Source organism: Paraburkholderia sp. WC7.3g (assembly GCF_050436345.1).
Taxonomy (GTDB): domain Bacteria; phylum Pseudomonadota; class Gammaproteobacteria; order Burkholderiales; family Burkholderiaceae; genus Paraburkholderia; species Paraburkholderia podalyriae.
Genome location: NZ_JBNDMA010000004.1, coordinates 1 through 461,373, shown reverse-complemented (window position 1 = coordinate 461,373; position 461,373 = coordinate 1). Strand labels below are relative to the sequence as shown.

The following is a 461,373-nucleotide window of genomic DNA, read 5'->3' as shown; positions in this document are numbered from 1 at the left end:
CGACGACACGTGCAGCACGTCTTCCGGATTGCAATCCAGTTGCGAGAACATGTACTCGAAGGCTTTTTGCAGCGGCTTGTATGCCTGCGCCTGCTGCGCGGTGTAGACCTTGTGAAACGGCGCGCCGAGCTTGTCGACGTTGCTGTGGATCTGGTCGTCCGATGCGTTCGACAGGATCACGAGCTTGTACTTCGAGGCCAGTCGCGACAGCCCTTCCGGCACGTCCGCGTGCGGGCCCCAGCTCGGCACGGCTTCGTAGATTTTTTGCGCGGTCGCTGCTTCGAACGGCACGCCAGTGCGTTCGCAGGTGCGGCGCACCGAGTTCTCGACCACGTCGCGGTAGGGTTTCCATGCGCCCAGTACTTCGTCGAGGCGATAGCCACGGAAGAACTCGACGAACTCATCCATCTTCGCTTTGTCCAGCTTGTCGCCGTAAAGCTGGCGCGCGGTCAGGCCCATCTGGAAGTTGGTCAGCGTGCCATAGCAGTCGAAAGTGATGTACTTCGGCTCGAAATCGATCATGGTCAACATCCTGTCGTCGTGGCGAACCTGTTCGCAGGCTCGGGTTCAGTTTCGGATTGAATCAGTGCGGTTGATGCTGGCGTAAAGCCGGTGTAAGGCGGTACTTCACAGCGCTTCGAAATCGATCAGCACGCTCTTGTGCCGCATGCTCGCCACCATCGCCTCGCGGCCGAGATCCTTGCCGATGCCGGATTGGCCGAAGCCGCCCGTCGGAATGATCATGTCGCCGCTGCGGCCGTAGCGGTTGATCCAGATCGTGCCCGCCGCGATGCGGCGCATCGCCCGCAGCGCCTGGCCGATGTCGCTGCTATGAACTCCGGCCGCGAGACCGTAGATCGGATGCGCGGCGAGCGCGATGCCCTCTTCCTCGTCTTTGAATGTCTGTACCGTCAGGACCGGGCCGAACAGCTCCTCGCGCACGGCGGGCGTCTCGGCGGTCACATTGGCGAGCAGTGTGGGGCGGTGGAAATAGCCTTCACCGGTGCCTTCGAAAAAGCCGCCGCCGAAGATCACTTCCGCACCGCTGTCGCGGCTTTGCTCGATCAGCGCTTCGATGCGCCGCGCCTGGCCGGCACTGATGATCGGCGAATAGGCGGTGCGACTGTCCCACAGCGGACCGGGCTTGATCGGCTGCAGTTGCCGCTGGATGGCGTCGATCAGCGGCTCGGCCATGCGCTCGTGCACGATCAGCCGCGTACCGGCCACGCAGGCCTGGCCGCCGTTGGCCGTAAAGCCGCGTGCAATGCAGCGCGCCGTATGGTCGAGGTCCCGCACGTGCTCGAACACCAGTTGCGGGCTCTTGCCGCCGAGTTCTAGCGTGACGGGCTTGGTGCCGTGCATCGCGGCGTCGCTCATGATCGCGGCGCCCGTGCGGGTCGAACCCGTGAAGCTCATTTTGGAAATGCCAGGGTGACGCGTCAGCGCGGCGCCCGCCGTCGCGCCACGGCCGTTCACCACGTTGAAGATACCGGGCGGCATGCCTGCCTCGATGGCGAGTTCCGCGATGCGCAGCGTCGAGAAAGGCGTCATTTCCGACGGTTTCATCACGACCGCGTTGCCCGCCGCGAGCGCGGGGCCGCACTTCCATGAACACATCGACAGCGGGAAATTCCACGGTGTGATCGCCCCGATCACGCCGTACGGTTCCGATGCGATAAAACCGAGACTATCGCGGCGCGTGGCCGCGATATCACCGCCGAGCTTGTCGGCCAGCTCCGCGAAAAAGCGGATCGCCTCGGCGGTGAACGGCACATCGGACGTGTAGCTTTCCGTCACCGGACGCGTCGAGCTGACCGTTTCGAGTTGCGCGAGGCTCACCGCATCGCGATCGATCAGCTCGGCCCAGCGGCTCAGCACCTTCGCACGTTCGCGCGGAGAACGCGTGCCCCAGCCGCTCGCCCTCCATGCAGCCAACGCATTGCTCACCGCGTGATCGACGGTAGCGTCCGACGCGTCCGGCACATGGCCAAGCAGCGCGCCATCCGACGGCCGATGAACGGCGAGCTGCGCTTCGCCGGCCGAATAGTACGCACCGCCAACGAAATGCCCCTGCGGCAACGGCACGGCTGAAGGATCGAAATCGAGTGACGGAGTGGACATGCCCGGCCTGATCAGTAAGTTCAAGTATGTGGTGCCGCGTGCGCTAACGCACCGATGACTCCGGGCACCACTCGGCACTGCTGTTCGCCCATCACGACCACCGAATGAACGAACATCGGATGAAGTTCATTTTAATGAACATCGAATGAAATACTAGTGGTCAAAAATAAACTCTGCGAAAAATTCGTTGTGCGCTGCGATACATTGCCGGCCGCGCAGCAGGCGCTGCCGCAGTGGCGCGCGCAAGCAACAAGCCCGCGCGGCTGTGGCGCACGAGCGAGGCCACGCGACACGTTCACCCGCTCGTGCAGCGCAAAAATGAAAGAGGCAAAAAAGAGAAAGAAAGGCGTAGACGTCAGCCGCCGTCCGCGTGACCAGGACACGACGCATCAGAACGACGCGACGCAAAGAGAGGGAGGACAGAGCCGCCTGCCACACACGACAACACGACACGCGGCTCGCGTTACAGACAGATCAGAGGTGAATGACGGGCGGCTGCGTATTCATGATCCATAGCAAGCGCGCGGTCTTCCTGCTTTCGTTGCGCACGCTGTGCGGCACCGTGCTCTTGAACTGGAAACTGTCGCCCTCGCGCAGCTCGGAGCGCCGGTCGCCGACATTCAGCACGACCGTGCCTTCCAGCACCAATCCCGCCTTCTCGCCGATGCCGACCAGGACTTCTTCCGAACCGGCGCCGGCCGGCAGCATAATGATCATCATCTGCAAATCGTGATCGCCGTGCGGCGACAACAATTCTTTCTGCATGCCGTTCTTGCCGACTTCGAACAGCGGTCTCTCGGCCGCCTTGCGCACGAAATCGCCGGTGATCGGGTCCGAGACCGCGTCGTCTTCTTCGAGGAGCGCGGTGAGCGGAACCTCCAACGCCTGGCGCAGGCGCTCGAGAATGCGCACCGACGGATTGGCCTTGTTGCGCTCGACCTGGCTGACCGTGCCTACCGATACGCCCGCGCGCATCGCCAGCTCGTTGATCGACAGACCCTGCGCGACGCGCAGCGCGCGCAGACGAGTGCCGACGTCGCCGTGACCCGGGTCGGCCGCGCGCTTCTTGATGATCTGTGTTCGCTGCATGGGTTTCCTGTCGATGACGTTGCGGTTGTCGTGCCGGGCACGGCCCGTGGCATGCGAAGAGGCACGCCCGTCGCTACAATGAACGGCCGTGCAATTTTCATCATTATATTGAATATAGCACCGTCGGAGTGAACGACAAAAATACCTGCGCCGTTGCGCTGCGCGTGGCTGGCCGAAGCGAATCGGGTGCGACCATGCGTGCGCGCCAATAACAAAAAGATCGTCCTATGAAGCGGGCACAGGGAATGCGAAAGTCTAGACTGTCCAGACTGATTACGCCGCCAGCAGGAGTTTGCAGTGTCCGAACCAACCATGAAGAAACCACCCCGCTACCGCCGTCTCACGTCCGCTGACATCGCCGCCGCGCACGGCCTCTCCGTTGCGGTGCGCTGGCCGCACCGCGCCGAGGACTGGCGCTTCATGTGCGACGCCGGCACCGGCTTCGTCGCCGAAGACATTGGTGCTGTGATCGGCACCGCGCTGTGCTGGAAGTTCGGCGCGGACCGGGGCACGCTGGGCCTCGTGATCGTGTCGCCGGACGAACAGGGACGCGGCATCGGCCGCAAGCTGATGGAACTGGTGCTCGAAGAACTCGGCAACCGCGTGACCTTCCTGCATGCAACGGTCGCCGGCAAGCCGCTTTACGAAAAGCTGGGCTTCGTCGCCTGCGGCGGACTCACCCAGCATCAGGGTCCGCTCGGCAACGTGGCCGCCGTCGCGCCGCCGCCCGGCGAGCATCTGCGTGCAGCGACGTCCGCGGACACGCCCCGGCTGATCGAACTCGCATCGCGTGCGAGCGGCCTCGACCGCAGCGCGACGATCCCGTCGCTGCTCGAATTCGCGCAAGGCGTGGTGCTCGAACGCGCCGGCGAAGTGCTCGGTTTCTCGCTGTTCCGACCGTTCGGACGCGGCTACTCGATCGGACCGGTGGTCGCGCAACGCTCATCCGACGATCTGCGCGCCCGCGCGCTGATCTCGTACTGGCTCGCACAGCATGCCGGCGATTTCGTGCGGATCGACGTGCCGGGCGATGCTGGCATCCACGACTGGCTGACGAGCGTCGGCATGACGCGCGTCGATTCCGTCGAAAAGATGGTGCGCAACGCTTGCGCCGACGCCCGCGAGGCGGCCCCCGACGCGACCTGGCGCGCGTACGGCATCATCAACCAGGCAATGGCATAAACGGCGATGGCCGTCCTCTACAAAGCCGATCCGGTGCGCGGCGCGCTATGGGCCGAGCGGTTTGCGCGGCATGCGCCCGAGATCCCGTTCCGCGTGTGGCCGGACATCGGCGATACCGAGGCCGTGCGCTATCTGGTCGCGTGGCAACCCGGCGACCTCGCGGTCACGCTGCCGAATCTCGAAGTCGTGTTCTCGGTCGGCGCAGGCGTCGATCAACTGGATCTGTCGCAGATTCCGGCGCATCTGCCGGTGGTGCGCATGCTCGAACCGGGAATCGTCGAGGGCATGGTCGAGTACGTCACCGAGGCGGTGCTGGCGATTCACCGCGATCTGTTCGATTACGCGTTGCAACAGCAGGCGCGCGTATGGCAGCCGCTGCGGCTACGCGCTGCGGCGTCGCGTCGGATCGGAGTGCTTGGCCTCGGCATGCTCGGCACGGCGGTACTGCGGCGTTTGCGGCTATTCGGCTTTGCGTGCGCGGGCTGGAGCCGCTCGCCGCACGAGATCGACGGTATCGCCTGCTATGCGGGCGACGCCGGGCTCGATGCGTTGCTGGCCCGCACCGACGTGCTGATCTGCCTGCTGCCGCTGACAGACGCGACGCGCGGGCTGCTGTGCCGCCGGCTATTCGACACGCTGCCCCGGGGCGCGTCGCTGGTGCACGTTGGGCGCGGAGCGCAACTCGTCGGCGGCGATCTGCTCGACGCGCTGCAAGGCGGGCAGCTTCACAGCGCGGTGCTCGACGTCACCGACCCCGAGCCGCTGCCCGCGGACCATCCGCTATGGGCGCAACCGCGCGTGCGCATCACGCCGCATATCGCGAGCGCGACGCGGCCCGAATCGGCTGTCGATGCGGTGCTGGAAAACCTTCGTCTTCATCGCGCGGGCGAGCGCATGAACGGCCTGATCGACCGGACCCGCGGGTACTGATACCCATGCGCGGCCCGACACCCGAACGCAACCCCAATTGGCGAAACCCGCGGTGTCGGCAGACAGCGCGCGATTACCGCAAGGAGAGAAACGTATGACCCGCAAATACCGGATTGCCGTCATTCCCGGCGACGGCATCGGCACCGAAGTGATGCCCGAATGCCTGCGCGTGCTGGATGCCGTCTGCAAGCGCTTCGACCTCGGCATCGACTACCGGCAGATCGAATGGGCGTCGTGCGACTACTATGCGCAACACGGTCGGATGATGCCCGACAACTGGAAGGAGCAGTTGCAGGACTGCGATGCAATTCTGTTCGGCGCGGTCGGCTGGCCCGACAAGGTGCCCGACCATATTTCGCTGTGGGGGTCGCTGCTCAGGTTCCGCCGCGAATTCGACCAGTACGTGAACCTGCGCCCCGCCCGCCTGTTCGAAGGCGTGCCCTGCCCGCTCGCGAACCGCAAACCGGGCGATATCGACTTCATGATCGTGCGCGAAAACACCGAAGGCGAGTATTCGTCGGTGGGCGGCACGATGTTCGAGGGTACCGACCGCGAAGTCGTGATGCAGCAGTCGATCTTCACCCGTCACGGCACCGAGCGCGTGATGAAGTTCGCGTTCGATCTCGCGCAGCGCCGCGCGAAGAAGATCACGGTGGCGACGAAGAGCAACGGTATCGCGATCAGCATGCCGTGGTGGGATGCGCGCGCCGATGAAATGGCCGCCCGCTACCCGGACGTGAAGATGGACCGTCAGCACATCGACATTCTGTGCGCGCGCTTCGTGCTGAACCCCGATCGCTTCGACGTGGTGGTCGCGTCGAACCTGTTCGGCGACATCCTCTCCGACCTCGGTCCCGCGTGCACGGGGACGATCGGCATCGCGCCGTCAGGCAACCTGAATCCCGACCGGCGCTTTCCGTCGCTGTTCGAGCCGGTCCACGGTTCGGCGCCCGACATCGCCGGCAAGGGCATCGCCAATCCGGTCGCGATGATCTGGTCGGCCGCGATGATGCTCGACTTCCTCGGCAACGGCGCGGGTGTCGAGCGCGAGGCGCACGACACGATCGTCGCCGCGATCACGCAGGTGCTGAAGGACGGCCCGCGCACCGGCGACCTGGGCGGCAGCGCATCGACCGCGGAAGTCGGCGCGGCAATCGCGGCGCGGGTCGCCAGCGCGGGTCGTCAATAGACACTGCTCACGCAGCGCGGATAGCATGACTGCCCGGCGCGTGCCGGGCGCTCTGCCCCGCACCCCAACCGCACTGGAGACATCACATGAGCACGAATCTCGAACAGCAGGCCCGTGCGCTGATCCGCACGGACAACTTCATCGACGGCAAGTGGATCGCAGCTGCGAACGGCCGCCGGTTCGCGGTCACTGATCCGGCAACCGGCAAGCTGATCGCGGAGGTGGCCGACAGCGGCCCCAGCGACGCGCGAGCCGCCACCGACGCCGCCGCCAAAGCGCTGCCCGCATGGCGTGCGAGCCTCGCGAGCGAACGCGCGGCCGTGCTGCACCGCTGGCACGCGCTGATCATCGCGAATCGCGACGCGCTCGGCGCGTTGATTTCGCTCGAACAAGGCAAGCCGCTCGCCGAAGGGCGCGCCGAGGTCAGCTATGGCGCGTCGTACGTCGCGTGGTTCGCCGACGAAGCTACCCGCATCTACGGCGATCTGATTCCGCAGCAGCAGCGCGGCAAACGGATGAGCGCGATCAAGGAACCGATCGGGGTCGTCGCCGCGATCACGCCGTGGAATTTTCCGCTCGCGATGATCGCGCGCAAGATCGCGCCGGCGCTCGCGGCAGGCTGCACGGTAGTCGCGAAACCCGCGGAAGATACGCCGCTCACCGCAATCGCGCTCGCGATGCTGGCGCACGAGGCGGGCGTGCCGCATGGCGTGCTGAACCTGATCTCGGCCTCGCGCGCCGCGGCGGCGAAGACGGTCGGTGAATGGCTCGCCGACAGCCGCGTGCGCAAGATCACGTTCACCGGCTCGACGCCCGTCGGCAAACACCTCGCGCGCGAATCGGCGAGCACGCTGAAGAAGCTGTCGCTGGAACTCGGCGGCAATGCGCCTTTCATCGTGTTCGACGACGCCGACCTCGATGCCGCAGTCAATGGCCTGCTCGTTGCGAAATTTCGCAATGGCGGACAGACCTGCGTGTGCCCGAACCGCGTCTACGTGCAACGCGGCGTCTACGAGCAGTTCTCCGCGCTGCTGTGCGCGAAAGTGGCCGAGCTGCGGGTCGGGCCCGCGAGCGATCCGGCTTCGCAGATCGGCCCGATGATCAACGAACGGGCGGTGGAAAAGATCGCGCGTCATGTCGACGACGCGCTCGAGAACGGCGCGGTCGTGCTGACCGGCGGACGTCGGCTCACCGAGTTGGGGCCGCGCTACTACGCGCCCACGGTGCTAGGCAACGCCACCGCGTCGATGGCATTGTGCGGCGAGGAAACCTTCGGCCCGGTCGTGCCGCTGTTCCCGTTCGACAGCGAGCAGGAAGCGGTGCTGGCCGCGAACGACACGCCATTCGGGTTGGCGTCGTATTTCTATAGCGAGAACATGCGCCGTATCGAGCGCGTATCGCGCGCGCTGGAAGCGGGCATCGTCGGCATCAACGAAGGTGCGCTCGCTTCGGAGGCGGCGCCGTTCGGCGGCGTGAAGGAATCCGGCTACGGTCGCGAAGGATCGAAGTACGGACTGGATGACTATCTGTCGATCAAGTATCTGTGTCAGGGAGGACTGGAGTGAACATGCAAGCCTATCCGATCGAAGTCGAATTTCCGGACCTCTCGGCGCACGCCGCCGGCAATACCGGCATTGCTTACCTGCACACGTTCGACTCCGGCCAACCCGGACCGCACGTGATGATCAATGCGCTGACGCACGGCAACGAAGTGTGCGGCGCGATCACCGTCGACGCGTTGTTGCGCAGCGCCCTGCGGCCGCGCCGCGGCAAGCTCACGCTGTCGTTCGCGAACGTCGCCGCTTACGCGCGGTTCGACCGGGCGACACCCGACAAAGCGCGTTTCGTCGATCAGGACTTCAACCGCGTATGGACCGCCGCGAAGCTCGACGACGTTGCGACGCGCTCGTCCGAGCTCGATCGTGCGCGCGCGATGCGGCCGGTGATCGACACAGTGGACCTGCTGCTCGACTTGCACTCGATGCATGAAAAAAGCGCGCCGCTGATCGTTGCGGGCCCGCTGCGCAAAGGCGCCGAACTGGCCGAGCGGCTCGGCGCGCCCGCCACCGTGATCCAGGACGAAGGCCATCCCGAAGGCCGCCGGATGCGCGACTACGAGGGCTTCGGCGACGACGCGAGTCCGAAGAATGCGCTGTTGATTGAATGCGGCCAGCACTGGGAAGCCAGCGCGGTGACGGTCGCGCGCGACTGCACCGCACGTTTTCTGTTGCTGTCGGGCATCGTCGACGCAGCCGACCTGCCGTCCAGATGGATCGCGCCGTTGCCCGACGAAATGCTGATCGTGCGCGTGACCGAACCGGTCGTCGCGAAGAGCATGGATTTCCGCTTCGCGGGTCCCTACACCGGGCTCGAAACTTTCGACAAAGCCGGCACCGTGATCGCATGGTCCGACGGCCAGCCGGTCTCGACTCCGTACGACGACTGCATGCTGGTGATGCCCTCGCTGCGCCAGTTGCGCGCCGGCGTCACCGTGGTCCGGCTAGGCCGCATCGAACGACGTATCGACCTGCGCTCACGACAACAGGAACAAGCCACATGAAAGTTCAGCAGATCAGTCAAGCGGCGCACGTCACCGCGCTCGATGATTGGGGAACCGCCGGTCTGCCCGGCACCGAACCGTCGCGCGTATCGGGACGCCAGTACGTGATTGCCGGTCATGAAGCGGTCGATACCGGCGTGTTCGAGTGCTCGCCCGGCACCTACAGGCGTTCCGTCAAGCAGGCGGAGGTCATGCATTTCATCAAGGGCAGCGGCACCTTCACGCCCGACGGAGAAGACACGATCCGCTTCGCCGCCGGCGACACGCTGTTTTTCGAAGCAAACACGGAAGGGCTTTGGAACATCGACGAAACGCTGCGCAAGATCTACGTGATCTTCTGACTGCGCCACAGGCACCCGGCATTCGCCGGTCATGTCAATCCACGGTTGCTCGAACATGCTAAGAATCGACGAAGTCTCGAATAGCGAGGGATTCCCCGATCGCTGCGACGTCGCAGTGATCGGCGGCGGCATCATCGGCGTCAGCACCGCTTACGAGCTTGCGCGGCGCGGCGTATCGGTCGCGCTGCTCGAGAAAGGCATCATTGGCGCGGAACAGTCGGGACGCAACTGGGGTTGGGTGCGCCAGCAGAACCGCGACCTGCACGAGTTGCCGCTCGCGATGCAGAGCCTCGCGCGCTGGGGCGAGTTGAGCGACGAACTCGGCGAAGACATCGGCTTTCGGCGAACCGGCATTCTGTACGGAAGCGAGCAGTCCGCGGACGTCGCGCAATGGGAAACCTGGCTCGGCAAGGCGCGTGCGCTTGGCTTCGACAGTCAGTTGCTGTCGGCTCGCGAACTGGCAGCGCGCGTTCCGAATGGTCAGGCGAAGTGGGTGGGCGGCGTGTGGTCGCATTCCGATGGACGTGCGGAGCCGTCCATCGCTGCGCCCGCCATTGCAAGAGGCGCGCAACGACTCGGCGCGCGCGTGCATCAGACCTGCGCGGTTCGCGGACTCGACATCAGCGCGGGCCGGGTCGCCGGTGTATGGACCGAGCGCGGCCTGATCGGCGCGAGCAGCGTCGTGCTGGCCGGCGGCGCGTGGAGTGCTCTGTTCTGCCGGCATCATGGCATCGATCTGCCGGCGCTCAACGTGATCGGCACCGCGCTGCGCACGGCCGAAGCGCCGGCCGTGATAGACGGGTGCTTCTCGGGCCCGAACTTCGCGATGAGGCGGCGGCTCGACGGCGGTTATACGATCGCGGTCCCCGGCTACGGACGAATGGAAATCGCGCCACAGAACCTGCGGCACGCGGTCAAGTTTCGCAAGATGTTCCGCAGCAAAATCAACAAGAAGCTCAAGTTCCGGATGGCGCAGCCCTTTTTCGGCGGCCCCGAAGGGAGTGCGAACTGGCGTAACGACGACATTTCTCCGTTCGAGCTGACGCGGGTTCTCGATCCTGCACCCGATGCCGAGTGGCCGGCCCGTGCTCTGAAAAACGTCGCGACGGTGTTTCCCGAACTGTCAGGATTGCGGATCGCTGATGCGTGGGCGGGCGCGATCGACACGACGCCCGATCTGGTGCCGGTGATGTCACGCGTGCATAGCACCCCCGGCCTCGTGATCGCGTCCGGGTTCAGCGGCCATGGATTCGGACTGGGACCGGGCGCCGGCATGCTAGTGAGCCGCATCGTGACGAATGACGCGACCGGGATCGACATACAGCCGTACCGATTGACGCGCTTTACCGATGGAACCCGGCTGGCGAGACCGGAAATGATGTAACGGCGATGGCGGGAATACTTGCCAACCGCGATCGCATTCGCACGCGTCGCGGCGCGCACTTTGCGCCCGGCTAGTTGACTAGCGAAAACTTCACCGGAATGTCTGCACGATCGGTCAGTTCGTCAAGGCAGTCGACAAGCAGGTCTAGCGCCAGGAACGTGCCGGCATCGAATCCTTCCGCATGATAGCGGCGCAGTTCCTTCAACGTCTGCTGCAAACGGCGTATCGCGGCAGGATGACTGTCGCGCAACGGCCAGCAACACAGCAGGTATGCCAATGGCGTCAGGCTGCGCGCCTCGCACCACGTGTCGAACAGGCGCAGGCAGATTCTATCGATCTCTTGCAAGCGCCTGCGTCGGTCCAGAAAGTCCGCAATCATTTTGCACGTCGCCTTTCGATCTTCGCAACAGTTAGCGATGGTGAATCAACGGTCGATAGCGCGCAGTCGTCAGCGGCTGCAAATGATTACGGCAATGCCTGATCCAGACGTCAGAAAATCCTGAGTCGGGTTTTTCCCACGCTGAACGGTTCGAGCGAGGGGCTCGACAGCTCACTGATCGCCGGGCACGCCGTAGCTCGGCGCCGCGGTCGGATTCAACGCGCGCGCGATGTAGTCCAGCATCTGCGGCCGATACGCTTGCCATAGCGCGTCGAGTTTGCCGATCGGATCGTCATCCGCCCAATCGACCCGCAGATCGACGACCGGCCACACGTGCGTATCGACGATCTTCAGAACCGCCGAATGCACGGGGCCTGCTTCTCCGCCAGCTTCTACGGCCGCATGCATCGCGTGTAGCAGACGATCGGCGAGCGCGCCTTGTGCGCCCTCGAACGCTTTCACCATCGCGTCGATCACCGGCTTGCCGGCGAGCAGATTACCCGCTGCCACACACTGATTTCCCGCGACGGCGTGATGCACGCCGAGTGCTTCCTTGCCGGTGAAAAGCGCGGTTCGCCCTTCGCTGTCGACCACCGTCACCTGCCGGTACTCGCTCCATTCGCTCGCGCCTAGCGCCCGTTCGAGCGCCACATCCGCCGCGATACGTTCGCTGTCCAGCAGATCGAGAATCTGCGGCCCGAGCGCGGGCAACGTCACGTTCTGCGTCGCCACCGCACCGACGCCAGCGCGCGCCCACGGACACCTCGCACCGACCGCAATGCTCGATGAACTGATCGCGATACCGAGCTGACCGGTCTTTCCACAACGTCCGACGATCGAGAATGTCATGAGCGGCTCCTTAGGCCTCAGCGGGCTTCCAGTTGTCAGGAATCACGGCGATCACGTCGATTTCCATCAGCCATTGCGGCTGGCCGAGCGCGCTGACGCAGAGCCCGGTCGAAATCGGATATACGCCCTTCAGCCACTTGCCGACTTCCTGATACACCGGATCGCGATAACGCGGATCGGTGATATAAGTCGTCGTCTTGACGATATGCGACAGATCGCTGCCCGCTTCTTCGAGAAGCTGCCTGACGTTCTTCATCGCCTGCTCGGCCTGCGCGCGTGGATCGCCGAGACCGATCAGGTTGCCGTCGAAATCGGTACCGACCTGGCCGCGCACATAGACCGTATTGCCCGCGCGAACCGCCTGGCAAAGATCGTTGTCCAGCGACTGGTTCGGGTACGTCTCCTTCGTATTGAACATGCGGATGCGAGTATGCGTAGGCATCAGTTCACTCCCACTTCTTTGGCCTTCGGAGCGTGCGATGCGTCGCACGCCGTATCGGTTGGATTCGCGCTTGCATTCGCGGTTGTATTCGCGTCAGGCATAGCGCGCGCGTCCTGCTGACGCTGCGACGCGTCGCGATACGCGAGGTATTTTCGCTGTGTGACGATGTGATCGGCAATGTGCCTGGCGTCGTGCCAAACGCCCCAGATAAACGACGACGCGCGCCGCGACAGCCACGGCAGGCCGAGGAAATACACGCCGGGCTCCTTCGATACACCGCGCTGATGCTGCGGCTTGCCGTTATCGTCGAACGCGTTCACGTGCAGCCAGCTGAAATCGACGGCATAGCCAGTGGCCCAGATGATCGTGCTCACCTCCGCCTTCTTCAGATCCAGTTCCGGCAGCGGATGCGTCACGCAGGCCGGATCGGGTGGAATAACGCGAGCGTCGGGGTCTTCCGGCAGGTCGACGCCGTTGCGCTCGACGTAGTCGTCGGCGGCATCAAGCAGTGACATCAGGTTTTCGTCGCCACGCTTCAGATTGGCGGCGAGGTCCTGTTCGAAGGTCGCCACGCCATTCGCGAACGATTTCGTCGTGCCGACGAGCGTCATACCCCGATGCGCGAGCCTGCGAAAATCGATGGTCTGGCCGCCGTATGCGCCGCTGACGGCGATGGTTACATGCTCGCGTCCCGGAACGGCGACTTCCTTGTCCCATTCGCCGAGCACACCCAGCCACCAGCAGAAATCGCGACCGCGATAAGCGCGCGGCGGACGGTCATGCGCACCGACGGACAGATAAACCGTGCGGCCCGCACGTTGCAGTTCATCCGCGATCTGCACGCCGGACGACCCCGCGCCGACCACGAGCACCGCGCCTTCGGGCAGTTGCACCGGTTTGCGATAGTCGGCCGAATGAAGCTGCGTGAGGTCGACGTCCTGTGGCGCGATGGGGGGAATGACGGGACGCTGGAACGGCCCTGTCGCAACCACCACGCGACTGGCTTCGATCGCGCCATCGGACGTTGCGATCGTAAATCCTGGCTGGCCCTTCTTACGCTCGACGCTCGTGACCTCGACCCCTGTGCGGATCGGCGCATTGAACTTGCGCGCATAGGCTTCGAAGTAATCGGCGACCTGATCCTTGGCTGCGAACGCATCGGGATCGAGTCCTTCGAACTCCATATTAGGGAAGCGGTCGTGCCAGGCGGGACCATTGGCGACCAGCGAATCCCAGCGGCATGTACGCCAGCGTTCGGCGATGCGGTCGCGCTCCAGCACAAGATGGGGCACGCCGAGTTTGCTCAGGTGTTCACTGATTGCCACGCCAGCCTGACCCGCGCCTATGACCAGCGTGTCGATCGACAATGTTTCAGCCGCCATGGCCTTCTCCTTCTGAAAAGCGGTCGGACAGAATCTACGCCGCGTCGCGGACAACAAAAACTATATTTTAAAAATGCTTTGCATCGTTTTTCGCTATGCAAGCGACAATTAGCGCGCGACAATCGGTTCGACCGATCATGGAGCAACTGATGGACGGCAACTCGATACGCTACTCGTTGCGTCAGCTCAGGTACTTTGTCGTCACGGCCGAGACGCTTTCGTTCACCGCCGCGGCAAAGCGGCTGCACATTTCGCAGCCGTCCATCTCGACGTCGCTCGCGGATCTGGAGGAATCGTTCGGCGTCCAGCTGTTCATCCGCCATCACGCCAGCGGCCTGTCCCTCACGCAACCGGGCCGCGATCTGCTCGGCCACGCTCGCAATCTGCTTCAGAACGCCGAGGAATTGCAGTTGACCGCGACGGAAATCGACGGCGGGATGTCGGGCTCCATCTCGCTGGGCTGCATGGTGTCGCTGGCCCCGCCGCTGATGCCCGGCATCATCAGCCGCTTCGTGCAGGATTACTCCGCGATCACCTTTCGTACGACGGAAGCGCATCAGGACACGCTTTTGAGCGGCCTGCACGACGGCTCGCTCGATATCGCGCTGACCTACAGCCTCGATATCACCGATGGAATCGCGTTTACCCCGCTGCTTTCGCTGCCGCCGTATGTCATCCTGCCCAAGACACACCGGCTTGCACGGGCACGCAAGGTATCGCTGGCCGATCTGCTGCCTGAGCCCTATGTGATGCTGGACCTTCCGCATAGCCGCGAGTACTTTTCCGCGCTGTTCGACGCAGTGGGCAGCCGCCCTACCGCGGCTTTCCGGTCGTCACAGCCTGAAGTGGTGCGTGGCATGGTCGCCAACGGCTTGGGTTACAGCATACTCAACTTCCCGCTGAAGTCGACCCGGACAGTGGACGGCGAAGACTTCGTGATTAAACGTTTCAAGGAAAACGTCAATGCGACAACGCTCGGCATTGCACTGTCGAGCACCGTCAAGGCGCGTGAGGTGGTCAAACGCTTCTCGGCATTTTGTGAAACGTATATTCGGCGCCTACACATCCATTAACAGCCCGGAAAGCGTGACGACATAGGCTAAAACTATGCACTGCATCCAAAAACAATATTTTACCTAGCAATTTGGATTGTTAGATTGATGCTCATCGGATGTACACACTGACGGGAGGCGCACATGGCAGCCATTCTTCAGTCGGCGGACACTGAGCTCGACATCGTTCGCGCGCTGCGCGAGAACTGCGAGCGTCCGTTCGAGGATGCACACGCAATGCCGCCTGCGGTCTATACGTCGGAGGCGTTTCTCGCACTTGAACAACGTAATGTGTTTCACAACGAGTGGTTGTGCGTGGGCCGCGCGAGCGCCCTCGCCACGAGCGGCGACTACCTGAGCGCACAAATCGACGATCAGCCGGTGTTCGTGCTGCGTGATGCGAGTGGTGCGTTGCGCGCATTCTCGAATGTTTGCCTGCACCGGATGTCGATACTGCTCGAAGGGCGCGGCAATGTGCGCCGGATCGTGTGTCCCTATCACGCATGGAACTACACGCTCGATGGCTCGCTCGCGGGCGCGCCGCTGATGGATCAGCAGCCGGGCTTTTGCAAGGAGCAATACAGGCTGCCCGAGTTGCGCTGCGAGACGTGGCAAGGCTGGATCTACGTCACGCTCGACGAGCACACGCCTGCGGTGGAATCTCACCTGTCCGAACTGACGAAGCTGATCGAGCCGTACGGTATGAGCGACTACGTCGAGACCTTCCACGAAGAGCATGTGTGGGACACCAACTGGAAGATCCTCGCGGAAAATTTCATGGAGAGCTATCACCTGCCGATGCTGCATCGCGCAACGGTCGGACCGCACTCGAAGCTCGAAGAAATGGAATGTCCGCCGGGTTCGCCTGCGTTCAACTATCACTGGATCACCAAGGAAGCATCGCTGCCGATTGGCAATGCGCATCCGTCCAATACGCGTCTGCAAGGGCATTGGCGCCGTACCACCGCGTTGCTGGCGATCTACCCGACACATCTGATTACGCTGACGCCTGGCTACTTCTGGTATCTGATCCTGCAACCGCGGGGCGTCGGCCGCGTGCATATCCGCTTCGGCGGCGGTCTCGCACCGGAATTCGTCGACGATCCGCAAGGCGCCGATTACATGGCCACGCTGAAGACGCTGCTCGACGAAGTGAACGCCGAGGACCGGCGCGGCGTCGAGGCGGTGTTTCGCGGCGTGCACGCGCCACTCGCGAAGCCCGGCCATCTGAGCCCGCTTGAACGGCCGAATTACGACTTCGCCCGCTATCTGGCGGGACGCCTGGGGGGGACGTGATTTGCCGCGTCATTTGCCGCGTCACGTGGACTGCCAACACTCTGCCGAGTTACCCATGTCAAGCCAACCATTTATTTCGTTCGCAGGCGTCAGCAAGTCCTACGACGGCGTGCATAGCGTCGTCGAGGGACTCGATCTCGACGTTGCGCACGGTGAATTCGTTTCGCTGCTCGGTCCGTCCGGTTCCGGCAAGACCACGACACTGATGATGCTCGCGGGATTCGAAGCTCCGACGCGCGGCGAGATTCGCCTCGCCGGCAAGCGTCTGGACGACAAGCCGCCGCATCGGCGCGATATCGGCCTGGTGTTTCAGAACTATGCGCTGTTCCCGCACATGACGATTGCCGAGAACGTCGCGTTTCCGCTGTCCGTGCGCAGGCTGAGCCGGAGCGAACAGAAAACGCGGGTGATGCGCGTGCTCGACATGGTGGAGTTATCGCATCTGGCGGCGCGGCGTCCGTCGCAACTGTCCGGTGGCCAGCAGCAGCGCGTCGCGCTCGCCCGCGCGCTGGTTTTCGAGCCGAGCGTGGTGCTGATGGACGAGCCGCTTGGCGCGCTCGACAAGCGTCTGCGTGAAACCATGCAATACGAAATCATGCGGCTCCATCGCGAACTGTCCCTGACGATCGTCTACGTGACGCACGACCAGAACGAAGCATTGACGATGTCGGACCGCGTCGCCGTCTTTTCCGATGGACGCATCCAGCAGGCCGCCGCACCCACCGAACTCTACGAAAACGCGGCGAATGCGTTCGTTGCCAATTTCGTCGGCGAAAACAACGGACTGACCGGTCGCGTCAATTCCGACGGGGGGGAATGGGCTGCGATGCAGCTCGCCGACGGCAGCACGGTGTGCGGACGCCCGGGCGTCGGGCTCGCGTCAGGCGACACGGCGGTGCTGGCGCTACGTCCCGAGCGCGCGCACATCGCGGCGACGCCAGATGCTGTGCAGGAAGCGACACGGCAGAACATGAACGTCGTGCACGCGCTGGTCGAGGAACTCGTGTACTGCGGCGATCATCATCGCGTGCATCTGAAGCTCGGCCATGGCGAAAGCATGGTCGTCAAGGTGCCGAACACACAGCACCATGATCTACCCGCGCTCGGCCGTCAGACCGCCGTGACCTGGCGACGCGACGACTGCAAGGTGCTGCCCGCGGCGGCAGCCGCGCCGCCATCGGCAGCCGTGTCCGGCGGCGCCGACTATTCCACTGTTTCCGTTCCCTCGTCCGCCTCGCCACTTATCGCAGGAGCCAACTAGAAATGAAGACCACACGATCGTTATTCAGGACCACCGTCGCGGCGTGCGCGCTCGGGGTGGCTGCCACCGCCACGGTTCATGCGGCCGACACGATTTCCGTCGTCACGTTTGGCGGTGCGTACGAAGCTGCCGCGAAAAAAGCGTGGTTCGAACCGTTCACCGCGAAAACCGGCAACCAGTTCTCCACCGAGTCCTACGATGGCGGCCTCGCCAAACTTCAGGCGATGGAGCAGGCGAAGAACCCGACCTGGGACCTGATCGACCTCGAAACCAACGACGCGATCACCGCGTGCGACGAAGGCCTCATCGCGAAGTTCGACAAGAAGGCGCTCGGCAACACCAGTGACTTCCTGCCGGGCTCGATCAGCGATTGCGCCGTCGCGGCGATGGTGTGGTCCACCGTCTATGCGTACGACACCAGCAAGCTGAAATCCGCGCCGACCACCATCAACGATTTCTTCGACCTCAACAAGTATCCCGGCAAGCGCGGCATGCGCAAGTCGCCGAAGGTCGCGATGGAATGGGCGTTGATCGCCGATGGTGTTGCACCCAAGGACGTGTACAAGACGCTCTCCACGCCTGCTGGCGTCGACCGCGCGTTCAAGAAGCTCGACACGATCAAGTCGAGCATCGTCTGGTGGGAAGCGGGTGCGCAGGCGCCGCAGCTCCTCGCCGACGGCGCGGTCGTGATGACGCAGGCGTACAACGGCCGCATCGACGACGCCGTGCACAAGGACAAGAAGCCCTTCAAGGTCGTCTGGGACGCGCAGGTGTACGACTACGAATGGTGGGCCGTGGTCAACGGCGCGAAGCATGCCGACGCGGCGCAGAAGTTCATCGTGTCGGCCTCGACGCCGCAGGCCTATGCGGACCTGTCGAAGTACATCGCCTATGCGCCGCCGCGCAAGGACGCCATTGCGCTGATCGACAAAGCGCGTCTGAACGATCTGCCGACGGCACCGGCGAACTTCAAGCGTCCGCTGCAAATCAACGCGACGTTCTGGGCCGACAACGCGGATGCGATCAACAAGCGGTTCCAGAACTGGCTGACGCAGTAGCGCCAGATCGAACGAACGTCACCCGAGAGATCGAGCACGATGAACACGCCGCTGCCATCCACCGCCCCTTTTGGCCGCGGCCCGCAGGCCGCGAACCGCGAGTCGTTTCGCGCTGCGCGCCGCAAGGCCGCGATGCGCGCGCTGCTGCTGGCTTTGCCGTTACTGATCTTTCTGCTGGTGACGTTCGTTGCACCGATCGCGAGCCTGCTCGTGCGCAGCGTGCGGAACCCTGAAGTGCACGCCGGCATGCCGCGGTTGAGCGCGGCGCTGGCCGGATGGGACGGCGCGGGCGTACCCGGCGAACCGGCATTTGCCGCACTCGCGCACGACCTGAAGGACGCCGGCGATCACGGCCAGCTCGGCAATATCGCGCGGCGCATGAACTTCTATCAACCGGAGTTCCGCAGCCTGCTCTTCAAGACGGCGCGCGCGATACGTTCGCAAACGCCCGCGCAATGGAAGCCTGCCCTGATCGATCTGGACGAACGCTGGAGCGCGCCGGAAACCTGGCGTCTGCTCACGCGCGCGTCGATCTCGCCCACACCCGACTATTTGCTGAACGCCGTCGACGCGCAAGTCGCGCCTGATGGTTCGGTGACGTCTGTCGCGGCAGACAGTGCGGTCTACCGCGCGGCCTTCGAACGCACCGTCACGATCAGCGCGACGGTCACGCTGCTGTGTCTGGTGTTGGGCTATCCGGTCGCGTATCTGCTCGCGACACTACCGCAGAACCAGAGCAACCGGCTGATTCTGTTCGTGATCGTACCGTTCTGGACCTCGCTGCTGGTGCGTACCACCGCGTGGTATGTGCTGCTGCAACCAGGTGGTGTAATCAACAGCGCGTTGTCCCGCTTCGGGCTCATCGATCATCCGTTACCGCTTATTTTCAATCGCACGGGTGTGTTGATCGGCATGACACATATTCTGCTGCCGTACATGATCCTCGCAATCTTTTCGGTGATGAAAGGTGTATCGCCCGTGTATATGCGCGCGGCGCAATCCCTCGGCGCGCATCCGGCTGTGGCCTTCGTGCGCGTGTATATTCCGCAGACGCTGCCGGGCGTCGGCGCGGGATGTTTTCTCGTGTTCGTGCTCGCGCTCGGTTATTACATCACCCCCGCGCTGCTAGGCGGTGCCGGCGACGAGATGATCAGCCAGCTGATCGCGTCGCAGACCAACGATCGGCTCAACTGGGGACTCGCGGGCGCGCTGTCGTGCTATCTGATCGCATTCACAGCGGTGTTCTATTTCATCTTCAACCGGCTGGTTGGTATCGACCGCTTGCGCTTCGGTTAATGCGCCGCGGAACTGGCGCTCATTCGTGTCTCATTCGTATAGTTGATCAACAGGCAGACCCAGATGAAAGACGGACGAACCCGGCTACTGTCGGAACGCATCGCGGGCGCGGGAATACGCGTGCATTGCGCGCTCGTTTTCTTTTTCCTCGTCGCGCCGATCCTCGCGATCGTGCCGCTGTCGTTCAACTCCGGCTCGTTCTTCTCGTACCCGATGCAAGGCTTCTCGCTGCGCTGGTACGCGCAGGCGCTGAGTTCGCCCGACTGGCAACGCGCGTTCGCGAACAGCATCGGCATCGGCGCGGCGTCGACGCTGATCGCGACGGTTCTCGGCACGCTTGCCGCGCTCGGCTTGAGCCGCGCGCAGTTTCCTTACCGCTCGATCATCATGCCCATCATCGTGTCGCCGATGATCGTGCCTATCGTTGTCGTCGCGGCAGGTTTTTATCTGGTCTTTTCGCCGCTCGGGCTGGTGAATTCGTATGTTGGCGTCGTGCTTGCGCATGCGGCACTCGGTACGCCCTTCGTGGTAATCACCGTGACGGCTTCGCTGCTGTCGTTCGATCAAAGTCTGCTTCGCGCAGCCTCGGGTCTGGGCGCGCAGCCGTGGGTCGCATTTCGTCGCGTCACGCTGCCGCTGATCACGCCCGCCGTCGCGACTGGCAGTGTGTTCGCATTCGCGACATCGTTCGACGAAGTGATCGTCATTCTGTTCATTGGCGGCCCCGCGCAGCGCACCGTGCCGCGGCAGATGTGGAGCGGCATCCGGGACCAGATCGACCCGTCGATCCTTGCCGTGGCCACCCTGCTGATGGTGTTCGCCGTTGCGCTGTTCGCGTGCATGAACTGGTTGCGCAAGCGCGCAGCGGCGGCCAGCCGCTCACTTGCCTGACCCGTTCGTGACACCGGCGTGATGCCCGTTACCGTTGCCAGCCTGACAGCGTGGCGATATGCTTCGCATCGCCGATAAACCACATGCAACGACCGAGGGTCGCGAAGGAAACCACATCATGCGATTACGACGCATCAGCGCACGCCGCTCACCCGTGCACGGCATGGGACTGTTCGCGCTGCAGCCGATCGCCGCGGGCGAACGGGTCATCGAGTACAAGGGGGAAGTGACCAGCTGGCGGCGCGCCGCCGCCCGTCAGCGAGTCGACGCTGGCCACACGTTCGTGTTTGGACTGTCCAATGGTCGTGTGATCGACGGCAGCCGTGGTGGCAACAGCGCCCGCTTTCTGAACCATGCGTGCGCGCCCAACTGCGAGGCAATCGAGATGGGCGAACGGGTATTCATTCATGCGCTCGTCACTATCGCACCGGGCGATGAGCTTTTCATCAATTACGGTCTGACAGTAGACGGCGCGGTCACCGACGACATTCGCGCCCAGTACCGGTGTCATTGTGGTGCGCCGGCATGTCGTCGAACCATGCTGGGTAACGACGTGCAGTGATCGTAGTCGTGCCGTTCGATCGTGTTTCCTCCGGATCAGGCAGCCTGGCGCGCAACCTCGGCCTCCGCCGCACGGGCGAGGTCGATGTCGTTCAGCGCGTAGATCGCCGAATGTTTCGGGTCGTATCGGGCCGGCCAGATCACTTTGTCAATCATGTCGGTACTCCTTGTGTGCGTTTCAGGCGACACCACTATTTGAACTTGACGAGATCCTCGAAGATCAGTCGAGCCCAGCTATTACCCCTCGCCTGAACGAGCGAACCGCCCTCCTCGAGTGGTCCTAGCGAGATCGGCGCGAAACCAAGCCGTTCGGCCAAAGCCGCGACCGGCACCACCGCGCTGTCGTCGTCGCTCGACAGAAACACGACGCGGCGACCGCCCTTCACATTCGGGTCGGCAGCCAGAACGGCTGCCGGCAGATGGTTGAAGCCCTTGACGAAGCTGGCGCCGGTAAACGCTTTGGCGACGACGGCGGAGGACGGCTGGCCTCCCAGGTCTTCGACGGCAACACCGAACGCATTTGTCGCGTCGATGATCGTCTTGCCCTGCCAACTTGCAAGCTGCTTCGCAACCTCGCGGTGCTCCCAAAACGGTACGGCCAGAATGATGGTGTCGGACGTGATCGCATCCCGCAGCGTTGCGGGCGCCACAGTCGGGCCGATCGCTCGTGCCGGCTGCATCAACGTCTCAGGGGGGCGACGGCTGGCGACGGTCACGTCGATGTTCTTTCTTGCAAACGCGCGGGCGAGCGCCTGGCCTACCGCGCCAAAGCCAATGATCGAATAGCTCATGGAGACTCTCCTTTCGGGGATGATTTGTTCAGCCACGAACCCATGGTATTGGGAGAGCAGACGATTGATAATCAGCCGGTTTTTCATAAGACCGATTCTGTAGCGGAATAGATCGAAGACCCGAAATCGCCGACAATGACGCCATTTCGGTGTTGATTCACTTCCCGGCGGAATAGGATGGATCGGTTCTACGAACTCGACGCGTTTATCGCCGTGGTCGAAGCGGGCGGATTTTCGGCGGCGGCGCGCAGAATGGCCGCATCGCAATCCGCGATTAGCAAGGCTGTGGGCGCGCTGGAGCGGCGCCTGGGCGTCGTGCTGTTCAATCGAAGCACCCGTAGCGTGACACTGACCGATCAAGGGCAAACCTATTACGACCGGATCAAGCCGCTGATCGGCGAAATCGATGAGGCTAACAGCGAGCTCACCAGCCATTCACTGCAGGTGTCGGGCCCTATCCGGATCGCGACCGCGTCGACGTTCGGGCGTCTTCATGTGCTTCCGCTGATTCCCATGCTGTTGTCGCTGAACCCCGGTCTCGAGGTGGATCTCGTGTTGTCGGATTTCGTGCGAGATATGGTGGAGGATCGAATCGATCTCGCGATTCGAGTAGGCCCGGTCAACGATCCCGATTCGGTCGTGAAGCGAATCGCGAGCACCCCGCTGGTCTGCGTTGGATCGCGTCGCTATTTCGAGCAGCACGGCATACCCGAAGATCCAGCGGAACTCGCCCATCACAATTGCCTGCTCTACGGCGGTCTGACCGAATCGGCGAACTGGCCATTTCATGGGCCGCAAGGCCGGTTCAGCGTCGCCGTGCGAGGCAACCTGTCGTCGAACAGCGTCGAGACGATACGATCGGCCGTGCTCGCGGGTGTGGGAATCGGACTCTTCGCGAAGCTCTCGCTCGCCGAAGAACTCAAGGATCCCGACATCGTGACCGTGCTGAACGACTTCCTCCGGGACGCCCGTGATGTGAGCATCGTCTGGCCGCGGCGTCGTTTCGTGCCTGCGCGCGTGCGCCGGGTCACCGACTTTTTTGCGGCTGCGTTGCCGCAGCGCTTATGAAGCTGGAAACAGTCGACGAAGACGTTGATGGCGATTTCAAGGCAAATTTGAAATATCGCTATGACGGCTGGTTATTAAACGAGCGGCTTTAACTGCCGTCGATTCCCGTAAAGCCCCGTGTGGCCGGCCTTCCAGGCTCGCTGCACGGCGCGCGCCCCGGATTGGCCATTCAAGGGCGTAAGCCTTGGCAGGCAGCGGCGCATTGCGACATTTCGGTATACTCGCGAGCTTTCCCTAGACGATCTTTCGCGGTCTTCTCCCGCGCAGCGACGGCCATCTCACCGACGTGCCGCCCTCGCGCGACAAGCGCGTCCGCCCCGCTCATCATGTCCGATCTTTCCACCTCGTTCGGCGCACCGCGCCGTCTCGTCAACATCAATCCGAAGCCGCTCGGCGTCGCGCTCGCGCTCGTCGTGCTCGGCGCGATCTATCTCGCGCAGACCGTCAGCGCGAAGCAGGCCGCACTGTATGTCCTCGGCGCGCTGCTCGGCATCACGCTCTATCACGCCGCGTTCGGCTTCACGTCCGCATGGCGCGTGTTCATCGCCGATGGCCGCGGCGCCGGCCTGCGCGCTCAGATGCTGATGCTCGCGGTCGGCGTGCTGCTGTTCTTCCCAGCGCTTTCCGCCGGCACGTTGTTCGGTCATCCGGTCGTCGGCGAAGTGTCGCCCGTCAGCACGTCGGTCCTGATCGGCGCGTTCATGTTCGGCATTGGCATGCAGCTCGGCGGCGGCTGCGCGTCCGGCACGCTGTACACGGTCGGCGGCGGCAGCACGCGGATGATCGTCACGCTGATCGCGTTCATCGTCGGCTCGGTGGTCGGCACCGCGCATATGCCGTTCTGGTCCGCGCTGCCGCATCTGCCGCCGATCTCGCTCGTGCAGACGCTCGGCGTCGGCCCGGCGATCGCGCTGAACCTCGCGGTGTTCGCGGCGATCGCCGCGCTGACGGTGCTGATCGAAAAGCGCCGTCACGGCCGTCTCGTCAGCGACGTGGATCGCGCACCGAACGCATCGCCGTGGCTGCATGGCCCGTGGCCGCTCCTCGCCGGCGGCGTCGTGCTCGCGATCCTCAACTTCGTGACGCTCGCGCTGTCGGGCCATCCGTGGGGCATTACGTCGGCGTTCGCGCTGTGGGGCGCCAAAGCGTTCTCCGCGATGGGCATCGACGTCGCGAGCTGGCATGTGTGGAGCACCGGCCCGAACGCGGCCGCCCTCGCCGCACCGATCAGCCACGACGTGAAGTCGGTGATGGACATCGGCATCGTGATCGGCGCGATGGTTGCCGCTTCGCTCGCCGGCCGCTACGCGCCGGTGTGGCGTCTGCCGCTGCGCTCGCTGATCGCGGCAATCATCGGCGGACTGATTCTCGGCTATGGCGCGCGCCTCGCCTACGGCTGCAATATCGGCGCGTACTTCAGCGGCATCGTGTCGGGCAGCGTGCACGGCTGGCTGTGGCTCGTCGCGGCATTTGTCGGCAACGTGATCGGCACGAAGCTGCGACCGATGTTCGGCCTCGCGGTCGAGCGCGTAAAGCAGACGGGTTGCTGATCGGACCGAGACTTCGCCAGACCGGCCGTCGTGGACCGGCAACAAGCCGTCCTTGACAACGCGTGAGTGCAGCATCGCGACCTGAAAATCCTATACTGGGTCCGTGCGGTTGCTGACTTCGCGCGTTGTCTGCGCATGCCTTTGCGCGAGTCCAATCGTCGGACATGACGCCTCTGAATTCCGGTGGACCGTGCGTTACGTCACCTGCCTGACAGGACGGAGGACGAAGCCATGCTGACGATCGACGACATCCGCGCTGTGCCGCTGTTCTCGACTCTCCCCGACAGCGAACTGGAGGACCTCGCGCACATATGCGCCGACCTGCATTTGTGCGCGGGCGAGTTCGCCGTCCATGAAGGCGGCGAGCGAGCGCTATACGCCGTGCTGTCGGGCAAGATGGAAGTCATCAAGTCTTTCGACGGCATCGAGCGAACCTTGGGCTGGCGTCTGCCCGGCACGATCTTCGGCGAAGTGCCGCTTGCGCTGAGTTCGCCGTTTCCTGGCGCGTATCGCGCGGCCGAGCCTTCGCGCGTGATGCGCGTCGATGCGCCGCAATACTATGCGCTCGCGGCGGCATCGCCGGACGTGGCGTTCAAGATGGGCGCGCTGGCGCGCGAACGCATCGGCGGGCTGCAAAGCCTTTCCGCCGAGCCGCCGAAGGTGCGCGTGACCATCGTCGGCAGCCGTTGGGACAATAGGTGCACGCTTCTGCGTCAGTTCCTCGCCCGCAATCAGATCAGCGCCGACTGGATGGCGCCGGATGCGCCCGAACTTGCCGCGCGCTGGCCTGGCACGTGTCCGACGGAAAGCGAATGCCCCGCTTTGCGCCTCGTCGACGGCACGGTGCTGAGCCGACCCGCGACACGCGAGCTGGCAGGACTGCTCGGCCTTCAGACCCAGCCGCGTCATGCCGGATACGACACCGCGATCATCGGCGGCGGACCCGCGGGGCTCGCGGCCGCGGTGTACGGCGCGTCGGAAGGTCTGCGCACGCTGGTGCTGGAGCGCGAGGCGCCGGGCGGACAGGCGGGCACGTCCTCGCGCATCGAAAATTACCTCGGCTTTCCCAACGGTGTTTCCGGCGATGAACTCGCGAGCCGCGCGCTGCAACAGGCACGGCGGCTCGGCGCGGAGATTCTGGTGACGCGCTCGGTCGAGCGCATCGATGTGCAAGCGCGGCAGATTCATCTCGATGACGGCGACGCCGTGCACGCTCGAACGATCATTCTCGCGACGGGCGTCACGTGGCGGCGGCTTGCAATCGACGGCTTCGACCGCTTTATCGGCAAGGGTATTTACTACGGCGCGGCGCGCAGCGAAGCGAGCGCGACGCACGGGCTCGATGTCCATCTGATCGGCGGCGGCAATTCGGCCGGCCAGGCCGCGTTGTACTTCGCCAATCATGCGCGCAGCGTGACGCTCGTCGTGCGCGGCGACTCGCTCGAAAAGGGTATGTCGCGCTATCTCGTCGAACAGCTTGCGGGTAAGTCCAATGTCGCGGTGCGGTTGCACTCGGAGGTCGTCGCCGCGCACGGTGAAACGCATCTGACGGCCATCGACATTCGCGACTCGACGAGCGACGAAGTCCGCCGGCACGACTGCGGCGGTCTGTTCGTCTTCATCGGAGCGGATGCGCAGACGGAATGGCTGCCGCCCGAAATCGCGCGCGATGTGCGCGGCTATGTTCTAACCGGCGACGACGTCGTCAAGGCGGGACGCTGGTCGCATCAGCGCGATCCTTACCTGCTTGAATCGAGCGTCGCTGGCGTGTTCGCGTGCGGCGATGTAAGGCTGAGCCCTGTGAAGCGCGTCGCGTCAGCCGTCGGCGAGGGCAGCATGGCGATTGCTTTCGCGCACAGGTACTTGCAGTCGGACCGCGTGTGAGTCTGCCGCTCGATCGTGTCGCGCGGCGCTATATATTGGCAGGCAGCGCGACGCGTTCCAATACCGTCATCGGACCGAGCCTTTCGATCACCTCCCGCTGCGCCGCATCACGCACGAAGAGCGCACCGGCAAAGCCGAGCGCGTTCACCGAGACCCCTTCGACACGCTCTTGCGATCTCGGCACCAGCAGCATCCAGCGCCGCGTGACGAGCAGGTTGTAGGGCGTCGCGTGGCAGGATGCACGGTCGATTTCGACCGCGCCGACACCCGCCGCGTCGAGCAGCGCGCGATAACGGGAAAGCGCCCGTTTGGCCGCATCCGCGCGCGGCCATTCATCCGCGTCGAAGCGTGCGAACGCATGCCGAAACGGCAGACCCGACAAGCGCTTGCGCGCACTGAGCAAGGGCTCGATAGGCACGGGCGGATCGGTTTCCCCGAGCGGCAGCGGTACGATCTGCAGATGCTTGTGCGGCTGGCTCGCGCCCGCTTGCGTGCCCGCGTTGTAAAAACCGATGCCGTCGAACTCAGCCATGCACGTCAGCAGCGCTTCGAAATCGGCAAGATCGAGCAGCGCTTCCTGCCGTTCGAATTCGCGCGTGACGATCAGCAGATGATGATCGATCACGTTGAACTTGTTCAGCAACGCGACATGCGTGTCGGAGATATCGGCGACGAACAGATCGGGCTCGTAGGGAAGAAATGGATTCGCGTGAGGGCGCTGTTGCGTCTGAAGCTTTCGCGCTTGCTCGCGCTGCTGCTCCTTGCGCGTCAGGCTCGACACCTGACGCACGACAAAGCGGATGCCGCCGCTGCCGATCCCGGACTGTTGCGTGTGAATCGGTTGCAGTGCACCGCAGCTCAGTGCATGTTCGGTCTGTCGCAGAACGGCGGGCCACAGCGTACCCGGAATCAGGCGTCGTTGTTGTTCCATAGGATGTCGGCAGGCGCGGCGGCGCGCGAGAAGCGAGCGAAAGCGCAGCCGCTACAGCTTGTACCCTATCGTGCGCAAAAGATCCTTGCGCCATTGAACGTCTTCCGCGCTTTCGATGCCGACCGGCGAAAAACCATCGATCACGCCGACGATGCCGCGGCCCTGATCGGTTTCAGCGATCAGCACTTCGACGGGATTCGCTGTGGCGCAGAAGATGCGGCAGACCTCGGGCACAGCCTTGATCGTGTTCAGTACGTTGACGGGGAAAAAGCCGTCGCCCAGAAACACGAAGAAGCCATGGCCCGCGCCGACGTTGGTTGCGTTCTGGCATGCCATCTCGACGAGGCTTTCGTCCGTGCCGGAGCGGCGCACGAGGCGCTTGCCCGAGGCCTCGCAGAACGCGAGGCCGAACTTGATGCCGGGCACCGTCCCGACCATCGCCTCGTGAATATCCTCGACGGATTTGATGAAGTGGCTTTGCCCGAGAATGAAGTTGGTCGCTTCGGGCTTGACGACCTTGACGGCGGACAATTGCATAGTGGACCTCGCTCGATCGCGGCAAAACGCCGATCCGGCTTCTAGCCTAGTACTAACTGCGCGTGAGCGAAACCTCGACCGGCCACGAGCCGCCTTCGCACCGCACGTTCATCATCATCAGTCAGCAGCCGTCCGGGTTGGGCGGCGCTTTCACGTTTTGACCCGCTTTAAAACCCGTCGGGCCGCGGCGGGCTCTTCGAGTCAACAAGGTCAACCGCCGGTTTACGCCCCTCACCGAGTGTGCAAGTATCTTTACCAACGCGTATCCCGCACACTCTTGCGAGGCTCACGATGGCCTGGAAACTGTGGAAAACCGAGAAGCGGTACGACGAGACGCGAAGCTGGCCGAGCGATACGCATCAGTCGTTGAAGCAGTTGCTGGATATGTACATGGGCAGCGACTCGCCACCGTTTGCGAACTGGGCCGCGCCTGGGATCACCTTCACGCCCGATGTCGAAACGCTCGGCCGAAATGGAGTCCGGGGATATCAGCTGGCCCTCTGGTTGTGGCTTTTTGCCGAGAAGCACGGCACTATCGCGGCGAAAATGGTGCGTGAATCCTTGTGTCTGCTCGCCGACGCGATGCAACCGTCGTCCGGTGACAAGATCGACTCGCTCCTCGACCTCGCAAACCGGCTGGCGCATTCTGTCGAGGCCCTGTCCGCTCGACAGCGCACCTTCAGGCTGGAGGATCTGTCCGTAGAGCTACCGACGGAGTTTTTCCTCGCTACAGCCTTCCTCCGGCTCGCACCGGACTCTCCTTATGCGGGAACCGAAGGCGCCAACCTGCAAGGCAATGACTACAAGCTGGCCGACTGTTTTCGCCATGCAACGGAGGAAGGGCTGGCGGTATTCCGGCCCATGATAGACGCGGTCGACTTCGACGCGAAATCGCTGCCCGACTGGAGATGGAGCGCTCATCCCGGCGCTGCCGAGCGACACCTGCAACGACGCCACAACAATCCGCTTTTCGCGCTTCATCGTCAGATGGTGACCGCTCACAACGTCTATGAGGCAAGGCTTGCCGATGCTCAGGCCATTCAGGACATCAGAAGCGAGCTTAATGAGCGTGGCCGCTCATTCTCCGAGACGACCGAATTGCCGTTGAACTGGCAGCCCTTCCTCGAAGCATACCGGGACCACGTCGACCGGCTCGAGGAACGCCGGCTCGTTGTCGGCGGACAGAGTACGTCCCTCGGCAATGCAATCGCAGCGTTGCGCGCCGACATACTCACAACCTGGCGCGCTTCGCTTCACAACAACCGGCACAGTCTCGCGACGCTGGAGCAGGAAGAAGCGAAACGGGCTGAGCGACGGACGCTGCTGTATGGATGCGAGTGGACCGCTCAGCTTTTGAGCCACGGGTCCCTGATTCCGCCAGAAGAGGTCGTGCCCGCCCTGCTAAGCGAGCCTCCCTCCGAATTGGAAAAGGCGGTGACAGGCCTGCGGGGCGAACCACGGCTGCATCAGACGCTTGCGCAGTGTTGTGCAACTGCGCATCGGCTTGTGAACGAGCTTCGCGCGGCTGGCCGTCAGCTTCCCGATATCGACGACAAGCTGCGCATTCTGGATAGTGCGCCCGGGCAGTCGCCGGACTGATAATCTTCCCCGCGTTCTGTGTTTTGTTACCTTTGGGTCCAGCGCGGATTGCCGGCGACCCTCATGCCACGCACGACCACAAAGGCCACTTATGAATTCTTCCTCTCGCGACCCGCTCGATGTAGCGACAGAGGCGGTAGCTACGCTCTCCAAATACCTGGAACTTTCGCTCGACAAAGGAAAGAGCCTGATTTTAGTGCTTTCGCAACGCGAAAATTGCCAGGTCTATCTTGGTGATCCTGGCGAGCCAGACGCCGACTGGACAAGCTGCGCGGCCATTCAGAACACCGTGGTCCGCGCGCTTCTGGAGGCCACCCGGTCGGGACTCAATCAATTGATCATTGAAGGGCAGTCCTACCGCTTCGTTCGGACCTTCGCGCAAGTTGCCGAGCATGGAGCTGTCGTCTTCACACCTGCGTAGACCTTGTAGCCAATCACGTCATCATGGATGATCGTAGCGATTTCCTTGTGCGCAACATGTCGTCCAGCGAGGTCGATCTGGCGATCGAATGGGCTGCGGCGGAGGGGTGGAACCCAGGCCGGCACGACGCGCGATGCTTCAGGAATGCGGACCCCAATGGCTTTTTCGTCGGTACCTGGCGCGCAGAACCAGTGGCCTGCATCTCGGCAGTCGCCTACGATGAGCGCTTCGGTTTCATTGGCCTCTATATCGTCAAGCCGGCGTATCGCTCGAGGGGTTTCGGTCTGCGCATCTGGCAGCACGCCATGCGCTATCTGGGCGATCGTACGATTGGCCTGGACGGTGTCGTTGCACAGCAGCAGAACTATAAAAAATCCGGCTTCCAGCTCGCGTATCGCAACATCCGCTTCCAGGGTGTGGTGCGAGCCGCGGCGACGCCAAACCTGACGAACGCGCGGGATGTACCCTTCGCGCAACTGGTCGCCTACGACAGCGCATGTTTTTCGACCGGCCGTTCCCGGTTCCTTGCGGACTGGATTGCGCAACCACAGGCGTTGGCTCTCGCGGATGTGCGGGACGCCCGGATAAGAGGATACGGCGTGCTGCGCCGTTGCAGAACCGGCTACAAGATCGGTCCGCTTTTTGCCGACGACGCACAGATTGCCAACGATCTGTTCGACGGACTGGCCGCGAACGTCGCAGGCGAAGTCATCACGTTGGACGTCCCGGAGATCAACGCCGCCGCCGTAGCGCTCGCTGAACGCAATGGCATGGTTAGCGCGTTCGAAACGGCGCGAATGTACACTCGCGCCGCGCCGGCGATTCCCGTGCAACGTGTGTTCGGGGTGAGTTCGTTCGAACTAGGTTGACTGCAAAGTTCAAGGTGCTGAAAAAAATGGTCGGAACGCGATTGACCGTCTCGTCGTTCACTTTGCCCTCTTCTTCCTCTCCGAAACTTCGACGGTAGCGTCGACCGGTGTGAACGGCGCCTGAAAATGATCGACGAGAAAATCGATGAAGGCTCGCGCCCGCGCCGTCTGATTGCGCTGCCTGGGGTAATAGACGAATAGATCCGCCGACGGGAGCACGGTATTCGGCAGCACCAGCTTAAGGCGCCCGCTCTGCACATACTTGGCCAGATCCCATTCAGAGCGAATCAGAATCCCATGACCGTCGAGCGCCCACCGAAGGGCAATGTCGCCATCATTGCTCGATAGCGCGCCCTTGACCTTGATCGCCTCGATGTGGTCGTTCACGATGTAGCGCCACACGCCATAGGCATCATCGTTCTGCCGATGAATGATGCAGCGATGCTGATGCAGATCCTCCACGCGCTCGGGCGTGCCAAACCGTTCCAGATATTTCGGGGATGCGCAAAGAAAACGGCGATTGCTCATGATGCGCCTCGCGCTCAGGCGACTGTCGGGTAGCTCGCCGAATCGTATCGCCATGTCGAAAGCGCCTTCGACCAGATCGACCGGCCGGTCTGTCACCTCGAACTGAACTTCGACATTCGGAAAACGCTTCGCGAAGTCAGAGACGAGCGGTGCAATGGTCGTCCTGCCAAAGCCTAGCGTCGCGTTGATGCGCAACGGCCCATGCGGATCGCGTCCAGCGCCGGATATGGCCTCCTCCATCTCGCGGACCTGCCCGACGATCTGGGACGCATAGCGCAGATAAGTCTCTCCCTCGGGCGTCAGGCTGACGCTACGCGTGGTCCGGTTGACCAGACGCGCGCCGAGCCGCTGCTCGATGATCCCCAGCCGCTTGGTCGCCGCGGGCGGACTGAGATCCAGCGCCCGTGCGGCGCCGGACATGCTTCTGAGTTTTGCAAGGAGAATGAAAAATTCAAAGTCGGAGGCGGGAGCATTACTCACTTGGAGTGAAATATGTAGTGAACGTAGGTGAATTCTAACAAGCTCTATCGCGACTAAGCTAGGCACCACATTGAAGCCGGGGTGGCTCAATAACTGTTCAAATCTCTGGAGACAGTGGCGTGAGAATCGTTGAAATCCGCGAAAAAACCGTTCCGATCAGTTCCCCGATCCGGAACGCCTATATCGACTTCAGCAAAATGACCCTGAGTCTTGTCGCCGTCGTGACGGACGTGATCCGCGACGGCAAGCCGGTGATCGGCTACGGCTTCAACTCGAACGGCCGTTACGGCCAGGGCAAGCTGATGCGCGAGCGTTTCGTCCCGCGCCTGCTCGAGGCCGACCCTGCCTCGCTCGTCGATGACGCCGGCGGCAACCTGGATCCCCACAAGATCTGGGCGACGATGTTCATCAACGAGAAGCCCGGTGGCCATGGTGAGCGGTCCGTCGCCATCGGCACGATCGACATGGCCGTCTGGGACGCGGTGGCGAAAATCGCCGGCAAACCGCTGTTCCAGCTCCTCGCGGACCGGTACGGCAATGGTCAGGCCAACCGCAAGATCTTCGTCTACGCGGCGGGTGGTTACTACTATCCGGGCCAGGACCACGAAAAGCTCAAGGATGAAATGCGCAGTTACATCGACCGGGGCTACACGGTCGTGAAGAAGAAAATCGGCGGCGCCTCGCTCGACGAAGACCTACGGCGCATCGACTCCATCCTGAGCGTGCTGCAGGACGGCCAGAAGCTCGCGGTCGATGCCAATGGCCGCTTCGATCTCGATACGGCGATCAGGTACGCGAAGGCCCTGTCGCAGTACGACCTGTTCTGGTACGAAGAGGCGGGCGACCCGCTCGATTTCGAGTTGCAGGCAACGCTGCGCAACTACTATGACAAGCCGATGGCAACCGGCGAAAACCTGTTCTCGATGCAGGATGCCCGCAACCTGATCCGCTACGGCGGTATGCGCGCCGATCGTGACTGGCTGCAATTCGATTGCGCGTTGAGCTATGGGCTCGTCGAATATCTGCGAACGCTCGACATGCTGCATCAGCATGGCTGGTCGAGGAGCCGTTGCATTCCCCACGGCGGGCACCAGATGTCGCTCAACATCGCGGCGGGCCTCGGACTGGGTGGCAACGAATCGTACCCGGACCTGTTCCAGCCATATGGCGGCTTCCCGGACGGCGTTCGCGTCGATAACGGATATATCACGATGCCGGAGCTGCCCGGCATCGGCTTCGAAGGCAAATCCGACCTGATTGCCGAGATGCGCAAGTTGGCCGAATAACGCCCGCCCCTCAACCGCACCGACAAACGTTTTCGGTCGAATGGTTCATAACAGGACGGAACAAAGCCGGCGCAATGCGGCCTTCCCACGCTCGTGCGCGGGAAGGCCGCATTTTTCCCTTTGAAGACGCCACGCACAGGAGACAGACATGCCAGTATCGAAAGCAGCAAGAGCACTTTCCAAGCTGTACGTTCAGGTCCTTATCGGGATCGTGGCCGGTGTCCTGCTGGGCCACTTCTACCCCGATATCGCCTCACAGATGAAGCCGCTGGGCGACCTGTTCATCAAGCTGATCCGGATGCTGCTTGCACCGATCATTTTCGCGTCGGTCGTGGTCGGGATTGCGCGCATGAACGACCTCCACCTGGCCGGGCGGGTGGGCGTGAAAGCCCTGTTGTATTTCGAACTGGCATCGACGGTCGCGCTGATAGCGGGCATGGTAGTCGTGAATGTCATCAAACCTGGCAGCGGAATGAACATCGATCCCTCGCAAATCGATGCCGCTGCGATTTCGGCCTATACGCACGCGGCGCAGCAACACGGAATGCTCGACTTCTTCATGAGCATCGTTCCGAATAGCATCGTCGGCGCATTCGCCAATGGCGAGATGCTTCCCATCATTTTCTTTTCCGTGCTGCTTGCGATCTCGCTGGCAAAGCTCGGACCCCGTGCCGCCCCATTCGTCGACATGCTCGACATGTTCCTTCAAGGCATGTTCGGCATCGTGCGGATCGTGATGTACGTTGCTCCGATCGGCGCGTTCGGGGGCATGGCCTTCACCATTGGCAAATACGGCATTGGTACGTTGGCATCGTTCGGCGAGTTGATGCTTTGTCTGTATCTGACTTCGTTCTTCTTCGTGTTCGTCGTGCTTGGCCTCGTGATGAAATTGTGCGGGCTATCGCTGTGGAAGTTTCTCCGCTACATCAGGGACGAGATTCTCATTACGCTCGGCACTGCGTCGACCGAAGCGGTGTTGCCGCAGATGCTGATCAAGATGGAGGCGATGGGCTGCCCTCGCCCCGTCGTCGGCATGGTGTTGCCCACCGGCTACACGTTCAATGCCGATGGAACGGCGATTTATCTGACGATGGCGGCCTTGTTCATCGCTCAGGCGATGAACGTCCACCTGAGCCTGTGGGACCAGTTTCTCGTGCTCGGCGTGCTTCTGCTCACATCGAAGGGCTCTGCCGGCGTGGCCGGGGCGGGATTCGTTGCACTGGCCGCGACGCTAGCCTCGATGCACAAGATTCCCGTGGAAGGCCTCGTGCTGCTGCTCGGCGTCGACCGCTTTCTCAACGAGGCGCGCGCAGTGACGAACCTGATCGGCAATGGCGTTGCGACCGTCGTCGTCGCTCGCTGGGAGGGGCAACTCGACAGGGACATGGCGCGCGCGGTGCTGAATCGCGAGAGCCCGGCTTACTTGCATACCCCCGGTGCAGCCGCGCAACCGGCAGTCACGTCGGCAACGGCGACCGAATCGGCCGTGCGTTCCAGCGCGCATTAGCCGAATCATCATCGATAGAGCTGCACTTTTCGGGCTGGATGCCGTTAATGCAACGGTATCTCACTCCACCGGATTCAGCATGAAACTCACCATCAAGTTCCGTCTTCTCGCCACACTCACATTGCTCGGGTTCCTGCTGACGGTGATCGGCGCGCTGGGTATCGCCGGCATGCGTGGTTCCAACCAGGCAGTTGCGCAGGCGTACACCAACGACGTGGCTGCCGCGACCGCGCTCGGCAGGTCCAATCTGAACCTGACCATAGTGCGCACCACGCTCGACCGCGTGCTGTTGCACCCGGAAGCATCGGATAGAGCCGCACTCATCGATAAGGCGCGCAACTATCTCGCGGTCTCTGAGATGGCCTGGAAAGAGTACCGCGCACTGTCCGTCTCCGACGAAGAGGCTGCCTTGTCGAAGGCTGTGGCCGACGCCCGCCAAGCGATGCTGCATGGTGCACTCGAACCGATGATGGATGCGATGAGCCGTGGCGATCATGAAGCCGCCGATCACGATGCGATGGTCGTGATGCCACCGCTGTCGGCGGCTCTCACGCAGAAATCCGCGAATCTGGACAAGTTTCGCAACGAGCAGGGCAACGCGCGTTACACGGCGGCACAGGACCGGTACGACATGCTTGCGACCATTACCGGAATCGCGATCGCCGTCGGTCTTCTAACCTGCGTCACATGCGGCTTCACGCTGCTTCGCGCAATCTCGCGCCCGATCGACATGACGGTGCGCCATGTCGAGCGACTCGCTCAGGGTGACATGTCGCAGGAACTGCGCTTCGACAGTGCCGATGAAATGGGTCGCCTCGTCACAAGCGTCGGGCAGATGCAGAAGGACATCGGCACGATGATCGAACAGATCGCACGCGGCAGCGAATCGATCGCGTCCGCGACCCAGCAGATCTCGGCTGGCAACGCGGACCTGTCGTCGCGCACCGAGACGCAGGCCGCGTCGATCGAGGAAACAGCCGCGAGCATGGAACAGCTCACCAATGCTGTCACGGAGAACGCGGCGCACGCGCGTGAAGCGCGCGAACTGGCCGACGCGACGAATGCGACGGCCGGCGCGGGCGCGCAGGTGGTGCGTCAGGTCATCGCCGCGATGAGCGACATTCAGGACGGCGCGAAGAGGATGGGCGAGATCATTGGCGTAATCGAAGGCATCGCGTTTCAGACCAACATCCTGGCCTTGAATGCTGCTGTCGAAGCCGCTCGCGCCGGAGAGCAAGGGCGTGGTTTTGCCGTGGTGGCTGGCGAAGTACGCAATCTCGCCCAGCGCTCAGCGACAGCGGCAAAAGAAATCAAGGAACTGATCGACGCGTCGACGGCGCGAGTCGCCGACGGTTCGCGGCTGGTCGGTCGCGCCGGTGAGGCCATGGGCGAAGTACAGACGGCCGTCAGCCGCGTCACGTCGATCATGAGCGACATCGCGACGGCTTCGGCCGAACAGAGCGATGGCATCGAGGAAGTCAATCGCGCGATTACGCAGATGGACCAGATGTCTCAGCAAAATGCCGCACTCGTGGAGCAGGCAGCCGCCGCGGCCGCGTCGCTAACCGAGCAGACGGGTCTGTTGACGAAGGCGGCTGGCCGATTCCGCTTTGCGTCGATGTCCGACCGTTAGAGTCGGCGTGCAAAGCGGAAAGAAGTCTGTCGCCCGCGCCGCCCAGCTACGGCTTTTTCGCCGTCAGGTATGCGATGCGCGCCGCGCCGAGCTGCTTCCCGCTTTCGAAAATCGCCCGCATTCGACCTTCGAGGTACTCTCGCTCGTCGCGCGTGAATTGCTTGTCGAAGATCTCTTCCAGGGTCGGCGCCAATGGGTGAGGCGAAGTACGAACAAACGTTTCCCAACGCAGACAGTCCTCGGTTCGCACATCGATGTGCAATTCCAGATGAATGTCGGTGAATCCCGCATCGATGGCGAATCGGACAAGGTCGCGCTCACCATAGTTCGTGATGGGCAGCGTGCGCGCCTTTTCCTCGGTGTCAGGAAACTGGGCCGCGCGGCATCGGAGCAGCAGAGGAAAGAATGGGTCATCGGTCTGGATCGCGCGAGTATCGACCAACCGCTTGAGCATGCAAACCTCGAGTGCTTCGTCACGCAGGATGGGCTCTGCGATGGCGAAGCGGCCACCTGGTTTGAGTATGCGGTAAAGCTCGCGCATGGCCGCGGGCTTGTCTTCCACATACGCCAGAACCGCGCGCATCGTGGCTGCATCGACGGCTTCGTCGGCAATACCCGCAAGGTTCTCAGCGGAGCCGTGTATGTACGTACACTGCCCGCTCACACCCAGGGTGCCGGCGGTCTGTTGGGTGTGCCGGAGCAACGGCGCGGAAATATCCGTCATCACCACCCGGATCGAGGCGCCGGCTCGTTCGATCGCCCGGAATCCCACGAGACCATCGCCCGTCCCGATGTCCGCCAAGGTCATGCCGGAACGAAGGCGAACGAAATCCAGCACGCGGTCCGCGTATCTGGTGATCTCAACGCGGACGCTGTCCTCATGCGCGCGATCGTCGCCATGGCGCAGGCTCAGAATCCATTTCGACCAGTTGTCGTGAGTTACGTCGTTCGTGGGTGGCGTCAAAATAGCGTTTCCGGGCAATCGTGAAAAATACGGCGGATGATAGCTTCAGAACCTGAAGACGTCCTTAACGAATGGAATTCGGAACGTCCAGGTAAGCGCATGACGCCCGCGTGCGGGTTCGAACATTACGCGGCAACGCTGCTTGCTGACACATGTACGTCATGATAGGTTGCTCAAATCCCGCTGCCGCAATCTGGCATCTATTTTTCGCGACGCCACGCGCGATGAAAATAAAGCGGGGTGGGTTGCTCTGGACTCATCGTACGCATACGCCTTTCCCCCCAAGAGGAATTCAAGAGCCATGGCTTCAATGATCCAGCGGACTACCCTGTTCGCTTGCTTCCGCGCGGATTGCGTGTTCATCGCCGCGCCTGGCGCGCATGCCGCGGATCTCGTGATCGCGGGCCGCGACGACATCTACGGCCGCGGACTCGCGCAGGCGGTGGACGGCTACAAGAAACAGCACCCGGGCGTCGATATCGAGTTGCTGAAGCTGCCGAACAACGATCTCTATCAGAAGCTGAAGCTCTCGTTGCGCGAAAACACGCGCGCCTATGACCTGGTGAGGATGGACGACACCTGGTCCCCCGAATTCATCGCCAACGGATGGCTTCAGCCGCTGCCCGCCACGCTCGCGGATGCCGACATGGTGACTTCCACGGTCTCCCTCGGACGCGCGTCGACGGGCACCTTGTACGCGATGCCGGTCGTCGGCAACGTCGAGATGTTCGCCTATCGCAAGGATCTGCTGGCGAGTCGCGGCCTGCAGCCGCCGCGCAGCTGGGACGACGTGCTGAAGATCGCCCAGACCATCGGTACCGCCGACAAGGACGTTTCGGCTGTCGTGTTTCGCGGTGTGAAGGGCAACCCCGTCGTCACCGGTTTTCTGCCGATCCTTTGGGCCTATGGCGGAGAAGTCGTCGACACGAACGGCAAGGCCACGATCGATTCGCCACAAGCGCTCGCCGCGCTGAAGATGCTCCTCGCCCTGAAGAAGTGGGCACCGAAGGACGTCGACGGTGCTGCCGTGCGTATGGATGGTTGGCGCGGCCTTCACGCCGACGCTGGAACGCCTCGCTCATCCGCTTGCGTTGTGGCCTTCCGCGCCGACGGTCGAGCATTTCGCGGCGGTGTGGGAAAGCGGCATGGCGCAGTCGGTGCTGAACTCGGTGTGGGTCGCGCTGGGCGCGACGTTGCTCGCGCTCGCGCTGGCTTTTCCAGCCGCCTATGCCCTCGCGCGACTTGCGTTTCCGGCGCGACTCGATCTGATGTTCCTGATGCTCGTGCTGGCACTGAAGCTGATGCCGCCGATTACGGTGGCCGTACCGCTGTTTTCGCTGGCCAAGTGGCTACATCTGCTCGATTCGCTGTTCGGCCTCGTACTCGCGTACCAGCTGTATGCGTTGCCGATGGCGATCTGGATGTTGCTGCCGTTCGTGCGCGACGTGCCGATCGAATTCGAAGAGGCGGCGGCGCTCGATGGCGCCAATCTCGCGCAGCGCATCGTCTTCATCGTGATGCCGCTGTGCGCGCCGGGCCTCGTCGCCACCGCCATCTTCGTGTTCATCATTGCATGGAACGAGTTTCTGCTAGCGCTGCTGTTCGTCTCGTCGCCGAGTCATTTCACGCTGCCGCTCGCAATGGCGGGTTACGTCACCGAGAACGGCATCGACTGGGGTGAACTGATGAGCGCAGGGGTGATCTCGTCGGTGCCGACGCTTCTGCTCGCGGGTTATGTGCAGCGCTATTTGCTGCAGGGCTTCTCGGGCGGATTGAAGTAGCGGACTCCAATTCCATGCCGCCGTTGCAGCAGACGCTTTGCCTATCCAGAGATTTTCTTGCACCCTGCCCTGACCAATCGCACAGCTTCACCGGCTGACTGGATGTCAGCCATCGATGGCAGCCGATCGCTGTCCGCACTGACGTTGCCGGGCAGCCACGACACCTGCGCCTATTCGGTCGATGACCGGCTCGCGCGCACGCAACGGGCCACGCTCGACGATCAGTTGCACCATGGCGTGCGGGTCCTCGACATCCGCTGCCGCCATCAGCGCGATCGCTTTGCGATTCATCACGGCGGCATCCCGCTGGGTCTGACTTTCGACGATGTGGTGCGGACATGCGCCCAGTTTCTCGCGCGTCACCCCGGCGAATGCATCGTCATGTCTGTCAAGGACGAATGGCCCGCGCATGACTGCGCCCGCACGTTCAGCGCGACCTTCGAGTGGTATGTGCAACGACACGCGGATGTGCGCTGGCACCTTGCTTCTGAACTGCCGCAGCTGGAGGCGGTACGCGGGGGCATCGTGCTACTGCGGCGCTTCACGAGCGAGCAGCCGCTCGGCATCGACCTGACGGACTGGCCCGACAACGCGACGTTTGATATCGACGATGTGCCGGCGCCGTTCACCATCCAGGACGAGTTTCGCGTGCCGGTGCCGGCATCGATCGCTTACAAATGGCGCGCGATCGATTCGCTGCTGGAACTCGCCCCCGGTTTGTGCGACGTGCGCTGGGTCATCAACTTTTGCAGCGGCACGGGGATGGCGGCACCGCCGGCAGTCGTGGCGTTTGGCGATACGCAGCATCGCGGTATTCACGAGCAGCTTGCCGAGCGTCTCGCGGCTCGGTTGGAGCCATGCGGCACCCTTATGCTCGACTTTTGCGACTGGAACGGCTGGCGTCTCGTCCACGCGTTGATCGACCGCAACTGGAGCCGATAACCCTTCGTTGCGGGAATGACATTGCCCGCAAACATCAGCGTGGTTCCTTGTTTGCCGGAGGTTGCCGCGGTTGCGGCCTCGATTCCTGCCCGCGCCGCGCAGGTTCACGCGTACAGGCGTCCGGGGGCGCCACATAAGGAACGTCGTCGCGGCAACACGCATACACCGGAAACCCGTACGCGTTCGTGCCGACGATGGTCGTTGGCCCGTGCAGCGGGCACACCGCCTTCATCGCGCCTCCTTGAAACTCATCGATCGATCGTTTCCATCTTACGCTTGCGCGCTCTCACCGCGGTTGACACGCATTCACCATGCATGCCGAAGGCAGGGGTCGGCCGAATTGTCAGCTCTTGCATAAAGTGCAATGATGCATGCGCTGTACTGTCACGTCATTGGGCCATCGCCATGACAGATTGGGTGCCCCGGGAAGTAACCGGACAGCGCAGCCATCTTATGCGGGCCGTCCGCTTCCTTCATGCGGGCATTCAAACGTCGCGTTAGCGCGACAACTCCCTCCTCAAGGGAGTTTTTAACCAGGGTATTTACCTAGGGTCCCGTCTCGAAAATTTAACATTTTGAAGTTAGAATGAACCCTCTAAAACCTGTCGTCATGTCATTTCATGACAGGTAAGGAGTTGAAACATTGAATACCACAGCGCAACACCGGCCAAACTGTGTTTGGCGCGCTTAGTTAGTCTTACTAATGACGACCTTCGCCAGGAGAAGCAATGGAACGCCTTTCGTCCGAAGATTTGCTGAAATTCTGCCGAACGAATGGGTCGATTTTCGTTTGGGATCGCCAGCGAAGCGTTTGAAGGGCACAGAAACTCGCCGGCCTGACCTCCTGGCCGGAAGCATCATTCGGGGCATCCGGAACTTTGAGCAGTGCGCCGGCGCGGCATATCTCTGCTCGCTGACGCACCCGGCTCCATTCGCGCAATACAACAAGCCATAAAAACCCGCGCAGTTCGATCAATGCTGAAGCCGTTCCTCCCATCACGCTGGAGGCGGCAACATGTTGTGGCAAAGCAATGGCGGGTTATGCGAGACGGCCATTGGATATTCATGATCCTCGCAGACATTACGATCACGGATGGCAAGGATGACGAAGCGAATCGTAGTAGTAACGGGTGGCATGGGCGGCCTTGGAGAAGCGATCAGTACGAAACTGCACGACGCCGGATACGCGGTGGTAGTCACGCACTCGCCGAACAACACCGGCGCGGACAAATGGTTGGCAGACATGGAAACTCAGGGCCGGCGCTTTCGCGCTTACCCGGTCGACGTGGCCGACTACGACTCATGCCAGCGTTGCGCGGCCACGATTCGGGCCGAAGTCGGCCCCGTTGACATCCTGATCAACAACGCGGGCATCACCCAGGACATGACACTCCGGAAGATGGACAAGGTCAACTGGGACGCGGTCATCCGCACTAATCTGGATTCGGTCTTCAACATGACCAAACCGCTGTGCGAAGAGATGGTCGCACGAGGCTGGGGGCGCATCGTCAATATTTCGTCCGTCAACGGCTCCAAAGGCTCGGTCGGCCAGACCAACTACGCCGCGGCCAAGGCTGGCATGCACGGCTTTACCAAGTCGCTAGCGCTGGAAGTGGCGCGCAAAGGGGTCACGGTCAACACGATTTCGCCGGGCTACCTGGCCACGAAGATGGTCACCGCGATTCCGCAGGAGATCCTCGATACGAAGGTCCTGCCGCATATTCCGATGGGACGTCTGGGCAAGCCCGAGGAAGTCGCGGCGCTCGTGCTCTATCTGTGCTCGGAGGATGCCGGCTTCGTGACCGGCTCCAATATCGCGATCAACGGTGGCCAGCATATGCAGTAACGCGACGCACCGCGCGGGCACGCTCCGGAATCGGACGAGCCAGCGCGAACCATTCACGCAACACCCCTGTGCTTCCATGAGAGAGGAACGTGTCATGAGTGAAACCTGGATGGGCCTGATCATTGGGGGCTCGGCCCTCAGCATCGCAATGCTTATGGTGATTGATCACTATCGCCGTGAGCGCAGACGGGCAAGACTGCTACGACATCTGGATCATCACGAGTGGTGGCATCGACCGCGCGGGCGGATGTGAGTGCATCGTCCGTGCCAATAACAAATCAGATACATCGAGAGGGCTGCAGAATGACACCGGAAAATCCCGGACAATTAAAGGCCACAGGCCATCAGATCACGGTTCGTACGAGGCGCGGCGACATGCGGGTTGCCGCGGTCTGGCAGGTGTTGATGCCAGTCGCCGATGCCATCGAGCACGTCCGGTTCACGTCCAGCCGCAAACGTGATGTCGAAGACATGACGATAGCGTTTGCCGACAGGTTCTCCGGATCGCTGTCCACCGTTCTCAGTCAGTTCGAGACGATGTCGTGGGTGGCCGCCGCGGAGCTTTGCTAAACACCGGGGCCGTGCCGCTTGCGATGGGTCGCGTCGCTACGTCGGCCGGCCCGCGTCACGCTTGATCGCCCGCCAGCTAGCTGGCGGGCGAACGCGCCTTGCATTGGTTGTTTGGCACAGACTGGCCAACTGAAGTCGAACGTACACGACCGGACCTAACCGGTCACCACCTGAGAGAAGTGGATGAAAACAACAATCAAGAAAGGGCCCCAGGACATGGAGAGCCCTTATACACCCCTGACCGCCGGAGATGCGATTTCCCATCTTGAACGGATCCTGTCCTCCGATGGTGCGGGTTCATTGTTCAGCCGGACCTACTGGCGCGCGCGCGTGCAGCAGGTGAGCGCTACACAGGGACTGACTCCGCAGCAGCAGGCGAGGCTGGCGAAGCTGCTCGAGTCGCTCCCTCCTCCGGTCCCGAGTGAAGAATCATGCTAGTCACGGTTTCGATCTCGCCCCATTGAGGATATTCGCGAGCAAGTCGCGGACGAACGCCGTCCGCGATGAGTCAGAGCGGATCGTCGACATCCAGCAGCCGATCCTCCACATGCAGATCTTCGGCGCGGTCCCCCTGCAATGGCAGCGCAATGCCTCCCGGCGCAAGTCGATCCCGGACCATTTGGCAAAGGCGTTCGCGCACGACGATGCGTTGTGCCGTGTCCATCTGCGCGTAACGCTGAATCTGCGACTCCGAGAAGTGGAGCGTCAGCACGCATCGCGCATCCAGCGTCGTGTCGCCATGTGACTCGGTCACCCAGGATGCCTGAATGAAGAATGTCCGGCCGTCGTCATAGACGCTGATCGCGGGCGCTTTCGGCGATTCGAATAGCGTCGATAAAGCCAGTTCGATTTCTTCGATGCGCTGGTTCAGATCGATGTCTTTCATTGAAGGTCCTCCTTGGGGTCGAGGCCGATACGGGTCAAGCCGAATTGATGGATACGCGAGCAAGAACCGTGTCCGGCTGTCGATGGCTGCCTCATCGAACAGACGCAGCATGTCGACGCACGCGAAGGCTGCCGTTCGCCCAGGCAATTTGTACCGATGCCGCCGATCAAAAAACAAGAAACAATTGGTTCTGTTTTGCCGCACAGCAGGACTGGGTATGAGCGACGTCGATACAAGGCTGACAGTCAGGGCGAAAGGAGCACGGGAACTCGCCAGCTATCTGCAACAAGCGATTCGCAGCGGACGCTTCCTCGAAGGCGTGCGCCTGCCGCCCGAACCCGATCTGAGCGAGGAATTCGGCGCTTCGAGCGGCGCCCTCCGGCGAGTACTCGCCGATTTGAAAGAGCGCGGGCTCATCCGGCAGACGGTTGGCAGCGGCACGTTCGTGCTGCAGTCGAATCGCATAACACCTTCTTTCTGCGCGTGCTCGAATTGAGCAATGAGGTGCGTGAACAGGGCAGCGTACCCGCCGCAGAGCTCCCTGATGTCAGTCGGGCTACGCCGCGATACGCGCGACCGCCCTGTTGAATGCATCCGGCCTCGCGACATTCATTCCATGCGATGCGCCGTCGATCGTTTCGCGTTCGGCAAACTCGATCCACTGTTCCAGCTTGTCCACCGTATTGCGGAACATGCGCGGACTTTTCTGGCCATCGATCAACAAGGTACGACACCTGATGTCGCGCGCGGCTTCCGGCGTATAGGCGGGAAGCGGATCGAGCAACTGCTTCGGCAGCGTGAGCGCGTTGTCGAGCGCCATGCGACGAAAGCTCTCCGGGCTTTTGTTCCAGAACCCCGGCATGCTCACGGAGTCCACGAACATCGACAAGCCGGCGTCGAACTCCCCCCGCTCGATCAGTTCCGCGACACGTGCGCGCAACACGTTGGTCGCCGGCGGCATGAACGCGGGCTGCCCCCTGGATTCGGTTTGCAGCGGGCCGCCGGGATCGGCTAGCGTCAGCGTTTTCACGAGGCGCGGATAGTCGCGCGCCAGATGGAACGCCACGCACCCACCCCGCGAGTGACCGACCAGATGAACGGGAGCGAGGTCGAGCGCGGTGATGAATCCGGCAATCTCCTCGACGTGCGCCTCCCAGCTGAACTCGCCGCGTCCAAACGCATCGACCTCGGGCCAGTAATGGCTGAGGCTAGGCGCGAAGCAGCGAAACTGGCCGGACAAGGAAGCCATCTGGGCGTCCCAATAGCGATAGTCACAAAGCGAACCGTGCACGAACACCATCGGCTCGCCACGCCCGCGCTCGACATACGGTATGGCAAGACTCGATGCGGTGGTCACAAACGATGGCGCAGACGCGCCAAAGGCCGAGGCCAGAATCGATGGGCTGGTACGTGCATTCATCACAGTGCTCCTTTGGCGCCACTATCGATGGTGTGCTCGCAAAAGAAAATCGCATAATATTGATGGAATCGATCTACTTTTCTGATATCAATGATCATGGCAACGGAAATGAAAGCGCTCGATCTGGACGTGCTGTCGATGATCATCGCGGTCGCGGACGCCGGCACGATCAGCCGTGCGGCCCAGCTCGTGCATCGCTCGCAATCGGCGGTGAGCATGCAGATCAAGACGCTCGAGACGGCGCTCGGCAAGGCTCTGTTCGTTCGCAAGCCCCGCAGTGTGGTGCCGACGCAGGACGGCGAAATGCTGTTGACCTACGCACGACGGATGATCGCGCTGCGCGATGAAGCGTGGGCAGCGGTGGTACGGCCCGACGTGACCGGACGCGTGGTCATCGGCGTACCGGACGACTATGCGACGTCACTGTTCCCACCCATCCTCAAGAAATTTTCGGCGACCTATCCGAAGGTGGAGATTCAGGTGGTGGGGCTGCCAAGCGTTGCTCTCGAGCCCATGTTGAAGGACGGCACAGTCGATCTCGTCTGCGCGACGCGCGTGAAAGGGTTGCACGGCGAGTTCCTGCGTCACGAGCCGATGGTCTGGGCCGCCGCGCCAGGCGCGACCGAGATCTGGCGCGAAAGGCCCTTGCCCATCGCGGTGTTTTTGCCCGGTAGCGTCGCGCGGGAGAAAGCCATACGGAGTCTGGAACGCGCGCGCATCCCGTATCGAACGTCGTATGAAAGTCCGAGTCTGCTCGGTCTGCTGACGATGGCCGAGGCCGGACTCGCTGTGACACCTCTGGCCAAATGCGCGGTACCGGCTCACTTCTCGCTGCTGGGGGCCGCGAACGGCCTGCCGGAAATCGGCACGCTCGAAGTCGTGCTGGCGCGAAGTGCCGCTTCTAAACGGCCTCCATGCGACTTTCTCGCGGAACGCATTCTCGCCGACCTGAAGAATTGACCCGGGGATCAACGCAGCGGTCCGCATAGAACGCCACGTCCCAGCCGTCGACGTGATGCCCTGTCGACCTCAGGAAGACTCCCCTCCCCCGACCTCGCGCGACGCGCAGATCCGCCACGACGCTTTCGGCGCGGCAACGGTTTGCGCGACGTCGCGCCACCAGCGTTCGCCGCGATGCACCGCGCTCAGATCGAGCCGCTCGCCCATGCGCGGTGTCGACAGCGCGACGCCGCGCGCAAGCGCCAGCCCTGTCACCCTTTCGAACGGCTCCTGCCAGCGATGCATCGCGAGGTCGAAGGTGCCGTTATGAATCGGCACGAGCCAGCGGCCGCGCAGGTCGATATGCGCCTGCACGGTTTCTTCGGGCTGCATATGAACGTATGGCCACATCGCGTCGTACGCGCCGGTTTCGATCAACGTGACGTCGAAGGGTCCGAGGCGCTCGCCGATCACGCTGAAACCATCGAAGTAGCCAGTGTCGCCGCTGAAGAAAACGCGCAAATCGCGATCGACGATCACCCACGACGCCCACAACGTGCGGTTGCCGTCGAACAGGCTGCGCCCGGAGAAGTGCTGCGCGGGCGTCGCGGTGAACTCGATGCCGTCGACCTGCGTGCCCTGCCACCAGTCGAACTGCCGCACCTTCGCCGCGTCGATACCCCATTCGATGAGCCGGTCGCCGACGCCGAGTGGCGTCAGAAATACCTCCGTACGCTGCGCCAGCATGAGGACGGTCTCGCGATCGAGATGGTCATAGTGATCGTGCGACAGGATCACGCCGCGCAGCGGTGGCAAATCGTCGAGCGAGATCGGCGGCGCATGAAAGCGCTTCGGACCCAGATTGCGGAATGGAGACGCCCGCTCGGCGAACACGGGATCGGTCAGCCAGAACTTGCCGCGCAACTTCAACAGCATCGTCGAATGACCGAGCCGATACAGGCTGCGGTCGGGCGCCGCATCGAGTTGCGCGCGCGTCAGCGTTTCGACGGGCAATGCGTCGGTCGGCGCGGTGCCGCGCGGTTTGTTGAACAGCACCGTCCACGCGAGGCCGAGCGTCTTGCGCAAGCTTTCCGCGGGACGCGGCTTGACGTTCTGGAAGCGTTCGCCGTCATGCTGCGGCGACAGGCTGAACATCGCGCGGCTGCGTTGCGCGGCGCTCACGCCGAGCATTCGGCGGACAAGGGCGGGAAGCGACATCATGAAGTTGATCTTCCGAGAAAATGTACACTCGGCAGTGTAGTTTGTTTTCAAGAAAAGTAAACTGGCCAGTGTAAAATCGTTGCATGGAATCCAGTGCCCGCCCTCCACGTCTGACCGACCGTAAGCGCGTCGCGATCGTCGCCGCCGCGATCGACGAATTCCTCGCAGCCGGATACGACGCAACCAGCATGGACCGTATCGCCGCGCGCGCGAACGTCTCGAAGCGCACGGTCTATAACCATTTCCCCAGCAAGGAAGCGCTTTTCGCGGCGATTCTTCATGAGTTGTGGGACGCGAGCCACGACGGCGATGCGCCCTGTTATCGCGCCGACCAACCGTTGCGGGCGCAGTTGCTCGATCTGTTGGAGCGCAAGCTGCGGCTGCTTCACGACGAGTCCTTTTTGTCGCTTGCACGCGTGGCGATCGGGGCCGGCATCCATTCGCCGGACCGCGCGCGCGATATGGTCGCTCGCATGGGGGAACGCGAGGAAGACCTGACGGCGTGGGTCCGGGCGGCCGCCGCGGACGGCCGCATCAAGACCGAGGACCCCGTCTTCGCGGCACTGCAGTTGCAGGCGCTCGTGAAGGCTTTTGCCTTCTGGCCACAAGTGGCGATGGGGCAAGTGCCGCTCGATGCCCGCGAGCAGAAGCGGATCGCGGAAGCGGCGGCGGATATGTTTATCGCGCGGTATGCGTGAATTTTCGAGTCGGGTGGCGCGAGATATCGATGGCGACGCGGCCACGCAGCTGGCGACGTCACGAAGCTGGCGAATCCGGCGAACGCAATGCGCGCCGCTAGCCGCTCGCCGGCGCAAGCTCCATTCGCTTGCGCTGCAGGAATCGGCGCACGGCCGGATCACGCTCAAGGCCGATCGCCAGATCGTACGCGCTGAGTGCTTGCGCCATTGCGCCGGCACGCGCGAGCAGATTGGCGCGCGCGGCCCAGTATGGCTGGTAGTCGGCCAGCCGCGGGTCGTCCGCATAGGGCGCAAGCGCGTCGAGCGCCGCCTGCGGGCCGTCGCGTTCCGCCACGGCGAGCGCGCGGTTCACAGCCACTACCGGCGACGCTGCGATGGCGAGCAGCCCGTCGTAGAGTTGCACGATCTCGTCCCAGTTCGGGCGACGCGTCCGGCAGCGATGCACATGCGCCGACTGCAGCGCGGCCTCGAGCTGAAAGCGCCCAATTGCGTTGAACGCGTTCGCGCGCCGCAGCAGTGCGTTCGCCGCGTCGAGCATCGGTGCGTTCCATGTTGCCGGATCCTGGGCCGACAGCGGCACATAGTCGCCAGCCGCATCGCGTCGCGCATCGCGCCGCGCCTGCGCAAACAGCATCAGTGCGAGCAGACCCAACGTCTCCGGTTCCTCGGGTAGCAGCTCGACGAGCAGTTGCGCGAGATACAGCGCCTCGTCGGCGAGGTCGCGCCGCTCGGCATCGCCGCCGAGCGGGTCCGTCCAACCCTCCGCATACGCCGCGTAGACCGCCTCGAGCACCGCGTCGAGCCGGCCGGGCAGTTCCTCGCGCTCGGGCACGTTGAACGGAATGCCCGCTTCGCGGATCTTGGTCTTGGCCCGCACGAGGCGTTTGCTCATCGCGGCGGGCGACATCAGGAACGCGGACGCGATCGTCTTCGCTTCCAGCCCCAACACCACTTGCAGCATCAGCGGGGTGCGAATCGCGGCTTCGAGCGCAGGGTGCGTGCACGCGAACAGCAGCGCGAGCCGCCGGTCGGGCAACACGCCCGCTTCGCACTCGTCCATTTCGTCGGTGAGAATCATCAGCTGGTTCGCTACGTCGTCGCCGACCTGGCGATGACGCGCGCCATCGATCGCCCGGCGCCGCGCAACCGTCATCAGCCACGCTTCGGGACTCGCGGGACAGCCGTGCTCCGGCCAGTCCGCGAGCGCCGCCGCGAATGCGTCGGCGAGCGCGTCCTCGGCCGCGGCGACGTCGCGCGTGCGCATCGCCAACAGCGCGACGAGCTTACCGTAGCTACGGCGAGCGACCGCCTCGGCAATCGAACGCGCGGCGCCGTCGTCCCGACGGGCGCCGCTGGAAGAACTCATGCAGATGGGGCTTCGTAGGGGGCGGTCCAGACCGGGCGCACTTCCATAACGCCGTGCGCCGCGCCGGGGCAACGCGACGCCCACGTCATCGCCGCGTCGAGGTTGGGCACATCGATCAGGTAGTAGCCGGCGAGTTGCTCCTTCGAATCGGAATACGGTCCGTCAAGCACCTGCGGCTTGCCGTCGACGAGCCGCACCGTGGTGGCCGTATTCGAGTGCTGTAGCCGGTTGGCACCCACCAGCGCCCCCGCCTTTTTCAACGATTCGGTGTAGGCATGATAAGCGGCAACGCCTTGCTGCCGCTCGCTGTCGGTCATCTTGTTCCAGCCGTTTTCTTCCGAGTAGATCATCAACAGGTATTCCATATGAGCCTCCGTCATGGGGTTGAGGCGGATGAATTACATCGGCCGCCATCACAATGACGCGCGGGCCGCACGCTGATGGACAGCTGGCGCCAAAAAATCGCGAACGGGCGCCGGCACCCACGCTGCGCTGCAAAAGACGTTTGGACTGCAGCCCGTTCGACTGCCTTTCGCGAAACATTGTCGGACGGCTGACTCGCTTTGTCGACCTGGGAGGTGATGTTCGCCGCCAGTTCAATCAGAACCGATGCCGGATTCCCGCGCCAACCAGCAGCTGGTTACGGCCGGATGACGGTTCCGCACTGTTGATCACTGCCGGCGCGTCCGTCGAGGCTCGCTGGTAGACGGTCTCGACGTACGCATCGGTACGCCTCGAGAGCAGGTAAGCCGCCTGCAAGCCGGCCTGGTGCCAGTGCTGGTTCGAGCCCTTCGTGTAGGTGTACATGCCGGCAAGCAAGAGCGTGGGCATCATCTGATATTGGGCATTGACCTCGTAGTTGCTGAAGTCGGCCGAAGGAGCAGAGTTGCCGGTGTCCGCATCGACCAGACCGCTGAACGTGGAGCGTGACCACGCCGCTCCCAGCGTGAGGTCGCCGATCGCATAGTTCGCCCCGGCACCATAAGTGTTCTGCGTCCGCACGAGTGCGTCAAACGTGCTGCGGGTACCGTCGGGCAAATTCACCGCATCGTAGGCACCGGTGCTGGTGGCACCGCGCCCGTTCGCATGCAGCCAGGCCGCCCCGGCGTTGAACGGACCATTCTGGTAGCTGATGCCCAGGCTATACGCGCGGTTGTTTGCGAACTGACCAGCAGCATTCGAAAGTGCGTACAGACCGCCAACGGTCAACCCGCCGAATGACGGGCTCGCGTACTTCACCGAGTTGCGTGCGAGGTACGAGTTGTTGGCGTTGTCGTTGTCGAAGGGATGAGCGAACGCGGTGCCGCCCGCTGCGCCCGTCAGTGTCACGGGCGCGAAGAAGTCGTGGATCGAATCGTACTGATGGCCGAACGTTACCGTCCCCCAGGCATCACTGCTCAGCCCGACGTAGGACGGGTGATCATCGAATTCCTCCCCTGTCGTAGTCGAGAAGCCACGTTCGAGCAGAAAAATGGCCTTGCTGCCGCCGCCGAGGTCTTCGCTGCCTTGGAGTGCCCAGAAGCTGCCGTCAATGAGACCGCTTGTTGCCTTGTACTGCGCATGACCGCCCACATTGTTCAGCCACGCAAGCCCAGTGTCGAGTTCACCGTACAACGTCACGCCGCTCTGGGCGTGTGCGTTAGTTATAAAAGCCGCAAGCGCCACTGCGCCAGCCGAGAATCTGATAGGGACTGCGTTTCTTGTTGTCGACATGCAACTATCTTCCTGAAAGTTGTGGATGGAACGGGCCGGCGGACTGCCGCCCCGGCTGGCATCGGCCGCTGACGGCCATGCCCATGGATGTCAGCGGAATCGTCGTGTCAGTACCACCGGCCATAGCGCCGGATGTAGACGGTCTTGACGAGTTGGGTGAGCAGCATGTAGCTGGCGATGGTCGCGACGAGCCACCACCAGTAGCCGTGGTCCAGCGCCTGGAAGCCCAGCGCCGATGCGAACGGCGAGAAGGGCAGCCAGCAGCCCACGAAAATCGCAACGGTCGTCGAGAGCGTGACCGGCAGTGCAGCCATGCTCTGCAGGAACGGAATCCGATGCGTGCGCAGCATATGCACGACCAGCGTCTGCGACACGAGACCTTCGATGAACCAGCCGGAATTCATGATGATCTGGCCGCCGCCATGGGCGTGATAAGCCGCGCCGGCGCCGAATACCGTCCACATCAGCCAAAAGGTCGTCATGTCGAATACGGACGACGTCGGCCCGAGCCAGATCATGAAACGTCTGATGTTGCCGGCATCCCACTTACGGGGCTTTCTGAGAAACTCGGGGTCCATCCTGTCCCAGGGCAGGAACATCTGCGACAGGTCGTAGATCAGGTTCTGGACCAATAACTGCATCGCGAGCATCGGCTCCCAAGGCAGGAACGCACTGGCCACCAGCAACGAGAACACGTTGCCGAAGTTCGAGCTGGCAGTCATGTTCAGGTACTTGAGGATATTGCCGAACGTCTCCCGGCCCTTGACGACGCCTTCTTCGAGCACCATCAGGCTCTTTTCGAGCAGGATGATGTCGGCGGTTTCCTTGGCGATATCGGTGCCCGTGTCGACCGAAATTCCCACGTCCGCGTCGCGCAGCGCGGGCGCGTCGTTGATGCCGTCGCCGAGGAAGCCCACGGTATGGTCGTTGGCCTGCAGCGCCTTGACCACGCGGGCCTTCTGCAATGGCGTGAGCTTCGCGAAGACTGTCGTGCGCTCGACCGCCGCGCCGAGTTCGTCGTCGTTCATGTGCTCGACGTCGCGCCCGAGCACCGGGATGCCCGGATCGAGGCCGACGTCCCGGCAGACCTTCGCCGTCACGATCGGGTTGTCACCCGTGAGCACCTTGATGGTCACGCCATGTTCGTTCAGCGCGCGTAGCGCTTGTGCCGCCGAGTCCTTCGGTGGGTCGAAAAAGCTCAGGAAACCGCGAACCACGAGCCGCTCCTCGTCGGCGTTCCGGTACTGCGGTTTCGCTTCGGCTTGCGCAATTTCGCGCGTGGCGACTACCAGCACCCGGTAGCCTTCCGCGTTGTATTCCTGCGATCTGGCAATCATCGCACTGCGAGCGGCTTCATCGAGCTCGCAAACGACATCGCCTTGATGCACGTGCGTGCACACCGCAAGCATTTCCTCGACCGCGCCCTTGGACACCATCAGCTGGCTGCCGTCGGCGCGCTCGACGACCACGGACAGACGTCGACGCACGAAGTCGAACGGCAGTTCGTCGACCTTCGCGTAGTGCGCCTGCGTTGGTGGCACGCCGGCCGCCTGCGCATGGCTAACGATTGCAATGTCCATCAGGTTCTTCTGTCCGCTCTGATGGAAGCTGTTGAGCCACGCCAGTTCGAGGATGTGGTCGTCGCGACGGCCCTGGATGTCCAGGTGATGTTCGAGGATGATCCGGTCCTGCGTGAGGGTGCCGGTCTTGTCGGTGCACAACACGTCCATGGCGCCGAAGTTCTGGACGGAGTTCAGGCGTTTGACCACCACCTTGCGCCGTGCCATAGCCACAGCGCCTTTCGCAAGATTCGCCGAAACGATCATGGGCAGCATTTCCGGCGTGAGGCCAACTGCGACGGCAAGCGCGAACGTCAGGGCGGAAAGCCAGTCGCCCTTGAGCAGCCCGTTGATCAGGAATACGACGGGTACCATGACAAGCATGAAGCGGATCAGTAGCCACGAAACACTGTTCACGCCCCGATCGAAGCTCGTTTCGATCCGCTTGCGACTGGTAACGTTCTTCGCGAGTGCGCCGAAGTAAGTATCGGCACTGGTCGCGACGACAACTGCCGTTGCCGTGCCGCTTACCACATTGGTGCCCATGAAACAGACGTTCGCCAGTTCGAGCGGGTCAGCCGGGCTCGCATTGGCGACATGAGCCGACTTCTGCATCACGGCGCCGAGCGTGTCGTACTTCTCGACCGGTAGCGCTTCGCCCGTGAGCGCGGCCTGGCTGATGAAAAGATCCCGCGACGTGATGAGGCGAATATCGGCGGGAATCATGTCGCCCGCTTGCAGGGTAACGATATCGCCAACCACGAGACTGGACATCGGAATCTCGCGCTTGAGCGATTTCCCGGACTTCGAGGCACGGCGCACGACGGTTGCCGTGGCGCGAACCATCGACTTGAGCCGTTCTGCTGCCTTGTTCGACCGGTGTTCCTGGAAGAAGCGCAGCAGGCTGCTCACTGTGACCATCGTGAGCAGGATGCTCACGCCGGTCCAGTCGCGATCTTCTGGCGCGGCAAAGTAGACGTCCGTGAAATAGCTGATGCCCGTGAGCACGAGCAGCACGATCACAAAGGGGTTGTAGAAAGCATGCAGCACCTGGATCAGCGCGTGCGGCGGCTTGTCGTGCGCGACCTCGTTCGGCCCCGAGCTACGCAGGCGCTGTTCGGCATCGGCGTCGACCAGGCCGTCAAGTGAACTCTGCGTATGCAGTAGGGTCGCTTCGATACTGTTGTCGGCTTCGCTGGCAATCCGCGCGGAAATCCTGTTGCGATCGCTGGACGATGATGCGCTTAGGAAGCCTCGTTGCCTGAGTCGAGATTCGTGGCGGTGTGAGGGCTTATTTTTCATGAGATCTTCCGGGCAGGGGCAAGCGCGAGCCGACCCCTGTCGCGGCCTCGAAAAGTTAATGTTTAATGCAGAGAGTCAGCAGAACCGGGCGCGCACTGCAGCCCAACACTTTCCGATCAATGTGATGTTTTGATGCTCGCTGGTATGCAGAGTTAGCAGCGAGTCATAGTACGTGCGTGCCTCTTGAATATGAGGCAGGTTCGATACAAGAAGAGCGAAGTGCATGATGTTCCTCCGTCCGGGCTAAGGCCCGGAACGTCGTTCAGGTTTGCCTGCCCGAAGGCCTGAACCATGACGTCAACGCTCGATGCTCGAATGACGGGAAACGGTGCGGCCTCCGCTCAGGCGGAAGGAAAATTGGATCGAGGTAAGGGACAAGAGTCACTGTCGGGCATAGGGGCTCCTTTCTCGTGCCAGATGCTCGAGTGCGTTTATTCAGCCACGGACCGTACTGATCAACGGATCGTACGGACGTGAACGGACACCGTCGTGCGAATCGAAGCGCACAACGCGGGAAGCACGAACGAGCGCAATCACGCCGGTTTGTGCGTCGATATTTGAGGGGTGCGAGGGGAGTACTGCGAGTAATACTGCGACGCGCACCGTCCTGCCTGATGGCGGGACGGCGGCTTGTTGGGGCGGACGTCCTGCCGGTCAGGCGGTCAAACTGTTCGAAGATCGACTACTACAGGGTTCCAAGGCATTAGCCCCAATCATTGAAAGCGGACGAATCGTAACCACCGTGAAAGACGATGTCAAGCAGGACGAAGGAAAAGCCAGGAGCGGACTGTCTCGACAATTTTGAGAGAGAGTCCCGACCAATCTGCGATCTCTACTGATTCCCATAGCGACGCATAAAAAAATGGCGCCGCTGGCTTTCAGCCTGTGGCGCCATTCCGTGGCGCTACGACGAAGACAACACGCCGTAGCCCCACAGCACACTTACATCGTCACCGTGTCGGCGACTTCCTTGAAGTCCTCGATCTGGTCGAAGTTCATGTATTGATAGATCTTGTCGCCGTCGGCATTGAGCACGCCCATGTCGGCCATGTACTCCTCCTTGGTCGGGATCTTGCCCAGACGCGAGCAGATCGCCGCCAGTTCCGCCGAGCCGAGGTACACGTTCGTGTTCTTGCCGAGGCGGTTCGGGAAGTTGCGGGTCGACGTCGACATGACCGTCGCGCCTTCGCGCACCTGTGCCTGGTTGCCCATGCACAGCGAGCAGCCCGGCATTTCGGTACGCGCACCGGCTGTGCCGAACACGCCGTAGTGGCCCTCCTCGGTCAGCTGCTTCTGATCCATCTTGGTCGGCGGGGCCACCCACAGCTTGACCGGGATGTCGCGCTTGCCTTCCAGCAGCTTCGACGCTGCCCGGAAGTGACCGATGTTGGTCATGCACGAACCGATGAACACTTCGTCGATCTTGGCACCGGCCACGTCCGACAGCGTCTTCACATCGTCCGGATCATTCGGGCAGGCCACGATCGGCTCATGGATGTCGGCGAGATCGATCTCGATGACGGCTGCGTACTCGGCGTCGGCATCCGGCGACAGCAGTTGCGGATCGGCCAGCCACTGCTCCATCGCCTTGATGCGGCGCTGCAGGCTGCGCGGGTCCTGGTAGCCCTGGGCGATCATCCACTTCAGCAGCGTGACGTTGCTGTTCAGGTATTCGATGATCGGTTCCTTGTTCAGGTGGACCGAGCAACCGGCGGCCGAGCGCTCGGCGGAAGCATCCGACAGTTCGAACGCTTGCTCGACCTTCAGATCGGGCAGGCCTTCGATTTCGAGAATGCGGCCGGAGAAGATGTTCTTCTTGCCTTGCTTGGCAACCGTCAGCGTGCCTTGCTTGATCGCGTACAGCGGGATCGCGTTGACCAGGTCACGCAGGGTCACGCCCGGCTGCATCTTGCCCTTGAAGCGGACCAGCACCGATTCCGGCATGTCCAGCGGCATCGTGCCGGTGGCGGCCGCGAAGGCGACCAGGCCCGAACCGGCCGGGAAGCTGATGCCGATCGGGAAGCGCGTGTGCGAGTCGCCGCCGGTGCCCACGGTGTCGGGCAGCAGCATGCGGTTCAGCCACGAGTGGATCACGCCGTCGCCCGGGCGTAGCGCGATGCCGCCACGGTTGCTGATGAAGTTCGGCAGGGTCTGGTGGGTCTTCACGTCCACCGGCTTCGGATAAGCGGCGGTGTGGCAGAACGACTGCATGACGAGATCGGCTGAGAAGCCGAGGCACGCCAGGTCCTTGAGTTCGTCGCGGGTCATCGGGCCCGTGGTGTCTTGCGAGCCGACCGAGGTCATCTTCGGTTCGCAGTACGTGCCCGGACGGACGCCCTGGCCTTCCGGCAGACCGCAGGCGCGGCCGACCATCTTCTGGGCCAGCGAGAAGCCCTTGCCGCTGTTGACGGGCTGCTGCGGCAGGCGGAACAGCGTCGACGGGGCCAGGCCCAGCGCTTCACGTGCCTTGGCGGTCAGACCGCGACCGATGATCAGCGGAATGCGGCCGCCGGCGCGCACTTCATCGAACAGCACGTCGGACTTGACCTGAAACTCGGCGATGACATCGCCGTTCTTTAGCGCCTTGCCTTCGTACGGGCGCAGTTCGACGACATCGCCCATTTCCATCTGCGACACGTCGAGTTCGATCGGCAGAGCGCCGGCGTCTTCCATCGTGTTGTAGAAGATCGGGGCGATCTTGCCGCCGAGGCACACGCCGCCGAAGCGCTTGTTCGGGATGAAGGGGATGTCTTCGCCGGTGAACCACAGCACCGAGTTGGTGGCCGACTTGCGCGAGGAGCCGGTGCCGACCACGTCGCCCACGTACGCGACCAGGTGGCCCTTTTCCTTCAGCGACTCGATGAACTTGACCGGACCACGCTTGCCGTCTTCTTCCGGCGTGATGCCGGGACGTGCGTTCTTCAGCATTGCCAGCGCGTGCATCGGGATGTCCGGACGGGTGGTCGCATCCGGGGCCGGCGACAGGTCGTCGGTGTTGGTTTCGCCCGTCACCTTGAAGACGGTGATGGTCAGGCTTTGCGGCACTTCCGGACGGCTCGTGAACCATTCGGCGTCGGCCCAGCTTTGCATCACGGCCTTCGCATTGGCGTTGCCCTTGTCGGCCAGTTCCTTGACGTCGTGAAACTGGTCGAACATCAGCAGGGTTTTCTTCAGCGCGTCGGCGGCCACGGTGCTCACTTCGGCGTCGGACAGCAATTCGATCAGCGGCTGGATGTTATAGCCGCCCAGCATCGTGCCGAGCAGTTCGGTGGCACGGGCGCGCGAGATCAGCGCGCAGGCGGTCTGGCCTTTGGCCACGGCGGCGAGGAAGCCTGCCTTCACGCGGGCGGCTTCGTCCACGCCGGCGGGTACGCGGTGGGTGATCAGCTCGAGCAGGGTCTGCTCTTCGCCGGCGGGCGGATTCGTCAGGAGTTCCACCAGCTCGGCGGTCTGCTGAGCCGTCAGCGGCAGGGGAGGAATGCCGAGCGCGGCGCGTGCGGCCACGTGAGCGCGAAAGTTTTCAAGCATGGGAACCTGGTGGTATGTGCGTTTCAGGAAAAGGCTTTTAAGGCACTCCAAGCTGTGCCGGGCACTGCTTCGATCGCGATTTTAATTGCAATACCCATCCAAGGTCAAATGTCTTATGTCTTATATAAGAGTGCGCCGCATCGCCTGAGCCATACCCGGCATGCTGCGCCCCGCACGGCCTTGCGGCGAAGATGCCGCCTCGGTAGCGAAAGCAGGCATTCGCCCGCCCTCTGTCATTCCTCTGCGCTCGCAAAGAACGCTGTAAGTTCGTCAGCGACCGCGCGCGGTTGTTCCTCTGGAATGAAGTGCCCGCAGTGACTAATGGTCCGGCCTTGCACATCGGTGAAAAAGGCGCGCAGAGGGGTCGCCATATCGGCGATGGACCCTTGATCGGAACCAAGCGTCAACAGCGGCAGTTTCAGCATGCCACGCTCCTTCAATTCTCCGTTCTGCCGGGCTGACACATGCGCGGCGCGATAGTACGCGAGGCCGGCGCGCAAGCCGCCGTCTTTCTGCAGAACGCGTAGATATTCATCGATATCAGAATCAGTGAAAGTATCGGGATTTGCCGTCTTTCGCCGCAAAAACCATTCGAGGTATTCACGTTCCTTACCGGCTAGCAATACTTCCGGCAAGTCCGGTAGTGCGTGAAATGCAAAATGCCAGGTGCGCCATGCACGGTCGGGCGCGGTCGACAAGGCATCGGGCAACGTGACGCCGGGGATCCCCGCATCCAGCAGCGCGAGCCGCCGGACCTCGTCGCCGAACATCACGGCGTAAGGAAATGCCACCCACGCTCCGATATCGTGCGCAGCAAGAAAGTACCGGGTCACCCCGAGTTGCTGCAGCAAACCGCGGACATGGCTCGCAAGGGTTTGTGTGTCGTAGCCGTCCATCGGACGATCTGAATCACCTTGTCCAGGAAGGTCCGGTGCGACGATTCTGTAGGTCTTTGCAAGCAGTCCCATCACTTTGCGCCAGGCGAACCAGCTCTCGGGAAATCCCGCGAGCAAGACAACCACGTCGCCCTGCGGGTTGCCACCCGTGACGTAGTGCAGTCTAAGTCCGTTTACGGTCGCGAATCTGTGCTCGAATCCTGCTAGCTCGGGAACGGGTCTTGATGCCGGCAACACGTTGACCATCGTGGAAGTCCCTGATGGCGCGGGCGAGTGATGTGGTTTCACGAACGAGACTCCTTTGGATTGGCGGATGTCACCGCTGAACGGCTTTTTCATCGTTGAATGTCGATTAGGAAACGGTTGTTTCCTAAGATGGAGAACAGCATGTTTAGCCGATGCGATGCTATGTCTTGCCGTGGGTTAGTCCAGTAGGCGCATGGCCTGATCTGCCGCCGCCATCATGTGTGCCCGGGATCGACCGACTTTGCCGACGACCCTGAAACCTTGCGTCAGACTCAACAGAGCGCGGCCAGTAGCGTCCGAATCCACGGCGGACGGGATCGAGCCGTCCGTCTGGCCCAACCGGATCAAACGGCACAACAGACGCTCTATTCGCTGCAAAGCCGCGACGATATGACCTGCGATCTCATCATCGAAGGCCAGCAGGTCGATTGCACTTCCGACTACGAGACAGCCTCGCTTGCCCTCACCGCCAATTGCAGACTCAGCATAAAACTGCAGAACGGCCCGCACCTTGTCGCGGCCGGATTGCTCCGCGTCGATCAAGCTCTGTAACTGTCCATTTCGTAGCTGGATGTAGCGGTCGAGCGCGGCAAGGAATACCGCTCGTTTATCGGCAAATGCCTTATAGATACTGCCCGCCGTGAGCCCCATCGCAGAACCAAGGTCGCCCAGAGACGCCCCTTGATAACCGCGCTCGCGAAAAATCCGGATTGCGCCGTCCAAGGCTACTTCCATGTCGAATTCGCGTGGACGACCTGGAGCACGTGGATATCTGGAACGATGGTTGCGGATAGTCATGCGGCGATTATAGGAAATGATCATTTCCAAATCAAGATGTTCGGATGTGCCGATGACAGCGATGCATTCGGGTCGAACTGGGCCAGCGAATCCGGTATAGTCTGACGGTCTGGTGCTCATTTCGGAGGGGGCATGGAACGGGAGCTAAAACTGCGCGTTGCGAAAGAAGATCTCGGCACATTGCGTCACGCGCCGATGCTTGCGCAATCAGGAAGGAAAGTGGGAACTCCTCACCTGCTGATGAGTACGTATTTCGATACGCCCGAACTTTCGTTTCACTGGTGCGGGGCTTCGCTGCGCGTGCGCACCGTCGGCAAGCAGAAAATGCAGACGCTGAAGCTTGAAGGATCGGCGAAGGCGGGGCTGTTCGACCGGGACGAGTTCGAGATGCCCGTGAATAGCGACACGCCCGATCTGAAGTTGCTGTGCGACCAGATCCCCGACGACAGCGACTGCGGAAAACTGGTTCGCGACGAAACCGTTGCGGCCCGACTGAAGCCGGTGTTCGTCACGCGAATCAACCGATCGGCGTTTCCGCTGCACCAGCCGTCCGGAGACGAGCTCGAGCTTGCGCTAGACGAAGGAACTGTCGAGGCGGAGTCGGGTTCGGTGCAGATCGCCGCGGTCGAACTGGAATTAAAACAGGGCAATCCGGAGGCGCTGTACCGCATCGCGCTGGAAATGCTCGAAACTGTTGCGCTGCGGCTCGATCATCGCAGCAAGGCCGATATCGGGTATGCACTGCTCGTGGCCGAGCACAGCGAGGCCGTGAAAGCGCAACCACTGCTACTCGACAAAGGCGATTCGGTCGAGGATGCATTCTGCGCGATTGCGCGCAACTGTCTGGACCAGGTCCACGCGAATGAACGGGGCGTCGTGTCGGGCCACGATCCATCGAGCGTCCATCAGATGCGCGTGGGGCTTCGCCGCTTGCGTTCGGCTCTCGACCTGTTTGCGAAGGTCATCCCCGCCTCTTCCGGATTCGACGAGGAGTTGCGCTGGATTGCTTCGGAACTCGGCGCCGCGCGCGACTGGGAAGTGCTTGCGGGAGCGACGCTTGAACGTGCCGGCACGAACGGCAATGCGAACGAGATCCAACCCGTCCGGCAGGCGTGCGAGCAGATTGCCGTCAACAACCGGCAGCGTGCGGCTGCTGCGGTCGAGTCGGTTCGCTACACGCGGCTCGCGCTTCAGTTCGCGCTGTGGTTGGACCGAAAGGGTTGGCGAGATGACATGTCCGACGAACAGCGCGCAGCGATCAGCGGCCCGGTAAAGCCGTTCGCCGCGGAAGTGCTGCGTCGCCGGCACAAGAAACTGATCAAACGCGGCAAGGGCCTGGCCGATCTCGACGATCACCGTCGTCACCGCGCCCGCATCGCGGCGAAGAAAGTTCGATACGCCACCGAGTTCTTCGCGTCGCTGTGCCCGAAGCGGGCCGTCCGCAATTATGTGGACGCGCTCACCGCGCTTCAGGATGATCTTGGCTGGCGCAACGATGCGGTCGTCGCCGATCAGCTTCTGAAGTCGTTGCTGACAACGTCGCCCGAGGCGGCGTCGGGCGCATCGTTCGCACGCGGCTTCCTCGCGTCGCGCGTCGCTGCCGACCATCAGACATTGAAGAAGCTATGGAAGCGCTTCAAACTCCTTTCGTCACCGCACTGACCGGACCAGTCCGCCGCCTTTCGTCGGATCGCCGAGCAGCATGAACCGGCCCTATTGACTGACTCCACGTCTGTCATTGCGCCAGTTGCAAGCGCAGCACCGGATGCGTCGCGCCGGCAGGCATTGCCCACACCCCTGTCGGACCGAAGTCATACGACACGAACGATGCCGGCGTACTCATCTGAGCGGGGGTCAGCCCGTTCGCCGTGGGAATCGGTGTGTCGTACTTGACGCCGATCGTGGCGGCCGTGGTATTGGTATCCCAGTACAAATCGTTCGCGATCGTGCCAGTATTGGTCCGCGCGATGCCGATCGGCCCGTAGGACGGCTGTGTCATGAGGCCGGTTGCGAAGGACTGGCTGATCTTTCCGTCGTTAATGACGACGAGTCCGGCGCCGCCGCACGGCGTATCGGCAGCGCCTCGGCAATAGCCCTGAAGCGTTGTCGGGCCAGTTGCATAAGACTGGCTGATCGTACCGGGGTTGGAGCCGACAAGGCCACCGCCGCCCTGATTGATATAACTCAGCGATACGACAGGACCCGTGACGAACGACTGGTTGATGAGGCCGCTATTCGCACCCACCAGACCGCCGAGCGTATTGCCCGCGGTCACGGCAGCGCTGCTCGAAGAACGCAGGATCGAGCCGCCGTTGAAGCCGCCCCGCAGCGCTCGAGCATAGCTCCCCTACAACTGGCGCTCAACCGCAGCCTTGTCGATCACCGACCAGACTTCATGTATCTTGTTTCCATGGAACTCATAGAAGACGTTCTCAGCAAACGTGACCCGTTTCCCCTCTACGGGCAGCCCGAGAAATATACCGATAGGCGTACAGTCAAACTGCAATCGGCTCGCAATACGCGGCGGCTCGCATACGAGAAGTTGAATTTCAAAGCGTAGGTCCGGGATTTCGCGGAAATCTCTCTCAAGCATCTCGCGATAGCCTGACAAGCCGATCCGTTGGCCGTTGTATTTCACGTCATCGCGAACAAAGCCTCCGAGCTTCGACCAGTCCTGCCCGTTCAAGCAGGCAATATAGCCCCGATATACCTGAGAAAGATTGATTTCGCCCATGACAATCGCCCCTCATCTGCCGACAGTCACTTGATTGTCGAAGATCTAAGCAATGATGTCGAACGACCGAAAGTGGCCGAGTCCGGTCCGATGATGAAGCGACAAAGCCGCTCGCCGTCGCCCGGACAGTGACCGTCGCAAGTTGGCGTTTGCCGGGCGGGACTTGCACGCTGGAAAATGCCGCCTTTGCACGGCGCACGCCAGAAGCGTTCGTACGAAGCTGACGCGAAGCTTGGTGGAGAGCGGACGTCCCGGCGGCTACGCCGCGCCCGCCCCGCGCCCCGCGTATGCCAATGCCAGCGCCAGCCTTGCCCCGACCTCGGCATTGTGTTTCACGAGCGCGATGTTTGTCGCCAGGCTGCGTCCACCGGTCAGCGCCTTGATGCGAGCCAGCAGGAAGGGTGTCACCGCCTTACCGGTGATGCCTTGCGCCGTGGCCTCGGCGAGCGCCTGCTGGGTCAGCGCGTCGATCTCTTCGAACGCTATCGCTGCCGCTTCCGGCACCGGAGTGCTCAACACCACACCGCCCACGAGTCCCAGGTCCCACTTGGTGCGAATGAAGCGTGCCTGCTCCGCTGCGTGGTCCAGCCTGAAGTCCACGCGAAAGCCGCTGTCGCGCGTGTAGAACGCGGCGAAATTGTCTTGCTCGCAACTCAGCACCGGCACGCCGTGCGTTTCCAGGTATTCCAATGTGAGTTCAATGTCCAGGATGGACTTCGCACCGGCACAGACCACCGCCACCGAGGTCTTCGCCAGCTCCTGCAGGTCGGCCGAGATGTCAAAGGTTTGCTGCGCGCCCCGGTGCACCCCGCCAATGCCTCCGGTGACGAAGACCTCGATGCCGGCCAGGGCGGCACAGATCATCGTGCCAGCCACTGTCGTGGCGCCAAGCCCGCCGCCGGCCAGCACGGCCGGCAGGTCGCGGCGGCTAACCTTGTGTACCTGGTCCGAGCGGCCGAGCAGTTCCAGCTCGTCGTCCGTAAGACCGATGTGGATTCGCCCACCGATCAGTGCGATAGTCGCGGGTTCAACTCCCAGGTCACGGATCAAGGCCTCCACTTCGCGCGCAGTGCGAACGTTCTCCGGGTAGGGCATGCCGTGGGCGATGATGGTCGATTCCAGCGCCACGAGCGGGCGGCCGGCGGCCTGTGCAGCGGCCACAGGCGCGCTGCAGGTCAACCAGGAGTGTGCAAGGTCGGTAACCATGTCGATGCTTTCGGCGGTGTAATTCACAAGTATGCAGCACGAGGCTGCTCCGCGGGTCGTTGTGCAAGCGCGGGGTCGTGCTCCCGCAGCGCACGACCGCGCCCGGCGAACCAGACCTACCCTGGCGACACGCATGGATATAAGCGGTGGCGAATGCGCGCTAAACTGGGTGCGCTACGGAAAAGATCGAGGGATCGGGCTCAAGGCGATGAAATTCACCGGGATGATGCTCCGTCTCACCGTCGCGTGCCTGATCGTGTTCGCCGGAGTCGCCATCTTGCAGGATCGTTTTATCTACTTCCCTGAGAAGGCCGCAATCGAGGACGTCGCTTCCGGCGGACTTCGCGCCTGGCCGACACCTGAGGCTTTCCGGGGCCTCGTGGCCGAGCCGGCCGGATCCGCGCGCGCCACTGTCATCGTCTTTCATGGCAATGCGGGGCATGCCGGACACCGCTCGTTCTATGCCGCAGTGCTCACCCGGCTCGGGTTGCGCGTGATTCTCGCCGAATATCCAGGCTACGGGCCGCGCGACGGCGCGCCAGGCGAAGAGAGTCTGGTCGCCGATGCCCAACAAACCATCGCGCTGGCGCATCGCCTCTATGGCGCGCCACTGCTGCTCATCGGCGAATCGCTCGGGGCCGGCGTGGTGGCCTCGGCCGGCTCGCGTGAACGCGACAAGATCGCCGGTTTAATGCTCATCACGCCATGGGATCGGCTCGAGCACGTCGCCGCTTACCACTATCCGTGGCTGCCCGTGAAGTGGCTGCTGCGCGACCAATACGACAGCGTAACCCACCTGGCGTCGTTCGGCCGCCCTGTTCTCGTCGTGGTTGCTGAACGCGACAGCATAGTCCCCCCGCGCTTCGGCGAAGCGCTCTACAACTCGCTGGCCGAACCGAGACAACTGATCGTGGTGAAGGCGGCTGACCATAACGACTGGATTGGCCACGTCAACGAAAACTGGTGGCGGGAGGCGACTGACTTCCTGCTCACGCCTTTGCATTGAAATATGAAGACGCGACCGGTCCCGTCCAGCTCGGAACGCATCTATGTCCTCGATGCGAAGAACAGACCTGTCGAGGTGTTCGACCACGGCGCGTGGTCGCGCTGGATGACTGAGAACGAGCTGATCTTCCGCCGCACGCTGCTGGACGAATCCGGCGTGACGGTCACGACCCGCTTCCGCGGTGTGTCCGAACCGAAAACCGGGGAGGTTTTGCTGTTCGTGACGCGCGTCGCCGGAATGGAAGCGCGAGACAACACGAGCTACGGAGCACGTACGCTCGATGAGGCGCTGGAGCAGCATGAGCGCATCGTGCAGAAAATCCTCCGGATGCTGACCGCGCGGTGATCGCCACAGCGCGACGATTCTCCGCGAGACGCAAATGCCACAGAAGGCGCAAGGGCGTGTAGATTAGGATATTGTTGCGACCCGCCACTGTGTCTTCGAATCGGTCGCCATCCGAGTCAGTCCTGAAGTTGCACAGGAGCCGGCATGAACACGAAGCACAGCAAGAAAGGTCATCTCGAAGCCGCGGCGTCACACCACGAGCAGGCCGCGCGACATCACCGCGAGGCGTCGCGCCATTTCGATGACGGTCAAGACTTTACCCACGCCGCACATCAGGCGATGTTGGCCCATGGCCACACGTTGCATGCGATCGATCAGGCACACGACGCTGGCGCGCACAGCGCCAATACGCCATCAATAACGCCTCCATCGACCGGCTCAGGCGCAAGTGCCGCGGACGTGGCAAAACATCATGCGGCGGCCGTGGAGCTTCACACGCAGGCGGCGCAGCATATGCGCCACGCCGTCAAGCTCTTCGATCAGGATCGTAGCGCGGCCTCCCACGACGCACAGCTAGCGCTCTCCCTTGCACTGCGCGCTTTGTCCCATGGCAACGAAGCAGCCAGACTATTTGTCAAGCTCGCTGCCAGTGGTGCATCGTGAGTTAAGGCCTGGTTGAATTCAAGCCAGTCACATCCTATTTGGTGGAGTATTCGGAGTGGTGCGGTATCTGCTTATACCGCTTCTTGAGCGCACTGAAAGCTGAATCGCTTTCTGCACGGCATGCACGCCGTACAGCACCAGGTTGTCGCGCGGATCTACGGTCGTGGGCCTGCCGCAAAGATCTGCGCATTGATAGGGATGGCGCAATCCAGCGCGCCACTCGCGACTACGCCTTTCGCTCCAGCAGGTCTGTCGCGAAAGACTTCGCATGCGCTAAGGCCTCATGCGCGTCGAGGAATACACCGAGCTGATCCCAGTGCTCTTCGACCGCGTACGTTCCTTTCATACCGAGTGCCCTCTGAACGCGCAATTGCGCTGCGTACCTGCCGTCCTCCAATGGTCGAGCGGTCGCTATTACCTTGTGCGGAAGGTCGGATCTTTCTGGCTGAACCAACTCGACAGGACCGCCAGGTACGCCGATATCTTTCAACTCGTTCCTGACTTTGCAGTCCGGGCAGTAGAAGCACCACCCCTCGTCCTCGTGATTGGATCTGACCTGCCCGCGAGCCAGCACGGCGCGACATTCAACGTTTTCGCAGATGAACGGCATAGCAGTTTCCAGAGTTGTTTGAAAGAAATCCTAGCATGTCCGCCGAGGGCCAACCATCGGCATTGTTGCCGTGCCTGAGGCGAAGGAAAACCCTGAAGCGCGACCGGGCGAGATCGGGTTACGCGGCCACAGCGTCACCGTAATCAGGTATAGAACGCCGCTGATCGCCACAGTAGGCGATCCAGGTCGAGCCAACGGCCATCAGCGCCCACAACGGGAGCCCTGACCGTCGCTCACGTGTGGCCGGTCGTCCGGTTTTTTTTGCCTTCGCGTGGGACGGAGCGCTGCCTGGCATCTTTCGAGCAGCGCTTAGGATCGCCAAGAAGCTTGACAAGTTGTATTTCGCATTCGGAAAAGGAGTAGCCACGTCGGTGCGAGATCATGAATGTGAGAGGACGCATGTGCCACGCGCGCCGTTGGAGTTCGACAAGTGTCCCATTCGCGAGGTCTTCCGCAACCATGTGACGCGGCATGTGCCCCCAGCACAGGCTTCCCCTGAGCAGATCGTGTTTCGCCCCGAGGTCATTCACCCACCACTGGCGCTCACCGGCGACCCCCTGCTGTGTCTTTTCTGCATCGGACTGATTGTCGGTTACCACGAGCTGGATGTGCCGGCTAAATTCTTCCCGCGTGAGCGGTCCCGCGACTGCGGCCAGCGGATGCGATGGCGCACAGACTGTCACCATTTGCGCTTCACATAAATGCTGCCTTTCTATGGCACCTGGGCTCAACTCAGGCACGTCCATGATCGTCACCGCCAATGCGCACGTGGCTTCGAGAACCAGGCGCTCGCCACCCTGCATCGTCGTCATGCGCAGATTGATTGCAATCGTCGGAAACTTTGCCTGCACGGCGCGCAGGCATTCAATCAGGTGCGCTCGCGGAAAATAGGTATCCACGGCAATCGAGATCTGTGGGACCCCAGCTTCGGCAATCGAGACCGCGCGCATCTTCATTTCTTCAGTGCGTGAGATGACCCCACGCGCATCAGGCAGGAGGCTGCGGCCTGCGACGGTGAGCGTCGCTTTGCGGGTATTGCGTTCGAACAGCACCACATCAAAGGCGCTTTCAAGCGCCTTGATCGCGTGACTGATCGCCGACTGCGCACGCTTCAGCTCCTTCGCTGCCGCCGAAAAGCTTCCCTGATCACACACGGCAACGAAGGTCCGAAGTTGGTTGATGGTGACGTTGTCAAGCATAGGTATCTAAAAATTAGATGATATCTATACATATTCAGTCAATTGTCTTCATGAATCAAGCGATTCAGAATTGGGGCTGTCGCTTTTGTTTCCAAGGATGCGTGACATGAACAGACTGAATGGAAAGACCGCCGTGATCACCGGTGGCGCCACCGGCATCGGCCTCGCCGCAGCAAAGCGCTTCATCGAGGAAGGGGCCTTCGTCTTCATCTTCGGGCGCCGGCAGGAAGCGCTCGACGCAGCTGTGGCCGACCTTGGGCCCCATGCCCGCGCGGTGAAGGGCTCGGTCTCCGATCAGACCGACCTCGACCGACTCTACGCGGCGGTGAAGGCCGAGCGCGGAACGCTCGAAATCGTCTTCGCCAATGCGGGAGCGGGAAGCCCGCTTCCGCTTGGCGAGATCACCGCCGAGCACATTGACGAGACCTTCGACACCAATGTGAAGGGCACGATCTTAACGGTCCAGAAGGCGCTTCCGCTGATGGGCGAAGGCGGTTCGATCATTTTGACCGGTTCGAGCGCCGGCACCACGGGTGCCCCGGCATTCAGCGCCTACAGCGCGAGCAAGGCGGCCGTGCGCAACCTCGCGCGGACCTGGGCGGAGGACCTGAAAGGTACCGGCATCCGGGTCAATGTGTTGTCGCCCGGAGCGACGGCGACCGAACTGGCGAAGGCGGCACTGGGCGAGGAGGGCCAGAAGGCCTTTGCCGCGATGACTCCGCTTCAACGCATGGCCGATCCGGCGGAGATCGGAGCGGTGGCCGCCTTTCTCGCATCGTCAGACAGCAGCTTCATGACCGCCAGCGAGGTCGCCGTCGACGGCGGCCTGGCGCAACTCTGAGGAGAAAAATCAAATGGCACAACCACTAAAGGGCAAAACCGCCCTCGTTACCGGCGCATCGCGGGGCATTGGCCGAGCCATCGCCCAACGTCTCGCAGAGGATGGCGCGATGGTCGCGCTGACCTACAACACCAGCAAATCCGGCGCGGACGAGGCGGTCGCGGCCATCGAGAAAGCGGGAGGCACGGCATTCGCGATCCATGCGGATCTCGTTGACCCGGCAACCATCCCGGCCTTGTTCGAGAAGCTCGACGACGATTTGACCCGGCGCAACGGCAGCAAAGCTCTCGACATTCTGGTCAACAACGCCGGCAACTCCGGTTGGGTCGGCTTCAAGGACGCGACGCCGGACAGTTGGGACACCTTGATGGCGGTCTACGCCCGCGCGCCCTTCTTCGTCGTTCAGGCCGCCCTGGAGCGTCTCGCCGATGGCGGACGCATCATCAACATTTCGTCCGCTGCCGCCACGAAGCCGGTGACCGCCGCGCCCGTCTACTCGATGGCCAAGGCGGCCATCAACAACCTGACCCACGCGCTCGCGGCCGAGCTGGGGCCGCGCGGAATTACCGCAAACGCCGTCGCGCCGGGCTACACGCGAACGGACGCGAACGCCGCCTTCCGGGAGAATCCCGAACTCGTGAAAGCAGTCGAGGCCGAAATCGCGCTGGGCCGCTTTGGTGAGCCATCGGAAATCGCCGCCGTCGTGGCGTTCCTGGCTTCTGACGAAGGCCACTGGGTGACCGGCCAGACGATCGAAGCGAGCGGCGGCTACAAGCTCTGAGCGCGCCGAAAAACCGAAGGAGAATCTCATGAGCTACGCAATTATCGGCTTCGGCAAGATTGGCCACGCGCTGGCCAAGGCGTTTGCCCGCAATGGCCTCGAAGTATCCGTTGCCACCACGCGCGACCCGGCAAGCTTTGCATCCGATGCAGCCGCCATCGGGCCCACGATCATTCCCAAAACCCTGGCGGAAGCTGTCAAGGCGGACGTCATCTTTCTGGCAGTCCGTTTCGAGTCGCACCCGGAGGTCACGAAGGCGTTGCCCGACTGGAAGGGAAAGACCGTCATCGACGCGATGAACACGCAGGCCCCGCTTGAGGAACTGGGCGGTCTCCCGTCCTCCGCCTTCGTCGCGAAGGCATTCACCGGAGCCCGCCTGGTGAAAGGATTCAATCATCTGGTTGCTGCCGTTCTTGACCAGGACCCGGCTGTACACGGTGGCAGGAGAGTCGTGTTCCTGGCGAGCGACGATGCTGCCGCCGCAGCGGAGATTGGTGCGCTTGCGAAAAATCTCGGTTTCGCGCCGATCCAACTTGGCGTGCTTTCGGAAGGTGGATTGCTTGTGCATGCGCGCGGAAAGAACTGGGGTCACCTGATCTTCAAGGACTTGGTCAAGTTCGACTAATGAATCGTGATCGCAAAATTTAAATTCGATCCTGCCTGGTGGACAAAGCATAGCCACACTTTGATTGAAGGGATGGCGACGCCGGTAGTAAGCCGGTCGCCCCCGACATTTTGCGCCTCGTCATCCCACGAAAGTTCTGGGTTCGCAATAACGCGCATATCGGGCACTAGGAGAGGCGCCGCGGCAGAAAGCTCGCCACCGTCTCTGCACCGATGCTTTCCATTACCGCGATGGCATGATCGATTTGCAGCTTGGTATGGGCGGCATTCATCATGAAACGCAGTCGTGCTTGTCCGACTGGCACGGCCGGAAACTGGACTGAGTCGACGTGGACGCCTTCTTCACGCAGAGCCTTGGTGTAGCGTAGGCACAGTTCAGTGTCGCCGATCAGCACGGGAACGATTGCCGTCTCGGTCGACAACAGCTGGTAGCCGAGCGAGCGTATGCGCTCGATGAAATACCGCTGGTTGTCCCACAGCTTTTGCCGCCGTTGCGGCTCTTCGGCCATCAGATCGAGCGCAGCCAGTAGCGCGCTAGCCTGGTCTGGCGGCGGCGGGCAGGTAAAACCATAGGCGGAACTGGTAAGCCGGATCACGTCAGCCATCTCGCGATCGACCGCCACGAAGCCGCCAATGGCGCCAAATGCCTTGCTCAACGTGCCCATCTGGATGATATGAGGGCTGTAGCAACCGAAATGTTCCGAGGTCCCGCCGCCGTGCTCGCCAAGCACGCCGGTCGCATGCGCATCATCGATATACAGGATGGCGCCATAGCGCTCGGCTAGCGCCAACAAGTCCGGCAGGGGGGTAATCGTCCCTTCCATGCTGAACACGCCGTCGCTGACGATGATTGGTGTGGTGCCGTCCCCCGCCTGCAGGAGTGACTCCAGATGATTCAGGTCGCGGTGTCTGTAGGTGTGGCGCAGCGCGCCGGACATCTGGATGCCTTCCCGAATGCTGATGTGATTGAACTCATCCGAATAGTAGGCATATTTGCGGCGAGTACTGGGGCGGTAGCCGTGTAAGCGCGCCAACGTAGCGGCTTTGACCAGCGTCGACAGCACGCCGAGATTGGTCATATAGCCAGTCACGAAGAGCACCGCGTCGCTTTTGTGCTTGAGTGCACCGAGGCGTGCCTCGAGTTCGCGATAGACCTCGAGATCGCCGCCCAGAAGCCGCGACTCGCAGTTACCGACGCCATAGCGATCCAGCCCCTGCTTGGCGGCAGTTACCAACCGGGGATGATTCGCCAGCGCCAGATAATTGTTCGAACTGAACGAAACGAATTGACGCCCGTTCGAAATGAAGGTGGGATCCGGAAGTGTCGCGTGAACGTCAGAGACGTGGTGAATCGTGTGGCTTTCCAGCCAGTGCGCGATTTCGCTCAAGTCATGCATGATGTTTTCCGTTTTGGCGCTGTGACAGATCGTGTTGGCCAATGACTGGAAAAATCACATTCTGCGAGCTGTTCAGAAAAGGGAGTCTGTCGCCATGGCACTCGGGATCTGCGCCGGATCGACACCGGCGCATGATGTTGCCATCGCGAAACGCTGGAGCGTACCTATCAATCAGGTTTTTGTAAATGCTTTGTGGATAGGCCGCAACTGTGAGGGTTGATAGCTTTTTCGAGGGGGCACTTTCCATTCGCGCACGAGCGAGGTTGCCCGCGATGTGAAACGGCTGAATCGCGATTTATCCCGGCATTAGTGAGCGGCGCGGCTTGGCGTGGCGGGCGGTTAGGCCAGAGAAGTGAATGGGCGCTTCGTGCGCAACCTCGGCCATTCAAGTCACTTCGTCGACCGTCGCCTCCTGGCCGGGTGCCGACTCATGCGATTGGCATACATGCTTCGCTCTTGCACGGCTGCGTTCGGCAGCACGCGGACCCTAAAGAGACATCCGAGTTTGGATTTGCAGCCGTCCGTTGCCAAGCGGGATCTGGCCATTCAGGAAACCGGTTTCGCGCACTGGCGATACCACGGCAAACGAGAGCCGCGTCGAAGTAATCGGCGCCCTCAAGGAGCGAGTTGCCAACGCAGGACCGGATGGGTCGCCGCGGCCGGCAGTGCCCAGACGCCGGTTGAACTGAAGTCGAACGTCGGGCCGAAGCTCGATGGCACGCTCATCTGCGCGGTGGTGAGCCCATTCGCGCTCGGCACGGGAGTACCCGTGCCCACGCCGACCGTGGCCCCGGTTGTCTGCGTGTCCCAGAAGACGTCGTTGGCGATCTTGCCGGTATTGCTGAGAGCAAGACCGATCGACGGCGGCCCGAGACTGGGCGAGACGACCTGGGTAACTGTGCCGGTCGCGAAGGATTGCTCGATCGTGCCGGTGTTGCTTTGGACAAGGGCCGCGCTTCCGCCTCCGCAGGAGTTACCGTTGAAACCGCAGTAGTCGGGCGTGAAGGTGACGGAGCCGGTGGCATATGACTGCGTGATCAGACCGTCGTTTTTGCCTACCAGACCGCCGGCGCCTTGAGTGTGAGCAACGGCATTCACGGTGCCCGAAAACGGTGGCGGGATGTCCGGGCTTTGCGCCTCGTACGACTGCCGGATCACGCCGGTGCTGGAGTTGTATCCGACGAGGCCGCCCAAAAACGCGCCCTCGCTCACCATCGCCGCGTCGCTGGACGAGCGTGTGATCGTGCCGTAATTCGACCCCAGCAGGCCGCCGCTTATCGAATCCACCGAGACGAAACCCTCAGACGGCGAAAGGCTGCCACTCGTCTGGGCATGCACGATCAGGCCGTCGTTGACGCCGGCCAGGATGCCAAAGGAGCCATAGCCGCTGATGCTTACGAAGCCATTTACGCTGACGTTGCGAACGACGGCCGTCGCGCCGATCACACCGAACAGACCACTCGCTGCCTCGGGATTCGCCGGATCGCTTGTGGCGGGAACACTCTGCCACGCATTCAGATTCGAGATCGTGCGGCCCATGCCATCAAACTGCCCGGTGAACGGCGTGGCGCCTGTTCCGATCGGCACATAAACGCCTGTGCCGCAGCATCGTGGCGTGCTGATGTCGATGTCCTTGCCGAGCGCATAGTTGCCAGCAAGATCGAGCGATATGTTTTCCAGATTCGCGAGCGAATTGACGAGCCGGTAGCCGGTAATCTGCGTGATCAGTCCGCTGTCGGACGGTGCCGTCCAAGCCGTGTTGGCAAGCAGCGTCCCCGGCGCGTAGGTGCCGTTCATGTCGTACAGCGCGCCGACCGTCCCGGTGCTTTTCGACCAGTCGATCGTGCCGGCGTTCGTCACGCTGCCGCCGTTATCGATGCCCGTCGCGTCCGCACGCAGCGTGAGGTCACCAGAACCCGTGTTGCGGATCTTCGTGCCCGACGAAAGCGCGACGTTATGGTAAGCCGCGAGCGTCAGCGCCGACGCACCGTGCCAGTCGATATCGGATGCGATCTGCAGGTCTCCGGCCGCACCATTGGCGCCGGTGGTCGTGAGGTCGACCATGCTGCCCGCATTCAGGCTGCGCTCGAGCGCACGCGCGACTGAGGCGTCCACGGTGAGCGATGGCGTCGCGATGTTCCATCGACCGGCGTACACGGCGGCGCCTCTCTGGAAAGACAGTTGCGCTGCCTCGGTATCAACCGTGCCTCCGCGGCCGTCAGCGTTCTTCGCCACGATCGCGCCTTGTTGCGACACCGTGCCGTGGTCCGCCACGAGCCACACGTGGCCGTCGCGGGTCGCCGTGCCCGTCGCACGAATGCGCGCGCCGCCGCCCGCGAGCGCGTACACGTTGCCGTCCGCGGCTTGCAGGCTGATCTGCGCGGCGCGCGTGGTACCCGAATCAATCACATTGCCCGCGCTGCCCGCCTGGACGAATACCTGTTGGCCGCTCGACGAGTCCTGCAGCAGCACCTTCGATCCGGCCGCGAATTCCGCCGTGCCTTCAGGCGCATTGACGGTTCCAGCGTTGATCACGGTCCGGGCGAGCAGGAACACGTCGCCGCCACTGGAGCTGATCTTCCCGAGATTCACGACTACCGCGTCCGAGTTGCCCGACAGGGTAAGCGCGCCGCCGTTCATGAACGCGCAGTCGCACGTGTCCAGCGTGGATGCGACGAAGCGTCCGCCCGTCGCCACCACGCCGGATCGACCCACGACGATGCCTTGCGGATTGATCAAGTACACGCTGCCCGTGGCAGTGAGCGTGCCGAGGATCGCTGAGAGCGAGCCACCCGTCACCCGGTTCAGCGTCGCACCTCCGCCGTTGTTGAACGTCACGCTATTGTTCCTGCCGATCAAGAAGCTGTTCCAGTCGATCACACCGCGTGTCGAATCAGGTTGGGTGATCACGAGGCTGTTGCCCGCGCCCGCTATCGTGCCGGTGCCAGCGACGTAATGGCCGCCCTGCGGAAGGCTGCCCGCCGCGAACGCCACGGGTGTCAGGCAAAGCCCAGTCAGCGAAATGCCAGTGGCAAGCCAGATGCGTCCGTTGGACTGCTCACGATTCCGTGCGCGTCCCACGGACCGAGGTCGTTCTGGACGTGACATACAGCCCCCTTTCCGCATGCATGCGGAATGGCCGCCAACGACCCGCGGAGCCGACCGGAGACGCGTGAGTCGCCGTGTCTGAAGAATAGCAGTTGGCGTCGCGCACGCATGCCGATATCTCAGCGCGTGGCGCCTTCTTATGGGGCTTTTTGTGCCAACCCGTTTGTGTGGGGGGACTTGGTGAAGAAAAACCAGGTGGTAGATAAATCGGAGGCGCCATTCGGTTCCACACCAACGCAATGACCACTCCCGAAGCTCTGCCGCCGTGCCTCGAAAGCTTACGAATAGGAGACCGATGCGGCAACGGCCAGTCGGGCGGGCGGCGGCTCAACCGATGCCGAGCCGCCGCTTTCGTCATTCAGGCAGCGAAGTCAGTCGATATCGACAGCGCCTTCCACGTTTCCGTTTCCTGCGTCACGTAAGCGTTTTTCGCAGCGATGGCAGCCAGTGTGTCCGTGCCGAGCGGAAGGCGCAACGGTGGATTCGACGCGTCGACCAGCGCGATCATGGCGGCTGCAAGCTTCCTCGGGTCGCCAGGCTGTTTGTGGTTCATTTGTACGGCCTTGCGGCGAACCGCATCCGAGGTTTCGTCATAATCGTCGATCACGTTCGGCGCAACGACGAGTGACGACGCATCCAGAAAGTCCGTACGAAAATACCCCGGCTCGACCACTGTCGCGTGAACGCCCAGCGGTTTCAACTTCGCATGCAACGCTTCCGTAATGCCTTCGACGGTGAACTTCGTCGACGAATACACGCCAAATCCCGCCGCGGCCCGATAGCCGCCAATCAATGAAATATTGATCACGTGGCCCGAGCGGTTCGCGCACATCGTCGGCAATACAGCACGCGTGACGTTCAGCAAGCCGAATACGTTTGTGTCGTACATGCGACGCACGTCCTTGTCGGCAGACTCTTCCACCGCACCCAGCAGACCAAAGCCAGCGTTGTTGACCAGCACGTCGATGCGGCCGAATTTTTCAACCGCCAACTGCACCGCCGCTTTTGCCTGAGCCTCGTCGGTGACGTCCAGCGCAACCGGCAGCAACCCAACCGAGTCGCCAAGACGCTCGACGATGGCCGGCACGTGACGTCCGGCGGCCACGACGGCGTTGCCGTCCGCGAGCGCCGCTTCGGCAATCAATGCGCCGATACCGCGTGAAGACGTTCATCGACTTCATGGTCGAGCGCATGGCCGGCAACGGAAACTTTTTCCTCGATCCGTCCGAGCTTCGCGCCAGGCAGCCACCGCGACAGGAACGCCCAGCGAGGGGACGTGGATAGTTGCAGCTTTGGCGGACCAGCGGCCCGGCCTACGCCTCCCGCTTGCTACGCCCATACAGCAGCAGCATCGCCGCGATCACCACGCCATAGATGATCTGACGCCCCGCCTCCGGCATCTGCGCGACCGAGAGGATCGATTGCAGCAGTGTGATGAGGATCGCGCCGGCCACCGTGCCGAGGTATGAGCCCCGTCCACCCAGAATCGACGTGCCGCCGAGCACGACCGCCGCGATCGCCGGCAACAGATAAGCATCGCCCATCGACTGTGCCGCCTTCGACGCATAGCCCGCGAGCAGCACGCCACCGAATGCCGCGAACGCGCTGCACACGGCGAAGGCGGTCACCGTCACGAGCCGCGTATCGATCCCGGAAAGATACGCCGCGCGCTCGGTGTTGCCGATCGCGTACAGCGTGCGGCCGAAGGTCGTGCGCGACAGCAGGAACACCGTGGCACCGCCGATCACCAGCCACAGCGCGACGGCATTCGGCACGCCCGGTACGAGCCAGCCCGCCGCCAGCCATCGCATCACCTGCGGCGCGGAATCCTGCGGCGACGATCCGCCGGTATAGACGATCATGATGCCCTGCGCGACCGCATTGGTCGCGAGCGTCGCGATCATCGACGGGATGCGCAGCAGCGCGACGAGGATGCCGTTGACGATGCCGATCAGCACGCCGCAACCGATCCCGACCGGAATCGCGAGGATGCGCCCGAGTTCGCCGTGCCCCGCGACCGCGCACGCCATCATCGCGCCGACGGTGATCGTCCACGGCAGCGACAGGTCGATGTGGCCGAGCAGGATCACCATCATCAGGCCGGTCGCAATGATGCCGAGGAACGCGCCGACCTTCAGTTGCAGCAGGATGTATTCCGGCGACGTGAAGTTCCGCGAATACATGCCGCCGACGAGCAGCAGCGCAACGATACACGCGAACGCGATCACGATCGGTTTGTCGATTCCGCGCGTGAGCCTCGACACGAACGTGGTCCGGCCGGTTGCGGAAACGTGGCTCATTGAAACCACTCCAGACGGTTGCGCACCCTGAACAAGCCGCACGCGCCGATCGCGACAGCAAGCAGAAGAATCACGCCCTGGAATAGCGGCTGCCACAGCGCATCGACGTTGAACACGAACAACAGATCGCCGATGGAACGGAACGCGAATGCGCCGAAGATCGCGCCGGTCGCGCTGCCCTTGCCGCCGAGCAGCGACACGCCGCCGATCACTACCGCGGCGATCGAAAACAGCGTGTACGAGTTCGCGCTGCCGAGGCTCGCATCGCCGGTGTCCGTGAAGAACGTCAGAAACAGGCCGCCGATTGCCGCGAGCAGGCCGGCCAGCGTATAGCTCGCGAACTTCGCGCGGCGGATCGGCATGCCGGACAGGAAAGCCGCGGGTTCGGACGACCCGGTCGCGTACGCCGCCCGCCCGACCGCCGAGCGTTTGAAAGGAATCCAGACGATCACTATCGCTGCGAGCAGAATCAGCAGGCTCGCAGGCAGGACGCCGGCGACCTTGCCGGTCAGCGCGTCGGCGAGGTCCTCGTTGATCGATCCGCCGGGCACAGGGCGCAGTAGCAGCGCCAGTCCGTAGTAGACGGCGCCCGTCGCAATCGTCGTCACGATCGGCTGCAGCCGGCCGAAAATGATGATCACGCCGTTCAGCGCGCCGCACAGCGCGCCCGCCGCGAGCACACCGGCGATGCCGAGCGCGCTGTGCAGCGTGTCGCCCGTGACGATCCACGATCCGATGCAATTCGTCAGCACCAGCGTCATGCCGATCGACAGGTCGATGCCGGCGGTCAGCGCGACGAGCGCCTGCCCCATCGAGACGAGCGCGAGCAATACCGCTTTGTTCGCTGCCGTCTGAAACACGTTGGCCGACAACGCCGACGGATAGTTGAACAGATAGATCGCGAACATCAGCACGAACAGGCCGAACGCGAACACCGCTCCGCGATTCTCCACATACCAGTAACGCAGCCCGCTCATAGCGCGACTCCCGTGGAAGGTGAAATCTGTCCGACGGGCAGGTCGAGAGCACTGGCAATCAGGTTCTGCTCGGTGATCGCCGAGCCGACGAGTTCCTTCTTGATCCTGCCTTCGTACAGTACGAGCACGCGGTCGCAGCAGCCGATCAGCTCGTCATAGTCGGTCGAATAGAACAGGATCGCGGCGCCTTCATCGGCGAGGCGCCTGAGCAGTTGATAAAGCTCCTGCTTGGTGCCGACGTCGATACCGCGCGTCGGGTCGCTCAGCAGCAGGATCCGTGGCTGCCGGATCAGCCACTTCGCGATGACCACCTTCTGCTGGTTGCCGCCCGACAGCGAGCCCACGGGCGCGTCGACGCTGAACGACTTGATCGCAAGCAGTTCCATCATCCGGTCGACGAGCGATTGCTGGCGGTCGCGATCGATGACGCCGGCGGTGGACATGCGATCGAGCGCGGCAAACGACAGGTTCTCGCGTACCGACATCGGCAGCATCAAGCCTTCGGTCTTGCGGTCCTCCGGTATCAGCGCCATACCGATTTCGTTGGCGCGCGCGGCCGTCGGGCTACCGATCGACACGGCTTTGCCGTCGATCTCGATCTTGCCCGCGCAACCGCGCAACACGCCGAACAGCGCGAGCAGCAGTTCGCGCTGGCCTTGTCCGTCGAGGCCGCCCAGCCCGAGTATTTCACCGCGCTTCAACGAAAAGCTGATGCCCTGCAGCGTGTCGCTCCACGCGAGATCACGACAGGCGAGAACCGGAGCGGTGGTGCGGCCGTCCGCGGGCTGGTCCGCCGGTTTGGCTGCGGGTTTGGCAGGAAACGCATGCTGGTACTTCCGGCCGATCATCATTTCGACGACCTCATTGTCGGAGCGCGCGCCTGCTTCGAAGCTCATCACATGGCGACCGTTCCGGTAGACCGTGCATTCGTCCGCGAGCGCCTTCACCTCGTGCATCCGGTGCGAGATAAACAGCAACGCGAGCCCCTCTTCGCGCAGGCGCTTGAGCACCTCGATCACGCGCGCGACGTCGGCCGCGGTCAGCGCCGACGTGGCTTCGTCGAGGATCAGAATGCGCGGCGCGTGTGCCAGCCCCTTCGCGAGCTCGACCATCTGCTGGCGCGACAGCGGCAGGTCCCGGACTTTGGCAAGCGGATTGATGTCGGCGGCGCCCGCTCGCGCGAGCGCCTCCTCGGCCTGGCGGCGCTGGGCCCGCCGGTCGATCATCCCGAAACGTCGCGGCGGGTTCGAAGCGAAGATGTTGTCCGCCACGCTCAAGTCGGGGATCAGTGACAGCTCCTGATATACGCAGACGATGCCGGCCGCGTTCGCCTCGGCGGGTGACGCGAACGAGACCTCCCGGCCATCGAGGTGCATCGTGCCCTCGTCCGCCCGCACGACGCCGGACATCACCTTCAGCAACGTGGACTTGCCCGCGCCGTTCTCGCCGAGGATCGCGTGAATGCGGCCCCTGCGCACCGTGAGTTCGGCTTGATCCAGCGCGACGGCGCCGCCGTAGCTTTTCGACACGCCAGACATCTGAAAGAACGGCTGCTCTGGGTCCTGCAGCATGCTTCGTCTCCCGTCACAGCGCCGGCCATCATCCGATCACTGGTTGCCCTGGCTCTGCTTCATGATTTCCTGCGCAGAGAAATTGATGCCGCAAGTCGGAAACGAGTTGCCGACGAAGAAGTTATCCGAGTCGTTCGGGAAATAGTTGACGTTCGCCTTCAGCTTCGAATCGTCGGTGACGTCGAGCGGCAGTTTGATCGCGACCGGGATCGTCTGGCCGTCCAGCGCAGCGAGCGCCGTCTTGATCGCCACGGCCACCTGCGCGGGACCGGTGCCCGCCGACGTGCACTTCAGGCCCTCGCTCCCATACTGCGCGCAGAACTTGCGAAAACCGTTCTCGGTCTCGCCGCCGAAAGGCACGAACGGATGTTTCGCATCGATCATCGCGCGCACGACGCCCGTGTCGCCGCCTTGCGCCGAAATTCCATCGAAATGACCCTGCACGGCAATTGCGTCGGCGACGGCCTTTTGCGCCACCCCGTCGTCCCACTTGCCGTAGACCTGGACGACGTTCCACTTCTTGCCGGTGTCGTCCAACGTTTTCAGGAAACCATTGTGCCGGTCCGTGTCGACCGACGTGCCCGCCACCCCGCGAACCTCGAGCACCTTGCCTCCGCTCGGCAGGTGGCCCGCGAGCCACTTGGCCCACAGCACGCCGAGACCATACTGGTCGACGTTGACGTTGATCGCGTCATCGCTGTCGAGCGTGTTGTCGAAAGCGATCAGCACGACGCCGGCTTTCTTCGCGCGGCGGATCGCTGGGCCGAATGAGGAGGGATTCTGCGCGTCCACGATGACCGCGTCATAGCCGGCATCGATGAAGTTGTTGACGGCCGAGATCTGCGCCGGAACGTCCTCGCCGGTCGAGACGACCTTGAATTCCTTGAGCTTGGCGGCGACGGCCGGTTGCGCCGTGTAGGCCTTGGCCGTCTTGATCATCTGGATACGCCAGGTGTTCGCGATATAGCCGTTCACGAGCGCGATCCGGTAGGGCCCGTTCTTCTTCGGATACTTGATGAACTTCGTGTCGCTCCTCCACGGGACCAGGCAGGTGGGATCGCTGGACGGCCCGGAAACGATCGAAACCTGCGCGAAAGCCGCGCTTGCGCACAGCGCCAATGCAGCGCTCGCCGCCGCTCGAAGCACGTGGATTCCTGAAAGCATGTTGCCTCCTTTTCGTTCGATTGGACGTACCGACTGCCGGCGCACATGGCTGGTCGTGGATGGCCGGCACGGTGTGCGTGACGCACGGAACCTTGCGGAGTTGCTATAGCGGGACTGGATCGGACTTGCAGAAGGACCTTTTCAACGGCGCCTCCTCGAAGCGAAAAGAAGGACTGCGTATACGCGTTCCCGTCTGACAGTACTGGCATACCAATCCGCGCGCGATAGTGGTTTACCAGTGAGCCCGGCGCACCGGGCGACCGGGCTGAAAGCCTTGCTGGATAAAGACTCCGCTGCCGTGAACGGATGCGGCGTTGCACGGCGATTGGTGTACCATTTTGACGAGGTTCAGCCGTCGCCCGGCGGCTTCGACCATTTCGAGAGTCCCAGATGGCCGATCTTTCGCACACGTCAACCGGCCGAGCCGCCGACGCGGACACGGCCGACCGTTCGTATGTCGGGCTCGCGAACCGGATCTACGACCTGATCGCGGCAGGCGACATCGGGCCTCGCGCCCGCCTGCCTTCCGAACGCACGCTAGCCGAGCGATTTGGCGTCAGCCGCACGCAGGTTAGGGAGGCGATCATCGCACTCGAAGTGCAGGGAGTGGTCGAGGTCCGTATCGGCTCGGGCATCTATGTGGCTGAAGCATCGCAGGCGCGCTCGGCCATGTTCAAACTGCCGCGCGGGCTGGGTCCGATCGAGACGCTGCGTGCACGGGCGGTGATCGAAAGCGGGATTGCGGCGCTCGCCGCGACGGAACGCAAAGATTCGGACCTCGACCGACTCTTCGCCGCATTACGCGCGATGCGCGAAAACATCGACGACAAGGCCGCGAACGAGGCGGCCGACCGCGAGTTCCATCTGGCGATTGCACGGGCGACGGGAAACGAAATGCTCCGGCTCGTGGTGGCCGCGATGTGGGACAACTCCCGCGCCGACCCGTTGTGGACAAAGATCGAGGAGCACTTCCATACGCCCGCGTTGCGGGCGGCTTCACAGGATGACCATCAGCGCATCTTTTCCGCCATCATGGCGCGCGATGCGGCCAGTGCGCGCGCGTCGATGCAGGCGCATCTCGCGCGCGTAATCGGTGAATTCACGCAGGCCTGGCGTTAGCCCGAACGCCGAGTCCTGATCTCTGGTCAATGCGGCACGTTGACGACCCCGTGCTCCGCACTGATCGCATTGCTGCCAGGGTTCGCAACGATAGGCGGCAGGTTCGACACGCTCAACATCGGCGCGGCACCTGGATTGCCGCCGCGCGGTGTCGTGCGAATCACCTGCGACGGCGGCAGCGGCGTGCCGTTCTTCAGATGGCTCCACATCAGATTGAGCGCCTGGAGGTTGTAGTAGTGGACCGGCACGAAGCGGGTGTCGAAGCCAGGGAAACCCAGAAACGCGTCGAAATGCTGTCCATTCATCACCTCGTAAAGCGACAACCGGCTGTGCGAGCCTTCCCGCACGCTATTCGCGGCAAGATACGCGCGCGAAGCGTGATTGATCGGCACCAATGCATCGCTGCGGCCCTGGACGATGATCGTGGGCTTGCCATGCAGGATCGCATTCACACTGATCGCATCGACGCTCGCCAGCATGCGCGGGTTTTTGCCGGTCCACAGCGCACGCGCGCATGCCGCGCCGGCGAAGCTCGCGTCGGGTGTCGCGAGCCGATGGTCCGCGCCTGCCGGCGGCGTAACGTTGTAGACAAGGCTGATGCCGTTGGTTGGCGGTACCCCGTTGCCGAGGCCAAAGATGGTCGGCATGGGCGAGACCGCCGGCGCAACGCCCGCCGCACCCGTCGCCGGGTTCGTCGTGCCGAAGCTGAAGCCGCACAGATTGTCGACGACGCTCGCCCTCGTGTACGCGTTCGCGTAAGTGACGGCGACCGCCGGCACCGCTTGCGAATCCCACATCGGTGCTTGCAGCAGGTCCGAATCCGCTTCATAGCCGGCCTGATGCAGCCGAGCGAGGGCGTCATTGGCCTGCGTTTGCGTGTCGCTGCCATGGACATATCCGGCCGCCGCTAGCGACGCGCAGCGGGCCTGGCGGATCGCATTGGTCGTCGCGACCGGCAGCGCGGTCAGATATGGAGCGCCGGCGGCCGCGTCCGCCAGCGCGGCGCACGGTTCGAGCAGATTCGCGAGCGTCATGTAGTCGGCCAGCGGTTTGCCGGCCGCGGCGATACGCTGCCCGCCCTCGATCACCCGCGCATTGCCTGGCATCCGCACGTTGATCTGCGGCTCGCCGACCACCACCGCCGTGATCCACCCTTTCGTGTCCTGTTCGGCGGCCGCGAGCGACGCGCCGCCGCCATTACTCACGGATGCCGCGATGGTGGTGATACTGCCAGGATGGTAGTGCACGCGCTGATGCGACGCGTCGACGCGCGGCGTGAACTGCTGGTTCAGCACCCAGTACGCAAACTGGATGGCTTCCAGGGTGTCCTTGCCCCAGTCCTGTTCCGGATTCTGTTGTGAATGCGCGTGCTTGAACGCATAGCGGTTCGGAAACTTCTGGTTGTACGTGGTCAGCATGGTTGCGGCCACGTTGGCGGTGAAGAGACTGGCTTGCCCGGCGGTGGCGGCGTCAGCGAGGCGGCCATCGATCAGCGTGACGAGGCCGCTCATCAGTTCGTGCGCGCCGTTGCCGGTGCCCTTGTCGGTATAGGCGACCGCGCAGCCGCGCTTGAGGCCCCATTCGCCGGCCGCCGAAATTGCGCCGTAGACACCGCGCGAGCCCGACGACGTCGCGGTGACGATGCACGGATTCGCCGGGTTGAAGCTTGCCGGCACCTGAACGAGAAGGCTGACATTTTGCCGACCCCTGCCGTCGTCGGCGTAGGCCAGATATTCGGTGCCGGCGATTTTTCCTTCGCCCAGGGTGTCGTTTCCATCCAGATCGACGTTGGGCCCCCAGAAGCGGCCGTAGCCGCCGGGCGCGGTCATGTCGACGAGCGCGCGGTAGTTCGACCAGATTGCAAGTCTGCGCAATTCCGCTGCCGTTGGGCTGGCGGCGTTCGCAACGGCCGGCCCCGTGGGGCTGGCGAGTCCGGTTTTTCCGAGCCCGGCTGTCAGCAGATCGTCGCTGACGCCGTCGTAGCTGGTGGTTGAGAGACTGCTTGCCACGACGAACGATGGCAGCGTATTCGACTCGCCGTGGCCGTCCCTGTCGTGATCGGTGGCGTGCGCGGCGCATACGAACGTCGCGCATGCCGTTGCGATTGCCAATGCTGTCGCGGTACGCAGCCGTAGCGTTCTGATTCGGCTTGCGATCGGGAAGTCTGTCATTTGTGTCTCCTTGTTTGTTGTTCAAATAAGAGATGCACATCGCACTTTGAGAATCGCTGTGCCTCGATGAATCACAGCATCGTGGACATTAGGACAATCGGGGCCGACATGCCAGCAGAGTTCACCCGGAGATAACCGGGAAAACTGGCGCTCGGCCATGTTGTCGGGCATGCGCGTTCGTGTCGTGCAGTCTTTGGGCTAGGTTATGTCGGCTTGCGGACCAGCGCGAGAAAGTCGGCCGCGCTTCGCGCATCTGTGTGTCCTGAATGCCGCGTTTGCCTTGCCATCGTGTGGCGCCCGTCATCACCGCGATGCCAGGCAGCATCACGCCTGTGTTGGGGTTCGGTGGCTTCAGTCACGCGCAGGTGACATCGTCAGCCGAGCGGCTCGCCAATGTCATTCACGAGGTGAGCTCGATAGTCGGCGCGCACGATCGTCCGTGACGATCGATCCGGATGTCCTAAGCCCCAGGACGATGCTTACGAGACTTGCAAGCGTCACCAAAGCGGCCAGAATGGCAGCGTGATGGAGTCCTTCGGCCAGATCGTCGAACTCGGGTCGCACCAGCGCACCGAACAACCCCACGCCGAGCACGCCGCCAATCTGACGAGCGGTGTTCAACACGCCCGATGCAATGCCCATCCACGACGGGTCCACGTGCGTCAGCACGGCCGTGTTGATCGATGGCACCGCAAGCGCCACGCCGACGCCGACCATCAGCAACGGCAACGCCACGGCCAGCGCGCTGCTATCCACACGCACGAACGCAAGCGAAAGATAGCCGAGCGCGGCCAGTGCCTGGCCGACAACCATCGGCAGGCGATAACCGAAACGCGCCGTCAGCGAGCCCGATGCGACGTTCGCGACGGTCACCACTGCCGTCATAGGCAGGAACGCGAGGCCGGTTTCGAGCGGCGTATCGTGACGCGCGCTCTGGAAAAACAGACTCATCGCGAACATCAGTCCGTAGTAGCCGAAATTCAGCGACAGCCCCGTTAGCGCGCTGACGTTCACCGCGGCATGGCGGAACAGCGCGAGCGGCAACACCGGCTCCGCATGCCTTGCCTCGACCATCACGAACAGTCCGCCTGCAACGACCGCGACGGCTAGTCCCGCCAATACGGTCATGCCGGTCCAGCCCCGCCTGCCGCTTTCGACGACCGCATACGTCAGCCCGACCAACGCAATGACGGCAAGCGTCTGGCCGGCCAGATCGATGCGACGCGCCGCGTGCCCCTTCGTGTCAGGCGCATGAGCGACGGTCAGCCAGATGCCTGCGACACCGATCGGCACGTTGATCAGAAAAATTGCCGGCCAGCCGAAGCGGTCGACGAGCACACCACCGACGAGCGGACCCGCACCCAGCGCGAGCGCCGCCGTGCCCGCCCAGATGCTGACGGCCTTCGCCCGCGCCTGCGGGTCCGGAAACGCCGCACCGAGCAGCGCCAGTGACGACGGCACGCACAGCGCCGCGCCAATGCCCTGCAACCCGCGCGCCGCGATCAGCATCGCCGCGCCAGCCGACAGCCCGCACCCCACCGATGCGCAGGTGAACACCGCGAACCCGGCGGCGAAGATGCGGCGTGCGCCGAACCGGTCGGCCAACGCGCCAGCGGACAGCAGGAAACTGGCGAACGCCAGTGTGTAGGCGTTGACGACCCATTCCAGCGCCGTCGAATCGAGGTTCAGACTATCGCGCATTCGTGCAAGCGCGACGTTCACCACCGTGACGTCGAGACAGATGAGGACGAAACCGAGGCTCGTCGCAAGCAAGGCAAGGCGCGATGATCGGGTCGGGAAGCTGAGCTGTTTGCGCATGATGTCCGTGCATGAAGTCGGGCGCTGCGGACCGGGAGGGGCCGCAAGCGTCGTGTATGCGGACTGTATTCCCGCAGCGAAGATTGATAAATGCACGGTGAATGGCAACAGAACCAATTATTATTGAGGAATGGACCTCCTCAAAGCGATGACCGTGTTTGTGCGCGTAGTCGAAAGCGGCAGCCTGACGGCGGCGGCGGTGGCGTGCGACCTGTCGCCGACGATGGTCGGCAATCACCTTCAGGCGCTGGAAACGCGGCTTGGCGCGCGACTGATCCATCGCACGACACGCAAGCAGCAAATCAGCGCGTTCGGTCAGGCCTACTATGAAAGATGCGTCGAGATCCTTGGGCTGGTCGACGATTCCGAACGCCTCGCGCTCGATCATCTCGCGACGCCACGCGGACGCCTGCGTGTGACGGCGCCCGTCGTCTTCAGCAACGAATGCCTGATTCCGGTGATTGGGGATTACTGCGAGCGCTACCCCGAAGTGAAGCTCGATATCGTCGCCACCGACGCGCTGTCGGACCTGCTCGACGACGGCTTCGAGGCGGCGGTTCGCATCGGCGCGCTGGGCAATCCGGATCTCGTCGCGCGGCGTCTGAAGCCGTACCGTCTCGTGTTGTGCGCGTCACGCGCGTATCTGACAACGCACGGCACGCCGTCGTCGCCCGACGCGCTGCTGTCCCACCAGTGCCTGACGTACGCGTATCCGCCGCGCTCGGAATGGCACACGGCGCAGCCGGAATGGATGCTGCACGGTCCGGACGGACGCGTGAGCGTGCCCGTCGATGGCCGGCTGAGGATCGACAATTCGGAAGCGCTGCGACGGGCGGTGCTGCGCGGTCTGGGCATCGCAATGCTGCCCGAGATTCTGGTCGGCGCGGATCTGCGATCCAGGCGGCTGATCGAAGTGCTGCCGGAGTTCGCCGCGCCTGAGCGGCCGCTGAATCTACTGTATCTGCGTGAGCGACAGACGTCGCCGAAGCTTCGGAGCTTTATCGAATTTATGATCGAGCGCTTCGGCGCGGACGATACGCAAGTCGATTGACGTGAGTCGATCGACTTTCGAGGCCTTCATTCAAACACCGGCTTTCCTGAAGCGTCCTTGACCTTCGTCTTCCACTGCGTGCGGATTTCCGACACGACCGACTCCGGCAGCGAGATGTAGTCGAGATCGCTGGCAGCCTGCCCGCCGTTCTTGAATGCCCAGTCGAAGAACTTCAGCGTTGCCGCGCCTTGCGTTGGTTTGTCTTGCGTCGAATGCAGCAGCACGAAGGTCGCGCCGACGACCGGCCATGCATCCTTGCCCGGCTCGTTCGTCAGAATCTGGTAGAACGACGTCTTCCAGTCCGCGCCGGCCGCGGCCGCCTTGAAGGTTTCGGTATTGGGCACCACCACGGCACCGGCCGCATTCTTCAGGCTGGTGTAGATCATGTTGTTTTGCTTCGCATACGCCCACTCGACGTAACCGATCGCGCCCGGCAGGCGTTGCACGAACGCGGCAACGCCGTCATTGCCCTTGCCGCCCGTACCGGTCGGCCAGTTCACGCTTGTGCCTTCACCGATCTTCGACTTCCACTCCGGGTTCACCTTCGACAGAAAGTTGGTCCAGATGAAGCTCGTGCCCGAACCGTCGGCACGGCGCACCACCGCGATGTCCGAATCCGGCAACTTGATGTTCGGATTCAGCGCGGCGATCGCCGGATCATTCCATTTCTTGATCTTGCTCAGATAGATGTCGCCGAGCACGGCACCCGATAGAACCAGTTGACCCGGCTTCAAGCCCGGCAGGTTCACGACCGGAACCACGCCGCCGACCACGGTCGGGAATTGGAACAGACCAGTCTTCGCCAGTTCATCGTCCTTCATCGGCGCGTCGGAGCCTGCGAAATCGACGGTCTTCGCGATGATTTGCTTGATGCCGCCCGCTGAACCGATGCCTTGGTAGTTGACCTTGCCGCCACCCGCCTTATGGTAGGCGTCAGCCCACTTGTTATAGATCGGGGCTGCAAAAGTGCTGCCCGCGCCGGTGATGTCGACGGTTTGCGCCTGCGCGGCCGCGAGGGGTAGAGCAACGGCAAGAACTGCAATTCCTCGTTTGAACAGCATGGTTTGCCTCCACGTGATTGATTGACCAAATCAATTGTTGTAGCAAGCTACGGGCCGCGATCCCTCTGCTGCGCATACCGCAGGCCCGTCGAGCCTTGCCATCGGCTCGGACGTCTAAACTTAGGCGGTTCGAATGACATTTCGTTGACAACTGCGGCGCGACGCTCAGGCAGTCTGATTGCGGCGTCAGTTCTGCACTGAGGTCGGCTGTGTCAAGTTGACGGTTGGTATCTCACGGACAGGCTTCGGCTTCCGCATAGTACCGGTTCGGCGCGGGAAACACTCCCGTCATGACTTCGATCAGAAAGGGGCCGTCATACTGACTAGCTTCGCTCAACACGTCATCAAGCTCGTCGATGCGCTCAACCGCGCGCGCGGCCACACCGATCGATGATGCAAAAGCCGACCAGCTATGACAGGGCAATTTGGTGAACTGCTCTGAAATCGAACCACTCCTGATAGCGTCGATATGGATTGCGCCATGCGCGGCGTTGTTCAGAACCACATAGATCACCTTGACTCGGTATCGAGCCGCGGTCTGAATCTCCATGCCGTGCATCATCATGCAGCCATCGCCGGTCACCACGACACACGGGCGTTCGGGGGCCGCAAGCTTGACGCCGATTCCGGCTGCGATGGCCCAGCCCATCGGGGCGAGCGAGCTCGACGAAAAGTAGTTGCCCTTACCTGACGACAGCCAGTAATGGGCCATGAAGATGCGGTGGGCTCCGGAATCCACTACGACGTTGCTGTCCTTCGGCAGCATCCGGCACAAGTGCTTGACTACGTCTCCAGGATATAGCGCTTCGTCACCGCTGGAAACTCGCGCTCCTGACTGCTCGAACTGGTGGTCGTACAGGGGGGTCTCGTTGATTTCGGCAATCCACCCCCTTCTTCTTTGCAGTGCTTGCCGCAGCCCGGGAGGGTTGTCCGCGGCTTTCTGAGCCAGCAACCGGAAGCTCGCGGAAATTCCGGAGAAGATTCCTTGACGCGAAATGTGCCCCATCGCCGGGGAATCGAAGCTGTCATCAAAGATGAACAGTTCCTTCCCCCCTGTCAGCCTCCTGCTCCAGTTCATGCTGTCTCGCTGGTTCAGGTCGCTACCGAACACGACTAGTGCATCAAGTTCGTCGGAGTTGATCACCCGCGCAGCGCGCGAATGACTTGAAAATCCGTACACGCCTAGTGCAAGGGCATGTTGCTCGGGAAATGCACCCTTTCCCGATAGTGTCGTTGCAACCGGAATGTGAAAGCCTTCGGCAACCTCGAGAAGAAGCCTGGCAGTTTCCGCATCATTGCCGCGACTTCCGACCAGAAACGCGACTCTCTTCGACTGAAACAGATACTGGTCGCACAGCGCATCCAGAGCGGCGCGGTTCGCAGGTACTTCGCATGCGTTAAATTCGCGGTGAGCGTAGGGTTGCCGTGCCACGTCGTGACCAGACAGGACATCCTGCTTTTGAACGTCTACGGGAATACTGATGAATGACTGCGCTCGACGCATCCAGTTCAACCCTTCGGTCGCACGACGCATCTCGGCCTGGGTATTTTCCTTGTTCTTGAGCTCGACGATATCCGTCACCAGACTTCTGACCACGCCGCTTTCAAAAATGCCTCCTGGCGTGGCATCCTGGAACGCCCCTTTGCCTTCCGCGTGCGACGAGATCCCGCCGGCAATATAGAGCATCGGAATCCGGTCTGCGTGAGCGGCCGCCATGCCGGGAACGAAATTCATCGTGCCTGGGCCGGATATTCCCGCGCAAACGCCGAATTTCCGGCTGGCGCGGGCATAGCCATCGGCCATGAAAGCACTGCCAGTCTCATGAGCGCCTACGATTCCGCGAATCGAGGGGGAGTTGTCGATTGCGTCCAGCAGCGGATAGATCAGTTTTCCCGGGACCAGGAACACATGGCCTATTCCGGCGGACTCCAACGACTTCACAACCATTGTCGAGACATTGAGCGGAGCGTTTGATCCCATAGTTTTGGTTACGATCTCACGAGATATCGTTAATCGAATCTCACCGCTGCGCATCAGCACGTCGCGCGCTGCCTGTCGGAGCGGCGCGAGACGAGGTCGGCGATGGCCAGTGCGCGGAGACGGCGAGACGACATTCAAGGCGCTGCACATCGAGTGCAGTCCTGCATCACGCTATTTCCTCGAACCCGCTTGACCGGCGGGCCCGGGTGTCTCCGTCCACCATCACACGACCTGGCTGCACTGTTGATCATCCACGCTGCCTCCGTGCCTGAGGCAGTCGCCGCGGCGCATTGATAACCATCCGGCGCTCGCGTATCGCGGATCTTCGCCCGCTCAATTCCTGCGGGGCTGGCACGCGCCGACGGTTTGAATCGACGTCATCCAGCACCCGGAACCGTTCAGAATGTCTGCCAGTCCGTCTCAGTCGCGGCGGCGACGACTACCGGACCTTCTGAAGAGGGGACTGGCCTCCTCGCAACCTTTGCCGGTGCTACAGCAGAGGACGGGGCGCGTTTCAGGGCCGCCGTCCGTTGCGGTACTGCCGCTTGCGTCGTCGCTCGCGATGAAGCAGCCTTCTCGCCATCGACCTTGAAAAATGCGACCGTCTTGCGCAGGCTTTCCGCTTGCTGGGCCATTGTCTGAGCTGCGGCCGACGCCTCTTCGACAAGCGCAGCGTTTTGCTGCGTAACCTGGTCCATCTGGTTGACCGCCTGATTGACCTGTTCGATACCGGTGCTTTGCTCGCTGGATGCCGACGAGATCTCGCCCACGATGTCGGTCACGCGCTTCACTGACTGCACGATTTCCTTGATCGCACCGCCCGCTTCTTCGACGAGCATCGAGCCTGTCTCCACCCGGCTGACAGAGTCCGAGATCAATTCCTTGATTTCCTTCGCGGCAGTCGCACTGCGCTGCGCTAGCGTGCGGACTTCACCCGCCACGACAGCGAAGCCCCGCCCCTGTTCTCCCGCGCGGGCCGCTTCGACCGCTGCGTTCAGCGCGAGGATGTTGGTCTGGAAGGCAATGCCTTCGATGACGCCGATAATCTCGGACATCGTGGCCGAGCTGGTGGAGATGTCGCGCATTGTCTCGACCACGCGCCCGACGATGTCGCCGCCACGTTGCGCGACGCCCGAGGCGGTACCCGCGAGCGTGGCAGCCTGGGTTGCATTGTCCGTGTTGTGGCGGACCGCCGCAGTCAGCTCTTCCATGCTGGAAGCGGTTTCTTCGAGCGACGCCGCCTGTTGCTCCGTGCGGCTCGACAGATCCAGATTGCCTTGTGCGATCTGCGCGCTCGCAGTCGCGACACCTTCGGCGTTCTCGCGCACCTCTGATACGACCTGCACCAGCGCGTCGCACATGGCTTTCAGCGACGCCATCAGGCTGTTCGTGTCGCCGGGACGCAGGGCGATACTGATGTTCAGGTCGCCGGCCGCCACGCTTCTGGCCACAGCAGCAGCGGTCGCCGGCTCCGTACCCAGTTGCCGCGTTACGCTACGCATCATCCCTATGCCGATGCCCACGCCGATCGACACGGACATCGCCACGAAGACCAGCATCAGATTTCGACCTTCCTCGTACACGGCATCGTTCGATTCGGCTGTCTGTTGCGCGTCGCCCTGTTTCAGGGCAACCAGATTGCCCATCAGCACGAGAGTCTTGAAGCCTTTGTGGTGGTACTCGCCCAGCATGTATTCGGTCAGACTGTCCCGATCCCCGATCGCCGCCGCATTGATCTTGCCTTTCATTTCATTGAAGGCCTGGATGTAGTCCTGCCAACCCTGATCGAGCTCGGAGAAGGTAGCCTTGCCTTTGTCGGTATAGACGAGCGGCTCCGCCTGATTGAGGTGCTCACGTGCCGAGGCAAGCGCCTTGTCAGCCTGATCCAGCGAGCCGGCCCGCTTTTCGGCCGTCGTGGCCAGAACCGCGTTGCGCAGATAGGTGCCGACTCGCAGTACGTCGGCGTTCGCCTGCTGTATCAGGTTGAGCCCGACAAGGTCCTGTCGATACGTCTTGTCCGCGTTCGCACTGATCTCCGCCATGTTGTGCAGGCCGATCCCGCTGACAACTGCGCTGATGATCGAAACCAGGATGAAAGCACTGATCAGCTTGGCGCCGAGTTTCATATTGCCGAAATTCATAGTTCGCTTTGTTGAGAATGTAAGAACCGAACAGATAAGCAGGTTCGTTAACGCTGTGGCGCCCGCCGTCAGTCGGCAACGCAAGCCACATTTCCTGAAGCGTTTGACGCATCGAAGCAGCACGCTGTTTGCAACATCCGGCCCTGCCAACGCTAAACGCAGTACTGCACGTAACTGGTTATCGGCAACGCGGCCTGTTTCTTCAGATGAATTGCGGGGTCATCGGAAGATTTTTTATAGTGCGTGCTGGCCGCACTCAATTGGTGCGAGGTGCGCGCAAACGTAACATGCACGTCCTATATCTTTAGCTCAATATAATATTTAGCCCTTGCATAACCCGGTGTTAGCCTGAATTCGTCCCGCAGGCGTGCACCGCATCACGTCTGCTCCCGCTGCCATTTCTCCATCGAAACGAATATCCGCAAGGAGCTACCGTGAGCATCGAATTCATCGGCATGATCCAGCAACGCAAGGTCTCGGAGACGTATGCCCCGCAGGGCCCCGCGATCGATACCGACTATGTGCGCGGGTTCGCGCAGGTCCATGAAAACGCAGGCTTCGACCGCATCCTCGTGCCGCACAGTTCGACCAGTCCCGACGCGACCATCACGATCGCCTACGCCGCGAGCGTGACCTCGCGCGTGCATTTCATGCTCGCGCATCGGCCGGGTTTCGTCGCGCCGACTTTGGCGGCGCGGCAGATCGCGACGCTCGATCATTTCTCCGGCGGTCGTCTCGCGGTGCACTTCATCTCCGGCGGCAGTGACGAAGACCAACGGCGCGACGGCGACTTTCTGAGCCATGACGAGCGCTACGCGCGCACCGACGAGTATCTGCAGATCCTGCGCCGGGTCTGGACCGAACAGCGCCCGTTCGATCACGTGGGCCGTTTTTACCGCTTCGAAAAGGCCTTCTCCGACGTCAAGCCGAAACAGACGCCACACGTGCCGATCTATTTCGGTGGTGCATCGGAACCCGCGCTCGCGGTCGCGGGCAAGCACGCGGACGTCTATGCGCTGTGGGGCGAATCGAAACAGCAGGTCCACGAGCAGATCACGCGCGTGCAAGCCGAAGCCGCGAAACATGGTCGCGGCGTGCGCTTCTCGGTGTCGTTCCGGCCGATCCTCGCATCGACGGAAAAAGCCGCGTGGGAACGCGCCGAACACATTCTCCACGAGACGCGCCGGCTGCGCGTCGAACAAGGCTTCGCGCGTGGCGGCCCGCAACAAAGCGAAGGCGCCCGGCGTCTGCTAGCGGCCGCAGGCGACGGCGTGCGTGCGGACGAGCGTCTGTGGACCGCGGTTGCCAGGGAGATCGGCGGCCGTTCGAATTCGACGGCGCTCGTCGGCACACCGGCACAGGTCGCGCAAACACTCGCCGAATATCACGCGCTCGGCGTCACGACGTTCCTGATCCGCGGCTTCGACCCGCTCGAAGATGCGATCGACTACGGCCGCGAGCTGATTCCCGCAACGCGCGAACTGACGTCGCGCGCACGTCGCGCCGCATAACCGGAGCGCGACGACATCATGAGCACCGTACTCGCCGCTACGCGCTCGCTTGCATTGCGCCCCACCCCGCTGCGCAAATTCTGGTTCGACGACGACGCCGAGCCGCCCCGCTCGCTCGCGCAAGAGCGTTTGCACCGGCAACAGCGCCTCGCCGGCGCGTTCCGCCTGTTCGCGCGTTACGGCTTCGCGCAGGGTCTGGCGGGCCACATCACCGCGCGCGATCCCGAATGGAGCGATCATTTCTGGGTCAATCCGCTTGGCCGTCATTTCGGCCGCATCCGGGTGTCGGATCTGTTGCTGGTCAACCGTGATGGCGACATCGTGATAGGCGACGGACCCGTGAATCAGGCCGCGTTCGCGATCCATGCGGCGATTCACGAGGCTCGGCCCGACGTGGTGGCCGCCGCGCACACGCATTCGCTGTACGGCAAGGCATGGTCGACGCTCGGGCGCACGCTCGATCCATTGACGCAGGACGCCTGCGCGTTCTACGAAGACCATGCTCTGTTCGACGACTTTCGCGGCGTCGTGCTCGACACCACCGAAGGCGCGCGCATTGCGCACGCGCTCGGCTCGTACAAGGCCGTGATCCTGAAGAACCACGGCATCCTGACGGCCGGCCCGTCCGTGGAAGCGGCCGCGTGGTGGTACATCGCGCTCGATAACGCGTGCCATGCGCAACTGCTCGCGCAGGCGGCCGGCACGCCGCAGCCGATCCCGCACGACATGGCGGCCCTCACGCATCAGCAGGTCGGCCGCGCGAACGGTGCACGGCACGCATTCGACAGCCTGTATGAAGGGCTCGTCGAAGCCGAACCGGAGTTTCTCGACTGATGGCCATCGATAAACTGCGGCGTTTTGTCGGCGACATCGCGACGCTCGTCGATTCTGGCGTCAACGAAGCCGGATTGCTCGAACAAGGCGCACACGCGCTGCGCGAACTGATCCGCGTCGATGACTGGCTACCGGACGCGTACGTGCAGCCGTCCGTCGAGCGCTATCAGCAGTTCCTGTTGTATGCGGACGCGCGCGAGCGCTTCAGCGTCGTCAGCTTCGTGTGGGGACCGGGCCAGCGCACGCCGATTCACGACCACACGGTATGGGGCTTGATCGGGGTGCTGCGCGGCGCCGAATTCGCCGCGCCGTACGCGCGCAACGGCGACGGCACGCTGCGGCAGACGGGCGCCGAAGTGCGCCTCGAAGCGGGCCACGTCGAAGCGGTGTCGCCGGGCATCGGCGACATTCATCGCGTGCGCAACGCGTATGACGACCGCACGTCGATCAGCATCCACGTGTATGGCGCGAACATCGGTGCGGTGCGCCGCTCGACGTACTCGCCCGACGGCCCGCCGAAGCCCTTCATCTCCGGTTACTCGAACCACACGCTCCCCAACCTGTGGGACCTCGGCAAGGAACAGCATCACTGATGACGACCTATCCGGTTCGCACCTACGAAGACGTGCGCGAAGCGCTGCTCGCGCGCCGCGAAATCGCGCTGCTCGACGTACGCGAAGAAGACCCGCATGCGCAGGCGCATCCTCTGTTCGCGGCCAATTTTCCGCTATCGAAACTCGAACTCGACGCCTATACGCGTCTGCCGTGCCGCGATGTGCCGATCGTGCTGCTCGACGCCGGCGAAGGACTCGCCGCACGCGCAGCCGACAAGCTGACAGCGCTCGGCTACACCCGGCTTGCGTTGCTCGCGGGCGGCCTCGACGGCTGGACTCGCGCCGGCGGTGAAGTGTTCCGCGACGTCAACGTGCCGAGCAAGGCGTTCGGCGAATTCGTCGAAGCGGGCCGGCATACGCCGTCTTTGTCGGCTGAGGCCGTGGCGACGCTGCTCGCCAATGGCGACGACGTCGTCGTGCTCGACGCACGGCGTTTCGACGAATACCAGACGATGAACATCCCCGGAAGCGTCAGCGTGCCCGGCGCCGAACTCGTGCTGCGCGCGCGTGCGCTCGCGCCGGACCCGAAGACGCGCGTGATCGTCAATTGCGCGGGGCGCACGCGCAGCATCATCGGCGCGCAGTCGCTCGTCAATGCGGGGTTGCCGAATCCGGTCGCGGCGCTACGCAACGGCACCATCGGCTGGACGCTCGCGGGACAGCCGCTCGAGCATGGCAGCGACTGGCAGTTCGATCCGCAAGCCGGGCTCGATGCGGACAACCTCGCCGCGTCGCGTGGCGCGGCGCGCGCGCTTGCGGACCGCGCGGGCGTGAGCCGCACGACACTCGTCGAAGCCGCGCGCTGGGCCGTCGAAGCGTCGCGCACCATCTATCGCTTCGACGTGCGCACGCCTGCCGAATATGAACGCGCGCATGCGCCCGGCTTTCAGGGCGCACCGGGCGGGCAGCTGGTGCAGGAAACCGACATGTTCGCGCCCGTGCGCGGCGCGCGCGTCGTGCTGTTCGACGACGACGGCGTGCGCGCGAACATGACGGCCTCATGGCTCGCGCAGATGAACATCGACGTGTATGTCGTCGACGAGGCGACGCCGCAAGAGCTGAGCGCACGCGGCGCGTGGCGCGGCGCGAAGCCCGAGCCGGCGCCCACGCCGAGCGTGTCCGTTGAAGAACTGGCGGCGCTCCTCGCCGATCCATCGAGCGGGACTGTGGTGATCGACGTGACGGCCAGCGCGAATCATGTGAAAGCCCGGGGCGCCTGGTGGCTCGTGCGCTCGCGGCTCTCCAACACCGTCGACGATCTGCGCACGCTACCCGATGCGAAACGCTACGTCCTGACGTGCGCGACCAGCGCGCTCGCGGCTTTCGCCGCGCCGGAGCTTGCCGCGCTGACGGGCAAGCCCGTGCAAGTGCTCGAAGGCGGCACGTCCGCGTGGATTCGCGCGGGGCAGCCGACCGAAACCGGCGACGCTCATCTCGCGTCGCCGCGTATCGATCGCTACCGGCGTCCGTACGAGGGCACCGACAACGCGCGTGAAGCGATGAACGCCTATCTGGAATGGGAGTACGGTCTCGTCGCGCAATTGGAGCGCGACGGCACGCATGGCTTCTTCGTGATCTGATCGACGTATGCTACGCGGGCGCCGCATAAAGCGTGCGCCGCATCGTCGTTCCTAGGCGGCGCGCGGCAGCCGCGCCGCCTTGAAGCTCTGCTCCACGCTTTCGGACAGCACGGCGAGCGCCGACTGCATCTTGCCGAGCGCGCGCGACCTGACGATCCACACCGCGATCTCGGGCTTGAAGTCACTGACCGAGACCACGTCGAGCCGCGCGGCATGCGCACTGATGCGCAACAACGGCAGCGGGACCAGCCCCAGCCCGACGCCATCGGCGACGAGGCCCAGTTGCAGTTCCGTGCCGAGCGTCTCGAGGTTGAGCTTCAGTGCGTAGCCTTGCGCGCCAAGCGCCTGCTGTAACCCCGCCCGAAAACCGCAGCCGTCGGGATTCAGCACCCATCCATACGACTGGCATTCGGCCAGCGTGTGTACGCGCTTTTTCAGACTCCCCTTCGGCGCGACGACAGCGAGCTTGAGCTCCCCGAGCGATTCTCCGGCCAACGTGTCGGGCAACACGCGATTAGCCGGCAACAGCACGATCGCGGCATCGAGCTCGCCGCCTTCGACCTTCTGCAGCAACGGCTTGCCCCAGCCCGTCGACACGCACGCCTGCAACTCCGGATGCGCGCCACGCAACGCATGCAAGGCCTTCAGCATCGCGACGTCGGCGACCGTCTGCGCGACGCCGAGACGCAGTACGCCGGCAAGCGGTGCGTCGTCGGTGACGAGATGCCGGAGCGCATCGACTTCCCGGACGATCGCGCGGCATTGCTCATACACGGCGCGGCCCATCGGCGTGGTCTTCAGCGGCTTGGTGTTGCGGTCGAACAGCTCGACGCCGAGCGCTTCCTCGAAGTTCTGGATGCGTCGCGTGACGGCAGGTTGCGTGAGCGCGAGAGAATCGGCAGCCTGACTCAGCGACTGGCTGCGCACGACGGCGACAAAGGCCTCGACTTCATCGAGTTTCATGGATGTGGTGTCGTTGGATGGAACGTTGAACGGCCCCGCGCATGCATGACCGTTGCACGAGCTTAGCGTGTCGACGCATCGATGTTCAAGCGGCGCGTGCTTTCTTCACTCGCATATTAACAAAGCAGAACAATGCGTTTGCCTTATAAAACGCGCATACGTATCGTGTGCTTTTCCACTTGGCCTGCGCCGCGCTTCCTATGTTCTATCTTGCGAATCGGTTTCTACTGAGGTTTTCCGGTGTTCTGCTCAGCGCGCTCGGCGCAATTGCACCGCTTGCGGCTACGGCGGATTCCACGCTCAGGGTCGGCGACCAGCAATTGCAGACTCGCGGCATTCTCGAAGCGTCTGGAGAACTGAATAATCTTCCGTACCGGATCGAATGGTTCAACTTCCCCGCCGCGCAGCCGCTCGGCGAAGCGCTCAATGCGGGCGCGATCGACGTCGGCGGTCTCGGCGATGCGCCGCTGATCTTCGCCTATGCCGCAGGCGCCCGGGTGCGCGCGGTGGCGGCGACCCGCTCGATTCCGCGCGATCTCGCGATCATCGTGCCAGACGCGTCGCCGATCAAAACGAGCGCCGATCTCAAGGGCAAACGCATCGCGACGACGCGCGGCTCGATCGGCCACTACCTCGCGATCGCGACGCTGGAGCGCGCCGGCATCAAGCTGTCCGACGTATCGCTGCGTTTCATGCAGCCGGCCGATGCGAAAGCGGCGCTCGCGTCGGGCAACGTCGATGCCTGGTCCACGTGGGACCCGTACGTCGCGCTCGCCGAGCAACAGGATCATGACCGCAGCATCGCCAACGGCATCGATCTTTCGTCGGGACTCAGTTTTCAGGCGGCGACGCAGACGTCGATCAAGGACAAGCACGCGGAAATCGCCGACTTCCTGAAGCGCGTGGCTGCCGGCCAGCGCTGGGCGCTCGCGCATCCGGACGAAGTCGCCGCCATGCAATCGAAGGTGACCGGCTTGCCGCCCGACGTGCTGAAAACGGTCTACCGGCGCGCGCAATTGCGACCCGTTGCGATCGACGACGGCCTGATCGCCGAGCAGCAAAAGACCGCCGATCTGTATCACCGCGCGGACGTGATCAAGACCCGCCTCGACGTGACGCCAAGCTTCGACCGGCAATTCCCGCTCGACGCGCGATGACGTCGCGAGCATCCGCGCAACCCGCAAACCCAACCGATCTCTGCACGATGACCAGCCGTCCCGCTGATAGCGCGCTTGCCGAAGCCGAGCGTGACGCCGCCGCGCTCGATGCGCTCACCGATCTCGACAGTCCGCAAGCCGCCGCGTGGCTCGACGCGCTGACCCGCGAGGTCGCGGCCGGCGCGGCCGCGCTCGACGCCGGCCCGCTGTTCCCGCACGACAACCTCGCGCGCCTGCGTCGCGCGGGCCTGCTGTCGCTAACCGTGCCGCGCGCGCTCGGCGGACGGCAAGCCACGCTTGCGCAAACGCTGCGCGTGGTCGGCGCGGTCGCGCGCGCGGAGCCGTCGACGGCGCTGATCCTCGTGATGCAATGCCTGTATCACCTGCGTCTGCAGGCCAATCCGAACTGGCCTGCCGCGCTGAAGACACGCATCGCGTGCGATGCCGTCGAGCGCGGCGCGCTGATCAACTCGCTGCGCGTCGAGCCCGAGCTCGGCTCGCCGTCGCGCGGCGGCCTGCCCGCGACGATCGGACGGCGCGAACACAATCACTGGCTGCTGAGCGGCCGCAAGCTTTATTCGACCGGCAGCCCGGGGCTCACATGGTTCGCTGTCTGGGGCCGCACGGACGAGGCCGCGCCGCGCGTCGGCACATGGCTCGTGCATCGCGACCTGCCGGGCATCCGCTTCGGCGAGCCCTGGAACCATCTCGGCATGCGCGCGACCGGCAGTCACGAGGTGATCTTCGACAACGTGTGCGTGCCGCTCGACCACGCGGTCGACCTGCAGCCGCCGCGGCAGGCCACCGGCATGGACCCGCTGACCGGCATCTGGATGAACGTGCTGCTGCCGTCGATCTACGACGGGGTCGCGCGGGCCGCGCGCGACTGGTTCGTGCAATGGGCCGCGCAGCGCACGCCTGCCGGGCTCGACGCGCCGCTGTCGAGCCTCGAACGGTTTCAGCAGACGGCCGGCCGCGTCGACGCGCTGCTGTTCAACAACCGCGCGCTGCTCGACGCGGGCGCGGCCGGTCTCGTCGACGCGGCACAAGCGCCGGCGATCAAGTATCTGGTCAGCCAGAACGCGATCGAAGCCGTGCAGCTCGCGCTCGAAGCGAGCAGCAATCCGGGACTGAGCCGCGACAACCCGCTGGAGCGCCACTACCGCGACGTGCTGTGCGCGCGCATTCATACGCCGCAGAACGATACGGTGCTCGGCAATCTCGGGCGCGCCGCGTTTGCCGGGGTTGCCGGGATTGCCGCTCCATAGATTCGGCCGCGCGCCGAGCGCGTGCGGCCTCTCAAGCCAGCACGTCGGCAAACACCCGGGTCGCGAAGCGATCCGAACTCGTGCCCGCATTGAGCACGCCGACCGATTTCAGATCGTCCGCGTACAGCGCGATTTCCTTCTTGAACGCATCGCCTACCGGATGGTGACGATCGGTGTGGCTCTTCAGCATCTCGGTCAGTTGCGCGACGTTCGCGCCCGGCGCATTCGGCGCGAAAATCGCCGCCGCCTCGGCCGGATGATTCGCGGTCCATTCGGTTGCTTCGAGCAGCGCCCGCGTGAGCGCCTGCGCGCTCGCGCGGTCCTTGCGGACCAGCGACCCGCGCACGCCCAGCACGCAGCACACGCGGTTCGCGTACTCGCCGCACAGGTTGTTCGACACCTCGTGCAGATGGTCGGTCTCGCGCAGTGTCCAGATGGTCGGATCGCCGTCGGCGATCGCCTGCACCTCGCCCTTCCTGAGCGCCTCGCCGAGCAGCGGCGCCGGATACTGGCGCCAGCGCACGTCGTTATCGGGATCGATACCGAGCTTCTTCAGCGTGATCGCGAAGAAATTCTTCGCCGGGCTCGCCATGTCGCTGACGCCGACCGTGCGACCCTTGAGCCCTTGCAGATCGACGATGCCCGATGCGCGCGTCGCGAGCAGCCGCATGCAGCCGCCGTGGATGCCCGCCGTCAGCTTCACGTCGAAGCCCTGCTCGAGCGGCTTGATCCAGCGCAGCGCCATGCCGACACCGGCATCGGACTTGCCCGTCGCGATGGCTTCGAGCAACTGGTCGGTCGAGCCGGCGAAGTTGACGAGTTCCACTTGCAGCCCATGCTTGCGGAAAAAGCCCTGCTGCGCGGCGACCGGCACCGGCGCCGTGCAGATCGCGCCCGCGTTCCACGACAGTTTGAGCGGCTGCAACGCTTGATCGGCTGATGCGCGTACGCCCGGCAGCCCGAATGCGGCACCGCCTAACGCGGCCGCGCCGGCGGCCCTCGCCGCGCGGGCGAGCCATGCGCGGCGCGCGAGGTTGGCCGGCGCGCGGTCGTCGTCGAAATGATTCATTGCTGTGCTTCCCAGAGGTGTGGTGATGAGTGAGCGGGTTGCAGATGCCGGCGCGCGTGTCAGGGGTCGAGGCCCAACTGCGCCAGCACCTTGCGGCGCAGCGCGACGAGCGCGGGGTCGTCGCGATGCCGCGGATACGGCGCGTCGTTGCGCACCTGCGCGACGATGCGCGCGGGCCGCTCGCTGAGCACGATCACGCGATTCGCGACATACAGCGCTTCCTCGACATCGTGCGTCACGAGCAGCACCGAAAACCGCTGCGCCTGCCACAGTTGCACGAGTTCGCCCTGCATGCGCATGCGCGTCAGCGAATCGAGCTTGCCGAACGGTTCGTCGAGCACCAGCAGTTGCGGGTCGTTGACGAGCGCGCGAGCCAGCGCCGCGCGCTGCGCCATGCCGCCCGACAGCTGATGGGGGAACGCGTTCGCGAAGGCGGACAGGCCGACCAGCTCGAGTGCGGCATCGATGCGCGCGGCGGCGGCGCGCTTCGTGCGACGCGCCTCGGGACCGAGTGCGACGTTGTCGCGCACGGTCCGCCACGGGAACAGCGTCGGGTCCTGGAAGACGACCACACGCGACGGGTCGGGGCCGCCGACGCGCTCGCCATCGGCGTGGATGGTGCCTTGCGCCGGGCCATCGAGGCCGGCCACGAGACGCAGCAACGTCGATTTGCCACAGCCGCTCGGTCCCAGCAGCGCAACGAATTCGCCGGGCTCGATCGACAGGCTGACGTCGTCGAGAACTGGCAACGCGGTGCCGCGCAGCGCGAAGCGATGACTGATGTTACGCACGTCAATGCGTGCGCCTTGCCGCGTATCAGCGGCGAAGTGCGCTTCGGAGGCAGCTACCATTTCAGCATTCCTTTCTGCCAGGCCAGCAGACGATCGCGCACGCGAAACAGCAACGTGATGAGGGCTGAGCACATCAGTGCCATCACGAGCAGCGCGGCATACATGTTCGGATAGGCGGCCCAGCCCTGCGCCCATTGCAAGTACCAGCCGAGTCCCGCCTTCACGCCCATCATCTCCGCGACGAACAGCACGGCAAACGAGGCACCGAGGCCCATGAAGAGCCCCACGAACACGGACGGCAATGCGGCGGGAACCGCGACACGCAGAATCAGGAACGACGGCCGCGCGCCGAGCGTGCGGGCTACGTCGTAGTAGGCGGAGTTGACGCTCGCGACGCCCGACCACGTGAGCACGGCAACCGGAAACGCGGTCGCCAGCGCGATCAGGAACACGCTCGCGCTGAAGCTCGACGGAAAGAAGAAGAACGCGAGCGGCAGCCACGCGGTGGCAGGCAGCGGCCCGATCAGCCGCAGCACCGGGTGCACCCAGTAGCCGACCGCCTTCGACCAGCCGATCGCGACGCCGATCACGAAGCCCGTCAACCCACCGGCGACATAGCCATAAGCAAGCAGCACGAACGAATGCGCGACGCTCGCGGCAAGCCGCGGCAGATCGTCGGCATAGACGGCGATCAGGGCCTGCGGCGGCGCGAAGAACGGCCGCGGCAGCCATTCGAGCTGCGCGGTGGCGATTTCCCATCCGGTGATGCCGAGCGACAGCGCGAGTAGCCATGGCGTCGCCTCGAGCCATGCGTCCAGCCGTGAGCTTGCCGCGGTGGCCACGCGCCAGCCGGCCACGCCGATCGCCAGCGACGCCGCCGCGAGCACGAGCTTCAGAATCAACAATTCGCGCGTGTACGGCCAATCGTCGAGCGTGGGCCACCATTGCGTGAGCGCCGCGCCAGCTAGCCAGCCAAGCGCGGCCAGTATCGCGGCGACGCGCTTGCCTCGTTCGCGCGCGACGTGTCGGGCGGCGTCGGGAAAGCCGGCGAGTTCGACAGCACGGGATCGAGTCGACCGGGCGCCGCGCTGCGTCAAGGCGAGATCATGCGTTGGCAAGATGAACCTCCGAAATCGCGCGCACGTCGATGCGGTTGGGCAGGATCGCGTCGCGCTGCGCGCGGTCCGCGACTTTTTGCAGCGCGTCGATGTCGCTGTCGTTGACGAAATGCTGCTTCAGCGACGCGCGTTTCGTGATCTGCCGCGCCGCATCGAGTGGCGAGCGCGTGAGCGTCGCGTAGATCTGCGCGTAAGCCTCGGGGTTTGCGATCGCCCAGTCGCCCGCGCGTTGATAACGCAACAGCAGGTCCGCGATCGCGGCGCGTTTGCGCGGGTCCGCTAGCGCATCGCCCGATGCCGTGATGAAGCCGAGCCCGCTGTTGATGCCGGTGCCGTCGCGCAGCACGCGGCCGCCGCGCTGCACGGCGATGCCGTAGTACGGATCGAACGTCGCCCAAACCTCGATCGAGCCCGATGCGAAGGCGGCAAACGCATCGACGGGCAGAATGAAACGCACCGACACGTCGTCCTTCGACAAACCCGCCTCGGCCAGCGCGCCATACAACTGGAACTGGGAAATGCTGCCGCGCGCCGACGATACGAATACCGTCTTGCCTTTCAGATCGGAGACCGAACTAATCGTGGAATGCGGCGCGACCAGAATGCCAAGTTGTGCGCCCGATCCGACTCGCGTCGCGACGATTTTCAGCGACGGGTCGCCGACGGCCGCCGCGAGTACCGGCAAGTCGCCCGCCGGCGCGAGATCGACCGAACCGGCGCGTTGCGCTTCGAACAACGGTGCCGCGCCCTGGAAGTTGGCCCAGCGCCACGCGTAGGGCGTGCCGTCGAGCACTTTCGCCGCTTCGACGAGGGCGCGCGTACCACCGGCCTGATCGCCGAGCACGAGCGTCACGCTTTGCGCGGCGCGGGCATCACTCGTGCTGGCAAACGCGGATACCGCGGCGATCGGCGTCGCGGCCAGCGCACGCATAAGCGTGCGCCGCCGTGTCGAAATTGACGTTAGAGCAGATGCGGTCATAGGTCCTCGCTGTCGATATGCAGCACAGCGTAGCGACGAAAAACCGCGCTGAGAATCATTCTATTTCGATATGTTTATATCGATTCAATATTTATGTTTTGCATCTTCCGGGCAGCCACAGAGGTATGCAACGCGTGACGCAAAATCAAACAGGAGGGACCCATGAGCAACGGCATCGCGAAACTTTTCCGGCATTTGACCGCGGGTGTGTATGTGATCGGCGTAGCGAACGGCGAGCGCCGCAATGCGTTCACCGCAAGCTCGGTGATGCAGGTTTCGTTTTCACCATTGCTGGTCGCCCTCGGCATCAGTCCCGAGCATGCGTCGTACGAACTCCTGCGCAGCAGCGCGGTGTTTGCGATCAGCGTGTTGCGCGCGGATCAACAGCGGCTCGCCGAGCACTTCGGCACGCAGTCGGGCCGCGCGGTCGACAAGCTCGCGGCGGCTCGCTGGCGTTCCGGCGTGACCGGCGCGCCGCTATTGCTCGATGCGCTCGCGCATTTCGAGTGCCGGGTGACCGACGACATCGAGGCGGGAGATCATCGGGTGGTCGTCGGGCGTGTCGTCGATGGCGCGCTAGACGGTGCGGACGGCGCGCCGCTGATCTATGCTCAGACTGGCAATCTCGACATGAGCGAGGACCTTTACCCGGAGACGTTTTCGTAGCGGGTGGGATAACCGAAGTACCCGTCAGGTACGCATCTTGCCTAGGGGAGGTATTCTGAAGCGGCGACGCGCCAGAGCGCTGCATTCGCGCAGCCGCCTCGCGTTTTTACCGCCCGCTTTTACACCCCGATGGTCCGCGTCGTCTTCAGCGCGATCCATGTCATGCCTTCGCGCAAGCCTTCGAGTACCGCCTCCCTTTCCACGGCGAACACCCGCGATTGATGAAAGGTGCGTTCGAAATCACCGTCGGGCGACGCATGCCTGACATGGATCGTCGCCTGAAACCCGCCTTCCTGCGCCTCCTGCGTCTCAACGCTCACGGACCAGCTTCCTTCCTGCGCGTTTGCTGATAGGGTCATTGGATGCTCCTCGGTTGTCGCGAGCGACTGCCATCGTCAGCGTAATCCCGTTACTTTCAACTTCGTTTCAGACGCGCGCCATCGCGTGAAAACCCTGCAGGGAAAACGCGCAGCGACCCTTGCACGCGGCGTGCTCACCGCGCCGCATGCACCGATTTCGCGACCCTCGTCCCGACGTTTCGCGGTAAGCTTTCCAACGGTATCCGCGTCACGAGTTCGTGCCGGTGCGGCAACGCTGCCCTCATGATCGACGAACGTCGGAGTTCATCATGTGGTACGCCTTCATCGATGCACAGCAACGCCTCGCTCGCGCGATGGTCGGGGGAGCGCAAGCCGAATCCGACTCGGGGCCGCGCCCGCAAGCGGGCTGGCTCGGCCCGGAACTGGCGGCCGACGCGTTCAGTTGCTGGCTGCTGAGGTCCACCTGCGCTTTCGAGCGGACCCCGCCTTTCGCCATCCACTCCGTTGCGGGCAACGGTCGCCGCATTGCCGTCGACGAAAGCGTCGTCGCTTCGCTGGCGGTCGGCGCGCTGCGAAGATTCAAGCGCAACCCGCCTACGCCGTCCGCTGACGGAAAACTGCCGGTGCTGTTGTGCGCGCCGCTTGCCGGACATCATTCGGTCATGCTGCGCGAGACCGTCGAAACGCTGCTCGAAGAACGTGACGTGTTCGTGACCGATTGGGCCGACGCGCGCGACGTGCCGCGCGAAGCGGGCCCCTTGTCGCTCGACGACTACGTGCGGGCGCTCGAAAGCTTCATCAGCACCGCCCGCGCGTTCGGATCGCCGCTTCACATGATCGCGATCTGTCAGGCGAGCGTGCCCGCGCTCGGCGCCGCGGCGCTGCTCGCCACGGACGAGGCCGCGCCGATCGCGAGCGTCTCGCTGCTCGGCGGCCCGATCGATACCCGTTTGAACCCGACCGTCACAGACCGCTTCGCGAGTTCCCATACGCTCGAGTGGTTTCACGACAATGCGATCGATACGGTTCCACCGCCCTATTGCGGCGCGGGGCGCCTCGTGTATCCGGGTTTCATCCAGCAGGCCGCGATTTTCGCCGCGCATCCGGAGCGGCACCTGCGACTCGAAGCGGATTACTGGTCACGTTGGCTAGCGGGCGACATGCCCGGTGCGCAGCAGGCGCTGCGCTCGGCGAACGAATATGCCGCGGTCCTCGACATGGCCGAATGCTACTTCCTCGACATGCTTCGTGTGGTGTTTCACGAACATCTGTTACCGCGCAAGCTGTGGTCGGTCGCCGGGCGTCAGGTGCAGATCGCCGCGCTGCGCGATACCCCGCTGTGCACGATCGAGGGCGACAGCGACGAGATCACAGGCGCGGGGCAAACACATTGCACGCATGCGCTGTGCGATGCATCGACGATGCGACCCGCGCGGCAGATCACCATCGAGCAGTGCGATCACTACGACCTGTTCATCGGGCCGCGTTGGCGCGATGCGGTTCATCCGGGGCTCCGCGAATTCTGGCGCGATCTCGAACACGCCGCGTTGGAGGTTCGCCGGCCGCGCCGCGCGCTCAGGGTTTCGGCAAACCGCAGATCGGCCTGAGGCGACTGCGAAACCGTCGGCAGTGCGTATCTGGCGATCGTCGAGCGCGAAGTCACGACGCAAGTTGGCCCAGTGCCCCTCAATGCATATGCATGCCCCCATTGATCGCGATGTCGGCACCGGTGATAAACGCCGCCTGCTCGGAGCATAGAAACGCAATCAGCGCCGCCACCTCGTCCGGACGTCCCAGCCGGCCGACCGGAATCTGCGGCAGGATCTTCGTGTCGAGGACTTCGCGCGGCACCGCTTCGACCATCGCGGTCGCGAGATAACCGGGCGACACCGTGTTCACCGTGACGCCGTGCTTCGCGGTTTCGAGCGCGAGCGCCTTCGTGAAACCGTGCAAGCCCGCTTTGGCCGCCGAATAATTGGTTTGCCCGTAAGCGCCGCGCGAACCGTTGACCGACCCCACGTTGACGATACGGCCGTGGCGCCGCTCGAGCATGCCGGGCAATAGCGGCTTGGTCATGTTGAACAGGCCATCGAGATCGGTACGCAGCACGGCGTCCCAGTGCTCCTTGCTCATCTTCGCGAAGCTCGTGTCGCGCGTGATGCCCGCGTTATTGATCAGCACGTCGACCGCGCCCAGTTCGGTCAGTACGCTTTGCGCGCAGCGCGCGCATGAATCGAAGTCGGCGATGTCTGTTTCATACGCATGAAAATCGCGACCCGTGTCGCGCTCGTGCTGCAGCCATGTCGACACGTGATCGTTGTGCGTCGAATACGACACCGCGACCGTCATGCCCGCGTCATGAAGCGCCCGGCTGATCGCCGCGCCCAAACCGCCCATCCCGCCTGTGACCAATGCCACGCGATCCGTTCCCATCTGAACTCCTCCTTGCCGTGTCTGCCATTGAAGGTGCGATCCATGTACTCGCGCGCCGCCGTCGCGGATTACCCGGCAGGTGCATCCTCGGTGCTCTGCTCGCGCAACAGCAACACCGGACAACGTGACGAACGCAGCACCCGCTCCGCCACGCTGCCGATCACGAGGCGCTGCACGCCGCGCCGTCCGTGCGTGCCCAGCACGAGCAGATCCGCGTGGATCTGCTCCGCGTGGCGCAGCACGATACTGGCGACGTCGTCGGACAGGCTGTCCGACTCGATCAGTTCGGGGCGACATGGCACCTCGGCGTCGACGCACGCTTGTGCGGCCTCGTCGAGCACCGAATGGCCGTCCTGGCGCAACGCCTCGACGAGTGTCATCGGATCGAAATAGCCGGCATAGGAAAAGAGCGGGGTCTTGTCGACCACATAAACCGGATGCACGACGCCTTTCGTCAACGCGGCGAGATTCACCGCTTCTTTTAGCGCGCGTTTCGAGAAGGTACTGCCGTCGAGCGCGACGAGGATATGCTGATACATGCCGTTTCTCCACTCAGGTTGGATTGATCGACGCGCGCGGCTCACGAGCGGATCGCGAGCACGGCCGCGCCGGTCAGGTTGCCATTGCGCAGGTCGTCGAGCGCGCGGTTCGCGTCGCGCAACGCGTAGGTGGTCGTCTCGATCGCGAGCCGCGTCTCGCCAGCGCTGCGCATGAACGCAAGCCCATCGTCGCGGGTCAGATTCGCGACCGACACGACGCGCCGCTCGCCCCATAGAAACGCGTACGGGAACGACGGAATGTCGCTCATATGAATGCCGCCGCACACCACCACGCCGCCCTTCGCGACCGCCTGCAGCGCCAGCGGCACGAGCGCGCCGACCGGTGCGAACAGCAGCGCCGCGTCGAGTTCGGCGGGGGGCGCCTCGTCGCTGCCACCGGCCCACGCCGCACCGAGCCGCAGCGCGAGCTGCTGGGCCGCGCGATCGCCGGGACGCGTGAACGCGTAGACAGTACGCTGCTGATGATGCGCGACCTGCGCGACCAGATGCGCGGCCGCGCCGAAACCATAGATGCCGATCCGTTCGGCGTTGCCCGCCATGCTCAGCGTGCGATAGCCGATCAGTCCCGCGCAAAGCAGCGGCGCCGCCTCGATATCGCTGTAGTGCGGCGGCAGATGGAAGCAGTAGCGGCTATCGGCGACCGTCCGCTCGGCGTAGCCGCCGTCGATCGTGTAGCCGGTGAAACCCGCGTCGTCGCACAGATTTTCGCGGGCGCACAGGCAGTAGCGGCAATGGCCGCAGGTGCGCCCGACCCACGGCACGCCGACCCGCTCGCCCACCGCGAAATCGCTGACGCCCGCGCCCAGTTCGGCCACCACGCCTACGATTTCGTGGCCCGGAATCACCGGCCGCTTCGGATGCTCGAGTTCGCGGTCGACCAGATGCAGGTCCGTGCGGCATACGCCGCAAGCATGCACGTCGATCAGGATCTCCCCGGCACCGGGCCGCGGATCCGGCACTTCCCGCTCGGTCAGGGTCGCCGAACTGCCGTCGAATATCATCGCTCGCATCGGGTTCTCCTGCACACGCATCGGCGCGTCGATCAGGGCCGTTTCGCCGCCCGTACACTGATCTTATGCCTGATACGGGAGCACGTGCCGCGATTGCGGAAATCCGGGATTGTCTGCTCGCGTGCGCGGCGTCTGCGCCGACGGCCGGCGTCGCCTATCGCGAACCCGAGCCGAGCGCGCTCGTCGGCAGCGGCGACGTTCTCGCGACGGCCCATGCACCGCGCAACGCTTCCTCTCGGAGTCGCGTTGTGGTTCACTGGCGCCACCGCGTCCATCCAGCAATACGACAACCATGCAGAACGAACGATGATCGATCTCGACAATTTCACCCCCGTCGCATCCCTGTGCGGGGGCTTGCTAATCGGCGCCACCGCTGCGGCGACGGTGCTGGTGCTGGGCCGCATCGCCGGAATCAGCGGCATAGTCGGCGGCCTGCTGCGCTGGACGAAGCGCGACAGCGCATGGCGCGTCGCCTTCGTGGCCGGGCTCGTCGCTGCCGCGGTGATCGCGCGCGCGGTGGGCGCACCGGTCGCGATCACCGTCGACGCGTCGTGGCCCGCCGTGATCGCGGCCGGCTTGCTGGTCGGCATCGGCACCCGCTACGGCAGCGGCTGCACCAGCGGACACGGCGTGTGCGGCATTTCACGCGGCGCGGTGCGCTCGCTTGCCGCGACGGCGACGTTCATGGCGGCCGGCTTCGTCACCGTGTACATCGCGCGGCATCTTCTGGGAGCTTAGGATGGCAACAATCGTTTCATTCGTATGCGGGCTGCTGTTCGGTTTCGGCCTGCTGTTGTCGGGCATGGCGAACCCCGCGAAAGTGCTGGGCTTCCTCGACATCGCCGGACGCTGGAATCCGTCGCTCGCGTTCGTGATGATCGGCGCGGTGGCGGTCGCGGCGATCGGCTTCGCGATCGCGAAGCGCCGCGACAGGTCGCTGCTCGGATTGCCGATACAGGTGCCGGCGTCGGCGCATGTCACGCGAAGACTGCTGCTGGGCAGTGGCGCGTTCGGCGTCGGTTGGGGAATTGCCGGGTTCTGCCCCGGCCCCGCGCTCGTCGCGCTCGGGCTCGGGTCGGCGAAAGCGTGGGTGTTCGTCGCGGCGATGATCGCGGGAATGGCCGTCTTCGAGCGGCTCGAACGGCGCTCACAGGCGCTGACAGGCGGCCTCGACGAGCGGCCGTTAACCTGAGCTTAAGGCGCGGCAGTGTACGATCCTGTGTCAACAGAACCCTCTACTCTCAGGCTCGCCCATGCATCTCTCGACTGAACCCCGCTATGACATCGTTGCACGTTTGCTCCATTGGCTCGTCGTCGGGCTAGTTGCCGCGCAGTTCGTGATCGGCTGGACGATGCCGGACGTGCACCGCGATACCGTGCCGAACGGCGAAATCGCGTGGCACCTGGGCGTGGGCACCGCACTGCTCGCCGCGATGGTGTGCCGCGTGCTGTGGCGTGCGACTCATCGGCCGCCGCCGGACAACCTGCCGCCGTTGTTTCGCGTCGCCTCCAAAATCGCGCACCTGGCGCTGTACTTGCTGCTCGTGCTGGTGCCGTTGCTCGGGTGGATCAACGCTTCGTCGCGCGCATGGACGGTCCGCCTCGCCGGTTGGGTCCCGCTGCCCCCGCTGTCGGCGGCGGGTTCGTCATTCGGGCATGCGATGGGCGATGTTCATAGCGTTCTCGCTTGGGTGCTGTTCGCCGTCATCTGCCTGCACGTCGCAGCGGCGATGTTTCATCAGTTCGTCACCGGCGACCGCGTTCTGCAGCGCATGAAAATCTAGCGCGACCGCCACGCACGCTACATCGCGATCACCTTGCCGGGGTTCAGGATGTTGTGCGGATCGAGCGCGAGCTTGATCGCCTTCATCGCAGCCAGTTCCGCCGGCGAGCGTGACAGACCGAGCACGCTCAGCTTCTCCTCGCCGATTCCATGCTCGGCCGACACCGAGCCGCCCATTTCCCCGGTGAGTTCATAGACGACGCGCTTGACGGCGGCGGCCTCGTCGGTCCAGCCCGGTTCCTGCACCACCACGTGCAAGTTGCCGTCGCCGAGATGCCCGTACACGAGGATCGTCGCTTGCGGCCAGCGCGCACGCAGCCGCTCGTCGCAGCGCTGTGCCGCATCGCCCGCCTGCGCGACCGCGAAGCTGATGTCGAACGAGATGCGTCCCGGGATCAGACGCGGATATTCGGCCGGCGCGTCGCGAATCGCCCAGAACGCCGCGGCGTCCGCCTCCGATTGCGCGATCGCGGCGTCGGTGATCGCGCCGCCGTCCAGCATGTCGGCGAGGAATTCCTCGAAAGCCGCCGATTGCCGCTCCGGGTCCGCGCCGCAAGTCTCGAGCAATACGTAGTAAGCGTGATCGCTCGCGAGCGGCACGCGCAACTCGGGCATGCGTTGCCGCACGAAGTCGCAATACCTGGGCCACATGACCTCGAACGCGGACACCCCGGCTGGCAGCCGCTCCTGCGCGCGGCCGAGCAGCGTGGTCACTGCCGCATAGTCAGGCATGCCGCACCATGCGGTCGGGATCGCGCGCGGCTTGGCGCGCAGGCGCAGCACCGCGCGCGTGATGACCGCGAGTGTGCCTTCGCTGCCCGTCAGCAGGTTGCGCAGGTCGTAGCCGGTATTGTTCTTGATCATCTTGCGCTCACCGCCGATCACGCTGCCGTCGGCGAGCACCGCTTCGACGTCGAGCACCTGGTCGCGCATCATCCCGTAGCGGATCACGCGATTGCCGCCCGCATTGGTCGCGATGTTGCCGCCGATCGTGCAACTGCCGCGCGCGCCGAGGTCAAGCGCGAACATGAAGCCGGCGTGATCAGCCGCTTCCTGCACGACCTGCAGCGGTGTGCCCGCGAGCACCGTCATCGTCGCGCTGACCGGATCGATGTCGACGACGCCGTTCATCCGCTCGACGCTCAGTGCGACCTCGCCGCCGAGCACGCAGGCGCCGCCCGCGTGCCCGGTCATGCCGCCTTGCGTGACGACCGGCTGGCGGAATCGATGGCAGATGCTGAGCGCGGTGGCGACCTCTGCGGTCGTGCGCGGGCGGATCAGCGCGATCGGATCGGTGGATGGCGTGCCGCTCCAGTCCGCGAACTGCCGCCCGCCAAATTCGGCCGGCAGGCTCACGATGTCCGCTCCGAGCGCCGCGCACAGCGCGGCGACGGCTTCGTTACCGCGGGTCGCGGAGATCGGTTCGTGCTGCATCGGATATCTCCAGTTCGTCAGACGGGCAGCGCCGTTGCGCGCGCCTGCCCCGTTTGGATTTCAGTTTGAATTTGAGTTTGCGTTCGAGTCTCCGTTCGCATGCGCGACAGCGGCGCCTCACGCGCTGGCCAGCGCAGATAATTCCGGTCGAGCCCGGCGATCTCGCTGCACCCCAACAGACCGAGCGCCCGATCGATCTCGGTCTTCAAAATCTCGATGGCCCGCTCGGCACCCGGCTGACCGCCCGCGCTCAGGCCGTACGTAGTCGCGCGTCCGAGCAACACCGCGTCGGCACCCAGCGCAACCGCCTTCAGGATCTCGGAGCCGCGGCGGAATCCACCGTCGAGCATCACGCACAGCTTACCGCCGACCTGCTCGACGACTTCGGGCAGCACATCCATCGCCGAGACCGCGCTGTCGAGCTGCCGGCCGCCGTGGTTCGACAGCACGATACCGTCGACGCCGGCCTCCAGCGCCTTCAGCGCGTCCGGTGCGCCAAGCACGCCTTTGACGATCAGCCGACGCGGCCACAGATCGCGCAGCCAGCGGATATCCTGCCACGACAACGACGGGTCCAGTTGCTGGCCCAGCGTGATCGTCGCGCCCTTCACGCTGTCCTGCCCCGGCGGCAGCAGGTCGCCGAGATTCGCGAAGCGCGGCATGCCGTTGGGCCACAGCACGTTGGCCATCCAGCGCGGATGGCGCAACACGTCGAACTTGTTGCGCCAGTCGAGTTTCAGCGGCGCGATGTAGTTGCGCAGGTCCCATTCGCGCTTGCCGAACACCGCGCTATCGGTCGTGACGACCAGCGCCTCGATGCCCGCGGCCTTCGCCCGCTGCGCCAGCTTCTCGAGAAATTCGCGCGTGCGGTACATGTAGACCTGCAACCATACGCGACCGCCCGCACGCTGCACGACGTCCTCCAGCGCGACCGTCGACACATTGCTCAGCACGAACGGAATGCCGGCCGCCGCCGCGGCACTGGCCAGCTTGACGTCGCCTTCGCGAAACATCAGGCCGCTATAGCCGGTCGGACCGATCATGAAGGGCGCCGCGCTGCGCTCGCCGAACAGCATCACGCTCTGGTCGCGCCGCTCGACGTTCACGAGCGTGCGCGGCAGAAAAGCGATTTCGCCGAACACGTCGCGATTGCGGCGCAGCGTCGCTTCGTCTTCGGCGCCGCCCTCGACATACTCGAAACAGAAATTCGGCAGACGCTCGCGGGCCATCGCACGCAGATCATCGATGCTGTGCGCGCGCTTCACGTCGCGGCCTGAATAAAGGCGGCGTTCCAATTGCATCCTCCTGGTTGTGTCGCTGCGATTCCCCGGCTCAGGTCACCACGCCGACCTGCCACGGCACGAATTCGCTTTGCCCATAGCCGTGCAACTCGCTCTTCGTGCGCGTGCCGGACGCGCAGCCGAGCATCGTGCGGAAGATCGCTTCGCCGAGTTCGTCGATGCTCGCACTGCCGTCGATCACGCCGCCGCAATTGATATCGATATCGTCCTGCTGGCGCTCCCACAACGCGGTGTTGGTCGCCAGCTTCAATGACGGCGACGGCGCGCAGCCGTAGGCGGAGCCGCGCCCGGTCGTGAAGCAGATCAGGTTCGCGCCCGAGGCGACCTGCCCGGTCGCCGACACCGGGTCGTAGCCGGGTGAATCCATGAACACGAAGCCCTTCGCGGCGATCGGCTGCGCGTATTCGTAGACGTCGACCAGATTCGTCGTGCCGCCTTTCGCGACCGCGCCGAGCGATTTTTCGAGGATCGTCGTCAGGCCGCCCACCTTGTTGCCCGCCGATGGGTTGTTGTCCATCGCGCCACCATTGCGCGCGCAATAGTCCTGCCACCAGGCGATGCGCGCGAGCAGCTTGTCGCCGACGGCGGCGCTCACCGCGCGGCGCGTCAGCAGATGCTCGGCGCCGTAGATTTCCGGCGTTTCCGACAGGATCGCGGTGCCGCCATGCCGCACCAGCCGATCGACCGCGGCGCCGAGCGCCGGATTCGCGGAGATGCCCGAATAGCCGTCCGAGCCGCCGCATTGCAGACCGACGCATAGATGCGAGGCCGGCACCGGCACGCGCCGCACGCGGTTCGCGTCGGCGAGCATCTCGCGCACCGTCGCGATCCCGCGTTCGATCGTCTTGCGAGTACCGCCGCTGTCCTGGATCGTGAAGCTGCGCAGCCTGGTCGTACTGGCGTCGAGCCCGCCCGCCGCGAGCACGCCGGCGATCTGGTTCGTCTCGCAGCCTAGCCCGACGAACAGCACCGACGCGAAGTTCGGATGCACCGCGTAACCGGCAAGCGTGCGGCGCAGGATCGCGATCCCCTCGCCCTGCATGTCGATGCCGCAACCGAGCCCGTGTGTCAAGGCGATCACACCGTCGACGTTCGGATAGTCGGCGAGCGCGTCGGGACGCACGTCGCGCCGGAAATGATCGGCGATCGCGCGTGCGACCGTCGCCGAGCAGTTCACGCTGGTCAGGATGCCGATGAAATTGCGCGTCGCGACGCGGCCGTCGTCGCGACGAATGCCCATGAAATGCGCGGGCTCGTTGACATAGACAGTCGGCTGCGCATCGACGCCGAACGCGTGCTCGCGGGAGAACTCGGACATGCCGAGATTGTGCGTGTGAACATGCTGGCCGCGCGCGATCGCTTCACGCGCGATGCCGATGATCTGGTTGTAGCGCTTGACCGGCTCGCCTGGCGCGATGTCGCGGGTCGCGATCTTGTGCCCCGGAGGAATCAGCCCGGCGACGACCAGTTGTTCCGCGTCGATGCGGGTGCCCGGCAACAACTGCCGGGTCGCGATGATGACGTCGTCGCCGGGATGCAGGCGGATGAACGCGGACGCGACGCTAGCTTGAGTGGACATGAAAAGCCTCGATAGCAGGGATATTCGAATGCGTTGGAAACAGAATACGTCAGATCGTGGAGCCCGCGCCCTTCGGCAGCTCGCGGCTTTCCGATTCCAGCGACAGCGGCTCGATGCGTCCCACGATCACCAGATAGCTGAACGCGCCAAGGAAGCAGAAACCACCCGCCACGACGAGCGGAATCGTGAACGAGCCCTTCGTCATTGCGACCATCACGCCGGTGAACGTCGTGATCACGATCCCCGCCAGATTCGACGCGAAGTTCTGGATGCCGCCGATCGACGCGACATGGCGCGGTGTGGGCGCGACCTCGCAGGGCAACGACCAGATGCTCGCCGCGGCGAACGCGAGGCTGCCATAGGCGATGCCGAAGAACGCGAGCATCAGATACGTGTTCTCCGTGAACGCCGACAGCGTGATCACCGACGACAACAGCATGCCGCCGACCATGCAGGTCTTGCGCGCAGCCGTCAGGCTCCAGCCGCGCCGGAACAGCGCGTCGGACACATAGCCGCCGAGCCAGCCGCCCGGAATTGCGATCAGCGCCGGAATCATGCCGAGCGTGCCGAGCGATTTCGGCGAGAAGCCGCGCGTCTGCACGAGGTAGCTCGGAAACCACGTAATGAAGAAATGAAGAAATAGATCACGAAGTTCAGGCAGAAGAAGCCGAGCATCATCCCCCACAGCGTGCGGTGACGAAACAGCGATGCCCACGTCACGTTCTCCTGATCGCCTCTCGCCCGAGCCGCCGGTGCGGCGTTGCGTCCGATGTGCATCGCGTCTTCCACCGGATTGCGATAGATCACGAGCCAGCCGACGATCCACACCGCGCCGAGCGCGCCAGTGAGGACAAATGCGGCCTTCCAGCCCAGCGTGCCGATGATCAGCGCAACCACGGGAATCGACAGCGCCGAGCCGACCCGCGAGCCGCTATCGAAGATGCTCGTCGCGATCGCGCGTTCCTCGGGCCGGAACCATTGACTGACGAGCTTCGCGCAGGACGGATAGGCACCCGCCTCGCCGACGCCCAGCAGCAGCCGGCAGCCGAACATCACCGCGACGCTGGTCGTGACCGCGGTGGCCGCGGTAAACACCGACCACCAGCCGACCGCGAGCGGCAGCGCGATGCGCGCGCCGACCCGATCGACGAACCAGCCGAACGGCATTTGCATCAACGCGTAGGTCCAGAAGAACCCGCTCAGGATGAAGCCCATCTCGGCGGGGCCGATGCCGAGCGCCTTTTCGATTTGCGGCGCGGCGACCGCGAGATTCGCACGATCGATGTAATTGACCGCGATCGCGAGAAAGCACAGAAAAATCACTACCCAACGCATCTTCTTCATGAAATCGTCTCCTCCTTGGCTGGTTTCTATCTGGATGAATCACGCGGCCTCGCGGCCGCCCGCGTGCTGCCGGGGTCTACTGCCCGGGTCTACTGCTGATCTACTGCGGATTGACGACCCGCGCCGCTAGCCGCCGTGTGCGCGCGCGGCAAGCGCCGCGTTCAGACGCGGTTGCTCGACACGCACGCCAAGCTCGCGTGCGAGTTCGATCACCGGCTTGAAACGCCGCGCTTTCTTTTGCTCGTGATTGCGCGCGATGTCGGCGAGGCGATGATCGAGGAACGGGTTCTCGAAGCGTTCGCGCACTTCGTCGAGATACGCGCGTGCGTCGCTGCCCTGACCGAGCGCATCGAAGACCGGCAGCACCTCGTCGCGCCACAGCGATTCGAGATCGGCACGCAGCAGCGGATCGCGCATCGCATGCAGCATGTTCTCATCCGGGTCACGGGCGTCGGCCTGCCAGCGCTCGGCAAGCCACGTATGCCCGAGATTGAGCAGCAGCAGCTTCAAGCGTTCGTAGTGCAACAGGTCGTCGGTGACGATCATCGCTTCGTGCTCGCACGGCAGCACCATACCGGCACGCCGCTCGATCGCCCACAACGCGTAGGGTTCGGCAACCGCGCCGACCGGCCGCAGCGGCTCGGACACGATGCGGTCCACCAGCGAATTGACCCACACGCAGGTGTGCTCGATGTAGCGCACGAACTCGGACCCGGCGCCCCAGTCGCGCGCGATATCGGCGACCAGGCTACGCAGCGTGTCGCCATTGCCCGACACGAGTTCGCAGGGCAGCAGCGTCAGCGGTGCGGCGCCGGCTTTGAAGCGCGCATGCAGCAGCACCACGAGCTTCGCCGCGAATCCACGCGGCACGCTCGCCTCGTTGCGCAACAGTTCGGCGGTGTCGTCGGCGAAGCACTCGTAGCCTCGGTCGCCGGTGTTGGAGATCACCACACGCGCGTCGCGCGCGAAGCGCTCCACCACGGTTGGCCAATCGGTATTCGCGTTCAATGCCTCGGTGATCGCGTGACATCGCGTGGTCGTATCGATCACCGCTTCGCGGCGCAGGCCGCGAATACGCACGTCGTACTGCCGGTGCGCGCGCAATGCTTCGATGCGCGCGAGGCTCTCGGGGTTGGCCGTCGTCTGCACGACGCTCACGTGCCCCAACGCGCGGCCCGCGTCGAGCGCCGCCGAGACGAACAGATCCGCGTGCGCCTGCAGGAAGCGGCTCGTGCCGAATTGAAGAATCGGGTTGCCCATCGTCCGCATCGTCGGTTCTCCTGCTCGCTCAACAGGCGACCAGCGCCTTGATGACGCCGGCATCCGGTTTCAACAGCTTGGGGAATTCGCCCGGTAGATCGGCGAGTTCGACGACGTGCGTATTCAGCGCGGCGGTGGGAATCTTGCCCGCGCGCATTGCGTCGAGCACCGTTTCGAAGTCGGCGACGGTCGCGTTGCGACTCGCGAGCAAGGTCGTCTCGCGCTTGTGAAACTCGGGATCGGCAAACGAAATGCGCTCGCTGACGATCGACACCAGCACGTACTTGCCGCCGTGCGCGACGAACTGCAGCCCACGCTCCATCGCCTTCGCATTGCCGGTGGCGTCGAACACCACGTCGAAAAACTCGTTGCCGGTCAGCGCCGCGAGTTCGGCGGCATCGGTCGCGGCGTCGGTGGTGTCAAGCAGCACCGTGTGATCCGCCCGCAAGGCGCCGGCGCACACGGACAAGCGGTCCGCGCGGCCATCGAGCACGCTGAGCTCGGCGCCGCGCAGCTTCGCGAAGATCGTCGCGGCCATGCCGATCGGACCGGCCCCGACCACCAGCACGCGCTGCGCGGCCTGCACGTCGGCGCGCGCGACCGCGTGCGCGCCGATCGCGAGAAACTCGAGCATCGCGGCTTCGTCGAGCGTGACGCCGTCGGCATTGAAGACGAACGCCTGCGGCACCGCGAGGTACTCGGTCATACCGCCGTCGGTATGGACGCCGAGCACGCGGATGTTCACGCAGCAATTGCCCTTGCCCGCGCGGCAGGCCACGCAGCGCCCGCACGACAGATACGGCATCACGTACACCTGGTCGCCGGCCTTGACGCGCGCGCTGGCCGGCGCCGATTCGACGATGCCGGCGAGCTCGTGCCCCATCACACGCGGATAAGACAGATACGGCTGATTGCCGGTGAAGATGTGGAAGTCGGTGCCACAGATGCCGACCCGGCGGATGCGGATCAGCACATCGTCAGGGCCGGCGTTCGGCATCGCACGTTCGGCGAGCGCGAGCTGGCCGGGTTGTTCGCAAATGACTGTCTTCATCGTCAGGGAGGAATTGATCGGGTATCGGGATGCGAAGCGAGCAGCAGGGCTGCTCGACTGGCGTCTATCTGGCGTCTATCCGGCCTTACCAATTTGCAAAAATAACGTCACATGCGATACTGGTCAAGCCAATTTGCACGGAATTGGGGGAAACCCCGAACGCTGTCAGTGCGTCGCCGAGCGCGCGCGGTTTGCGCGTCGGGCGCTTCGATCTACAATCGGCGCTCGCCTTATCAGGCTTGCACAAGCTCCATCGCCGGGAAACGTTTCGTGACTGTCAAACCTGCCGACCCTCGCCGTCTCTATCTTCAGATCGCGGAAAAACTGCGCGATCTGATCGCTCAGCCGGATTTCGCGCCGAACGGCCGCCTGCCACCCGAACGCGCGCTGGCGGAGACGCTCGGCGTGTCGCGGCCGTCGGTGCGTGAAGCGCTGGTCGCGCTCGAACTGGAAGGGCTCGTCGAGATTCGCATGGGCTCGGGCGTCTATCTATGCGCGGCGCCGTCCGCGCGGAACGGTGCATCGCTGTCGCCGGCCGAACTCGGCGACAGCCTGCTCGACATCATGGGGGCGCGTTGTGTGATCGAAGGCTCGATTGCCGCGAGCGTCGCGCCGTTCTGCAAGCCGAAAGACCTGAAGACGCTGCGCGCGATCTACGACGAGATGGCGCGCGAAGTCGAAGCCGGCAGAATTCCGGTCGCGTCCGATCGCGCGTTCCATCTCGCGATCGCGCAAATGTCCGGCAACGAAGTGCTCGTGCGCACCGTCAGCTCGCTATTCGATGCGCGGCATAGTCCGCTGTCGGAAAAGCTGCGCGGCCACTTCGAAAACGAAACGACGTGGGGCGCCGTGCCCGAAGAACATCGCGTGATTCTGGAAGCGCTGGAAGCGCATGATGCAATCCAGGCGCAGGCGGCGATGCAGCGTCACTTGAAGCTGTCGTTGGAGCGGGTGATTGCGGGGGGGCAGCGCACGTCTTAGGCGGCGCTCCGGGATACGGTCGAATCAGCTGGCATGCACGACGTTCGAACTGCGCCATGCCGGACATCCGAACCCAGTAGTGATTGGCCGGCAAGCCATTGACCGCCAGCACGCGATGATTTCCCGATCAGCGCGCCGCCGCCCGTGCCCTGGCCGACTTCACGCGCCAGTTCGCGAGCGCGCCGAGCGCCATCAGCAGGCTGGTGCCCAGAAACACCGCGCGCATGCCGACGTGTCCGCCGACGAAACCGCCTAGCAGCGGCCCGGCCACCTGCCCCGCGTACTGCGACGACACCGAGTACCCAAGAATCGCGCCCGTCACGTGCGCCGGCACGTTGTGGCGGATCACACTCGCGATGCACGGCAACAGGCCGCCTAATGCGATTCCCATCAGGAAACGCAGCACGATCAGCTGCCAGCTCGCGGTGACGAACGCCTGCGGCACGAGCAGCACCGCCGAGGCGGCGAGGCAGCCGACGATCACGTTCCAGTGCCCCGCGCGATCGGCGAACTTGCCCAGCCGCGACGATGAGATCACGCTGCCGAGCGCCGCGCCCGACATGACGAAGCCCGCGACCATCGTCACGCTTTGCGGCTTCGTCAGCTGGGCGACGTAGACGGTGATGATCGGCTCGATCGACATGTTCGCGACCATCAGCAGCAGACCTGTGGCAAGCATCGCGATGGCCGGCCCCTTGTCGTCGACCGATGCCCACGCGCCCTCCTTCGGCGCGCTGCCCGCGCGCTTGCGAACCGGCATTTCGCGGATCAGGAACGCGGTCGCGAGAAAGGCGACGAAGATCGCCGCGCCCGATGCCCAGAACGTCGCGCGGATGCCGATCAACGGCGGCAGGAAGCCGCCGATCAGCGGGCCGACCAGATTGCCCGCCATGATCCCCGACGACAGTACGCCGAGCGCCCAGCCCGAACGCGCCTTCGGCGTCTGCGTCGCGACGAGGATCATCGAGCCCGACGCATATCCGCCGAGCAGTCCCGCGAGCAGCCGCAACGCGACCAGTTGCCACGCCGAGTGCGCCATGCCGATCAGCGACATCGCGACCGCCATGCCGAGGCTCGAGCGGATCAGCATCAGCTTGCGGCCGTAGAGGTCGGCAAGCTTGCCCCACAGCGGCGCGACGAGCGCGGCGCTGAAGAAGGTCGCGCCGAACGCGGCGCCGGACCACTGCACGATCGCCGCATGATCCTTTACGCCGAGCTGCTCGACGTAGAGCGGCAGGAACGGCAGCAGCAGCGTCATCGCGACGATGGTCGTGAACGAGCCGAACACGCACACGCCGAGATTGCGCTGCCAATGCGCGGCCGCTTCGTCGGCCGGCGGGGCGGCCGTGGCGGACGCGGTGGCCTGCGCCTGCGGCGGCACCGGTTCGGCCGATGGGACGTCGAGCTTGCGATTCATCTTCGAGACTTTCCAGGGTGATCAGGGGCCGTTCGAGCTATCGAAAGCATCGTAACGGGCCGCAGTGCCATCAGGCAGTCAACCCATCATCCTGGTATCGCTACTACCTCTTCGGAACTTGCGGGCCCGGCTGCGCCTCCTCGTCAACTAGTGGCCCGCGGGCGACGTGCTGTGCGACGTCTGCGGCGCGGCCGCCGCCGATGCCGCCGCATCCGATACCCCCACCGCACCACCCGGCAGATCGGCCGGCTTCGTCGAACTCACCGCATCCGGATAGAGCTGCATCAGCACGCGCAGCACACCATTGGTCCAGCCGAAGCCGTCCTGTAGCGGATACTCGCCGCCGCCCGCGGACTTGTCGCTCGCGTCGACGTCGTACTTCTCGACCAGCTTGCCGGTGCGCTGGTAGTACGCGACGTCCGTGCGGATCCAGCGCGTCGCGATATCGCGCGCGAGCTCCGGCTCGCTATAGCGGCGCAGCCCCATCACCGCGAGGTACTGCAGAGGCGCCCAGCCGTTCGGTTCGTCCCACTGCTGGGCGGTGTTGGTCCGCGTCGTCGCGAGACCGCCCGGGCGCAGCAGATCGCGTCGGATCGTCTGCGCCACTTCGCGTGCGTCGTTGCGCGTCGCGACCCCGGCGTAAAGGGGATACACAGTCGCGGCAGTGAGCCGGTGCGTGAGCGTGCCGTGCACGAAGTCGTAGTCGCCGAATGCGTGCAGTTGCGGATCCCACAGCACCCGTCGGATTGCATCCGCGCGCACGCGGGCGCGCAGTTCGAGGTTCTCGGCGTGGCCTGCATCGCCGGTCACACGGTAGGCTTTCGCGAGCGTGCGTTCGAGGTCCACCATCAGGCAGTTCAGGTCCACCGGCACTAGCGACGTCACATCAATGGTCGCGAGCGTCTTGCCGTCGGCGAACCAGCGTGAGCTGAAGTCCCAGCCGGTTTCGCCGCCCGCGCGCAGATTGCGCCACAAATCCTGCGCATCGCGTTGCGGCATTTGCTGCGCCGTCATCACATCCTCGCGGTACGACTCGTCACGTGGCGCCGCGCGCTCGTCCCAGTAGCGATTGAGCAGCGTGCCGTCGGCGAGGCGTACAAGATGGTGCGACGCGTTGCCGGCCGCGAGATGCTCGCTGCCGGCCATCCAGTACGCGTACTCACGCCGCAGCTCGGGCAGATAGCGGGCGTAGACCTGATCGCCCTCTTTGCGCGCGACCAGCTGCACCATCTGCGCGAAGAACGGCGGCTGCGAACGGCTAAGGTAATACGTGCGATTGCCGTTGGGGATGTGGCCATAGCGGTCGATCAACGTCGAGAAATTGTTCAGCTCGTCGTCGACGAGCGCATGCTGGCCGCTCGCGTCTAGCCCCAACAGGATGAAGTACGAATCCCAGTAGTAAATCTCGTCGAAGCGGTCGCCCGGCACGATGTACGACGATGGTAGCGGCAACAGCGACGAGTACGGGTTGGCGCTTGCGTCCGGCTCGCGGCGCAGCACGCTCCACAGCGTATCGATGTGCGCGGTGACGCTCTCGTTGGGATCGGACACGTAGCGCTTCGGCGCGCGCGGGGGCAGCGTAAAGCGCTGTTCGACAAATTGCTTCAGGTCGAACAGCGGCTGCGCGCGCCGGCTGGTGTAGTCGGCGATGATCTGCGTCGGCGGCTGGTTCGGCGACATATCGGCAAACGTCTTGCTGTCCGGGTATAGATACGCGAGTTCGACGTCGCGGTACAGCTCGCCATACAGCTCGGACGGTGGCGTTGGCACGACCGGCGACGGCTGTGCGTGATCCGTGTTTTCGCCGTGTCGGACGGCGGCGCTGCTGGCGGCATTCGCGGCGGCGGCCGATGCGGGCAGCGTGACGGGCGGCACGACCGGCTGCGTCTGCGCGTACGTCGGCGAGGATTGCGCGCTGACGCCGATGCTTGCAGCGAGCGCCAGCGCCGCGGCCACGCGGGCGACAGCGCGGCGGTACGGCCACGCGACAAACGACGAACAGGGGAAATCGTAACGAGATGGCATCGGCGGACCCGTTAAGGACGACGCGGTGACGTCGACGTAGGCGGCCCGCCGCAGCGTGCCGATCACACGCTGCACGCTACGGCGGGGCTTCAAGGGGGTCTCGCTAGCAAATGCGGGGCCCGCTTCGCAATACGATGTCGCGCGCAAGCGTTTCTTGACAAACTGCGCTTAAGGAATGAGCCTTCACCAGACCGCGCATCCCGCCCGGGCTCGCCGGCATTCGGAATCCAGCGCAGCCCGGTCGCCGGTCCGGTGCCAGCTTGCGGTCCGCTCATTTTAAGCGGAAACCCGCCGTTAACCTCCGGTCCGGAATCCTAATGAAGCCGCCTTCGCGCGCAGATCCGCGAAGCGGTCCGCCGTCGGGCTGAGCGCCAGCTTTTGCGATTGATCGATCGCCGATAGCGAACTGGATGGCGACGGCGCGATCGCCCCCAGGCAGGTTCCGCCGAACGGCCCTTGGGCGATCGTGAACGCGGGGGCATCGGTGCGTGGGGCGTCGGTGAAATCGAGCGCGTAGGCCAGATTGACCGTCGCCGGATCGCTGCCGCGCGCGCCGAGCGGCTGCAGGCCGAAGCGCCATTGCAGGAGCGCGTGAATCGAGCTGGGGTCGAACGGATAGCGCGTGATCGCGCCTGCGCGCACGCGCGGCCCAAGCAGCGCGAGCGGCACGCGAAAACCGAGCTTGCCGTCGTTGCCGAGCGTGAGCTCGTCGTTGCTGATCGGCCTGGTGGGCGGCACCACGTGCTCGAGAAAGCCGCCCCATTCGTCGTAGACGACGATCATCAGCGTGCGGTTCCACGTCGGGCTCGTGCGCAGCGCCTCGTAGACCTGACCGAGAAACGCCTCGCCGTCGCGGATGTCCGCATGCGGATGATCGTCGGTGGAAACGCCTTCCGGCTCGCCGGTGAAAGACGGCTCGACCATGCAGAATGGCGGCAGCGTCCCCGTCGCCGCATTCAGGAGGAATTCCGCGAACGGGCGCGAAATGCCGACATACCGCGTGCCATAAAGCGCCGTGAACGGTACGTCGTGATAGTAGTAGTTACAATCGACATTCGCGTCGCTCAGCTTGTCCCAGATCGTCGCGAGCGACGACGTGTCGGTGCGGTCATCGAGCCGGTCCGTCGCGCCGCTATGCAGGTACAGGCGATTGGGAAACGTGCTGGTCAGGATGCCGCTGAAGTAGAAGTCGCCGATCGTGTAACTGCTCGCCACGGCTTTGAAGAATTGCAGATCGGCCGACGTGTAGTAACCGATAGGCAGCAGGTCGCCCTGGTGCAGACTCGTGCCCGGCGTGAGCAGCCAGCCATTCATCGCACCCGAAGCCAGTTGCGTGCGAGCCCCTGCGAAGCCGTGATTGGGGTCCAGGTAGGCGCACGACTGATACCCGTACGCCGGATTCGCCGACAGCGAAAACGGCGTTTGCGTCGCGCCGAACGCGTCCTTGAACTGCCGGTTCGCGGGCATGCCCTCCGCGCCTGGCACCCAGCCGAGGAAATGGTCGAACGAACGATTTTCCATTGTGACGAGCACAATGAAGTCGATGCCTGAGCTGGCCGGCGCGGACAACGCCGGACGCGGCAAGCTATAGCGGTCGTCGGCGTCGGGCGAGGGAATGTCGGCAATCGAGCGCGCGGGGTCGCCGCCGCCGTCCGCCCCCGATCCGCCGTCTCCCACCGATCCACCGCCGCCGCAACCCGGAAGCGCAACGGTGCCGGCCACCGCGGCTACGCCAGCAAGAAAGCGGCGGCGGTCGTATTTGTGATTCTGGTGAGTCTCGTCTCCCATGACACGCCTCCTGGTTCGATCCGGCGCGGGAATCCGTCCATGCCTGGCCGCCGCGAACGCGCGCGCCGATTCGAACGGCGGGCTGGTCGTTGGCAGCAAGTTTCAAACCCGAGGTATCAGAGGGTCGCTGCGATGGGGCATGTGCATTGGCGGGCATTGAACGCCAGCGCCCTAGATCTCCACGCGCGCCCCCACTTCGATCACGCGATTGGCCGGCAGTTTGAAGAACGCCGCGATATTGCCCACGTTGTGCAGCATCACCGCGAAAAGCCGCTCGCGCCATAACGCCATGCCGTGCCCGCGTTTGGGCACGACGTCCGCGCGGCTCAAGAACCACGAGGTGTCCTCCAGATCGAAGGCGAGTTCCGGCGCTCTGTAGGCGGCCAACGTCCGCGGCAAGTCCACTTCGTCCTTGAATCCGTAGTTCACCGTTGCGTGCCAACAGCCCGCGCACAGCGGCTCGATCTGCACGCGCTCGCTTTCCGCCACCCACGGCACGCTCTTCGTGATCACGCTGAGGAAAACCGTGCGCTCATGCAGTACACGGTTGTGCCGCAGGTTGTTGACTAGCGCGTGCGGCACCGCTTCGACGTTCGGCGTGAGGAAGATCGCCGTGCCGCCCACGCGCGTCGGCGACTTTTCGAGCAGCGAAGTCAGATACGGCTTGAGCGGTGTCTTTCCCGCCCGCACGCGCGCTTCGGCCAGCATCATTTCCCAGCCGCGTCCCCACGTCGCCATGACCGAGAACACGATCGCGCCGATCACGAGCGGGAACCAGCCGCCATCCACGATCTTGAGCAGATTCGCCGAGAAGAACAACGCGTCGATCACGAAGAAGAACGCGGTGGACAGCAGGCAGACCAGCCAGTTGTAGCGCCATGCGTAACGCACGACGAAGAACGTGAGGAACGTTGTTATCAGCATCGTGCCGGTCACGGCGATGCCGTACGCGGACCCGAGCGCCGTGGACGAGCGAAAGCCCAGCACCGCCGCAACCACGGCGATCAGCAGGATCCAGTTGATGCCGGGCACGTAGATTTGCCCGATCTCGCGCTCCGACGTATGCACGATGTTCATGCGCGGCAGGAAGGAAAGCTGCATGGCCTGCATCGTCATCGAATAGGTGCCCGAAATAACGGCCTGCGACGCGATCACGGTGGCGATCGTCGCCAGCACGATCATCGGCACGATGGCCCATTGCGGGAAGAGCCGGTAGAACGGGTTTTGCACTGCGCCGGGGTTCGCTAGCAGCAGTGCGCCCTGGCCCAGATAGTTGAGCGCGAGCGCGGGAAAAACGACGCCGAACCACGTAAGACGAATGGGCCGCTTGCCGAAATGGCCCATGTCCGCGTAGAGCGCCTCGGCGCCCGTGAGCGAGAGCACGACCGCGCCGAGCGCGACGAACGCGAGCCAGCGGTGATGCATGCAAAACCTGAGCCCTTCCAGCGGATTGAGCGCGTAAAGCACGACCGGCGCGGCCATGATATTCGCGACGCCCGCCACGCCGATCACGACGAACCAGAGCACCATCACCGGCCCGAACACGGCGCCGATTCCGCCCGTGCCGTGTTTTTGCGTGACGAACAGGATGACGAGCGCGGCGAGCGTCACCGGAATCACATAGGTCTTCAGCGCGGGCTCGACGACTTCGAGCCCTTCCACGGCGCTCAGCACGGAAATGGCCGGCGTGATCACGCTGTCGCCGAAGAAGAGCGCCGCGCCCATCACGCCCACCACGAGTAGTCCACGACGCAAACGCGGCCGCGACACGATCGACGACGCCGCGAGCGCGAGCAGCGCCATGATGCCGCCTTCGCCGTGATTATTCGCCCGCAGGATCAACACGACGTACTTGAGCGACACGACGATCATCAGCGACCAGAAGATCAGCGAAACGATGCCGACGATATTGAAGGCATTGAGCGTGAGACCATTGCTGGGATCGAACACGGTGGCGAGCGTATAAAGCGGGCTCGTGCCGATATCGCCATAGACCACGCCGAGCGCCGCCAGCGCGAGCGCCGGGAGAGCCGGTGAGGTTTCGCCGTGGCCGTTCTTCGCCGGCGCGGCGGTTGCGGGGTGTCCCATGTCTCCCTCCTCATACGAATCGCGCGTGGGCCGTGACGGCCGCGCCGCGTGCTCGCTTCGATTCTTTCGAACTGTGCGCTAGAGGAAGTATAGAAATTTCCGGCGGAAATGCGCTTCGCGCGGCCCATGTCACGCATGGCGCCGTGCTTTCGCGAAACTGTTTTCGGGTTCGGCTGGAGGTTTACGGCGTCACGACAAGCGCGGTGTGCATTCCCGCTGCATAGTGTCCCGGCTTGTTGCAGATCAGCGCGTAGTGGCCTGGCGCAAGCTTGAATGACACGCGCCTGCTCTTGCCCGGCGCGATATCTTCGACTTCGCCGATCTTTTTCAGCCTGCGCTCCAGAACCTGTCCTTTGCTGACGGGGAGTGCATCGTCCGAGAGATCGGTCTTGAGCACAACGAGTTCGTGTTCCATGTCGTTGTCCGCGGAATTCTTGACTTCAAGCGTGATGCGACCCGCCTTCACGTTGTGCGTCCCGAGCTGGATCGAGTCCGATAGCAAGGTCGCGTTGACGGTTTGCTCCGCCCAGCTTGCATGCGATGTCATCCCGAGTGCGATCACACTGGCGAGCATAGTGAATCTGTAAGTGGCATACATGACCGCCTCCTTTGCACCGACATATCGCGCGTGGCTCGCGTCGAGCGATTGCCGGCGCAATTCCTTGAGTGCGCAAGTGCCCCTGCCAGTGCGATGGCATAGCGCTTTGCGCGGCACGCGATATGTCTGGTAAACGCGCATGGGGGAAGGCATATTCCATGAGCCCGCTGGCGGGCGGCTCATCAACCAAAAAATTTGATAGCAAACGTTGTCTACGCCGCATTTTTCGCCGTTTACCTGGATTACGCTGACCTTCCGCTGCAAACAGCAGATATTCATTCCAAGAAAATGAACAGCTTCGATTCGACCATCGAAACCTATCTGTCCAACCTGCACTTCGGCCATTTCGCGACCCAGTCCATACAAGCCATCGCGGACCTGCACATCTTTAAAGGCCTGGTACTGATTCCCGTGCTGTGGTGGATGTGGTTCCAGCAAGACGAGCGCCGCGAATGGCGGCGCGAAATGGTTGTCGCGACGCTTCTTAGCGGCGTCGTGGGTCTGTTCGTCGGAAGACTGCTGGCTCACTGGTTGCCGTTCAGAGTGCGCCCCGTCTATAGCACCGAACTTCATCTGCAGTTCGCAAGCGGCGCGACCCAGGGCGCGGCGTTGACAGACTGGAGTTCGTTCCCAAGCGATCACGCAATGCTATGGATGGCGGTCGCCACCGGCATCTTCCTCGTGTGGCGGCGCATCGGTGCGCTGGCGATGCTCTATACCGCGCTGTTCATCTGCCTTCCGCGCGCCTATCTCGGCTTTCACTATCCAACCGATTTGCTGGCAGGCGCCGCCATGGGAATCGTGATTACCGTTGTCATGACGCGAGATGCCATCCGCGTGCGCTACGCGACTCCGGCACTGCGATGGATCGAACGCTATCCGGGACCTCCTGCGATGCTGGCCTTTATCTTGTGTGTCGAACTCATCACCCAGTTCGAAGAACTGCGTGCTCTGGCGTGCGGCGTGTTCAAACATCTATGACCGCGCTATGCGGTGCGGCGCCGATTGCCTGTTGGTCGTTCGCTGAGATGTTCTTACTCACACGTTGTATCGACGTCCGTTCGCGAATCCCGGCAAATGTCAACGGCTGCTCACCGTACCCGGCGCAGCTTGTCAGCAAACCGTCTCGTCTGTCCGCCTCGAAGGCGACGTGCCGGCATGTTCGCCGAGTTCCATGATTTCCACGAGCCGCCGCTGGTAATGCTCCGGCAGATACTCCGTGAGCGAGTACCTTCTGCTCTTGTCCGCCAGATGCATCGCCAGTCGATCCAGCGCCAGCGTGAAGCTCTCCGGCTGAGACCGGAATTTGATCTTGTTGCCCACCGCGTCGCCGGTCGTTGCCATGCTGCCGCCGTCGTCGCGCCCGCGAATGGCTCAAGTCATTTCGCCGCCAGGGTTTCCCCTGCTTCTCCTCACCAGAAAACATCCTAATATCAATGAGTTAAAACTAACTAATTCATCAATTAGTCAGGTGCCTATGCCCCAGACCGCGCGTTCACGAATGGGTCGCCGTCCTCATCCGCAGGACTTCGACGCACGCGAACATCTGCTCGATGTCGCGGTGGCGCTGTTCGCCGAGCGCGGTATCGCCAACACGACGGTTGCGCAGATCGCCGCGGCGAGCGGCGTCACGTCCGCGATGGTGCACTACTGGTTCCAGACGCGCGAAAAGCTGCTCGACGCATTGGTCGAGGAAAGGCTCGTCGCCGCGTTCGGCGCGATCTGGGACCCGGTCGATCCCGAACACGACGATCCGCTCGCGCTGACGCAAGGCATCGTCAAACGCATGTTCGATGTCACCGAAACCATGCCGTGGCTGCCCTCGCTATGGCTGCGCGAAATCGTCAACGAAGGCGGCCTGCTGCGCGAGCGCGCGTTTGCGCACATCCCCGTGCAAAAGCTCGCCGCGTTCGGCCAGAGCATCGCGCGTGGCTGCGCATCGGGTCAGTTGAACCCGCGGCTCGAACCATTGCTGCTGTTCAACTCGGTACTTGCTCTCGTGATGCTGCCGCAGGCAACCGCCAGAATCTGGCAGCGCCTGAATCCGCGCACCTCGTTCGATCGCGCGACGCTCGAACGACACGTGTTCGCGTTGCTCACGCAAGGCATCAGCGCAACCGCGGCGGCCAAGGCCACAGGCACGGCCGCGTCGACGGTGCGCCGGGCGAAAAGGCAGCCGTCATGACGGTGCTCGCCAACTCGTCCGGACGCGCCGCGTTGCTTGCGCTCTGCATCGCGTGCGCGAGCTGTTCGCGACCAGCGGCGAACACGTGGCAAGGTTATGTGGAAGGCGAGTTCCTGTACCTCGCGTCTTCGCAAGCGGGACAGTTGACCGAGCTCGCGGTGTCGCGCGGGCAGACCGTCGCGCAGAATGCGCCGCTCTTCGCGCTCGAAGCGCGCAACGAAACCGAGGCCGTGGCACAGGCCAACGAGCAACTGGCCTCGGCCCGCGCCCAACTGGCCGACCTTGGAACCGGTAAGCGTCCGCCGGAAGTCGACGTAACGCGCGCGCAACTCGTGCAAGCCGAAGCCGACGCGGCGCGCGCCGCGACGCAGTTCCGCCGCGACGAACAGCAACTCGGCGCGGGCGGCATCGCGCAAAGCCAGCTCGACGACTCGCACGCGAACGCGCTGTCGAGCGCCGCACGCGTGCGCGAGCTGCAAAGCCAGCTCACCGTCGCGCGTCTGCCCGGACGGGTCGAACAGGTCCGCGCGCAACAGGCGCAGGTCGATGCGGCGCAGGCCCAGCTCGGCCAGGCCCAATGGAAGCTCGATCAGAAAACCGTGCACGCGCCGCACGCGGGCCTCGTGTTCGACACCATGTATCGCAGCGGCGAATGGGTGCCGGCCGGCAGCCCCGTCGTGCGCATGCTGCCGCCGGAAAACGTCAAGGTGCGCTTCTTCGTGCCCCAAGGGGTGGTCGGCTCGCTCGCGCCGGGCCGTCGCGTATCGATTCATTGCGACGGTTGCGCCGCCGACGTACGAGCCGTGCTCAGCTTCATTTCCGACCAGGCCGAGTACACGCCGCCGGTGATCTTCAGCAACGAAAGCCGCGCGAAGCTCGTGTTCATGGTCGAAGCCAGACCCCAGATCGCCGACGCGCCGAAGCTGCGGCCCGGCCAGCCCGTCACGGTCACGCTGCAATGAATTCCCCCGCGACCTCCGGTAAGCCGAGCGACCCCGTATACGCGATCGACGTGCACGGGTTGAACAAGCATTTCGGCTCGAAGCACGTGGTCGACGACGTCACGCTGCGCGTGCAGCGCGGCGAGATTTTCGGCTTTCTCGGCCCGAATGGCAGCGGCAAGACCACCTGCATCCGCATGATGTGCGGGCTGCTGACGCCGGATTCCGGCAGCGGCACCTGTCTCGGCTACGACATCGTGCAGGACAGCGCGCAGATCAAGCGGCGCACCGGCTATATGACGCAGCGCTTCTCCTATTGGGAAGATCTGTCGATCCGCGAAAACCTCGACTTCGTCGCGCGCATCTACGAGATGAAAAACCGCCGCGAAGCGGTGGACCGTGCGCTCGAACAGCTTGGCCTTCAGAGCCGCGCGAAGCAACTGGCCGGCGCGCTGTCGGGCGGCTGGAAGCAGCGTCTGGCGCTGGCCGCCTGCATGCTGCATGAGCCGGAACTGCTGCTGCTCGACGAACCGACCGCGGGTGTCGACCCGAGCGCGCGTCGCGACTTCTGGGAAGAGTTGCACCGCCTTGCGGCACGCGGCATCTCGGTGCTCGTCAGCACGCACTATATGGACGAAGCGGAACGCTGCCACAAGCTCGCCTATATCGCGTACGGCAAGCTGCTCGCGCAGGGCACGTCGAAACAGGTCATCGATTCGCAAGGGCTCGTGACGTGGGCCGTGTACGGCGCGAACCTCGTCGAGCTCGGCGACCGGCTGCGCCGCTCGCCCGGCGTCGAGCAGACGGTGGCGTTCGGTTCGTCGCTGCACGTGAGCGGTCCCGACACGCCGGAACTCCACGCGACGATCGACCAGCTGGGTCACTCGGACCCGGCGCTGCGGATCGAAAGACAGGAAACCGGCCTGGAGGACGTGTTCATCTTCATGATGAACCGCTCGACCGACAATTACGCCACCCCTTCCGCGAAGCCGGCATCGTGAATTCCGCACGCCGCCTTCCGCGTTTTTCGCTGATGCGTTGGTGGAGCATCGTGCGCAAGGAGTTTTTGCAACTGAAGCGCGACCGCATCACGTTTGCGATGATGATCGTCCTGCCGATCATGCAGATGGCGCTGTTCGGCTTCGCGATCAATACCGACCCCAAGCATCTGCCGACCGCCGTGATCGCCGCCGATCACAGCGAATTCACGCGCAGCTTCGTGATGGCGATGCGCAATTCCGATTACTTCGACATCGTGTCGACGCTGCCCGACGAAGCGTCCGGCCGCCGCGCGCTCGCGCAGGGCAAGGTGCTGTTCGTGCTGAACGTCCCCGTCGGTTTCACGCGCGATCTGGCCAAGGGCGCGCGGCCATCGCTGCTCGTCGAAGCCGACGCGACGGACCCGACCGCGGTGGGCACCGCGCTTGGCGCGCTGCCGTCGATCGCGCAATCCGTGTTGCAGAAAGACCTGACGGGTCCGTTGTCGTCGCTGGCGGTCGGCCCCGCCGCTTTCGATGTTCTATTGCACCGGCTGTACAACCCCGAGAGCATCACCCAGTACAACGTGGTGCCCGGCCTGATGGGTGTGATCCTGACGATGACGATGGTGATGATGACGGGCCTTGCGATCACGCGCGAACGCGAGCGCGGCACGATGGAAAATCTGCTCGCCACGCCGGTACTGCCGCTCGAAGTCATGACCGGCAAGATCGTGCCCTACGTGGCGATCGGTCTGGTTCAGGTCAGCATCATTGTCGCGGCGGCGCGCTTCGTGTTCAACGTGCCGTTCGAAGGCAGTCTGATCGCGCTGTATCTGTCCGCCCTGCTGTTCGTCGCGGCCAATCTGACGATCGGCATTACGCTGTCGTCGCTCGCGCAGAACCAGTTGCAGGCCATGCAGCTGACGATGTTCTATTTTCTGCCCAACATCCTGCTGTCGGGCTTCATGTTCCCGTTCGCGGGCATGCCGAACTGGGCGCAGTACATCGGCAACCTGTTGCCGCTCACCTACTTCAACCGGCTCGTGCGCGGCATTCTGCTCAAGGGCGTCGGTTGGGCCGACATGTGGCCGCACGTGTGGCCACTGCTGATCTTTCTGTTCGTCGTAATGGGTATCGCCGTGAAGTTCTATCGGCGCACGCTCGATTGAGGAAGGCCTGCAATGTGTTCCGCTCCTGGCTTTCGTGTCGTGGTATTTCGCCGCGCGGCTTGTTGGTCCCAGCGTCCCGCCATGCGCCGGCTCGCCGGCTTCTGCGCAAGCGCGGCATTGTGCGCGTGCACCGTCGGCCCGGATTTCCATCGACCCGACATGACCAGCGTGTCGAGCTATACGGCCGCGCCGCTTGCGGCAAGCACCGTCGCATCCGACGGTCCCGGCGGCGCCGCGCAACACTTCGTGCCGACGGATGTACCCGGCGACGGCTGGTGGCGTGCCTTCGGCTCGAGGGTGCTGAACGCGCTCGTGCAACAGGCGCTCGACGACAGCCCGACCCTCGCGCAAGCCCGCGCGAAACTCGACGAAGCGCAGCAGGACTATCGCGCGCAGGCGGGCGGCACGCTATGGCCGCAAGTCGACGCGAACCTGTCGACCACGCGCGAGAAAATCGATCCCGAGGCGCTCGGCTTCGGCCAGCTGACGCAGGGCCGCTCGTTTGCGCCGTTCACGCTGTACAGCGCGCAGGTCACGGTGTCGTACACGCTCGATCTGTTCGGCGCGAATCGCCGCGCGCTCGAAGCGGTGGCCGCGCAGGTCGACTATCAGCAATACGAACTCGAAGCCGCGCGTTTGACGGTCGCGGGCAATGTCGTGACGGCGGCGATCCGGCGCGCGTCGCTTGCGCGGCAGATCGCCGTCACCGAAGCGCTGCTCGCGAACCAGACGCAGCAACTCGATATTGCTGAACACCGCTATCGCGCGGGCGGTATCTCCGAGGTCGATCTGCTGAGCCAGCGCACGCTCGTGCAGCAAACCCGCGCGACGTTACCGCCGTTGCGCACGCAGCTCGCGCAGACCGATCACCTACTCGCGATCTATCTGGGACGCGCGCCGGCGGAACTGAGCGCCACGCACGAACTCGCCGCGCTCGACCTCGATACGCTCGTGCTGCCGGCCGATCTGCCGCTGACGTTGCCGTCGACGCTCGCGCAGCAGCGGCCCGACATTCGCGCATCCGAGGCGCTGTTGCATCAGGCGAGCGCGAATATCGGCGTCGCGACCGCGAACCTCTATCCGCGCATCACGCTGTCGGGCAACGCGGCGACCGAACGCGTCAACGTGTCCGACCTGCTGACGGGCTTCAACGTGTGGAATTTCGGCGCGGGTCTCACGCAGCCGCTGTTTCACGGCGGTGAGCTGCTGGCGCGCAAGCGTTCGTCCGAGGCGGCCTGGCAAGCGGCGCTCGCGGTCTACAAGCAAACCGTGCTGCAGGGACTGCAACAGGTCGCCGACGCGCTGCGCGCGCTCGATCAGGACGCGCTTGCGTTGCAGGCGCTCGATGCGGCTCAACGCAGCGCGCAACGCAGCGCCGGTATCGCGAGTCAGCGGTATGCGGCAGGCGGCATCAGTCAATTGACGCTGCTCGATACGCAGCGCCAGGCATTGCAGACCGGACTCGATCGCACCAAAGCCGCCGCGCAGCGTTATGCCGATACCGCCGCGCTGTATCAGGCGCTCGGGGCGCGGCCCTGAGTCATCGGTTTGCCGCCGCGTCGCGCCGCAGCCTGTTCAGCACGAGGTACGCGAACGAGCCGATCACGATGCCCCAGAACGCGGAGCCGAGTCCGAGGAATGTCATGCCGGATGCGGTCGCGAGAAACGTGATGACCGAGGCCTCGCGATGGTCTTCGTCCTGGATCGCGCCCATCACGTTCGTCGTGATGGCCCCGATCAACGCGAGGCCCGCCAGAATCGCGACGAACTCCTTCGGCAGCATCGCGAACAGCGCGACGATCGCGCCGGCGAACGTGCCACCGAGCAGATAGAACACGCCGTTCGCAATCCCCGCGATATAGCGCTTGTCCGGGTCGTCGTGCGCATCCTTGCCGGTGCACAGCGCCGCGGTGATCGCGGCGATCACGATCGTGATGCCGCCGAAAAACGCCACGCCGATCGAGGCGATGCTCGTCGCGGTGATGATCGGCCGGGCCGGCGTGTGATAGCCGGACACGCGCAGAATCGCCATCCCCGGCAGAAACTGCCCGGTCAGACTGACGACCACGAGCGGCAACGCAAAACTCAGCGTCGAACTCAGCGTCCATTCGGGTTTGATGAAGATCGGCCGCGTGACTTGCAGCGGCAACGCGCTTAGGTGCGCGGCGCCGAGCGCGATGGCGAGCACCGTTCCCGTCAGCAGCACGAGCACGATGCAATAGCGCGGCAGCAGGCGCCTGAACACGATGTACGCGCCGATCATGCCGAACGCCAACGCGGGCATCGACGCCACCGCCTTGAACGCATGCGTGCCGAACTGCAGCAGGATGCCTGCCATCATCGCGCAGGCGATGCCCTTCGGAATGCTGCGCACCATCCGGTCGAAATAGCCCGATACGCCGATCAGCAGGATGATCACGGCCGCGGTGAGGTACGCGCCCACCGCCTGATGCAGCGTCAATGCGGGAAATAGTCCGACGAGCAGCGCGGTGCCGGGCGCGGACCAGGCGGTCACGACCGGCACTTTCAGCTTCCAGCTCGCGAAGATGCCGGAGGCCGCCGCGCCGATCGAGATGCCCCATACCCACGACGCGACCATCTCGTTGGGCAGGTGGGCCGCTTGCGCCGCCTGGAAGAAGATCACGAGCGGGCCCGCGTATGAAATCAGCACGGCCAGAAAGCCGGCCACGATGGCGGACACGGACCAGTCGGCCGCAACGGCGCGCGTGGTCGGCGCCTGGCTAGGGGTGGGATTCATCGTCGATGTGGGTCAAGGCGGCCCGCTGTTGTTGACGCGCGCCCGGCGGCGCGTGTCAACACAAGTCACCGCAAGTCACCGGAGTCGTTCCGGGCCGATAGTATGAAGGACAATCGCCGCGCGGCCTATCGGCACGGTTCGGCGCCCGCCGCTCGCTAGCCCAGATCGCCGCCGCCGACCGGCAGCACGGTGCCGGTGATATACGACGCTTCATCGGAAGCGAGGAACAGGATCGCGCCGACCTGTTCGTCGATCGTGCCGTAGCGATGCATCAGGCTCGACGCGATCGTCTGATCGACGATGCCCTGATACCACGTCGCTTCGTGATCGCTTTGCGGCGCCGTATTGCGCGGCACGCGGCGCGGCGGCGCTTCGGTGCCGCCGGTCGCGACCGCGTTGACACGGATGCCGTGTCCGGCATGTTCGAATGCGAGGCTCGCGGTCAGCGCGTTGACGCCGCCCTTCGACGCCGCATACGGCACGCGATAAATACTGCGCGTCGCAATCGACGATACGTTGACGACTGCTCCGCTCGCGCGCTTGAGCATCGCGGGCAACACCGCGTGGCAGCACCACAGCGTCGGGAACAGCGAACGCCGCACCTCGGCCTCGATCTGCTCCGCTTCATATTCCTCGTACGGCTTCGCCCAGATCGTGCCGCCGACGTTGTTGACGAGCGCGTCGATGCGGCCGAACGCATCGATCGCGAAGGCCGTCATCGCCGCCGCGCCCGCATACGTTTCGAGGTCGGCGATGAACGCGCGCGCGTCGCCGCCGGCGCGCGCAATCTCGTCGGCCACCTCGTGCACGATCGGCGAACGGTCGACCAGCACCACAGCCGCGCCCTCACCCGCCGCGCGCAACGCGACGCCACGGCCGATGCCCTGGCCAGCGCCGGTCACGACGAGCACCTTGTCCTTGAAGCGATCGATAAAGGTCGAAGTCATGCTACGTTGCTCGCCGAGAATTTTTCGTAGTAGAAGCTCGCGGGCTCGACGCTGCTGTCGCGCAGCCAGCCCTGCACCGCTTCGACCATCGCAACCGGGCCGCACAGGTAGACATCGACGTCGCCGTCGTTCAGCCATTCGCGGTCGACGTGCGCGGTCACGTAGCCCTTGCGCGCGTGACTGCTCGCGGAATCGACGACACAGGTGCGATAGCTGAAGTCTGGCAGCGTGCGCTGCGCTGCTTCGATCTGTTCGAGCGCAACCAGATCGATGTCGTTGGTCACGCCGTACACGAGGCGCACCGGCTGCGTGTTGCCGCTCGCTTTCAGCACATCGAGCATCGACAGGAACGGCGCGATGCCGGTGCCGCCCGCGAGGAACAGCACCGGACGTTGCGGGTCGCGCAGATAGAAGCTGCCATACGGGCCCGTGAGGCCGATGCGCTGCCCCGGCTGCGCGTCGCGGCTCAGATAGCCGCTCATCTTGCCGTCCGGCACGTTGCGCACGACGAACGCCGCGCGCGTCACGCCCGGCGCCGAACTGAACGAATACGACCGGCTCTCGCCGCTCGCGCCCGGAATCTCGACGTTCACGTACTGACCCGCGAGAAAGCTCGGTGCGCTCGCGCCGTCGATATCGATCGAGAATTGAATCGTCGAATCCGACAGCGGCTCGACCGCCGCGAGCGTGCCTTCGAAACGCGACACGCCGGTCTTGCACGCCGCCGATGACGCCTGCACGCGAATCACGAGGTCCGAGCGCGGCCGGGTCTGGCACGCGAGGATATAGCCCTTGCCCGCTTCCTCAGCGGTCAACGCGTCCTCCACGTAGCTCGACTCGGGCATGTCGTACGCGCCCGATTCGCACAGCCCGCGACACGTGCCGCACGCGCCTTCACGGCAATCGAGCGGAATGTTGATCTTCTGCCGGTATGCGGCGTCCGACAGCGTTTCATTGTCGCGGCAGTTGATGAAGCGCGTGACGCCGTCTTCGAACTGAAGTGCAATAGTGTGTTCCATGGCCTGTCTCCTGCAACCGCGCCGGCTAGATGTGGTAGATGTCGATGACCTGATTGATGTAGTCGTTCTTCAGCACGACGTACTTGCTCAGGATTTGCGGCTGCGCGCCGTTGAAGTCGATCACGTAGCGCGACATGCCGAAGTAGCTGTAGTTCGTCCTGTAACGATGGCTCAGCGTGTGCCAGTTGAAGCGCACCGTGTACACGCCGTTGTCCTCGCTCTCCACTTCGACGTTGGCGACGTTGTGGCTCGTGCGCGTGTCGGGCATCGTCGCGCTAGAACGTTCGGTCTTGATGCGGAACACGCGGTCTTCCAGACCCTGGCGGTTCGGATAGTAGATCAGCGAAATTTCGCGCTGCGGATCGGTGACGAGCTTGTCCTCGTCGTCCCACGACGGCATCCAGAACGACGCGTCCGGGTGATAGCAGGCGAGCCACTCGTCCCATTGCTCGTCGTCGAGCAGGCGGCTTTCGCGGAACAGGAAAGCCTGAATATCGGTGATGGCGATGTTGCTCATGCGCGGCTCCGCGGCGCATGCAGCGCCTTTTTCATCGTGTCGATCCAGTAGCGGTGCTGCACCGTGTAGAGGCCCTCGTCCTCGGTCTTTACACCGCTCATCACCGGCTTGAGGCCGATCTTTTGCGCGGCTTCGTCCGCGCCGTCGATCCAGTGCTTCGAACCGCGGCACATGTCGTTCCATTCGACAGCGCGGCCTGCGTAGCCCAACTGGCAGGCGCGGAATTCCTCGAGGTCGTCGGGCGTTGCCATGCCGCTCACGTTGAAGAAGTCCTCGTATTGACGGATGCGGCGCGAGCGCGCTTCGTCGGACTCGCCCTTCGGCGCGATGCAGTAGATCGTCACCTCGGTCTTGTTGACCGACAGCGGTCGCAGCACGCGAATCTGCGAACCGAACTGGTCCATCAGATACACGTTCGGATAGAGGCACAAGTTGCGCGAGTTCTGGATCATCCAGTCCGCGCGCTCGGTGCCGCAGCGCGCGGCGAATTCGTCGCGGCGGCTGAAGTTCGGCCTGTCTTCGGGATTCGTCCAACGCGTCCACAGCAGCATGTGACCGTACTCGAACGCATAGAAGCCGCCGCCCTGACGGCCCCAGCTGCCGGCATCCATCGCGCGGATCTTGTCTTCGCGCGCGTTCTCTTCCTTGCGATGATTGGTCGTCGCCGCGTAATTCCAATGCACGGCCGACACGTGATAGCCGTCCGCGCCGTTTTCCGCGGTCAGCTTCCAGTTGCCTTCGTACGTGTACGTCGACGAGCCGCGCAGCACTTCGAGGCCCTGTTCCGACTGGTCGACGATCATGTCGATGATGCGCGCGGCCTCGCCGAGGAACGTCTCGAGCGGCGGCACGTCGTCGCTGAGGCTGCCGAACAGGAAGCCGCGATAGTTGCCGAAGCGCGCGAGCTTCTTCAGGTCGTGCGAGCCTTCCTTGTTGAAGCAGTCGGGATAGCCCGCGCCCTCGGGGTCTTTGACCTTCAGCAGCTTGCCGCTGTTGTTGAAGGTCCAGCCGTGGAACGGACACGTATAAGTTGCCTTGTTACCGCGCTTGTGGCGACACAGCATCGCGCCGCGATGCGTGCACGAGTTGATGAACGCGTTCAGCTCGCCCTGACGATTGCGTGCGATCACGACCGGCTGACGGCCCATGTAGGTCGTGAAGTAATCGTTGTTGTTCGGAATCTGGCTCTCATGAGCCAGGTAAATCCAGTTGCCCTCGAAAATGTGCTGCATTTCGAGTTCGAACAGACGCTCGTCGGTAAACGCGCTGCGATGCAGGCGGTAATCGCCGCGCTCGCGGTCTTCCACGAGAAAGTCGTCGATGTTCTTCAGTTGCGGAGTGTGATCCGGGTAGATCGGAATCATGCCTGTCTCCTGATTCGGACTGTCGGTATGCGTGCGATGCACGCGTATAGGAAGCGGCCTGCCTGCCGGGAGGCCGGTGGCCGTTGGTCTTTTCACGTCGGGGGAGCGGAGGCGGTGCGCCTCCGGGATGGCGTCAGGGCGTCGCGCGCATGCGGTCGACCTTGGTGGACAACCCCTTCATCAGGGTTGCGATTTCAGCATGTCTCATTGCTGCTCCTGAACTCGTTGCTGGTCTTGGATCCATGTGCGAGGGTTGGCCTGCGCCGTCTCCCCGGGGCCGGGCGAAGCTTCGGACCGGGCCCGGGCGTCAATGCCCGGGAGGTATAATTTTTGGGGCGTCTACGGTAACTGAAGGATAGTTCTACGCCATTTGCATCGTCCAACACTGATTTAGTATCGCGACGATACTTAGAAGGTATTTCTATGGAACTGCGCCATTTGCGCTACTTCGTGGCCGTCGCCGAGGAATGCAATGTCACGAGAGCCGCCAAACGGCTGCACATTGCGCAACCGCCGCTGAGCCGGCAGATCCAGCAGCTCGAGGAGACGCTCGGCGTGCAGCTGTTCGAGCGCAACTCGCGGCCGCTGAAGCTGACCGAGGCCGGCCGCTTCCTGTATTCGCACGCGGTCCAACTGCTCGCGCAGACGTCGGAAATCGAGGCGATGACGCGGCGCGTCGGCAAGATCGAGCGCAGTTTGTCGGTGGGCTTCGTCGGCTCGACGCTGTACGGCATGCTGCCGAAAATCATCCGCCGCTTTCGCACCGAGAACAGCACCGTCGAGCTGAGCCTGCACGAGATGTCGACGATGGATCAGATCAAGGCGCTCAAGGAAGGCCGCATCGACGTCGGCTTCGGCCGCATTCGTCACGAAGACCCGAGCATCCGGCGCGTCGTGCTGCGCGAGGAGCGGATGATCGTCGCGCTGCCGCTCGATCATCCGCTGATCGACGCGAAGCCGGTGCTGTCGCTGCACGACCTGACCAGCGAAACCCTGATCATCTTCCCGAAGGCGCCGCGGCCGAGTTTCGCGGATCAGGTGCTCGCCGCGTTTCACGATCGCGGCCTGAAGCCACAGCGGCTCTACGAGACGCGCGAGTTGCAGATCGCACTCGGCCTCGTCGGCGCGGGCGAAGGCATCGCGATCGTGCCGGCGAGCGTCTACGGCTTGCAGCGCGGCGACGTCGCCTACAAGGACCTCGACGATCAGAACCTCGTGTCGCCCATCATCATGAGCATGCGCATGCTCGACGAATCGGCCGACATCCGGCGCATGCTCGAACTGATCTACGCGCTGTACGACGAAGAGCACATGACCTATCTGCCGCCTTCGCATCAGTAGTGCGGGTTGCTGTTTCGCCGGCTCGACGGCCAGGCGGACGTTGCCGTAGCGAAGTTGTATGGACAAGATATCAACCACGATATAGACCGCGGGTATACGCCAAAATTCGCGACTGCGTCCGCAGCCCTTCAATCAGCCTGTCTCGCCTATCTACAAACGCTTACAAGCCTATTCTCCGCTCCTCCGCGCGCGCCCGTAGGCACTAACCCCGATTGCCGCTCGTTGCCTGTCCGGGATAATTTGTCTATACAACATCGCACCTCGCAGTAGCCCTCCCGGAGACTTTATGAAGAAACTCGCCTTGTCCCTCGCCCTCGCGCTCGCTGCCAGCGGCGCCTTCGCCAAAGATTGGTCCACGGTCCGCTTCGGCGTGGATGCGAGCTACGCGCCGTTCGAATCAAAAGCGACCGATGGCAAGCTGGTCGGCTTCGACGTCGACCTCGGCACCGAAATCTGCCGCCGTCTGAACGCGAAGTGCGTGTGGGTCGAGCAGGACTTCGACAGCATGATTCCGGCACTGAAGGCGAAGAAGTTCGACGGCGTGCTGTCGTCGATGTCGATGACGCCGCAACGCGCTGAGCAGATCGCCTTCTCGTCGAAGCTGTTCAACACGCCGACGCGCCTCGTCGCGAAGAAGGGCTCGGGCATCCTGCCGACCGCTGAATCGCTGAAGGGCAAGACGGTGGGCGTCGAAGAGGGCACGATCCAGGAAACCTACGCGAAGACCTACTGGGAACCGAAGGGCGTGAAGGTCGTGCCGTACCAGAATCAGGACCAGGTCTATACCGACCTGCAGTCGGGCCGTCTGGACGCAGCGCTGCAGGACGCGGTGCAGGCTGACCAGGGCTTCCTGAAGACGCCGCGCGGCGCGGGCTTCGACTTCGTCGGCAAGGACATCGACGATCCGAAGATCCTCGGCAACGGCGCCGGCATCGGCATGCGCAAGGAAGACGCCGATCTGAAGACGAAGCTCGATAAGGCGATCGCCGACATGATCAAGGACGGCACCTACAAGAAGATCGAGAAGAAGTACTTCGACTTCGACGTGTACGGCGGTTAAGCCCGCGCCCGACCCCACGAGCCCGCTTCAAGAGCCCGCTTCATGAGCCCGCTCCAACCGATAGGACACTCCCATGCTCTTTCAAGGCTTCGGTCCGCTGCTTCTCGCGGGCACGTGGGTAACCATCAAGCTCGCGGTGCTGTCGCTCGCGGCGTCGTTTGCGCTCGGACTTCTCGGCGCCGCCGCGAAGCTGTCGACCAACCGCGTGCTCTCGCGCATCGGCACGTTGTACACGACGCTGATCCGCGCCGTGCCCGATCTCGTGCTGATGCTGCTGCTGTTCTACAGCATCCAGATCTGGCTCAATGATCTGACCGACGTGTTCAGCATGGAGCAGATCGATATCGATCCGTTCCTCGCCGGCGTCATCACACTGGGCTTCATTTACGGCGCGTATTTCACCGAAACCTTCCGCGGCGCGTTTCTCGCCGTGCCGCGCGGACAGATCGAAGCCGGCTTCGCCTATGGCATGAGCGCGCGGCGCGTGTTCGCCCGCATCCTGTTCCCGCAGATGATGCGCTTCGCGCTGCCCGGCATCGGCAACAACTGGCAGGTGCTCGTCAAGGCCACCGCGCTCGTGTCGATCATCGGTCTCGCGGACGTGGTCAAGGCATCGCAGGACGCCGGCAAGAGCACGCAGTCGTTCTTCTTTTTCACGCTGACGACCGGGGCCATCTACCTCGCCATCACCACCATTTCGAACCTGGTATTGAACCGCCTCGAGAAGCGCTACTCGACCGGCGTACGGAGGGCCGCGTTGTGATCGAACTGATTCGTCAATACTGGCAGAACTACCTGTTCACCGACGGCTTCAACTACACCGGCCTCGTCATCACGCTGTGGCTGCTGGTTGCGTCGATCGTGCTGGGTTTCGTGCTTGCCGTGCCGCTCGCGATCGCGCGCGCGTCGCGCAACCGCTACCTTTCCGGACCCGTGTGGCTTTACACCTACGTGTTCCGCGGAACACCGTTATACGTTCAGTTGCTGCTGATCTACACGGGCCTCTACAGTCTGCATTTCGTCCATTCGCACCAGATGCTCGACAGCTTCTTTCGCAATGCGATGAACTGCACGCTGCTCGCATTCGCGCTGAACGAATGCGCGTACGCGACGGAGATCTTCGCCGGCTCGATCCGGGAGACCTCGCACGGCGAGATCGAGGCGGCCCAGGCTTACGGCATGTCGAAGTTCAAGCTGCATACGCGCATCATCCTGCCTTCGGCGCTGCGGCGCGCCCTGCCCTCGTACAGCAACGAGGTGATTCTGATGCTGCACGCGACGACCCTCGCGTTCACCGCGACGGTCCCCGACATTCTGAAAGTGGCGCGCGACGTCAACTCCGCGACCTACGCGACGTTCCAGGCGTACGGCATCGCGGCGATCCTGTATGCGTCGATCGTGTTCGCGCTGATCTGGGGCTTTCGCAAGATGGAAGTCCGTTTGCTGGCTTATCTGAAACCGCAAGGGCATTAAACCCGGGCGCATTCGCGCCATGATGGAGCACACGAGCATGTACAAGCTGACGGTCGACGACCTGCACAAAAAGTTCGGCGACAACGAGGTATTGAAGGGCGTCTCGCTGAAGGCGAAGGCGGGCGACGTGATTAGCCTCATCGGGTCGAGCGGCTCCGGGAAAAGCACCTTTCTGCGGTGCATCAACTTTCTCGAATCACCGTGCTCCGGCCGCATCACGCTGAACGGCGAGGAAATCAACACGAGCGCCGACCGTAACGGCTCGCTACGCGTGACCCATCCGAAACAGTTGCAGACGATGCGCACGCGTCTGTCGATGGTGTTCCAGCATTTCAATCTGTGGGCGCACATGACGGTGCTCGAGAACATCATCGAGGCGCCGATCAGCGCGCTGGGATTGAGCCGCGCGCAAGCCGAAGAGCGTGCTCGCAAGTATCTGACCAAGGTAGGCTTGCCGGCCAACACGGAGAAGAAATATCCGTCGCATCTGTCGGGCGGTCAGCAGCAGCGCGTCGCGATTGCCCGCGCGCTGGCGATGGAACCGGAGGTGATGCTGTTCGACGAGCCGACCTCAGCGCTCGACCCCGAGCTCGTCGGCGAAGTGCTGCGTGTGATGCAGGCACTCGCCGAAGAAGGCCGCACGATGATCGTCGTCACGCACGAGATGGGCTTTGCGCGCAACGTGTCGAATCATGTCGTGTTCCTGCATCAGGGCAAGATCGAGGAGCAAGGGCATCCGCAACAGGTGCTGACGAATCCGCGTAGCGAGCGGTTGCAGCAGTTCCTGGCGGGGCGGTTGAAGTAGCGGCGGCGGGGTATGGCGCATCGTTCAGCCTCGCGCCTTATCCCGAATCATCTCCAGAACGACTGCGCCACTCACCAGATTGCACTGGTCTCCGCGCTGTTCACAGATACACCGAGTGTTCGCTCTCTCCCTCCGGCAACCGCGCAGGCGCCAATCGGCTCGACCGTTAGTCGCGTTTTCGAGTCGTCAACCGAGCGGCGATATTTCTGGCCACTCGCGCCCGATATACTCCCTTCACTCCTGAAGTCTTTCAGCCACGGGCGGCCACTCAGACCATGAAAGCAACGGACCTGGAACAGCGCATCCTCAAACAATCGCTGCTTTGCACCGTGATGATCGCCGGACTCGGCATCGCGGTCGGGATTCTCAGCGGCTCGCTGGCGATCATCTTCGATGGGATGTTCTCCGCGCTTGACGCCGCGATGTGCAGCCTGTCGCTGCTCGTCACCCGCCTGCTGCGGCAGGAGAGCAGTCGACGCTTTCAGCACGGCTTCTGGCACATCGAGCCGCTCGTGCTCGTGTTCAACGGCAGTCTGCTGTCGGTGCTGTGCTTTTACGCATTCATCAACGCGATCAAAGGGCTGCTCGATGGCGGCCACGAGCTCGAGTTCGGCTGGGGCATCTTCTACGCAGTGGTGGTTGCCGCGTTCGCCTTCGTCATGTTCTTGCGCGAGCGGCGCGTGAATCGCGCGATCGACTCCGAACTGATCGGGCTCGACATCAAGAGCTGGCTGATGTCGGCGTGCATCAGCGCGGCGCTGTTGCTGGCATTTTCGATTGCATGGCTGCTGGAACGAATCGGGCACGGCCACCTGACGCCGTACATCGACCCAGGCGTGCTGGCAGTCCTGACGCTCGTCCTGATTCCGGTGCCGATCGGAACCGTGATCGGCGCGGTCAAGGAAGTGTTGCTGATCACGCCGCCGGAACTGGAGCGCGAGTTGCGCGACCTGATGCGGCAACTGACCGCCGACTATGGCTTTGTCAAGCACTCGCACTATGCGACGCGCGTCGGCCGGGGTCTGTTCGTCGAAGTGCACATCGTGTTGCCCGAGGCGATGGAGCACGCCGGCGTGCGTCAGCTCGATCAGATCCGCGACAGGATCTCGCGCGCGATCGGCGAATCGGGCCCGGACCGCTGGCTGACGGTCGCGTTCACGCGCGACCCGCGCTGGTTGTGACGCCATTCGAAACATCACGGATCAGCGCACCGTGAGCGCCCACGCCATCGAAAGCGAACAACGCATCGATGTCTTTCGCGGTTAGTCCCCGAACGGGTTGCCGGTGTCTTTCACTTCGGTATTGAGGTTGTATTCCGCACGCACGGCCTTGAGTACCGCCTCGATGTCGCGCTCGAAACCGACCGCGTTGCCGAAGTGGGTCATGTTCCAGTTGCAGCCTGTCTTGTCAGCCTCTTGCAACTGCGGTCGCGGCACACGAATCTTGACGCCATCCTCGACGATTTCCGGCAGTCGATGGATTCGCCGGTCGACTTCCTGCTGAAGCTGCGATGCATTGAGCGTCTTGCGCATCATCACAGGTCTCCTTCTGGTTGCTCGAGCAAGTCTAGCGCTGGCGCCTTGGTTCGTCGGCATGCGTCAGTATTCGGTACACGACAATCACGAAATGTTGGCTCCGAAGCGTCGCAGCGGGTCAAAGTGTATGGCGGCTCCCACCATCTCAGCTCACTTCGTGACTGTCGCAAAAGCAGTCAACGCAAAACCGCCCTGCCGACAGCAGTCTTCCCTGACCGCCCCCTACGTCGGCACGACCATTGCTTGCCAAGACTGCGTCAACCGGAGATAGCCATGATGCGATGTTTTGCGGACTTCGCTCCCAAGCATGCGGTTCGCGGCAGTGCAGCCGTACTGGCTGCCGCCGTACTCATAGCACTTTGCGGGACGGGTATTGCGGCATTCGCTGGACTGCTTCCGCAATCCGATGGGGTAGCGATTGCGGTGACTGCTACGCCGTTGGACGAACTGCAGACCACGATGATGATTCTTATCGAATCCGGTCTCGCCGAGACTTCCGTCACTTCCGATTAAGCTCGCACGCACGCTTGGTTGACGAGCAGTTTGATGAAGTACCGCTTCGCCAGGTAGCTAGTGCGAATCGCCTCCTGTTCACTGGGAAAATCCGCACGTTCATCAAGCGTTGCCCGAAAGGTGAGCGGAGGGTGCTCACCCCTTGCTCTAGTGGCACAGCAGCCAGCCTATTTTTATCGTGTCAGTCCGGGATTTCCGGCTCGACCAGCTTGGCCAGTTGCGCAAGCGACTCCTGCCAGCCGAGGTAACACATTTCGACCGGAATCATCTCGGGAATGCCTTCCTGCACGATGCTCAATTCGGTTCCACACGACACCTGCCGCAATGAAATGGTGGTATGCATCTGACCGGGCAGATTCGGATCGTCGAATTGATCGGTGTAACGAATCTTTTCGAATGGCACGAGTTCGACGTACTCGCCGCCGAACGAGTGACCCTTGCCCGAGCCGAAGTTATGAAACGACATCCTGTAGCTGCCGCCGACGCGCGCATCCATCTGATGCACGTCGCAGGTAAAGCCATACGGCGGCAGCCATTTCGCCATCGCGGCGGGATCGAGGAACGCGCGATACACACGCTCGGGCGTCGTGCGCAAAACGCGGTGGAATTTGACGGTTCCGGTAGCCATGGTAAGTTCGCCTTTCACTGGAGGGGTTGAACATACTCTCACGACGCTCCCGCGTTGCGGGAATCGACACGCACGAGACCAGGCAAAACCCGTAGGCGGCACCGACACGAGCCGTCGCATCTGCTGCTTTCGCTTGCTTGCTTTTCGCCTGAGATGGATTGTTCTTGCAACAGCGATAAAGGAAGGTCATGGGCATCGACTCGACGAATCAAACCGGCATCAAAGCTTTCGTATTCGATGTGTTCGGAACCGTGGTCGACTGGCGCAGCGGTGTCGCGCGCGAAGCACAACCGTTTCTGAAGCGGCACGCGCCGGATCTCGACGTGTCCGAATTCACGGATGCGTGGCGTCGCGAGTATTCGCCCGCGATGGAAGAAGTGCGCAGCGGACGCAGACCGTATGTGCGGCTCGACGTACTGCACCGCGAAAACCTCGTCAAAGTGCTCGCGCATTTCGGCATCGCCAACGCTTCGGAGCCGGAGATCGATGAGCTGAACCTCGCCTGGCATCGTCTGGACCCCTGGCCTGATGCCGTCGACGCTTTGCATCGACTGAAGCGGCGCTTCATCATTGCGCCACTCTCGAATGGGAACATTCGCCTGATGATGGACATCGCAAAGCGTGCCGGTTTGCCGTGGGATGCCATTCTCGGTGCCGAGGTCGTCCGCGCTTACAAGCCCTCGCCACGGGTCTATAGCGAAACGGCGGAGATTCTCGCCCTCGCGCCGCGCGAACTATGCCTCGTTGCCGCACATAACAACGATCTCGCCGCGGCCCGACGCGTCGGCCTCAGCACCGCTTTCGTAGGGCGGCCAACGGAGCATGGTCCCCATCAGACGAGCGATCTGAAGGCAGACGAGGCGTGGGATTTCGTCGTCGACGACCTGCACGAACTCGCGACGCAACTAGGCTGCGCGCGCTGACGCCAGCCCACGTAAAGCAACATACTGCAGCAGCATGATCGTCTTGCCGTCGACAATCTCGCCATCGTCGATTGCTCGCAACGCGGTTTGCAACGGCATTTCGATCACTTCGACATCTTCGCCTTCGTCCTCCACGCCACCGCCATCGTTCACCCGCATCGAAGCGTCATACTCGCCGACATAGAAATAGAGCTTTTCGGTCACGGATCCCGGGCTCATGTAGGCCTCGAAAATCTTGTGGACCCGATCCACGCGATACCCCGTTTCCTCCTCCACTTCGAGCCGGATGCGTTGTTCCGGCAAAGCGTTGTCGAGCAATCCGCCCGGCGCTTCGATCATCATCCCGTCGTGACCGTTCACGAACGCAGGCATGCGGAATTGTCGCGTGAGTATCACGTGGCCGGTGCGTGGACTGTGCAACAGGATCGTGGCGCCGTTGCCGCGATCGTAGGTCTCGCGGTTCTGGCGCTGCCATGTGCCGTCACGGCGCAGGAAGTCGAACGTCACCTTCTTCAGCGTGTACCAGTCGTCCGATAGCAAGGTCGTTCCGACCATGCGAATCCGGTCTTTCGTTGCAGTCATGGTGCCTCCCGTCGACGAGCCACAAGGATTCATGGTACCGTGCAATTTCGTGCAATTTCAAGATGTTTCGTGCAAACAGTGTTGACGACCCAACGCAAGAAGGCGATCCTCGACGAACTCGCGCGCAACGGCCAGGTGCTGGCCGGCGAACTGAGCGCGGCGTTTGGGGTGTCGGAAGATACGATCCGCCGCGATCTACGCGAGTTGGCCGCACAGGGGCGGCTGCAGCGGGTTCACGGCGGCGCGTTGCCCGCGTCGGCCGCGCTCGCGTCATTCGAGCAGCGTCAGGACATCGAGACCGCCGCCAAGCGGCGCATCGCGCGGCGAGCGGTCGAGATGATCGCGCCGGGGCAAACCGTGATCGTCGACGGCGGCACCACGTCGGCGCTACTGGTCCAGGAACTGCCGTCCGACCTGCACGCGACCATCGTCACGCATAGCCCGAGCGTCGCCACGGCGCTTGCCGCGCATCCGTGTGTCGACGTGATCCTGATTGGCGGGCGGCTCTACAAACATTCGATCGTCGCCGTCGGCGCCGCGGCGATGGAAGGCATTGCGCGCATCCATGCCGATCTGTACTTCATGGGCGTGACGGGTGTGCATCCGAGCGCGGGCCTGAGCACCGGCGACTTCGAGGAAGCGGCGATCAAGCGCGCGCTTGCCGCGCGCGCGGCGGAAACGGTCGTGCTGGCTTCCGCGTCGAAACTGAACGCCGCGTCGCCGTTCGTGATCGGCGATATCACGCTCGCGCAGACCATCGTGGTCGACAAGAAGACCAGCGCGGCATCGACGAAACCGATAGAAGCGGCGGGAGTGACCGTGGTGCGGGCGTAGGGGTATCGAGGTCGACACCCGGCGCGCTCAATCGTCCATCGGCCGATCGTTAGGATGCTCGAACACCGCCTTCATCGTGTCGCTCATCGGCATGTCGAGGTTGATACCCTTCGGCGGAATCGGCGACATGAACCACGTTTTATAGAGCTTCCCGCCCTCGCCGTCCCGTTCGATCTTCGCAATCGCGCGATCGACGATCGTCTTCATCGCCGCATCGCCTTTCGGCAACATGCAGGCAATCGCCTCGTGCGTCTGCGGACCGGCGGCCTGCGCGCGCCCGCTTCCGAACAAAGATAAAACAGACGACTTTTGGAGTGCTAGGATGACGCCCGCAACCCGACTTGTTCTGAGAGACGACACGGCCGGGTTGCGGACACGATCGTGAAATCGTTGCGTTGCGCAGCCTGATATTCAAGTACAGAGGAGACACTCAATGAAACTTTCGAAGCTGCTTATAAACGCGTTGGCGCTCTCTGCTCTCAGCTTTACCGCAGTCGCGGCTCACGCCGAAGATCTGCTCGACTCCGTCAAACAGGCCGGAGTCCTGAAGATCGGTCTCGAAGGCACCTATCCGCCGTTCGACTCGCGCAACAAGGACGGCGAACTGGAGGGCTTCGACGTTGATGTCGCGAAGGCCGTGGCAGCGAAGCTCGGCGTGAAGCCGGTATTTATTCCGACCGAGTGGAGCGGCATTATCGCGGCGCTGCAAAGCGGCAAATTCGACGTGATCATCAATCAGGTCACCATTACGCCGCAACGCAAGCAGATTCTTGATTTCAGTCAGCCATACACGTACTCGGCCGCACAGCTGATCCAACGAGCGGACGACAAGCGCGAGTTCAAATCGCTCGACGAATTCAAGGGCGACAAGAAGATCGGCGTGACGCTCGGCACCAACTACGACCAGATGGCGCGCGCAGTACCGGGCATCAACGTGCTGACTTATCCGGGCGCGCCCGAGAAGCTGCGCGATCTCGCCGCAAAGCGTATCGACGCGACGATCGACGACCGGCTGATGCTGCCATATATCATCAAGAACTCGCAGTTGCCGTTGCGCACGGGCGCGGTGCTGAAAGGCGCCGATCAGGAAATGGGCATCCCGTTCCGCAAGGACAATCCGAAGTTTGCAAAAGCACTCGACGACGCGCTAACGCAACTGAAGCAGGACGGCACGCTGAAAAAGATCTCGATGCATTGGTTCGGCACGGACGTGACGCAGCCCATCGCACAGTAATTCTCTCGTCGTTCTCGCGCACCTGCGCCGACTTGCCGAATGGTCGACGCGGGTACACCGTTTGCTCGCCGAGCGGTTTCTCTCGCGGAATCGCTCGCGATCAACGCTTCCATTGCTTCGAATCACGAAGCACGCGCAAATACGCGATTGCGCCCACCTTCCCCTTCGTTCTTCACGTTTCGTCCTTCATGCTGAATGCATGCAGGATGTGCTGCGCCGCAGTTGCCTGATGCTTCGAAAGCGTGCGATGCTTTCGGGGCCATTGATCCGGCCACCTCGTGTCGGACTCGCATATCGCCGGCAGACGGCATCGAATGGCGTGCGATGAGACCAGTGAAATGCCCACAACCTTGGAGGCATCATGAACATTCAGTCACTGTCTCGCACCGGCATCGGATCAAACGCGCATCTTTCTGTCAGCCCAAACAAGTACTTCGTGCCGCGACGTTCGCCGATCACGATCGGCGTCGCATGCATCGCCACGTTCGTGTTCGCGTCCGCGAGCTGTCTGGCCGACACTCAGGTGGGCGCCGCGCTGCCGCCCGCGCCCGACATTCTGTACGGCGATCTGTTCGTTGCCGTGCAGACCGCGCAGATCTTCACCGACCAGAAGACGTTCGTCGACGCGACGCCGAATGGTAGTCCCGCCGCGATCGTGCAGTTATACGAAACGCAGAAGAATCAGTCCGGCTTTTCGCTGCTGAAGTTCGTCAACCAGTACTTCACGCCGCCGCCCGATCAGAGCATCACGCCGCCGCCGAACCAGAGTCTGCGCGAGCACATCGACTGGCTCTGGACCGGCCTCACGCGCACGACGACGAGCGCGCCCGACTACAGCTCGCTGATCCCGATGCCCAAACCGTACGTCGTGCCAGGCGGCCGCTTTCGCGAAGGCTACTACTGGGACACCTATTTCACGATGCTGGGGCTGCAGGAGTCCGGGCGTGAAGATCTGGTCGACGACATGCTCGACAACTTCGCGTACATGATCGACACGTTCGGCCATATACCGAACGGCAATCGCACGTACTACCTCAGCCGCTCGCAGCCGCCGTTCTACTCGTATATGGTCGAGCTCGCCGCGCAAAAGGAAGGCAACAAGGTTTATCAGAAGTACCTGCCCGAGTTGCGCAAGGAGTACGCGTACTGGATGCAGGGCTCGACCAGCACGCCGCGCGGCGGCGCGACGCGCAATGTCGTCGTGCTCAAGGATGGCACCGTGCTGAACCGCTACTGGGACGAACTCGATACGCCGCGTGACGAGTCGTACCTCGAGGACGTGCAGACCGCGCAGCAGGCGAGCGGCCGGCCGGCCAACCAGGTCTACCGCGATCTGCGCGCGACCGCCGAAAGCGGCTGGGATTTCAGCTCGCGCTGGTTCGGCGACAACCAGACGCTCGCCACGGTGCGCACGACATCGATCATCCCGGTCGATCTGAACAGCCTGTTGTTCCATCTGGAGACGACGATCGCGCGCGGCTGCTCGGAGACACGCGACTTCCGTTGCGTCGCGCAGTTCATCGGCCACGCGGCACGGCGCGCGGAAGGCATCAACCGCTATCTGTGGAATAGCAACGGCTATTACGGCGACTACGACTGGCAACTCAGCAAGGCACGCGACAACCAGACACCAGCGATGCTGTATCCGTTGATGGCCGGCGTGGCGTGGCCCGATCGCGCGTGGAAGACCGCGCAGACCGTGCAGAACGTGCTGCTCAAGCAAGGCGGCCTCGCGACGTCGATCTATAACACCACGCAGCAATGGGACGCGCCGAACGGCTGGGCGCCGTTGCACTGGATCGCGATTCAGGGCCTCAAGCGCTATGGGCGCGCCGACCTCGCGCAGCCGATCGGCACGCGCTTTCTCGCGGACGTCCAGAACGTCTACAACACGCAGCAGAAACTCGTCGAGAAGTACGTCGTCGAAGGCGCGGGAGAAGGCGGTGGCGGGGGCGGCGAGTATCCGCTGCAGGATGGCTTCGGATGGACTAATGGCGTAACGTTGATGTTGCTCGATCTGTATGGCCATGGGCAGTGAATCGCCGCGGCATTTTCAGGCGAGTGCATGCCTGCGAGGTTGTGAAGACCTCGTAGGCAAATCATTCCAGTGGAAGCAGAATGATCTGGCTCGCCAATACTGTTCTCGTGCTGCACGCGCTGATCGTCCTATTTATCGTCGGCGGACTATTCGCGATCTGGATAGCCTACGGTTTGCAACTCGCGTGGGCGCGCAATCGCCTATTCCGGACCGGACATCTTCTCGCCATCGGTATCGTGGCGAGCCTTGCGGTGCTCGATGTGCCGTGCCCGTTGACCGTACTGGAGGACCAACTGCGCACGGGAACGGCCGGTTCGCAAGGCTTCATACAGCGCTGGGTTAGCGCGTGGCTGTATTACGACTTTCCGGGCTGGGTGTTCGTGCTCGCGTATGTCGCGTTTTTGCTGGCAGTGATTCTTACCTGGTACCGAATTCCACCACGATCGTGACACTATGCGCATAGGGTTGACTTAATTCTATTTAATGTGCATTTTTCAGCGGTTAAATTTACCATTTAATTGATTTTTCAAGCGCAAATAATTCCGACGGCGTAGCCACGGAAATTCCCAGTCATCGTCGCTATTCAATGCAATAAGGATAAACCACGTCCGCGGTTTTCCGAATCGCATAATCACTGCCGGGTCCCTTGACAAGACCTAGATTCACGGCCTATTTTCAGTCTTGCTGTAAGTATCCGAAAGATTCAATTTTTAAATTTTTCTTGAAATGTCGAGATAAATCGACAGGGAATTCCTTTGTCCATTCAATCGGTAATTGCGGAAAGTAAATAGAAATATAAATGCAAGTATTTTGAATTAATGCATTCGGAAAAAACTGTCCATGCAACCGCTGCGTGCCTATGAGTGCGGTGCGGGTTTTTCGATCTCCAACGCGCGCGACCGGCGAAAAGCGGCCTTTGTGTAGCGGTATCACTCACCAGGGAACGAGATGAAACCAGACAGAAGGAGTACCGACGATGGCCGCGTCCGTCGTCATGGCCGGCTAGCCGCGCTAGGCGCGCTGACACTCGGAATCGTCGTCCTCGCCGGATGCGGCGGCAGCGACGGAGGTTCGTCGGCGTCGGCGGTACCAGGCAGCATGGCGCAGGTCGCCAATCAGGCGCAAGCCGCGTCCGCGCCGCAAACGCCGTCCGCCAATCAGCCCTACATCGATCCCGTCACCTATTCGACGAGTGCGACGTCCGGTATTGCCGCGTCACTGGTCGCGGAAAAAGCGGCGATCATGCATTACCAATGGACGTCCGGCAGTACCACCGTGAACTACACGACGACCACAGGTCACTTGAGCGCAATGGATCTGACCAGCGGCGCACCCGAAGCGACGATGTCCTACGTCGCCTACACGGCGCCGAGCCCAGATGGCAAACCGCGCCCGGTCACGTTCGTCTATAACGGCGGGCCGGGCTCGTCGTCGATCTGGCTGCGACTCGGCTCGTTCGCGCCGACGCGCGTCGCGACCACCGATCCGCTGCTGAACGGCACGAGCTGGCCGAACTACCCGCTCGTGAACAACACCGAGAGCCTGATCGACACGACCGATCTCGTGTTCATCGATCCGCCGGGTACGGGCCTTTCCGAAGCGATCTTGCCGAACACGAATCAGACCTACTGGAGCACCGATGCGGACGCGAACATCATGCGCGACTTCATCATCCGCTACCTGACGGTCAATTCGCGCAGCAGCTCGCCGATCTATCTGTACGGCGAATCGTACGGCACGCCTCGCACCGACATCCTCGCGCTCGCGCTCGAATCGGCCGGCGTGCATCTGACGGGGATCACGCTGCAGTCATCGATCCTGAACTACTTCGCGGATGCGATCGAGGCGGTGGCGATCACGGGTTCGCCCGATCAGCTCGCGCTCGAAACCGATACGCTGAGCGGCTACATGCCGGGCTATGCCGCGGTCGCGGCGTACTACAACCAGGTATCGCCAACGCCGGTGAATCAGGCGCTCTACGCGCTTCGCAGCCAGGCGTTCGTGACCGCCAACTACAACCTGTTCAAGAATTACTCGTTGTACTGGACATTGAGCCAGCTCGGCGCACCCACTTACGCGGGACCGCCGAACTTCCCGCCGACGTGGCTGGAAAAGGTGTGGGACGCCGAATCCGGCCTCACGTTGCAGGCGATGCAGGGCTACTTCAACATCAATCCGTTCAACATCACGCTGGTGCCGGGCTCGACGATCGGCCGCTACGATGGGCGCGTGTCGTTACCCAACTCGGACCCGCGTCTGCAGACCGATGGCGACCCGTCGGACATCCTGATCTCGCAGCCGTTCACCAATGCGTTGGCCACGCAGATGCCGGATTACCTCGGCTACACGGCACCGAACGCGGCGTACATGCCGCTGAACGACGCGATCATCCAGGTGTGGAACTTCTCGCACGGTGGCCAGCCGTTGCCCGACACGATCCCCGATCTGCTCGGCGCGCTGAAGATGAATCCACAGCTGAAGGTGTTGGCGGAAAACGGCTTCCACGATCTCGCCACGCCGTTCTTCAATACCGAGAAGCAGCTTGCGCGGCTCAAGACGGTCCAGGGTCTCAACCCGAATCTGCAGGTCAACTTCTTCCAGGGCGGACATATGATTTATCTGGATGACGTGGCGCGCCCGCAGATGAAGGCGGATCTCGCGGCCTTCTATGGCGGCAAGCCGATAGCAGGCGCACTGACGCTCGCGACGCTGCCTCAGCCGTGGGCCGACGAAGCGTCAGCCGCTACGCCGACGAGCGAGGCGGTCGCCGCGGCCGCGCCCTGATTGATGGTGGTTTCGCTCCGCGCGAGACCCTCTGACTACTTTTTATGGCGAATGATCATGTCTTCAATCGATATCTTGCGACGTACGCTGGCGTTGATCGTCCTCGGTGTGGCCGTCGGCAGTGCGCACGCGTTGCCGCCTCAGCCGGTGGCGCCCGTGACGCTACCCAACGGCGCACACGGCGTGGACGGTCCGTTCTTTCCTCGTAACCGTGCGAACGCGGTCGCGCCGACAACCGGTTCAACGCTGCAGCAGCAGGCTCAGCAGCGCATCGAGAACAGACTGGGCGCGAATTCGGTACTCGGCAACGGCTCGTCGATCACCAAGGCCCAGGCGCAAAACAATGGGCTCGGCTATATCGCCCGTCATTTTGACGAGATCGATTCCGCGCATTCGGGCCGCGTGACGTTAAATGACGTCAGGCAGTATCTGCAGCAGCATCAGCAGTGATGGTCCGTCAGTCCGTTAGTCCGGGATGATGGCCGGCGGTGCGTTGCCATCGTGCGACGTGCCGTCGGCCGTAGCCTGAGCTTCACTTCCCCGTTGCCGCCTGGATCATCTTCCATCCATTGCCAGCCGGATCGCGAAAGCCCGCATCGACGCTGCCGAAACGATCCACCGGCTCCTGCGTGAATTCGACGCCGCGCGCCTTCAACTGCTCGTAGCTCGCGCGACAGTCGGCAACGGACAGCACCAATGGCGGCATCGCGCCCTTCGCGACCATCGCGCGCAGCGTTTGCGCGGTCGCTTCATCGTGGACCGGCGGCCCCGGCATGAACAGTCCCAACTGGAAAGACGGCTGCTCCGGATGCTGGACCGTGAGCCAGCGGTAAGCACCGTTGCGCACGTCCGTGTGGACGCGAAAGCCGAGCTTGTCGACGTAGAACGAAAGCGCCGCGTCCTGATCGTCGACGTACAAACCGACCACATTGATACCCTGATTCATGACTCCTCCCTGGTTGAGGGCTCGACTGTATCGCTGGCCACGCGGCGGCGCTTCTCCAAAACTGCGGTCGGCGGGATCGTATGCGCTGTCGGAAGCGCGACAAACGGCTGGCGCGCCGGTTCAATGCAATTCGTTGAATTCGACGCGCCCGCCCTTCATAACCAGCGGGATGTGCTCGCCCTGGCCGCTCAGGCAGCTCAAGTCGCGCAACGGATCGCCGTCGACCACCAGCACATCGGCATAGGCGCCCGGTACGAGGCGTCCCAGCTTACCAGTCATGCCGAGAATTTCGGCGCCGATGGTGGTGGCGCTGCCGATGATCTCGGCGGGGCTCAGCACTTGCGCGCGGATTGCAAACTCGTCGCTTTGCATACGATGGCCCGGGCCGAGCAGATCGGAGCCGAAGCCCATCTTGACGCCCGCGCGCTTGAAAATCTCCAGCGACTTCAAGCCCGCTTCACGCACGCCACTGGTTGCGCAGCACCGGCAGCATGAAGGCCAGTACGGCGGCATCCATCGCATCGAACACGTAGCCGAGTCCGCCCAGCCATAGCAGCTTCCGATGAAAGCTCGAGTACGGCAGGCGCTCTATGCGTGCGGGAATCGTCGACATAGCATGCTTCCAGAAAGGGGGCGCCGTGGCGGCTGGCATGGTCGAACGAGTATAGAAAGTCGAGATGGACGGGTCTTGGTTGCAAACCGCATCCAACATGCGGATTCCAGCATCACCGGGCGGCGTAGCGCGGCACACATCGGTACTGCGGCTATTCGCCGGCCATGCGGCGGCGCTTCTTCAAAACCGCGATCGTCAGGTCCGGGCGCTGCGCGGCCTTCAGCACGCAAGCGGGCACGCGATCGAGTTCAGCCTGATCGGCGCGTGCCTGCACACGCATCTCGCTCGGGCTCAGGCCGGTGATGTCGCGAAAAATGCGGCCGAACGTGCCGAGGCTTTCCCAGCCGGTCGCAAACGCAATGTCCGTGATGGCGAGGTCGGTGTCGCGCAGCAGCGTGGTGGCCTGCTCGATACGCCGCGTCAACAGATAGCGGTGTGGCGGCACGCCAAAGGCCCGCTTGAACGAACGCGCGAAGTGCGCTTCGGACACGCCGCTGACTTCGGCCAGGCGCCGCACCGGCCAGGCTTCGTGCGAAGCCGCATCGATGCGGTCTTTCGCACGCAGCAGGCGACGCAGCAGCGCCGGGTCTTCGAGTGCGTCGGCGCCGCGCGTCCAGGTTGGCTTGGTCATCGAGTGGCAGGCCTCGTGTTGATCGGAATACGCACTATGGCCACTCGCCTTGGCCGCAGCGCGAGGCCATTGTTGCATGCCTCCGTGTGAACTCCGGGTCACAGGCTGCGATCAATGCTTCCTTATGGGTTGTCGTACAACTGCGCGATCAGTGGATGGCGCGTCGACAGCCGCCATCCTTCGAAAACCGCATACGTTAGGTAAGTTCGGGTAAGTACTGCATGTACGTAAACGAAGTCTTCACCTAACATTCGTATGTCGTCTTACAACTTTCCCTGCGCGGGTCGGCCTATCACGGCACCTTTCACCGGGCCGGAACGCATCTAAACACTCGCATTCCTTAATAACAAGGATGACCCCATGCTTTACAGAGTCACCGTCATAGCATGCCTGACCGCGCTGCTCGCGGCTTGCGGCAGCGGCGATAATGCGCTGCCCGCGTCGAGCACGAGCAGCACCACGCCGGCGGCATCGGCCGCGCCCGCCGCCTTCAAGGTCGGCACCACCACCAACGACCCCAACCTGCCCGCGGCACCGCAACTGCCGAGCGCCGACCAGGTCTGCAGCACGCTCGAAGCCAGCAACAACCTCGTGAGCCAGCCGAGCGGCGCACTCGGACCCGAAGCCGACAACGGCGCCACGTCGGCGATCCTGAATCCGGACCAGGCGCGCATCCAGGCCGCGCTCGACGCCTGCGGCGCCGCCGTGGATGCTCAGGTCGGCGCAGCGATCCAGGCCGCGGACGCAGCGGCAGCCGCGTCGCAAACCGCGGCCGCCGTGCCGAACGTCAACATCAAGGGCGCGTCGGCGCAAACCTTCGCGGGCTCGCAGTATCGCGCGACCAAGTTCGCGGTGCGCCTCGTCGTGTCGAGCACCGCCGCGGGCAACGCGTTCATCACGGGCCCGCTGACACTGCCCTCGGGCGTCACGCTGTGGATCGACAACGGCGTGACCGTCTACGCGACGCGTGACGTGATGGCCTATTCACCGACTGCGGCCGGACCATATTGCGCCAACACCGCGGTCAGCTCGACCAAGGCCGGCAGCTCGGGCAACTGCCTGCCGCTGATCGGTGGCAGCTACCTCGTCAACTCGGCGGTGGTCGGCGGCGGTACGATCGACGGCCGCGCAGCATCGGAAATCGTCAGCTCAAACAACCTTTATCCGCTGATGCGCGTCGACCTGAGCTGCACCAACACGTACGTCGCCTACAAGGCGGGCACCCAGGCCCCGGACGGCACTGCCTGCGACGACGGCGGCACCTTCGTGAACTCGAAGGCTTCGGCGCGTCACATGACGTGGTGGGACCTCGCGTGGCTCGGCAACATGGTCGAGAATGGCACGACCGGTGTCGGCTCGCAGTCGAACTTCCGCATGATGGTGTTCAACTACGCGAAGAACCTGACGCTGTTCGGCATCACACTGCACAACAGTGCGAACTTCCACGTCGTGCCGAGTGGTGTGGACGGCCTCACTGTGTGGAACGTCAAGGTGCAGACGCCGTCGGCATCGGCCTCGGCCAACCCGGCTGGTAACGGCAACCCGAACTACCTGGGCATGGTGCCGACCGTCGATACCGCGAAGAACACCGACGCGTTCGACCCGGGTTCGGCTTCGAAGCCAGTCACGCAGGCATTGACGACCGGTAGCACCACGACTTCGTCGGCTGGCAAGATCGCGTTTGACGGCTACCTGAAGAACGTCGTGTTCGCGTACAACTACATCAGCACCGGCGACGACGACATCGCGATCAAGGGTTCGAGCAACCCGAGCCCGGCAGGTTCGGGGTTGTATGGTGTCGACGGCAATCGCGACGTCGCGACCGATCGCAAGTATGGTTTCGTCATCGCGCACAACCATATTTACGCGGGTCATGGCGTGTCGGTCGGCAGCGAGACCAATGCGGGCGTGACGAACATCCAGGTGTACGACAACTCGTTCGATGGCTCCGAACAGGCGCTGCGCATCAAGTCCGACTGGGCGCGCGGCGGTCTCGTGACGAACGTCAACTACAACAACATCTGCATCCGCAATAGCGGCCAGGCGCTGTTGTTCACGCCGTACTACAGCACGAAGGCACTGTCGAATCCGACTTCGCCGCTGTATCCGGACTTCCACGACATCACGCTGTCGAATATCCATATCATCGGTGGCACGTCGGCGATCTTCGAGGGCTTCGAGGCGAACTCGGGCGGCATCGCGCACGCGCAGATTCCGCTCGGCATCACGCTGAACAACGTGCTCGCCGATTCGCCGGACAACGTCGCGGTCACCGCATCCGACGCGAATCTGACGCTGAACAACGTGAATCTGCCGATCTTCCCGTCGACCGCGAACCGCGTCGTACTGAACGGCTCCGCGTCGCAGCAACTGAACACCGCGAAGGCGGTCGATTGCGGCGCAGCGTACGTCGACTTCCCTGCGATCGGCGACACTTCGACGACCGGCCAGACGTGGGCGGGTTCTTCGCAGTAAGCATCTGGCAGTAAGCGCTCGGCGCTGATGGCAACAGCGTGCGGCGGCGGTGAGCCGCACGCGTCGAGGTAGACGTGTTTCATTCAACGGCCCGTACGGATTATTCCGCACGGGCCGTTTTCATTTGATGCGCTGGGTAGATGACGCGCTCGCCGCCGCGGCCGCTTCACGCGGTCTGCTCGGTCTTGCCGTAAGCGAGCCGGCCGTTTTTCGACAGCAGCACCGCAACCGGCCGCGTCATTTCGAACTCGGAAAAAATGATCGTCATGCTGGCGGTGATCGGCACTGCGAGAAAGGCGCCCGGCACGCCCCACAACGCCGACCACACCGCCATGCTCGCGAGAATCGCGAACGGGCTCAGGTTCAGCGAGTTGCCCGTCAGATACGGATCGAGGATGTTGCCGATCACGAAGTGAATCGCGCTCAGCGACACCAGCACGATCAGGATCGAATTCAGCTCGCCGAACTGCAGCACCGACATCAGCACCGGGAATACGACCGCGAGCACCGAGCCGATATATGGCACGTAGTTGAGCAGCGCGGTCAGTATCGCCCACAGCCCGGCGAACTCGAGGCCGACGCTGCGCATCGCGAGCCAGCAGATCCCACCGAGCAGCACGCCGAGAAACGTCTTCAACGCGAGATAGGCGCCAATGCGCCGGTTGATGTCCGTGACCACGCCCCGGATGCGCGCCGCGTTGGTCGAATTGGCGGTCATGTTGGTCAGCTTTTCGCCGAACGTTCTGCGCTCGACCAGCAGAAAACTCGCATACAGCACGATCACGAACAGGTCGATGATCACCGACGACAGCGACGCCAGCATGCCGGTCACCATCGTCTGAATGTTCAGCTGCGCGAGCACGTTGCGCCGCAGCGACTCCCAGGTCGGCTCGCTTTCGAGGTGCAGCAGCGTCGAAATCTTGTGGATCATCAGCAGCACCGAGTCCTGGTAGCGCGGCGCGAGCGCGACGAGCGCGTCGTAGTTCGCGACGAGCATGTCGACCGCGAAGAAGATCGCGGCGCCGATCAGGAACATCGAGAGTCCGTAGCGCAACTGCACCGGCAGCCGCGGGCCGATTACCGGAATGCGTTGCAGCAGCCGCGTGAAGTCGACCACCACATACACCGCGATCGCGCCGAATACGATCGGCACGAAAACCGCGCGCCCGATAAACAGCACCCAGCCCACAATCAGCAGCAGCACCACTACGCATACGGACGCTTGCAATCTGTCGGTCATTACTGCCCCCTTACACGGCGGGTCGCGCGATGGACAGCACTGATCTTCGCACAGAACGATGACAGCTCACAGAAAAAGCGCGACAGATCGTTCCGTCGACCGACTCGGGGCCGACACCTCGAAATGCGCCAGCAGAATGTCGCGAAACGTTGTGATGCGCCGGACTCCCTGGTGAAACCCATCTGCTACGCTGGGCTAAACGGTTTCAATCACCTGACGTGGTCCGACGCGAGCGCCTGCGCCACGCGGTGGCAGCGCACGGCCGAATCCACGCAGTGAAGCCCGCGCCGCGCGTGTCCTGCGATGGCCGCGCTCTGTCTGTGCGTGATGTTCGACTACACGCATCCTTCTGATCTCACGGCATGGAGTACGAGATGCTGCAACGTCTGGGGTCGCGATTCGTCGCAATGGGTCTGGTGTTGACATGCGCCGCTTGCGGCGGTGGTGGCGGCAGCGGCGCGGACTCGGCTGGCACCGGCTCGAACGGCGCGGCCGGCGCGACCACGCCCGCATCGAATCCGGCGCCCGCGTCGAGTCCGACACCGGCATCGAGTCCGACACCGGCATCGAGCCCGACACCGGCATCGAGCCCGTCGGGCGCATCCGACGCCAGCGCCACGACACCCAAGCTCGCCGCCGCGACGCCGATCATCGACGGCACGACGCTCGGCGGGGCCATCTGGCCCGCGGGCGCCACGTCATCGGGCGGAACCGGTCAGCCCGTCGGCGGACTGAACTGCGCGTTGCGCAGCACCGCGTACACGTACGCGCATCTGTCGATCTACCAGAACGGGCAACTACTGACGCTGCCGCCCAGCATCGGCATGGTCGAGCCGACCATGACCACGCCGACCGGCTGCGCGTATCCGGTGCACACGGTCGATTCGAGCGGCAAGATCCATATGGACGCGACGACCGGCGCGACCTATACGCTCGGCCAGTTCTTCTCGATCTGGGGCGAGCCGCTGAGTGCGTCGAACGTGGCGGGTCTGAGCGGCGCGCCGATCGCGATCTACGTGAACAACGGCGGCACGCTCACGCAATACACGGGCGACCCCGCGAGCCTCGTGCTGACGCCGCACGCCGAAATCACGATCATGGTCGGCACGCCTGTCACACAAGTGCCCACCTACACGTGGACCGATCCGCCGCCGTTCGACCCGAACCCGGTCACGCTCGTCTTTGGTGGCGTGGTCGGTACCTCGTTCTGGCCGAACGGCACGACGTCGACGGGCGGCACCGGCACGCCGGTCGACGGCCTGACCTGCGCGCCGGACATGAGCGTGCTGTATCACGTGCACGCGCACCTCGCGATCATCAAGGACGGCCAGTGGCTCGCGTTGCCGATGAACGTCGGCATTCTGTCGCAATGCACGTATGAGATGCACACGCACGACAACACCGGCATCATCCATATCGAAGCGCCGAACCTCAAAACCTATACGCTCGGCGAGTTCTTCGATATCTGGGGCGAGCCGCTGACGAACACGAACGTCGCGGGCATCATGGGCAATGTGGTTGCGTATATCAACGACAACGGCGATTCCCGCCGCTATATGGGCGACTTGCGCAGTATCGAGCTGACGTCGTTGCGCGACATCACGCTGCAGATCGGCACGCCGCCGGTCAGCACGTTGGCGACGTATTCGTGGTACGAGCCGCAGTGACGTCGGCAGCAAGCCACGTCAGTTCGCCATAGCTGCTTCAACGCGGCGTACCCGAATGCCCGATGCCGTCCGGCCGGCGCGGCACGATGCCCACGGCCGGGCGCGGCGCCGCGTTCGCGACCAGAATCATCGCCGCGCCGGCGAGACCGCTCGACACATGCTTCAACGCATGGCCGGCGATCATGTGCCGCGTCAGATCCCATACCTGCCAATCGAGGCTTTCGAAAATCTTCGCGACCCCGTAGAAGACGATCACGAGCGTCCACGCGAACACGCCGTCCACCTTGCGCGTGAGCGTCATGCCGACGATCAGCATGAGCCCGCCGAACTGAAGAATCGCGTAAGGCCACAGGCTGTTGAACAGCAGCCAGTAGCCGACGGTGGCGGGCGACACGACCACCATGATCAGCATCTGCGCCCAGCCGACGCGCTGTCCGCTCCACGACGTCCATAGCATGGCGAGGATGCCGGCGAACACGATCGTCATCGGCAGACGATCCCAGACTAGCGTCGCATCGGTCGGCGCCATGTGGTAGTAAGCCGAGCCGAATGCGGTGAAGAGCAGCCCGAACGCGGCGACGACCATGCCGGGAAATTGCGCCGGCTGGTTCGGCGCATGCCGCCTGACCCAGCGCAGACTGAGCACGCCGGCGATCAGAATGACGAAGTTCGACAGCACGTCCGACGCGTTGTGCAGCGGCCCCAGCGAGCGTTGATCGGCGAAGTGGTGATACGAAGCCGGCTGCGCGAGCGGCCAGATCATCTGCAGCGCGGTGCCCACCACGAAAAGCAGCACGCTAGCAAGCAGCAAGCGGGAGATCTTCACGTTGCTCGACTCCAGATTGGGCGAACGCTCGAAGGCGCCATGAATCGGACCCCCATGAATCGGACCCCTCACGCCGACGCGGAGCGGATCACCCCGGATCGCACAGTACCCATGCGGTCTATCCACGGCTGGGTTTGCCCCCCGTTCGGATTCGCGCAGGCTGCCCGTATCATCGAACAAAGCGCTTTGCGCAACAAGAGCGTCGGGCTGCGCGCCGATGGGCATGCCCTCATAGTATTCTTCTGAACCAATGCAAGCTGCGTGCAAGAATGCGCGCGACACTGCCAGTACGACGCGGTCGAGCCAGGCTTTGTCGAGCAACGCCACGCGATGTTCCGATTCGGGAACCGGCCGGGTCGCGCGACCCAAAGGAAGACCTGGACTCCATGCAAGCGCAGACGCACCACCCGTTGTTTCCGCCTCGTCGATGGAGGGGTGCGCTGTGCGCGCTGCTGTGCGCAAGCCTGCTCGTCGGCTGCGCGCCATTACCCTCGCTCCAGGATCGCAAGGAGTCGCATGCATTGCCGCCGGCGGTGGCCGCCACCACGGATCTCGGTCGCGCGGTCGGGCCGGAACTCGCCGCGCACACGGGGCTGTCGGGTATTTATCCGCTGTCGGATGCGCATGTCGCGTTCGCCGCGCGCATGGACCTGATCCGTTCCGCGCAACGCACTCTCGACATCCAGTACTACATCTGGCGCGGTGACCTGACCGGCACGCTGCTGCTCGAACAGATCCACGAAGCAGCGGACCGTGGCGTGCGGGTGCGTCTGCTGCTCGACGATCTCGGCATCAACTCCGCGCTCGACCCGACGCTCGCGGCGCTCGACGCGCATCCGAACATCGAGGTACGCCTGTTCAATCCGTTCGTCGTGCGCAGCCCGAAATTTCTCGGCTTCGTGACCGACTTTTCGCGCGCCAATCGGCGCATGCATAACAAGTCGCTCACCGCCGACGCCACCGCGACGATCCTCGGCGGCCGCAATATTGGTGACGAGTACTTCGATGCCACCGACGGCGTCGTCTTCGCCGACCTGGACGTACTCGCGGTCGGACCAGCCGCGGCCGATGTCTCGAGCGATTTCGACCGCTACTGGGCGAGCGCGTCCGCGTATCCGGTCGAGAAGATTCTGCCGCACGAGAGCGTCGATGAGCTGGCCGCGCTGGAGCGTAACGCGCGGGCGATCGGGCAGGACCCCGCGGCAGCGGCCTATAAGGAAGCGCTGCGCGGTCCGCGCGTCGTGCAAAACCTGCTCGACGACAAGCTGCCGCTCGACTGGGCCAAAACGAAGATGATCAGCGACGACCCCGCGAAGGGCCTGAACAACGCGCCGCCGGAAGCACTGATTTCCCATCAGCTGCGCGAAGTGATGGGCCAGCCGACCCGGTCGATTGACCTCGTATCGCCGTACTTCGTGCCGGCGAACACGGGCACCCGGTATCTAAGCGGACTTGCCGCCCACGGCGTCGACGTGCGCGTGTTGACGAACGCGCTCGAAGCGACCGACGTCGTCGCCGTGCACTCGGGCTATATGAAGCGGCGCGTCGAGTTGCTGCAAAACGGCGTGCATCTGTACGAATTGCGGCGCGTGGCAGGCGTTGCATACAAGAAAGAACAGTCGCCGGGGCCGTTCGGCAGCTCCGGGTCGAGCTTGCATGCGAAGACCTTCATCGTGGACTCGCAACGGGTCTTCGTCGGTTCGTTCAATTTCGATCCGCGTTCCGCGCATCTGAATACCGAGCTTGGGCTCGTCATCGACAGCCCCGATCTCGCGACGCGGGTCGATCGCAAGTTTCTCGCGCTGCTGCCTAAGGTCGCGTACGCGGTGCATCTCGACGAAAATGGCAAGCTGTACTGGATCGAAACGAACGGCGACGTCGAAATCCGCCACGACACCGAACCGAATACGACGTGGTACGGACGGTTCGGTGTGTGGATGCTGTCGATTATGCCGATCGAGTCATTGCTGTAGCCCGCGGTTCAGAATCGCCGCAAATCGCGATCTCGCAACGGATCAGGCGTGCGCTGCGTCTCGCGCAACACGCCATTGGTGTCGAACGCGAAATTGAAGAGCATGGGGTGGATGTTGCTTTCGATGTAACGGTACGACCAGACTTCGCGTTGTGAGAGCCGGAAAAACTGCGTTTGCACGGGACGGCCGAAATTGATCAGCACGTCGTCGCGCGTCCATTTGCCGATTTCCGCGCGATTGAATTCGCTCAGCTGCAAGACCTGACGCACGGTCACGATCTTGCCTGACGCGTCGATGTCGGCGGCGACGGTGGTCGAGCCCATCGGCTGGGTCGGCCACATCAGCCGACGGCCGCCTCCGGGCAGGTCATAGACCTCGCGCGGCGGACCCATGCGGGCGAGGATTGCCGCTTGATCCTGGCCGGCCTGGAATTGCTGCCACGGTTGCGCGCATGCCGCGAGCATCAACGCCGTCACGCACGTGAGCGCGGCGCGCCGCAAAGCCCACGACGCGCGTGCGGTTCGCGCGGCAGAGTCCGGAACGTGGGCGAGACGGGTCAGCATAGGTTCCTTCCGTTACGCGCCCGCTCGCTGATGGCTGCAGTCAGGTACCTGCGGCTTACTGCACAAGCTTGGCGCGCAGACGCGTGTGCTCTTCCTGGGAAATGGAACCGGACGCTTTCAGCTTGTCGAGCTTCTCGATTTCATCGGCGACACTGAAGCCCACCACATTGCGCAGATCTTCGCGCACCTGCTTGGCCCGCGCCTGATCGCGCTCCGCCATGCCGCGGTGCTGCGTGAGCAGATACGCGAAGATACCGATATACGGCAGGACGATCAGGAAGATCACCCACAAAACCTTGCCCCATCCGGATACGTCATGGCGGCGGAACAGGTCGCTCGATACCGTGATCAACAGCCAGAACCACAGGATAAAGATGAAGATGGAGAAAACGTCGGCCAGAAAATTCGGGAATGTGAAACCGTCATTAAAGAAAAGCATCGTTGTTCTCCATTCCGGTTGAAATTGAAAGGCTTAACGGATTTCGACCTATGGCTGCCCGCTATGGAGGGCGCATGCGATCAGCACAGCAGCGCTAAAAATTTACCATGACCGCAGATGAACTGCGCACGCTCATTCATGCGAGTTGTATGAAAGACATGCATCGGGTTCGGCGGCACATATTTCATTTGTCGTCCTCTATTAGCGAGCGGCTAATGCATGATGCGGACCTTTTTGAGGTTATAGCTTATATCGATAGAGTAACGCGAGAAATTTTTAAGGATTGCGTTCGATTGACGATTTCTGCCGATGGGGCGATCACGTCGCATGGCATTGAATATGCGTAAGTGAACGCAATGTCAAAAGTTGGCGGTTTCGCGGCGCACAGGTATTGCCGAAAGAGCGTTTTGCGATGCATCCAATGGATGCGCGCTCGCCATTCGCTCTGTTCACATTCGTAAGCAAATCTGAACAAAGACGTCTCGGTTGCCGAGTCGAGATCAGGGAAGGTTCGGGTCTTAAGCTCGCAAATTTCCGCGCCAGCATGAAGAGTTCGTTGGCAAAGCCGACTACACGTGGCAGGACGACCGGAACACGAGCGCGTCAGCAGGCGCCGCGGCTGGATCGGTCACCTCGATCGTCACATGCGTGATGGCGCTTTTCGACGCCATCGCATCGAGCCACTGCCGTGCGAGACGCGGCAGCACGTGCTGCTCGATAAAGCCGATTAAAAGACGCGCACCAGTCTCCTGCACGAGGCAGCGCCCGACGATGTAGTCGACCACCTCCGGCGCATAACTGAGCACGATACGGTTGTTGTCCACCATGCGCCGAACCACCCGATCGAGATGCAAGCGCACGATCCGCGTTAGCGAATCCGATCCCAGCGGCCGATATGGCACCACCGTGACGCGCCCTAGGAACGCAGCCGGAAACACCTTCAGCAATTCCGGCGACAGCGCCAGGCGCAGACCGTCGATGTCCGGCGCAAGCATTTCGTCCGCGCATAGGCTCGCGGTCAGTTCGGAGCCGACATTGCTGGTCATCAGGATAGTCGTATTGCGGAAATCGATATAGCGCCCATCGCCGTCTTCCATGTAGCCCTTGTCGAGCACCTGGTAGAACATTTCGTGCACGTCGCCGTGCGCCTTTTCAATCTCGTCGAGCAGCACGACCGAGTACGGACGTCGGCGCACCGCTTCGGTCAGCACGCCGCCCTCGCCGTAACCGACATAGCCAGGCGGTGCGCCCTTGAGCCCCGAGACTGTGTGCGCCTCCTGGTACTCACTCATGTTGATCGTGATCAGGTTCTGCTCGCCGCCATAGAGCGCCTCCGCCAATGCGAGAGAGGTTTCGGTCTTGCCGACGCCCGACGGCCCCGCGAGCAGGAACACGCCAAGTGGCTTGCGCGGGTCCGCGAGCCCGGCACGCGCCGTCTGCACGCGCTCGCCGATCTGCTGCAACGCGTCGTGCTGGCCGATCACGCGCGCGGCAAGCGTGGCGGGCAGCACCCGAACGGCGCTGAGCTCGTCGGTGACCATGCGTCCGACTGGAATGCCGGTCCAGTCAGAGACGATGTCGGCGACGATCGCTTCGCCAACTTCCGGGAACACGAATGACGTGTCCGCCTGCAGCTTCGATAACGTCCGCTCCAGCTCGCGCAATGTCTGCAGCGAAGTGGCCGTGCTATCAGGCGCGTCGGCTTCTGGTCCGGCCTCGGCGGCGCGCTCGCTCACGACATCGCGCGCGCTCGCCAGCGCCTTCGCCGCATCGGACTGGGCCTGCCAGGCAGCTTCAACAACACATTCTTCGAGCTCGAGCGTCGCGATCGTGGCGTTGACGTCGGCCAACGCTGCCTCGCCGCCAAGGCCGATGCGGGCCTCGTTACCGAGCAGTTCGGCTTCGACGCGCGCCGCTTGCAAGCGCTCGCGAATCCGCTGCAATTCGCGCGGCGGCGCATGCTGCGACAGCGCGACGCGCGCGCAGGCGGTGTCGAGCAGGCTGATCGCCTTGTCCGGCAATTGACGCGACGGAATATAGCGATGCGACAGTGTGACGGCCGCTCGAATCGCTTCGTCGAGAACCACGACGCCATGATGGTTCGCGAGTGTGCGCGCGAGTCCGCGCACCATGTCGATCGCGGATGGTTCCTCGGGCTCGGCGATTTGCAGCACCTGAAAGCGCCGCGTAAGCGCCGGGTCTTTCTCGATGTGACGCTTGTACTCAGCCCACGTGGTCGCGCCGATCGTGCGCAGTGTGCCGCGGGCAAGCGCCGGTTTCAGCAGGTTCGCCGCATCCCCGGTGCCGGCCTGACCGCCGGCGCCGATCAGCGTGTGAATCTCGTCGACGAACAGCACGACCGGCGCCGGCGACTTTGCCGCCTCCTCGAGGACCGACTTCAGTCTGGCCTCGAACTCGCCCTTCATGCTCGCGCCGGCAAGCAGTGCACCGACGTCGAGGCTCAATAGCCGCAAGTCGGCGAGTTTCGGCGGCACTTCGCCGGCCGCGATCGCGCGCGCGAGCCCTTCGACGACCGCGGTCTTGCCGACCCCGGCGTCGCCGGTGAGCAGCGGATTGTTCTGGCGCCGGCGCAACAGCACGTCGACCATCGTGCGGATCTCGACCTCGCGGCCAATCACCGGATCGATTTCACCGGCCCGCGCGCGCGCGGTCAGATCCGCGCAGAACTGTGCGAGTGCCGCGCCCTTCGCCGACGTTGCGAGCGCACTGGACGCCTCGCCCGGCACGGCGGACGAAAAGTCGCTCTGGTCGTAGGCGGTGTCGTCCGCTTCGGGGGAACCTGCAATCCACGCCGGCAACGCGTCGTGTAGACCGTCGAGCGCAATCTTCCCGAACTCCGGCGAAATGGCCAGCAGCAAGCGCCGCAACTCGGGCGTCTCGACCAGCGCCGCCATCAGCCATGCGCCGCGAATCCGACGGTCGCCGAACGCCAGCGTGGCGACCACCCACGCGCGCTCGATCGCCGTCTCGACGTGATGCGAAAAATCCGTGAGCGCGCTCGCGCCCGACGGCAGCGCGGCGAGCGCGGCCTGCAGGTCCCGCTCGAGCAGTTCGCGGCTGATGCCGCAATGTCTGACGATGCGGTGCAGGTCGTTATCGGACAGCGCGAACAACTGATGCAGCCAGTGCACGAGCTCGATATACGGATTGCCGCGCAGCCTGGAAATGGCCGTAGCGGATTCGATGCTCCTGAAGAGCGTCGCGCCGAGCTTGCCGAACAGCGCGTGGCGTGAAATGGACATGATGACGTTGCAGGTAAAGATGTTTGTACCAAAAAGGCGCGGCTTTGTCTTGACGTCCGGCGCGCTGCGCGCAGGCATCCGACAAAGCCCGCAGGCCAGACTGATCGAGCGACAAAGCATAGCCGTTCGATCGCCGCCTGTATTTGGGCCGTCGCCCATATTCCGCTCGACGTGCACGAAGTAGCATTCACATCTTCCACGCGCCAGTCCGCATTTTTCGCTGGTGATTTATTTGTTTCTGCGGCGAGAGAGGCTTTTAACGAATGCACGTTTTCCAGGCAGATCTGATTCGCCGTTGGCTGCCGGTCAGGCCATGAATGGATATCAAGCTCGCTGGGACCATTCGCCTGTCGAAACAGGCGCGCTCAAAACGTTCGCACGGACAATCCAATCTATCGGGCTCGCGTTTGCTGTTGCGCGAAACGATCTGTCGGAAACGGGCGACGCCAGCCAGACAGGCTTCGCAGGTGAAAACAGTCGCGCCGGCGTGCCGCGTTCGTCTGGCGCCCAGCCGAGCGCGCATGCCGACCTTCAGCCTATGTCCGACTATTTACTGAATCCGCCTGTCGAAGCAGTGAGCGCGTCCGAAGACTCTCTCCCGGCACTGCCGTCGGGCGGGAATCCGCCCGCGGACCGGATCGAGCCCGTGCTGAGGAAGCCGGATGACTTCAGCGACCTCATCGCGCTCGCCGACGAGCACGATGACGATCCGCTGCAGCGGCGTCGCGAATCGCACGCACCTGCAGACGGAGCACACGGCGGCCTGCCAATGCTTGTGGCAGCAGACATCGACGAAGCGGACCCGCTCGACGCGCTCAAGCTCGAATACCGTCATGCGCTGCTGAGCCAGAAGAACGGCAACGCGCACGAGCCCAAGGCGAAGCCAGAAGATCATCGCGAGTCGATCATCGGGGCGCCGCATGATCCGTTTGCCGGCCTTGTCGATCCTTTGCATCGCGAATCGTCGGTATTCGACCTGCTGACGAAAGGAAAGAACATCGACACGCTGCTCGAGAGCCTCGACTCGTTCGGTGCCGAGCAGATTTTCAAGGCGGACGAAAACCACGAGATCCTCGCGCTGCTCGCGCCGCGCGGCCTTCCCAGGCATCGCGCAAGCACGACCGCGCCGCTCACGCGCGAAGAACATCACATGGTCAGCGTGGACAGCCACATGGCCATGCCTGAATCGATCGAATACGAAGAGCCTGAATTTCCAGATGACGAGAACCACTGACCTGCCCGAGTCCGGTACTGCGACACTTCATAGCCTGCTCGACGCGCAGACCTATGGCGAACTCAAGGCGCAAACCATTGAGAACGTGCGCAAGCATCCGTCGAACGTGCGCGAACGCTGGCTGCTGTTCGAACTGTTGTGCGTCGACGGCGAATGGCAACGCGCGCTACGGCAGTTGCAGACGTGGGCCACGCTCGAACCGGAACGCACGTCGCGCGCCCAGATGTATCGCGGGCTGATTCGCGGCGAGATGTTTCGCACCGAGGTGTTCGCGGGTCAGCGCACGCCGGGCGAGATCGATCCGCTGCCAGAGTGGGTGAAATCGCTGCTGCAAGCCAACGCCAGGCTCGGCGAGGGCAACCTCGCCGCGGCCGACAAACTGCGCGGCGCCGCGTTGGAGGCCGCGCCGGCCACGCGCGGCGAAAGCACGCAGATCGGCGAATTCGAATGGCTGACCGACAGCGATAGCCGGCTGGGTCCCGTGTGTGAGCTGACCGTTGCCGGCGGTTATCGCTGGGTACCGTTCGACTCGATGAAATCGCTGACGCTCGGTCCGGTCACCGCGCTGACCGACCTCGTCTGGCGCTCGGCCGTCGTGGGCCTACGCGACGCGACCGTCTTGCGCGGCTACCTGCCGGTGCGCTATCCCGGCTCGGAAAGCGGCCCCCCGGCCACCAGGCTCTCGCGCGAAACGAGCTGGAAAGACGTCGGCGAAACCGGCGTGATCGCGCTCGGCCAGAAAACCTGGAGTACCGACAAGGGTGACGTCGGCCTGCTCGACCTCGGCGAATGCCGGTTCAGTCACGATCACGACGAGCGGGTATGAACACGTCCAACGCGCGACACCGTCAAGCCTACATGCCGTCGCTGATCGACCGCCTGCTCGACGATGCGCCCGCGCGGCGTAGTGAGCGGCCGGACACCTATGCGCCCAACAGCGAAGGCATGCGCCGCATCATCCAGCGTGACCTGAGCCTGCTGCTCAACACGACGAACCTGGACGACGAGATCGACATGGCGCGCTACCCGATGCTGGCCGCGTCGGTCGTCAATTACGGTCTTCCCGCGTTGTCCGGAAGCTACCTGGCCAGTCGCAACTGGGAAACCGTCGAGAAGATGGTCCGCACCGCGATCGTCCGCTTCGAGCCGCGTCTGATTCCCGAGTCGCTGCGCATCCGGCCGCTCAATAGCAAGGACCCAGTCCGCTACAACCAGCTGATGTTCGAGATTCACGGCCTCATGTGCTGGTCGCCCTATCCGCTGGAATTTCGCATCCAGAGCGCATTCGACATCGAAATGAATCACGTCACGTTCGAGCTGGACTCCGGCAAGGGAAATTGACATGGATCCACAATTTCTCGACTACTACAGCCGCGAACTGACGTACATGCGGGAAATGGCCGGCGAGTTCGCCGCGCACCACCCGAAAATCGCGCGGCGCCTTGGCATGGAGGGCATCGAGGTTGCCGATCCCTATGTGGAGCGGCTCATCGAGGCGTTCTGCTTCATGTCGGCGCGCACACAGATCAAACTCGACGCCGAGTTTCCACGCTTTACGCAGCGTCTGCTCGAAGTGGTCTATCCGAACTACGTCGCGCCCACGCCATCGATGACGGTCGCGCAACTGCGTCCCAGCCTGCGTGAAGGCGATTTCACGAAAGGGCTGCAGGTGCCCCGGCATAGCATGCTGCGCTCGGCCATCCCGCCCGGCGAGCAAACCACGTGCGAATTCCGCAGCAGCCAGGACGTCACGCTATGGCCGATCGAGATCGCTGAAGCGCGGCTCACCGCGGTGCCGCCTGATATCCCCGACACCGATCGCCATCTGTTGCCGCACATGCAATTGCGCGGCGCGTTACGGCTGCGCCTGCGCACAACCGGCGAAGTGAAGTTCAACCAGATGACGAACTTCGACCGGCTACCCATTTACATCGGCGGCGACGAACGTATCGCTTCGCATCTGTTCGAGCTGATCCATGCCGGTAGCGTCGCTTCCGTCGTGCGCGCGTACGGCGCATCGAGGGACGAAGGGCACGTGGTCGCGAAAACACCGGTCGAATTTGAAGGTCTGCAAGCGAACCAGGGCCTGCTGCCGCTCACGTGGAATACGTTTCACGGCCACAACCTGCTGCAAGAATACTTCGCGTGTCGCCAGCGCTTCTATTTCTTCGCGCTGACGCAACTTGCGGCGGGTATTGCGCGCGTGGACAGCAAGGAAGCCGAGATCGTTGTGCTGCTCGACCGTCTGCCGGAAGAGCTGGCCACGCACGTCGACGCATCGCGTTTCCTGCTGTTCTGTACGCCGGTCATCAACCTGTTTCGCAAGCGCACCGACCGCGTCGAAATCAATCGCGCGCAAACCGATTTTCATCTGCTCGCCGACCGCACGCGGCCGCTCGACTACGAGATCTTTTCGGTGTCGCACGTATTCGGTCAGCGAGCGCAAACATCGCTCGAAGTCCAATTCAATCCGCTCTATCAGACGCTGCACAGCGACGTGGGCAACCACGGCCGCTATTTTTCAGTGCGCCGCGAACAGCGCACGCTGTCGGCCAATGCACGCAAGTACGGCACCCGCACGCCGTATATCGGCACCGAGGTCTACGTGTCGCTCGTCGATCAGGCGGAGGCGCCGTACGCCGACGACATCCGCTACCTGTCGGTCGAAGCGTGGGTCACGAACCGTGACCTGCCGCGCCTGATCCCGCGTAACGGCAAAACCGACCTCACGATGTCGGACTCCGTGCCGATCGAGGGCGTGCGCCTCGTGCATGCCCCGAGCGCGCCTCGCGCGCCCTACGCGAGCGGTGAAACGGCGTGGCGTCTGATCCGGCAGCTGAGCTTCAATTACATGCCGCTCGCCGAACTCGATCACGGCGATGGCGGCCAGGCGCTGCGCAACATGCTCGGACTTTTCGTCGCCCCGGGCGAACACAACCAGGCACGGCAGATCGAGGCGCTCGTCGGCGCACGCACCGAACCGGTGGTCCGGCGTCTGCCGGGCGATGGCCTGCTCGTCTATGGGCGTGGCGTGCGCTGCGAACTGACGGTCGATGAAACCGGCTTTTCGGGCATCAGCCCGTATCTGTTCGGACTCGTGCTCGAGCATTACCTCGCGCGTCACGTGTCGATCAACGTGTTCACGGAAACCGACCTCCGTTCGATGCAGCGTGGGCTGATCACCCAATGGCGGCCACGCATGGGCGGACGCGGAGCGGTATGAGCATGGATGCGTCGCTTGTGAGCGTCTTCGCGCCAACGCGATCATCGCTCGATCCGCAATCGCTCGACGCGTGGTTCGATCCCGACACGCCTTGGCAGTCCGGCTTCCTGAGCCTGCTGCGCGCGATCGCCGCGCGCGATCCGTTGATGCCGTTGCCGGGCACGGCCAGTCTGCCGCAACAGGAGCCGTTCCGGATCGGCCAGCAACCCACACTGGCCTTTGCGCCGCGCGAAATCGCGTCGCTCGGCACGCGAGACGGCCGCCTTGATGTGCGGCTATTCGGACTCGGCCTGTGGGGGCCGCATGGGCCGCTGCCATTGCATATGACGGAGCTGGCTCACAGTCGTGTGGAAAGCCACCAGGATCATGCGCTGGTCGGGCTCGTCGATCTCTTCCATCACCGCGCGCTGTCGCAGTTTTACCGCGCGTGGGCGTCAGGGCAAGCCACCGCGTCGCTCGACCGTGCCAGTGACGAAACGTTTTCGTTCTACGTCGCCAGTCTGATCGGCGTCGATCCGGCCGAGGCGAAGCAGTCCTGTCTGCCCACGCACTCGCGTTACGGCGCGGCGGCGCACCTCGTGCGCGAGGCGCGCACTCCGCACGGCATCGCGGCGACGCTCTCGCATTACTTCGGCGCGCCGATGACCATCGAAGAATTCGTGCCGCACTGGATCCATCTGTCCGCATCCGAACATACGAAACTCGGCGTGCCGGGGCCCGCGGCGATCATCGGTGAAGGCGCGCAGCTCGGCGAGGCAATCCCCGACCGGCAGCACAAGTTCCGGCTCGTCGTCGGTCCGCTCGACCTCGATCAGTATCTGCGCCTCACGCCGCACGGCGAGGACCTGCCGACGTTCGTCGAATGGGTGCGGGCCTTCGTCGGCCATGAATACGTGTGGGAGGTCAAGCTGCTCGTCAAACCGCGTGCGGCGCCAGCCGCCTGCATCGGCACGTCGCAGAGGCTCGGCTACTCGACGTGGCTCGGTGATTCCCCCGACGACCTGCCGGTCGTCGGCATGGTTTTCGAACCTGAACAGTGCAACGGCCAACCCCGGAGTTCCTTCGCATGAACGCCAACACGCCCGCCGCCATGCTGCGCTTCGCCGACCTGCTCGAACCGGTCTCGGCCGACATGCGTTGCGGTCCCGATCTCGAATACGATCCTGCTTTCGTGATGCTGGAGGCCGCCGCGGCCCCACGCGCCGAGGCGCAATACGGCGACTTCGTCGACGTGCCGCCACCGGCCAATTGGGCCGAAATCGAACGCGATTGCCGCGCGCTGCTGCTTCGCACGAAAGACATCCGCCTCGCGGTGATCCTGCTGCGTTGCCGAACCCGGCTCGACGGCGCGGCCGGCCTGCGCGACGGCCTGGCTTTCCTGATGGCGATGTTCGAATGCTATGGCGAAGCGCTCCACCCGCTGCCCGTGTTCGAAGGCAAACGCGACCCGGCGATGTTCGCGAACGCGGTGGGCGGACTCGTCGATCCGGATGGCGCGCTGGCCGATGCGCGCGACATCCCGATGCCGAGGGCGGCGGGGCTGCAACTGCATGTGCGCGACATCGAAAAATCATTCGCGACACCGCACCAGAAAGACGCACTCGCCCCTGAATCCGTCGTCCGGATGCTAAAGGAATGGTGGGGCCGGCGCGATACGACGCTTGCCGCACTGGTCGAAGCGCAGTGTCTGACGCAGCGCATTGCCTCATGGTGCGATGAGACGCTCGGTGTCGATGCACCCGATCTCGGCCCGTTGTGCCGAGCGCTGCAGCCATTCACGCAAAATCAGGTGTACGGCGGCGGCGCGTCCGTGCCGGCAGCCGCCCGAGCGGTCAGGGAGCCGGACGACGACACGGTGCCCGGATCGGCGCCGCCTGCCGTCGCTGCGGCAACGCTACCGCGGTCCGACGCGCCGGCCGACGTGCCGGCCGACGTACCAATAGCTGCCGCGCCTTCTCCAATGGATCGCTGGAGCGCGCTCGCAGCCATTCAGGAAACCCGCATGTGGTTCGAGCAAAACGAACCGAGTAGCCCCGTCATTGTTTTGCTGCGCCAATCGGAAAGGATGGTGGGCAAACGGTTTTCGGAACTCGCCCATATCATTCCCGCCGATTTACTCGCTAAATGGGACGAGATCGACAGTTGAGGCAGCGTGCACGCATGTGCCACTTTCTTCGCTGTCAGCCCATTTAGTCCGCCGCTCAACCAACAACTTCCAATGAAAAGACTCATTCAATTTTTTATCCTCGTTTGCTTCGCGATACCCCATTTCGCGTTTGCCACCTGCACCCAGTTGAAGCCTTCGCAGATTGCCGAACTGCTGTCTCAAGGCTACATGGCGGGACACCCATTAGCGGTCAACATACCGTTCCAGCAAAGCTCGGTATCGATCGATCCGGGATTACCGGTCGGCACGGTGATCGCCACGGGCTTGTCGCCGGCGTACGCCACCTATGCGAACTTCGCTGACTGCCTCAACGGCGGCACGGTAACAATCGGCTATTTCAACGCAACCCCGTCCGTCGTGTCGGGTGTCTACAACACCAACGTCCCTGGAATCGGTTTTCGTGTGACCTATCTTCGTGCGAGCGGCACGAATTCGCCACTTCCGTTTACGCCGTCATTTACCGCCGGCGAGCCTAACCAGGTCATCTACGGTCGCTTCGGCATTGGCTCCCAATTCAAGGTTGAACTGGTCAAAACGGGTGACATCGCGAGCAATGTCGACGTGATGTTCAATACCCTCGGAACCGGCATTGCCGACGGTGACGGCAGTCAGGTCGTGACCATCACAGGCGGCGGCATCAACGTCAAGGTTCTTCCGAGCTGCTCGGTCAACGCCAGCACACTGAATATCGATTTCGGCACGTTCGGCCCAGCCGATGTGTCGACCACAAACGGCCCTACCCAGCCAGTCGATTTTACGGTGCTCTGCACCGGTCCCACGCCACCGGCTTCGATCACTGCCGTACTTTCCGGAACACCTGATACAGACGATAGCAGCATGTTGAAGAACACCGGCGCCACGCATCTCGCGATTCGTTTGCGGGACGTTCCAACCAACACAATTTTTAGGCCCAACGATCCGACCAGCACCGTTGTCCACACCCCGCGGGGCGCGATGCAATCGCCGTTCGAGCTCGAAGCCAAGGTGCTGCGCGTGGGAACTGCGGCCCCAACGGCGGGCAGGATCCAGGCGAGCGCAACGATCACAATGACCATCCTGTAAGCCGACTATCCATGACGGACGCGTTCCACAAGCAATCTGTATGACCGATTCATCCGTCACACGGCCGAATTCAATCTTCGTGCAAATCGCAAGTTATCGCGATCCGCAGTTGATTCCCACGTTGCTTGATTTCATCCATCACGCAAGAAAGCCGGATTTGCTACGCATCGTCGTGTGTTGGCAGCATGCGTCTGACGAACCGATAGGCTGGTTCTGGCAACAGGGCTTTGGTAAATGGCGGACGGAACAGACCGACAGCTGGAGCATCCAGCATCTCAGTTATGGCGGCGCGAAAATCGAGCTCATCGACGTGCCGCACATGATGTCGCAAGGTGCATGCTGGGCCCGTAACCTGCTCCAGCAGCGCTATGGCGGGGAGCGCTATACGCTGCAGCTCGATTCGCATCACCGTTTCGTCGACGGCTGGGACATGCTCGTGATCGACATGCTGGAATCATTGCGCGACGAAAGCCCAAAACCGGTGCTGACCACCTATCTTCCGATGTTCGACCCCGAGAATCACGACGCTCGAAAGAGCGATGAGCCAAGAATGTTGGCTTACTCGAGCTTCAACACAGACGGGGTGGTGGTGTTTCGCTCGAAGAAGCTCAGCGACTGGAGGACGCGCACCCGCCCTGTCCGTACGCGCTTCTTCAGCGCACACTTCGCATTCGCCGACGGCCATTTTGTCGAAGCCGTCCAACACGATCCGCATTACTTCTTTCTCGGCGAGGAGATTTCGATCGCCGTCCGCGCGTTCACCCACGGCTATGACCTGTACTGTCCGCACCGGCTGATCGCCTGGCACGAATACAAGCGCTCGTATCGCGCCAAGATCTGGAACGACCATACTCAGGAGGCCAAGGAACGGGGTGATATCGAGGAGCCCTGGAACGATCGCAACCAACGCTCTTTTCAGCGCAATCGTGCGCTGCTCGGCGTCGACGGAGAGACGCTGGCGCAAGGAGATTTCGGCAAGTATGGACTCGGCGCCGAACGCACGCTAGCCGATTACGAAGCGTACGCAGGCATCAGCTTTGCATTGCGCGGTATCCAAGAGTCCGTACTCAATGACGAGGTGCCAGTTCCGGGCGCACAGGCTGTCAGCGAAGCGACATGGAAAGCCTCGCTGTTGCGCGCGAACGACGTGCGCGTGTGCGTACATCGGACTAGTGTCGACAAACATGCGGTCATTCCCGGCATCGAGCACCCCTTGTCGGCCGCCACGTCCGCCGTCGTCGTCATCTGCGACAACGGCGACACTGAGCTGTGCCGCAAAAACATCGACGCCGGCCGGCTCTCCCAACACCGGAATAGCGACTGGCTCGACTTCCACGAGACGTTCGAATCAGAACTTGAGCAGATCCCAGCCTGTTTCGTCGTGGAATTGTTCGACCGTGCCGGCAATGTTCTGAGTCGGATTCGGCGCACCATCGATGCATGACGCGTCCGCACCCGCAACGTGCGGGAATGATTCCGGCGCCGCGCGGCCGAGAGGGTTGCACCACGTCAGCGGATTCGGCGCGTAGCGATACGGACTGACGCCACCATCACCGGTGCGATCCGGGCTGATATAGCGTCCCGAGTGAGGATCGTAGAAACGCGCACCGTTGTAATACAGCGTGGTTTCATCGTCCGCATACTGGCCGGCGTAGCGGAGCCGCTGCGTCAAAGCGTCAGTATTTCCCCACTCCGGCGCAACGAGATTGCCCCACGCACGATAACGCTGCTGCCACACGGCCCGCCCGGTTTCGTCGGTTAGCGCGACGGCCGTACCGGCGACGTCGGTGTGGTAGTGATAGACCTGCGTGTCTTCTATCGTCCCATCGTCCGCGAGCGTCTGATCCACGCAAGCGAGCGGCGCGAAGCCGGTCGACCGGTCCGGCTCGGGTTGATACAGGTACGTGCGAAGTGCCACTGCGCTCTGCTCCTGGATCACTCTGAATCCCTGCCACAGATAGCGCGTGACCTCATCCTGCACAGGGGTCGATGGTTGCGGCGCTCGACGCGGCGAAGCCGGTTCGACAAGCGTCGCGGTACGTCGACCGATTGCATCGTACCGATAGCGCACCGTGCAGTCCTTGCGATGCGCGGCAATGACGCGCCCCTCCGCATCCCAATCGAGCGACAGCATAGGGTCGCCGCCGCTTCTGCGCACCAGTTGTCCCCACGCGTCGTACTCGTAGCGATGGCCGCGGCATTCCCGCAGCCGATGATCCGGATAGACGGCCGGAAACCAGTTTCCGCCGGGCGCATCGAGCAGATTGCTTGCCGCGTCCCACGTGAAATACTCGATGTCCAGCTGATCCGACACGCACCGCAGCAGGCAGCCGCGCCGGTCATAGTCGAACCACGTCTGGCCGCCAGCTCCGCCATCCGTTCTGACGATGACGTCAGCGGGACTGTAATTGGCTTCGCGCCACAATTCGATCACATGTTCTGTCGCGGCGCCCGGCGTGTCCACGTCAGATCCCGTTACCGAGCGCCACCACACGGGCAGTCCGAGCGGCGAATAACCCGTATGCGTGCGCAACCGGCCTTGCGTGCGCGCAATCTGGCGTCGCATCGCCGTCATACCAGAACCGCGCAATTCGCCGCTCATCCAGTTCGACGAACGCGATATCGCCGGATTCGAAGCGGCGTGTGCGCACCTGCTGCCCCTGCGGCAGTTGCGTCGCGACGAGGCGACCAACGGCGTCGTACGTATAACGCACGGTGCCGTTTGCTCCATGCTCCGCGACCACACGGCCAGTGGCGTCGTGTTCGAAGCGGACTTCATCGGTGCCGATGCCGAGCAACTCGCCTTCCGGGGTCGGTGCGCGGCTCACGCACTCGAGCGGGCCACGCGGTCCATAGCGATACGCATAGCGGTTATGCGTGGTTTCGCGCCCGATCAGGCGGCCTGCGTTGTCGTAGTCGAACGTTTCGCGGCGCTGTTGCGCGCCCGCTCTCCACGTGATGCAACGGATCTGGCCGGCATCCTCGTAGTCGAAACTGCGCTCGACACCGTCCGCGTCCGTGATCGACCGGCAACCGCTCGCGTCCCACTGCAGCGACCGCACCGCGCCGTTCGGGCTTTCGACTCGAACCAGACGCCCATGCGCATCGTACTGATGCGCGATCACGTGACCCTCCTCGTCGATCGCCCGCACGATCTTGCCGCGCCGATCCCGATACCAGTGCCGACTGCGACCACTGGGACCGACGAACGAAGTTCGCTGACCCGCGGCGTTCCACACATGACGCTCGGTCCGGCCGTCCGGACGCGTCACCGTCAACGGCCGACCGAGACCATCGCGCTCGACTCGCGTGACGGCGCCGAGCGCGTCGGTCACGCTGATGACATGGCCATCGACGTCGTACTCGTACGCGGTCGTGCTTCCGCCTGCTCCCGTGCGCCGTGCCACTTGGCCCCAGGCATTGCGCGTGTAGACGGTCGCGATATCCTGCGCGTCCGTCGAACGCACGACATCGCCATCGGCATCGTATTCAAGGCGCGCGATTTCTCCGCACGGCGCCTGACAGTGCACCGGCTGCAAACGATCGTTGCGCACCCACATCCACGTGCGCCCATCGCTCAGCGCGACCGATACGGGCTCGCGCGACGCAAGCGCATAGTGCGTCGAGCGGGTTTCGCCTCGCGGGTCCGTTTCGCATTCGATCCGTCCGAGCATGTCGTATTCGAGTCTAACGATGCGCTCGCCGGGCAGTTGCATGGTGAGCGGCGCGGCAGCGTCGCCATAGCTGAAGCGATAGCGTCGGCCGTCGAAGTCCGTGTGCGATAGCACGCGGCCCTGCTCGTCGTATTGCCAGCTCGCGTCGTTGCCGAAGACGTCGCTGACCGCACTGGTCCGGCTATCGACGTCGTAGGCAAAGCGCTCGCGCGCGCCTTCGGACGTGACGCGTTGAACTACCCGCGCCGCGCCCCCGATCGATTGCCACACGTAGTGCGTTGCCATCCCGAGTGCGTCGGCCTCCTCGACGACCCGTCCTTCGCGGTACGCAAAGCGGCGCACGAGTTCACCGACGCGGTTGCGCACTTCCGTCAGCTCCCCATGCGGACTGTAGCCGTACTGGACCAACGCACCGGTCGGACCACCGTGGACGCATTCGACGGCAACCAGACGCACGCCCATCCGCGCCTCGTAGTGCATCCGCAACTCGTGACCGCAGGTGCCGCGCACGCGCAGCAAGCGCCCGTCGGCATCCCAGATCAAACCGATCCGCTGCTTGCGCAGATCTTCGACATACTTGAGCCGGGCTATCCCGTTCGCGTCGAACTCGCCGAACACACGGTAGTGCGGCGTCATATCCGCAACGACCAGTCGTCCGTCGCTCAGATGCGCGATGTGCAATTGCGCGGACGACACGATCACTTGCGACCCGCGCGCCGGAAACGGCACGCTGAGCGTGCTGCCGAATTCGTCGGTGTAGACGAGTTGATCGTCCAGCTTGCGCAGCGTGATTTCCCACCTCATGCGCCAGCCGACGCCGAGCAGCCCGAGCGCGTGCTGGTTGCTCGAATAGCAGCGCGACCATTCGAGCGGAAGTCGTCCGCGCAGCGCGAAGTCGGTTTCGTCGGCGGGCAGACAGATCTTGCTGCCGCTTATCACATCGACGGAGGCGCACAGAATGCCCGACAGCGCGCGACGCACCCGATACCGGTCGACCACGTCGCCAAGCCGCTCGCAACGGTCGAGCAGCGGTCCGGCACTCGCGAGCGGCAACACGACGCCGGGCAGCCTGACCAGTTCCCCGCCTATTCCATCGATTCCAGTCGTCACTCGAGCATCCTCGCCGTCACTCGCCGTCACTCGCCGATCAGCACGTCCGGCGAGCCGACGGACAGCGCCGAGCCACACGAAATCGAGCCGCCGACTATTGCCGCCGGCACGTCGTTGATGAATACCGAGCCCGAACCGACAACCAGCGATTGCGCGGACGGGTGAAGCGAGCACACCACGGAACTGATGCCGACGAGCCCAGCCGGTATTCCATTGACGAAGACCGATGGCGAGCCACTGGTGACCGAACCACCATCGGCGATCGGATCGCCTTTGCGAACCACTGCATACATGATCGATATTCTCAATAGAACAGGAAGCCCGTGCGCGAATATGCGCTAACGCATTCGGCGACGCACGGGATCGCGAGGTGCGCTGTTACGCGTCCTGGCCGGTTGACGGCGGTTCCTCGTCCGATGGCTGCGGTGCCTCATCCGACGGCTCCGGCGCCTCATCCGACGGCGGCGGTACTTCATCCGACGGCGGCGGCACCACGATCGGCTTGCACGGATCGGGCACAACTATGCACGGAACATCCGATGGATCAAGTATCACGACCGGAACAGGCACTGTGGTCGCATTGCCCTTTTCCGCATCGGAAGGGTTGAGTTCCAACGGCATACCCTTTACCACCACACGCTCTTCACCCTGGATACGGATTTTCTTACCGATCAGCTTGATCTCACCATCCTTGGTCATGGTCAGCGACGACTTGCCGCACACGATAGACAGTACGCCGCCGGCGGACAACGAATAGGCCCCACCGACCGCGTGCGTAGACGCGCCACCGACCGTAACGGTACGCGCTCCGCCCACCGTCAACGTGGACAGTCCGCCAACCGCGATAGTCTCCGCGCCCCCGATATTCGTCGACTGCGCAAGACCGACGGAATAGAAAGCGGCATGCTTGACCCTGACCGAGTACTTGCCGCCAACGATCGTGCTGGACGCGGCGCCGACAGTCATGCTGTGCGCGGCGGCCACGCCGATCGTGTAATCGGCACCGACCACGTGCGATTCGTTGACCTTCGTCAGGCGGTTCATGTCCCGTTCCGCCTGCACCGTGAATTCCTCGGCACCTGCCTTGTCCTCGAAACGGATGCTGTTGTAGTTCTGCAAGCCCCCTTCCATCGACCGGCTCATGAAACCGCTCTGCGTCGCGTTGCCTGGCAAGTCATAAGGTGGACGCGTCGCCGTGTTGTACAGGCTGCCGGTGATCAGCGGACGATCCGGATCGCCATTCCAGAAATCGATGATGACTTCCTGCCCGATGCGCGGAATGTAGATGCCCCCGAAACCCTGACCCGCCCAAGCCTGGCTCACACGGACCCAGCAGGAGTCGGTCTCGACGTTTCGGCCGTAACGGTCCCAGGCGAAGCGGACCTTCACGCGACCGAATTCGTCGGTCCACAGTTCCTTGCCCTCGGGACCCACGACAACAGCCGACTGCGGCCCGCTGACGGTCGGCTTCGGTGTCTGTTGCGGCAATCTGAACACTTCGCTCGTCGGCTGCGCGTCGAACTTGTTGCTGCATGTGTACTCGTAACCGCTACCCGATTCGTCCGGCGTACCGGTCAGTTCGAGTTCCGTACCGATGATCAGGTATTCGCAGTTCGCGGCCGTATAGTCGTAGTTGGTCAACACGAACGTCTGCCCGCACGCGAGTCCGCGCACGTTACCTTCGCCTTTTGCTCGCATGGCCGGCGCGCGCAGCGCTTCCATGCGCGTGCGCGCGAGCAGCTCGCCATGTCTGCTGTCGGTGTAATCGCCCGGCCAGTCGTAGCGCTCGAGCAGGTTCCAGCTGGTGTCGCGCGGCTGCTGATTGATCGCCCGCATGTCGGCGCGCGAACGCGTGAAGTCGAAGTCGCTCGTCACATAGTGACCCGTGCACAAGACTTCGGCCGTCGAAAACGCGCTGAGGTATTCCGTGTCGGTCTTGCCGTCCTGCGGTTGGAACGCCAGCGCCCGGTATGAGGGGTGCGGCGACTGGCGGTGCGCGCCAATCTGATCGCACAACACGAGCCGGTGTTTGCCGTCGGCATGCTCGAAAAACCAGTAGATGCCCCACTCTTCCATCAAGCGATGAATGAAGTCGTAGTCGGTCTCGCCGTACTGGACCTGGAACGCGCGCGGGTCGTTGGTCGGACTTTCGCCGTCGAGCGCATAGCGGCTCAAGTCGAGACGCCTTTCGACCGGGTACGGATAGTCCTTCAGAACCTCGTCGATGATCTCGATGACCGTCTTGTTCTGGAAAATCTTGTAGTCGGTCGTCAGCGTCGCCAGCCACAGCCAGGGTTTCAGCACGACGCGATAGACGTTGTAGCGGCCCTCGCGACGCAGGTATTGCGCGGCAACGACGAGCCCGGTGAGTTCCCGCTGACCTGCTTCGGTACCGGCGCTCGGGTCGACAGGCGGCTCGAGGTCGATCGCGACGGTCATTTCCTTGCCTAGCAGCGCCTTCAGGTCGATGTTGGCACTGACGGCAAGCGGCACTGTGTAATCGTCGGGCGTGCGCAACAGCAGTTCGTATTCGAATAGCTGGCCGAGATACTCGCCGCCTTTCAGTGACATGAACTCCAGCGCCGGCTGCGTCAGTCCATTCGCGGTCTGACCAGGCCACTGCGGTATCGCCGCGCTGGATACAGTCACTGCGCGGCGCTGCATACTTATTGCGTTCAAGGGATTATTTGACATGCACTCCTCTCATTCTCCGTTTCGAAAAGGCGCTACAGCGCGGCGGCGGATGCGGAACCGGCCGACGCGTCCGCTCGCCTTGCCATGCTTTTTTCACTGCCGGGACAACGAAAATCCCTCAGCAATGCCGTGAGTTGCGGGCCCGACTGTCCGCCCGATGTCAGTTCGATTACCGCGTGCCGGTCGTCGAAATTGAAATCCACCGCCGAGCGGCTCGCCGACAGCGTCGCCGTCACGCGGCCCCGGTCGATCAGACGGAAGAGCGCCCACGGACCATCGCTGATGAGGGTCGACGTGTCGGGACGCACGCGCGGATTCGCGGTGAGGCCGGCCATCGAACCGCCGCGCGGCCCCGGCCACGTGATCGGGAACGTCGTGACCGGACCGTGCGCATAGCGCAGATTTTGTCCGTCGATGTCGATCAGCAGATCGGTGATCTCGGGGGCTAGCGACACGACCTTGAGGCCCGCGCTCCACGACATCCGGGTCGCGCCAGGATCGCGGAAAAACGTCTGGCGGATCGCCGCGGCGCGCTCGAACGGTTCGAGGCTCGGTCCCTGCATGGGCGGCATGCCGGGACTGACCGGCCGATAGCGCCAAGGCCGCATGCTCGTATCGACACGGCTGGCGAGCGTCTTGTGGAAGAAGTCGTCGAGCAGCCCGCCGGCCGCGAACACACGGTCGAAATCGTCGATGTCGACTTCCTGGGAGCTCGCGGCGAACGGATATTTGCCTTCGACAGCACGGCGGCATTGCGCCCCAACGCTCGATTCGACCTGCATCGTGAGCAGGGATCCGACATTGCGGTCCACCTTGCGCATCGACTGCGACGCGAGGCCCACGAGCACGGCACGAAACGGCGGCGGAAGCTTCTGCGCCTCGAGCTGCATCGTGGAGCCGAGATCATCCGTGGGCGGCATGCTATTGGTGGCGAGCACGTCGCCGGCCGTCATCAGATGTGTGTACTGCTGGTTGATCAGCCCGATGATGCCGCCCAGCTGTAGCACGCCGCTGCCGCCGGACAGTGCGCTCGCGCCGTCGGCCTGGCCCGTCACGACTTCGCGCAGCGCGGCGAACCGCCTGTCGACCCATTCACGTTCCATCTTCTGCTGCGCGAGCTGACCGATCGTTGCGGCCGCGGCCACGGCGCTCGCCGCGCGCGCCGCCTGCGAGCGACGCATGATCACGTTCATCGCACTCCCGGCGGGAGAGGGATCGTCCGCGCCCTCAGTGACCGATAGCGACGTCTCGCGCGCGGCCGTTCGCGCGAGTCTCGCCAGCGGCGAATCCGGCGCAGCGAGCGTGCGCAGCGTCCGCAGATCGGGCGCCAACGTGCCGTCGCTGCCCGACACCGGTCTCACGTCATCCAGAAACTGGGTCCAGTAATTGCCGTAGTCGGTCAAGTACTGGCGACGGATATCGTCGGCGAGCCTGTCCTTGCGCAGCACGTTGCCGTTTGCCATCTGCCGCCGCCGCGCCGATGCATCGGCCTCGCCCATCACCCACGCGTCCTGTGTTTGCGCCTGCTCGAGAAATTCCGGCAGGCGCTTGTTAAAAACCGCGTGATAGCCGTCGTAGGTATAGAGACCCGGGATGCCTCGCGCGAGCGTCGAGCCGTCGGCCAGCATGAACACGGTAGTGGCTTGCGGACCCGCGGCGCTCAACAATGTGACGTTCTCGGGCGCCTCGGCGGACATGGCGTTCATTGCACGTTCGTAGAGCCTCCCGGACGCCGGGTTGCGGCCAAGGAACTCGCGCGCGCGACGCACCAGCTCCGTATTCACCGGTTTTACCGGCACTGCGGGAACGTCGTCGGCCAACAGCGCGTCGAGGTGTCGCGCCATCACGTTGCGTTCACCGAGCGGTGCGACGCTATTGGCGTGCTCCCAGTCGCCGAGTACCCATGCCTTGATCGCTTTCGCGTCGTAGTGCGAGAGATCGAACAGCATCAGGTAGACCAACAGCGTGCGATAAACGCCGTCTGCGTCCTGTGCGCCGATTTGCGTGTCGAGCACCGTTTCGAGCCGGCCGACGACTTGCGGCAGCAGCATCTGTTTCAGCAGATTGTTGTAGGTCTGGCCGGCTGCGTTGCTGATTGCGGGCGCCGTGTAGAGGCCGTAGCGCCATGCGAGACCGGGACTGTCGAGGTCCAGGCCCTGGAACTGAGGCAGCTCACGCGACGCTGACAGTATCGGTCCCATCGCCCCGGGCTTCCGAGCCTTGCGCTGCGGCAACACACGCGCGGCGAGCCCATTGGCCTTGTCATCGATCGTGGCAAGATACTCGCGGTTATTGCCAAAGCTCACGACGAGCGCACCGATCAGCCACACCGCCACGACGATCGCGAGCAAATGCCCGGTAAGGCGCAACGCGCGGAAGCGGATGTTCCAGTACAGGTTCGGCCGCACCAGATGCGCTTCGGCCAGAATCACGCGCTGGAACAGATTGCGTAGGAAATAGCCACGATAGCCGGTAGGCGCAGAGTCGCCGCCGGAGGACGGCGAGACCGTCTTCGACGCGGCACCGACCCAACCCGCAAGCCCGCGACGCAGCCGCTGCAATAATGTGGTGCGGTCAGCCGGCACGGCTTCGTGAGTCTGCGCCGCGCTCGTGAAATAGACGCCGCGCAGCGTGCTGTTCAATTGCGTGTCGTCGTATTTCGAATCGAGAAACACCAGCGCGAGCAATTCGTTGAGTTCCGCGCACAGGCCACGGAATTCAGACGGCAACGCATACAGCTTCTTGCGCAGATCGACTTCGTACACCTCTTGCAGCCGCGTGTTGATGCCGTCTTCGAGTCCCTGCTCCAGTTCACGCATTTCGGCCGCGCAGTTCAGGCGCAGGGCGTCGCGGCCGTGCTCTTCCGCCTGCTCCTGATAAGGCAGTGTGAAGCCCAGAATTTGCGCGCGGCTTTCCGCCGTCAACGACTGGAAATACGCGCCGAAACCGGGCAGCAGATCGAGCTTCGTGACGAGCACGTAGATGGGAAAACGAATCCCGAACTGCTGGCACATCTCTCCAAGCCGTGCGCGCATCGACGCAGCGAGCGCCTTGCGCTCGGAAGCCGGGCCCGTCAGCAATTCTTCGACGGACACGGTCAGCAACGCGCCGTTGATCGGCGCGCGCGGGCGCCGCTTACGAAGCAGCCCAAGAAAGCCGCGCCACTCGGCCTCGTTCGCGCTCTTCAGGTCCGCCGGTTTGATATCGACTTTCGCGGCCTGTTGCGACGCCGCGTCCTGAACCGTATAACGGCCGGCGGTATCGATCAGCACCGCCTCGTTCGCGAACCACCAGTCGCAGTTCAGCGTTTCGATGCGGCCTCTCAGCGACGCCGCGACCATCTGGTCCGCCTCCGGAAAATCCAGACCCGAGTTCAGAATCAACGTCGTCTTGCCTGCGCCTGGCGAACCCACCACCATGTACCACGGCAGTTCGTACAGATAGCGCTGGCTTTCGAGCAAACGACGCAGCCCCGCCGGCCCCCCGCGCATACGTTTGAGCTTGTCGATAGCCTTCGCGACGACCGAGTGAAGCGCACGCATTTCGTCTCGCGCGACAGGCAGCGCGGCCGGCTTCTTCGTGAACGGGTTCAGCACGCGCTGCAGCAGTACGTCGTCGCTGCGCACTGCACGCCACAGGCGATACAGCCCGTAGATTGCGTAGCAGGCGAGCAGCACCGAGATCAGCAGCACGCGGGACCACGTCGTGCCGAGCGGATGTATTTCGCCGAATGCGAGTATCGGTCCGAAATACCAGAGCGCGACACACAGCAACGCGACGCCGATGGCACCCGGCGACCAGCCGAGCAGCCAGAACAGCAGCAACAACAACAGCACGACGCTCGACAGCATGCGCGAGAGCATGCTGTCGAGCGGGCGATAGTCGCCAAACGCAACCAGCGGTCCGACGAACCAGACGGCCACAGCCGCGACGAGGATCGCCGCGATCACCAGCGTCTGGCGCGTGAACACGAGTTTCGATAAACGGTTCAAATAAGACATCAAGGCTTTCCCGTTATTGCGTGACGAAGACTTCCACGCGTCGATTGCGGGAACGACCTTCCGCTGTAGAGTTGTCCGCGACAGGTTGGGTATCGCTGTTGCCAACGGACACGATGCGATTGGCGGGCATGCCGTGCGCCTTCAATACGTCGGCGACGAACGCGGCGCGCTTTTCCGATAGCACCCGGTTGTCGGGAAACTCTGCCGTGTGAATCGGCTGGTTGTCCGTGTGTCCGGTTACCGTGACATTGCCGCCGACCCGCGCGACCTCCTGCGCAACCTTCGTCAATACCGGACCCAATTCCGGCCGAATGCGGATTTGCCCCGGAAGGAACATGTCATCGCCACGAAACACGACCCGGCTGCTGCGCTCGTCCTCTTCGACGGAGACCTGGCCGCGGGCAATCTCATCCTTCAGCAGGATCGACAGGCGCAGGCGCTCGTGGACGACCGGCGCCGCGCCCTTGATCGGCTGTCCGATTGCGAGAATCTTCGCTTCGAGCGCATTGCTTTGCGCCAGAAGCCGATACTGGTACCAGGCGAACAGCGAGAACACGCACAACGCAGCCACGCCCGCCGTGGCCCAGACCGGCACGCTTTTCAGCAGCCGCATGCTGCCTGGCTCCTCGCCGCGCCAATGCGGCGACAGTTCGAGCCGCATCGTGTCCCGCGTGCCGCTGACAAGCGTCAGCAGCCGCTGCCGGATCTGCTCCAGATGACGAAGACCGTCCGCGGCAACGCTATAGCGCCCTTCGAATCCAAGGCTGAGAATGCGATACAGCACCTCGAGGACGTCGTTGTACTCCTGGGGGTCGGTCGCCATGCGGCCGATCAGCAGGAAGAACTTCTCGCCACCGTCCACCTCTCCCTCGAACGTGAGCAGCAGGCCGTGCGCGGCCCAAATTCCAGCGCTCCCCCAACGCGTGCGGTTGGCCGCTTCGTCGAGCGCGGTGCACAGTGCGTAGCGAACCGCCGCCACGTGCTTCCACGGCAGACTCGCCTTGTCGCAGACTTTCTGGAATGCCACGACCTCACGCACCAGCAGCGAGCGCAAGCTCGCGACCTCGGCAAGCGACTCGAGCGAAGCCGGCATGTCCGCCAGCATGCGCAATAACGGCTGCGCGGCTTCACACATTGGATTGCGCACCGTCTTCATGCGCTCGAGACGCGTCTGCACTGCTTCCGGCGGATCGAACGCGGCCGCATCGACGACCGGTTCCGGACTGGCGACACTCGCGGCCGGGGGCCGGCCAGCGGGAAATGCAGACGGCTGGCTCTGGCCAGAAGCGGAGTTGCCTGGGTCCAACAGAAAGTCGAAGCCGCCATCCCCGTATGCACCTGTACTCATTTTTGACGCACGCCCCACAGTTCAAGCTTGAGTTCCGGGAACTGTCCAGCGATATGCATGGCAAGCCCTCCGTGGCGCGCAATCTGTTCCCAGAACGGTCCGGTACGCGACAGTTCGAAATAGATAAAGCCCGAGTTGAACGGAATCTGGCGCGGCGGAACCGGCAGCGCCGCCATAGTCAGACCCGGCAGATGCGAACGGATCAGTTCCGGCAAGCGCTGCGGATGACTGATCTTCGTTTGGGCAAAGAACTGCTGCTGCAGCAATTCGGAAGGCATCTGCGCGCCCACCGCGAGCACGAGGCTCGAATAGCCTGCCAGTTCGTTCGGCAGCATCGCGGCGGTACGGATGCCGTGTGCCTGCTCCGTAAGCGCGATGGGCTGTGCACCGCGAACCAACACCTGGTTCAACAGCTGGTGAACCTCCTCGACGAGCGGCCTGATACTGCGGTAGAGCTGCGCATGGTCATAGCCCGGAGCCGGTCGCGGACGCCGCGATTGCGGACGCACGAAGGTTGAAAGCTCGCCGGCAAAAAGCGCGAGTTCGCGATACAGATTCACCGGTGCGGTCTCCTCGAGTTGGCAAACATGCTCGAGCAGCGGCTCATAGCGATTGAGCACCTGAAGCAGCAGATAGTCGGCCACTTCGGCCGCCGCGCCCGTGCGGCCATCGGTACCTGACAGACGGGCGGCGAGCGCGTCGGCGCGTAATCGCGCGAGGCCGTGCAGCTGCATCGCCCATTCGCGCAGCAATGGATTCGCGCCGTAACCGGTCACCGGAGGAATATGGTCGGTGCTGTGCAGCGACACGGCACCGTCGGCGTGCAGCGCCTTCACACGCGTCAGTGCAAGGCCGATCCACGACTGCGTAAGCTCTTTTTCAGGCAACAGCCGCAAGCGCAAATTCGAGAGTTGGACGGGCTTTGGACCTTGACCGATCGCGTTGCTGTCACGCAGATCCGTGTCGTACGCATGGTGACGGGCCAGCGATCCACTCTGCTCGGTGAAGGCGGTTTCCTCGGTGTTGGGCAAGCGAAGCGGGACCGCCAGGTAAATCACCTGGTCCTGATGCTCCGGTCCGACCGTCAGCGGTGGCGGGGGCGGCGTTAGGCCTGGCACTTCGAACGGCGTGCCGTCAGGAAACACGCCTAGTCCGCTCTTGAACACCAGCTTGCCGAACGCGAGCGACTCCTGATCGATCTCATAACGGCTGAAGCCCCAGAAAAATGGGCTCAACGGCGCGCTCCGACGATGCGCGAACGACTCGAAATATCGCTCCTGCTGCTGAAACAACTGCGGGCGCAGGAAGAGTCCCTCGCTCCAAACAACCTTGCTATACCAACTCATTGAAATTAGTCTGACTTTGAAATCGAAACAGTGCGCTGGTCAAGCTGGATCGCCAGCTTCTGTTCCTTGTCTGGAAGGGCCATCCTGTACCACGCAGCGTCGGGCGTGACCGGCAACCGGTAAACCGCGCGCCAGACCGATTTCCCGAGATCCCGGTAGCCAGCCAGTACACCAATTGCAGTGCTGGCACGGTTCGACTTGCGGACGATCTCACGTGTGTCGCCGGGACGCAGAACGAATTCGTCGACGACCAGCGCGTCGTCGCCAAGGACTTTTCTGTCGTCGCTTTGCAGCGTGAAAAAATCGGCGTTTTCAAACGCCGTCGGAGCCTTCAGTTCGTAGACCCTTACGAGGATCGGCGCCGCCGTTCCCCACTCGTTCGGATTGACGTTCCCGTTTGCCGCGATTTGTAGCCGGAGGTTCGTTTGCTCCTTGACAACGGGAGCGGGCGTGCTCGCGCAAGCGGACAGCCAGGTACTCGCTCCGCTTAGGGCCAGCCAGCCGCCGATACGCAGCCATATCGCGAAGCGGGAAAATAAGTTCGGAACCATCTGACGGTATCAAGGAGATTCCGCACGTCGCCCTGAATACACTAACCAGGATGCCTGCATCGAGCCCGGCATCCTGGCTAACGACCGTGACATTGCTCACCGAATGAAGCCGGCGAGGGCACGGTTCAGGAAAACATGCGACTTAGGCGCTGTTCTTCTTGATATCGAACGTTGCGGTGATCGCACCACCACTACCGCCTTGCGCGTTTTGCACCACGTATTCCTGCCTGAGGCGGGAAAATGACAGACACACTTTTTCGTGCGGGCGCGATTCGCTGTCGCTGACACCGGAGGGATTTACCGAGGTGACCAGCACGTCGTTCATCGTGAACTTGATGTATTCGAGCGGATTACCGCCGGCTTTACGCACGACGAGCCTCGCTTCGTCGATATGCTTGCCGGTCAGGCAGTATTGCGTCAGATTGGGAGTTGCACGATCGATGAAATGCTCGAACGTGAAATCTTCGACGGTTGCTCGACCGGCACCACCGCCAGAACCAACGTGCATATTCGATTGCTGCGTGACGCCCCACGCCCAGCTGAGAACATCGATTTCGTCCTTGTGGTTAGCGTCTGCCGATTCACCATCGATACCGTTAATCTTGAGAAAGATGTCTTGCGCCATGAAAGTATTCCTTGATACAGATTAGTTTTAAGGGTGCTCAATGAAAGTCAGGCATGTTTAGTGAGCGCCTGTCCGTCGCTCAATCACCGAATAAACGGTAGACGCCAGATCAGGCCGCTTCCTTCACGAGGGGCAGCTTTGCGACGAGACGCAAAGACACCGTCAGACCTTCGAGTTGGAAATGCGGACGCAGGAAGAATTTCGCCTGGTAATACCCCGGATTTCCCTCGACGTCCTCGACGACCACTTCGGCCGCTGCCAGCGGTCGACGTGCCTTGGTTTCCTGCGACGAATTCCCGGGATCGGCGTCAACGTAGTTCATGACCCATTCGTTGAGCCATTGCTGCATTTCGTCACGCTCCTTGAACGCGCCGATTTTGTCGCGCACGATGCACTTCAGGTAATGAGCAAAGCGTGAGCATGCGAACAGATACGGAAGACGCGCCGACAGATTCGCGTTCGCAGTCGCGTCGGGATCGTGGTACTCGACCGGTTTCTGCAACGACTGTGCGCCGATGAACGCCGCGTACTCGGTGTTCTTGCGGTGAATGAGTGGCATGAAACCACTCTTCGACAATTCCGCTTCGCGACGGTCGGAAATCGCAATTTCCGTCGGGCACTTCATGTCGATGCCGCCGTCATCGGTCGGGAACGTGTGGCACGGCAGGTTTTCGACGACACCACCGCTTTCCACGCCGCGAATCAGCGTGCACCAGCCGTAGTGCTTGAACGACCGGTTGATGTTCACCGCCATTGCGTAGGCCGCGTTCGACCACACGTAACGGCGATGATCGGAACCGTCGGTCGCTTCTTCGAAATTGAATTCGTCGACCGGATTCGTCTTGACGCCGTACGGCAGGCGCGCGAGGAAACGCGGCATTGCAAGCCCGATATAGCGCGAGTCTTCCGAGTTGCGCAGCGAGTTCCACGGCGCGTATTCGAGGTTTTGCGTGAAGATCTTCGTCAGGTCGCGCGGGTTCGCGAGCTCCTGCCACGAGTCCATCTGCAGCACGGACGGCGCCGCGCCCGTAATAAACGGCGCATGCGACGCCGCCGCCACCTTTGCAATCGAGCCAAGCAAATCGACATCAGCCGGCGTGTGGTCGAAGTAGTAGTCGGCGACGAGACAGCCATACGGCTCGCCACCCAATTGCCCGTACTCTTCCTCGTAGATCTGCTTGAAGAACGGACTCTGGTCCCATGCAATCCCTTTATAGCGCTTCATGGTGCGACGCAGGTCGTCTTTCGACGCATCCATGAAGCGGATCTTCAGCTTCTCATCCGTTTCAGTGTTCGTGACGAGGTGATGAAGTCCACGCCATGCGCTTTCAAGACGCTGAAAATCTTCGTGGTGGAGAATCAGGTTGATCTGTTCGGATAATTTGCGATCGATCTCGCCAATAATTGACTCTATGTTCTTGTACGCGTCGTCGGACACCGTGACCGACGTGAGCAGCGCTTGCTGAGCGAGCGTCCGGACAGCGCCCTCGACAGCCTCGCGTGCGCGCTCCGTTTTGGGCTTGAATTCGCGCGACAGGAGCGCGTTGAAATCGGACTGATCGGTGACGCTCGCCGTTGCCTTGGTGCGCGTATTCGCTTGAAGTTCGGCCATCATTTCCCCATTGATTCAGGCTGTGCTTTCGTGCCGAAAGCAGAATTATTCGTTGGTCATCGGCTCGTCGGTGGAGGCCGCTTGCGGCTTCGGCGCCTTTGCGAGCGCTTCGAGCAACGCAGGGTCTTTCAACACCTTGCTGACCAGGCTTTCCGCGCCACTTTTACCATCCATGTATGTTTGCAGATTGGCGAGTTGCGTACGCGCCTCGAGCAGCTGCGACAGTGCGCCAACCTTTTTCGCGACGGCCGCGGGCGAAAAGTCGTCCATGCTTTCGAACGTGATATCGACCATCAGATGACCTTCGTTCGTCAGCGTGTTAGGCACCGAGAACGCGACACGCGGTTTCATGGCCTTCATCCGCTCATCGAAGTTTTCGATGTCGATATTGAAGAACTTGCGGTCGCCGACGGCGGGTAGCGGTTCGAGCGGCTTGCCCGACAAGTCGGCGAGGACGCCCATCACGAACGGGAGTTCGACTCGCTTTTCTGAACCGTATATTTCGACGTCGTATTCGATCTGGACGCGGGGAGCACGATTACGTGCGATGAATTTCTGAGAACTGTTAGAAGCCGACATGGTGCTCTGACGTTATTCGCTCAAGTAAAAGAAAAAGCGGCGATACCGCTAGCTTTCGCGCAGGAAATCCGCAACCTGGTGATCTTATGTTCCGAACCAGCGTAGCGATATGGGCGCTTGCCCAAAAAGTCGGTCTCGTTCTCACGAATGAATTGCCGGTTTGGCGTGTCGCGAACGGAGGCAGCCAGCGGGCTACCCGCGACGAGTACTTTTTAGTGCGTGCCTGAGTCGGGAATAAGAGAAATTTCGACACGACGATTCATCTCGCGCCCCTGACTACTTTCGTTGCCAGCAATCGGCCGCGTATCGCCATAACCCTGAATTGCGAAACGCGTGACGGGCACCAGAGCAGTATTGACCAACCAATCGCGGATGGCCTGCGCGCGTGCCTCGGAAAGCTTTTGATTCGCGGCGCCGGGGCCGACGTTATCGGTGTGACCCGCGATAAGAATCCGCTTGTCCGGATTCGCGCGAATCAGATCGAGAACACCTTTGAGCCGTGGCTCTGCTTCTGATTTCAGCGTCGCCTTGCCGCTGTCGAACAACGCGAGGTTGTCGATCGTCACAGCGGACGGTGGCGAAGGCGCGGCGATCGACGGTGAATGCCATGTCGCGCTCACCCGTTCAAGCGCGACTTGCAACAGATCGCTTCGATACAGGCCCCAGCCGAGTCCGGTCGTTGCACTGCCGCCCGCATAGCGAGCCAGCGCGGCGGATCGTCTGTGCAACGATTCCTCACGCTCCCCATCCGCGCGAGCTGTGGATATATGCGTGCCGACCTCGACACCGTTGGCGACTCGCGCGACCAACCCGCCGTTCGACCACGCCGATACACCGATCGATACCATCAAGACGACGGCCGAGGCAGCCACCGCGTGCAGCGTTACGGTCTGCGACCGGACCCACCCGCTCTTCGAAACCCGGAGGCTCTCGTTCCGCGCGACGATCGCTAGCAAAGGCAGAGACAGCGGCTTCGGTCGCGCCTTAGACGTCGTCAGCGACAGGCGCAGCCCGGTCTTGCCGGTCAACCATCGCATCCACGCGCCGGCGCGTATCGGCGAGTGTCCGATGTCGGCCAACAGCAAGCCGCGCAGCGAGAACGGCGCGGTGCTCGCGAGCGATGAAAGGATCGATAACAGCGCCGCATCTTCTAGCCAGTCGACCACTGCATGCCCCAATCCAGCGCGCGACGCACGTTCCGGTTGTGCGACAGCGAACCATGCCTGGTCCAGCTGTTGCCTGAGCGCCTGCACATGTTTCCGCGCGGTTCCGGTCGCAGCGTGCATCGTCGAGATATCGATCGCATCGCCGAACCAGACCGGCTTCACGGCGTGGTGGCCATTCGCACCGAGGTACGCGTATATCGCGATATAACAGGGTAAGACGAACTCCTTGGGACCGATACTCGCGTCGAGTTCATGCTTCCAGCGGGAAAATTCGCGGCGAATCACCACGTCGTCGCACTCACCGTCGGGAACAACGGGCATCAATACGGCATCCGGCGAACGTCGATGCGACTCCATCACCGTGGCCATCACGCCGGCGAGCGCTTCCGGGGTCCGGACAGGCAGCCACACGGCATCATCGTTGCGGCGCAGCGTGGATGATTGCCCATCACGTGCGAACAACGCACCTGCGTGCGGTCCGACCACGAGAACAATCGGCAACTCACGCACGGTCCCACGCTGAACGTCCTGGCCCTCGCGGGTCGCATTCGATCGCCCGCAAGTAAGCAAAACCGCGGCGCCCACCGCCGTCAACACAACAAGGCTGAGCGCAACTGCCCACCAAGGGTGGAGGGCAAGCGGCAAACATACCCATATCAGGCCAGCTACGCAGACAACGATCCAGATCAGCGCCGCCAGGTAGCGGTCTACAGAAGTCATTGCGAACGCTCCGTCTGGCCAGGATTGCTCTGCTGCGACGACGTCTGGGGCAAGCGACGTGTCTGAACTTCCGGACTAAGGTCGAACGCCGCCCATAGTGACGCGACCGCAATCGCACCAGCAACGGCCGCGCCCGTGATCGTGCTAATGCGTGATATGCGTGACATGCACGGCGGCCGAAGCGAACTCGTCCTTATCATGGCAGTCTGCGATGAGTCGGATTTGGATAACACCGCCTTATCTCGCGTATGCCTGTTCAACGCCGATTTCGCACGTTCTAGATGTTCATTGGCGTCTTCTCGTCCCCCGTCGAAGCCCAGTCCCAGCAACATGCTGTAGAACTTGAGTCTGGCGAGGTCCTGATGGCCGCCGTCCATCACCGCGTCGATCCGTTCCCATACCCGCGCGGCGCCATCGCGCACGCGATGAAAACGCATCTGCAGCGGGTCACGCAACCATTCCTCGTGTTGCCTCGAGGGCAATGCATGCAGCGTCAGCTCGTCCAGCAAAACGCATTGTGCGAGGCTGACTTCCTGGATATCGGTTGCCGGAAAGGTCCGATCCTGCATTTCCTGCTGTAGCGTCTCGACCAACGTTCCACAACGCGCACGCCAAAAAGGAATAGCCGGGATCTCCGCGCCGTTGGACAGCAGTGCCGCATGCAGAGCAGTCGGTCGCATCAGTGCGGCCGTTGAGTCAGACATCATAAAAACGTATTGCCGGCGGCAACGTCAGAGCATTTCGACGACATAGGTGACGAATGTATTGACCGTACCAGCAGTGGCTCTCCCGGTCGCGTAATAGCTGGCAATGAAATCCACCGGCATCGGATCCGTGGACGTGATGGGAATGATATTCATCGTGGATCGGTCGCCGACCTTGATCCGCGATCCGTTCGCATTGGCCAGCATGACCTGCACATTCGTTGCCGATGTCGTGCCGCTCAAGTTCTGCAGGTCCAGATTGCCCGTGTTGGGATCAGTCGACGAGCCGCTCTCGAAATACACGCGCGCACCCGTCACGCCGCTCGCGCATTGCATCGTGATGGTGAAGACCTTTGAGCCAGCTACCGCTCCGGCCGCCGGCAGCGATTGCGTCGAAAGCGTCGGCAACGTGACCGTCATGTCAGGCGAACTGACCAGCGGACACGTCATCGCGTTGTAGGTGCCGCTAAAATTGAGCGTGACTGAGGGCGAGCGTTGCGCATGCGCGCAAATTGATCCCAACAGCGCACTCGCGGTCACTCCGGAAATTAGTCCGGCGATCCGAATGTATCTACAAATATTTTTCATTTTCTGACCTCCACTGTCGGCGGAATCTTCAGGGCCGCAGCGCTGGAGTTGACCAGACATCGGCTTTCGCACTTCAGCGAAGCGAACTGAGAACCGCTGCGCCCGCTGAACGTTGCGCAACGGACTTTACGGGCGGAGACCAGACCAGCGTCGGATCACAGCTCAGCTTGATGCGCGCAACGATTCCCGCGTGCTGACTGCTATCCGCCTTGTCGTCGTCCGGCACCGTGTAGGGCATCACGCACTGCTCCGCTGCGCCGTTGCCCCAGCGCACCAGTAGCTTGCCCTGGTGCTCGAGGCCGCGCAGGTACGCGAGGCCGCCCTGACCGACGATACCCACCGATTTCTCGGATTCGTCGAATAGCTCGGTGCCCATCGGCATGGCTTTGCCTTCGCGATTCGAGACCTCGGCGAAAATCGGCGTGCCCTGCGTGGTCGTGATCTTCACCTTGACGAGCGAATTCGCGCGCGGCACGACTTCCTCGCTCGTGTTACCCAGTTCAACGTCGAGCGGCACGTCGCTCGGATCCAGCGCGACCGTGTTGACGCGGTATGGCATCAGCGAGGGCACCACGGCATAGCCGTTGTCGTCAATCCTTGCCCCCTGGCCATTGATGATCCGGCCGCCCTTTGCTCCTTTCGCCTCGACGATCGCGAACGCCTGGCCAAGCGGCGGGCTCAGCGTGACGCCGCCACTGTGAATGACGACCGCGCCGTCGGCGTTAAACGCGGCCTGACGCGTCTGATTGCTAATCGACGCATTGCCGTTGTAGGTACCGAACTGCGTGCGGTAGATCGCGTAACCGCCCGCGGAGACGGTCCGATCTTTGCTGGCGACGATCCGCGCTGCATTGACACCGTAGTTGATCGGCGTGGCTCCGGTCGTATTGCCCGACGCCGTGGCCTGTATCGTGCTGTCCCCGTTCGAGCTGCGCGAAAGATTCGTAGTCAGATAGTCGAACGTACGATGCGCGTTCGAGTCGACCTTACCCAACGGAATCGTGAGATTCAAACCGACCTGCGTGCTGATCTGCGAATCTTGCAGGCGCGTGCGTTGCGCATATAGCGAGTAGGACACGCGCTTGTACGAGCTGTTGAAGCCAACCTGATACTGAAGATCGTAGCCCTTCGAAGCGCCCCAGTAGTTCTGCGAACTGCCGGAAATGTAAAAGGAACTGGACTCGCCGATTGGTTGGTTGATATTCAGCTGCAGACGGCTGCGTGCGCGGTAGTCATACTGACCCGAGGTGTCTCGCGAGCCATAGCGCGCGTACATTGCGTCACGCAGACTGTAGAAGCGCGCCGTCGAGTAGCGATAAGCCGCAACGGAGAAATTCGTGTTCGGCCCCGGAAGAAGCTTGCTGTAGCTGATGCGAGTACTGTAACCGGGACGGCCACCAGACACGCCGGGGAGACTCGTCCCCGCCGCCGTTACATCAAGCGCGAACGCACCGAGCGGAGTATTGAGCGCGACACCGACCAGACCAGCCCAGTATCCCTCGGAAAACTGTGCGCCGGTGTAGCCGGTCAACACGTTTGTCAGGCCGCGCTGATAAACTGCCTGCGCCACCCACGGATGTTTATCCAGCACGGTATCGCGAGAGACACCAGCCGTCAGATTGAAACGCGAAACGCCGGGCCGCAGCAACTGCGGTACGGACGCAAACGGCACGAGAAATGTCCGCTGACGGCCGTCGGATTCCGTAATCGTGACCTGAAGGTCGCCCCCATAACCCGTGGCCGGCAGGTCGTTCAGTTCAAACGGTCCCGGCGGCACGCTGGTCTCGGCCACGATGATGTTGTTCTGGCGCACGACAATGCGCGCATTGGTTTCAGCTATACCACGCACAGCCGGCGCGTAGGAGCGCATGGAATCCGGCAACATGCGGTCGTCGCTCGATAGCTGGACGCCGCGGACGTTGAATGAGTCGAAGACGTCACCGCTCGTCGAACTGTCGCCGATCGTCAATTGACTCTTAAGCGCAGTGACATCGTGCTGCGCAAACAGTGCGACACTTTGCCAGTGCGCGTCGGAAGCCCGGCTCTGCCAGCTTGCCGTGGACCACTGGCGGAAACGCCAGCCGTTCACGTTGAATCCGCTTTGCAGACCGAGGTAGGTACTGCTGAAATCTCTACCACCGCTGTTCTGGTGAGTCGTATAACTGGCGAGGCTGTATTGCACGAAGCCGGCGTTGATCCCGTTGTCCCAACGGGATGGATCGACGTAACCCGCAGCCTCGTTGTGCAATTCAATCTGCGGGATCGACAGATCGAGTTGCAGATCCGCGGTGTTGAACGATGCGGCCGATCCCGGTATGGCTTCCACCAGCGGGACGCATTGCAATGATGCGTCGCTATCGTCAAAGTCGCCCTTTCCAGCATCCTTCAGCCGCTGGATCACGCGCTCGGTATCTACGCCAGCCCGGTCCAGGCTAGACATCGTGAAGCAGGGCGCGGCGATATCCGAGCCCGGCACTGTCTGAAACAGGACATCGAAGCGTCCACGCTTTTTACCGTTGACCAGCAGTTCGAGCGGATAAACACCGGGAGAAACGGGATTGCCTCGCGTATAGCGCGATAAATCGGCGACGTTACCCGTAAAGAATGCGGGATTGAACTCAACTTCTTGCGGAGCCTCGGCAGAGGGCGCATTGGATGTCGGCGTGGTAGATGACGCATCCGTACTCGCAGCTTCGCCGTTGGCACCGGCTGCCTGTTTCGGCCACCCGGACTCCGAGCAGTCATTGGACGGCGTTGCCGCCCAGTCGGGGGCGCATGCCGCGACCGCGGCATGCGCGGAAAAGACCCAGCCCGACGCTACGATTGCCGCCCATGCCAGAGGATGAAACCTGAAAGGGACATTACTGAATACTGTTTCAACCGCCGCCTTACTATTCCGCACGCCGACATCCCATATTCCGATTATTGATTCTTTTGCGCTTTCGCGTTTTGTGCGACTTCCACTTCCGCCGAGTCCTTGATCGCAGTACCGAAGTCGTTCAGAACCGTATAGGAAACCGTGGCAGGAACTTTGATATCCAGCTTTCCATCTTGTGGACGGAGATCGACGTGCCCGAACGGTGCCGCCATATTGGGCAAAAGAGCGATCTTCCCGCCTGCCGTTTCTACTTCTGCCGAGCCGACGGAAATGTAGTAGGGCGATGGGTTGTCCAGACGAACAACGCTCTGACCTTTTTCATCCGGTTCGACATGCCACTTCAGTTGAGCCCGCCCCGCAGTTGGGTCATCGAGCAACGATGCGGGCCGGTAGAACATCTTGATACGCGTACGGAACGCGAGCTGGATCATGTTCCGGTCATCAGCATCCTTGGGTTTCGGCGGAATTTCCAGAACATTCAGCCAATAAACGGATTCACGGTCGCTCGGCATGTCGCCGCCCGCGAACATGATGCGCAAAGCCTGACCTCTGTGAGGTTCGACGCGAAATACAGACGGCAACAACGTGAACGGCACCTTGATTTCATTCGGTGCAGCTGCCGCATCGCCGTCGTCCAACCATGCTTGGACGAGGACCGGATGGCTGTCAACATTGTTCAAACGAACATTGACTTCGCGGTTTTGCGCCGGATATATGACTCGCGTACCGGTAACGGTGATAGCAGCTTGTGCAGCAAACGAAGCCACACTGCAGGCCACGGCTGCGGCCATTAAAATAGGGAACTTCATTAAAGACATTCGCTCCTCCACGTGACAGATAAGCGGAATGCCGCTTCGGGTTGCCCTCGAGCTAGAAGGGCAACCCGATGCCATTCGGCTTAGATTGGCTTACTGATATGCCAACGTGTAGCGAACAACAGCCATCACCTTACCGGCGGTGGTTCTGTTCGTTGCGTAGTACTGGCCACCGTAGCTCATCGTTGCGGTACCGTCGCTCGCGACCGGAACGAACGTACCCGTGCTACCCAGAAGAATCGGCGTCATGCCATCGCGGTCAAGCAATTGCACTTCGACATTCCCGGCCGGCGACGTGGCTGCCTGGTTAATGGCATTACGCGTATCCGGGTTCATGTTCGTGGTCTCGAAATGCGCCGCGACATTGCTCAACGTTGCTGGGCACTTCGACACCGAAATATTGAACATTCTGGAGCCAGCGGTTTGGCCAGCTGCAGCCAGCGACTGCGTAGACAGGGTATCCAGCGTGACCGTCTGGTCCTCGTCACCCGCGTTGATCACGCAGGTGTCGTCGGTCAGTTCGCCGTTGAACGTAACCTGACCCGTGCCCGGAGCAGTTTGAGCGAAAACCATCGGCGCGACGGACAGGCCCATCAGCGCGATCATGAGTTGTGTCACTTGTTTTTTCATGAGATTCCTTTTTGTTGCTATTCGAAACTACCAACCCTTCTGAAGCCGGGGCTTCCAGCGACCGTCAAGGCAAGGAAATGATGTCATTGAAGCGGATCGCTGTTAATGGGCCGATACCCAAAATGAGTGATCATGTAGCCCAGTCAAGAAACGCCGTACCGGTTCCTCGAACCGGACCGATACCAGCCTCACTCCCAAAGTTGGGAGAAGGCGCCACCAGAACGATGGACGTCGCCTGAGAAGTGCGGCAATGGTTACGAGCAGTACCACTCGCGCACGATCGTGACGAGTTCAACGTCGTTTCTGGCGCCCAGTTTCTTCATGCCTGCGTTCTTCTGGTTGCTAACTGTCTTGGGACTGCGATTGAGCCGCTCGGCGATCGCCCCGATCGACATCCCATCGCAGATCATTCGCACGACCGTCGATTCCTTTTCAGATAGCGAGTCGAGCGAAGACCCGCCTTCCGATGCGCGCCGCGCGGTGGACAACATCCTGTTCGCAATGGAATCCGGCAGAAACACGCTCTTGTTTTTGGCGGCACGAACGGCAGCGATAAGGCTGACAAAGCCCTCGGACCCCTTACCGACGAAACCGGCCGCCCCCGCATTGAGCGCAGCCGAAATGATGTGCGTCGATGAATGTGAGCTGAGAAAGACAACCCGTATGGCTGGAGCGGCACGCTGAATCCGGTCAAGAAGGTTGAGGCCATCGGCATACGCATCACCTTCGAATTCGTAGTCGCATACGAGAACGTCAACCGGCACCTCAACCAACAGCTGGAGCAGCCCGCCAATACTTTCGCTTTTGAAGCAGACCTGGATGTCAGGGCAAGGCTGAAGAAGATGTTCGACGCCGAGGAGAATGAATGGATGATCGTCGGCAATACCCACCCTGATTTTGTTCACTCACACTCCATGGCCATGCTGGCGAATACCTTTTTCATACCAAATCAACTGCAAGCTTTGTTACCAGAGTACGGTGTCGTTTCACGCCGTTAAGTCGCACACCTCAGGAGCGACGGCCGATCGATAAGATTCCTCGAAACCAGCATGCTTGTTACGGGTACACCGATGTCCGTGACTCGCTGATGGACAGGACGTATTAATAGAATCTTATGGAGAAGGTCGTTGTGCTTTGGTAGAGTCAAAGCAATATTTCCCACGCAACATGGCATGGTTCACCGATGGAGGCGGGATAGCGCAACGCCCCGCACACGTCGGCGAGGAATCGAAATATCCGCGCGTCGGATAGTCAGATTGTACGAGGCACTAAAAGGGAAGGAATTCAGCAGATTCCTATATATGCCATTCAGGTACATAGGCGTACCTTGATCAAGGTGGCCTCAACACGCGCTAAGGCACAAAATGGTTGCGCACGAGATTGACGAACGCGACCAGCGCGGTAAGCAGAACCACAATACATAGCCAGCGTTCGAGCAGGGTAAACACAGGCCATTTCCCTTTGCGACGCTCGGCGATGTAAAACCACGCGGTCGCCGCCGTATAAAGTACGGTCGACATCAACAGATAGTGCAGGCCGCCCGCGTACACGAGAAACAGCGCGTAGACGCAGCCCATCAGCGCAAGCATGAAATCGATGCGCCGTGCCCACGGCTGTCCCGCATACGATTCCCCGCTCGCTGCGAGCTTCAACCCATAGCCGGCGACGAGCAGATACGGAATCAGGTTCATCGATGTCGTGAACTCCTTGGCCAGCGTGAACGCCTCGGTTGAGAACAGCGTCACGATCAGAAACGCCTGGATCACGAGGCTCGTCATCCACAACGCGGCGACCGGTACGTGGTTGCGGCTTTCGCGTCCGAGAAACGCGGGCATCGTACGGCTCTTGCCCGCGGCATGAAGAATTTCGGCGGCGAGCAGGGTCCATGCAAGATAGGAGCCGAGTACCGATATCAACAGGCCGAGCTTGACCACGACCGCGCCCCAGGTGCCAACTGCGGCGCTCAGCACGCCAGCCATCGACGGATTTTTCAGCGTGCCCAACTGCTCAAGCGGCAACACGCCATACGACAACAACGTGACCATGACCATTAGCGCAAGCACGCAGAGAAAGCCGAGCACGGTCGCGACGCCGACGTCGCGCCGTTCGCGCGCATGCCGTGAATAAACACTCGCGCCTTCGACGCCGAGAAACACGAAGACGGTGCCCAACATGGTCTTGCGCACCTCGCCGAACAGACCGGCCACCGACGGCTCGGGACGGGTCCACAGATTCGCGACGAACAGTTGCCACTTGACGCTGGATAGCACGAGCACCGCAAACAGCCCGAGCGCGAACAACTTGGCGACCGTCATCGACGCATTCACTATCGACGAGCCCTTCACGCCGCGCAGAATCAGAAAATGGAACACCCAGATCATCAGCGAGGAGCTGACGATCGCGCTCAGCGTATTGCCGGCGCCGAATGAGGGCGCGACGATCGCGAGCGCGGACTTGATCAGCACGAGATAGGCGACGTTGCCGAGACAACTGGCGCACCAGTAGCCGAACGCCGACAGAAAACCCGTATAGCGTCCGAAGCCGACGCGCGCATACGTATAAACACCCACGTCGAGCTCGGGCTTGCGCCATGCGAGCCGTTCGAAGATCAGCGCGAGTATCAGCATGCCGGAGCCGGCGATGGTCCAGCTGATCAAGGAACCGACCACGCCGGTATATTTGCCGAGCGCCTGCGGCAACGAAAAGACGCCCACCCCGACCATCGAGCCGATCACCATCGCCATCAGGCCCGCAGTTGAAAGTCTGACGCGCTTGTCCATGCTGCGATCGCTCTCCCGCGAATACGTTCCGACCCAGCCGCGCTTTTGCGACTGCGATGATCATCCGCTCAGATGACAATCGTGCCGGTCGCGAGGCCGACCAGCGCGGCAATCGCGCCACAGGCGGCGACGGCAAAGATGACCCACTCGAGTTTCGAAAACACCTGCAGGCCACGCTCGCGTTTGGCCACCACATACAGCACCGTTCCGGGCGCATACAGCAGCCCCGACAGCATCAGAAACTTCAGGCCGCCCGCGAACAGCAGAAAAGCCGTGTACAACGTCGCGAACATCGCGACGAAATACTCGATGCGCAACGCGCCGCTCAAGGCGCCGCCGCTCTGCCCGCTATTGTGACGCGCGGCTTTGATGCCGTATGCGGCCACGAGGAAATAAGGTATCAGCGCCATCGAGCTCGTCAGGTTGAGCATCAGCGCAAACGCATCGGTCGACCAGTAGGTGCTGATCACGAACAACTGCACCACGGTACTCGTAAGCCACACCGCGGCGACCGGCAGCTTGCGCTCGTTCTGTCGCGCGAAGACGCGCGGCATCGTCTCGAGACGCGCGGCGGCGTACAGCACCTCGGCACAGATCAGCGACCACGCGAGGTACGCGCCGAGGATCGAAATGATCAGACCGGCGCTGATGAATACGACGCCGAACGGGCCGAGCAGCGCGCCGAGTACCGCGGCCATCGACGGCTGGCGCATCACCGCGATGTCGGCGCGCGGCAAGCTCGCGTAAGGCAGCAGCGTCACCAGCACGAGCAGACACAGCACGGCCACGAAGCCGGTGATCGTCGCCGCGCCGACGTCCGAGCGCTTTTTCGCGTAGCGCGAGTACACGCTCGCACCTTCGATACCGACGAACACGAACACGGTGACAAGCATCGTCGCACGGACCTGCAAGAACAGACCCGCGCCGATCTGATCGCTGCCTTCCAGCAGATTCGCGCGGAACATGTCGGCACGAAACAGCGCCACCAGCATCACGATGAATAGCACGATGGGAATCAGCTTCGCGACCGTGACGATCGTGTTGATCATCGTGGCCTGCTGGACACCGCGCAGCATCACCAGATGAAACAGCCAGATGCCCACCGACGACACGATGATCGCGGTCGCCGTATTGCCGTTGCCGAATGCGGGGACGAAAGCGCCGAGCGTCGATTTGATCAGCACCCAGTACGACACGTTGCCGAAGCAGCCGGCCATCCAGTAGCCGAATGCGGACAGAAAGCCCGCATAATCGCCGAAGCCCGCTCGCGCGTACGCGAACACGCCGGCGTCGAGCTCGGGCCGCCGCTGTGCGAGCGTCTGAAAGACGCGCGCGAGCGCGTACATGCCGATGCCCGCCACGCACCATGCAATGACCGCGCCGAACGGTCCGGTCGCGCGTGCGAAATTGCGCGGCAACGAGAAAATCCCTGCGCCCACCATTGAGCCGACGACCATCGCGGTCAATGCGGGCAACGACAGTTTCGTCTGTAACTGGGTTGACATCGTCCATCCTCGAATATCGGATTCAACATCGCTCGCGCAGGCTTCCGGCCGGCCATCAATTAACAAAAACGCCGTCACCGTGGTCCTGCGGTGACGGCGCTTTCTATGTCGCGCTTCCGATGTTTGGTGCGCTTGCGGCGCCTCGCGGCCGCTCACTGCGAAGCCGGCGCCGGCCCCGTCGGCGTCTGGGTGTTCGCGGCCAATGGCGGATTGGCCAACCAGCCGCCCCCCATCGCCCTGAACAGCGCGAATTGCGCCTGCAGCTTGCCGACCTCTTCCCTCACCTGCGACGACTGGCTTTCAAGCAGCGCAACCCGCACCTGATCGATATCGACGCGACCGGTATCGCCGAGTTGGTAGCGACGCTGCACCTGGCTCAGTTGCGTGGTCCGCCGCGTAACTTCTTCATTGCGCGCCTTGAACAATTCGTCCTGCCGGTTCAAACGCGCCAACGCACGGTCGACGTCGTAGAACGCGCCGAGCGCGGTCTTTTCGTAGTTGAACATCGCCTGCTGCGCCTGCGCATCCGACGACTCCACCTGCGAGCGTCGCGCGCCGAAATCAATCAGCGGCATCGCCATCGCTGCACCGAATAGCCAGAACGTGCTGGGCCCGAGGCTTTGACCCGCGATCTCCCATCCATTGCGCGCGAGCAATCCGCTTAACGAGATGGTCGGCCAGTAATTGAGCCGCGCGACATCCGACTGCCTGACCGCCGCATTCACGCGTGCCTGCGCCGCGATCAGATCCGGGCGTCGCATCAGCAGATCGACGGGCTGGCCGGGCTCGATATGCGGCAGCGCGGTCATCAGCGTGTCGCTTTCATCGAGAATCGCGCCGAATTCCGCGGGCTGCACGCCGCATAGATTCTGCAGATTCAGCCGCGCCTGCGCGATGCCGTTCTCCACGTCCTGCAAACGCGCATCGACCTGCGCGCGGCCCGCGCGCGCCGCTTCGATGTCCGTACTCAGAACGAGGCCCGCGTTAAAGCTCTTCTCGGCGATGTTGACGAAGTCGTCCGCGATTGCGCGGCTCTGCAGCAGGATCGTGCGCTGACGCAGCAGCCCGCGATAGGTGACGTACAGATCCGCAACGCCCGACACCACGCTCAGGCGTACCGCCTCCGCATCGCCCGCGGCCGCGCGTGCCTGTTCGCGTGCCGCCGAGAGCCTTGCGCGTCCCTGACCGAACAGGTCGATCTCCCATTGCGCCTGCAAGCCGACGCGCCAGAACTGCGCATCGGTATTGTTGATGCCGAGCAGTTCCTCGAACTCGAGCTGCGTCTCGCCGCCGTGATACTTCGCGGCGCTCACGCTTGCACCGACCGACGGCAACAGCTGCGAGCGAGCCAGCCGGATCCCGGCCTGCACCTGATCGACGCGTGCGTAAGCGGTGGCGATGTCGAAGTTGTGCGCGAGCGCGAGCTCGATCAGTTTGTTCAGCGTCGGGTCGCTGTACTGGGTCCACCATGCCGCGAGCTGCTGCTCGGACATCGGTGTCGCCGCGCCCGGTTGCGCCTCCGAATACTGTGACGGAAACGCGGCGGGCTTTTCCAGCTGCAATGATCCCGTACAACCGGCTTCGAGCAGCAATGCCGCGATGGCGAAAAGACAAGGGCGCGCGCGGATCATTTTGCTTCCGGGTGTTGACCCGGCTCCCATTCCGCCTGCCTGATCTTGAACAACATCGCATACAGCGCCGGCACGGCGACCAACGTCAGCACGGTGGCAAAAACAAGGCCCGCCATAATCGTGATCGCCATGTCCTTGAAGAAAGGATCCCACAACAACGGCGCCATGCCGAGCGCCGTCGTACCGCCCCCCAGTATCACCGGCCGCAGACGGTTCATCGCGCCGTGGGTCACCGCCTGCATGCGCGGCACGCCCGCGGCGATCTGCGAATCCATCTCTTCGACGAGCACCACGCCGTTCTTGATCAGCATGCCGATCAGACTCAATAGACCGAGCAACGCCATGAAGCCGAACGCGCCGCGAAATAGCAGCAGACCGAGCGTGACGCCGACGATCGACATCGGCACGACGAGCAGCACGACGAGCGCCGGCTTCAGGCGTCCGAACATCATCAGCACGAGCAGCGCCATGCCGATGAAGCCGAGCGGCAGTTGACGGAACAGGCTCTGCTGCGCGCGCGTCGACGATTCGTGCTCGCCGCCCCATTCGAAGCTATAACCTGGTGGCAGCTTGATGTTCTCGATGCTGGAGCGTATGCGGTTGAACGCGTCGACACTGTTCTGCCCATAGATCGGGTTGGCCGAAACCGTCAGCGTGCGAATCCGGTTTTCGCGCGCGATCTGGCCTTCCTCGGTACCGACCGTGAAGCCGTTGACCACGTCGCCGAGCGGCACGTAACGGCGCAGCCCCGCGCTGAACACCTGCAGGTCCTGCAGACCCGCGACGCCACGCGTGTAGTCGGGCGAACGCAGCACGATCGGCAGTAGCTGATCGCCTTCGCGATAGATGCCCGCCCGCAGGCCTTCGCTTGCATAAGCCATCGTGTCGCTAACCTGACGGCGCGTCACACCGAGCGAGCGCGCCCGCGATTCGTCGAATTCCGGCCGCACGATGCTGATCGGGTTCTCCCAGTCGTCGCGAATCGCGATGATGCGGCCGTCCGCCTTCAGCACATTCTGTGCTTCTTGAGACAAGCGGCGCAGCATGGCCGGATCGGGTCCGGAGAAGCGTGCCTGAATGGCCGCGCCACCGCCGGGACCGAAGTTCGGCCGCGTGACCGTCCAATGCTGTTCGGGGAAGCGCTTCTTCAGGTCCGCTTCGATGTCCGGAATCATGTCGTCGATCAGGCTCTGGTCCTTCGCGCCGACGATGAACTGCGCGTACGACGGATCACGCCCCTCCGGATCGTAGACGAGGAAGAACCGCGTCGCGCCCGAGCCAATATACGTCTGCACGTTGGTGACGTCCGCATGCTTGAGCAGCACCTTCTCCACCTCGCGGCTCCTTTCGACGACCGCGCGAATATCGGTGCCGCGCGGCAAACGCATGTCGACATAGAAGATCGGCGTGGTCGACGCGGGGAAGAAGCTCCGCTCGACGAAACGGAACGCCCACCCGGCCAGCAGGGTCAGCGCGACGAGGCCGATGACCACGAACACGCGCTGTCGGGTGACCCATGACAACAGCTCGCCGTAACGCTTGTACAGCTTCGACTTGAACGGGTCGTCATCGATGATGTCCGCGGGCTTGAAAAGATACGTGCCGAACAGCGGTGTCAGGGCGATGGCGATCACCCAGCTGAATAGCAGCGAAATCGCAGCGACGGCGAACAACGACGCACAGAATTCGCCGACCGCATCCGGCGACAGGCCGATGCCCGAGAAAGCCAGAATCCCCACAATGGTCGACGCGAGCAGAAGCCATTGGCTTTGTTTCAGAATCTCGGTCGCCGCCTGGAGATGCGACGTGCCTCGTTGAACCTTCACGAGCATCCCCTCGACCACCACGATGCTGTTATCGGTCAGCATGCCCATTACGATGATCAGCGCGCCGAGTGAGATACGCTGCAGCTCGATGCCTGCCGCGTACATGACCAGCAGCGTGCCGAGGATCGACAGGAACAGCTCGACGCTCAGCACCACGCCCGCGCGCCAGCCGAGCGCAATGCCCAGCGCGACACCGACGATCGCCACGGACAGGAACACGTCGAAGATAAAACCGCGCACGCTCTCGTCGACGACCTGCGGCTGATCGTAAAGCGAGTGCAGCTTGATGCCGATCGGGCGGTCGCGCTCGAGTTCGGCGAGCTTCGCCTTGATCTTCGCGCCGACGCTCACCACGTTGACGCGCGGCCGCGCGCTAATACCGATCGTAACCGCGGGCTGGCCGTTGTAGTGAATGAGCTGGTTCGGAATCGTCGCGTAGCCGTGGCTTACGCGCGCGATGTCGCCGAGCAGCAGCGGGCCGGGCGTATTGTTCACAGGCAGCGAACGAATGGCCTGCAGCGAATCGAGCGAGCCGGACGGCGCAATCCGCAACGACAGGTCGCCGACACGTTCGCGGCCCGCGGGCCGAACCTCGTTCTGCACGAACAGCGTCTGCACAACATCGTCGGTGGACAGATTGTTGGCGATCAGTTGCGACTGGTCGACGTCGACCGAGATCTGCTCCTGCTGCTCACCGGCGATCACGATGTCGGACACGTCGCCGAGTGTCAGCAGTTGGCGGCGCAGTTCGCGCGCGTACTCATACAGTTGCGCCTGCGTGTAGCCCTCGCCGGTCAGCGCGTAGAACATCCCGTAGACGTCGCCGAAACGGTCGACCACGAGTGACGGTCCCGCGCCCGGCGGAAGCCGGGGCTGTGCATCCGATACCGACTTGCGCACCTCGTCCCACACCTGCGGCAATTGCGCCGACGTGTACTGGTCGCGAATCTCGACGCGGACTTCAGAGTAGCCCGGTGTCGAACGCGAGGTCAGCTTGTCGACCTGCGGCATCTGCTGGATCGCGCTTTCGAGCCGGTCCGTCACTTCCTGCTCGACTTCGTGCGCACTCGCGCCCGGATACAGCGTCACGACGACTGCGGTCTTGATTGTGAACTTCGGGTCTTCGAGCCGCCCGATGTTGTAGTACGCGAAGATGCCGCCCAACAGCGAGATGAGCGTCAGAACCCACGCGATCAGCGGCTTTTCGATAAGGGGGCGCGCGAGATTCATTGAGGCGCATCCATTGGACGGACCGCCATTCCCTCTTTCATGAACTGCGAGCCGCCGGCCACCACGCGGTCGCCCGCCGCAACCGCCCCCGCGACGACCACATCGTCATTGCGAATTTCGCGCACGCTGACCGGCACCGCATGCACACGGCCGGACGCGGCGTCGTAGCGCCACAGACTGCGCTGACCGTCCGCGCCGATCGACACCGCGGCGATCGGAATCGCGAAGTACCCTTTGTTGTCGTTTTGCGCGACCTGACGCGCCGTGTCGGAAATCTGTACGCGCAGCGCCATGCCGGGGAACAGCATCGCGCTTTGCGGTCCTTCGATCGAGAACACGAGCCGGTAGGCCGCCGAAGTCGGCGAGCTCTGCGTGGTCCGTTCGCGGAACACGAGCGGGAAGCGGTTCTGCGGCCGCTCGGGCAGCCACGCCTCGGCCCTCAGCGTCTTGTCGACGAAGAGCCGTTCGGCGATGCTCTGAGGCAGATCGACGCCGACATCGACACGGCCGATGTTTTCCAGATTGAACGCGGGCGACCCTGCCTGCACGACCTGCTGAATCTCGACGTTGCGGCGAGCGATCCGGCCGTCGAATGGCGCGACGAGCTGGGTGTTGCGTAAGTCACGGCTCGCCATGTCGCGTGCCGCGCGTGCGGCATCGGTGGAAGCCGTCAACTGCTCATAGGCAGCCTGGGACAGAATCCCGTCCTGGCGCAATACCGCCTGGCGCTTCAGGTTGTCGCTCAGTTGCTGATACTGCGCGTTCGCGCGCTGCAGTTGCAGCTTGTAGGGTTCCTCGTCGATACGCGCGATCAGCTGCCCGCGTTTCACCGATGCTCCTTCGAGCACCGCGATCTGCACGACGCGGCCCGATACTTCGAAGGCGAGCGGCGAGATGCTGGTCTGCTCGACCCGTCCGGTAAAAATGCGAATGGCGGAAGCGTCGGCCGGTTCGACTTTGGTGAGCTGCACGGCCGGTCTCGCATCGGCAGTCTGTGTTTCGGCCTGCTGTTGGCACCCCCACAGTGACAGCACGAGCGCACAAGTCAACACGCACGGCAATGCGCCGGTCGGTGCGACTCCGGCTGATCGGGGAACCGGCGGTGCATTGGAGCGGTTTGCGTTCATGACGTTCTCGGCTGACTGCTGACGCAACCCGTGTCGTGCACCCGGCGGCAATGTAGCTAGCGGGCCGGCGAAGACGAGGCTCTACAGGTTGCTCGGAAATTCATAGGGGTCCATAAACAGTGGACCGATGAGTGGATCCGCTGCGACTTCCACGGCCAGGTCAGCCTCAGGGAACATCTGCATCCCAACGTCTGCATCCCATTACCTATCAGGCATCCTGTCTAACTGCCACACTGCTTTGTCACGCCGAAAAGGCTGAAAAAATTGAAAAGTTCGCCCTGGTATGGAATGCACGACGATTCCAGCAAAACGCAAAGTCGAATGAACGTGCATGCGGGTTTTGCAACATCGAATCGGGTCCTTTCGATCGAGGTATGCTGCAGAATTATTTAAGGTCCCAAACAATTCATTGTCAAGCGCCTCACCGTCACCGCGCGTTCGAATCTGGAAGAATGCATGACGCTAGAATGTGCGCATCAGATCGTTTAACTTCTTCAGCGGCATATCCCGACGCAGCCATCTGTACGGCTATTCCGATGTGGTAGTGACGAGGTGCGATAGGCAAAAAGTGCTATAGGTTTGAAGGAATTTTTGATTCGGCCAATGCAGGCGCCGTGATTGTTGAATCGAAATTCTTTCTCATTGAAGGCCATGCGTGCTATGGCGAACGACGCCGGTTGCGCATGCAATTTGCCGGGCGTACAGTACTCAGCGGACAAGTAATTAACTTTCAGATTTATCGATTCCGCGCACGAGGCAACGGCCTTGTGACTCAACTCTGCGTGACAAGAAACCTGGCAGTTGCAAGTTCGCAGGCTGTCGCCGCAGCGTTCATCGTTTGCCCGTGCATCAGCGTACCGTCTGTGTCGGAAAATCACCGGATCCTTTCTGCCATTCAGCCATGACGACGGTCCACAGCACAATGACGGAGAAGGCACCGCACAAGACTGGACCCTCTTCCACTCGCTTCGAAACGCTCGATGCCGGACCAGCCGACATCGGCGTAGCGCGGCAGCCATCTCGCACGAACCGGTCCGACGCATCATGACCCGCGCGCTCGCATCGTGGATATCGCGGTGCGTAGCACTCGCGCTGCTCGCCGGCGGTCTTCTGTCCGGTTGCGCGATGGTGACCGTCAGTTCACAAGGCCCCGAGCAGTACATCGCGATGCGCCGCGGCGATATTCTGTCGACCGGCCGTCTAAGCGCCGCGACGCGAGACACGCTGCACGTTGCCGCACTCGATGAGATCACCTGCCAACGCGAGCCGCTCGATTGCATCAATACGATCTCGACCGTTGGCGGAATCAATACGGACCGGCGACTGTCGAGCCTCGCCGAACTGTCTTTGCAGATGGCCCTCACGAATACGCCGACCCATGCCACCGAATGGAGCGACGCGCAATTCGATTTGTGGCTCAGGACCGCGCGATTCGCGTACGCATTTCTATTCCTCGGTCAGCGCACTGCCGGCGAACGTGCATTCGAAGATCGTCAGACCCAGGTTCGCGACTACTACAACTATGCAGTACAGGAACTGGCCCGCGCGCTGTTTCTGCGCGGTGCGCTCGAGACCGGTGCCAGCGACGTCGAGCCGGGCACGCAGTACATCGCAGGCTGGACCATTCATCTCGACTTGAGCCGCGTCCGGCTGCCCGAGGGCGTGCGCGAACCGCGCGAAGTCATCCCGGCGTCGCGGCTTTCCTTCGCGGGGATACGCAGCATTTATCGACGCGATGGTTTGGGCGCGGAACTCGTTGCTGTGATGAACGGGCCACCGCCTGAAGAGAATGCAGATGCGGGTGGCAATGCCGGGGGCGATAGCGGTGCGACGACGCGCGTCGATAGCCCCGCGAATGCTCCGCTCAAGGCGGGTGGGTCGTCACGAGTCGCGGGACGGCCGAGACCAGCGACGCGCTTTTTCAGCGAGATGCCGTCGCCGAACGTGACCGCCTTGATCTGGTTCAGCCAGGGCACGCTCGAACAGGTGCTTGCCTCGCATGATGTCGTGCTGTCCGTCTTCGATCCGTATCGCGAAGACAGTGTCGAGCGGCACGGCCAGACAGTGCCACTCTCGGCCAACTTCAGCGCGGGCTATGGGATCTGGCTTGCGCGCTCGGGTTTCGCGGGGCAATCATTGCGCACGCTGTTTGGACGCGCGCGCGGCATCGACACGCCGCGCATCTACATGATGCAGCCGTTCGATCGCAATCGACGGATCATTCTGATGCTGCACGGCCTCGCGAGCAGCCCCGAGGCGTGGGTCAACGTCGCCAACGATATTCAGGGCGATGAAGTGCTTCGCCAGCATTTCCAGGTGTGGCAGGTCTACTACCCGACCAACGTGCCGATTCTGGTCAACCTCGCGCGCATCCGGCGCGCCACGCAGCAGACGCTCGCGCACTTTGATCCACACGGCACGGCGCCGGCGTCGCATGGCATGGTGCTGATCGGTCACAGCATGGGCGGCGTTATCGCGCGACTACTCGTGTCGACTTCCGGCGACGAGCTTTGGACGACTCTCAAGGACAGGTATGTGCCCGAAGGCACCGATATCGATCGGGAGGACGAGCGGCTCAATCGGCTGCTGAACTTCACGCCGATGCCGCAAGTCGAGCGCGCAATATTTATCGCGGCACCTCACCGCGGCACACCGTTCGCGAGTAACCGGCTGGCGCGCTGGGTGGCCAACCTCGTGCGGCTGCCGCTCGCCCTGCTCAATGAGATCGAGGAAGTGATGCAGACGGCGACGAGCATCGAAGCGGAGGGCCAGACTTTCCATGTGCCGAACAGCATCGAACAGCTTCGCGAAACCGATCCTTTGATTCGCGCAACATCGCAGTTGCCGATCAGCCCGCAAGTCTGCTTCCACTCGATCATTGCACGGCGCCGCGAAAGCGGGCCGCTCGAAGATTCCGACGACGGCGTGGTGCCTTATCGCAGCGCGCATCTCGCTGCCGCAGTGTCGGAGAAGGTGATTGTGGCCGGCCACAGCGTGCAGCAGACGCCGCAAGCGATCCTCGAGATCCGGCGGATCTTGCACGAGGACATCGCGCAGATCGATGAGCGCGGGAGGGCTGAGTGCGTGAAGTGATGGCTAAGGGCTGAGTCCTTTGCGAGGGTTCGGGCTTGACCAGGTCGCTAGCGCATCATGTCGCCGAAACGCCAACGGCCATTCAAATCGATTCGCTACAAATTACGTATTAAACGTTACGACTTGTTGAGACGTCGGTATTAATTCAGGCGTTTTGCCGCGGTTGAGGGCAGCGACGTAGAGTCGGTCATTATTTCGACCAATTGGCGTGAAACAAAAGCGACGTGTCATGGAAATATGCTTTAAAAACAATTGGTTAGCATATAGTCGATGCGTTTCGGTATGTTTCACGGCGGACGAATTGGCGAAATCGACTGGCGTATGGCGCTTTGGCGCTCGTATTGATTAATCTTCAGCGATTTTTCGATATTTAGTTCGTGAAACAGACACGCTTTCTCGACCCCGTATATGGTGGCGCGTCGATTTGCCTTCGCCACGCTCGCTGACGACTCTTTGCGTCCGCGACCATTTCGCGGCCTTGCCCTCTCCTATCTTGTCGGCATCGTGCACTGAATCGCCTGCCGATGAGCTGGGAGCAGCGATCCTGATTGCGCGCTGAACGAGCGGTGTGGCATAGACTTATCCGGTTAGCGCGACAGGGCCAAATGGGACGAAGATCGATCGCGGCAGTCTGCACGTTCAGTGAGATCTTGACGCACAAGTTCGAAAGCTTTTAATCAACGGCCAACTCGAACCCTGTCCAGTGTCATCAGTTTGGCTTGACGTGTCTGCTCACTGACGACGCCGTGATGGTAGATCAACGCGACGACAGGCAAACATTAAGCACCCGGGCGGCGTCCGCGATTGACTTCCGGGCGTCGGGCACCGGGCCAAATCAGCACGGACATTTGATTCCAAGCGAGCTGGCGTGCCCGGAACGCGAGGCAGACACCGATTGCGAAACGCTTCACCTGCTTCGATTGCGCGGATCGCGATGCAAGGCGCAGCATCCCTGAACGCGATATTCCAGTGACGACGCCTCACGCTGCACATTGGCACACGTCGTCTGTTCGCTAGGGCGAGCCAGATTCACTGTCTTCTTTGCGTGTTCGTTCGCCGTCATTTCATCGCGAATCGAACAGTATGGATTCCCAGCAAAAGGAGAGCTGACTTTGCGATCGATAAGCGCTGGGCTTAGCGCTTCGCGCGTCTGTTGCATCGCGTAGTCCGAAACGGCGTTGCCGCGGTGGCTACGACAGACAGCGCCATCAAGGGCCCAGCGCTTTATGCAAAATCATGGTCTCTGCACGCCGCGCAGATTGACCGGGGTTCCGACAAGCCCGTGGTGTCCGATTACCGAGCGGAGCCTCGATGACAAGGAGGGCGGTCTTTCTCATCGCTAAGATTGGCTCCGACGTCGGCCGTGGAGAAGCGCATCGACGAATCCCGCGGATGTGCCGTGGCGTTGAGAATGATCGTGGAAGCCTGCCGGAAAGAGTTTTCGTTCAAAGGATAGAGGATCGGCCTTCCGCCCGCTTCGTCGTCTGGCACCCGGTGCCTGTACGATTTCGGTAGTGCCTTGGGGCAATAAGGCCGGGCGCGGAAGAGGGAACGGCCAGCTGGCGGGCCGCCTCATTATTCTGCGCCGGGGACGGCCTCGCCAATTCAACATCGCGCGGTCGACCCCGCAGCCGGCGCCTGCGAGGTGGTTCCGCGAACACACCACTGCGCGGATTTCCCACGAATCGTGCATGGCACGAAGGACGGTCGTTCGCACCGAACACGGCACTCTCGGACAGGCATCGGCCTGGGTCGACCATAGTGTCTAGAGTCTAGACACCCGGATGGTACTGATGAGGCGTCGTCTGACTGAGTGTCTAGACTCTAGACACTCTTCGTCCCGAACCATTCTGTCTGCCAAAAAAAAGCCCGCGCTGGGCGGGCTTCTCCACACTACAAACCGACCACCAATCAGTTCGTCTTCGGCTGCGATTGGAACATCTGCCCGATCAACTGCCGTATCTGAACTTCTTGCGCCTCGGTAATCACCCCAGTCTTGATCTTGATCGTGAAGTTGCTGACATCCTTCGTGATGCTTCCAGCGTGCTCCCGTCCCGCAAAAAACTTTTCGATGTTGCGCCCGCTGGTACCAGCCGACGTCGTCTGCCGCGTCGCCAGCGCACTGATCGCTGCGGCGGCCTTGCCCTGATCCATTTCCCCTCTCACCAACAGCGGCCAAATTTCGCGAGCGGCTTTAACGCCATCCTCGCCATGCTTTTTGATAGCCGCCGCAATTGCTTGCGCCGCGGTCCCGCCCAGTAGTCGCGGCTGAATATCGAGATCTTTCTTGATGAAGTCCGGCAGATTATCGAACGACAAAAACTGGTACAGACCTGCCCGCGACAATCCCATCGCTTCCGCCAGCCGCTTGCGATTCGGGAATTCCGTTTCCGATCGTCGGATCGCTACACCGATCTCATAGTCGGCAAGGTCGTCGCGGCTGATGTTTTCGACCATCGCGAGGACGGCCATGTCCGAATCGGAGCAATCCGCGACCACCGCCTTGATCGTATCCAGCCCCACCATCTTGTGCGCACGCCAGCGCCGTTCGCCCGCGACGATCTGATAGTCGTCCGCGACACGGCGGACCACGATCGGCTGCATCAGCCCAACTTCCCGGATCGACTCGGCGAGCTCGGCCAGCTTCGCTTCGTTGAACACGCGGCGCGGCTGCCAAGGGTTCGGCAAGATGCCCGCAACCGGCAGTTGCGAGGCAACGCCGGTCGATTCCAATTCCTGCACGCGAAGTTGCGCAACGGCCAGCGCGCCGGCGAGGCCGGGCGCCGTCTGCGTGCGGTTGCTGCGCTTCACCTCGTCCTCGTTGATCGACGAAGTCTTGCGAATGCCGGACGTCTTGGCCAGCAACTGTTCTCGCATATTGCTCATTGCGCGTTCCTCCATTTTTCCGAATAGATCTCATCGATCCAGCGACAGTAGTCGACGAGAGGCTGCCGCACGCGTTGCAGCGACTTGGCCGCGCTGTGATTGCTGCTGATGTCGAAGACCGTCGAGAACGCCAACGCGCCGGTGCTCATCACCGAGCTCGCCGGGACCTCGATCGAATGCAACCAGTTTTCGTACGCGCTTTGCGCCCACGCGCGCACGATCGGCGCCGACGAGTTCCGCCCATAATCGACCCGCGACAACACGAGCGAGACGAAGTCATACTTCTTGTCCTTCTCGAACTTGATGAAGCTTTTGGACACGTCCGAAAAGAGTCGCCAGAACGACAGCGAACTGATGAAGTCCAGGTTCTCCGGCACCATCGGCATCACCATGGAATCTGCGGCCATTAGCGCGTTCAGATTCAGATACGACAGCGACGGCGATGTATCCATCAGGATGTAGTCGTACTTCTTGCGCAGCGGCTCGAGCCCTTGACGAAGCACGGTCCAGAAACGGAAGCCCGGCCGGACCTTTTGCATGGCTGGCAGATGGAACTCTGCTCCGATCAGTTCCGTGTGCGCAGGAATCACGTCAATGCCATCCCAGTACGTCGACTGGACTCGCCCTTCGAGCCCACCTTCGATGTCCTGGTCATAGACGTACGGCAACACGGTATCTTCCGGCGTCACGTCTTTTTCGGCGTACAGTCCGCACAGTTCCGAAAGCGAAGCTTGCGGATCGAGATCGACCACCAACACTTTGCGTCCCCGCAACGACAATCCTTGGGCGAGGCACATCGTCGTCGTAGTCTTGGCGGAGCCGCCTTTGAGTTGCGCGGTGATAACGATCTTTCCGTCGGGCTCCTTCAGGCGCGTGACCAACGGAGTCTGGTAGATGTCGGAAATCTTTTGCACCCAGATCCGCGCTTCTTCCAGCGTGAAGGTCCGGGTTCGGCCCGTGCCGGCCGCTGTGCCCGAAGGCAAGTCTCCATCCCCTTTTGTCGCGAGATACTGAACCTGTGAGTGAGAGATGTTGCACATCTCGGCAATCTCGCCGGTCTTGAAAACGGGAGCCGTTTTTCGAGGACGCGGAGCCAGAATCGTGTCACGCAGCTCATTAGTGAAAATGGTGACTTTTTCTGCGAACTGGCTGATCTGCTCAAAGTGAACGGTTCGGTCTACGGCAGGAAGTTGGCTCGTTCTGACCATTCTGAGGTTTTTCCATAAAATTCCAGAAACCTCAGAATACAGGAAATACTTGAAAATAGCTTATTAAATTATTGTTTTTACGCTGATTTCTCCGAATTTTCGTACTGACGGACCGTTTCGGTCGCAGGAGCCGCAGTGGAAATTGAGCACGTATCGCTCGTCCAGCGTACGTGAGGGCACAAATGACCTCACCTTTGTCCGCGACCCCGGCTGCGAAATCGACAAGTCTGCTTAAATTCCCGGCACATGGTGAGGTCATTTGTGCACTTCCCCGGTTCGATAAGGACGGCACGGCGACATCCGGCACAAAGAACCTCACCATTATCGGAGTTTCGCGACCTCCCTGCGAACGTACAGCTCAGTGAGGGCGCAGTAGCACAATGAACCTCACCTACAAAAGCCGCAATGCTTCGCGCTGGACCGATAAACCAAGGCCATGCTGCAGCACCAAATGGAATCCATCACAGTTGAAGCACAACCAACCTCACCTTTGAGCCAAGCCAATGCGGTAGCTTCCTCTAAGCGTCGCACAATCAACCTCACCATGCTGCGCTGCGCCATCTCGATCAGCATTTATTTGTTGATCTCAGTTAGTAGGTTTTTTTAAAACGAGAGCAAACCGACAAACCAACATGCAGATACGATCATCAATCAATTCAACCACTTGAATGTTCAAAGGTGAGGTGCGTTGTGCTCAAGGTGAGGTTCTGTGTGTTCAGAGGTGCGGCTGGTTGTGCAGCAAGGTGAGACCAATTCCCCAGCAAGGTGCGGTTCGCTGTGCTTGACTGTGCCTCGAATCGCAAAGGTGAGGTGGGTTGTGCATCAGCGCGGAAATGAGGTCGGAAGTGCCGCGGCACAAGGACTTGGCGCACGGAGCGCCTCTTAAAAGGTGAGGTTCGTTGTGTACATGGTGAGGTTCTGTGTGCGAAATCGAGGAACAGAAGTGAAACGACGCTTCGGTTGCGGCCCCGTTGATGGTGAGGTTCTGTGTGTTGACAGCTCACCACTGCATGCTTACAGTCCCGTGAGCGAAAAAGTGGATGAAGAACATGGCCGCGGACAATCCGGAAGAGGGCAGGTCGAAAGCGACGTCACGCCAGATGGCGCTCGCGCTGTTCGAAGACATGTTCGATCAGGGACTGCGCATCAACGAGGCCAATCGCGAGATCGGTTATCAGCGCAACGATTTCTTCACTGAAATTGTCAACATGGGGCTGCCGGCGCGGCGCTTTCTCGATGCCGCGTACTTCATCGTCGCGCAGGAGCCCGAGCAGCGCGATCAGTACGACGTCGAACTCAACTACTTCAAGTGGCTGATGCGTTATGACAGCCGCAACCTGAAGCATTTGCGCACGATCGCCGACGAAGCGCAGAACGCAAAAGTCCGCGTGACGAATACGCCCGCGAACCGCGATCCGAATGAAGACGATCTGTGGGTGCAGGTCCAGTTGATCGGCATGGTCGGCTTTCATCGCGGACGTATGCGTTTCGACGTCCATCCGCGGCTCGTGCCGCATATCCGCGATCCGCAGAAATCGCACTGGCTGAGCTTGCGCATTTCCACCGCGTTCACGCGCAGTCTCGCGCGCGCGATCTATGACAAGGTCTTGCCGCATGTGCCAGCGGGACGCACCGACTGGATCCAGCTCGAGGAAATGCGCAACTGGCCTGGCAAAATGGGCGCGAACGCGGCCATCTTCAAATACTTCAAACGCGATTGGCTCGAGCCGGCGGTGCGCGAAATCAACGAAGTGTCGGACGTCGAGTTGTCGTACGAGACGCGGACTGCATCGACGGTGTCGAAGAAAATCGACCGCATCCGCTTCCTGCTCAAGCGCAAGGATACCGCCGACGCGGTACTCGCCAGCCTCGCGGACGCGAGCCATCTGTACAAGATTCTCACCGACGAATTCGGGCTGTCGACCAAACAGTTCAGCGAGATTTCGGAGAGCCGCGAGCTCTGGACCGACGAACGCATCCAGCAAGCCGTCGAATATACGCGCTTCAGAATCAAGCGCGGCCAGGTCAAGAAGAGTCCCGCCGGCTATCTGATGCGCGCGCTACGCGACAACTGGAAGATCTCGGACGCCGAGCGCACGATGGTCGACGTGCAGGCCAAACTGCTCGCCGACGAAGCGCAGGAACAGGCGGTCAAGGCCGAAACGAGAACGACCGTGGCGCACAGCATTGCGACGCGCGAAGAAGCAGTGCGCGCGCGCATGAACGAGGACTCGCGCAAGGGTCGCGACCATTTCAACGCCGCCGATGCGAAGACGCGCAAGGAACTGATGCATGCGTGGACGACGTCGCGCGAAGGCAAGCTGATGCTGCGTCGGATGAAGCTTGAACCGTCGACGGTCACCGAAGATGCGATCTTCGCCAATACCGAGCTGGTCTGGTATCTGGGGCAGTTCGTGTTCGGCCGGATGAACGCGGCCCGCGCGGCGGCGTGAAGTGAGCCGGCCATTACTTCAGACGCTCGGAACGCTCAGAACGAACCGACCAGCGAGCCCAGCACGATAACCACCACCAGTGCGAGCAACGCGCCGAGAATCCCGACGATCACGATGTCGCGATAGCTTTCGCGGTGCGTCGAACCGCACACGGCGAGCAGCGTCACGACCGCGCCGTTATGCGGCAGGCTGTCGAGTGTGCCAGAGGAAATCACGGCGACCCGATGCAGCAGCGCCGGGTCGATGCCGTACTGCGTGGCCAGTTGCAGATAGGTGCTGCCAAGCGCATCGAGCGCGATGGTGAGACCGCCGGAGGCCGAACCGGTCAACGCCGCGAGCAGATTGGCCGCGACCGCGAGCGATACGAGCGGGCCACCGCCGATGCTGAGCACCCATTCGCGCACGAGCGCGAACGCGGGCAGCGCGGCGATCACCGCGCCATAGCCGACCAGACTGCCGACGCTCAGCACCGGCAGCACCGATGCATTCGCGCCTGCATCGATCGTCTCGCGCAGCGCCGGCAGGCGGCGCCGATTGAGCAGCACGAGTACGACGATCGCGACGATGAGCGCCACGCACACGCCCCACACACCGGCGACCGCTCCAAGCGACGTCTCACCCCAACGGACGTCGGCCAGGTAGTCCGCGTCGATGCGCGGCAGCACGATCACGTTCATCACGAAGTTCGTCAGCACGACGAGCACGAGCGGCGCGAGCGCGACGCCGAACGACGGCAGATCCTCGCTGACATGCCCGCGCTTCGCTTCTTCCGGATCGAAACTCTGCGATACGCTTGCGCGCTCGCGCACGAGGTTGTCGCTGGCCGGCACCCTGGTGAATTTCGCCGCGCTGTTCAATTCGTCGAACCCTTCGTTGGCCGCCCTCGCGCGCGCTTGCTGCAAGGACAACCACCAAAGCCCGAACGCGACCATCACGATGCTCGCGATGATGCCGAGCCCGGGCGCGGCAAACGGCGTCGTACCAAAGAACGGCATTGGGATCGCGTTCTGGATCGCCGGCGTGCCGGGCAGCGCGGACATCGTGAAGGTCGACGTGCCGAGCGCGATCGCGGCCGGCATCAGACGGCGCGGAATATTCGCGGCCTCGAAGAGTGCGGTGGCCATCGGCGCGAGCACGAAGAACGCGACGAAGAGGCTGACACCGCCATAGGTGACGAGCGCGCCACCGATCACGACGGCGAGAATCGCCCGATGGGCGCCAAGCTTCGCCGTCATGTAACTGGCGATCGCCTTCACGGAGCCGCTGTCTTCCATCAGCTTGCCGAACAGCGCGCCGAGCAGGAACAACGGAAAGAACTGCGCGAGAAAACGCGCGGTGCTGAGCATGAAGGTCTGCGTCCAGTGCGCCAGAATCGGTTCACCCGAAATCGCGGCGGCCAGCATCGCGGCGAACGGCGCGAGCAGCAGTACGGTCCAGCCGCGATACGCGAGACCGATCAGCAGCGCGAGACTCGCGAGCATGCCAAAGAGCCCGAGACCGATCGCGAGCGGTGACAGGGTGATGACGTCCATGGTCAGACTCCGTCGAGCAACGTGTCGAGATCGAGCGAGGAGCGCACGCCGATCGAATCGCCGTGCTCGGTGAGGAACGTGTCCGCGGCACGCCGCCCTTCGTCGCGCAGCATCGTCAGAAAGCTCCACTCGGCGTTCAGCTTCGACGAGTAGCCGAGCTCGGTCATCAACTCGCTGGAGATCCGATGGATGCGCATCGCCGCCCAATGGCGGCCTTCATCGCTGCCGGCGTCCGCCGCGCGCCGCAGCAGCGCGATCATGCGCAGCTCTTTCAGCAGCGGCGAGTTGAAGGCGACCTCGTTCAGGCGGCTAATGATGTCGCGCGCGGTGCGCGGCGTTTCCTTGCGCTCGACGGGATTGACCTGGATTAGCAGCGTATCGCTCGACGCGCATTCGCGCACCAGCGGCGTGATGGTCGGATTACCGGCATAGCCGCCGTCCCAGTAGTCTTCACCGTCGATCTGGACGGCCTGGAACAGCGTGGGCAGACAGCCGGAGGCGAGCAGCACGTCGGGTGTCAGGTCGGCATTGCGAAACACGCGCGCCTGGCCCGTGCGCACTTGCGTCGCGGTGATGAACAGCTTGATCGGCGAGTCGCGCAGATGCGCGAAGTCGATGGAGTCCTGCAGGATCTTCGCCAGCGGATGCACGCCGCGCGGATTCAGGTCGTATGGAGAAAACAGGCGCGCCGCGAGGTCCATCGCAATGAAGAGCGGCGAGAAGTCGAGAGTCCAGCGGCCCATCATCACGTCGAGTGGGCTGCGGCGAAACGGGCTCAACACCGACGCTTCGAACACGCGTCGCCAGAACGCTTCGAGCGCGGCGCGCGCGCCGGCCGCGCCGTTGACCCGATAGCCGCTCACCAGCACCGCGGCGTTCATCGCGCCGGCCGACGTACCCGATATGCCTTCGATCTGCAGCCACGACTCTTCGAGCAAACGGTCGAGGACGCCCCATGTAAAAGCACCGTGCGAACCGCCGCCTTGCAACGCGAGGTCGATGAGGGCCGGTTCGCGGCGCGGGGGTTGGGTTTTCGTTGCAGCCAAGACGACTCCTGTAGCGAGGAGTGCTCCATTTTGCGAGCTGACGCCGCATGCACGGCGGACGAATGAACTGCTGGCCGATGCTTTGAACTACCGAATGACGTGCAGCGCGTTTCAAAGGCGAAACATCGCACTGCACCATCGGTATTGGAAGTGGGCAGTGCTTAAAAGTCAAGCGTCTTCAACTTGATTCACCGAACTTGCGCCAATCAGGCGGAATAAAGAAAGTCGGTTGTCATGCCAGGGTCAAAAACAGCGTGTAGCAGGGCCGGCTGGCGCGCCGGGCGGCGCCGCATACGTGCTCATGGATAAGCGGAGTATCTTTGCAGGGGAAACACGACAATGCATGCGGCATGAAGCAACCTGCGTTATCCGTTAGCGCGTGCCGCTCGAATGCCAATTCGCGCGTTTGTCTTCGCTGTTTCGGCTTGCGCTAATCGCCACGGGTTGATTGCAATGTAATGTATCGTCTCGGCGGCCGGATACATTACGACATAATTCGACTGATGAACCGGGCTATAAAGCAGGCATCGTCAAAACACGGAGAGCATCATGAGCGCCGAGTTGCTGCAAGGGTCCTGTCACTGCGGGGCCGTCAAGTTCGAAGTTCGCACCGAAATCGCTCCGGCCGGTCGTTGCAACTGCAGCCTGTGCCGCCGCAAGGGCGCGCTGATGACGCCGCGCTTTCCCGCCAGGCAGTTGAAGATCCTGAGTGGTGAGGATGCGCTGACGCTGTACCAGTTCAACACCCAGGTCGCGAAGCACTATTTCTGCAAGCATTGCGGCATCTATCCTTTTCATCAGACGCGCACGGATCCGCAGCAATGGCGCGTCAATATCGGCTGCCTCGAAGGGGTCGATCCGTATGCACTCGAAGCCGGCGTGGCCGACGGCGCGAGTCTTTCCGTGCTGGAGGACGCATGAAACGCCTCTTTGCCATCGCTCTGTTCGTCGCGGGTGGTTTCGCTGCCGAACTCGGGCATCCGTTGCAGTGTTCATTGATCCAATCGAGCGGCGTGCACCTCAAACGCCGCGGCAGATAATCCGTCGATGGAAACCTCCGACCACGTACTGATCGTCGATGATGATCGCGGCATCCGCGAACTGCTCGCGGCATACCTCGAGAAAAACGGCGTGCGCGTTTCGCTCGCGGCCAATGGGCGCCAGATGCGCGCCGCGCTCGAGAACGGCGCACCCGACCTGATCGTGCTCGACCTGATGCTGCCCGGCGAAGACGGCCTCGTGCTGTGCCGCGAACTGCGCTCGGGCAAGTTCCGCACCGTACCGATCCTGATGCTGACCGCGCGTAGCGAGGAAGCGGACCGCATCGTCGGCCTCGAAATGGGTGCCGACGATTACCTGACCAAACCGTTCGCCGCGCGCGAGCTGCTCGCGCGAATCCGCTCGGTGCTGCGCCGCGCGCGCATGCTGCCGCCCGGCATGGAGGTGACCGAATCGGCGCCGATGCTTTGCTTCGGCGACTGGCGGCTCGACACGACCGCGCGCCATCTGCTCGATGCGGACGGCACCGAGGTCGCGTTGAGCGGCGCGGAGTACCGTCTGTTGCGCGTGTTTCTCGATCATCCGCAGCGCGTGCTCACGCGCGACCAGTTGCTGAACCTCACCCAGGGACGCCAGGCCGATCCGTTCGACCGGTCGATCGATCTGATGGTGAGCCGCCTGCGGCAACGCCTGCGGGACGGCGCGCGCGAGCCGCGCTACATCAAGACGCTGCGCAGTGAGGGCTATGTGTTTTCGGCGGTCGTGACCGCGACCGGAGATCTGGAGTGAGCGCATCGCCGTCACCGTCGTTGCTGCGCTGGCCGCATTGGCCGCGCTCGTTGTTCGCGCGGCTCGCGGTGATTTTGTTCGTCGGGCTCGCACTCGCGCAGGCGCTGTCGTTCTGGCTCACGATGACCGAGCGCGACCAGACGATGACCAACATCATGATGGGCTACATCGAGCGCGAGGTGGCGAGCTCGGTCGCGCTGCTCGATCATCTGCCGCCCGACGAGCGCGCCCAGTGGCTGCCGCGCCTCGCGCGGCGCAGCTACGAGTTCGTGCTAGGCCCGGGCGTGCCCGGCGCGCCGGTCGACGCAAGCCTGTCGGCGCGCGTCGCGCAATCGATCGGCGACGGCATCGGCAGGCGTTATCCGTTGACCGTCAACGCGGTGCCCGGCGATCGCGAGCGTCTGCAGGTGCACCTGAAACTGAGCGATGGCATGCCGCTCACCATCGACCTGCGGCCGATGCCTGGCGCACCATTGTCGCGCTGGCTGCCGCTCGTGCTGACGCTGCAGTTGCTCGTGCTCGGCGCCTGCTGCTGGCTCGCGGTGCGGCTCGCAACGCGTCCGCTCAATCAACTCGCAGTCGCAGCCGACACGCTCGGCCCCGACCTGAAGGCCGCGCGTCTGCCCGAAGCCGGTCCATCCGAAGTGGCGCGCGCCGCGCGCGCGTTCAATGCGATGCAGGACCGGATCGCCACATACATGGCCGAGCGCATGCAGATTCTCGCGGCGATTTCGCACGATCTGCAGACGCCGATAACGCGCATGCGCCTGCGCGTCGACACGATGGACCACCAGAGCGAAGCCGCGAAGCTGCGCCAGGATCTGCGGGAAATGGAAGCGCTGGTCAAGGAAGGGGTGACGTATGCGCGCACGATGCATGGCACGACTGAGATGCCGCGCCGCATCGACCCCGATGCGCTGTTCGACAGCCTCGTCTGCGATTACGTCGACGCGGGTCAGCAAGTGTCGCTGCAGGGCCACTTCGGTCAGTCATTGACGATGCGTCCGCAGGCATTGAAGCGCGTCGTCGGCAATCTTGTCGATAACGCGCTGAAGTTCGGCGGCGCCGCGCAGATCGAGATCGGCGCGTTGCACGACGGTGAGGCCACCGTGTCGGTGCTCGATCGCGGTCCCGGCATTCCGGCCGAGTCGCTGGAGACGGTGTTCGAGCCGTTCGTTCGACTCGAAGGGTCGCGCAATCGTCAAACGGGTGGCACGGGTCTGGGGCTCGCGATCGCGCGCCAACTCGCGCTCGCGATGGACGCGACGCTTACGCTGCACAACCGGGTCGGCGGCGGTCTCGAAGCGCGGTTGACGTTGCGGAAGTTGCGCGAGTCGTAGTTGAGTAGTCTTCCCGTCAGAAAATTCACAAAGACGTGTTTCTCAGTAGTGTTCAACGACCACTGGTTCAGCATGTCTCGGCGATTCCCTATCATTTGAAGAAACCACATTGGCGATGCGTCACATCGCATCATTATTAAATCATCGATATCGAATGCGACTTATCGATGCGAGCAATCCAGATGCGTGCATCGCGTGTCATATGACACACGGGCAATCGAGTTAATTCGCGCATTCAACGAAATTCGGCAATGCAGCATCGATCGGTTCGATTACCTGACGCGCGGCAGGCGGTTAGCTGGCCTTGCGATTAATTGACAAACGCTAACGGACAGCCCATTCTTTTCGTGTGGTGGTTGCAGAGTAACACGGCTGATCAACAGCAAGATTGGCCGAGAGACACGTTTCGTTCGAATCTGATTAAGGTCCTTGTTAAAAAGGTAACTAAAAAGGAATCCGAATGGCGTCCACTCCACAAAAAATGTCAAAAATGCAACTCACCGGGATGGTGGTGGGCGGCATGGTCGGAGCCGGGATCTTTTCCCTGCCGCGCACTTTTGCGAATGCCACCGGTCCGTTGGGTGCCGTGATTGCCTGGCTGATTGCGGGCACGGGCATGTATATGCTGGCGCGCGTGTTTCAGGCGCTGGCGGAACGCAAGCCCGAACTGGACGCCGGCGTGTTTGCGTATGCGAAAGCGGGCTTTGGCGATTATCCGGGCTTTCTCTCCGCATTTGGCTACTGGATCGGCAGCTGTATCGGCAACGTTTCGTACTGGGTGCTGATCAAGTCGACACTCGGCGCGTTTTTTCCCGTGTTCGGCGACGGCAATACGGTCGTCGCGATCGTCGTTGCATCGATCGGCATCTGGCTATTTCATTTCATGATCCTGAAGGGCGTGCAGCAGGCGGCCTTCATCAACAGTATCGTCACGGTCGCCAAGGTCATTCCGATTCTGGTGTTCATCCTGATCCTGATCTTCGGCTTCCGGTTGGACCTGTTCCAGGCCAACCTCTACGGTGGAGGACTCGAAGGCAATATCCTCGAGCAGGTGCGGGCCACGATGCTGGTCACGGTGTTCGTGTTCATCGGTATCGAAGGGGCGAGTGTCTATTCCCGTTATGCGAAGAAGCGCTCCGATGTCGGCCAGGCGACGATTCTCGGCTTCGTCGTCGTGACCTCGCTAATGGTGCTCGTGACGATGCTGCCTTACGCAGTGCTCCAGCGCGCCGACATCGGGGCCATGCGGCAGCCGTCGATGGCGGCGGTGCTTGAAGGGGTGGTCGGTCATTGGGGCGCGGTTTTCGTCAGCATAGGCCTGCTGATTTCGGTGCTGGGCGCTTATCTCGCCTGGTCGCTGATCTGCGCCGAAGTGTTGTTCACGGCGGCAAAGACCGAAGACATGCCCGCCGTGTTCGCGAGGGAAAACGCCAACAAGGTACCGGCCAATGCATTGTGGCTGACCAACATCGTGGTGCAGCTGCTCGTCATCAGCACATACTTCTCGCGCGACGCGTTCGCGCTGATGCTGAATCTGACGAGCGCGATGTCGTTGATTCCGTACCTCTTCGTCGCGGTGTTCGGCTGCATGAACGCGAATCGCGGTGACGGTTACGACGTGCGCGCCGACGAGCGCCGGCGCGACTTGATCATGGCCGCAATCGCCTCGATCTACACGGTCTTCATGATCTGGGCGGGCGGCCTGAAATTCATTCTGCTTTCCGCCGTGCTGTATGCGCCAGGCACGGCGCTCTATATCTGGGCTCGGCGCGAGCGGAACAAGAACGTCTTCATCGCTTCCGACTGGATCATTTTTATCGTTGCGGTCATTGGCGCGATCATCGGCATCTATGGCCTCGTCACCGGAAGGATCGCGCTTTAGCTTTAATGACATCCGATTGAACAGAGCGGGCCAACACTGGTACTCAGGAGATCATCATGGCGAACACGGACGCGAAAGCGGGTGCATTAGGTGTCTACTCGGAAGTCGGGCAACTGCGCAAGGTGATGGTCTGCGCACCGGGGCTCGCGCATCAGCGTCTTACCCCGAGCAATTGCGATGAACTGCTGTTCGACGACGTGCTATGGGTCGAGAACGCGAAGCGCGACCACTTCGACTTCGTGACGAAGATGCGCGACCGCGGCGTCGAAGTGGTGGAGATGCACAATCTGCTGGCCGAAACGGTCGCGGTGCCCGAAGGCAAGAAGTGGATTCTCGACAACCAGGTGGTGCCGAATCAGGTCGGCCTCGGCTTTATCGATGAATTGAGAAGCTATCTGGAGGGGCTCGACAATCGCAAGCTGGCCGAAACGCTGATTGGCGGGCTATCCACTCACGACTTCCCGGAAGCGCACGGCGGCAAGGCGCTGGAGGTCGCGAAAGAAGCGGCGGGCGGCACCGAATATCTGCTGCCGCCGCTGCCGAACACGCTGTACACGCGCGACACGACTTGCTGGATCTATGGCGGCGTCACGCTGAATGCGCTGTACTGGCCGGCCCGTCACGAGGAGACGATCCTGACCACGGCGATCTACAAGTTCCACCCGGACTTCGCGGGCAAGGTCAACGTGTGGTGGGGCGACCCGACCCAGGACCACGGTCTGGCCACGCTGGAAGGCGGCGACGTGATGCCGATCGGCAAGGGCGTCGTGCTGATCGGCATGAGCGAGCGCACGTCGCGTCAGGCCATCAGTCAACTTGCGGCAACGCTGTTCGAGAAGGGCGCGGCCGAGCGCGTGATCGTCGCGGCGATGCCGAAGATTCGCGCGGCGATGCACCTCGACACCGTGTTCACGTTCGCCGATCGCGATTGCGTGCTGGTCGCCCCGGACTTCATGGCGAAGACGCGCACCTATTCGTATCGGCCGAGCAGTCATCCGAGCGGCGTGGAATTGCACGCCGATAACAAACCGTTTACCGACGTCGTCGCCGAGGCGCTCGGGCTGAAGCAGCTGCGCGTGGTCGAGGCGGGCGGCAGCGACTATCAACGCGAGCGCACGCAGTGGGATAGCGGTGCGAATCTCGTGTGCGCGTCGCCGGGCGTCGTCTATGCATACGACCGCAACACATACACGAACACGCTGTTGCGCAAGCAGGGCATCGAGGTGATTACGATCGTCGGTGCGGAGCTTGGCCGTGGACGTGGCGGCGGTCACTGCATGACCTGCCCGATCATCCGCGATGCGGTCGACTATTGATCGGTCGGGCGAATCGATCAGGCGGGTGATCGGCAAGGTGCCGCGCGCTCGCTGAAGTGGCGAGCGGGCGACAGCGGCGAGGTTGCAGAGTTAGCCGATACGGGGACGAACTCGAATGAACAGGCCCGAATCACCCCAGCCGGTCACGCTGACCGAAGCGATCATTCCGGTCGCCAGCCTCGTCATACTGGTGGGGCTGTCCTACTACCTGTTCGGCGACGCAGGTGCGAGCGGGCCGAACCAGGTGGGGCTCACCGTCGCGGCGATGATCGCCGTGTTCATCGGCTGGCGCCGCGGGCACTCGTTGGCCTCGCTCGGCGAGGCCGCGGTGGCGAGTGTCAGCACTGGCATAGGCGCAATTTTCATCCTGTTCGCGGTGGGTGCGCTGATCGGCACATGGGCGCTCAGCGGCACGCTGGTCGGCATGGTGTATTACGGCCTGAAGCTTCTCAGCCCTAACTATTTCTACGTGACGGCGGCCGCGATCTGTGGCGTCGTGTCGATGAGCATCGGCAGCTCGTGGACGGTGGCCGGCACGATCGGCATCGGGCTGATGGGCATCGCGCAGGGTATGGGACTGAACGAGGCGATTGCGGCGGGTGCGATCATCTCGGGCGCCTATCTCGGCGACAAGTCTTCGCCTTTGTCCGATTCCGCGAATCTTGCCGCGGCGGCGTCGGGAGTCGAACTGTACCGGCATCTGCGCGAAGTGTTGCTGACTTCCGCCGTGGCGCTAATCATCGCCTTTGCGTTCTATTTTCTGGTCGGTCGCCCCGGCGATTTCGACGCGAGCGCTGAGATCGACGCAATGCGTGGAGCATTTCACATTTCGCTTTGGCTGTTTGCGCCGCTGGTGCTCGTCATACTGCTTGCGCTCTTCAAGATGCCGCCGTTTACCGCGATCTTTCTCGGCGCGCTGGCAGGTGGCGTGCTCGCCGTGTGCGTCGCGCCCGAGCGCGTGGTCGCGTTCGCTTCCGCAAAGCCGGGCGTGCCGAACTGGCTCGCGCTCGTCAAAGGCGTCTGGCTTGCTCTCGCAAGCGGCTACAAGACGTCGACGGGCAACCACGCGCTCGACCTGCTGGTCACGCGCGGCGGCATGGAGAGCATGCTGAATACGATCTGGCTGATCATTGCCGCGCTCGGGTTCGGCGGCGTGGTCGAAAAATGCGGCGTGCTCGAGCGTCTGATTACGCCTGTGATCGACAAAGCGAGGCGCGCAGGCGCGCTGGTGGCCTCGCTGGTCGCGGCGGTCGTCGCCACCAATATCGTCACTGCCGATCAATACATCGCGGTCGTGCTGCCCGCGCGCATGTTCAAGACGGCGTTCGCGCGACGCGGGTTCGCGCCGGTGGTGCTGTCGCGCGCGGTCGGCGATACGGCCACACCGACCGGTGCACTGATTCCGTGGAATAGCTGCGGCGCATATATGGCGGCGACGCTCGGTGTTGCCACGCTCAGTTACGCGCCATATGCGGTGTTCTGCTTCGTGAGTCCGCTGTTGACGGTGGCGATGGCCTATGCGGGCATCCGGATGCCGCGCGTGGCCACCGACACCGCCGCAGCCGCGTCCGCCAACGCGCAGGCTGGCGCGACCCATCCAGACGATTGACGCGACGAATCGCATCGCTCCGCCAATTGCCGGGTCGACGCACGCGGTCGCCGTGGGCAGGTCCGGCTTGAAGTCGAACTCGCTTTTACTATACTTTTTAACGACTTCGAGTCACGCCTGAATTATCGAATTTAATATCGCGCTATTTGCAAAAATTGCATTCGATAGGCCAGCGATCGCTGCAATGAAGTTCGAGTTAATGAATCTGCGAGTAGCTGGACGATCACTTTCACGTCGATCACGTGAATGCCCGGAGGTTTCTTCCACCGCACGGAGGTTCGAACATGAATAATCGCATTGTTGCGCAACTCGTCGCCTTGTCATTTGCCGGTATGTCCGCGCTCGCGATTGCGGCTGGGCCGACGCAGGACGAGGGCGGCGGCCAGATGGCCGGAACGGGCCGTCAGCAGATGATGCCGTCGATTCCGCATCGTGACTGGCACAAAGGCCAGCGGGTGCCGGCCGAATACCGTCATTACAATTTCATCATGGACGACTGGCGTGGACACGGCCTCGATGCGCCGCCGCGCGGACATAAATGGCTGGGTGTCAATGGGGACTATGTGCTCGTCACGACGAACAACTGGACCATTTCCAATATCGTCGCCGGAACGCAGTAATGCTTCATCGTGGTGCCCAGGCTATCCGGCGACCGGGCTTTAGCGCCGGAGCCTGGGGAATTCATCGACACGACATGATTTTTGTCATTTTCGCCATCGATTTAACGCCGTGTATCGTATAGCCGGTCCGGAACGAACAATGCAGTCACGCCGCTCAAAAAGAATACCGCGCCGACTACCAGAAAGCCGAGACCGATCGAGAACTGCGTGGCGATATAACCGATGACGATTGGCGCCGCGCCCGAACAGAAGCGCCCGAGATTATACGAGCCGCCCACCGCGGTGCCCCGCACCGACGTTGCGAAGCTCTCCGACATAAAGGTGCCGATCGTGCCGAGCGGCACGCCGTACAGAAAGCCGAAGAAAAGCATCAGCGTGGCGATATTGTCGCGGGTGTGCCAGAAAATGATAACGGGCAGAAAGAGTGCCGCACCGATGCAGCCGAGCACGTACACGCCGCGCCGGCTCCAGCGATCACCGAGCCAGCCTGCAAAGATCTTGCCGATGAAGGCAACCACGTACGTGCCGATCATATAGCCGGTCAGCGAACTGAACTTGATGTGCAGTTCCTTTTCGAGGTACGTCGGCAGCCAGTTGTTCAGGCCGTAAAAGCCGGACAGAATGAAGATCGACGTGAAGGTCCACAGGATGAACATGGTGCGCGCCTGCCGGTCGCGGAAAATCTGCGCATAGCGATTGTCGACGAGCCGCGCTGTGTCCTTGCGGTCGGCGGCCCGGCTCGCGAGCCATGCCGCCGGTTCGGGCACCGCGAACTTGATCGCGAATGCGAGCAGCACCGGCACGGCCGACACGTAGTAAAGCGTGCGCCAGCCGTACTGCGGCAGGATCCAGTTGCTGAGCGCAATCACGACGATATAGCCGGCCGAAATGCCGGTTTGCAGCATGCCGAGCACCAGCGAGCGCCGCTCGGTCGGCACATATTCGGCCACGAGCGTCGTGACTAGCACCATGCAGCCAATGCCGAGCGAGCTGATAAAGCGCACCGCCGCGAATTCGACGAAGCTGTGCGTGAACCCGAGCATCCCGGCGCCGAGCGAGAACAGCGCGAGCGCCCACGCGACGACCCGCACGCGGCCGAGACGATCGCTCGCCCAGCCGCCGACGATGCCGCCGATCGCCATGCCGAGCAAGGTCAGACTGCCGAGCGCGCCCGCTTCGACATTGGTCAGGCCGAAGTCGTCCTTGATACGCGACAGCGTGAGGCCGTACATCATCACGTCGGCGCCATCGGCGATCAGCGCGAGGTAGCCGAGCACGAACACCACCAGCCAGCGGCCTTGCGAGACGGTGGCATGGGTTACGGCTTGATAGGGCTGCAGATCGGATGGTGTTTTCATGAACGGGCGGCGCAAGCGGGGGATGGCGGATTCTGCTGGAGCAGAGCGGGGGCAAGGAAGGCGCCGATCAGCAGGCCGATGCTTTCATGACGGCTCGTGTACCAGCCTTCCTTGTGCGTCAGGTTCATCGTACCGATGCAAACGCCGTCGTAGGCGATCGGAATGTTCAGGATCGAGCCGAGACCCAAACCGGTCATGACCGCATGGTCGTCGAAGGCCTCGCGAATGCCTTGCGATGTGGCGGCACGAAACGGCTTCATATCCCGAAGAATCTGCCGCGACCACGCGGTGCCGTGCGCTTCTTCTTGCGGCCGCCCAATGGATATACGTCCGGCATGTTCGTATAGACACGTTCGACCTCGTGACGCTGCGCATCGTAGGACATGATCGTGAACAGGCTGAGGCCGATCGTCTTCGCCGCCACCGCGTGAACCGCGCGGAACAGTTCGAGCGGCTGGTGTTTAACGCGCATCGCCAGCGCGAGACGCTCGAGGTCCGCGATCTCCAGCGTTTGTCTATCGTGCAGTTCGGGTTCAGGGAGGTTGCCTTGGATCGTTTGCATCGCGTTTGCATCGGGAAGTGTGAAAAGTCGCAGTGCGTTCAGCCATGCATGCGCGTGGACTTCAGTTGGCCAGGTGCGTCGCGCGCCGGCTCGAGTTCGCTCGCTTCGATATCTTCCAGCGAGCGGTTGCGGGTTTCGATGCCGAGGAAGAACACCACGCACGCGCCGATCACCAGCACCGTCGTGGTCATCGCGAACACACCAAGGAAGCCGAACACCGGATAAATGAGGCCGACGAGGATCGGCGCGCTAACCGAGCCGATGCGGCCGAACGATGACGACGATCCAGTGCCCGTCGTGCGCACCGCGGTGGGAAACACTTCCGGCGTGTACGCGTAGACGCCGGCGAATGCGCCGTTCATGAAGAACGACAGCGCGATGCCCGCGGCCATGATCTGTATGCCGGTGTGAGAAAACGCGAGCGTGATCGCGGCAATGCCGCAGAACAGCATGTAGGAAGCGACCACCGCCTTGCGGCCGATCTTTTCGTTGAGCCACGCCGCCGAGAAGTAGCCGGGAATCTGCGCGCCATAGATCGCGATCGAATAGCCGAAGCTCCTGGTCAGCGTCAGTCCTTCCTTGACGAGCAGGCTCGGGATCCACGAGAAGAACGAGTAGTACGCGAACGCGACCGAGAACCACATCAGCCAGCTGACCGCGGTCGTGCGCCCGAGGCGCGGCGACCACAGCGCGAGCACGTTGCGCCACGCGTTGCCGCGCGTCGGCGCCGAGGCCGGCGTGGGCACTGCGTAAAGCGCGTTGCTTGCACTCACGGGCGCAAGCGCGATGCCGCGCTCGACGAACGCCGCTTCGATGCGGCCGACGATGCCGTTCGCCTCGGCAGCGCGGCCCTGGCTTTCGAGCCAGCGCGGCGATTCGGGCAGCGTCCGGCGCCACCACAGCAGCATCACGACCGGCAGCGACGTGATCACCGCCAGATAGCGCCAACCGTCGGCGAAGTTGCGCACCACCGCGAAGCCGAGAATCGACGAGGTCAGATAGCCGAACGACATGAAGCCGACCAATGCGCCGCAGAAAATGCCGCGATAGCGGCGCGGCACGAACTCGGCGAGAAACGGCGCGATCACGACGGTTTCCGCGCCCGAGCCGAAGCCCGCGACGATGCGCAGCGCGAAGAACGTGTGCCAGTCCTGAGCGGTCGCGCTCGCGAGCGAGGCGACGCAATAAATGGCAAGCGCGCTCATCATGATGCGGCGGCGGCCGATCACGTCGGCGAGCACGCCTGACAGGAACGCGCCGAAGAAGTAGCCGATATACGTGCTGCTCGCGACGAGCCCGGTCTGAGCGCTCGTCAACTGCCACAGCTTGCTGATGACCGGCAACAGGAACGCGAGTGACGACGAATCGAGTCCGTCGAACATGTACCCCAGCCCGCCGATCAGCAGCAGTCTGCGATGAAAGCTCGACAAGGGAAGTCTTTCAAGACGGGCGGCGACGGCGGACACGGCAAGTTCTCCTGAAGGAAATGGCGCGGCGAGGTCGCGCGTTCTGTGCTGACGGCTGCTTCGGACCGCTTATCGGCCGATCGCATAGGCCTGCATCTGACGCGGCGTGGCTGCGCCTCGCAGCAGACCATTGCGGATACCGACCGCGCATACGCGGCCGAGCGCCCATGGCTCCGCGACGCTCAGGTCGTGGCCGCGCTTGCGCAGTTCGGCGAGCGTGCTGTCCGGAAAGCGCGACTCGGCCGACATCTTGCCGAGCTGCATCGCGCGCGGGTAAAACGAGCCGGGGAAGTGCGCGGTCTGAAACGACGGCGAATCGGCGGCGGCCTGGAGGTTCATGCCGCCGTGTACGTGCTTGAGGAACAGCTGCAGCGACCACTGATCCTGCTGGTCGCCCCCCGGCGTGCCGAAGGCCGCGTACGGCTTGCCGTCGCGCGTGACGAGCGTCGGCGACAGCGTGGTGCGCGGCCGGCGGCCCGGGCCGAGTGACGAAGGCAGGCCTTCTTCCATCCAGAACATCTGCGCGCGCGTGGTGACGTTAAAGCCAAGACCCGGCACCGCCGGTGACGCCTGCAGCCAGCCGCCCGACGGCGTGGCCGACACCATGTTGCCCCAGCGGTCGACCACGTCGAGATGCACGGTATCGCCGCGCAATTCCGGCAGCGGCGCAAAGGTGGGCTCACCCTGGCCGAAGCCGCCAGCCTGCTCGCGCCCGGCATTCGCGACGATCCGTGCGGCGCGCTGTTCGCTGTCGCCGAGCAGCCCGGCGCGGAATTCGAACGATGCGCGGCGCGGATCGATCAGACCGCGCCGCTCGTCGTTGTACGCGTCGCTGAGCAGCACGTCCATTGGCACATGCGAAAACGCCGGATCGCCGTAGAACACTTCGCGATCGGCGAACGCGAGCTTCGAGCACTCGATCACCGTGTGCACAAAATCGGGGCCGAGCGGGTCCATCGCGCCGAGATCGAAACCCTTCAGCAGCGCGAGCTGTTGCAGGAACATCGGGCCTTGGCCCCACGGGCCGGTTTTGTGCACGCGCATGCCCGCGTAGTCGTACGACACCGGTTCTTCGTAGGTCGGCTCCCAGCGCGCGAGATCGCCGGCGTCGAGCAGGCCGCTGTTGCGCAGGCCCGAGGTATCGAGCACGGCGGTCGAGCGGAAGTATTGGTCGATCGCGTCGGCGACGAAGCCGCGATAGAAAGCGTCACGCGCGCGTTCGCACTGCTCGGCGCGGTCGCTGCGCGTATTGGCCTCGCGCAAGATGCGCTTGTAGGTTTCGGCGATCGCGGGATTCGCGAACAGCTGGTTCGGCATGGGCGCTTCGCCGTTGCGCAGCCATTGCTCGGCCGAGGTGGTCCATTCGGTGCGAAAGAAGTCCTGAATCGCGAGAATCGACGACGCCATGCGCGGCAGCACCGGATAGCCGTTTTCGGCGTAACCGATCGCATAGCTCAGCACCTCTTCGAGCGGCAGTTGGCCGTAGTCGCGCAGCAGCGCCATCCACGCGCCGAACGCGCCCGGCACGACCGCGGGCAGCAGGCCCGTGCCCGGCACCACGTCGAGCCCCATCTTGCGCATCCGCTCGATGGTCATGCGCGCGGGCGTCACGCCCTGTCCGCACAGGACGCGCACGCGTTGTTCCCGCGCGCTATAGAACACCACCGGCAGCTCGCCGCCCGGACCGTTCAGATGCGGCTCGACGATCTGCAGGACGAAGCCGGCCGCGGCAGCGGCGTCGAACGCATTGCCGCCTTTTTCGAGGACCGCCATCGCCGATGCGCTCGCGAGCCAGTGCGTCGAGGCCACCATGCCGAAGGTGCCGATCAGTTCCGGGCGGGTTGTAAACGACATGCGCGACTCCTTGGCAACGATGGGTCCAAATGGCGGAACCAATAGCAAATGGTTCGACTGAGGAAAGTCAAAGCGTAAAACTAACGAAGTCCGGTTGCACCCTGTGTTAACCCTCGATGTCGTCCCGAGTATAGCGAATCAAAAATCGCCGGGTGCCGCTATGTCGAACTGCCGCGATTCTGCTATTGTTGAGACCAATATGAATTGGTTCGGTGAACGACATGGAAAAACCGGTACGGGATGCGCTGCTCGACTACATCGCCGAGCATCAGTTGAAGGACGGAGACGCGCTGCCGCCCGAAAGAAAGCTCGCCGAAGAACTGAACGTGAGCCGTCGCGAACTGCGCGCGGCGCTCGCTTCGTTCGAGGCGTCGGGCCGTGTGTGGCGCGGTGTCGGCCGCGGCACCTATCTGGGCGCGCGGCCACTGAAGTTCGCGCCGACGCTGCGTGGCTTGCGCGCGGGCGCGAGCCCTGCCGATATCGCCGAAATGCGGCTGATGTTCGAGCCGGCGCTGGCTGCGCTGGCCGCGACCAAAGCGAGCGGCGACGATCTGCAGGAGCTGGAGAAATGCGCACGCAAAAACGCCGCCGCGAAAAATGACGACGAGTGGCAGCAATGGGATCACCGCTTTCATTTGCTGATCGGCCATGCCACGCGTAATCCCGCATTGATCGCGTTGATGGAAGTGATCAACGGCATCCGCGTGAAACCCGAGGTTCGCGAGAAAACCTCCGCGCAGCAGACGCGGCAGTTTTTCGCGCAACAGCATCAGGCGATCGTGAATGCGCTGAAGTCGCGCGATGCGGACGCGGCCGCGCAATGCATGCGTGAGCATCTGCTGAGCGTGCAGTGGCGCGCGTCGGCGAAGACCGATGGAGCGGGCGTGCGGCGTGCGTGAGCTTGCCGTGATGCCGCGCCTCGATCAGGATGATTGAGATTTACTGGGCAAGCTTTCGGTTCAACCGGCGCATGCCATCGAATACCGCATCGGCCACATCCAGCGGAAAGTCGGCGGGCAATTGCGACGAGACTGTGTCGATCACCGTCTCTGTTTGCGCGGTCAACTCATCGATCAGCGAATCGACATCAGCGGCGGAAAAGCCGACCCGCTGTCCTTCGGCCACCCAATGCCGGCGCTGGATCTGATTGAGCAGGTAATGGACGTTTTTGCCGCGAACCGCCATCGCTAGTTTCACTTTTTGCGCCGCGAGGCGGCCCGCGCCACCGCCGATGATCGGATGGGCGGACAGCACGTCGTAAAGCGGCGTGGATTCGTATCGATTGGCGGGCAGATGAGCGATGCTGAAGTTCTTCGCGTGGCCATCGGTCGCGGCGAGCATCCAGAAGACCAGCTGCGTCGCGAAGAAATTGCGCCGGTCCGTCGCCGCGCGTGCGGACCCCGCGAGTATCTCCATGATCGCCTCGATGCCCGGACCGCCGTCGGACTCGTATTTGTGCAACGCCGAAGTGCCGGTGGCCTGGCACATGTCCTCCTGCGGCAGACGCACGATCCACGTGGCGTCGCTCGACAAACGGCGATCGAAGCGCTCGACGATCAATACTTTCTGCTCGTCGAATCGCGCGATTTCGCACTCCGAGACGGGGAGCCCATAGGCCGCGACGATCTGCGAGCAAAGCCATTCGTTTTCCACCGACGTGCGCATATCGGCGCGCATGTTGCCGACGAGTCCGAGCGGCAGCTTGAAGATGTGCGTGGTCGGCGTGCTGCCTTCGGGCAGCAGCCAGCGGTTGCGATGACGAAGCAGGGCGGTTTTCTCCTGCGCGCCGGCGATCGACAGACGCAGGTCTTCGAGCGGATCGTGCTGCCCGAGCGGCGCCGCCGACGTCGTACCGCGCAGCAGTGCGGCGATGTCGCTGTCGCCGAGTTCGCGGCCGTGGATGCTCATCAGATCGCTCGGTTCTTCGTCTGGCGGCAACAGTTGCAGCGCGCCGACGCAGTCGCGTCCGAGCGTGGCGAGCAACGCGAACGGCGCCGTGCTGCCGGTTCGGTAGCGCGCGGCGATGCGACGCCGGATCGGTTCGCTGTCGGGCAGCAGGTTATCGAAATAGTCGGCGACGATCTGACCGCGATACTGCTGATTGCCCGGCGTGAACGGCAGCGACAGCGATAGCGGCCGTCCTTGTGGATCGTCGATCCATTCGTCGAGGTAGGTCAGACGCTCGCCGCTGCGCGTCGTTTCCCAGCAGCCGACCTGCAAGCCGTTCATCCACAGGTTCAGGCGGTTCGGTGTGCTGCGCGCCATGCTTACCAGTCCTCCCGTTTCTTGCTGGTGCTGGCGGCTTTCGTAACCTTGACCGGTTTGACCGCATTCGGCTTGCGGGCGGCGCGGGTGGGTGTGGCGGCTTTGGCCCCAGTGCCCGATGCTTGCGGCTCGGCGCGGCGGGACCGGGTGCGGTTTGGCGGCGGCGCGACGTCTTCCGTGGCAACGCTTTGTGCCGGTTCGCTTTGCGTGAGCTTCAGATCGACCTGCAAGACCCGCAACACTCTGAAGAGCCGTTCAACGCTGACGGCCGCCGGATTCGCTTCGAGTTGCGCGTAGGTCTGTTGCGTGACGCCGAGATGCGCGGCCATCGCGGCCTGAGTGAGGGCGGCGGCCTTCCTGAAGCCCTGCAGGATCGGTCTGAGCTGGCTCAGTGTTTTGATGGCGTAGTCCACGGTCGATCTCCGGTTCGGCTTCGTCGGCGTAACAGATCAAAGCCTGTAGAAGGCGGATACAGTCTATACGCTGTATTCGACAAATACAAGCTAAAGACTGTCAATGATCAGCACCGGGCACGTTCGAAATGGTGTCCGGCTATCCGCGTCAGTAACGCAACTAACCGTCCGCCCGCCCTCACACAACCCTTCGCTGCTGCGCAGCCATCCGTCGTCAGCAAAGTGCGATCGACCGAGGGCCGTTCGGCGACAGGCGAAGGTGTGAGCCCACTCGATCAGCGTAAAGATGATGGACAAGCGCATCAATTAAAAATCGCATTTGTTTCACTATTGGTTGGTACTGCTACCAGACAAGAAACGCCTGGACCGGAAAAAGACAAATTCGAATCGTTATCAATTGACGACCTAATCAGGAAGCCAGTCATTCAGTCAGAAAAACATGTCTCGGATTCACAGACAGAACCCTGAATAGTCGTCGACGAGCAATCGATAGCAATATCAATAGCGCTCATCGAGAAGCGGATAACTGATGAGTGTTTACGCGCATTGCATCGCTTCCTTTCACACGCCGAATGCTATTTGACACAAATGTCACGTGACGTGCATCGAGCGGAAATGAGCTTGGAAATTACCGAAAAGGCTGTAGACTTTATACCGTGTCTGACGTGGCGAGGCCCGCATGAGTCCAGTCGTTGCGCGCATACAGCAGGGGCGAAAATCACTCCAATCCGTCGCGAGACCCTTCTGTCATCAAGGTGTCTATTCGCTGATGCAACCCAATGCCAATAGAACCCGAACCGACGAACCACGCCGAGCGTTGAACCGGAAAGGAGATTCGACGAGACCCAGAGACCAATCTTCCAAATAGCGCGATCGACGCCGCCGGATGCGGTCGCCGGCGGGCCGCTGGTGAACATAACTTCCCTGGAGTATGCGATGGCAATCAAACCACAATGGCGAACGCTGTTATCTCTGACTTTTCTGTCGTTGGCAATGATCGGCAACGTCGCGCGTGCGGAAAGCATTCCAATCGTCACGGGACAGCAATGGATGCAGTCGACCGATGAGCAGAAGAAAGCGTATCTGGTCGGTATCTCGAATGTGATCGACATCGAGCGCGCCTATGCCGGCAACATGGCGAACACCAATGACATCGCGCAGCGCTTCGGCAAGGGCATGCAGGGCCAGACGCTCGACAGCGTCCGTCAAGGCCTCGATGGCTACTACGCCGCCAATCCCACGATGATCCAGCACCCGGTGATCGAGACCCTCTGGTTCCAGATGGTCGTGCCCGGCCTGAAGAAAAATCAGTAAGGAGAACGATCATGAAACGACTTGGGTGGATTGTCAGTATTGGCGCGCTGGCTGCGATGATCGGTTGCACGGACATGAGCCCGCAGGCGCAAGGAACGATGAGCGGCGCGGCACTCGGCGCGGGTGCGGGCGCGGGCATCGCGGCGATCTCCGGCGGCGACGCATGGACCGGCGCGATCATCGGCGGCGCGGCGGGCGGCGTGGCCGGCAATATCCGCGGCCGTTAGTTAATGCATGCAGGCAAGGCCGAGGCGCGACGCGGGTGACGCCCCGGCTTTTCTTTACTGAACCGGGCGGCCAATGTGGCCTCGGTCAGGCGTCGCAGGGTCGTCGGTCGAGGCGATTTCGGAAGCGTTGCTGAAGGATCGTTCTTGCATCGGGCACGTCACCATTCCCGCGACGCCTCAAGAATTCCGTGCCGCTTTCCTCACAGCCTGCGAGCGGTGCAACCTTCATCTCATCAAGAGAACACGAATGCTGCGCACGTCAGTGAAGGTAATAAAGATAAGTGCATGGGTTCTGGTGCTGCTGGCGGTGCTCGCATTCGGCCTGCGCGCGTGGTATTCGCAGCGCGGACCGGAACTGTCGGTATGGCACACCTATGTGCCCCGCGAATTGACCGTCGAGGAAATGGACACCGCCGACTGGAACACGTACATCAAGGCGGAAAACCGGATTTTCGAAGACGTGCGCGTCAATGTCGTCGAAAAGCTGCGGCCTTCCGAGCGCATTCCGGCGAACCGTTATTACGAGGGCTCGCCGATCTTTCCGTGGCATTTCGCCGAAAACTGGAATCACTCGTACATTCTCGAACCGTCGGGGCCGCCCGTCGGCGCCGTCGTATTGCTGCACGGTATGACGGATGCGCCGTACAGTATGCGGCATATCGCGCGCCGTTATCGCGATCGCGGTTTCGTCGCGATCGGCATTCGCTTGCCGGGACATGGCACGGTGCCCGCGGGGCTCACCGACGTGCACTGGCAGGACTGGACCGCCGCCACGCGGCTCGCAGTGCGCGAAGCGCGCCGTCGCGTGGGGCCGGGTAAGCCGATCGAACTGGTCGGGTTTTCGAATGGCGGCGCGCTCGCGCTGCAATACGCGCTCGACGCGGTCGAGAGTCCCGCGCTCGCACGTCCGACGCGCGTCGTGCTGATCTCACCGATGATCGGCGTCACGCGTTACGCGCGTTTTGCCGGTCTCGCAGGATTGCCCGCAGTGCTGCCGGCCTTCGCGGGCGCCGCGTGGCTTGGCGTCGTCCCCGAGTTCAATCCGTTCAAGTACAACTCGTTTCCTGTAAATGGCGCGCGGCAGTCCTATCTCCTCACGAGCGTGATTCAGGAACAGATTACGCGGCTCGAGCGCGAGAACCGGCTCGATACGCTGCCGCCCATTCTGACCTTCCAGTCGGTGACGGATTTCACGGTGAGCACGCCCGCGGTGATGTCGTCGCTCTACGACAAGCTGCCTGAAAACGGCAGCGAAGTCGTGCTGTTCGACGTGAACCGCAGCGTGCGCTTCAGGACCTTTCTGCGCGTCGCGTCGTACACGGCGCTCTCGCGACTGCTGCGCACCGGTCCGCAGAACTACCGCACGACGGTGATCGCCAACGTGTCGCCGGACTCGGCGCATACCGTCGAGCGCAGTGTTTATGCGGGCGAAGTGCAAACGCGCGTCAGACCGCTGGACATCGATTATCCCCAGGATATTTTCTCGTTGTCGCATGTCGCGATTCCATTCCCGATCACCGACGCGCTGTACGGCATCGCGCCAGACGATTCGGAAAACTTCAACGAGAACCTCGGCACGCTCGCGCCGCGCGGCGAACGCGGCACGCTGATTCTGACGCTCGACTCGATGTTCCGCATCGCGTCGAATCCGTTTTTCCCGTATCTGCTGCAGCGTATCGATGAAGGCATCGGCAAGATGCCGCCGCCGGTCGTCAAGTCGCCGCCGCGCACGCATAAAACCGCGGATGGTCAGCCCGACGATTTCGCTGATGATCTGAACGCGCTCGAACAAGTCGGCTCCGACGAGCCTTGAGATGTCGATCGTTTGATCGAGCTGACGGCAATCGCTCAGCCGCCTTCGCGAGATGTAAGCAGATTGCCCGCCCACTACCGCGGGCCATCTGCTTTTGGGCTCGAAGATCGACGTTACGGCTGATAGGCCGAATCGACGATCGTCCACAGCGCCGCTTTCGGCTTCAGGTTGACATCGAACGGCAGTGGCAGGTTGTTGCGCGGCACCGGCGTCGACGTCAGCCACGTGTGCTTGTCCGAGTAGCCCCAGAACGTCACCGCCTTGATGCTCGACTCCTGCTCGAACAGAGCGAACACCGCGCGATAGCGTTCGGCCTGCGCGCGCATGATGTCGTTCGGCACCGGATGGCCGAGGTCCGGCAGACATGCATGCGGATTGCTCCAGCATTCACCCGGATCGGTGTAGAGACTGACGTCGAGTTCGGTGATCTGATTTTCGAGGCCGAGCGCGGCGACGTCGTCGAATGCCTGCTTGATGTTCGACAGCGGTGGCCAGTTCACGCTGATGTGCATTTGATGCCCGACACCGTCGATCGGCACGCCCTGTATACGCAAATCGCGGATCACCGCGAACAGCTTCGCGCGCTTGCGCGGATCGTCGGTGTTGTACTCGTTGATATAGAGCTTCACCCCCGGGTCCGCCGCGCGCGCCGCGCGGAATGCGATCGCGATGTAGTCCTTGCCGAGCGCGCGATACCACGGACTGTCTTCGCGATATAGCTGATGCGGGTCGTCGCTAATCACTTCGTTGACAACGTCCCACGCATAGACTTTGCCTCGGAAGTGTGTAACGACGTCGGTTACATATCGATCGAGCCGTTTCGCGACGATGTCGTGATAGTGCGGTTCGCTCGGATCGCCGGCGAAGAACCAGTCCGGCGCCTCAGTCCAGTCGCCGGCTTTGAAGTGCCACACGAGCGTGTGGCCACGCACCGCGATGCCGTGCGCCTGCGCGAACGCGACGATCCTGTCGGCCGGCTGGAAATTGTACTTTCCTTGCGCGACGCCGATCGTCCCCGGCTTCATCTTGTTCTCGGCGGTCAGGCTCGAGAAATGCGCGGCGATGAGCGCCGCGTCGGCGGGACTATCGATCGAATCAGGCTCGATCGCCGTGCCGACCTTGAAGTGCTCGGTCATCACATTGCGTAGTGGCGGCAGCGCTTCGGCGGGCGCCGCGGCGAGCGGCGGGCCGTCTTGAGCGGTGCTCGCCTGGTTGTGCGCGCAGCCCGCGGTCCATGCGAGCGCGCAAACGGCGCCGGCTGCGCAGAGCCTGCGCATCGAAGTTCTCAAAGGCCCCACCCTTGGTCTCCTTACGATGGAATGCGGTTCGGGTGTTCTTCTAACTACCCGTAACGTTATCGGTAACAACGCGGAATGCTAACTAACGCACCTCGGTCCCGCCATGAGGGATTTACCTGGGCGGTTTCAAAGGTGAAGCGCAACAGCGGGTTAATGAACGGAAGCTGAAGTTATGGAAGCGGTTGCGAGCATACGTTCGAACACCTCGAATGGCGAATGAAATGCATGCGTAGCACGCGGTCGGCTGTTGAGGCTGTCGGCGATGGCATCGAGTTCGTCCTGGCTGTAGATCGAGAGGTCGGTGCCTTTTGGCAAGTACTGACGCAGCAGCCCGTTGGTGTTCTCACAGGTGCCGCGTTGCCAGGGGCTGTGCGGATCGCAGAAGTACACGCGCACGCCGGTGGCGGCGCTGAGCTCCTGATGGCGGGTCATTTCCTTGCCCTGGTCGTAAGTGAAGCTCTGGCGCAGGGGCGCAGCGATCGAATTCAGCTTCGCAGTGAAGCCGGCCAGGGCCGAGGCGGCGGTGGCGTCGTCCATCTTCGCCAGCAGCACCAGGCGACTGGTGCGCTCAACCAGCACGCCGACGGAAGACTGGTTGCCGGCACCCTTGATAAAGTCGCCTTCCCAATGGCCTGGCATCACCCGGTCATCGACCTCAGGCGGGCGCACATGGATGCTCACCATGTCGGGGATCTGGCCGCGCCGGTCAGTGCCCCGCTTGCGTGACATACGCGTGCTGTGGCCGTGGCGCAGACAGGCGATAAGCTGGCGGCGCAGCTCGCCGCGTGGCTGGGCATAGATGGCGGTGTAGATGGTCTCGTGCGAGACATGCTGGGTCGGATCGTTGGGCCACATGCGCTTGAGGGTACCTGAGATCTGCTGGGGCGACCACTTCCATTCCAGCAGGGTGAGTACCACGCGCCACGACACGCTTTGAGGGTGCAGCTTGGGACACGGGCGCGCAGCCTCGCGTCGGCTCGTGCTGAGCGCCTGCGCTGGTGCAGACGCATAGCCCACGGCAGAACACGTGTTCCTGGTCAGCTCGCGGCTCACGGTTGACGCCGCGCGCCCGAGTGTTCGGGCGATGACCTGAACGCTCGAACCCTGCTGCTTCATGCTTGCAATCGTCATGCGTTCTTCAGGCTGCAGTTGTTGGTAACTTCTTTTTTGCATTGGCACACCTTACACGAGCAAGGTGTTGCACTTCAAATTTGATCGCGCCCTGACATATCAAAGAGACGATGCAAGGGAATGAGCGTCGGGTCGACCGAGTGGATCCGACGTGGATTTGAAAGCGCTTTCAGATGGAGGTTGCAGCGACCGTACGCGCCACGAACTGCGCGGAACAGAACGCCAGTCACTCAACCACAACTGGCGAGACAGGGAAACCGAAGCCCTTCAACGCGCGGAATGCATCGATCGTCGTCCGCGCGGCGATTCAGCCTGATTTCAATGCCCGTTCAACGAGCCGCCGTCGGGTGACAGCCGGTTGTCCACCGAAGTGACGCCGGGCACCGACATCGCACTCTGTTCGGCACGAGCAACGTGTTCCCGCTCCGGCACCCATCCGACCAGCGTGACCTGGCCCGAGTGCGCAAAGACAAACACATGTGACATCCCGACGCCGCTACGCGCCTCGGCGACGCGCACGCTATGGGCGAGTTCTTGGTCTGTCGCCCGAGACGCCTGGGCATGGGCCCCCGGCGCGATTGCGCTTGAAATGAGCAACGCGAGTGTAGAAACAAGGGCTGTTTTCACGATACCTCCTGACAAGTACCAAGGTGTGCCAGCAAGTTCCGCCGGCAAATCTTCCGATCCCACTCGATGCGAGGGCACGGAAGGGCGTCGGACAAAATCCTCTTTCCACTGCGTGCGTCGCGATTGTCGCGCCTGCGCGTCGAGGTTTTGCCGGTCGGGCGATGGGCGGTCGTGCCGTCGCCCGTAGAAAAGTCGGCAAGAGCAGCGTGTTCGAGCGGGACGTCGCGTGCGCGGCGTGGCGGGCGAACAGCGAGAGCCGAGGGCTGGGAGCTGGCTGGAGCGTTCGTGTTGAAGCGCGAGAGCCAGACCGATGCGCTGGCAGTCCCGCACTCAGCCTGCTACGCGGCTGAGCCCGGCTCGTTGCCCGGCATCGTATGCATTGATGATAGTCGCTAATGTCCGCGCCTGCTGGCGGCTCCGACGCTGGTTCGTCAAGCTGAAACCGGCCATGCAAGCGAGGCAGGTCGTTGTGTCTTCACAACATCAAGCACGATTTTTTTCTTGCATTTGGGCGAGTTTCCCCTCTTAAGCAAGCGCTGAGCGACGCGGGACGGCATTCGAGCATCGTTTCGGTGTGTGGACTCAAACGTGTTTCCGGCGCTTGTGACCATCACGGAATGGTCACAAAGCAGGGTGCTACTGCGGGATCGAACGGCGCGCAACTGTTATCGATAACAGCGTTTTCCCTGAGCCGCTAGTTCGATGCGCGGCGCAAGGTCCATCCCTATAATCGCCTCGAAATGTGAAGCAAGCATTTCGGCAAGAGGGGAAACGTGTGAGAACGCGTGCGTCCTGAGCGGCTTGGAGACGCCAAAATATATATAGGATATCTAAATGGATAAGAAGCTTATTGCTGTGTCTTTGATGGCAGCTGTGACGACGGTGGCCCATGCCCAGAGCAGCGTCACGTTGTACGGCCGTATCGATAACGGCATTCAGTTTGAAACCGGCCTCCCGGGCGGCCACGCGTGGGCAGCCCAAAGCGGCGACTGGGGTTGCTCGTGGTTCGGCTTGCAGGGCGCCGAAGATATCGGCGGCGGCACGAAGACGGTCTTCCAGCTCGAAGGACAGCTCAACACGATGACCGGTGCATCGGCGGGCAATCTGTTCGGCCGCCACGCGACGGTGGGCCTGACGAACGACCACTGGGGTTTGTTCAAGATCGGTAACCTCGGCGCCGGCGAACTGGCGCAGGACAGCTGGGGCACCGACCCGCAGGTGATGCAGCGCTACGCGATTTCGACACTGGTGCGCGGCCGCAACTGGACGAGCACCAGCAACGGCGCGGAGTACAACTCGCCGGTGCTGTTCGGCGGCCTCGTGCTGAAGGGCCAGTATTCGTTGACCAACAACACGAGCTGGAACTCGGCGCCCGTCAACTCGGCTGGCGTGCCGACCGGCCAGGGCCGTACGAACGCGGTCGAAGGCATTTATACGTGGGGCAACGGCGATGTCCGCGTGATCTATGACGAAGTGCGTGGCGCCAACGGCTCATTCAACAACGTCTACTCGGCTTCGCGGATGGCCCTTGTCGGCGGCACGTACGTGATCGGTCCGGTGAAGCTGTATGCCGGTTACCAGCACCTGAGCGCGCCTGACGCGACGAACGCCAGCGTGGGCGTGAGCGATGCATCGCAGCCGCTCGGCGTGAGCGCGCCGACGAGCGTGAACCACGAATGGTTCGGCGCCGCATGGCAGGTCACGACGGCCACGGCAGTGACGGGTGCGGTCTATCACGCGAACGCGAACAACGGCAACGGCAACGCGACGTTGTTCACGCTTGCCGCGACGTACGCGCTGTCGAAGCGCACGTTCGTGTACACGGAAGCCGGCTACGTGCACAACAGCTCGACGTCGAACCTGAACCTCGGCAACGGGCCGTACGGCAACAACAACTTCAATCCGGTGACGGGTACGTCGTCGAACAGCAACCCGAACTATGGTCATAGCCAGACCGGCGTTTTCGCCGGGATCATGACCTCGTTCTGAGTTGAGGTTGCCTGATCAGCAATCGCAGTGATCTCTTTGTTTCAAGGACTGTTTATTTCTCTTTCATAGAGAGGCCGGTGCGACGCCTCCTCCACCCTCGTCGCATCGGCTGTTTTTTCTTTTTTTCGGACTCTTTACCGGACGCATAGCGCTTGTTCGTATTTGAAAGCGCTTTCAACACAGGATTCAGGCAGAACTCATGACCGACGACGGCTCAAACGACAAACCCGGCGCGCCCAAGGTACCCCACTTACCGGTTGCGCCCAACGTGACGCTCGAAGCCATCGCGCGTGCGGCCGGTGTTTCTCCGAGCACCGTATCGCGGATCCTGAACGGTTCTGCGCGCGTGCTTCCCGCCAAGCAGCAGGCGGTGGAAGAGGCGATCGCGCGTTTCAACTATCGGCCCAACGTGCTCGCGCGCAGTCTCGCGAGCGGCCGGACCGAGACGATCGGCGTGCTGACGCAGGCGGTGTCGAGCCCGTTTTACGCCGAGTGGCTGCGTGGCATCGAAGAGGCGCTGTACGAGCCGGGCTTTACGCCGATTTTTGTCAGCAGCCGCTGGAACATCGACGACGAAAAGGCACGCCTCGAGCAGTTCATCGCGCGGCGCGTCGACGGAATCATCCTGCTGCACGCGCAACTCGATGAGCCGACGTTGACCGACTACTCGCGGCACGCGCCGATGCTCGTGCTCGGCCGCTCGGTACAAAACAGCGCGACGCTCGCGGGCCTGCCGATCGACAACATGCAGGGTGCGCGCGACGCGACCCGTCATCTGATCGAGCAAGGCCATCGCGAGATCGCGTTCATCGCCGGGCCGGCCAGTCACGACGATGCGATCGAGCGCCTGGAGGGCTACCGGAGCGCGCTAGAGGAAGCAGGCATCGGCTTCGATGCGGATCTCGTCGAGCAGGGCGATTACCTCGAAACGGGCGGCGCCGCCGCGATGGAGCGTTTGATGGCTCGCCATCCGTCGTTCAGCGCGGTCTTCTGCGCGAACGATCAGACCGCATACGGCGCGCGGCTCGCGATGTTCCGCCGCGGCGTGCGGGTGCCGGACGACGTGTCGCTGGTCGGCTTCGATGATCTGCCGACTTCGTCGTACATGACGCCGCCTTTGACGACGGTGCGCCAGCCGACTTATGAAATCGGCCGCCTCGCCGCGCAGGGCATCGTGCAGATGATCCGCAAGCAGTCGATCGCGCTCAGTCCGATCCCGCTCACGCTCGTGACGCGCGAAACGACGCGACGCATAACGCCGCCGCTCAAGCGGGGAGATACGCGTACGTAGCGGTTTTTTTTCGCCCTGGCGTGAAAGCGCTTTCAGGCAGCAGCAAGCAACAAGCAGCAAGCAAAGCAGCAACAAAAGACAACAGGGGAAGTAGGTCGCAGCAACCGTTAGTCATCGAATGCAATTCAAACAGGGTTCTTCAGGAGACGAGTAATGAAATTCCGCTTTTCAGGCTCTGCCGCCGCCGTTCTGCTCAGCTTGGCCGCAGTCGGCGCGCATGCCAACACCACGTTGACGGTCGCGGTCTTTCCGAAGCTGGATCAGGAAATCAAGGACGCGCTTCCGGCGTGGAAGAAGCTGCATCCGGACGTCGACATCAAGGTGTCGGCGCTGGCGATCGCCGATCACCACAATGCGATGACCACCGCGCTCGCGACGAACTCGGATCTGCCCGACGTGATGGCGGTCGAGGTCGGCTTTATCGGCCGCTTCGCCGCGGGCGGCGGTCTCGAAGATCTGTCTAAGGCGCCGTACAACGCCGGCCAGTACAAGAGCCAGTTCATCAACTACACGTTCGCGCAGGCGACCACGCAGGATGGCACGATCGTCGGCATGCCGGCTGACATCGGTCCCGGCACGCTGTTCTATCGCAAGGACATCCTCGACAAGGCGGGTGTGACCGAAGCCGACCTGACGAAGTCGTGGGACTCGTATCTGGCGGCCGGCGCGAAGATCAAGAAGGCGACGGGCGCGTACCTGATGGCATCGTCGCGCGACATCGAGGACATCTACATTCGCGCCGACCTGAAGGAAGGCGATGGCGTGTATTTCGACAAGGCCGGCAATCCGGTCGTCACGTCGCCGCGTTTCGTGAAGGCGTTCGAGCTCGCGAAGAAAGCACGCGACCTCGGTCTCGACGCGAAGATCACGCCCTGGTCGAACGAATGGGCCGAAAGCTTCAAGCGCGGGACCGTCTCGACGCAGATGATGGGCGCGTGGCTCGGTGGTCACCTGTCGTCGTGGATCGCCCCGGACACGAAGGGTCTGTGGCGCGCGGCCAATCTGCCGAACAACGCGTACGCATCGTTCGGCGGCACGTTCTACTCGATTCCGGCGAAAGCGACGCAAAAGCCGATGTCGTGGGAATTCATCAAGTTCCTGACGACGCGCCAGGACACGCAGCTCGCATCGTTCCGTTCGATCGACGCATTCCCCGCGCTGCTCGCCGCGCAGAACGATACGTTCTTCGCGGAGCCGGTCACGTTCCTCGGCAACGAGAAAGCGCGTCTGATCTGGCGCGATGCGGCCTCGCACATCCCGGCGATCCAGCGCAGCAAGTATGACCAGGTCGCCGAGGAAGCGGTGCACTCGGCGCTCGACAAGGTCGTCGACGACGGCGAAGACGTGCATACCGCGCTGCAGGAAGCGCAGGACCAGATCGCGCACCGGGTCCGTCGTTAAGCGATGTCGATGCCAGGTCGCGGCACGCTGCATGCCGCGACCGGCGTGTGCCGCGATGCGCTGCAAGTCTGCTGCAAACAGCGTGGCCGGTGATCGACCGCGGCCACGCCCGACTGGACGGAACTATTGATGAACACTCCCCTACCCACGACCGAAGAGGTCGCCCGCGACGCGCACGCGAGCGGTGTGTTGAGCTCGCCCCCACCGTTCGCCGCGCCGCGCAAAGCTTCGCGGCTCGATCCGGTGAAGGTCGCGCCCTACCTGTTTCTCGGTCCGTTTTTTCTGCTGTTCGCGCTGTTCATGGCGTTCCCTCTGCTGTTTTCGCTGTACCTGTCGTTCCAGAGCTGGGACGCGACAGCGGGGCTCGCCAGCATGAAGTGGGTGGGTCTGTCGAACTTCACGTTCACGCTGACCGACCCGTGGTACTGGAAGTCGCTGTACAACACCGCGTCGATGGCGATCATGTCCGGCGTGCCGCAGCATCTGGTGGCGCTGCCGCTCGCGTTCTTTCTGCAAACCGCGTTTCGCCGCTGGCGCAACCTGGTGGTCGGCCTGTACTTCCTGCCGTTCATCACGTCGAGTGTCGCGATCGCGCTGATCTTCTCGTCGCTGTATTCGACCGACTTCGGCATGATCAACCTCGCAATCGCCGAGCTCGGCAAGCTGCCCGGCTTGCACTGGATCGTCCCCGTGCATCCGATCGAGTGGCTGTATAGCCCGAAGAACGTCAAGCCGGCGGTGTCGGTGGTGATCTTCTGGCGGTATGTCGGCTGGAACACGGTGCTGTATCTGTCGGCATTGCAAACCATTCCGAAGGACCTGTACGAGGCCGCGCGCATCGACGGCGCAAACGGCTGGCAGCAGTTCACGCGCATCACTATTCCATTGATCAAGCCGATGATTTTCTTCGCGGTCACGCTGTCGATCATCGGTGGGCTGCAACTGTTCGAAGAGCCGTTCATCCTGCTGCCGAACGAAGGCATGGGAACGAGCCAGTCCGGTCTGACGACGGCCGTCTATATGTATCGCACCGCATTCCACGACGGCGATTTCGGCACCGCGAGTTCGATCGCATGGCTGCTGTTCATTTCTATCGGCGCGTTGATGTGGTTGAACACGCGCATCTTTCACCGCAGCGGCATGAACGAGGAGACACAGCGATGAAATCGTCGAACGACAAGGGCCGTTGTCTCGGCTACGCGATCGTGGTGGCGGGCGCGCTGCTGATGTTCTCGCCGTTTTACTTCATGTTCGTGTTCGCGACGCACACGAGCTCCGAGATCTTCTCGATGCCGCCGCCGCTGTGGTTCGGCAGCGCGTTTCTCGACAACATGGCCTCGCTGATGCGGCACATTCCGTTCTGGCGCAATCTCGGCTGGAGCTTCTATACGGCCACGATGCAAACCGTGCTGACGCTGCTGGTCACGTCGATGGCGGGATACGCGTTCGCGATGTACGAGTTCCGCTTCAAGAAGACGCTGTTCGCGATCGCGCTGACCGCGATGCTGGTGCCGCCGTTCCTCAGCATGATTCCGACCTTCATGACGATGAACCTGCTGGGGTGGATCGATCAGCCGCGCGCGCTGTACGTGCCAGGCGCTGCCGCCGCGCTCGGCGTGTTCCTGATGCGCCAGTACGTCGCCGCGGCGATTCCGTCGGAGCTGATCGAGGCGGCGCGCATCGACGGCTGCGGCGAATTCCGCATCTACTGGAGCATCGTGATGCCGCTACTGGGACCGGCGCTGGGCACGCTTGGACTGATCAGCTTCATTCAGGCGTGGAACAACTTTCTGTCGGCGCTCGTCGTGCTGCGTTCGCCGTCGATGTACACGCTGCCGCTCGCGCTGCGCATTCTGCAAAGCCCGACCAATTCGGATTGGGGCGCGGTGATGGCGGGCTCCGCGGTCGCGGTGCTGCCGCTGCTGGTGCTGTTCGCGTTCACCTCGCGGCGTTTGATAGACGGTCTGACGACCGGCGCGGTCAAGGCTTGAGATTCTTTCTTTCAATTTTCACGCCCTCGCAGGCATGACCATTCAGGACAACATCATCTATGTCGACGTATCGATTCAACGAAGACTTCGTCTGGGGCGTCGCCACCAGTTCCTACCAGATCGAAGGCGCAGCGCATGAGGACGGCCGCGGCCCGTCGATCTGGGACGCGTTCTGCAACGTGCCGGGCAAAGTCGTGAACGGCGAGAACGGCGATGTCGCATGCGATCACTATCACCTCGTCGAGGAAGACCTCGACCTGATGGCCGAACTCGGCGTCAAGGCTTATCGCTTTTCGATCGCCTGGCCGCGCGTGCAGCCGGCAGGTCGCGGCGCATTCAACGACAAGGGCCTCGCATTCTACGAGCGCCTCGTCGACGGTTTGCTCGAGCGCGACATCCAGCCGTTTGCGACGCTGTATCACTGGGATCTGCCGTTGTCGCTGCAGCATGTGCAAAACGGCTGGGAAAGCCGCGACACCGCTTATCGCTTCGCGGACTACGCACGCAAGATCGGCAGCGTGCTCGGCGATCGCGTCGCATCCATTGCGACGCACAACGAGCCGTGGTGCACCGCGTGGCTCGGCAACGCGACCGGCTATTTCGCGCCGGGCAACGCCGATCTGAAGAAGGCTGCGCACGTCGCGCACCATCTGCTGCTATCGCACGGTCTCGCGGTGCAGGCGTTGCGCGCCGATGGCGTGAAGGCGCCGCTCGGCATCGTGTTGAACCAGTCGCCGGCGCATGGCGCGACGGATTCGGCGGAAGATCTCGCGGCCGCGTCGCTCGAATACGCGAAGTTCGTGCGCTGGTACATGGACCCGCTGTTCAAGGGCGAATACCCGGCCGAAGCGCTGCAATGGTATGGCGCGAACGGTCCTCAAGACGTGATCCTGGAGGGCGACTTCAATGTGATCCGCACACCGTTGGATTTCCTCGGTATCAACTACTACACGCGGATCTTCGCGAGCGCATCGGGTGAGAAGCGTCCGCCCGGCGCACTCGGCTTCACCGACATGGATTGGGAAGTCTATCCGCAAGGCCTCACCGAATTGCTGACGCGCATCAACGCAGACTACAAGCTGCCGCCGATCTACATCACCGAGAACGGTTGCGCTGCGAAGGACGTGCTCGCTAACGGCCGCGTGCACGACGCCGAGCGTGTGCGCTTCTACGACTTGCATCTCGCCGCGTTGTCGGACGCGGTGCAACAGGGCGTCGACGTGGCCGGCTATTTCGCCTGGAGCCTGATGGACAACTTCGAATGGGCGTCGGGCTACGACAAGCGCTTCGGCATGGTCTACGTCGACTACGCGAGCCAGGAGCGCACGCTGAAGGACAGCGCGTTGTGGTATCGCGACCTGATCGCGCAACACGCCAGCGTCGCGGCCGCGCGCTGAGGCGCGCGCACGGCGTCGGGCGCACCGAACCTCGCGTGGCGCGACAGTAGTGGGGCAGTGGGATAGCGTCACGCGGGGTCTGCAAGTACAAGGATTGAGGAGGAGGTTGCAATGGGCGAACTCGTATTGCACAAAGTCACGAAGACGTACGGCGAAGGACCGCAGGTGATCCAGGGCATCGATCTGCACATCCCGGACGGTCAGTTCACGGTGTTCGTGGGGCCGTCCGGCTGCGGCAAATCGACGATGCTGCGCATGATCGCCGGGCTCGAGTCGGTCACTGGCGGCGACGTTCTGATCGACGGCGTACGCGTCAACGATCTGCAACCCGTGGACCGTGGCATCTCGATGGTGTTTCAGAGCTACGCGCTGTATCCGCACATGACGGTCGCGGAAAACATGGGCTTTTCGCTGAAGCTGTCGGGCAAGTCGAAGCACGAAGTGCGCGAGGCGGTGGGCCGTGCCGCCGAGATCCTGCAAATCACGCATCTGCTCGAGCGCAGGCCGAAGGCGCTGTCGGGCGGCCAGCGCCAGCGTGTCGCGATCGGACGCGCGATCGTGCGCAAGCCGCGCGTGTTCCTGTTCGACGAACCGCTGTCGAATCTCGACGCAGCGCTGCGTGTGCAGATGCGTATCGAGCTTGCGAAGCTGCATCGCGAACTCGGCACGACGATGATCTACGTCACGCACGACCAGGTCGAGGCGATGACGCTCGGCCAGCAGATCGTCGTGTTCAACAAAGGCTGCATCGAGCAGACCGGCGCGCCACTCGATCTGTATGAGCGGCCGGCGAACCGCTTCGTCGGCGGCTTCATCGGCTCGCCGCAGATGAACGTGCTGGCCGCGACGCTGGAGTCGCAAAGCGATGCACAAACCGTCGTGACGCTCGCCGGCGCAAACCAGCGCATTGTGCTGCCCGGTCGACTGGCGCAGCCGGTCAGCGGCGAGCTGACGCTCGGCGTGCGCGCCGAGCATCTGGGCATCGGCTCGCTCGACGAAGGACTCGCCGCGCGTGTCGAACTGGTCGAGCATCTCGGCGACGTGTCGATTCTGCATGCGCGACTCGATGGGATGGCGCACGCGATCGCGCTGAAGCTCGACAAGAAGAACGCGCAGCACGCGGTCGGCGCGCGCGTCGGGATCAAGGTGGCGTCGTCGGCGGTCACGCTGTTCGATGCGAACGGCGCCGCGGTGGCCCTCGAGCGACCGGAAGTCGGCGAGGACGTCGACGCGGTGGTTTGATAGAGCGATGCCGACGAGCGAGCAACGGTACACCGATGACGGACGGCGCGATGGAGAAAAATGGAGCGGAGTACGGTGGCGAGGCCGTGGCGAGTGGTCTGTCCGGGAACCGGTATAGCGGGGCGCCTGGTGAATCTGCTGCTGCCGCGGACCGCGGGCGACCGGCTGTCGAACGAGAGCCACAGCAGCACCGCGGGCCGAAGAAGCCGCGCGAATCGCTGCATGCATGGATTGTGCATTTCGATGCGGATCGTTCATCGGGGCCGCCTGCATCGAACCGCGATGAGTGACGCAATGAGTGCTGGCGTTAGCCAGTTCGCACCAATCTTTCGTATTGCTGTCGATACCTTGCGCGACGCTTTCGCCCTTGCCAGGCTTGGTTTAGAGGGCCGCTTCGGGCGGTTCCGATAGTGGTTCGGAGCCTAGGTAAACTCCGCATGGCGGCGGCGAATACGCGCCATTAACATGCGCTAACGTTAAGGGTAACGTTCCCCGATGTTTGCATCTTTCAAAGGACCTGAAGCGCGGGGCAGACATTGGAACCCAGGATGCGTCGCGGCCGTATCCGGCACGACCCTGTGGGGCCGGAGCGGTCGCCGCGAGTAGGACTGGAGCCCGAGGCAGCTCCTGGCAATTGGTTGAGAAGCAATGACTGAGAGCAAGGTTGATAAAGAATATCGGGCCACGCAGCGCGGGCGTTCGCAAGCGGGCGCACCGGCCCGATACAAAAAATAACCGTTGGAATTTTGCTGGGTGGAGAGCGTCATGGAAAAGCGAGTATCTAAAGCCATTTTCAAGTCCCGGGCCTGCGAGCTGTTCCGTCAGGTCGAGGCATTGGGCGAGACCGTGGTCGTCACCGACCGCGGACAACCCACCATCGAAATCAGGCCGTATCGCAGCAAGCAGGAGAATCCGCTTGAGCTGCTGCGCGCGTCGATCACGCATTTCAACCTGAAACACGCGTTGCAACCGGTCACAGCCGGGCAGGACGACTGATGATCACGCTCGATACGCTTGCGCTCGTGTGCTGGCTCGGCAGGCAAAAAGCGCTGAGCCAGGCCGCGCACGATGCGATCGATCAGGAACTCACCGGCGGCGAGATCCTGATCTCGGCGATCAGCGCGTTCGAAATCGCGGAGTTTGTGAAGGTCGGCAGTCTCGGCCTGTCGATGGACGCGCGCAGCTGGATGTCGACGTTTCTGTCGCTCGACGGCGTGAGGATGATTCCGGTCGACACCGAAATCGCGTTTCGTGCGGCGACGCTGCCGCCCACGCTCAGCTTGCATCAACGCCTGATCGTCGCGACCGCGCGCACGCATGGCGGCGCGCTCGTGACTTCCGATGCGAAGGTGCGCGCGTCGACTTACGTCGAAACGATCTGGTGACGGCCGCGGCGCTGCCTGGTGCGGACTGGGCCAGTGGAATCGCGCACCACCAGTTCCGCCGGCAGCGTGATGCGCTGCGAAGCGGCGTCGATCCCGGCGATCTGCGCGAGCAGCGTGTTGACCGCCGAGCGCGCCATCTGCTGGAACGGCTGGCGGATCGTAGTGAGCGCCGGGTGAAACTGCTCGGACATCGGGATGTCGTCGAAGCCGATCACCGAGATGTCGTCCGGCACGCGCAGGCCCGCTTCGCGGATAGCGGCGATCACGCCGAACGCGCTCTGGTCGTTGGCCGTGAAGATGGCGGTGGGCGGGTCGGCGAGATTCAGCAGGTCGAAGGTGACGTCGAACGCCATCATTTGCGACAGGTCGCCGGCGGCGACCAGCGCGTCTTCGCGCGGCAGGCCGAGGCGAGCCAGCGTGTCGCGGTAGCCGCGTTGCCGGTCGCGCACGCCTTCGATCGTTTCGTCGCCGGCCAGAAACGCGATGCGCTTGTGGCCGAGCTCCGCGAGGTGCTCGACCGCGAGACAGGCGCCGCCATAGTTGTCGACCGACACCGACGGGAAGCCCGTCAGCGTGCCGCGCTGATCGACGACGACGACCGGCACCTTCGCGGTGGCGAGCGCTTCGAGGCACAGCGACTCGCGCGGCAGAATGGCGAGGATACCGTCGGAGAATTGCTGGATGAGCCCAAGCAGGTCGTGATGCGTATGACGGTCTTCGTCGAACACCGCGTAGACCAGCATCTCGCAGCCCGCGCCACGCGCCGCGCGGCCCGCGCCCAGAATCAGCTCGCTGGAGAATTGCGTGTCGAGTGTCGGCGTGATGATGCCGATGATGCCGTTGCGGCCACCCGACAGTTTTTGTGCGGTGCGGTTGACGACGTAACCGATGTCCGACGCGATTCTCAGTACTTCGTCGCGGGTTTCGCGCGACACGCCGGGACGGCCGTTGAGGGCGCGCGACGCGGTCATCTGAGATACCCCGGCAAGCTTGGCGACGTGCTCAAGCGTGGGGGTTTGCCTTGCCATGCGGGTCGATGGTATGCGAGAGCTCATTTGAATGGTGGACTCGCTAGTCACGTTAGCGATACCGTTTATGTAGTCGCTATTCTAGCAGAACCCTTTATATTTCCGCTTTGCCATAATCAGTCAGTTCTATGCGGCAGTTGCGTCGCAGCTTGCGGGGACCAGGTAAAATCCCCCATAGCCTTGCTTCATGCACCGTCCTAACATCCACTAACGTTAAGGCTAACGTTAACAATTTCGGCGGTTTCTTAAAAATCCAGAAGAGGGGACACACACATGGCGTTTCCGGCTTTGCTTAAAGCGCGGTCCATCATCGGCGCCACCGCGCTGCTATTTTCGATGTCTGCGGTTGTCTCGAACGCCGTAGCGGCGGAATCCAGGACGATCACGGTATGGGACCAGCAGACCAATACGTCGTCGAGCAAGATCATTCGCGACGCGTCGGATCGCTTCGAAAAGGCGGTCCCGGGCTACAAGGTCGAGAATTCGCACGTGCTGAACGAGGCATACAAGACGAAGCTGAAGGTCGCTTTCGGCGCGAATCAGCCGCCGTGCGTGTTCGAAAACTGGGGCGGCGGCGGCCTGCACGAGTACGTGAAATCCGGCCAGATCGCCGACCTCACGCCGTACCTGGACAAGGATCCAGCGTATCGCGGCCGCTTCATGCAAGCGTCGTGGAATGTCACGACGTTCGACGGCAAGACCTACGGTGTTGCTGCCGAAAACGCAGCGGCCGCGGTGATCTTCTACAACAAGGAAGTCTTCAACAAGTACGGCATCGCGCCGCCTAAGACGTGGGATGAACTGATGCACGTCGTCGAGGTGCTGAAGTCGCACGGCGTTGCAGCGTTCTCGCTCGCGAACAAGAACAAGTGGACCGGTTCGATGTACTACATGTACCTCGTCGACCGTATCGGTGGTCCGCAAGTCGTGAAGGACGCGATCGAGGGCAAGGGCAAGGGCTTCGAAGATCCGGCGTTCGTCGAAGCCGGCAAGCGCATTCAGGAACTCGTGAAGGCTGGCGCGTTCGCACCGGGCATCAACGGCCTTGATTACGACTCGGGTGCTTCGCGCCGTCTGCTGTACACGGGCAAGGCTGCAATGGAGCTGATGGGTGCCTGGGAAGCTTCGACGATCGCGAACGAAAACCCCACGTTTTCGAAAGATCTCGACTTTTTCTCGTTCCCGAGCGTGCCAGGTGGCAAGGGCGATCCGCGCGATCTGATCGGCACGGTTGGCGATGGCTTCCTGAGCATCTCGACCGAGTGCAAGACGCCGGAAGCAGCGTTCAAGCTGATCCAGGCCCTGACCGATGACCAGGCGATGCAGGATCGCGCGTCGAATGACCACAAGCTGCCGCCGGTCAATAACGTCAAGATCGACGATCCGTTCACGCAGCGTCTGCAGAAACTGCTTGCTGCGGCTCCGAGCGTGCAGCTCTGGTACGACCAGGCACTGCCGCCGGCGCTCGGTGAAATGCACAAGGACACGACGCAGCAACTGTTCGGTCTGTCGCTGACGCCTGAGGCTGCTGCGCAGCAAATGGAAGCCGCTTCGAAGAAGGGCGGTTAATCTCCCAGTCCCAAAGAAAAGTCGAACCGGCACCGCGAGGTGCCGGTCGGCATACAAGCCCGTGAATATCGCACTTTCCGCTACACCCGAACGCCGGCTGAGATTCTCATCGCAAACCCTCGTCACGGCTGTGTTTCTTGCGCCGTCGCTGCTGCTGCTGGCCGTGTTCCTGCTTTATCCGCTCGTCTCCAGTCTGCGGCTGTCGCTGCTCGACTGGAATGGCCTCGGCAACACGGCCCGTTATGTCGGGCTGGCGAACTGGGGGCGGCTCGCGCACGACGCGGTGTTCTGGCAATCGCTGAAGAACAATGTGATTCTTGCTGTCGCGTCGATCATCATCCAGCTTCCGATCGCGCTCGCGCTCGCCGTGCTGCTGGAAAAAGCCGGCCGTGGCTCGCGCGTGCTCAAGGTTCTCTATTTCCTGCCGCTGCTGATGTCGAGCGTGGCGATCGGCGTGCTGTTCAAGCAGATCTACGATCCGAATTTCGGTCCGCTCAACGTCGCGCTGCAGGCATTCGGGCTTGATGGCATCGCGAAGGACTGGCTCGGCGACCCGCATTTTTCGCTGGGCGCGACCATCGCCGTGATCATCTGGCAGAACGCACCTTTCTACATGATTCTGTTCCTCGCCGGCCTGTCGTCGATGCCGGCCGAGGTCAACGAGGCGGCGCTCCTCGACGGCGCTTCCGAGTGGACCATTTTCTGGCGCATCAAGCTGCCGCACCTGCAAGGCACGGTGCGCACGGCTGTGCTGCTGTCCGTGCTCGGATCGCTGCGTTACTTCGATCTCGTGTTTGTCATGACCGGTGGCGGGCCCGAAGGCTCGTCCGAGGTGATGGCCACTTACATGTATCGCACGGTGTTCAGTTCGTTCCAGCTTGGGTACGGCAGCACCATCGGCTCGGCGATGTTCCTTATCGTCATCACAGTGGCGGCGGTATCGATGTACTTCACCCGCCGTTATGCAACCGAGGTCTGAACCATGAACAAGAAACTACGCTTCCCCCGCGTGGGGATTCCTCTGCTGGCACTGATCTGGCTGGCTGTGACGACGATCCCGTTTCTCTTCATGGTCGCTTCGAGCTTCAAGAGCCAGGAAGAGACCTTCGCGACCTCCGTGTGGGCGCCGCCGAGCCAACTGTATTGGGGCAACTACGCGGCTGTGCTGAAAGGGCCGTTCTTCACGTATCTCCGTAACAGCGTGTTCACGGTGGGAGTATCGGTGCTGCTGATCGTCATCATCAGTGCGATGGCGGCCTACGCGTTTGCGCGCTTGCGCTTCACGCTGAACAAGACACTCTTCGGTCTCGTGGTCGCCGGCATGATCGTGCCGCTGCATGCGACGCTCGTGCCGATCTATCTGCTCACGCGCAACCTCGGTCTTTACGATACCGCGTTCGCGCTGCTCGGCCCCTACGTGGCCCTCAGTCTGCCGGTGTCGATCTTCATCCTGACCGAGTTCATGCGCCAGATTCCACGCGAGCTCGAAGAAGCGGCGCAGCTCGATGGCTGCAGTCCGTTCCGCATCTTCTGGCGTATCTTCTTCCCGCTTTCGGCACCGGGGCTCGCCACGGTGGCGATCTTCAACGGCATTGGTCTGTGGAACGAGTTCATCTTCGCGTACATGCTCACGTCGACGGCCGAACACCGTACGCTGCCGCTCGCGATCTGGGACTTCATGGGGCAATACGCGTCGAACATACCGTCGATGCTGGCTGTCCTCGTGCTGACGTCGTTGCCGCTGATCGTTGGCTATGCGTTCGGTCAGGAGCGCGTGATCAAGGGGATGATGGCTGGCTCGCTCAAGGGCTGATCCGCGTCGCAAACCACCTCGAATCGTGCCGGCCAGAGTGGCTCGCACACCGAACTTCGCATAAAACGATATGGCAAGCATTTCCCTTACTAACGTACAGAAGTCCTATACGAGCGGCAACGCGGTGATCCGCGACGCCAACCTCGAAGTCGGCAACGACGAATTCTGCGTGTTCCTCGGGCCGTCGGGCTGCGGCAAGTCCACGCTGCTGCGCATGATCGCCGGTCTCGAGTCGATCACCGACGGCGAACTGCGCATCGACGGTCAGCTGATGAACAACGTCGAACCCGCGAAGCGCCAGGTCGCGATGGTGTTCCAGAACTACGCGCTCTATCCGCATATGAGCGTGTACGAGAACATGGCATTCGGTCTGCGTCAGGCGAAAATCGATAAGGCCATCATCGACAAGAAGGTGCGCAGCGCCGCTGCCGCACTGCAACTCGACGCCTATCTCGAACGCCGCCCCGCAGCGCTGTCCGGCGGCCAGCGCCAGCGCGTGGCGATCGGGCGCGCGATCGTGCGCGAGCCGGGCGTGTTCCTGTTCGACGAGCCGCTGTCGAATCTCGACGCCGCGCTGCGCGTGCAGACGCGTACCGAAATCGCTCGTTTGCATCGCGAGTTCAACCGCGCGAGCGCGGTATACGTTACGCATGACCAGATCGAAGCGATGGCGCTCGCCGATAAGATCGTGCTGCTGCATGCCGGCGCCGACATGGAGAGACACGGCAGCATCGCGCAGATCGGCGCGCCGCTCGATCTGTATCACCGACCGAAGAGCCGCTTCGTCGCGGGCTTCATCGGTTCGCCGAAGATGAACTTCATGCCGGCCACGGTCCTCGCGGTCGACGACAAGGGCATCCAGGTTGAGCTGACGACGGGCGAGCGCGTGCGCGCCGAGGTCGACGGCCGCAGGCAGCGCGTCGGCTCGCAGGTCACGCTCGGCATCCGCCCGGAGCACCTTGCGCTGCCGTCGACGCAGCCCGGCGTCCAGACGATCCGCTGCGCGGTGCGTCTGGTCGAACGGATGGGCGAGCACAGCTACGTGCATCTGGACGGTGGCATCCGCGACGGCAACACGATGATCGCCAAACTGCCCGGTGACGGTGGCGTGACGCACGACGAACGCATCGAGCTGGCGTTTGCACCGCACGCGTGCCATGTGTTCGACGACAAGGATTTCGCGCTGCCGCGTCTGCACTGAGTCGCTCGCGATCGCGGCGAGTTTCGAGGCGCGATCGCATTGGATCGATCAGCAGGACTGCGAACGTCTGAAAGGTGGCTGAAAACACACGGGATGGCATCCGGGCTGAAGCAACGCGTTGCCGCACGCCTGTCAGAAACAACGGATTTGTCGGCGCTTCTTGCGCTTCGTACACCAGGATAAAAAAAGGAGTTTTCGATGTTGGTTCGGCAAAGTGAGGTCCCGCTCTACCGCAATCCAGCCGCAGCCGTGGAAGAGCGCGTGGCCGACCTGCTCGCGCGCATGACACTCGACGAAAAGATTGCGCAGCTTCACGCCGCTTGGCTGAAGCTGTCGGCCGATGGCGAGCACAAGGCGCGTAGCATCGATTTCGCGCAGAGCGCCAACCAGATCACGGTCGACGAGATCCTGCAGCATGGCCTCGGTCAGATCACGCGTCCGCTCGGCACGCACACGGTCGATCCGAAGGAAGGCGTGCGCGCGCTCAACGAGTTGCAGCGCAAGATGGTCGAAGACACGCGGCTCGGCATTCCGGTGATGTCGCACGAGGAGTGCCTCGTGGGGCTGATGATCAAGGACGCGACGCTGTTCCCGTCGCCGTTGAACTATGCGGCGACGTGGAATCCGCAACTGGTCGGCGAAGTGGGCACGGTCATCGGCGCGCAGGCGCGCTCGATCGGCTGTCACCAGGGGCTTGCGCCGGTGCTCGACGTATCGCGCGACCCGCGCTGGGGCCGCACCGAGGAGACGCTCGGCGAAGACCCGTATCTGGTCGGCGTGCTTGCGTGTCATTACGTGAAGGGCCTGCAAGGCGAACAGCGCGATCTGCTCGCGACGCTCAAGCATTTCGTCGGTCATTCGGCGAGCGAAGGCGGCCGCAATCATGCGCCGGTGCATGTCGGCCCGCGCGAACTGAACGACGTGTTCATGCTGCCGTTCGAGATGGCCGTGAAGCTTGCGAACGCGGGCTCGGTGATGCCTGCCTATCACGACGTCGACGGCGTGCCGTGTCATGGAGACCGCGCGCTGCTGCATGACACGCTGCGTGAGAAGTGGGGCTTCGACGGCCTCGTCGTCGCCGATTACGCTGGCGTGGACCTTCTGTTCAGCCACCACGCGGTGGCGCGCGACAGCGCGTCGGCTGCGGCCCTCGCGTTCAACTCCGGCCTCGACGTCGAGTTGCCCGGCCACGAGTGCGCGGTGCATCTGAGGGAAGCGCTGGAGCGCAACGAGATCAACGAAGCGACGATCGACAACGCGGTCTCGCGCGTGCTGCGAGTGAAATTCCAGCTCGGCCTGTTCGAGAATCCGTACGTCGATCCCGAGCGCGTCGACGTGAAGAGCGCGGCCGCGGGCGATACCGCGCATCAGGTCGCGCTCGAATCGGCGGTGCTGTTGCGCAATGAAGGCGACGTGCTGCCGCTCGACGCGAACGGCGCCGAAAAGATCGCCGTGATCGGCCCGACTGCCGACGACCCGCTCGCGCTGCTCGCCGGCTACAGCTTCCCCGTGCATCTGATCAACAGCGGCGAGCAGTCGACCGCGTCGATCGGGACGCCGCTGCGCTCGCTGCGCGCGTTGCTCGGCGAGAAGCGCGTGATTCACGCGCAGGGCTGCGACATCATCAAGGAACGCCGCGCGGGTGCGCCGGTGTTCCCGGGCGACGTGTCGCTCGATCTGACCGGCGACGCGCATTGCGACGAACTGATCAGCAAGGACACCAACGGCATCGCGGCCGCGGTCGATGCCGCGCGGCAAGCGGGCGTGGCGCTCGTCTTCGTCGGCGATCTGGCGGGCCTGTTCCAGTCCGGCACCGTCGGCGAAGGCTCCGATACCGACAGCCTCGATCTGCCGGGCGTGCAGCAGGCGTTGCTCGAAGCGGTGGTCGACAGCGGCACGCCGACGGTCGTCGTGATGACGGGCGGCCGTCCGTACAATCTCGGCGGTCTCGAAGACCGCATCGCCGCGCAGATCATGGCGTTCGCGCCGGGCGAGCGCGGCGCGCAAGCGCTGGCCGACCTGCTGGTGGGCCGCGCCAATTTCAGCGGCCGTCTGCCGCTGTCGGTGCCGAAGAGTGCGGGCGCCGTGCCGTACGTGTATAACCATCGTCTGAAGAGCGCGGGAACGCCGGTTGCATACCATTTCGGTTGCCGCTATCCGTTCGGTTTCGGCCTCGGCTATACGCAGTTCCGTTACGGCGATCTCGCGCTCGTGCACCGCGAGGTGCCGATCGAAGACGGCACGGTCGAACTGAGCTTCACGGTCGAGAACACCGGCGCGCGCGACGGCACGGAGATCGTGCAGATCTACGTGCGCGACCGGCACGCGTCGGTCGCGCGGCCGGTGCGCGAGCTGAAGGCATTCGCGCGCGTGCCGCTCGCGGCCGGTGCATCGGCGCGTGTGCACGTGAAGCTGCCGGTCGACATGCTGAACTTCACCGACGGGCGCGGAGAGCGTATCGTCGAGCCCGGTGATTTCGATCTGCTGGTCGGCAGTTCGAGCCGCGACATTCATCTGGGCGGCACCGTGACAGTCGCGGGCTCCGCGACGAGAACGCTCGAGCGCGACTGGCGCATGCTGAGCGAAGTCGCGGTTGTGGCCTAAGCGCGTGGCCTAAGCGCGTGGCGTAAGCGGCGGGGCAGGGCGGCGCGTGCCGCCCTGCGTGTGTCCTACTCGTAATAAGTGGAATATCTGATGTCGTACGCAATCTATCCGAGCCTGTCGGACAAAACGATCGTCGTGACCGGCGGCGGCGGTGGGATCGGTGCCGCAATGGTCGAAGCCTTCGCGCAGCAAGGCGCGCGCGTGTTCTTTCTCGACGTCGCCGAGCACGATTCGCTCGCGCTGCAGGAAACGCTTCGCCACGCGAAGCACCCGCCGCTGTTCCGCCGCTGCGACCTGAAAAGTGTCGACGCGATCGACAGCACGTTCGCCGCGATCGTCGATGCGGCGGGCCCGATCGACGTGCTCGTGAACAACGCCGGCAACGACGACCGGCACGAAATCGGCGAATTGACCGCGAGCTACTGGGACGACCGTATCGCGGTGAATCTGCGCCACCAGTTCTTCTGCGCGCAGGCCGCCGCAAGCGGCATGCGTCGCGCGGGCCGCGGCGTGATCCTGAACCTGGGTTCGGTGTCGTGGCATGTCGCGCTGCCGAACCTCGCGATCTATATGACCGCGAAGGCTGGCATCGAAGGGCTCACGCGCGGTCTCGCGCGCGATCTCGGCGGCGCGGGCATTCGCGTGAACTGCATCATCCCCGGCGCGGTGAAGACGCCGCGGCAGATGCAACTATGGCAATCGGCGGAGAGCGAAGCGAAGGTCGTCGCGAGTCAGTGTCTGCAACTGCGCATCGAGCCCGAGCACGTCGCGCGCATGGCGCTGTTTCTCGCGTCCGACGACGCGTCGCGCTGCTCCGGCCGCGATTACTTCGTCGACGCAGGGTGGTACGGAGAATGAGCATGCCGGTCCCTGTGTGCGTATGGGCGCTCGGCGCCGAACTGGCCGAAGGGCCGCTGTGGCAGGCCACCGAAAACGCCGTGTATTTCGTCGATATCAAGGGGCGCCGGATTCATCGGCTGTCCGTCGCGACAGGCGAGCAGCGGACGTGGCAAGCGCCCGACCAGCCCGGTTTTCTGGCGCCGCTCGCGGACCGCACGTTCGTGTGCGGGCTGCCATCCGGCTTGCATCGGTTCGATCCGGCGAGCGGGGAGTTCAGCAAGCTCATCGACGTCGAACCGCAGCTGCCGGGCAACCGCCTCAACGACAGTTTCGTCGATGCACAGGGACGCCTGTGGTTCGGCTCGATGGATGATGGGGAAGAGGCGCCGAGCGGCACGCTGTATCGCGTGAACGAGCAAGGCGCGGCAATCGGGCAGGACGACGACTACGTGATCACGAACGGCCCGGCGATGAGCCCGGACGGCCGCACGCTGTATCACAACGACACGATGCGGCGGGTGGTCTACGCGTTTGACGTCGCCGCGGACGGCACGCCGTCGGGCAAGCGCATCTTCGCGGCGATCTCGGGCGACGGCCACCCTGACGGCATGGCGGTCGATGCCGACGGCTTCGTGTGGATCGCGCTGTTCGGCGGCTGGCGGATCGAGCGTTACTCGCCGGCGGGCGAGCTGGTCGATCAGGTGCCGTTGCCGTGCGCGAACGTGACGAAGCTCACGTTCGGCGGCGACGATCTGCAAACCGTCTATGTGTCGACCGCATGGAAGGGACTGACGGCGGTCGAGCGGCAGCATCAGCCGCAGGCGGGCGGGCTGTTCTCGTTCCGCGCGCCGGTGGCGGGGCAGGCTCAGGCTCGCTGCACGGTGGGTTTCGAGCGCTAAACGACAAAACCCAGCGACAAAACCCAGCGACAAGACCGGCCGCAAACGCAACCCTGACGTTGCCTGGTCGCTCCGAAAGGAGCCGCCCGCTATCATGTGCGTTCCGTGACTTTCGCGCATTTGCCCCGATTCCTATCATGACGTCCAGGCCGCCAGTCCCGCCCCGCATGTCCGATGTCGCCGAACGCGCGGGCGTCTCGAAGATGACCGTGTCGCGCGTGCTCGCGGGCCGCAACGTGTCGCAGGCAACCCGCGAACGCGTGCAGAAGATCATCGACGAACTCGGCTACGTCGCCGATGCGGCGGCGGGCGCGCTGTCGTCGGGACGCTCGGAGTTTGTCGCGGTGCTGGTGCCGTCGCTGTCCAGCTCGAACTTTTCCGACACCGTGCGCGGCCTGAACGCCGCACTGGGCCCGCACGGTCTGCAACTGCTGCTCGGCGACACAGACTACCGTCTGGAACAGGAAGAACTGCTGGTGCGCTCGATGCTGCGTCACCAGCCGCGCTGCGTCGCGTTGACGGGCGGCCGGCACACCGAAGCGACACGCATGCTGTTGCAGCGCGCCGGCATTCCGGTCGTCGAGATGTGGGATCTACCCAGCGATCCGATCGATAAGGTCGTCGGCTTTTCGAACTCGGCGGCGGCGCGCGCGATGGTCCGGCATCTGCACGAGCGCGGCTATCGGCGGATCGGTTTTATCGCTGGCGCGAGCGAGCGCGACCGGCGCGGGCACGACCGGATGCGCGGCTACGTCGCCGAAATCAGGGCGCTAGGCCTTGGCGAGCCGCGCGTGATCCGGCTCGGCGATTCGCCGATCACCATGAGCCACGGCGCGCCCGCGATCGGCGCATTGCTCGACACGTGGCCCGATACCGAGGCCGTGATGTGCGTGAGCGACATGTCGGCGTTCGGCGCGATCATGGAGTGTCATCGGCGCGGGCTGTCGGTGCCGGACGACATCGCGATTGCCGGCTTCGGTAACTTCGAGGTTTCGTGGTGCTGTCAGCCGAGCATCACGACGGTGTCGGTCGACGCTTACGGCATCGGCGTGCGTGCCGGCGAAATGCTGCTCGCGGCACTCGCCGACCGCGAAGCAGGTGATGCGCATCGCCGGAAAGCGGTGAAGATCGATTTCACGGTGATTGCGCGCGACAGCGCATAGATGGCGCACTAGCACTCCCCTCAATCAAGCAGATCAGGGATATCCCTTGGTTGTCCGGTTGGTAAGCCGGGCGTAACATCCACAGCTGGAAATGTTACCGGTAACTTAACCGGCGGTGCCTGTCGGCTCAAATCGCACGAGCCGCGAGACAACGGCATTTCCGACCCAAAATACGCTGATGGAGATACGAATGACCGCTGTACCGTCCGCCATCGCCGCGCCCGCCGCGCGCGTCGACGAGTTCGAGGAAAGGACCTATCGCAAGGTCGTGCGCCGGCTGCTGCCGGTGTTGTTGCTGTGCTACGTGGTCGCGTATCTGGATCGCGTGAACGTCGGCTTCGCGAAGCTGCAGATGCTCGACGATCTCGGCCTGTCCGACACGATGTACGCGATCGGCGCGAGCGTGTTCTTCTGGGGCTACTTCATCTTCGAAGTGCCGAGCAACGTGTTCCTGCATCGCTACGGCGCGCGCTTCTGGATCGCGCGGATCATGTTCACCTGGGGGCTCGTGTCGATGGCGCTCGCGTTCGTCGCACCGCTCGCGCAGCTCGCGCACGTCGAAACCGCGACGATGTTCTACATGCTGCGCTTCCTGCTCGGGATCTGCGAGGCGGGCTTTTTCCCCGGCGTGATTCTGTACCTGAACTTCTGGTTTCCCGCGCAGCGCCAAAGCCGCGTGATGTCCGGTTTCCTGATCGCGATGCCGGTCAGCCTGATGCTCGGCGGCATCGTATCGGGCTGGCTGATGGAGCATACGGCCGGCCTGTTCGGCTATCAGGGCTGGCAGTGGATGCTGCTGATCGAAGGCGTGCCGTCGCTGCTGACCGCGTTCGTCGTGTATTTCTCGCTCGACGACGGCATCGACCGCGCCCGCTGGCTCACGCCGCAAGAGAAGAGCCTGCTGGCGGCGAATCTGCAGCGCGAAAGCGCACACAAGACCGCACGCTTCGGCTCGGCGGTGCGCGATCCGCGCGTCTGGCTGCTGGTCGCGATTTTGCTCACGTTCAATACCGGCTTCTACGGGCTCGCGTTCTGGCTGCCGTCGATCATCAAAGCGACCGGCGTGCAGGACCCGCTGCATATCGGCCTGCTGACCGCGATCCCGTACGGCGTGGCCATCATTGCGACGCTCGCGAACGCCGCGCATTCGAAGAAAACCGGCGAGCGGCGCCTGCATGCGGCGATTCCGGCTCTGATCGGCGGAATCGGCCTGATCATGAGCGCGGCTTTGGCGCATCATGTGGTGTGGGCGATCACGTTTCTGACGATCGCCACCGCCGGCATCCTTGCGTTGATGCCGATTTACTGGACGTTCCCGGGGCAGTTGCTGTCGGGCGCCGCCGCGGCGGCCGGCATCGCGATGATCAACGCGATCGGCAATCTGTCCGGCTTTACCGGTTCGATGATTACCGCGGTGGCCAAAGACCTGACCGGCGACATCAACAACGGCACTTACGCGCTCGGTGCGTGTCTGCTGGTCAGCTGCGTGCTGATCCTGCTCGTGCCGCGCACGATGCTGGCTCGCGCCGCGTCGAATCAGGACGGCGGACCCGGCCGTGACACGGCGCCCGCACAGAAACCGGCTGAATGCGCGGAGCACGCATAAGCAACCCAAACCATGAAAGAGAGATAAGCATCATGTCAGCATCCACCCCGCGCCGGCTGCGCAGCCAGGAATGGTTCGACGATCCCTCGCACGCGGATATGACGGCGCTGTATGTCGAGCGTTTCATGAACTACGGTCTGACGCGCGAAGAGCTGCAGTCGGGCCGGCCGATCATCGGCATCGCGCAGACGGGCAGCGATCTCGCGCCGTGCAACCGCCATCACATCGAACTCGCGGCGCGCACGAAGGCCGGCATCCGCGACGCGGGCGGCATTCCGATGGAGTTTCCGGTGCATCCGCTCGCCGAGCAGAGCCGCCGGCCGACCGCCGCGCTCGACCGCAATCTCGCGTATCTGGGCCTCGTCGAAATCCTGCACGGCTTCCCGCTCGACGGCGTCGTGCTGACCACCGGCTGCGACAAGACCACGCCCGCGTGCCTGATGGCGGCGGCCACCGTCGATATGCCGGCGATCGTGCTGTCCGGCGGCCCGATGCTCGACGGCTGGCACGACGGCAAGCGCGTCGGGTCGGGCACCGTGATCTGGCATGCACGCAATCTGTTGGCGACCGGCGAGATCGACTATGAAGGCTTCATGGAGCTGACCACCGCGTCGTCGCCGTCGATCGGTCACTGCAACACGATGGGCACCGCGCTGTCGATGAATAGTCTCGCCGAAGCGCTCGGCATGTCGCTGCCCGGTTGCGCGAGCATTCCGGCCGCTTACCGCGAGCGCGGCCAGATGGCCTACGCAACCGGCAAGCGCATCGTCGATCTGGTGCGCGAGGACGTGCGGCCGTCGAAAATCATGACGAAAGAAGCGTTCGAAAACGCGATCGTCGTCGCGTCGGCGCTCGGCGCGTCGACCAACTGCCCGCCGCATCTGATCGCGATAGCGCGGCACATGGGCGTCGAGCTGAGTCTCGAGGACTGGCAGCGCGTCGGCGAGCCGGTGCCGCTGATCGTCAACTGCATGCCCGCCGGCGAATATCTCGGCGAGAGTTTCCATCGCGCGGGCGGCGTGCCAGCGGTGATGCGCGAGCTCGCGAAAGGCGGCCTCGTGCACGAGCAATGTCTGACCGTGTCGGGCCGCACGATGGGCGAGATCGCAGCCGCCGCGCCCGCGCCGGATCGCGAGGTCATCAAGACGACCGACGATCCGCTGAAGCACGGCGCGGGCTTCATGGTGCTGTCGGGCAACTTCTTCGACAGCGCGATCATGAAGATGTCGGTGGTCGGGGAAGCGTTCCGCCAGACCTATCTGAGCGAGCCCGGCGCGGAAAACAGCTTCGAAGCGCGCGCCATCGTGTTCGACGGTCCCGAGGACTATCACGCGCGCATCAACGACCCGTCGCTCGAAATCGACGAGCATTGCATCCTCGTGATTCGCGGCACGGGCACGGTCGGCTATCCCGGCAGCGCCGAGGTCGTCAACATGGCGCCGCCGGCGGCGCTCGTGCGTCAGGGCATCACGTCGCTGCCGACGCTCGGCGACGGCCGTCAGAGCGGCACGTCCGCGAGCCCGTCGATTCTGAACATGTCGCCGGAAGCGGCGGTGGGCGGCGGCCTTGCGCTGCTGCGCACGAACGATCGCATCCGGGTCGATCTGAATTCGCGCAGCGTCAACGTGCTGGTCGACGAAGCCGAACTCGCGCGACGCCGCGAAACCGTGAAGTTCGAGATTCCGCCCGCGCAAACGCCGTGGCAGGAGCTGTACCGCAAGACGGTCGGCCAGCTTTCGACCGGCGGCTGTCTGGAACCGGCGACGCTTTATCTGAAGGTGATTGCCGAGCGCGGCAATCCACGGCATTCGCATTGACATGCAGGTGACAAGGCCGGGCCTCGCACGCAACGCGACGCCCGGCCTTGCCCGTTTCTCAACTTATTCGAAAGAGCCCATCCCATGTCCGCAACTTCCCCCTCCAGCTTTCTTCCCGGCGATCTGACCGATGCGCTGCTCGTCGGCCGCGTGTGGCGCAAGACCGAGCAGCACGAAGGACCGTGCGTGGTCGTCGTGCGCGGCGGCGAGGTGTTCGACATCACCGCGACCGTGCCGACCACCGCCGACCTGTTCGAGCGCGATGATGCCGCGCAGCTCGCGCGCAGCGCGCCGGGGGTATCGCTCGGAGCGGTCGCGCAGCTGATCGAGGCGAACCTGCCCGGCGCGAGCGTGCCCGCCGTGCGCCTGCTCGCGCCGTGCGACGTGCAGGCGATCAAGGCCTGCGGCGTCACGTTCGCGGTGAGCCTGATCGAGCGCGTGATCGAGGAGCAGGCCGGCGGCGATCCGGCGAAGGCGAAGGAAGTGCGCGCGACGATCGCGTCGACGATCGGCACCGACCTGTCGAAGATCAAGCCGGGCTCGGAAGCGGCGATGAAGCTGAAGGCCGAGCTCGAACGTCGCGATGCGTGGTCGCAATACATGGAAGTCGGCATCGGTCCGGACGCCGAAGTGTTTTCCAAGTCGCAGCCGATGTCGGCGGTCGGCTTCGGCGCGGACGTCGGCCTGCTGGCCGCGTCGGTGTGGAACAACCCGGAGCCGGAAATCGTGCTCGCGGTGAATAGCCGCGGCGGCATCGTCGGCGCGACGCTCGGCAACGACGTGAACCTGCGTGACATCGAAGGCCGCTCGGCACTGCTGCTCGGCAAGTGCAAGGACAACAACGGCTCGTGCGCGATCGGCCCGTTCGTGCGTCTGTTCGACGACACGTTCTCGCTCGACTCGGTGCGCGCGGCGAGCGTTTCGCTGCGCGTCGAAGGCGCCGACGACCACTTCGTGCTCGACGGCGTGAGCCACATGAGCGAGATCAGCCGCGACCCGGCCGACCTCGTCGCGCAGACCTGCGGCCGTCACCACCAGTACCCGGACGGCTTCATGCTGTTCCTCGGCACGATGTTCTCGCCGATCAAGGACCGCGACGCGCCAGGCGGCGGCTTCACCCACCACCTCGGCGATCGCGTGACGATCTCGACGCCGCGGCTCGGCGCGCTGACCAACACGGTGCGTCTGTCCACCGAAATCGAACCGTGGACGTTCGGCGTGCGCGCGCTGTATCGCAACCTCGCGGCACGTGGCCTGCTGATTGCTGGATAACAGGATTGTCGCTGCAATTTCGAAAGGAGAATCAGGACATGAGTCAGTTTGCAAACTACATCGACGGACAATGGGTCGACGGCGCGAGCGTGTCGCGCAACGTCAATCCGTCGAATCTCGACGACGTGATCGGCGAATTCGCGCAAGCCGACGCCGAGCAGACGCACCGCGCGATCAGCGCCGCGCGCAAGGCCTTCGCGCAGTGGTCGCTGTCCACGCCGCAGCAGCGCTTCGACTTACTCGACCAGGCGGGCAGCGCGATCCTTGCGCGCAAGGCGGAGCTCGGCAAGCTGCTCGCGCGTGAAGAGGGCAAGACGCTGCCCGAGGGGATCGGCGAAGTGGGCCGCGCCGGGCAGATCTTCAAGTTCTTTGCGGGCGAAGCACTGCGCCTCGGCGGAGAAACGATGCCGTCGGTGCGGCCGGGCATGACGGTCGAAATGACGCGCGAGCCGATCGGCGTGGTCGGCCTGATTACGCCGTGGAATTTTCCGATCGCGATTCCGGCGTGGAAAATCGCGCCGGCGCTCGCGTATGGCAACACGGTCGTCATCAAGCCGGCCGATCTGGTGCCGGGCTGCACGTGGGAGCTGGTCAAGATCATCGCTGATGCGGGCGCGCCGGCGGGCGTGATCAATCTCGTGATGGGGCGCGGTTCGGTGGTCGGCGAGGCGCTCGTTTCGTCGCCGGATGTCGATGCGATCAGCTTTACCGGCTCCGTTTCGACGGGTCGCGCGATCGGCGCGAAATGCTTCGAGTCGGGCAAGAAATTCCAGCTGGAAATGGGCGGCAAGAACCCGATGGTCGTGCTCGACGACGCCGATCTCGACGTCGCCATCGAAGCCTGCATCAACGGCGCGTTCTACTCCACGGGCCAGCGTTGCACGGCATCGAGCCGGCTGATCGTGACCGCGGGGATCTATGACCGTTTTATCGACGGCATGAAGGCGCGCATGCGGGCGCTGAAGGTCGGCGATGCGCTCGTGGACGGGACGCACATTGGCCCGGTCGTCGATGACAAGCAGTTGGCACAGGACGAACGCTATCTGGCGATCGCGCGCGAGGAGGGCGGCACGGTGTTCGGCGGCGAGCGAGTCGAAGGCTCGACGCGCGGCTACTTCCTTGCGCCGGCGCTGGTCACGGAGACGACGTCGGCGATGCGCGTCAACCGCGAGGAGGTGTTCGGGCCGGTGGCGTCGGTCATCAAGGTCAAGGACTACCAGGAAGCGCTCGCGGTTGCCAACGATACCGAGTTCGGGCTGTCGGCCGGCATCTGCACGACGTCGCTGAAATACGCGACTCATTTCCGCCGCCATGTGCAGGCCGGCATGGTGATGGTCAACACTGCGACCGCGGGTGTCGATTATCACGTGCCGTTCGGCGGCAGGAAGGGGTCGAGCTACGGTCCGCGCGAGCAGGGCGCCTATGCCCGCGAGTTCTATACGTTGGTGAAAACCGCGTATATCAACCCGGGCGCGGTTTGACGCGCGACAGCGACGCTCCCCAAACGGAACTGGCCCGCCATCGCATTCAACCGCGATGGCGGGCCAGCAGGGGAAGCCGCGGGAGCACTAAGGCAGAGCGCTCCGGCAGGTACAGCTACATCTACAGCAACTTTCCAACCGGGGACGTCTTACTGCGCTGCGTGACCTTGCTGCGACGAACCGCTGTTCACGCCGCCGACGGCGCTGTTTTGCGCCGCGACGCGAGCTTCGGCAGCCTGAATGTTCGACGAGTATTCGTTCGGGTTCGAACGTGCCGGGTTGTAGCCGGCCTTTTCGATCTGAGCCAGTTCTTCACGGACTTGCGCACGGGTCAGCGGCTGGTTCGATTGAGCGAAAACAGCAACCGGAGCAGCGAGCGTAGCGGCGATAACGACAGCTTGAACGAGCGATTTCATTTTTACTACCTCCAGGTTTTGTCTTGTTAGGCTGTGAAACTCATGGGTTTGCAGCAGTGATGACAGTCTAGGGGGAGCGGAAACTAGGGTAAATACCTAATTCCTGAACTCACTGTTTCCGAAACAAAAACAATATTGAGACAGCAGGGCCGCCGAGCATCTATTTGCGCAGCGATCGGCGGCAGCTACCGCGCATGCGTCAGCCGGCTGGAATGGCTCGGATCAGCAGCAAGCCCGCGCCGCCGACGGCCATGGCGCCGATCGCACGCGCGACGCGCGCGCCGTTCGGCGCAACGCGCTCGGCCGTGATGGCAGCCGTCACGGCGGCCATCAAGCGCAAATCCGTCATGCCGGCGACCAGCAGAATCGCCGTGAGACCCCCGCAGCAACCGGCGCAATCGATGCCGACCCGCAGACCATATCGCCACGCGCTGGCCGCATCGGCGGTGAGGCTTGGCGTGGCGCGGCAGCAGGCGAGGCGGCGGGCTTTCCATGTGCTGAACTGCAACGCGCCCGCGAGCAGGATGATCACGCTGACCGCTAGCGGTACCAAACGCGCGAGCGCTGGCCACCGCAACACGAGCGCCGCGAGCGATGCGCCCAGCGCAAACACGGCGACGCCGAGCGCCGTCCATACGACGGCGTACGCGCCGCTCACGAGCATCGTCAGCAGGGCCAGCCGGCCGGGATTGGCTCGCGAGACCACCGCGTCGCGATAGCGCAGCAGCGTCGGCACGAATGACGGCAGCATCATCGCCGCCATCATCACGATCCACATGCCGATGAACGATGCCGCGGTGCGCGCCCACGTGCGCCCGCAGGTCGGCATCCATAACGTCGACATCGACCAGCCGCCGGGCATCGGCAACGCGCCCATCGCCGACATCGACGCGCTGTGCGCCAGTGTCGCCGCGACGCTCGCGGCGAACATCAGCACGCAGACGCCGACGAACACGCGCTGCGATGAGCGCGCCGCGCGCCGCGAGGCAAGGCGCTGCCCGCTCGCGCAGACAGCGCGCACGAGCGGGCTCATGACTGCTCGTACTCGTCGTGACGGCGCCACCAGATACCCGTCTCGTTGCGTCCCTTCGGCGCGCGATCGAGCCACTGGTACATGCCCCAAAGCGCATCGACACCGCGCGCGTAAGTCGAATACGTGTGATAGACCACACCGTCTTCGAGTACGAACGCGCTCATGCCGGGCCGGTCGCGCGAATAGGTGGCCGCGTCGGTGCCGCAGGTCGCCGCGAACTGCGCGACGGGTTCGGGCGCGGGCGTCACGTCCATCGCGTGACTGTTGCGCGCGTAGTTGTATTCGATATCGCCGGCGCGTTGCTGCGCCTCGGTGAACGCGACGTTGAAGTCGAAATTGAAATCGCCGCCGGCCGACGACGCCCACGGAAACGTCCATCCCATGCGCTGCTTGTACGCCTGCAGCTTGTCGAGCGGCGCGCGCGACACCGCCGTCAGCATCACGTCGTGATGCGCGAGATGCACGGCAAAGCCGGCGAAGCCGTCCGCGATCGACGAGCACGATGGGCAGCCCGCCTTATAGTCGGGGCCGAACATGAAGTGGTAGACGAGCAGCTGCGAACGTCCTTTGAACAGATCGGCGAGCGACGCGCTGCCTTCGTCGGTATCGAAGCGGTAGGCCTTGTCGATCTTCACCCACGGCAGCGCCTGGCGTTGCCGCGCGAGCTCGTCGCCGTGTCGCGTGTGGGCTTTTTCCGCGTCGAGCAGCGCGCGTCGCGCGGCGAGCCACTGTTCGCGTGTTCCGATCGGATGCGTAGTCATCGTGGGTTCCTCCGTGGGTCGTGCCGCGCCGTGCGAGCCCTTGCCCGACGGCATCGGTGACGGTTGTTGGTCGTGTTAGATTAGGGCCGGGCATCGATCGGGTGGGAGTGACAAGTGTGGCGGGATTCGCTTGATGCATTGACGCGCTACGCGCGGAGTCGCACGCCGTGGACGCGCTGATTTCGGCGGCGGCGCGCGCGCTTGCGGCCGGCGATCCGCTTGGCGCGCTCGGCCGCGTCGCGTTGCGCGACGACGCGCCGGCACTCGCGCTGCGCGGCATCGCGATGGCGCAGCTCGGCGATTTCGTGCGCGCCAAGGCGTTGGTGCGCGGCGCCGCGCGCGGGTTCGGCGCGCAGCATGCGGTGGCGCGCGCGAGATGCGTGGTCGCCGAAGCGGAGATCGCGCTCGCGTCGCGCGATCTCGCATGGCCCGCCAGAACACTCGACGCCGCGACCGCCACGCTCGACGCGCACGGCGATCGCGTCAATGCGGCGCATGCGCGTTATCTGTCGGCGCGGCGTCTGCTGCTGATCGGCCGTCTCGACGAAGCGGAGCGCAAGCTTGACGCGCTCGATCCTCGGCCGTTTCCGCCCGCGTTGCGTGCCGCGCATGAGCTGGTCGTCGCCGGTGTCGCGCTGCGGCGTTTGCGCAGCGGCGCTGCCCGTGCCGCGCTGACGCGGGCCGGACGCGCGGCTCGCGAGGCTGGTATTCCGGCGTTGATCGCGGAAATCGAAAGCGCTTCGGCGGCACTGAGCAAACCGGCGGCGCGCATGATCGCGCATGGCTCAGAAGAACCGATCCTGCTCGATGAAGTCGAGAAACTCCTGAGCTCGAATCGCGCAGGCGGCGCGCTGATCGTCGACGCTTGCCGCTACGCGATCCGCGATGCGAACGCGGCGGTTGCGCTCGCGAGCCGACCGGTGCTGTTCGCGCTCGCCCGCATGCTCAGCGAGGCATGGCCCGACGACGTGCCGCGCGACGTGCTGGTCGCACGCGCGTTCCGCGCCAAACGCGCCGACGAATCGCATCGCGCGCGACTGCGCGTCGAGATCGGCCGGCTGCGCGCGGCGCTCGGCACGCTCGCGAGCGTCAACGCGACGACGCGTGGCTTCGCGCTGGCACCGAGTCATGCGCGCGAGGTCGTCGTGCTGGCGCCGCCCGTTGAAGGCGAGCATGCGGCGCTGCTCGCGTTTCTGTCCGATGGTGAATCGTGGTCGAGTTCCGCGCTCGCCCTGGTGCTCGGCGCGAGTCAGCGCACCGTCCAGCGCGCGCTCGATTCGCTCGCCGCGGCCGGCAAGGTGCAGCCGGTGGGCGACGGCCGCGCGCGCCGCTGGATGACGCCGCCGATCGCCGGATTCGCGACGACTTTGTTACTCCCTTCTCCGTTCCCTTCGTAATCAGGATGGCCACCATGAACCGTTCAGCCGCCAGAATCGTCCGCGAATATGGGCCCTTTACGGGCGTCGATCAAGTGCACGGGGTCACTTACGATGGCCGGCAGGTGTGGATTGCGACCGGCGAACGGCTCGACGCGTTCGACCCGGCGAGTGGCGACATGGTGCGCTCGATCCCGTTGGCCGCCGACGCGGGCACGGCCTTCGACGGCGAGCACCTGTTCCAGATCGCGCACGGCCGCATCCAGAAGATCGATCCGCACAGCGGCCGCGTGCTGTCGACGATCGCGGCGCCTGGCGACGGCGGCCAGTCGGGGCTGACATGGGCCGAAGGTTCGCTGTGGGTCGGTCAATATCCCGAACGAAAGATCTATCAGATCGATCCGGACACGGGCGCGGTGCTGCGCACGATCGAATCGAATCGCTTCGTGACCGGCATCACGTGGGTCGACGGCGAACTATGGCATGGCACGAGGGAAGGTGACGAGAGCCAGCTCAGGCATATCGATCCGCGCAGCGGCGAGGTGCTCGAGACTGTCGACATGCCGGCCGGTGCTGGCATCTCCGGACTCGAATCGAACGGCGCCGATCTGTTTTTCTGCGGCGGCGGCAGTAGCGGGCTGGTTCGAGCCGTGCAGCGTCCCGCGCGAGATCGTGGCTCGGAATCGCCGATCGTTTCGACGAGCGAGTGAGTGACGACGCGAGTAGCGCGGCGTCATCGTCGTTATTGCGTCCTCGCCGTGCCCAGGCCCGTGCTCGCGAAATAGATCACCAGAAAATACAGCAGCACATAGAGCGCGTAGGTCTGTCCATTGCCGGTATAGACGCGACGTATCCATGCCGCCGCCGCGAGCGCGAAATGCGATATGCCACGCCAGAACATCTGCGCGACTGGCGGCACCGTGCGGCTCAAGAATGGCCGGTAGAAGTGGTAAAAGTCGGGGGCGTTGCGCGCGTCGCCGCGGCGGCTGCGGAAGAACAGCACGCCGAGCCCGAACACGATCGCCGTGGCGATCAGCACGACGATCACGACCGGCGTCGGATTCCAGAACCCGTAGATGCTTTCGAGCGACATGCCGCCCCACACCAGTGTCGCCGCGAACTGCGGATCGATCGCGGCCGACACCGGTTCGATCAGCAGCTTCGGAAAGAACGACAGGATCACGATACCGACCACGAACAGCAACTGCGGCACCAGCAGCATCAACGGCGCTTCGCGCACTCGCGGCCGCTGCGGCGGGCGCGGTTTGAGGAAGATGCCGTTCAGCAGGCGCAACATGTACAGAAAGCCGGCGCAGGTCGCGATCAGCCCGCACACGGCGAGCCCGTACCAGCCCTTGTCGGTCATTGCGCTCAGCAGCAGCCATTTGCCGCCAAAGCCCATCAGCGGCGGCAGACCCGACATCGACACCAGCGCGATTACGACCATCGCGAACGTGAGCGGCATCTCGCGCGCGAGGCCGCCCACATCGGCGAAGTTGCGCGTATCGGTGCGTAAAATCACGCCCGCGAGCGCGAGGAACAGGATGCCCTTCACGAACATGTGATTGGCGATCAGATACAGCGCGGTGACCCAGCCCAGATGGCTCATCAGGCCGATCGCAGTGACGATATAACCGATCTGGCTCATGCTCGAAAGCGCAAGCATGCGTTTGAAGTCGTTTTGCCGCAAGGCCATCAGCGCGCCGAACAAGGTCGTCAGCATGCCGATCCATGTCATCACGTGCGCGAGTTCGAGGCCGACCTCCGAGCGTATCGTCAGATAAGTGCCGATCAACAGGCCGAACATCGCGACCTTGCTGACCACCGCCGACAGCATCGCGGTCACGTCGTCTTCCGCCTCGGTGTAGGCGCCCGGCAGCCATACATGCACGCCGATCGCACCGGCCTTGATCAGGAAGCCGGTCGCGAGCAGCACGAACGCGCGGTTCGCTTCCGGTCCCGAGTGGATCAGCGCGGATAGCGCGATGGTGTCGTCGATTGCCGCGACGTTGGCGAAGCCCGCCAGCAGGAAGAACGCCGCCAGCAGCGAAAACAGCAGGAAGGTCAGCACGTGCGGTCCCGCGCGGCGGCACTTCGCGATCAGGAAGCACGACGACAGCGTGATGATTTCCCAGCTATAGAAGAACTCGAGTGATGTCGATGAGCGCAGCAGCGCCGGAATCGACAGCGACAGCACGACGAGCATCGGATAGAAGCCGGCGCGCACGTCGTCGCGATAGAGGCTCGCCGCGGCGATCACGAGGCTGCCCGCGAGCAGCAGCCACGCGAACAGCCCCGCGATACCGCCCGAGCCCTCGCAGAGCAGACTGCCGATCAGCCCGATCGCGATCAGGGCGAGCACGCCTTTCACGCGCCCCGGCAGACGATCGGCCGCATAGAAGAGCGCGCCCGCCAGGAGCGGCGAGAAGATCCATGCCGACGCGACGCCAGAGAACACGGCCGCCATATAGGCCGCCGCGATCAGCAAAACCGCGACGCCGAAGAGCGGGATCAGCGCGCCGAGGTTGGGGCCGGTATTGGTTTCGATGTCGGAAGGAGCCAGCGCGCGCACGAACCAGTGGAACATATAGCCCGCTTCGAGCAGCGAGCCGGTCAGGATCAGCACGATCCAGTACGGCTTGCCGGCGGCGGTCAGGCGCATGACGAGTTCCCATTTCGCCCAGAAGCCGGGGAACGGCGGCAGCCCCGCGATCGCAACCAGGAAGAGGCCCAGCAGGCCGATCAGCAGCGGACTGCGCGACAGGATAGCGCGCGCATCGTCGCCGTGGCGCCGCAGCACGCCGATCAGCCAGAACAGCCCCGCTTTCGCGAACAGATGGTTGATGAAGAGGCCGCCGACGACGAGCGGGACCGAAGCGTCCGCGCCGACCTGGCGCAGCAACGCGAGCGACAGCATCAACAGCGCCATTTGCCCGATCGACGAATAGCCGAGCACGCGTTGCGGTTGCGTCTGCTTGATCGCGAGCAGGTTAGAGAACAGGAACGTGACGCCGCCCGATACGGCGAGCAGCGTGAGCTGAGCGTCGAACAGCGGCAGCAATTTCAGCAGCGCGAAAAATACGCCCGCCGATACGCCGACCGATACCATCGCGGCGACGCCGCTCGGCGCGGTCTCGTAGACGTCGAGCCCCCAGCCGTTCGCCGGAAAAGGCTTCAGCTCGATCACGAGGCTCGCGAACACCAGCAGGATCGCGGTCGTGCCGATCGGGCCGCCGATCTGGTTGCGCATCGACAGCAGTTCGTCGATGTTCAACGTGCCGCTCACGTAATAGAGCAGCACCGCGCCGAGCAGGAACAGCGTCGACGCGATCACGGTCGCGAAGATGTACTTGAACGCGGCGGCGAGCGCGGCGGGCGTGCGCTCGAGCCCGAACAGGCCGTATGTCGCGATCGACACGATCTCGAGAAACACGAACAGGTTGAACAGGTCGCGGGTCATCACCATGCCGTCGATGCCCATCACCAGGATCAGGTACAGCAGCAACGCCGCGTAGTTGCCGCGCAGACGTTCCCATAGATGCAATGCGCCGAGCAGCGCGACCACGTTGACGCTGAACGTGAAGAAGCCTTCCCACAAGCCGAAGCGCAGATTGATCGACACTGGCGGCAGCGCGCCCGCGGTCAGCACCTCGATCGTGTCGCCGCCGTCGAGCAGGCCGTAGAACGATACGCCGGAGACGAGCACGATACCGCACAGCGCGATGAAGAAGCCGAGCGTGAGCCACGGCTTGCCGAGCCGGTACAGCAGCGGAATGACGAAGCCGCCGCCGAGCCCGAGAATGAAAATGTGCAGCGGATGAAAGAGCGCGGCTACCATTTCGACTCGCTGAAGGCGTCGATCGAGAGCGTCTTTTTGGCGGCGTAAAGACGGATCGCGAACGAGAGCATGATGGCGGTGACCGATAGCCCGATCACGATCGCCGTGACGACGAGCGCCGATGGAATCGGATCGATCGCGCGGTGCGCGGCGGCGGATTTGCCGAGCGCCGCGTCGATGATCGGCGCGGTGCCGCCCGTGATGTAGCCGGTCGCGACCATCACGATGTGCAGACCCGTGTCGAGCACCGCGAAGCCGATGATGATGCGCAGGATGTTGCGGTGGGTCAGCATGCCCCACAGGCCGATCAGCGAAAGGCAAAAGCCCGTGACCAGCAGGATCGTCGAAACCGGGATGTCGGTGTTCATGCGCTCTCCTTCGCGTTCAGCTTCTGAACCGGTCGATGATGACGCTAAGCTCCGCGCCGACCTTGACGCCGAGCAGCGTGGAAATCAGCGGGATCGCGCCGGCACTGAAGAACGCGCCGAACTCGCCTCGCGGCAGAAAGCGCGCGTCGAGAAATCCGCCCGCGAGCACGAGGCCGAGAATGCCGATGCACACGTAGATCACGCCCGCGAGCGACTCGACGACGCTCAGCAGCGCGACGTTCAGCGTCGAGCCGGGCCGCGCGAGTAGCATCAGCATCACGGCGGACGCGACGATCGCGCCGCCCTGGAAGCCGCCGCCTGCCGACAGATGGCCGTTGACGATCACGTAAGCGCCGAACGTGAAGATCATCGGCAGCAGCACCTGCTTGCCGGTATGAACGATTTCGCTGGCGGGGCGGCGCGCGGGCGTGGTTTCGTCCGCTGCAGTGACGGTTGTCGGGTTGCTTTCTTCTTTCAGCAGCACGCCGACGCTCGCCGCGACCATAAACAGCACCGCGACTTCGCCGAGCGTGTCGAAGCCGCGAAAGGTGATCAAAATGCCGGTCACGATGTTCGGCGCGCCGAGTTCGAGCGGTCCTCTCACCACGTAGTACCAGGCGAGCGGGCGCAGCGCCTGCAACTCCGTATAACCGCCGACGAGCCGCCAGAACACGACCGCGAACAGCAACACCGTCAGCAGCGCGGACGCACGACGCATCATGATTCGGCCTCCCCCGGGGTGCGCCCGTCTTCGTCGGCGAGCGCATCGGTGATCGTCGACGGGCTCATCGGCGTGCGGATCAGCCAGGCGGCGCGCGATAGCGCATGCGAGGACACCGGATTGGTCACCAGCACGAAGTAGATCAACAGGATCAGACGGAAGGTCCAGTTCGGGTGATAGAACGCGACGCCGATCAGCACGAGCATGTTGCCGAGCGTCGACGCTTTGGTGCCGGCCTGAATGCGCGTGTACGCGTCCGGCATGCGCAACAGCCCGAGGCCGGCGGAGAACAGAAAGACGGCGCCCACGAGGATGAACACGCTGCCGATCAGTTCGAACATGCGCTAGCCCTTCTGATAACCGGTTTTGCGGATCGCGTACAGAAAGATGAAGGTCGCGAGTCCCGAGCCGATCGCGGCTTCGGCCATCGCGACGTCGGGCGCGGCGAGCAGCAGGAAGGCCACCGCCGCGAACAGGCTCGCGAGTCCCGAGCTCACCATCGCGGCCAGCAGATTCTTCAGGAAGACGGCCAGTACGCCGCTCACGAGGATGCTTGCGCACATCAGCAACAGGAGCAGTTCGAGCATGACTCACAGCCCCCTTTCGAGAAAGCGCGCGATCGCGAGCACCGCGAGAAAGCTCAGCAGTGCGTAGACGAGTGCGACGTCGATGTAGACGAAACGACCTGAGACCTGTGCGTACAGCGCGATCAGCGACAGCGAGATGACGGTCAGCATGTCGATTGCGACGATGCGATCGACGACGGTTTTGCCGAGCACGAGACGGATCACGCCGAACACGATCGCGAAGAAGATCAGCACCGCGGCGATCCGGAGCATGATCTCAGCCAAAGATTTGCTCCAGATGCTTTTCGAACCGCGCGACGAGCGCCTCGGTCGCTTCGTCGATATCGGTCGTCTTCACGTCGAGCCAGTGAATGAATAGTATGTCGTCCCGAATATCCATCACGAGCGAGCCCGGCGTGAGCGCAATCGAATTGGCGAGCGCCAGACGGCCGAGCGGTGTTTCGAGGCGGGTGCGAACCTTGACGATGCCGGGCTTGATGTCGATGTGCGGCGAGTACACCAGCGCCATCACGTTCAGATTGGCGCGCACCAGTGCGGTGACGAAGGTCGCGCTATAGAGGACGAAGTGATAGAGCGCGCGCGGCGTCAGACGTAGGTGCTGCCATGCTTCGCTCGACGATACGAAGACGTGCGCGATGACGAAGGTAATGACGAGGCCGACGAGTGCGGGTTCGACGGCGAGCGATGCATTGGCGATCATCCAGATGACGAACAGGACGACCCACAGGCCGAGCATGCCGCGAGGAACAAACGACGACACCGGTTTTCCGTTGTTCGAAGCCATGTCATCGGTTCCTCGGGAGGCCTTGCGGAAAATTCTAAGTGACAATTTATGGCAAATCAACCGGCGCGCGCTTGTCCGCTGGTGGTCGCTTTTGCGCGTATAAATGCGCGGGGCGCTTAATCGGCTGCTTATCGATTGAATTAGTGATATTGCGATCTTTTCAATAAGATGGCGCGCGAAAAGCCCACGCGCGTGTCGCCGTGCCGCCTGGCGCTCGCGCGGCCCGACATCTAAACTTGTCTCACGACCGTCCTGAAACGCGATGCGCCGAGCCGGTATGCTGGAATCAGCTGCAGCCGGCGCCTCACGCGGCGCTGCCGGTTTCCGCTTACAAACGTAAGCGGGCAGCGGGGACGGCGTAATGCGGCCGCCGGCTTGCGTGCACATCGCTTGGGGCACGCGGCGCGACCCCATTGAGGAGGCACCGACATGCACGGCTATCAGGTCACGTTCTTTACCCAGCAAGGGCGCAGCCATCATGGCAGGCCACTCGCCGACTGGCTCGTGCGTCTCGCGGGCGAACTCGGCCTGCGCGGCGCGACCGTCATTCCGGCGTGCGAAGGCATCGGCCATCATCATCGGATTCACTCCGCGCACTTCTTCGAGCTTGCCGATCAGCCGTTGTCCGTCGTGATGGCGGTGACGAGCGACGAGGCCGATCGACTGTTCGATCGGCTGCGCGAGGAAGGATTACATCTGTTCTACGTGAAGACGACGGCTGAGTTCGGCGTGATCGGCGAGGAGGACGCTGGGGATTGAACGACCGGGCTCAATGACGAGTGCCTCGCCTCCTCGTTCGTCTAGGCGACGAAGTCCGCTGCCATGTCCGCGTCGGTGCGTGCTTCCAGCTTGCCGCCGCGGCACGCGTGGCGGAATATCTCGTAGTCCTTGTCGACCTGGTCGGCGTACGCGCGCGAGTAGAGGACCAGCGCATCCGTCATCTGATCGCCGTTGCCGAGATAGGCGGCAACCTCGGTGGCCAGCCCGCCCGCTTTCGCATGCGCCCGCGCGAGCACCCAGCCGCACACGGCCGCGTACTGACTGAAGGTTTCCTTCGCAAATAGTTCGAGCGTCGCCGAAATCTTCATGTCGCGTAGCTGGCGGCCGTAGATCGAGCGCCCGAACGGTCCCGTGGTCCAGCCGAGAAACGGGTCGCTCGCGCCCTGCATCAGCCGCTGCCCGTCGACGACACGCTGTCCCTGATGCTTCGGTCCCGCCGTCTTGAAGTAACGCGACACGACCGAGGTCGACGCCTCCTTGAACTGGATGAACAATGGCTTCTCGTGCTGATCGACCATCAGCAGGATCAGGCAGCGTGTGCCGACGCTGCCGACGCCGACCACCTTGAACGCCATGTCGTGCATTGAGAAGTGATCCAGCAGCGTGCGGCGCACCGTGCCGAGCGACTTCAGATAGTGCTCGTAGATCGGCGCCATCAACGCGCGCCAGTCGCCCAGACCGAGCCAGTCGTCCTTGTGCGCGAACAGCGTGTTCTTGCCGTGCACGTGGAACACGGTGGGCGGCATGTCGCGGACTTGCCATAGGCCTTCGCGCTGGCTCGCGAGCTTGGGCAGGATCGTCTCGTGCGTACGGCGCGACGCTTTCGCGATGCTGTTGCGAATGCGTTGACGCGCGTCGTCGGTGGGGGAGATTTCCTCGAGACGCGCGAACGTGATCAGCTCGCACCACAGTTCGAGCGGACTCATCTGCGCGTACGCCGAGGTCCAGTGCTGATAGCTCTGCACGCATGACGCGACGGTTTCGTCCGCGAGACGATCGCCATGGCCGAGATGCCGGACCGCGATATGCAGGCTCGCCGTCAGGCGCTTCAGGTCCCATTCCCACGGGCCGACCGCCGTTTCGTCGAAATCGTTGATGTCGAACACGAGCGCGCGCTCGGGGGTTGCGAAGCCACCGAAATTCATCAGGTGGCAGTCGCCGCAGATCTGGAAGTGAAAGCCGCTGTTCGCAGTCTTCGCAAGGTCGTGCGCCTGGATGATCGCGCTGCCACGATAGAACGCGAATGGCGACGCGAGCATGCGGCCGTAGCGCAGCGGCACGAGGGATTCGACGCGCCCGCGACTGCTTTCGCGCAACAGGTGAACCGGATCACGATGGATGTTGCCGATGTCGGAGTGAGCGCTGCGCGGCGTGTTCTTGCGTGCATCACGACCGATTGCGCGGCGCTCCGCGAGCGTTTCGGGTGGCGTCATCGTTTGCCCCTTGGAAATGCGGCGTTATCGGATTTCTTTTGCGGTGCGGTCCCGAGAAAAGCGGTGAACGACGGTCTTGCCTGCTCGCACTCTAGCGTGTCTGCGCGGTGATTGCCATAGAGCGCGGCGGGCTCGGCAGCGAGCGCAGCGCCCGCGACGCCATAAGCGACGCTGAGGCGCGGCGAAGCGGCGATCGGCTGTGCGTGAGATATGGAACGCAGGCTGGCTTCAATGCTATGCCGCGGGCTCCTCGTGCCGCACATTGACCATCCACGGCACGCCGAAGCGGTCAGTCAACGTACCGAAGCCACTGGTCCAGAAGGTCCGCTGGAACGGCATCGTGATCTGTCCGCCCGCCGACAGCGCGTTGAAATATTTCTCGCCTGATGCCTGGTCGTCGGCGGTGACCGACAGGCTGAAGCCCGCATGCACGGCGTTGCCGCCGCTGCAATCGCCATCCGACATCAGCACGTGCGTGTTACCGATGACGAGCGTCGCGTGCAGGATCTTGTCGGCGTGTTCGGGCGCAACCGGGCGAGCGGGATCGGGCGGCGCATCTTTCGCGCGCAGCTTCAGCAACTCCTGCGCGCCAAGCGCCGAACGATAGAACGCAATGGCTTCCTCACAACGGCCGTTGAAGAACAGATAAGGCTGGATTTCCATGCTGATTTCCTGAGAGTGGGGAGGGTCGTCAGATGATTCTAACAACGTGATATCACGGACTGACGGCTATCGAGCCTGCGATGCATCTCTTCAGTGCATCCCCCGCTTCATGCCTGCCCTGCATGGCTGCCGCCATTGGCCGGATAGGCTTCCTGCAACGCAATCGAGCCTGTCTCCAGCAGCGATTTGAGGTTGGACATGATCTTCGGCCAGCCGCCCGACACCGCCTCGATGAATTTTGACGGATCGCGCTCGATCGTATGTGTGAGGGTGAGCTTGACCGCCGTTCCGCTCGGTTCGAGCTCCATCGTGCAGAGCGAATCGCCTTCGGCCTGCATCTCGGGGCGAATCTGGTGCTGCCAGCGGATCACGAGACGCCGCGGTGGATCGGCCTCGACGATCTCGCCCGCGTCGAAGATCTGCCCGCCGCTCGACACGAGTTTCCACGACGAGCCCGCCGTCCATTCGCTTTCGCAGTGCATGCCGAACCAGTACTGCTTGATGAACTCTGCGTCGGTCAATGCCGACCACAGCTGTTCTGGCGTGGTGCGGATATAGGTCACGTAGACGAACGTCGATCTAGTCATTGCCTTTCTCCAGGTGTCGTTTCAGGGTTGAGAGCGCCTTCAGGCGCGGCTTTTCGAACTTGGCAATCCAGCGCTCGTGGATTTGCTGCAGCGGCACCGGATTGAGGAAGTGCAACTTCTCGCGCCCGCTGCGTACCGTAACGACAAGGTTCGCCGCTTCCAGCAAGCCGAGATGCTGCGTCACGCCTTGCCGCGTCATGTCGAGGTGCTCGCACAGGTCGTTCAGCGTCTGGCCGTCGTGCGCGTGCAGCACGTCCAGCAGCTTGCGCCGGCTCGGATCGGCGAGGGCTTTGAATAGCAGGTCTGGGTCGTCGGGACGCTCGGCCATGAATGGCTATAGGCAAGTGATCTGTTGCATTTACTATAGGCAAGAGGATGCTTGCATGTCAAGGAGGCGCGAGGAATTTCAATGCGGCTTATATCGGCGCACAACAAAGTCCGCGGAATTGGCTTCGTCGGCATTCGGAGACAACAAAGTCTGCGGCGTCCGCGATTTCGCGGAGCGGGCTCGAACCGCTTTCGGCGACGCCCGCGCAATGAGCGAAAACGCGTGTCTTATGCGCCGTTCGACCTGCGTGACCGGCGACTTTCCGGGAACGGCCACCAGCGCCCATAGGCATCGCGACAATCTGAAGTTGGGCGTGCACAAGCCCGGCTTCTACAATCCGGACATCAATCCGACCTATCAGGAGATGGCTCCGCATTACTTCGTGGCAGTCATTCCAGCCGGAGTAAAAAAACGCGATATGCCGAAAGCAGAGCTGTCGGTCCTTCTGGTGCAGAGATGGGTCATCGCCCGCCTGCGCAATCAGCGCTTCTTCAGCCTGGACGACGCGCTCGGTGACTATCTGCCCGATCTCCAGCGCCCCGTTCCTCCGCTCGATCCGACGATGGATTTTGCATTAAAATCAGCGGCTTAGGTCGAGATGCGAAATGCGAGATGCGAGATGCGAGATGCGGCGGATTTCTTGCGAATCCCGGCCGACCCTCCACCTCTCTCAAAATGCCGGAAGTCGAATCAGCGAGCTGAAAACCTGGCGCTCTCGTTACAACGTGATGGCGGGAATGTTCTATGACGCCGACTTTTGGTCCCTTCTACTCTCTAAGATCCTTACGATTTGAACCACGATCGATTACGCATGTGGGTGATGCTTTCACGGCACGCTCACAGCAACTACGGGAGTATCGAATGTCTATGGCACCGTCCCCTGAAGTCGATATTAGAACACTGCGCAAAGTCATCATGGCTGCCTCGATTGGTAACTTTGTTGAATGGTTCGATTTCGCAGCGTATGGTTTCCTCGCAACTATCCTCACTAGAGAGTTTTTTCCGAGCAGCGATCCAGCCGCAGGCCTCCTGAAGACTTTCGCGGTGTTTGCAGTGGCTTTCGCATTTCGTCCGGTCGGTGGCATAGTGTTTGGCGTAATTGGAGATAGGATTGGGCGCAAACGCACGCTGGCGCTGACCATCTTGATGATGGCCGGGGCGACCACACTGATCGGCTTGCTGCCGAACTACGCCGCCATCGGTGCTCTCGCGCCGTTGTTGCTAACCGTGATTCGCTGCGTGCAGGGCTTTTCGGCCGGTGGTGAGTATGCTGGCGCCTGCGCCTACGTAATGGAGCACGCGCCGCAAAACAAACGCGGCTGGTACGGCAGTTTTGTTCCGGTGTCGACTTTTTCTTCATTTGCGATCGCGGCCGTCGTCGCTTATGCGCTTGATGCAACGCTCTCGGCCGATGCAATGAGCGCGTGGGGATGGCGCGTGCCGTTCCTCGCCTCCGCACCCATTGGGCTCATCGGGCTATACCTGCGCATCAGTCTCAATGAAACACCCGCCTTCCGCGCTCTTGAAGGCGAGCACCAGGTGGCGCATGCGCCGTTGCGCGAAACGTTCCGTACGCAGGCGGGCGGCATTCTGAAGCTTGGTGCATTTATTTCAGTGACAGCATTGTCCTTCTATACCTTTACTACCTATTTCGCGACATATCTGCAGGTCGTAGGACACATGAGTCGCGCAACTTCGCTGCTGATCACCGTTGTGGCACTTTTGTTTGCTGCGGCCATTTGTCCGCTTGCCGGCCTGTATTCTGATTTCGCCGGGCGCCGCATGACATTACTAACCACGTGCGCGCTGTTGATTGTAATCGTCTATCCCTCGTTCTCGCTCGCCGGCTCGGGACAATTTCTGTCAGCACTGATCGGCGTGGCAATGCTCGCAACAGGTGCGGTGTTGTCGGGCGTGGTTACGGCTGCGTTGTTGTCGGAAGTGTTCCCAACCAGGATGCGCTATACCGGGTCGGCCATTACCTATAACCTCGCCTACACGATCTTCGGGGGCACCGCGCCGTTGGTCGCTACCTGGTTGATCGGCACGACCGGAAACAATATGTCGCCCGCTTTGTATCTGATCGCCGTATCTTTCATGGGCCTGATCGGCGGGATGATGCTTCCAGAAACTTCACGAATGTCCTTGCAAGATGTGGGCACTGACAACGACCCAGCTGTAGGTGAGATGCTCGGAGCGCAGCGACCGGTCAGGTAGCCCGGATCATTCGAAGCTTTCCCGAGACTACGTCGACGATTTTTTGCAGATACCCCTGAACGCTTGCCGGCAGTTTTCGCCCATTGAGTTTCCTGCTTGTTACACTCAGAAAGGTCGTCCATTCCTGATAACCGCTGCGGGCAGGCCAGTCAACGCAGGACAACTTTAAGACCTATATCGACAACGTGCTGGCCAACACGCAGGCGCTTGGCGAGGTGCTGAAGGCGGGCGGCGTCGATCTCGTCACGGACGGCACGGACAACCACCTGCTGCTGGTTGATCTGCTTACGGAGCATCGAATGAGCAATCTGCATGAGAACAGATCCTATGAAGCATCCAGGTCGTCGACTGGCTAACGCCTAAAATCGGCGTACCGAGGTTTGCTCACGGGAGAGCATCATGCGTACAGATCAGGGATACACGCGTACTGCGGAACCGGCGCTGGCGGTGTCACTCGAACTCGCTGCGGCGAAGTGGAAGGTAGCGTTGCACGACGGGCAGCGGGAGCAGCCGGCGGTGTACACCGTAGCGCAACCGCAAGCCCCCGCGCGCCTACAGGCCGTGCTGGAAGTGATCGAACAACAGAAGCTGAAGTGGTCGCTGCCCGCGGGCGTGCACCTTGTCGTGAGTTATGAAGCCGGCCAGGACGCGTTCTGGATCTATCGGGCGCTACGGGCACGCGGTATCGAGTGTCATGTGGTCGATCCAGCGAGCATTCCGGTCGAGCGCCACAAGCGGCGTGCCAAGACTGACCGGCTTGATGCAATCAGGCTGGTGATCAGCCTGCGCGCGTGGCTGCGCGGCGAGCGCGACCGCATGCACGTGGTGCACGTGCCGTCACCGCAGGACGAAGCGTCCCGCCATCTGATGCGCGACCGAGGGGAACTGCAGAAAGAGGTGCTACAGCATCGTGACCGGATGCGCAAACTGCTTGTCACGCTCGGCTGCTGGGATGAGGTTGACCACAAGGCCTTCGCCGCCCGCCTCGCCCGTGACCAGGTGCGGTGTCACGACGGTGCGCCACTGCCGCGCGAGCTGCGGGAGCGGCTGCTGCGCGAGTGCGAACGGCTGGCGCTGGCCGTGCAGCAACTCGCGGCACTCGAGAAAACGCAACACGCTGGCCTGCCCGCACCCGCACGCGAAAGGATCGATCTTCTGACGCAGCTAAATGGCATTGGCCCGGTGGGTGGCTCGCGTCTAGCGCTCGAGCTGTTCTGGCGGGACTTCCATAACCGGCGCGAAGTTGGGGCCTGCGTAGGGCTGGTTCCACAACCCTACGACAGTGGCGAGAGCCAGGTGGACCAGGGGATCAGCAGGCAGGGCAACCGTCGCGTGCGCGCACTGCTGATTGAGATGGCGTGGTGCTGGATCCGTTACCAGCCTGGCAGTGCACTGGCGCAGTGGTTCAACCAGCGCACGCAAGGCACGGGACCGAATCGCCGCGTGCGGCGCATTGCGATCGTCGCAGTAGCACGACGCCTCGCGATCGCGCTGTGGCGCTACTTGAAGGACGGCGTGATACCCGAAGGCGCACAACTGAAGTCAGTCTGAGCCCGAAAGGTATCGCGACAACGCAATCAAGGGTGGAACGATACCTGTCGATCGAGAGTTTGAAGTGAACATGCCCGTGTTGATGGCGGGTTGCTAACGCGACCGATTAAACAGATGGGGCATGCTCCCGGAACAGGTTCCGGCGTAACGCGCATAAAGGATGAGGCTGGCCATACGCCAGCGGATAGATGCTATGAAAGGGACGCGATAACGCGGAGCCCTACAATTCCCACATCGCATCGGTTCGCGTTAAAGGAGGGCATCATGCGAAATTCCGCTTACGCAGCTGGCAGAGAGGAACTCATACTGGCGGTATCACTTGAGCTTGCCACGGCGAGCTGGAAGATAGCGTGCCACGACGGTCGCCGTGACAAACCCGCGGTGCACACCCTCACCGATCCGCAGGCCGGGGCGCGCCTGCAGGCCGCACTGGATCTGATCGAGCGCCAGAAGCAGCAATGGTCGCTGCGCGCCGGCGTGCGCACCGTTGTCTGCTACGAAGCCGGACAGGACGCATTCTGGATCTGTCGTGCACTGCAGGCGCATGGCATTGAATGTTACGTCATCGATGCCGCCAGCATTCCGGTCGTACGCCACAGGCGGCGCGCGAAAACGGACCGGCTGGATGCCATCAAGCTCGTGCTCAACCTGCGCGCGTGGCTGCACGGCGAGCGCGACCGCATGCACGTCGTTCACGTACCCTCAGTACAGGACGAGGCGCTGCGTCACCTGACCCGCGATCGCGCAGAGCTCCAGAAGGAGGTCCTGCAGCACCGCAACCGGATCGGAAAGCTGTTGCGCACGCTCGGCTGCTGGGACGACCTCAAACATGGGTTCGCCAGCCGGCTTGCCCGGGGGGAGGTCAGGTGCTACGACGGTTCCCCACTGTCCCCCGAAATGCACGACCGGCTCCTGCGCGAATGCGAACGGGTCGCCCTCGCCAGGCAGCAGCTCGCTGCCCTGGAGAAGGCGCGTCACCAAGCCCTTCCCGCCACGGTGCGCGAAAGAATCGATCACCTCACACGCCTGAAGGGAGTGGGCCAGATTGGAGCGTCCCGGCTGGTGCTTGAACTCTTCTGGCGGCAGTTCGACAACCGCCGTCAGGTCGGTTCTTGTACCGGTCTCGTTCCGCAGCCGTACGACAGTGGCGACAGTCACACCGATCAGGGCATCAGCAAACAAGGCAACCGTCGCGTACGGTCACTGCTGGTCGAGATGGCCTGGTACTGGCTGCGCTACCAGCCTGGCAGTCCGCTTGCGCAGTGGTTCCGCCATCGCACTGAGGGCACCGGCGCCAACCGCCGCGCGCGACGCATCGCGATCGTCGCGGTGGCACGGCGGCTGGTGATCCTCCTGTGGCGCTACCTCGAGCACGGTGTGATCCCCCAGGGAGTACAGATGAAGCCGTCCACATAGCCAGACACACGTCGATAGCCGCAACCCTCACTAACGGTCATACTGGCTGACCATCAGGGTCATGAAGCGGAAGTACCCGTTCACCACCGTGGTTGTTCATGCAACCGATGCTGATAGATGGGGTACCTCCCCGGAACGCTTTCCGGCGCACTGCGCATACTGCATCAGGCTGGCTCCACGCCAGCGGATAGAAGAAGGTCGGGACGCCATGTCCCACGCGCGCGACAACCGGCTTCACGTTTGCCCAGGCAGTGCCAGGGAGGTGCGCAGAATCGGACGTGTCATGGCAAGCACGGCTACACGAATGCCGCCTGCATGGTGGCAGGCGCAATAACCCACGCGCCCGCCACCCCGTACCAGCGTATCGCGCTTCGCAGCGTCAAGGGGGCCGCTGACGCCAGGCTTCGCCTGCCCTTGACGCTTGCTACGCGCTTTCCTGACAAGGGACCTCGTAAACTTGATGACGTCTCAGGAGGGATCTGTGCAAACCGGGCCTTGACAATTACTTACCCTTCATAGAAGAAGTTGGTGAGACGTTGCTGTCTTACGCGCGCGATAAGCGGCTTCAGGCTAACGACGTTGACCGGACTGTAGCCATGGTTGAAGTTGAGGGCGGTGGGAATCCGCCGGACTATGCCGCGAAAATGCGACTTGTATGGCGGCGAGCGCCATCACTCGCGCTTGCCGCCATACGCCAGCATGTCACCACTTTGCAGCGAGGAGAAAGAGACTTGACCCATCCTTTGTAAGCCAGTTCGCAAATGGCCTTGACAACTTTCTGCTCATAGAAGCATCATCATCGAGCTTTACGAAGACCGTCGACAACATCTCGTTGATGAAGCAGCAGATCCGCGAAAACAGTGAGTTGCTGACGCTCGTGCGCACCACCGAAGACATCGCGCGTGCGAAGAAGGAAAACCGCACCCGGCCTGCGCGCCGATCAGATGACCGTTCGCGCGCGCGCATCGGTGAAGGTCCGGTAGCGATTGTCGATCTGCTCACCAATCACACGTGCCCAGGCGGACCGGGCCCGCGATAACGTTACTTGTCGGGCAAGTGACTGATTCCCAAACGAAGCTCGTGAGTAACGATTTGAAAGCCGCCCATCGTAGCAGCCGTGGGCGGATGGCTTGCCAGCCGCTTCGGCTACCCGACTGCTTTCATTGCGCTCGGAAGCCTCGCGTTCATCTCGCTGGCTCTGTGGATCACCCAAGGCCCGACGACCAGGCGTGCCTGCGATACGCGCCGCGACGAACTGGACAAAATGGCCGAAGTCGACACCTCGGCGCTGTTTTCATAGATTTTCCGCCTTGAATCAGCAGGCGGTTTCAAAGGTGAAGCGCAACAGCGGGTTAATGAACGGAAGCTGAAGTTATGGAAGCGGTTGCGAGCATACGTTCGAACACCTCGAATGGCGAATGAAATGCATGCGTAGCACGCGGTCGGCTGTTGAGGCTGTCGGCGATGGCATCGAGTTCGTCCTGGCTGTAGATCGAGAGGTCGGTGCCTTTTGGCAAGTACTGACGCAGCAGCCCGTTGGTGTTCTCACAGGTGCCGCGTTGCCAGGGGCTGTGCGGATCGCAGAAGTACACGCGCACGCCGGTGGCGGCGCTGAGCTCCTGATGGCGGGTCATTTCCTTGCCCTGGTCGTAAGTGAAGCTCTGGCGCAGGGGCGCAGCGATCGAATTCAGCTTCGCAGTGAAGCCGGCCAGGGCCGAGGCGGCGGTGGCGTCGTCCATCTTCGCCAGCAGCACCAGGCGACTGGTGCGCTCAACCAGCACGCCGACGGAAGACTGGTTGCCGGCACCCTTGATAAAGTCGCCTTCCCAATGGCCTGGCATCACCCGGTCATCGACCTCAGGCGGGCGCACATGGATGCTCACCATGTCGGGGATCTGGCCGCGCCGGTCAGTGCCCCGCTTGCGTGACATACGCGTGCTGTGGCCGTGGCGCAGACAGGCGATAAGCTGGCGGCGCAGCTCGCCGCGTGGCTGGGCATAGATGGCGGTGTAGATGGTCTCGTGCGAGACATGCTGGGTCGGATCGTTGGGCCACATGCGCTTGAGGGTACCTGAGATCTGCTGGGGCGACCACTTCCATTCCAGCAGGGTGAGTACCACGCGCCACGACACGCTTTGAGGGTGCAGCTTGGGACACGGGCGCGCAGCCTCGCGTCGGCTCGTGCTGAGCGCCTGCGCTGGTGCAGACGCATAGCCCACGGCAGAACACGTGTTCCTGGTCAGCTCGCGGCTCACGGTTGACGCCGCGCGCCCGAGTGTTCGGGCGATGACCTGAACGCTCGAACCCTGCTGCTTCATGCTTGCAATCGTCATGCGTTCTTCAGGCTGCAGTTGTTGGTAACTTCTTTTTTGCATTGGCACACCTTACACGAGCAAGGTGTTGCACTTCAAATTTGATCGCGCCGCAACAAAAGATGCGAAGCAATGGCGGGTATGCCTTGAAAATCCTCACTACGATCAGTGACATAAGGTGAAACGAATTCTTCCCTTATACGTCGCGAGTTTCGCCTATGCTTAGTTTGGCTTTCGACAGGTTCTTGATAAAGGACGGTCGGATTATCTGGATTCGTCGTATCAAACGAAAGCCAACTGAAGCTCGTAAGGATTATTGAAATTCCCCAATGCATTTACTCAGGACGACAAACCATGGACAGAAGAGAATTTATCAAGAAGACGTCGGCCGTCGGCGCAGCCGTCGCTACGGCCAATGTCACCGCTCAGGCCGCGGATGGCACGCAAGGGGGCGACTCTTCCAACAGCAAGCCTAATATTCTCTTCATCCTGCTCGACGAGATGCGCTTTCCTCGCGTCTTCCCGGACGGCATCACCGATGTGCGCGGCTTTCTCAAGACCTACATGCCGAGAACATTCGATCTGTGGAGAAAGGGTGTCAAATTCTCAGGGCATTACACGGCGGCTTCGGCATGCAGCCCGGCGCGTGCCGCGCTGGTCACAGGGCTCTATACGCAGCAGAACTGGCTGCTAACAACTATTCTGGATTCGCCAGATACGAGGGTATCGATACAACCGGTGCTGCGCCGCGAGTATCCGACGTACGGGAAAATCCTCCAGTCGCTCGGCTATTTGACGCCGTACATCGGCAAATGGCATTTGTCGATCGTGCATAAAGGGCCACGCCCGCTCTCGCTGTATGGTTTCGAGGGCATGACGTATCCCGATCCGACCGGCAGCAACCTGCAAGGCACGATCGGAGATCCGGGAGAAGGCTATCTGAGCGACGCGAATATCGCGGACCAGGCAACGCAATGGTTGCAGGGACGCAAGCCGGGCGATTCACCGTGGTGCCTGACTGTCGGCTTCATCAATCCGCACGACAAGGAGTTCTTTCCCGCGGGCACGGAGTTCAAGCGCTTTACCGCGTTGTTCAATTCGAATCGGTACAACCCGAACGGCTATACGCAGTGGGTCAATTACACCAAGGGGCCGCCTGCTTACGACTGGGAATCCAACCCGCTGCGCAGTCCGCCCCGGCTCGACTATCCGGCGACTGCGCCCAACTGGGAATCCGGCTCTCAACTGGCAGCGAACAAGCCGCCGATGCAAACCTTCAACCGCACGATTCAGGAAGCCGTGTGGGGCGGTGTCCAGGATACGCGTGGTACCGACTTCGAGATCACGGCTTATCCGGTGAATCCGAACTATCCGCCGCCGTCCGAGACCAAAGGCATCGCCAAGGCGCCTTTCCATTACTGGAAGCGAGGCCTCGATTCGTACACGCAGATCATGTCGATCGTAGATGCGAAGATAGGCGCCGTCGTCGACGCGTTACCGCACGCTGTCGCGAGGAAAACGATCATCATTCTCACGTCGGATCATGGCGATTATGCGGGCGCGCACGGCCTGATCTCGGGGAAGACCGGGACGTGTTACGAAGAAGCGTTCAACGTCCCGCTCATCGTGGTCGATCCGACCGGGCAGTACAACGGCGATCTCGACACCGTGCGCGGCGCGCTGACGTCGTCAGTGGACATTCTTCCGCTGCTCGTCACCATCGGCAACGGAGGTCAACGGAACTGGCTGACCGGGGACTACGCTCAGATGTACGGCAACCGGCACGACCTGCTCCCGATGTTGAAGAGCTCGAGCGCACCAGGCCGGCCGTATGTGGTCTTCTCATCGGACGAAACCGTGCCCGAAAGCGTGAACTTCAACAATGCAGCACCGCATATCATCGGCGTGAGGACCGACAGGGACAAGCTGGGAACATACTCGCACTGGGCGCCGTCCACCACGACGATCACCGGTTCGAGCGACCTGGAGTACTACGATTACTCGACTGAGCAGGGAAGGCTGGAACTCGATAACCGCTACCGCGACCCCGCGGCGCAGGCGCTCCATGATCAGTTGATATCGGACATTCTTCCGAACGAGTTGCAAGCGCCCTTGCCGGGCTATCTGGTCGCAGCGCAGAATCTCGCACAGGCGCGATACCTTGAGTACGTGCAGTTGATCAACAGCGGCGGCAATTTCGAACTGCCGTTCAAAATTGGGGATGTGTGAACGAGTTGACCGCTCGGCGAGCCGGCTTGCGCCACATTGAAGAAGCGCACGAGGCCAGGCCGGCGATGACGATTCACTCAGCCGTCATCAACACGAATGCGCTACGCGGCGGCAATGAAGCGATCACCGTTCCATCGGCGGCGACAACGAGCCTTGAGGCGCCGTGGCTTGCCGCCGCGCGATTCGCGAGCACCGTGCCCCGCGGCAGACCGGTTGCGAGAGTACTCGCCGCGGCGTCGCTGTCCGAAGTATTGATGGCCGGCAAGACTCATCCATCCATGACTTAGCTGACATTCATCGACACCGGGTTGCGAAGGTCAGCAAAGCGACCTGCTGCCGCCGCACGCGGCCCGATCGGCAACCGACCGCTATGGCCGAGTGGACCGCATTAGCCAGATAAGCGATTGTGGGACGTCGGCAGATCCATTGGACGATCAAGGCGCGCATTGGGCGAATGCGTGCGAATGGTGGTGATCCCGATTTGGCCTGGAAACTCGTCGTGCGCGTTGGCGGCGAGTAGCCGGGGCAAGTTCCATTCACAGGTGGGGAACACGCCGAGAGGGCAGTCGCTGCACGGGTTTGCCGTGCGATGGTTGCGCCATGCGAGCAGGAGTTTGAGCATCGCGCAGAACACAAGTACGATCGCTGCCTTGAAGAGCCAAACGGGAACAAGATGGCTCACACAAAAAAGCCCGCTCACCAGATAACTGCCACTCGCGAACCCCAACAAGCTGCGCGCGAACATCTTGAAGCGCTTGACCTGCAGTAGCGGTTGGAGCACGGTCGGCGCCAGCAGCAACAGATGGAAAGCCATCCACTGTGCCAGCGACCAACGCTGCCAGCCGACCGAGCAGGCCGCGGCAATGCCGAGCGGTGTGCCGGGCGCGACGCAGGTGCAGCCGAGAACAACGGTCGCCCGAACGGCCGCACCAGGTGATGATCGTGACGCGAGCAATGCGGGTGATGCGCCCAGCGCAGCATGCCCGAGCCGCTTGATGTCGCCAGCCAGCGGCATCGGTACGGCGCCCTCGCTCAGCGCGAGACCTGGCGCGCCGGCGGACGGGCGTGGTGCGTCGAGCTCACTCATTGCGGCGGAACACCATCGCGAGCACGCTCTTCGATCCATTGCAGGTGGCCGTCGCCGACTGGTACACCTGGACGACCCAGTAGCCTTCGGCAGCCTTGCGGTTGGCGTGGTCCTTTTTTGAAGGGGCCCGTGGTCCGCATGGCTAGACCTCGCAAAAGCGACTGCGCCGCGATCGTTCCAACACTGATCGCGGCGCAACTCACTACTCAAATACGTCGACTAAACCAACGCTCAGTCGTCTTGATCAAACTCCGGCAGCGCACGCGTACCTTCAATCGACACCGAATGCAGCAGCTCAGGCTTCAGATCGAGCAGACGCAAAATCGTCGGCGCGACCTGCGTGGTCAGCACGCGCTCGTCGTTGACCTGCCCGGCGTGATGCGTGTGGGGCACGTACATCACGAGACCGAGATGGCTGTCGTCGGGCGCATTGCCGCCATGCTCTTCGTCCTTCGACGTGCTCGACGTGTAGATGACGCCCGGGTTCGGCTGAACGATGATGTCGGGCGTGCGGCCGCGCGACGGATCGCCGAACCGGTTCGCCAGTTGCGGGCCAGACAGGATGTACGCCTGCGGGCCGTCCGCGCAAATGCCCCGCGCGTTGCAACTCAGATTGGCTTTCAGTGTCTTCACGACAGAGGACACCTGGCTTTGATCGCGCAGCCAGATCAGACCGACGTCGTCGGTCTGCACGAGACCGGTGCCGACGAGTCCGGTGCCATCGTTGAGGTTGCCGCTCTTGGTAGCGGCCTGCCCAAAGTTACCGCCCGAATCCAGATAGTTGTTTGCTTCGAGCAGCCCGGTCAGCGTATCGCCGTTCTTCACGAGCTTCGAATGATCGGTCGGCGACTGGCCATGCTTCGCGGTCACGATGATCGCCGTCGACGAATAGAGATTGCGTTGCTTCAGTTCGGACACGATGCGTCCCAACGCGTCGTCGATATACGCGATCGCGCCGGCTACTTGCGGGCCCGGCGTGAAGCTCGCATCCAGATAGCCGCCGCCGCTCGCGACCGTGGCTTTCTGCGCGACGCTCAGCGTCTGGAAGTTCGCGCCGAACACGGTCGGGACCGCGGCGCTCATTTGACCGGTCGAATCCTTGCCATCGATTTCATGGATCAGAGATTGCACGTGGTAGTTGTCGAACTTTTCCGTGTGCGTGTACGTGTCGAGGTAATACGTTTTGGTCGCCGGATCGATCGAATTTATTTCGGTGCGGGCAAGATCGTCGACGCCCGTGCCGGACGGTCCGTTGAGCCAGTCATAGCCCCACGCGTGTTTGTCGGCCCACGCGGTACGCGCGCCGTGAACGTTGCGCTTGATTACTTCGAAGACCGTGTTGGTCTTCAGGTAGTTGTGCGGATAGACGGGCGTGCAGACACCATTGACGAGCGCATGCGGAATCGCCTGCGGATTGAATGCGCCGCCGCCGTCGAGATGGGTGAGCGCGCCGCCGTTCTCGCCGTCGATGCCCGTCGTTTCATCGAAGATGACATTCCAGCCGGTCGGACCCGTGCAATTGCTATCGGACGGCGCATAGAGCGTGCGGTCGTAGGAGACGTCGTAAAAGAGGCCCGCGGACTTCGGCGAGCCGCCGGTCACTAGCGCGGCGAGGCCCGGAAACGAATCCGACAGTCCCGGCGTGTGCGCGTTCGTATAGGTGGTGCCTGACTTCGCGAGCAGCGCGAGGTTAGGGCAGGTGTTCGCGCCGATGCAACGCGCGACGTCCTGCTCATGCAGGCCATCGAAGCTGATCAGCAGCACATGCTTGACCGACGCGCGATCGCGATCGCGATCGTGATCGCGACCGTGGTCGTGATCGTCGCCGGCTGTCGCGACCGCCGAGTACAGCCCGGCGAGCAGTGCGACGGCTGCGCACATTGCGCTTTGCTTACGCTTCCATTTCGTGATCGGTTTCATGTCTCGTCCTTTTGTTTGACAACGGATTTTGGTAATGCGGGACGAATTTGAACCGTAAAAAAAGTCATTTACGTGACCTCGAATTAATATTTTGCAATACTGAGATCGTAAGATTTTGTTAAGGTACGCGTGATTCGTTCGAGCCGCAGGCGCGGCGGATCGGAATCGATTCCTCGCGCGATCTACGCGAGTCGTCCTGCATAAAAAACGGCACCGGCTATCGCTGCCGGTGCCGTTTCGCCAGTGGGTAGTCAAACACCGCCAGGCGGCAGCTTCTAACAAAAATCGTAGCGTTTGCCTCAGGCCATCTGTGCATCGTCATCGTTGGCTGCTTCGCGCTCGAGCAGCGGATAAGCGAGGGCGCAGATGTGTGACTGGATTCGCACGAGATCGCGCAGCACATCGAGGTGCAGAGAACTCGACGCGATGCTGTCGGCCTTGCCTTCACGCAGGCGGTCGAGATGAGAGTCCCGTGCGGCACGTTCGAGACGTCGCAGCGCCTGTTTATCATCGAGCAGCTGCGCCGCGGTCTGCGGCCGGGCCGACACGAGCAGCGCCTGAGCCCGATGGAAACTGTCGATCACCGACTGGTGCGGCGCGCGCAGTTCCGTGGCGCCTTCGGCCGAAAAGCTGACCTGTCCCGCCGAGCCGTACACGAAGGTGAATGCGAGCGCGACGAGGAACGTAGGCCGCGCGATGAACGTATCGATGAGCCTGCCCACGAAACGCGCGCCCGAAACGGCACCTTCGTTGCGTTGGATCTGGATGCAATTGGCAATTCAGGTGGCCGCGCGGCCGCTCACTCCCAGGGCATCGACCAGGTCCGTACGTTCGTGTAGCTCTTCATTGCCTCGACCATGCCCTCCTTGTAACCGTTGCCTGAATCCTTGATGCCGCCGAACGGCGACATCTCCGTGCGATAGCCGGGCACTTCCCAGACGTTCACGGTGCCGACCTCGAGCTCCTTCACGAAGCGGGTGACGTAGTCGAGCCGGTTCGTGCAGACGCCCGACGACAAGCCATAGTCTGTCGAGTTCGAAATGCGGATGACTTCCTCCAGCGCATCCGGCACGCGGATGATCGGGATGACCGGGCCGAAGGTTTCCTCGTGGACGAGCTCGCAGTCGTACGGCACATGGTCGACGACGGTCGGATGGAACAGCGCGCCCTGGCGCGGCGCACCGTAAAGCACCCGTGCACCGCGAGCCTGCGCGTCGGCGACCCGGCGCTCGAACAGTTGCGCGGACGCCTCGTTGATGACCGTGCCCACATCGACGGAAGGATCCATGGGGTCGCCGCACTTGAGTTTTTTCGCATGCACGAGTACGCGCTCGACGAAGGCATCTGCCACGCTTTGCACGACCAGAATCCGCTTGACCGCCGTGCAGCGCTGCCCGGAATTTTTGGTCGCGCCAGTCACCGCGAGCTGCGCGGCCTTGTCGAGGTCGGCATCCTCCATCACGATGAGCGGATCGTTGCCGCCGAGTTCCAGCACCGTGCGGCGATAGCCGGCGTTTTGCGCGATGTACTTGCCGACTCGCACCGAACCCGTGAACGTGATCAGATCGGCGTGCGGATCGGTGATCATCGCGTCGCCCATCGTGCGCGGATTGCCCGTGACGACGCTCAGCATCTCCGGCGGCAGGCCCGCTTCATAGAGCACTTCGGCGAGCGCGAGCGCGGTGAGCGGCGTGAGCTCGGTCGGCTTGAGCACCACGCGATTGTTGGTCGCGATCGCGGGCGCAAGCTTGTGGCTCACCATGTTCAGCGGGTGATTGAATGGCGTGATCGCCGAGATCACGCCGAGCAGCGGCAGCCGCGTCGTGAAAATCTTGCGGTTCTTGCCGCTCGGACTGATATCGCAGGAGTAGATCTCGCCATCGTCCAGGCACGTGAGTTGCGCCGCAAACGACCACACGTCGAAGGCACGGCTTGCTTCATAAAGTCCATCCTTCCAGCACAGCCCCGACTCCGCGATGATCAGGCGCGCGAAGTCTTCCTTGCGCTCGCTCAGCAGCTCGGCCGTGCGCTGCAGGATGCGCTGGCGCTCGAAGCGCGTGAGCCGCGGCTTGAATGCGTGCGCTTTCGCGAACGCTTGCTGCACGTGCTCGGGACGGCCTGCGGGCACCGTCCCCACGACTTCATTCGTGTACGGGTTGAAGACTTCGATCAGCTCGTCGGTGCTCACGTGCTGGCCGGCGATGCGCATCGATTCGTGCCTGATGGCGGGTTTGGTCATTACGTTCATCGAATACCTCGTCCAATGATCCGGTGGGGCCGCGCGCCCGCGCCAGGCGGGGCACGCGGACTGTGAGCGGCGCGCTATGCGGCGGCCTGCAAAACGTGATTCAACGCGACGTCGAAAATGTCGAAGTTGCGTAGCGCGCGGTTTGCCGGCCAGGCGGTTCTGCGGTTGACGATGAGCGGCACATTTTCTTCCGACAGGCCGCCATGCGAACGCAGCGGCTCGGTCAGACCCGACAGATCGTGACGCGCTGCGCTCGTACCGAATACCTTGGCGCGTGTGCCGATCACGACCACGTCGCCGATCCGGTCGGGCGGCAACTCGAAGCGCTCGCAGGCCTCGGCGCTCGTCAACGCGTGTTGAATGCCCTCGGTCTGGCGTAGCCGTGCGAGCAGCGTGCGCAGCTTGTCCTTCGCGGTCACCACCGCGACCTTGGCGCCAGCGTCGTGGAACGCCGCGAAGATCGTCGGCGCGCGCAGGAAGCGCGCGTCGTTCATCATGACTTCTTCGCCGCTCGTGCGATCGTAGAAATAGTTGCCCGCGATGCCGTGCACTTTCGGCGGCCTGCCCGTCACGATCGACAGATTGTTCGGGTTGGTAAAGCTCGGAATCACGCATTGCGCGATGCGTCTCGTGCCGGTGCGCAACAGTTTCGCGAGATTGGGCACGTACCCGGCCTTCGCCGCTTCGTCGATATAGGCCGGCTCCGAACCGTCGAGGCAGATGACGACGACCGGCAGCGACGGAAACCGATAATCGCGGCCGTTGATGCTCAGTTCGGTATCTTGCGGAGTACTCATCGGATCCTCCCTTCATGCCGTTTTGGCGACAGGACGGCTCATGCCCATTTCATCGAGCACGGCGCCGATCGCGCTGAGCGCGGCGCGCATTTCACGCTCGCCGAGGCGGCCGATGCAGCCGATACGAAACGACTCGGCGACGGTCAGCTTGCCCGGATAGATCACATAGCCGCGCGCCTTCAGGCTGTCGTAAAAGCGCTGGAATTCGAAGCGCGGGTCCTCGGGCATGTGGAAGGTCACGATGATCGGAGCCTGCAGCGCCTCGGACAACAGTGGCTTGAAGCCGAGCGCGCGCATGCCTTCAACGAGAATCCGGCAGTTGTTGCGATAGCGCGCGCCGCGTCCCGCGACGCCGCCTTCGGCATCGAATTCCTCCAGCGCCTGATGGAACGCAACGATCACGTGGGTGGGCGGCGTGAAGCGGTACTGGCTGGTTTTTTCAAGGTTGGTCCACTGCTCGTGAAGATCGAGCACGAGCGTGGTCGCGTTGCCCTTGGAGCGGGCCAGCGCTTCGCGCCGGCAGATCACGAAGCCAAGGCCCGGCACGCCTTCGATGCACTTGTTCGATGAAGCGGCGACGGCATCGATATGCATCGTCTGCACGTCGATCGGCATTGCGCCGAATGCGCTCATTGAATCGACGAGATAGCCCTTGCCGAAGCGGGCCGCGATCGCGCCTATCTGCGCGATCGGGTTGAGGATGCCCGCGGTGGTTTCGCAGTGGACCGCGAACACATGCGTAATCGACGTCGTGGTGGCCAGCAGCTTCTCGATCTGGGCGAGGTCGGGCGGCGTGTCTTCAGCCGTTTCGTGTACGACGGTCTTGCGACCGGCTATCTCGAGGATGCGTTTGGCGCGCTTGCCATAGGCGCCGTTGATCAGCACCAGCACCTCGCCGCCGGGCGGCACGAAGGTTGTCAGCATCGCCTCGACAGCGAAAGTGCCCGAGCCTTGCATCGGCACGGTCACCCAGTCGTTGACGCCATTGGCGATCGCGGCGAGCCGCGCCAGCACCGAGCGATTGATCTCGATGAAGTTGGCGTCCCGGGAACCCCAATCGTGAACCATCGCGGTCTTGACGGTGCGCGAAGTGGTGAGCGGGCCTGGTGTCAGCAACAGTGGATCGCCAGTTTCGGAACAAGCCGGCGAGGCATACGGGGAACCGGTCATCGATGTCTCCGGGTGGGTCGATTCGGATACTGCGTCAGTGCCTGGAGGTCACTTTACGAGATGCAACAAAAACAGTCAATACGCCAACATTTGCCACATTCGTCCGGGACGTGCAGAGACCCGCGTGGAGAATGGCGAAGTCCGCCACAGATATGGACAAGCCGTCTGCGCTCGGGATAAACCCGCACCGCGATGTGAGCGGCGTCACGTCCTTCGCCACACCACCGGAGTACACTGTTTTTTGCGGCGTCGTTACCGCGCAAGGAGGTCGAAATGAGATTCGTCGAAATGTTCAGGCGCCTGAGGCGGGGCGCCAAAGTTGGTCAGGCGGCCGACTCCGAGCCCCACGATGATCATGGGAAGGCGGCGCAACATGACGCGAGAAAGCAGTGGGACATCGTCGGCCGGAATCGCCATAAGCACGTGAAGTCGCAGTAGTGACAAGACGACTGCGCCTCGTGGTTCGATCTTCAGGTGAGCATCTCCGGCGGTGTTCGCCGGAACCGGAGGGGCTGTCAGTCGCGGCGCGGCATGCCAGCTTGCCGGACTGCACGGATGGGCAGGTACCTGTGGCTCTGTTGTCCACAATGGCGTGGGGACGCCGGCAATCCGAATGCGACGCAGCCGATCGCACCGGGCCAGGTCTACGTGCGCAATTCGGTCAACATGTGGTCAGTGTTCGCGGTCGATCCGGTGCGGCAGGTGCTGATCGTGAATCCTAGCTATATGGCGTTCACGTCGAAGCTGGTGCCGCGCGCACAGATTGCATCGAACAACGGCGAACAGAAGGGCAGCGAAACGAGCGGCATCAAGCTCGCGCTCGGCACGCCGTTCGGCTTCGAGCTGAACGCGTTCCTGTCGCCGCTCGGCATTCCGTGTCAGGCGCCGCCGCGGGGCTACGTGGCCGCCGTCGACCTGCGCCAGGGGCATATCGTCTGGGAGCACAAGAACGGCACGGTCCGCGATAGCGCGCCGCTGCCGATCCCGATGCCGCTCGGCGTGCCGAGCCTCGGCGGCATGGTGACCACCGGCGGCGTCGCGTTCCTGTCCGGCACGCTCGACTACTACCTGCGCGCCTATGACGTGCGCACCGGCGCGCGACTGTGGCAAGCGCGGCTGCCGGCCGGCGGCCAGGCCACGCCGATGACCTATGCCGACAGCAACGGCAAGCAGTACGTGCTGGTGGTAGCGGGCGGACATGGCTCGCTCGGCACGAAGCAGGGCGACTCCGTGGTCGCCTATACGTTGCCGTAGTGCCGCCGATGCAGTGACGCCGCAGTCGCGCGCGGCCACGCTCAATGCGTGAGCGCGTGCAGCAGAAGCTTCAGCGCGCCGGCCACCGTCGCGACCGCGGCGACGCCGGCGAGCCACAGCCCGGCGAACCACGCAAGGCGGCGCCACATGTCAGTGATACCCCTCGCCCGCGCGCATCTTTCCTTTGAATACCGAGTACGCGTACACGGTATAGCCGACAATCATCGGCACCGTGATTGCGGCGCCGACCAGCAGGAACGCGAGGCTTGAATGCGGCGCGGCCGCCGCGCGAAACGAGATCGACGGCGGCACGAGGTTCGGATAAAGACTGATCAGCAGGCCCGCGTAGCACAGCACGAAGATGCCATATGAAAACAGCAGCGGCTGCAGGTGACGACGCGCGGACAGGCTGCGGAAAAAGCCGATCGCCAGCAGCACGACCAGCACCGGCACCCACGCGGTGAACAGCAGCTCGGGCCAGTGGAACCAGCGTGCGGACAAGGAGTTTTGCAGCATGGGTGTCCATAGGGTGACCACCACGATCAGCGCAAGCACCGTGACGGCCATCGTGCGTGCATGCCGCCGGCAGCGCTCGTGCAACTCCCCTTCGGTGCGCCAGACCAGCCAGCACGAGCCGAGCAGCGTGTAACCCGCCATCACGGCGAGGCCGCACAGAATCGTGAAGCCGGTCAGCCAGTCCCACCAGCCGCCCATATACGAATACCCGGCGACCTCGATACCTTGCAGCAGTCCGCCGAGCACGAGGCCCTGGCACAGCGCGGCGAGCGCCGAGCCGCCGAAGAACGCGGCGTCCCACCACGCACGACCCTTGCCGATCGCGCGAAAGCGGAATTCGAACGCGACGCCGCGGAACACCAGCGCGAGCAGCATCGCGATGATCGGCGGATAGAGCGCCGGCAGAATCACGCCATAAGCCAGCGGGAAAACGGCGAACAGACCGCCGCCGCCGAGCACCAGCCACGTCTCGTTGCCGTCCCACACCGGCGCGATCGAGTTCACCATCACGTCGCGATCGACGCGTCGATGCTCGACCGCGAACAGCATGCCGACGCCGAGATCGAAGCCGTCGAGCAGCACGTAGGCGAGCACCGCGAACGCGAGGATCGCGGCCCATACCAAAGCGAGATCAAACGTGGCGGTCGTCATGTGTGGGGCTCCCCGCAGTTGATGAGCCGGCCTGCGCCTGGGCAGGTCCCGGCGTGATGCCGGCGCTGCGATGCGGCTTGTCCTTCGCGGGTCCCGGCGTGTCGAGCGTCGGCGTCGCCGCCATCAGCCGGAACAGAAAGACTACGGCCGCGCCGAATACGATCGCGTACACCACGCCGAAGCTCGCGAGCGAAACCGCGACACCGGGCGCGGCGATCGGCGACACGCTGTCGGCGGTGCGCAGCAGACCATAAACGGTGTACGGCTGGCGGCCGACCTCGGTCACGGTCCAGCCGCACAGCAACGCGATCAGACCGGCCGGCCCCATCGCGACCATGATGTGGTGCATCCAGCGCGCTTCGTACAAGGTCCTTCTCGCGCGCAACACGAGACTGCCCAGTCCGAGCAGTGCCATCAGGATGCCGAGCCCGACCATCACGCGAAACGCCCAGAACACGACCGGCGAGAACGGACGCTCGGACGGCGGGAACGATTTCAGGCCGGCGATCGAGCCGTCCCAGGTATGCGTCAGAATCAGCGCGCCGAGATGCGGCACCTCGAGCGCGTAATCGGTCGTCTCCGTGCGCATGTTCGGGATTCCAAACAGGATCAACGGCTGGCCGGGACGCGCGACCCAATCGCCTTCGAGCGCGGCGATTTTCGCCGGCTGGTGCTTGAGCGTGTTGATGCCATGCTGATCGCCGACCACCATCTGGATCGGCGCGACGATGCAGGCCATCCAGAGCGCCATCGACACCATCAGGCGCGCGCACACGTTGCGAGAATCGCGTAGCAGATGCCAGGCGCCCACCGCGCCGACCAGCAACGCGACGCTCAGATACGTGGCCAGCACCATGTGCACGAGCCGGTAGGGAAACGACGGGTTGAAGATGATGCGCAGCCAGTCGGCTGGAAAGAAGCGTCCGTCGACGATCGTATAGCCCTGTGGCGTCTGCATCCAAGAATTGACGGCGAGGATCCAGAACGCGCTCATTAGTGTGCCGAGCGCGACCAGCAGCGTGGCGAGAAAGTGCAGACGCGGGCCGACGTGTTTCATGCCGAACAGCATCACGCCGAGAAAGCCCGACTCGAGAAAGAAAGCCGTCAAGACCTCGTAGGCCATCAGCGGCCCGACGATAGGGCCCGCGCGAAACGCGAAGCCCGCCCAGTTGGTGCCGAATTGATACGACATCACGAGCCCCGACACGACGCCGATGCCGAACACGACCGCGAAGATGGTCAGCCAGTAGCGGTAGACGGCGAGATACACCGGCTTGCGGGTGACGAGCCATGCGCCTTCGAGCACGGCCAGGTAGCTCGCGAGACCGATCGACATCGCGGGAAAGATGATGTGAAAAGCAATCGTGAAGCCGAATTGCATTCGGGCGAGGGTCACGGCATCGATGGAAAAGGACATCAGGGCTCCTCGTGACGCACGACGACAGGCTCGCGGCGTCGGACTGTCAAAAATGCAACGACGTACGCAGCGATTACAGCGGTGCGATGCGAGCGTTGCGCCGCGTGCCGGTGATGCCGCCGCGCATGCATACGGCCCGCCCGCCGCCGCTACGACACGACGCGCAGCAAGTCCCATACCGTTGGGCGCGCGATCGCGCGGTATAGCGCTTGCTCGGCCGAGACATGATCGAAACCGAGGACCGCCCGATGCGATTTCTTGTACTCGCGACCGACTACGACAACACGCTCGCCAGCGACGGCCGGGTCGCCGAATCGACGTGGGCCGCGCTCGAACGCCTGCGCGCGTCGGGCCGTCACGCCATTCTCGTCAGCGGACGCGAACTCGATGACCTGCTCGCGATCTGCCCGCGGATCGAAATGTTTTCCCGCGTGGTCGCGGAAAATGGCGGCGTACTGTATTGCCCGGCCGACGGCGGGCGCCGTCTGCTCGCGTCCGCGCCGCCCGGCAGTTTCGTCGCGGAGTTGCGGCGACGCGCACCTGACGCGTTCAGTATCAGCCAGACGTTGATCGCGACGATGAAACCTCATGAGCATGTCGCGCTCGATGTGATTCGCGACCTCGGGCTGGAATTGCAGATCGTCTTCAATGGCGACGCAGTGATGATCGTTGCGCCTGGCGTGTCGAAGGCGAGCGGTCTGGACGCGGCGCTCGCCGATCTCGATCTGTCGCCGTTGAACGTGGTCGGAATCGGCGACGCGGAAAACGACCATGCGCTGCTCGACGCGTGCGGCGTTGCCGCGGCTGTCGACAACGCCTTGCCGGCGCTGAAGAAGCACGCCGATCTCGTCACGCGCGGCGTCGCGGGCGCGGGTGTCGCCGAGTTGATCGACGCGCTCGTCGCCGACGATCTACGCGATATCGCCGACGCGTCGCCGCGCAATCGCATCGTGCTCGGCACCCGCCGGGACGCGCCGGACGACGAGCCGCTGTACTTGCCCGTGTACGGTAGCATCGTGCTGCTCGTCGGCGAATCGGGCGCGGGCAAGTCGACCGCGACGGCGGGTCTGCTCGAACGGCTCGCGGGCGCGGGCTGCCAGATGTGCATCGTCGATCCTGAAGGCGACTACAGCAATGACGATGCGACGATCGTGCTCGGCGACGCGAGCAACGCACCGTCGATCGAAGAGGCCATGCAATTGCTGCGCCGTCCGGCGCGGCCGGCCATCGCGGTCAGCCTGCTGCGCGTACCGCCGCCGGATCGGCCAGCGTTTTGCGCGAATCTGCTGTTGCAGATGCAGCATTTGCGCATGCACACCGGACGGCCGCACTGGCTGGTGTTCGAAGAGGCGCATCATCTGTTTCCCGCGGAATGGGCCGGCGCGAACCAGGCGACTCCGGATGCGCTAGAAACGGCGCTCGCGGTCACCGTATCGCCCGAGCAGTTGTCGCCGGTGTTGCTGCGACAGATCGGCACGGTGCTCGCGATGGGCGACAACGCGCACGCGGCCTTGCAGCGCTTCGCCGTGGCAAGTGGACATGAGCCGCCGGCGTCGAGCGGCGATGGGGCGCATCCGTCGACGGATGGCCCCGCGCAACTGGCCAAAGGCGACGCGCTGTTATGGCGCGTCGGCGACGCTGCGCCGCCACAACTCGTGCGGCTCGAACCGGGCCGCAAGGAAAAGCGCCGCCATCGTCGCAAGTACGCGGAAGGATTGCTGATTCCCGAGCGCAGCTTTCATTTTCGCGGCGAGCACGATGCGTTGAACCTGCGCGCACACAACCTCGTGCTGTTCGTCGAAATCGCCGAGGGCGTCGATGCGGCGACATGGGAGTTTCATCGCCGGCGTGGCGACTATTCGCGCTGGTTCGAACAGCAGATCGGCGACGCGGACCTGGCCGAAGAAGCGCGCGGCATCGAGCAGGACAGCGCGCTCGATGCCGCGCAAAGCCTCGCGCGCATCCGCGCCGCGATCCACGCGCGCTACACGCGGCCGGAGAATCCGTCGCTGCCCGCGGTGTTGACCGGCTCGCCGCAAAGTGGCGACGAGCCGGACCCGCATCGGTCCGGGGCCGAGCCGCAGCAATGACGCGTGGATTGCACCGTGACGTGCGCAGTCCGCGCCAGGCACGTGCGATGCGCAGACGCGGGTAGAACGGGCCGATGCCACGGACCGAAGGAGCCCAACATGCGCGTGCAGGCGATAGAGATTGCCGACTTCCTCGTAAGCTGGACCGTCATCAGGGATTCGGAAGGCGCTTTCCAGTGGGTCGTGCTCGTGACCGAACGCGGCGGCGAACATCACACGGTCTTCGAGCGACGCGGGACATGCGGCCACGTATCGTGGGGCGACGCGCTCGACATCGCGGCGGAGAACGCGCGCCGCGTCGCGATCGCGCTCGTCGAGCCAGCCGAGCCGGGCATGACGAACCCGCGGCGTGGGCGGACGCAGGCGGTGCCGCGGGCGAATCATTGATGCGCGATCGGGGGCGGCGGTTCGTCCGTCAAGTCGAGTAACGATTCGATCGGAGCGTTGCGACTGCAATGCTGAGCCCGGTTGCCGCGATTCTCAACAGGCCGGTCATCCCGAAGCCGCAGGTAGCGCCGCTCGCTGGATTTTTTCTTGAAGAATCGGAGTGCTATGGATAAACCGCGTGCGGTCTTGACGTGAATTGACACTTTTCCTATTGCGAAGTGTGAGGGAATGGATCGATGATCTGAAGCTTTCAATCTGGCGACAGATTGGCTCGCCGTCACTTCTCCGGAGCGAGCATTTGAATTCACGCGATCCAGCGGTGCGTCCAGGTATCGACGTCCACCAGTACTACGCCCTCGAAGTAGTTTCAACTCCGAGCGCCGCGCTCGCGGATATCTACTCGTTCACCGGCTCGCGCGGTATGGGTCTCGTAACGAACTACACCATCAAGTTCACGCACCCGCAGCGCGACCTGCCGCGTGGCGACTACATCAACAGGACGGCCTCTTTCGCCATTCAGCCGCCGCTCGTGACGCGCTGGGGCCAGCCGGAGGAAGCACGGCGCATCCATGGCGTGATTACCGGCTTTGCGCAGATCGCCAGCAATCACGACCAGACCGTGTACGAGGTGACGCTGGAATCGCGCCTCGCGTTACTGCGCAATATGCCTCGTACCCGGTTCTTTTTCGACATGACCGAGCCTGAGGTGATCGGGAAGATTCTCAGGGAGAACGGGTTCAACCAGGTTTTCGCGGATTTCAGGTTCGAGCTTTATCGCACCTACCGCAAGCGTCCGATCATCACTCAATGGTGCGAGGACGATCTCACCTTTCTTATGCGCCTGTGCCGGAGGGTCGGCATCTGGTTTGTGTGCGAATCCGGCAAATGCTGCGAGGAAGTCCGCTTCGGGGATGACTTCATCCATTACATTCGCGACAGGAAGCGCTTCACGGTGCCGTACCAGGAGTCGAATGGCCTGCATTCGGTGGCTCGGGAATCCGTGCAGTCGCTCGCCATGCGCACGACGATGAAGCCCGCGACGTACTCGGTACGCAGCTATAGCGCCGAAGAGCCGAATAACGAGCGGGTGAACGGCACACAGTCGATCCACGATGACACCACGACCTACGGCGAAACCTACACCTGGGGTCTCGATCTGGATGACGAACAGGATGCCAGGCGCGAAGCCGAACTGCGGCAGCAGGCGGCGCTGGCGGGGCAGATCGTCTATACCGGAACATGCGACCTGCTCGATATCCGGCCGTCCTGCGTGCTGCAGCTATCGAACCGCGAACTGCCCGAGGTGAAGTACGGGTTGCTGGTCACTGGCATGACCTGCAGCGCATCGCGCAAGGAGGGCTACAAGGTTGAGTTCACCGCGATCCCGAGCGACCGGCAATACAGGACGCCCCTGCTGGAAGAAACCTGGCCTCGCATACAGGGCGTAGTGACTGGCACGATTGCATCGACCAAGGGCTATGAAGGCCCGTACCTGGACGATCAGGGGCGCTACATCGTCAATCTGCATGCGGACAGGGACGCGCGCACGCCGGGGCTGGAGAGTTGCCCGATGCGCCTTGCAAAGCCTTTCGCTGACCTCAAGGCTGAAAACCAGTGGCTCAAGGAGGAACTGGCGGGACTGAAGCGGGCTGTCATCGCCCTGACGGCGCCACATGGTGTCGGCATCGCAACGCCGAGTCGCATGATGGTATCGACCGGGAAGGACACAAGTTTTGCCACCTCGTCGGGCTTCAATGTCAATGCGTTGAAGAATATCGCCCTTGCCGCCGTCGAGGCCGTTTCCGTGTTTGCGCAGCGTGCCGGAATCCGCATTCTTGCGATGCGCGGGAAGGTTCAGATACAGGCGCAGTCGGATGCGATGGAACTCGTCTCGCAGGACAACATGCAGTTGTCGAGCGCGGCCGGCACGCTAACCGCCAATGCGGCCAACGGGGTGATCCTTCAGGGCGGCGGAACGGCTTACATCAAGGTTCATGGCGATAACGTCGAAATCGGCGGCGCGGGCGAACTGATCCTCAAAATCGCGGGGATCGACAAGAGCGGACCTGGAGCGCTTGCGCTGCCGCTGCCGAAGTTCATGCAGTCCAGTGTGACGAACAATGAAAAATTTGTTCTCTGTGACGACCTGACGGGACGTCCGCTCGCGAACCGTCCATACCGCATCCAACTGGCGAACGGAAAGATCGTGGAAGGCAAAACAACCGCGAACGGCGAGACTTCCATTTCGGGAAACGAAGTGGCGCAAGGTCTGAAATTGATGCTTCAGAAAAACAGGAACGCGTAACGATGAGTTATGAAATGAACGATCGGCTAGTCCCGTCCGCGCAGCCGGACAACGCGGATACGGCGTCCGCAGTGAAACAGCCCTATCAACTGGGTGTCGCTACCAACACGGTTCCCATGCAGCGCGATCATCTCGGGCAGCCGTACTGGGAGTCCTATATGACGCCGGGTAGTTATCAGGTTTATGCCAAGGCTCTTCTTCCGCCGCATCTGCCTGGCGTCATCATCTTCGTGCACGGTGTTAACTCGGAGGGGGAGTGGTATGACCAGGCAGAAAAACAGCTTTGTGATGGACTAAACAAGCGCCTGGGCCGAAGCGATCTTATCCCCAATCTTTATCGCGATAACGTCGGAACTGACCATCAGTCAACCCACAGAATAGCTCAGATGAAGAGGTCACCGGTTATCCGATTCTACTGGGGCTATCGCGCCAAGGATGGTGAGGAGAAAAATTGGAAAGTACCGCTGAGGAATATTGAAGGTACTGATCGGTGGACAGACGCTGGTTCAGAAAAGCAGGGGCCGTGGTACTGGGGCGGTGGCCCGTTCCAGAACGGTACCAACAATCTTCAGCAGCTATGGAGCGAGAAAGGGTTCAGCCGAAATCTGTTTGGTTTTGTCAATATGCAGTGGTTCAATACCGAATGGGAGCGTGAATTGCATCACGCTCCCGGTCGGCAATATTACGCCCGTGCGGCGCAGCGTCTTGCCGATCTCATCGACCGGATCAGGACGGCTTACCCGCAAGATACGGTGACGGTCATGTCGCATAGCCAGGCCACGATGATTGCGATGGCGACAACCTTGATGTGCAAGACGCGCGCGCCTGATTCGCTGGTGGTAATGAACTCTCCGTTTGCGCTGGAAGACAAGCCGACCGACGCGCTTACCAGCTACCACGAGCGTCCGACCACGCAGGCGCGAGTCAATACCTTTAAGGCTGTCGCGAACCGGATTCAGCGTGACCGGAAAGAATTCACCCCGGAAGATCGCGAGCAATTGCATGTCGGCGCAACGCAGGATAACGAATTATGGAAGCCCGACGCTGTGTTCAATGGTGTCAAGGAGAGGGACAATCATGGGCGTTTCTATGTCTATTTCAATCCCCATGATCGAGTGATGGGAGCCTCGCCATTACAGAGCGTTGGCTGGCAGGGTGTATCCAATGAACTGATCGGCGAACTGGGCGATACGGTCAAGCAGCGCATGCTGGCGCGGGGAACGCCCTGCGGTGACGAACCCGGCATGAAGCGATTCGGTGCGCTGCCGCCGATTCCGAATCCTGAGCCCGGAGTCAACCCAACCGAATTCTGGAACGGCAACCATCGCGCTGCGGGCATGCGGCTATGGACAGTGCCGGATGGCAACCAGCAGGTCAACATCAACGCCGAACAGGTTCCGAACCCGGTCACTGCTGAAGAAATGTCGCAACGCACCTTGCGCACCGTCACGCTGATGAAGGATGGGTCGATGTACGCGACGGAGATGAACCGCTACTTCGAGGAAGCACGCTCCGATCAGGATGCCCTGGGCGCGCGCGATGATAACGGCGTCTACCTTGACCCCGGCGTGCCCTATCTCGAATCCATTCACGACAGGGAGAAGACAATTTTTCCGAACGATCCCTATTCGGCCGCCGGTCGAACAGGAAGACTCGAAACTCAACAGGAAATGCTGAACCGGATCGAGGATTACCAGCCGATGCCGACCAATCACAGTACGCTGCCCCAGTTCGAGCCGTTCATGACGCGCGTAGCAGTGTGGGATCTGCCAATCGGCTTTTGCGATTCATTCGAGAATCCGGATTTTTGGGCACGGTTGATACGTGACGCAGACTGGCTGAACTACACCGATCCGTACTTCGCGTACGGGACGCTGAACGTGCCGCCAGTGCCGGAAGGAGTCGATAAGGAAACGGTTGCCGATGCGATCACGGAAGCGCAGGCCGAGCGACTGCGCAAGGAGGCGCTGTATGCGAAAAATTAATGCCTTTCGTGCCCTGAGCATGACGCTCGTACTTGCCTTAAGTGCCTGTCAACAGCAATTGACCTATGACACTGAGCATAGCCAGCAAACAATTAAGACGCGCCAGATTCCGGAACTGCACTACAACGTGCCGCCGCAGGTCATCTATCGCATTGACGATCACCGTTTCGTCACGCTGGAAAACTATAACCACTGCCTCGGCTATGCCTGGTACAGCGATACACGAACCGACGTGCGAACGAAGATTGGCCTGATGTGGCCAACCGGGTTTCGGGGAAGGTTGATTATCGACGATCCAAGCGGAATGAACGTGGCGATTCCTCGGGTGTCCAGAAATGTATGTGGTGATCGAGGTTGTATCGACTATGTCGCTTATTCGTCGGATGGTGGTCGCTCTTTTAACTGGACTCGTTACGACAACTACCATACAAGTTTTGATCCGGTTGCTGATTCCGACAAGTATGTAATCTCGGTTACCAAGGACGCGATGTACATCACGACGTTTACCTATAAGTACAGGCCTCTTTCTGAAAGAGAGATGCCTGTAACTTCCGAAACACACGACCTGCTGAATGATCCATCGATCACCGACCGTTATCCGTTAGCGCTTGGTTACATATATGGAAGAAATCCAAAATTGCCCGAAGGCATTCGCATCCAGGAAAATGTCAAGTTGCCGTCGGGTCTTCGGACGCCTTCTGGCGCTGACCGCTTTACCTGCGACGCATCCATTCACGATCCCAATGCGAGCGAATAATGACTAAACCAGTACGTGAAGGCGACCGCACAAGCCACGGCGGCGTTGTGAAGAAGGCAACATCCACTTTCACCGTTGACGGGAAAAAGGTCGCGTTGATTGGCGACATCGTGAGCTGCCCGGAGCACGGCGACAATCCGATCACCGAGCATGGCGAGGGGTACAGCGAAGGCGGTCGCAAATGGGCGGTCGATGGATGCAGGACGGCGTGTGGCAGCGCCGTGAAGGCGAGTAGCGATGGAGTGAACATCCGGTCATGAAATGGTATTTGCCTGATCTGCCGGAATATGAGTACGGCAAGCCTCCGCCTGTCTGGCTTTACGTAGTGATGTGCGTTGTGATCTTTGTTGTCGGCGCTGTCATGACCGTTCTGACATGGCCGCAGGGCAAGCCGGTTGTGTCAGAGGACTTCTTCATCCGACTGCTGTTGCTACCGGCGCTGCTTGGCGGTTCCCTTTGCGCGGCGCTTTATATTCCGCATGAAAGATGGAGAAGCGACGTACGTTTCTGGAACGCTCTGTGCAAGTTAGCGCATGTTCAGTGGAAGCACTGGACCCACGGGCAGGTTGTGATCCTCCGGAGCCTTGCGCTGACACCCGAACCGGAACTGGCCGAGCGGCTGCTCGGTCTGGAGGGGAGCGCGCCGTCGAATCCAGGGGAAACGCTGTCGCTGAAGGTGGGCGCGCACGACGGGAAATCCCGGCTGGAATATGTGCTCGAACAATTGCTGTCGCCGTTTGTCCGTGATATTTCGCGCATCTGCCAGCACCATTCGCTCGATGTCGTACTGCAGTCAGGCAGCGAACACCATCTGACCGAGCTAAGGGCGCTCTGGCAACGGCTGAAATTACCCGGCCTCGCTCGCATCAAGCTAGAGCCGTTCGATGCGAAGGAGGCGATAATCCACGAGTGGTTCGAAGAGAGGGAGATGCCTGACTTTGTACTTGTGCTCGCGTGCCAGTTGCACGAAAGCGGTGAAAAGCCTTTGTGGTCGGAAGCCGCAGTGGGAATGCTGATGGCGAAGCCGTCCGCCATCGCACGCTACAGCGGAAAGATCAGACCGCAAGCGCGAATCTTCAGGCCGATTCCTTCCACACCGGATGCGGTGCTGGACGCAGTGAAAGCGCTGATCAAGGCCGAACAGACGCCTGTCGACCGGATCAAGCATCTCTGGATGAGTGATCTGACAAAGCAGGGGCATAACGCAAGTATCGCGGCGGTCAGAGACGCGGGTCTGACGCTCGCGGTGCATGCGGTGGATGACGCCATCGGCAGGCCCGGCCCGGTCAATGCGTTACTGCTTCAGACGCTGGCGGCGCAAATGGTCCAGCATGGACAGGGAACGCAGTTGATCGCTTCGCCGTCCGCCGAGGGACTGAGACTGAACGTCGTCGGGATGCAGGAAGCCCCTGTCGAGGAGGCTTCGGATTTCATGTATCCGCCCTGCCTCGCGTCCTTCACTATGGCCCTGATCTTTGGATGGGCCTTCTTCATGTTTCTGGCTGTTGAGACCGGCGGCCTCAATCCGATGCTGTTCTGGGTTTCATTCGGGCTCGTGATTTTGACATTCGTTGCACAGATCGCATTGGCCTTCTGGGAAGCGCGGAAGATTGGTCAAAGGTTCACGACCCGTCTGCGGCATTCATCAGCCGAGGAAGTGTCATGACGTTCCCCCAGCACCTGCGGCGGATTCCCATTCTGCTAGTTCCATTCTTCACCAGGTTCACCTGGGCAGGCATGCTTATCATGGCGGTTTATACAAACGTGGTGGGATGGTTTGTCGCGCAGGACATGGGCGATCTAGTATGGATACAGTACCCGCTGATGCTGCTGGCTTTCACGGTTGGGTTCATCGGGTATGACCTGTGGTGCCACTGGCAATACGGTGTTGCGCATGCGCTGTATATCGAGGACGTGATTGACGGGGTGTGTCCTGATACCGAACAGGAAATCTGCGAGGCCGCAATGTGGCACTGGTACGCGAAGCGAGGAAGGCCGTGGTGGATTAGCCGGAACCGTGAGCGTCCACAGTTGCGCTTCGTTGACGGGTGGCGGCGCATGGCGGCGTATCGGCGCGCGATGAAAGCCGAAGCCTTTCGGCTCAGGAAAAATCAAACCCCGTGATTTTCTGAAGAAATGCCACCCTACATGGTCGCCAAGACGACCCTCGATGCGACGGATCATCCGCGGCGGGTGGCGCGCCGCGGCCTCGGCAGCCAATGCCGCAGGGCGAGCAATAAAGTCGATCCCAGCAGCAGCGTGGCGACCGGAAACGTGCCGGCCGCATTCACCGCGATGTCCATCGGACGCTCGCCGAGCAACTGCATCCGACGGCGCGTCATCGCGGCGCCGAGCGACTGCAGATCGCTCTTCAGCGCGCGCTCGGCGTCGGGCAGCAGGATGGTTTCCTCGTCGGCGACATGATGGGCGACTTCGCGGATTAGTTGAAAAAAGATCCCGTCGTAGGCGGCGTTCTCGGGGCCCATCCCGCGCAGCTTCGCGATCGTCGCGCGCATCTCGTCGTGTTCGAGACGGCTTTTGCTCAGTGTTTCGTCACGGCCGAGCGCGCGGTCCAGCGCCGGGTAGAAAATTTCTTCCTCCAGCTGCGCGTGGATGTCGAGCGCGTCGCACACGCCGTTGACGATCGCGCGTTTGCGCCACCACGGCGTGGACGCGTGGTATCGGTGCGAAGCCGCGAGCACGTGCATATGGTCGAGGCGGATCATCGACGTGATCGACGGCGACAGCGCTGAGGCGTCATTGGACATGGCGGTTCTCCAGGGCAAGGGTGCTCGCGGATACCGCATGCGCCATTCCCGCTGCCCGGCTATCGATCGACCCGGCGCCAGCGCCTGCTAGCGGAGCGCCTTGCTGCTCGTGAGGGCGCTCAACGCCGAGTCCGCGGCATCCGCCGCGCGGGCGAACAGATCGTCGACGACTCTGCGCGCCGCGCTATATCCGCCCATCAACGCATCGGCTTCGCTGTCGAACGGCCGGCCGCCGGCAGCATCGAAGCGCAGCGGGCAGAACGTTGCGATCGCATTACCTGCCTGATAGACGTGAACCACCGCCGCGTAGTGCGTGCGTACCGCCGCGCGCCTGGCGGGGCGCAACGTGAAGTCCGTCTCGACGGTCACCTCGATCCTAAACCCGTGGTATTCGTAGGTCCGCATTGTCATTTCCTTCGCCGCGTGAGTGGGTGATCGTGCCGGTGCGCGATGATCACGCGCGACCGGCGCGGCGCTCATCGCCGCCGCGCGCGTTCGGTCGGCGCTGGCTCCATGCTTCGAGCGTATCGAGCCGAGCGAGCAGCAGGCGCGCTTGCGGCTGCAGCGCCGGCGGCAGTTCGGCATTAGCCTCGATGCGCGCGCGCCAGTAAGCCGGCATCGCGACCACCGTGGCATGCCACTCGACGCGCTCGCGTTGAACGAGCCGTTCGAGCCGCTGGACCATCGCGCCGATGTGCGTCAATTCGTTTGCGACGTCGTTATAGCTACGCGCGGCTTTCACAGATGGTCTCTCCGATTTCTTGTTAGTCGTCGTCGTGGGTCATGGTTCGACCGTACCGCGTCGCCGCCCACTTGATGGCGCGTCGCTTCAACGTCTTCAGTTGAGCGGTCAATTTTTCGTCCGGCTTGCGCGGCATCGGCAGTAAGTCGTACCGGCCTGCTGGTGATGTCGGAAAACGCCGGAATCAGCATACGCCGATGTTCGCCAAAAAAATAAATCGCGCTACGTGTCCGAAACTGTCGCGTTGCAGGCAGCCCCGTCGGCACGCGCGTTGCGTGGCGTGCGGCGAGAATTCGAGCGACCTCGTGATACAGCGCTCGAAATGAGGTTGGCGCGATCGCCCGCCACTGCAACGCGTGATCTGGGTCAAAATATCGACTGGCGGTGCGGTGATTGCGCGCACATTCCGTTACCTCGTTCGCGATCGAGTTAGCGTAGCGCGATCAACGCGTATCGAGGTTGAAGGAGAGCCGAAATGCCTGACGTCCGGCAACACCGCTCGTGCGCCATCCATGCACGCGAGCGCGCAGATTCCGCGAGTTGCAATCACAACCGCGCCTCGCCTCGCGCTGCGAGCAAGCGTCGCACGGCGGCGCTGCGCGCAACGCTGGTCATCACATTCGCGGTCGCCGCGACGGCCGCGTGCTCGACTGGGGCCGAGCGCATCGTTGCGCAGCCTCCGGGTCAACAGACGTGCAATGTGGCCGGCAAGTTTTGCGACACGTTTTTCGGACCTTGACGAAACGCGCGCCAACGCCTGAGCCGCGCCGGCGCGCGAGACCACAAGGAATCGATGACCTGTTCCTGCGGGGTAGTCATCTGATGCATTGTCGAAAGCCCGCGCTGGCGTGTTCACCCGACGTCGTTGCTGCGCGGAACTTCGCTGCCTATTTCCGCGCCAGTGGTCGGATCGCTCGACGGGTCCGAGCGCAGACGCGTCGCCATCGCGGTGAGCGCGGATTCCTGTTGCGCTTCGAGGCCGACCGACGCGCTGCCATCGCCGCCATCCACCGCCGGTTCACCGTTTTGTATCGTGAGACCGGTGCCGCTGTTCCACGGTGCGTTGATCACCGCTCCGTTGTGCGACATCTTGTAGTAGACGCTCGCGAATTGCTGTGTCGGCGGCAGCTTGCCCGGAGGGAAATTTGGCGTGATCGCATACAGCGCTTTCTCGAACGACTTCTGATGCGCGACTTCGCGAGTCATCAGAAAACCGAGCGCCTCGCGCACGCCCGCATCGTCGGTCACGTTGATCAGCCGTTCATAGATGATCTTCGCGCGCGCTTCCGCGGCGATGTTCGAGCGCAGGTCCGCGGTCGGCTCGCCGATCGTGTCGATGTACGCGGCGCTCCACGGTACGCCGCCCGAGTTCGTCAGCGGCGGTCCGCCGCCGTACAGCACCTGGGTAATGTGACTGTCGTTGCCCGCGCCGTTCAGCCTGCGGTAAAGCTCGGCCTGCTGCTCGACCGCTTCGGCGAGTTCCCCTTTCGCGCCGCGGTTCAACATCGCGACGATCGAGCCGATGATCTCGAGGCGGCTCAGCTCTTCGGTTGCGATATCGAACAGCATGTCCTTGCGCCCTGGATCTTCTTCCGCAACGGCCTGCGTGAAGTAGCGCATCGCGGCGGCCAGTTCGCCTTGCGGACCGCCGAACTGCTCCAGCATCAGATTCGCAAGACCGGGATGGGTCGTGCCGACGCGAACCGTGTATTGCAGCCGTTTGTTGTGCATAAACATCGTGACCTCCATTCGAGTTGGATACTGTGGGCCGTCCATCCCCCGTGCCACGCGTGCGGCGCGCCGTTCGTCGTGAGCGGCGCGCCGTTCGCCGCGCACGCTGCGTTCCCGGTCGGATCGAGTGGCGTCGTCAGCGAACCGGCGATGGCGTGCACGGCCGCCGATGTCGGCCACATCACGCGGCGCGCGCATCGTCAAGGGCGTGTCCGAGGTCTTCAGCATATGGACAGCCGGCATTGGTTGGAGCAGCATGGTCGCGTGGATAGGCTACGAGCAGCGGGCAAATGCTGTCCGAGCGCGCATGTGTGCGAGGGCGATAACCCAGATACCCGCACTGCGGTAACGACGCTCTTTCGAGTTGCGTGCGCGAGCCAGGCAACAATCCGTCCTAATGCAGGAGGAAAGAAATGCTGACGCAGAGAACCAAGGACATCGTAAAAGCCACGGCCCCGGTTCTGGCCGCGCACGGCTACACGATCATTCAACGCTTTTACAGGCGGTTGTTCGAGGCGCATCCCGAGCTGAAGAACGTATTCAATATGGCGCACCAGGAGCAGGGACAGCAGCAGGAAGCGCTCGCCCGAGCCGTATACGCGTACGCCGAGAACATCGAGGATCCGGGCAGTCTCGCCGCGGTGCTGCGCAATATCGCCAACAAGCACGCGAGCCTCGACGTCAAAGCGGAGCACTATCCGATCGTCGGTGAACATCTGCTTGGCGCGATCAGGGACGTGCTCGGCGAGGCCGCGACCGACGACATCATTTCCGCGTGGGCGCAGGCCTACGGCAATCTCGCGGACGTGCTGATGGGCCTGGAAGCCGAATTGCGCGAGACGCGCACGGCGCAGATCGGCGGCTGGACCGGATGGCGCACGTTCGTCGTCAAGGAAAAGCGGCCCGAAAGCAGCGTCATCACATCGTTCATTCTTGAACCGAAGGACGGACAGCCGGTCGTCAACTTCGAGCCGGGCCAGTACATCGGGATTGCCGTCGATGTGCCCGCGCTCGGCCTGCAGCAGATCCGTCAATACAGTTTGTCCGACGTGCCGAACGGCCATACCTATCGGATTTCCGTCAAGCGCGAGAGTGGCGAGGCGGGCCGCCCGCCGGGCTATGTGTCCTCGCTGCTGCACGATCACGTGAACGTCGGCGACGAGGTGAGACTGGCGGCACCGTACGGCACTTTCTACATCGACGTGCATGCGAAGACGCCGATCGTGCTGATCAGCGGCGGCGTCGGTCTCACGCCGATGGTCAGCATGTTGAAGCGCGCGATTCAGGACCCGCAGCGGCGCGTGGTGTTCATTCACGGTGCGCGCAACGGCGCGGTGCACGCGATGCGCGATCGTCTGCAGCAGACCGTCGCCACCCAGCCGAATTTCCACGCGATCGTGTTCTACGACGCGCCGCTCGGCACCGACGTGCAGGGCCGCGACTTCGACTACGCGGGTTTCATCGACCTCGGCAAGCTGCGCGACGAGATTTTGCTGCCCGACGCCGACTACTACATCTGCGGTCCGGTTCCTTTCATGCGACTGCAGCACGACGCACTGAAAAACATGGACATTCACGAGTCGAAGATCCACTACGAGGTGTTCGGCCCGGATCTGTTCGCTGAATGACGCATCCCATCGTGCCGCGCGACGGCGCTCGCGCCGTCTGCGGCGGCACGATGATTCGATAGCGGAAGCGACAAGCGGGGATGCAGTCACCGTGATCGGGAGTGCCGCATGAAAGTGCATCATCTGAACTGCATTTCGACCTGCCCGCTGTGCGGCAAGCTGTTTAACGGGCACCCCGATTCGTTGATCCGCCGTGGTCATCTGACTTGCCATTGTCTGCTCGTCGAAAGTTCGGCTGGGCTCGTGCTGGTCGATACCGGTTTCGGTCTGCGCGATGTTGCCGATCCCTGTTCGCGCCTGAGCAAATTCTTCCTACGGATGCTGAAGCCTGAGTTCCGAAACGAAATGACGGCGATCAGGCAGATCGAGCGGCTCGGTTTCGACCCGCGCGACGTGCGGCACATCGTGATGACGCACCTCGATTTCGACCATGCGGGCGGGCTCGACGACTTTCCGCGCGCGGCGGTGCACATGCTCGCGAGCGAGCGCCAATACGCGGCGCAGCAGAAGACGTGGCTGGACCGGCAGCGTTTCCGGCCGCAGCAGTGGTCGTATCAGAACATGTGGCGCGTGCATTCGCCGCAATACACCGAACGTTGGGAAGGCTTCGCCAAGGTCCATCCGATCGAGGAGCTCGCGAGCGAAATCGCGCTCGTGCCGCTGCGAGGACATACCTATGGTCACGCGGGCGTCGCGGTGCACGGCGAGGGCGGCTGGCTACTGCTCGCGGGCGACGCCTACTTCGACAACGGCGAGCTCGACCCGGCGCGTCCGCATTGCGCACCCGGTTTGCGCTTCTACCAGTGGATGCTCGCAAAGGACCGCGCCGCACGACTGTACAACCAGCGCCGTCTGCGCGACCTGGCGAAGCGGGCGAGTCCCGCGTTGACGATTTTTTGCAGCCACGACGTCGACGAATTCGAGCGGCTCGCGGGCCGTTCGGTGGCGGTGCCGGCGGAGCAGATGGCGTGATGCTCGCAAGCTGGCGACAACGCCCGGTGTTAGAGAGCTGGTCGCTTTTTTTGCGCGAGGCATTTCATCGATCCGGCCGCCGCAGCAGCGCGGCCGCGAGCAGGCCGGCGCCGAGCGCCACATAGACATTGCCGAGCGAGCGGCGCGACAGATGCGCCTCGAAACCCGGCGTGAGCCGGTCGGGCACCACCTTGTAGTCGACGACATACGCGCTCGCCACGGTCGCGGCGGCGGCTGCCGCAGTGGCGCCGGGTCGTCGCGACGGGGCGGGGCCGGCCATTCGATCGACGAGCGCCTCGAACATCACCGCCCAGAAGATCGCAGCCGCCTGATGGATCGTGAAGCCGGTCACCGTATGGCGGATGCTGAAGTCGCGTTCACGCAGCGCGCGTTGCGGCCACAGGCAGTGGGTGACGGCATTGATCGGCGCGAACGCGCTGCCCGATGCGTCGGTGGATGCCGCCGCGGCTGTCGCCGCCGACAGGCAGCCGGCCAACAGACCGGACGGGACGGCTCGGCGTAGCGTCGCACAGGTGGCCTGATACCACGGCGAAGCGTTTTTGTACTCTAGCGTCTTCATGGCAGGGCTCCGGTTCGGGCGCGTGAGCGCTCGCCCGTGATCGCGGACAGAGGTATGCGGAGGAGCAGCATGGCGCGTTCCGCGCGAACGATGCCATGCATCACGCGATTTCGGCCTTCACGAAGCTCGCCATGAACGTGCGGGTCGTGCCGTCGGGAAACAGCACCGCGACCTGTTCGTCAGTTGCGAACACCACATGGCCCGAACCGTATTTGCGCACGCGGACAGCGTCGCCGCGGCCGAAGCGCGGCTTCCCGCTGGCGTGGCGCGGCAGCTTTTTATCGTCCGGTGCGCTCCGTTGCGCTTCGAGCGTTGCCGCCAGCGGATTCAGGCAGTTGTCGCAGGTGCCGCAGCGCTCGAAACCCTGCGCATCGCCGAAATACTCGAGCATCACGCGCCATCGACAGCCGCCGGTTTGCGCGTAGTCGATCATCTGTTGTAGTGCATCGCGATCGCGTTTCGCGAACTGCGCGTAGCGTTCGACCGCGGCCTCGATCGCACGGTCCTCGCCACTGCCGGGGCCAAGGTCGCGGCCGACCTCGCGTAGCCGATACCGCTGCAGCCGGTCGCGCGATACGTGCCGCGAGTCGGTCAGCATCTTCAGCGCGACGGTGAGCTTGTTGCGGCCGACGTCCGGCACCGCGTCCAGCAGCTCGCGCGCCGTCACGCCAGGACCGGGCGATTTCGTGTGCTGCGCGAGCGCGTCGCAGATGCGGCGCAGCAGCGCCGCATCGGGATAGCGACCCAGCGCCAGAAACTGTTGCACGCGTCGATCGTTCAGATCGAACAGCAGCTCGCAGCGCGCGACCTTGCCATCTCGTCCCGCGCGGCCGCTTTCCTGGTAGTAAGCATCGATGCTGCCCGGCATCTGGTAATGGACGACGAAGCGGATATCGGGGATATCGACACCCATCCCGAACGCGTTGGTCGAGATCACCACGCGCACGTCGCCCGACACAAAGCGCTCCTGCGCGTCGTGCCGCTCTCGCGCGGGCATACGGCCGTGATAGCAGGCCGTGGCGACTTCCCAGCCGCGCACCGTCGCCGCCAGTCGTTCGGCTTCGCGCACGGTCGCCGTATAGACAATGCCTCTGCCGGTCTCGCTCGCGAGCAGCGCACGCAACGCGGCAGTCTTTGCTTCTCGCGCGCGCGTCGACGCCCGCTGGCGCCCGCCCGCGACCGACACCTGCGTGACCCGATAGTGAAGATTGTCGCGATACACGCCGGTGTTCACGATGCACGGCTCGCGAAGACCGAGAGAGCGCACGATGTCGTCGCGGATGTCCGCCGTCGCCGTCGCGGTCAGCGCGAGAATGGGCGGCTTGCCGAGCGCCTTGACGGCATCGACGATGCGCAGGAACGCCGGGCGGAAGTCGTGCCCCCACTGCGACACGCAATGCGCTTCGTCGACGACGACGAGTTCGATGCGCTGACGCGAGCGCGCGTGCAAGGCGTCGATCAGCTCCGGCCGCGTCAGTTGCTCGGGCGTGACGAACACAATGCCGCGGCGCGCGCCGCGTAACGCTTCGTAGGTCGCGCGCAGTTCGGCGGCCGGCACCGTGCTATTGATCCGCCAGGCGTCGACGCCGGCCTCGCGCAGTTTGTCGAACTGGTCTTTCATCAGCGCGATCAGCGGCGACACGACGAGCGTCCAGCCATCGAGATGCAACGCCGGCAACTGGTAGCACAGCGATTTGCCCGCGCCGGTGGGCATCACGGCGAGCGTGTCGCGCCGTTCGAGCACGCTGCGGATGATGTCCCGTTGGCCGGGGCGCAGCCGGCTGATCCCGAACACCTCGCGCAGCGTCCGGCGCATCGCGTTCAGACGGGCGGACGTGTCGCGCGTGGCGGGGGTGTCGGTCATGAAAGTTGGCGGTCGGCTTGCGCCGCGGTGAGTAAGCCTGCGGCGCAGCAAACACCGTACCGCGCCGAGGCGCCGCGGCCGGGAATGCGATGTGCTGATTCGTGATGACGTGACATTGATGGCCAAACGGGTGGACTCGTGAGCAAGCAACAGAAAAGCGACGCGCACCCGTACGCATCGGGCGGATGGGGGTCGCTCAAGGCGGTTGCGACGATCCTGCTGCAGGAAAAAGCCCTGCTGAAGGATAGTCAGGTCCTGATGCATCAGAACAAACCCGACGGCTTCATGTGCGTCAGCTGTTCGTGGGCGAAGCCAGCCGATCCGCATACGTTCGAGTTCTGCGAGAGCGGCGCGAAAGCCACCGCGTGGGATCTCACGGCCAAACGCGTAACGCCCGATTTCTTCGAAGTCCACACGGTCAGCGAGCTCGCGAAATGGCACGACCACGACGATCGCTTCAGAGGTATCAAGGGTTCGCGCATGGTGATCCTGATGAATCCGGCCGACATGGCCAAACGCGGACTCGCGCAGGGCGCGCGCATCGCCCTCGAGACGATCGCGGACGACGGCGTCGAGCGCCGCGTCGACGGACTGACCGTCGTGCCGTTCGACGTGCCGCAAGGATGCATCGGCGGCTATTACCCGGAGTGCAATCCGCTGCTGCCGCTGTGGCACTACGCGAAGGAGAGCAAGGTGCCGGGCGCGAAGTCGATTCCGGTGCGGGTCTCGGCGGGCACGCGGTAATTGGCACGGCGGGGAGGTGTGCCAGCGCTTTGCGCGCGGGAATTGGCGTGCCGAACGGGGACCGAAGCGGCGCAGAACCGCTGGACTTGGGAAGATGAAAGTAGATACAAAGAGGCCGGCGTCGTTACCTGTGCCGGCCGTCAATTACACCCGGGCAGCGCGTGAAGGGCATGATAAGCGCGTGCCCATCTCCATCATAGTCGGGCCAGCGGCGCGTGACGTGCGCGTCGCGTGTTGGTAACCCATGAGTTTCGTACGAGGCGGTACTTACAGATTTAGTTGCGCGAGCGGACCAAAACTGCGGCTTTGCGAACTTCAACAACTGAAGTGGCATGCACCGCGCCAGGCGGTCGCAGCGACCCGCTTATGGCGTCGACGATCACCTGTTTTTAACTGGCCATTCAACCGGTTGAACTCGCAACTCAACCGAGTCGAACGCGAGTAACTTTACCGTCCGCATCGTCGGGCGCAACTTTCTTGATGTCACTTCCGACCCAACGTTCTTCAGAAGATTTCAGATGCGATCGCATCGCCGCTTCTGCGGCAATAGGGTCGCCTGCTTGCAGTGCATGCAGGACTTTTTCGTGCTCCTCAACCGCAGCCATCCATGTGGCTGTATTTTCGGCGAGTTCGCTAATCCTCGCCCCGATCGGATCGCGCCTCGCGTCAAACAGATTGGCCACATAGCGGCTCAACACCGTATTGCCGGCCGCTTCCGCAATGATCAGATGGAACTGTCGGTCCGGTTCCAGAGGAGATTTGTTGGCAGAGGCGAGGCGATGCATCGCATCCACGCTGCGCCGCAACCGGTCCAGAGATGTGGCCGTAAGCCGCGTACTGGCGAGCACGACGAGGCTGCCTTCGATCACGGCACGCGCCTGCATGATTTCCGTCGGACTTTCGCCTAGCACAGCCAGCGATCCTTCACTTTCGGTTGCGGTTTCGCGCACATAGACGCCCGACCCTATGCGGGTCTCGACGCTGCCGCCGATTTCCAGTGCGATCAACGCCTCGCGCAGAGACGGACGCGAAACACCCAGTTGCTGCGACAAATCGCGCTCGGCCGGCAGTCTCGACCCCGGAGGGAAATCGCCTCCGTGGATGAGGCCGCGAATCTGGTCGGCGACCAATTGGTAAAGCCGCTTTGGCTCGGTCTGTTTCATCTTACTGTCGGAAGGAAAAATATGGCTCGATCGTCTGATCGACCGGCGATCAAGTCTAGCACGCAAGCGCGACAACGTTTTCCGCACATTTGACAGGAGGGATACGGGTTTGTACTCAGTAAGGCCAATCTGGATATAACGAAAATTGGCTTGACCAAACGGGCCTTTTATTCTCTAATCTGCCTCAGATTGGCCTGACCAACATCAGCGCCGTAGTCAAAGAAGGAGACACGCGTGACAGATTTGAGCGCTGAACTGGCCCCGCGCGCGGTGGACGGCTTCGCTTCGAAGGAACCCCCGGAGCTATTGAAACTCAGCGGGCTGGGGAAGCGATTTCCCGGTGTCGTTGCACTGGAGGGCGTGCACTTCGAATTGCGCCGCGGCGAAGTGCACGCGATTTGCGGCGAAAACGGCGCCGGCAAGTCGACCCTGATGAAAATCGTCAGCGGCCAATACCAGCCCGATGCCGGCACGATCGTTTTTCGCGGCATGGAAAGGCGGTTCGCATCTTCACTCGAGGCACAGGAAGCAGGCATTGCGATCATTCACCAGGAACTGAATCTGGTGCCCCACCTGTCGATTGCGGAAAACATCTACCTGGCACGCGAGCCCAAACGCGGACCGTTCATCGATCGCGTACGACTGAATGGCAACGCCCAGAGCGCGCTCGCCCGCATTGGATTGTCGTTGCCGCCCACCAGGCTGGTGGGGACGCTGTCGATCGCCCAACAACAGATGGTCGAAATCGCCAAGGCTCTCTCGCTCGACGCCCAGGTGCTGATCATGGACGAACCCACTTCGTCGCTCACCGAATCCGAAACCATGCACCTGTTCCGGATGATCAAGGAGTTGCGCGAGAGCGGGGTCGGCATTGTCTACATCTCTCATCGTCTGGACGAAATGAAGCAGATCGTCGACCGCGTCACGGTGCTGCGCGATGGACATCACATCTCAACGGACGATTTCGCGGCGACCAGCATGGATGAGATCGTTGCGCGGATGGTCGGCCGGGCGTTGAATGATGCATACCCGCCGCGCCGCTCGGTCCCGACGCAGGACGTGCTGCTGCGTGTCGACAATCTGTCGCGCGCACCGGCATTTGGGCCGGTTTCGTTCGAACTGAGGCGAGGCGAAATTCTCGGCTTCGCCGGTTTGATGGGCGCAGGGCGGACCGAAGTCGCACGGGCGATTTTTGGCGCTGACCAACCGGACCGCGGCGAGATTCATATCGGGAGCGAGCGCGTCTCGATCCGCTCACCTATCGACGCGATTCGCCATGGCATCGCGTATCTGTCGGAAGACCGCAAGAGCGACGGCCTCGCGCTGAAGATGCCGGTCGCGACCAACATCACGCTGGCCAATATCGAGGCGGTGTCGGGGCGCGCCGGCTTCATCCGTTTCGCCGAAGAAGCGGCCACCGCACGGCATTACGTCGAAACGCTCGGCATCCGCACGCCGACGGTCCATCAATTCACGCGCAACCTGTCCGGTGGCAATCAGCAGAAGGTTGTCATCGGCAAATGGCTGTTTCGCGAATCGAAGATTCTGTTTTTCGACGAGCCCACGCGCGGCATCGATGTCGGCGCGAAATACGCGATCTACACGCTGATGGATCAGCTCGCCGCGCAGGGCATTGGCGTCGTGCTGATCAGTTCGGAATTGCCCGAAATCCTCGGCATGTCCGATCGCGTTGCGGTATTCCACGAAGGCCGGATCGCCACGATCCTGGAGACGCGCCACACCAGCCAGGAAGAAATCATGCACTTTGCATCGGGACGGAATCATGCTTGAAATAACATCCGAACAGAGCACTACTGTCGACACCAGCGCGAAGCTCCGGCGCCGCGACCTGATCCAGAAATTCGCCGCGCTCGGCAGTCTGATCATGCTGGTGGTCGTCTTTTCATCGACCAGTTCCGCGTTCTTCTCGGTCGAAAACGGCATGACGGTCGCCTTGCAGGTGACGTCGATTGCCTATCTCGGTGTGGCGGCAACCTGCGTGATCATTACGGGTGGAATCGACCTGTCCGTGGGTTCCGTGCTCGCGCTGTCCGGTGTCGTCGCCGCGTTGCTCGTCAAAGCGGGGGTGCCGATTCCTCTCGGCATGTTCGGCGGCGTGGTGGTGGGCGGCCTGTGCGGGCTCGTCAATGGCCTGTGCGTCACACGCATGGGTCTGCCGCCCTTTATCGCCACGCTCGGCATGATGCTGGTCGCGCGCGGTCTCGCGCTTCAGATCACGGGTGCGCGCCCGGTTTCGGGACTCGGCGACGCGTTCGGCGAACTCGGAAACGGCGCATTGTTCCGCATCTCGCATATCGGAGCAGATGGGTTCCCCGATACGGTATTTCCGGGGATTCCGTACCCCGTGATCATCATGGTCGTGCTGGCGGTGGCCGTGTCGATCATGCTGACGCGCACCTCGCTCGGCCGGCACATCTACGCGGTCGGATCCAATGCCGAAGCCGCACGGCTCTCCGGCGTCAATGTCCGACGCGTCACCTTATTTACCTATGTGCTGTCCGGCGTACTCGCCGGTCTGACGGGTTGCGTGCTGATGTCGCGCCTCGTCACCGCGCAACCAAACGAAGGCGTCATGTACGAGCTCGATGCGATCGCGAGTGCCGTGATTGGCGGGACGTCCCTGATGGGCGGCGTGGGCACGATCTCCGGTACGGCCATCGGTGCGTTCGTCATCGGCGTGCTGCGCAACGGCCTGAACATGAACGGCGTATCGAGTTTCGTCCAGCAAATCATTATCGGACTGGTCATTCTCGGCACAGTCTGGATCGACCAGGTCAGAAATCGTCGATAAAGCACATCGAATGATGGCATTCGAGAAGTCCAACAAAGCAGTGCAATCACCAACCCAAGGAGTGAGACATGAGGAAGACGTATCTGGCATTGGCCGCCGCACTTTTGACCGCAGTGACGGCGCACGCGAATGCGGCGGGCGGAGAGATCGCCGTGATCGTCAAGACGGCCAACTCGAATTTCTGGCAGAACGTGCAAAAGGGCGCAACGGAGGGCATGAAAGGGCTGAACGGCTACACGATGACGTTTCAGGGACCGGCGACCGAGTCAGCCGTGGCCGACGAGGTCAATATGGTCGAGAACGCGGTGAACCGGCATGTCGCGGGGATCGTGCTCGCGCCGTCCGATCCCGACGCACTGGTCCCGGCAATGAAGAAGGCCTGGGAGGCAAAAATTCCGGTCGTGCTGATCGATTCGCTCGTGTCCGATTCCGGCAAGCAGTATTACCAGTCGTTCCTCTCGACCGATAACGCCAAGGCCGGTGAGTTGTGCGCGAAAGCAATGATCGACCGTGTTGGACAGACGGGGAAAGTCGCCGTGATGTCGTATGTCGCCGGCGCGGGTTCTGAGATCGGCCGCGTGGGCGGTTTCCGGAAGTATCTCGAACAGCACTCGAAACTCCAGATTGTCGGACCGTTCTACTCGCAGTCACAGATGGCGACCGCGCTCAATCAGACGACCGACGTGCTGTCGGCCAACCCGGATCTGAAGGGCATCTTCGGTGCGAACGAACCGACCGCCGTGGGGATGGGGCGCGCGTTGGCGCAGTCCGGGAAAGCGGGCAAGATCGTCGCGATCGGCTTTGACGGCAACCAGGACCTCCAGGGCTTCGTCAAGGATGGAACGATCCAGGCCATCGCTGTTCAGGGCTCGTATCAGATGGGCTACAAAGGCGTCAAAACGGCGGTGGATGTGATCGAACACAAGCCGGTTACGAAACAACTGGATACCGGTGTCGTGATGGTCGAGAAGGACAACATCGATCAGCCCGTCGCGAAGAACGTGTTGTATTGAAGCGCGGCGCGGACGACGCCAGACGGCGTTGTCCGCCCTTGAGGACTGCGCCGTTCAGGACGCGCTGTAAGGCGTTGAACATCCAGCAACGAATCCCTGGAAACGGAATTCCTGATGAAAGCAAGTGATCTGCGTGATCTGTCACGCGGCGCAGTGCAACTGAGCGCACTGGGTATGGGCTGTTCGCAACTTGGCGGCTTGTATCGCACGATGCCGCCGGAACAGGCGCGTGCGCTGATGGACGAAGCGCGGTCGCTCGGTCTGCGCTATTTCGACACGGCGCCGTTCTACGGGTACACGCTTTCGGAACGCCGCGTGGGCGACGCGTTGTCAGCACGGCCACGCAACGAGTTCGTGCTGAGTACGAAAGTCGGCAGGCTTCTTCGGCCAGATCCGACGGTCGAGGCCGGCGATGACGGCTGGGCCGAACCGCTCCCTTTCCGACCGCATTACGACTATAGCTTCGACGGCGTAATGCGGTCTTTCGAAGACAGCCAGCAGCGTCTCGGTATTGCGCAGATCGATCTGCTGTATGTGCACGACATCGGTCGAATGACACATGGGGATGCAAACGTCGAATTCTGGAAACAGCTGACAGACGGAGGCGGCTTCCGCGCACTCGACACGCTGCGTAGCGCAGGGCAGGTCAAAGCCATCGGCCTCGGCGTGAACGAGTGGCAGGTTGTACATGAAGCCATGCAGGAGATACAGCTCGATGTGACGTTACTGGCGGGCCGCTATACGCTCCTCGAACAGGATTGTCTGTCGCCGTTCCTCGACAATTGCGTACGGCATGGGAATTCGATCGTGGCCGGCGGTGTGTTCAATTCTGGCGTGCTGGCAGGTAACGGCAAGTTCAATTATGGGGACGCGCCCGCGGGTGTCGTGTCGCGTGTCAACCGGCTGGCTGAGGTTTGCCGCGAATTCGAGGTTCCGCTACCCGCTGCGGCACTGCAGTTTCCGCTTGCGCATCCTGCGGTTGTGTCGTGCGTGGTGGGCGCGCGCAGTGTCGAACAACTCCGGCAGAACGTCGCGTGGTTTGAGCAGGCGCTGCCAGCCGGATTGTGGCAGGAGCTGAAGTCGGGCGGTCTGATTGCGGACACCGCACCTGTGCCGAAGGTGGTCCAGTGAGCCTGCGTATCGACGCACATCACCATTTCTGGCACCTCGCGGCGCGTGCGGGGCATTGGCCTCCTGCCACCCTCGGGCCGATCTATCGCGACTTCGGACCAGCCGATTTTGAACCGCTGCTGGAGCAATGCGGCATCGACGGAACCGTCCTGGTCCAGTCCTTACCGGACAGCCAGGACACCGGGTTTCTGCTCGAACTGGCGGAGCGTCACTCTTTTATCCGTGGCGTGGTGGGATGGGCCGACCTGAAAGCACCGCACGCGCCGCAAACGATCGATGCTTTGGCCCGCCACCCGAAGCTGAAAGCGCTGCGGCCGATGTTGCAGGATCTTGCCGACGACAACTGGATCGACGGCCCGGCATTGCGACCGGCGATTACCGCGATGCTCGCGAACGACCTTGCATTTGATGCGCTGGTCGTCCCGCGTCAGCTCCCCGGATTGGTCGCATTCGCGAGGCGTTATCCCGGTCTGCGGATTGTTATAGATCATGCAGCCAAGCCACTGATCGCTATCAGGCAACTGGAGCCGTGGCGAAGCGCCATGAACGATCTGGCCAAACTCGAAAACGTACATTGCAAGCTTTCCGGCTTATGGACAGAAGCGCCGCCGGAGACCGACTTCGCCGCTTTCGAGCCCTACGTCGAAACGCTATTCCGACTGTTCGGCACGCATCGTCTTCTGTGGGGAAGCGACTGGCCGGTCCAGCGGCTCGCAACACATTTCGGAGGCTACGCCGGGTGGCTCGCCGCCTGTGAAAAATACTGTGACCAATATGCCCGCAATGAGGACAAAGACGCTGTATTCGGCGGCAACGCTTATCGCTTCTACCGGCTCGAAGAATAGGGAGAGTGTGATGCAACGAATGGGAATGGTCATCGGCATCGATCCGCAGTACATCGACGAATACAAACGCCTGCATGCGCAGGTGTGGCCGACGGTGCTCGATCGCCTGAAACGCTCGAATGTCACCCGCTATTCGATTTTCCTGCGGGAGCCCGAGAACCTGTTGTTCGGTTACTGGGAATACGTCGGAACTGACTATGAAAGCGATATGGCGGAGATTGCGAGCGACCCCGAAACACAACGTTGGTGGAGCCTGTGCGGTCCGTGCCAGAAACCGTTGCCGACTCGTGCGCCGCCGGAACACTGGGCACAGATGGAAGAGGTCTTTTACCTCGAATAGGTGTCGTCGCGACATCGCACTCGTTTGACCTCGCCATAAAGAGACAAATTAACCGAGCCCGCATCGAAGCCGCATCATGGCTTCGAGGGTTCTGTACCTGAAAGAGGAAACCTGATGCTCACCGTTATTTGTCAAACTCCCGGCGTACTGCGCTCCGAGACGCGCTCAATGCCATTGCGAGAGCGCGGCGAAGTGTTGCTACGAGTGCGACGCGTCGGCGTATGCGGCACTGACCTGCACATCTTTACCGGCAACCAGCCATTTCTGGCGTACCCCCGCGTGATGGGACATGAACTGTCGGGGACGGTCGAAGAAGCAGATGCGGATTCCGGCCTGGCCGTCGGCGACCCGGTCTACGTGATGCCCTACCTGTCATGCGGTCAGTGCATTGCTTGCAGGAACGGCAAAACGAACTGCTGCGTGAACATTCAGGTATTGGGTGTGCATCGCGATGGCGCACTGACGGAGTATCTAAGTTTGCCGCGTCAGTTCGTTCACAAGGCTGAAGGAATCACGCTCGATCAGGCGGCAATGATCGAGTTTCTCGCCATCGGCGCGCACGCGGTTCGCCGCGCAGAAGTTCAGACTGGACAGCGCGTGCTGGTAGTCGGTGCCGGTCCGATCGGTATGGCCGCAATGATCTTTTCACGTCTGCGCGGGGCCACGGTAACGGCGCTCGATACACGGCTCGATCGTCTGAACTTCTGCGCTGAGAAAATCGAAGTGGCGGCTACCGTGCAACTCGGTGATACTGACGTCAACGAACTGACGAAACTCACCGACGGCGAATTCTTCGATGTGGTCTTCGATGCGACGGGTAATCCGGCTGCCATGGAGCGTGGCTTCGAGTTTATTGCGCACGGCGGGAAATACGTGCTGATTTCCGTGGTGAGAGACAAGATCACGTTCTCCGATCCCGAGTTCCACAAGCGCGAAGCCACCCTGATCGGAAGCCGCAATGCGACTGCGGAAGATTTCGAAACGGTGCTCAGGGCCATGCGTGCCGGTCAGGTGCCCGATGCGGCACTCAACACGCACCGGATGAAACTTGCCGAAGTTCCCGCGGAATTTTCGAAACTGCTCGAACCGTCCGCAGGCGTAGTGAAAGCGATCATCGAATGCTGACAACGACGCAGATCGGGTATTAGCCATGAGCCAGCCAATTCTCCAGTTCGGCACCAGCCGCTTTCTTCAGGCGCATGTCGACCTGTTTGTTTCGGACGCCATGGCGCGCGGTGCCGCGCTCGGTGGCATCACAGTCGTGCAGACGACCAGCAGCGAGTCCAGTCAGAAGCGTATTGCAGCGCTGGCAGAAGGCGGACGATATCCGGTACGGATTCGAGGTATGCGTCACGGAGTGCAGGTGGACGAGATGCTGAGCGGCAACGCGGTGCGCGCGGCATGGCACGCCGGGACTCACTGGAAACAGGTGCGAGATGCCGTATCGGAACATGTCGAAGTGATTGTTTCCAATACGGGAGACAGGGGATTCCGGCTTGATGACCGGGATACCGCAGCGCTCGTGAATCATCCGGAGCGCGTGCCACATAGCTTCCCGGCCAAGCTGCTGGTGCTGCTTCATGCCCGTTGGGAAAGGAATCCCGATGCGCCGCTCTCCCTTTTTCCGTGCGAACTCGTGGTCAATAACGGCGATACGCTGCGCGAACTGGTTGTGACTCTCGCGAAAAATTGGCGGCTGCCGGAGCCATTTACTACCTTTCTTCGAACGCGTTGCATATGGGCCAATTCGCTCGTCGACCGCATCGTTTCACAGGCGATTGAACCGGTAGGCGCGGTTGCGGAACCGTATGCGCTCTGGGCGATTGAGCAGCAGCCGGGACTGGTTTTACCCTGCACTCATGAGAACATCGTTTTGACTAACGACCTGCAGCACTTCGAGCGTCTGAAGCTGTTCCTGCTCAATCTCGGTCACAGCTATCTGGCCGAGCGCTGGCTGGAGGACCGCAGGCCGGCTGACGAGACCGTATGTCAGGCAATGAACGACCCGATACTGCGCGCTAGCCTGGAAACCGTCTGGGCGGAAGATGTAGTTCCGACATTTGCGGCCTTAGGTCAGCGCGATCAGGCTCTCGCCTACCTCGTCGAGTTACGCGATCGCCTACTCAATCCGTTTCTCGAGCACCGGATAGCGGACATCGCGCAGAATCACACAGAAAAATTGCAGCGGCGTTTTCTGCCGCTCGTGCAACTTGCCGATAAACTCGGCGTGAGTCCTGGACCGCTGCGAATACGAGCGACGCTGGAGCGTGTCGCATCGGTTTAGGAAACTGCGTCGGGAAAGTTATCGGCTGCTTTACGTCCAGGTTCTGCTTGGAATGGGGCTCGGCATGACCGTCGGCCAGTTCTGGCGTTCTGGGCCTCGCGACCGCGTTCGCGCTGCATCCGGGTGCGGGACTGCACATCGACGCGCATCATCTGGACACGGCCATCCTGGCGCAGTATTCGACGCGCACGCAGTCGCACGGGCTCGTCGAGTTCGCACTGCATCTGATTCCGGAGACGCTCGTCGGCGCCTTCGCGAAAGGCGAGGTTCTGCCGGTCCTGCTGCTTGCCCTTCTGTTCGGCTTCGCATTGAACGCCAGCGGAAGCGCCGGACGGCGAGTGCAGGAATTCATCGATAGCGTCGCATACGTGCTGGTCCGAATCCTCGCGACATTTCCTCACCATACCGGTCTGAAGACGCGTCAGTGGTCTGAAGTCATTCCCGCGCTCGCGAACATTGTCGCCGCCGCGAAAACGCTGCGCAGCCAACTTTGAAAGTTTCTCCGCCTGGCGCAGGACTCGGGAACGCTGATTGCGTGTCAATCACGATGGCCGTGGTTAACCCCCGGTCACCCGCAATCTCACCTAGGAGAATGTCATGACTTCGGACAAGAATTCGAATCGTCAGCCGGCGAACCCGGTGCAGCCTGGCCGCGACAGCGGACAGCAGCAACAGAACCAGACTCCTCCGACGCATCAGGGCGGCCAGCGCCAGCCCTGAGCGCGATGAGCGACGGCGTGTGCCAGCGTGGTCGCGCGAAAAAACCGGGGACCCAGCGAAATAGCGCCGCGAATGGCGGATCGTGACTACGAAAGGCGACGTGGAAAAACTACACATCTATCTGTTCGGCGCGCACGATGCGGTCCGGCACGAGCAGGCGCTGATCCGACTCGACAAGGCCGGTTTCATGGTCACGCTCGCGCGGGTCGCGGTCGAGGATCTGCCGACCTACGTGCAGGCAAGCGAACGCCCCGAGCTGCAGAGTCTGATCAGACGGATCGCGCCGCGCGACACGCTCGTCGTTCTCGAACTGGCCGCGCTCGGCTGCAACGCGCGCGATATCCTCGTCACGGTGATGCAGTGCCGCAAGGCCGGCGTGGCGCTGCGTTGCGTCGAAGTCGGCCATTCCGATCTGGCCGGGCGTCCCGAACCATCGGCGGTGAAGGCGCTGCGCGCGCTGGTGCGGCTCGATGCAGCGTGCCGCAGCCTGCGCAGCCGCGATAGTCTCGCGGCTGTTCGCGCGAGCGGCAGGCACACGGGCCGGCCGCCGTCGCTGTCCGAGCAGCAGCGTCAACGCGTGCTGCAGTCGCTCGGCAAAGGCCAGTCGGTCAGCGAGGTCGCGCGGCGCTTCGGCACTTCACGACAGACCGTGATGCGCATCCGCGCGGACACGCCCACCGCGTAGAAATTGCCAGCGGATTCTCGTCTCGTCCCGTTCTTACCGCATCGCCTGATCCAGGGTCCGTTCGGCGCATTATGCGCGAACGGCTACGTGAAAAGCGCCAACGTGCCGATACGCGCGCACATGCGTCTGCCCATAACCGTTCAGTTACGGACAACACCATGTGCTTTGCTTTGAAAGTTCGCGCGTCTAACCTCAACGTACGCATGACAACCTCAATCCCTGCGGGATTCGGACCCGAGGCGCGGCGCCATGCCGTGTGAAGCGATGAACGTGAAACGTCTGACTGTTTATGCCAGCCCGGGGTCCCTGCGAGTCGTCGCAGTCTGGAAAAGCCTGATCGAACATCGTGCGCAGGTGTGCGGGTGGTCCGCGCATGTGAACTGCGCGGGCGGGCGCGAGTCACTGAGCGTCGATCTGCTGGATTGCCCGGCGGATCGCCTCGCGAACATCACGGCCGCGTTGAGCGCGGGACCGATGACGGTGCTGACGAGCGACACCGAATCGACCATCCGTTCGTCCTGAAGGCGCGGCTCCGGTGAGAGTCGGTAGCGCGGCCGACGCTTTTCGTGGTGCTTGAGCTTTACCCTACGCCATCGCCCCGTTCGCCCTTCGCGGCATGGCTTTTGAGCGGCCCCCGTGGCACTGCTCCCCAAGCGGCCCTTGTGACCGCTTCTTTTTTGCGCCTCGCGAGATTCGCACCGCCGCCGCCATGCACGGTGTGTCATTTGCTTGCTGCGATCCGCGCGGCCTGTTTCCGCACCCGCCGTTTCAGGATCAGCAGCAGCCGTGGCCTGGTCTCGCGAGCCGCATGACGCCGCGTCCTGATCATGGTGAGTCGAGCTATCGCGGCAGCGGCCTGCTCGCGGGGCACAAGGCGCTGATCACCGGCGGCGATTCCGGCATCGGCCGCGCGGCGGCGATCGCTTTCGCGCGCGAAGGCGCGGACGTGTCGATCGTCTATCTGCCCGCCGAGGGGCGCTGGCAATGTCGCGCGCGAGCTATGTGACAGGGCAGGTGTACGGCGTGACGGGCGGCGAGGGCCAGCCGTGAAACGCGAAGAAGGGCGCGGCGACGCTGGCATCGCTGCGCCGCTGGCTCAATGAGTGCGAGCGGACGCGGCTGCAGCGCCATGCGTGCCCGCACCCGGCGGCGTCTGTTGACTCGCCGCGAGCCGCGCGCGGAAATAGCGCGCGGTACGCAGGAGCCCTTCGTCGAGCGACGTGCCCGGCTGCCAGCCGAGCAGCGCCGTCGCCAACGCGATGTCCGGCTGCCGATGCCACGGATCGTCGGCCGGCAGCGGCCGCGTTTCGAGCGGCGACGCGGAACCGGTCAGCGCGACGATGCGCTGCGCGATGTCGCGCATCGACACTTCGTGCGGATTGCCGAGATTGACCGGGCCGCCCGGATCGTCGGCGCTGTTCATCAGCAGGATGAAGGCGTCGATCATGTCGTCGACATAGCAGAACGAGCGCGTCTGCGTACCGCCGCCGTAGAGGGTCAGCGGTTCACCACGTAGCGCCTGCATCATGAAGTTCGACACCACGCGGCCATCGGCCGGATGCATGCGCGGGCCGTAGGTGTTGAAGATGCGCGCGATGCGGATCGACAGGCCATGCTGGCGGCGATAGTCCATGAACAGCGTTTCGGCGCAGCGCTTGCCTTCGTCGTAGCACGAACGTGGACCGATCGGATTCACGTGGCCCCAGTAGTCTTCTTTCTGTGGATGCACGAGCGCGTCGCCATACACTTCGCTAGTCGACGCCTGGAAAATCCGCGCGTTCACGCGCTTGGCGAGCCCGAGCATATTGATCGCGCCGTGCACGCTGGTCTTCGTGGTCTGCACCGGATCGTGCTGGTAGTGAATCGGCGAGGCGGGGCACGCGAGGTTATAGATCTCGTCGACTTCCACATACAGCGGAAACGTCACGTCGTGACGCATCAGTTCGAAGTTCGCGCAGTCGAGCAGAGGCGCGATGTTGTCCTTCGTGCCGGTGTAGAAGTTGTCGACGCACAGCACGTCGTGTCCCTGCGCGACGAGCCGCTCGCACAGATGCGAGCCGAGAAAGCCGGCGCCGCCGGTGACCAGAATGCGCTTGCGGGTCAGTTCTTTCATGGTGCGTGATCCTCTGGTTGGACCGGATGAGCGTTTAAAAACCGGTGCGAAATCACGCCGTGACGTGCAGCAGCGTGTCGTGCCAGTCCTGCGCGAAGCGCTCGATATGAAAGCGTTCCAACGCGGTGCGGCGTGCGCCCGCGCCGAGCCGCCGTGCTTCGCCGGGATCGCGCAGCAGCCCGAGCATCGCGTCGACGAGCGCGTCGACGTCGGTATGCACGAAGCCGTTTTCGCCGTTGCGGATCACGGTGGCGAGCTCGGTCGTCGCGAGACCGACGATCGGCATGCCGATCGTCATCGCCTCGACGATCGCGAGGCCGAGGCTGGTCCAGCGGATCGGATTGAAAAAGAAGCGGTAGCGCGCACTGAACGCGGCAAGATCGAGGTTGCCGATTTCGCCGATGCCGTTCAGCCGCCGCGCGTCCATGCCGACGAGATCGAGCGGCACGCGCGTGCGGGTTTCGCCGAAGACATCCGCACCGAGCCGCCGGCCGCGCTGCGCGAGATGATTGACGACCACGATGCCGCGCTCCAGCTCGCCGGTATAACGCGCGCCGTCGGGCACCACGACGCCATGCTCGATCACGCGGGTCGGCGTGACGCCGCTATCCCACATCAACCGGTTGAAGTGCGTGACGTGAACCAGCAGCGTTTCGGGATCATCGACCCAATGCCATTGCTCGAACGGGTTCTCCTGCGGCGGATCGTGCTCGACGTAGACGCGCGGCAGACGCTGCTGCGCGGCGCTCAGCACGTGCTCGCGGTCGTATTCCCAGTGCGTGCGATGCTGGTACAGCACCACGTCGAATTCGTGATTGGCGACGTCGTCGATCGCGATCTCGTGCACGTTGTCGCCCCACGGCAATACGCCGACCTTGCCGGCATAACCGGGCGGATGTCCGGGTTTCGTCACCAGATAGAAATCGTGCGGCGTCTGGCTCAGGTAATACATGTAGTTGCCGTGCACGTGCCAGGTCAGCACGCGCAGTCGGCGCCAATTACGCAACATGGTGCCGATCCTCGAAAGACAGCGAAACGGTTGCCTCATGCAAGGTGCCTGGCGCGCCTGGCTGCGCGCCGGCCGCGAGCGCAAGCTGCGCGCGGGCGGTCTCGACGACCTCGTCGACACGAACGTTCAGCGCGCACGGATGGCCGTACGGGCAGTCCCGGAACATGCAGGGCCGGCACGCCGGATAGTCAGCGAGCACGCGATGCCGCGCATGATCGAGCGGCGCCCAGCGCCGCGTGTCGCTGCCACATGCGATCACGACCGACGCGGTCGCCAGCGCCGCGGCGAGGTGCGAGATGCCGGTGTCGTTGCAGACCACGAGCCGCGCATGTGCTACCAGCGCCGCGAGCCCGCCGAGCGACGTCGCGCCCGCCAGATGCAGCGCGGGCGCGCTCATCGCGCCGAGCACCGCGCAGGTCAGCGGCGCTTCGGCGGCCGTGCCGGTGATCGCGATCTGCCAGCCGTCGGCGGCAAGGTGGTCGGCGACGGCCGCGAAGCGCTCGGCCGGCCAGCGGCGCGACGGCAATTGGGAGCCGGGGTGAAGCAGCACGAGCCGCTCGTCTTCGATACCGTGACATGCGCGCAGCGCGGTGTACTTGTCGAGGTCCAGCGCGGTGAGCGGGAACGTCAGACGCCGGTCGTGCGCCGCTGCGCCGAGCGCGCTCATCAGTGCCAGATAGCGCTCGGGTTCCGGCAGTGCGTCGGGCCACGCGATGAAGCAGCCGTCGCGCGGCGCCTCGTCCGGCTGCACGAAGCCGGCGTCGGCGCGTGCACCAAGTTCATGTAGCAGATCGTTGGCGATGCCGCCGCTGCCGTGCAGCTGGATCGCCAGATCGAAACGCCGGTTGCGCATCCGCGCGAAGAACGCGGGTAGGCCATCGTTCGATTCGGGCTGCTCGGGAAAACCCACGGCGCCAGGAAACACGATCAGTTCGTCGACGAGCGCCGCATAGCGCTCGACGAACGCGCGTGCCCACGGCAGTCCGATCAGCGCGATATGCGCCTGCGGCGCGGCCGCGCGCAGCGCGCGCAGCGCGGGCACCGCGCACAGCATGTCGCCGAGCTGCAGCGCGCGAAAGACAACGATACGGCGCGGCGCGAGCGCCGCCAGCAGCGAGGATACGGTCATGGAAAGAACACCTTGAAACGGATGGCGCCATAGAGCCGCCAGTAGATCGACAGGAACGGAATCGGGATCGATGTCCAGATCATTTCGGCGACGTGGCGCCAGCCGTGGTTGCGCCCGCGCAGGCGCCGCGCGCAGAAATAGCCGGTCAATCCGCACCATGCGAGCAGACCCGCACCCGCGAGCGTCGGAAGATCCGCGAGCGCGCCGCCGAGCGCGAGCAACGCGGCGGCGAGAATCGCGTAGTACAGCAGCGGCGGCCGCGAGCGGATACGCGTGCGAAACAGTTCGGGATGCTTGCGATAGAGCAGCGCATCGAACTGGCTCTTTTTCTGCTGTGCGATGCTCACGCCCCAGCGCGCGGGCCGCACTGGATGCACGACCACCGCGTCGCGCGCGCGCACGATCTGGCCGCCCGCGGTAAGCAGCGTGAACTGCAAGTCCGAATCCTCGCGCCACGCCGACGTGAAACGTTCGTCGAAGCCGCCGGTCGCGACGAGCGCCGCGCGCGTGACGAACACGTTCGCGGTCGCGAATTCGGCGCGCGCGAGGCCGCTCGCGTCCGCCTCGTAATCGGTCGGCAGCTCGGGCAGCCTGGGCAGCGGCACGACGATCCTGCCGGCGGCCGCCGAGGCGCCGTGCGCGAGCGCCGCGACGCCGGCCGTCAGCCAGTGCTGATCGGGCAGCGTGTCGTCGTCGGTGAAGGCGATCAGCGGCGCGCGCGCATACTGCCACCCCGCATTGCGCGCGCCGGCCGGACCTTGGGTGCGCGTGACCGGCAGGTAGTGCACTTCCAGGCCGCGTGGCGCCTGTTCGCGCGCGAATCGTTCGACGCAGGCGCGCGTGGCGTCGTCGGGACCGTCGTCGCAGACCACGATCTCGTAGCGGTGCGGCGCGAGCTGCTGCGCGCACAGCGCGGCGAGGCAGTTCGCGAGCATCGCGGGACGGCGGTAGGTGGGCACCACCACCGACACGTCGGGCCACGACGGTGTGCGCAGCGTGCGGCCGGCTTCTTCGGCATCCTCGCTGCTGCGGCGCGCGGCCACGCCGCCATGCAGTGGCGCCGGGCACATGACCGACGTGTTCATGCGCCGCCCCCCGCCTTGTCGACGAGGAACGGGCCGATCACGAGCGCGTCGAGCGGCGAAGTCCAGAACGACTCGACCGCGTCGCGCGGCGAATTCACCATCGGCTCGCCGCGCGTATTGAACGACGTATTGACGAGGATCGGCACGCCGGTGCGCTGCCTGAACGCGGCCAGCAGGTCGTAATACAGCGGATGCTGCGCGCGGTTGATGGTCTGCACGCGCGCGGTGCCATCGACGTGGCGCACGGCCGGAATGCGCGCGGCCTTGTCAGCGCGCACGTCGAACACGAACAGCATGAACGGCGCGGTTTGGCCGTTCACGAACCATTCGTTGGCTTCCTCTTCCATCACGACCGGCGCGACCGGGCGGAAGTCCTCGCGATCCTTGATCTCGTTGAGCTTCGCCTGCATCCGCGGATCGACCGGCGACGCGAGGATCGAGCGCGCACCGAGCGCGCGCGGGCCGAATTCGGTGCGGCCCTGATACCAGCCGATCACCTTGCCTTGCGCGAGCAGATCGGCGGTCTCGCCGGCGATATCGGCGAGACGCCGGTATGGAACTTTCGACCAGCGCAGAAACTGCTCGATTTCCGCTTCGCTGTATTCGGGCCCGAGATACGCGTGATCCATTCTCCAATGACGCTCGCGGTCGCCGCGCGCGGCACGCTCGCGGTAGTCGGTCCACAGTGCCGCGCCAAGCGCGGTGCCAGCGTCGCCGGCCGCCGGTTGCACCCACACTTCGCTGAACGGCCCGGCATCGCGCACCTTCGAGTTCATCACGCAGTTCAGCGCGACGCCGCCCGCCATGCAGAGCCGGCTCAAGCCGGTTTGCCGATGCAGCCAGTGCGCGAGTTCCAGCACGGTTTCCTCGAGCACGCGCTGCAGCGAATTGGCGATATCGAAGTGGCGTTGTTCGAGCGGCCCGCCGCGTTCGCGCGCGGGACCGAAGCGCCCGGTCAGACGCGGCGCCTCGACGGTATAGCTGCCGTCCTGCCGGTAGCGGACGATCTCGCGGAATACCTCGACATAGGCCGGCTTGCCGAACGACGCGAGCGCCATCACCTTGTACTCGTCCGATGAGTGCAGGAAGCCGAGCCAGTCGGTCACCGCTTCGTAGAGCAGCCCGAGCGAGTGCGGCAGCTCGACCTGCTTCAGGCGCTTGTACTCGCCGCCGACGAATTGCCCCATGCTGGTCGTCACGCCTTCGCCGCGACCGTCCATCGTCAGCACGGCGGTGTCGTCGAACGGCGCGGCGAGAAACGCGCTCGCCTCGTGCGCGAGATGGTGCTCGACGAAGTGCCATGCGAAGCCATGTTCGCGGTCCACGCCCTGAAAGCGCTTGCGCAGATGATGCGGCGCGCCGTCGAGCAACTGGCCCTTCGCGTTGGCGATATAGCTGAGAAACAATGGGTCCCACGGCGACGCGGACGGATTGTCCGGATGCGTGCCGGCCGGATCGAACGGCAGCTCGATCGTCGTGCCGGGCTTCTTCGGCATGCCGCCGAACAGCGTGGGGTCGTAAGAGTAAGCGACGTGATCGAGATCGGCGAGCGTGATGCCGGCTGCTTTCAGGCAATAGTCGATCGCATCGAACGGGAGTTGCCAGGTCGAGAACGGCACGGGGCGTTTCGCGTGCTTGACGTGCGTGAAGCGCTCGTCTTCGGCGGCGGCGAGCACCACGCCATCGCGCAGCAGCGCGGCCGCGCTGTCGTGATAGACCGCATTGATTCCGAGTGTGTACATAGCGTTCGCCATCAGAGTGGGTTCAGGGGACCGTGGGCTGATCCGTCAGAGACGGCGTGCTCGTGCTATCGGCGCGACCGGCGCGAACCGGTCGCGAGCCGGCGCGCTCGGATCCGCCACGACGCGGCGCATGCGCATGCGCGCGCCGCAATTCGAGTGCCGCCTGCACGACCTCGTCGGTCGGCACGCCGAGCAGGCAGGCGTGATGCCCGAGCGGACACACGCTGCGATAGCACCAGCGGCATTCGACGTCGCGATACAGCACGCGTTGCGGCGTTTGCCACGGCGTGTGCTGCGGGTTGGTCAGCGCGTAAAGATCGACGACCGGCGTGCCGAGCGCGGACGCGACGTGCACGGGGCCGCTGTTGTTGGAGACCAGCACGCTCGCGCGTTCGAGCAGCGCGGCAAGCTCGGCGAGGGTCAGCGCGCCGCTCAGGTCGTACAACTGCGCGCGCACGCCGGGCACGGCCGCGCGCATCACGGTCTCGACGAGCGCTCGCTCGCTCGCGCCGCCGGTCACGAGCACCGGGGCGCCGGTTTCGCACGCGAGCCGGGTTGCGACCTCGCCGAAGCGCTCAGGCGGATAGCGGCGCGACGCGGCGGTCGCGCCGGGATGCAGCACGATGCACTCGGTGTGGCGGGTAATGCCGAGCGTCCGCAACTTCCCGTCGAGCGACTGACGCGCGGCGGGCGGCACGCGAAAGCGCATGCCGGTGTCGCGCGTCTGCGCGCCGACGTGATGCACCAGATCGAGCTGGCGTTGCACCTCGTGCCGCGTGCGCTGCTGCGGCTCCGGTTCGCGCAGCCAGTCGGTCAACAGCGCGTACGGATTTTCGCGGCAATGCGCGAGGCGGCGCGGAATCCCGGCGAGATAGCACAGCATCGCGGCCGGCAACGAGCTCTGGCTATAGACGGTGAAAATCACCGCCGCATCGAAGCCGCCGCGCCGCAGCCGCGCCTGCATGCGCTGATCGTCGAGCAGATCGCGCGTCGCGTTCGACGCCCGCGCGACCCACGGCGCGTCGTATTCGATCACGTCGTCGACGTCGTCGAGAAACGGCGCGAGCGCAACGCCGCTGCCCGACGCGAGCAGCGTCAGATGGCGACCTTCGGCGGACTCGCGCAGCGCGTGCAGTGCGGGCGTCGTCATCAGCACGTCGCCGAGATTGTCCAGGCGCACGCACAGGATCCTTTTGACGTCGTCGCCCCAGCACACTGGCTGCGACGTGTCGGGCACGCGCGCGTGAGCCAGCCTCGGCGGCGCAAGCGGCAGCGGCGCGTTCACCGTAGCGCCTCCTTGCGGCGCGCCACGGCGGCCGATGCCAGGCCGTGCAACACGACGAACTGCGCGGCCTCGTGCAGACCGGCGGCGCGCTCGCTCGGCGTGCGCTGCGGGCCGGTTCGCCAGTGGGTCTCGTGGCCGTTGTCGAGCAGGATCGTGCGACAGCCGGCGCGATTGCCCGCTTCGACGTCGTCGAGAATGTCGCCGATGAACCAGCTGTTGCCGAGATCGAGCTCATGCTCTTCGGCCGCGCGCAGCAACATGCCGGGCGCGGGCTTGCGGCAGTCGCAGACGATCGCGTAACGCGCGACGCTGCCCTCGGGATGATGCGGGCACCAGTACACGCCGGCGAGCGTGGCGCCGCACTCGGCGAACATCTGCCGCAACCGCCGTTCGACGTCGAACAGCGCTCGGTCTTCGAACTTGCCAAGCGCGATGCCGGATTGATTGCTGATGACGAACAGCGGGTACGGATAGGCGGCGAGCAGCGCGAGCGCCTCGCGCGCGCCCGGCGCGAAACGCATGAACGCGGGATCGGCGTTGTAGGGCACGTCTTCGAGCAGCGTGCCGTCCTTGTCGATGAACACAGCGGGTAGCGTCATGATGGTTCGTGTTATGCGCGAGCTTCAGTCAAAAGTCGGAACAGGCGCGCCGCAGCCGCTGGACCGGCCGCGGCGCGTTCCCGATACGCACGCTGCGCGCGTTCGCGCGGCGTGCGCCGTCGTCAACGGAACGATGCGCCGGCGGCTGCTCGCAGCGGTGCCTGCGCCGGCTCCGACGTGGCGTCGAGCGATGTTTGGGCCGGTGCGAGCCTTGCCGCGCGCGCATAGAGTTGCGCGAGCGCTTCACTGACGCCGCGCCAGGTGAAGCCGGTCCGCGCACGGTCGAGGCCCGCTTCGCCCATCCGGCGCGCGAGCGCGGGGTCGAGCCGCAAACGGTCGAGACGCGCGGCGAGCGCGTGCGGATCGCGTGGCGGCACGAGAAAGCCGGTCACGCCATCGACGACCGAATAGCGGATGCCGCCGACATCGGCGCCGATCACCGGCGTAGCGCAGGCCATCGCCTCGATCGGCGTGATGCCGAACGGCTCGTACCAGGGCGTCGTCACGAACACGTCGGCGGCGCTGTAGAAGTAGCGCAGCCGCGCGCGGCCCCGTCGGCCGACGAAGCTGGTCTGATCCGCAACCCCGCATTCGCATGCGATCTCGCGCAGGCGCGCGATCTCCGGCGTCGCGATTTCGTTGGGCGCGTCCGAATTGCCGCCGACCACGTACAGCCGCGCCGTCGCGCCGAACGTGTGTTTCAGCACGCCGACGCCGCGCACCACGTTGTCGATGCCTTTGCGCTGCACGAGCCGGCCTAGCTGCAGCACGATGAAGTCGTGCTGGCGCCAGCCGAGCGCGTCGCGCGCGACCGCGCGCTCGATGGGCCTGAATTCGTCGGCATCGAAACCGCACGGCACGATTTCGATGCGCGCCCGATCGGCGCGATAGTGTTCGAGCAGATCGGCTTCGTCCTGCGGACATTCGGCGACGACGACGTCCGAGCGTGCGACCAGTTCGTCTTCGATCGCGAAGCGCTCGTCGGGGAAGCCGTCATCCGCTCCCTGATGGATACGCCGTACGCGGCCTAACGCGTGGAAGGTCGTGACCAGCGGGATGCCGAGGGCCGCCTTCACTTGCAGCGCGGCGAGGCCCGACATGAAGAAGTTCGCGTGCATCACGTCGTAGCGTTGCGGTTCGCGGCGAAAGAACGCGATCAGAAACGCGGCGAACTCGCCCATGAAGGGCAGCAGCTGTTCCTTCGGCAATTGCCGAGGCGGCCCCGCGGGCACGTGAATCACACGCGCGCCGTCCATCTCGACGCGCTCAGGCAGCAGTGCCCGATCGCGGCGCGTGAACACGTCGACCTGATGGCCCATTTCCACTAGCTGGCGCGCGACGTTTGCGACGTAGATGTTCTGCCCGCCGCTGTCGACGCCACCGGCGACAGCAAGTGGCGACGCGTGTTCACTAATCAGAGCGATCTTCATTGGCATTCCTTTGCGACACGCGGTTATTGATTGAGGTTCGTATCCGGCGCTCAGCATGTGCTGTGCCATTCGCATGCTGCGGCGTGGAGCAACGACGCAAAGGTTGGGCGAGACGCACCAAGCGCTGTGGCGTACCCTTTTTCGCCAAGCGAGAAGCGCTGTGGCGTTCCCTGTTTCTACACACGGTCATGTAACTTCGAACCACTCGCGCCGCATCGCGACTAGCATGAGTGAAGGACTGCACCCAATCAATGAGCAAGCTGTTCGCGCAAAAGGGCTGTATCCAAGGACTTTTTTGCTCGCTGCCGGGCGCGATGCTTGCTCGCTGCCACACCTGTGTCACGTTTTTTCCGGCGCGCTACGACCCAGGATCTCATGCCGAATTCCGCCCAGGTGCCTCGCTCCGAACTGGCTCGTCGAATCTTTGGCGATCTCGCGCAAGCGGTATGGCGTTATCGCGGACAGACCATCGCGGCGCTCGCGCTGATGATCGCCGCGCGGCTAGCGACCGTGCTGGTGCCGCTCACGCTGAAGCACATCGTCGACGAACTCGGCCATCCGCTCGCGCATGTGGTGTTTCCGGTGTTCCTCGTGCTCGCCTATGCGCTGCTGCGCTTTTTCGGCGATGCGCTGAACGAGGCGCGCGACGTCGTGTTCAGCATCGTCGTGCAGCGCACGGTCGCGGCGCTGACCGAGCGGACCTTCGCGCATCTGCATCGGCTCAGCGCGCGCTTTCACACGCGGCGCGAGACCGGCGCGATCGTGCGCGACGTGCAGAAGGGCGCGGACGGCATCGGTTTTCTGCTCGGCACCGCGCTGTTTACGATCGTGCCGACGCTGTTCGAGATCGCGGTGATCGTCGCGATCATGGTGCACAGCTATGCGCGCGAATTCATGCTCGCGATCGTCGTGACCTTCGTGCTGTACGCGGGGTATACGTTCGTGTTCACGCGGCGGCGCGTCGCGTTCCAGCGCGCGGTCAATCTGCTCGAAGCGCAGTCGGACGGCCGGCTCGTCGATAGTCTGCTGAACTACGACACGGTCAAGTACTTCGCGACCGAAGACAGCGAAACGCAACGGCTCGGCGACGTGCTGGAGAAGTGGGTGCACGCGCGGATCGCCAACCAGAACGCGTTGACCGCATTGCACGTGGGACAGAGCGCGGTGATCGCGCTCGGGGTGGCGGCGGTCATGCTGCTCGCCGCCCAGCACGTGGTGGACGGCAGCATGAGCGTCGGCGATCTGATTCTGGTGAACGCCTACCTGATCCAGATCTGCATGCCGTTGAACACGCTCGGCTTCGTGTTTCGCGAGACCAACGACGCCCTCGTCAACGTCGAGCGGATGTTCGTGATTCTGGCGGCGCGCGGCCGCGTCGGCGAGGATATCGACGCGCGCGACGCGCAGCCGCTGAAGGTCGGCGCGGGCCTGATCGAGTTCGAACATGTCGATTTCGGCTACGACACGGCGCGCCAGGTGCTGCGCGACGTCGAGTTTCACGCGTACCCGGGCAAGACGCTCGCGGTGGTCGGCGGCAGCGGCTCGGGCAAGTCGACGCTCGTGAAGCTGCTGTTCCGGCTGTACCGGCCTGAGCGCGGCACGATCCGCATCGACGGGCAAGACATCAGCATGGTCACGCAGCGCAGTCTGCGCGAGGCGATCGGCATCGTGCCGCAGGACACCGTGCTGTTCAATGAAACGATCGCCTACAACATTGCCTATGGACGTCCGTCGGCGACCCGCGCCGACGTCGTGCGCGCGGCGCGTGCCGCGCAGCTCGACCAGTTCATCGAGCGCTTGCCCGACCATTACGACACGCGCGTCGGCGAGCGCGGCGTGCGGCTGTCGGGCGGCGAGCGACAGCGCATCGCGATTGCGCGCGCGATTCTGAAGGACCCGCGCATCATCGTGTTCGACGAGGCGACGTCCGCGCTCGACACCCGCTCCGAGCGCGCGATCCAGACCGAACTGACGCGCCTCGCGCGGGGCCGCACGTCGATCGTGATCGCGCACCGGCTTTCGACGGTCGTCGACGCGGACTGGATTCTGGTGATGGAGCACGGCCAGGTGGTCGAGCAGGGCACGCATCGCGAGTTGCTCGCGCGCGAGGGCGTGTACGCGAAGATGTGGTCGCTGCAATGGCAGCAGGGCGAACTCGAACACGCGCAGCGGCGGCTGACCGCGCGATCGGTCAGCGTCAGCGCATTGACGGCGGGTGTCATCGATGCGCTGCACGACGAGATCGCCGAACGACGCGTGGTCGTCTACGCGGAACCGTCCGACAGCGAGCTGCGCGTGACCGGCGATCCGAGCGTGCTGCAGCCGCTGATCGCCGAACTGTGCCGCAACGAGATCGCGCAGGCGAGCCCGGGGCAGCGCATCGCGTTGCGCGCGCAGCGTCACGCCAATCACGTGTGGGTCAACGTGCTCGGCATGGGCGACAAGCCCGCCGAATTGTCGCAGGCGACGGCGCGGCAGATGGAAAGCGCGCTGGCGGCTGCCGGCGGCAGCTTTACGCTGACGCCACTGGATGGCCGGCTCGCCTATGTGGCGATGCTGCCGCTGCGGCCGGTCGCGGATGCGCAACAGGCGCTGGCGTCGTCGTCCGCCGCGCCGAATGCCGGCGACGCGGCTCCGCTCGACGGCCTTTTCGTCATCGCGATCGACGATCAGGAAGAAGCGCGCGACGCGCTCGAAGCGGTGCTGGGCACGAGCGGCGCGCGCGCGCGGCTATTCGCAGCGGGCGCCGAAGCGCTGGACTGGCTGCGCGCGACGGACACGGCGCAGTGGCCGCACGTGCTGCTCTGCGATCTGATGCTGGCCGACGAAGATGGCTACGACGTGCTGCGCCGGTTGCGCGAACTGGAAGGCCAGCGACCGTCACGAACGGGCAGGCCACTGCCCGCGATCGCGTTGACCGGCTACGCGGACGCACTCGACCAACCGCGCGCGCGCACCGCGGGCTTCGACGCGCATTTGCACAAGCCCGTGCCGCCCGCGGAACTGATCGCGGCAATCCGGCGGCTCGCGCATGCGCCGTCGCGCGCGGACACGGCGTTGCCGCGATAACGAAACGCGCGATTCCTGTGTCAGGTCGGCGCGTCGAACTTGCCCACCGTCGTCGTTGCGGACGCGTCGAAATTGCGCTCGGCCGCGCGCACGCGCTCGCGCATCGACAGGATCGACCGTGGGACCACCCGGCGTGCTCGCGCGGTCCACGCGAGCCCGGCCAGTAATTCGATGCCGTCGCGTATCAGCGTGCGTTCCCGCGCGAATACACCGAGTGCGCGCAGCGTCGCGCTCAACGCTTCGCTCCACGGCAAACGCAGCCATGCCACCCACGCGGCGTTACGCGCGAGCAGGCGCCGCCGCAACGCGCTGTCGCGCACCGGCGACGGATGATGATGGAGCGTCAACTGCTCGCAATAGACGATCGCATGTCCCGACGCGAGCACGTCGAGCGAAACGAGTGCTTCCTCACCGCCGATGAAAAGACGCGGCTCATAGCCGCCGACCTCACGAAACAGCGCGGCGCGAAACACACACGCGCCCGCCATATAGCCGATCAAGGCGGGTCCGGGCAGACCGACGCGGCCGAGCGGGCTTGCGCGCATCAACGCACAGGTCGGGTCCGTCGTGTTGTCCGCGCCGACGGCGACACGCGCATTCAGCACGCCCACGCGCGGCCATGCATCGAGCAACTGGACCGCGCGTTCGAGCGAACCGGGGCCCCACCAGGTGTCATCGTCGCAGAACGCGACATAGTCGGTCTCGACGCACGCGAGCGCGTGGTTGCGGCCCGCAGCGCCGAGATTGCCGTTGCATCGGACGACGCGAACGTTCGGGTAGCGCGTCTGGACCAGTGCAACGGTGTTGTCGGTCGAGCCGTTGTCGGCGACGATGATCGGCGGCTTTTCGGGCAACGCGAGCAGACGTCCCAGCGTGGTGAGCAACCCGCTCGCACGGTTATACGTGAGGACGACGATCGAAATGCGAGGGTGGGCGGCTTCTGTTCGCATTGTGTGCAATCGCTTCAACGGTTGGACTGCGACGGCGCGACACGGCCGAGCTGCCAATAGCGTTCGGACGAAAAGAGACTTGCCTGTCCGTCGGGACCGAATGCGCGCAGTTGACTGCGATAGGTATCGAGTGCCGCGCGCTTCATGCGCTCCTGCTGTGGCGTGGCTGGCACGTCCAACGCATGCGGCGTGTCGGCGGCATACCCGCGTTTCGCGAGCTCGTACAGGCGCGCTTGCACGACGCCGGGCATGCGCCGGTAGGGCACGTCTTCATAGGCGATGAACGGCGTGGCTAAATGGCGCTGCATCAGTGCGAGACAGGCACTGGCGACGAGAACGTGATCCGAATGGAACAGGCCCAACGGCATCAGCACGAGCGTGGGCTTGGTGTCGGCAACGGTCTCGTTCAACGCGGTGATCAACGCGTCCACATCAGGCGACGCGCGGTATTGGGCGTCGCGAAACAACAAATGCACGGGCACCGCCGACAACAGTCCAAGCGCCTCGCGGTCTTCGGCCTGACGCGCGCGCATCGCTTCGAACGCGTCGGCGAAGCCGGACGCGCAGTCCCAATCGGTCGTCATGTTCTCGGCGGGCGGCGCGGTGAAGACCGTGCAAACGACTGTGCAGGGACGCGCGGCGATCAGAAGTCCACAGCTGAGGACCGCATCGTCGAGATGCGGTGAGATGACGAGCAGGCGCTGGTTCGATTCCATACCCGCGTTTAGCAAGCTGCGTTCCGCCGCCACGGCGCGCGAAGGGTCCGGCTCTGGCATGGCACTTGCTCGCTCGCTTTGCGGTTCAACTACCGCTTACCACGCGACCCATGAGCCCCCCTGTAAAACCGCCCGATCACGTCCACACGGTCGAGGTCCGCAAAGGTCAGGTAACCGAATCGATGTCCCGCGACGCGTTTCGCGAACGCTTCATGGCCCGCTTCTACGACCCGGCGTTTCGCGCGGAAGACGCATCGCTCGCGCGGCTCGAAGCCATTGCATGGGATGCCTATTCACAAGGCCGCAAAGCGCCGGTCACTGAAAAGGCCGGCCCGGGATTCGCCGACCCCGACTACGATCTGTCGGTCGAATGGCGCGCGGCGAGCGAGCGGGTCAAGGCGGCGCAGGCGCGGCAGCGCGATCCGGCGACGCGCTCGCGCGTGCTCGTGATCAACGCGTCGTCGCGCAACGACTACACGTGCCCCGGCGAAATGTCGAAGAGCTTCCGGCTGGCGAAGATCGCGCAGCAAGCGCTCGAACGCCGGTCCTGCGACGTCGATTACCTCGACCTGTCGCGGCTGAACTCCGATCGCGATCTGCATATTCACCCGTGCAAAGGTTGTGTGTCGACCGCGATGCCCCTGTGCCACTGGCCGTGCAGCTGCTATCCGAACCATTCGCTCGGGCTCGTCAACGACTGGATGAACGACATCTATGAGCGCTTTGCCGCCTGTCACGGTGTGCTGATCGTGACGCCGGTCTATTGGTATCAGGTGTCCGCGCCGCTGAAGCTGATGATGGATCGACTCGTCTGCGCCGACGGCGGCAATCCCGATCCCACCTCGACGCACGGCAAGAAACCGGACGAGGCGAAGCGTCTCGAACTCGCTGGCTGGGACTATCCGAAACATCTGGCGGGCAGAGCCTACGGCCTCGTCGTGCATGGCGACGTCGCCGGTATCGAGGACTCGCGCCGGGCGCTCGCCGACTGGCTCGACTGGATGGGCTTCGTCGAATCGGGCGCGAAGTCGCGGCTCGATCGGTTTATCGGCTATTACGAGCCTTATGCGACCAGCCATGAAGCGCTCGATCGCGACGAGGACGTGCAGCAGGAAGTGGCCAACGCGGCCGAAGCCGTCGCGACCTGCGTCGAGCAGATCCGTGGCGGGCGCAATGAACCGGATCACGGCCTCGGCACCCCGCGCGCCAAATGATCCGCAACTGATTGAACAAGGGCGAAGAAACATGACGAGCGACGAAGTGGCGAGCCCGCGCACGCAGCGGCGCCGCCTCGGAGGATGGCTGCCGGGCGACGAAGCGCATCTCGCGCGCTACCGGACCGCGCTGGCCGCGAAAGCGCGCGAACGTGCGCGCATGGCGCGGCGCACGCGCGCGGTGGAAGAACTCGCGGCGCTGATCGAAGGCGATCCGGTGCTGCGCATGGATATGACGCGGGCCATCGCGCAGGCACGCGAGGCCGGCTACGTGCTCGGCTATGCATCGATCGACGAACTGATGACGATCGTCGATTACCTGATGACCTACGCGCCGCCGTTCAGCGAATCCAATCTGATTCATTGTCCGCTGAACGCCGTGCTCGACTGGCTGATGTGCATGCCATCCGGCTATGCGCTGTTTCGCGATGCGGCGCTCAACGCGCAGTTCAAGCACGTGCTGAACTGCTGGTGCGCGTTCCTGAGCGGCCCGCATTCACGCGAGCATTTGAATACGTCGTCGCCCGACGGTTGGTTCAGCGCCGAAGCCGACAAACAGATCGGCCTTGCGCAATTCGTCTGCGATCCTGAGCAACCGTATTGGGGCTTTACGTCGTGGAACGATTTCTTCACGCGGCGCTTCCGTCCCGGCGTGCGGCCCGTCGACGAGCCGGAAAACGACAGGCTGCTCGTCAGCGCGTGCGAGGCGACGCCGTACAACGTGCAGCACGGCGTGAAGCTGCGCGACAGGTTCTGGATCAAGTCGCAGCCGTATTCGCTCGAAGACATGCTGAGCTCGCGCGAGCGTGAACTGGCGCGCCGCTTCGAGGGCGGCTCGGTGTATCAGGCGTTTCTGAGCGCGTTCAACTATCACCGCTGGCATGCGCCAGTGAGCGGCGTGATCTCGCACGCGTACGGCGTGGACGGCAGCTACTATTCGAACGCGGATAGCCAGGGCGAAGACCCGAGCGGGCTCAACGATTCGCAGGGCTACATCACGGCGCTCGCGGCGCGCGCGGTGATCGTGATCGAGTGCGACGATCCGGCGGTGCGGCAGGTGGCGTGCGTGTTCGTCGGCATGGCGGACGTGTCGTCGTGCATCATCGAGGCGCTGCCCGGGCAGCGCGTCAGAAAGGGCGATGAGCTGGGGTTTTTCCAGTATGGCGGGTCGACCTATTGCCTCGTGTTCGAGCCGGGCGTGATAGACCGCTTCGTCGTGGAACCACCGTTCGACGACAAGTCGCCGCCGATCCACGTGAACGCGGCCGTGGCGAGGGTCGCGTCACGCAACGCGCCCCCGTCGCAAGATAACGGATAGACGCGTTGCACTCCGCCGGGCCGCGGATTCAACTGCGCAGCCGCGCGAAAACACTCAGCAGGTCTTCGAGAACCACCGGCTTTTTCAGGTGCGCGTCGAAGCCCGCGTCTTCGGCCGCGCTGATGTCCGATGGCTCGCCAAAGCCGCTGACCGCGATGCAGATCGCGGACTTCATCGCCGGCATGCCGCGCAGTTTGCCGATGAACTCCATACCGTCCATGCCCGGCATACCGATGTCGGACAGGACGATATCGGGGGCGTTGCCGTTGATGATCGTCAGCGCTTCTTCGCCGCTCGTCGCGGTGCGCACTTCGGCGCCTTCGCTTTCCAGCAGCAGCTTGAAGGTCTCGACGGTCGCGGCGTCGTCGTCGACCATCAGGACCTGCATGCCTTTCAGCGACTCGGCGGTGACGTCCAGACCCGCGCTGGTGCGCGCGGTGAGCCGGTGGGTGGGCAGCGTCACCGTGAACGTCGCGCCGCGGCCGACGCCGTCCGACTCCGCGCGCACCGCGCCGCCGTGCAGGCTGACCAGATCGCGCACGAGCGCGAGGCCGATGCCGAGACCCCCGCGGCGCGCGGCGGGATCGCGGCTCTGCTGGAACATCTCGAAGATATGCGGCAGCAGCGACGGTTCGATGCCGGTGCCGGTATCGGCGACGCGCAACACGGCTTCGGCGTGATCGTTGAGCTGCAACGACACGTGGATCGAACCGCGCTGCGTGAACTTCAACGCATTGCTGATCAGATTCCAGACGATCTGCTCGATGCGCGTGAGGTCCGCGTGAACGATCACGGGCGCATCGGTCATCTCGACGCTGAGCGCGATGCCGCGCTGCGCGGCATCGTCCTGCACCGCGCTGCATACGCGCTGCACGATCTCGCGCATGTCGACCACGGTGCGCACGACCGACAGCTTGCCGGTGCGCACGCGCGAAATGTCGAGCAGATCGTCGATGATTTGCGCCTGGCCGATCACGGTGCGGCGGATCGTATCGGTCGCGCGCGACACGTTCAGGTTCTGCCGCGTTTCCGGCGCGCGCGCGATCAGCTCGGCGCTCGCCGAGATCAGGTTCAGCGGATGCTTGAGCTCGTGCGACACGACCGCGAGAAATTCGTCGCGGCGCCGCTGCGCGTCGCGCTGGCTTGCCGCGCGCAGCGACTCGACATGGGTGCCGCGTCCCGAGGTCGGTTCGTTCACATATTCGCCGAGATCGCGCGTGATCTTCGCAAAGCCGTTGATGCCCGGTTCGTCGAGACGGGACAGCACGCCGCTCGCGAAAAAGCGCGTGCCGTCCTTGCGCAGATGCCAGCACTCCTCTTCGGCACGGCCGTTCAGACGCGCTTCCGCGAACTCGCGTTGCGCGACGTTGGCGGCGCGATCCTCGTCGGTGTTCAGGATGTCGGCGAACTGGCCGATCATTTCGGCTTCGGAATAGCCGAAAATCCGTTCCGCGCCGGCGTTCCAGCTATTGATCACGCCGGTCTCGTCGAACGTGATGATCGCGTAGTCCTTGGTGCCCTCGGCGACGATGCGCATGCGCCGCTCGCCTTCGCGCAGCCGGTCTTCCGCCTGACGGCGATCGGTGATGTCGATGAACGACAGCACCGCGCCGTCGATGCGGTCTTCGGTCGTGCGGTAGGGCACGAAGCGCGCGAGATACCAGCGCCCGTCGCTGCTCTTCAGCTCGCGCTCGATCAGGCGCAGCGACTCGAACGCTTCGGCCGCGTCGTCGGCGAGGTTGTCGTATTCGAGCCGATGCGTGATGTCGAGCAACGAGCGCCCGATATCCGACGCAATGATGCTGAAGACGTCGGTTGCGCGCGGCGTATAGCGCTTGATGCAGATATTGCGGTCGACGAAGATCGTGCCGATGTCGTTCGCGGCGATCAGGTTGTGCAGATCGTCGTTGATCTTGCCGGTTTCCTCGACCTTCGACTTCAGCTCCGCGTTGACGGTGGTCAGCTCCTCGTTGATCGATTGCAGCTCTTCCTTGCTGGTCTCGAGTTCCTCTGTCGCCGAACGCAGTTCCTCGTTGATCGCCTGCAATTCCTCGTTCGATGCCTTCAATTCTTCCGTCGACGTTTCCGACTGCTCGATGGTCGACTGCAACTGCTCCTTGGTGCGTTGCAATTCGCGCTCGAGCTGGCCGATGATCGGGTCTTTCTGTGCATCGACCGACACCATTTCGGCGTTGCCCATGCTGTCCTCGACCTCGTCGAACAGCACCAGCACGAAGTCCGCGTTGGCTTCCGGATCGTGTACCGGCCGCGCGGTCATGTTGACGAAGTACGAACGGCCGTCGCGCTCGATGCGCACGCGGCGCGCTTCGACGCTGCGGTTCGTCTGCAAGGCCTGAAAGATCGCGGTACGCAGTTCGAGCCGCAGTTCCGGACGCACGACGGCCACGATGTTATGCGACGGTTCGCCGCCGGAATACTGCAGGAAACGCCCGGCGCGATCGGACAGATGAACGATTTCGGATTCGCGGCTCACCAGCACGCTGGGCGGCGCATATTGTTCGACGAGCCGCTGATGCAAGTCGCCGAACGAAAAGCGCCGGCGCCCCGGCGGCTGCACCGTGGTCACGACGGGGCGCGAGCCCGTGGTGCCGGAAATCGCGATCGGCACCGGCGTGTCGCCGCGCACCGCCACGTTGGCGCGATAGATGCGGTTGCGCTTGTCGACCACGGTGAACATCGAGCTCACGCTATCGGCCGACTCCGAACTGCCGAGGAACAGCACGCCGCCAGGCCGAAGCGCGAAGTGGAACATCTTCAGGATTTCGATCTGCGCTTCGCGGTCGAGGTAGATCAGCAGGTTGCGGCAGCAGATCAGGTCGAGCCGCGAGAACGGCGGGTCGCTCAGCACATTATGGTGCGCGAACAGCATGTGTTCGCGCAGCTCCTTCTTGATGCGGAAATGCGTGGCATCTTTGGTGAAGAACTGGCGGATGCGCGCCGGCGTCAGGTCGGCGGAGATCGAGTCGGGGTACAGACCGGCGCGCGCGAACGAAATGGCGCGCTCGTCGATGTCGGTCGCGAATACCTGGAACGACACGTCGTCGGACGACTTCAGCGAGCGTTCCTGCAGCAGCATCGCCAGCGAATACGCTTCCTCGCCGGTCGCGCAGCCCACCGACCAGGCGCGGATACGGTCCTGTTCGCCGCAGGTTTCGAAGAGGGGCGGCAACACCTCGCGCTCGAGCACGTCGAACGCTTCCTTGTCACGGAAGAAATTGGTGACGCTGATCAGCATGTCCTGCAGCAGCGCCTGGGTTTCCTCGGGGTGCAGATGCAAATAGTCGCGATACGCCTGCAGCTCGGTAATGCCGTTGACCTGCAGCCGGCGTTCGATGCGGCGCAGCACCGTGGCGCGTTTGTAGTGCCGGAAGTCGTGCGCGGTGCGCGTGCGCAAAATCACCATGATTTCGCGCAACGCGCGCTCGGCCGACTCGTTGACCGTGACTTCCTCGGGCTCGTCCGGCTGCGCGGGCGGCAAATGGATTTCCCGCGCGGTGGACCACAGATCGAGCAGCCGTTGCGGCATCTCGGCCGCGCTCATCACGAAGTCGGCCATGCCGGTCGCCATCGCGCTGCGCGGCATGCTGTCGTATTCGGCCTCGTTCGGGTCCTGCACGAGCGTGATGCCACCCATTTCCTTGATCCGCGACAGCCCGACCGAGCCGTCGGAGCCCGCGCCCGACATCACGATGCCGATCGCGCGTTGGCGGTGCGCCTCCGCGAGCGTGCGGAAGAACAGATCGATGCCCGCGCGGCGTCCTTGCTCGGGCTGCTTCTGCGTGACGCGCAGATAGCCGTCGACCATGATCATCTCGAACGAGGGCGCGACCAGATAGACGTGGTCCGATTCGATCTGCGTCGGGCTCGTGACCTGCAGCACGGGCATGCTGGTGACTTTTTGCAGCAGCGAGGGCAGATTGCTTTCGTGATCCGGAGACAGATGAACGACCACCACGAAGGCCATCGACGTATGCGCGGGCAGCGCCTCGAAGAATTCCGTCAGCGCGTTAAGCCCCCCCGCCGATGCGCCGATACCGACGATCGGATAGAGTGCCTGGCTAGGCAGAGTCTGCCCTCGCTTTTTTGACATGGCTGCATGTCCCTTCTTGAAAAGAATAGTGTCCTGCGGTGGATTTTTATAGGGGAAACGAGTCCATTTCTTGCTAGCCCGCATCCCTATTATCCCGCATTGCACTCATTTTTCCATCAGCATGGACTGCAGCAGTTCGGCCGCGCGGCCCGCGCGCAGCGCGTTGTCCTGCTCGCGCTGTTGCGCGGCGGTATCTCCTGTCTTTGCGAAATGGTCGCTGCGCTCGCGACTGAACATTTCGCGCTCGCGCAGCGCGCGCAGCGCCTGGCGAAGCGAGTCCTCGGCTCCGACCGACAGGCCGTCGTCGAGCGACGCTGCCGAATACGCGTGACCGATATGGCAACGATAACGGATCACGCGCGATCCAGTGATGCGCCATAGCGTGCCGTTGCATTCGGGGCAGGTGAAAGTCGACGGCGTCGCGAGCTCCTTGATTGGATCGAACGGAGGGACGCCGTTCAGCCACGCGCTATGTTCGAGGACGATGCGATCAGTCGCCTCGCGCCGCACACGGTCGTTTTGCCCCGGCGCGCTAGCGTTGGCGCTGGTCAGTTTCACCAAACACCGCCCCATTTGATCGAGCGGCAGCACGTGATCGGCAAACGGCGACGCATGTCGCGGCATCTCACTCGCGAACGCGTCGACCGGGTCCTGCACGAGCGTCGCGCCGCCGCACGCCTGGATCGCTTCGAGGCCCGCGGCGCCGTCGTCGAGCAGGCCGGTCAGGATCACGCCAATCGCGCGTGGCCCGATCTGCGCGGCCGCGCTGCGAAAGAGGGGGTCGATCGCCGGGCGTGCGAAATTTTCTTTCGCGCCGTGCACAAGCCGCAACTGCCCGTCGTCGACCACGAGATGCCGGTCCGGCGGCGCCACGTATATTCTGCCGGGCGCGTAACGTTCGCCGTCCTGGGCGTGCTTGGCGGGTAGCGGGCCGGCCTGGTTCAGAAGCGTGGGCAACATGCTGCCGTGCGCGCCGATGTGCAGCACGACGGCGATGCTGGCGGGTATATCGGCGGGAAGCTGCGAGGCGAGCGAACGCAGTGCATCGACCCCTCCCGAGGACGTGCCGATTACGATGAAGTCGCGCTGGGTCAAAGTGGTCTCCGGGGACGTGGGGAGAAACTTTGGTATCAATCAAAGAACCGAGCAAGTGACATGCCGACCCGTCGGCATGGCCACGGACGTCACCGCGCAAGCGGAGCCCCGGCTAGCGATCCGACAGTCGCGGGCTGGCTGCCCGTCGCCGGCGGCTGGCCGCTGATGTCGCGCGCGAGCAGCGTGTCGTAGATCGTCAGATAGTCGTCGGTCATGCGCGCGGCCGTGAAGCGGCGCTCGAACTCGCGGCGGCATGCGCCGCGCTCGATATCCACGACGCGCCCAACCGCCTGTATCGCCTCATCCACGTTATCGACGATCAGGCCGCTTACGCCGTCCTCGAGCAATTCGGGCACCGCGCCGCGGCGAAACGCGATCACCGGCGTGCCGCACGCCATCGCCTCGATCATCACCATGCCGAACGGCTCGTCCCATTCGATCGGCAGCAGCAACGCGCGTGCGTTCGCGATCAATTGCCGGCGTGCGAGGCCGCCGACTTCGCCAAGGTATTCGGTGAACGCGGTCGAGCGGCGCAACAGCGGATCGATGCGCTCGCGGAAATAGTCGCGCTCGCCGGGATGCACCTTCGCGGCGATCTTCAACGGCAAGCCGCTGCGCCGGGCGATTTCGATCGCGAGATCGGGACGTTTCTCCGGCATCATGCGGCCGAGAAAGAGCAGGTAGGAACCGGCCATCGGTTGAAACGCGAACTCGTCGAGCGGCAGGCCGTGATGGACCGTGCCCTGCCAGTTCGCCCACGGCACCGGCCGGCGCTGACTCGCGGAAATCGACACCACCGGCACGCGCGCGAATTCGCGAAACAGCGGGCCATGATCGTGCGGCAGCAGACGGCCGTGCAGCGTCGTCAGCGTGTGGCACGGCAGGCGCTCGGCCCACGCGAAATGCAGCGGCTCGCCGTGAAAATGAACGACGTCGAAATAGTCCGCGTCGCGAATCACCCGCGCGAGCTGCCTGAGGTGATGCGTTTGCGTGTCCCATACCTGCGCATCGCGCCACAGACCGCGCGGACAGATCGGCACCAGCCGCGCGGCGGTGGTCGAATCGGCGCTCGCATAGAGCGTTACGTCATGGCCTCGCGCAACCAGTTCTTCGGTCAGATACGACACGACGCGTTCGGTCGCGCCGTATGCGAACGGCGGCACGCTTTCGTAAAGCGGAGCGATCTGGGCGATTCTCATCGGTCGTTGAAAGAGGAAAGGGGGTTGCGCGCAACGCGCCGCGCCGGACCACCAGCAGCAAGCGACGTACCGGCGAGCGACCGGTGGCGCGGTATGGGGTTTGCTCAACCGGGATGCCTGATCGATACAAGGGACTGCCATGAACGACCGCACAACGAAATCCGCTTCCGACGACACGAAGCCCTCCGCTCCACGCGACGCCGCGCGCACGCCCGACGCGCTCGCGCTGCTCGAAGCCGATCACCGCGCCGTGGAGAAACTGTTCGACGCCTTCGCCAAATCCCGCGGCGACGAGCGCGACACGCTCGAAGCCAAAGCCGCACTGACGCAGCGCGCGTGCGAAGAGCTGACGATGCACACGATCATCGAGGAAGAGTTGCTGTACCCGGCCGCGCAACAGGCGCTGCCCGAGGACGACAAACTCGATGTCGATGAAGCCCTTGTCGAGCATTTTCTGGTTAAAACGCTGATCGCGAAGTTCGAGACGCTGAAGCCGGGCGACAAAGGCTTCGACGCGACGTTCAAGGTCATGTCCGAACTGGTGCGGCATCACGTCGAGGACGAGGAAGGCGAACTCTTTCCGGCCTTGCGGCGCACCGGCTGCGATCTCACCGCGCTCGGTAACAAGATCGCGGCGCGCAAGCAAACGCTGCAAGACAAGCTGGATCAGGCGGGTAGTCGCGCGGTCGGGGACAAGACCGGCACGGTTAAGCTGGAGCCTTAATTGCGCACGGCCATTGCGCACGGCCATTGCGCACGGCCATTGCGCACGGCCATTGCGCACGGGCTGTCGCGCTGATCAGTTTGAAGGGTCGCTGCGACAGCAATGTCCATAAGTCGCCGGTTACGGACGAACGCACCCTATTACACGTCCATTAACATCGATTGCAGGAGGGCACAACAGGGCGGCCTGATTCAGGCAGGGAGAGACATGTCCAGGAGAAAGCTGAAACTGATCCAATACGCGCCGGCAGCGGTCCTCTCGCGCGACGACTTTTCTATTTTCGTCACCGCCCGACGCAGCGCCGACGGGCGATTCTATGCCGACCTGCTGGTGAGCCGTAAGGTGGATGGCCGCCGTCTGTTCCCGTTCGATGGCGCGCCCGAAGTCGGTCCGTTCAACAGCATCGAGGAAGCGCGGCTCGCCGCCGAGGAATACGGCGCGCGGATCGTCGCGGCCGACCTTGCCTGTCCCGAGGCGTGAGCCCGCGGTTTTCATAGCGCCCGGCGATCCGGCTGCGACGGCGACGACACGCCATCCGTCGCCTGTCAGGCCCGCGACTCCGCGCATCTAACCACACAAATGGCAGCACGCGCCGGCCGGAACAATGCTTGCTCGCCTGTCGCTCGCCGTCATCGGGGCACGGCGCGCGTTGCGCCGTACCGCGGCATCGCTCACCTTCACGGAGAAACCGTATGGACAAGGAACTCGAAGCCCGCATCCGCACGCGGGCATACCACATCTGGCAAAACGATCCGTCGCCCGAAGGCAGGGCCGCCGACCATTGGGAAGAAGCGCGCCGGCAGATCGAGGCGGAAGGCGCTGCCGCGCCGCAGGAGGCGACCGATCAGTCCGCGGATCGCGACCGCGGCTCGCGCATCGCGCCCGAACAGCAACTGCAGGAAATGCCGGGCGAGGACATCGAAGCGTCAAAGCAAGTCCAACACCAGCGCGCCGGATGACGCGCGCGCCGCGCTTTCACACCGACGCCGACGATGGCGTCGGTGCCACCGGCAGCGCGCGCTTGTGGCGCGTCGCCATGTAAAAGCGGCGAATCGTCGTCAATACTTCGTCGCTGACCGGCTTGCCTTCGAGGAAGTCGTCGATGTCCTGATAGCTGATGCCGTAACTGTCCTCGTCCGGCTTTTGCGGCGTCAGCGTTTCGAGGTCAGCGGTCGGCACCTTGTGGACGAGTTGCTCCGGCGCGCCGAGCGCGTGCCCGAGCGCGCGCACGCGGCGCTTCGTCAGACCCGCGAGCGGCAGGATATCCGCGCCGCCGTCGCCGTACTTCGTGAAGAAGCCCATCAGCGATTCGGCCGCGTGGTCGGTGCCGATCACCACGCCGACGCGCGCGCCCGCAATCGCGTATTGCGCGATCATGCGTTGGCGCGCCTTGATATTGCCGAGCACGAAGTCTTCCTGAAAGTCGTCGACGTACTGTACGTTGCCGCGTTTGAGCGAAGCCAGCATCGCGTCGGCCGGCTCCTTGATGTTGACTGTCAGCGTTTCGTCCGGACGGATGAACGCGAGCGCGGCCGCGGCGTCCTCTTCGTCGCGCTGGCTGCCGTACGGCAGACGCACCGCGACGAACCGTGCTTCGTAGCCGCCGTCGCGCAGGCGCTCGACGGCAAGCTGCGCGAGGCGTCCCGCGGTCGTCGAATCGACGCCGCCGCTGATACCGAGCACGTAGGTGCGCAAGCCTTGCGAGGCCAGGTAGTCGCCGAGGAACGCGACGCGCCGCTCGCGCTCTTGTGCCACGACGAAATTGCGCGCGACGCCGAGTTCGTCGATCACCGCCTGCTGCCAGGCGTTGGTGTCGAAGGAAGTATGGAGATTCATCGTGCGGTCTCTGATGAGTGGTCCCGCTCGATGCGCGGGAGTTGATTGAAGTAGTGCTCGATGCGCGATAGCGCATACAGCGCGGCTGCCGAACGCACGTCGTTGCGGTCGCCCGAAAAGCGCCGCGTGTCCGCGAACGTCAGGAACTCGCCGCCGCGCCGCCGGAACGACCACGCGAAGCATTGCGTGCCTGGGGGCGGACCGTCATCGGAGCCGCCATGGGCGCCGCCGTCGGCGAGCCCCGTGTTCGATACCGCGATGTCCGCGCAGCAGCCTTGCTGGCACAACGTACCTTCGGCCATTTCGCGCGCGACCGCTTCGCTGGTGAGCCCGGATTGCTCCATCGTGGTTTGCCGCACGCCGAGAAAGCCGGCCTTGCCCGACGGCGAGTAGCTGACGAAGCCGACGTCGAGACACGCGCCGCTGCCCGGCACACTCGCCAGATACGACGCGATCTGGCCGCCGGTGCACGATTCGGCGGTCGCGAGCTTCAGACCTCGCGAACTGAGGAACGACACGACCTGCATCGGAATGTTCATGTTTTCGCCCTTGTCGTGCGACGGATTCGGACCGGCGTTTCGTTCGTGCCAACGCTTTCGCGTCACAGGCAGCAAGTATCGGTCCGCATTCGCGCATCGCCACGAGTTGCTGCCGGCGGTATGCTCATTGCTGATACGTGGAAGAGCAGCGAACTCGCGCGGGTCCCGTCGCAATGGGGGGTGCGCGAACCGCCGCGCGTTCGCGAGGAGGCGGCGATGGACGATTTCGACGAAGCGCGCACATGGATGGTCGAGCGACAGATCGTGCAACGCGGCGTGCGCGACGATTACGTGATCGCGGCGATGCGGCGCGTGCCGCGCGAGGCATTCGTGCCGGCCGAGCTGCGCGAATTCGCGTATGACGATACGCCGCTGCCGATTGGCGGCGAGCAGTCGATCTCGCAGCCATACATCGTCGCGAAGATGCTCGCGGCCGCCGAATTGCAGCCCGGCGATCGCGTGCTCGACATCGGCACGGGCTCCGGCTATGCGGCCGCGCTCGCCGCGGAGATCGCGGGCCGGGTGGATTCGATCGAGCGCGACGCGAGCCTCGCCGAGAGCGCGCGCGAGCGCTTGCAGCGGCTCGGCTACGAGAACGTCGAGGTGCATGTCGGCGACGGCACCGCGGGTCTTGCCGCGCATGCGCCCTATAACGCGATCATCGCGGCGGCAGGCGGCCCGCATGTGCCGCAGGCGCTGCGCGCGCAGCTCGCGCTCGGCGGACGGCTGGTGATGCCGGTCGGCAGCAGTCTGAGCCGCCAGCGGCTCGTGAAGATCGTGCGGCGCGGCGAACACGACTATGACGAACATGCGTTCGCCGAAGTGCGCTTCGTGCCGCTCGTCGGCGACGATGGTTGGCCGGAGCCAGGCGGCGCGCCGCACGCGCAGTCGCGACCCGCGCCGACGCCGGCCGCGCCTAAGCCGGCCGCACCGAAGCTGGCCGCACTCGAAATCGCGATTCGCGACGCGGCCGAACCGTTGCCGGACATCGATTCCCCGGAATTCGCGACGTTTGTCGACCGCTTCGCCGGGCGGCGCGTCGTGCTGCTCGGCGAAGCCAGTCACGGCACGTCGGAGTTCTATCGCGCGCGTGCGGCGATCACCCGACGCCTGGTCGAGCGGCACGGCTTTTCGACGGTCGCGGTCGAGGCCGACTGGCCCGACGCGGCGATCATCGACCGGCATGTGCGCGATCGACCGATGCCCGCCGAGCGGTCTCGACCGTTTCGCCGCTTTCCGACCTGGATGTGGCGCAACACCGACTTCATGGCCTTCGTCGCGTGGCTGCGCTCGCACAATGCCGCGCACCGCGACAGCGAAACGCGCTTCTATGGGCTCGACATCTACAGCCTGTCCGAATCGATCGACGCGGTGCTGCGCTACCTCGACAGCGTCGATCCGGTCGCGGCGCGCATCGCTCGCGAACGCTATGGCTGCCTCAGTCCGTGGCAGAAAGACCCGGCCGTGTATGGACGCGCCGCGTTGAGCGGCGGCTACGCGCAGTGCGAAAAGCAGGTGGTCGCGCAGCTCGGCGACCTGCTGAAAAGCCGGCTCGACTACGCGCGGGAAGACGGCGAGCGCTTCCTGGACGCGGCGCAGAACGCGCGGCTCGTCGCAGTCGCCGAGCAGTACTATCGCGCGATGTATTACGGCGGGCCGCAAAGCTGGAATCTGCGCGACACGCACATGTTCGACACGCTGCGTCATGCGCTCGACAGCGGCGGGCCGCAAGCTCGTCTGGTCGTCTGGGCGCACAACTCGCACATCGGCGACGCGAGCGCCACGCAGATGGGCCGCGTGCAGGACGAGATCAATCTCGGCCAGCTGTGTCGCGCGCAGTTCGGCGACGCGGCGGCGCTGATCGGTTTCGGCACGCACAGCGGGACGGTCGCCGCGGCCAGCGACTGGGGTGGGCCGATGGAGGTGAAGACCGTGCTGCCGTCGCTCGAGGGCAGCGTCGAATTCAGCACGCATGGCACGGGCCTCGTGCGCTTCCTGCTCGATCTGCGGCCCGGGGTGCACGACGCGCTGCGCGAACGGCTGCGCGCGCCGCTGCTGGAGCGCTTCATCGGCGTCATCTATCGTCCGGAAACCGAGCGGTATAGCCACTACGCGGAAGCGTCGCTGGCCGAGCAGTTCGATGCGTACGTGTGGTTCGATCGCACGAGCGCGGTGAGCGCGCTGCCCGTTTGCGCCGACCAGAAGGACAGCGTGGCGGAGACTTTCCCCTTTGGCGTGTGAGGGCGCTCGGCCGCGCTGCTTGCGGCGAGGAACGCGCGATGAATGACGAACCGGTCTGGTTCCTGCTGATCGGCGCGCTCCTCACGTTCATGGCGGTGGCGCGCGGGCCGATCCGCCGCTTGCCGCTGACCGGCGCGATCATCTATCTGCTGGTCGGCTTGCTGATCGGGCCGGCCGTGTCCGGGCTCGTCGGCGTGGATCTGCTTGGCAATGCCGCGCTGCTCGCGACGTTGGCCGAAGTCGCGCTCGTCGTGTCGCTGTTTTCGATCGGCATGCATCTGCGCGTGCGGTTGCGCAATCCGCTTTGGTTGTTGCCGCTGCGGCTCGGCGGCCCCGCGATGCTCGTCACTATCGCGTTGATGTTCGGCTTCACCGCGCTGCTGACAGGACGGGCCGACGGCGCCGCGTTGTTCCTCGCGGCCGCGCTCGCGCCGACCGACCCGGTGCTCGCCAACGAGCTGCGCGTGACGCAAGCCGGCGACGACGAACCCGTGCGCTTCGCGTTGTCGGGCGAGGGCGGCCTCAACGACGGCGCCGCCTATCCGTTCGCGGTGCTGGGTCTGACGCTCGCCGGTGCGAGACTGTTCGGCTCCGGCAGCGGCGTGCATTTCGTCGGCTCAGTGGTGTGGGGCATCGTCAGTGCGCTTGTGATCGGCTGCGTATTCGCGATCGTGTTCGCACGCGTCATCTTCCTTCTGCGCACCCGTTACGGCGAAGCGATCGGTCTCGATGGGTTTCTCGCGCTAGGCCTGATGTCGACCTCATACGGTGCGGCGCTGTGGCTGCACGCGTATGCGTTCGTCGCGGTGTTCGTGGCGGGCGTCGCCGTACGTCACGAGGAATTGCGCGCGACGGGCGACAAGAACCCGTCGGAAGTGCTCGACGAGGTGCAGCACGGCGAACAGGCCGATGTCGCCAAAGACCCCGAAAAGGCGCACGCGGTCCTCGCCGAATCGATGATGGGCTTCACGCGTGAAATGGAGCGGCTCGCGGAGTTGTCGCTGATGCTGATCATCGGTTGCGTCGTGTCCGCGCATTGGCGCGCGATGCTCGAGCTGCGCGCCGTGTTACCGGCGGTGTTTCTGTTTTTCGTCGCGCGGCCACTGTCCGTCGTCGTCGCGATGATGGGTGCACGCATCGACAACAGCCAGCGGTATCTGATGGCATGGATGGGGATTCGCGGTGTCGGCGCGTTTTACTACCTGATGTTCGGCCTCGAATACGCGCGCGGCGCGATGGCGCCATTGCTGCCGGCCGTGCTCGATGCAATCGTGTTGTCGGTGCTGCTGCACGGCTCGACCGCGAACTATCTGTTGCGGCGGTATTTCGACCGGCGTCGTTGAATCAAGCGATGTGCGCGACGGCGCGCGTCGGTGGTCGCGCGGCGCTGCGCTCGGCTCCTGTCTGCCCCTTGTATCGCAATGTATCCGCACGACCCGCGGATACGCGCGCTTACCAAAACTGTCGATCCAGACACATGCGAGATACGTCGGGGCTTTCCAATACGTGCACGGCAAGTTCGAACCCGGATTTGCAGACCTGAATATCACTGGATCAACAGGAGTAGTCGACCATGACTCGCATCGAAAAAGTGCTGTACACCGGCAAAACCCATACGACCGGCGGCCGCGAAGGCGCCGCGCGCAGCTCGGACGGTCGTCTCGACATCAAGCTGTCGTCGCCTGGCACCTCGGGCGTCGGAACGAACCCCGAGCAGTTGCTCGGCGCCGGCTGGTCGGCGTGTTTCATTGGCGCGCTCGGTTTGGCGGCGCGCTCGGTGCATGTGCCGTTGCCGGCCGATACGAGCGTCGATGCGGAAATCGATCTGGGCACCACCGATGGCGCTTACTTCCTTCAGGCGCGTTTGTTCGTCAGTCTTCCCGGTGTCGAGCGTGACGTGGCGCACGGGTTGATCGAGCGAGCGCATCTGACCTGCCCGTATTCGAAGGCGTTGCGCGGTAATGTGGATGTGCAGACGACGCTCGTTTGAGCGCCGCTGGAGGGGAGGCGCGGGGCCCGCGCCGAAGCATCGCGTGGCCCGCTACGCCGCAGGCGCAACCGACGCTCCCGCGATGTTGTGCCGCGCGAGCGATTGCGCGACAAAACCCGAGCCCTTCATCTCTTCGACAAACGACCACAGTGCGTGAGCCGCCGCTTCGCCGCGGTCTTTCGGCAGACCCATCGCCTGCCGGATCACCATGAAGCGCTCGTCGAGCAGCCGCAGACCGGGCGTTTGCTTCGCATCGGCTTCGAGTTGCTGCTTCACGCCTGCCGCCACTTCCAGATGCTGCTCGATAAACGTCGGCACGACGCTCGGCGAGCTCGGCGCACGCACGATTTGCGCGGATTTCAGCTCGCGCGTCAGAAACAGATCGTATGCACTGCCTTTGCCGACGACGACCCGGTTGTGCGCCTGATCCACATCCTGATTCGAGCGCACCGGCGAGTCGTCGCGCACCAGGTAGAAGCCTTCGATCAACACGTACGCCGCCGTGAACGCAATCGTCTCGCCGCGCGACGGATCGATCGCAAAGAAGCCGAAATCCGCGCGCTCGTCGCCGACGGCCTGCACCGATTTGCCGGCCGTATCGAAGACGACCAACACCAGTTCGACGCCCAGCTTCGCGGCGAACGCGCGCGCGAGATCGATCGATACGCCGAACGGCTCGCCGGAGTCGGCGTGACGATTGGCGAGGATTGGATTGCCGAGATTGATCGACGCGCGCAGCTTGCCGGTGGGCGTGAATGCGGCGACGACGGAAGGATCGATGGTCATAGAGGCTCTCGTGGCGATCGCGTTCGGGACGAAGCGCGGACTCAGCAGACTCTTCTGCAATGTCGGCGGGATGTCAAGACGCGTTTCGATGATCATGGTCGCGTCGATCGGTCGAATGGCCGGACGCCAAGGAATGACAAGAAGCGGCCCCGCGTCTGCGGGGCCGTGCTTGCAAGGGCGAGGACCGCCACCTATCCATACCACGTCCCCCCGCTCTTTCACCCACCAGCGCCACTTCAATCCCGCAACTTCACCGCCGTCATCCGCGGCATCAGCAGATGAATGATGCCCAACGCAACCAGATACGCGGACGCGCCGACAGTGAAGAGCGCCCAATACTGCCCGGTGCGCTGCAACGTCTCGCCGATCACACCGGAAAAGAAGAACGAGCCGACCATCCCCGCCACACCGCCGATGCCGACGACCGTGCCGACCAGCCGCTTCGGAAATACGTCGCCGACCGTCGTGACGAGGTTCGCCGACCAGCCCTGGTGCGCCGCTGCCGCTAGACCCACGGCGAACACCGCGTACCACAGGCTCTGGAAATACGACAAGGTGGCGATCGGCACCACGCACAACGCACAAATGAGCATCGTGACCTTGCGCGCAAAATTCGGCTTGTTGGTACGTGCCATCAAACGCGACGACAGCCACCCGCCCGCGACGCTGCCGACCGACGCCATCGTATAGATAGCGATCAGCGGGAGGCCCATATGGCCGATGTCGATATGGCGCGATTCATTGAGCCACTTGGGCAGCCAGAACAGATAGAACCACCACACCGGATCGGTCAGCAGCTTGCCGAAGACAAACGCCCACGTTTCACGATATTTGAGCACCGACAACCAGCTGACTTTCTGTTCGACGACTTCTTCGCGATCCGCATTGATGTAGTCCAGTTCTTCCTTCGTCACCGACGGATGCTGCGAAGGCTGCCGATAAACCAGCAGCCACACTGCCAGCCAGACGAAACCGGTCGCGCCGCCCGCGATGAACGTCGCGCGCCAGCCCCACATGAGCGCGGCGATCGGCACGAAGGCCGGTGCGACGATGCCCCCGATCGTCGCGCCCATGTTCCACCAGCCAGTCGCTAATGCGCGTTCCTTCTTCGGAAACCACGTGGCCGTAGTGCGGATCGCAACCGGAAAATTGGCCGCTTCGCTGAAGCCGAGCAAACCGCGCACGGCCGCAAAGCCAGGCACGGTCGATGCCACCGCGTGCAGCATCGCCGCGAGACTCCACATCGCCATTGCGCTGCCGTAGACCTTCTTCGTGCTGACGCGGTCCGCGATGCGGCCGAAGATCGCGAGACCCACCGCATAGGCGACCGTAAACACCATCACAGTCTGCGCGTACTGCACCTGGCTCCAGCCGATATCCTTTTGCAGCAGCGGCGCGAGCAGCCCGAGCATCTGGCGATCCATGTAGTTGATCGTCGTCGCGGCGAAGATCATCGCGCAGATGGTCCATCGGTATCGTCCGACGGCCGTACTTGCGGCGGCCGTCGTAGCTTCCATCGTTTTCATCGTGTCTCCCGAAGGTTTTGGAAATGGTGGCGATATGGTCGTTCGATGCGGTCAATGCGCGGAGGCGGGCAATCCTTCGCGCCGGCTCATGCGGGTGAGGAACACGACCCCGGCGGCCACCACCGACATCACCGCGAGTCCAGTGAGGCCGCCCTCGATCGAGCCGGTCTTCTGTTCGAGCAAGCCGAAAGTCGCCGGCGCGACGAAGCCGCCGCCGAGGTTGCCGATCGAGTTGATCAGCGCCAGCACCGCCGCGGAAATGCGCGCATCGAGGTATCCCTGCGGAATCGGCCAGAACAGCGCCGAGGCCGCCTTGAAGCCGATCGCCGCAAAGCAGATCGCGATGAACGAGAACACTGGGCCGCCCTGGCCGGCCGCATACATGCCGAGCGCGGCGATCAGCAGCACGCACGCGACCCACGCTTGCTGGAACTTGAAGCGCGCTGCGAGCATCGCGAACAGATACATCGCCACGATCGAGATCAGCCACGGAATCGAGTTGAACAGGCCGACCTGCAAATCGTTGAAATGGCCCATCTTGCGGATGATGCTGGGCAGCCAGAAGGTCGCGCCGTAGATGGTCAGCGACACCGCGAAGTAGATCAGGCAAAAGATCAGGATTTGCGGATCGCGCAGCAGCGCGCCCAGCGATGGCCTGACCGGATGTGCCGCGGTGCGCTGGCGTTGCTCTGCGTCGAGCGCATCGAGCACCGCGTCCTGCTCGGCGCGGGTGAGCCAGCCGGCGTCGCGCGGCTTCGAGTCGAGCCACAGCAAGACGAAGCCCGCGAGCACGACCGAGAACATGCCTTCTACCACGAACATCCACTGCCAGCCGCGCAGCCCCGCGCCTTCGATCAGCATCAGCCCGCCGGAGATCGGCCCGGACAGCACCGACGCGAGCGCCGAGCCGCTCAGGAAGATCGCCATCGCCTTGCCGCGCTCGCTGCTCGGCAGCCATTGCGTGAAGTAGTAGATGACGCCGGGAAAGAAGCCCGCTTCGGCCGCGCCGAGCAGCCGCCGCATGACGTAGAACGACGTCTCGCCGCGCACGAACGCCATGCCGGCCGCGGCCAGCCCCCACGTGAGCATGATGCGCGCGAGCCACAACTTCGCGCCGAAGCGCTGCAGCAGGACGTTCGACGGCACTTCGAAGATCGCATAGCTGACGAAAAAGAGCCCCGCGCCGAGCCCATACGCGGCCGCGCCGATGCCCAGATCGGCGCTCAGATGCTGGCGCACGAAGCCAATGTTCACGCGGTCGATGTAGTTGACGATGAACATCACGACGAACAGCGGCAGCACGCGCCACTTGATCTTGCGCACTGCGCTCGCGAGTACGCTGGCGTGCTCGGGCCGCGCCGTGTCGGCGGTGGGATGACTCATGGGGTTGTCTCCTTCGATGGCGACGCGCGTGGCGCGTCGCAGGGCTCGTCGGCGCGGATTAAAAGCGAGGATTGAAAGAGAGGATCAAAAGCGCGGATTCTTGCCGCTGAAGCCCGGCTCGTACTTCCGCAACTGTGTCAGGTCATCGCGATTGCGCACGCCGCACGACAGATACTGTGCATGCAGTTTGGCGAGCCGCTCGCGATCGAGCTCGACGCCTAGGCCCGGCATGGTGGGCACGCGCACCGAGCCGTTGTCGAACTTCACGCGGCCGCCCTTGATGACTTCTTCCTGCTGCCACGGGTAATGCGTGTCGCACGCATAGGTCAGGTTGGGGATGCTTGCCGCGACGTGCGTCATCGCCATCAGGCTAATGCCGAGGTGCGAGTTCGAGTGCATCGACATGCCGAGATCCCACAGCTTGCACATGCGCGCGAGCGTCTGCGTCGCGCGCAGGCCGCCCCAGTAGTGATGATCCGACAGTAACACCTTGACCGAACCCAGCTCGGCGCCGCGACGGAAATCTTCCATCGTCGTGATGACCATGTTGGTCGCTAGCGGCAGACGCGTGTGCCTGGCGAGTTCAGCCATTCCTTCAAGACCCGGGCACGGATCTTCGTAGTATTCGAGCAGCTCATCGAGTTCAGGGGCGGCCGCGATGCTCGTTTCGAGCGTCCAGTTGGCGTTCGGGTCGAGGCGCAGCGGCACGCCGGGGAACGCCTGATGCAGCGCGCGCATGCACGCGATTTCGTGTACCGGGTCGAATACGCCGCCCTTCAGCTTGATGCTCTGGAAGCCATACAGCTGGATCATCCGACGCGCCTGCGCGACGATCTGCGCGGGGCTCAGCCCTTCGCCCCAGGCATCGGGCGCATAGGGCTTGTCGATGTGCTCGGCGTATTTGAAGAACAGATAGGCGCTGTAGGGCACCGCGTCGCGCACTTTGCCGCCGAGCAGATCGACGATCGGCGCGCCGGCGATCTGCCCTTGCAGGTCGAGCATTGCGACTTCGAGCGTGCTGATCACTTTCGGCGCGTTCTTTGCCGAGTGCGAGCCGGGCGCGAGTTCGAATTCGACCGCGCCCGGGCTCGCCTTGATCGCGGCCCGCACGCGCTCTTCCATGCGATTGAGGTCGAACGGCGACAGGCCGATCACCAGCGACTTCGCCTGCTCCAGCACGCGCAGCATCGGTTCGTCGCCATAAGTCTCGGAGAGGCCGACGCGGCCATCGCTCGTCTCCAGTTCGACGATGGCGCGCAGCGCCCAGGGTTCGTGGATCCCGGCGGCATTGAGCAGCGGGCCGTCGCGGAAGGCGATCGGAGTAATGCGCAGCTGCGTGATGGTGATATCGCGAGTCATGATGGCAATCGGCAAGGGAACAAGAGAATTTGATGAAGCGGATGGTAAAGCACTAATATATTAGTGTGTTAGTGGGGTAAATACCAAGCTGCACTTTTTGGGGAACCTGGCTCGCCGGCCCGCTGGAAGGGGCGGGCGTCGGCTATAGTGCTAGTGCATCAATGGACCGCCATGGCGGTCCCCGCCTGCTTCCATGCTTCAATTTCTGCCATGAAAAACCACGCTACCTCGCGGGCGGCGAGCCGGCTCGACCGCTCCCGCCACGCCGCGCCGCAAGTATTCGAACGACTGCGCGAAATGATCCTTTCGCTCGAACTGACGCCGGGCACGGTGCTCTCGCGCACCGAGCTGGCGAGCCGCTACGGGCTGAGCCAGACGCCGGTGCGCGACGCGCTGATGAAGCTCGGCGAAGAAGGTCTCGTCGACATCTATCCGCAGCACGCGACGGTCGTTAGCCAGATCAACGTGACGTCCGCGCTACAGGCGCACTTCCTGCGTCGCTCGATCGAACTTGAAGTGGTGCGCACGCTCGCGGAGCAGCGCGACCCCGCGCTGATCGCTGAACTGCGCGCGACCATCGCGCGGCAAACGGAATTGCTCGACCTGAAGAACTACGAGCAGTTCTCGCTGCTCGATCAGGCGTTTCATCGACAGATGTACGAGGCGGCGGGCGTGCCCCAGCTATGGGATCTGGTGCGTAGGCTGAGCGGCCATATCGACCGGCTGCGACGCCTGCATCTGCCGGTAGAGGGCAAGACGATGGCGGTGGTGCGCGATCACACCGAGATCATCGATGCGATCGACAACGGCGATGTCGAAGCCGCGCAGGCGGCGCTACGCAAGCATCTATCGGGGACGCTGAATCAGATCGATCAGATCAGGACGAGTCATCCGAATTTTTTGGCGGATGAGTGAAGGGCGCGAGAGTGACGACTTGCGCCCGCGTTTCACTTCAACCTTCGGTGATCGTTTCCCAAGTGCCCGATCGGGCCGAGCGGAACACGGCATCGATCACTCGCATATTCGCGCGCGCATCTTCTAGCGGAATAGCCTGCGGGCCTCCACTCAAGATCGCATGCGCGAAGGTGGCGGCTGCAACGCCATATTGATCGCATACCGGAAGCTCCAGCCAGCGATCGGTCGCGACACCGTTGCTCGCGTTTTCACTCAGTAACAGGCGCGTCGGTTTATCGTTTGGTGCATTGAATGGAATCTCCACTTCGATCCGCCCCGAGGTACCGTGAAATTGCATCCGCTGGTACGGATAGGTCTGAGTCGAGTAAAAGAAACTCGCCTGCACGCCATCGAAGTCCATCAACACGGAGCCGAGCCGGTCCACTTTGAATGCAGGGTCCTGCTCCACCAGCGCAACGACGCGCCGTGGTTCACGTCCGATAGTGAAGCGCGACGTTGTGATCGGATAACAGCCAATATCGAGCAGACCGCCACCGCCTAGCTCGCTCTGGTTGCGGATATTGTGTTCGTTCGTGTTGTGATAGGTGAAACCGCCGGTCACTGCCCGCAATTCGCCAATCGCACCTTCGTCGATCAAGGAGCGCACCTTCAGCCATTGCGGATGCGTGCGAACCATGAAGGCTTCCTGGATGTATCGTCCGCTCTTGTTGCGCGCGGCGATCAGTCGTTCAACCTGTTGAGCGTCCAGACTGATCGGCTTTTCACATAGCACGTGCTTGCCCGCCTCAACGGATCTGATCGTCCATTCCACGTGCAGATGATTGGGCAGTGGAATATAGACCGCGTCGATTTCCGGGTCCGCAAGAAGCGCCTCGTAACTATCGTATGCGACAGCCAGACCATATTTGGCCGCGGCTTCCCGCGCTTTCTCCGTAGAGCGTGACGCGATGCCTTTCACCCGACATTTCGGCGCATTGTGCATGGGCACGACCACCTTGTCGTTGATTTTTGCGGCGCCCAAAATTCCCCAGACTATTTGATCTTTTGCCATGACGTCCCTTTCCGATTGCGTATCCGATGAGTCGAGCAGGTGAAGCGCCCGATCGCAACAGTTTAACCGTCGATTGCCGTGCGTAGCGTTGCTACGCCTCGGTCCGCCTGAGCAGATAGTCGAGGCCGCCCACCCGATACCATCGGTATCCGTACGGCTCGAGCACGACCGAGTGGCAACCGTCATCGTCAGCCTCGCTGTGGTCGTCGGACAGAAGATTGATCAACGGCTCTCTACCCGGTTCGTTGGAGTTCAGGCGGAATTCGACGGTACCCACTTCGGCGCGGAAGTTATGCAGAAACAGCACGGAATTGTTACGCCAGTGATAGGCGAGTGCGAGGACATCGTTTCGCGAGGTGCGCAGCACTTCGAAGTCCCCCCAGCTGATTTCCGGCACTTCCCGGCGCATGCGAATCATCCGCTCGGTCCAGTTGAGAAACGAATCGGGATCGCGCCGCTGCTTCGCCACATTGACCCGCTCAAAGCCATAAGCACCGCCGGCTATCGCAGGAACCGGCGGGTTTGAATGGCTGGTGAAGCCGCCTTGCGACTCGGACGACCATTGCATCGGCGTGCGCGCACACTGGCGCTCGGGCCGGCGCAGGTCGTCGCCCATGCCGATCTCATCGCCGTACCGGAACACGGGCGTACCCGGCAAACTCAGCATCAGGCTATAGGCAAGTTCGAGACGGCGTCTGTCGCCCGACAGCATCGGCGCAAGTCTGCGGCGGATGCCGCGCCCATACAGCTGCATGTCGGGGTCGGGGGCGAACGCGGCGAACACTGCCGCGCGCTGTTCGGGCGTCAGGCGGCCCAGATCGAGTTCGTCGTGATTGCGCAGAAACACCCCCCATTGCGCACTCGGCGGCCGTGGTCTGGTCGCAAGGAGCGCGTCCTTCAGCGGCTTCGTGTCGCCCGTCGCGAGCGTGTAAAAGGTGTTCTGGTTGAGCCGGAAGTTAAACATCATCGGCAAGCGCTCGCCCTCGTCGCCGAAGTACTGAAGATCCGTTTTGGGCGGCACATTGGCTTCGGCCAGAATGATCGCGTCGCCCTCGCGCCACTGCAGAAACTCGCGAAAGGTTCGCAACATGTCATATTGCTCGACCGGTCGGCGCACCTTCGGTCCCTTCGTCGCGATGACGAAGGGCACCGCGTCCATGCGGAATCCGGAAACCCCAAGCTGGATCCAGAAGCCCATGATCTTCAGCAGTTCCGCCTGCACCTGCGGGTTGGACGTATTCAGGTCCGGTTGGAAATCGTAGAAGCGATGGAAGTACCAGCGTCTCGCCCGCTTGTCGAAACTCCAGGTCGACTTCTGCACGCCCGGAAACGCCACGCCGCGTTGCGCATCGGCGGGCTTGTCGTCCGACCAGACATACCAGTCGCGATATTTCGAAGTGGGATCGCTGCGTGCTTGCTGGAACCAGGGGTGCTGGTCGGACGTATGATTGACCACGAGGTCGATGATGACGCGCAAGCCCCGCTCGGCGCACGCGTGCGTGAATTCGGCAAAATCCCCGAGCGTGCCGTACTTCGGATCGACGTTGTAATAGTCGCAAACGTCGTAACCGTTATCGCGCCCGGGCGACGGGTGGAACGGCATCAGCCAGATCGTCGTCATGCCAAGCCCTTGCAGGTAATCGAGCCTGCGCATCAGACCCTGGAAGTCGCCGACGCCGTCGCCATTCGCGTCCATGAAGGTGCCTACCGACAGGCAATAAATGATCGCGTTCTTGTACCAGAGGTCATTGAGCATAGGGTCCGCGCGTGGCGCCAAAACAATCGATCGTGAAGAGGAATTGCAATGTCGGAGCTGGCGTGGTGGCAACGCGGCGTGATCTATCAGATCTATCCGCGTTCGTTTCAGGACAGTAACGGCGATGGCATCGGCGATCTGCGCGGCATCGGCACGCGCCTTGAATATGTCGCGGCGCTCGGCGCCGATGCGGTGTGGATCTCGCCGATCTGCCCGTCGCCCATGGCCGACTTTGGCTACGACGTTGCGGACTATTGCAACATCGATCCGATATTTGGCACTCTGGATGAGTTCAAGCAATTGATGGGCCACGCACATCGGCTCAGGCTCAAGGTACTGCTCGATTTCGTGCCCAATCATTCGTCGAACCGGCATCCGTGGTTCGAGCAAAGCCGCTCGTCACGGGACAATCCGAAACGGGACTGGTATCTGTGGCGCGATCCCGCGCCCGATGGCGGGCCGCCGAATAACTGGCTGAGCCGCATGGGCGGCTCGGCGTGGGAGTGGGACGAGGTGACGGGGCAGTACTACTATCACGCGTTTCTGCGGGAGCAGCCTGACCTGAACTGGAGAAGCCCCCAGCTACGCCGCGCGATGGATCACGTGCTGCGCTTCTGGCTCGATCTCGGCGTGGACGGCTTTCGCGTAGACGTGGTCTGGCTGCTGATCAAGGACGCGCAGTTTCGCGACAATCCGCCGAATCCCGCCTATCGGCCCGGCGAGCCGGACCATCATCGGCTATTGCAAAGTTACACCGAGGATCAGCCGGAAGTGCATGAAATCGTCCGCTCGATGCGAGCCACCCTGGACGAGTATGGCGAGCGCGTGCTGATCGGCGAAATCTACCTGACTGTCCCGCAACTGGTGAAGTATTACGGCGTGAACGGCGAAGGCGCGCACATGCCGTTCAATTTCCAGTTGCTCAACGCGAGATGGAACGCGAACGAAATCGCCGGCATGATCCGGGATTACGACATTGCGTTGCCCGAATACGCGTGGCCGAACTGGGTGCTGGGAAACCACGACAATCCGCGCGTTGCGTCGCGCGTCGGCGCGGCGCAGGCGCGTGTGGCCGCTGTTCTTCTGCTGACGCTCCGAGGGACGCCGACGCTTTACTACGGCGATGAAATCGGCATGACTGATGGCGATATCGCGCCGGACGAGGTTCAGGACCCGGCGGAACTCCGTCAACCGGGCATTTGCCAGGGGCGTGATCCCGAGCGCACGCCTATGCAATGGGATGGTTCGCTGCCGAATGCGGGCTTTACGGACGGCAAGCCGTGGCTGCCCATTGCGACGTCGACGAGCGTGCGCGAACAGGATGGCGACATGTCGAGCATGTTGTCGCTCTATCGGCGCCTGCTGGGCTTGCGCCGCAGCAACGCCGCGCTCGTGCGCGGCACGATCGAAAATGTCGTTGCTTACGGCGACGTGCTGACTTACGAGCGGCGATACGGCAATGAACGCCTTTTTATCGCGCTGAACATGGGCGTCGAAGAGGCTACTGTGCAATCGCGCCCGGGCCTGCTGTTGCTATCGACGGTGAGCACGCGCAGCGGCGAAAACTTTGTCCAGGGTGCCAATCTGCTTGCCGCCAGCGAGGCGGTCATCGTGGTCGTTTGAGCCACCATCGAACGTCGAAGCCGACTACGAAGCAGTCACAGGCGCAGCGCTAACGCTTTCCTCGATCGATGACACGGCACTGCGAATGCGTCTCGCGATGCGCGCGTCGAGCGCTGTGTACACGAGCATGCTCAGATCTGGCCGACCATCGACGGCGAACAGCGAATACTCCATTTCGATGGTCCCGAATGTTGGATGCAGCAGGCGCTTAACGTGCTGTCCTTCGCTGTGGCCGAATACCTGGTTTTCGCGCCACATGCGTTCGAAGTCGGGGCTGGCGCGGCACAGATCGTCAACCAGATCGCCCACTTCGGAAGCGAGCCCGGCGCGCGCAACGTCCGCACGGAACGTCCCCACGACGAAGCGCGCGACGCTCTCCCAATCGTGCTGTTTGGCACGGACGGCCGGGTCGCCGAACAGGAATCGCAGGATGTTGCGCTGGCCAGGCGGCAGCGCGCCATAGTCGGTGAGCACGACGGCCGCGGCGCGATTCCACGCGATGACGTCCCACGTCGCGGTCTTGATGATCGACGGGCTGGCATCGAGCGAATCGAGCACGCGCTGCAACCGCGGATCGACCCCGTGGGTGGAGCGATAGCGCACTTCCGGCGGTCGCCCGAGGCCCAACATGAACAGATGTTCGCGCTCGGTATTCGTCAGCATCAGCGCCGCGCAGATGCGCTCCAGCACCGCGGCGGAAGGTGCGCCGCCGCGACCCTGCTCGAGCCACGTGTACCAGGTCGAACTGATATTCGCGCGCTGGGCCACTTCTTCCCGGCGCAATCCGGGCGTACGCCGGCGGCCCGAGAAGCCGAAGCTAGCGGGATCGAGCCGCGTGCGGCGGCTGCGCAGAAAGTCCCCGAGGGTTTGGGCGGTGTTCACTGGAATGATTAACCTGTTAGTCGCTTTACCGGGATAAACTCACTACTTCAATAGAATAGTGAATGATCGCATAGTGCGTCGGTGACTCTCCTGGAGACTTGACTATGCGAATCTTTCTGACGGGCGCGACCGGGTTTATCGGCTCGGCTTTGGTGCCCGAACTTATCGAAGCCGGGCATCAGGTTATCGGCATGACCCGATCTGATTCGGGCGCGCAGGTGCTGAGCGCGGCGGGCGCGGACGTCCATCGCGGCACGCTCGAAGACACCGACAGCCTGCGCATCGGCGCCGCGAAGGCGGACGCCGTCATCCACCTCGCGTTCGATCACGATTTCTCGCACTTCGTGGAGAACTGCGAAAAGGACAAGCGTGCTATCGCAGCACTTGGCTCGGCGCTGGCCGGCTCGGACCGGCCGCTTCTCATCACGTCCGGCACGGGCGTCGGCAGCCGCGATCACGGGCAGCCGGCCACCGAGGACGTGTTCAATACCAGTCACCCGAACCCACGCATCGGCTCGGAGCTGGCCGGCAGCACACTGCTGGAGGCGGGCGTCAATTTATCGGTGATGCGCCTGCCGCAAGTGCATAACCCGTTCCGCCAAGGCCTCATCACGCCGCTAATCCAGATTGCGCGGGAGAAGGGCATGTGCGCCTATGTGGAGGAGGGACGTAACCGCTGGCCGGCAGGGCATCTGTCGGATGTCGTGCGGCTGTACCGGCTTGCGATCGAGAAGGGCGAACGCGGGGCGCGCTATCACGCGGTCGGTGAAGAAGGCGTTAGCGCTCGCGAGATTGCCGACGCGCTGGGGCGCGGCCTGAAGGTGCCGGTCGTGTCGATCGCGCGCGACGAAGCGCAGGCCTATTTCGGATGGATGGCGATGTTCGCCGCGCTCGACATGCCGGCATCGAGCGCGCTGACGCAGGCGCGTTTAGGCTGGCAACCGACAGGCCCGACGCTTCTCTCCGATCTGAACGAAGCGCGCTACGTTTAGCGAGTTCATAGATGTTTGAATACACCGATCGCCAGCCTGCGCAGTTCGTCGAACTGCGTGACGAGTTCGAGGCACAGAATGAAGGCCAGCATCGCCGAAGGCCCCGGGTAACGATCGATCCATCGCAGCACCGGAGTCGCGTAGCGCTTGCGGATCGCATCGCGCGTCATGACAACGGTAATCACGATTCCCACGGCGGCCCCCACCAGCAGATCGGTCGGGTAGTGAAAGCCGAGATAGGCGCGCGGAACGCAAATAAACAGCGCGGTATAGAGCATCGCCAGCACACCGATGCGCCGCCACACAAGGAAGATGCCGGTGGCGACCGCCATCCATAGCATCGCGTGATCGCTCGGGAAGGAACTCCAACCTGTCAGCACCGCGTCCTTGAGTTCGCCGCTGGCAAAGTGCAGATGTAGTTCAGTGCTGTAGACGGGGCGCTCTCTAAACGGCAACCAGTGAGTCAGCAGTCTTCCGGTGAAGAGCGCCACGAGGCCGCTGAGAATCGTCGCGACAACCATTTCTTGCCGCCATTCGCGGCACTCGTCTTGCTTGAACCACATCCACCACAGCACGGGAATGAGTACGAGGCCTTTGAAGGTGTACAGGTTTGTAACGGCTAGTATGGATTGGGTCGCGAAATGACCGAAGTGTATGTTGGACAGATATGTTTCGATGGACGAATCGAAGTTATTCATTGTTTTCTAAGAAGAAAATAGAACCGGTCGCAGACGAGGGCTAGCTTAATCCATTGGATGCGCGATATTTTCTGGTGCTTACTTTCACTGACAATTTTTACTGCGCAATTTCATCGCTAACTGACAGTGACTCGTTGTCCCGCGAGAGCGCGGCGAGGAATTGTAATTGGTATTTTCACGGAGACCGTCATGAAGCTGGTCGACTGGAACATTCAGTGGGGTTGGGGCGTCGACGGCCGCGTCGAGCTCGATCGGATCGTGCGGGAAGCACGCGCGTTGTGCGACTTCGACGTCCTGTGTCTGCAGGAAGTCACGCGAGGCTTCAACGAAGAACCGGCGGCCGGCGGACTGAAAGGCGCGCCATCGTCCGATCAGTTCGCCGAGCTTGCCGCTCTGCTGCCGGAGATGACCGTGCTCGATGCAATCGGCTCCGATCTGCCCTCTCTGGGCGCGAGCCGTCATCGGCGCCAGTTCGGCAATGCCATCGTGACGCGCTTACCGGTTCGTCAGGTGCTTCGCCATTCTCTGCCGTGGCCCGCCGACCCGGCCAAGCCGTCGATGCTGCGCGTCGCGCTCGAAGCGGTGCTCGAAGCCGACATCGGCCCGCTTCGTGTCATCAGCACACACCTCGAGTTCTATTCGGAGCAACAGCGGCTCGCACAAGTGACGAGACTGCGCGAACTGCATCAGGAAGCATGCGATCACGCGCGCTCTCCCGCGCGTGGTGAAAAGCCGGACAGCCCGTTTGCGGATACGGCGCGCCCGGTCAGCGCGATTCTCTGCGGAGACTTCAACAGCGCATTTGAAGACAGCGCCTATCGGCGGATGCTCGAACCGATCGGCGACGCTCCGGCGTTTATCGATGCGTGGGCCTGCGCGCACCCCGGTGACCCACGTGCCGCGACGGTCGGCCTGTACGACCACGAGCAATGGCCAGACGGACCGTTCGCGTGCGATTTCGTTTTCGTCACGCAAGAGCTGGGTACCCGCATTGCATCGTGCGATGTGGACCCGCGGAGCCGCTCGTCCGATCATCAGCCGATGTGGCTGGAACTGCGCTGAAAGGTCTCGGAATTACCGTTCCGTGATCGGCGCAGGAAAATCTGACCGCCGTCACTCCGTGCGAGTGCTTAAGCGTGTGTTAAGAGTTGCTCTGCGATGGTTACACCTATGTTCAAGCCATCAGAATAGTGAGCACCTCATATGAATAGCAACCAATCGCAAACTCGCACCAATATAGTCAGTAAAGTCCCGCAGGTCACGCTGGGCTTCTGGGTCATCAAGATCGCCGCCACGACGCTTGGCGAAACAGGCGGCGATTGGGTAACCATGTCGCTCAAACTGGGTTATCTGATCGGCTGCGCAATCTTTGCGGTTATTTTTATCGGGCTGGTCGCGGGCCAGATCAGGGCGGAGCGGTTCAATCCCGTGCTCTATTGGGCGACCATCGTCGCCACGACCACGCTCGGTACCACGATGGCCGATTTCTTCGATCGCTCCGTGGGAATCGGCTATCCGGGCGGTGTAGTCATTGTCTTCGCGCTTCTGCTTGCGAGCTTGGGCGTCTGGTACAAATCGGAAGGCACGGTGGCAGTGCAGAGCGTGACCACGCCCAAAGCCGAGTGGTTTTACTGGGTGACGATCCTCTTTTCCCAGACCCTGGGTACCGCGTTGGGCGATTGGGTGGCGGGATCGGACGAAGGTGGTCTGGGGCTTGGCTATGAGTATGGCGCTTTGATCTTCGGTGCGGGTCTGCTGATCGTCGGCGCATTTTATTACTGGTCGCGTCTGTCACGCACCGCGATTTTCTGGGCGGCGTTCATCCTGACGCGTCCGCTCGGTGCGACCTTGGGCGACTTGCTGGACAAACCCATTTCTCAAGGGGGGCTCGAGGTTAGCCGACTCTATGCGTCGTTGATTCTGGCTGCGTTCATGGGCTTCTGCGTGTTTTTGCTGCCGCAGCGCGCTGCCCGGCAAGCGATCCGGTAGGTGGCGTCAACGCGCGAACGCGAAGATCGATTTCCGCTTCGCGTTGCGCGCTTTCGCGGGCACGGGTGGGCTCACTGCGCACCCCCGGCGCGCATGGCCCGGTATTCCCGCTGCACGATCTCCATCAGCTCCGCCACCGAAGTCAGCGCGCTCGCTTGCTCGTAGGTCACGCGGCCTCGCTGCATCAGCATGATGCGATCCGCGATACCGAGCGTCTGCGCATAGTTGTGCATGATCATGATGATGGAGAGACCGCCTTTTTCCTTCAGGCGCATCAGAAGATCGATGATGAGCCCCGCCTCGCGCGCGCCCATCGCGGCGAGCGGCTCATCGAGCAACAGGATCTTCGCATTCGAATTCACGGCCCGCGCCACGGCGATGGCCTGGCGCTGGCCACCCGATAGACGCTCCACGGGCAAATCCACCGAAGGCACGTGCACGCCGATATCGTCGAGGCATTGCGCCGCGCGCTCGCGCATCCGCTTGTGGTCGAGCAGCCTGAACGGCCCGCGCCGCACGATTTCGCGGTTCAGGAACATGTTGTGATAAATGCTCAGCGAATTGGCGAGCGCGAGATCCTGATACACGCATTCGATGCCGAGCGAGCGCGCATGATCGACCGAGCGCAACAGCGTCTCCTCTGCGTCGATGTGGAGTGTGCCGCTCGTTTGCTGATGAAAGCCCGTGAGGATCTTGACAAGCGTGGACTTACCCGCGCCGTTGTCGCCGAGTATGCCGAGAATCTCGCCCTTGCCGAGGGTGAGCGACACGCCGTCGAGCGCGGTCACCGCGCCGAAGCGTTTGACGAGGTTGTCGCCGCGCAGCGCGAGCGGCGCGTTCGCCGCGTTGCCCGCGGGGGGCATGGCATTCGTGCCCGCGGAGGAGGTTTGGGATTGGTCCATCAGCGTCCACCCTTGCGGCGAATGCGTCCGACGTGGATGTTGAAGATCATCGCCGCCAGAATCGCGGCGCCGAGAATGATGTTGAACGTAAACGCGTTGATGCCGATCAGCGTAAAGCCGTCGTTGAGAATGCCGAGCACCGCCGCGCCGATCAGCCCACCCACGATGGTGCCCGAGCCGCCCGTGAGAGGCGTGCCGCCGATCACGGCGGCGGCCACGGCAAGGAACATGATCTGGTTGCCGCCCGCCTGCGGGTCGATGGAGGTGATGCGAAAGGCTTCGAGGATGCCGGTGAAGCCCGCCAGCACCGCGGCGAGAATGAAGTTGCCGAGGCGCAGCCGCCTCACATGGATGCCGGCCTCGCTCGCGCCGAGTGGATTCGCCCCCGCGGCCTGCGTATGCAGGCCCCAGCGCGTATGCCGCAACAGCACGTGCATCGCGAACGCGATCGCGAGAGTCCAGATGATCTCGCTGTAGCCCCACGCGCCCATGAACGCGGCGAAGGTGGGCGACCCCGGCGTCGGGGAGGGCGTGCCGCGCGAGATGGTCAGCGTGATGCCGTTGATCAGAAAGAGCGTGCCGAGCGTCGTGACGAACGACGGCAGCCGCAGCCACACCGTCACCGCGCCGTTGACGAAGCCGACGAGCGCCGCGGCCACGAGCCCCGCGATCACGGCGAGCCACATGGGCGCGCCCGCGTCATTCGCAAACACCATCATGAATGGCGCGAACGCAAACACCATGCCCGCCGACAGGTCGATGTCGCCGCCGATCATCAACATGATTTCGCCGAACGCGATGATCGCCACCGGTGCGATGAACTGCGACAGGTTGACGAGGCTCGCGTTGGTGAACAGGAAATCGTGGTTCGCGAACTCGAAATAGGCGGCCAGCAGCACGGCCACGAGCAGGATGCGCAGCTCGGCCGCCCATTGCGATGCGAAGGAAACGCCCGCGCGCCGGGACGCGCGGACCGCTTTGCTGGTTTCGTTCGCGGTATTCATCAGGACTTGATTGCGCCGGTTCTCGGAACGATTTGCTCCTTGTCGGTCTTGCCTTCAAAGCGCGTCGAGGTATTCAGGTACGGCTCGACGTTATCCTTCGTCACGAATTTCAGGCCGGTGTTGATTTCGGCCGGGCCGACGAGGCCGCCGGAGCTGAGGAACACGAACGCCTGCATCACCGTATAGAAACCCTGGACGTAGGGCTGCTGATCGATGGTGAAGTCGAGGAAACCTTCGTGGATCAGCTGGATCGTGGTCGGCAGCAGGTCGAAGCCGCCGCCGTGCACGCCTTTGGACGGCAGGTTCGATTCCTTCATCACCTGCGCGACGCCTTGCGTGCTACCCGCATCCACGGCGAACATGCCCTTCAGGTCCTGGTGGCCCAGGTAGAACGACTTGATCTTCGACAATTCCTCGTTGACGGTTGCGCCCGTGGCCACGGTCTGGATGTCGATCTTCTTGCCGGACTTCTTGATGGCGTCGCTCGCACCGTCCAGACGCGGCTGGATGTTGAGCTGCCCCGGCGTGGCGATGAACAGCCCGACCATGCCGCTGTCGATCAGACTGACGATGCGCTCGCCCATCTGGTAGCCCGACAGATACAGGTCCTGGCCGATATACGCGAGGCGCGGATTCTTCTTGCCGCGCGGCGCGTCGGCGTTGTACGCGAACACCGGAATTCCGGCGTCGAGCGCGGCCAGGATGGGCTTGTCGAAAGCGCTCGGATCGACGATCGGCACCGCGATGGCGTCAGCCTTCGCGGCAATCGCCGAGTTCACGGCGCGGACCATTTCGCCCGCGTCCGAAGTGGCCGAGCCGGTCCACTGATAATCCATGTTGAGCAGCGAGCAGGCATCCTGAATGCCGTACTGCGTGGGCACGAAGAACGGGTTGGTGGTGACGTGATTGACGAACACGATCCTCCACTTCTTGTGCGACGGAAAAGCCGTCTGCGCTGCCTGCGCGGTGCCGATCAGACCGCCTGCGCCGCCTAGCGCGCCCATCAGCGAAAGCGCTGCGCCGAGTCCCGCGCCCTGCATCAGCCCCCGCCGCGCCGTGCTGAAACCGTTGCCGCTGTTTTGCTGATCGTCATCCCGTTGCTGTGCCATCTGATCCTCCGGTTCTTGTCTTCATTGGTCGATGTGGTCGACGTTGCGTCGATTGCGTGCAGATGCTGGACGGCACCGGGAGTTCGCGGGGCAGCGCGAGACTTTGGCGTGGGACGTGCAACCCCGATTCGGAAGCGCTCGATACGCGCCGTGCGGTACCGCAAAAATGTTAGTGCAGTGCGGTTGCGCCTCCTAATCCATGTATACCCGTAACTGTTCCGAAGATTGGGACGCCGGGTCCGGATGCGTGTTTACCACGAACGGCTGATCGCGCGGATGGGCGCGCGGCGCTCAAAGCTCCCCGCCCGCCAACACCGTCGCCACGTGCTCGCGCAACGTCGGCAGCACCGCGCCCTCGAACCAGGCATTGCGCTTGAACCACGCGATATTGCGCGGCGAAGGATGCGGCAGCGGCATCACATGCGGTCCAAACTCGGCCCACCTGACGAGCGTATCGGTCGAGGTAGTCCCGAATGCATCGCCCAGGCCAAAGCGCTGTGCATATTGTCCGACCAGCAGCGTCAATTTCACCGAACGCATATGCGCGAGCAATTCGCGATGCCAGCGGTTTGCGCACTCGGGCCGAGGCGGCAGGTCGCCGCTCCCGCCGCGACCCGGAAAACAGAAGCCGATCGGCACGATGGCGAATTTCGAAGCGTCGTAGAAGGTGGGGTCGTCGACGCCGAGCCAGGCGCGCAGACGCGCGCCGCTCGCATCGCTCCACGGCACCCCCGACGCATGCACGCGCGCGCCCGGCGCTTGCCCGATGATCAGAATGCGAGCCTGCGCGGACACCGCGAGCACGGGGCGGGGCGCGTGCGGCAGCATGGGTGCGCACAGCGTGCAGGAGCGGATGTCGTCGAGCAGCATGTCGAGCGACGCGCCGTTTTTCGACGTGCGTTTGGTGGTAACAGCCATAAAGCGGTTCGAGGTGACTGGCGCGCAGTCGTGTCGTGGGTCGGCTCAGTTCTGCGGCTGAGCCGGATAGATCAGCGTGCCGTCGGCTTGGGCCTCGGCGCCCGGCGTCATCGTGGCGGCGTTCGTGTGATGCGCGTCCATGATGTGCAGCACGGTTTCATCGTGCATCAGCAGATAGTCCGTAATGATACGCCGGTGGCAACGCCACCAGACCGCCTCCGAGCACATGATCGCGCAGCGCTGCCGATGACCGAGCGTCAGAAGTTGCGCCAGCCCGTCGCGAAACGCGTCCGTCATCGCATAGTCGGCATAGTTGCGAAAGGCCGGATGGGTCCAGTACGCGTTCGGCGATCGCGCATCGTCCTTGCGTTTGCCGCGGCGTCCACCCAGTGCGGCGAGATGCACGTAGTCGATATGTTCCCGCGCGAGCGAAGCGGGCAGCGTGTCGCGATTGAACTGCGGGTTGGTCCGCGAGCGCGGGATGCTGCGCACGTCGACGAGCAAGACGATCTGCTCGCCTTTCAGTAGACCGACGAATTCCTGCAACGGGCGCGTCGAGTGGCCGATCGTGAAAAAAGTGCGTTTCGTTTTCATGCGTGCATCATCGACGCTGATAGCGGCGGCGATCCCGACAGGTTGCAACGTGCGACGCAGTAACGTCGGCTGCGGCTCGTGTGTGTCGCACGTGTCATGCCTAGGCTTGCACCATGACCGGCGGCCGGACACAGCGACATCCCGCCGGAGCGGCAAGCCGCGCCAACAGGGCCGATCTCCGAGCGTTGACGTGACTGCGGCGTCGTTCCAGCGCCCGTGCGCCTACGCGAGACTCGAAGGCGCCGCCTTCAGCACGTCGACGTGCTTCGGAATCAGACCGAGATCGAGGAACGTATCGGCGATCTGTTGCTGCTCGCCGAGAATCGCGCGGGTAATCGGCTGCGTGCCGAACTGCTGACGCTGCACCGCCACGTCCACGACCTGCTTCGGCAGACCCCATAGCCGCGCGAGTTCGCTCGCGAGTTGATCCTTGTTCTGTTTGCCCCACTGATCCACCTTGTCGAGCTCTTCGATCACGATCCGGATCACGTCGGGATTATTCGCCGCATAGCGCTGCGACGAAAAATAGAACGCGCGATTGCCGACCACGCCACTTGCATCGGCAATCACGCGAGCGCCGAGCGATTGCTCCGCCGCGGCGAAGAACGGATCCCAGATGGCCCACGCGTCGATCGACGCCCGCTCGAACGCGGCGCGCGCATCGGCGGGCGCGAGAAAGACGAGCTTCACGTCGCCGTTTTGCAGGCCGTGCTGACGCAGCAACTTGACGAGAAAGTAGTGGACGTTGCTGCCTTTGTTCAGCGCGATCCGTTTGCCCTTCAGATCCGCGACCGAGTGGATCGTCGACGGCGACGGCACCAGCACGGCTTCCGACTGCGGCCGCTTGACGGTCGCCGCCACATAGGCCAAAGGCGCGCCGGCGGCCTGCGCGAAGATCGGCGGCGCTTCGCCGACGTCGCCGAAATCGATCGAGCCGACATTGAGCGCTTCGAGTTGCACCGGACCCGCGGCGAACTCGGCCCACGTCACCGATACGTTCAGCGGCGCGAGCCGTTTTTCGAGCGTACCGCGACCCTTCAGCAGATTCAGATAACCCTTTTGGTTGCCGATGCGCAGCGTGCGCGCACTGCCTTGCGCGAACGAAAGCGGTGCCGTCGCGACCGCTGCGGCGCCGAGCGAAAGTTTGAGGAAGGTGCGGCGGTCGTGGAGCGTGCTGGTAATGGACATGACGGGCGATACGATGAAGACGGCGGTGAAGAAGGCAGGATGTGCGGCGGCCGAAGCGCCGCCGCTTGCGTCGTGCGTTGTCGGTGCGTTATTCGTGCCCGGTGTCAGCGCTGGGGCGCGCCATCCCATGCCGGCAGCGTGGCGCCGTGATAGACGCTCAGGATCGCCGAAGCGACGTTGGCCTGCTGGTAGCTGTCCACGATCGCCTTCACCCACGGAGCGTTCGCGTCTTTCGCGTTGACCGCGATGAAGTTGCGATACGGGTTACCCGGCACTTTCTCCTGCGCGATGCGTTCCTGCGGAATCCTGATGCCCGCTTTGATCGCCCAGTCGGTATTGACGACGGCCGCGTCGAGGTCGCCGATCGCGCGGCCGACGATGCCCGCGTCGAGTTCCTTGATCTGGATGTGCTTCGGATTGTCCGCGATGTCGCGCGCGGTGGGCAGCAGACCGACGTCGAGGCGCAGCTTGATCAGTCCATTCGCCTGCAGCAGAAGCAGCGCGCGGCCTTCGTTGCTCGGATCGTTCGGCACGCCGATCGTCGCGTTCTGCGGCAGCGCCGCGACCGATTTCACGTTGCGCGAGTACAGACCGATCGGCTGCACGTAGGTATAGCCGACGGGCATGATCTGATAGTGGCGCGCCGCGATCTGCGCATCGAGATACGGCTTGTGCTGGAACGAGTTCGCATCGAGGTCGTGCTGCGCGAGCGCTTCGTTCGGCTGCGTGTAGTCGGAGAACGTCGTGACCTTGACGGTGATGCCCTGCCTGGCGGCATTGGCCGCGACCGCGCGCCACACGTCTTCGTCCTCGCCGGACATGATCCCGACTCGCACTGTCTGTCCCGCCGCGAGCGCCGGTTGCGCGCAGACGATGTCGCATGTAAGGAGAACGGACAACAGAGCGGCCCTGAGTGCTTTGGTCGTGGTCATGTTTTGACAGCTATCGGAGTGAAGGTCACGAGATCGTAGAGACGCACTCGTTAGCGCACAAATAATATCGAGCACTATCGTTATCGCGATTGAGCGCAAGCCACCGAACCCAGTGCAGCATTGCACTTCTGGGAATAAGCTCAGCGCGAATCGACGCCCGTCCTTGGGGCACCAATGCGTTGCCGCGGTCCGGTTCGCCGCGATTGAAGAATGTCCGCCCTGGCGAGGTTGGCGGACGCTCGATCTCGCGAAATCTGCGCGGGTGCGGATTTCGTTTTAGTTGCAGACGCTACAAGCGCATTAATCCTGCGGCAGCAACAGAGCCGAGAGCAGGCGGCGCAACTGTGCCAATTCGCTCGCTGTCAGCCTTTCAGTGAGAATGCGCTCGACCTGCTCGACTCGCGGACGCAAGGCCGCGAGTTGCTTCTTACCGGCACGGGTGAGAAACAGCACATAACTGCGCTTGTCGACAGGATCGTCGGCGCGCTCGATCAGGTCATTGCGCACCATGCGTGCAACAAGATCGGCTATCGTCGAACGATCCACATCGAGTTTGTCGCCGAGTTGCCGCTGACTGACGCCAGGCGTCTCATGCAAGACCTCGAGCGCTGCGTACTGCACGCTCGTGATCTCCGCGGAAACCTCGCTTAGCCACACTGCTGCATGGCGCTGTTGGGCACGGCGCACCAGGCTGCCAGTAAATTTGGGGAGCGGGCCGGCGTCTTCAGGTTTGATCGGCAATTTGGGAGTTTCGTGTTTTCGTTGTGGTTCAACGCGCGCGGAAGATGGGCCGGAAGAAGGCGTTCAACTCCGCGTACGCATTCAATGGAAGAACATGGGCCACGTATTGATCGGGACGTACCACGACAAGTGCGCCTTGTTGGCGATCGATGCCGCGCTCGTCGAAGATATCAGTCGTCGCGTCGCTCGTAAATGCCTTTTCGTAGTCGATCAGGCCGTGGCGACCCTTGCGCAGCAGCAGGAGGGCGGGGAGGTCCTGGAGACGGACTTCGCGATGCGGGTGTTGCAGCACCGCGCGCAGATCGAGAACGCTGTCCGCGTCGGCGTCCTTCGGCGTGACGAGCCGCAAAACCGAATCCGGCGACGTGTTCAGATGCTCGCACAGCGCATCTAGCGCACGGCGTGATGCGTCCGCGAAAGCGTACAGGCGCCAGCGGCCGTCCGCGCGCGCGGCGTGCCCGAGATGGAATGGTCTTGCATCCGCGAGGCGAACGACCGGCGACGAGTGAAACCGCGCGCCGATCGTAAAGCCTCTGGCGAGCGCCTGATGCGTCGCTTCACCGGTCAGCGTGGCCGGCCGGTAACGCGTTGCGACGCCAGCCGTGTAGCGGCCAGCGCGTACGAAATACGCCTGAAGCTCGGCGGGATCGACGCCGCCCGCCTCGGGGCGATCGGGGTCCTTCGGCGGAGCGGCCATCATCGCCGACCATTCCTTGTCGAAATCGATCAGTTCCTGCGCGATGGGCTGGCGCTCGTCCGAATACGTTCGCAACAGATCGGCGTCGCTACGCCCCTCGAGCACCGCGCCGAGTTTCCAGCCGAGATTGAAGCCGTCCTGCATCGACACGTTCATGCCCTGGCCCGCTTTGGCGCTATGCGTATGGCACGCATCGCCCGCAATGAATACGCGCGGTTCGCGCGAGGTGCCGTCGGCGGCAATGGCGTCGTCGAAGCGGTCGGTGAGGCGCTGGCCGACTTCATAGACCGAGAACCACGCCACTTCTTTCACGTCGAGCGTATGCGGATGGAGGATTCGCTGCGCCGTCTCGATGATGCGATCGACCGTGATCTGTTTGATGCTGTCGCGGTTCTCCGCGGTGACATCGCCGAGGTCGACGTAGAAGCGAACGAGATATCCGCCTTCACGCGGAATGATGAGCAGGTTGCCCTTGCTCGCGGACTGAATCGCCGCTTTCAGCCGGATGTCCGGAAAGTCGCTGACGGCCAGCGCATCCATCACGCCCCACGCATGGTTCGCCGCATCACCGCGCAGCGTTTGTCCGATGGCGGTGCGTACACGGCTGCGCGCACCGTCGCAACCGACGACATAGCGCGCGCGCACGGTCACGTTCTGGTCGTGCCGGGCAGGATCGGTATGGCGCAGCGTGACCCGTAGCGGATATTCATCCATATCGTCGCGCTGAAGGTCGACGAGTTCGAGGCCGTAGTCCGGTTCGATCCGTCGCGCGGAGCGGCGCATCGTGTCGAGCAGATATTCCTGAATGCGAGCCTGATTGACGATGACGTGCGGAAATTCCGAAAGACCCGTTTCGGTATCCTGAACTCGACCGGTACGACTGATCGCGCCGCGGTCATTCGCATCGGGTCGCCAGAATACCGTTTCGTTGACCCAATAGGCTTCTTGCAGCAGGCGATCACTGAGGCCGAATGCATTGAACATTTCGACGGTCCGGCACGCGATGCCATCGGCCTGTCCCATCTGCAACGGTCCGTCGCGACGCTCGACGATGCGCGTGCTAATTGACGGGAATTGCGACAGTTGCGCCGCCAGCACGAGTCCGGCCGGGCCGCTGCCGGCGATCAGCACGTCGACCGTCCCGGGCATCTGCGCAGCATGCGCATTGCCGATGGCTGGCTCGATCGTGGGATCGCCGACCCGGAAACCGTTGAGATGAAATTGCATGACGTCCTCCTCCGTTCAGTAGATATCTGCTGAACGCGAATATACTCCGTACACCAACCATGTTGAAGTACTTCGCGGGAGGATGGATGTTTACCCTGGTTCGGAAGCGCTAGTGGATTGTCGGGAACGACGGTCGATGCGGGATCGACGCCGCGTCATGGTCCGAGACGCGGCGCAATCGCATGTCGTCGTTTCCTTCGCGAAGGTCTGATTCAATGGCCGTGCCAATGGCCCCCATGGCCACCCCAGTAGCCGCCAATGCCGATGCCGAGGTTCACCGACGGCGCGACGTAATACCCGGGAGCATAGCCATAGGCGGGCGCTGGCTCATAACCATAGCCATAGCTGGGCGGCGGCGGGGCGGCGACGCAGCCCGCGAGGCCGACTGCCACGATGATTGCAAAGAGTAGTCTCGTCATGATTGTTTTCCTCCAATCATCGAGGAGACGCAAGATCCGGTCCAGGCGTCCTGCGCCACCACGTGGACAGTACCCATTCGTCGGCGGCGAAGTAAAGCGGCAGCTTCGCCGGATAGGCGAGGCTGTTACGGTACGCGATGCGATGAACCGCGGAATACCAGTGCGGAATCACGTAATAGCCGTTCATCAATACCCGGTCGAGCGCGTGAGTCGCATCGACGAGCTGCTCGCGCGTTTGGGCGCCCAGCACTTTGCGCAGGATCGCGTCGACAGCGGGCGACTTCACGCCGGCGACATTATCGGATCCCGGCTCGTCCGCGTACTTGCTGCCGAAGCGCGACAGCTGCTCGGTGCCCGGCACCTGCACGTCGGGCAGGCGCACGGTCGTCATGTCGAAGTCGAACGCGTCGATGCGCTTTTGAATCAGCGCGAAATCGGCGGTGCGAAAGATCATCGTGATGCCGAGCTTCTGCAGATTGCGTCCGAATACGGCGGCGACGGGCTCCATCGACACGCCGCCGCCCGTGTCGCCGAGCAGTTCGAAGACGAACGGCTGACCGTTCGCGTTGCGCAGCGCACCGTCGCGATAGGTCCAGCCTGCCTGCGCCAGCAGTTCGCGCGCCTTGATCAGATTGGCGCGCAGCGATCCCGGCGGATCGGTGTCGGGCTGTTGCGGCATGTCGCCGAACACGGCGGGATCGAGCTCCTTGCGCAGCGGCTCCAGAATCGCGAGTTCGCCTTCGCTGGGTTGGCCCGTGGCCTGCAGGTCCGTATTGACGAAGAAGCTGTCCGTGCGTTTGTACTGATTGTAGAAAAGCTGCCGGTTGAGCCACTCGAAGTCGAACGCGAGATCGAGCGCCTCGCGCACGCGCACGTCCCGGAAGAGCGGTCGCCGCAGGTTGATGAAAAAGCCCTGCATGCCGGCGCCGTTGTGATGAGGAAACTCGCGCTTGATCAGCTCGCCGCTGTCGAAGCGCTTGCCGATATCGCGCCGCACCCAGCTTTGCGCTGTGTGTTCGACGAGTACGTCGTACTCACCCGCCTTGAATGCTTCGAGCTGCGCGACCGCGTCCGCGTACAGCTTGTAGTCGATGTGCGCGAAGTTGTGCGTGCCCACGCGTACGGGCAGCGACGCGCCCCAATAGTTCGGATTGCGCTTGTAGCTGATGGTTCGGCCATTGTCGTATCGGTCGATCAGATAATCGCCGCTGGCGATCGGCTTTTCGAACGCGAGCTGGTCGAAAGGAATGCGCGTGCCGTCCGGCCTGATGCCCCACTTGTGCGAAAACACCGGGATTCCGCCCGCGAGCAGGGGCATCTCGCGTGTCGCGACCTTGAAATCGAAACGGATCGTCAGCCGGTCGACCACCACCGCGCGCGCGATCTGCCCGAAGTACACCGCGAACTGCGGCAGCGCCTGCGGACTTTTCAGCGTATCGAACGAGAACTTGACGTCTGCTGCCGTGACCGGATCGCCGTTCGAAAAACGCGCCTTCGGATTGATGTGGAAGGTTGTCGACAGGCCGTCTTTCGCCACGTCGATGTCGTCGGCGAGCAGACAATATGCGCTCGCCACTTCGTCGGCGCTGCCGGTCGTCAGGCTTTCGAACATCAGTCCCAGTCCCGGTGCGGGATTGCCGCGCAGCGTAAACGGGTTGAATTTGTCGAAGCTCGTCAGCCGGTTCGGATTCGCGAGCACGAGCGTGCCGTCGCGGGGGGCGTCGGGGTTGACGTAGTCGAAGTGCTTGAAACCGGCTGGGTATTTGGGCTCGCCGTATTGGGCGATGGCGTAGAGCGCGCAAGCGGGATTGGCGCTCCACATGGCCGAGGCGCTCAGCACGAGCGCGACCAGCAAGCGCCGCCGGTTGGGCGAACGGATCGTCGTACGAGTCATAACTATGTCGCGGTATCCGCACGAGGGCATCCGCACCGCAGGCGATCGCGCTGTGCGCATCAGCCGCCCGCGCCCGTCACGCGCCACACCGTGTTGCCGACGTCGTCGGCAACCAGCAGGCCGCCGTCGCGATCTTGCGCGACGCCCACGGGTGCGCCATCCAACTCCTTCTGATCCGGCGATGCAAAACCCGTCACGACATCCTTCGGCGCGCCGACCGGCTTGCCGTTCTCGAACGTCACGTACGAGACCACGTAACCGCTCAACGGCGAGCGGTCCCAACTGCCGTGCTCGCCGATGAACGCGCCGCCGCGATACTGCGACGGCAGGTTGTTGCAGGTATAGAACGTCAGTCCTAGCGGTGCAACATGCGAGCCGATCGAGAAGTCAGGTGCAATCGCCTTCGCGACGAGGTCGGGACGCTGCGGTTGGGCGAGTGGATCGACGTGCTGGCCGTAGTAGCTATACGGCCAGACCTTCGATGACTGGCAGACCTACCGCGATGCGCTCGACGCGGTGCCGCGGCAGGCCGGTTATCCGCTGCACGTTGACTGGCCGCTACCGCCGTCCTGATCCAGATGCGCGGGTTCCTGGCTGCGGGTATCCCGTTCGCGCGGACTCAGGATTGTGTGGCCGAGTTCGTGGAAGTAGCCGTAGATATCATCGCGCACTGCCGCCCGCCAGCGCGCATCTTTCTTCGCCTCGGCTTCGGCATGCCGCAGCACTTCAGCGCGACTGAAGCCGAATTGCCGCTGCAGGTGCGCAGGTCTTCACCGACGAGAACGGACAGGGGCAGCCTGAACAATGCCGCGAGCGCACCGGAGTAATTCCACTTATGCTGTCGCCGGCTAATCATCGTCGCCAGCGCGTGTTTGAGTTGTAGCACGCTGATGTCCTTCGCGGTGTAGGCCCACATGAGTTCGGCGACCTGCGCCTGATTCCAGCCGGTCAGTTTCATCAGGTGCAGGATGTTCAGCCAGAGAGCCCACGCGGTGCGTCGTTATCGTCTCCATGTTTCATTGCAGTTATGCCCTGTCAAAAGAACAAACGTCCGCGCCGATAGCGGGCGTCACCTGTGCGCGGCATTAAGGGCGAATTGTTGTTATCGCACAGGAGTCGATACCGGCTTTAACCGGACTTGACCGATTTTCCACACCTGACTTTTCTTCGCAGCGAACCCTGACGCGGTGCACAGGCCTGTGTATCGCGTGCGATCTTCTCGATAGCGGCGAGCGCGGCAACGTTCCCGCCGCGTCGCGCGATCAGTTCGATGTGCATCAGCGCGCTATGCGCGGCGAGCGCATAGCGTTCGACTTCCCTGTCAGACTTCATTACCTTCATTGCCACCACCCTGCCACCACACCGCCGACCGACCGTCTGCCCAGCGCGAACCAGCACAGAATGGCGTGTTCCTCGAGTAGCCGGCGCAGTATCGCGCAATTCACCGTGACCTCGACCGCTTCCGGAGCGAAGGCATTGCTCACTGGAACCGGTCTGACCCGTAAGAGCCGTTGTGCGGCCTGCATATCCGTATCTCCATCAGTTAGCAGGTTGTGCGTCGGCGTGTAGGGTTTTATGCGCGGCGCATTACCTGATGGAACAGAACGTTGAGAGGGAATTTAAAAACTTTTTCTCCGGCGTGTCTATAACCCGACTATCGGTAAAAACTAACGGTCCTTATAAACGGAATCTATGGACGATATGACGGAACTCAGTCAGCGGATCGGGAAGCTCAGGATCGAGCGCGGTATCTCCCAGGTCAGGCTGGGCCGTGCGATAGGCGTGTCGACCACGGCAATCTTCAAGCTCGAATCGGGCGAAAGCCGGATGCTGCGCGCCGATCACCTGCTACGCATCGCCCTCGAACTCAACGCGAATCCCTATGCGCTGCTATTGGGTGAACATAGTCCCGAATTCCGGCAACTCGGCCTGAGCCATTCTCATACCGAGTCGGTCTCGCTGTCGGGACTGCGACCGGACCGGCGCCGTCTGCTCGCGTGGATCATCGAGACGTTCTTAGAGGAAGCCGAGGGGCAAAAGAAACACGCCGGTAGTTCCTGATCCGTTCGTAACGAACCGCCCCAGCCGAGTGCAGGGCCGTCTTTAGTCGGCCAATTTCGGTCATCCGACATCACTGGGACGATCGTTGACAATCGAACTGCGAAGGGCATTCAATAGCAGCATGTCAAGCGACTCAGCACGATGCCGAGAACATACGACACGATGGGTTTGCCCGCCGTCTGGACGTGGGCCTTGGCTGTTCGGTTACTGCGGCTTGTGCAACGCACGAAAAAACGGGCGTTCGAGTTTGCTGACTCGCGCGGTTTAGGCGGTGTTGCGGCTCGTGGGTTGCCATGACGACAAGTTAGATTGAATCCGAAGCACCATTTCACCAGATCCATTCATCAGAATGAGCACTATGTCGACGATCAAGTTCAATGATGCGATCCCGAATAGTTTTCTCGTCCTATGGACAGCTTGCATGCATCCATTTATCGCTCATCGTGTACGCACTCCGTCTCGTGAGCACATTGACCAACTGCATAAGTCACACCGCTCAGTGTCGCGGTATTACCGTGATGACCACTTGCCCCCTATACGCGGTGATAACGCGCACGCTAGTTGAGCCCCGCTGCGCAATCTCGGCCTCGACAACTGAGGGCGGCACCCCTCGCGGGTTAATCTTTTCGAGCGCACGTTTGAGGCATAGGTTCCACTCTGTCGATCCTTCTACGATTCCGATGCGGCGAAGCCGTTCACCCGCCCGAGTCCGCATTAGAGCTCTGATCTCTGCAGTATCAGGTGCCATGCGCTCAAGCGCGTGTTCGGTGTACCAACGATCATTAATCCGTATGCCACCACCTTCGGGCGGCAGGTCCCAGATTGGATCCGTTAAAAGGCGACGTGGACCTTTCGGTTCAACGACTGTTAAGCCGGCACGTGCCAAGCGTAACAGCCGCATTGCCACGATCGGTATGGCCAAATCTACAGCGGCGTTTATTCGAGAAATTTTTGTACCGGTGAATGCCTCTTCCCCGCTGAAAAGCTCATAGATTCGCTCCAAGATGAAGAGGGGAGGGACCACATCCCGAGTGAGTCGGTAAAGATTCAAGGCATAAGCAATCGTCGCCGGATGAGTGTAAATGTAGTGCGCAACAATGCGGCGCCGATTTTCGCGATTGCAGAACTGCGTTCGCTGAGCAAAGCTGTCCCCGAACAAGCGCCGCGCCCGCTCTAGATCCTCGCTCGTAAGCGTTATCGGATCGGCAATGCCTTGGCCGATGCGCAGTTCTCTGGGAACCGAATCGGAGGTGTACACGTCCAAATACGCCTGCTCTTCGTCTTCGAGCGGTGCCGCAGCCATTTGATCTCGATCTTGGCGTGACCACCAGGTCGCAAGATCGTTCGGCCGAGGATGGTCAGCAATCGCGTCAAGGACATTCGGCATATCAACGTTCTCGGCTGTTCGTGAGACTGACAAAACGATGGGCACTGCCAGAAGCCTTGTACTCGCGCATAGAGGAGATGCCTGCGGCACATTGGCTTAATTTTCACCTTGGGACGCCGTGTCCGCTAGCAATTAAAGACATTGAGGCCGTACGGTCCCTGATATCACAGCAGTGCCTGTTAGCCTTAGCGAGCGAACATGTTTAACCCCTGTTTCAGATTTTTAGGTCTGCACTTGCGATGGAGCGCCGATGCTCTCCCGCGAAGTAGCTGACTTGCCGTAAAAATCATAGGGCAAGGATCAAATATTGCAATGCGTAGCCTCGTCAACCTTCTGGGCTGGGGGGCGCGAGGGCAACCCACGGCGGCCGGCAAAGGCCTTGACAGAGAGCGTTGGATCGCCCATCAAGGGGGTAAAGGGCCGCTTTGGAGAAAATTGTGTGGCCGCACCGGGTCGATCCCGGCCTCTCGTTGCCACTGCGAAAAGCACGCCGCTCGCTCAACATACGCAATCACCGATCCAGGCACGACGCCGATAGCCACGTCGGTCCCGCCGATGCCCGGCCTTTCTGGCCTAAGATATTTCAAAGGAGCATCCGTGCGAGGGGCATCATGAAAGCACTTATCGTTGCTGCGACATTGGCGGCTGGCTGTTCCATCACCTACGCGCAGACTTACCCGCAGGGAGCGCTGGCTGACCAAAGCATGGGGGCCTATAGAGCGCAATTGGAAGCGCAGAAGCAACAGATCGAACTCCAGAACGAACAACTCCAATTACTGAAACAACAGCGCGACCTGGATTTGCTGAGGCAACAGCGCGAACTGAATTCGCTGAGACAACAGCGCCAATTTGACTTGCTCAGACAGAAGCGCTAGATCGCTGTGAGGCGCGGCACACGCCTCAAGATCCGGCTGAGGCGACTCCCGGCCATCAAGAGGCGTTCGTCCTTCCTACAGCCGGGACGTTCCAACGTCGGCTCCGCCGTTGAGACAGGCCACTCGACCGCGCGTCTTGGGCGCAAAATGGGACCTTGGAAAGCAACGGCTACAACGGTACGGCAACCGGTCAATGCAGTACCGCAGCAGACGTGTCCGTTCAATGGTTCGAACCGGAGGCGAAAGATGATCCCGAGCCGCAAAGCCGCCGCGCTGGTGTTACTCGCTGCATTGTCGCTGTGCATGTATGACGTACACGCGCAACACACTGACCAGCAAATCGCCGCCATCCTCATGGTCGCGAATCGAGCCGAAATCGAGGCGGGCAACCTCGCGCTAAGCCGAAGCCAGAGAAGAAGCATCCAGAATTTCGCTGGACAAATGATCGCAGAACACAGGGACTTGTATCAGTCAGCCGTCGAATTGACGCAGAGGCTGATGCTCTACCCCGAAAATAGTAGGATGAGCGAGGCGTTTCGGAACGAAGGGGATGACAACCTTGCCAGGTTGAATGCGGCCGATGAGTACGCGTTCGACGGAGACTACCTCTATCAAGAGATCGCATATCACCAGCAATTGGTTCATGCGGTGGACAACACGCTGCTTCCCGCCGCGAAAAACGCGGAACTGAAGGCGCTGCTCGTCAGAGCGCGGGTGATTTTCATCTTGCATCTCGACTATGCGATTCGACTGCAATCGGCACGGGTCTGGTAATCCCCAGGGGATCCGGGTGAACCAGCCTCGCTTGCGGGTGCACCTTCGTTGATGCCGACAATGCCGGCTTCGAGCTGATGTGCGACGCGCTCGATACTGCGCACGTCCCGATGCATTTCAGGCGGCGTCCGCTGATTAAGTAGCTCCCATAGGCACACTTTTTGCGCAACCGACACCAACGAATTTCACTGCGGAGCAAGTCACGCCGGCCCGGGTGAAGGCATTCGTCGACTTTGCGACGGAATACATGGCAACGGTGCTCAAGCCTCACAGCACGCAGTGACGAAGCGTCCCCTGGCTGCGGCGACGTGCAGATTCCGTCGGCGAGCGACCGAGGCGACCGAGGCGGCCGGTGCGCGCTCCTGGGCGAATGGCCGTTGTAGCTAAGGAAGCGCCGCTAGAATCCTCGCGACCAAACGGCCGGGTTGGGTCGCATTTTGCCGGTCGCGTTTCAGCGACGAGCGGTAGTCGATCGAGATCGACATCGGGCAGGGTTCGGCCATTAACTGCGCTCGCAGTTACATTTCCATCGAATGCCGTTGGCGATGAGCTAAGCTGACTTGATGGCGATCACCAACGCCGTCACGGTTCGGGGCCGCCGTCGCTAGTCACCGTGGTTGGCGTCCGGTTCTGAACACGTAAAACGACCCTCATTGGCCATTTTCAAGCGATGCATAAGAAGGGCAAAAGGCAATGGGCATTCGTCGCCGCTGCTCCAGTTGTCGCTTGCTGATTCGCTAGCCCGTCCATACGGCGAGCGTTCTGTCGACATCGATGTTTTAAAGGAGGATGGCAATGAAGTACGTCATTAGCTGGTTCGAACGCACGCAAGGGTCGCCTGTAGAGTACGAGAATGCCCAGAAGCGAATCCTTGATGTATTTAGTCAGTGGAAGGCGCCAGACAACTTCAAGATCGAGTTTTTCGTGGTGCGCGTGGGAGAGTGGGGTGGGCACATGTTGGTTGACTGCGACGATCCATTGGCGGTTCACAAAGTTTGCTCGACATTCCCTGCATTTGAATTTCGGGCGCACCCCGTAGTTGCCGTCGAGGACGCAGTCCGGGTCGAACTCGAAGCGATCGCCTGGCGAGACGGACTGAAAAGTAAGTGACATCCGGAGGGTTATGTTGCTTTCACGGCGAGTGAACCCGAGACACTGTGCTCTTTTGAGGTGGTCAGTGTCCTGGCATTGCCGCCGAGTCGCGGGCTTACCCCCGCTCGGTCGGACGGTCATCGGCCTGCACCCGCTGGCCGTTGTTGACCGTGAGCGTCCGCTTCAGGGAAAGATGAACGGCTGGAGCGGGTCGACTTGCGGCGGTGGTCGTCGGCCCGGATTGCTAGCACGATGCGGCTGTCTTGGCGTCGATGTAGGCGAGCTTGACCCATGCGAAAGCCTGCGGGCCTAGGCGGTCCTCGGAGCAGCCCGTGTAAGCGCAGAAGTGGTCGAAGTCATCCATCGCGGTATGGCCGCGATCGTTCGGCTTGAGCGGCACTGCTTCGAGCAGGTTTTCCAGCAGCTGTACGGGTTTCTGATAACACATGGCGCGCTCCAGTGTCGTTGACCATACGGCCGAGCATGAACGATTCTCGCGCACGCCGTAAGCGCCGCCGTTGCCGGTTCTCCTGGATAGCCAGAATTCGCTGAAAGCCTTGGCTGGCGCGGCTTTGCGTCGATCCGCTCAAATTGCATATCGCGTGCTTTTGGACCACCCGTAGAAGGCATTCTCCTTCACCGACGTCAGATAGTCGGGCACCAGATCGGGGCCGAGCTCGTCGCGCTCGTTCGCGATGGCCCAGAGTCGGCCCGTCGTCGGTTCCCATTGCAGGCCGGTCGGATTGCGAATGCCCGCCGCGTAAATGCGGCTTGCGCCCGTCGCCGTATCGACTTCGAGTACGTCCGCGCGCCGGTACTCGATTTCGAGGCCGTTCTCGCCGACATTGCTGTTGGAGCCGGCGCCCACATACAGCTTCTTGCCGTCACGACTGGCGAGCAGGGCTTTGGTCCAGTGATGGTTGACCGTATCGGGGAGATCGGCGAGCTCGACGCCGCGCTCGCTGATGGTGGTTTCGCCCGTCTTGTATGGAAACTTCAGGATCGCATCGGTATCGGCGACATAGAGGGTGTCGCCGACGAGCTGCATGCCGAACGGGGAATGCAGATGGTCGATGAACACATACCGCTGCCATTCCCAGACGTGACCGAAATTGAGCAGGCGCGGAATGAGGGCAATGATCGGCCCACCGAGACGAGCCACGCGGCGCTCTTGCCCCAGAACACGTTACGCGTGCTCATGTAGGTCAGGTCGAAGATCAACGCGCCGACGAACATGCCATACGGGATGGGGTTCAACAGTCCGAAGATCGCGGGCGGGAGTTTCGACGGATGTCTGGCGGGTTGTCTGATAGCGGACGGCGCGGTGGACATTGGCTTTTCCTTTCGCTGTGGGAGCTGGTGGCGTCGTCGCGCGCATCAGTTATGCCTGAACGTTTCGCTTGACCTTCGGTTCGCGAGGCTTGCGCGATCGGGCATGTCCGCTGCTGCAGCGTCACCAATGACCGACGCGAGGAGCAGAGATGAGTCGATTCATATTGGCGGTTCTACTGGTTACGTCGTTGATCTGCGGCGTAGCGAGTTGTCAGAAAGCGCACCAGGCCGGCAACGACAGCATGAGTGCGGGTGGTGCGAAGATGGGTGTTGCGGCGTCCGCGCCGGGAGACGGGGCTTCGGCGGGGGCGCGTCAGTTGTGAGGTGTTGGGTCCCAGGGGCTGCCGGCTAGAAGCGCGAAGTCCGCTATCCAGCGGACGCTAGAGCCAGCTCGGTGCCAGCTTGTCGGATCGCGATGGCGGCGTCCGCAGCGAATCCGTTGTCGGTGACGACGAGATCGACTGACTCGAGCGTCGCAGCTTTGTACAGTCCGACCGTGCCGTACTTCGAGCAGCCCGACACGAGCCATTTGCGCGAAGCTACGTCCATCGCCGCACGCTCCACGACGACTTTCGGCGCCGAAGGCGTGGTGGCGCCGCGCCGCAAATCGCAGGAACTCGCCGAGATAAACGCGACATCGAGCACGACATGCGAAAGCGTGGCGACCTTTCCCCAAGTGCGAGGGGGCGATCAATTTTGCAGCGCGTCCCACATTTCCTTGTCGCGCTGCGCGGTCCAGATGCGCGGATGGCTGATGCCGCTCGCTTCGTCGTAGGCTCGCGACACGTCGAACGGCAGGCAATGCTCGTAGATGAAGACGTTGCCGAACTTCGGGTCCATTGCCTTGCGCGTGAGCGCCATCGCGCCCTTCAGATCGAGCTTGTCCTTGAATGCGTCACGGCCCGCCTGCAACAACGTGGTGACGAAGTCTTTCGTGTAGTCGAGGCCCTTGTTCACTTCCGCCGGCGACAGTAGCGCGGGCCCGCGACCCGGCACCAGCTTCTCCGCGTTCAGGGCGCGCAATGCCTCGAGCGTCGCCGGCCATTGTTCGAGTTGCGCGTCGCCGCAATAGCAGGCCGCGTCATACTCGACCAGGTCGCCGGAGAACAGCACCTTCTGAGACGGCAGCCAGACGACCGTGTCACCCTTCGTGTGGCCGGAGCCGAGATGCGCGATGCGCACTTCGAGCTTGCCGAGATAGAGCGTCATTTCCTTTTCGAAAACCAGCGTCGGCCACGTCAGACCGGGCACCGTTTCGACGCCTGCAAAAAGACGCGGGAAGCGTTCGATCTCCGACTTCATATCGGCTTCGCCGCGCTCGACGATCATTTCGTAGGTGCCGCGGCTGGCGATCACCTGCTGCGCGCCCTCCTTGAAGTACGCCGACGCACCCAGCACACGCACCGCGTGATAGTGCGACAACACGACGTATTTGATCGGCTTGTCGGTGACGCTGCGGATCTTCGCGATCAGGTCTTGCGCCATGGCCGGCGTGGCGGTGGTGTCGACGATCAGCACGCCGTCGTCGCCGACGATCACGCCCGAGTTGGGGTCGCCCTCGGCCGTGTACGCATACGCGTTTTCCGACAATTGGGTCCACGTGATCTTCTTTTCTTCCAGATCCGCCTGGGATGCGAAAGCCTTCGCCATGTCTGTCTCCGTCTCACGAGTCGTTGGGGGATGACTCATGGTCGTCGTCATGTTGTGATTTGTCAATGACAAAATAGCTTGTCATTCACTAAGCTAGGGTAAACTCCGTTGGTTTGTCGGCACGGTCCGATCGGATACCATCTAGGCCTTCCACGGGCGACACCGAACGAGCCGAATCTCCTTCGGGGGCAAGGTTGGACAACACGATGGCTGATACGACAATCGAAAAGAAACAGCGGGGCATTCAGAGCGTCGAAGTCGGCGGACGTCTGCTGCAGGCGCTCGCACGACAGCGCGCACCGCTCGGGCTGACCGAACTGGCCGGCGACGCACAACTATCGTCGGCGCAGGCTCATACGTATCTCGTGAGCCTGACGCGGCTCGGCCTCGTCAAGCGCGACGCCCTTACCGGAAACTACGAGCCGGGGCCGCTGTCGTTGCGACTTGGCCTGATGCATATCGAACAGCAGCCGGTCTATCGCATCGCGGCGCCGTATGCGGCCGCGCTCGCGGAGCGGATAGGTCTGAGCGTGGCGATCTGCGTGGCGGGCGTGCAGGGACCGACCATCGTGAGATACGAGAGCAGCGGTGCTGCGCTGCATGTGAATCTGCACATCGGCACGGTGATGTCGCTCGAAGCGACGTCGACGGGGCGCGTCTTCTGCGCGTTCTGCGCGCCAGAGCAGGTCGCGGAAATGGTGCAAAGCCAGGCTCAGTCGACGGACGCGGCGCCGACCCGTGGCCGCGCTGCCAAAGGGCTGGCGAGCCCGAAGTGGCGCAAACGCCTTGATGAAATCCGCGCTCGCGGCATCGAGCGCGGAATCGATGCGCCGAGTCCGGGCATCAGCAGTCTCAGCGTGCCGGTGTTCGATGGCGATCAACGGATGCAACTCGCATTGACGGCGATCGGCTCATCGGCCGCGATCGACGTCGAGTGGGATGGTGCGGTCGCGCGTCAGTTGCTCGAAACTTCCCGACGTATCACCGAAGCGGTGATCACACCCGCCTGAGAACCATGCAGATCGAAACCCCGGGCGCGGCTGACGCGAACACGCCCCAACTCAACGACACGAAAGCTCAGCGCGGGATCAGCGCGCTCGACAACACCGGCGAACTGCTGCTTGCACTCGTTGCCGCCGGCCGTCCGCTGTCGCTGCGCGATCTGGCCGCCGCCGCCGATATGCCCGCCGCCAAGGCGTTTCCGCATCTGGTGAGTCTGATCAAGGTGGGCTTGCTGAGCCGCGACGACGCGGGTCTTTTCAGCGCGGGACCGCTCGGATTGGAACTCGGGCTGATCGCGTTGCAGCGCATGTCGCCGATTCGCGACGCCGAACCGGAGATCGTCACGCTCGCGGCGGAGTCCGGCATGAGTGTCGCGGTGGCGATCCTTGGACCTCTGGGGCCTACCGTGATCCGCTTCGAAGAATCGGCGACACCACAACATGTGAGCCTGCGGGTCGGCACCGTGATGTCGCTCGTCAACACGGCGATAGGACGCGTGTTCGCCGCGCATCTCGCGGACGACGTACTGGTCGGGCTGTTGTCGCAGGAATCGATCAGGCTCTCGGGCGCGCCGGTTGCGGAAGTGCTCCTGTCGCCGAAAAAAGGCCCGCCGTCGTTGGCCCCGACCTATCTGGCACGGCGGGAGAAGGTTCTGAACCAAGGCATCGATGACGCGCTCGATGCGCCGGTGCCGGGCATCGGCACGTTGGCCGCGCCCGTGTTCGATCACACGGGGAGTGTCAGTCTGGTGGTTGCGGTGATCGGTACGTCGGGCAGCTTCGATGACAGCCTGCATGGCCCGACCGCGCAAAGGCTCCTCGCGACCACAAGACGGCTGTCGTGGCGGTTCGGCTGGATCGGGCGCTGAAGGAAGGCCAACCCGCCGGGTCAATCCGCTGGGTCAATCCGCGCGCGCCAGCGCGAGCGCTTCGAGCAGCACGTCGGCATCGCCGATGTGGTTTGCGAGCAGCAGCACCAGCTTCGCGTTCATGAAATGGCTTTGCTCGTCGGTCAGTCCGTTGTGCGCGTCGATGAGCTTTTCATAGAACGCGTCGGGATCGGCCATGTTCGTTTCGATGTTCAGCTTGGTCATGATGGTTATCCGTTGCAGGTTGCGCGATCCACGGCCTTGGCGACCGATGCGGTGTCGAGTGCGCGCCAGCGCGCGCACACGTGCTGGTCCGGACGCAGCAGATAAAACGTGCCGGGCCGCGCATCGAAGCGATGCGTGACGATGCCTTCGCCGTCCTCGATCACCTTGACGTGCGGCATGTCGGGCAGAGCGGTCACGGCCGCGCCACGCGGCACGACGATCAGCGAATGGACGGGAACCGCGAGGCGCGCGAGCGCGCCAAGCTGTTCGGCGCATGTCGTCAGGTCGTCTCCGTGGCCGCAGAAATGCACCCCAGTGAAGCCACCATGGCCCGTCTGATTGAGGAACCAGGCATCTTCGCCATCGACCTCGACGGGCGCGTCGGTGCATGCGGCGCCCGGCACCATCGCGCCAATGAATGCGTCGGCGTCGGGCGTGTTCAGCGGTGAGTCGCGCAGAACCGCCGGCACCGACAGACGGCCGCTGTTGACCATGCGCCGCGCGAACGGGCACGTTTTCGCGAGCTTCAGCGTGGCGTCGCGGAACATCCGCGAGACCGCGCTTTTCGGCGTGATGAAGTCAGTGGCGCGCGATGAGTTCAGGATGTTTTCGTCCGCGGCATATTCGCGCTCCGACGCATAGGTATCGAGCAGAGCGGGCGGTGCGTCGCCATTGACGACGAGTCGCAACTTCCAGGCAAGATTGTCCGCATCCTGCACGCCGCTATTCGCGCCGCGCGCGCCGAACGGCGACACGCCATGCGCCGAATCGCCCGCGAACAGCACGCGGCCATGCCGGAAACTGTCCATTCGCAAACACGAAAACGTGTAGACGCTGACCCATTCGAGCTCGAATTCGGCGTCGTCGCCGAGCAGTGCTTTCACGCGCGGAATCACTTTTTCGGGCTGTTTTTCCGCGATTGGATCGGCGTCCCAGCCGAGCTGGAAATCGATGCGCCAGACGTTGTCGGGCTGCCTGTGCAGTAGAACCGATTGATTGCGATGAAAGGGCGGATCGAACCAGAACCAGCGTTCGGCGGGAAACGGCGCCTTCATCTTCACATCCGCGATCAGGAAGCGGTCCTTGAACGTGCGACCGTGGCTGTCGAGGCCGAGTGCCTTGCGCACCGCGCTGCGCGCGCCGTCTGCGGCGATCACATATTGCGCGCGCAGCGGATAAATGCCATCCGGCGTTTCGACCTGCAACTCGACATAGTCGTTTTGCTGGGTCACACCGAAGACGTTGCTTTTCCAGCGCATCTGCAGATTCGCGGTTTGTTTCGCGCGGTCCGCCAGATAGCCCTCGACGTAGTACTGCTGCAGATTGATGAATGCAGGGCGCGCGTGGCCTGTCTCGGGCAGCAGGTTGAAGGTATAGATCAGCTCATCCTGCAGGAACACCTTGCCGACGTTCCAGCTCACGCCTTTGTCGACCATCCGCGCGCCGCAGCCGAGCCGGTCGAAAATTTCCAGCGTCCGTTTCGCGAAACAGATTGCGCGCGAACCGCTCGACAGCGTGTCGTCGTTGTCGAGCAGCACGGCGCGAACGCCCTGCTGGGCAAGATCGATCGCGGCGCTCAGCCCGACAGGGCCCGCTCCGATGACGACGACCGGATACGTGGCGGGCGTCGCGGCATCGTGGTCGGCGGCACGCTCGTAGTCGAATCGCATCGTTTGGTAGTCGATCTGCATGGTGTCTCCGGGCTTTGCGAGGCATCTTAATTAATATATAGCAAGTAACGTTGCTCCTTGCTAATATTTGCCATTCTATAAAGCTTTTTTGCACCGTCGAATCTGTATTTACCCTGGGGCCGGGCGTGTGCGCACGAGCAGGGACGCGGTTGCGATGGGTTCGATAAAAATGCTGAGCCATTCGCATATGCGAAGGCTCCGCTCGTAGGAAGGGCCGGGCACAAACCCGGTAGCGCGTTCATTACTCACTGGGCGGCATGCGCTGCGCCGGCCTGCGTCGTGGCTGGTTGTGCCGATTCAGCCACGGCGACGCGTGCGCGGTCGCGGGACTCACTTCTAACGAACGCTACGCTTATTTCAAATAGCTTTCATCGGGGTTTCCTAGGTAACCCGCTATCTGCAGAAAACAGATCAGTGGTGGCCGCGTCAGTCTTTCAGGATTCGACCACTTACGTGATACGTTAACCGCGATAAGCAGCTATCGAGGCCGCTCATGCTGATTCATTCGCTGTTACTTGCGTGGATCTTCGCGATCATTCCGTGGCATGCCGCGGTGATGGACCGGTCTTGCCGATCAGTATTTGCGGTGGTGGACGCGGACCATGCGAGTTTCGACTTCAAACACTTCTCAAACCCTGCCCGCCAGTCCGTTACGATTTTCTATCTGGCGTGTGCAGCAGCGCGGCTCTTCGGTTTTCTGCCGTCGGCACATTCCACCACGCGGAAATCGACTGTCCGGCTTGCGATTCCGCTTGCTATATGCGCCGTCGCTACAGGCAGCATTGGCCTCGCGCAGGCTCAAACACAGCCGCCGTCGTTCGAGAGCTTCGCCGTCCCTGCCGGCAGTGCACCGCATGACGTTGCACCGGCGCATGACGGCAGGGTGTGGTACACCGCGCAGGCGCGCGGAGTGGTCGGGCGGCTGGACCCGCGCAGCGGCAAAATCGACACGATCGCGCTCGGCACCGGATCGGCGCCGCATGGCGTGATCGTCGGCCCCAATGGTGCGGCGTGGGTCACGGACGGCGGCCAGAACGCCATCGTGCGCATCGATCCGAAGACGCTCGCCGTCACGCGATTTCCGCTGCCCAAGGACAGGTCAGACGCGAATCTGAACACCGCGGTGTTCGACAAACAGGGGCATCTGTGGTTTACCGGGCAAAGTGGTATCTACGGCGAACTCGATCCACAGCGAGCACGCATGCGCGTCTTCGATGCACCACGCGGCGCCGGGCCCTATGGTATCTGCGTGACCCGCTCCGGGGATCTGTATTTCGCGTCACTGGCGGGGAACTATCTTGGTCGCATCGACCTTTCGACTGGTGCGGCCCAGGTCATTGAGCCACCAACGTCGAACCAGGGCGCGCGCCGCGTGTGGGCCGATTCCAGGGGGCGCGTCTGGGTCAGCGAATGGAACGCGGGAAAAGTCGGCGTTTTCGATCCCGCCACGCATCAATGGCGCGAATGGCGACTGCCCGGCAACGAGCCGCACGCGTACGCAATATTCGTGGACGACCAGGATATCGTCTGGCTCAGTGAATGGAGCGCTAACGCGCTAGTGCGTTTTGATCCCCGTGCAGAGCGGTTCGACGTATTGCCGTTGCCGCGTGACCACGCGAACGTGCGTCAGATGATGGGCCGTCCGGGCGAGCTCTGGCTGTCCGAATCGGGCACCGATCACCTGCTGCTCTATCGGTCCCGTGCAGCCGAGCTGAGCGGGCAGTGACGACACACCGCACCGCAACCGGAATTGCGCAGTGCGCTGCGCCCCGGTGCGCGGGCTGGCCACGACTATGGCCTAGAGCAGCTCGAGAGTTCGCGGATCGGCTTCTCCGCCGAAATACTTGCGCAAAGCTTCGACAAATACGTCGTTGTCGTTGGTGGCGCGCGCGAACAGGGTGACCGACGAGCGAAACTTGAGGTAATCCGGATACCCGAAAATCTCTTCGATGGAGCGGTCGCCGACAAGGTTGACCAGTTGCGTCGTTTCGCGCAGCCGTGGGCCGAGTATCGGGTGGCGCAGATAAGCTTGCGCCTCGGCCAGCGACGAAAGCGCGAATCGCTGAGCCATTGCGCTTGCGCCGAGCCCCTGGATTTGGGGAAACACGAACCACATCCAGTGGCTTCGCTTACGTCCATGCTTCAGTTCATCGCATACCTGGGCGTATACCGGGTTTTGTGCATCGAGGAAGCGCTGAAAGTCATCGAGGTCGTTCATTTCGTACTCCGCTGCAGGCGTGGAAACCTGTCGTTGAATCACGATTCTCGCACCTGTTTTCCAGCTCGGGTACGCGGCGCGACCGTTATAAGCGGTGCCAATGTCAATGGCCACACCGAACTACAATAATTCAACCAGTCTGAACCCGCTCCATCCGAACTCGGGTCACACAGGTCATGGGGCGGCTATGCGCTGACTATCCGGGCTGCGTTGGCAGGCCGTTTAGCTGCGCTCCCGGCAGATCGGCAGTGCGCGATTGATCCGCTCGCAGCAGGGCATGGGCGGCGACAAGCACAGGAGGGACCATGCGGTCGGGACTGAAGACCGGCGTACGCCTGAGACGTTATGCAATCACGGCGATGGCCGTCATCGCAGGTCTGATTGTCGTCGGACGCATCACTGGGTTCCTGGTCGACTGGCTGTGGTTCTCTTCGATCGGCTATGGTGGCGTTTTCTGGACCATGCTTTCCGCGAGAGCGCTGCTGTTTGCCGCGGTGTTCGCAGTCTCTGCGTACGCAATATGGCTGTCCGGGATGTTGGCGCATCGTTACGCGAGGGACGTCGATATCTTGCGAGCGGAAGCAGCCGCACCGTGGCGCGCGACGGAAGTTGCTGGCGATCTGTCCGAACTGATCGCGCCGCGCGTTCCGTGGCGCGCCACCATTGCCTGCGCCGCGGTCGTCGTTGGGCTGCTTATCGCCGCTAGCGAAGTCTCGAGCTGGGACGTCGTGCTTCGCTTCATTTATCAGGTGCCTGTTGGCGAGCGCGATCCGCTCTTTGACAGAGATATCAGCTTTTATCTCTTCTCGCTCCCCGCGTACGTCGCACTCAAGAACTGGCTACTGCAGCTGCTCCTCTGCAGCGCGATTGTGGCAGGTGCTGTCTACGGGTTGCGCGGGGACATCGCGCTGGAGCGGCCACCACGGATGCTCTCGGCCGCCGCCTTCACTCATGGTTCGGCACTGCTCGGTTTGTTCTTTGCGGTGAAGGCCTGGTCGTGGTGGCTCGACCGCTTTCTGCTGCTCTATGGCGACAACGGCGTCGTCGTCGGCGCCAGCTATACCGATGTCCACGTCGAGTTGCCGGTCCTGTGGATGCTCGTCGGCCTTGCCGCGGCCTCATCCGTCGCCCTTTGGATCAACATGCGCCGCCGGAGCTATGTGCAGCCTGCCGTACTCGCGCTGCTCGTGTTCGGCAGTTCGTTTGTGTTCGCTGTGATCTATCCATCGTTGTTTCAACGTTTCTATGTCAAACCGAGCGAGCTGAAACTGGAAGCACCCTATATCGAGCGCACTATCGCGCTAACGCGACAGGCTTACGGCCTTGCGAAGATCGAGGTTAAACCGTTTGAGGCCGAGCAGGGACTGACGCTCGACTCGCTGCAGGCCAATCGGGCGACCATCGACAACATCCGGCTATGGGATGTGCAACCGCTGATGGATACCTATGCACAGTTGCAGGAGATCAGGACTTACTACAAATTTCTTTCGGTGGACATCGACCGCTATCAGCTTGACGCCGGATACAGGCAGGTGATGCTGTCGGCGCGTGAACTGGAACCGGCGATGCTCCCGCCCAACGCCCAAACCTGGGTGAACCTGCACCTTATCTTTACTCACGGCATCGGCGTCGTGATGTCGCCAGTCACCGAGAAATCCACCGAAGGCTTACCCTTCTTCTATCTGCACGATATTCCGCCCGTCTCCAACGGCGGCCCGGTCATTCGCGAACCGCGTCTCTATTTCAGTGAAGGGCGGCAAGACTATGTCATCGTGAACGGCAATTTAGCTGAATTCGACTATCCCCAACGGCCGGCCAATGCCTACACGAGGTATAGCGGGCGCGACGGCGTCACCCTCGGCGGTGTGGGGCGCCGCAGTCTCTTCGCCTGGCAGCTGGACGATCCGAACATCCTGCTGAGCGGCTATATCACGGACCAGAGCCGGATTCTGCTTCACCGCAACATTCAGGACCGCGTGCGTACGATCGCGCCGTTCCTTACCCTCGACCATGATCCCTATGTCGTCGCAAGCAATGGGCGCCTTTTCTGGATACAGGACGCCTACACCGTTAGCAAGTGGTTTCCTTACTCGCGGCCGGGTTTCGGCGACGGCGCGAATTACATCCGAAACGCGGTCAAGGTCGTGGTCGACGCATACAACGGCACGGTCGATTTTTACGTCAGTGATCCCGCCGATCCGCTGCTGCGCACATACGAGCGCATCTTCCCGGGGTTGTTCAAGCCTTTGAATCTGATGCCACCGGAGCTGCGGCAGCATATCCGCTACCCCGAAGACCTGTTCCTGATCCAGGCGCAGCTCTACCGCGCCTATCACATGGATGTGCCGGAGGTTTTCTACAACCGCGAGGATCTGTGGCAGTTTCCGCAGGAGCTGGTCGGAATGGATGGCGGAAGCGCCGCCAGCACGATGCCGCCGTACTACACGATCATGCGGCTCCCCGGCGACGCACGCGCCGAGTTCATCCTGATGCTGCCGATGGTGCCGAGCCAGCGGGAGAACATGATCGCCTGGCTGGCGGCGCGTTGCGATCCGCCCGGGTACGGCAAGCTCATCGTGTATATCTTTCCCAAGGACAAGCTGGTCTATGGGCCGTTTCAGATCGAAGCACGGATTCAGCAGAATACCGAAATCTCGCAGCAGATCTCGCTGTGGAACCAGATGGGCTCACGGGTCATTCGCGGTCATCTTGTGGTAGTGCCGATCGAGAACTCGATCCTCTACGTGTCTCCGCTCTATTTGCGCGCGGCGTCCGGTCAGTTGCCGGAGTTGAAGCGGGTGATTGCCGCCTATGGTGACCGGGTGGTGATGGAGGACAGCCTGGGTGAAGCGCTTGCGGCGCTTTTCAAGGAGACCGCGCATGCGGCATCGCCGCACCAGGGCACAGTGGACGCTCGCGCGAGAGAGGCACTTGCCCACTATGACCGCGCCATCGAGCGACTAAAGGCGGGAGACTGGAGCGGCTTCGGCGCGGAACTGGATGCCCTCCGGCCGTTGCTCGAGGCACTCGGTGCCGGCCGTTCCGATGATCGGAAATGACCAGGGGAAATTAGCCGGGTCCGCGCTGCGTGGCGGGTGGCGTGGCTGCGTGAATCGCTCGAAGCCTGTGCGTCGATCAATGCGGCTCGCCGAGGCAAGCGTCGGCAACATCGACGATCGGCTCGTCGTCGGCGTGAGCTTGAGGAAACCGGTCAACGCACTTGATCTGAACGTAGGTCCACCACGTTCCCGGTGGATCGTGACCCAGCCACATCAAAGTGGCTGCAACCTTGGTGCGCAATCCCCATTGCCGCCAGTCAGCACCTGTTGGCGAAAAGTTTCCGTGAATGTCCTTGTACAGGTTGCGGTCCAACCCGTACTGCCTGAGATAGGGCGGATTGATGCGCTCCTCGGGCGTAGCCGGCTCGCCATGCGCGATGCCTGCTTGCGCTGTTGCCGTATCCCGGCGGAAATCGCTCACCGCATGGCCGATCACCGACAGCTCGAACAGCAATGCCCCGCCAACTGCCATGCAGGTCACGATGGTGCAGAGCAAGAGCGCCCAAAGTACCCGCCTTCTGGTCGTCGGTGTCTTCATCACTCGCGGCGTCCTTCCGGCATTGGATTCGCCGCCATGCCGGGCGCCTCTACCCTTCGTAGAATGTCAATCGCCTTTTCGGCATCGCCCAGCGAGTCGACCGCGAGATGCAGGTCGACAGCAACATGCCGCAAGACGCTTAATACCTTTGGAAGGCCGCCTCGGACCTCATTAGAAAAATCTACTTCACGAACGGCACGCGGGCAAGGCCTGTCGGACTACGCACCGGTCGGCAATCTGCGTCCAACTTGCTGCTATTGCGCATCTGTATCAAGATCAAGTCGCCTCATCACGAACAGGCGACTCTGATGACAGACGATCCCGATCCCGATTCCGATGCTGCTGCCGATCCCGACCAACTGAAAGGCCCGGGCGGCATGACCTTGCGGCAAATCCACGAACAGGTGCGGAGTTCCGCCCAGCGCGACCGTGAAGTGCAGACTCGGCGCAATTCACCCGCTCCGCCGCAAAGCCGGTGGCAGCGGTGGGTGCGCTATGTATGGGGCCGCAGCGGGCGGCGCTAACCGCAGTTTGGAGTGAATGACAATAGTGGCCGATCTCTGCCTCAAGTTGCACCGTGACATCCTCACCGCATTTGCCCGGCTACCCATTTGGGTGGTGTGCGCCCTCCGTCCTTCTGTCATTGTGAACACGTCGTCATAACGCTACCTGGACAGGTGAGCAAACGACGACGTGGGGCACAAGCAGGTCGCACGCATTTGGCAGGGGAATTGAAATGGAAACCACATCCTCAAGCGGAAATCCTTTGATGGATCTGTCGGACAATCTGGCAGACATTGTCGCGCGAGTCGGGCGGAGTGTCGTGGCAGTACATGGCCGACATCGCATGCCGTCGAGTGGGGTAATCTGGCGACGTGGCGTCGTCGTGACGGCTGCCCACACGATCAGGCGTGAGGACGGGATCGAAGTTACATTGACCGACGGCCGTACGGTCGCCGCAGTCCTCGCGGGCCTGGATCTGGGGTCCGACGTCGGCGTGCTGAAACTGGACGGCGCGGACCTGGACCCAATCGATTCCGGCGATGCCCACTCACTGAAGCCGGGTCATCTCGCGCTCGCCGTCGCACGTGCGGACGATTCCGGCATCAGCGCTGATTTTGGCGTGATCGGCAGCATAGGTGGTCCTTGGCGCACGTGGAAAGGCGGACAACTCGATGCGTTCGTGCGATTGGACGGCGGTCTGCGCCCAGGTTTCTCCGGGGCGGCCCTCGCGGATATGCGCGGGCAGGTCATGGGCATCTGCACCTCGGCACTGATGCGCGGCGCCGGTATGGTGATTCCGGGAATGACCGTGGAGCGTGTCACCGATGAACTGCTGGCTAAAGGGCACGTCTCACGCGGCTACCTTGGCGTCGGCACGCAGCAGGTCAGCCTGCTGGACGCCTGGGTCAATAAAATGAACCTGTCATTCAGCAGTGGATTGCTGATCAATTCGCTTGCGCAGGGCGGTCCTGCGGAGCAGGCGGGCGTGCTGATAGGCGATGTACTGATCGAACTGGACGGCAAGCCTTGCCGCGACATTGGCGACGTGAGTGCCGCACTTGGCTCCGCAAACATTGGGCAGCAGTTGCAAATCGCCTTGATCCGAGGTGGCGAACGCCACGCGTGCTCGGTAACAGTGGGCGAACGACCTCGACGGAATTCGTGCAGGTAAAGTCCGGGAAGCGACGAAATGTCGGATGGACAGACCGTACAGACGGCGCCTTTACGGGTCGTGGTGATTGCGACATCGTGGCAAGAGCGCGCAAGCCTGCAAGCGCTCGTCGAGGCGAACCCGGCATTTGAGTTCCTGGGTAGCGCAGCCGACGCCGAAAAGCTCGTCGATTGCCTCGCCGGATCGGTGCCGGATGTGGTCGTCACCGACATCGCGCCGGAGGCGAGCGATGCGCTCAAGACGCTATTCGAACTCTCGCACGCGTCACCGTCGCTGGTCCTGTTGAGCGACGACCCGGACAGCGACTGGATCCTCGATGCGTTGCCCGCCTATGCGGCGGCGATCCTGCCGCGCAACGCGACGCCAGCCGAAATCGTCGTGTCCATCGAAGCCGTCGCCGCAGGCCTTTGTGTGGTGACGCGCGACGTCCTCGTACGGCTGCTGGCCGGAACGAGACCGCCGCGCCAGAAGGTATCCGGCGAACCGCTCGAAGCCTTGACGTTACGAGAGATCGAAGTGCTGGCGATGCTCGCGGACGGACTCGGGAACAAGGAGATTGCGCGGCAACTCGACATCTCGGACAACACAGTGAAATTTCACCTCTCCTCCATCTTTGGCAAACTCGGTGCGACCAACCGCACGGAAGCGGTGATGCTCGGCATGCGGCACGGATTCATCATGGTGTAGACAGATTCGACGACATGCCGCCAATCAACAGATGCGCCGCCGCTGTCGCGGCGCGAGCGATTGATTACGGCGTTGGTGACCGGCGGCAAGCGGGAGATCCAGCAGCCGGTGATTCGTCAGCGAGCAACCGCTGACAGGCGGGTTCATCCCGGCCTCGATCGACATGAAGACTATCGTGGACATACGAAGCGGCCAGGACGGATGTCGCGTTCCTGAACGCATCGGGGAAGATACTGATTCAACCCGGCTTGCCATCGGCTCGGGCGAGGAAAAGCCACGCTGCGCATCGAACGCAATAGAGAACCAGCGCGGCCGCCCAGCATAGACCGGATGCGTATATCCAGGCCATCGTGAACTGCGGCGCGAGCCAGCGGCCGAGTACCCGGACCAACGTTGCGAGAATGAAGAGGCCGTAGCACAGGGAGCGATGCCCGGTGATGTCTTGAGTCGATCTGTGTCGATCCTGATGGCCCGCTTCATGACCGCTCCAAACGGCAACTATGTGTTGATTCATCTTATACGCCGACCTTTTTCGTCGCATGCGACGAATGTTCGCGACAGGAAAACCGGCAAGATGCCCGATGGCGCCCAGTCCCGGACGCCGAAAACGGTACATCGGCCTGGTTGTCGTCGAAAAGTGCCAATTTCCGATCGAACGTTGATTCGCTCTGCCATTAGCGATACCTTTACATCTATTCTGGTCGTCGGGTTCTGGTCAGCGAAGGGAGAACCGTTTCGTGAAGAGAGCGTGGGCTTTCTCCTGCATCGTCGCATTGAGCGCGATCCTCGGCGGATGCGGCAAGCAGGCATCGCAAAACGCCACTGAGGCATCGGGCGCATCCGCAGGCCAGGCGCCGGTTCTGCCATCCCAGAGCGCGAGCGATGCAAGCGCCGCATCAGGCGCGCAAGGGGCGGGCGCGCTGGCCACCGTCACCAAGACCCAATTGCCGGGAGAGGCAGCCGAAACACTGCGGTTGATCAAAACGGGCGGCCCCTTCCCGTTCAGCGACGACGGCGTCTTGTTCCGTAACAGTGCGCTTTTGCTGCCGAAGCATCCGCGCGGCTACTACCACACCTACACCGTTCGCACGCCGGGCGCGACGGATCGCGGGCAGCGTCGGATCGTATGTGGTGGACCGCGCAGGCAGACCGGCGAGTGCTATTACACCGACGATTACTACGCCAGTTTCAAGCGCATTGCAGAATAGAGACGGAATTGACTGCATGAGCAGACGCAGTCCGCGGGCTGACAGCGGCGTCGCGAGTCATCTTTTCGCTAGCGGTGACGGCGCCTGTTTCGGCGAGTATTGCGGCAACACATAACGGATCGCTGAGCTGCATTCGGCAGAACAAGAACGCCCCGGGCTTCCTGTCAAGGAAACGCCGGGGCGTTGCGTTTGCAGAGACCGAGCCGCAACTGCGACGAGCCGGTGGTGGTTCGTCAATCAGAAAACCTGAAGGCAGCCATCAGAACTATGAGATTTTCCTGCCGCGGCGCTTCTGCGATAGTTGGTCTCAGCCGTTGTGCTGGATATCCGTACCGCGCGTCGCCGACCAGGGAGAATCTGCATGCATCGTTTTGTGATCGTGGGAGGAGGAGCGGGTGGAATCGAACTCGCAACGAGGCTAGGCGATCGTTATGGCGGTCGGCGAAGAAGCGGCGCACAACGTGCGTCGATTACGTTGATCGACCGCAACCCGACGCATATCTGGAAGCCCCTGTTGCACGAGGTCGCAGCGGGAAGTCTGGATCCGTTCGCACAGGAACTGGCGTATGCCGCGCAAGCCCAGTGGCACGGTTTCCAGTTCGTGCAGGGCGAACTTGTCGGACTGAATCGTGGCTCGAGACACGTTCTGCTCTCGCCCCTGCTCGATGACGACGGAACCGAACTGGTGCCGCCGCGCCGGATCGAGTACGACTCGTTGATTCTTGCCATCGGTAGTACAACGCACTATTTCGGCGTACCGGGCGCGGCGGAAAACTCGCTCGCGCTTGATACCGTCGCTCACGCGGAGCGCTTTCGCAAGCGCCTGATCGCAGCTTGCATTCGCGCCGAACAACAACGAGAAAGCGGGGAGGGCAGTGCTTGTGCAACGCCCGCCGATCGCACGCCTCGTGTCCAGGTTGCGATTGTCGGAGGGGGCGCTACAGGCGTGGAATTGTCCGCCGAGTTGCGCAACACGGCGAAGGTACTCTCATCATATGGCTTGCATCGACTCGACCCAACACACGACGTCGGAATCATGCTGATTGAAGCAGGTCCGCGGATTCTGCCGGCGTTGAAAGAACGCGTATCGACCGCAGCAGCCGGCTTGCTTGGCAAACTCAACGTCAAGTTGATGGTCGACGAGCGGGTCGCGGAGATCACGCCCGGACTGATCCGCACGAAAAACGGCAAAACCATCCGTGCGGATCTCACAGTGTGGGCCGCGGGCATCAAGGCACCTGCGGTGCTTTCAACGCTCGATGGGCTCACCATCAATCATCTGGGACAACTCAATGTGCGCCGCACGCTTCAGACCAGTGTCGACGACCATGTCTTCGCATTCGGCGATTGCGCGGCCTGTCCATGGTTGGGTTACGAGCGCAATGTTCCCCCGCGCGCTCAGGCGGCGCATCAGCAGGCATCTTTTTTAGTCAAGGCACTTGCGCGACGCATCGAGGGACAAAAGCTTCCGGAGTTTGCCTATCGCGATCTCGGCTCGCTGGTATCGCTCGGGCACGCGAATGCGGTGGGCAGTCTGATGGGCGGGCTTATCGGCGGCAGCATGCTCGTGGACGGACTGCTTGCTCGCTTCATGTACCTGTCGCTATATCGGATGCATGTTGCAGCGCTGCATGGCTATGCACGCATGATCGTCAATACGCTCGCGCATCGGCTCCGTCGAAGCACGGCGCCGCACGTCAAGCTGCACTGAGCAACAGGTCGTTGTAGATGGCTGAAGTGTCTGGCCGCTGACACGCGTCGTCTGCATATGAAAGCGGCGGTTCAGGCCAAAGCCGCGACCGGTCCCTGCTGGCCATCGTTCGGCCGTTTCAGACGCTTGCTAGTCACCAATCGCCTCATACCACGCCAAAACGCGCCCATGGAGCCGGACGTTAGCCGACTGTAATGCCAGCGACTCTCCACGTTCATGGAGCGGCTCTAAGGTCTTACCGTTGTAACCAACGGTAAGGAGGCGGCAAATGGCGATATTCCACCTGTCACAACGATGCAATAAGACGTACTTACGACTTTCTATTTCCGGGCTTGCGGGGGTAGCTGCACTCGCGTTCGCTACATTGCCCACAGGCGTGTCTGCGGCAGGCGACGATCATGCGTCCCGAACGCTGACGCCAATCAAGCACGTGATCATCATCGTCGGCGAAAATCGAACCTTCGACCACGTGTTCGGCACCTACCAACCCGCACGAGGCCAGTCAGTCTGGAACCTGCTGTCGCGGGGCATCGTCAATGCAGACGGTTCACCGGGCCCGAACTTCAGGAAGGCGCAGCAATATCAGGCGCAATTGAGCGCACCGGCCGGATTCTCGATCGCCCCGCCGAATAAAACTCCATACGGGACGCTGCCCGCCCCCGAGACAGGCGGAGCGCCGACCGCGGCTAGCGACGCAAGCCCGCCACCTTTCGCGACTCACGATGCGGCCGCCCAAGCCGAAGGGACGGCACTCGAGGCGTCCGACATCGACCAGTTGTTGACCGGCGCGACAGGACTGCCGACGGATGTGAAGGATTCACGGGTGGCCAACTACAACGCGTTGCTGAGCGGTCCCTATCTGTTGCAGCCACCGCTCTACGAGGCGTACATGGGCGGTCCGGTGCACCGCTTCTATCAGGCGTGGCAGCAAGCGGACTGTGCGGTCGCGCATGCGAGTCGCGAGAATCCTAGCGGTTGCCTTGGCGATCTGTTCGCGTGGGTCGAGACGACCATCGGCGCGGGAAGCAACGGCAAGCCGCAACCGACGCCCTTTACCGATCAGACCACCGGCGAAGGCTCGAATGCGCTCGGCTTCTACAACGTGAACAACGGCGACATGCCGTACTTCACGCAGCTGGCCCGGCAATACTCGATGAGCGACAACTATCATCAACCGGTGATGGGGGGCACGGGGGCGAACAGCATCATGATCGGCGCGGCTGACGCGTACTACTACACCGACGGCAACGGCAACGCGGCAACGCCGCCCTCGGACCAGATCGAAGACCCCGATCCGTTGGCCGGCACCAACAACTGGTACACGCAGGACGGCTACTCGGGCGGCAGCTATAGCAATTGTTCGGACGCGAGCCAGCCCGGCGTCGGCCCGATCCGCCAGTACCTTGAATCGCTGCCCTATGATCCCAAGCCGAACTGTGCGTCGAAGCACTATTACCTGCTGAACAACTACAACCCGGGATATAACGGCGACGGCACAGTACTCGACAGGTCGAAGTCGCCGTATACGATCCCTCCGTCACCGGTGCGCACGATCGGGGATACGCTGCTTGATCGCAAAATCCCGTGGAAGTACTACGGGGAAGGCTGGCGCAGCTTCATCAAGGATCCGTCCAAAAGCGTCTATTGCAACATTTGCAATCCGTTCCTGTACGAGACGTCGATCATGACGAATCAGCAGGTCCGGGACACGCATCTGGCGGACCTGCCAGACCTGTATGCGGACATCGGCGCGGGCAATCTGCCGGCGGTATCGTTCGTGAAGCCAGGCGGACTGCTCGACGGGCATCCTACATCGTCGAAGTTCGGCCTATACGAGGCGTTCGTCAGGAAACTGGTCGATGCGGTGAAAAGCGATCCGAAGCTATGGGCTACGACGGCGATCCTTATCACCACGGATGAGGGCGGCGGCTACTATGATTCCGGCTATGTCCAGCCCATCGACTACTTTGGCGACGGCTCGCGTATCCCGATGATCGCAGTGTCGAAGTATTCGGCCGGAGGACGCATTTCCCATAGCTACGCCGATCACGCTTCTCTGGTCAAGTTCATTGAGCGCAACTGGGGGCTTCCGCCGATTACCGGACGCAGTCGCGACAACCTGCCAAACCCGGTCCAGCGCGGCAATAACCCGTACGTGCCAGTTAATGCGCCCGCGATTGGCGATCTGTTTGACCTTTTCGATTTCAGGCGGGGCTCAGGCGATCACGATAACGGCCGGCGCGAGGACGATGGCGACCGCGGCGGCGGTAAGGGGTGGTGGCCTTTCTGAGGCCGCGCGGCACCCGCTGTAGCACATAACGAAAAGAGCGATCGCCGCGCATTCCGGCGGCGATCCTTAGCGCTTTCAGGAGGACGGTCGTCGCCCTGGGCTCTTAGCCAGCGGGCGGCGCTGTTCTATTTTTTATTTTTCGCCTTCTTTTCTTTAATCCCGGTCTCTTCCCTGAGTGCGGCGGCCGCATGCACCAGGTCATCTGCCTGGTGGTCCGTCACTGCGTGTTCGAGTTGCTCGAGCGTTTTCTCAAGGGTAGACGTCAGCTCGCCCGATTGCTGTTCAATGCATTCCGCCTCGTTTGACATGCGCTTCCAGAGTTTCCTCGCGAAGCGTGGGTCGATCTGATCGCGCGCGAGCAGATCGATGGCGTGCGTCGCCAATTCTATGAGTCCAACTACCGTAGTGCTGGAAGTAGAGACGTCGAGCTCGGAGCGTTTGGTTTCCATTTTGTCAACCTCTGTGGGGATCGGCGGAATTCAACTCTAACGCAAGCTTTCATTGAAGTGGGGCGGTTCCCGACCTTCGGCCAGAGCAAGAAGCAGACCTCCAGACGTCAGTCGTCTGGAAGGGTGGCGAGGCAGCCAGGCGGCAAAGCGTCGGCACGCGACCGTTCCACCGCCAAAGCGGCCATTACTGCGTGCCAAAACGGAATGGTGCCTGAGGGTCCGAATTAGGGCGACCGTGTCAGGCAGTAGGCGGCCAACCACAGCCCTTCGCCGTGCAATGCACAATCTTGACGTCGGCCGACCGCGATACCGACTTCTGGATACCGCGATCGCCGGCAGCTCACCGGCAGCAAAATGCTGCCCATTCAAAGCCAACAGCGAACGCGTTCCGACAAAGGTCTGGTAGCATGCCTCACGCCGGCGCTCGACTTCATTGGTGGATGTCTTTGATGCTAACGTCGCACAACGCGACGTGAGATTGCAGGTGCAACTCAACGCTTTGAAAGAATTGATCGGGTCCTTAAAGGAGTGAAGATGGTAAGTTTCCTGACGCATGCCGCGTGTCTGTTGGTCGGCGTGGCGATTGGTGTCTTTGCATGCGCACTTTGCGTGGCACGCGCGAGGAGCTCGAAGGACGGCAATTGATCTTATAGTCACGCGGTGTCTTCGCGAGCCAGCGTGGCGTAAATCGCCGTCTTGCATCGCCCAAACCGCCAGGCGGGCGAACCGCTGTCAGAAAGGAAACCGAAGCGGGTGCCATAGTCGGCGCCCGCTTCGTTCATGAGTTACAGAATAAGGGATTACTTGATGGGTGTTAGGTAAGCACCCGACAGGAAGCGCTGCGAATGCGGAATAGTCGCGGTGTAGGCTTGAATCGCGGCTGCAAGCTGCGGACGGATCAGATTGCGCTTGTAGTCGTAGATCGAATAGCCGTCGCCTTCGCCATTGCTCGGATCGCCGTTACGCACGACATACCAGAACGCCTTTGTCACCGAACCCTTGTTCATCAGAATCTTCAACTTGTTGAATGCGGCCGTTTGTCCGGCGTCCGTACGGTCGGTGCCGTTGTTGGTTTCGGTCAGCCAGATTGGCTTGGCGCCGCTGCTGACGAGGTTCGACACCGTGATCATCAATGCCTGCATCATCATGTCGTAGTCGCCGGTGCTGAAGTACGGGTGAATGTCGACGACATCGATCGTGGTGTTCAACGGGCTGGAAGCACTATTCGCGTTGTTACCCATCGCCTTGATGTAGTCGGTCGCCTGAATCAACTGGCTGCCTGCTGGCGGTTGCCAGCCGTTGTTCGGGTACGCCGAGTTGTAGAAGTATGAGATGCCCTGAGTGTGCAGAACCGTTTTGTACCCCGACTGGCTCTTCGTGTTCAGAATCTGCCTGGCTTCCGAATAGAGCGTCTTGCTGCGACTCAGAATGTAGCCGGAAATACCGTTCGGATCACCGTAAGACGGGTCGGAAGCGGAGAACGACCAGTTGGTCTCGTTGAACAACTCGATGTCAGCCGTGAACGGCAGAACAACGTCCATCAGCGAGCCGAAATACCTCTTGAATGTCGCGTCGCAAAAGTCGAATCGCGCTGACGATGCGGTCGGCGGATCCTGGGTGGCCGAGCATTGGTATGCGCTGGCAGGCGCGTACATGCCGACCAGGAAAAGGATCTTCATGCCGCGCGTGCGTGCGGCGTTCAGAAGAGACTTCAGGAAAGCGACTTTGTTTGGGTCCAGCGTGCCGCCATCGGCCAGCGTCATGAACTCCCACGAGACGCCGAGGCGAACCGTGCCGACGCCCAGTCCGGCAATCAGATCCAGGTCCTTCGAACATTCACTCAGCGCCTTCTGATCCGCACTCCAGAGATTGCAATTGACGTCCATTGCGAAGCGGTCCCTGCCACTGCCAGTTGGCGGCGGCTGGAGTGCGACGAGTTGCTTTAGCGAGGCGGTGGCGGAACCTGCTCCGGCGAGCGTCGGCATTGGTTGGGCGCACACCAGTGTCAGAGCGACGCATAGGGAGAAGAGTCTGAGTTTCATGGCTCGACTATAAACGTCTACCGACTCATGCTGGCGCGGAAACGCTGAAGTTACGTGCGGCGATGAACATCGATTGCTAAAGCAGTGGCATTGCTGATCCAGACAAGTCAAACGTGTGTGTCAACCGTCGCTGGCATCACGATCACAAAATATCTGGCACGGCGAACATTGCGAATTGCGAACAAACTCGCATAACGCGATTTATCTGAACGCGTTTATTAAGAAGATTGCTGCAGCGCTCGCATTGAGGAAAGTATAAGGACGGTCGACTACTGCAGGAAAATAAAAGCAGTTTTATTGAGGCTATAAGAGCAATGTGACCAAACCCACAGAGTGCAGCAAGTCGTGGACCCGATACCACCATCTCACGCAAGTTCCCTGCTACGCTTGGAAATGTCACAGATTCGCCAACAATACGCGATCAAAGCCGTCGCGCGAGTCGTGCACATTATTGACCAGTATCGCGCGTCGACAAATGGCGACGCGTGGTCCTGCAGGCCGTTAGATATTCAGGGAAATGATCGCCATGTTTCGTCAATCCGCTCGGGCTCGCGCGGCGGTATGTGCGCGCGCGCCGATTCAGAATTCGAGGCGCCGTGCGTTGCTGCGCGGCGTATCAGCAGCAGCGTTAACCGGCGTGTCCTTGCCGGGGTTTGCACAGCACGCAAGCATAGGACTCGTTACGCCGCCCGTTCGTCTCGGTGACGTCTGGCTGGTTGATCAAAGCGGCCGGAAACAGCTGCTAAGCGATTTGTTGCATCGGAAAGTGACTGCGATGCAGACGATTTACACAGGATGCAGTTCAGTGTGTCCTTTGCAGGGTGCGTTGTTTAGCACCGTTCAGCAACGTATATCGCAGCTTCACACTCGCTATCCGGTTCAGTTGGTGTCGATCGGAATCGATCCGCTTTCCGACTCGCCAACCGCGCTGCATGCGTGGCTCAAGCGCTTTCAGGCCGGACCTGAGTGGCGGGCGGTCACACCGACGTTGCAGGACGTCGACCGGATTCGCGTCGCACTTTCGGGGAGTACGTTGCCGCTCGGCAACATTGCCGATCATTCGACGCAGATCTACTGCTTCGACGCGGACGGGATGTTGCGCTGGCGCAGCGACGACTTGCCTCGCGCAGATCAGGTTTGCGATGTACTGGGCGCATTAGCGCGCGTATAGCTTATTGGATCGAGGCCATGTCAAAAAATAGATCGTTAAAGATTATTTGCCAATTGTTCGACAGGTTCGTGAGAGCGCTGCTGCTAATCTCAGTCATGTCGACACTTTCAGCATTTTCCACGGCTGCCGACGCGCAGACGTCGAGCACGCTTACGGTCAACGGTATGACCTTGTGCGCGGACGTCAACGCCGAATCGACAACGCCTGGTGCGTTGGTTATCGAGTGGACGTGCAACGGCGGGTATAACCAGCATTGGACATTGACGCAGAACAACGGGCTCTATCAGTTCGTCAACGTCAACAGCAACCTTTGCCTCGATATCTACGGTCAAAGCACGGACGCAGGCACCGGGGCGGACCAGTGGACCTGCAATGGCCAGGCGAATCAAAGCTATCAACTGATACCGCAAAATGGCGGCTTTGCAATCGTCGCGTCGCAAAGTAATTTGTGTCTGGCTGTAGCGAGTCTCACGGCGCAGGGCTCGCAGATCACGCAGCAGCCTTGCAGTGGAACCGCTCTGCAGACGTGGCAAATCAGTGGCATGGCCGCGAATACATTGCCCGCGAAGTGGACCACGCCCTATAACCTGTCGATCGTGCCGGCCGCTGCGGCGAACCTGCCCGATGGCAACGTGGTCGTATGGTCCGCTGATCAAAAACTGCAGTTTACGTCGGGCGAAATAACTCCGGGCAACACGTACACCGCGGTTTTCAACCCCACGACCGGCACCAGCAAGCAGGTGCTCGTGACGAACACCGGTCACGACATGTTCTGCCCGGGTATCGTCAATCTTCCGGATGGCCGTCTGTATGTCACTGGTGGATCCAGCAGCGACAAAACGAGCTTCTATACACCGTCGACCGGCACCTGGTCGTCAGGTCCTCTAATGAATATTCCGCGTGCTTACCATGGCAGCGTAACGTTGAGCAATGGCAACGCTTTCCTGGTGGGCGGGTCATGGAATGGAGGCGAGGGCGGCAAGACCGCGGAAACCTGGACGCCGAGCACGGGTTGGCATGTCAACAGCGCGATTCTCGCCGACTATATCGTCACGAATGACGCGGGCGGCATTTTCCGCGCCGACAACCACGCGTGGCTGTTCGCGGTGGCGGATGGCCGTGTCTTCCACGCGGGTCCGAGCGTGGCCATGCACTGGTTCGATACGGCCGGCGCGGGCAACGTGACACCGGCCGGCAACCGGGGCAGTGATGCCGATGCGATGAACGGCAACGCCGTCATGTACGACATCGGCAAAATTCTGGCTGTGGGCGGCGCGCCGAGCTACGAGCAGTCCAACGCGACTTCGAACGCCACGCTGATCGACATTAGCAGCGGCACGGCCGTGACGCAAACGCTCGCGCCGATGAACTACCGCCGCGCTTTTAGCAACAGCGTGGTCTTGCCGAACGGTCAGGTGGTCGTCATAGGTGGACAGGCGTTCGCGCAACCGTTCTCGGACGACACCGGCGTGCTGGCGCCAGAGTTGTGGGATCCCACCACGAAGAGGTTCTCGGTACTCCCGCCGCAAGCCGTGCCGCGCAACTACCACAGCATCGCGCTGCTATTGTCCGACGGACGCGTACTGAGTGGCGGCAGCGGCCTGTGCGGCAGTTGCTCGACGAATCACACGAACCTCGAAATACTGACGCCACCGTATCTGCTCAATGCGGACGGCTCGGCGGCAACCCGGCCGACCCTCACGGCAGCGCCCGCAACGGCCCAGCTCGGTACAACGATCGCCGTAACAGGCGGCAGTGGCATCCAGGCTTTTGCGCTGATGCGCATGTCGTCATCCACCCACTCGGTTAACAACGAGCAGCGTCGTGTACCCGTGACTTTCACGGTAGGAACGGCGGGCGAATATCTGATCAATATTCCTTCAGATCCGGGTGTCGTCGTGCCGGGTTACTACATGCTGTTTGGTCTGAACGCGAAGGGTGTGCCGAGCGTGTCGCGCACGGTGCAGATCCAATGATGGCACTACGGTTACGCGGTACCGCAACGCGTGCGGCTCGCGCACTGGCACTCGCTGCGGCGTGCACCACGTATGTTGCGCACGCCGCGCCGCTTTGTCGGTCGAACGAACTTGGCTGCTCGATCTTTAACGGGCAGCATGCGCTCGCGGCGCAATTGCGCGGCGACGATCATAGGTTGCCCGGCTCGACCACCCGTTGCGCCAACTGCCACTCGCAAACCGGTGCGGCCGACGGATTCGCGCCACCCTTGACCGCCGCCAACCTGCTTCCCGCCAGGAGTCGAAGAGGCGGTCCGGCGAGTAGTTACGATCAAACATCCTTCTGCACGGCGCTGAGAGAAGGCATCGACCCAGCCGATGTGATGTTGCGCAAAGCCATGCCTCATTACCACATATCCGATACAGAGTGCTCGGCGTTGTGGCATTTCATTACGAAGCCGTAGCGACGTTGCGTGCAGTTGCCGGAGTTTCCGCGTCTCTCGTGGCCGCACGCATCGGTTATAGACGTATGGCGCCCTGGCTTGTTCAGACAAACATAAGCGCTCGGCGTAAGGCGCGAAAAACGTCTGATAAGAAATGAGTGTGACGTGGCAGTTAATTGTCATAAAAAGGTGTGTTCGTTACTGAGGAGAGTTAACTATAGTCAGTGCGTTCGAAGCGCTTATTTCGGTAATTTTAACGGCGTGTCGCGATCCAACTGCAAGATGGGTAAGTATGCGCGATCGATAACATTTTGACTCCGAGCGGAGTGTTACGATCATTGCGAATCCGAAACAACATTAAGGATCTGAGGCCGTAATAGATCCTTCTTTGCTACTGCCCATGCGCGTAGCACCGCATTTCGCCTTGGCGTCCTCGCCGGCGCTATCCCCAGAGGTGGCTGCATCTTTAAGGAGATAACATGTCTGATTCTGACGCCGCCGCGGATCCGAAACTGGACGACACGCATCTCGATGTCGATCTAAAGAAGGGGGCCTTTGATCATTCAAATACGGCGAACGCGGATTCTCTATTCGTCTGGTGGGACGACGTGATGAAGAGAACCATGGACGTCTGTGTTGCTTCCATCCTGCTTGTTCTGCTTTTACCAGTGCTAGTCATTATCGCGTTGGCCGTGATGCGCGACAAAGGAAACGCTGTTTATGGTCACCCTAGAATCGGCCGTGGCGGACGTACCTTCAAATGCCTGAAATTCCGCTCTATGGTGATGAATTCGGACAAGGTTCTTGCAGAATTGCTCGCAACCGATCCGCGGGCTCGCGCGGAATGGGAACGTGACTTCAAGCTGAAGAACGATATCCGTATTACGCCGGTGGGACGCATCTTGCGTAAGACGAGTCTCGACGAGTTGCCGCAGCTCTGGAACGTGCTGCGTGGTGAGATGAGCCTGGTTGGCCCCCGCCCCGTGGTCCAGAAAGAACTGGTGCGATACGGACGCGATGTGCGCTACTACCTCGCGCTGAAGCCGGGAATCACGGGCTTGTGGCAAGTGAGCGGGCGCAACGATGTCGATTATCCGACGCGGGTTGCGCTCGACGTCAAATATGCAATGAACCGCTCGCTGGCGTTCGACATCGGCATTCTCCTGAGGACCGTCAAAGTCGTCTTTGCGAAAGACGGAGCTTACTAGGCCGCGATCCAATTCGTCGCGCGCCGCAGATAGTGCGCTTTCGCCGATCACGCCGACGAATCGCCAATGGCCTCCGTCAACGATGCACAGTTCATGAGAGAAATGCCATGAGAATAGTCCACGTGGTTGAATCGACCGCTACGGGAACGCTGATGGTAGTCAGCACACTTGCGACGCGGCTCGTCAAGGAAGGTCACGAGGTCTATGTGATTTATTCAAGACGGGAAGAAACGCCGAAGAATCTGCATTCGATGTTCCATCCGGGTGTGATTCTCGAACATCTTCAGATGAAAGGTCCGTCGCTCACGAGCATATTGTCCGGGCTGCGTCGGCAACTCGCGCAATTGGATCCGGACGTCGTTCACATGCACTCGTCGTTTGCCGGTTTCCTCGGACGAGTTTCGACCTTATTCAGTCTTCCTTCCACCGCGTTTTTATATAGCCCGCATTGCATCTCTTTCGTCAGACGCGACGTTGGCAAACTGAAACGCTATTGCTTTGCCGCGCTGGAGTGGCTTGCGAGTGTAAAAGCTTGCACGTATGTCGGTTGCTCAGAAAGTGAATGCTCCGCGATCCGACGTCACCTTTGGCGAGACGCCGTGCTGATCGAAAATGCGATAGACAAGGCCGTTGCCGAACAGGCGGACCATCATCTGGGAAGCGCAAGAAAAACCGACGCGGGGAACAAGCGCCGAATCGTAACGGTAGGCGGAATTCGCGTGCAAAAAAATCCCCAACTCTTCGCTGAGATTGCACGTTCATTGGATCGCGATGGGATCGAGCTCGTATGGATTGGCGACGGCGACGCGGACCTGAAAGGAATGCTCATCGACGCGGGTGTACGGGTGACTGGATGGGTCGCGCGCTCGGAAGTGATCGAAGCGGTGGCGCAGGCGGACATCTATCTGTCGACGGCGTCATGGGAAGGCATGCCGATCTCCCTGATCGAAGCCATGACGCTCGGTACGCCGGTGGTGGCAACGGATTGCGCTGGCAACATCGACACCGTTCGTCATGAATCGACCGGTGTTCTTTATCGAACCGCCGCGCAGGCGTCGTCGCTGATTAAGAGAATAATGGCGGACGACGTGTTCCGGGAAGAACTTGCACGCGGCGCGCAACAGGAAGCGCGCGGCCGATTCAGCGAAGACCGCTTTTACAACGATATGGTGCAGTTGTATTCGGCCCTGCTGAAAGGCATACGTCAGGGGCGTCCGGCGCTGAGCGAATAGTTGGGGAGGGAGGGGGGCTAACGCGGAGCGAGCGGCTCGGGTACCTGTTCAGGAATATCAGGAATTGGTTTGCACGAGTGAACGCGCAAACCATTTTTCATTTTTGAATTCGCGCGAGGTAGCGATCCACCCCCGAAGCGGCGATCACATTCGTCCACCGCAGATGCAGTAGTGTGGAAGGATCATTCAGCGGCACCATGTCGCGGCGGAGATGTGAGATGCTGGAGAACACATTCGGGCCCGTCACCCTGCATTGAATGCCGAACTCGGCGACGGCGTTCAGGTTTGATGGCGAGTCATTGCAGATGATTCTTTTGCCAAGCGCCGCGTACTCCAGTAGTTTGGTTGGCGTTTGGACGTTATACGGACGCCTGTACGGAATGGTGGAAATGGCGACATCGCAATTGCGCACCACCGCGAGTGCGTCGCGCTGCGCGAGACGTCCCGTGAATACCACGCCTGGCGAGCGAAGATACGAGTCCGAGATCTCTTTCTCGACCGGCCCGATTAACACGAGAGTGTCCGACATTTGCTTTGCGGCCAGGAAATCGGCAATCAGGCCGTCAAAGCCGCGTTCCCGCGTTATCTCGCCCAGGTAACAATACGTGCCGGTGGGGAGCGATTGATTGCGGTTCGCGCTCGTCGCGAAGATCCAGTCCGGCACGCCCATTGGCAGGAAGACGGTATCCACGCAGTCGTCGAAGCCCATCATTGCGCGCATCGACTCGTTCTGGAAAATTCGCAGGTCGGGACGCGGGTGGAATTTCTTCTTGATGCTGTCCTTCAGCACGGGATAGCAACCGACTGACAGCGAGCGATAATCGTGAATCACGAATTTCGCGGTCGGGGTTCTCGGGTAGAAGCCCATGATGCACCAAAGAACGTGGTCCTCGGGATTCTTGATCCGCCGATACTCGCTCGGCGTGCCCGAAGAAACGTTGCATCCGTTCTCCGAAAAATATTTGGTGTAAGCATCTATCTCTGGGTAATTCGCCTTGCCAGGATGAAGAATGAATATCTGCATTTCTGTTCCGTGAGTCTAGTAGGGTCGCTGCGTCTGAACAGATTGCCGCCGTCGGGGCAAAAGCTCTGCCGGGAGAAAAATCCCGCTAATGAGCCGGTCAGGAGAGCCTCAGCTTCAGATCCTCTGGCAAAAATGATACGACGTTGGATTGCTCTATCACCTTGTCCCAGATCAGATTGGCGAAGTCCGAGCGGCGATTGGTTTTTGCACCGCGCATGGCTTCCTCATCGATTCCGTCGAAGATGTTTGCTGTGGTGATTACGCTATTGATGCCCATTTCCTCGCAGCATTGAATATTGGATGGCGAGTCGTTACATAAGATCTTCTTGCCTAGCGCGGCATACTCGAGCAGTTTGGTCGGCGTCTGATAGCAGTGCGGCCGGTGATAGGGGAAATAGCAAACGGCAACATCCGACTCGGCCACGTGCTTCAGCGCATCACGCTGCGGTAAAGGACCGGTAAAGATCAGATTTTCCGTCTTCGAGAATTTCTCGTGGATGTGTGGATCCGGCTTGCCGACGAGCAGCAGCGATTTGTTCCTGTCCGAGTATTTCTTGATGAACGCTTCAAGCACGCGATCGAAGCCACGCTCGACGCTCATTTCGCCGATATAGCAGAAGTCAGCTTTCTTCTCATCCTGACCGCTTTCTTCCTGAACTTCAAAAATCCAGTTCGGTACACCCATCGGTAAAATCACGCTGGGCATGCCGGCGCCAAAGCCCATGATCTGTTGCTGCCGTTTGTTCTGGAAGATTCGTAGGTTCGGCTGACAGTTGAAGTGCCGTTTCGCGAAGTCCTTCATCGCTGGCCAGCCGCCCACGGAAAGCGAACGGTAATCGTGGATGACGAAGTCGGACGCAAGGCGGTCCGGGTAGAAACCCATGATTGACCAAAGAATAACGTCGTCCTTCTTTTCGAGTTTTCGGAATTCGCTCGTCGATCCAATCAGAACATCCGCGCCGCGATTCTGAAAGTAATTCTTGTAGGCCGTGATTTCCGGATAATTGGCGTTGCCCGGATGCATGATGAAGATCTTGCGCATGTTGCACCTTTGTCGCTATAGGGAGATGAAGACAATTAAGTTTGTTATGAAAAATTGCTTTGCAGGCAGTTGTCAGGAATGACAGACGATTCCTGATTCGCCAGGCGGTCCCGTCCCAGTCTCTCCCGCACTCAATTTATCGTTGGCCGAACTGATCGACCAGACGTTGTCGTTACGATCGACCGCGATCTGTTCGATGCCGCGCGCCGAAGGACCGAGTCTTTCACACTACACGTTATTGCGGGCGCTGCGCTTGCGACGTCTGATTCAGTGGCCGCGACCTGCCACGAAGCCGCTCGCAGAAGCGCCGAACACGGCCCAGCCGAAGATAGCGTGGCGCCAGCGTGAAGCCGGTGAGTTGCGCGGCAAACCATGACACCGAAGAGTCGTCGTCGATGTCGAACGCCTTGAGCCGGAACGGATCGCTGCTTTGATCGTTCCATCCAACATCGGTCGTGCGTGCCGTCTTGTAGCCGGCTACCTTCAGCATCGCCACTTCGCGCGGACCGTAAATGCCGTAGGGATACGCAAAATGCTCGCACGGCTTGCCGACGAGGCGCTCAACCTCGATGCGGGAGCCGGCAAGTTCTTCAAAGCATTCGTCGTCGTCACAGCGGGTCAGCGTCGGGTGATAGCGCGTGTGGGACTGAAAATCGACATAAGGGCGCATCGTTTGGATCTGGGCGGCGCTCAGGCCACTCACGATGGCCGACTCGTTCAGCTGGTCCTGCTGAAAGCCCCGCGCGGCCAATTCCGCGAGACGCTCGTCGTTTTTCATGCGAATCAGCCGCTTCACGTTGGCACGTTTGGCGACGGGATCCAGGAACCAGTGAGTCCGCTGTTGCGCCACGACGCTGCTACAGATATAGATGGTGGGGCGCACGCCGTATTTGACAAAAATGGGTAACAGGTCGGCATTGCCAACATGACCATCATCGAAAGTGATTGCGGCGCGCGGGCGGCCGTTGCCGCGCGAGTTTGCCTCCGAAAGCGGAACGAACTCCACCTTGTCTTTCAGATATTCAAGATGCGCTTCGAGCGTTGCGGGCGTAGGATCGTGATAAAGCAGTATCGCGACACGGTCGCGCCACAATAGCGCTCTAACCGCCGTCGGCACACCAGCGACAAGTAGAGCGCGTGTGAATATCTCACGCATCAAGGGTTTCATATGTCTGTCCAATTACCGGCGATTCAATTGCATTGTGCCGTTGTGGCGAGAAATGAGAATGTGCGGCAGCGTACAGTGGTGCTGTAAGCCATAAGTTAATCTGCGATTGCTGCTGGTATGAATAAATCTCTCTGGTTTCTGGCGTGATATGTCGGGCGCTGGAGAACGTAGAAGACCGCGCCAGAACAGGCGGAATTTTCCTTTAGACGGTAAGACGATTTGTCCCGAGCGCTCGGGTGCGTACAACGTGTGGGGATGTCTGCGCCGGTGCGTTGCACGCCAGGATCCCACACTCTGCATCGTGGTTAATTGTGGCCGTCCCGTGACAAGCATTGTTTTGGTACGCCGCGGTGCCTGCGCACCCATGCAGGTTCCGACTTTTTCGAATATCGATCCGTGGGGTTTTCGATGAATCACAATTCTCCGCTTGCGAATGCTGCTGCGCTACGAAATGACGATGTCAACCTGTCGCGTTATCTGGACGTGCTTGTCGCAAACCGTTGGCTTGTCGGAGGAATCGCCGGCAGTGTCCTCGCACTGGGTGTGGCTTACGCGTATATCGCGCGGCCCGTTTATCAAGCCGATATTCTTGTCCAGGTCGAAGACAGCCTACCAACCAACAATTCGAAAAGCCCTCTGGGCGACGTCTCCAGCATGTTCGACGTGAAAACAGAGGCAACGGCTGAGATGGAATTACTTCAGTCGAGAATGGTGGTGGGAAAAGCCGTTGATGATCTCGGCCTTGATATCAGCGCAAAGCCGAAACGCTTTCCGTTAATTGGCGACTGGGTGGGCCGGAAAGCCACGAGCCTTTCTCAGCCAGGCATATTCGGATATGGCGGATATGCGTGGGGCAAAGAATCGATCAAAGTGTCCAGCTTCAACGTTCCGGAAGCATTCGAAGGCGAGAAGTTCGTATTGACCGTATTGAACGGCGGCCGCTACCGGTTGGAGCAATCGGATCTCGACCAGCCGATCGAGGGCGTCGTCGGCGGATCGCTGGACATGAAACTGCCTGATGGCGCGATCACGCTCAGGGTCGATTCGCTGAACGCGAAGCCGGGCACTGAATTCGTTCTGGTGAGGCAGTCGCGTGAAAAGACGGTCGAAGATCTGCAGAACAAGCTCAACATTTCGCAGAAGGGAAAAGACAGCGGCATCATCGCGGCGTCGCTGACGGGTTCCGAACGGTTGCTCACGGCCGGCACGCTCGCCGAAATCGGCAAGGCGTATGTCGACCAGAACCTCGAGCGCAAGGCGGCAGAAGCGGAGAAGTCACTCGCGTTCCTGAGCGCTCAGCTTCCGCAACTCAAGAGCGACCTGGAGCGCGCTGAAGGTCGCTACAACGACATGCGCAACCGCATGGGCGTCTTCAATCTGAGCGAGCAAGGCAAATCGTATCTCGATCAAAGCGTGGCGGCCGAGCGCAGCCTTCTCGAGGTGAAGCAAAAGCGGGCTGAAATGAGTGCGCTCTACGCACCGGATCATCCTAGCATTCAGGCAATCAACCAGCAGATCGGCATGCTGACCAGCAAGGTCGAAACACTGTCGAAGCAGGAACAGGCGTTGCCGGACCTGGAGCAGAACGCCGTGCGTCTGACGCGAGAGGTGAATGTCGACAACGAACTATACGTCGGTATGTTGAATAACATGCAGCAACTCAAACTTGTGCGTGCCGGCAAGGTGGGAACGGTGCGGTTGGTCGATAGCCCGGTGGTCCCGAAAGATCCGATCAAGCCGAACAAGCTTCTGGTGATTATCTACGCCGCGCTGGGCGGTCTGATTCTGGGCGTGGGCGCCGCGTTCGCACGCGCGGCGCTGTATCGGGGCATTACCGATGCAGAGGAGATCGAAGAGCAAACGGGTCTCAACGTCTATGCGACCGTGCCGCTGTCGCAGGCGAGAGTCGCGCGAATCGGCAAGACGCCGAACCCGCCGGCCGGTGACAAGTTCTTGCTCGCGAGCGAGTTTCCGCGCGACGCATCGATCGAAAGCCTGCGCCGGCTGAGGACTGCGCTGCATTTTGCCATGCTCGAATCGGAATCCGGCAATAACCGCGTGCTTCTGACCGGCCCGACGGAGCAGGTTGGCAAGTCGTTTCTTTGCGCCAATCTGGCGGCGGTCGTATCGGCGGCCGGCAAGCGGGTGTTGTTGATCGACGCGGATTTCCGCAGGGGGCACCTCGAGCAGTACTTCGGTGTCGATTGCAAGCCCGGACTGGCCGATTACCTGTCGTCGTCGGATGGTGAATCTGAGTCAATCATCATGCGTGACGTCGTACCGGGCCTCGATTTTGTTCCGCGCGGCGCCACGCCGGAGAATCCCGCCGAGCTTCTGTTGAGCGAGCGCATGCAGCAATTCCTCGCGAACACAAGCGAATACGACATCGTGCTGATCGACACGCCGCCTGTTCTCGCCGTGTCCGACGCAACCGCGCTCGCGCATAGCTGCGGCACTGTGTTGCTGGTCACGCGCTTCGAGACGACTTCCATTGCCGAGGTGATAGAGGCAACCAAGGAGTTGAAGCAGGCGAATGCGCACGTGAAGGGTGTGATCTTCAACGGCATCAACACCGAAATGTATCGCTACAGTCTGGGCGCGCGTGCCGGGCTCTATCGGAACGCGTCTTATCTCGACGGATTGCCGGCCAGTGGGGACACGCAAAAAAGCTAGCCATGGCGACAGATGGAGGACCGCTCTCCTGAAGTGCGTTCAACAAACCAACCGGCTTTCGGCGTAGATAGACTGTGAATATCAAACACTCGTTCGTCAGTGTCGCTGGGGTCGTACTCAGCCAGGCGCTCAGTTTTGTTTCGGTACTTCTAATCGGGAAGTATTGTGGGCCAACGGATCTCGGTTACTTCAGCCAACTGATGGCCGGCGGTCTTTTCGTCGGCTCGGTGATCGGCTTGCGGCTCGAGGTGGCATGCTTGACGGCGGAAAAGGCGCTGGCTGTGCGCGCGATGACGAGCTCCAGCGCCGTCGCCATACTGATCGGTCTTGCGCTCGCGGTGGCCGCAATCATTTCGGGCCACCTCGAATACATTCCGGTAATCTGCCTCGCGTTCGGTGTATTCATGCAGCAGGCGCTGTGTGCCGCACTGACCAGCGAAAGGAAGTACGCGAAGATCGCCTCGATCCGATTCTTTCCGAATGCTGCGTTCGCTGGCTACTTCATCTGCCTGATGGCGCTGTCAAAAGGTGAGTGCACGGGCGCAAGCGTCTTCAATACCTATAGCTGGATCTTTCTAGCCTCCACTTTCGTGCCGGCCGTCATTTATCTTTACTCGGCGCGAAATCTGGTCCCGGCTGCCTTCATGAAGCTGTCCGCGCTTCAGATCCAGTACGCTAAATTTGGCGTGCCTACCACGACGCTGAATTCCTTCGTGATCTATGCGTCGGCCATTCTGATGCCGATGATCTTCGACCATCGCGACGCCGGCATCTTCGCGCTCGCGTACCGCGTCGGCTATTTTCCCGCGTCACTGTTGTCGCAGAGTCTTGGGGCCGTGTTCCGCCGCGATCTGATCGATTACTTCGACGGCGAACGAAAAGGCGGCGTGAATCCGACCCGCCAGTTTTTAACGTCGCTGACTTTTATCAGCCTCGCGCTGGTCGCCGCATGCTACGCGGGCTTGAGTCTCATTATTCATGTGAAGATGGGCGAGCAGTGGGAATCGTCAATGTCGGTGTACCTGCTCTTCGTTCCGTACTTCATCACCATGGCGATCTACGGTTCGATGGCGCAGGTGTTTATCGTCGTGAACCGGCAGAAGGTTGATCTGATGATTCAAATGGCCAATGCGGTCCTGATCTTCCTGATCTTTGCGACGGCGCATTTCTTCGGAGTCGGCTTCATCCACACGCTGCTGCTGCTCAGCGTGAGCGGAACAATCGTGGCAAGCGTGGGCACGTATCAGGCACTCAAGATCGGCAAGGGGACCGAAGCTTATACGGATCGGCAACCCGGTTGGGGAACGCCATGAACGTCACCGTCAGCCGTGCAATGCTTGCGGCCTTACCGGTCACGTGCACGTTCGGAGATAAAGCATGCGCATTGTAAAAATACCTGGCATTATCGGCAAGAGTGCGAGTCCGGGCGTGTCAGCGGCGGTGTGGTTCCTGTTGTTCATTGCGCTGTACGCCATTTCAGCGGCGCACGATTCATTGCTGCCCGAGCGCTTTCTGCACGATGAGGCCCAGATCTTCGACCGGATGAAGACCGTCACTTCGTTCAAGGCCTTTGGGGATTCGTTCGACAACCTCGCGTGGATCTTCAAGGGCTTTGGGCTGGAGAATTTTTCAATCTCCCTTGCCGGTTTTCTGGCATCGACACTCGGCATGTTTTTCGCCATCTGGCGCTCCAGTGTCAAGTCGTTGAAGCCCGCCGAGTTTGTCCTCGTTGCGTTCTGGCTTGTCAATCAGACCGTCTACATCGGCATTCCGTCGAAAGAGCTCATCATTTCTGTCGTAGTGATGCTGCTGCTGTTTTATAGCTCGTCTCGCGCGATTCTGGCTTTGTTCGTGGTGCTGGCAGGACTGGTCGCTGTTTACTTCCGCTCGTACTGGGCCATTACTTTGGTCGCGACCGTGTTTCTCTACCTCGCGCCGAAAAGCTTCAGAAAGCCTTTGGCGTTGGTCGTGATCGCACTCGTCATGTTCGTGATCGTCGCGGTCGTGTTTCAGAAGGTTTACGGCCAATCGTTGGACTTTGCGCGGCAGAGTGCCAACGAGTGGCGAGATCCGAATGAAGTGGGTTCAATCATCGTTCAGTTCATTCCGGGCAGCAGTATGTTCATCGGGGTGGCGAACGTCGCCATTACGCTTGCGACCTTCGTGTTGCCGTTGCGCCTGATCACGTCGGGTTCTCCGTTGCAGATGCTTGGCGGTCTTGGCGTGTTCTTTACCTTCTGGATTGTGTTCCTGCGCTTCCGCATGGCCACATCGCTATTTCCGGTAGGCCGCTTCGAGAAACTGTGCTTCTGTTTTGTGGTTAGTTTCATCGCAACGCAGGCTATCTTCGAACCGGACTATGGCTCATTCCTGCGGCACCTGTCTCCTGTGTCACCGATGATCATGTTCCTCGTTCTGCGCCTTGAATCGCTTCGGAAGGGCAACGAACCGGTTGCCGAACCGCGGAGTTGACGGTTTGTTGCGGGTCGGCTATTGCCGGCCGCGGCGGGCGACAGTCGTGAGCGGGACGCTCAACTGTCGGGATGGCTCGCGACAAAACTCGCGAACGCGTCATACGGAAGCGAAAGCGCCGTGCCGTTGATCACCAGACCGTAGGTTGCGTCACCGCTATCGAGCTCGTAATACATCGCCGATTGAATGTTCTTCGTCTTTCTCGCCTGGTAATAAGTGAGCAGGCGCGACGCGATGTAGTGGGCCCGGTACGCCCCGGTCTTCTCCGGCCCCGTGTTCCACTCTGAAATCACGAAGGGAACGCCGTATCGGGCCTTGCAGTAGGTGGGCAAATCGAAACCCGGGCCGGACCCGTCGGAGCCGATATCGAAGAGGTCGCCGTACACCTCGTAGTTGTGCCAGGTGGTCAAGTCCCACCGTACGGTCGGATGGCCGCTCGTGCCATCGGGCTGCTTGCCGTCCCATAGGGCGTCGGATGCGCCGATATCCGCGACGCAAAAATTGACGCCACATTGCGCATCCGCTTGCACCGACTTCACCCCCGCGATCATGCCGCGCATCGCGCCACGCATCAGCGGCCAGTTCGCATTGTTGAAGTCGACCACTTTCGTTCCTGCGGTGGTGGAATCGAGGATGATCCCGCTTGCGCGCGTCAGTTCGTTGCCGCATTCATACATGGTCACGCCGTGGGGTTGCAACGCGGCCGCCACAGCGACCGCGCAATTGAAACCCCGCGTGTACGCCGCCGATTCGCTCGTGAAGAGGTTGCCGTTGTTGTCGTAGATGCCGACATCGACTATCACGAAAAGCGTCAAGCCCTCTGACTGGAAAGCTTGTGCCAACGCCACGACCGCGGCGAGCTGCGACGGGTTGTCGGTACAACTGAGCCGGTACGTCGAGCAGCCGAGCGTTTTGATGATCGACACAAGCTGTGTCGTCGAATAGAGATAATCGTAGTGCCCGTTGATACCGTGAAACGAGCCGGCTGGCGCCGCGGTCACGATGCGCGGATCGTTGCACGGCAACCATTGATCGGCATCGGCGCACACGTAGAACTGACCGCCGGTCGTCTGTGCCCAGAACTTGCCGCCGTACCACAGCAGAAGCGCCGCATTCGACATCGTGCCGACGGCACTCCGATCGCGGTACACGACGCCGTTCGCCACGGTCCATATGGCACCGACTTTATCGATCAGATACGACGCGGGCGGGATCGCGGCGCCGTCGGCGGAGGTGCCGCCCAAACGTGGGTCATCGCACGATTGCCATCCCGAGCCGTTCCATCCGTAAAACTGACCGCCCGTTCCTTCGTGATAGATCACACCCCCGTACCAGAGTATCAACGAGACGTTGTAGGTGTTGCCCGCTGCGACGCCGTTCCGGTAGACAGACCCGTCGACCAGCGTCCACGACGCGTTCTGATTGTCGATGACCACCGTCGCCGGCGGGATGGTCGTGTTCTGCGGCGAAACGTTCGAAGCGTTGCCGGCCGATCCCGAGTTCGGATCTGATGCAGAGCCGGAGCTTTCGCCCGAAGTCGAGCCGGATCCGTCGGTGGACACCGTTCCACTTGAGGGCGGCGGCGACGAGCCGTTCACCACGGTCGTCGCGCCGCCCGTCGAGGTCGTGATTCCAGAGCTCGTCGTACCCGTCGTGCTGGCGATGCCGACGCTGCCAGTGCCGGCAGGGGGCGCTGCCGCCGTGCCCGAAGGATTCGCGGCATTGCCCGGGGGAGAGCCGCCGGCATCCGCGGTACCACTACCACCGCCGCCGCACGCGCTCAATACGACGCTTCCGCTGAGCGCGGTGAGACAACCAAGAAATTGACGTCGTGCAATCATGACAATAGCGCGGGCTGCCGCGAGGCGGCCCACAAAGAATTTGCAGAGAAGTTGGGGAGCCCTGCGGATCGCGAGTGCGTCGCGTGAACCGTTCAGGACATTCGATGTGCGGCCGCGCGCGGTCTTTCGTTGCGACCGTTCACTGCGTCCGGCAAGTCATGCCTGTCTGTCGGCACAGGCGACGCGTGGGAGCAGGGTCGTGCGGAAATAAAATCGTCCTTCTCGCAATGGACGAACTGCGGAAAGATTTCACTCTGCGGGCGCGGGAGGGATTGGGAGTCGGACGATGCCTGTGCAGCGGCACGCCGCCTGGGTGCGATGGGGTCCAGCAAAGCGGGCGTTGCAAGGTCGCGGCGCAATCCGATGAATACCTCCCCGTAACCTAGGCTTTTCGAACGATTGACCGCCGGGCAGCTAACCGACAATTCGTAGGTATGCGAGGCGGGTCTCAACGCGGGGCGGCCTCCCGAACGACGAAACGGTATTCGTCACCACTTGCACTTTGTCGAGGCAGGCATGTCAAGCAACATTACGATTACGGACGAACTCGTAGCTGAAATCGCAAACCGGATGGCTGACGAGGGCCAGAAGGTATCACCCGTAGCCATCTGGTCCGAAGTCCATACAGGCTCGGTGGTCGCGGTGGCAGCGGCATTGCGCAAATGGCGTGAAATGCGCGCCCCGCGGGTGCCACAGGTCGTCGAACGTCCTGCGTTGCCGGAAACCGTGACCCACACCATGCGCGATGCGCTCGACCGGCTGTGGACGTCAGCGCAGGACGAAGCTGAACGCGCAGTCGCGCGACGCCTCGCCGCGATGCGCCAGCGTGTCGAGGACGCCAGCAACGAGCGCGACGACGCGCTCGCGGAACTGCAGACCACCGTCCAGGAACTCGATGCGCTGCAGGTCCAACTGGATCAGATCACGAGCGCCTACGACGAGAAGGTCGATGCGGTGGTCGGACTCGAAGAGGACATCGCACTCGCGGTGCAACGGACCGACGTCGCGGAGAAGCGCGCACAGGAACTTGCTGAGCGCGTTTCGCTCCTTGAAGCGGAACTGGAGCGCGCGGAACTGGCGTCGGAACGTGGAGCGGTTTCGCGCGAGCAGACCGACGCCGCGGGCGCGGACGAGGTGCCGAGCGAGTCGGCTGCATCAGTTGATGAAACGCCGGCCGGCGAAACGGAGCGCGCGGCGCTGGAGGCGGCGCATTCCGAAGCGGTCGCTCGTCTTCAGAGCGAGCTGGAAGCGATTCGCGCGGAGTTGCAGGCCGAGCAGGAAGCGCACGCGGCCCGACGGGAAGACGTCGCGGGCGCGCAGGCGGAACGGGATGCCGCCGCCCTCGAATTACAGAACATCCAGACGCAGATCGCCAGCCTGACCGATGAGCGCAATGCGGGCGCCTTCGAAATCGCGAGGCTGTCGGCCAGCTTGTCCGAAGCGCAGCAGCGTGCCGACACGGAGCAGCAGCGCGCGGCCGAACTGGCCGAAAGCGCGGCGGCGAGCGAGAACGTCGCGGGCATGGAGTCTGCGTCGCCGGTGGGTGCCGACTCGCAGCGGATCGAGGCGTTGCACGCGCAGATTGCGCGCGACGCGCAAGCTCATTCCGCCGCGATTGCCGAAGCGCGGGAGACCGTCAGGAAATGGGCCGATTACTCGAACGCACTGAAGCAGCAACTGGCTCAGGCGAATGAACAAATGATCGTGGTCCTCGCCCGCGGCGCAGGCGAAGCGTCGCTGAGCCGCCGGCTTGCCGCTGAACTCGGCCAGCTCAAGCCGGAGCATGAATTGCTGCGCAAGGAGATTCAGCAGCAAGTGGTCGTCGAAACGATCAACGCCCAGCTCGAGAAACAAGGTTATCGCTACGACGAGAAGACGGGTTTGGTGTCGAAGCTGGACACTGAAAGCTCGCCAGCGTGATGCCTGATATGCGGCCCGAAAGTGATCAGACTCGGCAACGACATCGAGTTCGGACTGGCCGCCTACTTCGTGATCAAGTACCTGTGCATGGCGGTTCGAGGTCGGTCCGATAGTCAGCGTGAGGCGCGGGCAAGCGTAGAATTGCCGGCGCAGCGGCGATCCCGTTCGTCGCCGGACCGGAGACCGATGGCTGATGGAAATCAAGTGGATCGAAGACTTCATCGCACTCGCCCGCTATCAGAGCTTTTCGCGCGCCGCGGAGTTTCGCAACGTCACGCAGTCGGGCTTCAGCAGGCGCATTCAGTCGCTCGAACAATGGGTCGGCGCCGATCTCGTCGATCGCAGCGGCTTTCCGCCGACGTTGACCCCGGCAGGGCAGCTGTTTCGTGACGCGGCCGAAGACATCCTCGACAAGCTGTTCGACACGCGGGCCATCATTCGCACCGAACGGCGCATTGCGGGCACGAGCCTGCAGATCGCAGCGGGCCACACGATCGCGCTGAACTTCCTGCCCCCGTGGCTGCGAACGCTGTCGAAGCATGTCGGTGAAGTGCGAGCGCGCGTGATTCCGGCGAACGTGCACGATTCGATACTGATGCTGGTCAACGGCAACTGCGAGCTGATGTTCGCTTATCACCATCCGCAACTGCCGTTGCATCTCGATCCGGCCAGGTATGAATGCGTGACCGTGGGCGTCGATACTTTCATGCCGGTATGCAGGCCCAATCAGCGGCTTGCGCACGCGTACCGTCTGCCCGGCGTGATGGAACAGCCGATGCCGTTCATCGCCTATACGGAGACGAGCTACTTCGGGCGCTGCTTCGCGTTGCTGATGGAGCAGAGGAAAGCGTCGCCCGCCTTGCATCTTCACTATGAGTCCGACATGGCCGAGGTCGTGAAGAAACTCGTGATGGAAGGCGAGGGCGTCGCGTGGCTGCCGAAGAGCTCGATCGCCGCCGAACTCGACACCGGCCAACTTGTCGCCGTCGGCCGCTCCGAATGGCAACTGGAGCTGGAGTTGCGGGTGTACCGCGACCTCACGAATCGCAGTGAACTACTCGATACGCTGTGGCGGCACCTTCGGGCCTCCGGGGGAGCCGCCGACTAGGCCTGCCAGGGTTATCCCGCCTTATGCGAAAATTGCATAGCCGTATGCAACACTAGCATTCACGTCTTTTCTGCCGTCTCTAGAATTCCGTCCAGACACAAATAATCCCAGGACGGAGACACATGAAGAATCGGCTTACCCTCTACATCCTCGCCGGCATGGTGCTCGGCGTGGCCGTCGGTTACGTCTGCCATCGCACGGCGGCCGATGCCGCGCAGGCGAAAGAGATCGCCGGCTACTTTTCGATCATCACCGATATCTTCCTGCGGCTCGTGAAGATGATCATCGCGCCGCTCGTGTTTGCCACGCTCGTGTCAGGTCTCGCCGGCATGGGAGGCACCAGCGACGTGCGCCGGATCGGTCTGCGCTCGATCGCGTGGTTCCTGTGCGCGTCGCTGTTCTCGCTCGCGCTCGGTCTCGCGCTCGCGAATCTGCTGCAACCGGGCGCGGGTTTGCACATGACCCAGACGAGCGCTGACGTTGCCACCGGGCTCAACACGTCCAGCCTCAACTTCAAGGACTTCGTGACGCACGCGTTCCCCACCAGCATCGTCGATGCGATGGCGCGCAACGATATCCTCCAGATCCTCGTCTTCTCGGTGATGTTCGGGATCGTGCTCAGCGTGATCAAGTCGGACCCGCGCGTCGCGCCGCTGATCGCCGGCGTCGAAGGGCTCGTGCCGACCATGCTGAAACTGACCGATTACGTGATGCGTCTCGCGCCGTTGGGGGTGTTCGGCGCGCTGGCATCGGCGATCACGGTGCATGGCCTCGACGTACTGACGACGTACGGCAAGCTCGTCGCCAGCTTCTATACGGGGCTCGCGCTGCTGTGGACCACGCTGATCCTCGCCGGATACGCGTTTCTCGGCAAGCCGATCTGGGCCTTGCTCAAGGCGATCCGCGAACCCGCGATGCTGGCGTTCTCCACCGCGAGCAGCGAGGCGGCGTATCCACGCCTGACCGAAAAGCTGGAGGAATTCGGCGTCGACAAGAAAGTGGTCGGCTTCACGTTGCCGCTCGGCTATGCGTTCAATCTCGACGGCTCGATGATGTATCAGGCGTTCGCCGCGATCTTCATCGCCCAGGCGTTCGGCATCGACATGCCGATCGGCACGCAGATCGTGATGCTGCTCGTGCTGATGGTGAGCAGCAAGGGTATGGCGGGTGTCGCGCGCGGATCGGTGGTCGTCGTCGCGGCCGTCGCGCCGATGTTTCATCTGCCGCCATCGGGCGTCGTGCTGGTGCTCGCGATCGACCAGATTCTCGACATGGGGCGCACCGCGACCAACGTGATCGGCAACAGCATCGCGACGGCAGCCATCGCGAAGTGGGAAGGCCAGCGCGTGGCGCGGCAGGAACGCCGCGCGGCGCTGGCGACGGCTTCGTTCGGCCAGTTCGAAGGCGATACGAAATGAGCGGCATCGGCGCAACGGCTGCCACGAGCGCGCGCAAGTTCGGCGTGGTGGGCGGGCTTGGCCCGCTCGCGAGCGCGGACGTGTTCTTCAAACTGATCAAATCGACGCCAGCCACGCGCGACGCCGAGCACTTCGATGCAATCTTCGAGCAGCAGCCGTTCCGCAGCGCCGATGCCGACAGCGAGACGTTGACGCAGCGCAAGCTGTACATCTTCGATCTGATCAGCAGCTTCGAGAAGCGCGGCGTGACGACGGTCGTGCTGCCATGCTTTCTGAGCCACACGTTCATCGACGAACTGAAAGCCAATTCGCCGCTGCAGATCGTCGACATGGTCGATGCGGTCCGCAGCCACGTGCGCCGAAGATTTCCTGCGGTGCGCCGCGTGGGCGTGCTCGCGTCGGCTCATACGCGGCGCAAGCGCCTGTTCGAGAAGTACTTCGCGGCGCCCGAGTTCGAAGTGATCCATCCGCGAACCAGCGACGGTATGGATTTCGTCACCGAAGCCGTCTATGGCGAGGATGGCGTGAAGAGCGGCAATCTGCGTGGCCGCCCTGTCGAGTTGCTGCGCGCGGCGTGCGAGGACCTGATCGAGCAGGGCGCCAACATCATCGTGCCGGGTCTCACCGAGATCGCGCTCGTCGCGGATGAACTCGGTGCGTTGCGCGTGCCGCTCGTCGATTCGAACCTGGCTTACGCGCAGTACGTCGTCTCCGGTCAGTACCACACGCCCGAGACGATCTTCAAGGTCGGCGTGGTGGGCGGCGTGGGTCCGGCGGCCACCGTCGATTTCATTCACAAGATCGTGCGCGCGACGCCCGCGCGGCGCGATCAGGACCACATCAAGCTCCTCGTCGAGCAGAACCCGCAGATCCCGGATCGTACGGAGAATCTGATTGGCGATGGACCCGATCCGACCATCTCGCTCTACGCGACCTGCAAGAAACTCGAAACGGGCGGGGCGGATCTGATCGCGATCCCGTGCAATACGGCGCATGCTTTCGTCGAGCGGATCGAGCCTTATCTCGGCGTGCCGATCGTCAATATGCTGACGGTGACCGTGCGTTATCTGCGCGAGTCGTTTCCCGCGCTGCGCTCGGTCGGTGTGCTCGCGACGTCCGGCACGATCGCGAGCGGCGTCTACGAGCAGGCGCTCGAATCGCACGGCTTGAGGCAGGTTGTCCCGGCACCCGCGCTGCAGGCGCGCGTGATGGACGCGATCTACGGCAACGAAGGTGTGAAGGCCGGATTCACGACGGGGCGGTGCCAGCAAGACATCGCCGCGGCGATCGACGGGCTCATCGCCGCTGGCGCCGAAGTCATCGTTCTCGGCTGCACGGAACTGCCGCTGCTGCTTCGTGAGCCGTATGTGGTCGGCGCGAACGGCGCACGCGTGAGCGTCGTCGATCCGACCGATGTGCTCGCGAAGCAGTGTGTCGCCTGCGCAACCGCGCCGCCTCACTAACCCAACCGCATCAACCAGTCAGCGCGACGGATCTGCACACGACGTGTGCCGGATGACCCCGCTCGCCTGCCGATTTTAGAACCTGAGAGGTAATCATGCTTGCACCGACCGAACGTATCGAACACGACCTTCTTGGCGATCTCTCCGTGCCCGCGAGCGCCTATTACGGCGTGCACACGCTGCGCGCGATGCAGAACTTTCCTATCACGGGCATTCCGATCTCCGCGTATCCGAACCTCATCAATGCACTGGCGAGCGTGAAGCAAGCCGCGGCGCTCGCGAATTACGATCTCGGCCTTTTGAGCGCTGTGAAGATGCAGGCCATCGTGCATGCATGCGGGCAGGTGCGCTCAGGCGCCGCGCACGAGCATTTCGTCGTCGATGTCATTCAGGGCGGCGCGGGAACGTCGACCAACATGAACGCGAATGAAGTCATCGCCAATCTCGCGCTCGAACATCTGGGGCAACAGCGCGGCGAATACGCGGTTCTTCATCCGAACGAGGATGTGAATCTCGGCCAGAGCACCAACGACGTTTATCCGACCGCGCTGAAGATCGCCACGCACGCGGGAATCATGCAACTCGTAGACGCAATGGGCGTGTTGCGCGCGTCCTTCGAACGCAAGGCGGTGGAATTCGGCAACGACCTGAAGATGGGCCGCACGCAGCTTCAGGACGCCGTACCGATGACGCTAGGCCAGGAGTTCAGTACTTTCGCGGTGATGCTCGGCGAAGACGAAGAACGGCTGAAGGAAGCGGCCCAGCTTATCTGCGAGATCAATCTCGGCGCGACGGCGATCGGCACCGGCATCAACACGCATCCGGAATACGCGCAGCTTGCATGCAGACACCTGAGCGAAATTACAGGTATTGCATTGACCACGTCGCCCAATCTGATCGAAGCGACGCAGGATGTCGGCTCGTTCGTGCAGCTGTCTGGCGTATTGAAGCGCGTCGCCGTGAAGCTGTCGAAAACCTGCAACGATCTTCGCCTGCTGTCGAGCGGTCCCCGTGCGGGCCTTGGCGAAATCAACCTGCCGCCGGTGCAGGCGGGCTCGAGCATCATGCCGGGCAAGGTGAATCCGGTGATTCCGGAGGTCGTCAACCAGATCGCGTTCGAGGTCATCGGCAACGATGTGACCGTGAGCTTCGCCGCCGAAGCCGGGCAACTCCAGCTCAACGCGTTCGAGCCGATCATCGCGCACAGCCTGTTCAAGAGCGTCGCGCACCTGCGTGCGGGGTGCCTCACCCTCGCGTCGAAATGCGTCGACGGCATTACCGCGAATCGCGAGCGGCTGCGCGCGATCGTCGAGAACTCGATCGGCATCGTGACTGCGCTGAACCCGTACATCGGCTATATGCACTCGACTGAAGTCGCGAGAGAAGCGCTTGCGTCGGGCAAAAGCGTCGCGCAGATCGTGGTCGACAAAGGGCTGTTGAGTCAGGCGCAGCTCGACGAGATCCTTCAACCCGCCATGCTGACGCAACCGAGACAAATGACGTCGGCGGGTTGAGCGAACGGCACGCGACTCTTTTAAACGATAGATGAGGTGAAAGATGAACATCAATACGATCGATCGAACAGCCATGCGGCTGTGCGTTTCGGCGGCACTGCTGATCGCGGCGCTTGCCGCGGGTACTTGGGTGCGGGCGGCCGACGCGCCATCGCAACAGGCAAGCGCCGCCACGGCCGCGCCGCGGGTTCTCCTGCTGGCCACCGGCGGCACGATCTCCGGAACCGCCGATCCCCGCTCGGCGATCGGCTACAACTCGGGCAACGTGAAGGGGCAGGAACTGGTGCACGGCGTTCCGGGCATCGAGAAACTGGCAAGCATCAGCGCCGAGCAGATCTCGAACGTCGGCTCGCAGGACATGAACGACAAGATCTGGTTGCAGCTTGCGCGGCGGATCAACGAGGCGTTCGAGCGAAACGAGGCTGACGCCATCGTGATCACGCACGGCACCGATACGATCGAAGAAACGGCGTTCTTCCTGGCCAACGTGCTGCGCTCCGACAAGCCGGTGGTGCTGGTCGGCTCCATGCGGCCGGGCGGTTCCACGAGCGCCGACGGTCCCAACAATCTGTACGAGGCAGTCGAAGTGGCGGCGAGCGCGCAGTCGCGTGGCAGAGGCGTGATGGTCGTCATGAACGACCAGATTCACGCGCCGCGCTGGATCACGAAGACCAATACCACGGCAGTCCAGGCGTTCGCGTCGCCGAACTCGGGCGCGATCGGTTATGTCGATCCGGCAAGCGTGCGCTTCGTCACGCCGGCGGTGCAATCGACGCGCGCTGCGCTAAGCCTGCCCGCGAATGGGCAACTGCCGCGCGTCGATATCGTCTACGCTCATAGCAACATGGATGGCCGCCAGATCGATCATGCAATCGCCGACGGCGCGAAGGGCATCGTGGTAGCAGGCGAAGGCGATGGCGACATGTCGAAAGAAGCCCTCGCGGCGCTCGACCGCGCGGCGGCAAAAGGCATCGTCGTGGTTCGCTCGACGCGCCTGGTGTCGGGGTTCGTGAACCGCAACGTCGAGGTGGATGACGACAAGCGCGGATTCGTCGCATCGCTCGATCTGAATCCGCAGAAGGCGCGGTTGCTGACGCAATTGCTGGTGGCCAACGGCGTGACCGACCCGGTCAAGGTACAGCAGGCGTTTGGCGCGACGTGGTGATCTGTCGGGCGCGGCGGCGGCCTGATGTACCGTGAGGCGCTCAGGAGTTTCGTTGCGCGCTCGCGTTGCCGCTGTGCTTGAGCGTCGGATCGAGCAACGAACCCTTAACGTCAAACGAAGACGCATGCCCGAGCTTCGCGTAGTCATTTTCGAGCCATGCGTGCGCCACTTCGCGTCCACGCTGGAAGAGCGTTTTGAGCAAGGCCCATGACGTGCTGCTCTTGGAGACAAAGCCGAACTTCGCGAGAAAATCGTCATCGCGAATCAGGTGAAACCTCACTGGCTTGAAGCGGCTTTTGCGTGCCGCTTCCTCGCCGACCGAGTCGAGTACACGATTGACCGCTTCGATCGCGTTGATCTCCAACACCACGGATGCATTGAAACCGATCTCGTTGAGCCGGTCGAGAATGCCGCGCGCGTCTTTGGGCGGCATGTCACGGCGCACGAACGGGTTCGCGAGAACGAGGATCAGGTCCTGGGCATGGCCGATCAGCGGCGCCAAAGGCGGGTTGCCCAGATAGCCCCCATCCCAGTACGGTATGCCGTTCACGCTGACGGTGCGAAATTCGCTCGGCAGGCAGGCGGAAGCGCGCAATACGTCAACGGAAATCTCGGGGCGTGTGAAGATTGCGCGCTGGTTGGTTCGTACATCGGTTGCGCAAATGAATAGTTGCGGACCACCCCCCATCGTATTGAGCGTGGCGAGATCGTGTTCGGGCAGGGCGGAACGAATCACCGGTCCGAGCGAATCGCGGTAAAACGGATTGCCGTAAGGCGAAGCGACGAGTCCCACGGCCTCCAGCATGATGGGGACGGGGTTCCAGTCGATATTCCAGCCGCCGAATGGGCCGGGTTCGGAAAAGCCGAACAGCGCATTGCCCGCCAGCGCACCGGCGCGCGACACCGATTCCCAAAAAGCGCGCAGCATGTCGCGTGCTTTCGTCGCCCCGCCGGTTGCGAGACCCGCCGCGCACAACGTCGCATTGATGCCGCCCGCGCTCGCGCCGCTGATTGCCGCGATGTCGAATGGCGTTGCCTGTGACGACGCTTCCAGCAGACGGTCGAGCACGCCCCACGTGAAAGCACCGTGCGAACCGCCGCCTTGCAGTGCAAACGCGACCTTGGGGACGTTCTGTCGCGCCGAATTCCGGGGTTCGTCCATCGTCATGGCTCCTGCGCGTTCTTAATTGCGTTCCCGGCAATCTTACGCGCACGCGGCGAGAGTTGCGGCGCAAGCGTCGGGAGCGGCTGCGGGTTTGTCTCGGTTGTACGGAAAGACCCGGTAGAAATCCTCCTTGAACCCTGAGAGTCCGTTTCCTAAGCTATGAAACGTTTCAAGCTCAAGGCGGGCAGGCTGGCATGGACGACCGAAAAAAGAGTGCCAGTACTCTCAAGGACGTCGCAAATGCGGCGGGCGTCTCGGTCGGGACGGCTTCGAAGGTGCTTGCGGGCGTGGCCAACGTGAGCGAAGCGCGGCGGCGCCAGGTCTCGGAAGCGGCTCGCAAACTCGGTTACCGGCGCAACAGCATCGCTGCGGAACTGCGCAGCTGTCGCTCCATGTCGATTGGCTTCGTCGTACCCGACCTGACCAATTCGTTCTTCATCGAACTGGTCTGCGCGCTCGAAGACCACGCGCTGGAATGCGGTTACCGACTCATCCTCGCGCACGCGCAGGAAGATCCCGAACGCGAAGCGGAGCGTATCCGCTTCGTTCTCTCCCGGCAGGTGGCCGGCATGATCATTATTCCGTGCCACGGCTACGAGCACGCCATCAGCGAGTTGCGCGAATGCGACGTGCCGCTCGTGATGGCCGATCGTGTCGACAGCAGCTTTCCTGCCAATACCGTTACAACCGACAGCCATCGCGCGGCGATGGACGGGACTGGACATCTGGTTGCGCTCGGGCACCGGCGCATCACGTTCATCGTCAATGCGCTCGACCTGGTCAACAGCCGTGAGCGTGCTCAGGGCTACCACGAGGCCATGCGACTCGCCGGGCTTGAAAACCATGCACGTGTGGTCGTATGCGGCATGAGCGAGACGGAAAGTCATGCAACGACGCTCGGGGTGCTCGCTGCAAGCGAGCGGCCGACCGCGCTCTTCACGGGCGCCAACGTGGCGACGCTTGGCGCGCTACGGGCGATCCGCGACGCGGGGTTACGGCTGCCGGACGACATCTCGCTGCTTTCGTTCGATGACGCCCCCTGGATGTCGGTGCTCCGTCCCGGCATCAGTTCGATTCATCAGCCGGTCGAGGCCATCGGCCGCGCGATCTGGAATCTGCTGCACAGGCAGTTGCAGGGCGAGAGCTCCGAGATCGTGCATTTACGCATGCGCGCCGATCTTAGGGTTCGCGACAGCACGGGCGCCGTACGGTATGACGAGTGCCGCGAGGCCACGCCAGTATCCGCGGCACCGCCGCTATAACGTATTTTTTCGTGGCACCCGAGGCCGGTTCCACGGCGCCCGGTTCAGACAACAAAGGAGACAGGCTATGGACAGTCAACGACGCGTTCTTATCGGGAGTCTGGTCGCCGTGCCCCTTGCCGGTGCAGCGGGTCTTCTCGGGGCACTGGTGAGTGTTCCCGCTTTCGGACAGCAGAAAAAATACCGGTTTGGCTTTTCTCAGGTGACGACGGTCGAGCCTTGGCGCGTTCAGTTCAACAAGGACATGAAAGCCGAGGCCGCGAAGCATCCCGAGATCGATCTGGTGATCGCCGATGCAGGCGACCGCACCGACAAGCAGAACGCCGACATGGAAAATTTCATTGCCCAGAAGGTGAATGTGATCTTCATCTCGCCCAAGGAGTCGGCGGGATTGACCGGGGTGGTGGAAAAGGCCTACAAGTCGGGCATTCCCGTGTTCGTGCTGGACCGTGAGGTGAACGGCGATGCCTATACGCAGTTCATCGGCGGCGACAACGTGCAAATCGGCCGTGAAGCCGGGACTTTCATCGTCACGTTGCTCGGCGGGCCGGGGCATGCGAAGGGCAACCTCGTTGAGGTGTGGGGCGGCTTCGGAGCGCAGCCGGCACACGACCGTCATGATGGCGCGTTCAGCGTGATCGGCAAGGAATCGGGGGTGAAGCTCGTGGGCGAGCGCGTCGACTGCGACTGGAAGCAGGACAAGGCGTACGAGTACATGAAGACGGTGCTGCGCGTGAATCCGGATATCAATGTGGTTTACGGCCACAACGATCCCATGGCGTACGGCGCCTATCTTGCGGCGAAGGACGCTGGGCGCGACAAGAGTATCAAGTTCGTCGGCATCGACGGATTGCCGCAGGAGGGCGCCACCTGGGTCGAACAAGGGCTTCTGGCAGGCACGTTCATGTATCCCACACCCGGGGCCGAAGGCATTCGCCAGGCGCTCAAGCTGCTCCACGGCGAAAAGATCCCGAAGCGGGTCACGTTGCCGACCCAGGGCATTATTGCCGGCAACGCCAAGGCGTATATTGCTAGCCACTCCTGAATGAATACCGTCCTTCCCGCACCGCTGATCGAGGCAGCGAGCCTGTCGATTTCGTTCAACGGCAGCGCCGTGTTGTCGAGCGTCGACTTCGATGTCGCGGCGGGGGAGATTCACGCTCTGGTCGGCGAGAACGGCGCAGGCAAGTCCAGCCTGATGAAGATGCTGGGCGGCCTCTATAGGCCGGACAGCGGCACGATCCGGGTGCGGGGCGTGCCAACGCGGCTGGCGAACGTGAATGACGCTATCGACGCCGGGATTGCGATCATCCATCAGGAACTGAATCTGGTCGATACGCTGTCGGCGGTCGATAACATTTTCCTCGGCAAGGAACTTCGTACGCGCCTCGGTTTTCCCGATCGGCGCGCGATGCGTGCGGCCGCGCGCGGCGTGCTCGATCAACTGGGTTTCCGTGCGGACCCCGAAACGCTCGTCGGAACTTTGCGGGTTGGCGAAAAGCAACTGGTGGAAATCGCGAAGTCGCTGGTGGCCGATGCGAAAGTCCTGATCATGGACGAGCCGACTTCGGCGCTTTCCGACGCGGAGACGCACGCGCTTCTCACGCTCACGAGGCGGCTGCGCGAACGCGGCATGGGCATCGTGCTGATCAGTCATCGGCTGAGCGAAGTCTTTGCCGTGGCCGACCGCGTCACCGTGCTGCGCGACGGCCGGCGCATCTTGACGTTGCCGCTTGCGCAGATCGAATCGTCGACGGCTCTGGTTTCGATGATGATCGGGAAGGACTTCGTGCCCCCGGAGCGCGGCGCAGAGGAGGCGCCACACGTTCGCGACACCAGCGTCGACGTGCGCAACCTCACGCTCCGGGGGACAGCGCGGGCGTTGGTGCGCGATGTGTCGTTCTCGGTTCTCGAAGGCGAGGTGTTCGGTCTCTCGGGCCTGCTTGGCGCAGGCAAGACCGAAGTGCTCGAAGCGATCTACGGGATTTCGGCGTATACGCGGGAGGGCAGCATTGTCGTTGCGGGACAGCATCGATCGTTCCGGTCTCCCGATGAAGCGGCCGCCGCCGGGCTCGCTTTCGTTACCGAAGACCGTAAAAAGGACGGACTCGTGCTCGATCAGTCGCTGGAAGCGAATTTCGTGCTGCCTTCGTTGCCGCGTGTACCCGGTTTTCCGTTCTACTGGCGTCGCCGGCTGCACGGCTGGGTTGCGGAGCAGGCTCGCGCATCGCGGGTCAAGCATCGCAGCCTCACACAGTCCGCCAACAGCCTGTCAGGCGGGAATCAGCAAAAACTCATCATCGGCAAATGGCTGATGACGAAGCCGCGCATCCTGCTGCTCGACGAACCGACGCGCGGCGTGGACGTCGCCGCCAAAGCGGAAATTTACCGGCAGATTCTCGGCGCGGCGCGCGCGGGGGTAACCGTGCTGATTGCCAGCTCCGAGATCGATGAATTGACGCTGCTGTGCGACCGCATTCTCGTCTTATGCGAGGGGCGAGCGAAGGATATCCTCCGACGCAGTGACTTTTCCGGCGAAGTGCTGATCCGTCTCGCCTCGCCTTGAACCCATAGACCGCCGCCCCGATTGGAGGCTGACCATGCAGCATGTGCAGGACCGTGTCGCCGAGCCGGATGCAACCACGCGCAGGCGTCAACTGAGCGTGCTGATGACACATCTTAAGTATTACCTCGGGCTCATCGTGCTGCTCGTGGTCGGGGCGTTCACATCGCCGCTCGCGAACGACGGCAGCAACATATTTCTTTCGAGTGCAAATATTTCCGACGTATTTCGCGAGGTCGCCAACGTTGGCGTGATGTCGATTGGCATGACGCTGGTGATCATCACCGCGGGCATCGATCTTTCGGTTGGCGCGATCATGGGTTTGGGCAGCGTGCTCACGGCCATGCTGCTCACGACGCAAGGATGGAGCAGGGCAACATACGCGTCGCTGGTGCTCGTCGCGATTGCCGTGTTCTCGATTGTCTGCGTCGTGCTGAGCGCATGGCGGACGCCATTGCGCTCCCGTGGAGCGCGCACGGTGAACGGGGCTGTTGCGCTCGTGTGCGCGGCGCTTGCGTGCCTTTATATCGCGCTGCACGCCGCGCACCGCATGCCGCTGCTTGCGGTGCTCTGGATCGTGCCGCTCGCAGGCTTTACGGTGGGGAGCATCAACGGATGGATCATCACGCGCGGGCGCATGCAGCCGTTTATCGTCACGCTCGCGGCAATGGTCGGCGTACTGGGCGTTGCGCGGCTGATCGCGGGGCAGGATACCGCTGTCTATTCCATTTACAGCGGCACGAACGCGACGGGCGACATCGAGAATCTGCGTGCGTTGCTGTTCAATCTCGTTCCCGTGCCTGCGCTTTTCTTTCTTGTGATCGCGCTGATTTTCAGCTTTGTGATGAACCGGACCGTGTTCGGAAAATACCTGTACGCGATCGGCGGCAACGAGAAATGCGCCGTTGTCTCGGGGCTCGGCGTACAGCGTCACAAGATGATGGCGTACGCCATTTCGGGTCTGCTCTCGGCGCTGGTTGGCGTACTGTATGCCGCGCAATACCGGCAGGGCAAGGCCGACGCCGGCATGGGCTGGGAACTGGACGCGATTGCCGCCGTTGTCATAGGCGGAACGAGCCTTGCGGGCGGCATTGGCCGCGTCTCGGGCACGGTGGCGGGCGTGCTGATCTTCGGCTTCCTTGGCAATATCCTGTTGCTCAACGATATCGACAGCAATACCCAGCTCGTGCTCAAAGGCCTGATCATCGTGATCGCTGTGTTCCTTCAACAAACCGAATTTGGACACGGCGGCTGGCTCAAGCGGATCATGACTCGACGCCGCGAATAGCAACGGATTCAAGACGGAGACCGGTGCGGCGTACCTGGCTGCCTACCGTGAAGGCCGGTCGTGCGCGAACCGTCTGCAGTGACCGAAGTAGTCGACTTCATGCACCGCCATCAGTTCCACGATACTGTCCCATAGCCACGGCGGTGCGGTGCGAGATTTCGTTCGACACTTTCTCAGCTCGGCAAGCCATGCCTCGCGCGTGCCGGCGTCCATCTGCCCCGCATGCGCCCGACCCACGACCAGCGCGAGGAAATGCGCGGCCTTCACGGCATCGTCTTCGGAGAGTCGTTCCGAGTCCAGCTTCAGATCCTGCCGCATCAGTTCACGAACAACGACGGTGCAACCATCCAGCCGGGCGGCAATCATCCGGTCGCCGAGCATTGGGGTGAGATGCCGCGCACCCTCCACGACGCGCTTCGCGTTATCGCGCGGAATGCTTGCGCCGTCCCGTCGAGGCGCCGCGGCCGTGGCCGCTTCCTTGATGTCGACAACGTACGGTGGGCCGTCGGACGGACATGTGTCATCGACGTTCAGCAGTACGGCATAGCGGCGCCGTCCCAGCGAACTGCAGCCTTTCACCCAGTACGCGGCATCGAGTACTTCGATCTTCGGGGCAGCGCTCGTTTTGCCGGTCAGCGCCGCATGAATGCGGTGCGCGGACTCGCTCTCGAAGAGGGCGTGAATCGCCGCACGTTCCTCGTCGGATAGCGGCCAGAATCGCTTTCCGAGCGGTATTGCTGGCCGAGTGTTGTCGATAGTCTGCCGGTCCATGCGACGCCACGACCGGTGCAGCGCCTGGTCCATGGCGATTTTCGCGACGTCGGGGCGTTGCGCTTTTTTTGTCGCGTCGCTGCGGCTGTCGTCGAACGCCTGTTCATAGCCATCGGCAAGCGCATCGATCATGCTGCTGGTGATAACGCCGGGCAGGTCCGAACTGCGTGCGGCGGTGGCGAGCGACAGTCCAAGCCGCAGCAGGTCGTGCAGGGGATTGCCGATCACACTCTGGTCAAGGTCGCGGATCTGGATTGCCACGTTGCCGGTCGCGTCGGCGACCGGACCCAGGTTGCCGAGATGACAGTCGCCGCCGATCCACACGGCCGGTCCTTCGGGCAATCGGCCACGGGGCTGGCTGTCGAGCCAGTCATAGAAGCGCGAAGCACTGCCACGGACATAGGCATGCGCCGAGCGAGCCATTTTTTGTTTGCGACGTGCGCTGAGAAGCGGCTGCCTTTCGTCGGGGCAAGGCACACCTTTTTTTGCGGACTTCCGTGTCATGACGCCCCCACCTGAATCAATGGTGTGTCGTTAGGAGGCGGCGCTTCGTGGGATGGACGAACCCGTCAGCTGACCTCACAGTCGGGTTCCCGGTATGGCGATACCGGGGGCAGTCTCGGCCTGCAACCACCAACGTGCGTTGGCCTTGCAATCGCCGCACGCAAGGGACTCCGACGGTTGCTCGATCAGCAAGAACGAGGCCCGAAGTGTTATGGCGGCACCCGCTGCTGCGGGCCGTGCCTTAGCTGGCGATATTCGTCGCCCGCGGGAATGTGCATTGCTGAATCGACATCGGTTAAGAACCGGCGGCGCGTTGGTTTGCGGGAGAAAGGTCATGTCGACTCAGTACTATGCGCCATATCGCGGCTGCGATGTCGAAGTCCACGTGTCGCTGTCCAGATCGCACGGACTCGCCGGCAAATATCGCCGCTTCCGGGTTTCGTGGACCGTGACGATGCCCGGCTTTCCAACACGCGAACTTGCGAATCTGCCAGAGCAGTTCGATTTTCTCACTGAGCGCGAAGCGTTCAAATATGGAGAAAATCGCGCGCACACGTTCATCGACTCCATGCTGTCGACGCCGTCGCAAAGACGGCGGCTCGGCGACAGGCACGCGCGCGCCGAGGGGCTTGCGAAAGACTGACCGCCACTCTGATTCGTTCATTCGAGGCACGGAGGAAACATCTCGTAAGGGTATCCACCATGTGTACGGTCCGAGTCCTTGTCTTTACTCTTCTAGACTTGTCATACAACCGGCGCGCTGCCGATTCGCGCGCACATACAACAATTTGTCTGGAGGGGACTCGATGTCCAAGCTTTCGTTCGATCTTGATAAAAATGAACCCGCAACGGGCGACTCCTTGCGCATTTCGCGCCGCGGATTCATCGGGCTGGGAAGCGCACTAGCGGGCAGCGCGCTGCTGCAGGCCTGCGGCGGGGGCAGTGGAGTTTCCGCTCCCGCGGCAAGTGCAAGCACCGGTTCTACGCCCGGGGCCGGAAGCACGCCGTCAACGGCTGCGGCCGACCCCATCTGGGGCCCCAACGGCTCAGCGACGAACATCATCAATGCGCTGCAGAAAATCACACAGAGCGCGTTCCCGGCCGTCGATTTCCAGGTCGAACAGTACGGTGCGCAACCGTGCGCGGTCATCGCCCAGGCCAGCCCCTTTACGGGCAGTTCATCGCCGGTGAGTACAGGCGCCGGCGCGACCAACGCATCGGGATCGTTCGATTCACGTCCCGCTTTCCTCGCGGCAATCGCGGCATGCAATGCAGCCGGTGGCGGCCGGGTCGTGGTGCCGGCGGGCACATGGTATTGCGCGGGCCCCATCGTGCTGCAGAGCAACGTCAACTTCCATCTGAGTGCGAACTGCACGATCTATTTCAGCCCGAACCCCACCGATTATGCGAAGGACGGCCCCGTCAACTGCGGCGCTAACGGCAAGCTTTTCTACAGCCGCTGGCAGGCAAACGACTGCCTGAACTTCGGCTCGCCCGTGTACGCGCGAAATGCGAGCAATATCGCGCTGACCGGCGAAGGCCCGACATCGGTACTGAACGGTCAGGCAATGACACCGTTCGCCGGAAGCGGAAACACGAGCACCTGCTGGTGGACCTACAAGGGCACCAGTGGCGCGTACGGCTGCGCGGGGTCGTCCACGCCGTCTCAAGCCTATTTGAACCCGAACAACGTCGATTTGATGGTGGTCGCCCCCAACCTTTCGGCCGCCCTTTACGCGCTATTGACCAATCCGGCCACGCCGTGGCAGCAAGACCAGAACTACCTGCCGGCGCTGTCGGAAGCGGGCGTGCCGGTCGCGCAGCGGATCTTCGGTCTCGGCCACTATCTGCGGCCGTGTATGGTTGAGTTCATCGGTTGCACGAACGTGCTGATGGAAAGCTACCGAACCAACAATACGCCGTTCTGGCAGCATCATCCCACCGACTGCACGAACGTCGTGATCCGGGGCGTTACAGCCGACAGCATCGGACCGAACAACGACGGCTTCGATCCCGACGCCTGCAACACCGTGCTGTGCGACAGCGTAACGTTCAACACGGGCGACGACTGCATCGCGATCAAGTCGGGCAAGGATCTCGACACGGAATACGGACCCGCGCAGAACCATGTGATCCAGAACTGCATGATGAACAGCGGTCACGGCGGCATTACGCTCGGCAGCGAGATGGGTGGCGGCGTGCAGAACATCTACGCACGCAATCTGACCATGCTCAATCAGTTCTGGGCAACGAATTCGCTGAACATCGCTATCCGTATCAAGACGAATATGAACCGCGGGGGTTACGTCAAGAACTTCTACGTGAATGGCGTCACGCTCCCGCACGGCGTGAGCCTCACGGGCGGAGGCTACGGCAGCAAGATGCTGACAGGCAGTCCGATCAACAGCACCGTGCCCATCGGCGTTGCGACCGCAACGGCCGCCAACCCGTCCGCGTCTCAAGGCGGCCTGATCACCTTCGATTGCGATTACCAGCCGGCTGCCGATGCCATCCGCACACGCCCCGCGCTGGTGGACAATGTCAACATCACGAACGTCAATGCTTCGAACGTGACATTGGGTAGTGCGACCGGCTCCTGTTTTCAGGCCATCGTCGCACAAGGTCCAGTTGCGTTCGACTACAACGGTCCGGCGCCTGCGCCGACCGTACCGGCCATCACGGGAGTGACGATTTCCAACTGTGACTTCGGGACGCCTGCGGCGGCAGGTCCCGCGAGCGCCAGCACGCCGGGCCCGATCTACCTCTACAACGTGCACGACATTACGTTGCAGAACGTGATCATCGCTGGGCAGACGCTCAATCAGACGCTGTCGGATCCGCGTTAAACAGGATGCTATAAAGAGCGGCGGGCGCCGCTCTTTACCCTCCCCGCCAAATGATCTGGCAGTCGTTCGTATCCTCTAAAACTGGCGAATGCGGCAAATGGCAAGACTCACTGAGCGAGTAAGCGGCTATTTCAGTGAGTTAAAATTAGCGACGACCCTCTATTGCCATCTAATGCAATATTCTGTCTAATGAAATCAGAATAAAGACGTCCGATCCATTTGGGTCGCTGACACAGTCGACAGGGGTCCACTTCATGCACTCTCTGCTGCCACTCAAGGCCCAGGTGCGCCGTCACGCCCGAACGCTCGCCGGGTATTTCCCAGCTCCATTTACACGCGACCAATCAAGCGGTGTCGACATCCTCGGTGTCATGACCCCCAGGCTGCTGAACGGCAACACGCTACTGAACCTCAACTATCGCGAAGTGGACCGCTTCACCGTCAACACCCGCGCGACGGGCACACTGTTCGTCGCGATAGGCTAAGACTTTGCGCGCGTCGCCACTTCGGTCAAAACGCAAACTGGCGAGCGAGCCGTGGGCACCGTACTGGACCGCTCGCATCCCGGCTATCGGATGCTGCGCCGCGGGCAGCCCTATACCGGTTATGCCACGCTATTCGGCAAGCAATACATGACATGCTACGAGCCGATCCGGGATAGTACCGGCGAGGTCATCGGCGCGATGTACGTCGGTCTTGACGTCAATGAAGTGTGGAACTTGTCGATCGGCGCCAGACTCGCGCTGCTGACACTGGCCGCGAATACCGTACTCGTGTTGGGCTATGGCCGGCTGCTGCAGTCAG

General features: G+C 62.7%; 396 protein-coding genes and 15 pseudogenes (1 of these 411 only partly in view). 207 read left to right on the top strand and 204 right to left on the bottom strand.

Annotated features, from left to right (window positions below):
- The 3 genes from OKW43_RS35455 to OKW43_RS35445 form a co-directional block, all read right to left on the bottom strand.
- Window positions 1–522, bottom strand: the 5' portion of a protein-coding gene (locus tag OKW43_RS35455; RefSeq protein ID WP_429453075.1) for a haloacid dehalogenase type II. Its footprint begins 147 nt before the window's first position; only the first 522 of its 669 coding nucleotides appear in the window; the start codon lies at window positions 520–522; its stop codon lies beyond the left edge, outside the window.
- Window positions 523–627: 105 nt separating this feature from the next.
- Window positions 628–2,121 carry an aldehyde dehydrogenase family protein gene (locus OKW43_RS35450; protein WP_429453073.1) on the bottom strand — a complete coding sequence of 498 codons (1,494 nt, stop codon included), beginning with the start codon at window positions 2,119–2,121 and terminating at the stop codon, window positions 628–630.
- Between the two features lie 474 nt (window positions 2,122–2,595).
- Entirely contained in the window at window positions 2,596–3,210 is a 615-nt protein-coding gene (locus tag OKW43_RS35445) for a helix-turn-helix domain-containing protein (RefSeq protein ID WP_187633663.1), read from the bottom strand.
- 312 nt (window positions 3,211–3,522) lie between these two features.
- On the opposite strand from OKW43_RS35445, the gene OKW43_RS35440 reads away from it, so the two are divergent.
- The 7 genes from OKW43_RS35440 to OKW43_RS35410 all read left to right on the top strand — a co-directional run bounded on the left by OKW43_RS35440 (window position 3,523) and on the right by OKW43_RS35410 (window position 10,796).
- Window positions 3,523–4,392, top strand: a complete 870-nt coding sequence (locus tag OKW43_RS35440) for a GNAT family N-acetyltransferase (protein ID WP_429453070.1) — start codon at window positions 3,523–3,525, stop codon at window positions 4,390–4,392.
- A 6-nt stretch (window positions 4,393–4,398) separates the two neighbouring features.
- A complete protein-coding gene (locus tag OKW43_RS35435) occupies window positions 4,399–5,322 on the top strand; it encodes a 2-hydroxyacid dehydrogenase (protein ID WP_429453068.1) in 924 nt (307 codons plus the stop codon).
- A gap of 94 nt (window positions 5,323–5,416) precedes the next feature.
- The gene (locus OKW43_RS35430) at window positions 5,417–6,511 is read left to right on the top strand and encodes a tartrate dehydrogenase (RefSeq protein WP_187633666.1); all 1,095 of its coding nucleotides are present in this window, start codon (window positions 5,417–5,419) and stop codon (window positions 6,509–6,511) included.
- Window positions 6,512–6,597: 86 nt separating this feature from the next.
- The gene (locus OKW43_RS35425) at window positions 6,598–8,076 is read left to right on the top strand and encodes an NAD-dependent succinate-semialdehyde dehydrogenase (RefSeq protein WP_187633667.1); all 1,479 of its coding nucleotides are present in this window, start codon (window positions 6,598–6,600) and stop codon (window positions 8,074–8,076) included.
- 2 nt (window positions 8,077–8,078) lie between these two features.
- Window positions 8,079–9,071 carry a M14 family metallopeptidase gene (locus OKW43_RS35420; protein ID WP_429453066.1) on the top strand — a complete coding sequence of 331 codons (993 nt, stop codon included), beginning with the start codon at window positions 8,079–8,081 and terminating at the stop codon, window positions 9,069–9,071.
- Window positions 9,068–9,412: a cupin domain-containing protein gene (locus tag OKW43_RS35415; protein ID WP_429453064.1), complete on the top strand. Its 345-nt coding sequence runs from the start codon at window positions 9,068–9,070 to the stop codon at window positions 9,410–9,412. The genes OKW43_RS35420 and OKW43_RS35415 overlap by 4 nt, the downstream gene beginning before the upstream one ends.
- 55 nt (window positions 9,413–9,467) lie before the next feature.
- Complete coding sequence (locus tag OKW43_RS35410; RefSeq protein ID WP_429453062.1) at window positions 9,468–10,796, top strand: NAD(P)/FAD-dependent oxidoreductase; 1,329 nt, start codon at window positions 9,468–9,470, stop codon at window positions 10,794–10,796.
- A 70-nt stretch (window positions 10,797–10,866) separates the two neighbouring features.
- On the opposite strand, the gene OKW43_RS35405 is transcribed toward OKW43_RS35410, so the two are convergent.
- From OKW43_RS35405 to OKW43_RS35390, 4 genes are all read right to left on the bottom strand, one after another.
- Window positions 10,867–11,175 carry a hypothetical protein gene (locus OKW43_RS35405; RefSeq protein ID WP_187633671.1) on the bottom strand — a complete coding sequence of 103 codons (309 nt, stop codon included), beginning with the start codon at window positions 11,173–11,175 and terminating at the stop codon, window positions 10,867–10,869.
- 171 nt (window positions 11,176–11,346) lie between these two features.
- Window positions 11,347–12,024 (bottom strand): DUF1028 domain-containing protein, encoded by a 678-nt coding sequence (locus OKW43_RS35400; protein ID WP_429453060.1) that lies wholly within the window; start codon window positions 12,022–12,024, stop codon window positions 11,347–11,349.
- 10 nt (window positions 12,025–12,034) lie between these two features.
- Complete coding sequence (locus tag OKW43_RS35395) at window positions 12,035–12,466, bottom strand: RidA family protein (RefSeq protein ID WP_429453058.1); 432 nt, start codon at window positions 12,464–12,466, stop codon at window positions 12,035–12,037.
- The gene (locus tag OKW43_RS35390; protein ID WP_429453056.1) at window positions 12,466–13,848 is read right to left on the bottom strand and encodes a flavin-containing monooxygenase; all 1,383 of its coding nucleotides are present in this window, start codon (window positions 13,846–13,848) and stop codon (window positions 12,466–12,468) included. The genes OKW43_RS35395 and OKW43_RS35390 overlap by 1 nt, the downstream gene beginning before the upstream one ends.
- Window positions 13,849–13,997: 149 nt before the next feature.
- Between OKW43_RS35390 and OKW43_RS35385 the strand changes: the two genes are divergently transcribed.
- From OKW43_RS35385 to OKW43_RS35355, 7 genes are all read left to right on the top strand, one after another.
- Window positions 13,998–14,921 carry a LysR family transcriptional regulator gene (locus tag OKW43_RS35385; protein ID WP_187633675.1) on the top strand — a complete coding sequence of 308 codons (924 nt, stop codon included), beginning with the start codon at window positions 13,998–14,000 and terminating at the stop codon, window positions 14,919–14,921.
- Between the two features lie 123 nt (window positions 14,922–15,044).
- A complete protein-coding gene (locus OKW43_RS35380) occupies window positions 15,045–16,196 on the top strand; it encodes an SRPBCC family protein (RefSeq protein ID WP_429453054.1) in 1,152 nt (383 codons plus the stop codon).
- 55 nt (window positions 16,197–16,251) lie between these two features.
- Window positions 16,252–17,457, top strand: a complete 1,206-nt coding sequence (locus tag OKW43_RS35375; protein ID WP_429453052.1) for an ABC transporter ATP-binding protein — start codon at window positions 16,252–16,254, stop codon at window positions 17,455–17,457.
- Between the two features lie 2 nt (window positions 17,458–17,459).
- The gene (locus OKW43_RS35370; RefSeq protein WP_187633678.1) at window positions 17,460–18,515 is read left to right on the top strand and encodes an ABC transporter substrate-binding protein; all 1,056 of its coding nucleotides are present in this window, start codon (window positions 17,460–17,462) and stop codon (window positions 18,513–18,515) included.
- A 39-nt stretch (window positions 18,516–18,554) separates the two neighbouring features.
- Window positions 18,555–19,811, top strand: a complete 1,257-nt coding sequence (locus OKW43_RS35365) for an ABC transporter permease (protein ID WP_429453050.1) — start codon at window positions 18,555–18,557, stop codon at window positions 19,809–19,811.
- A gap of 63 nt (window positions 19,812–19,874) precedes the next feature.
- On the top strand, window positions 19,875–20,702 hold the full coding sequence (locus tag OKW43_RS35360; RefSeq protein ID WP_187633680.1) for an ABC transporter permease: 828 nt from the start codon (window positions 19,875–19,877) through the stop codon (window positions 20,700–20,702).
- 118 nt (window positions 20,703–20,820) lie between these two features.
- Window positions 20,821–21,264, top strand: coding sequence for an SET domain-containing protein (locus tag OKW43_RS35355; RefSeq protein ID WP_187633764.1), 444 nt, complete (start codon window positions 20,821–20,823; stop codon window positions 21,262–21,264).
- A 190-nt stretch (window positions 21,265–21,454) separates the two neighbouring features.
- On the opposite strand, the gene OKW43_RS35350 is transcribed toward OKW43_RS35355, so the two are convergent.
- Window positions 21,455–22,054, bottom strand: a complete 600-nt coding sequence (locus OKW43_RS35350; protein WP_429454727.1) for an NADPH-dependent F420 reductase — start codon at window positions 22,052–22,054, stop codon at window positions 21,455–21,457.
- Between the two features lie 177 nt (window positions 22,055–22,231).
- Between OKW43_RS35350 and OKW43_RS35345 the strand changes: the two genes are divergently transcribed.
- From OKW43_RS35345 to OKW43_RS35335, 3 genes are all read left to right on the top strand, one after another.
- Complete coding sequence (locus OKW43_RS35345) at window positions 22,232–23,122, top strand: LysR substrate-binding domain-containing protein (RefSeq protein ID WP_429453047.1); 891 nt, start codon at window positions 22,232–22,234, stop codon at window positions 23,120–23,122.
- Between the two features lie 326 nt (window positions 23,123–23,448).
- On the top strand, window positions 23,449–24,672 hold the full coding sequence (locus tag OKW43_RS35340) for a YeeE/YedE family protein (protein ID WP_187633682.1): 1,224 nt from the start codon (window positions 23,449–23,451) through the stop codon (window positions 24,670–24,672).
- Between the two features lie 231 nt (window positions 24,673–24,903).
- Window positions 24,904–26,556, top strand: coding sequence for an FAD-dependent oxidoreductase (locus tag OKW43_RS35335; RefSeq protein ID WP_429453045.1), 1,653 nt, complete (start codon window positions 24,904–24,906; stop codon window positions 26,554–26,556).
- 28 nt (window positions 26,557–26,584) lie between these two features.
- Here the strand turns inward: OKW43_RS35335 and OKW43_RS35330 are convergent, their stop codons facing one another.
- Window positions 26,585–27,487, bottom strand: a complete 903-nt coding sequence (locus tag OKW43_RS35330) for an ATP adenylyltransferase family protein (RefSeq protein ID WP_429453043.1) — start codon at window positions 27,485–27,487, stop codon at window positions 26,585–26,587.
- A 51-nt stretch (window positions 27,488–27,538) separates the two neighbouring features.
- Window positions 27,539–28,024 (bottom strand): adenosine-specific kinase, encoded by a 486-nt coding sequence (locus tag OKW43_RS35325; RefSeq protein ID WP_187633685.1) that lies wholly within the window; start codon window positions 28,022–28,024, stop codon window positions 27,539–27,541.
- A 291-nt stretch (window positions 28,025–28,315) separates the two neighbouring features.
- Here OKW43_RS35325 and OKW43_RS35320 point away from each other — a divergent pair, with 291 nt between their 5' ends.
- The 3 genes from OKW43_RS35320 (at window position 28,316) to OKW43_RS35310 (ending at window position 30,913) form a co-directional block, all read left to right on the top strand.
- Window positions 28,316–29,623 (top strand): tryptophan leader peptide, encoded by a 1,308-nt coding sequence (locus tag OKW43_RS35320; RefSeq protein ID WP_187633686.1) that lies wholly within the window; start codon window positions 28,316–28,318, stop codon window positions 29,621–29,623.
- Window positions 29,624–29,714: 91 nt separating this feature from the next.
- Entirely contained in the window at window positions 29,715–30,044 is a 330-nt protein-coding gene (locus tag OKW43_RS35315; protein ID WP_187633687.1) for a hypothetical protein, read from the top strand.
- Between the two features lie 23 nt (window positions 30,045–30,067).
- A complete protein-coding gene (locus OKW43_RS35310; protein WP_429453040.1) occupies window positions 30,068–30,913 on the top strand; it encodes a GNAT family N-acetyltransferase in 846 nt (281 codons plus the stop codon).
- A 57-nt stretch (window positions 30,914–30,970) separates the two neighbouring features.
- Here OKW43_RS35310 and OKW43_RS35305 read toward each other — a convergent pair whose 3' ends face one another.
- Window positions 30,971–31,861, bottom strand: coding sequence for a LysR substrate-binding domain-containing protein (locus OKW43_RS35305; RefSeq protein WP_429454726.1), 891 nt, complete (start codon window positions 31,859–31,861; stop codon window positions 30,971–30,973).
- Window positions 31,862–32,040: 179 nt separating this feature from the next.
- On the opposite strand from OKW43_RS35305, the gene OKW43_RS35300 reads away from it, so the two are divergent.
- From OKW43_RS35300 to OKW43_RS35290, 3 genes are all read left to right on the top strand, one after another.
- On the top strand, window positions 32,041–33,207 hold the full coding sequence (locus tag OKW43_RS35300) for a mandelate racemase/muconate lactonizing enzyme family protein (RefSeq protein WP_429453038.1): 1,167 nt from the start codon (window positions 32,041–32,043) through the stop codon (window positions 33,205–33,207).
- A 148-nt stretch (window positions 33,208–33,355) separates the two neighbouring features.
- Window positions 33,356–34,714: a dicarboxylate/amino acid:cation symporter gene (locus OKW43_RS35295; protein WP_429453036.1), complete on the top strand. Its 1,359-nt coding sequence runs from the start codon at window positions 33,356–33,358 to the stop codon at window positions 34,712–34,714.
- A gap of 79 nt (window positions 34,715–34,793) precedes the next feature.
- On the top strand, window positions 34,794–36,347 hold the full coding sequence (locus OKW43_RS35290) for a methyl-accepting chemotaxis protein (protein ID WP_187633691.1): 1,554 nt from the start codon (window positions 34,794–34,796) through the stop codon (window positions 36,345–36,347).
- 46 nt (window positions 36,348–36,393) lie between these two features.
- On the opposite strand, the gene OKW43_RS35285 is transcribed toward OKW43_RS35290, so the two are convergent.
- Window positions 36,394–37,311: a class I SAM-dependent methyltransferase gene (locus tag OKW43_RS35285; protein ID WP_187633692.1), complete on the bottom strand. Its 918-nt coding sequence runs from the start codon at window positions 37,309–37,311 to the stop codon at window positions 36,394–36,396.
- 310 nt (window positions 37,312–37,621) lie between these two features.
- Between OKW43_RS35285 and OKW43_RS35280 the strand changes: the two are divergent.
- The 3 genes and pseudogenes from OKW43_RS35280 to OKW43_RS35270 form a co-directional block, all read left to right on the top strand.
- Window positions 37,622–38,338: pseudogene (locus OKW43_RS35280) on the top strand (extracellular solute-binding protein); the annotation flags it as partial.
- A pseudogene (locus OKW43_RS35275) lies at window positions 38,331–39,092 on the top strand (carbohydrate ABC transporter permease); the annotation flags it as partial. The pseudogenes OKW43_RS35280 and OKW43_RS35275, both read left to right, overlap by 8 nt.
- A 102-nt stretch (window positions 39,093–39,194) precedes the next feature.
- A complete protein-coding gene (locus OKW43_RS35270) occupies window positions 39,195–40,034 on the top strand; it encodes a phosphatidylinositol-specific phospholipase C (RefSeq protein WP_187633693.1) in 840 nt (279 codons plus the stop codon).
- Between the two features lie 700 nt (window positions 40,035–40,734).
- Here OKW43_RS35270 and OKW43_RS35265 read toward each other — a convergent pair.
- Window positions 40,735–41,010, bottom strand: a complete 276-nt coding sequence (locus tag OKW43_RS35265) for a hypothetical protein (RefSeq protein ID WP_429453033.1) — start codon at window positions 41,008–41,010, stop codon at window positions 40,735–40,737.
- Between the two features lie 126 nt (window positions 41,011–41,136).
- On the opposite strand from OKW43_RS35265, the gene phbB (OKW43_RS35260) reads away from it, so the two are divergent.
- Window positions 41,137–41,880, top strand: a complete 744-nt coding sequence (phbB, locus tag OKW43_RS35260) for an acetoacetyl-CoA reductase (protein WP_187633694.1) — start codon at window positions 41,137–41,139, stop codon at window positions 41,878–41,880.
- A 303-nt stretch (window positions 41,881–42,183) separates the two neighbouring features.
- Window positions 42,184–42,450 (top strand): hypothetical protein, encoded by a 267-nt coding sequence (locus tag OKW43_RS35255; protein WP_187633695.1) that lies wholly within the window; start codon window positions 42,184–42,186, stop codon window positions 42,448–42,450.
- A gap of 508 nt (window positions 42,451–42,958) precedes the next feature.
- Here OKW43_RS35255 and OKW43_RS35250 read toward each other — a convergent pair.
- Complete coding sequence (locus tag OKW43_RS35250) at window positions 42,959–43,336, bottom strand: DUF3022 domain-containing protein (RefSeq protein ID WP_187633696.1); 378 nt, start codon at window positions 43,334–43,336, stop codon at window positions 42,959–42,961.
- Between the two features lie 109 nt (window positions 43,337–43,445).
- On the opposite strand from OKW43_RS35250, the gene OKW43_RS35245 reads away from it, so the two are divergent.
- On the top strand, window positions 43,446–43,832 hold the full coding sequence (locus OKW43_RS35245) for a winged helix-turn-helix domain-containing protein (RefSeq protein WP_429453030.1): 387 nt from the start codon (window positions 43,446–43,448) through the stop codon (window positions 43,830–43,832).
- Between the two features lie 60 nt (window positions 43,833–43,892).
- Here OKW43_RS35245 and OKW43_RS35240 read toward each other — a convergent pair whose 3' ends face one another.
- A complete protein-coding gene (locus OKW43_RS35240; RefSeq protein WP_429453028.1) occupies window positions 43,893–44,756 on the bottom strand; it encodes an alpha/beta fold hydrolase in 864 nt (287 codons plus the stop codon).
- Between the two features lie 108 nt (window positions 44,757–44,864).
- Between OKW43_RS35240 and OKW43_RS35235 the strand changes: the two genes are divergently transcribed.
- Window positions 44,865–45,716, top strand: a complete 852-nt coding sequence (locus OKW43_RS35235; RefSeq protein WP_187633698.1) for a LysR substrate-binding domain-containing protein — start codon at window positions 44,865–44,867, stop codon at window positions 45,714–45,716.
- A gap of 69 nt (window positions 45,717–45,785) precedes the next feature.
- Here the strand turns inward: OKW43_RS35235 and OKW43_RS35230 are convergent, their stop codons facing one another.
- Window positions 45,786–46,916 (bottom strand): MBL fold metallo-hydrolase, encoded by a 1,131-nt coding sequence (locus tag OKW43_RS35230; protein WP_429453026.1) that lies wholly within the window; start codon window positions 46,914–46,916, stop codon window positions 45,786–45,788.
- Between the two features lie 83 nt (window positions 46,917–46,999).
- Between OKW43_RS35230 and OKW43_RS35225 the strand changes: the two genes are divergently transcribed.
- The gene (locus OKW43_RS35225) at window positions 47,000–47,614 is read left to right on the top strand and encodes a TetR/AcrR family transcriptional regulator (protein WP_429453024.1); all 615 of its coding nucleotides are present in this window, start codon (window positions 47,000–47,002) and stop codon (window positions 47,612–47,614) included.
- Window positions 47,615–47,711: 97 nt separating this feature from the next.
- Here the strand turns inward: OKW43_RS35225 and OKW43_RS35220 are convergent, their stop codons facing one another.
- From OKW43_RS35220 to OKW43_RS35190, 7 genes are all read right to left on the bottom strand, one after another.
- Complete coding sequence (locus tag OKW43_RS35220) at window positions 47,712–48,980, bottom strand: RNA polymerase sigma factor (protein WP_187633701.1); 1,269 nt, start codon at window positions 48,978–48,980, stop codon at window positions 47,712–47,714.
- The gene (locus OKW43_RS35215; RefSeq protein WP_187633702.1) at window positions 48,977–49,345 is read right to left on the bottom strand and encodes a YciI family protein; all 369 of its coding nucleotides are present in this window, start codon (window positions 49,343–49,345) and stop codon (window positions 48,977–48,979) included. Before OKW43_RS35215 ends, OKW43_RS35220 begins: the two co-directional genes overlap by 4 nt.
- 235 nt (window positions 49,346–49,580) lie before the next feature.
- Window positions 49,581–50,693, bottom strand: coding sequence for a porin (locus OKW43_RS35210; protein WP_187633703.1), 1,113 nt, complete (start codon window positions 50,691–50,693; stop codon window positions 49,581–49,583).
- A gap of 107 nt (window positions 50,694–50,800) precedes the next feature.
- On the bottom strand, window positions 50,801–53,554 hold the full coding sequence (mgtA, locus tag OKW43_RS35205; protein WP_429453021.1) for a magnesium-translocating P-type ATPase: 2,754 nt from the start codon (window positions 53,552–53,554) through the stop codon (window positions 50,801–50,803).
- Between the two features lie 942 nt (window positions 53,555–54,496).
- Complete coding sequence (gene acnB / locus OKW43_RS35200; RefSeq protein WP_429453019.1) at window positions 54,497–57,082, bottom strand: bifunctional aconitate hydratase 2/2-methylisocitrate dehydratase; 2,586 nt, start codon at window positions 57,080–57,082, stop codon at window positions 54,497–54,499.
- A gap of 233 nt (window positions 57,083–57,315) precedes the next feature.
- Complete coding sequence (locus tag OKW43_RS35195) at window positions 57,316–58,224, bottom strand: alpha/beta fold hydrolase (RefSeq protein ID WP_429454725.1); 909 nt, start codon at window positions 58,222–58,224, stop codon at window positions 57,316–57,318.
- Window positions 58,225–58,401: 177 nt separating this feature from the next.
- Window positions 58,402–58,959 (bottom strand): TetR/AcrR family transcriptional regulator, encoded by a 558-nt coding sequence (locus tag OKW43_RS35190; protein WP_187633769.1) that lies wholly within the window; start codon window positions 58,957–58,959, stop codon window positions 58,402–58,404.
- Window positions 58,960–59,154: 195 nt separating this feature from the next.
- Here OKW43_RS35190 and OKW43_RS35185 point away from each other — a divergent pair, with 195 nt between their 5' ends.
- Window positions 59,155–60,684 carry a CHAD domain-containing protein gene (locus tag OKW43_RS35185; RefSeq protein ID WP_429453017.1) on the top strand — a complete coding sequence of 510 codons (1,530 nt, stop codon included), beginning with the start codon at window positions 59,155–59,157 and terminating at the stop codon, window positions 60,682–60,684.
- Between the two features lie 73 nt (window positions 60,685–60,757).
- Here the strand turns inward: OKW43_RS35185 and OKW43_RS35180 are convergent, their stop codons facing one another.
- The 3 genes from OKW43_RS35180 to OKW43_RS35170 form a co-directional block, all read right to left on the bottom strand.
- On the bottom strand, window positions 60,758–61,297 hold the full coding sequence (locus tag OKW43_RS35180) for a hypothetical protein (protein ID WP_429453015.1): 540 nt from the start codon (window positions 61,295–61,297) through the stop codon (window positions 60,758–60,760).
- Window positions 61,298–61,369: 72 nt separating this feature from the next.
- On the bottom strand, window positions 61,370–61,756 hold the full coding sequence (locus tag OKW43_RS35175; RefSeq protein WP_187633707.1) for an ester cyclase: 387 nt from the start codon (window positions 61,754–61,756) through the stop codon (window positions 61,370–61,372).
- 258 nt (window positions 61,757–62,014) lie between these two features.
- Window positions 62,015–62,962, bottom strand: coding sequence for a pseudouridine-5'-phosphate glycosidase (locus OKW43_RS35170; protein WP_429454724.1), 948 nt, complete (start codon window positions 62,960–62,962; stop codon window positions 62,015–62,017).
- 208 nt (window positions 62,963–63,170) lie between these two features.
- Here OKW43_RS35170 and OKW43_RS35165 point away from each other — a divergent pair, with 208 nt between their 5' ends.
- From OKW43_RS35165 to OKW43_RS35155, 3 genes are all read left to right on the top strand, one after another.
- A complete protein-coding gene (locus tag OKW43_RS35165; RefSeq protein ID WP_429454723.1) occupies window positions 63,171–63,968 on the top strand; it encodes an alpha/beta hydrolase in 798 nt (265 codons plus the stop codon).
- A 3-nt stretch (window positions 63,969–63,971) separates the two neighbouring features.
- Entirely contained in the window at window positions 63,972–64,313 is a 342-nt protein-coding gene (locus OKW43_RS35160; protein WP_429453012.1) for a hypothetical protein, read from the top strand.
- Window positions 64,314–64,457: 144 nt separating this feature from the next.
- The gene (locus OKW43_RS35155) at window positions 64,458–64,916 is read left to right on the top strand and encodes a hypothetical protein (RefSeq protein ID WP_429453010.1); all 459 of its coding nucleotides are present in this window, start codon (window positions 64,458–64,460) and stop codon (window positions 64,914–64,916) included.
- A gap of 226 nt (window positions 64,917–65,142) precedes the next feature.
- Here the strand turns inward: OKW43_RS35155 and OKW43_RS35150 are convergent, their stop codons facing one another.
- Window positions 65,143–65,526: a hypothetical protein gene (locus OKW43_RS35150; RefSeq protein ID WP_429453008.1), complete on the bottom strand. Its 384-nt coding sequence runs from the start codon at window positions 65,524–65,526 to the stop codon at window positions 65,143–65,145.
- A gap of 233 nt (window positions 65,527–65,759) precedes the next feature.
- The gene (locus OKW43_RS35145) at window positions 65,760–66,725 is read right to left on the bottom strand and encodes a LysR family transcriptional regulator (protein WP_429453006.1); all 966 of its coding nucleotides are present in this window, start codon (window positions 66,723–66,725) and stop codon (window positions 65,760–65,762) included.
- A 106-nt stretch (window positions 66,726–66,831) separates the two neighbouring features.
- Between OKW43_RS35145 and OKW43_RS35140 the strand changes: the two genes are divergently transcribed.
- Genes OKW43_RS35140 through OKW43_RS35130 form a run of 3 tightly spaced genes read left to right on the top strand, consistent with a single transcriptional unit; the run spans window position 66,832 to window position 68,972 of the window.
- On the top strand, window positions 66,832–67,566 hold the full coding sequence (locus tag OKW43_RS35140; RefSeq protein ID WP_429453004.1) for an SDR family NAD(P)-dependent oxidoreductase: 735 nt from the start codon (window positions 66,832–66,834) through the stop codon (window positions 67,564–67,566).
- 13 nt (window positions 67,567–67,579) lie between these two features.
- Window positions 67,580–68,347 carry an SDR family NAD(P)-dependent oxidoreductase gene (locus tag OKW43_RS35135; protein ID WP_429453002.1) on the top strand — a complete coding sequence of 256 codons (768 nt, stop codon included), beginning with the start codon at window positions 67,580–67,582 and terminating at the stop codon, window positions 68,345–68,347.
- Between the two features lie 28 nt (window positions 68,348–68,375).
- Window positions 68,376–68,972, top strand: a complete 597-nt coding sequence (locus OKW43_RS35130) for an NADPH-dependent F420 reductase (protein WP_429453000.1) — start codon at window positions 68,376–68,378, stop codon at window positions 68,970–68,972.
- A gap of 166 nt (window positions 68,973–69,138) precedes the next feature.
- Here OKW43_RS35130 and OKW43_RS35125 read toward each other — a convergent pair whose 3' ends face one another.
- From OKW43_RS35125 to OKW43_RS35095, 7 genes are all read right to left on the bottom strand, one after another.
- On the bottom strand, window positions 69,139–70,368 hold the full coding sequence (locus OKW43_RS35125; RefSeq protein ID WP_429452998.1) for an aminotransferase class I/II-fold pyridoxal phosphate-dependent enzyme: 1,230 nt from the start codon (window positions 70,366–70,368) through the stop codon (window positions 69,139–69,141).
- A gap of 615 nt (window positions 70,369–70,983) precedes the next feature.
- Window positions 70,984–73,476, bottom strand: a complete 2,493-nt coding sequence (locus OKW43_RS35120) for a filamentous hemagglutinin N-terminal domain-containing protein (protein ID WP_429452996.1) — start codon at window positions 73,474–73,476, stop codon at window positions 70,984–70,986.
- A 358-nt stretch (window positions 73,477–73,834) separates the two neighbouring features.
- Window positions 73,835–74,629, bottom strand: coding sequence for an SDR family NAD(P)-dependent oxidoreductase (locus tag OKW43_RS35115; RefSeq protein WP_429454722.1), 795 nt, complete (start codon window positions 74,627–74,629; stop codon window positions 73,835–73,837).
- A 160-nt stretch (window positions 74,630–74,789) separates the two neighbouring features.
- Window positions 74,790–75,776: an ABC transporter permease gene (locus OKW43_RS35110; RefSeq protein WP_429452994.1), complete on the bottom strand. Its 987-nt coding sequence runs from the start codon at window positions 75,774–75,776 to the stop codon at window positions 74,790–74,792.
- Window positions 75,773–76,753 (bottom strand): ABC transporter permease, encoded by a 981-nt coding sequence (locus OKW43_RS35105; RefSeq protein WP_187633717.1) that lies wholly within the window; start codon window positions 76,751–76,753, stop codon window positions 75,773–75,775. Before OKW43_RS35105 ends, OKW43_RS35110 begins: the two co-directional genes overlap by 4 nt.
- Entirely contained in the window at window positions 76,750–78,324 is a 1,575-nt protein-coding gene (locus OKW43_RS35100) for a sugar ABC transporter ATP-binding protein (RefSeq protein WP_187633718.1), read from the bottom strand. The genes OKW43_RS35105 and OKW43_RS35100 overlap by 4 nt, the downstream gene beginning before the upstream one ends.
- 36 nt (window positions 78,325–78,360) lie before the next feature.
- Window positions 78,361–79,488, bottom strand: a complete 1,128-nt coding sequence (locus OKW43_RS35095) for a sugar ABC transporter substrate-binding protein (RefSeq protein ID WP_429452991.1) — start codon at window positions 79,486–79,488, stop codon at window positions 78,361–78,363.
- Between the two features lie 390 nt (window positions 79,489–79,878).
- On the opposite strand from OKW43_RS35095, the gene OKW43_RS35090 reads away from it, so the two are divergent.
- On the top strand, window positions 79,879–80,607 hold the full coding sequence (locus OKW43_RS35090) for a FadR/GntR family transcriptional regulator (protein ID WP_429452989.1): 729 nt from the start codon (window positions 79,879–79,881) through the stop codon (window positions 80,605–80,607).
- A 26-nt stretch (window positions 80,608–80,633) separates the two neighbouring features.
- Here the strand turns inward: OKW43_RS35090 and OKW43_RS35085 are convergent, their stop codons facing one another.
- Window positions 80,634–82,778 (bottom strand): D-(-)-3-hydroxybutyrate oligomer hydrolase, encoded by a 2,145-nt coding sequence (locus OKW43_RS35085; RefSeq protein WP_429452987.1) that lies wholly within the window; start codon window positions 82,776–82,778, stop codon window positions 80,634–80,636.
- A 396-nt stretch (window positions 82,779–83,174) separates the two neighbouring features.
- Entirely contained in the window at window positions 83,175–84,596 is a 1,422-nt protein-coding gene (locus tag OKW43_RS35080) for an MFS transporter (protein ID WP_429452985.1), read from the bottom strand.
- A 130-nt stretch (window positions 84,597–84,726) separates the two neighbouring features.
- Here OKW43_RS35080 and OKW43_RS35075 point away from each other — a divergent pair, with 130 nt between their 5' ends.
- A complete protein-coding gene (locus OKW43_RS35075) occupies window positions 84,727–85,647 on the top strand; it encodes a LysR family transcriptional regulator (RefSeq protein ID WP_187633722.1) in 921 nt (306 codons plus the stop codon).
- Window positions 85,648–85,673: 26 nt separating this feature from the next.
- On the opposite strand, the gene pstS is transcribed toward OKW43_RS35075, so the two are convergent.
- The 3 genes from pstS to OKW43_RS35060 form a co-directional block, all read right to left on the bottom strand.
- A complete protein-coding gene (pstS, locus tag OKW43_RS35070) occupies window positions 85,674–86,708 on the bottom strand; it encodes a phosphate ABC transporter substrate-binding protein PstS (protein WP_187633723.1) in 1,035 nt (344 codons plus the stop codon).
- Between the two features lie 232 nt (window positions 86,709–86,940).
- Window positions 86,941–88,839 (bottom strand): thiamine pyrophosphate-binding protein, encoded by a 1,899-nt coding sequence (locus OKW43_RS35065; RefSeq protein WP_429452982.1) that lies wholly within the window; start codon window positions 88,837–88,839, stop codon window positions 86,941–86,943.
- Window positions 88,840–89,087: 248 nt separating this feature from the next.
- Window positions 89,088–90,830 carry a methyl-accepting chemotaxis protein gene (locus OKW43_RS35060; RefSeq protein WP_429454721.1) on the bottom strand — a complete coding sequence of 581 codons (1,743 nt, stop codon included), beginning with the start codon at window positions 90,828–90,830 and terminating at the stop codon, window positions 89,088–89,090.
- Window positions 90,831–91,264: 434 nt separating this feature from the next.
- On the opposite strand from OKW43_RS35060, the gene OKW43_RS35055 reads away from it, so the two are divergent.
- Genes OKW43_RS35055 through OKW43_RS35040 form a run of 4 tightly spaced genes read left to right on the top strand, consistent with a single transcriptional unit; the run spans window position 91,265 to window position 95,369 of the window.
- The gene (locus tag OKW43_RS35055) at window positions 91,265–92,341 is read left to right on the top strand and encodes an LLM class flavin-dependent oxidoreductase (RefSeq protein ID WP_429452980.1); all 1,077 of its coding nucleotides are present in this window, start codon (window positions 91,265–91,267) and stop codon (window positions 92,339–92,341) included.
- Between the two features lie 18 nt (window positions 92,342–92,359).
- Entirely contained in the window at window positions 92,360–93,175 is an 816-nt protein-coding gene (locus OKW43_RS35050; protein WP_429452978.1) for a class II aldolase/adducin family protein, read from the top strand.
- Entirely contained in the window at window positions 93,175–93,768 is a 594-nt protein-coding gene (locus OKW43_RS35045; RefSeq protein ID WP_187633727.1) for a cysteine dioxygenase, read from the top strand. The genes OKW43_RS35050 and OKW43_RS35045 overlap by 1 nt, the downstream gene beginning before the upstream one ends.
- Window positions 93,768–95,369, top strand: coding sequence for a rhodanese-like domain-containing protein (locus OKW43_RS35040; protein WP_429452976.1), 1,602 nt, complete (start codon window positions 93,768–93,770; stop codon window positions 95,367–95,369). The genes OKW43_RS35045 and OKW43_RS35040 overlap by 1 nt, the downstream gene beginning before the upstream one ends.
- A 51-nt stretch (window positions 95,370–95,420) precedes the next feature.
- On the opposite strand, the gene OKW43_RS35035 is transcribed toward OKW43_RS35040, so the two are convergent.
- Window positions 95,421–96,332 carry a LysR substrate-binding domain-containing protein gene (locus OKW43_RS35035; protein ID WP_429452974.1) on the bottom strand — a complete coding sequence of 304 codons (912 nt, stop codon included), beginning with the start codon at window positions 96,330–96,332 and terminating at the stop codon, window positions 95,421–95,423.
- Window positions 96,333–96,532: 200 nt separating this feature from the next.
- On the opposite strand from OKW43_RS35035, the gene OKW43_RS35030 reads away from it, so the two are divergent.
- Entirely contained in the window at window positions 96,533–97,489 is a 957-nt protein-coding gene (locus tag OKW43_RS35030) for an ABC transporter substrate-binding protein (protein WP_429452972.1), read from the top strand.
- A 47-nt stretch (window positions 97,490–97,536) separates the two neighbouring features.
- Complete coding sequence (locus OKW43_RS35025) at window positions 97,537–98,757, top strand: acyl-CoA dehydrogenase family protein (RefSeq protein ID WP_429452970.1); 1,221 nt, start codon at window positions 97,537–97,539, stop codon at window positions 98,755–98,757.
- A 31-nt stretch (window positions 98,758–98,788) separates the two neighbouring features.
- Here the strand turns inward: OKW43_RS35025 and OKW43_RS35020 are convergent, their stop codons facing one another.
- From OKW43_RS35020 to OKW43_RS35005, 4 genes are read right to left on the bottom strand one after another with little or no spacing between them, the layout of a single operon-like run.
- Complete coding sequence (locus tag OKW43_RS35020) at window positions 98,789–99,826, bottom strand: ABC transporter substrate-binding protein (RefSeq protein WP_429452968.1); 1,038 nt, start codon at window positions 99,824–99,826, stop codon at window positions 98,789–98,791.
- Window positions 99,827–99,885: 59 nt separating this feature from the next.
- Window positions 99,886–100,677 carry an ABC transporter ATP-binding protein gene (locus OKW43_RS35015; protein WP_429452966.1) on the bottom strand — a complete coding sequence of 264 codons (792 nt, stop codon included), beginning with the start codon at window positions 100,675–100,677 and terminating at the stop codon, window positions 99,886–99,888.
- On the bottom strand, window positions 100,671–101,735 hold the full coding sequence (locus OKW43_RS35010; protein ID WP_429452964.1) for an ABC transporter permease: 1,065 nt from the start codon (window positions 101,733–101,735) through the stop codon (window positions 100,671–100,673). The genes OKW43_RS35015 and OKW43_RS35010 overlap by 7 nt, the downstream gene beginning before the upstream one ends.
- Window positions 101,722–102,714 (bottom strand): ABC transporter substrate-binding protein, encoded by a 993-nt coding sequence (locus tag OKW43_RS35005; protein WP_187633734.1) that lies wholly within the window; start codon window positions 102,712–102,714, stop codon window positions 101,722–101,724. Before OKW43_RS35005 ends, OKW43_RS35010 begins: the two co-directional genes overlap by 14 nt.
- Before the next feature lie 162 nt (window positions 102,715–102,876).
- Here OKW43_RS35005 and OKW43_RS35000 point away from each other — a divergent pair, with 162 nt between their 5' ends.
- Window positions 102,877–103,380 (top strand): flavin reductase family protein, encoded by a 504-nt coding sequence (locus tag OKW43_RS35000; protein ID WP_187633735.1) that lies wholly within the window; start codon window positions 102,877–102,879, stop codon window positions 103,378–103,380.
- 119 nt (window positions 103,381–103,499) lie between these two features.
- Here OKW43_RS35000 and OKW43_RS34995 read toward each other — a convergent pair whose 3' ends face one another.
- Complete coding sequence (locus OKW43_RS34995; RefSeq protein WP_429452961.1) at window positions 103,500–103,739, bottom strand: hypothetical protein; 240 nt, start codon at window positions 103,737–103,739, stop codon at window positions 103,500–103,502.
- Window positions 103,740–104,008: 269 nt separating this feature from the next.
- Between OKW43_RS34995 and phaZ the strand changes: the two genes are divergently transcribed.
- On the top strand, window positions 104,009–105,307 hold the full coding sequence (phaZ, locus tag OKW43_RS34990) for a polyhydroxyalkanoate depolymerase (protein WP_429452959.1): 1,299 nt from the start codon (window positions 104,009–104,011) through the stop codon (window positions 105,305–105,307).
- A 79-nt stretch (window positions 105,308–105,386) separates the two neighbouring features.
- On the opposite strand, the gene phbB (OKW43_RS34985) is transcribed toward phaZ, so the two are convergent.
- The 3 genes from phbB (OKW43_RS34985) to OKW43_RS34975 form a co-directional block, all read right to left on the bottom strand.
- Window positions 105,387–106,133: an acetoacetyl-CoA reductase gene (gene phbB / locus OKW43_RS34985; protein WP_187633738.1), complete on the bottom strand. Its 747-nt coding sequence runs from the start codon at window positions 106,131–106,133 to the stop codon at window positions 105,387–105,389.
- A 68-nt stretch (window positions 106,134–106,201) separates the two neighbouring features.
- Window positions 106,202–106,672: a universal stress protein gene (locus OKW43_RS34980; RefSeq protein ID WP_429452957.1), complete on the bottom strand. Its 471-nt coding sequence runs from the start codon at window positions 106,670–106,672 to the stop codon at window positions 106,202–106,204.
- Window positions 106,673–106,713: 41 nt separating this feature from the next.
- On the bottom strand, window positions 106,714–107,703 hold the full coding sequence (locus tag OKW43_RS34975) for a zinc-dependent alcohol dehydrogenase family protein (RefSeq protein WP_429452955.1): 990 nt from the start codon (window positions 107,701–107,703) through the stop codon (window positions 106,714–106,716).
- Here OKW43_RS34975 and OKW43_RS34970 point away from each other — a divergent pair.
- The 3 genes from OKW43_RS34970 (at window position 107,605) to OKW43_RS34960 (ending at window position 109,487) form a co-directional block, all read left to right on the top strand.
- Entirely contained in the window at window positions 107,605–108,441 is an 837-nt protein-coding gene (locus OKW43_RS34970) for a YeeE/YedE family protein (RefSeq protein ID WP_429452953.1), read from the top strand. The genes OKW43_RS34975 and OKW43_RS34970 overlap by 99 nt on opposite strands.
- A 1-nt stretch (window position 108,442) precedes the next feature.
- Window positions 108,443–108,895: a DUF6691 family protein gene (locus OKW43_RS34965; RefSeq protein ID WP_429452951.1), complete on the top strand. Its 453-nt coding sequence runs from the start codon at window positions 108,443–108,445 to the stop codon at window positions 108,893–108,895.
- A 61-nt stretch (window positions 108,896–108,956) separates the two neighbouring features.
- On the top strand, window positions 108,957–109,487 hold the full coding sequence (locus OKW43_RS34960; protein WP_187633743.1) for a cytochrome b: 531 nt from the start codon (window positions 108,957–108,959) through the stop codon (window positions 109,485–109,487).
- A gap of 17 nt (window positions 109,488–109,504) precedes the next feature.
- Here the strand turns inward: OKW43_RS34960 and OKW43_RS34955 are convergent, their stop codons facing one another.
- From OKW43_RS34955 to OKW43_RS34930, 6 genes and pseudogenes are all read right to left on the bottom strand, one after another.
- The gene (locus tag OKW43_RS34955) at window positions 109,505–110,920 is read right to left on the bottom strand and encodes an FAD-binding oxidoreductase (RefSeq protein WP_429452949.1); all 1,416 of its coding nucleotides are present in this window, start codon (window positions 110,918–110,920) and stop codon (window positions 109,505–109,507) included.
- Between the two features lie 17 nt (window positions 110,921–110,937).
- A complete protein-coding gene (locus tag OKW43_RS34950) occupies window positions 110,938–112,215 on the bottom strand; it encodes an alpha-hydroxy acid oxidase (protein WP_429452947.1) in 1,278 nt (425 codons plus the stop codon).
- A gap of 37 nt (window positions 112,216–112,252) precedes the next feature.
- Complete coding sequence (locus OKW43_RS34945) at window positions 112,253–113,800, bottom strand: UxaA family hydrolase (RefSeq protein ID WP_429452945.1); 1,548 nt, start codon at window positions 113,798–113,800, stop codon at window positions 112,253–112,255.
- A gap of 49 nt (window positions 113,801–113,849) precedes the next feature.
- Window positions 113,850–115,144: pseudogene (locus tag OKW43_RS34940) on the bottom strand (MFS transporter).
- A gap of 126 nt (window positions 115,145–115,270) precedes the next feature.
- On the bottom strand, window positions 115,271–116,404 hold the full coding sequence (locus OKW43_RS34935; RefSeq protein ID WP_429454720.1) for a mannitol dehydrogenase family protein: 1,134 nt from the start codon (window positions 116,402–116,404) through the stop codon (window positions 115,271–115,273).
- Between the two features lie 28 nt (window positions 116,405–116,432).
- Window positions 116,433–117,455, bottom strand: coding sequence for a zinc-binding alcohol dehydrogenase family protein (locus OKW43_RS34930; RefSeq protein WP_429452943.1), 1,023 nt, complete (start codon window positions 117,453–117,455; stop codon window positions 116,433–116,435).
- A 270-nt stretch (window positions 117,456–117,725) separates the two neighbouring features.
- Here OKW43_RS34930 and OKW43_RS34925 point away from each other — a divergent pair, with 270 nt between their 5' ends.
- Window positions 117,726–118,436, top strand: coding sequence for a FadR/GntR family transcriptional regulator (locus OKW43_RS34925; protein WP_187633748.1), 711 nt, complete (start codon window positions 117,726–117,728; stop codon window positions 118,434–118,436).
- Window positions 118,437–118,563: 127 nt separating this feature from the next.
- Here OKW43_RS34925 and OKW43_RS34920 read toward each other — a convergent pair whose 3' ends face one another.
- From OKW43_RS34920 to OKW43_RS34900, 5 genes are all read right to left on the bottom strand, one after another.
- Window positions 118,564–119,853: an MFS transporter gene (locus tag OKW43_RS34920; RefSeq protein ID WP_429452941.1), complete on the bottom strand. Its 1,290-nt coding sequence runs from the start codon at window positions 119,851–119,853 to the stop codon at window positions 118,564–118,566.
- 147 nt (window positions 119,854–120,000) lie between these two features.
- The gene (gene treA, locus OKW43_RS34915; protein ID WP_429454719.1) at window positions 120,001–121,878 is read right to left on the bottom strand and encodes an alpha,alpha-trehalase TreA; all 1,878 of its coding nucleotides are present in this window, start codon (window positions 121,876–121,878) and stop codon (window positions 120,001–120,003) included.
- Window positions 121,879–122,172: 294 nt separating this feature from the next.
- Window positions 122,173–123,666: an alkaline phosphatase family protein gene (locus OKW43_RS34910; protein ID WP_429452939.1), complete on the bottom strand. Its 1,494-nt coding sequence runs from the start codon at window positions 123,664–123,666 to the stop codon at window positions 122,173–122,175.
- Between the two features lie 171 nt (window positions 123,667–123,837).
- On the bottom strand, window positions 123,838–125,754 hold the full coding sequence (locus OKW43_RS34905) for a potassium transporter Kup (protein ID WP_187637616.1): 1,917 nt from the start codon (window positions 125,752–125,754) through the stop codon (window positions 123,838–123,840).
- Window positions 125,755–125,935: 181 nt separating this feature from the next.
- The gene (locus tag OKW43_RS34900; RefSeq protein ID WP_429452937.1) at window positions 125,936–126,352 is read right to left on the bottom strand and encodes a cupredoxin domain-containing protein; all 417 of its coding nucleotides are present in this window, start codon (window positions 126,350–126,352) and stop codon (window positions 125,936–125,938) included.
- Between the two features lie 288 nt (window positions 126,353–126,640).
- Between OKW43_RS34900 and OKW43_RS34895 the strand changes: the two genes are divergently transcribed.
- Window positions 126,641–127,333 (top strand): phosphatase PAP2 family protein, encoded by a 693-nt coding sequence (locus tag OKW43_RS34895; protein ID WP_429454718.1) that lies wholly within the window; start codon window positions 126,641–126,643, stop codon window positions 127,331–127,333.
- A 132-nt stretch (window positions 127,334–127,465) separates the two neighbouring features.
- On the opposite strand, the gene OKW43_RS34890 is transcribed toward OKW43_RS34895, so the two are convergent.
- Window positions 127,466–127,696 (bottom strand): hypothetical protein, encoded by a 231-nt coding sequence (locus tag OKW43_RS34890; RefSeq protein WP_429452935.1) that lies wholly within the window; start codon window positions 127,694–127,696, stop codon window positions 127,466–127,468.
- A gap of 157 nt (window positions 127,697–127,853) precedes the next feature.
- Between OKW43_RS34890 and OKW43_RS34885 the strand changes: the two genes are divergently transcribed.
- From OKW43_RS34885 to OKW43_RS34865, 5 genes are all read left to right on the top strand, one after another.
- A complete protein-coding gene (locus OKW43_RS34885) occupies window positions 127,854–128,537 on the top strand; it encodes a TetR/AcrR family transcriptional regulator (protein ID WP_187637619.1) in 684 nt (227 codons plus the stop codon).
- Window positions 128,534–129,499, top strand: a complete 966-nt coding sequence (locus OKW43_RS34880) for an HlyD family secretion protein (protein ID WP_429452933.1) — start codon at window positions 128,534–128,536, stop codon at window positions 129,497–129,499. The genes OKW43_RS34885 and OKW43_RS34880 overlap by 4 nt, the downstream gene beginning before the upstream one ends.
- Complete coding sequence (locus tag OKW43_RS34875) at window positions 129,496–130,479, top strand: ABC transporter ATP-binding protein (protein WP_429452931.1); 984 nt, start codon at window positions 129,496–129,498, stop codon at window positions 130,477–130,479. Before OKW43_RS34880 ends, OKW43_RS34875 begins: the two co-directional genes overlap by 4 nt.
- A gap of 32 nt (window positions 130,480–130,511) precedes the next feature.
- Complete coding sequence (locus OKW43_RS34870) at window positions 130,512–131,627, top strand: ABC transporter permease (RefSeq protein WP_187637672.1); 1,116 nt, start codon at window positions 130,512–130,514, stop codon at window positions 131,625–131,627.
- Between the two features lie 81 nt (window positions 131,628–131,708).
- Window positions 131,709–133,166 (top strand): efflux transporter outer membrane subunit, encoded by a 1,458-nt coding sequence (locus tag OKW43_RS34865; RefSeq protein WP_429452929.1) that lies wholly within the window; start codon window positions 131,709–131,711, stop codon window positions 133,164–133,166.
- 1 nt (window position 133,167) lies between these two features.
- On the opposite strand, the gene OKW43_RS34860 is transcribed toward OKW43_RS34865, so the two are convergent.
- The 5 genes from OKW43_RS34860 to benA form a co-directional block, all read right to left on the bottom strand.
- Window positions 133,168–134,385 carry a benzoate/H(+) symporter BenE family transporter gene (locus tag OKW43_RS34860; protein ID WP_429452927.1) on the bottom strand — a complete coding sequence of 406 codons (1,218 nt, stop codon included), beginning with the start codon at window positions 134,383–134,385 and terminating at the stop codon, window positions 133,168–133,170.
- A 155-nt stretch (window positions 134,386–134,540) separates the two neighbouring features.
- Complete coding sequence (locus tag OKW43_RS34855) at window positions 134,541–135,332, bottom strand: 1,6-dihydroxycyclohexa-2,4-diene-1-carboxylate dehydrogenase (protein WP_429452925.1); 792 nt, start codon at window positions 135,330–135,332, stop codon at window positions 134,541–134,543.
- Entirely contained in the window at window positions 135,329–136,351 is a 1,023-nt protein-coding gene (benC, locus tag OKW43_RS34850; protein WP_187637625.1) for a benzoate 1,2-dioxygenase electron transfer component BenC, read from the bottom strand. The genes OKW43_RS34855 and benC overlap by 4 nt, the downstream gene beginning before the upstream one ends.
- A gap of 25 nt (window positions 136,352–136,376) precedes the next feature.
- Window positions 136,377–136,868, bottom strand: coding sequence for a benzoate 1,2-dioxygenase small subunit (gene benB / locus OKW43_RS34845; RefSeq protein WP_429452923.1), 492 nt, complete (start codon window positions 136,866–136,868; stop codon window positions 136,377–136,379).
- Entirely contained in the window at window positions 136,865–138,232 is a 1,368-nt protein-coding gene (benA, locus tag OKW43_RS34840; RefSeq protein ID WP_187637627.1) for a benzoate 1,2-dioxygenase large subunit, read from the bottom strand. The genes benB and benA overlap by 4 nt, the downstream gene beginning before the upstream one ends.
- 423 nt (window positions 138,233–138,655) lie before the next feature.
- Here benA and OKW43_RS34835 point away from each other — a divergent pair, with 423 nt between their 5' ends.
- The 6 genes from OKW43_RS34835 (at window position 138,656) to OKW43_RS34810 (ending at window position 144,092) form a co-directional block, all read left to right on the top strand.
- Window positions 138,656–139,573: a LysR family transcriptional regulator gene (locus tag OKW43_RS34835; RefSeq protein ID WP_187637628.1), complete on the top strand. Its 918-nt coding sequence runs from the start codon at window positions 138,656–138,658 to the stop codon at window positions 139,571–139,573.
- Window positions 139,574–139,859: 286 nt separating this feature from the next.
- The gene (locus OKW43_RS34830) at window positions 139,860–140,633 is read left to right on the top strand and encodes an ABC transporter substrate-binding protein (RefSeq protein ID WP_429452920.1); all 774 of its coding nucleotides are present in this window, start codon (window positions 139,860–139,862) and stop codon (window positions 140,631–140,633) included.
- 73 nt (window positions 140,634–140,706) lie between these two features.
- Complete coding sequence (locus tag OKW43_RS34825; RefSeq protein WP_187637630.1) at window positions 140,707–141,396, top strand: ABC transporter permease; 690 nt, start codon at window positions 140,707–140,709, stop codon at window positions 141,394–141,396.
- A complete protein-coding gene (locus OKW43_RS34820; RefSeq protein ID WP_187637631.1) occupies window positions 141,393–142,106 on the top strand; it encodes an ABC transporter permease in 714 nt (237 codons plus the stop codon). Before OKW43_RS34825 ends, OKW43_RS34820 begins: the two co-directional genes overlap by 4 nt.
- A gap of 37 nt (window positions 142,107–142,143) precedes the next feature.
- Entirely contained in the window at window positions 142,144–142,911 is a 768-nt protein-coding gene (locus OKW43_RS34815; protein WP_429452917.1) for an ABC transporter ATP-binding protein, read from the top strand.
- A 275-nt stretch (window positions 142,912–143,186) separates the two neighbouring features.
- Window positions 143,187–144,092 carry a cation diffusion facilitator family transporter gene (locus tag OKW43_RS34810; RefSeq protein WP_429452915.1) on the top strand — a complete coding sequence of 302 codons (906 nt, stop codon included), beginning with the start codon at window positions 143,187–143,189 and terminating at the stop codon, window positions 144,090–144,092.
- A gap of 81 nt (window positions 144,093–144,173) precedes the next feature.
- On the opposite strand, the gene OKW43_RS34805 is transcribed toward OKW43_RS34810, so the two are convergent.
- The gene (locus OKW43_RS34805; RefSeq protein WP_187637634.1) at window positions 144,174–144,446 is read right to left on the bottom strand and encodes a hypothetical protein; all 273 of its coding nucleotides are present in this window, start codon (window positions 144,444–144,446) and stop codon (window positions 144,174–144,176) included.
- A gap of 273 nt (window positions 144,447–144,719) precedes the next feature.
- On the opposite strand from OKW43_RS34805, the gene OKW43_RS34800 reads away from it, so the two are divergent.
- A complete protein-coding gene (locus OKW43_RS34800; protein WP_187637635.1) occupies window positions 144,720–144,959 on the top strand; it encodes a hypothetical protein in 240 nt (79 codons plus the stop codon).
- A gap of 181 nt (window positions 144,960–145,140) precedes the next feature.
- Here OKW43_RS34800 and OKW43_RS34795 read toward each other — a convergent pair whose 3' ends face one another.
- Window positions 145,141–145,587 (bottom strand): SRPBCC family protein, encoded by a 447-nt coding sequence (locus tag OKW43_RS34795; RefSeq protein ID WP_187637636.1) that lies wholly within the window; start codon window positions 145,585–145,587, stop codon window positions 145,141–145,143.
- Between the two features lie 188 nt (window positions 145,588–145,775).
- Between OKW43_RS34795 and OKW43_RS34790 the strand changes: the two genes are divergently transcribed.
- Window positions 145,776–146,510, top strand: coding sequence for a haloacid dehalogenase type II (locus OKW43_RS34790; protein WP_187637637.1), 735 nt, complete (start codon window positions 145,776–145,778; stop codon window positions 146,508–146,510).
- Here OKW43_RS34790 and OKW43_RS34785 read toward each other — a convergent pair.
- Window positions 146,493–147,092, bottom strand: a complete 600-nt coding sequence (locus OKW43_RS34785; RefSeq protein ID WP_187637638.1) for an NUDIX domain-containing protein — start codon at window positions 147,090–147,092, stop codon at window positions 146,493–146,495. The two genes, OKW43_RS34790 and OKW43_RS34785, sit on opposite strands and share 18 nt — an antisense overlap.
- Window positions 147,093–147,170: 78 nt before the next feature.
- Here OKW43_RS34785 and OKW43_RS34780 point away from each other — a divergent pair, with 78 nt between their 5' ends.
- Window positions 147,171–147,926 (top strand): DeoR/GlpR family DNA-binding transcription regulator, encoded by a 756-nt coding sequence (locus tag OKW43_RS34780; RefSeq protein ID WP_187637673.1) that lies wholly within the window; start codon window positions 147,171–147,173, stop codon window positions 147,924–147,926.
- Window positions 147,927–147,953: 27 nt separating this feature from the next.
- On the opposite strand, the gene OKW43_RS34775 is transcribed toward OKW43_RS34780, so the two are convergent.
- Window positions 147,954–148,157 (bottom strand): hypothetical protein, encoded by a 204-nt coding sequence (locus OKW43_RS34775; RefSeq protein WP_246530278.1) that lies wholly within the window; start codon window positions 148,155–148,157, stop codon window positions 147,954–147,956.
- 202 nt (window positions 148,158–148,359) lie between these two features.
- On the opposite strand from OKW43_RS34775, the gene OKW43_RS34770 reads away from it, so the two are divergent.
- From OKW43_RS34770 to OKW43_RS34750, 5 genes are all read left to right on the top strand, one after another.
- Window positions 148,360–149,160 carry a transporter substrate-binding domain-containing protein gene (locus OKW43_RS34770; RefSeq protein WP_187637640.1) on the top strand — a complete coding sequence of 267 codons (801 nt, stop codon included), beginning with the start codon at window positions 148,360–148,362 and terminating at the stop codon, window positions 149,158–149,160.
- 361 nt (window positions 149,161–149,521) lie between these two features.
- A complete protein-coding gene (gene treA, locus OKW43_RS34765; protein ID WP_429452911.1) occupies window positions 149,522–151,198 on the top strand; it encodes an alpha,alpha-trehalase TreA in 1,677 nt (558 codons plus the stop codon).
- An 80-nt stretch (window positions 151,199–151,278) separates the two neighbouring features.
- The gene (locus tag OKW43_RS34760; protein WP_187637642.1) at window positions 151,279–151,647 is read left to right on the top strand and encodes a DUF2784 domain-containing protein; all 369 of its coding nucleotides are present in this window, start codon (window positions 151,279–151,281) and stop codon (window positions 151,645–151,647) included.
- Window positions 151,648–152,146: 499 nt separating this feature from the next.
- Window positions 152,147–153,982 carry a S10 family serine carboxypeptidase-like protein gene (locus OKW43_RS34755; protein WP_429452909.1) on the top strand — a complete coding sequence of 612 codons (1,836 nt, stop codon included), beginning with the start codon at window positions 152,147–152,149 and terminating at the stop codon, window positions 153,980–153,982.
- A 51-nt stretch (window positions 153,983–154,033) separates the two neighbouring features.
- The gene (locus tag OKW43_RS34750) at window positions 154,034–154,432 is read left to right on the top strand and encodes a 2-oxoglutarate dehydrogenase (protein ID WP_429452907.1); all 399 of its coding nucleotides are present in this window, start codon (window positions 154,034–154,036) and stop codon (window positions 154,430–154,432) included.
- A gap of 82 nt (window positions 154,433–154,514) precedes the next feature.
- Here OKW43_RS34750 and OKW43_RS34745 read toward each other — a convergent pair whose 3' ends face one another.
- From OKW43_RS34745 to OKW43_RS34730, 4 genes and pseudogenes are all read right to left on the bottom strand, one after another.
- The gene (locus OKW43_RS34745) at window positions 154,515–154,928 is read right to left on the bottom strand and encodes a VOC family protein (RefSeq protein WP_429452905.1); all 414 of its coding nucleotides are present in this window, start codon (window positions 154,926–154,928) and stop codon (window positions 154,515–154,517) included.
- Window positions 154,929–155,048: 120 nt separating this feature from the next.
- Window positions 155,049–155,393, bottom strand: a pseudogene (locus tag OKW43_RS34740) (amidohydrolase family protein); the annotation flags it as partial.
- 1 nt (window position 155,394) lies between these two features.
- Window positions 155,395–155,541, bottom strand: a pseudogene (locus OKW43_RS34735) (MFS transporter); the annotation flags it as partial.
- Between the two features lie 151 nt (window positions 155,542–155,692).
- Window positions 155,693–156,172 carry a helix-turn-helix domain-containing protein gene (locus OKW43_RS34730; RefSeq protein ID WP_187637646.1) on the bottom strand — a complete coding sequence of 160 codons (480 nt, stop codon included), beginning with the start codon at window positions 156,170–156,172 and terminating at the stop codon, window positions 155,693–155,695.
- 360 nt (window positions 156,173–156,532) lie between these two features.
- Here OKW43_RS34730 and OKW43_RS34725 point away from each other — a divergent pair, with 360 nt between their 5' ends.
- A complete protein-coding gene (locus tag OKW43_RS34725) occupies window positions 156,533–158,647 on the top strand; it encodes a glycoside hydrolase family 28 protein (RefSeq protein ID WP_429452903.1) in 2,115 nt (704 codons plus the stop codon).
- Window positions 158,648–158,813: 166 nt separating this feature from the next.
- Here the strand turns inward: OKW43_RS34725 and OKW43_RS34720 are convergent, their stop codons facing one another.
- Window positions 158,814–159,887 carry an AI-2E family transporter gene (locus OKW43_RS34720; protein WP_429452901.1) on the bottom strand — a complete coding sequence of 358 codons (1,074 nt, stop codon included), beginning with the start codon at window positions 159,885–159,887 and terminating at the stop codon, window positions 158,814–158,816.
- A gap of 374 nt (window positions 159,888–160,261) precedes the next feature.
- Between OKW43_RS34720 and OKW43_RS34715 the strand changes: the two genes are divergently transcribed.
- The gene (locus OKW43_RS34715) at window positions 160,262–161,554 is read left to right on the top strand and encodes a hypothetical protein (RefSeq protein ID WP_429452899.1); all 1,293 of its coding nucleotides are present in this window, start codon (window positions 160,262–160,264) and stop codon (window positions 161,552–161,554) included.
- 37 nt (window positions 161,555–161,591) lie between these two features.
- Here the strand turns inward: OKW43_RS34715 and OKW43_RS34710 are convergent, their stop codons facing one another.
- Window positions 161,592–162,380: a hypothetical protein gene (locus OKW43_RS34710; RefSeq protein WP_187637650.1), complete on the bottom strand. Its 789-nt coding sequence runs from the start codon at window positions 162,378–162,380 to the stop codon at window positions 161,592–161,594.
- A 386-nt stretch (window positions 162,381–162,766) separates the two neighbouring features.
- Here OKW43_RS34710 and OKW43_RS34705 point away from each other — a divergent pair, with 386 nt between their 5' ends.
- The gene (locus tag OKW43_RS34705) at window positions 162,767–164,353 is read left to right on the top strand and encodes a phospholipase D family protein (protein ID WP_429452897.1); all 1,587 of its coding nucleotides are present in this window, start codon (window positions 162,767–162,769) and stop codon (window positions 164,351–164,353) included.
- 8 nt (window positions 164,354–164,361) lie between these two features.
- Here the strand turns inward: OKW43_RS34705 and OKW43_RS34700 are convergent, their stop codons facing one another.
- The 3 genes from OKW43_RS34700 to tssH form a co-directional block, all read right to left on the bottom strand.
- Window positions 164,362–164,916: a hypothetical protein gene (locus OKW43_RS34700; protein ID WP_429452895.1), complete on the bottom strand. Its 555-nt coding sequence runs from the start codon at window positions 164,914–164,916 to the stop codon at window positions 164,362–164,364.
- A gap of 55 nt (window positions 164,917–164,971) precedes the next feature.
- Entirely contained in the window at window positions 164,972–165,355 is a 384-nt protein-coding gene (locus OKW43_RS34695) for an SHOCT domain-containing protein (protein ID WP_187637653.1), read from the bottom strand.
- A 569-nt stretch (window positions 165,356–165,924) separates the two neighbouring features.
- Window positions 165,925–168,618: a type VI secretion system ATPase TssH gene (tssH, locus tag OKW43_RS34690; protein ID WP_429452892.1), complete on the bottom strand. Its 2,694-nt coding sequence runs from the start codon at window positions 168,616–168,618 to the stop codon at window positions 165,925–165,927.
- A 538-nt stretch (window positions 168,619–169,156) separates the two neighbouring features.
- Between tssH and OKW43_RS34685 the strand changes: the two genes are divergently transcribed.
- From OKW43_RS34685 to OKW43_RS34650, 8 genes are all read left to right on the top strand, one after another.
- On the top strand, window positions 169,157–169,852 hold the full coding sequence (locus tag OKW43_RS34685; RefSeq protein ID WP_187637655.1) for a TagK domain-containing protein: 696 nt from the start codon (window positions 169,157–169,159) through the stop codon (window positions 169,850–169,852).
- A complete protein-coding gene (locus OKW43_RS34680; protein WP_187637656.1) occupies window positions 169,836–170,678 on the top strand; it encodes a type VI secretion system accessory protein TagJ in 843 nt (280 codons plus the stop codon). Before OKW43_RS34685 ends, OKW43_RS34680 begins: the two co-directional genes overlap by 17 nt.
- Window positions 170,675–171,193, top strand: coding sequence for a type VI secretion system baseplate subunit TssE (gene tssE, locus OKW43_RS34675; RefSeq protein ID WP_187637657.1), 519 nt, complete (start codon window positions 170,675–170,677; stop codon window positions 171,191–171,193). Before OKW43_RS34680 ends, tssE begins: the two co-directional genes overlap by 4 nt.
- A 1-nt stretch (window position 171,194) precedes the next feature.
- Window positions 171,195–173,075, top strand: a complete 1,881-nt coding sequence (gene tssF / locus OKW43_RS34670) for a type VI secretion system baseplate subunit TssF (RefSeq protein WP_429452889.1) — start codon at window positions 171,195–171,197, stop codon at window positions 173,073–173,075.
- 2 nt (window positions 173,076–173,077) lie between these two features.
- Window positions 173,078–174,145: a type VI secretion system baseplate subunit TssG gene (gene tssG / locus OKW43_RS34665; protein WP_187637659.1), complete on the top strand. Its 1,068-nt coding sequence runs from the start codon at window positions 173,078–173,080 to the stop codon at window positions 174,143–174,145.
- Window positions 174,142–175,221, top strand: a complete 1,080-nt coding sequence (locus tag OKW43_RS34660; RefSeq protein ID WP_429452887.1) for an ImpA family type VI secretion system protein — start codon at window positions 174,142–174,144, stop codon at window positions 175,219–175,221. The genes tssG and OKW43_RS34660 overlap by 4 nt, the downstream gene beginning before the upstream one ends.
- A gap of 72 nt (window positions 175,222–175,293) precedes the next feature.
- Window positions 175,294–176,304 (top strand): fimbrial protein, encoded by a 1,011-nt coding sequence (locus OKW43_RS34655; protein WP_429452885.1) that lies wholly within the window; start codon window positions 175,294–175,296, stop codon window positions 176,302–176,304.
- Between the two features lie 40 nt (window positions 176,305–176,344).
- Complete coding sequence (locus OKW43_RS34650) at window positions 176,345–177,748, top strand: GlcNAc-transferase family protein (RefSeq protein WP_429452883.1); 1,404 nt, start codon at window positions 176,345–176,347, stop codon at window positions 177,746–177,748.
- Here the strand turns inward: OKW43_RS34650 and OKW43_RS34645 are convergent.
- The 23 genes from OKW43_RS34645 to OKW43_RS34535 form a co-directional block, all read right to left on the bottom strand.
- Entirely contained in the window at window positions 177,653–178,768 is a 1,116-nt protein-coding gene (locus OKW43_RS34645; RefSeq protein ID WP_429452881.1) for an RHS repeat-associated core domain-containing protein, read from the bottom strand. The two genes, OKW43_RS34650 and OKW43_RS34645, sit on opposite strands and share 96 nt — an antisense overlap.
- A 1-nt stretch (window position 178,769) precedes the next feature.
- Window positions 178,770–181,088: a DUF6531 domain-containing protein gene (locus OKW43_RS34640; protein ID WP_429452879.1), complete on the bottom strand. Its 2,319-nt coding sequence runs from the start codon at window positions 181,086–181,088 to the stop codon at window positions 178,770–178,772.
- A 26-nt stretch (window positions 181,089–181,114) separates the two neighbouring features.
- Window positions 181,115–181,381 (bottom strand): PAAR domain-containing protein, encoded by a 267-nt coding sequence (locus tag OKW43_RS34635; protein WP_187637664.1) that lies wholly within the window; start codon window positions 181,379–181,381, stop codon window positions 181,115–181,117.
- 85 nt (window positions 181,382–181,466) lie between these two features.
- A complete protein-coding gene (locus OKW43_RS34630) occupies window positions 181,467–183,782 on the bottom strand; it encodes a type VI secretion system Vgr family protein (RefSeq protein ID WP_246530279.1) in 2,316 nt (771 codons plus the stop codon).
- 32 nt (window positions 183,783–183,814) lie between these two features.
- Entirely contained in the window at window positions 183,815–187,783 is a 3,969-nt protein-coding gene (tssM, locus tag OKW43_RS34625) for a type VI secretion system membrane subunit TssM (RefSeq protein WP_429452876.1), read from the bottom strand.
- Between the two features lie 13 nt (window positions 187,784–187,796).
- On the bottom strand, window positions 187,797–189,131 hold the full coding sequence (tssL, locus tag OKW43_RS34620) for a type VI secretion system protein TssL, long form (protein ID WP_429452874.1): 1,335 nt from the start codon (window positions 189,129–189,131) through the stop codon (window positions 187,797–187,799).
- Window positions 189,128–190,477 carry a type VI secretion system baseplate subunit TssK gene (gene tssK, locus OKW43_RS34615; RefSeq protein ID WP_429452872.1) on the bottom strand — a complete coding sequence of 450 codons (1,350 nt, stop codon included), beginning with the start codon at window positions 190,475–190,477 and terminating at the stop codon, window positions 189,128–189,130. Before tssK ends, tssL begins: the two co-directional genes overlap by 4 nt.
- Window positions 190,478–190,482: 5 nt before the next feature.
- Complete coding sequence (tssJ, locus tag OKW43_RS34610) at window positions 190,483–191,028, bottom strand: type VI secretion system lipoprotein TssJ (RefSeq protein ID WP_187637668.1); 546 nt, start codon at window positions 191,026–191,028, stop codon at window positions 190,483–190,485.
- Window positions 191,029–191,170: 142 nt separating this feature from the next.
- Window positions 191,171–191,653: an Hcp family type VI secretion system effector gene (locus OKW43_RS34605; protein WP_429452870.1), complete on the bottom strand. Its 483-nt coding sequence runs from the start codon at window positions 191,651–191,653 to the stop codon at window positions 191,171–191,173.
- A 109-nt stretch (window positions 191,654–191,762) separates the two neighbouring features.
- Window positions 191,763–193,268, bottom strand: a complete 1,506-nt coding sequence (gene tssC / locus OKW43_RS34600) for a type VI secretion system contractile sheath large subunit (protein ID WP_429452868.1) — start codon at window positions 193,266–193,268, stop codon at window positions 191,763–191,765.
- Window positions 193,269–193,310: 42 nt separating this feature from the next.
- Entirely contained in the window at window positions 193,311–193,844 is a 534-nt protein-coding gene (gene tssB, locus OKW43_RS34595; RefSeq protein ID WP_187634717.1) for a type VI secretion system contractile sheath small subunit, read from the bottom strand.
- A gap of 212 nt (window positions 193,845–194,056) precedes the next feature.
- Entirely contained in the window at window positions 194,057–195,421 is a 1,365-nt protein-coding gene (locus OKW43_RS34590; protein ID WP_429452865.1) for an OmpA family protein, read from the bottom strand.
- Between the two features lie 305 nt (window positions 195,422–195,726).
- Window positions 195,727–196,434, bottom strand: coding sequence for a DotU family type IV/VI secretion system protein (locus OKW43_RS34585; RefSeq protein ID WP_429452863.1), 708 nt, complete (start codon window positions 196,432–196,434; stop codon window positions 195,727–195,729).
- Window positions 196,435–196,461: 27 nt separating this feature from the next.
- Entirely contained in the window at window positions 196,462–197,082 is a 621-nt protein-coding gene (locus OKW43_RS34580) for a fimbrial protein (RefSeq protein ID WP_429452861.1), read from the bottom strand.
- 13 nt (window positions 197,083–197,095) lie between these two features.
- Window positions 197,096–199,924, bottom strand: coding sequence for a fimbria/pilus outer membrane usher protein (locus OKW43_RS34575; RefSeq protein WP_429452859.1), 2,829 nt, complete (start codon window positions 199,922–199,924; stop codon window positions 197,096–197,098).
- Window positions 199,925–199,944: 20 nt separating this feature from the next.
- A complete protein-coding gene (locus tag OKW43_RS34570) occupies window positions 199,945–200,718 on the bottom strand; it encodes a fimbria/pilus periplasmic chaperone (RefSeq protein ID WP_187634713.1) in 774 nt (257 codons plus the stop codon).
- Window positions 200,719–200,808: 90 nt separating this feature from the next.
- Complete coding sequence (locus tag OKW43_RS34565; RefSeq protein ID WP_187634712.1) at window positions 200,809–201,345, bottom strand: fimbrial protein; 537 nt, start codon at window positions 201,343–201,345, stop codon at window positions 200,809–200,811.
- 254 nt (window positions 201,346–201,599) lie between these two features.
- On the bottom strand, window positions 201,600–202,250 hold the full coding sequence (locus OKW43_RS34560) for a response regulator (RefSeq protein ID WP_429452857.1): 651 nt from the start codon (window positions 202,248–202,250) through the stop codon (window positions 201,600–201,602).
- A gap of 447 nt (window positions 202,251–202,697) precedes the next feature.
- Complete coding sequence (locus tag OKW43_RS34555) at window positions 202,698–204,125, bottom strand: basic amino acid/polyamine antiporter (protein ID WP_429452855.1); 1,428 nt, start codon at window positions 204,123–204,125, stop codon at window positions 202,698–202,700.
- Window positions 204,126–204,193: 68 nt separating this feature from the next.
- Complete coding sequence (locus OKW43_RS34550) at window positions 204,194–205,630, bottom strand: basic amino acid/polyamine antiporter (protein ID WP_429452853.1); 1,437 nt, start codon at window positions 205,628–205,630, stop codon at window positions 204,194–204,196.
- Between the two features lie 152 nt (window positions 205,631–205,782).
- Entirely contained in the window at window positions 205,783–207,261 is a 1,479-nt protein-coding gene (locus OKW43_RS34545; protein ID WP_429452851.1) for an efflux transporter outer membrane subunit, read from the bottom strand.
- Window positions 207,258–210,317 (bottom strand): efflux RND transporter permease subunit, encoded by a 3,060-nt coding sequence (locus tag OKW43_RS34540; RefSeq protein WP_429452849.1) that lies wholly within the window; start codon window positions 210,315–210,317, stop codon window positions 207,258–207,260. Before OKW43_RS34540 ends, OKW43_RS34545 begins: the two co-directional genes overlap by 4 nt.
- On the bottom strand, window positions 210,314–211,444 hold the full coding sequence (locus OKW43_RS34535) for an efflux RND transporter periplasmic adaptor subunit (RefSeq protein WP_429452847.1): 1,131 nt from the start codon (window positions 211,442–211,444) through the stop codon (window positions 210,314–210,316). Before OKW43_RS34535 ends, OKW43_RS34540 begins: the two co-directional genes overlap by 4 nt.
- A gap of 1,044 nt (window positions 211,445–212,488) precedes the next feature.
- On the opposite strand from OKW43_RS34535, the gene OKW43_RS34530 reads away from it, so the two are divergent.
- Window positions 212,489–214,537, top strand: coding sequence for an esterase/lipase family protein (locus tag OKW43_RS34530; RefSeq protein ID WP_429452845.1), 2,049 nt, complete (start codon window positions 212,489–212,491; stop codon window positions 214,535–214,537).
- A 1,911-nt stretch (window positions 214,538–216,448) separates the two neighbouring features.
- On the opposite strand, the gene OKW43_RS34525 is transcribed toward OKW43_RS34530, so the two are convergent.
- On the bottom strand, window positions 216,449–217,423 hold the full coding sequence (locus tag OKW43_RS34525; RefSeq protein WP_187634736.1) for a ParB/RepB/Spo0J family partition protein: 975 nt from the start codon (window positions 217,421–217,423) through the stop codon (window positions 216,449–216,451).
- Window positions 217,420–218,631: a ParA family protein gene (locus OKW43_RS34520; RefSeq protein ID WP_187634706.1), complete on the bottom strand. Its 1,212-nt coding sequence runs from the start codon at window positions 218,629–218,631 to the stop codon at window positions 217,420–217,422. Before OKW43_RS34520 ends, OKW43_RS34525 begins: the two co-directional genes overlap by 4 nt.
- 1,049 nt (window positions 218,632–219,680) lie before the next feature.
- Between OKW43_RS34520 and OKW43_RS34515 the strand changes: the two genes are divergently transcribed.
- Complete coding sequence (locus OKW43_RS34515; protein WP_187634735.1) at window positions 219,681–221,084, top strand: replication initiation protein; 1,404 nt, start codon at window positions 219,681–219,683, stop codon at window positions 221,082–221,084.
- A gap of 35 nt (window positions 221,085–221,119) precedes the next feature.
- Here the strand turns inward: OKW43_RS34515 and OKW43_RS34510 are convergent, their stop codons facing one another.
- The gene (locus tag OKW43_RS34510; protein WP_187634705.1) at window positions 221,120–222,616 is read right to left on the bottom strand and encodes a GntP family permease; all 1,497 of its coding nucleotides are present in this window, start codon (window positions 222,614–222,616) and stop codon (window positions 221,120–221,122) included.
- Between the two features lie 2 nt (window positions 222,617–222,618).
- Entirely contained in the window at window positions 222,619–223,662 is a 1,044-nt protein-coding gene (locus tag OKW43_RS34505; RefSeq protein ID WP_187634704.1) for a patatin-like phospholipase family protein, read from the bottom strand.
- A 549-nt stretch (window positions 223,663–224,211) separates the two neighbouring features.
- Here OKW43_RS34505 and OKW43_RS34500 point away from each other — a divergent pair.
- The 8 genes from OKW43_RS34500 to OKW43_RS34465 all read left to right on the top strand — a co-directional run bounded on the left by OKW43_RS34500 (window position 224,212) and on the right by OKW43_RS34465 (window position 232,217).
- Entirely contained in the window at window positions 224,212–224,583 is a 372-nt protein-coding gene (locus OKW43_RS34500) for a GFA family protein (protein ID WP_187634703.1), read from the top strand.
- Entirely contained in the window at window positions 224,580–224,702 is a 123-nt protein-coding gene (locus OKW43_RS34495; protein ID WP_281393964.1) for a hypothetical protein, read from the top strand. The genes OKW43_RS34500 and OKW43_RS34495 overlap by 4 nt, the downstream gene beginning before the upstream one ends.
- A 7-nt stretch (window positions 224,703–224,709) precedes the next feature.
- The gene (locus tag OKW43_RS34490; protein ID WP_187634702.1) at window positions 224,710–225,450 is read left to right on the top strand and encodes a response regulator; all 741 of its coding nucleotides are present in this window, start codon (window positions 224,710–224,712) and stop codon (window positions 225,448–225,450) included.
- A complete protein-coding gene (locus OKW43_RS34485; RefSeq protein WP_187634701.1) occupies window positions 225,447–226,790 on the top strand; it encodes an ATP-binding protein in 1,344 nt (447 codons plus the stop codon). Before OKW43_RS34490 ends, OKW43_RS34485 begins: the two co-directional genes overlap by 4 nt.
- A gap of 460 nt (window positions 226,791–227,250) precedes the next feature.
- Window positions 227,251–228,672, top strand: a complete 1,422-nt coding sequence (locus OKW43_RS34480; protein WP_429452841.1) for a basic amino acid/polyamine antiporter — start codon at window positions 227,251–227,253, stop codon at window positions 228,670–228,672.
- A gap of 56 nt (window positions 228,673–228,728) precedes the next feature.
- Complete coding sequence (arcA, locus tag OKW43_RS34475; protein WP_187634699.1) at window positions 228,729–229,988, top strand: arginine deiminase; 1,260 nt, start codon at window positions 228,729–228,731, stop codon at window positions 229,986–229,988.
- Between the two features lie 115 nt (window positions 229,989–230,103).
- The gene (gene nhaC, locus OKW43_RS34470; RefSeq protein WP_429452839.1) at window positions 230,104–231,597 is read left to right on the top strand and encodes a Na+/H+ antiporter NhaC; all 1,494 of its coding nucleotides are present in this window, start codon (window positions 230,104–230,106) and stop codon (window positions 231,595–231,597) included.
- A gap of 284 nt (window positions 231,598–231,881) precedes the next feature.
- Window positions 231,882–232,217, top strand: a complete 336-nt coding sequence (locus tag OKW43_RS34465) for an RcnB family protein (protein WP_187634697.1) — start codon at window positions 231,882–231,884, stop codon at window positions 232,215–232,217.
- Window positions 232,218–232,318: 101 nt separating this feature from the next.
- Here OKW43_RS34465 and OKW43_RS34460 read toward each other — a convergent pair whose 3' ends face one another.
- The 5 genes from OKW43_RS34460 to OKW43_RS34440 form a co-directional block, all read right to left on the bottom strand.
- Entirely contained in the window at window positions 232,319–233,575 is a 1,257-nt protein-coding gene (locus OKW43_RS34460; RefSeq protein WP_429452837.1) for an MFS transporter, read from the bottom strand.
- Window positions 233,572–233,835, bottom strand: a complete 264-nt coding sequence (locus OKW43_RS34455; protein ID WP_429452835.1) for a hypothetical protein — start codon at window positions 233,833–233,835, stop codon at window positions 233,572–233,574. The genes OKW43_RS34460 and OKW43_RS34455 overlap by 4 nt, the downstream gene beginning before the upstream one ends.
- Window positions 233,832–234,137: a hypothetical protein gene (locus OKW43_RS34450; protein ID WP_429452833.1), complete on the bottom strand. Its 306-nt coding sequence runs from the start codon at window positions 234,135–234,137 to the stop codon at window positions 233,832–233,834. Before OKW43_RS34450 ends, OKW43_RS34455 begins: the two co-directional genes overlap by 4 nt.
- Window positions 234,138–234,175: 38 nt before the next feature.
- Window positions 234,176–235,603, bottom strand: coding sequence for an MFS transporter (locus tag OKW43_RS34445; protein ID WP_429452831.1), 1,428 nt, complete (start codon window positions 235,601–235,603; stop codon window positions 234,176–234,178).
- Window positions 235,604–235,672: 69 nt separating this feature from the next.
- Window positions 235,673–237,457: a gamma-glutamyltransferase family protein gene (locus OKW43_RS34440; RefSeq protein ID WP_429452829.1), complete on the bottom strand. Its 1,785-nt coding sequence runs from the start codon at window positions 237,455–237,457 to the stop codon at window positions 235,673–235,675.
- Window positions 237,458–237,678: 221 nt separating this feature from the next.
- Here OKW43_RS34440 and OKW43_RS34435 point away from each other — a divergent pair, with 221 nt between their 5' ends.
- Window positions 237,679–238,356 carry a FadR/GntR family transcriptional regulator gene (locus tag OKW43_RS34435; protein WP_429452827.1) on the top strand — a complete coding sequence of 226 codons (678 nt, stop codon included), beginning with the start codon at window positions 237,679–237,681 and terminating at the stop codon, window positions 238,354–238,356.
- Window positions 238,357–238,396: 40 nt separating this feature from the next.
- On the opposite strand, the gene OKW43_RS34430 is transcribed toward OKW43_RS34435, so the two are convergent.
- On the bottom strand, window positions 238,397–239,722 hold the full coding sequence (locus OKW43_RS34430) for a type II toxin-antitoxin system HipA family toxin (protein ID WP_187634692.1): 1,326 nt from the start codon (window positions 239,720–239,722) through the stop codon (window positions 238,397–238,399).
- 2 nt (window positions 239,723–239,724) lie between these two features.
- Complete coding sequence (locus OKW43_RS34425; RefSeq protein WP_187634691.1) at window positions 239,725–240,135, bottom strand: helix-turn-helix domain-containing protein; 411 nt, start codon at window positions 240,133–240,135, stop codon at window positions 239,725–239,727.
- 261 nt (window positions 240,136–240,396) lie between these two features.
- On the opposite strand from OKW43_RS34425, the gene OKW43_RS34420 reads away from it, so the two are divergent.
- The 4 genes from OKW43_RS34420 to OKW43_RS34405 all read left to right on the top strand — a co-directional run bounded on the left by OKW43_RS34420 (window position 240,397) and on the right by OKW43_RS34405 (window position 243,489).
- Complete coding sequence (locus OKW43_RS34420) at window positions 240,397–240,603, top strand: hypothetical protein (RefSeq protein WP_187634690.1); 207 nt, start codon at window positions 240,397–240,399, stop codon at window positions 240,601–240,603.
- Window positions 240,604–241,071: 468 nt separating this feature from the next.
- Window positions 241,072–241,449: a hypothetical protein gene (locus OKW43_RS34415; RefSeq protein ID WP_187634689.1), complete on the top strand. Its 378-nt coding sequence runs from the start codon at window positions 241,072–241,074 to the stop codon at window positions 241,447–241,449.
- Between the two features lie 11 nt (window positions 241,450–241,460).
- Complete coding sequence (locus OKW43_RS34410; RefSeq protein WP_187634688.1) at window positions 241,461–241,676, top strand: YMGG-like glycine zipper-containing protein; 216 nt, start codon at window positions 241,461–241,463, stop codon at window positions 241,674–241,676.
- A gap of 247 nt (window positions 241,677–241,923) precedes the next feature.
- Window positions 241,924–243,489, top strand: coding sequence for an alpha/beta hydrolase (locus OKW43_RS34405; protein WP_429452824.1), 1,566 nt, complete (start codon window positions 241,924–241,926; stop codon window positions 243,487–243,489).
- 113 nt (window positions 243,490–243,602) lie between these two features.
- Here the strand turns inward: OKW43_RS34405 and OKW43_RS34400 are convergent, their stop codons facing one another.
- From OKW43_RS34400 to OKW43_RS34390, 3 genes are all read right to left on the bottom strand, one after another.
- Window positions 243,603–244,766 (bottom strand): endo-1,4-beta-xylanase, encoded by a 1,164-nt coding sequence (locus tag OKW43_RS34400; protein WP_429452822.1) that lies wholly within the window; start codon window positions 244,764–244,766, stop codon window positions 243,603–243,605.
- A 171-nt stretch (window positions 244,767–244,937) separates the two neighbouring features.
- Window positions 244,938–245,960 (bottom strand): IS30 family transposase, encoded by a 1,023-nt coding sequence (locus tag OKW43_RS34395; protein ID WP_429445436.1) that lies wholly within the window; start codon window positions 245,958–245,960, stop codon window positions 244,938–244,940.
- Between the two features lie 276 nt (window positions 245,961–246,236).
- Window positions 246,237–246,545 (bottom strand): BON domain-containing protein, encoded by a 309-nt coding sequence (locus OKW43_RS34390; RefSeq protein ID WP_429452820.1) that lies wholly within the window; start codon window positions 246,543–246,545, stop codon window positions 246,237–246,239.
- 834 nt (window positions 246,546–247,379) lie between these two features.
- Between OKW43_RS34390 and OKW43_RS34385 the strand changes: the two genes are divergently transcribed.
- From OKW43_RS34385 to OKW43_RS34345, 9 genes are all read left to right on the top strand, one after another.
- Window positions 247,380–248,534 (top strand): porin, encoded by a 1,155-nt coding sequence (locus tag OKW43_RS34385; protein WP_429452818.1) that lies wholly within the window; start codon window positions 247,380–247,382, stop codon window positions 248,532–248,534.
- A 199-nt stretch (window positions 248,535–248,733) separates the two neighbouring features.
- The gene (locus tag OKW43_RS34380) at window positions 248,734–249,825 is read left to right on the top strand and encodes a LacI family DNA-binding transcriptional regulator (protein ID WP_429452816.1); all 1,092 of its coding nucleotides are present in this window, start codon (window positions 248,734–248,736) and stop codon (window positions 249,823–249,825) included.
- Window positions 249,826–249,978: 153 nt separating this feature from the next.
- On the top strand, window positions 249,979–251,226 hold the full coding sequence (locus OKW43_RS34375; RefSeq protein WP_429452814.1) for an ABC transporter substrate-binding protein: 1,248 nt from the start codon (window positions 249,979–249,981) through the stop codon (window positions 251,224–251,226).
- A gap of 129 nt (window positions 251,227–251,355) precedes the next feature.
- Window positions 251,356–252,390 (top strand): carbohydrate ABC transporter permease, encoded by a 1,035-nt coding sequence (locus OKW43_RS34370; RefSeq protein WP_429452812.1) that lies wholly within the window; start codon window positions 251,356–251,358, stop codon window positions 252,388–252,390.
- A complete protein-coding gene (locus tag OKW43_RS34365) occupies window positions 252,387–253,217 on the top strand; it encodes a carbohydrate ABC transporter permease (RefSeq protein ID WP_429452810.1) in 831 nt (276 codons plus the stop codon). Before OKW43_RS34370 ends, OKW43_RS34365 begins: the two co-directional genes overlap by 4 nt.
- A gap of 59 nt (window positions 253,218–253,276) precedes the next feature.
- Complete coding sequence (locus OKW43_RS34360) at window positions 253,277–254,614, top strand: GH1 family beta-glucosidase (protein WP_429452808.1); 1,338 nt, start codon at window positions 253,277–253,279, stop codon at window positions 254,612–254,614.
- A gap of 111 nt (window positions 254,615–254,725) precedes the next feature.
- Complete coding sequence (locus OKW43_RS34355) at window positions 254,726–255,856, top strand: ABC transporter ATP-binding protein (RefSeq protein WP_429452806.1); 1,131 nt, start codon at window positions 254,726–254,728, stop codon at window positions 255,854–255,856.
- A gap of 765 nt (window positions 255,857–256,621) precedes the next feature.
- Complete coding sequence (locus tag OKW43_RS34350) at window positions 256,622–256,852, top strand: type II toxin-antitoxin system Phd/YefM family antitoxin (RefSeq protein WP_187634676.1); 231 nt, start codon at window positions 256,622–256,624, stop codon at window positions 256,850–256,852.
- Entirely contained in the window at window positions 256,852–257,241 is a 390-nt protein-coding gene (locus tag OKW43_RS34345) for a type II toxin-antitoxin system VapC family toxin (RefSeq protein WP_187634675.1), read from the top strand. The genes OKW43_RS34350 and OKW43_RS34345 overlap by 1 nt, the downstream gene beginning before the upstream one ends.
- Here the strand turns inward: OKW43_RS34345 and OKW43_RS34340 are convergent.
- On the bottom strand, window positions 257,220–258,269 hold the full coding sequence (locus OKW43_RS34340) for a LacI family DNA-binding transcriptional regulator (protein WP_429452804.1): 1,050 nt from the start codon (window positions 258,267–258,269) through the stop codon (window positions 257,220–257,222). The two genes, OKW43_RS34345 and OKW43_RS34340, sit on opposite strands and share 22 nt — an antisense overlap.
- Window positions 258,270–258,542: 273 nt before the next feature.
- On the opposite strand from OKW43_RS34340, the gene OKW43_RS34335 reads away from it, so the two are divergent.
- The 12 genes from OKW43_RS34335 (at window position 258,543) to OKW43_RS34280 (ending at window position 274,534) form a co-directional block, all read left to right on the top strand.
- Complete coding sequence (locus OKW43_RS34335) at window positions 258,543–259,838, top strand: extracellular solute-binding protein (protein WP_187634673.1); 1,296 nt, start codon at window positions 258,543–258,545, stop codon at window positions 259,836–259,838.
- A 61-nt stretch (window positions 259,839–259,899) separates the two neighbouring features.
- The gene (locus tag OKW43_RS34330) at window positions 259,900–260,817 is read left to right on the top strand and encodes a carbohydrate ABC transporter permease (RefSeq protein ID WP_312892660.1); all 918 of its coding nucleotides are present in this window, start codon (window positions 259,900–259,902) and stop codon (window positions 260,815–260,817) included.
- A gap of 3 nt (window positions 260,818–260,820) precedes the next feature.
- A complete protein-coding gene (locus tag OKW43_RS34325; RefSeq protein WP_429452801.1) occupies window positions 260,821–261,651 on the top strand; it encodes a carbohydrate ABC transporter permease in 831 nt (276 codons plus the stop codon).
- A gap of 70 nt (window positions 261,652–261,721) precedes the next feature.
- Window positions 261,722–262,852 (top strand): ABC transporter ATP-binding protein, encoded by a 1,131-nt coding sequence (locus OKW43_RS34320; RefSeq protein WP_429452799.1) that lies wholly within the window; start codon window positions 261,722–261,724, stop codon window positions 262,850–262,852.
- 198 nt (window positions 262,853–263,050) lie between these two features.
- A complete protein-coding gene (locus tag OKW43_RS34315; RefSeq protein ID WP_429452797.1) occupies window positions 263,051–265,456 on the top strand; it encodes a glycoside hydrolase family 3 N-terminal domain-containing protein in 2,406 nt (801 codons plus the stop codon).
- 90 nt (window positions 265,457–265,546) lie between these two features.
- Window positions 265,547–266,314: an SDR family NAD(P)-dependent oxidoreductase gene (locus OKW43_RS34310; protein ID WP_187634669.1), complete on the top strand. Its 768-nt coding sequence runs from the start codon at window positions 265,547–265,549 to the stop codon at window positions 266,312–266,314.
- Complete coding sequence (locus tag OKW43_RS34305; RefSeq protein WP_429452794.1) at window positions 266,311–267,195, top strand: SMP-30/gluconolactonase/LRE family protein; 885 nt, start codon at window positions 266,311–266,313, stop codon at window positions 267,193–267,195. Before OKW43_RS34310 ends, OKW43_RS34305 begins: the two co-directional genes overlap by 4 nt.
- 167 nt (window positions 267,196–267,362) lie before the next feature.
- Window positions 267,363–268,358, top strand: coding sequence for a LacI family DNA-binding transcriptional regulator (locus tag OKW43_RS34300; RefSeq protein ID WP_429452792.1), 996 nt, complete (start codon window positions 267,363–267,365; stop codon window positions 268,356–268,358).
- A 190-nt stretch (window positions 268,359–268,548) separates the two neighbouring features.
- Window positions 268,549–269,964 carry an MFS transporter gene (locus OKW43_RS34295; protein WP_429452790.1) on the top strand — a complete coding sequence of 472 codons (1,416 nt, stop codon included), beginning with the start codon at window positions 268,549–268,551 and terminating at the stop codon, window positions 269,962–269,964.
- Between the two features lie 32 nt (window positions 269,965–269,996).
- Window positions 269,997–271,781, top strand: coding sequence for an IlvD/Edd family dehydratase (locus OKW43_RS34290; protein WP_429452788.1), 1,785 nt, complete (start codon window positions 269,997–269,999; stop codon window positions 271,779–271,781).
- Window positions 271,782–271,865: 84 nt separating this feature from the next.
- Window positions 271,866–273,053, top strand: a complete 1,188-nt coding sequence (locus tag OKW43_RS34285; RefSeq protein ID WP_187634665.1) for a fumarylacetoacetate hydrolase family protein — start codon at window positions 271,866–271,868, stop codon at window positions 273,051–273,053.
- A 38-nt stretch (window positions 273,054–273,091) separates the two neighbouring features.
- Window positions 273,092–274,534, top strand: coding sequence for an aldehyde dehydrogenase family protein (locus OKW43_RS34280; protein ID WP_429452786.1), 1,443 nt, complete (start codon window positions 273,092–273,094; stop codon window positions 274,532–274,534).
- A gap of 149 nt (window positions 274,535–274,683) precedes the next feature.
- On the opposite strand, the gene OKW43_RS34275 is transcribed toward OKW43_RS34280, so the two are convergent.
- The 3 genes from OKW43_RS34275 to OKW43_RS34265 form a co-directional block, all read right to left on the bottom strand.
- Entirely contained in the window at window positions 274,684–274,950 is a 267-nt protein-coding gene (locus tag OKW43_RS34275) for a DUF4148 domain-containing protein (protein WP_429452784.1), read from the bottom strand.
- Window positions 274,951–275,149: 199 nt separating this feature from the next.
- Window positions 275,150–275,983, bottom strand: a complete 834-nt coding sequence (locus OKW43_RS34270) for a DUF2182 domain-containing protein (protein WP_429452782.1) — start codon at window positions 275,981–275,983, stop codon at window positions 275,150–275,152.
- On the bottom strand, window positions 275,980–276,744 hold the full coding sequence (locus OKW43_RS34265) for a DUF899 domain-containing protein (protein ID WP_429452780.1): 765 nt from the start codon (window positions 276,742–276,744) through the stop codon (window positions 275,980–275,982). Before OKW43_RS34265 ends, OKW43_RS34270 begins: the two co-directional genes overlap by 4 nt.
- Before the next feature lie 167 nt (window positions 276,745–276,911).
- Here OKW43_RS34265 and OKW43_RS34260 point away from each other — a divergent pair, with 167 nt between their 5' ends.
- The gene (locus OKW43_RS34260) at window positions 276,912–278,141 is read left to right on the top strand and encodes a helix-turn-helix domain-containing protein (protein WP_429452778.1); all 1,230 of its coding nucleotides are present in this window, start codon (window positions 276,912–276,914) and stop codon (window positions 278,139–278,141) included.
- Between the two features lie 14 nt (window positions 278,142–278,155).
- On the top strand, window positions 278,156–278,830 hold the full coding sequence (locus OKW43_RS34255; protein ID WP_187634659.1) for a DUF5074 domain-containing protein: 675 nt from the start codon (window positions 278,156–278,158) through the stop codon (window positions 278,828–278,830).
- 32 nt (window positions 278,831–278,862) lie between these two features.
- Here the strand turns inward: OKW43_RS34255 and OKW43_RS34250 are convergent, their stop codons facing one another.
- Genes OKW43_RS34250 through OKW43_RS34220 form a run of 7 tightly spaced genes read right to left on the bottom strand, consistent with a single transcriptional unit; the run spans window position 278,863 to window position 284,418 of the window.
- A complete protein-coding gene (locus OKW43_RS34250) occupies window positions 278,863–281,958 on the bottom strand; it encodes a complex I subunit 5 family protein (RefSeq protein WP_429452776.1) in 3,096 nt (1,031 codons plus the stop codon).
- A complete protein-coding gene (locus tag OKW43_RS34245; RefSeq protein ID WP_429452774.1) occupies window positions 281,952–282,326 on the bottom strand; it encodes a sodium:proton antiporter in 375 nt (124 codons plus the stop codon). Before OKW43_RS34245 ends, OKW43_RS34250 begins: the two co-directional genes overlap by 7 nt.
- 16 nt (window positions 282,327–282,342) lie before the next feature.
- On the bottom strand, window positions 282,343–283,047 hold the full coding sequence (locus OKW43_RS34240; RefSeq protein ID WP_187634656.1) for a Na(+)/H(+) antiporter subunit B: 705 nt from the start codon (window positions 283,045–283,047) through the stop codon (window positions 282,343–282,345).
- Window positions 283,044–283,388 carry a monovalent cation/H(+) antiporter subunit G gene (gene mnhG / locus OKW43_RS34235; RefSeq protein ID WP_187634655.1) on the bottom strand — a complete coding sequence of 115 codons (345 nt, stop codon included), beginning with the start codon at window positions 283,386–283,388 and terminating at the stop codon, window positions 283,044–283,046. The genes OKW43_RS34240 and mnhG overlap by 4 nt, the downstream gene beginning before the upstream one ends.
- A 3-nt stretch (window positions 283,389–283,391) precedes the next feature.
- Window positions 283,392–283,634: a hydrogenase subunit MbhD domain-containing protein gene (locus tag OKW43_RS34230; RefSeq protein ID WP_187634654.1), complete on the bottom strand. Its 243-nt coding sequence runs from the start codon at window positions 283,632–283,634 to the stop codon at window positions 283,392–283,394.
- Window positions 283,635–283,637: 3 nt separating this feature from the next.
- Entirely contained in the window at window positions 283,638–283,898 is a 261-nt protein-coding gene (locus OKW43_RS34225) for a monovalent cation/H+ antiporter complex subunit F (RefSeq protein ID WP_187634653.1), read from the bottom strand.
- Window positions 283,891–284,418, bottom strand: a complete 528-nt coding sequence (locus OKW43_RS34220) for a Na+/H+ antiporter subunit E (protein WP_187634652.1) — start codon at window positions 284,416–284,418, stop codon at window positions 283,891–283,893. Before OKW43_RS34220 ends, OKW43_RS34225 begins: the two co-directional genes overlap by 8 nt.
- Window positions 284,419–284,847: 429 nt before the next feature.
- Here OKW43_RS34220 and OKW43_RS34215 point away from each other — a divergent pair, with 429 nt between their 5' ends.
- Window positions 284,848–285,177: a DUF190 domain-containing protein gene (locus OKW43_RS34215; protein ID WP_187634651.1), complete on the top strand. Its 330-nt coding sequence runs from the start codon at window positions 284,848–284,850 to the stop codon at window positions 285,175–285,177.
- A gap of 41 nt (window positions 285,178–285,218) precedes the next feature.
- On the opposite strand, the gene OKW43_RS34210 is transcribed toward OKW43_RS34215, so the two are convergent.
- From OKW43_RS34210 to OKW43_RS34195, 4 genes are all read right to left on the bottom strand, one after another.
- Window positions 285,219–286,631, bottom strand: coding sequence for a DUF2252 domain-containing protein (locus tag OKW43_RS34210; RefSeq protein WP_187634650.1), 1,413 nt, complete (start codon window positions 286,629–286,631; stop codon window positions 285,219–285,221).
- A 234-nt stretch (window positions 286,632–286,865) separates the two neighbouring features.
- A complete protein-coding gene (locus OKW43_RS34205) occupies window positions 286,866–287,294 on the bottom strand; it encodes a VOC family protein (protein WP_187634649.1) in 429 nt (142 codons plus the stop codon).
- A 107-nt stretch (window positions 287,295–287,401) separates the two neighbouring features.
- Window positions 287,402–287,881, bottom strand: a complete 480-nt coding sequence (locus OKW43_RS34200; protein WP_187634648.1) for an SRPBCC family protein — start codon at window positions 287,879–287,881, stop codon at window positions 287,402–287,404.
- Window positions 287,874–288,209, bottom strand: coding sequence for an ArsR/SmtB family transcription factor (locus OKW43_RS34195; RefSeq protein WP_187634647.1), 336 nt, complete (start codon window positions 288,207–288,209; stop codon window positions 287,874–287,876). Before OKW43_RS34195 ends, OKW43_RS34200 begins: the two co-directional genes overlap by 8 nt.
- A gap of 55 nt (window positions 288,210–288,264) precedes the next feature.
- Between OKW43_RS34195 and OKW43_RS34190 the strand changes: the two genes are divergently transcribed.
- From OKW43_RS34190 to OKW43_RS34160, 7 genes and pseudogenes are all read left to right on the top strand, one after another.
- Complete coding sequence (locus OKW43_RS34190; RefSeq protein ID WP_429454781.1) at window positions 288,265–288,801, top strand: hypothetical protein; 537 nt, start codon at window positions 288,265–288,267, stop codon at window positions 288,799–288,801.
- 269 nt (window positions 288,802–289,070) lie between these two features.
- Window positions 289,071–290,426, top strand: a complete 1,356-nt coding sequence (locus OKW43_RS34185; protein WP_187634645.1) for an MFS transporter — start codon at window positions 289,071–289,073, stop codon at window positions 290,424–290,426.
- A 164-nt stretch (window positions 290,427–290,590) separates the two neighbouring features.
- Window positions 290,591–290,710 (top strand): annotated as a pseudogene (locus OKW43_RS34180) (hypothetical protein); the annotation flags it as partial.
- A 115-nt stretch (window positions 290,711–290,825) separates the two neighbouring features.
- Entirely contained in the window at window positions 290,826–291,977 is a 1,152-nt protein-coding gene (locus OKW43_RS34175; RefSeq protein WP_187636680.1) for an IS110 family transposase, read from the top strand.
- A 264-nt stretch (window positions 291,978–292,241) separates the two neighbouring features.
- A complete protein-coding gene (locus tag OKW43_RS34170) occupies window positions 292,242–293,393 on the top strand; it encodes an IS110 family transposase (RefSeq protein ID WP_187639712.1) in 1,152 nt (383 codons plus the stop codon).
- An 802-nt stretch (window positions 293,394–294,195) separates the two neighbouring features.
- Window positions 294,196–294,318: pseudogene (locus OKW43_RS34165) on the top strand (peptidase M19); the annotation flags it as partial.
- A 192-nt stretch (window positions 294,319–294,510) separates the two neighbouring features.
- A complete protein-coding gene (locus tag OKW43_RS34160; RefSeq protein ID WP_429452770.1) occupies window positions 294,511–294,693 on the top strand; it encodes a hypothetical protein in 183 nt (60 codons plus the stop codon).
- A gap of 52 nt (window positions 294,694–294,745) precedes the next feature.
- Here OKW43_RS34160 and OKW43_RS34155 read toward each other — a convergent pair whose 3' ends face one another.
- Window positions 294,746–295,768 (bottom strand): IS30 family transposase, encoded by a 1,023-nt coding sequence (locus OKW43_RS34155; protein WP_429445436.1) that lies wholly within the window; start codon window positions 295,766–295,768, stop codon window positions 294,746–294,748.
- A 291-nt stretch (window positions 295,769–296,059) separates the two neighbouring features.
- Between OKW43_RS34155 and OKW43_RS34150 the strand changes: the two genes are divergently transcribed.
- Together OKW43_RS34150 and OKW43_RS34145 are read left to right on the top strand one after the other, a co-directional pair.
- Entirely contained in the window at window positions 296,060–297,934 is a 1,875-nt protein-coding gene (locus OKW43_RS34150; protein WP_187634644.1) for a sulfatase-like hydrolase/transferase, read from the top strand.
- A 65-nt stretch (window positions 297,935–297,999) separates the two neighbouring features.
- Window positions 298,000–298,221 carry a hypothetical protein gene (locus tag OKW43_RS34145; RefSeq protein WP_429452769.1) on the top strand — a complete coding sequence of 74 codons (222 nt, stop codon included), beginning with the start codon at window positions 298,000–298,002 and terminating at the stop codon, window positions 298,219–298,221.
- Window positions 298,222–298,322: 101 nt separating this feature from the next.
- Here the strand turns inward: OKW43_RS34145 and OKW43_RS34140 are convergent, their stop codons facing one another.
- The 6 genes from OKW43_RS34140 to OKW43_RS34115 form a co-directional block, all read right to left on the bottom strand.
- The gene (locus OKW43_RS34140; RefSeq protein WP_429452767.1) at window positions 298,323–299,021 is read right to left on the bottom strand and encodes a hypothetical protein; all 699 of its coding nucleotides are present in this window, start codon (window positions 299,019–299,021) and stop codon (window positions 298,323–298,325) included.
- 231 nt (window positions 299,022–299,252) lie between these two features.
- On the bottom strand, window positions 299,253–300,941 hold the full coding sequence (locus tag OKW43_RS34135; RefSeq protein ID WP_429452765.1) for an alkaline phosphatase family protein: 1,689 nt from the start codon (window positions 300,939–300,941) through the stop codon (window positions 299,253–299,255).
- A gap of 299 nt (window positions 300,942–301,240) precedes the next feature.
- Window positions 301,241–301,663, bottom strand: a complete 423-nt coding sequence (locus OKW43_RS34130) for a hypothetical protein (RefSeq protein ID WP_246530080.1) — start codon at window positions 301,661–301,663, stop codon at window positions 301,241–301,243.
- 77 nt (window positions 301,664–301,740) lie between these two features.
- Window positions 301,741–303,189: a phosphonoacetaldehyde dehydrogenase gene (gene phnY / locus OKW43_RS34125; protein WP_429452763.1), complete on the bottom strand. Its 1,449-nt coding sequence runs from the start codon at window positions 303,187–303,189 to the stop codon at window positions 301,741–301,743.
- A 74-nt stretch (window positions 303,190–303,263) separates the two neighbouring features.
- On the bottom strand, window positions 303,264–303,986 hold the full coding sequence (locus OKW43_RS34120; RefSeq protein ID WP_429452761.1) for an alkaline phosphatase family protein: 723 nt from the start codon (window positions 303,984–303,986) through the stop codon (window positions 303,264–303,266).
- Between the two features lie 12 nt (window positions 303,987–303,998).
- Window positions 303,999–305,156, bottom strand: a complete 1,158-nt coding sequence (locus OKW43_RS34115) for a 2-aminoethylphosphonate--pyruvate transaminase (protein ID WP_429452759.1) — start codon at window positions 305,154–305,156, stop codon at window positions 303,999–304,001.
- A gap of 669 nt (window positions 305,157–305,825) precedes the next feature.
- Here OKW43_RS34115 and OKW43_RS34110 point away from each other — a divergent pair.
- Window positions 305,826–306,410, top strand: a pseudogene (locus OKW43_RS34110) (membrane-bound PQQ-dependent dehydrogenase, glucose/quinate/shikimate family); the annotation flags it as partial.
- A 41-nt stretch (window positions 306,411–306,451) separates the two neighbouring features.
- Here the strand turns inward: OKW43_RS34110 and OKW43_RS34105 are convergent.
- The 3 genes from OKW43_RS34105 to OKW43_RS34095 are packed head-to-tail and all read right to left on the bottom strand — an operon-like array spanning window position 306,452 to window position 308,994.
- Window positions 306,452–306,559: a hypothetical protein gene (locus tag OKW43_RS34105; protein ID WP_187634638.1), complete on the bottom strand. Its 108-nt coding sequence runs from the start codon at window positions 306,557–306,559 to the stop codon at window positions 306,452–306,454.
- A 1-nt stretch (window position 306,560) separates the two neighbouring features.
- Window positions 306,561–307,577, bottom strand: coding sequence for a cytochrome d ubiquinol oxidase subunit II (gene cydB / locus OKW43_RS34100; protein ID WP_429452757.1), 1,017 nt, complete (start codon window positions 307,575–307,577; stop codon window positions 306,561–306,563).
- A complete protein-coding gene (locus tag OKW43_RS34095; RefSeq protein ID WP_429452755.1) occupies window positions 307,558–308,994 on the bottom strand; it encodes a cytochrome ubiquinol oxidase subunit I in 1,437 nt (478 codons plus the stop codon). Before OKW43_RS34095 ends, cydB begins: the two co-directional genes overlap by 20 nt.
- A gap of 248 nt (window positions 308,995–309,242) precedes the next feature.
- On the opposite strand from OKW43_RS34095, the gene OKW43_RS34090 reads away from it, so the two are divergent.
- From OKW43_RS34090 to OKW43_RS34055, 8 genes are all read left to right on the top strand, one after another.
- Window positions 309,243–311,084: an HAD hydrolase family protein gene (locus OKW43_RS34090; protein WP_429452753.1), complete on the top strand. Its 1,842-nt coding sequence runs from the start codon at window positions 309,243–309,245 to the stop codon at window positions 311,082–311,084.
- Window positions 311,085–311,183: 99 nt separating this feature from the next.
- Window positions 311,184–311,471 (top strand): hypothetical protein, encoded by a 288-nt coding sequence (locus OKW43_RS34085; RefSeq protein ID WP_246530079.1) that lies wholly within the window; start codon window positions 311,184–311,186, stop codon window positions 311,469–311,471.
- 319 nt (window positions 311,472–311,790) lie between these two features.
- Window positions 311,791–313,776 (top strand): type VI secretion system tip protein VgrG, encoded by a 1,986-nt coding sequence (gene vgrG, locus OKW43_RS34080; RefSeq protein WP_429454717.1) that lies wholly within the window; start codon window positions 311,791–311,793, stop codon window positions 313,774–313,776.
- A gap of 2 nt (window positions 313,777–313,778) precedes the next feature.
- Window positions 313,779–315,761, top strand: coding sequence for a T6SS effector phospholipase Tle3 domain-containing protein (locus OKW43_RS34075; RefSeq protein ID WP_429452751.1), 1,983 nt, complete (start codon window positions 313,779–313,781; stop codon window positions 315,759–315,761).
- Window positions 315,748–316,518, top strand: coding sequence for a T6SS immunity protein Tli3 family protein (locus OKW43_RS34070; RefSeq protein ID WP_187634629.1), 771 nt, complete (start codon window positions 315,748–315,750; stop codon window positions 316,516–316,518). The genes OKW43_RS34075 and OKW43_RS34070 overlap by 14 nt, the downstream gene beginning before the upstream one ends.
- Window positions 316,518–316,778 (top strand): PAAR domain-containing protein, encoded by a 261-nt coding sequence (locus OKW43_RS34065; protein WP_429452748.1) that lies wholly within the window; start codon window positions 316,518–316,520, stop codon window positions 316,776–316,778. Before OKW43_RS34070 ends, OKW43_RS34065 begins: the two co-directional genes overlap by 1 nt.
- Window positions 316,775–318,184, top strand: a complete 1,410-nt coding sequence (locus OKW43_RS34060) for a hypothetical protein (protein WP_429452746.1) — start codon at window positions 316,775–316,777, stop codon at window positions 318,182–318,184. Before OKW43_RS34065 ends, OKW43_RS34060 begins: the two co-directional genes overlap by 4 nt.
- Window positions 318,181–318,642 (top strand): hypothetical protein, encoded by a 462-nt coding sequence (locus tag OKW43_RS34055; RefSeq protein ID WP_187634626.1) that lies wholly within the window; start codon window positions 318,181–318,183, stop codon window positions 318,640–318,642. Before OKW43_RS34060 ends, OKW43_RS34055 begins: the two co-directional genes overlap by 4 nt.
- 56 nt (window positions 318,643–318,698) lie before the next feature.
- On the opposite strand, the gene OKW43_RS34050 is transcribed toward OKW43_RS34055, so the two are convergent.
- From OKW43_RS34050 to OKW43_RS34035, 4 genes are all read right to left on the bottom strand, one after another.
- Window positions 318,699–319,286, bottom strand: coding sequence for a hemerythrin domain-containing protein (locus OKW43_RS34050; protein ID WP_187634625.1), 588 nt, complete (start codon window positions 319,284–319,286; stop codon window positions 318,699–318,701).
- Window positions 319,287–319,373: 87 nt separating this feature from the next.
- Complete coding sequence (locus OKW43_RS34045; RefSeq protein ID WP_429452744.1) at window positions 319,374–319,691, bottom strand: hypothetical protein; 318 nt, start codon at window positions 319,689–319,691, stop codon at window positions 319,374–319,376.
- 49 nt (window positions 319,692–319,740) lie between these two features.
- On the bottom strand, window positions 319,741–320,028 hold the full coding sequence (locus tag OKW43_RS34040) for a hypothetical protein (protein WP_429452743.1): 288 nt from the start codon (window positions 320,026–320,028) through the stop codon (window positions 319,741–319,743).
- Between the two features lie 852 nt (window positions 320,029–320,880).
- Window positions 320,881–321,765 (bottom strand): manganese catalase family protein, encoded by an 885-nt coding sequence (locus tag OKW43_RS34035; RefSeq protein ID WP_429452741.1) that lies wholly within the window; start codon window positions 321,763–321,765, stop codon window positions 320,881–320,883.
- A 407-nt stretch (window positions 321,766–322,172) separates the two neighbouring features.
- Between OKW43_RS34035 and hmpA the strand changes: the two genes are divergently transcribed.
- Complete coding sequence (hmpA, locus tag OKW43_RS34030) at window positions 322,173–323,387, top strand: NO-inducible flavohemoprotein (RefSeq protein ID WP_429452739.1); 1,215 nt, start codon at window positions 322,173–322,175, stop codon at window positions 323,385–323,387.
- 108 nt (window positions 323,388–323,495) lie between these two features.
- Window positions 323,496–324,359: an MBL fold metallo-hydrolase gene (locus OKW43_RS34025; protein WP_429452737.1), complete on the top strand. Its 864-nt coding sequence runs from the start codon at window positions 323,496–323,498 to the stop codon at window positions 324,357–324,359.
- A 64-nt stretch (window positions 324,360–324,423) separates the two neighbouring features.
- On the opposite strand, the gene OKW43_RS34020 is transcribed toward OKW43_RS34025, so the two are convergent.
- Together OKW43_RS34020 and OKW43_RS34015 are read right to left on the bottom strand one after the other, a co-directional pair.
- Window positions 324,424–324,939 (bottom strand): hypothetical protein, encoded by a 516-nt coding sequence (locus OKW43_RS34020; RefSeq protein WP_429452735.1) that lies wholly within the window; start codon window positions 324,937–324,939, stop codon window positions 324,424–324,426.
- Between the two features lie 100 nt (window positions 324,940–325,039).
- Window positions 325,040–326,803, bottom strand: a complete 1,764-nt coding sequence (locus tag OKW43_RS34015; protein ID WP_429452733.1) for a RecQ family ATP-dependent DNA helicase — start codon at window positions 326,801–326,803, stop codon at window positions 325,040–325,042.
- A 138-nt stretch (window positions 326,804–326,941) separates the two neighbouring features.
- On the opposite strand from OKW43_RS34015, the gene OKW43_RS34010 reads away from it, so the two are divergent.
- Entirely contained in the window at window positions 326,942–327,547 is a 606-nt protein-coding gene (locus tag OKW43_RS34010; RefSeq protein ID WP_429452731.1) for a hypothetical protein, read from the top strand.
- A gap of 422 nt (window positions 327,548–327,969) precedes the next feature.
- On the opposite strand, the gene OKW43_RS34005 is transcribed toward OKW43_RS34010, so the two are convergent.
- Window positions 327,970–328,710, bottom strand: coding sequence for a FadR/GntR family transcriptional regulator (locus tag OKW43_RS34005; RefSeq protein WP_187634619.1), 741 nt, complete (start codon window positions 328,708–328,710; stop codon window positions 327,970–327,972).
- A 243-nt stretch (window positions 328,711–328,953) separates the two neighbouring features.
- Between OKW43_RS34005 and OKW43_RS34000 the strand changes: the two genes are divergently transcribed.
- From OKW43_RS34000 to OKW43_RS33940, 13 genes and pseudogenes are all read left to right on the top strand, one after another.
- Entirely contained in the window at window positions 328,954–330,501 is a 1,548-nt protein-coding gene (locus OKW43_RS34000) for a sugar ABC transporter ATP-binding protein (RefSeq protein WP_429454716.1), read from the top strand.
- The gene (locus tag OKW43_RS33995; protein ID WP_187634618.1) at window positions 330,494–331,522 is read left to right on the top strand and encodes an ABC transporter permease; all 1,029 of its coding nucleotides are present in this window, start codon (window positions 330,494–330,496) and stop codon (window positions 331,520–331,522) included. Before OKW43_RS34000 ends, OKW43_RS33995 begins: the two co-directional genes overlap by 8 nt.
- Before the next feature lie 68 nt (window positions 331,523–331,590).
- On the top strand, window positions 331,591–332,535 hold the full coding sequence (locus tag OKW43_RS33990; RefSeq protein ID WP_429452728.1) for an ABC transporter substrate-binding protein: 945 nt from the start codon (window positions 331,591–331,593) through the stop codon (window positions 332,533–332,535).
- A 114-nt stretch (window positions 332,536–332,649) separates the two neighbouring features.
- Window positions 332,650–333,666 carry an aldo/keto reductase gene (locus tag OKW43_RS33985; RefSeq protein WP_429452726.1) on the top strand — a complete coding sequence of 339 codons (1,017 nt, stop codon included), beginning with the start codon at window positions 332,650–332,652 and terminating at the stop codon, window positions 333,664–333,666.
- Window positions 333,663–334,511, top strand: a complete 849-nt coding sequence (locus OKW43_RS33980; protein WP_187634615.1) for an amidohydrolase family protein — start codon at window positions 333,663–333,665, stop codon at window positions 334,509–334,511. Before OKW43_RS33985 ends, OKW43_RS33980 begins: the two co-directional genes overlap by 4 nt.
- A 25-nt stretch (window positions 334,512–334,536) precedes the next feature.
- Window positions 334,537–334,851 (top strand): L-rhamnose mutarotase, encoded by a 315-nt coding sequence (locus OKW43_RS33975; protein WP_429452724.1) that lies wholly within the window; start codon window positions 334,537–334,539, stop codon window positions 334,849–334,851.
- A gap of 114 nt (window positions 334,852–334,965) precedes the next feature.
- Window positions 334,966–335,976: a zinc-binding alcohol dehydrogenase family protein gene (locus OKW43_RS33970; RefSeq protein ID WP_429452722.1), complete on the top strand. Its 1,011-nt coding sequence runs from the start codon at window positions 334,966–334,968 to the stop codon at window positions 335,974–335,976.
- Between the two features lie 25 nt (window positions 335,977–336,001).
- Window positions 336,002–337,135, top strand: a complete 1,134-nt coding sequence (locus OKW43_RS33965) for a mannitol dehydrogenase family protein (RefSeq protein WP_187634612.1) — start codon at window positions 336,002–336,004, stop codon at window positions 337,133–337,135.
- 86 nt (window positions 337,136–337,221) lie between these two features.
- A pseudogene (locus OKW43_RS33960) lies at window positions 337,222–337,524 on the top strand (cation:dicarboxylate symporter family transporter); the annotation flags it as partial.
- Window positions 337,525–337,732: 208 nt separating this feature from the next.
- Window positions 337,733–337,855, top strand: a complete 123-nt coding sequence (locus OKW43_RS33955) for a hypothetical protein (RefSeq protein WP_281393962.1) — start codon at window positions 337,733–337,735, stop codon at window positions 337,853–337,855.
- Between the two features lie 100 nt (window positions 337,856–337,955).
- The gene (locus OKW43_RS33950; protein ID WP_187634611.1) at window positions 337,956–338,540 is read left to right on the top strand and encodes a helix-turn-helix domain-containing protein; all 585 of its coding nucleotides are present in this window, start codon (window positions 337,956–337,958) and stop codon (window positions 338,538–338,540) included.
- 264 nt (window positions 338,541–338,804) lie between these two features.
- On the top strand, window positions 338,805–339,062 hold the full coding sequence (locus tag OKW43_RS33945; RefSeq protein WP_429452719.1) for a hypothetical protein: 258 nt from the start codon (window positions 338,805–338,807) through the stop codon (window positions 339,060–339,062).
- 94 nt (window positions 339,063–339,156) lie between these two features.
- Window positions 339,157–339,513 (top strand): annotated as a pseudogene (locus OKW43_RS33940) (hypothetical protein); the annotation flags it as partial.
- 123 nt (window positions 339,514–339,636) lie between these two features.
- Here the strand turns inward: OKW43_RS33940 and OKW43_RS33935 are convergent.
- The 8 genes from OKW43_RS33935 to OKW43_RS33900 form a co-directional block, all read right to left on the bottom strand.
- Entirely contained in the window at window positions 339,637–340,653 is a 1,017-nt protein-coding gene (locus OKW43_RS33935) for a UDP-glucuronic acid decarboxylase family protein (protein WP_187634609.1), read from the bottom strand.
- A gap of 52 nt (window positions 340,654–340,705) precedes the next feature.
- Window positions 340,706–341,662, bottom strand: a complete 957-nt coding sequence (locus OKW43_RS33930) for a glycosyltransferase family 4 protein (RefSeq protein ID WP_429452717.1) — start codon at window positions 341,660–341,662, stop codon at window positions 340,706–340,708.
- Complete coding sequence (locus OKW43_RS33925; protein ID WP_429452715.1) at window positions 341,652–342,791, bottom strand: glycosyltransferase family 9 protein; 1,140 nt, start codon at window positions 342,789–342,791, stop codon at window positions 341,652–341,654. Before OKW43_RS33925 ends, OKW43_RS33930 begins: the two co-directional genes overlap by 11 nt.
- Complete coding sequence (locus OKW43_RS33920) at window positions 342,788–343,876, bottom strand: glycosyltransferase family 2 protein (RefSeq protein WP_429452713.1); 1,089 nt, start codon at window positions 343,874–343,876, stop codon at window positions 342,788–342,790. Before OKW43_RS33920 ends, OKW43_RS33925 begins: the two co-directional genes overlap by 4 nt.
- A complete protein-coding gene (locus OKW43_RS33915; protein WP_187634605.1) occupies window positions 343,873–345,618 on the bottom strand; it encodes a carbamoyltransferase family protein in 1,746 nt (581 codons plus the stop codon). The genes OKW43_RS33920 and OKW43_RS33915 overlap by 4 nt, the downstream gene beginning before the upstream one ends.
- Window positions 345,619–345,640: 22 nt before the next feature.
- Entirely contained in the window at window positions 345,641–346,903 is a 1,263-nt protein-coding gene (waaF, locus tag OKW43_RS33910) for a lipopolysaccharide heptosyltransferase II (protein ID WP_429452711.1), read from the bottom strand.
- Window positions 346,900–347,502 carry a D-glycero-alpha-D-manno-heptose-1,7-bisphosphate 7-phosphatase gene (locus OKW43_RS33905; protein ID WP_429452709.1) on the bottom strand — a complete coding sequence of 201 codons (603 nt, stop codon included), beginning with the start codon at window positions 347,500–347,502 and terminating at the stop codon, window positions 346,900–346,902. The genes waaF and OKW43_RS33905 overlap by 4 nt, the downstream gene beginning before the upstream one ends.
- Before the next feature lie 122 nt (window positions 347,503–347,624).
- On the bottom strand, window positions 347,625–348,932 hold the full coding sequence (locus OKW43_RS33900) for a glycosyltransferase family 4 protein (RefSeq protein ID WP_429452707.1): 1,308 nt from the start codon (window positions 348,930–348,932) through the stop codon (window positions 347,625–347,627).
- Between the two features lie 375 nt (window positions 348,933–349,307).
- On the opposite strand from OKW43_RS33900, the gene OKW43_RS33895 reads away from it, so the two are divergent.
- Window positions 349,308–352,001, top strand: a complete 2,694-nt coding sequence (locus tag OKW43_RS33895) for an ATP-binding cassette domain-containing protein (RefSeq protein WP_429452705.1) — start codon at window positions 349,308–349,310, stop codon at window positions 351,999–352,001.
- Window positions 352,002–352,021: 20 nt separating this feature from the next.
- On the opposite strand, the gene OKW43_RS33890 is transcribed toward OKW43_RS33895, so the two are convergent.
- On the bottom strand, window positions 352,022–352,951 hold the full coding sequence (locus tag OKW43_RS33890; RefSeq protein WP_429452703.1) for a glycosyltransferase family 2 protein: 930 nt from the start codon (window positions 352,949–352,951) through the stop codon (window positions 352,022–352,024).
- 14 nt (window positions 352,952–352,965) lie between these two features.
- Entirely contained in the window at window positions 352,966–353,727 is a 762-nt protein-coding gene (locus OKW43_RS33885; RefSeq protein ID WP_429452701.1) for a PIG-L deacetylase family protein, read from the bottom strand.
- Between the two features lie 122 nt (window positions 353,728–353,849).
- Between OKW43_RS33885 and OKW43_RS33880 the strand changes: the two genes are divergently transcribed.
- Window positions 353,850–354,881, top strand: coding sequence for a flavodoxin family protein (locus tag OKW43_RS33880; RefSeq protein WP_429454715.1), 1,032 nt, complete (start codon window positions 353,850–353,852; stop codon window positions 354,879–354,881).
- A gap of 31 nt (window positions 354,882–354,912) precedes the next feature.
- A complete protein-coding gene (locus OKW43_RS33875) occupies window positions 354,913–356,199 on the top strand; it encodes a phosphatidylserine decarboxylase family protein (RefSeq protein ID WP_429452699.1) in 1,287 nt (428 codons plus the stop codon).
- Window positions 356,200–356,227: 28 nt separating this feature from the next.
- Here OKW43_RS33875 and OKW43_RS33870 read toward each other — a convergent pair whose 3' ends face one another.
- The 3 genes from OKW43_RS33870 to OKW43_RS33860 form a co-directional block, all read right to left on the bottom strand.
- Window positions 356,228–360,310: a CheR family methyltransferase gene (locus OKW43_RS33870; protein ID WP_429452697.1), complete on the bottom strand. Its 4,083-nt coding sequence runs from the start codon at window positions 360,308–360,310 to the stop codon at window positions 356,228–356,230.
- A 105-nt stretch (window positions 360,311–360,415) separates the two neighbouring features.
- The gene (locus OKW43_RS33865; RefSeq protein ID WP_187634597.1) at window positions 360,416–361,405 is read right to left on the bottom strand and encodes a chemotaxis protein CheB; all 990 of its coding nucleotides are present in this window, start codon (window positions 361,403–361,405) and stop codon (window positions 360,416–360,418) included.
- Between the two features lie 89 nt (window positions 361,406–361,494).
- On the bottom strand, window positions 361,495–362,604 hold the full coding sequence (locus OKW43_RS33860) for a glycosyltransferase family 4 protein (RefSeq protein WP_429452695.1): 1,110 nt from the start codon (window positions 362,602–362,604) through the stop codon (window positions 361,495–361,497).
- Window positions 362,605–362,743: 139 nt separating this feature from the next.
- Between OKW43_RS33860 and OKW43_RS33855 the strand changes: the two genes are divergently transcribed.
- From OKW43_RS33855 to OKW43_RS33845, 3 genes are all read left to right on the top strand, one after another.
- Window positions 362,744–363,328, top strand: a complete 585-nt coding sequence (locus OKW43_RS33855) for a hemerythrin domain-containing protein (protein WP_429452693.1) — start codon at window positions 362,744–362,746, stop codon at window positions 363,326–363,328.
- Between the two features lie 207 nt (window positions 363,329–363,535).
- Window positions 363,536–363,808, top strand: coding sequence for a DUF6723 family protein (locus tag OKW43_RS33850; RefSeq protein ID WP_187634594.1), 273 nt, complete (start codon window positions 363,536–363,538; stop codon window positions 363,806–363,808).
- A 212-nt stretch (window positions 363,809–364,020) separates the two neighbouring features.
- Window positions 364,021–364,287 carry a DUF2934 domain-containing protein gene (locus OKW43_RS33845; RefSeq protein WP_187634593.1) on the top strand — a complete coding sequence of 89 codons (267 nt, stop codon included), beginning with the start codon at window positions 364,021–364,023 and terminating at the stop codon, window positions 364,285–364,287.
- Window positions 364,288–364,303: 16 nt separating this feature from the next.
- Here the strand turns inward: OKW43_RS33845 and nadE are convergent, their stop codons facing one another.
- Together nadE and OKW43_RS33835 are read right to left on the bottom strand one after the other, a co-directional pair.
- A complete protein-coding gene (gene nadE, locus OKW43_RS33840; RefSeq protein WP_222945580.1) occupies window positions 364,304–365,164 on the bottom strand; it encodes an ammonia-dependent NAD(+) synthetase in 861 nt (286 codons plus the stop codon).
- Window positions 365,161–365,703, bottom strand: coding sequence for a CinA family protein (locus OKW43_RS33835; RefSeq protein WP_429452690.1), 543 nt, complete (start codon window positions 365,701–365,703; stop codon window positions 365,161–365,163). Before OKW43_RS33835 ends, nadE begins: the two co-directional genes overlap by 4 nt.
- 216 nt (window positions 365,704–365,919) lie before the next feature.
- On the opposite strand from OKW43_RS33835, the gene OKW43_RS33830 reads away from it, so the two are divergent.
- From OKW43_RS33830 to OKW43_RS33820, 3 genes are all read left to right on the top strand, one after another.
- Window positions 365,920–367,944, top strand: a complete 2,025-nt coding sequence (locus OKW43_RS33830; RefSeq protein ID WP_187634725.1) for a protein-L-isoaspartate(D-aspartate) O-methyltransferase — start codon at window positions 365,920–365,922, stop codon at window positions 367,942–367,944.
- Window positions 367,945–367,982: 38 nt separating this feature from the next.
- Window positions 367,983–369,287 carry a cation:proton antiporter gene (locus OKW43_RS33825; RefSeq protein WP_429452688.1) on the top strand — a complete coding sequence of 435 codons (1,305 nt, stop codon included), beginning with the start codon at window positions 367,983–367,985 and terminating at the stop codon, window positions 369,285–369,287.
- A 230-nt stretch (window positions 369,288–369,517) separates the two neighbouring features.
- Window positions 369,518–369,934 (top strand): organic hydroperoxide resistance protein, encoded by a 417-nt coding sequence (locus tag OKW43_RS33820; protein ID WP_429452686.1) that lies wholly within the window; start codon window positions 369,518–369,520, stop codon window positions 369,932–369,934.
- A 51-nt stretch (window positions 369,935–369,985) separates the two neighbouring features.
- Here the strand turns inward: OKW43_RS33820 and OKW43_RS33815 are convergent, their stop codons facing one another.
- From OKW43_RS33815 to OKW43_RS33800, 4 genes are all read right to left on the bottom strand, one after another.
- Window positions 369,986–370,720 (bottom strand): ABC transporter substrate-binding protein, encoded by a 735-nt coding sequence (locus OKW43_RS33815; protein ID WP_429452684.1) that lies wholly within the window; start codon window positions 370,718–370,720, stop codon window positions 369,986–369,988.
- Between the two features lie 236 nt (window positions 370,721–370,956).
- A complete protein-coding gene (locus tag OKW43_RS33810) occupies window positions 370,957–372,246 on the bottom strand; it encodes an MFS transporter (protein ID WP_429452682.1) in 1,290 nt (429 codons plus the stop codon).
- 51 nt (window positions 372,247–372,297) lie between these two features.
- Window positions 372,298–373,629 (bottom strand): MFS transporter, encoded by a 1,332-nt coding sequence (locus tag OKW43_RS33805; RefSeq protein WP_429452680.1) that lies wholly within the window; start codon window positions 373,627–373,629, stop codon window positions 372,298–372,300.
- A gap of 84 nt (window positions 373,630–373,713) precedes the next feature.
- A complete protein-coding gene (locus OKW43_RS33800) occupies window positions 373,714–374,988 on the bottom strand; it encodes a glucarate dehydratase family protein (RefSeq protein WP_429452678.1) in 1,275 nt (424 codons plus the stop codon).
- A gap of 210 nt (window positions 374,989–375,198) precedes the next feature.
- Here OKW43_RS33800 and OKW43_RS33795 point away from each other — a divergent pair, with 210 nt between their 5' ends.
- Window positions 375,199–375,903 (top strand): GntR family transcriptional regulator, encoded by a 705-nt coding sequence (locus tag OKW43_RS33795; RefSeq protein WP_429452676.1) that lies wholly within the window; start codon window positions 375,199–375,201, stop codon window positions 375,901–375,903.
- A 37-nt stretch (window positions 375,904–375,940) separates the two neighbouring features.
- Here the strand turns inward: OKW43_RS33795 and OKW43_RS33790 are convergent, their stop codons facing one another.
- Window positions 375,941–376,954, bottom strand: a complete 1,014-nt coding sequence (locus tag OKW43_RS33790; protein WP_429452674.1) for a Gfo/Idh/MocA family protein — start codon at window positions 376,952–376,954, stop codon at window positions 375,941–375,943.
- A gap of 91 nt (window positions 376,955–377,045) precedes the next feature.
- Window positions 377,046–378,710 (bottom strand): alpha-amylase family protein, encoded by a 1,665-nt coding sequence (locus OKW43_RS33785; RefSeq protein WP_429452672.1) that lies wholly within the window; start codon window positions 378,708–378,710, stop codon window positions 377,046–377,048.
- 48 nt (window positions 378,711–378,758) lie between these two features.
- On the opposite strand from OKW43_RS33785, the gene OKW43_RS33780 reads away from it, so the two are divergent.
- Window positions 378,759–380,333, top strand: a complete 1,575-nt coding sequence (locus tag OKW43_RS33780; protein ID WP_187634583.1) for an alpha-amylase family glycosyl hydrolase — start codon at window positions 378,759–378,761, stop codon at window positions 380,331–380,333.
- Between the two features lie 24 nt (window positions 380,334–380,357).
- On the opposite strand, the gene OKW43_RS33775 is transcribed toward OKW43_RS33780, so the two are convergent.
- The gene (locus tag OKW43_RS33775) at window positions 380,358–381,215 is read right to left on the bottom strand and encodes a helix-turn-helix transcriptional regulator (protein WP_187634582.1); all 858 of its coding nucleotides are present in this window, start codon (window positions 381,213–381,215) and stop codon (window positions 380,358–380,360) included.
- Window positions 381,216–381,319: 104 nt separating this feature from the next.
- Between OKW43_RS33775 and OKW43_RS33770 the strand changes: the two genes are divergently transcribed.
- Window positions 381,320–382,207 carry an SDR family oxidoreductase gene (locus OKW43_RS33770; protein WP_187634581.1) on the top strand — a complete coding sequence of 296 codons (888 nt, stop codon included), beginning with the start codon at window positions 381,320–381,322 and terminating at the stop codon, window positions 382,205–382,207.
- Window positions 382,208–382,212: 5 nt separating this feature from the next.
- Here the strand turns inward: OKW43_RS33770 and OKW43_RS33765 are convergent, their stop codons facing one another.
- On the bottom strand, window positions 382,213–382,905 hold the full coding sequence (locus OKW43_RS33765) for a phosphatase PAP2 family protein (RefSeq protein ID WP_187634580.1): 693 nt from the start codon (window positions 382,903–382,905) through the stop codon (window positions 382,213–382,215).
- A gap of 189 nt (window positions 382,906–383,094) precedes the next feature.
- Here OKW43_RS33765 and OKW43_RS33760 point away from each other — a divergent pair, with 189 nt between their 5' ends.
- Window positions 383,095–383,967: an endonuclease/exonuclease/phosphatase family protein gene (locus OKW43_RS33760; RefSeq protein WP_429452669.1), complete on the top strand. Its 873-nt coding sequence runs from the start codon at window positions 383,095–383,097 to the stop codon at window positions 383,965–383,967.
- A gap of 141 nt (window positions 383,968–384,108) precedes the next feature.
- A complete protein-coding gene (locus OKW43_RS33755) occupies window positions 384,109–384,894 on the top strand; it encodes a COG4705 family protein (protein WP_187634578.1) in 786 nt (261 codons plus the stop codon).
- 71 nt (window positions 384,895–384,965) lie between these two features.
- On the opposite strand, the gene OKW43_RS33750 is transcribed toward OKW43_RS33755, so the two are convergent.
- The 12 genes and pseudogenes from OKW43_RS33750 to OKW43_RS33695 form a co-directional block, all read right to left on the bottom strand.
- Window positions 384,966–385,796, bottom strand: coding sequence for an ATP-binding cassette domain-containing protein (locus OKW43_RS33750; protein WP_376776364.1), 831 nt, complete (start codon window positions 385,794–385,796; stop codon window positions 384,966–384,968).
- Entirely contained in the window at window positions 385,796–386,800 is a 1,005-nt protein-coding gene (locus tag OKW43_RS33745) for an ABC transporter permease (protein WP_429452667.1), read from the bottom strand. Before OKW43_RS33745 ends, OKW43_RS33750 begins: the two co-directional genes overlap by 1 nt.
- Entirely contained in the window at window positions 386,800–387,909 is a 1,110-nt protein-coding gene (locus tag OKW43_RS33740) for a sugar ABC transporter substrate-binding protein (RefSeq protein ID WP_187634576.1), read from the bottom strand. The genes OKW43_RS33745 and OKW43_RS33740 overlap by 1 nt, the downstream gene beginning before the upstream one ends.
- A 291-nt stretch (window positions 387,910–388,200) precedes the next feature.
- The gene (locus OKW43_RS33735; RefSeq protein WP_187634575.1) at window positions 388,201–388,827 is read right to left on the bottom strand and encodes a uracil-DNA glycosylase family protein; all 627 of its coding nucleotides are present in this window, start codon (window positions 388,825–388,827) and stop codon (window positions 388,201–388,203) included.
- 45 nt (window positions 388,828–388,872) lie between these two features.
- The gene (locus OKW43_RS33730) at window positions 388,873–389,421 is read right to left on the bottom strand and encodes a DUF488 family protein (protein ID WP_187634574.1); all 549 of its coding nucleotides are present in this window, start codon (window positions 389,419–389,421) and stop codon (window positions 388,873–388,875) included.
- A gap of 222 nt (window positions 389,422–389,643) precedes the next feature.
- On the bottom strand, window positions 389,644–390,609 hold the full coding sequence (locus tag OKW43_RS33725; protein ID WP_187634573.1) for a sulfonate ABC transporter substrate-binding protein: 966 nt from the start codon (window positions 390,607–390,609) through the stop codon (window positions 389,644–389,646).
- A gap of 104 nt (window positions 390,610–390,713) precedes the next feature.
- The gene (locus OKW43_RS33720; protein ID WP_187634572.1) at window positions 390,714–391,541 is read right to left on the bottom strand and encodes a MetQ/NlpA family lipoprotein; all 828 of its coding nucleotides are present in this window, start codon (window positions 391,539–391,541) and stop codon (window positions 390,714–390,716) included.
- 300 nt (window positions 391,542–391,841) lie between these two features.
- Window positions 391,842–392,282, bottom strand: coding sequence for a MarR family winged helix-turn-helix transcriptional regulator (locus OKW43_RS33715; protein ID WP_429452663.1), 441 nt, complete (start codon window positions 392,280–392,282; stop codon window positions 391,842–391,844).
- A 28-nt stretch (window positions 392,283–392,310) separates the two neighbouring features.
- Window positions 392,311–394,206, bottom strand: a complete 1,896-nt coding sequence (locus OKW43_RS33710; RefSeq protein WP_429452661.1) for an FAD-binding monooxygenase — start codon at window positions 394,204–394,206, stop codon at window positions 392,311–392,313.
- Between the two features lie 212 nt (window positions 394,207–394,418).
- The gene (locus OKW43_RS33705; RefSeq protein WP_429452660.1) at window positions 394,419–394,625 is read right to left on the bottom strand and encodes a hypothetical protein; all 207 of its coding nucleotides are present in this window, start codon (window positions 394,623–394,625) and stop codon (window positions 394,419–394,421) included.
- A gap of 16 nt (window positions 394,626–394,641) precedes the next feature.
- Window positions 394,642–396,447, bottom strand: coding sequence for an extracellular solute-binding protein (locus OKW43_RS33700; RefSeq protein ID WP_429454714.1), 1,806 nt, complete (start codon window positions 396,445–396,447; stop codon window positions 394,642–394,644).
- 131 nt (window positions 396,448–396,578) lie between these two features.
- Window positions 396,579–396,992: pseudogene (locus tag OKW43_RS33695) on the bottom strand (PQQ-dependent sugar dehydrogenase); the annotation flags it as partial.
- 16 nt (window positions 396,993–397,008) lie between these two features.
- Here OKW43_RS33695 and OKW43_RS33690 point away from each other — a divergent pair.
- Window positions 397,009–397,092 (top strand): annotated as a pseudogene (locus tag OKW43_RS33690) (hypothetical protein); the annotation flags it as partial.
- Between the two features lie 46 nt (window positions 397,093–397,138).
- Here OKW43_RS33690 and OKW43_RS33685 read toward each other — a convergent pair.
- The gene (locus tag OKW43_RS33685) at window positions 397,139–397,477 is read right to left on the bottom strand and encodes a hypothetical protein (protein WP_429452658.1); all 339 of its coding nucleotides are present in this window, start codon (window positions 397,475–397,477) and stop codon (window positions 397,139–397,141) included.
- A gap of 170 nt (window positions 397,478–397,647) precedes the next feature.
- Window positions 397,648–397,851: a hypothetical protein gene (locus OKW43_RS33680; RefSeq protein ID WP_429452656.1), complete on the bottom strand. Its 204-nt coding sequence runs from the start codon at window positions 397,849–397,851 to the stop codon at window positions 397,648–397,650.
- 369 nt (window positions 397,852–398,220) lie between these two features.
- Here OKW43_RS33680 and OKW43_RS33675 point away from each other — a divergent pair, with 369 nt between their 5' ends.
- The gene (locus OKW43_RS33675) at window positions 398,221–398,580 is read left to right on the top strand and encodes a helix-turn-helix domain-containing protein (RefSeq protein ID WP_429452654.1); all 360 of its coding nucleotides are present in this window, start codon (window positions 398,221–398,223) and stop codon (window positions 398,578–398,580) included.
- Between the two features lie 496 nt (window positions 398,581–399,076).
- Here the strand turns inward: OKW43_RS33675 and OKW43_RS33670 are convergent, their stop codons facing one another.
- Window positions 399,077–399,967, bottom strand: a complete 891-nt coding sequence (locus tag OKW43_RS33670; RefSeq protein WP_187634564.1) for a hypothetical protein — start codon at window positions 399,965–399,967, stop codon at window positions 399,077–399,079.
- A gap of 611 nt (window positions 399,968–400,578) precedes the next feature.
- On the opposite strand from OKW43_RS33670, the gene OKW43_RS33665 reads away from it, so the two are divergent.
- The 3 genes from OKW43_RS33665 (at window position 400,579) to OKW43_RS33655 (ending at window position 402,726) form a co-directional block, all read left to right on the top strand.
- On the top strand, window positions 400,579–400,842 hold the full coding sequence (locus tag OKW43_RS33665; RefSeq protein ID WP_187634563.1) for a hypothetical protein: 264 nt from the start codon (window positions 400,579–400,581) through the stop codon (window positions 400,840–400,842).
- A gap of 246 nt (window positions 400,843–401,088) precedes the next feature.
- Window positions 401,089–401,616: a DUF4142 domain-containing protein gene (locus OKW43_RS33660; RefSeq protein ID WP_187634562.1), complete on the top strand. Its 528-nt coding sequence runs from the start codon at window positions 401,089–401,091 to the stop codon at window positions 401,614–401,616.
- Window positions 401,617–402,411: 795 nt separating this feature from the next.
- Entirely contained in the window at window positions 402,412–402,726 is a 315-nt protein-coding gene (locus OKW43_RS33655; protein ID WP_018423621.1) for a DUF3303 domain-containing protein, read from the top strand.
- Between the two features lie 226 nt (window positions 402,727–402,952).
- Here the strand turns inward: OKW43_RS33655 and OKW43_RS33650 are convergent, their stop codons facing one another.
- The 4 genes and pseudogenes from OKW43_RS33650 to OKW43_RS33635 form a co-directional block, all read right to left on the bottom strand.
- Window positions 402,953–403,156, bottom strand: coding sequence for a hypothetical protein (locus OKW43_RS33650; RefSeq protein WP_429452651.1), 204 nt, complete (start codon window positions 403,154–403,156; stop codon window positions 402,953–402,955).
- 156 nt (window positions 403,157–403,312) lie between these two features.
- A pseudogene (locus OKW43_RS33645) lies at window positions 403,313–403,801 on the bottom strand (PQQ-dependent sugar dehydrogenase); the annotation flags it as partial.
- 605 nt (window positions 403,802–404,406) lie between these two features.
- Window positions 404,407–404,688 (bottom strand): annotated as a pseudogene (locus OKW43_RS33640) (DeoR/GlpR family DNA-binding transcription regulator); the annotation flags it as partial.
- Window positions 404,689–404,730: 42 nt separating this feature from the next.
- Entirely contained in the window at window positions 404,731–405,690 is a 960-nt protein-coding gene (locus tag OKW43_RS33635; protein ID WP_429452649.1) for an MBL fold metallo-hydrolase, read from the bottom strand.
- A 206-nt stretch (window positions 405,691–405,896) separates the two neighbouring features.
- On the opposite strand from OKW43_RS33635, the gene OKW43_RS33630 reads away from it, so the two are divergent.
- Window positions 405,897–406,700, top strand: a complete 804-nt coding sequence (locus tag OKW43_RS33630) for an IclR family transcriptional regulator (protein WP_429452647.1) — start codon at window positions 405,897–405,899, stop codon at window positions 406,698–406,700.
- A 5-nt stretch (window positions 406,701–406,705) separates the two neighbouring features.
- Entirely contained in the window at window positions 406,706–407,560 is an 855-nt protein-coding gene (locus tag OKW43_RS33625; protein ID WP_429452645.1) for an IclR family transcriptional regulator, read from the top strand.
- 33 nt (window positions 407,561–407,593) lie between these two features.
- On the opposite strand, the gene OKW43_RS33620 is transcribed toward OKW43_RS33625, so the two are convergent.
- Both OKW43_RS33620 and OKW43_RS33615 read right to left on the bottom strand, forming a co-directional pair.
- Window positions 407,594–407,785: a DUF2783 domain-containing protein gene (locus OKW43_RS33620; RefSeq protein WP_013094246.1), complete on the bottom strand. Its 192-nt coding sequence runs from the start codon at window positions 407,783–407,785 to the stop codon at window positions 407,594–407,596.
- A 5-nt stretch (window positions 407,786–407,790) separates the two neighbouring features.
- Window positions 407,791–409,476 carry an FAD-dependent oxidoreductase gene (locus OKW43_RS33615; protein WP_429452643.1) on the bottom strand — a complete coding sequence of 562 codons (1,686 nt, stop codon included), beginning with the start codon at window positions 409,474–409,476 and terminating at the stop codon, window positions 407,791–407,793.
- Between the two features lie 493 nt (window positions 409,477–409,969).
- On the opposite strand from OKW43_RS33615, the gene OKW43_RS33610 reads away from it, so the two are divergent.
- Window positions 409,970–411,202 (top strand): virginiamycin B lyase family protein, encoded by a 1,233-nt coding sequence (locus tag OKW43_RS33610; protein ID WP_429452641.1) that lies wholly within the window; start codon window positions 409,970–409,972, stop codon window positions 411,200–411,202.
- A 72-nt stretch (window positions 411,203–411,274) separates the two neighbouring features.
- On the opposite strand, the gene OKW43_RS33605 is transcribed toward OKW43_RS33610, so the two are convergent.
- Window positions 411,275–411,694 (bottom strand): DUF1810 domain-containing protein, encoded by a 420-nt coding sequence (locus tag OKW43_RS33605; protein ID WP_429452639.1) that lies wholly within the window; start codon window positions 411,692–411,694, stop codon window positions 411,275–411,277.
- Window positions 411,695–411,999: 305 nt separating this feature from the next.
- Here OKW43_RS33605 and OKW43_RS33600 point away from each other — a divergent pair, with 305 nt between their 5' ends.
- Entirely contained in the window at window positions 412,000–414,753 is a 2,754-nt protein-coding gene (locus OKW43_RS33600; RefSeq protein ID WP_429452637.1) for a UPF0182 family protein, read from the top strand.
- Between the two features lie 76 nt (window positions 414,754–414,829).
- Here the strand turns inward: OKW43_RS33600 and OKW43_RS33595 are convergent, their stop codons facing one another.
- Window positions 414,830–415,291, bottom strand: a complete 462-nt coding sequence (locus OKW43_RS33595; protein WP_187634552.1) for a hypothetical protein — start codon at window positions 415,289–415,291, stop codon at window positions 414,830–414,832.
- A 308-nt stretch (window positions 415,292–415,599) separates the two neighbouring features.
- Here OKW43_RS33595 and OKW43_RS33590 point away from each other — a divergent pair, with 308 nt between their 5' ends.
- From OKW43_RS33590 to OKW43_RS33580, 3 genes are all read left to right on the top strand, one after another.
- Window positions 415,600–415,815, top strand: coding sequence for a hypothetical protein (locus OKW43_RS33590; protein WP_187634551.1), 216 nt, complete (start codon window positions 415,600–415,602; stop codon window positions 415,813–415,815).
- 245 nt (window positions 415,816–416,060) lie between these two features.
- Window positions 416,061–416,966, top strand: a complete 906-nt coding sequence (locus tag OKW43_RS33585; protein ID WP_429454713.1) for a S1C family serine protease — start codon at window positions 416,061–416,063, stop codon at window positions 416,964–416,966.
- Window positions 416,967–416,984: 18 nt separating this feature from the next.
- Window positions 416,985–417,653: a response regulator transcription factor gene (locus OKW43_RS33580; RefSeq protein WP_429452634.1), complete on the top strand. Its 669-nt coding sequence runs from the start codon at window positions 416,985–416,987 to the stop codon at window positions 417,651–417,653.
- A 24-nt stretch (window positions 417,654–417,677) separates the two neighbouring features.
- Here OKW43_RS33580 and OKW43_RS33575 read toward each other — a convergent pair whose 3' ends face one another.
- Window positions 417,678–417,818: a hypothetical protein gene (locus OKW43_RS33575; RefSeq protein WP_187634549.1), complete on the bottom strand. Its 141-nt coding sequence runs from the start codon at window positions 417,816–417,818 to the stop codon at window positions 417,678–417,680.
- A 73-nt stretch (window positions 417,819–417,891) separates the two neighbouring features.
- On the bottom strand, window positions 417,892–418,167 hold the full coding sequence (locus tag OKW43_RS33570; protein ID WP_429452632.1) for an NnrS family protein: 276 nt from the start codon (window positions 418,165–418,167) through the stop codon (window positions 417,892–417,894).
- Here OKW43_RS33570 and OKW43_RS33565 point away from each other — a divergent pair.
- From OKW43_RS33565 to OKW43_RS33550, 4 genes are all read left to right on the top strand, one after another.
- Window positions 418,108–418,479, top strand: a complete 372-nt coding sequence (locus OKW43_RS33565) for a hypothetical protein (protein ID WP_429454780.1) — start codon at window positions 418,108–418,110, stop codon at window positions 418,477–418,479. The two genes, OKW43_RS33570 and OKW43_RS33565, sit on opposite strands and share 60 nt — an antisense overlap.
- Window positions 418,391–418,861 carry a ribonuclease gene (locus OKW43_RS33560; RefSeq protein WP_187634548.1) on the top strand — a complete coding sequence of 157 codons (471 nt, stop codon included), beginning with the start codon at window positions 418,391–418,393 and terminating at the stop codon, window positions 418,859–418,861. Before OKW43_RS33565 ends, OKW43_RS33560 begins: the two co-directional genes overlap by 89 nt.
- 361 nt (window positions 418,862–419,222) lie before the next feature.
- On the top strand, window positions 419,223–420,572 hold the full coding sequence (locus tag OKW43_RS33555) for an NAD(P)/FAD-dependent oxidoreductase (RefSeq protein WP_429452630.1): 1,350 nt from the start codon (window positions 419,223–419,225) through the stop codon (window positions 420,570–420,572).
- 268 nt (window positions 420,573–420,840) lie between these two features.
- Window positions 420,841–422,862: an alkaline phosphatase family protein gene (locus OKW43_RS33550; RefSeq protein WP_429452628.1), complete on the top strand. Its 2,022-nt coding sequence runs from the start codon at window positions 420,841–420,843 to the stop codon at window positions 422,860–422,862.
- A gap of 125 nt (window positions 422,863–422,987) precedes the next feature.
- Here the strand turns inward: OKW43_RS33550 and OKW43_RS33545 are convergent, their stop codons facing one another.
- Both OKW43_RS33545 and OKW43_RS33540 read right to left on the bottom strand, forming a co-directional pair.
- Window positions 422,988–423,311 (bottom strand): hypothetical protein, encoded by a 324-nt coding sequence (locus OKW43_RS33545; protein WP_187634546.1) that lies wholly within the window; start codon window positions 423,309–423,311, stop codon window positions 422,988–422,990.
- A gap of 800 nt (window positions 423,312–424,111) precedes the next feature.
- A complete protein-coding gene (locus tag OKW43_RS33540) occupies window positions 424,112–425,353 on the bottom strand; it encodes a glycosyl hydrolase (protein ID WP_429452626.1) in 1,242 nt (413 codons plus the stop codon).
- A gap of 601 nt (window positions 425,354–425,954) precedes the next feature.
- Between OKW43_RS33540 and OKW43_RS33535 the strand changes: the two genes are divergently transcribed.
- The 4 genes and pseudogenes from OKW43_RS33535 to OKW43_RS33520 all read left to right on the top strand — a co-directional run bounded on the left by OKW43_RS33535 (window position 425,955) and on the right by OKW43_RS33520 (window position 431,362).
- Window positions 425,955–426,524, top strand: a complete 570-nt coding sequence (locus OKW43_RS33535; protein WP_429452624.1) for an SCO family protein — start codon at window positions 425,955–425,957, stop codon at window positions 426,522–426,524.
- A 17-nt stretch (window positions 426,525–426,541) separates the two neighbouring features.
- The gene (locus tag OKW43_RS33530) at window positions 426,542–428,500 is read left to right on the top strand and encodes an RICIN domain-containing protein (RefSeq protein WP_429452622.1); all 1,959 of its coding nucleotides are present in this window, start codon (window positions 426,542–426,544) and stop codon (window positions 428,498–428,500) included.
- Between the two features lie 1,030 nt (window positions 428,501–429,530).
- Window positions 429,531–430,130, top strand: a pseudogene (locus OKW43_RS33525) (sugar transferase); the annotation flags it as partial.
- Window positions 430,131–430,237: 107 nt separating this feature from the next.
- Complete coding sequence (locus OKW43_RS33520) at window positions 430,238–431,362, top strand: glycosyltransferase family 4 protein (protein WP_429452620.1); 1,125 nt, start codon at window positions 430,238–430,240, stop codon at window positions 431,360–431,362.
- A 97-nt stretch (window positions 431,363–431,459) separates the two neighbouring features.
- Here OKW43_RS33520 and OKW43_RS33515 read toward each other — a convergent pair whose 3' ends face one another.
- The 3 genes from OKW43_RS33515 to OKW43_RS33505 form a co-directional block, all read right to left on the bottom strand.
- The gene (locus OKW43_RS33515; RefSeq protein WP_187634540.1) at window positions 431,460–432,386 is read right to left on the bottom strand and encodes a glycosyltransferase; all 927 of its coding nucleotides are present in this window, start codon (window positions 432,384–432,386) and stop codon (window positions 431,460–431,462) included.
- A gap of 97 nt (window positions 432,387–432,483) precedes the next feature.
- Window positions 432,484–433,428, bottom strand: a complete 945-nt coding sequence (locus OKW43_RS33510) for a glycosyltransferase (RefSeq protein ID WP_187634539.1) — start codon at window positions 433,426–433,428, stop codon at window positions 432,484–432,486.
- Window positions 433,429–433,663: 235 nt separating this feature from the next.
- Window positions 433,664–434,596, bottom strand: coding sequence for a polysaccharide deacetylase family protein (locus OKW43_RS33505; protein WP_429452617.1), 933 nt, complete (start codon window positions 434,594–434,596; stop codon window positions 433,664–433,666).
- Between the two features lie 408 nt (window positions 434,597–435,004).
- Here OKW43_RS33505 and OKW43_RS33500 point away from each other — a divergent pair, with 408 nt between their 5' ends.
- The 3 genes from OKW43_RS33500 (at window position 435,005) to OKW43_RS33490 (ending at window position 439,741) form a co-directional block, all read left to right on the top strand.
- Window positions 435,005–437,269, top strand: a complete 2,265-nt coding sequence (locus OKW43_RS33500; RefSeq protein ID WP_429452615.1) for a polysaccharide biosynthesis tyrosine autokinase — start codon at window positions 435,005–435,007, stop codon at window positions 437,267–437,269.
- A 74-nt stretch (window positions 437,270–437,343) separates the two neighbouring features.
- Window positions 437,344–438,582 (top strand): lipopolysaccharide biosynthesis protein, encoded by a 1,239-nt coding sequence (locus OKW43_RS33495; protein ID WP_187634536.1) that lies wholly within the window; start codon window positions 437,344–437,346, stop codon window positions 438,580–438,582.
- Window positions 438,583–438,646: 64 nt separating this feature from the next.
- Window positions 438,647–439,741, top strand: a complete 1,095-nt coding sequence (locus OKW43_RS33490; protein WP_187634535.1) for a hypothetical protein — start codon at window positions 438,647–438,649, stop codon at window positions 439,739–439,741.
- 59 nt (window positions 439,742–439,800) lie between these two features.
- On the opposite strand, the gene OKW43_RS33485 is transcribed toward OKW43_RS33490, so the two are convergent.
- The gene (locus OKW43_RS33485) at window positions 439,801–441,582 is read right to left on the bottom strand and encodes a hypothetical protein (RefSeq protein ID WP_222945578.1); all 1,782 of its coding nucleotides are present in this window, start codon (window positions 441,580–441,582) and stop codon (window positions 439,801–439,803) included.
- 516 nt (window positions 441,583–442,098) lie between these two features.
- Here OKW43_RS33485 and OKW43_RS33480 point away from each other — a divergent pair.
- The 6 genes from OKW43_RS33480 (at window position 442,099) to OKW43_RS33455 (ending at window position 450,170) form a co-directional block, all read left to right on the top strand.
- The gene (locus tag OKW43_RS33480; protein ID WP_429452612.1) at window positions 442,099–443,502 is read left to right on the top strand and encodes a DNA-binding protein; all 1,404 of its coding nucleotides are present in this window, start codon (window positions 442,099–442,101) and stop codon (window positions 443,500–443,502) included.
- A gap of 193 nt (window positions 443,503–443,695) precedes the next feature.
- The gene (locus OKW43_RS33475; RefSeq protein WP_429452610.1) at window positions 443,696–444,610 is read left to right on the top strand and encodes a LysR substrate-binding domain-containing protein; all 915 of its coding nucleotides are present in this window, start codon (window positions 443,696–443,698) and stop codon (window positions 444,608–444,610) included.
- 122 nt (window positions 444,611–444,732) lie between these two features.
- Window positions 444,733–446,028: a dicarboxylate/amino acid:cation symporter gene (locus OKW43_RS33470; RefSeq protein ID WP_429452608.1), complete on the top strand. Its 1,296-nt coding sequence runs from the start codon at window positions 444,733–444,735 to the stop codon at window positions 446,026–446,028.
- Entirely contained in the window at window positions 446,025–447,491 is a 1,467-nt protein-coding gene (locus OKW43_RS33465) for an aspartate/glutamate racemase family protein (RefSeq protein WP_429452606.1), read from the top strand. The genes OKW43_RS33470 and OKW43_RS33465 overlap by 4 nt, the downstream gene beginning before the upstream one ends.
- Before the next feature lie 95 nt (window positions 447,492–447,586).
- Window positions 447,587–449,005 carry an aspartate ammonia-lyase gene (gene aspA / locus OKW43_RS33460; protein WP_429452604.1) on the top strand — a complete coding sequence of 473 codons (1,419 nt, stop codon included), beginning with the start codon at window positions 447,587–447,589 and terminating at the stop codon, window positions 449,003–449,005.
- 43 nt (window positions 449,006–449,048) lie between these two features.
- The gene (locus tag OKW43_RS33455; RefSeq protein ID WP_429452602.1) at window positions 449,049–450,170 is read left to right on the top strand and encodes an asparaginase; all 1,122 of its coding nucleotides are present in this window, start codon (window positions 449,049–449,051) and stop codon (window positions 450,168–450,170) included.
- A 40-nt stretch (window positions 450,171–450,210) separates the two neighbouring features.
- Here the strand turns inward: OKW43_RS33455 and OKW43_RS33450 are convergent, their stop codons facing one another.
- Entirely contained in the window at window positions 450,211–451,332 is a 1,122-nt protein-coding gene (locus OKW43_RS33450) for a patatin-like phospholipase family protein (protein ID WP_429452600.1), read from the bottom strand.
- 197 nt (window positions 451,333–451,529) lie between these two features.
- Here OKW43_RS33450 and OKW43_RS33445 point away from each other — a divergent pair, with 197 nt between their 5' ends.
- From OKW43_RS33445 to OKW43_RS33430, 4 genes are all read left to right on the top strand, one after another.
- Entirely contained in the window at window positions 451,530–452,597 is a 1,068-nt protein-coding gene (locus OKW43_RS33445) for a LacI family DNA-binding transcriptional regulator (protein WP_429452598.1), read from the top strand.
- Between the two features lie 67 nt (window positions 452,598–452,664).
- Complete coding sequence (locus OKW43_RS33440) at window positions 452,665–453,642, top strand: substrate-binding domain-containing protein (protein ID WP_429452596.1); 978 nt, start codon at window positions 452,665–452,667, stop codon at window positions 453,640–453,642.
- Window positions 453,643–455,163: a sugar ABC transporter ATP-binding protein gene (locus tag OKW43_RS33435; RefSeq protein ID WP_429452594.1), complete on the top strand. Its 1,521-nt coding sequence runs from the start codon at window positions 453,643–453,645 to the stop codon at window positions 455,161–455,163.
- A 34-nt stretch (window positions 455,164–455,197) separates the two neighbouring features.
- Window positions 455,198–456,448 (top strand): ABC transporter permease, encoded by a 1,251-nt coding sequence (locus OKW43_RS33430; protein WP_429452592.1) that lies wholly within the window; start codon window positions 455,198–455,200, stop codon window positions 456,446–456,448.
- A gap of 42 nt (window positions 456,449–456,490) precedes the next feature.
- Here the strand turns inward: OKW43_RS33430 and OKW43_RS33425 are convergent, their stop codons facing one another.
- Entirely contained in the window at window positions 456,491–457,723 is a 1,233-nt protein-coding gene (locus OKW43_RS33425) for a DUF2252 family protein (RefSeq protein WP_429452590.1), read from the bottom strand.
- Between the two features lie 334 nt (window positions 457,724–458,057).
- On the opposite strand from OKW43_RS33425, the gene OKW43_RS33420 reads away from it, so the two are divergent.
- The 4 genes from OKW43_RS33420 to OKW43_RS33405 all read left to right on the top strand — a co-directional run.
- A complete protein-coding gene (locus OKW43_RS33420) occupies window positions 458,058–458,366 on the top strand; it encodes a hypothetical protein (RefSeq protein ID WP_429452588.1) in 309 nt (102 codons plus the stop codon).
- Between the two features lie 163 nt (window positions 458,367–458,529).
- A complete protein-coding gene (locus tag OKW43_RS33415) occupies window positions 458,530–460,569 on the top strand; it encodes a glycoside hydrolase family 28 protein (RefSeq protein ID WP_429454712.1) in 2,040 nt (679 codons plus the stop codon).
- A gap of 254 nt (window positions 460,570–460,823) precedes the next feature.
- Window positions 460,824–461,054 carry a hypothetical protein gene (locus tag OKW43_RS33410; RefSeq protein ID WP_429452586.1) on the top strand — a complete coding sequence of 77 codons (231 nt, stop codon included), beginning with the start codon at window positions 460,824–460,826 and terminating at the stop codon, window positions 461,052–461,054.
- Window positions 461,055–461,105: 51 nt separating this feature from the next.
- Window positions 461,106–461,373, top strand: a 268-nt coding sequence (locus tag OKW43_RS33405) for a Cache 3/Cache 2 fusion domain-containing protein (protein WP_429452584.1), incomplete at its 3' end; no start/stop codon positions are given.

Bases quoted from the DNA above. Each gene is read 5' to 3' on its own strand.
- OKW43_RS35385 (WP_187633675.1), top strand. From the start codon at position 13,998: ATGGACGGCAACTCGATACGCTACTCGTTGCGTCAGCTCAGGTACTTT.
- OKW43_RS34135 (WP_429452765.1), bottom strand. From the start codon at position 300,941: ATGAAACCGATCACGAAATGGAAGCGTAAGCAAAGCGCAATGTGCGCA.
- OKW43_RS34375 (WP_429452814.1), top strand. From the start codon at position 249,979: ATGAAATTCCGCTTTTCAGGCTCTGCCGCCGCCGTTCTGCTCAGCTTG.
- tssE (WP_187637657.1), top strand. From the start codon at position 170,675: ATGAACACGTCCAACGCGCGACACCGTCAAGCCTACATGCCGTCGCTG.
- OKW43_RS34020 (WP_429452735.1), bottom strand. From the start codon at position 324,939: ATGAAGACGCTAGAGTACAAAAACGCTTCGCCGTGGTATCAGGCCACC.
- OKW43_RS34465 (WP_187634697.1), top strand. From the start codon at position 231,882: ATGAATAATCGCATTGTTGCGCAACTCGTCGCCTTGTCATTTGCCGGT.
- OKW43_RS33760 (WP_429452669.1), top strand. From the start codon at position 383,095: ATGAAGCTGGTCGACTGGAACATTCAGTGGGGTTGGGGCGTCGACGGC.
- OKW43_RS34895 (WP_429454718.1), top strand. From the start codon at position 126,641: ATGAACAGCTTCGATTCGACCATCGAAACCTATCTGTCCAACCTGCAC.
- cydB (WP_429452757.1), bottom strand. From the start codon at position 307,577: ATGACGACCGCCACGTTTGATCTCGCTTTGGTATGGGCCGCGATCCTC.
- OKW43_RS35315 (WP_187633687.1), top strand. From the start codon at position 29,715: ATGAATTCTTCCTCTCGCGACCCGCTCGATGTAGCGACAGAGGCGGTA.
- OKW43_RS34890 (WP_429452935.1), bottom strand. From the start codon at position 127,696: ATGGCAACGACCGGCGACGCGGTGGGCAACAAGATCAAATTCCGGTCT.
- OKW43_RS34750 (WP_429452907.1), top strand. From the start codon at position 154,034: ATGATCATGTCTTCAATCGATATCTTGCGACGTACGCTGGCGTTGATC.
- OKW43_RS33825 (WP_429452688.1), top strand. From the start codon at position 367,983: ATGAATGACGAACCGGTCTGGTTCCTGCTGATCGGCGCGCTCCTCACG.
- OKW43_RS34455 (WP_429452835.1), bottom strand. From the start codon at position 233,835: ATGAAGCCGTTTCGTGCCGCCACATCGCAAGGCATTCGCGAGGCCTTC.
- OKW43_RS34050 (WP_187634625.1), bottom strand. From the start codon at position 319,286: ATGTCCAATGACGCCTCAGCGCTGTCGCCGTCGATCACGTCGATGATC.
- OKW43_RS34395 (WP_429445436.1), bottom strand. From the start codon at position 245,960: ATGCAAAAAAGAAGTTACCAACAACTGCAGCCTGAAGAACGCATGACG.
- OKW43_RS34875 (WP_429452931.1), top strand. From the start codon at position 129,496: ATGAATTCCCCCGCGACCTCCGGTAAGCCGAGCGACCCCGTATACGCG.
- OKW43_RS34935 (WP_429454720.1), bottom strand. From the start codon at position 116,404: ATGGGCAACCCGATTCTTCAATTCGGCACGAGCCGCTTCCTGCAGGCG.
- OKW43_RS35250 (WP_187633696.1), bottom strand. From the start codon at position 43,336: ATGAAAGACATCGATCTGAACCAGCGCATCGAAGAAATCGAACTGGCT.
- OKW43_RS33635 (WP_429452649.1), bottom strand. From the start codon at position 405,690: ATGGCGAAGGCTTTCGCATCCCAGGCGGATCTGGAAGAAAAGAAGATC.
- OKW43_RS33490 (WP_187634535.1), top strand. From the start codon at position 438,647: ATGCGCATTGTAAAAATACCTGGCATTATCGGCAAGAGTGCGAGTCCG.
- OKW43_RS35255 (WP_187633695.1), top strand. From the start codon at position 42,184: ATGACACCGGAAAATCCCGGACAATTAAAGGCCACAGGCCATCAGATC.
- tssG (WP_187637659.1), top strand. From the start codon at position 173,078: ATGGATGCGTCGCTTGTGAGCGTCTTCGCGCCAACGCGATCATCGCTC.
- OKW43_RS35030 (WP_429452972.1), top strand. From the start codon at position 96,533: ATGTTCTATCTTGCGAATCGGTTTCTACTGAGGTTTTCCGGTGTTCTG.
- OKW43_RS33800 (WP_429452678.1), bottom strand. From the start codon at position 374,988: ATGACTCGCGATATCACCATCACGCAGCTGCGCATTACTCCGATCGCC.
- OKW43_RS34880 (WP_429452933.1), top strand. From the start codon at position 128,534: ATGACGGTGCTCGCCAACTCGTCCGGACGCGCCGCGTTGCTTGCGCTC.
- OKW43_RS35065 (WP_429452982.1), bottom strand. From the start codon at position 88,839: ATGTGCAGCGCCTTGAATGTCGTCTCGCCGTCTCCGCGCACTGGCCAT.
- OKW43_RS35340 (WP_187633682.1), top strand. From the start codon at position 23,449: ATGTCCGATCTTTCCACCTCGTTCGGCGCACCGCGCCGTCTCGTCAAC.
- OKW43_RS33550 (WP_429452628.1), top strand. From the start codon at position 420,841: ATGGCGATATTCCACCTGTCACAACGATGCAATAAGACGTACTTACGA.
- OKW43_RS33470 (WP_429452608.1), top strand. From the start codon at position 444,733: ATGAAGAATCGGCTTACCCTCTACATCCTCGCCGGCATGGTGCTCGGC.
- OKW43_RS34760 (WP_187637642.1), top strand. From the start codon at position 151,279: ATGATCTGGCTCGCCAATACTGTTCTCGTGCTGCACGCGCTGATCGTC.
- OKW43_RS35410 (WP_429453062.1), top strand. From the start codon at position 9,468: ATGCTAAGAATCGACGAAGTCTCGAATAGCGAGGGATTCCCCGATCGC.
- OKW43_RS34565 (WP_187634712.1), bottom strand. From the start codon at position 201,345: ATGAAAAAACAAGTGACACAACTCATGATCGCGCTGATGGGCCTGTCC.
- OKW43_RS33970 (WP_429452722.1), top strand. From the start codon at position 334,966: ATGCTCACCGTTATTTGTCAAACTCCCGGCGTACTGCGCTCCGAGACG.
- OKW43_RS34520 (WP_187634706.1), bottom strand. From the start codon at position 218,631: ATGGTCAGAACGAGCCAACTTCCTGCCGTAGACCGAACCGTTCACTTT.
- OKW43_RS34630 (WP_246530279.1), bottom strand. From the start codon at position 183,782: ATGTCAAATAATCCCTTGAACGCAATAAGTATGCAGCGCCGCGCAGTG.
- OKW43_RS34965 (WP_429452951.1), top strand. From the start codon at position 108,443: ATGGCAACAATCGTTTCATTCGTATGCGGGCTGCTGTTCGGTTTCGGC.
- OKW43_RS34860 (WP_429452927.1), bottom strand. From the start codon at position 134,385: ATGAATCCCACCCCTAGCCAGGCGCCGACCACGCGCGCCGTTGCGGCC.
- tssB (WP_187634717.1), bottom strand. From the start codon at position 193,844: ATGTCGGCTTCTAACAGTTCTCAGAAATTCATCGCACGTAATCGTGCT.
- OKW43_RS34540 (WP_429452849.1), bottom strand. From the start codon at position 210,317: ATGAATCTCGCGCGCCCCCTTATCGAAAAGCCGCTGATCGCGTGGGTT.
- OKW43_RS33925 (WP_429452715.1), bottom strand. From the start codon at position 342,791: ATGACCGTATCCTCGCTGCTGGCGGCGCTCGCGCCGCGCCGTATCGTT.
- OKW43_RS34365 (WP_429452810.1), top strand. From the start codon at position 252,387: ATGAAATCGTCGAACGACAAGGGCCGTTGTCTCGGCTACGCGATCGTG.
- OKW43_RS33440 (WP_429452596.1), top strand. From the start codon at position 452,665: ATGGACAGTCAACGACGCGTTCTTATCGGGAGTCTGGTCGCCGTGCCC.
- OKW43_RS35295 (WP_429453036.1), top strand. From the start codon at position 33,356: ATGCCAGTATCGAAAGCAGCAAGAGCACTTTCCAAGCTGTACGTTCAG.
- OKW43_RS34500 (WP_187634703.1), top strand. From the start codon at position 224,212: ATGAGCGCCGAGTTGCTGCAAGGGTCCTGTCACTGCGGGGCCGTCAAG.
- OKW43_RS34480 (WP_429452841.1), top strand. From the start codon at position 227,251: ATGGCGTCCACTCCACAAAAAATGTCAAAAATGCAACTCACCGGGATG.
- OKW43_RS35195 (WP_429454725.1), bottom strand. From the start codon at position 58,224: ATGGTCAACGTGTTGCCGGCATCAAGACCCGTTCCCGAGCTAGCAGGA.
- OKW43_RS33575 (WP_187634549.1), bottom strand. From the start codon at position 417,818: ATGTCGATCGAGGCCGGGATGAACCCGCCTGTCAGCGGTTGCTCGCTG.
- OKW43_RS35020 (WP_429452968.1), bottom strand. From the start codon at position 99,826: ATGAATCATTTCGACGACGACCGCGCGCCGGCCAACCTCGCGCGCCGC.
- OKW43_RS34510 (WP_187634705.1), bottom strand. From the start codon at position 222,616: ATGGACGTCATCACCCTGTCACCGCTCGCGATCGGTCTCGGGCTCTTT.
- OKW43_RS34250 (WP_429452776.1), bottom strand. From the start codon at position 281,958: ATGGTAGCCGCGCTCTTTCATCCGCTGCACATTTTCATTCTCGGGCTC.
- OKW43_RS34495 (WP_281393964.1), top strand. From the start codon at position 224,580: ATGAAACGCCTCTTTGCCATCGCTCTGTTCGTCGCGGGTGGTTTCGCT.
- nadE (WP_222945580.1), bottom strand. From the start codon at position 365,164: ATGAATCTCCATACTTCCTTCGACACCAACGCCTGGCAGCAGGCGGTG.
- OKW43_RS34400 (WP_429452822.1), bottom strand. From the start codon at position 244,766: ATGCGCAGGCTCTGCGCAGCCGGCGCCGTTTGCGCGCTCGCATGGACC.
- OKW43_RS34970 (WP_429452953.1), top strand. From the start codon at position 107,605: ATGCACGTCGATCAGGATCTCCCCGGCACCGGGCCGCGGATCCGGCAC.
- OKW43_RS33915 (WP_187634605.1), bottom strand. From the start codon at position 345,618: ATGTACACACTCGGAATCAATGCGGTCTATCACGACAGCGCGGCCGCG.
- OKW43_RS35395 (WP_429453058.1), bottom strand. From the start codon at position 12,466: ATGCCTACGCATACTCGCATCCGCATGTTCAATACGAAGGAGACGTAC.
- OKW43_RS34910 (WP_429452939.1), bottom strand. From the start codon at position 123,666: ATGGGAGACGAGACTCACCAGAATCACAAATACGACCGCCGCCGCTTT.
- OKW43_RS35015 (WP_429452966.1), bottom strand. From the start codon at position 100,677: ATGGTAGCTGCCTCCGAAGCGCACTTCGCCGCTGATACGCGGCAAGGC.
- OKW43_RS33820 (WP_429452686.1), top strand. From the start codon at position 369,518: ATGACTCGCATCGAAAAAGTGCTGTACACCGGCAAAACCCATACGACC.
- OKW43_RS35320 (WP_187633686.1), top strand. From the start codon at position 28,316: ATGGCCTGGAAACTGTGGAAAACCGAGAAGCGGTACGACGAGACGCGA.
- OKW43_RS34070 (WP_187634629.1), top strand. From the start codon at position 315,748: ATGCGAAAAATTAATGCCTTTCGTGCCCTGAGCATGACGCTCGTACTT.
- OKW43_RS35220 (WP_187633701.1), bottom strand. From the start codon at position 48,980: ATGAGTTCTTCCAGCGGCGCCCGTCGGGACGACGGCGCCGCGCGTTCG.
- OKW43_RS34025 (WP_429452737.1), top strand. From the start codon at position 323,496: ATGAAAGTGCATCATCTGAACTGCATTTCGACCTGCCCGCTGTGCGGC.
- OKW43_RS34310 (WP_187634669.1), top strand. From the start codon at position 265,547: ATGTCGTACGCAATCTATCCGAGCCTGTCGGACAAAACGATCGTCGTG.
- OKW43_RS35390 (WP_429453056.1), bottom strand. From the start codon at position 13,848: ATGGCGGCTGAAACATTGTCGATCGACACGCTGGTCATAGGCGCGGGT.
- OKW43_RS34115 (WP_429452759.1), bottom strand. From the start codon at position 305,156: ATGACCGGTTCCCCGTATGCCTCGCCGGCTTGTTCCGAAACTGGCGAT.
- OKW43_RS34810 (WP_429452915.1), top strand. From the start codon at position 143,187: ATGAAAGCAACGGACCTGGAACAGCGCATCCTCAAACAATCGCTGCTT.
- benC (WP_187637625.1), bottom strand. From the start codon at position 136,351: ATGGAACACACTATTGCACTTCAGTTCGAAGACGGCGTCACGCGCTTC.
- OKW43_RS34805 (WP_187637634.1), bottom strand. From the start codon at position 144,446: ATGATGCGCAAGACGCTCAATGCATCGCAGCTTCAGCAGGAAGTCGAC.
- OKW43_RS34255 (WP_187634659.1), top strand. From the start codon at position 278,156: ATGAACCGTTCAGCCGCCAGAATCGTCCGCGAATATGGGCCCTTTACG.
- OKW43_RS34555 (WP_429452855.1), bottom strand. From the start codon at position 204,125: ATGGACAAGCGCGTCAGACTTTCAACTGCGGGCCTGATGGCGATGGTG.
- OKW43_RS33795 (WP_429452676.1), top strand. From the start codon at position 375,199: ATGAAAAACCACGCTACCTCGCGGGCGGCGAGCCGGCTCGACCGCTCC.
- tssF (WP_429452889.1), top strand. From the start codon at position 171,195: ATGGATCCACAATTTCTCGACTACTACAGCCGCGAACTGACGTACATG.
- OKW43_RS34720 (WP_429452901.1), bottom strand. From the start codon at position 159,887: ATGACCGACAGATTGCAAGCGTCCGTATGCGTAGTGGTGCTGCTGCTG.
- OKW43_RS34205 (WP_187634649.1), bottom strand. From the start codon at position 287,294: ATGGAAATCCAGCCTTATCTGTTCTTCAACGGCCGTTGTGAGGAAGCC.
- OKW43_RS35325 (WP_187633685.1), bottom strand. From the start codon at position 28,024: ATGCAATTGTCCGCCGTCAAGGTCGTCAAGCCCGAAGCGACCAACTTC.
- OKW43_RS35415 (WP_429453064.1), top strand. From the start codon at position 9,068: ATGAAAGTTCAGCAGATCAGTCAAGCGGCGCACGTCACCGCGCTCGAT.
- OKW43_RS35005 (WP_187633734.1), bottom strand. From the start codon at position 102,714: ATGACCGCATCTGCTCTAACGTCAATTTCGACACGGCGGCGCACGCTT.
- OKW43_RS33805 (WP_429452680.1), bottom strand. From the start codon at position 373,629: ATGAGTCATCCCACCGCCGACACGGCGCGGCCCGAGCACGCCAGCGTA.
- OKW43_RS33900 (WP_429452707.1), bottom strand. From the start codon at position 348,932: ATGAAGATCGCTCTGATTAGTGAACACGCGTCGCCACTTGCTGTCGCC.
- OKW43_RS35375 (WP_429453052.1), top strand. From the start codon at position 16,252: ATGTCAAGCCAACCATTTATTTCGTTCGCAGGCGTCAGCAAGTCCTAC.
- OKW43_RS35310 (WP_429453040.1), top strand. From the start codon at position 30,068: ATGGATGATCGTAGCGATTTCCTTGTGCGCAACATGTCGTCCAGCGAG.
- OKW43_RS34815 (WP_429452917.1), top strand. From the start codon at position 142,144: ATGTACAAGCTGACGGTCGACGACCTGCACAAAAAGTTCGGCGACAAC.
- OKW43_RS34920 (WP_429452941.1), bottom strand. From the start codon at position 119,853: ATGAATCGCAAGCTCGACGTCCCATCGGCCGAACCGGTGCCGCCGCAG.
- OKW43_RS35370 (WP_187633678.1), top strand. From the start codon at position 17,460: ATGAAGACCACACGATCGTTATTCAGGACCACCGTCGCGGCGTGCGCG.
- OKW43_RS33620 (WP_013094246.1), bottom strand. From the start codon at position 407,785: ATGACCAAGCTGAACATCGAAACGAACATGGCCGATCCCGACGCGTTC.
- OKW43_RS34005 (WP_187634619.1), bottom strand. From the start codon at position 328,710: ATGAAACAGACCGAGCCAAAGCGGCTTTACCAATTGGTCGCCGACCAG.
- OKW43_RS35230 (WP_429453026.1), bottom strand. From the start codon at position 46,916: ATGATGTCGCTTCCCGCCCTTGTCCGCCGAATGCTCGGCGTGAGCGCC.
- OKW43_RS35135 (WP_429453002.1), top strand. From the start codon at position 67,580: ATGGCACAACCACTAAAGGGCAAAACCGCCCTCGTTACCGGCGCATCG.
- OKW43_RS33655 (WP_018423621.1), top strand. From the start codon at position 402,412: ATGAAGTACGTCATTAGCTGGTTCGAACGCACGCAAGGGTCGCCTGTA.
- OKW43_RS34340 (WP_429452804.1), bottom strand. From the start codon at position 258,269: ATGGCAAGGCAAACCCCCACGCTTGAGCACGTCGCCAAGCTTGCCGGG.
- OKW43_RS33485 (WP_222945578.1), bottom strand. From the start codon at position 441,582: ATGATTGCACGACGTCAATTTCTTGGTTGTCTCACCGCGCTCAGCGGA.
- phbB (WP_187633694.1), top strand. From the start codon at position 41,137: ATGACGAAGCGAATCGTAGTAGTAACGGGTGGCATGGGCGGCCTTGGA.
- OKW43_RS35245 (WP_429453030.1), top strand. From the start codon at position 43,446: ATGTCGACGCACGCGAAGGCTGCCGTTCGCCCAGGCAATTTGTACCGA.
- OKW43_RS33445 (WP_429452598.1), top strand. From the start codon at position 451,530: ATGGACGACCGAAAAAAGAGTGCCAGTACTCTCAAGGACGTCGCAAAT.
- OKW43_RS34525 (WP_187634736.1), bottom strand. From the start codon at position 217,423: ATGAGCAATATGCGAGAACAGTTGCTGGCCAAGACGTCCGGCATTCGC.
- OKW43_RS35430 (WP_187633666.1), top strand. From the start codon at position 5,417: ATGACCCGCAAATACCGGATTGCCGTCATTCCCGGCGACGGCATCGGC.
- OKW43_RS33530 (WP_429452622.1), top strand. From the start codon at position 426,542: ATGTCAAAAAATAGATCGTTAAAGATTATTTGCCAATTGTTCGACAGG.
- arcA (WP_187634699.1), top strand. From the start codon at position 228,729: ATGGCGAACACGGACGCGAAAGCGGGTGCATTAGGTGTCTACTCGGAA.
- tssK (WP_429452872.1), bottom strand. From the start codon at position 190,477: ATGAGTTGGTATAGCAAGGTTGTTTGGAGCGAGGGACTCTTCCTGCGC.
- phbB (WP_187633738.1), bottom strand. From the start codon at position 106,133: ATGGGAACGGATCGCGTGGCATTGGTCACAGGCGGGATGGGCGGTTTG.
- OKW43_RS35450 (WP_429453073.1), bottom strand. From the start codon at position 2,121: ATGTCCACTCCGTCACTCGATTTCGATCCTTCAGCCGTGCCGTTGCCG.
- OKW43_RS35380 (WP_429453054.1), top strand. From the start codon at position 15,045: ATGGCAGCCATTCTTCAGTCGGCGGACACTGAGCTCGACATCGTTCGC.
- OKW43_RS35175 (WP_187633707.1), bottom strand. From the start codon at position 61,756: ATGGGCGAAATCAATCTTTCTCAGGTATATCGGGGCTATATTGCCTGC.
- OKW43_RS33990 (WP_429452728.1), top strand. From the start codon at position 331,591: ATGAGGAAGACGTATCTGGCATTGGCCGCCGCACTTTTGACCGCAGTG.
- OKW43_RS33660 (WP_187634562.1), top strand. From the start codon at position 401,089: ATGATCCCGAGCCGCAAAGCCGCCGCGCTGGTGTTACTCGCTGCATTG.
- OKW43_RS34060 (WP_429452746.1), top strand. From the start codon at position 316,775: ATGAAATGGTATTTGCCTGATCTGCCGGAATATGAGTACGGCAAGCCT.
- OKW43_RS34230 (WP_187634654.1), bottom strand. From the start codon at position 283,634: ATGCTCGAACTGCTCCTGTTGCTGATGTGCGCAAGCATCCTCGTGAGC.
- OKW43_RS33885 (WP_429452701.1), bottom strand. From the start codon at position 353,727: ATGCCAGAGCCGGACCCTTCGCGCGCCGTGGCGGCGGAACGCAGCTTG.
- OKW43_RS33580 (WP_429452634.1), top strand. From the start codon at position 416,985: ATGTCGGATGGACAGACCGTACAGACGGCGCCTTTACGGGTCGTGGTG.
- OKW43_RS34195 (WP_187634647.1), bottom strand. From the start codon at position 288,209: ATGGCCGAGCGTCCCGACGACCCAGACCTGCTATTCAAAGCCCTCGCC.
- OKW43_RS33725 (WP_187634573.1), bottom strand. From the start codon at position 390,609: ATGTCCATTACCAGCACGCTCCACGACCGCCGCACCTTCCTCAAACTT.
- OKW43_RS35400 (WP_429453060.1), bottom strand. From the start codon at position 12,024: ATGACATTCTCGATCGTCGGACGTTGTGGAAAGACCGGTCAGCTCGGT.
- OKW43_RS35270 (WP_187633693.1), top strand. From the start codon at position 39,195: ATGTCAGCCATCGATGGCAGCCGATCGCTGTCCGCACTGACGTTGCCG.
- tssM (WP_429452876.1), bottom strand. From the start codon at position 187,783: ATGTCTTATTTGAACCGTTTATCGAAACTCGTGTTCACGCGCCAGACG.
- OKW43_RS35075 (WP_187633722.1), top strand. From the start codon at position 84,727: ATGGACCTCCTCAAAGCGATGACCGTGTTTGTGCGCGTAGTCGAAAGC.
- OKW43_RS33955 (WP_281393962.1), top strand. From the start codon at position 337,733: ATGACTTCGGACAAGAATTCGAATCGTCAGCCGGCGAACCCGGTGCAG.
- OKW43_RS35110 (WP_429452994.1), bottom strand. From the start codon at position 75,776: ATGAGCCACGTTTCCGCAACCGGCCGGACCACGTTCGTGTCGAGGCTC.
- OKW43_RS33920 (WP_429452713.1), bottom strand. From the start codon at position 343,876: ATGAACACGTCGGTCATGTGCCCGGCGCCACTGCATGGCGGCGTGGCC.
- OKW43_RS34295 (WP_429452790.1), top strand. From the start codon at position 268,549: ATGACCGCTGTACCGTCCGCCATCGCCGCGCCCGCCGCGCGCGTCGAC.
- OKW43_RS34800 (WP_187637635.1), top strand. From the start codon at position 144,720: ATGATGCGATGTTTTGCGGACTTCGCTCCCAAGCATGCGGTTCGCGGC.
- OKW43_RS33720 (WP_187634572.1), bottom strand. From the start codon at position 391,541: ATGACCACGACCAAAGCACTCAGGGCCGCTCTGTTGTCCGTTCTCCTT.
- OKW43_RS33700 (WP_429454714.1), bottom strand. From the start codon at position 396,447: ATGTGGAGCGCCAATCCCGCTTGCGCGCTCTACGCCATCGCCCAATAC.
- OKW43_RS35060 (WP_429454721.1), bottom strand. From the start codon at position 90,830: ATGAATTTCGGCAATATGAAACTCGGCGCCAAGCTGATCAGTGCTTTC.
- OKW43_RS35100 (WP_187633718.1), bottom strand. From the start codon at position 78,324: ATGCTGCAGGACCCAGAGCAGCCGTTCTTTCAGATGTCTGGCGTGTCG.
- OKW43_RS35000 (WP_187633735.1), top strand. From the start codon at position 102,877: ATGAGCAACGGCATCGCGAAACTTTTCCGGCATTTGACCGCGGGTGTG.
- tssC (WP_429452868.1), bottom strand. From the start codon at position 193,268: ATGATGGCCGAACTTCAAGCGAATACGCGCACCAAGGCAACGGCGAGC.
- OKW43_RS33770 (WP_187634581.1), top strand. From the start codon at position 381,320: ATGCGAATCTTTCTGACGGGCGCGACCGGGTTTATCGGCTCGGCTTTG.
- OKW43_RS35440 (WP_429453070.1), top strand. From the start codon at position 3,523: ATGAAGAAACCACCCCGCTACCGCCGTCTCACGTCCGCTGACATCGCC.
- OKW43_RS34045 (WP_429452744.1), bottom strand. From the start codon at position 319,691: ATGCGGACCTACGAATACCACGGGTTTAGGATCGAGGTGACCGTCGAG.
- OKW43_RS35090 (WP_429452989.1), top strand. From the start codon at position 79,879: ATGGCCGATCTTTCGCACACGTCAACCGGCCGAGCCGCCGACGCGGAC.
- OKW43_RS34090 (WP_429452753.1), top strand. From the start codon at position 309,243: ATGCGATTTCTTGTACTCGCGACCGACTACGACAACACGCTCGCCAGC.
- OKW43_RS34865 (WP_429452929.1), top strand. From the start codon at position 131,709: ATGCGCCGGCTCGCCGGCTTCTGCGCAAGCGCGGCATTGTGCGCGTGC.
- OKW43_RS34270 (WP_429452782.1), bottom strand. From the start codon at position 275,983: ATGAGCCCGCTCGTGCGCGCTGTCTGCGCGAGCGGGCAGCGCCTTGCC.
- OKW43_RS35040 (WP_429452976.1), top strand. From the start codon at position 93,768: ATGACGACCTATCCGGTTCGCACCTACGAAGACGTGCGCGAAGCGCTG.
- OKW43_RS33780 (WP_187634583.1), top strand. From the start codon at position 378,759: ATGTCGGAGCTGGCGTGGTGGCAACGCGGCGTGATCTATCAGATCTAT.
- OKW43_RS33590 (WP_187634551.1), top strand. From the start codon at position 415,600: ATGACAGACGATCCCGATCCCGATTCCGATGCTGCTGCCGATCCCGAC.
- OKW43_RS34185 (WP_187634645.1), top strand. From the start codon at position 289,071: ATGTCTATGGCACCGTCCCCTGAAGTCGATATTAGAACACTGCGCAAA.
- OKW43_RS34335 (WP_187634673.1), top strand. From the start codon at position 258,543: ATGGCGTTTCCGGCTTTGCTTAAAGCGCGGTCCATCATCGGCGCCACC.
- OKW43_RS34290 (WP_429452788.1), top strand. From the start codon at position 269,997: ATGTCAGCATCCACCCCGCGCCGGCTGCGCAGCCAGGAATGGTTCGAC.
- OKW43_RS34790 (WP_187637637.1), top strand. From the start codon at position 145,776: ATGGGCATCGACTCGACGAATCAAACCGGCATCAAAGCTTTCGTATTC.
- OKW43_RS34460 (WP_429452837.1), bottom strand. From the start codon at position 233,575: ATGAAAACACCATCCGATCTGCAGCCCTATCAAGCCGTAACCCATGCC.
- OKW43_RS33420 (WP_429452588.1), top strand. From the start codon at position 458,058: ATGTCGACTCAGTACTATGCGCCATATCGCGGCTGCGATGTCGAAGTC.
- OKW43_RS33610 (WP_429452641.1), top strand. From the start codon at position 409,970: ATGCTGATTCATTCGCTGTTACTTGCGTGGATCTTCGCGATCATTCCG.
- OKW43_RS33810 (WP_429452682.1), bottom strand. From the start codon at position 372,246: ATGAAAACGATGGAAGCTACGACGGCCGCCGCAAGTACGGCCGTCGGA.
- OKW43_RS33740 (WP_187634576.1), bottom strand. From the start codon at position 387,909: ATGGCACAGCAACGGGATGACGATCAGCAAAACAGCGGCAACGGTTTC.
- OKW43_RS34065 (WP_429452748.1), top strand. From the start codon at position 316,518: ATGACTAAACCAGTACGTGAAGGCGACCGCACAAGCCACGGCGGCGTT.
- OKW43_RS33595 (WP_187634552.1), bottom strand. From the start codon at position 415,291: ATGAAGACACCGACGACCAGAAGGCGGGTACTTTGGGCGCTCTTGCTC.
- OKW43_RS35360 (WP_187633680.1), top strand. From the start codon at position 19,875: ATGAAAGACGGACGAACCCGGCTACTGTCGGAACGCATCGCGGGCGCG.
- OKW43_RS34055 (WP_187634626.1), top strand. From the start codon at position 318,181: ATGACGTTCCCCCAGCACCTGCGGCGGATTCCCATTCTGCTAGTTCCA.
- OKW43_RS33855 (WP_429452693.1), top strand. From the start codon at position 362,744: ATGAACGACCGCACAACGAAATCCGCTTCCGACGACACGAAGCCCTCC.
- OKW43_RS35185 (WP_429453017.1), top strand. From the start codon at position 59,155: ATGGAACGGGAGCTAAAACTGCGCGTTGCGAAAGAAGATCTCGGCACA.
- OKW43_RS35140 (WP_429453004.1), top strand. From the start codon at position 66,832: ATGAACAGACTGAATGGAAAGACCGCCGTGATCACCGGTGGCGCCACC.
- OKW43_RS34085 (WP_246530079.1), top strand. From the start codon at position 311,184: ATGCGCGTGCAGGCGATAGAGATTGCCGACTTCCTCGTAAGCTGGACC.
- OKW43_RS35345 (WP_429453047.1), top strand. From the start codon at position 22,232: ATGGATCGGTTCTACGAACTCGACGCGTTTATCGCCGTGGTCGAAGCG.
- OKW43_RS34580 (WP_429452861.1), bottom strand. From the start codon at position 197,082: ATGTCTGGTCAACTCCAGCGCTGCGGCCCTGAAGATTCCGCCGACAGT.
- OKW43_RS34705 (WP_429452897.1), top strand. From the start codon at position 162,767: ATGCAAGCGCAGACGCACCACCCGTTGTTTCCGCCTCGTCGATGGAGG.
- OKW43_RS34980 (WP_429452957.1), bottom strand. From the start codon at position 106,672: ATGTATCAGCATATCCTCGTCGCGCTCGACGGCAGTACCTTCTCGAAA.
- mgtA (WP_429453021.1), bottom strand. From the start codon at position 53,554: ATGAAAAATAAGCCCTCACACCGCCACGAATCTCGACTCAGGCAACGA.
- OKW43_RS34170 (WP_187639712.1), top strand. From the start codon at position 292,242: ATGCGAAATTCCGCTTACGCAGCTGGCAGAGAGGAACTCATACTGGCG.
- OKW43_RS34405 (WP_429452824.1), top strand. From the start codon at position 241,924: ATGCTGCGCACGTCAGTGAAGGTAATAAAGATAAGTGCATGGGTTCTG.
- OKW43_RS34830 (WP_429452920.1), top strand. From the start codon at position 139,860: ATGAAGAAACTCGCCTTGTCCCTCGCCCTCGCGCTCGCTGCCAGCGGC.
- OKW43_RS34300 (WP_429452792.1), top strand. From the start codon at position 267,363: ATGTCCGATGTCGCCGAACGCGCGGGCGTCTCGAAGATGACCGTGTCG.
- OKW43_RS34775 (WP_246530278.1), bottom strand. From the start codon at position 148,157: ATGTTGCCGAAAGGCGATGCGGCGATGAAGACGATCGTCGATCGCGCG.
- OKW43_RS34385 (WP_429452818.1), top strand. From the start codon at position 247,380: ATGGATAAGAAGCTTATTGCTGTGTCTTTGATGGCAGCTGTGACGACG.
- OKW43_RS33875 (WP_429452699.1), top strand. From the start codon at position 354,913: ATGACGAGCGACGAAGTGGCGAGCCCGCGCACGCAGCGGCGCCGCCTC.
- OKW43_RS35035 (WP_429452974.1), bottom strand. From the start codon at position 96,332: ATGAAACTCGATGAAGTCGAGGCCTTTGTCGCCGTCGTGCGCAGCCAG.
- hmpA (WP_429452739.1), top strand. From the start codon at position 322,173: ATGCTGACGCAGAGAACCAAGGACATCGTAAAAGCCACGGCCCCGGTT.
- OKW43_RS33650 (WP_429452651.1), bottom strand. From the start codon at position 403,156: ATGTGTTATCAGAAACCCGTACAGCTGCTGGAAAACCTGCTCGAAGCA.
- OKW43_RS33500 (WP_429452615.1), top strand. From the start codon at position 435,005: ATGAATCACAATTCTCCGCTTGCGAATGCTGCTGCGCTACGAAATGAC.
- OKW43_RS33785 (WP_429452672.1), bottom strand. From the start codon at position 378,710: ATGCTCAATGACCTCTGGTACAAGAACGCGATCATTTATTGCCTGTCG.
- OKW43_RS34415 (WP_187634689.1), top strand. From the start codon at position 241,072: ATGGCAATCAAACCACAATGGCGAACGCTGTTATCTCTGACTTTTCTG.
- phaZ (WP_429452959.1), top strand. From the start codon at position 104,009: ATGTGGTACGCCTTCATCGATGCACAGCAACGCCTCGCTCGCGCGATG.
- OKW43_RS35125 (WP_429452998.1), bottom strand. From the start codon at position 70,368: ATGCATGACTTGAGCGAAATCGCGCACTGGCTGGAAAGCCACACGATT.
- OKW43_RS34535 (WP_429452847.1), bottom strand. From the start codon at position 211,444: ATGAACGCAAACCGCTCCAATGCACCGCCGGTTCCCCGATCAGCCGGA.
- OKW43_RS33625 (WP_429452645.1), top strand. From the start codon at position 406,706: ATGCAGATCGAAACCCCGGGCGCGGCTGACGCGAACACGCCCCAACTC.
- OKW43_RS33615 (WP_429452643.1), bottom strand. From the start codon at position 409,476: ATGCAGATCGACTACCAAACGATGCGATTCGACTACGAGCGTGCCGCC.
- OKW43_RS34685 (WP_187637655.1), top strand. From the start codon at position 169,157: ATGTCCGACTATTTACTGAATCCGCCTGTCGAAGCAGTGAGCGCGTCC.
- treA (WP_429452911.1), top strand. From the start codon at position 149,522: ATGAACATTCAGTCACTGTCTCGCACCGGCATCGGATCAAACGCGCAT.
- OKW43_RS33435 (WP_429452594.1), top strand. From the start codon at position 453,643: ATGAATACCGTCCTTCCCGCACCGCTGATCGAGGCAGCGAGCCTGTCG.
- OKW43_RS33845 (WP_187634593.1), top strand. From the start codon at position 364,021: ATGGACAAGGAACTCGAAGCCCGCATCCGCACGCGGGCATACCACATC.
- OKW43_RS34725 (WP_429452903.1), top strand. From the start codon at position 156,533: ATGCTTTACAGAGTCACCGTCATAGCATGCCTGACCGCGCTGCTCGCG.
- OKW43_RS33895 (WP_429452705.1), top strand. From the start codon at position 349,308: ATGCCGAATTCCGCCCAGGTGCCTCGCTCCGAACTGGCTCGTCGAATC.
- OKW43_RS35420 (WP_429453066.1), top strand. From the start codon at position 8,079: ATGCAAGCCTATCCGATCGAAGTCGAATTTCCGGACCTCTCGGCGCAC.
- OKW43_RS33755 (WP_187634578.1), top strand. From the start codon at position 384,109: ATGAATAGCAACCAATCGCAAACTCGCACCAATATAGTCAGTAAAGTC.
- OKW43_RS33670 (WP_187634564.1), bottom strand. From the start codon at position 399,967: ATGCCGAATGTCCTTGACGCGATTGCTGACCATCCTCGGCCGAACGAT.
- OKW43_RS34995 (WP_429452961.1), bottom strand. From the start codon at position 103,739: ATGACCCTATCAGCAAACGCGCAGGAAGGAAGCTGGTCCGTGAGCGTT.
- OKW43_RS34700 (WP_429452895.1), bottom strand. From the start codon at position 164,916: ATGCTGACCCGTCTCGCCCACGTTCCGGACTCTGCCGCGCGAACCGCA.
- OKW43_RS35225 (WP_429453024.1), top strand. From the start codon at position 47,000: ATGGAATCCAGTGCCCGCCCTCCACGTCTGACCGACCGTAAGCGCGTC.
- OKW43_RS34770 (WP_187637640.1), top strand. From the start codon at position 148,360: ATGAAACTTTCGAAGCTGCTTATAAACGCGTTGGCGCTCTCTGCTCTC.
- OKW43_RS34430 (WP_187634692.1), bottom strand. From the start codon at position 239,722: ATGGCGCGCAGCACACCGAACCGCCTGAACCTGTGGATGAACGGCTTG.
- OKW43_RS33430 (WP_429452592.1), top strand. From the start codon at position 455,198: ATGCAGCATGTGCAGGACCGTGTCGCCGAGCCGGATGCAACCACGCGC.
- OKW43_RS35085 (WP_429452987.1), bottom strand. From the start codon at position 82,778: ATGACAGACTTCCCGATCGCAAGCCGAATCAGAACGCTACGGCTGCGT.
- OKW43_RS33505 (WP_429452617.1), bottom strand. From the start codon at position 434,596: ATGAAACCCTTGATGCGTGAGATATTCACACGCGCTCTACTTGTCGCT.
- mnhG (WP_187634655.1), bottom strand. From the start codon at position 283,388: ATGTTCGAACTGATCGGCAGCGTGTTCATCCTCGTGGGCGCCGTCTTT.
- OKW43_RS34265 (WP_429452780.1), bottom strand. From the start codon at position 276,744: ATGACTACGCATCCGATCGGAACACGCGAACAGTGGCTCGCCGCGCGA.
- OKW43_RS35290 (WP_187633691.1), top strand. From the start codon at position 34,794: ATGAAACTCACCATCAAGTTCCGTCTTCTCGCCACACTCACATTGCTC.
- OKW43_RS33745 (WP_429452667.1), bottom strand. From the start codon at position 386,800: ATGAATACCGCGAACGAAACCAGCAAAGCGGTCCGCGCGTCCCGGCGC.
- OKW43_RS33815 (WP_429452684.1), bottom strand. From the start codon at position 370,720: ATGACCATCGATCCTTCCGTCGTCGCCGCATTCACGCCCACCGGCAAG.
- OKW43_RS35155 (WP_429453010.1), top strand. From the start codon at position 64,458: ATGAACACGAAGCACAGCAAGAAAGGTCATCTCGAAGCCGCGGCGTCA.
- OKW43_RS34755 (WP_429452909.1), top strand. From the start codon at position 152,147: ATGAAACCAGACAGAAGGAGTACCGACGATGGCCGCGTCCGTCGTCAT.
- OKW43_RS33705 (WP_429452660.1), bottom strand. From the start codon at position 394,625: ATGACGAGACTACTCTTTGCAATCATCGTGGCAGTCGGCCTCGCGGGC.
- OKW43_RS33480 (WP_429452612.1), top strand. From the start codon at position 442,099: ATGTCAAGCAACATTACGATTACGGACGAACTCGTAGCTGAAATCGCA.
- OKW43_RS34545 (WP_429452851.1), bottom strand. From the start codon at position 207,261: ATGATCCGCGCGCGCCCTTGTCTTTTCGCCATCGCGGCATTGCTGCTC.
- treA (WP_429454719.1), bottom strand. From the start codon at position 121,878: ATGCCATCTCGTTACGATTTCCCCTGTTCGTCGTTTGTCGCGTGGCCG.
- OKW43_RS34220 (WP_187634652.1), bottom strand. From the start codon at position 284,418: ATGGCTTCGAACAACGGAAAACCGGTGTCGTCGTTTGTTCCTCGCGGC.
- OKW43_RS35350 (WP_429454727.1), bottom strand. From the start codon at position 22,054: ATGAGCTATTCGATCATTGGCTTTGGCGCGGTAGGCCAGGCGCTCGCC.
- OKW43_RS35335 (WP_429453045.1), top strand. From the start codon at position 24,904: ATGCTGACGATCGACGACATCCGCGCTGTGCCGCTGTTCTCGACTCTC.
- OKW43_RS35405 (WP_187633671.1), bottom strand. From the start codon at position 11,175: ATGATTGCGGACTTTCTGGACCGACGCAGGCGCTTGCAAGAGATCGAT.
- OKW43_RS35170 (WP_429454724.1), bottom strand. From the start codon at position 62,962: ATGGTTACCGACCTTGCACACTCCTGGTTGACCTGCAGCGCGCCTGTG.
- OKW43_RS33415 (WP_429454712.1), top strand. From the start codon at position 458,530: ATGTCCAAGCTTTCGTTCGATCTTGATAAAAATGAACCCGCAACGGGC.
- OKW43_RS35190 (WP_187633769.1), bottom strand. From the start codon at position 58,959: ATGGAAGTAGCCTTGGACGGCGCAATCCGGATTTTTCGCGAGCGCGGT.
- OKW43_RS34905 (WP_187637616.1), bottom strand. From the start codon at position 125,754: ATGGGACACCCCGCAACCGCCGCGCCGGCGAAGAACGGCCACGGCGAA.
- OKW43_RS34785 (WP_187637638.1), bottom strand. From the start codon at position 147,092: ATGACTGCAACGAAAGACCGGATTCGCATGGTCGGAACGACCTTGCTA.
- OKW43_RS33600 (WP_429452637.1), top strand. From the start codon at position 412,000: ATGCGGTCGGGACTGAAGACCGGCGTACGCCTGAGACGTTATGCAATC.
- OKW43_RS34855 (WP_429452925.1), bottom strand. From the start codon at position 135,332: ATGACTTCGACCTTTATCGATCGCTTCAAGGACAAGGTGCTCGTCGTG.
- aspA (WP_429452604.1), top strand. From the start codon at position 447,587: ATGCTTGCACCGACCGAACGTATCGAACACGACCTTCTTGGCGATCTC.
- OKW43_RS34305 (WP_429452794.1), top strand. From the start codon at position 266,311: ATGAGCATGCCGGTCCCTGTGTGCGTATGGGCGCTCGGCGCCGAACTG.
- OKW43_RS34515 (WP_187634735.1), top strand. From the start codon at position 219,681: ATGGCCGCGGACAATCCGGAAGAGGGCAGGTCGAAAGCGACGTCACGC.
- OKW43_RS34075 (WP_429452751.1), top strand. From the start codon at position 313,779: ATGAGTTATGAAATGAACGATCGGCTAGTCCCGTCCGCGCAGCCGGAC.
- OKW43_RS33465 (WP_429452606.1), top strand. From the start codon at position 446,025: ATGAGCGGCATCGGCGCAACGGCTGCCACGAGCGCGCGCAAGTTCGGC.
- OKW43_RS34320 (WP_429452799.1), top strand. From the start codon at position 261,722: ATGGCAAGCATTTCCCTTACTAACGTACAGAAGTCCTATACGAGCGGC.
- OKW43_RS35150 (WP_429453008.1), bottom strand. From the start codon at position 65,526: ATGCCGTTCATCTGCGAAAACGTTGAATGTCGCGCCGTGCTGGCTCGC.
- tssL (WP_429452874.1), bottom strand. From the start codon at position 189,131: ATGAGTACAGGTGCATACGGGGATGGCGGCTTCGACTTTCTGTTGGAC.
- OKW43_RS34585 (WP_429452863.1), bottom strand. From the start codon at position 196,434: ATGTCTGACTCAACGGCCGCACTGATGCGACCGACTGCTCTGCATGCG.
- OKW43_RS34655 (WP_429452885.1), top strand. From the start codon at position 175,294: ATGAAAAGACTCATTCAATTTTTTATCCTCGTTTGCTTCGCGATACCC.
- OKW43_RS33945 (WP_429452719.1), top strand. From the start codon at position 338,805: ATGAACGTGAAACGTCTGACTGTTTATGCCAGCCCGGGGTCCCTGCGA.
- OKW43_RS35210 (WP_187633703.1), bottom strand. From the start codon at position 50,693: ATGTCGACAACAAGAAACGCAGTCCCTATCAGATTCTCGGCTGGCGCA.
- OKW43_RS34795 (WP_187637636.1), bottom strand. From the start codon at position 145,587: ATGGCTACCGGAACCGTCAAATTCCACCGCGTTTTGCGCACGACGCCC.
- OKW43_RS35045 (WP_187633727.1), top strand. From the start codon at position 93,175: ATGGCCATCGATAAACTGCGGCGTTTTGTCGGCGACATCGCGACGCTC.
- benB (WP_429452923.1), bottom strand. From the start codon at position 136,868: ATGAGCAACATCGCCATCACCGATATTCAGGCTTTCCTGTTCCGCGAA.
- acnB (WP_429453019.1), bottom strand. From the start codon at position 57,082: ATGCTTGAAAACTTTCGCGCTCACGTGGCCGCACGCGCCGCGCTCGGC.
- OKW43_RS33935 (WP_187634609.1), bottom strand. From the start codon at position 340,653: ATGAAAGAACTGACCCGCAAGCGCATTCTGGTCACCGGCGGCGCCGGC.
- OKW43_RS34730 (WP_187637646.1), bottom strand. From the start codon at position 156,172: ATGACCAAGCCAACCTGGACGCGCGGCGCCGACGCACTCGAAGACCCG.
- OKW43_RS34035 (WP_429452741.1), bottom strand. From the start codon at position 321,765: ATGTTTATGCACAACAAACGGCTGCAATACACGGTTCGCGTCGGCACG.
- OKW43_RS35160 (WP_429453012.1), top strand. From the start codon at position 63,972: ATGAAGACGCGACCGGTCCCGTCCAGCTCGGAACGCATCTATGTCCTC.
- OKW43_RS35105 (WP_187633717.1), bottom strand. From the start codon at position 76,753: ATGAGCGGGCTGCGTTACTGGTATGTGGAGAATCGCGGAGCGGTGTTC.
- phnY (WP_429452763.1), bottom strand. From the start codon at position 303,189: ATGAACGTAATGACCAAACCCGCCATCAGGCACGAATCGATGCGCATC.
- OKW43_RS34245 (WP_429452774.1), bottom strand. From the start codon at position 282,326: ATGAACACCGACATCCCGGTTTCGACGATCCTGCTGGTCACGGGCTTT.
- OKW43_RS34440 (WP_429452829.1), bottom strand. From the start codon at position 237,457: ATGTCGTTTACAACCCGCCCGGAACTGATCGGCACCTTCGGCATGGTG.
- OKW43_RS34155 (WP_429445436.1), bottom strand. From the start codon at position 295,768: ATGCAAAAAAGAAGTTACCAACAACTGCAGCCTGAAGAACGCATGACG.
- OKW43_RS34325 (WP_429452801.1), top strand. From the start codon at position 260,821: ATGAACAAGAAACTACGCTTCCCCCGCGTGGGGATTCCTCTGCTGGCA.
- OKW43_RS35215 (WP_187633702.1), bottom strand. From the start codon at position 49,345: ATGGAATACCTGTTGATGATCTACTCGGAAGAAAACGGCTGGAACAAG.
- OKW43_RS33630 (WP_429452647.1), top strand. From the start codon at position 405,897: ATGGCTGATACGACAATCGAAAAGAAACAGCGGGGCATTCAGAGCGTC.
- OKW43_RS33680 (WP_429452656.1), bottom strand. From the start codon at position 397,851: ATGAAGTCTGACAGGGAAGTCGAACGCTATGCGCTCGCCGCGCATAGC.
- OKW43_RS35330 (WP_429453043.1), bottom strand. From the start codon at position 27,487: ATGGAACAACAACGACGCCTGATTCCGGGTACGCTGTGGCCCGCCGTT.
- OKW43_RS34380 (WP_429452816.1), top strand. From the start codon at position 248,734: ATGACCGACGACGGCTCAAACGACAAACCCGGCGCGCCCAAGGTACCC.
- OKW43_RS34345 (WP_187634675.1), top strand. From the start codon at position 256,852: ATGATCACGCTCGATACGCTTGCGCTCGTGTGCTGGCTCGGCAGGCAA.
- OKW43_RS34350 (WP_187634676.1), top strand. From the start codon at position 256,622: ATGGAAAAGCGAGTATCTAAAGCCATTTTCAAGTCCCGGGCCTGCGAG.
- OKW43_RS34530 (WP_429452845.1), top strand. From the start codon at position 212,489: ATGACCCGCGCGCTCGCATCGTGGATATCGCGGTGCGTAGCACTCGCG.
- OKW43_RS35435 (WP_429453068.1), top strand. From the start codon at position 4,399: ATGGCCGTCCTCTACAAAGCCGATCCGGTGCGCGGCGCGCTATGGGCC.
- OKW43_RS33710 (WP_429452661.1), bottom strand. From the start codon at position 394,206: ATGCAATTTCATCTCAACGGTTTCCGGGTCGGCGATCCCACGATCGAG.
- OKW43_RS33965 (WP_187634612.1), top strand. From the start codon at position 336,002: ATGAGCCAGCCAATTCTCCAGTTCGGCACCAGCCGCTTTCTTCAGGCG.
- OKW43_RS33570 (WP_429452632.1), bottom strand. From the start codon at position 418,167: ATGAATCAACACATAGTTGCCGTTTGGAGCGGTCATGAAGCGGGCCAT.
- OKW43_RS34275 (WP_429452784.1), bottom strand. From the start codon at position 274,950: ATGAAATCGCTCGTTCAAGCTGTCGTTATCGCCGCTACGCTCGCTGCT.
- OKW43_RS33685 (WP_429452658.1), bottom strand. From the start codon at position 397,477: ATGAAACTGACCGGCTGGAATCAGGCGCAGGTCGCCGAACTCATGTGG.
- OKW43_RS34550 (WP_429452853.1), bottom strand. From the start codon at position 205,630: ATGTCAACCCAGTTACAGACGAAACTGTCGTTGCCCGCATTGACCGCG.
- OKW43_RS34145 (WP_429452769.1), top strand. From the start codon at position 298,000: ATGACGATTCACTCAGCCGTCATCAACACGAATGCGCTACGCGGCGGC.
- OKW43_RS35145 (WP_429453006.1), bottom strand. From the start codon at position 66,725: ATGCTTGACAACGTCACCATCAACCAACTTCGGACCTTCGTTGCCGTG.
- OKW43_RS34355 (WP_429452806.1), top strand. From the start codon at position 254,726: ATGGGCGAACTCGTATTGCACAAAGTCACGAAGACGTACGGCGAAGGA.
- benA (WP_187637627.1), bottom strand. From the start codon at position 138,232: ATGATTCCGATCTACCCGGATCACACTCCGCAACTGAAGAACATCGAC.
- OKW43_RS33545 (WP_187634546.1), bottom strand. From the start codon at position 423,311: ATGGAAACCAAACGCTCCGAGCTCGACGTCTCTACTTCCAGCACTACG.
- OKW43_RS33475 (WP_429452610.1), top strand. From the start codon at position 443,696: ATGGAAATCAAGTGGATCGAAGACTTCATCGCACTCGCCCGCTATCAG.
- OKW43_RS33880 (WP_429454715.1), top strand. From the start codon at position 353,850: ATGTCCCGCGACGCGTTTCGCGAACGCTTCATGGCCCGCTTCTACGAC.
- OKW43_RS33995 (WP_187634618.1), top strand. From the start codon at position 330,494: ATGCTTGAAATAACATCCGAACAGAGCACTACTGTCGACACCAGCGCG.
- OKW43_RS35025 (WP_429452970.1), top strand. From the start codon at position 97,537: ATGACCAGCCGTCCCGCTGATAGCGCGCTTGCCGAAGCCGAGCGTGAC.
- OKW43_RS33555 (WP_429452630.1), top strand. From the start codon at position 419,223: ATGCATCGTTTTGTGATCGTGGGAGGAGGAGCGGGTGGAATCGAACTC.
- OKW43_RS34240 (WP_187634656.1), bottom strand. From the start codon at position 283,047: ATGATGCGTCGTGCGTCCGCGCTGCTGACGGTGTTGCTGTTCGCGGTC.
- OKW43_RS33730 (WP_187634574.1), bottom strand. From the start codon at position 389,421: ATGAAAACGAAACGCACTTTTTTCACGATCGGCCACTCGACGCGCCCG.
- OKW43_RS34140 (WP_429452767.1), bottom strand. From the start codon at position 299,021: ATGAGTGAGCTCGACGCACCACGCCCGTCCGCCGGCGCGCCAGGTCTC.
- OKW43_RS33835 (WP_429452690.1), bottom strand. From the start codon at position 365,703: ATGAACATTCCGATGCAGGTCGTGTCGTTCCTCAGTTCGCGAGGTCTG.
- OKW43_RS34945 (WP_429452945.1), bottom strand. From the start codon at position 113,800: ATGTCCACTCAAGCTAGCGTCGCGTCCGCGTTCATCCGCCTGCATCCC.
- OKW43_RS35445 (WP_187633663.1), bottom strand. From the start codon at position 3,210: ATGCAGCGAACACAGATCATCAAGAAGCGCGCGGCCGACCCGGGTCAC.
- OKW43_RS35120 (WP_429452996.1), bottom strand. From the start codon at position 73,476: ATGTCACGTCCAGAACGACCTCGGTCCGTGGGACGCGCACGGAATCGT.
- OKW43_RS34650 (WP_429452883.1), top strand. From the start codon at position 176,345: ATGACCGATTCATCCGTCACACGGCCGAATTCAATCTTCGTGCAAATC.
- OKW43_RS34825 (WP_187637630.1), top strand. From the start codon at position 140,707: ATGCTCTTTCAAGGCTTCGGTCCGCTGCTTCTCGCGGGCACGTGGGTA.
- OKW43_RS33890 (WP_429452703.1), bottom strand. From the start codon at position 352,951: ATGCGAACAGAAGCCGCCCACCCTCGCATTTCGATCGTCGTCCTCACG.
- OKW43_RS34190 (WP_429454781.1), top strand. From the start codon at position 288,265: ATGTCAAGGAGGCGCGAGGAATTTCAATGCGGCTTATATCGGCGCACA.
- OKW43_RS34120 (WP_429452761.1), bottom strand. From the start codon at position 303,986: ATGAGTACTCCGCAAGATACCGAACTGAGCATCAACGGCCGCGATTAT.
- OKW43_RS35095 (WP_429452991.1), bottom strand. From the start codon at position 79,488: ATGCTTTCAGGAATCCACGTGCTTCGAGCGGCGGCGAGCGCTGCATTG.
- OKW43_RS34015 (WP_429452733.1), bottom strand. From the start codon at position 326,803: ATGACCGACACCCCCGCCACGCGCGACACGTCCGCCCGTCTGAACGCG.
- OKW43_RS34695 (WP_187637653.1), bottom strand. From the start codon at position 165,355: ATGCTTTTCTTTAATGACGGTTTCACATTCCCGAATTTTCTGGCCGAC.
- OKW43_RS35305 (WP_429454726.1), bottom strand. From the start codon at position 31,861: ATGTCCGGCGCCGCACGGGCGCTGGATCTCAGTCCGCCCGCGGCGACC.
- OKW43_RS33540 (WP_429452626.1), bottom strand. From the start codon at position 425,353: ATGAAACTCAGACTCTTCTCCCTATGCGTCGCTCTGACACTGGTGTGC.
- OKW43_RS34680 (WP_187637656.1), top strand. From the start codon at position 169,836: ATGACGAGAACCACTGACCTGCCCGAGTCCGGTACTGCGACACTTCAT.
- OKW43_RS34660 (WP_429452887.1), top strand. From the start codon at position 174,142: ATGAACGCCAACACGCCCGCCGCCATGCTGCGCTTCGCCGACCTGCTC.
- OKW43_RS34175 (WP_187636680.1), top strand. From the start codon at position 290,826: ATGCGTACAGATCAGGGATACACGCGTACTGCGGAACCGGCGCTGGCG.
- OKW43_RS34435 (WP_429452827.1), top strand. From the start codon at position 237,679: ATGGAAAAACCGGTACGGGATGCGCTGCTCGACTACATCGCCGAGCAT.
- OKW43_RS35050 (WP_429452978.1), top strand. From the start codon at position 92,360: ATGAGCACCGTACTCGCCGCTACGCGCTCGCTTGCATTGCGCCCCACC.
- OKW43_RS34745 (WP_429452905.1), bottom strand. From the start codon at position 154,928: ATGAATCAGGGTATCAATGTGGTCGGTTTGTACGTCGACGATCAGGAC.
- OKW43_RS34955 (WP_429452949.1), bottom strand. From the start codon at position 110,920: ATGCAGCACGAACCGATCTCCGCGACCCGCGGTAACGAAGCCGTCGCC.
- OKW43_RS33905 (WP_429452709.1), bottom strand. From the start codon at position 347,502: ATGACGCTACCCGCTGTGTTCATCGACAAGGACGGCACGCTGCTCGAA.
- OKW43_RS34885 (WP_187637619.1), top strand. From the start codon at position 127,854: ATGGGTCGCCGTCCTCATCCGCAGGACTTCGACGCACGCGAACATCTG.
- OKW43_RS33765 (WP_187634580.1), bottom strand. From the start codon at position 382,905: ATGAATAACTTCGATTCGTCCATCGAAACATATCTGTCCAACATACAC.
- OKW43_RS33870 (WP_429452697.1), bottom strand. From the start codon at position 360,310: ATGTCAAAAAAGCGAGGGCAGACTCTGCCTAGCCAGGCACTCTATCCG.
- OKW43_RS33450 (WP_429452600.1), bottom strand. From the start codon at position 451,332: ATGGACGAACCCCGGAATTCGGCGCGACAGAACGTCCCCAAGGTCGCG.
- OKW43_RS33735 (WP_187634575.1), bottom strand. From the start codon at position 388,827: ATGGCTGTTACCACCAAACGCACGTCGAAAAACGGCGCGTCGCTCGAC.
- OKW43_RS34450 (WP_429452833.1), bottom strand. From the start codon at position 234,137: ATGCAAACGATCCAAGGCAACCTCCCTGAACCCGAACTGCACGATAGA.
- OKW43_RS33455 (WP_429452602.1), top strand. From the start codon at position 449,049: ATGAACATCAATACGATCGATCGAACAGCCATGCGGCTGTGCGTTTCG.
- OKW43_RS35130 (WP_429453000.1), top strand. From the start codon at position 68,376: ATGAGCTACGCAATTATCGGCTTCGGCAAGATTGGCCACGCGCTGGCC.
- OKW43_RS33830 (WP_187634725.1), top strand. From the start codon at position 365,920: ATGGACGATTTCGACGAAGCGCGCACATGGATGGTCGAGCGACAGATC.
- OKW43_RS34635 (WP_187637664.1), bottom strand. From the start codon at position 181,381: ATGTATGCAGTGGTTCGCAAAGGCGATCCGATCGCCGATGGTGGTTCG.
- OKW43_RS34410 (WP_187634688.1), top strand. From the start codon at position 241,461: ATGAAACGACTTGGGTGGATTGTCAGTATTGGCGCGCTGGCTGCGATG.
- OKW43_RS33750 (WP_376776364.1), bottom strand. From the start codon at position 385,796: ATGGACCAATCCCAAACCTCCTCCGCGGGCACGAATGCCATGCCCCCC.
- OKW43_RS34490 (WP_187634702.1), top strand. From the start codon at position 224,710: ATGGAAACCTCCGACCACGTACTGATCGTCGATGATGATCGCGGCATC.
- OKW43_RS33515 (WP_187634540.1), bottom strand. From the start codon at position 432,386: ATGCAGATATTCATTCTTCATCCTGGCAAGGCGAATTACCCAGAGATA.
- OKW43_RS34315 (WP_429452797.1), top strand. From the start codon at position 263,051: ATGTTGGTTCGGCAAAGTGAGGTCCCGCTCTACCGCAATCCAGCCGCA.
- OKW43_RS34285 (WP_187634665.1), top strand. From the start codon at position 271,866: ATGTCCGCAACTTCCCCCTCCAGCTTTCTTCCCGGCGATCTGACCGAT.
- tssH (WP_429452892.1), bottom strand. From the start codon at position 168,618: ATGTCCATTTCACGCCACGCGCTGTTCGGCAAGCTCGGCGCGACGCTC.
- OKW43_RS33425 (WP_429452590.1), bottom strand. From the start codon at position 457,723: ATGACACGGAAGTCCGCAAAAAAAGGTGTGCCTTGCCCCGACGAAAGG.
- OKW43_RS33520 (WP_429452620.1), top strand. From the start codon at position 430,238: ATGAGAATAGTCCACGTGGTTGAATCGACCGCTACGGGAACGCTGATG.
- OKW43_RS34095 (WP_429452755.1), bottom strand. From the start codon at position 308,994: ATGTCCTTTTCCATCGATGCCGTGACCCTCGCCCGAATGCAATTCGGC.
- OKW43_RS34975 (WP_429452955.1), bottom strand. From the start codon at position 107,703: ATGCGAGCGATGATATTCGACGGCAGTTCGGCGACCCTGACCGAGCGG.
- OKW43_RS33510 (WP_187634539.1), bottom strand. From the start codon at position 433,428: ATGCGCAAGATCTTCATCATGCATCCGGGCAACGCCAATTATCCGGAA.
- tssJ (WP_187637668.1), bottom strand. From the start codon at position 191,028: ATGGTTCCGAACTTATTTTCCCGCTTCGCGATATGGCTGCGTATCGGC.
- OKW43_RS33985 (WP_429452726.1), top strand. From the start codon at position 332,650: ATGAAAGCAAGTGATCTGCGTGATCTGTCACGCGGCGCAGTGCAACTG.
- OKW43_RS34150 (WP_187634644.1), top strand. From the start codon at position 296,060: ATGGACAGAAGAGAATTTATCAAGAAGACGTCGGCCGTCGGCGCAGCC.
- OKW43_RS33410 (WP_429452586.1), top strand. From the start codon at position 460,824: ATGCACTCTCTGCTGCCACTCAAGGCCCAGGTGCGCCGTCACGCCCGA.
- OKW43_RS34930 (WP_429452943.1), bottom strand. From the start codon at position 117,455: ATGAAGACAGTCATTTGCGAACAACCCGGCCAGCTCGCGCTCGCCGAA.
- OKW43_RS34200 (WP_187634648.1), bottom strand. From the start codon at position 287,881: ATGACTAGATCGACGTTCGTCTACGTGACCTATATCCGCACCACGCCA.
- OKW43_RS33605 (WP_429452639.1), bottom strand. From the start codon at position 411,694: ATGAACGACCTCGATGACTTTCAGCGCTTCCTCGATGCACAAAACCCG.
- OKW43_RS34870 (WP_187637672.1), top strand. From the start codon at position 130,512: ATGCGTTGGTGGAGCATCGTGCGCAAGGAGTTTTTGCAACTGAAGCGC.
- OKW43_RS34835 (WP_187637628.1), top strand. From the start codon at position 138,656: ATGGAACTGCGCCATTTGCGCTACTTCGTGGCCGTCGCCGAGGAATGC.
- OKW43_RS34280 (WP_429452786.1), top strand. From the start codon at position 273,092: ATGAGTCAGTTTGCAAACTACATCGACGGACAATGGGTCGACGGCGCG.
- OKW43_RS35425 (WP_187633667.1), top strand. From the start codon at position 6,598: ATGAGCACGAATCTCGAACAGCAGGCCCGTGCGCTGATCCGCACGGAC.
- OKW43_RS34370 (WP_429452812.1), top strand. From the start codon at position 251,356: ATGAACACTCCCCTACCCACGACCGAAGAGGTCGCCCGCGACGCGCAC.
- OKW43_RS35235 (WP_187633698.1), top strand. From the start codon at position 44,865: ATGAAAGCGCTCGATCTGGACGTGCTGTCGATGATCATCGCGGTCGCG.
- OKW43_RS35365 (WP_429453050.1), top strand. From the start codon at position 18,555: ATGAACACGCCGCTGCCATCCACCGCCCCTTTTGGCCGCGGCCCGCAG.
- OKW43_RS34900 (WP_429452937.1), bottom strand. From the start codon at position 126,352: ATGTATGCCACTTACAGATTCACTATGCTCGCCAGTGTGATCGCACTC.
- OKW43_RS33930 (WP_429452717.1), bottom strand. From the start codon at position 341,662: ATGTTGCGTAATTGGCGCCGACTGCGCGTGCTGACCTGGCACGTGCAC.
- OKW43_RS34960 (WP_187633743.1), top strand. From the start codon at position 108,957: ATGCATCTCTCGACTGAACCCCGCTATGACATCGTTGCACGTTTGCTC.
- OKW43_RS34715 (WP_429452899.1), top strand. From the start codon at position 160,262: ATGCTGCAACGTCTGGGGTCGCGATTCGTCGCAATGGGTCTGGTGTTG.
- OKW43_RS35080 (WP_429452985.1), bottom strand. From the start codon at position 84,596: ATGCGCAAACAGCTCAGCTTCCCGACCCGATCATCGCGCCTTGCCTTG.
- OKW43_RS33665 (WP_187634563.1), top strand. From the start codon at position 400,579: ATGAAAGCACTTATCGTTGCTGCGACATTGGCGGCTGGCTGTTCCATC.
- OKW43_RS34570 (WP_187634713.1), bottom strand. From the start codon at position 200,718: ATGTCTTTAATGAAGTTCCCTATTTTAATGGCCGCAGCCGTGGCCTGC.
- OKW43_RS33675 (WP_429452654.1), top strand. From the start codon at position 398,221: ATGACGGAACTCAGTCAGCGGATCGGGAAGCTCAGGATCGAGCGCGGT.
- OKW43_RS34360 (WP_429452808.1), top strand. From the start codon at position 253,277: ATGTCGACGTATCGATTCAACGAAGACTTCGTCTGGGGCGTCGCCACC.
- OKW43_RS33790 (WP_429452674.1), bottom strand. From the start codon at position 376,954: ATGGCAAAAGATCAAATAGTCTGGGGAATTTTGGGCGCCGCAAAAATC.
- OKW43_RS35355 (WP_187633764.1), top strand. From the start codon at position 20,821: ATGCGATTACGACGCATCAGCGCACGCCGCTCACCCGTGCACGGCATG.
- OKW43_RS34210 (WP_187634650.1), bottom strand. From the start codon at position 286,631: ATGACGCCACCCGAAACGCTCGCGGAGCGCCGCGCAATCGGTCGTGAT.
- nhaC (WP_429452839.1), top strand. From the start codon at position 230,104: ATGAACAGGCCCGAATCACCCCAGCCGGTCACGCTGACCGAAGCGATC.
- OKW43_RS35240 (WP_429453028.1), bottom strand. From the start codon at position 44,756: ATGAATGCACGTACCAGCCCATCGATTCTGGCCTCGGCCTTTGGCGCG.
- OKW43_RS33860 (WP_429452695.1), bottom strand. From the start codon at position 362,604: ATGAGAATCGCCCAGATCGCTCCGCTTTACGAAAGCGTGCCGCCGTTC.
- OKW43_RS33585 (WP_429454713.1), top strand. From the start codon at position 416,061: ATGGATCTGTCGGACAATCTGGCAGACATTGTCGCGCGAGTCGGGCGG.
- OKW43_RS33850 (WP_187634594.1), top strand. From the start codon at position 363,536: ATGTCCAGGAGAAAGCTGAAACTGATCCAATACGCGCCGGCAGCGGTC.
- OKW43_RS34105 (WP_187634638.1), bottom strand. From the start codon at position 306,559: ATGTGGCGCCGCCTTGCGTGGTTCGCCGGGCTGTGGCTCGCCGGCGTC.
- OKW43_RS34215 (WP_187634651.1), top strand. From the start codon at position 284,848: ATGCACGGCTATCAGGTCACGTTCTTTACCCAGCAAGGGCGCAGCCAT.
- OKW43_RS34605 (WP_429452870.1), bottom strand. From the start codon at position 191,653: ATGGCGCAAGACATCTTTCTCAAGATTAACGGTATCGATGGTGAATCG.
- OKW43_RS35165 (WP_429454723.1), top strand. From the start codon at position 63,171: ATGAAATTCACCGGGATGATGCTCCGTCTCACCGTCGCGTGCCTGATC.
- OKW43_RS33975 (WP_429452724.1), top strand. From the start codon at position 334,537: ATGGTCATCGGCATCGATCCGCAGTACATCGACGAATACAAACGCCTG.
- pstS (WP_187633723.1), bottom strand. From the start codon at position 86,708: ATGCTGTTCAAACGAGGAATTGCAGTTCTTGCCGTTGCTCTACCCCTC.